Annotated in this window: 374 protein-coding genes, 9 tRNA genes and 5 pseudogenes (1 of these 388 running past the window's edge); 206 read left to right on the top strand and 182 right to left on the bottom strand. The window is 66.1% G+C overall.

Translation table 11 applies throughout. The features are described 5' to 3' along the window. Window positions 1–1395 precede the first annotated feature (1395 nt). Both NKH51_RS18765 and NKH51_RS18760 read left to right on the top strand, forming a co-directional pair. The gene (locus NKH51_RS18765) at window positions 1396–1797 is read left to right on the top strand and encodes a hypothetical protein (RefSeq protein ID WP_254763191.1); all 402 of its coding nucleotides are present in this window, start codon (window positions 1396–1398) and stop codon (window positions 1795–1797) included. Window positions 1798–2004: 207 nt separating this feature from the next. Then, window positions 2005–2874 (top strand): GNAT family N-acetyltransferase, encoded by an 870-nt coding sequence (locus NKH51_RS18760; protein ID WP_254763190.1) that lies wholly within the window; start codon window positions 2005–2007, stop codon window positions 2872–2874. Between the two features lie 38 nt (window positions 2875–2912). On the opposite strand, the gene NKH51_RS18755 is transcribed toward NKH51_RS18760, so the two are convergent. Beyond that, a complete protein-coding gene (locus NKH51_RS18755) occupies window positions 2913–4094 on the bottom strand; it encodes a hypothetical protein (RefSeq protein ID WP_254763189.1) in 1182 nt (393 codons plus the stop codon). Between the two features lie 390 nt (window positions 4095–4484). On the opposite strand from NKH51_RS18755, the gene NKH51_RS18750 reads away from it, so the two are divergent. The 10 genes from NKH51_RS18750 (at window position 4485) to NKH51_RS18705 (ending at window position 8992) form a co-directional block, all read left to right on the top strand. Beyond that, window positions 4485–4871: a DUF7971 family protein gene (locus NKH51_RS18750; RefSeq protein WP_254763188.1), complete on the top strand. Its 387-nt coding sequence runs from the start codon at window positions 4485–4487 to the stop codon at window positions 4869–4871. 156 nt (window positions 4872–5027) lie between these two features. Further along, window positions 5028–5537, top strand: coding sequence for a hypothetical protein (locus tag NKH51_RS18745; RefSeq protein WP_254763187.1), 510 nt, complete (start codon window positions 5028–5030; stop codon window positions 5535–5537). A gap of 53 nt (window positions 5538–5590) precedes the next feature. Further along, complete coding sequence (locus NKH51_RS18740; RefSeq protein WP_254763186.1) at window positions 5591–5941, top strand: hypothetical protein; 351 nt, start codon at window positions 5591–5593, stop codon at window positions 5939–5941. Window positions 5942–6012: 71 nt separating this feature from the next. Then, complete coding sequence (locus tag NKH51_RS18735; RefSeq protein ID WP_254763185.1) at window positions 6013–6291, top strand: ubiquitin-like small modifier protein 1; 279 nt, start codon at window positions 6013–6015, stop codon at window positions 6289–6291. Between the two features lie 69 nt (window positions 6292–6360). Then, window positions 6361–6570, top strand: a complete 210-nt coding sequence (locus NKH51_RS18730) for a hypothetical protein (RefSeq protein WP_254763184.1) — start codon at window positions 6361–6363, stop codon at window positions 6568–6570. Between the two features lie 92 nt (window positions 6571–6662). Beyond that, window positions 6663–7451, top strand: coding sequence for an AzlC family ABC transporter permease (locus NKH51_RS18725; protein WP_340674295.1), 789 nt, complete (start codon window positions 6663–6665; stop codon window positions 7449–7451). Beyond that, the gene (locus NKH51_RS18720; protein WP_254763182.1) at window positions 7441–7761 is read left to right on the top strand and encodes an AzlD family protein; all 321 of its coding nucleotides are present in this window, start codon (window positions 7441–7443) and stop codon (window positions 7759–7761) included. Before NKH51_RS18725 ends, NKH51_RS18720 begins: the two co-directional genes overlap by 11 nt. 51 nt (window positions 7762–7812) lie before the next feature. Then, complete coding sequence (locus tag NKH51_RS18715; RefSeq protein WP_254763181.1) at window positions 7813–8073, top strand: MoaD-like domain-containing protein; 261 nt, start codon at window positions 7813–7815, stop codon at window positions 8071–8073. Beyond that, the gene (locus tag NKH51_RS18710; protein ID WP_254763180.1) at window positions 8073–8435 is read left to right on the top strand and encodes a DUF8048 family protein; all 363 of its coding nucleotides are present in this window, start codon (window positions 8073–8075) and stop codon (window positions 8433–8435) included. The genes NKH51_RS18715 and NKH51_RS18710 overlap by 1 nt, the downstream gene beginning before the upstream one ends. A gap of 104 nt (window positions 8436–8539) precedes the next feature. After that, on the top strand, window positions 8540–8992 hold the full coding sequence (locus tag NKH51_RS18705; RefSeq protein ID WP_254763179.1) for a pyridoxamine 5'-phosphate oxidase family protein: 453 nt from the start codon (window positions 8540–8542) through the stop codon (window positions 8990–8992). Between the two features lie 43 nt (window positions 8993–9035). Here the strand turns inward: NKH51_RS18705 and NKH51_RS18700 are convergent, their stop codons facing one another. Further along, window positions 9036–9188 carry a DUF7560 family zinc ribbon protein gene (locus NKH51_RS18700; protein ID WP_254763178.1) on the bottom strand — a complete coding sequence of 51 codons (153 nt, stop codon included), beginning with the start codon at window positions 9186–9188 and terminating at the stop codon, window positions 9036–9038. 154 nt (window positions 9189–9342) lie between these two features. Continuing rightward, entirely contained in the window at window positions 9343–10002 is a 660-nt protein-coding gene (locus NKH51_RS18695) for a helix-turn-helix domain-containing protein (protein WP_254763177.1), read from the bottom strand. A 240-nt stretch (window positions 10003–10242) separates the two neighbouring features. On the opposite strand from NKH51_RS18695, the gene NKH51_RS18690 reads away from it, so the two are divergent. After that, window positions 10243–10644: a winged helix-turn-helix domain-containing protein gene (locus NKH51_RS18690; RefSeq protein WP_254763176.1), complete on the top strand. Its 402-nt coding sequence runs from the start codon at window positions 10243–10245 to the stop codon at window positions 10642–10644. Between the two features lie 80 nt (window positions 10645–10724). On the opposite strand, the gene NKH51_RS18685 is transcribed toward NKH51_RS18690, so the two are convergent. The 3 genes from NKH51_RS18685 to NKH51_RS18675 form a co-directional block, all read right to left on the bottom strand. Beyond that, window positions 10725–12650: an aldehyde ferredoxin oxidoreductase family protein gene (locus tag NKH51_RS18685; RefSeq protein WP_254763175.1), complete on the bottom strand. Its 1926-nt coding sequence runs from the start codon at window positions 12648–12650 to the stop codon at window positions 10725–10727. A gap of 251 nt (window positions 12651–12901) precedes the next feature. Beyond that, window positions 12902–13090, bottom strand: coding sequence for a DUF1328 family protein (locus NKH51_RS18680; RefSeq protein ID WP_254763174.1), 189 nt, complete (start codon window positions 13088–13090; stop codon window positions 12902–12904). A gap of 111 nt (window positions 13091–13201) precedes the next feature. Beyond that, window positions 13202–15085, bottom strand: a complete 1884-nt coding sequence (locus NKH51_RS18675; RefSeq protein ID WP_254763173.1) for a bacterio-opsin activator domain-containing protein — start codon at window positions 15083–15085, stop codon at window positions 13202–13204. Window positions 15086–15192: 107 nt separating this feature from the next. Here NKH51_RS18675 and NKH51_RS18670 point away from each other — a divergent pair, with 107 nt between their 5' ends. Further along, a complete protein-coding gene (locus tag NKH51_RS18670; protein ID WP_254763172.1) occupies window positions 15193–15384 on the top strand; it encodes an HVO_0649 family zinc finger protein in 192 nt (63 codons plus the stop codon). Window positions 15385–15660: 276 nt separating this feature from the next. Further along, window positions 15661–16797, top strand: a complete 1137-nt coding sequence (locus NKH51_RS18665; protein WP_254763171.1) for a hypothetical protein — start codon at window positions 15661–15663, stop codon at window positions 16795–16797. Between the two features lie 48 nt (window positions 16798–16845). Here NKH51_RS18665 and NKH51_RS18660 read toward each other — a convergent pair whose 3' ends face one another. Then, window positions 16846–17409 carry an NUDIX hydrolase gene (locus NKH51_RS18660; protein ID WP_254763170.1) on the bottom strand — a complete coding sequence of 188 codons (564 nt, stop codon included), beginning with the start codon at window positions 17407–17409 and terminating at the stop codon, window positions 16846–16848. Window positions 17410–17607: 198 nt separating this feature from the next. Between NKH51_RS18660 and NKH51_RS18655 the strand changes: the two genes are divergently transcribed. After that, entirely contained in the window at window positions 17608–17883 is a 276-nt protein-coding gene (locus tag NKH51_RS18655) for a PadR family transcriptional regulator (protein ID WP_254763169.1), read from the top strand. Between the two features lie 93 nt (window positions 17884–17976). Here NKH51_RS18655 and NKH51_RS18650 read toward each other — a convergent pair whose 3' ends face one another. The 3 genes from NKH51_RS18650 to NKH51_RS18640 all read right to left on the bottom strand — a co-directional run bounded on the left by NKH51_RS18650 (window position 17977) and on the right by NKH51_RS18640 (window position 19458). Then, complete coding sequence (locus NKH51_RS18650; RefSeq protein WP_254763168.1) at window positions 17977–18234, bottom strand: DUF7511 domain-containing protein; 258 nt, start codon at window positions 18232–18234, stop codon at window positions 17977–17979. A gap of 180 nt (window positions 18235–18414) precedes the next feature. Beyond that, window positions 18415–19143, bottom strand: coding sequence for a profilin-fold protein (locus NKH51_RS18645; protein WP_254763167.1), 729 nt, complete (start codon window positions 19141–19143; stop codon window positions 18415–18417). Between the two features lie 72 nt (window positions 19144–19215). After that, on the bottom strand, window positions 19216–19458 hold the full coding sequence (locus NKH51_RS18640; protein ID WP_254763166.1) for a hypothetical protein: 243 nt from the start codon (window positions 19456–19458) through the stop codon (window positions 19216–19218). 221 nt (window positions 19459–19679) lie between these two features. On the opposite strand from NKH51_RS18640, the gene NKH51_RS18635 reads away from it, so the two are divergent. From NKH51_RS18635 to NKH51_RS18615, 5 genes are all read left to right on the top strand, one after another. Then, window positions 19680–20069: a pyridoxamine 5'-phosphate oxidase family protein gene (locus tag NKH51_RS18635; protein ID WP_254763165.1), complete on the top strand. Its 390-nt coding sequence runs from the start codon at window positions 19680–19682 to the stop codon at window positions 20067–20069. Between the two features lie 94 nt (window positions 20070–20163). After that, window positions 20164–21831 carry an RICIN domain-containing protein gene (locus NKH51_RS18630; RefSeq protein WP_254763164.1) on the top strand — a complete coding sequence of 556 codons (1668 nt, stop codon included), beginning with the start codon at window positions 20164–20166 and terminating at the stop codon, window positions 21829–21831. Between the two features lie 82 nt (window positions 21832–21913). Beyond that, entirely contained in the window at window positions 21914–23494 is a 1581-nt protein-coding gene (locus NKH51_RS18625) for an acetolactate synthase large subunit (RefSeq protein WP_254763163.1), read from the top strand. A gap of 104 nt (window positions 23495–23598) precedes the next feature. Further along, window positions 23599–24084, top strand: coding sequence for an Lrp/AsnC family transcriptional regulator (locus NKH51_RS18620; protein WP_254763162.1), 486 nt, complete (start codon window positions 23599–23601; stop codon window positions 24082–24084). An 890-nt stretch (window positions 24085–24974) separates the two neighbouring features. Beyond that, window positions 24975–26576: an ATP-dependent nuclease gene (locus tag NKH51_RS18615; RefSeq protein ID WP_254763161.1), complete on the top strand. Its 1602-nt coding sequence runs from the start codon at window positions 24975–24977 to the stop codon at window positions 26574–26576. Between the two features lie 223 nt (window positions 26577–26799). Here the strand turns inward: NKH51_RS18615 and NKH51_RS18610 are convergent, their stop codons facing one another. The 5 genes and pseudogenes from NKH51_RS18610 to NKH51_RS18590 form a co-directional block, all read right to left on the bottom strand. Beyond that, entirely contained in the window at window positions 26800–27438 is a 639-nt protein-coding gene (locus tag NKH51_RS18610) for a hypothetical protein (protein WP_254763160.1), read from the bottom strand. Window positions 27439–27719: 281 nt separating this feature from the next. Continuing rightward, window positions 27720–28178, bottom strand: a pseudogene (locus NKH51_RS18605) (DUF7845 domain-containing protein); the annotation flags it as partial. Between the two features lie 31 nt (window positions 28179–28209). Beyond that, window positions 28210–28282, bottom strand: a tRNA-Pro gene (locus NKH51_RS18600). A gap of 91 nt (window positions 28283–28373) precedes the next feature. Next, window positions 28374–28976 (bottom strand): tRNA (pseudouridine(54)-N(1))-methyltransferase TrmY, encoded by a 603-nt coding sequence (trmY, locus tag NKH51_RS18595; RefSeq protein ID WP_254763159.1) that lies wholly within the window; start codon window positions 28974–28976, stop codon window positions 28374–28376. Window positions 28977–29034: 58 nt separating this feature from the next. After that, window positions 29035–29592 (bottom strand): metal-dependent hydrolase, encoded by a 558-nt coding sequence (locus NKH51_RS18590; RefSeq protein WP_254763158.1) that lies wholly within the window; start codon window positions 29590–29592, stop codon window positions 29035–29037. A 109-nt stretch (window positions 29593–29701) separates the two neighbouring features. On the opposite strand from NKH51_RS18590, the gene NKH51_RS18585 reads away from it, so the two are divergent. After that, window positions 29702–29887: an HVO_A0556 family zinc finger protein gene (locus tag NKH51_RS18585; RefSeq protein WP_254763157.1), complete on the top strand. Its 186-nt coding sequence runs from the start codon at window positions 29702–29704 to the stop codon at window positions 29885–29887. A gap of 307 nt (window positions 29888–30194) precedes the next feature. Here the strand turns inward: NKH51_RS18585 and NKH51_RS18580 are convergent, their stop codons facing one another. The 3 genes from NKH51_RS18580 to NKH51_RS18570 all read right to left on the bottom strand — a co-directional run bounded on the left by NKH51_RS18580 (window position 30195) and on the right by NKH51_RS18570 (window position 31966). Continuing rightward, window positions 30195–30383, bottom strand: a complete 189-nt coding sequence (locus NKH51_RS18580) for a DUF8028 family protein (RefSeq protein WP_254763156.1) — start codon at window positions 30381–30383, stop codon at window positions 30195–30197. A gap of 9 nt (window positions 30384–30392) precedes the next feature. Next, on the bottom strand, window positions 30393–30584 hold the full coding sequence (locus NKH51_RS18575) for a DUF7511 domain-containing protein (protein WP_254763155.1): 192 nt from the start codon (window positions 30582–30584) through the stop codon (window positions 30393–30395). Window positions 30585–30856: 272 nt separating this feature from the next. Next, window positions 30857–31966, bottom strand: a complete 1110-nt coding sequence (locus NKH51_RS18570; protein WP_254763154.1) for a S1C family serine protease — start codon at window positions 31964–31966, stop codon at window positions 30857–30859. A 144-nt stretch (window positions 31967–32110) separates the two neighbouring features. On the opposite strand from NKH51_RS18570, the gene NKH51_RS18565 reads away from it, so the two are divergent. Both NKH51_RS18565 and NKH51_RS18560 read left to right on the top strand, forming a co-directional pair. Next, window positions 32111–33472, top strand: a complete 1362-nt coding sequence (locus NKH51_RS18565; RefSeq protein ID WP_254763153.1) for a tRNA pseudouridine(54/55) synthase Pus10 — start codon at window positions 32111–32113, stop codon at window positions 33470–33472. 343 nt (window positions 33473–33815) lie between these two features. Further along, complete coding sequence (locus NKH51_RS18560) at window positions 33816–34679, top strand: hypothetical protein (protein ID WP_254763152.1); 864 nt, start codon at window positions 33816–33818, stop codon at window positions 34677–34679. 76 nt (window positions 34680–34755) lie between these two features. On the opposite strand, the gene NKH51_RS18555 is transcribed toward NKH51_RS18560, so the two are convergent. Then, a complete protein-coding gene (locus NKH51_RS18555; RefSeq protein WP_254763151.1) occupies window positions 34756–34947 on the bottom strand; it encodes a helix-turn-helix transcriptional regulator in 192 nt (63 codons plus the stop codon). Between the two features lie 3 nt (window positions 34948–34950). Then, window positions 34951–35346, bottom strand: coding sequence for a hypothetical protein (locus NKH51_RS18550; protein WP_254763150.1), 396 nt, complete (start codon window positions 35344–35346; stop codon window positions 34951–34953). A 220-nt stretch (window positions 35347–35566) separates the two neighbouring features. On the opposite strand from NKH51_RS18550, the gene rnhB reads away from it, so the two are divergent. Further along, window positions 35567–36235 carry a ribonuclease HII gene (gene rnhB / locus NKH51_RS18545; RefSeq protein WP_254763149.1) on the top strand — a complete coding sequence of 223 codons (669 nt, stop codon included), beginning with the start codon at window positions 35567–35569 and terminating at the stop codon, window positions 36233–36235. A 69-nt stretch (window positions 36236–36304) separates the two neighbouring features. Beyond that, on the top strand, window positions 36305–36682 hold the full coding sequence (locus NKH51_RS18540) for a DUF8147 domain-containing protein (RefSeq protein ID WP_254763148.1): 378 nt from the start codon (window positions 36305–36307) through the stop codon (window positions 36680–36682). A 45-nt stretch (window positions 36683–36727) separates the two neighbouring features. Here NKH51_RS18540 and NKH51_RS18535 read toward each other — a convergent pair whose 3' ends face one another. Genes NKH51_RS18535 through lonB form a run of 3 tightly spaced genes read right to left on the bottom strand, consistent with a single transcriptional unit; the run spans window position 36728 to window position 40294 of the window. Then, a complete protein-coding gene (locus NKH51_RS18535) occupies window positions 36728–37066 on the bottom strand; it encodes a hypothetical protein (RefSeq protein WP_254763147.1) in 339 nt (112 codons plus the stop codon). A gap of 24 nt (window positions 37067–37090) precedes the next feature. Next, a complete protein-coding gene (locus NKH51_RS18530) occupies window positions 37091–38143 on the bottom strand; it encodes a CPBP family glutamic-type intramembrane protease (protein WP_254763146.1) in 1053 nt (350 codons plus the stop codon). Next, window positions 38144–40294, bottom strand: coding sequence for an ATP-dependent protease LonB (lonB, locus tag NKH51_RS18525; RefSeq protein ID WP_254763145.1), 2151 nt, complete (start codon window positions 40292–40294; stop codon window positions 38144–38146). Window positions 40295–40585: 291 nt separating this feature from the next. On the opposite strand from lonB, the gene NKH51_RS18520 reads away from it, so the two are divergent. Then, entirely contained in the window at window positions 40586–41104 is a 519-nt protein-coding gene (locus NKH51_RS18520; protein ID WP_254763144.1) for a nicotinamide-nucleotide adenylyltransferase, read from the top strand. Window positions 41105–41132: 28 nt separating this feature from the next. Beyond that, window positions 41133–41984 carry an SAM hydrolase/SAM-dependent halogenase family protein gene (locus tag NKH51_RS18515; RefSeq protein ID WP_254763143.1) on the top strand — a complete coding sequence of 284 codons (852 nt, stop codon included), beginning with the start codon at window positions 41133–41135 and terminating at the stop codon, window positions 41982–41984. Window positions 41985–42020: 36 nt separating this feature from the next. On the opposite strand, the gene NKH51_RS18510 is transcribed toward NKH51_RS18515, so the two are convergent. Next, window positions 42021–42392, bottom strand: coding sequence for a HalOD1 output domain-containing protein (locus NKH51_RS18510; protein WP_254763142.1), 372 nt, complete (start codon window positions 42390–42392; stop codon window positions 42021–42023). A gap of 121 nt (window positions 42393–42513) precedes the next feature. Continuing rightward, entirely contained in the window at window positions 42514–44058 is a 1545-nt protein-coding gene (thsA, locus tag NKH51_RS18505; protein WP_254765179.1) for a thermosome subunit alpha, read from the bottom strand. 187 nt (window positions 44059–44245) lie between these two features. Between thsA and NKH51_RS18500 the strand changes: the two genes are divergently transcribed. Beyond that, a complete protein-coding gene (locus NKH51_RS18500; RefSeq protein ID WP_254763141.1) occupies window positions 44246–45073 on the top strand; it encodes an amidohydrolase family protein in 828 nt (275 codons plus the stop codon). 37 nt (window positions 45074–45110) lie between these two features. On the opposite strand, the gene NKH51_RS18495 is transcribed toward NKH51_RS18500, so the two are convergent. Both NKH51_RS18495 and purH read right to left on the bottom strand, forming a co-directional pair. After that, window positions 45111–46466: a glycerate kinase type-2 family protein gene (locus tag NKH51_RS18495; RefSeq protein ID WP_254763140.1), complete on the bottom strand. Its 1356-nt coding sequence runs from the start codon at window positions 46464–46466 to the stop codon at window positions 45111–45113. Between the two features lie 252 nt (window positions 46467–46718). Beyond that, the gene (purH, locus tag NKH51_RS18490; protein ID WP_254763139.1) at window positions 46719–48356 is read right to left on the bottom strand and encodes a bifunctional phosphoribosylaminoimidazolecarboxamide formyltransferase/IMP cyclohydrolase; all 1638 of its coding nucleotides are present in this window, start codon (window positions 48354–48356) and stop codon (window positions 46719–46721) included. Window positions 48357–48533: 177 nt separating this feature from the next. On the opposite strand from purH, the gene purB reads away from it, so the two are divergent. The 3 genes from purB (at window position 48534) to NKH51_RS18475 (ending at window position 50865) form a co-directional block, all read left to right on the top strand. Further along, complete coding sequence (gene purB, locus NKH51_RS18485; RefSeq protein ID WP_254763138.1) at window positions 48534–49928, top strand: adenylosuccinate lyase; 1395 nt, start codon at window positions 48534–48536, stop codon at window positions 49926–49928. Window positions 49929–50026: 98 nt separating this feature from the next. Continuing rightward, a complete protein-coding gene (locus tag NKH51_RS18480; protein WP_254763137.1) occupies window positions 50027–50449 on the top strand; it encodes an EamA family transporter in 423 nt (140 codons plus the stop codon). After that, window positions 50449–50865: an EamA family transporter gene (locus tag NKH51_RS18475; RefSeq protein ID WP_254763136.1), complete on the top strand. Its 417-nt coding sequence runs from the start codon at window positions 50449–50451 to the stop codon at window positions 50863–50865. Before NKH51_RS18480 ends, NKH51_RS18475 begins: the two co-directional genes overlap by 1 nt. A 59-nt stretch (window positions 50866–50924) precedes the next feature. Here NKH51_RS18475 and NKH51_RS18470 read toward each other — a convergent pair whose 3' ends face one another. The 3 genes from NKH51_RS18470 to lysA form a co-directional block, all read right to left on the bottom strand. After that, window positions 50925–52079 (bottom strand): M20 family metallopeptidase, encoded by a 1155-nt coding sequence (locus NKH51_RS18470; RefSeq protein ID WP_254763135.1) that lies wholly within the window; start codon window positions 52077–52079, stop codon window positions 50925–50927. Then, a complete protein-coding gene (gene dapF, locus NKH51_RS18465) occupies window positions 52076–52906 on the bottom strand; it encodes a diaminopimelate epimerase (RefSeq protein ID WP_254763134.1) in 831 nt (276 codons plus the stop codon). The genes NKH51_RS18470 and dapF overlap by 4 nt, the downstream gene beginning before the upstream one ends. A 241-nt stretch (window positions 52907–53147) precedes the next feature. Next, a complete protein-coding gene (gene lysA, locus NKH51_RS18460; RefSeq protein WP_254763133.1) occupies window positions 53148–54443 on the bottom strand; it encodes a diaminopimelate decarboxylase in 1296 nt (431 codons plus the stop codon). Between the two features lie 196 nt (window positions 54444–54639). On the opposite strand from lysA, the gene NKH51_RS18455 reads away from it, so the two are divergent. Continuing rightward, window positions 54640–55416 carry a hypothetical protein gene (locus NKH51_RS18455; RefSeq protein ID WP_254763132.1) on the top strand — a complete coding sequence of 259 codons (777 nt, stop codon included), beginning with the start codon at window positions 54640–54642 and terminating at the stop codon, window positions 55414–55416. Between the two features lie 45 nt (window positions 55417–55461). On the opposite strand, the gene NKH51_RS18450 is transcribed toward NKH51_RS18455, so the two are convergent. From NKH51_RS18450 to dapA, 3 genes are read right to left on the bottom strand one after another with little or no spacing between them, the layout of a single operon-like run. Continuing rightward, window positions 55462–56298, bottom strand: coding sequence for a 2,3,4,5-tetrahydropyridine-2,6-dicarboxylate N-succinyltransferase (locus NKH51_RS18450; RefSeq protein ID WP_254763131.1), 837 nt, complete (start codon window positions 56296–56298; stop codon window positions 55462–55464). Then, entirely contained in the window at window positions 56295–57062 is a 768-nt protein-coding gene (dapB, locus tag NKH51_RS18445; RefSeq protein ID WP_254763130.1) for a 4-hydroxy-tetrahydrodipicolinate reductase, read from the bottom strand. The genes NKH51_RS18450 and dapB overlap by 4 nt, the downstream gene beginning before the upstream one ends. Beyond that, the gene (gene dapA, locus NKH51_RS18440; RefSeq protein WP_254763129.1) at window positions 57059–57982 is read right to left on the bottom strand and encodes a 4-hydroxy-tetrahydrodipicolinate synthase; all 924 of its coding nucleotides are present in this window, start codon (window positions 57980–57982) and stop codon (window positions 57059–57061) included. Before dapA ends, dapB begins: the two co-directional genes overlap by 4 nt. Window positions 57983–58333: 351 nt before the next feature. Between dapA and NKH51_RS18435 the strand changes: the two genes are divergently transcribed. Then, entirely contained in the window at window positions 58334–59158 is an 825-nt protein-coding gene (locus NKH51_RS18435; protein ID WP_254763128.1) for a M48 family metallopeptidase, read from the top strand. A gap of 73 nt (window positions 59159–59231) precedes the next feature. Continuing rightward, complete coding sequence (locus NKH51_RS18430; RefSeq protein ID WP_254763127.1) at window positions 59232–59729, top strand: LabA-like NYN domain-containing protein; 498 nt, start codon at window positions 59232–59234, stop codon at window positions 59727–59729. Between the two features lie 58 nt (window positions 59730–59787). On the opposite strand, the gene NKH51_RS18425 is transcribed toward NKH51_RS18430, so the two are convergent. Further along, a complete protein-coding gene (locus NKH51_RS18425; protein WP_254763126.1) occupies window positions 59788–59964 on the bottom strand; it encodes a hypothetical protein in 177 nt (58 codons plus the stop codon). A gap of 182 nt (window positions 59965–60146) precedes the next feature. Here NKH51_RS18425 and NKH51_RS18420 point away from each other — a divergent pair, with 182 nt between their 5' ends. From NKH51_RS18420 to NKH51_RS18410, 3 genes are all read left to right on the top strand, one after another. Next, window positions 60147–60635 carry a PUA domain-containing protein gene (locus NKH51_RS18420; protein ID WP_254763125.1) on the top strand — a complete coding sequence of 163 codons (489 nt, stop codon included), beginning with the start codon at window positions 60147–60149 and terminating at the stop codon, window positions 60633–60635. A 275-nt stretch (window positions 60636–60910) separates the two neighbouring features. Beyond that, window positions 60911–61300 carry a nascent polypeptide-associated complex protein gene (locus tag NKH51_RS18415; RefSeq protein ID WP_254763124.1) on the top strand — a complete coding sequence of 130 codons (390 nt, stop codon included), beginning with the start codon at window positions 60911–60913 and terminating at the stop codon, window positions 61298–61300. Further along, a complete protein-coding gene (locus tag NKH51_RS18410) occupies window positions 61288–62076 on the top strand; it encodes a methyltransferase domain-containing protein (RefSeq protein ID WP_254765178.1) in 789 nt (262 codons plus the stop codon). Before NKH51_RS18415 ends, NKH51_RS18410 begins: the two co-directional genes overlap by 13 nt. 517 nt (window positions 62077–62593) lie before the next feature. On the opposite strand, the gene NKH51_RS18405 is transcribed toward NKH51_RS18410, so the two are convergent. Together NKH51_RS18405 and NKH51_RS18400 are read right to left on the bottom strand one after the other, a co-directional pair. Beyond that, window positions 62594–62902, bottom strand: coding sequence for a transcription factor S (locus tag NKH51_RS18405; RefSeq protein ID WP_254763123.1), 309 nt, complete (start codon window positions 62900–62902; stop codon window positions 62594–62596). A 78-nt stretch (window positions 62903–62980) separates the two neighbouring features. Further along, on the bottom strand, window positions 62981–63235 hold the full coding sequence (locus NKH51_RS18400) for a DUF5789 family protein (RefSeq protein WP_254763122.1): 255 nt from the start codon (window positions 63233–63235) through the stop codon (window positions 62981–62983). A gap of 116 nt (window positions 63236–63351) precedes the next feature. On the opposite strand from NKH51_RS18400, the gene NKH51_RS18395 reads away from it, so the two are divergent. The 3 genes from NKH51_RS18395 to NKH51_RS18385 all read left to right on the top strand — a co-directional run bounded on the left by NKH51_RS18395 (window position 63352) and on the right by NKH51_RS18385 (window position 66490). After that, window positions 63352–64641, top strand: a complete 1290-nt coding sequence (locus tag NKH51_RS18395; RefSeq protein ID WP_254763121.1) for an MFS transporter — start codon at window positions 63352–63354, stop codon at window positions 64639–64641. Between the two features lie 105 nt (window positions 64642–64746). Next, window positions 64747–65910 (top strand): epoxide hydrolase family protein, encoded by a 1164-nt coding sequence (locus NKH51_RS18390; RefSeq protein WP_254763120.1) that lies wholly within the window; start codon window positions 64747–64749, stop codon window positions 65908–65910. Window positions 65911–65989: 79 nt separating this feature from the next. Continuing rightward, on the top strand, window positions 65990–66490 hold the full coding sequence (locus NKH51_RS18385; protein WP_254763119.1) for a DUF5797 family protein: 501 nt from the start codon (window positions 65990–65992) through the stop codon (window positions 66488–66490). A 26-nt stretch (window positions 66491–66516) separates the two neighbouring features. Here NKH51_RS18385 and NKH51_RS18380 read toward each other — a convergent pair whose 3' ends face one another. Then, entirely contained in the window at window positions 66517–67563 is a 1047-nt protein-coding gene (locus NKH51_RS18380) for a DUF5787 family protein (protein ID WP_254763118.1), read from the bottom strand. A gap of 57 nt (window positions 67564–67620) precedes the next feature. Next, complete coding sequence (locus NKH51_RS18375) at window positions 67621–68064, bottom strand: bis(5'-nucleosyl)-tetraphosphatase (RefSeq protein WP_254763117.1); 444 nt, start codon at window positions 68062–68064, stop codon at window positions 67621–67623. Window positions 68065–68251: 187 nt separating this feature from the next. On the opposite strand from NKH51_RS18375, the gene NKH51_RS18370 reads away from it, so the two are divergent. Then, window positions 68252–68587, top strand: a complete 336-nt coding sequence (locus tag NKH51_RS18370) for an uS10/mL48 family ribosomal protein (RefSeq protein WP_254763116.1) — start codon at window positions 68252–68254, stop codon at window positions 68585–68587. Between the two features lie 63 nt (window positions 68588–68650). Continuing rightward, on the top strand, window positions 68651–69931 hold the full coding sequence (locus tag NKH51_RS18365; RefSeq protein WP_254763115.1) for an amidohydrolase: 1281 nt from the start codon (window positions 68651–68653) through the stop codon (window positions 69929–69931). Window positions 69932–69962: 31 nt separating this feature from the next. Here the strand turns inward: NKH51_RS18365 and NKH51_RS18360 are convergent, their stop codons facing one another. After that, entirely contained in the window at window positions 69963–70769 is an 807-nt protein-coding gene (locus tag NKH51_RS18360) for a DUF4397 domain-containing protein (RefSeq protein WP_254763114.1), read from the bottom strand. A gap of 341 nt (window positions 70770–71110) precedes the next feature. Then, a complete protein-coding gene (locus NKH51_RS18355) occupies window positions 71111–72511 on the bottom strand; it encodes a geranylgeranyl reductase family protein (RefSeq protein ID WP_254763113.1) in 1401 nt (466 codons plus the stop codon). A 162-nt stretch (window positions 72512–72673) separates the two neighbouring features. Here NKH51_RS18355 and NKH51_RS18350 point away from each other — a divergent pair, with 162 nt between their 5' ends. Further along, entirely contained in the window at window positions 72674–73006 is a 333-nt protein-coding gene (locus NKH51_RS18350) for a 2Fe-2S iron-sulfur cluster-binding protein (protein WP_254763112.1), read from the top strand. 43 nt (window positions 73007–73049) lie between these two features. On the opposite strand, the gene NKH51_RS18345 is transcribed toward NKH51_RS18350, so the two are convergent. Continuing rightward, complete coding sequence (locus NKH51_RS18345; RefSeq protein WP_254763111.1) at window positions 73050–74273, bottom strand: MBL fold metallo-hydrolase; 1224 nt, start codon at window positions 74271–74273, stop codon at window positions 73050–73052. A gap of 105 nt (window positions 74274–74378) precedes the next feature. Here NKH51_RS18345 and NKH51_RS18340 point away from each other — a divergent pair, with 105 nt between their 5' ends. Together NKH51_RS18340 and NKH51_RS18335 are read left to right on the top strand one after the other, a co-directional pair. Beyond that, window positions 74379–75017, top strand: coding sequence for a rubrerythrin family protein (locus tag NKH51_RS18340; protein WP_254763110.1), 639 nt, complete (start codon window positions 74379–74381; stop codon window positions 75015–75017). Between the two features lie 169 nt (window positions 75018–75186). Next, the gene (locus tag NKH51_RS18335; protein WP_254763109.1) at window positions 75187–75972 is read left to right on the top strand and encodes a helix-turn-helix transcriptional regulator; all 786 of its coding nucleotides are present in this window, start codon (window positions 75187–75189) and stop codon (window positions 75970–75972) included. Window positions 75973–76096: 124 nt separating this feature from the next. On the opposite strand, the gene ftsZ is transcribed toward NKH51_RS18335, so the two are convergent. Both ftsZ and NKH51_RS18325 read right to left on the bottom strand, forming a co-directional pair. Continuing rightward, window positions 76097–77263: a cell division protein FtsZ gene (gene ftsZ, locus NKH51_RS18330; RefSeq protein WP_254763108.1), complete on the bottom strand. Its 1167-nt coding sequence runs from the start codon at window positions 77261–77263 to the stop codon at window positions 76097–76099. A gap of 158 nt (window positions 77264–77421) precedes the next feature. Further along, complete coding sequence (locus NKH51_RS18325) at window positions 77422–78786, bottom strand: D-aminoacyl-tRNA deacylase (RefSeq protein ID WP_254763107.1); 1365 nt, start codon at window positions 78784–78786, stop codon at window positions 77422–77424. 216 nt (window positions 78787–79002) lie between these two features. On the opposite strand from NKH51_RS18325, the gene NKH51_RS18320 reads away from it, so the two are divergent. From NKH51_RS18320 to NKH51_RS18295, 6 genes are all read left to right on the top strand, one after another. Further along, complete coding sequence (locus NKH51_RS18320; protein WP_254763106.1) at window positions 79003–81387, top strand: PAS domain S-box protein; 2385 nt, start codon at window positions 79003–79005, stop codon at window positions 81385–81387. Window positions 81388–81454: 67 nt separating this feature from the next. Beyond that, a complete protein-coding gene (locus NKH51_RS18315; RefSeq protein WP_254763105.1) occupies window positions 81455–82381 on the top strand; it encodes a DUF7344 domain-containing protein in 927 nt (308 codons plus the stop codon). Window positions 82382–82562: 181 nt separating this feature from the next. Beyond that, complete coding sequence (locus tag NKH51_RS18310; RefSeq protein ID WP_254765177.1) at window positions 82563–83366, top strand: shikimate dehydrogenase; 804 nt, start codon at window positions 82563–82565, stop codon at window positions 83364–83366. An 84-nt stretch (window positions 83367–83450) separates the two neighbouring features. Then, window positions 83451–84191 (top strand): helix-hairpin-helix domain-containing protein, encoded by a 741-nt coding sequence (locus NKH51_RS18305; protein WP_254763104.1) that lies wholly within the window; start codon window positions 83451–83453, stop codon window positions 84189–84191. 193 nt (window positions 84192–84384) lie between these two features. Continuing rightward, entirely contained in the window at window positions 84385–85968 is a 1584-nt protein-coding gene (pabB, locus tag NKH51_RS18300; protein ID WP_254763103.1) for an aminodeoxychorismate synthase, component I, read from the top strand. Next, complete coding sequence (locus NKH51_RS18295) at window positions 85961–86650, top strand: anthranilate synthase component II (protein ID WP_254763102.1); 690 nt, start codon at window positions 85961–85963, stop codon at window positions 86648–86650. The genes pabB and NKH51_RS18295 overlap by 8 nt, the downstream gene beginning before the upstream one ends. 43 nt (window positions 86651–86693) lie before the next feature. On the opposite strand, the gene NKH51_RS18290 is transcribed toward NKH51_RS18295, so the two are convergent. Continuing rightward, the gene (locus tag NKH51_RS18290) at window positions 86694–86912 is read right to left on the bottom strand and encodes a HalOD1 output domain-containing protein (RefSeq protein ID WP_254763101.1); all 219 of its coding nucleotides are present in this window, start codon (window positions 86910–86912) and stop codon (window positions 86694–86696) included. Window positions 86913–87619: 707 nt separating this feature from the next. Between NKH51_RS18290 and NKH51_RS18285 the strand changes: the two genes are divergently transcribed. Continuing rightward, window positions 87620–88351 (top strand): hypothetical protein, encoded by a 732-nt coding sequence (locus NKH51_RS18285; protein ID WP_254763100.1) that lies wholly within the window; start codon window positions 87620–87622, stop codon window positions 88349–88351. A gap of 345 nt (window positions 88352–88696) precedes the next feature. Then, a complete protein-coding gene (locus NKH51_RS18280) occupies window positions 88697–89569 on the top strand; it encodes an aminotransferase class IV (RefSeq protein ID WP_254763099.1) in 873 nt (290 codons plus the stop codon). A 207-nt stretch (window positions 89570–89776) separates the two neighbouring features. On the opposite strand, the gene NKH51_RS18275 is transcribed toward NKH51_RS18280, so the two are convergent. Beyond that, window positions 89777–90184 carry a hypothetical protein gene (locus NKH51_RS18275; protein ID WP_254763098.1) on the bottom strand — a complete coding sequence of 136 codons (408 nt, stop codon included), beginning with the start codon at window positions 90182–90184 and terminating at the stop codon, window positions 89777–89779. A 57-nt stretch (window positions 90185–90241) separates the two neighbouring features. Next, a complete protein-coding gene (locus NKH51_RS18270) occupies window positions 90242–91351 on the bottom strand; it encodes a saccharopine dehydrogenase family protein (protein WP_254763097.1) in 1110 nt (369 codons plus the stop codon). Between the two features lie 95 nt (window positions 91352–91446). Between NKH51_RS18270 and NKH51_RS18265 the strand changes: the two genes are divergently transcribed. Next, complete coding sequence (locus tag NKH51_RS18265; protein ID WP_254763096.1) at window positions 91447–91899, top strand: Rieske (2Fe-2S) protein; 453 nt, start codon at window positions 91447–91449, stop codon at window positions 91897–91899. Here NKH51_RS18265 and NKH51_RS18260 read toward each other — a convergent pair. Beyond that, a complete protein-coding gene (locus NKH51_RS18260) occupies window positions 91896–92261 on the bottom strand; it encodes a DUF7344 domain-containing protein (RefSeq protein ID WP_254763095.1) in 366 nt (121 codons plus the stop codon). The genes NKH51_RS18265 and NKH51_RS18260 overlap by 4 nt on opposite strands. A 193-nt stretch (window positions 92262–92454) precedes the next feature. Further along, complete coding sequence (locus NKH51_RS18255) at window positions 92455–92745, bottom strand: transcriptional regulator (RefSeq protein ID WP_254763094.1); 291 nt, start codon at window positions 92743–92745, stop codon at window positions 92455–92457. A 133-nt stretch (window positions 92746–92878) separates the two neighbouring features. On the opposite strand from NKH51_RS18255, the gene NKH51_RS18250 reads away from it, so the two are divergent. Together NKH51_RS18250 and NKH51_RS18245 are read left to right on the top strand one after the other, a co-directional pair. Continuing rightward, the gene (locus NKH51_RS18250) at window positions 92879–93850 is read left to right on the top strand and encodes a nucleotidyltransferase family protein (protein ID WP_254763093.1); all 972 of its coding nucleotides are present in this window, start codon (window positions 92879–92881) and stop codon (window positions 93848–93850) included. A gap of 70 nt (window positions 93851–93920) precedes the next feature. Then, on the top strand, window positions 93921–94619 hold the full coding sequence (locus tag NKH51_RS18245) for a hypothetical protein (RefSeq protein ID WP_254763092.1): 699 nt from the start codon (window positions 93921–93923) through the stop codon (window positions 94617–94619). Between the two features lie 58 nt (window positions 94620–94677). Here NKH51_RS18245 and NKH51_RS18240 read toward each other — a convergent pair. The 9 genes and pseudogenes from NKH51_RS18240 to NKH51_RS18200 all read right to left on the bottom strand — a co-directional run. Then, a pseudogene (locus tag NKH51_RS18240) lies at window positions 94678–94794 on the bottom strand (diphthine--ammonia ligase); the annotation flags it as partial. Window positions 94795–94862: 68 nt separating this feature from the next. Continuing rightward, window positions 94863–95603, bottom strand: a complete 741-nt coding sequence (locus NKH51_RS18235; RefSeq protein WP_254763091.1) for a diphthine--ammonia ligase — start codon at window positions 95601–95603, stop codon at window positions 94863–94865. Between the two features lie 48 nt (window positions 95604–95651). Beyond that, window positions 95652–96971: a DUF373 family protein gene (locus NKH51_RS18230; protein ID WP_254763090.1), complete on the bottom strand. Its 1320-nt coding sequence runs from the start codon at window positions 96969–96971 to the stop codon at window positions 95652–95654. Between the two features lie 106 nt (window positions 96972–97077). Next, window positions 97078–98073, bottom strand: coding sequence for a signal peptide peptidase SppA (gene sppA, locus NKH51_RS18225; protein ID WP_254763089.1), 996 nt, complete (start codon window positions 98071–98073; stop codon window positions 97078–97080). A gap of 107 nt (window positions 98074–98180) precedes the next feature. Then, window positions 98181–99566 (bottom strand): carboxylate--amine ligase, encoded by a 1386-nt coding sequence (locus tag NKH51_RS18220; RefSeq protein WP_254765176.1) that lies wholly within the window; start codon window positions 99564–99566, stop codon window positions 98181–98183. A 90-nt stretch (window positions 99567–99656) separates the two neighbouring features. Continuing rightward, window positions 99657–100091: a nuclear transport factor 2 family protein gene (locus tag NKH51_RS18215; protein WP_254763088.1), complete on the bottom strand. Its 435-nt coding sequence runs from the start codon at window positions 100089–100091 to the stop codon at window positions 99657–99659. A 254-nt stretch (window positions 100092–100345) separates the two neighbouring features. Then, a complete protein-coding gene (locus NKH51_RS18210; RefSeq protein ID WP_254763087.1) occupies window positions 100346–101227 on the bottom strand; it encodes a coiled-coil protein in 882 nt (293 codons plus the stop codon). Between the two features lie 308 nt (window positions 101228–101535). Then, window positions 101536–103467, bottom strand: coding sequence for a glycoside hydrolase family 2 protein (locus tag NKH51_RS18205; RefSeq protein ID WP_254763086.1), 1932 nt, complete (start codon window positions 103465–103467; stop codon window positions 101536–101538). Between the two features lie 53 nt (window positions 103468–103520). Continuing rightward, window positions 103521–104603, bottom strand: coding sequence for a tubulin/FtsZ family protein (locus NKH51_RS18200; protein ID WP_254763085.1), 1083 nt, complete (start codon window positions 104601–104603; stop codon window positions 103521–103523). Window positions 104604–104769: 166 nt separating this feature from the next. Here NKH51_RS18200 and NKH51_RS18195 point away from each other — a divergent pair, with 166 nt between their 5' ends. From NKH51_RS18195 to NKH51_RS18180, 4 genes are all read left to right on the top strand, one after another. Next, the gene (locus NKH51_RS18195) at window positions 104770–105195 is read left to right on the top strand and encodes a DUF5791 family protein (protein ID WP_254763084.1); all 426 of its coding nucleotides are present in this window, start codon (window positions 104770–104772) and stop codon (window positions 105193–105195) included. Between the two features lie 83 nt (window positions 105196–105278). Further along, the gene (locus tag NKH51_RS18190) at window positions 105279–106526 is read left to right on the top strand and encodes a sulfite oxidase (protein ID WP_254763083.1); all 1248 of its coding nucleotides are present in this window, start codon (window positions 105279–105281) and stop codon (window positions 106524–106526) included. A gap of 121 nt (window positions 106527–106647) precedes the next feature. Then, a complete protein-coding gene (locus tag NKH51_RS18185; RefSeq protein ID WP_254763082.1) occupies window positions 106648–107547 on the top strand; it encodes an NAD-dependent epimerase/dehydratase family protein in 900 nt (299 codons plus the stop codon). A gap of 53 nt (window positions 107548–107600) precedes the next feature. Continuing rightward, window positions 107601–108791: a DHH family phosphoesterase gene (locus NKH51_RS18180; RefSeq protein WP_254763081.1), complete on the top strand. Its 1191-nt coding sequence runs from the start codon at window positions 107601–107603 to the stop codon at window positions 108789–108791. Between the two features lie 261 nt (window positions 108792–109052). On the opposite strand, the gene NKH51_RS18175 is transcribed toward NKH51_RS18180, so the two are convergent. Beyond that, window positions 109053–109223, bottom strand: coding sequence for an HVO_0758 family zinc finger protein (locus tag NKH51_RS18175; protein WP_254763080.1), 171 nt, complete (start codon window positions 109221–109223; stop codon window positions 109053–109055). Window positions 109224–109397: 174 nt separating this feature from the next. On the opposite strand from NKH51_RS18175, the gene NKH51_RS18170 reads away from it, so the two are divergent. The 3 genes from NKH51_RS18170 to NKH51_RS18160 are packed head-to-tail and all read left to right on the top strand — an operon-like array spanning window position 109398 to window position 111663. Continuing rightward, on the top strand, window positions 109398–110537 hold the full coding sequence (locus NKH51_RS18170) for a glycosyltransferase family protein (protein WP_254763079.1): 1140 nt from the start codon (window positions 109398–109400) through the stop codon (window positions 110535–110537). A 26-nt stretch (window positions 110538–110563) separates the two neighbouring features. Then, the gene (locus NKH51_RS18165; protein ID WP_254763078.1) at window positions 110564–111076 is read left to right on the top strand and encodes a DUF7109 family protein; all 513 of its coding nucleotides are present in this window, start codon (window positions 110564–110566) and stop codon (window positions 111074–111076) included. Continuing rightward, on the top strand, window positions 111073–111663 hold the full coding sequence (locus NKH51_RS18160; protein WP_254763077.1) for an NUDIX hydrolase: 591 nt from the start codon (window positions 111073–111075) through the stop codon (window positions 111661–111663). Before NKH51_RS18165 ends, NKH51_RS18160 begins: the two co-directional genes overlap by 4 nt. Before the next feature lie 4 nt (window positions 111664–111667). Here NKH51_RS18160 and NKH51_RS18155 read toward each other — a convergent pair whose 3' ends face one another. From NKH51_RS18155 to NKH51_RS18145, 3 genes are all read right to left on the bottom strand, one after another. Continuing rightward, window positions 111668–112156: a PIN domain-containing protein gene (locus NKH51_RS18155; protein WP_254763076.1), complete on the bottom strand. Its 489-nt coding sequence runs from the start codon at window positions 112154–112156 to the stop codon at window positions 111668–111670. Further along, the gene (locus NKH51_RS18150) at window positions 112156–112449 is read right to left on the bottom strand and encodes a UPF0175 family protein (RefSeq protein ID WP_254763075.1); all 294 of its coding nucleotides are present in this window, start codon (window positions 112447–112449) and stop codon (window positions 112156–112158) included. Before NKH51_RS18150 ends, NKH51_RS18155 begins: the two co-directional genes overlap by 1 nt. Before the next feature lie 150 nt (window positions 112450–112599). After that, a complete protein-coding gene (locus NKH51_RS18145) occupies window positions 112600–113070 on the bottom strand; it encodes an MGMT family protein (protein ID WP_254763074.1) in 471 nt (156 codons plus the stop codon). Between the two features lie 111 nt (window positions 113071–113181). Here NKH51_RS18145 and trpC point away from each other — a divergent pair, with 111 nt between their 5' ends. Genes trpC through NKH51_RS18125 form a run of 4 tightly spaced genes read left to right on the top strand, consistent with a single transcriptional unit; the run spans window position 113182 to window position 116937 of the window. Then, complete coding sequence (gene trpC / locus NKH51_RS18140; RefSeq protein WP_254763073.1) at window positions 113182–113982, top strand: indole-3-glycerol phosphate synthase; 801 nt, start codon at window positions 113182–113184, stop codon at window positions 113980–113982. Window positions 113983–114007: 25 nt separating this feature from the next. Then, complete coding sequence (gene trpB / locus NKH51_RS18135; RefSeq protein WP_254763072.1) at window positions 114008–115267, top strand: tryptophan synthase subunit beta; 1260 nt, start codon at window positions 114008–114010, stop codon at window positions 115265–115267. Beyond that, window positions 115264–116118, top strand: a complete 855-nt coding sequence (gene trpA, locus NKH51_RS18130; protein WP_254763071.1) for a tryptophan synthase subunit alpha — start codon at window positions 115264–115266, stop codon at window positions 116116–116118. The genes trpB and trpA overlap by 4 nt, the downstream gene beginning before the upstream one ends. A 24-nt stretch (window positions 116119–116142) precedes the next feature. Next, entirely contained in the window at window positions 116143–116937 is a 795-nt protein-coding gene (locus NKH51_RS18125; protein WP_254763070.1) for a 2-amino-3,7-dideoxy-D-threo-hept-6-ulosonate synthase, read from the top strand. A 66-nt stretch (window positions 116938–117003) separates the two neighbouring features. On the opposite strand, the gene NKH51_RS18120 is transcribed toward NKH51_RS18125, so the two are convergent. Continuing rightward, a complete protein-coding gene (locus tag NKH51_RS18120; RefSeq protein WP_254763069.1) occupies window positions 117004–117960 on the bottom strand; it encodes a cation diffusion facilitator family transporter in 957 nt (318 codons plus the stop codon). A 167-nt stretch (window positions 117961–118127) separates the two neighbouring features. Here NKH51_RS18120 and NKH51_RS18115 point away from each other — a divergent pair, with 167 nt between their 5' ends. From NKH51_RS18115 to NKH51_RS18105, 3 genes are all read left to right on the top strand, one after another. Beyond that, the gene (locus tag NKH51_RS18115) at window positions 118128–118700 is read left to right on the top strand and encodes a SprT-like domain-containing protein (protein WP_254763068.1); all 573 of its coding nucleotides are present in this window, start codon (window positions 118128–118130) and stop codon (window positions 118698–118700) included. 88 nt (window positions 118701–118788) lie between these two features. Further along, on the top strand, window positions 118789–119124 hold the full coding sequence (locus NKH51_RS18110) for a hypothetical protein (RefSeq protein ID WP_254763067.1): 336 nt from the start codon (window positions 118789–118791) through the stop codon (window positions 119122–119124). A 74-nt stretch (window positions 119125–119198) separates the two neighbouring features. Continuing rightward, window positions 119199–119732, top strand: a complete 534-nt coding sequence (locus tag NKH51_RS18105) for a hypothetical protein (protein WP_254763066.1) — start codon at window positions 119199–119201, stop codon at window positions 119730–119732. An 18-nt stretch (window positions 119733–119750) separates the two neighbouring features. On the opposite strand, the gene NKH51_RS18100 is transcribed toward NKH51_RS18105, so the two are convergent. Beyond that, entirely contained in the window at window positions 119751–120425 is a 675-nt protein-coding gene (locus tag NKH51_RS18100; protein ID WP_254763065.1) for an HAD family hydrolase, read from the bottom strand. Between the two features lie 320 nt (window positions 120426–120745). Here NKH51_RS18100 and NKH51_RS18095 point away from each other — a divergent pair, with 320 nt between their 5' ends. Continuing rightward, a complete protein-coding gene (locus NKH51_RS18095) occupies window positions 120746–121609 on the top strand; it encodes an HFX_2341 family transcriptional regulator domain-containing protein (protein WP_254763064.1) in 864 nt (287 codons plus the stop codon). A 33-nt stretch (window positions 121610–121642) separates the two neighbouring features. Here the strand turns inward: NKH51_RS18095 and NKH51_RS18090 are convergent, their stop codons facing one another. Then, window positions 121643–122227 (bottom strand): hypothetical protein, encoded by a 585-nt coding sequence (locus NKH51_RS18090; RefSeq protein ID WP_254763063.1) that lies wholly within the window; start codon window positions 122225–122227, stop codon window positions 121643–121645. Between the two features lie 196 nt (window positions 122228–122423). Here NKH51_RS18090 and NKH51_RS18085 point away from each other — a divergent pair, with 196 nt between their 5' ends. Next, window positions 122424–123623, top strand: a complete 1200-nt coding sequence (locus NKH51_RS18085; protein ID WP_254763062.1) for a 3-dehydroquinate synthase II — start codon at window positions 122424–122426, stop codon at window positions 123621–123623. A gap of 21 nt (window positions 123624–123644) precedes the next feature. On the opposite strand, the gene NKH51_RS18080 is transcribed toward NKH51_RS18085, so the two are convergent. The 3 genes from NKH51_RS18080 to NKH51_RS18070 all read right to left on the bottom strand — a co-directional run bounded on the left by NKH51_RS18080 (window position 123645) and on the right by NKH51_RS18070 (window position 125863). Beyond that, window positions 123645–124082 carry a zinc ribbon domain-containing protein gene (locus NKH51_RS18080; RefSeq protein ID WP_254763061.1) on the bottom strand — a complete coding sequence of 146 codons (438 nt, stop codon included), beginning with the start codon at window positions 124080–124082 and terminating at the stop codon, window positions 123645–123647. A gap of 60 nt (window positions 124083–124142) precedes the next feature. After that, window positions 124143–124817, bottom strand: a complete 675-nt coding sequence (locus NKH51_RS18075) for a type I 3-dehydroquinate dehydratase (protein WP_254763060.1) — start codon at window positions 124815–124817, stop codon at window positions 124143–124145. Window positions 124818–124882: 65 nt separating this feature from the next. Beyond that, window positions 124883–125863: a transcription initiation factor IIB gene (locus tag NKH51_RS18070; protein ID WP_254763059.1), complete on the bottom strand. Its 981-nt coding sequence runs from the start codon at window positions 125861–125863 to the stop codon at window positions 124883–124885. A 218-nt stretch (window positions 125864–126081) separates the two neighbouring features. Between NKH51_RS18070 and yjjX the strand changes: the two genes are divergently transcribed. The 3 genes from yjjX (at window position 126082) to NKH51_RS18055 (ending at window position 127856) form a co-directional block, all read left to right on the top strand. Continuing rightward, window positions 126082–126612, top strand: coding sequence for an inosine/xanthosine triphosphatase (gene yjjX, locus NKH51_RS18065; RefSeq protein WP_254763058.1), 531 nt, complete (start codon window positions 126082–126084; stop codon window positions 126610–126612). Window positions 126613–126859: 247 nt separating this feature from the next. After that, window positions 126860–127081, top strand: a complete 222-nt coding sequence (locus tag NKH51_RS18060) for a DUF7123 family protein (protein ID WP_254765175.1) — start codon at window positions 126860–126862, stop codon at window positions 127079–127081. A gap of 115 nt (window positions 127082–127196) precedes the next feature. Next, window positions 127197–127856, top strand: a complete 660-nt coding sequence (locus NKH51_RS18055) for an HAD family hydrolase (RefSeq protein WP_254763057.1) — start codon at window positions 127197–127199, stop codon at window positions 127854–127856. A 40-nt stretch (window positions 127857–127896) separates the two neighbouring features. Here the strand turns inward: NKH51_RS18055 and NKH51_RS18050 are convergent, their stop codons facing one another. The 5 genes from NKH51_RS18050 to pyk all read right to left on the bottom strand — a co-directional run bounded on the left by NKH51_RS18050 (window position 127897) and on the right by pyk (window position 132941). Continuing rightward, window positions 127897–128514 carry a winged helix-turn-helix transcriptional regulator gene (locus NKH51_RS18050; RefSeq protein ID WP_254763056.1) on the bottom strand — a complete coding sequence of 206 codons (618 nt, stop codon included), beginning with the start codon at window positions 128512–128514 and terminating at the stop codon, window positions 127897–127899. Between the two features lie 176 nt (window positions 128515–128690). After that, window positions 128691–129872, bottom strand: coding sequence for an SPFH domain-containing protein (locus NKH51_RS18045; protein ID WP_254763055.1), 1182 nt, complete (start codon window positions 129870–129872; stop codon window positions 128691–128693). 72 nt (window positions 129873–129944) lie between these two features. After that, window positions 129945–130556: an NfeD family protein gene (locus NKH51_RS18040; protein WP_254763054.1), complete on the bottom strand. Its 612-nt coding sequence runs from the start codon at window positions 130554–130556 to the stop codon at window positions 129945–129947. Window positions 130557–130646: 90 nt separating this feature from the next. Then, entirely contained in the window at window positions 130647–131108 is a 462-nt protein-coding gene (locus tag NKH51_RS18035) for a DUF7312 domain-containing protein (RefSeq protein ID WP_254763053.1), read from the bottom strand. 66 nt (window positions 131109–131174) lie between these two features. Then, window positions 131175–132941 carry a pyruvate kinase gene (gene pyk / locus NKH51_RS18030; RefSeq protein WP_254763052.1) on the bottom strand — a complete coding sequence of 589 codons (1767 nt, stop codon included), beginning with the start codon at window positions 132939–132941 and terminating at the stop codon, window positions 131175–131177. A 176-nt stretch (window positions 132942–133117) separates the two neighbouring features. Here pyk and NKH51_RS18025 point away from each other — a divergent pair, with 176 nt between their 5' ends. Then, window positions 133118–133405 carry a GYD domain-containing protein gene (locus NKH51_RS18025; protein WP_254763051.1) on the top strand — a complete coding sequence of 96 codons (288 nt, stop codon included), beginning with the start codon at window positions 133118–133120 and terminating at the stop codon, window positions 133403–133405. 372 nt (window positions 133406–133777) lie between these two features. Here NKH51_RS18025 and metG read toward each other — a convergent pair whose 3' ends face one another. Continuing rightward, window positions 133778–135934, bottom strand: coding sequence for a methionine--tRNA ligase (metG, locus tag NKH51_RS18020; protein ID WP_254765174.1), 2157 nt, complete (start codon window positions 135932–135934; stop codon window positions 133778–133780). Window positions 135935–136503: 569 nt separating this feature from the next. Further along, on the bottom strand, window positions 136504–137754 hold the full coding sequence (gene mfnA / locus NKH51_RS18015; RefSeq protein ID WP_256527485.1) for a tyrosine decarboxylase MfnA: 1251 nt from the start codon (window positions 137752–137754) through the stop codon (window positions 136504–136506). Between mfnA and gatD the strand changes: the two genes are divergently transcribed. The 3 genes from gatD to NKH51_RS18000 all read left to right on the top strand — a co-directional run bounded on the left by gatD (window position 137753) and on the right by NKH51_RS18000 (window position 141643). Beyond that, window positions 137753–139021, top strand: coding sequence for a Glu-tRNA(Gln) amidotransferase subunit GatD (gene gatD, locus NKH51_RS18010; protein ID WP_254763049.1), 1269 nt, complete (start codon window positions 137753–137755; stop codon window positions 139019–139021). The two genes, mfnA and gatD, sit on opposite strands and share 2 nt — an antisense overlap. A gap of 200 nt (window positions 139022–139221) precedes the next feature. Further along, window positions 139222–140388, top strand: coding sequence for an MFS transporter (locus NKH51_RS18005; protein WP_254763048.1), 1167 nt, complete (start codon window positions 139222–139224; stop codon window positions 140386–140388). Between the two features lie 310 nt (window positions 140389–140698). After that, the gene (locus NKH51_RS18000; RefSeq protein WP_254763047.1) at window positions 140699–141643 is read left to right on the top strand and encodes a GNAT family N-acetyltransferase; all 945 of its coding nucleotides are present in this window, start codon (window positions 140699–140701) and stop codon (window positions 141641–141643) included. A 5-nt stretch (window positions 141644–141648) separates the two neighbouring features. On the opposite strand, the gene NKH51_RS17995 is transcribed toward NKH51_RS18000, so the two are convergent. The 3 genes from NKH51_RS17995 to NKH51_RS17985 are packed head-to-tail and all read right to left on the bottom strand — an operon-like array spanning window position 141649 to window position 144513. Next, window positions 141649–141930, bottom strand: a complete 282-nt coding sequence (locus NKH51_RS17995) for a ubiquitin-like small modifier protein 1 (RefSeq protein ID WP_254763046.1) — start codon at window positions 141928–141930, stop codon at window positions 141649–141651. Window positions 141931–141961: 31 nt separating this feature from the next. Next, on the bottom strand, window positions 141962–143248 hold the full coding sequence (locus tag NKH51_RS17990) for a TrkA C-terminal domain-containing protein (RefSeq protein ID WP_254763045.1): 1287 nt from the start codon (window positions 143246–143248) through the stop codon (window positions 141962–141964). Further along, the gene (locus tag NKH51_RS17985) at window positions 143245–144513 is read right to left on the bottom strand and encodes a DUF8167 domain-containing protein (protein WP_254763044.1); all 1269 of its coding nucleotides are present in this window, start codon (window positions 144511–144513) and stop codon (window positions 143245–143247) included. Before NKH51_RS17985 ends, NKH51_RS17990 begins: the two co-directional genes overlap by 4 nt. Window positions 144514–144666: 153 nt before the next feature. Between NKH51_RS17985 and NKH51_RS17980 the strand changes: the two genes are divergently transcribed. From NKH51_RS17980 to NKH51_RS17970, 3 genes are all read left to right on the top strand, one after another. Then, the gene (locus NKH51_RS17980; RefSeq protein ID WP_254763043.1) at window positions 144667–144894 is read left to right on the top strand and encodes a DUF8015 family protein; all 228 of its coding nucleotides are present in this window, start codon (window positions 144667–144669) and stop codon (window positions 144892–144894) included. Window positions 144895–144985: 91 nt separating this feature from the next. Next, the gene (locus tag NKH51_RS17975; RefSeq protein WP_254763042.1) at window positions 144986–145405 is read left to right on the top strand and encodes a universal stress protein; all 420 of its coding nucleotides are present in this window, start codon (window positions 144986–144988) and stop codon (window positions 145403–145405) included. Window positions 145406–145498: 93 nt separating this feature from the next. After that, a complete protein-coding gene (locus tag NKH51_RS17970; RefSeq protein WP_254763041.1) occupies window positions 145499–146686 on the top strand; it encodes an NAD-binding protein in 1188 nt (395 codons plus the stop codon). Window positions 146687–146691: 5 nt separating this feature from the next. Here NKH51_RS17970 and NKH51_RS17965 read toward each other — a convergent pair whose 3' ends face one another. Then, window positions 146692–148167: an HPP family protein gene (locus NKH51_RS17965; protein ID WP_254763040.1), complete on the bottom strand. Its 1476-nt coding sequence runs from the start codon at window positions 148165–148167 to the stop codon at window positions 146692–146694. A gap of 75 nt (window positions 148168–148242) precedes the next feature. Further along, complete coding sequence (gene deoC, locus NKH51_RS17960; RefSeq protein WP_254763039.1) at window positions 148243–148878, bottom strand: deoxyribose-phosphate aldolase; 636 nt, start codon at window positions 148876–148878, stop codon at window positions 148243–148245. 380 nt (window positions 148879–149258) lie between these two features. On the opposite strand from deoC, the gene NKH51_RS17955 reads away from it, so the two are divergent. Next, window positions 149259–149501, top strand: a complete 243-nt coding sequence (locus NKH51_RS17955; RefSeq protein ID WP_254763038.1) for a hypothetical protein — start codon at window positions 149259–149261, stop codon at window positions 149499–149501. Between the two features lie 670 nt (window positions 149502–150171). On the opposite strand, the gene NKH51_RS17950 is transcribed toward NKH51_RS17955, so the two are convergent. Beyond that, window positions 150172–150843 carry a helix-turn-helix domain-containing protein gene (locus tag NKH51_RS17950; RefSeq protein WP_254763037.1) on the bottom strand — a complete coding sequence of 224 codons (672 nt, stop codon included), beginning with the start codon at window positions 150841–150843 and terminating at the stop codon, window positions 150172–150174. A 222-nt stretch (window positions 150844–151065) separates the two neighbouring features. Between NKH51_RS17950 and NKH51_RS17945 the strand changes: the two genes are divergently transcribed. Continuing rightward, on the top strand, window positions 151066–151269 hold the full coding sequence (locus NKH51_RS17945; protein WP_254763036.1) for a hypothetical protein: 204 nt from the start codon (window positions 151066–151068) through the stop codon (window positions 151267–151269). A gap of 25 nt (window positions 151270–151294) precedes the next feature. Beyond that, window positions 151295–151495, top strand: coding sequence for a HalOD1 output domain-containing protein (locus NKH51_RS17940; RefSeq protein ID WP_254763035.1), 201 nt, complete (start codon window positions 151295–151297; stop codon window positions 151493–151495). A 143-nt stretch (window positions 151496–151638) separates the two neighbouring features. Here the strand turns inward: NKH51_RS17940 and NKH51_RS17935 are convergent, their stop codons facing one another. Then, complete coding sequence (locus NKH51_RS17935) at window positions 151639–152388, bottom strand: hypothetical protein (protein ID WP_254763034.1); 750 nt, start codon at window positions 152386–152388, stop codon at window positions 151639–151641. A gap of 698 nt (window positions 152389–153086) precedes the next feature. Between NKH51_RS17935 and NKH51_RS17930 the strand changes: the two genes are divergently transcribed. The 6 genes from NKH51_RS17930 (at window position 153087) to NKH51_RS17905 (ending at window position 159300) form a co-directional block, all read left to right on the top strand. Next, entirely contained in the window at window positions 153087–154820 is a 1734-nt protein-coding gene (locus NKH51_RS17930; protein ID WP_254763033.1) for a SulP family inorganic anion transporter, read from the top strand. Window positions 154821–154972: 152 nt separating this feature from the next. Beyond that, a complete protein-coding gene (locus tag NKH51_RS17925; protein WP_254763032.1) occupies window positions 154973–156010 on the top strand; it encodes a ribose 1,5-bisphosphate isomerase in 1038 nt (345 codons plus the stop codon). A 161-nt stretch (window positions 156011–156171) separates the two neighbouring features. Beyond that, window positions 156172–156993, top strand: coding sequence for a DUF63 family protein (locus NKH51_RS17920; protein WP_254763031.1), 822 nt, complete (start codon window positions 156172–156174; stop codon window positions 156991–156993). A gap of 82 nt (window positions 156994–157075) precedes the next feature. Continuing rightward, a complete protein-coding gene (locus NKH51_RS17915) occupies window positions 157076–157960 on the top strand; it encodes an ATP-dependent ribose-1-phosphate kinase (RefSeq protein WP_254763030.1) in 885 nt (294 codons plus the stop codon). Window positions 157961–158099: 139 nt separating this feature from the next. Further along, the gene (locus NKH51_RS17910; protein ID WP_254763029.1) at window positions 158100–158402 is read left to right on the top strand and encodes a HalOD1 output domain-containing protein; all 303 of its coding nucleotides are present in this window, start codon (window positions 158100–158102) and stop codon (window positions 158400–158402) included. A gap of 121 nt (window positions 158403–158523) precedes the next feature. Then, window positions 158524–159300: a nucleoside phosphorylase gene (locus NKH51_RS17905; protein WP_254763028.1), complete on the top strand. Its 777-nt coding sequence runs from the start codon at window positions 158524–158526 to the stop codon at window positions 159298–159300. Between the two features lie 16 nt (window positions 159301–159316). On the opposite strand, the gene NKH51_RS17900 is transcribed toward NKH51_RS17905, so the two are convergent. Beyond that, window positions 159317–160117 carry an HNH endonuclease gene (locus tag NKH51_RS17900; protein WP_254763027.1) on the bottom strand — a complete coding sequence of 267 codons (801 nt, stop codon included), beginning with the start codon at window positions 160115–160117 and terminating at the stop codon, window positions 159317–159319. Window positions 160118–160208: 91 nt separating this feature from the next. On the opposite strand from NKH51_RS17900, the gene NKH51_RS17895 reads away from it, so the two are divergent. Next, entirely contained in the window at window positions 160209–160919 is a 711-nt protein-coding gene (locus NKH51_RS17895; RefSeq protein WP_254763026.1) for an amphi-Trp domain-containing protein, read from the top strand. A 24-nt stretch (window positions 160920–160943) separates the two neighbouring features. Here the strand turns inward: NKH51_RS17895 and NKH51_RS17890 are convergent, their stop codons facing one another. Beyond that, window positions 160944–161681 carry a DUF547 domain-containing protein gene (locus tag NKH51_RS17890; RefSeq protein WP_254763025.1) on the bottom strand — a complete coding sequence of 246 codons (738 nt, stop codon included), beginning with the start codon at window positions 161679–161681 and terminating at the stop codon, window positions 160944–160946. A gap of 117 nt (window positions 161682–161798) precedes the next feature. Between NKH51_RS17890 and NKH51_RS17885 the strand changes: the two genes are divergently transcribed. Then, a complete protein-coding gene (locus NKH51_RS17885) occupies window positions 161799–162815 on the top strand; it encodes an AI-2E family transporter (RefSeq protein WP_254763024.1) in 1017 nt (338 codons plus the stop codon). A 66-nt stretch (window positions 162816–162881) separates the two neighbouring features. On the opposite strand, the gene NKH51_RS17880 is transcribed toward NKH51_RS17885, so the two are convergent. Beyond that, the gene (locus NKH51_RS17880) at window positions 162882–163409 is read right to left on the bottom strand and encodes a winged helix-turn-helix transcriptional regulator (RefSeq protein ID WP_254763023.1); all 528 of its coding nucleotides are present in this window, start codon (window positions 163407–163409) and stop codon (window positions 162882–162884) included. A gap of 224 nt (window positions 163410–163633) precedes the next feature. On the opposite strand from NKH51_RS17880, the gene NKH51_RS17875 reads away from it, so the two are divergent. Beyond that, on the top strand, window positions 163634–163984 hold the full coding sequence (locus tag NKH51_RS17875; protein ID WP_254763022.1) for a DUF7471 family protein: 351 nt from the start codon (window positions 163634–163636) through the stop codon (window positions 163982–163984). Between the two features lie 97 nt (window positions 163985–164081). Then, on the top strand, window positions 164082–165047 hold the full coding sequence (locus NKH51_RS17870) for an AAA family ATPase (protein ID WP_254763021.1): 966 nt from the start codon (window positions 164082–164084) through the stop codon (window positions 165045–165047). Here the strand turns inward: NKH51_RS17870 and NKH51_RS17865 are convergent. The 5 genes and pseudogenes from NKH51_RS17865 to NKH51_RS17850 form a co-directional block, all read right to left on the bottom strand. Further along, entirely contained in the window at window positions 165036–166415 is a 1380-nt protein-coding gene (locus tag NKH51_RS17865; RefSeq protein ID WP_254763020.1) for a hypothetical protein, read from the bottom strand. The two genes, NKH51_RS17870 and NKH51_RS17865, sit on opposite strands and share 12 nt — an antisense overlap. Next, a pseudogene (locus tag NKH51_RS17860) lies at window positions 166412–167497 on the bottom strand (DUF58 domain-containing protein); the annotation flags it as partial. The pseudogene NKH51_RS17860 and the gene NKH51_RS17865, both read right to left, overlap by 4 nt. A gap of 28 nt (window positions 167498–167525) precedes the next feature. Next, window positions 167526–167951, bottom strand: a pseudogene (locus tag NKH51_RS18965) (DUF7269 family protein); the annotation flags it as partial. Window positions 167952–168067: 116 nt separating this feature from the next. Further along, window positions 168068–169747: a DUF4129 domain-containing protein gene (locus NKH51_RS17855; RefSeq protein WP_254763018.1), complete on the bottom strand. Its 1680-nt coding sequence runs from the start codon at window positions 169745–169747 to the stop codon at window positions 168068–168070. Next, window positions 169744–170841, bottom strand: coding sequence for a M48 family metalloprotease (locus NKH51_RS17850; RefSeq protein ID WP_254763017.1), 1098 nt, complete (start codon window positions 170839–170841; stop codon window positions 169744–169746). The genes NKH51_RS17855 and NKH51_RS17850 overlap by 4 nt, the downstream gene beginning before the upstream one ends. Before the next feature lie 205 nt (window positions 170842–171046). Between NKH51_RS17850 and NKH51_RS17845 the strand changes: the two genes are divergently transcribed. Together NKH51_RS17845 and NKH51_RS17840 are read left to right on the top strand one after the other, a co-directional pair. Beyond that, on the top strand, window positions 171047–172300 hold the full coding sequence (locus NKH51_RS17845) for a tRNA (N(6)-L-threonylcarbamoyladenosine(37)-C(2))-methylthiotransferase (protein ID WP_254763016.1): 1254 nt from the start codon (window positions 171047–171049) through the stop codon (window positions 172298–172300). A gap of 126 nt (window positions 172301–172426) precedes the next feature. After that, a complete protein-coding gene (locus NKH51_RS17840; protein ID WP_254763015.1) occupies window positions 172427–172792 on the top strand; it encodes a winged helix-turn-helix domain-containing protein in 366 nt (121 codons plus the stop codon). 31 nt (window positions 172793–172823) lie between these two features. Here NKH51_RS17840 and NKH51_RS17835 read toward each other — a convergent pair whose 3' ends face one another. Together NKH51_RS17835 and NKH51_RS17830 are read right to left on the bottom strand one after the other, a co-directional pair. Then, window positions 172824–173303, bottom strand: coding sequence for a redoxin domain-containing protein (locus NKH51_RS17835; protein ID WP_254763014.1), 480 nt, complete (start codon window positions 173301–173303; stop codon window positions 172824–172826). A 73-nt stretch (window positions 173304–173376) separates the two neighbouring features. Beyond that, window positions 173377–175329, bottom strand: coding sequence for a PAS domain S-box protein (locus NKH51_RS17830; protein WP_254763013.1), 1953 nt, complete (start codon window positions 175327–175329; stop codon window positions 173377–173379). Window positions 175330–175456: 127 nt separating this feature from the next. On the opposite strand from NKH51_RS17830, the gene NKH51_RS17825 reads away from it, so the two are divergent. After that, on the top strand, window positions 175457–175693 hold the full coding sequence (locus NKH51_RS17825; protein ID WP_254763012.1) for a glutathione S-transferase N-terminal domain-containing protein: 237 nt from the start codon (window positions 175457–175459) through the stop codon (window positions 175691–175693). Window positions 175694–175730: 37 nt separating this feature from the next. Here the strand turns inward: NKH51_RS17825 and NKH51_RS17820 are convergent, their stop codons facing one another. Together NKH51_RS17820 and NKH51_RS17815 are read right to left on the bottom strand one after the other, a co-directional pair. Beyond that, a complete protein-coding gene (locus NKH51_RS17820; RefSeq protein WP_254763011.1) occupies window positions 175731–176144 on the bottom strand; it encodes a cupin domain-containing protein in 414 nt (137 codons plus the stop codon). Window positions 176145–176259: 115 nt separating this feature from the next. Further along, entirely contained in the window at window positions 176260–176802 is a 543-nt protein-coding gene (locus tag NKH51_RS17815) for an HIT family protein (protein WP_254763010.1), read from the bottom strand. A 255-nt stretch (window positions 176803–177057) separates the two neighbouring features. On the opposite strand from NKH51_RS17815, the gene NKH51_RS17810 reads away from it, so the two are divergent. Next, the gene (locus tag NKH51_RS17810) at window positions 177058–177258 is read left to right on the top strand and encodes a DUF7835 family putative zinc beta-ribbon protein (protein WP_254763009.1); all 201 of its coding nucleotides are present in this window, start codon (window positions 177058–177060) and stop codon (window positions 177256–177258) included. 120 nt (window positions 177259–177378) lie between these two features. On the opposite strand, the gene map is transcribed toward NKH51_RS17810, so the two are convergent. After that, window positions 177379–178275, bottom strand: coding sequence for a type II methionyl aminopeptidase (gene map, locus NKH51_RS17805; RefSeq protein ID WP_254763008.1), 897 nt, complete (start codon window positions 178273–178275; stop codon window positions 177379–177381). 648 nt (window positions 178276–178923) lie between these two features. Here map and icd point away from each other — a divergent pair. The 4 genes from icd to NKH51_RS17785 all read left to right on the top strand — a co-directional run bounded on the left by icd (window position 178924) and on the right by NKH51_RS17785 (window position 181465). Further along, window positions 178924–180186 (top strand): isocitrate dehydrogenase (NADP(+)), encoded by a 1263-nt coding sequence (gene icd / locus NKH51_RS17800; RefSeq protein WP_254763007.1) that lies wholly within the window; start codon window positions 178924–178926, stop codon window positions 180184–180186. Between the two features lie 150 nt (window positions 180187–180336). Beyond that, window positions 180337–180774: a GNAT family N-acetyltransferase gene (locus tag NKH51_RS17795; RefSeq protein WP_254763006.1), complete on the top strand. Its 438-nt coding sequence runs from the start codon at window positions 180337–180339 to the stop codon at window positions 180772–180774. Between the two features lie 51 nt (window positions 180775–180825). After that, window positions 180826–181209, top strand: a complete 384-nt coding sequence (locus NKH51_RS17790) for a winged helix-turn-helix domain-containing protein (RefSeq protein ID WP_254763005.1) — start codon at window positions 180826–180828, stop codon at window positions 181207–181209. Between the two features lie 97 nt (window positions 181210–181306). Next, window positions 181307–181465: a hypothetical protein gene (locus NKH51_RS17785; protein ID WP_254763004.1), complete on the top strand. Its 159-nt coding sequence runs from the start codon at window positions 181307–181309 to the stop codon at window positions 181463–181465. Window positions 181466–181483: 18 nt separating this feature from the next. Here NKH51_RS17785 and NKH51_RS17780 read toward each other — a convergent pair whose 3' ends face one another. Next, entirely contained in the window at window positions 181484–182851 is a 1368-nt protein-coding gene (locus NKH51_RS17780; protein ID WP_254763003.1) for an NRAMP family divalent metal transporter, read from the bottom strand. Between the two features lie 70 nt (window positions 182852–182921). Then, a complete protein-coding gene (locus NKH51_RS17775; RefSeq protein ID WP_254763002.1) occupies window positions 182922–183263 on the bottom strand; it encodes a cupin domain-containing protein in 342 nt (113 codons plus the stop codon). 107 nt (window positions 183264–183370) lie between these two features. Between NKH51_RS17775 and NKH51_RS17770 the strand changes: the two genes are divergently transcribed. Continuing rightward, the gene (locus NKH51_RS17770) at window positions 183371–183895 is read left to right on the top strand and encodes a DUF5817 domain-containing protein (protein WP_254763001.1); all 525 of its coding nucleotides are present in this window, start codon (window positions 183371–183373) and stop codon (window positions 183893–183895) included. Between the two features lie 263 nt (window positions 183896–184158). Then, a complete protein-coding gene (locus NKH51_RS17765; RefSeq protein WP_254763000.1) occupies window positions 184159–185028 on the top strand; it encodes an alpha/beta fold hydrolase in 870 nt (289 codons plus the stop codon). Window positions 185029–185190: 162 nt separating this feature from the next. Here the strand turns inward: NKH51_RS17765 and NKH51_RS17760 are convergent, their stop codons facing one another. The 3 genes from NKH51_RS17760 to NKH51_RS17750 form a co-directional block, all read right to left on the bottom strand. Then, on the bottom strand, window positions 185191–186507 hold the full coding sequence (locus tag NKH51_RS17760) for an outer membrane protein assembly factor BamB family protein (RefSeq protein ID WP_254762999.1): 1317 nt from the start codon (window positions 186505–186507) through the stop codon (window positions 185191–185193). Window positions 186508–186580: 73 nt separating this feature from the next. Beyond that, window positions 186581–187828 (bottom strand): hydroxymethylglutaryl-CoA reductase (NADPH), encoded by a 1248-nt coding sequence (gene hmgA, locus NKH51_RS17755; protein ID WP_254762998.1) that lies wholly within the window; start codon window positions 187826–187828, stop codon window positions 186581–186583. Window positions 187829–187898: 70 nt separating this feature from the next. After that, window positions 187899–188285 carry a hypothetical protein gene (locus tag NKH51_RS17750; RefSeq protein WP_254762997.1) on the bottom strand — a complete coding sequence of 129 codons (387 nt, stop codon included), beginning with the start codon at window positions 188283–188285 and terminating at the stop codon, window positions 187899–187901. A gap of 100 nt (window positions 188286–188385) precedes the next feature. Here NKH51_RS17750 and NKH51_RS17745 point away from each other — a divergent pair, with 100 nt between their 5' ends. From NKH51_RS17745 to NKH51_RS17735, 3 genes are all read left to right on the top strand, one after another. Then, complete coding sequence (locus NKH51_RS17745) at window positions 188386–189039, top strand: helix-turn-helix domain-containing protein (RefSeq protein ID WP_254762996.1); 654 nt, start codon at window positions 188386–188388, stop codon at window positions 189037–189039. Window positions 189040–189129: 90 nt separating this feature from the next. Then, window positions 189130–189447: a HalOD1 output domain-containing protein gene (locus NKH51_RS17740; RefSeq protein WP_254762995.1), complete on the top strand. Its 318-nt coding sequence runs from the start codon at window positions 189130–189132 to the stop codon at window positions 189445–189447. Window positions 189448–189525: 78 nt separating this feature from the next. Next, window positions 189526–190509 carry an LLM class flavin-dependent oxidoreductase gene (locus NKH51_RS17735; RefSeq protein ID WP_254762994.1) on the top strand — a complete coding sequence of 328 codons (984 nt, stop codon included), beginning with the start codon at window positions 189526–189528 and terminating at the stop codon, window positions 190507–190509. Between the two features lie 26 nt (window positions 190510–190535). Here NKH51_RS17735 and gfo6 read toward each other — a convergent pair whose 3' ends face one another. Then, complete coding sequence (gene gfo6 / locus NKH51_RS17730) at window positions 190536–191606, bottom strand: D-xylose 1-dehydrogenase Gfo6 (protein WP_254762993.1); 1071 nt, start codon at window positions 191604–191606, stop codon at window positions 190536–190538. 205 nt (window positions 191607–191811) lie between these two features. On the opposite strand from gfo6, the gene nadA reads away from it, so the two are divergent. Continuing rightward, window positions 191812–192945 (top strand): quinolinate synthase NadA, encoded by a 1134-nt coding sequence (gene nadA / locus NKH51_RS17725; protein WP_254762992.1) that lies wholly within the window; start codon window positions 191812–191814, stop codon window positions 192943–192945. 2 nt (window positions 192946–192947) lie between these two features. Then, window positions 192948–194462, top strand: a complete 1515-nt coding sequence (locus tag NKH51_RS17720) for an L-aspartate oxidase (protein ID WP_254762991.1) — start codon at window positions 192948–192950, stop codon at window positions 194460–194462. A gap of 47 nt (window positions 194463–194509) precedes the next feature. Here the strand turns inward: NKH51_RS17720 and NKH51_RS17715 are convergent, their stop codons facing one another. Next, on the bottom strand, window positions 194510–195652 hold the full coding sequence (locus NKH51_RS17715; RefSeq protein WP_254762990.1) for a mechanosensitive ion channel family protein: 1143 nt from the start codon (window positions 195650–195652) through the stop codon (window positions 194510–194512). Window positions 195653–195846: 194 nt separating this feature from the next. Here NKH51_RS17715 and nadC point away from each other — a divergent pair, with 194 nt between their 5' ends. Beyond that, entirely contained in the window at window positions 195847–196662 is an 816-nt protein-coding gene (gene nadC / locus NKH51_RS17710) for a carboxylating nicotinate-nucleotide diphosphorylase (protein WP_254762989.1), read from the top strand. A gap of 8 nt (window positions 196663–196670) precedes the next feature. Here nadC and NKH51_RS17705 read toward each other — a convergent pair whose 3' ends face one another. Together NKH51_RS17705 and NKH51_RS17700 are read right to left on the bottom strand one after the other, a co-directional pair. After that, window positions 196671–197189 (bottom strand): DUF7529 family protein, encoded by a 519-nt coding sequence (locus NKH51_RS17705; RefSeq protein ID WP_254762988.1) that lies wholly within the window; start codon window positions 197187–197189, stop codon window positions 196671–196673. A 65-nt stretch (window positions 197190–197254) separates the two neighbouring features. After that, entirely contained in the window at window positions 197255–197968 is a 714-nt protein-coding gene (locus NKH51_RS17700) for a lipoyl protein ligase domain-containing protein (RefSeq protein WP_254762987.1), read from the bottom strand. A gap of 58 nt (window positions 197969–198026) precedes the next feature. Here NKH51_RS17700 and NKH51_RS17695 point away from each other — a divergent pair, with 58 nt between their 5' ends. Beyond that, the gene (locus tag NKH51_RS17695) at window positions 198027–198923 is read left to right on the top strand and encodes a DUF8155 domain-containing protein (RefSeq protein ID WP_254762986.1); all 897 of its coding nucleotides are present in this window, start codon (window positions 198027–198029) and stop codon (window positions 198921–198923) included. A 7-nt stretch (window positions 198924–198930) separates the two neighbouring features. Here NKH51_RS17695 and NKH51_RS17690 read toward each other — a convergent pair whose 3' ends face one another. Both NKH51_RS17690 and NKH51_RS17685 read right to left on the bottom strand, forming a co-directional pair. Further along, entirely contained in the window at window positions 198931–200349 is a 1419-nt protein-coding gene (locus NKH51_RS17690; RefSeq protein ID WP_254762985.1) for a serpin family protein, read from the bottom strand. Window positions 200350–200427: 78 nt separating this feature from the next. Next, window positions 200428–200865 (bottom strand): DUF4385 domain-containing protein, encoded by a 438-nt coding sequence (locus NKH51_RS17685; protein WP_254762984.1) that lies wholly within the window; start codon window positions 200863–200865, stop codon window positions 200428–200430. 150 nt (window positions 200866–201015) lie between these two features. Here NKH51_RS17685 and NKH51_RS17680 point away from each other — a divergent pair, with 150 nt between their 5' ends. After that, window positions 201016–201504: a PaaI family thioesterase gene (locus tag NKH51_RS17680; protein WP_254762983.1), complete on the top strand. Its 489-nt coding sequence runs from the start codon at window positions 201016–201018 to the stop codon at window positions 201502–201504. A 55-nt stretch (window positions 201505–201559) separates the two neighbouring features. Here NKH51_RS17680 and NKH51_RS17675 read toward each other — a convergent pair whose 3' ends face one another. The 3 genes from NKH51_RS17675 to NKH51_RS17665 all read right to left on the bottom strand — a co-directional run bounded on the left by NKH51_RS17675 (window position 201560) and on the right by NKH51_RS17665 (window position 202704). Continuing rightward, the gene (locus NKH51_RS17675; RefSeq protein ID WP_254762982.1) at window positions 201560–201727 is read right to left on the bottom strand and encodes a hypothetical protein; all 168 of its coding nucleotides are present in this window, start codon (window positions 201725–201727) and stop codon (window positions 201560–201562) included. Window positions 201728–201911: 184 nt separating this feature from the next. Beyond that, window positions 201912–202076, bottom strand: a complete 165-nt coding sequence (locus NKH51_RS17670; protein ID WP_254762981.1) for a hypothetical protein — start codon at window positions 202074–202076, stop codon at window positions 201912–201914. 55 nt (window positions 202077–202131) lie between these two features. Then, window positions 202132–202704: a cysteine hydrolase family protein gene (locus tag NKH51_RS17665; protein ID WP_254762980.1), complete on the bottom strand. Its 573-nt coding sequence runs from the start codon at window positions 202702–202704 to the stop codon at window positions 202132–202134. A 160-nt stretch (window positions 202705–202864) separates the two neighbouring features. On the opposite strand from NKH51_RS17665, the gene NKH51_RS17660 reads away from it, so the two are divergent. The 4 genes from NKH51_RS17660 (at window position 202865) to NKH51_RS17645 (ending at window position 209797) form a co-directional block, all read left to right on the top strand. Continuing rightward, window positions 202865–205195, top strand: coding sequence for a PAS domain S-box protein (locus NKH51_RS17660; protein WP_254762979.1), 2331 nt, complete (start codon window positions 202865–202867; stop codon window positions 205193–205195). Window positions 205196–205304: 109 nt separating this feature from the next. Beyond that, on the top strand, window positions 205305–206993 hold the full coding sequence (locus tag NKH51_RS17655; protein WP_254762978.1) for an Hvo_1808 family surface protein: 1689 nt from the start codon (window positions 205305–205307) through the stop codon (window positions 206991–206993). A gap of 84 nt (window positions 206994–207077) precedes the next feature. Continuing rightward, window positions 207078–208553, top strand: a complete 1476-nt coding sequence (locus tag NKH51_RS17650) for an Hvo_1808 family surface protein (protein ID WP_254762977.1) — start codon at window positions 207078–207080, stop codon at window positions 208551–208553. A 74-nt stretch (window positions 208554–208627) separates the two neighbouring features. Then, complete coding sequence (locus NKH51_RS17645; protein WP_254762976.1) at window positions 208628–209797, top strand: nicotinate phosphoribosyltransferase; 1170 nt, start codon at window positions 208628–208630, stop codon at window positions 209795–209797. A gap of 141 nt (window positions 209798–209938) precedes the next feature. Here NKH51_RS17645 and NKH51_RS17640 read toward each other — a convergent pair whose 3' ends face one another. The 3 genes from NKH51_RS17640 to NKH51_RS17625 all read right to left on the bottom strand — a co-directional run bounded on the left by NKH51_RS17640 (window position 209939) and on the right by NKH51_RS17625 (window position 213384). After that, window positions 209939–210538 (bottom strand): TIGR00296 family protein, encoded by a 600-nt coding sequence (locus tag NKH51_RS17640; RefSeq protein WP_254762975.1) that lies wholly within the window; start codon window positions 210536–210538, stop codon window positions 209939–209941. Between the two features lie 909 nt (window positions 210539–211447). Continuing rightward, window positions 211448–212956, bottom strand: a complete 1509-nt coding sequence (locus NKH51_RS17630) for a PQQ-binding-like beta-propeller repeat protein (protein WP_256527484.1) — start codon at window positions 212954–212956, stop codon at window positions 211448–211450. Between the two features lie 355 nt (window positions 212957–213311). Continuing rightward, a tRNA-Arg gene (locus NKH51_RS17625) sits at window positions 213312–213384 on the bottom strand. Between the two features lie 315 nt (window positions 213385–213699). Here NKH51_RS17625 and NKH51_RS17620 point away from each other — a divergent pair. From NKH51_RS17620 to NKH51_RS17610, 3 genes are all read left to right on the top strand, one after another. Beyond that, window positions 213700–215163, top strand: a complete 1464-nt coding sequence (locus tag NKH51_RS17620) for a single-stranded DNA binding protein (RefSeq protein WP_254762973.1) — start codon at window positions 213700–213702, stop codon at window positions 215161–215163. A 66-nt stretch (window positions 215164–215229) separates the two neighbouring features. Beyond that, complete coding sequence (locus NKH51_RS17615) at window positions 215230–215661, top strand: histone family protein (RefSeq protein ID WP_254762972.1); 432 nt, start codon at window positions 215230–215232, stop codon at window positions 215659–215661. A 4-nt stretch (window positions 215662–215665) separates the two neighbouring features. Then, window positions 215666–216697 carry a histone deacetylase family protein gene (locus NKH51_RS17610; protein WP_254762971.1) on the top strand — a complete coding sequence of 344 codons (1032 nt, stop codon included), beginning with the start codon at window positions 215666–215668 and terminating at the stop codon, window positions 216695–216697. A gap of 18 nt (window positions 216698–216715) precedes the next feature. Here NKH51_RS17610 and cca read toward each other — a convergent pair whose 3' ends face one another. Next, a complete protein-coding gene (gene cca / locus NKH51_RS17605; protein WP_254762970.1) occupies window positions 216716–218104 on the bottom strand; it encodes a CCA tRNA nucleotidyltransferase in 1389 nt (462 codons plus the stop codon). Between the two features lie 95 nt (window positions 218105–218199). Here cca and NKH51_RS17600 point away from each other — a divergent pair. From NKH51_RS17600 to NKH51_RS17585, 5 genes are all read left to right on the top strand, one after another. Next, window positions 218200–218272 (top strand) — tRNA-Asn (locus NKH51_RS17600). 196 nt (window positions 218273–218468) lie between these two features. Continuing rightward, window positions 218469–219053 (top strand): MogA/MoaB family molybdenum cofactor biosynthesis protein, encoded by a 585-nt coding sequence (locus NKH51_RS17595; RefSeq protein WP_254762969.1) that lies wholly within the window; start codon window positions 218469–218471, stop codon window positions 219051–219053. Between the two features lie 89 nt (window positions 219054–219142). Continuing rightward, window positions 219143–219271, top strand: a complete 129-nt coding sequence (locus NKH51_RS18835) for a hypothetical protein (RefSeq protein WP_256527483.1) — start codon at window positions 219143–219145, stop codon at window positions 219269–219271. Window positions 219272–219342: 71 nt separating this feature from the next. Continuing rightward, window positions 219343–219417: transfer RNA gene (locus NKH51_RS17590), tRNA-Ile, on the top strand. Window positions 219418–219584: 167 nt separating this feature from the next. Beyond that, window positions 219585–219824: a DUF7563 family protein gene (locus NKH51_RS17585; RefSeq protein WP_254762968.1), complete on the top strand. Its 240-nt coding sequence runs from the start codon at window positions 219585–219587 to the stop codon at window positions 219822–219824. A gap of 151 nt (window positions 219825–219975) precedes the next feature. On the opposite strand, the gene NKH51_RS17580 is transcribed toward NKH51_RS17585, so the two are convergent. After that, entirely contained in the window at window positions 219976–220215 is a 240-nt protein-coding gene (locus NKH51_RS17580; RefSeq protein WP_254762967.1) for a hypothetical protein, read from the bottom strand. A 197-nt stretch (window positions 220216–220412) separates the two neighbouring features. Here NKH51_RS17580 and NKH51_RS17575 point away from each other — a divergent pair, with 197 nt between their 5' ends. Further along, window positions 220413–220709 carry a hypothetical protein gene (locus tag NKH51_RS17575; RefSeq protein WP_254762966.1) on the top strand — a complete coding sequence of 99 codons (297 nt, stop codon included), beginning with the start codon at window positions 220413–220415 and terminating at the stop codon, window positions 220707–220709. A gap of 2 nt (window positions 220710–220711) precedes the next feature. Further along, window positions 220712–221335 (top strand): annotated as a pseudogene (locus tag NKH51_RS17570) (DUF7845 domain-containing protein); the annotation flags it as partial. Window positions 221336–221603: 268 nt separating this feature from the next. Here NKH51_RS17570 and NKH51_RS17565 read toward each other — a convergent pair. Then, window positions 221604–222038 (bottom strand): DUF8023 family protein, encoded by a 435-nt coding sequence (locus NKH51_RS17565; protein ID WP_254762965.1) that lies wholly within the window; start codon window positions 222036–222038, stop codon window positions 221604–221606. 88 nt (window positions 222039–222126) lie between these two features. Between NKH51_RS17565 and NKH51_RS17560 the strand changes: the two genes are divergently transcribed. Continuing rightward, window positions 222127–222315, top strand: coding sequence for a DUF8053 family protein (locus tag NKH51_RS17560; RefSeq protein WP_254762964.1), 189 nt, complete (start codon window positions 222127–222129; stop codon window positions 222313–222315). A 135-nt stretch (window positions 222316–222450) separates the two neighbouring features. Further along, window positions 222451–223797: an FG-GAP repeat protein gene (locus NKH51_RS17555; protein WP_254762963.1), complete on the top strand. Its 1347-nt coding sequence runs from the start codon at window positions 222451–222453 to the stop codon at window positions 223795–223797. 20 nt (window positions 223798–223817) lie between these two features. Here NKH51_RS17555 and NKH51_RS17550 read toward each other — a convergent pair whose 3' ends face one another. Further along, on the bottom strand, window positions 223818–224102 hold the full coding sequence (locus tag NKH51_RS17550; protein ID WP_254762962.1) for a hypothetical protein: 285 nt from the start codon (window positions 224100–224102) through the stop codon (window positions 223818–223820). Between the two features lie 274 nt (window positions 224103–224376). Next, window positions 224377–225408, bottom strand: a complete 1032-nt coding sequence (locus NKH51_RS17545) for a PAS domain-containing sensor histidine kinase (RefSeq protein ID WP_254762961.1) — start codon at window positions 225406–225408, stop codon at window positions 224377–224379. 151 nt (window positions 225409–225559) lie between these two features. On the opposite strand from NKH51_RS17545, the gene NKH51_RS17540 reads away from it, so the two are divergent. Then, window positions 225560–226540, top strand: a complete 981-nt coding sequence (locus tag NKH51_RS17540) for a sensor histidine kinase (RefSeq protein WP_254762960.1) — start codon at window positions 225560–225562, stop codon at window positions 226538–226540. A 643-nt stretch (window positions 226541–227183) separates the two neighbouring features. Beyond that, window positions 227184–227516, top strand: a complete 333-nt coding sequence (locus tag NKH51_RS17535) for an AAA family ATPase (protein ID WP_254762959.1) — start codon at window positions 227184–227186, stop codon at window positions 227514–227516. 1263 nt (window positions 227517–228779) lie between these two features. Here NKH51_RS17535 and NKH51_RS17530 read toward each other — a convergent pair. Beyond that, window positions 228780–229055, bottom strand: a complete 276-nt coding sequence (locus NKH51_RS17530) for a PadR family transcriptional regulator (RefSeq protein ID WP_254762958.1) — start codon at window positions 229053–229055, stop codon at window positions 228780–228782. A 325-nt stretch (window positions 229056–229380) separates the two neighbouring features. Then, window positions 229381–229575 carry a cold-shock protein gene (locus tag NKH51_RS17525; protein ID WP_006087767.1) on the bottom strand — a complete coding sequence of 65 codons (195 nt, stop codon included), beginning with the start codon at window positions 229573–229575 and terminating at the stop codon, window positions 229381–229383. Between the two features lie 496 nt (window positions 229576–230071). Between NKH51_RS17525 and NKH51_RS17520 the strand changes: the two genes are divergently transcribed. The 3 genes from NKH51_RS17520 (at window position 230072) to NKH51_RS17510 (ending at window position 233376) form a co-directional block, all read left to right on the top strand. Next, window positions 230072–231169, top strand: a complete 1098-nt coding sequence (locus tag NKH51_RS17520) for an aminopeptidase (protein ID WP_254762957.1) — start codon at window positions 230072–230074, stop codon at window positions 231167–231169. Between the two features lie 342 nt (window positions 231170–231511). Beyond that, window positions 231512–232126, top strand: a complete 615-nt coding sequence (locus NKH51_RS17515) for a DUF309 domain-containing protein (RefSeq protein ID WP_254762956.1) — start codon at window positions 231512–231514, stop codon at window positions 232124–232126. A gap of 377 nt (window positions 232127–232503) precedes the next feature. After that, window positions 232504–233376 (top strand): LLM class F420-dependent oxidoreductase, encoded by an 873-nt coding sequence (locus tag NKH51_RS17510; RefSeq protein ID WP_254762955.1) that lies wholly within the window; start codon window positions 232504–232506, stop codon window positions 233374–233376. A 45-nt stretch (window positions 233377–233421) separates the two neighbouring features. Here the strand turns inward: NKH51_RS17510 and NKH51_RS17505 are convergent, their stop codons facing one another. Both NKH51_RS17505 and azf read right to left on the bottom strand, forming a co-directional pair. Next, window positions 233422–234393 (bottom strand): aldo/keto reductase, encoded by a 972-nt coding sequence (locus tag NKH51_RS17505; protein ID WP_254762954.1) that lies wholly within the window; start codon window positions 234391–234393, stop codon window positions 233422–233424. 101 nt (window positions 234394–234494) lie between these two features. Then, window positions 234495–235268 carry an NAD-dependent glucose-6-phosphate dehydrogenase Azf gene (gene azf, locus NKH51_RS17500; RefSeq protein ID WP_254762953.1) on the bottom strand — a complete coding sequence of 258 codons (774 nt, stop codon included), beginning with the start codon at window positions 235266–235268 and terminating at the stop codon, window positions 234495–234497. 370 nt (window positions 235269–235638) lie between these two features. Here azf and NKH51_RS17495 point away from each other — a divergent pair, with 370 nt between their 5' ends. Both NKH51_RS17495 and NKH51_RS17490 read left to right on the top strand, forming a co-directional pair. Next, a complete protein-coding gene (locus NKH51_RS17495; RefSeq protein WP_254762952.1) occupies window positions 235639–235998 on the top strand; it encodes a dihydroneopterin aldolase family protein in 360 nt (119 codons plus the stop codon). A gap of 310 nt (window positions 235999–236308) precedes the next feature. Continuing rightward, window positions 236309–236755, top strand: a complete 447-nt coding sequence (locus NKH51_RS17490; RefSeq protein WP_254762951.1) for a DUF5790 family protein — start codon at window positions 236309–236311, stop codon at window positions 236753–236755. 36 nt (window positions 236756–236791) lie between these two features. Here the strand turns inward: NKH51_RS17490 and NKH51_RS17485 are convergent, their stop codons facing one another. After that, the gene (locus NKH51_RS17485; protein ID WP_254762950.1) at window positions 236792–237529 is read right to left on the bottom strand and encodes a creatininase family protein; all 738 of its coding nucleotides are present in this window, start codon (window positions 237527–237529) and stop codon (window positions 236792–236794) included. Window positions 237530–237690: 161 nt separating this feature from the next. On the opposite strand from NKH51_RS17485, the gene NKH51_RS17480 reads away from it, so the two are divergent. After that, window positions 237691–238035, top strand: coding sequence for a DUF5789 family protein (locus tag NKH51_RS17480; protein WP_254762949.1), 345 nt, complete (start codon window positions 237691–237693; stop codon window positions 238033–238035). 24 nt (window positions 238036–238059) lie between these two features. Here the strand turns inward: NKH51_RS17480 and NKH51_RS17475 are convergent, their stop codons facing one another. Further along, on the bottom strand, window positions 238060–239997 hold the full coding sequence (locus tag NKH51_RS17475) for an ABC transporter ATP-binding protein (protein WP_254762948.1): 1938 nt from the start codon (window positions 239995–239997) through the stop codon (window positions 238060–238062). A gap of 37 nt (window positions 239998–240034) precedes the next feature. Further along, complete coding sequence (locus NKH51_RS17470) at window positions 240035–240649, bottom strand: DUF192 domain-containing protein (RefSeq protein WP_254762947.1); 615 nt, start codon at window positions 240647–240649, stop codon at window positions 240035–240037. A gap of 62 nt (window positions 240650–240711) precedes the next feature. On the opposite strand from NKH51_RS17470, the gene NKH51_RS17465 reads away from it, so the two are divergent. Beyond that, window positions 240712–240785, top strand: a tRNA-Val gene (locus NKH51_RS17465). A gap of 266 nt (window positions 240786–241051) precedes the next feature. Here the strand turns inward: NKH51_RS17465 and NKH51_RS17460 are convergent. After that, entirely contained in the window at window positions 241052–241498 is a 447-nt protein-coding gene (locus NKH51_RS17460) for a DUF7344 domain-containing protein (RefSeq protein WP_254762946.1), read from the bottom strand. A 265-nt stretch (window positions 241499–241763) separates the two neighbouring features. Here NKH51_RS17460 and NKH51_RS17455 point away from each other — a divergent pair. Then, a tRNA-Phe gene (locus NKH51_RS17455) sits at window positions 241764–241837 on the top strand. Window positions 241838–241954: 117 nt separating this feature from the next. Here NKH51_RS17455 and NKH51_RS18960 read toward each other — a convergent pair. After that, window positions 241955–242245: a DUF7577 domain-containing protein gene (locus NKH51_RS18960; protein ID WP_425606678.1), complete on the bottom strand. Its 291-nt coding sequence runs from the start codon at window positions 242243–242245 to the stop codon at window positions 241955–241957. 317 nt (window positions 242246–242562) lie between these two features. After that, the gene (locus tag NKH51_RS17450) at window positions 242563–243018 is read right to left on the bottom strand and encodes an RDD family protein (RefSeq protein ID WP_254762945.1); all 456 of its coding nucleotides are present in this window, start codon (window positions 243016–243018) and stop codon (window positions 242563–242565) included. Between the two features lie 183 nt (window positions 243019–243201). Here NKH51_RS17450 and NKH51_RS17445 point away from each other — a divergent pair, with 183 nt between their 5' ends. Then, on the top strand, window positions 243202–244065 hold the full coding sequence (locus NKH51_RS17445; RefSeq protein ID WP_254762944.1) for an aldo/keto reductase: 864 nt from the start codon (window positions 243202–243204) through the stop codon (window positions 244063–244065). A 112-nt stretch (window positions 244066–244177) separates the two neighbouring features. Beyond that, a complete protein-coding gene (locus NKH51_RS17440; RefSeq protein WP_254762943.1) occupies window positions 244178–245026 on the top strand; it encodes an alpha/beta fold hydrolase in 849 nt (282 codons plus the stop codon). 49 nt (window positions 245027–245075) lie between these two features. On the opposite strand, the gene NKH51_RS17435 is transcribed toward NKH51_RS17440, so the two are convergent. Further along, window positions 245076–246134, bottom strand: a complete 1059-nt coding sequence (locus NKH51_RS17435) for a hypothetical protein (RefSeq protein WP_254762942.1) — start codon at window positions 246132–246134, stop codon at window positions 245076–245078. Window positions 246135–246377: 243 nt separating this feature from the next. Beyond that, on the bottom strand, window positions 246378–246782 hold the full coding sequence (locus tag NKH51_RS17430) for a DUF5518 domain-containing protein (protein ID WP_254762941.1): 405 nt from the start codon (window positions 246780–246782) through the stop codon (window positions 246378–246380). A 478-nt stretch (window positions 246783–247260) separates the two neighbouring features. Between NKH51_RS17430 and NKH51_RS17425 the strand changes: the two genes are divergently transcribed. The 4 genes from NKH51_RS17425 to NKH51_RS17410 all read left to right on the top strand — a co-directional run bounded on the left by NKH51_RS17425 (window position 247261) and on the right by NKH51_RS17410 (window position 250923). Next, window positions 247261–247893 (top strand): GAP family protein, encoded by a 633-nt coding sequence (locus tag NKH51_RS17425; RefSeq protein WP_254762940.1) that lies wholly within the window; start codon window positions 247261–247263, stop codon window positions 247891–247893. Between the two features lie 141 nt (window positions 247894–248034). Beyond that, on the top strand, window positions 248035–249408 hold the full coding sequence (locus NKH51_RS17420) for a TIGR00341 family protein (RefSeq protein WP_254762939.1): 1374 nt from the start codon (window positions 248035–248037) through the stop codon (window positions 249406–249408). Window positions 249409–249745: 337 nt separating this feature from the next. Continuing rightward, window positions 249746–250231 carry an LURP-one-related/scramblase family protein gene (locus NKH51_RS17415; RefSeq protein ID WP_254762938.1) on the top strand — a complete coding sequence of 162 codons (486 nt, stop codon included), beginning with the start codon at window positions 249746–249748 and terminating at the stop codon, window positions 250229–250231. 194 nt (window positions 250232–250425) lie between these two features. Continuing rightward, window positions 250426–250923 (top strand): DUF1269 domain-containing protein, encoded by a 498-nt coding sequence (locus tag NKH51_RS17410; protein WP_254762937.1) that lies wholly within the window; start codon window positions 250426–250428, stop codon window positions 250921–250923. Window positions 250924–251281: 358 nt separating this feature from the next. Here the strand turns inward: NKH51_RS17410 and NKH51_RS17405 are convergent. Continuing rightward, window positions 251282–251353, bottom strand: a tRNA-His gene (locus NKH51_RS17405). Window positions 251354–251532: 179 nt separating this feature from the next. Between NKH51_RS17405 and NKH51_RS17400 the strand changes: the two genes are divergently transcribed. Then, window positions 251533–251988, top strand: coding sequence for a DUF5814 domain-containing protein (locus NKH51_RS17400; RefSeq protein WP_254762936.1), 456 nt, complete (start codon window positions 251533–251535; stop codon window positions 251986–251988). 60 nt (window positions 251989–252048) lie between these two features. Here the strand turns inward: NKH51_RS17400 and NKH51_RS17395 are convergent, their stop codons facing one another. Continuing rightward, window positions 252049–252462 (bottom strand): DUF8146 domain-containing protein, encoded by a 414-nt coding sequence (locus tag NKH51_RS17395; protein ID WP_254762935.1) that lies wholly within the window; start codon window positions 252460–252462, stop codon window positions 252049–252051. Window positions 252463–252611: 149 nt separating this feature from the next. Here NKH51_RS17395 and NKH51_RS17390 point away from each other — a divergent pair, with 149 nt between their 5' ends. Beyond that, window positions 252612–253577 (top strand): VOC family protein, encoded by a 966-nt coding sequence (locus NKH51_RS17390; protein WP_254762934.1) that lies wholly within the window; start codon window positions 252612–252614, stop codon window positions 253575–253577. Continuing rightward, on the top strand, window positions 253574–254263 hold the full coding sequence (locus tag NKH51_RS17385; RefSeq protein ID WP_254762933.1) for an alpha/beta hydrolase: 690 nt from the start codon (window positions 253574–253576) through the stop codon (window positions 254261–254263). Before NKH51_RS17390 ends, NKH51_RS17385 begins: the two co-directional genes overlap by 4 nt. Window positions 254264–254310: 47 nt before the next feature. On the opposite strand, the gene NKH51_RS17380 is transcribed toward NKH51_RS17385, so the two are convergent. After that, window positions 254311–254952 carry an RPA family protein gene (locus NKH51_RS17380; protein WP_254762932.1) on the bottom strand — a complete coding sequence of 214 codons (642 nt, stop codon included), beginning with the start codon at window positions 254950–254952 and terminating at the stop codon, window positions 254311–254313. 1 nt (window position 254953) lies between these two features. Then, window positions 254954–255883 (bottom strand): replication factor A, encoded by a 930-nt coding sequence (locus tag NKH51_RS17375; protein ID WP_254762931.1) that lies wholly within the window; start codon window positions 255881–255883, stop codon window positions 254954–254956. A 460-nt stretch (window positions 255884–256343) separates the two neighbouring features. Here NKH51_RS17375 and NKH51_RS17370 point away from each other — a divergent pair, with 460 nt between their 5' ends. Next, window positions 256344–256964 (top strand): hypothetical protein, encoded by a 621-nt coding sequence (locus NKH51_RS17370; RefSeq protein ID WP_254762930.1) that lies wholly within the window; start codon window positions 256344–256346, stop codon window positions 256962–256964. A gap of 93 nt (window positions 256965–257057) precedes the next feature. On the opposite strand, the gene NKH51_RS17365 is transcribed toward NKH51_RS17370, so the two are convergent. Beyond that, on the bottom strand, window positions 257058–257948 hold the full coding sequence (locus NKH51_RS17365) for a dihydrodipicolinate synthase family protein (protein ID WP_254762929.1): 891 nt from the start codon (window positions 257946–257948) through the stop codon (window positions 257058–257060). A 101-nt stretch (window positions 257949–258049) separates the two neighbouring features. Between NKH51_RS17365 and NKH51_RS17360 the strand changes: the two genes are divergently transcribed. Both NKH51_RS17360 and NKH51_RS17355 read left to right on the top strand, forming a co-directional pair. Further along, window positions 258050–258361: a DUF7091 family protein gene (locus NKH51_RS17360; RefSeq protein WP_254762928.1), complete on the top strand. Its 312-nt coding sequence runs from the start codon at window positions 258050–258052 to the stop codon at window positions 258359–258361. A 2-nt stretch (window positions 258362–258363) separates the two neighbouring features. Then, on the top strand, window positions 258364–259437 hold the full coding sequence (locus NKH51_RS17355; protein ID WP_254762927.1) for a mannose-1-phosphate guanylyltransferase: 1074 nt from the start codon (window positions 258364–258366) through the stop codon (window positions 259435–259437). A gap of 24 nt (window positions 259438–259461) precedes the next feature. On the opposite strand, the gene NKH51_RS17350 is transcribed toward NKH51_RS17355, so the two are convergent. From NKH51_RS17350 to NKH51_RS17335, 4 genes are read right to left on the bottom strand one after another with little or no spacing between them, the layout of a single operon-like run. Then, window positions 259462–259671, bottom strand: a complete 210-nt coding sequence (locus NKH51_RS17350; protein WP_254762926.1) for a CbaC protein — start codon at window positions 259669–259671, stop codon at window positions 259462–259464. Beyond that, on the bottom strand, window positions 259672–261429 hold the full coding sequence (locus tag NKH51_RS17345; protein WP_254762925.1) for a b(o/a)3-type cytochrome-c oxidase subunit 1: 1758 nt from the start codon (window positions 261427–261429) through the stop codon (window positions 259672–259674). It abuts the gene before it with no gap. Further along, window positions 261416–262207 carry a cytochrome c oxidase subunit II gene (locus NKH51_RS17340; protein ID WP_254762924.1) on the bottom strand — a complete coding sequence of 264 codons (792 nt, stop codon included), beginning with the start codon at window positions 262205–262207 and terminating at the stop codon, window positions 261416–261418. Before NKH51_RS17340 ends, NKH51_RS17345 begins: the two co-directional genes overlap by 14 nt. Next, window positions 262204–262407 carry a signal peptidase complex subunit 2 gene (locus NKH51_RS17335; RefSeq protein WP_254762923.1) on the bottom strand — a complete coding sequence of 68 codons (204 nt, stop codon included), beginning with the start codon at window positions 262405–262407 and terminating at the stop codon, window positions 262204–262206. Before NKH51_RS17335 ends, NKH51_RS17340 begins: the two co-directional genes overlap by 4 nt. Before the next feature lie 100 nt (window positions 262408–262507). Between NKH51_RS17335 and NKH51_RS17330 the strand changes: the two genes are divergently transcribed. The 3 genes from NKH51_RS17330 to NKH51_RS17320 all read left to right on the top strand — a co-directional run bounded on the left by NKH51_RS17330 (window position 262508) and on the right by NKH51_RS17320 (window position 266075). Next, on the top strand, window positions 262508–262723 hold the full coding sequence (locus tag NKH51_RS17330; protein ID WP_254762922.1) for a DUF8131 family protein: 216 nt from the start codon (window positions 262508–262510) through the stop codon (window positions 262721–262723). A 95-nt stretch (window positions 262724–262818) separates the two neighbouring features. Continuing rightward, window positions 262819–263607, top strand: coding sequence for a sulfite exporter TauE/SafE family protein (locus tag NKH51_RS17325; RefSeq protein WP_254762921.1), 789 nt, complete (start codon window positions 262819–262821; stop codon window positions 263605–263607). 2 nt (window positions 263608–263609) lie between these two features. Further along, window positions 263610–266075, top strand: a complete 2466-nt coding sequence (locus NKH51_RS17320) for a heavy metal translocating P-type ATPase (RefSeq protein WP_254762920.1) — start codon at window positions 263610–263612, stop codon at window positions 266073–266075. Between the two features lie 34 nt (window positions 266076–266109). Here the strand turns inward: NKH51_RS17320 and NKH51_RS17315 are convergent, their stop codons facing one another. After that, window positions 266110–266346: a CDGSH iron-sulfur domain-containing protein gene (locus NKH51_RS17315; protein ID WP_254762919.1), complete on the bottom strand. Its 237-nt coding sequence runs from the start codon at window positions 266344–266346 to the stop codon at window positions 266110–266112. Window positions 266347–266486: 140 nt separating this feature from the next. On the opposite strand from NKH51_RS17315, the gene NKH51_RS17310 reads away from it, so the two are divergent. Together NKH51_RS17310 and NKH51_RS17305 are read left to right on the top strand one after the other, a co-directional pair. After that, a complete protein-coding gene (locus tag NKH51_RS17310) occupies window positions 266487–266777 on the top strand; it encodes a DUF7521 family protein (RefSeq protein ID WP_254762918.1) in 291 nt (96 codons plus the stop codon). A 388-nt stretch (window positions 266778–267165) separates the two neighbouring features. Beyond that, window positions 267166–268356: an NAD(P)/FAD-dependent oxidoreductase gene (locus NKH51_RS17305; protein ID WP_254762917.1), complete on the top strand. Its 1191-nt coding sequence runs from the start codon at window positions 267166–267168 to the stop codon at window positions 268354–268356. 1 nt (window position 268357) lies between these two features. On the opposite strand, the gene NKH51_RS17300 is transcribed toward NKH51_RS17305, so the two are convergent. Both NKH51_RS17300 and NKH51_RS17295 read right to left on the bottom strand, forming a co-directional pair. After that, window positions 268358–268840, bottom strand: a complete 483-nt coding sequence (locus NKH51_RS17300) for an Hsp20/alpha crystallin family protein (protein ID WP_254762916.1) — start codon at window positions 268838–268840, stop codon at window positions 268358–268360. 205 nt (window positions 268841–269045) lie between these two features. Continuing rightward, entirely contained in the window at window positions 269046–269204 is a 159-nt protein-coding gene (locus NKH51_RS17295) for a DUF7559 family protein (protein WP_254762915.1), read from the bottom strand. A 237-nt stretch (window positions 269205–269441) separates the two neighbouring features. Between NKH51_RS17295 and NKH51_RS17290 the strand changes: the two genes are divergently transcribed. Continuing rightward, entirely contained in the window at window positions 269442–271169 is a 1728-nt protein-coding gene (locus tag NKH51_RS17290) for a radical SAM protein (protein WP_254762914.1), read from the top strand. A gap of 152 nt (window positions 271170–271321) precedes the next feature. Then, window positions 271322–271732, top strand: a complete 411-nt coding sequence (locus NKH51_RS17285; protein ID WP_254762913.1) for a TRAM domain-containing protein — start codon at window positions 271322–271324, stop codon at window positions 271730–271732. A 244-nt stretch (window positions 271733–271976) separates the two neighbouring features. Here the strand turns inward: NKH51_RS17285 and NKH51_RS17280 are convergent, their stop codons facing one another. The 3 genes from NKH51_RS17280 to NKH51_RS17270 all read right to left on the bottom strand — a co-directional run bounded on the left by NKH51_RS17280 (window position 271977) and on the right by NKH51_RS17270 (window position 273915). Beyond that, window positions 271977–272651 (bottom strand): YkgJ family cysteine cluster protein, encoded by a 675-nt coding sequence (locus tag NKH51_RS17280; RefSeq protein ID WP_254762912.1) that lies wholly within the window; start codon window positions 272649–272651, stop codon window positions 271977–271979. A gap of 29 nt (window positions 272652–272680) precedes the next feature. Continuing rightward, complete coding sequence (locus NKH51_RS17275) at window positions 272681–273523, bottom strand: MBL fold metallo-hydrolase (RefSeq protein WP_254762911.1); 843 nt, start codon at window positions 273521–273523, stop codon at window positions 272681–272683. Between the two features lie 110 nt (window positions 273524–273633). After that, a complete protein-coding gene (locus NKH51_RS17270; protein WP_254762910.1) occupies window positions 273634–273915 on the bottom strand; it encodes a MarR family transcriptional regulator in 282 nt (93 codons plus the stop codon). Window positions 273916–274138: 223 nt separating this feature from the next. Between NKH51_RS17270 and NKH51_RS17265 the strand changes: the two genes are divergently transcribed. Further along, window positions 274139–274846 (top strand): class I SAM-dependent methyltransferase, encoded by a 708-nt coding sequence (locus NKH51_RS17265; RefSeq protein ID WP_254762909.1) that lies wholly within the window; start codon window positions 274139–274141, stop codon window positions 274844–274846. 52 nt (window positions 274847–274898) lie between these two features. Continuing rightward, window positions 274899–275798: a glycosyltransferase family 2 protein gene (locus NKH51_RS17260; protein ID WP_254762908.1), complete on the top strand. Its 900-nt coding sequence runs from the start codon at window positions 274899–274901 to the stop codon at window positions 275796–275798. 19 nt (window positions 275799–275817) lie between these two features. Here NKH51_RS17260 and NKH51_RS17255 read toward each other — a convergent pair whose 3' ends face one another. Together NKH51_RS17255 and NKH51_RS17250 are read right to left on the bottom strand one after the other, a co-directional pair. Continuing rightward, on the bottom strand, window positions 275818–276606 hold the full coding sequence (locus tag NKH51_RS17255) for an enoyl-CoA hydratase/isomerase family protein (RefSeq protein WP_254762907.1): 789 nt from the start codon (window positions 276604–276606) through the stop codon (window positions 275818–275820). Between the two features lie 75 nt (window positions 276607–276681). After that, on the bottom strand, window positions 276682–277467 hold the full coding sequence (locus tag NKH51_RS17250) for a hypothetical protein (RefSeq protein WP_254762906.1): 786 nt from the start codon (window positions 277465–277467) through the stop codon (window positions 276682–276684). Window positions 277468–277571: 104 nt separating this feature from the next. On the opposite strand from NKH51_RS17250, the gene NKH51_RS17245 reads away from it, so the two are divergent. Further along, on the top strand, window positions 277572–277967 hold the full coding sequence (locus tag NKH51_RS17245; RefSeq protein WP_254762905.1) for a CopG family ribbon-helix-helix protein: 396 nt from the start codon (window positions 277572–277574) through the stop codon (window positions 277965–277967). A 46-nt stretch (window positions 277968–278013) separates the two neighbouring features. Here NKH51_RS17245 and cysK read toward each other — a convergent pair whose 3' ends face one another. Then, a complete protein-coding gene (gene cysK / locus NKH51_RS17240; protein WP_277998680.1) occupies window positions 278014–278955 on the bottom strand; it encodes a cysteine synthase A in 942 nt (313 codons plus the stop codon). 131 nt (window positions 278956–279086) lie between these two features. On the opposite strand from cysK, the gene NKH51_RS17235 reads away from it, so the two are divergent. The 4 genes from NKH51_RS17235 to NKH51_RS17220 all read left to right on the top strand — a co-directional run bounded on the left by NKH51_RS17235 (window position 279087) and on the right by NKH51_RS17220 (window position 283296). Next, window positions 279087–279836, top strand: a complete 750-nt coding sequence (locus tag NKH51_RS17235; RefSeq protein WP_254762904.1) for an SIMPL domain-containing protein — start codon at window positions 279087–279089, stop codon at window positions 279834–279836. Between the two features lie 111 nt (window positions 279837–279947). After that, window positions 279948–281141, top strand: coding sequence for an ABC transporter substrate-binding protein (locus NKH51_RS17230; protein WP_254762903.1), 1194 nt, complete (start codon window positions 279948–279950; stop codon window positions 281139–281141). Continuing rightward, complete coding sequence (locus tag NKH51_RS17225; protein ID WP_254762902.1) at window positions 281131–282069, top strand: NAD(P)/FAD-dependent oxidoreductase; 939 nt, start codon at window positions 281131–281133, stop codon at window positions 282067–282069. Before NKH51_RS17230 ends, NKH51_RS17225 begins: the two co-directional genes overlap by 11 nt. Before the next feature lie 78 nt (window positions 282070–282147). Then, entirely contained in the window at window positions 282148–283296 is a 1149-nt protein-coding gene (locus NKH51_RS17220; protein ID WP_425606677.1) for a DUF7537 family lipoprotein, read from the top strand. A gap of 131 nt (window positions 283297–283427) precedes the next feature. On the opposite strand, the gene carA is transcribed toward NKH51_RS17220, so the two are convergent. Beyond that, window positions 283428–284507 carry a glutamine-hydrolyzing carbamoyl-phosphate synthase small subunit gene (carA, locus tag NKH51_RS17215; protein ID WP_254762900.1) on the bottom strand — a complete coding sequence of 360 codons (1080 nt, stop codon included), beginning with the start codon at window positions 284505–284507 and terminating at the stop codon, window positions 283428–283430. 102 nt (window positions 284508–284609) lie between these two features. Between carA and NKH51_RS17210 the strand changes: the two genes are divergently transcribed. Further along, window positions 284610–285023: an Lrp/AsnC family transcriptional regulator gene (locus tag NKH51_RS17210; protein ID WP_254762899.1), complete on the top strand. Its 414-nt coding sequence runs from the start codon at window positions 284610–284612 to the stop codon at window positions 285021–285023. Between the two features lie 302 nt (window positions 285024–285325). Then, entirely contained in the window at window positions 285326–285580 is a 255-nt protein-coding gene (locus tag NKH51_RS17205; protein ID WP_254762898.1) for a DUF7344 domain-containing protein, read from the top strand. Window positions 285581–285779: 199 nt separating this feature from the next. Here NKH51_RS17205 and NKH51_RS17200 read toward each other — a convergent pair whose 3' ends face one another. After that, a complete protein-coding gene (locus tag NKH51_RS17200) occupies window positions 285780–286487 on the bottom strand; it encodes a PHP domain-containing protein (RefSeq protein ID WP_254762897.1) in 708 nt (235 codons plus the stop codon). A gap of 54 nt (window positions 286488–286541) precedes the next feature. Here NKH51_RS17200 and NKH51_RS17195 point away from each other — a divergent pair, with 54 nt between their 5' ends. The 5 genes from NKH51_RS17195 (at window position 286542) to NKH51_RS17175 (ending at window position 291555) form a co-directional block, all read left to right on the top strand. Continuing rightward, window positions 286542–287492: a diacylglycerol/lipid kinase family protein gene (locus tag NKH51_RS17195; RefSeq protein ID WP_254762896.1), complete on the top strand. Its 951-nt coding sequence runs from the start codon at window positions 286542–286544 to the stop codon at window positions 287490–287492. A gap of 93 nt (window positions 287493–287585) precedes the next feature. After that, complete coding sequence (locus tag NKH51_RS17190; protein WP_254762895.1) at window positions 287586–288146, top strand: NUDIX hydrolase; 561 nt, start codon at window positions 287586–287588, stop codon at window positions 288144–288146. A gap of 271 nt (window positions 288147–288417) precedes the next feature. Next, window positions 288418–289779, top strand: a complete 1362-nt coding sequence (locus tag NKH51_RS17185; protein WP_254762894.1) for a glycosyltransferase family 4 protein — start codon at window positions 288418–288420, stop codon at window positions 289777–289779. 1 nt (window position 289780) lies between these two features. Continuing rightward, window positions 289781–290503, top strand: a complete 723-nt coding sequence (locus tag NKH51_RS17180; protein WP_254762893.1) for a class I SAM-dependent methyltransferase — start codon at window positions 289781–289783, stop codon at window positions 290501–290503. Further along, a complete protein-coding gene (locus NKH51_RS17175) occupies window positions 290500–291555 on the top strand; it encodes a glycoside hydrolase family 15 protein (protein WP_254762892.1) in 1056 nt (351 codons plus the stop codon). The genes NKH51_RS17180 and NKH51_RS17175 overlap by 4 nt, the downstream gene beginning before the upstream one ends. Before the next feature lie 64 nt (window positions 291556–291619). Here NKH51_RS17175 and NKH51_RS17170 read toward each other — a convergent pair whose 3' ends face one another. Further along, window positions 291620–291877: an ArsR family transcriptional regulator gene (locus NKH51_RS17170; RefSeq protein ID WP_254762891.1), complete on the bottom strand. Its 258-nt coding sequence runs from the start codon at window positions 291875–291877 to the stop codon at window positions 291620–291622. A 257-nt stretch (window positions 291878–292134) separates the two neighbouring features. On the opposite strand from NKH51_RS17170, the gene NKH51_RS17165 reads away from it, so the two are divergent. Then, the gene (locus NKH51_RS17165) at window positions 292135–292566 is read left to right on the top strand and encodes a PadR family transcriptional regulator (protein ID WP_254762890.1); all 432 of its coding nucleotides are present in this window, start codon (window positions 292135–292137) and stop codon (window positions 292564–292566) included. Window positions 292567–292724: 158 nt separating this feature from the next. Here the strand turns inward: NKH51_RS17165 and NKH51_RS17160 are convergent, their stop codons facing one another. Beyond that, window positions 292725–292931: a cold-shock protein gene (locus tag NKH51_RS17160; RefSeq protein WP_254762889.1), complete on the bottom strand. Its 207-nt coding sequence runs from the start codon at window positions 292929–292931 to the stop codon at window positions 292725–292727. A gap of 199 nt (window positions 292932–293130) precedes the next feature. On the opposite strand from NKH51_RS17160, the gene NKH51_RS17155 reads away from it, so the two are divergent. After that, window positions 293131–293400, top strand: coding sequence for a DUF7571 family protein (locus tag NKH51_RS17155; RefSeq protein ID WP_254762888.1), 270 nt, complete (start codon window positions 293131–293133; stop codon window positions 293398–293400). Between the two features lie 108 nt (window positions 293401–293508). Here the strand turns inward: NKH51_RS17155 and NKH51_RS17150 are convergent, their stop codons facing one another. Together NKH51_RS17150 and NKH51_RS17145 are read right to left on the bottom strand one after the other, a co-directional pair. Further along, window positions 293509–294240 (bottom strand): class I SAM-dependent methyltransferase, encoded by a 732-nt coding sequence (locus NKH51_RS17150; RefSeq protein ID WP_254762887.1) that lies wholly within the window; start codon window positions 294238–294240, stop codon window positions 293509–293511. Beyond that, the gene (locus tag NKH51_RS17145) at window positions 294240–295307 is read right to left on the bottom strand and encodes an alkaline phosphatase family protein (RefSeq protein ID WP_254762886.1); all 1068 of its coding nucleotides are present in this window, start codon (window positions 295305–295307) and stop codon (window positions 294240–294242) included. Before NKH51_RS17145 ends, NKH51_RS17150 begins: the two co-directional genes overlap by 1 nt. A gap of 216 nt (window positions 295308–295523) precedes the next feature. Between NKH51_RS17145 and NKH51_RS17140 the strand changes: the two genes are divergently transcribed. After that, window positions 295524–295841: a DUF7853 family protein gene (locus NKH51_RS17140; protein ID WP_254762885.1), complete on the top strand. Its 318-nt coding sequence runs from the start codon at window positions 295524–295526 to the stop codon at window positions 295839–295841. 61 nt (window positions 295842–295902) lie between these two features. Here NKH51_RS17140 and NKH51_RS17135 read toward each other — a convergent pair whose 3' ends face one another. Continuing rightward, window positions 295903–296202: a DUF7977 family protein gene (locus tag NKH51_RS17135; RefSeq protein ID WP_254762884.1), complete on the bottom strand. Its 300-nt coding sequence runs from the start codon at window positions 296200–296202 to the stop codon at window positions 295903–295905. A gap of 91 nt (window positions 296203–296293) precedes the next feature. After that, complete coding sequence (locus tag NKH51_RS17130) at window positions 296294–297319, bottom strand: zinc-binding dehydrogenase (RefSeq protein WP_254762883.1); 1026 nt, start codon at window positions 297317–297319, stop codon at window positions 296294–296296. Between the two features lie 100 nt (window positions 297320–297419). Here NKH51_RS17130 and NKH51_RS17125 point away from each other — a divergent pair, with 100 nt between their 5' ends. Then, window positions 297420–298004: a MogA/MoaB family molybdenum cofactor biosynthesis protein gene (locus NKH51_RS17125; protein WP_254762882.1), complete on the top strand. Its 585-nt coding sequence runs from the start codon at window positions 297420–297422 to the stop codon at window positions 298002–298004. 1 nt (window position 298005) lies between these two features. Then, window positions 298006–298767 carry a 5-formyltetrahydrofolate cyclo-ligase gene (locus NKH51_RS17120; protein WP_254762881.1) on the top strand — a complete coding sequence of 254 codons (762 nt, stop codon included), beginning with the start codon at window positions 298006–298008 and terminating at the stop codon, window positions 298765–298767. 454 nt (window positions 298768–299221) lie between these two features. Here NKH51_RS17120 and NKH51_RS17115 read toward each other — a convergent pair whose 3' ends face one another. The 4 genes from NKH51_RS17115 to NKH51_RS17100 all read right to left on the bottom strand — a co-directional run bounded on the left by NKH51_RS17115 (window position 299222) and on the right by NKH51_RS17100 (window position 302747). Further along, entirely contained in the window at window positions 299222–299551 is a 330-nt protein-coding gene (locus NKH51_RS17115; RefSeq protein WP_254762880.1) for a DUF7126 family protein, read from the bottom strand. Further along, on the bottom strand, window positions 299548–300465 hold the full coding sequence (gene guaA, locus NKH51_RS17110) for a glutamine-hydrolyzing GMP synthase (RefSeq protein ID WP_254762879.1): 918 nt from the start codon (window positions 300463–300465) through the stop codon (window positions 299548–299550). Before guaA ends, NKH51_RS17115 begins: the two co-directional genes overlap by 4 nt. Next, on the bottom strand, window positions 300465–302150 hold the full coding sequence (pyrG, locus tag NKH51_RS17105; protein WP_254762878.1) for a glutamine hydrolyzing CTP synthase: 1686 nt from the start codon (window positions 302148–302150) through the stop codon (window positions 300465–300467). The genes guaA and pyrG overlap by 1 nt, the downstream gene beginning before the upstream one ends. A 237-nt stretch (window positions 302151–302387) precedes the next feature. Further along, window positions 302388–302747 (bottom strand): hypothetical protein, encoded by a 360-nt coding sequence (locus NKH51_RS17100; protein WP_254762877.1) that lies wholly within the window; start codon window positions 302745–302747, stop codon window positions 302388–302390. Window positions 302748–302836: 89 nt separating this feature from the next. Between NKH51_RS17100 and NKH51_RS17095 the strand changes: the two genes are divergently transcribed. Further along, window positions 302837–303202 carry a cyclophilin-like family protein gene (locus NKH51_RS17095; protein ID WP_254762876.1) on the top strand — a complete coding sequence of 122 codons (366 nt, stop codon included), beginning with the start codon at window positions 302837–302839 and terminating at the stop codon, window positions 303200–303202. Between the two features lie 280 nt (window positions 303203–303482). Here NKH51_RS17095 and infB read toward each other — a convergent pair whose 3' ends face one another. Both infB and NKH51_RS17085 read right to left on the bottom strand, forming a co-directional pair. Continuing rightward, window positions 303483–305282, bottom strand: coding sequence for a translation initiation factor IF-2 (gene infB / locus NKH51_RS17090; RefSeq protein ID WP_254762875.1), 1800 nt, complete (start codon window positions 305280–305282; stop codon window positions 303483–303485). A 208-nt stretch (window positions 305283–305490) separates the two neighbouring features. Beyond that, window positions 305491–305931 (bottom strand): thioredoxin family protein, encoded by a 441-nt coding sequence (locus NKH51_RS17085; RefSeq protein ID WP_254762874.1) that lies wholly within the window; start codon window positions 305929–305931, stop codon window positions 305491–305493. Between the two features lie 376 nt (window positions 305932–306307). On the opposite strand from NKH51_RS17085, the gene NKH51_RS17080 reads away from it, so the two are divergent. The 4 genes from NKH51_RS17080 to NKH51_RS17065 all read left to right on the top strand — a co-directional run bounded on the left by NKH51_RS17080 (window position 306308) and on the right by NKH51_RS17065 (window position 309609). After that, window positions 306308–306547 carry a sulfurtransferase TusA family protein gene (locus tag NKH51_RS17080; RefSeq protein ID WP_254762873.1) on the top strand — a complete coding sequence of 80 codons (240 nt, stop codon included), beginning with the start codon at window positions 306308–306310 and terminating at the stop codon, window positions 306545–306547. A 1-nt stretch (window position 306548) separates the two neighbouring features. Next, window positions 306549–307691, top strand: coding sequence for an NAD(P)/FAD-dependent oxidoreductase (locus NKH51_RS17075; RefSeq protein WP_254762872.1), 1143 nt, complete (start codon window positions 306549–306551; stop codon window positions 307689–307691). Further along, the gene (locus tag NKH51_RS17070; protein WP_254762871.1) at window positions 307692–308351 is read left to right on the top strand and encodes a helical membrane plugin domain-containing protein; all 660 of its coding nucleotides are present in this window, start codon (window positions 307692–307694) and stop codon (window positions 308349–308351) included. Between the two features lie 133 nt (window positions 308352–308484). After that, window positions 308485–309609, top strand: coding sequence for an MBL fold metallo-hydrolase (locus NKH51_RS17065; protein WP_254762870.1), 1125 nt, complete (start codon window positions 308485–308487; stop codon window positions 309607–309609). 61 nt (window positions 309610–309670) lie between these two features. On the opposite strand, the gene NKH51_RS17060 is transcribed toward NKH51_RS17065, so the two are convergent. Further along, window positions 309671–310042: a thioredoxin family protein gene (locus NKH51_RS17060; protein ID WP_254762869.1), complete on the bottom strand. Its 372-nt coding sequence runs from the start codon at window positions 310040–310042 to the stop codon at window positions 309671–309673. 199 nt (window positions 310043–310241) lie between these two features. On the opposite strand from NKH51_RS17060, the gene NKH51_RS17055 reads away from it, so the two are divergent. From NKH51_RS17055 to NKH51_RS17035, 5 genes are all read left to right on the top strand, one after another. After that, entirely contained in the window at window positions 310242–311588 is a 1347-nt protein-coding gene (locus NKH51_RS17055; protein WP_254762868.1) for an FAD-dependent oxidoreductase, read from the top strand. Between the two features lie 2 nt (window positions 311589–311590). Further along, window positions 311591–312844, top strand: coding sequence for a M20 family metallopeptidase (locus NKH51_RS17050; RefSeq protein WP_254762867.1), 1254 nt, complete (start codon window positions 311591–311593; stop codon window positions 312842–312844). Window positions 312845–312913: 69 nt separating this feature from the next. Then, on the top strand, window positions 312914–313132 hold the full coding sequence (locus tag NKH51_RS17045) for a YgaP family membrane protein (protein ID WP_254762866.1): 219 nt from the start codon (window positions 312914–312916) through the stop codon (window positions 313130–313132). Between the two features lie 7 nt (window positions 313133–313139). Continuing rightward, window positions 313140–313766: a class I SAM-dependent methyltransferase gene (locus NKH51_RS17040; RefSeq protein ID WP_254762865.1), complete on the top strand. Its 627-nt coding sequence runs from the start codon at window positions 313140–313142 to the stop codon at window positions 313764–313766. A gap of 260 nt (window positions 313767–314026) precedes the next feature. Then, the gene (locus NKH51_RS17035; RefSeq protein WP_254762864.1) at window positions 314027–315160 is read left to right on the top strand and encodes an aminotransferase class V-fold PLP-dependent enzyme; all 1134 of its coding nucleotides are present in this window, start codon (window positions 314027–314029) and stop codon (window positions 315158–315160) included. 81 nt (window positions 315161–315241) lie between these two features. On the opposite strand, the gene NKH51_RS17030 is transcribed toward NKH51_RS17035, so the two are convergent. Both NKH51_RS17030 and NKH51_RS17025 read right to left on the bottom strand, forming a co-directional pair. Then, window positions 315242–315823 carry a DsrE/DsrF/DrsH-like family protein gene (locus NKH51_RS17030; RefSeq protein ID WP_254762863.1) on the bottom strand — a complete coding sequence of 194 codons (582 nt, stop codon included), beginning with the start codon at window positions 315821–315823 and terminating at the stop codon, window positions 315242–315244. Window position 315824: 1 nt separating this feature from the next. Beyond that, a complete protein-coding gene (locus NKH51_RS17025) occupies window positions 315825–316070 on the bottom strand; it encodes a sulfurtransferase TusA family protein (protein ID WP_254762862.1) in 246 nt (81 codons plus the stop codon). A 248-nt stretch (window positions 316071–316318) separates the two neighbouring features. Between NKH51_RS17025 and NKH51_RS17020 the strand changes: the two genes are divergently transcribed. The 9 genes from NKH51_RS17020 (at window position 316319) to NKH51_RS16980 (ending at window position 322131) form a co-directional block, all read left to right on the top strand. Further along, complete coding sequence (locus NKH51_RS17020; protein ID WP_254762861.1) at window positions 316319–317512, top strand: MBL fold metallo-hydrolase; 1194 nt, start codon at window positions 316319–316321, stop codon at window positions 317510–317512. Window positions 317513–317520: 8 nt separating this feature from the next. Further along, window positions 317521–318078 carry a YeeE/YedE family protein gene (locus tag NKH51_RS17015; protein WP_254762860.1) on the top strand — a complete coding sequence of 186 codons (558 nt, stop codon included), beginning with the start codon at window positions 317521–317523 and terminating at the stop codon, window positions 318076–318078. Window positions 318079–318124: 46 nt separating this feature from the next. After that, complete coding sequence (locus tag NKH51_RS17010) at window positions 318125–318586, top strand: YeeE/YedE family protein (protein WP_254762859.1); 462 nt, start codon at window positions 318125–318127, stop codon at window positions 318584–318586. Between the two features lie 501 nt (window positions 318587–319087). Next, window positions 319088–319237: a DUF7512 family protein gene (locus NKH51_RS17005; protein WP_254762858.1), complete on the top strand. Its 150-nt coding sequence runs from the start codon at window positions 319088–319090 to the stop codon at window positions 319235–319237. A 1-nt stretch (window position 319238) separates the two neighbouring features. Further along, entirely contained in the window at window positions 319239–320240 is a 1002-nt protein-coding gene (locus NKH51_RS17000) for a sulfite exporter TauE/SafE family protein (RefSeq protein WP_254762856.1), read from the top strand. Window positions 320241–320386: 146 nt separating this feature from the next. Further along, the gene (locus NKH51_RS16995; RefSeq protein ID WP_254762855.1) at window positions 320387–320785 is read left to right on the top strand and encodes a helix-turn-helix domain-containing protein; all 399 of its coding nucleotides are present in this window, start codon (window positions 320387–320389) and stop codon (window positions 320783–320785) included. A gap of 258 nt (window positions 320786–321043) precedes the next feature. After that, window positions 321044–321226, top strand: a complete 183-nt coding sequence (locus NKH51_RS16990; RefSeq protein WP_254762854.1) for a hypothetical protein — start codon at window positions 321044–321046, stop codon at window positions 321224–321226. A gap of 196 nt (window positions 321227–321422) precedes the next feature. Beyond that, the gene (locus tag NKH51_RS16985) at window positions 321423–321668 is read left to right on the top strand and encodes a PRC-barrel domain-containing protein (RefSeq protein WP_254762853.1); all 246 of its coding nucleotides are present in this window, start codon (window positions 321423–321425) and stop codon (window positions 321666–321668) included. A gap of 4 nt (window positions 321669–321672) precedes the next feature. Next, on the top strand, window positions 321673–322131 hold the full coding sequence (locus NKH51_RS16980; protein WP_254762852.1) for an NOB1 family endonuclease: 459 nt from the start codon (window positions 321673–321675) through the stop codon (window positions 322129–322131). A gap of 37 nt (window positions 322132–322168) precedes the next feature. Here NKH51_RS16980 and NKH51_RS16975 read toward each other — a convergent pair whose 3' ends face one another. Both NKH51_RS16975 and NKH51_RS16970 read right to left on the bottom strand, forming a co-directional pair. After that, window positions 322169–323302: a CPBP family intramembrane glutamic endopeptidase gene (locus NKH51_RS16975; RefSeq protein WP_254762851.1), complete on the bottom strand. Its 1134-nt coding sequence runs from the start codon at window positions 323300–323302 to the stop codon at window positions 322169–322171. Window positions 323303–323404: 102 nt separating this feature from the next. After that, the gene (locus NKH51_RS16970) at window positions 323405–324700 is read right to left on the bottom strand and encodes a glucose-6-phosphate isomerase (RefSeq protein ID WP_254762850.1); all 1296 of its coding nucleotides are present in this window, start codon (window positions 324698–324700) and stop codon (window positions 323405–323407) included. 334 nt (window positions 324701–325034) lie between these two features. On the opposite strand from NKH51_RS16970, the gene NKH51_RS16965 reads away from it, so the two are divergent. The 3 genes from NKH51_RS16965 to NKH51_RS16955 all read left to right on the top strand — a co-directional run bounded on the left by NKH51_RS16965 (window position 325035) and on the right by NKH51_RS16955 (window position 328129). Further along, window positions 325035–325508 carry a DUF5812 family protein gene (locus NKH51_RS16965; protein WP_254762849.1) on the top strand — a complete coding sequence of 158 codons (474 nt, stop codon included), beginning with the start codon at window positions 325035–325037 and terminating at the stop codon, window positions 325506–325508. A 129-nt stretch (window positions 325509–325637) separates the two neighbouring features. Beyond that, window positions 325638–326510 (top strand): protein translocase subunit SecF, encoded by an 873-nt coding sequence (gene secF / locus NKH51_RS16960; RefSeq protein WP_254762848.1) that lies wholly within the window; start codon window positions 325638–325640, stop codon window positions 326508–326510. Further along, a complete protein-coding gene (locus NKH51_RS16955) occupies window positions 326507–328129 on the top strand; it encodes a preprotein translocase subunit SecD (RefSeq protein ID WP_254762847.1) in 1623 nt (540 codons plus the stop codon). The genes secF and NKH51_RS16955 overlap by 4 nt, the downstream gene beginning before the upstream one ends. A 15-nt stretch (window positions 328130–328144) precedes the next feature. On the opposite strand, the gene NKH51_RS18955 is transcribed toward NKH51_RS16955, so the two are convergent. The 3 genes from NKH51_RS18955 to NKH51_RS16945 all read right to left on the bottom strand — a co-directional run bounded on the left by NKH51_RS18955 (window position 328145) and on the right by NKH51_RS16945 (window position 329871). Next, on the bottom strand, window positions 328145–328252 hold the full coding sequence (locus NKH51_RS18955) for a DUF7563 family protein (protein ID WP_425606676.1): 108 nt from the start codon (window positions 328250–328252) through the stop codon (window positions 328145–328147). Between the two features lie 103 nt (window positions 328253–328355). Beyond that, window positions 328356–329039 carry a cupredoxin domain-containing protein gene (locus NKH51_RS16950; RefSeq protein WP_254762846.1) on the bottom strand — a complete coding sequence of 228 codons (684 nt, stop codon included), beginning with the start codon at window positions 329037–329039 and terminating at the stop codon, window positions 328356–328358. Window positions 329040–329376: 337 nt separating this feature from the next. Further along, on the bottom strand, window positions 329377–329871 hold the full coding sequence (locus tag NKH51_RS16945) for a DUF411 domain-containing protein (RefSeq protein ID WP_254762845.1): 495 nt from the start codon (window positions 329869–329871) through the stop codon (window positions 329377–329379). Between the two features lie 304 nt (window positions 329872–330175). On the opposite strand from NKH51_RS16945, the gene NKH51_RS16940 reads away from it, so the two are divergent. After that, window positions 330176–331138: a sulfite exporter TauE/SafE family protein gene (locus NKH51_RS16940; protein ID WP_254762844.1), complete on the top strand. Its 963-nt coding sequence runs from the start codon at window positions 330176–330178 to the stop codon at window positions 331136–331138. Between the two features lie 362 nt (window positions 331139–331500). Here NKH51_RS16940 and NKH51_RS16935 read toward each other — a convergent pair. Next, window positions 331501–331572, bottom strand: a tRNA-Thr gene (locus tag NKH51_RS16935). A 98-nt stretch (window positions 331573–331670) separates the two neighbouring features. Further along, window positions 331671–332438: a DUF7114 family protein gene (locus NKH51_RS16930; protein ID WP_254762843.1), complete on the bottom strand. Its 768-nt coding sequence runs from the start codon at window positions 332436–332438 to the stop codon at window positions 331671–331673. A 60-nt stretch (window positions 332439–332498) separates the two neighbouring features. On the opposite strand from NKH51_RS16930, the gene NKH51_RS16925 reads away from it, so the two are divergent. After that, window positions 332499–333203, top strand: a complete 705-nt coding sequence (locus NKH51_RS16925) for an enoyl-CoA hydratase/isomerase family protein (protein ID WP_254762842.1) — start codon at window positions 332499–332501, stop codon at window positions 333201–333203. Between the two features lie 66 nt (window positions 333204–333269). Further along, window positions 333270–333791, top strand: coding sequence for a GNAT family N-acetyltransferase (locus NKH51_RS16920; protein WP_254762841.1), 522 nt, complete (start codon window positions 333270–333272; stop codon window positions 333789–333791). Between the two features lie 23 nt (window positions 333792–333814). On the opposite strand, the gene NKH51_RS16915 is transcribed toward NKH51_RS16920, so the two are convergent. Beyond that, complete coding sequence (locus NKH51_RS16915; protein ID WP_254762840.1) at window positions 333815–334609, bottom strand: NAD+ synthase; 795 nt, start codon at window positions 334607–334609, stop codon at window positions 333815–333817. 505 nt (window positions 334610–335114) lie between these two features. Here NKH51_RS16915 and NKH51_RS16910 point away from each other — a divergent pair. After that, window positions 335115–335185, top strand: a tRNA-Gly gene (locus NKH51_RS16910). An 82-nt stretch (window positions 335186–335267) separates the two neighbouring features. Here NKH51_RS16910 and NKH51_RS16905 read toward each other — a convergent pair. The 6 genes from NKH51_RS16905 to NKH51_RS16880 form a co-directional block, all read right to left on the bottom strand. Further along, complete coding sequence (locus NKH51_RS16905) at window positions 335268–336230, bottom strand: transcription initiation factor IIB (RefSeq protein ID WP_254762839.1); 963 nt, start codon at window positions 336228–336230, stop codon at window positions 335268–335270. Between the two features lie 108 nt (window positions 336231–336338). Continuing rightward, window positions 336339–337835: a hypothetical protein gene (locus NKH51_RS16900; RefSeq protein ID WP_254762838.1), complete on the bottom strand. Its 1497-nt coding sequence runs from the start codon at window positions 337833–337835 to the stop codon at window positions 336339–336341. 118 nt (window positions 337836–337953) lie between these two features. Next, on the bottom strand, window positions 337954–338382 hold the full coding sequence (locus NKH51_RS16895) for a universal stress protein (protein ID WP_254762837.1): 429 nt from the start codon (window positions 338380–338382) through the stop codon (window positions 337954–337956). A 101-nt stretch (window positions 338383–338483) separates the two neighbouring features. Continuing rightward, entirely contained in the window at window positions 338484–338846 is a 363-nt protein-coding gene (locus NKH51_RS16890; RefSeq protein ID WP_254762836.1) for a hypothetical protein, read from the bottom strand. A 1-nt stretch (window position 338847) separates the two neighbouring features. Beyond that, window positions 338848–339087, bottom strand: coding sequence for an amphi-Trp domain-containing protein (locus NKH51_RS16885; RefSeq protein WP_254762835.1), 240 nt, complete (start codon window positions 339085–339087; stop codon window positions 338848–338850). A gap of 119 nt (window positions 339088–339206) precedes the next feature. Continuing rightward, complete coding sequence (locus NKH51_RS16880) at window positions 339207–340256, bottom strand: KaiC domain-containing protein (protein WP_254765172.1); 1050 nt, start codon at window positions 340254–340256, stop codon at window positions 339207–339209. Window positions 340257–340499: 243 nt separating this feature from the next. Here NKH51_RS16880 and NKH51_RS16875 point away from each other — a divergent pair, with 243 nt between their 5' ends. Then, window positions 340500–341336 (top strand): NAD(+)/NADH kinase, encoded by an 837-nt coding sequence (locus tag NKH51_RS16875; RefSeq protein ID WP_254762834.1) that lies wholly within the window; start codon window positions 340500–340502, stop codon window positions 341334–341336. A gap of 3 nt (window positions 341337–341339) precedes the next feature. Here the strand turns inward: NKH51_RS16875 and NKH51_RS16870 are convergent, their stop codons facing one another. The 3 genes from NKH51_RS16870 to NKH51_RS16860 all read right to left on the bottom strand — a co-directional run bounded on the left by NKH51_RS16870 (window position 341340) and on the right by NKH51_RS16860 (window position 344034). After that, on the bottom strand, window positions 341340–341999 hold the full coding sequence (locus tag NKH51_RS16870; protein ID WP_254762833.1) for a DsbA family oxidoreductase: 660 nt from the start codon (window positions 341997–341999) through the stop codon (window positions 341340–341342). 131 nt (window positions 342000–342130) lie between these two features. Then, entirely contained in the window at window positions 342131–342898 is a 768-nt protein-coding gene (locus NKH51_RS16865) for a DNA-directed RNA polymerase subunit epsilon (RefSeq protein WP_254762832.1), read from the bottom strand. Between the two features lie 215 nt (window positions 342899–343113). Next, window positions 343114–344034, bottom strand: coding sequence for a nucleotidyltransferase domain-containing protein (locus tag NKH51_RS16860; protein WP_254762831.1), 921 nt, complete (start codon window positions 344032–344034; stop codon window positions 343114–343116). Window positions 344035–344377: 343 nt separating this feature from the next. Between NKH51_RS16860 and mptA the strand changes: the two genes are divergently transcribed. Beyond that, window positions 344378–345304, top strand: coding sequence for a GTP cyclohydrolase MptA (mptA, locus tag NKH51_RS16855; RefSeq protein WP_254762830.1), 927 nt, complete (start codon window positions 344378–344380; stop codon window positions 345302–345304). On the opposite strand, the gene NKH51_RS16850 is transcribed toward mptA, so the two are convergent. Together NKH51_RS16850 and NKH51_RS16845 are read right to left on the bottom strand one after the other, a co-directional pair. After that, window positions 345301–346104: a TrmB family transcriptional regulator gene (locus tag NKH51_RS16850; protein WP_254762829.1), complete on the bottom strand. Its 804-nt coding sequence runs from the start codon at window positions 346102–346104 to the stop codon at window positions 345301–345303. The genes mptA and NKH51_RS16850 overlap by 4 nt on opposite strands. A gap of 82 nt (window positions 346105–346186) precedes the next feature. Further along, window positions 346187–346998: the 3' portion of a DUF255 domain-containing protein gene (locus tag NKH51_RS16845; protein WP_254762828.1), read on the bottom strand. It continues 817 nt past the right edge of the window; 812 of the gene's 1629 nt are visible here — the last part of the coding sequence; its start codon lies beyond the right edge, outside the window; it ends in the stop codon at window positions 346187–346189.

Raw genomic sequence — 346998 nt, 5'->3', positions numbered from 1 at the left:
GGCTCGAGGGCCTTAAACGACGCCGGGCCGTTTCCGAAATTTCCGATACCTCGTGGGTACGCGCCGCCGACCCCGATTCGGTATCGCATTATGAGATTTATCGTGGGCTCGAACGGAACGGACAGCTCCGTCCACAGGGTCGCATCCATCGAAACGGAACCTCGGAGATCGACTGCGGCGTTTGGGGGCTCGACCAGTGGGACCGAAGGAGGCCGCGGAAGCGACCGACGCCAGCGCGAATGCCGACCGAGGATACGACGGCGGGCGGACATCCGGGCAGTAGCACGACGGAGTGTCCGCGCTCCAGGGACGCGGCGAGTGAAGGGGTCCACTTCCGATCGGACCGACTGATCGAACGGGCCCGAGTCGCCGAGGGAGAGGGCCTCTCGAGTAACGGCCGGCCAGGCAGCGACCGGTTGGCGGACGGTTCCCACACGATCGAAGTCGTGAGCTTCTCCGGCCGTAGACCAACGCCCGTCGCGGTCGGGTATCCCACGCAGGGAGTTCCCGATCGGCTGCCGAGATGGTAGCCGAGCCGGTGTTGGCTCGGACTCGAACGACGACGTCACCGGGTCGCTCGAGCCTGGTCGTCGAATACCGCGTCGGACGCGACTCGAGCTCCCGCGCTTGCCCGCGAGTGGGGCAGGGCGTTTCGCCGTGTCTACCGTAACGCCGCGAGCGACCGAGCCGATAGTGGCGGTCACCCCGGAGGTTGGCACTCGCGAGCGGGGCATTACATCGGTGATCGACGACCTCACACCAGGGGTAAACGGGGACGAAACGGGGTTCGCCGGCAGCGTCGAAGCGCTCGAGACCGACGGTGACCACCCGAAGAAGGCCACCGGCGGGCGAGGCAAACGGGACAGCGGGGGCCATCGACTGCGGAAAACGGGGCAGCGTGGCGAGACTCTCAACGGGCGAGTACGCAGACACGGACACACAGCGGGTGGATCGGCTTCGACGGGAATCGGAAAAGGCGGCCCACGAACGGCTGGCTCGGAGACCGACGCGAACCGGGAAAGTCTCCCGGGCACGGCCGGCTACCAGCGGGCGCACGCGAGGGCAACCCACCGGCTCGAGCCGGCTCGTCCCGAGCCGGAGCCGCTCGCGACGGCGTGGCGATCGACGCGCGTGGACGGGAAACGCACGTTTCGGCACGGCGAATGCGGCCCTCGATCGCCGGCCGAGGAACAAATAAACCACATAGGGCGATATCAAATCGTGCTTCGCGGGGAATTCGGGACGAGCATCTCTACGGAACCCACCGCCGGCGCGAGACCGGACCGGGGCGAGCGAACGGATACTCGCGGATGGTGCGAGGGGTGTGAGCCGTTCGTATCGGCTGGACTCGCCGACCGGGAGAAGACATTTACAGCATCCGCGAAACGGTCACGTATGGAACAGGACGCGGCGGCGACCGACCGTCGAGCGCTCCCCGTGATCGCGCTCGGTGTCCTCGTCGCCGCGGTCCCGCTGCTTCTCTTTTCGTCCGCCGGCGACGGCGGCCCGATTACGTTCGTGTTCCGGATGATACAGAGCGTGGCAGCCCTGGGAGGGGTCAGCGTGGCTGGAATCGGGTACTACTCCTACCGGACGGGTGCGCTCCGACCGGCGGCCACCGTGGGACTCTCGATAGTCGGTCTGGCTCTCGTCGGTGCGATCGGCGGGCTGATCGAGCTCTCGAGCGGCCGATTCGTTCCGGTCCCGGTGTGGCTGCTGGCCGCCGCCGGGGCCATCGGCGGCTCCGCCACGATCGCCTCCCGGTGTACGGACGACAACTCGTCTCGCGCAGGGTAGTTCCGGTCGGCGCCGCCGAGTCGGTCTCGAGTGCGAACGCCGACCCGTCGACGGGTCCTAATCGGGGATTGCCCGGATGACGACGGCGCGAGCGACCATCGAAACGAGTCCCCGGTCGCGGGCAATGGAGGACTTCGCGGTCGTCCGGCAAGGTCAGCGGCCGATACGGATCGCATACTAATGTCGCCGGTCGGCGGGACCGTCCGTATGAGCGTCTACCCGGCGGAGTCGTTCGCGGACGACGTCCAACGTCGCGTCTACGAGTACGTCGAGCGTAACGGTGCCGTCGCGCCGGCCGAACTCGAGCGGTCGATCCGGATCGAGACCGGCCGGCCCGACTCGAAGCCCGCTCGGTCGGGGGCGTACACCGAGACGGTCCCGGCGGAGTCGGCCGCCCTGGAGTCGTGCATCGAGGCGCTGAAAGCCGACGGCTACCTGACCGAGGACGACGGACGGCTCAGGGTGGCGCTCTCGGCGACGCCAACCGACCTCGAGTGCGAGGACGGATCCGTGACGATCCGGCCGGCGCGCGAGGAAGACCGGAGCGGCATCGTCGAGACGATGCGCGCGGTCGCCGCCGACGGCACGTACGTCGTCGCCGAGAACGTCGCCGCGGAGCTCGAGCGCGAGTCGGCGCTCGTCCGGGCGAACGAGGAGCGCTCGCGCGTGTTCTTCGTCGCGGTTCGCGAGCCGGAGGCTGGAGCCGACGAAGCGGCCGAAGGAGAAAACGACGACGTGGAAGACAGAGCCCAAGCCACGGACGGGGAGGTCGTCGGCTGGCTACACATCGACGCGCCGGAACTGCCGTCGCTTCGCCACACGGCCGAACTGACCGTCGGGGTCGATCAGGACTACCGGCGACAGGAGATCGGCTCGTCGCTGCTCGAGTACGGCCGCGAGTGGGCCGCCGACGAGGGGTACCGGAAGATCTACCAGCACGTGCCGGCGACGAACGAGACCGCACTCGAGTTCCTCGAGGCCAACGGCTGGCAGCGCGAGGGGGAACACGAGGGCCAGTACTGCATCGACGACGAGTTCGTCGACGAGATCATGCTGGCGACGTGGCTCGATGGCTGAACGGGACTCGCGGAGCAGCAGTCGACGAACTCCGCGCGCTACGCCGACTTCTCGACCAGCTTCCTATACCGCTCGTATTTCCGCCTGAACGTCTCGTACTTGTGTCGCATCTTCTTGCGCTCCTTCGCGTTCTCCGGCGGTTCCTCCGGTAGTTCCGGCGGTTCCGGTGGGTCCGGCAGCTCCGGCGGCTCGGGTGGTTCCGGCGGCTCCGGTGGCTCCGGCGGGACGTTCGCACACGGCGCATCAGTTGCCTGCACGTTCGTGTCGAACAGGAGTTCGTCGTCGTAGGCGACAGCGAGATTCGAGGGATCGAGATCGCCGGGTAGCGGGACGACCGCGACGCCGTCGGCGTCGACGGTTACGTCGTACAGTTCGGAGATGTCGCCGACGAACGACACCGTCGCGTAGATGGTCGCTCCCTCGGGGATATCCGACGTGGTGATCGTGATCGCCTCGCAGGTCACCTCGACATCGTCGACGCGGGGATCGTCCGGCACCGGTGGCGTCGGCGGTTCCGGCGTACAGGGCGCGTCGGTCGCGACGATGTCTTGCTCGAGCAAGACGGTATCGTCGAGGGTGACGACGAGGTGCGTCGGGTTGAGGTCCCCCGGGAGATCGAACGTGGCGGTGTCGTTGTCGACGGTCGCCTGCACCGGCAGCTCGGATTCCTGTCCATCTGCGTCGAGAAGCGTCACGTTGGCGGTCACCGTCCGGCCGTCTTGGACGTTCTCGGTGGTGACGGTGATTGCCTCACAAGTCACCTCGAAATCGACGATCGCGGGGGTAGGCTCGCCACCACACCGATAGAACGTCGCGTTGCTGATGTCGGGCGAGCCCGGCGGAAGACAGAACGTCGTGTTGTCGTCGACGGGCGCGATGTAGCAGAACTGTCCCGCCTTGAGCGCGAGATAGTCCGCTCCGTCGGGGATGACGGGGGGTTCGAAACACTGCCCGCTGAGTCCGGTGTAAAGCGGCGTCAACGGGTATACGTCGTCATCACACTGGTCCTCGACGCACGCGAGACACTGCTGAACCTGCGGACCGGGCGAGAACATCCCGCACAACTCGGCGTCGACGTGTTCGCCGACCCCGTCTACCGGATGTGCGCTCGCCGACATCGTCGCTGCTCCTCCCAGTCCCACCGCGCCGCCGGCGGCTGCGACGCCTCTCAGGTACGTTCGCCGGGCGATGTCGCGGTCGTCAGTATCGTCGTCAGTCATAATACGAGAGAGGGGACATTCTCGAACGGTATTGTTATCGATTCGGTAGATTTTCGGCCGTGAGAGGTATTTCGTCTCTAGAGAAGATACTCCGAGTCGAGAGGAGACGAACGAAAAGGCGGCGTTCGAGTCGGGAATCGATGGTCTCGGTCGACGTTCGCCTCGGCCCTTCTCTCTTTCCGATATTCTCCGTTCGAGTGTTTCTTTCAGCTGATAGTAGGAGATTTCCGATAGTAACTTTCTGACGGATGGCGTGACAGATATCTTCCCTTACTGCGGCCACCGATCGACGGACGACGAGATAATTACTGCGTACGGCGTCTCCTCGGACGGATCCGGCGTTACCGCATCGGGGCCACTTTCATGCCAGTAGACGCCATACCACACTGCATGAACGAGATCACACTCGGCGTTCCGGAACCGATCCTCGAGCGCCTGCCGGCCGACGACGAGACCGCGGCGACGGACATGCAGGAAGCAGTCGCGGGCTGGGAGACGCGGCTCAACCGGGCGATCGAGGCGGCCGACGGCGACCGCGAGGCGGCGAGTCGCATCCTCGAGGCGATCGACCGCTTCGAAGAGCGCTACGAGACCTACGACGAACTGGTCCCCGAACTGCGCGCGTGGGGACAGTCGCCGATTTACGCGATCGCGTGGCGGACACTGTACGCCGACGTGATCGCCCAGTTGCACGAACACGACGACCTCGGCGAGCATCTCGACCGGGAGCGAAACGCGCGGTTGGTCGCGGACGGGATTCGATTGCGCGATCTGTAGCTAGAATCGGGGAGGTTCTACCAACTGTGAAATACATTGGCAAACAGATTCGAAGCGAGATATCGGTCCGGTAGCGGCCGTTTTAGCGGGCGTAGCAGAAGAATTGACAGTCCGAATGGAGTAACGGTTTTGTGGTCTCACTCGAGAGGTAGTGGTGTGGCGACGACTACCGACGGACCCGTCTCGGATCGCCCCGACGCGATCGACCTGACGACGCGCGTTCGCCGTCGGCTGCTCCCGGCGCTCCATCGGGTCAAGGAACCGCTGGGGGGCTACGCGATCTGTCGACAACACCCCGCCGAGTACGTCGGCACCGTCAGGCGCGGTCTGGACGCGGTTCGCTCGACGCTCGAGGAACTGGGCTTCGAGCGGGAGCCGATCGCGTCCCTGAAGGTCCACGACGACGGCCGGCTCTCGGCCGGCAGCTGGGTCCGGCGCAAATCGACGCTCGCGCGGTGGCAGCTTCACGTGGCGCTGTTTCGGACGAGCGGCGGCGTCGAGGTGTTCGCCCACCGCGAGTACTCCTGGCTTCGCCATCCCTACAAGCACTACACGCAAGCGGGATGGGACATCGCCAACGGCGTCGAACGGATGCGCTCGCTGCTGTCGGACCACGGCGTCCCGTTCTGGATCGAGCGAGCGAGCGACGGCACGGGCGAGCCGTAGCCGGCGGCACATCCATCCCAAGCGTTCAAACCCACGGCCTCGCTATGAGCAGTATGGAGTTCGCCGTATCCCGGGCGGGAACGACACACGTCACCCTTCATGGGGGATCGGACACGACTGCCTGCGACGACGCGACCGCGACGCTCGCGGATACCTTCGAGACGCTCGCCACCGACGGGGACATCGCCGACTGGGAGATTACGGACGCCGAGGTCTACGAACACCCGACCGCGCCGTTCGATCCGTACACGATCGCAGTCGCGTTCGCGGTGACGGTCACCGTCGAGGCCGGCGACGCGGACGCGGCGGCCGAACACGGTGCCGAGACGATCGACGACGCGCTCGAGCGGGCTGACCTCGACTCGATCTCGTACACCTCTTCGCCGGTGGCGGCAGCGGACTGAGTCGCGGACAGTCGCCCCGTGGGAGCTCGACGACCGCCCGGACTTATGCCACACGGCAACGAGTACCACGTATGGACATCGATCTCCGCTTTTTCGCCACGTATCGCGAAGCCGTCGGTAGCAAGGAACGAACACGAACGGTCGACGGCGACGCCACCGTTGGCGACGTGCTCGCCGCCCTCGAGGCCGACTACGAGGGTCTCGAGGGGCAGCTGCTCGCGGACGGGGCGGTTCGGCCGCAGCTGAGCGTGCTGAAAAACGGCCGCAACGTGGTCCACATGGCCGGCGTCGAGACGACGCTCGAGGAGGGGGACGTGGTGTCCGTGTTTCCACCGGTCGCCGGCGGCTGACGGGACGCGGGGCAGTGATCCGCGAAGGCGCTGCCGAACGTTTTTGTCATTCGATTTCGAGTATCGACCGTGCTCGAGGACATCACCACCGTGCTCGTCGAGGGGACGTTCGACTGGCTCATCGGTCGAGACGAGGACCGAACGGGGCTCGAGCAGTGCTGTCTGTTCGTCGGGATCGTCGGCCTGTTGCTCGCGGTCGCCGTCGCAGTCGCGGCCGGACCGTGGTACGGGCTCGCAGTCGGTGTCGTTGGGGGCGCGCTGTTCGTCTACGGGATGTGACCGGATCGCCGGCTCCGATCAGGCCGGTGACTCCCCGGCCGTCGTCGGGCGATTCCGAGACCGATTTAGGGCTCGTCGGCCTCGAGTCGACCGTGAGCGAAATCGACGGGAACGGACCGGCCGAGGACGTTCGTCCCCGTGACACGAGAGACGATTCGGCCGACGGCGGTCGAGAAGCGGCCGACGGGGACGCTGCGGCGGTAACGTTCGATCGCGAGGGGATCCGCGCCGGATTTCTCACCTGCCTCCCAGTCGCGCTCGGCGTCGGCGGCTACGGGATCGCGTTCGGAATGCTCGCCCGTCGAGCTGGACTCAGCGTGGCGGAGGCGACGCTGATGAGCGCGACCGTCCTCGCGGGAGCCGCCCAGATCGTCGCCGTCGAACTCTGGGCGGAGCCGATCCCGGTCGCGACGGTCGTCCTCACGACGCTCGCGATCAACCTGCGGTACTCGCTGATGGGGGCGGCGCTGGGGCCGTGGCTCGAGCGGCTCTCGCCGAGCCGGAGCTACGGCAGTCTGGTGTTGATGGCCGACGAGAACTGGGCGCTGACGATGCGCGAACTGAAATCGGGAAGCGGCCGGGGCGCGTTCCTCCTGGGGACCGGTCTCGCGATCTGGGTGTTCTGGGTCGCGGCGACGATCGTCGGCGCGGCCGCCGGCGGCGTGATCGGTGATCCGGCGCGGTACGGCCTCGACTTCGTCCTCGCGGCCGTCTTCGTCGCGTTGGCGGTCGATCTCTGGGAGGGGCGGCCGACGCTCGTCCCGTGGCTGGTCGCGCTCGCGACCGCCGTCGTCACCGCAGCGCTCCTGCCGGGCCGGTGGTACATCCTGCTGGGCGGGCTCGCGGCCGCCGCGGTGGAGGTGGTCCGCCATGGTCGCTGACGGTGCCCTCGCGCTCGAGCCGCTCGTCGTCGGAACGATCCTCGCGATGGCGCTCGTGACCGCCCTCACGAAGGTCGGCGGCTTCTGGCTCCTGCGCCGGCTCGAGGTGAGCGACCGGCTCGAGGCCGGCCTCTCGGTCCTGCCGGGGGCGATCGTGATCGCGATCCTCGGGCCGGAGCTGGCGGCCGGCGGGCCGGCCGAGTGGGGTGCTGCCGGCGTCGTGTTGCTGGTCATGTGGCGGACCGAGAACATCCTGCTCGCGCTCTGTGGCGGCGTCGGAGCCGTCGTGGTGTTTCGAGCGCTCGTCTGACCCCGTTACCGCCGAGCGCGAATTTATCAGTCCGGCCGTCGAACCGAGCGTATGGTAACGCGTCTCGAGCGTTCCTTTCGCGGCATCTCCGAACGGCTCGCGGTCCGGTATTTGACGAACCTCGGCGGCGAGCGGGTCGACGAAGACATCGTCGAGGGCGACGACTGGACGGCGACGCTCTCCGCGGAGAAAGTCGGCGTCGGACCGTCGCTGCAGCTGACCGAGGTAACCGTGGTTTTCGAGGGCGAAGCGGAGACCCTCGAGCCGCTCGTCGAGAAGTTCGCCCAGAAGGCGATGCGTGCGGGTGGCTGATGGCGGGCGAGCCGATCGAGGGGCAGGTGTTGCTGCTGACCGCCGCCAAAGCGAGCGTCCCGGGGACCCGGCTGCCGGACCTGATCGAGCGAGCACAGACCGTGCTGGGGCCGGAACTCGAGCGCTACCGCCGGGAGTTCGAACGGTTTCACGCGGGCGAGGACTGCGAGGTCTTCCTCGCCGAGTGGGGCCACTGGGACGAGATCGGCGCGACCCTCGGCGTGACCGACCGCGAACTGTCGGCCATCCGACGCGCACACGAAGAACAATTGATCCGCATCGGCCGACGGACCGACCGCGAAAGCGAGGTCGAGACGGCCCTCGAGATCCGCGAAGCGGTCGTCATCGGGGTCGGCGAGTAGGACGGCCGACGCGCAATCGACGGCGCCGACGTGGCCGGCTGCGCTTCCCGCGGTCGATGGCAACTCTAAAGATCATGTTTCACCTTTGGCAAACCATCCAGACGATGGCTATCGACCAGGAAACCGAGATGACCGACGCGGAGATCGACGACTTCCTCAGTCGGCACGAGACGGGGGTGCTGTCGCTCGCGCGGACGGACGACCCCTACGCGATTCCGATTTCGTACGGCTACGACGACAACGAGCGGGCGTTCTACATGCGGCTGGTATCGACACCTGAGAGCGAGAAACGCCAGTTCCTCGAGTCGACGCCCGCGGCGCGGCTCGTCATCTACGACGAAGCGGAGTCGTCGTACCGGAGCATCATCGCGACGGGCGAACTCGAGAGCATCGAACCCGCAGCGCTAACCCCGGACGAGATCGCACAGTACGGCGATGCGAAGCGGCCGCTGTTCGAAATCTGGGCGCAAGGGAAGAAATCCCTCGACATCGAACTCTATCGGCTCGTTCCCGAGACGCTCAACGGCCGGCGAACCGAAGTGAATCGCGAGGAGTAACGAGGAGACGCCACGACAGCGCGAGTCGACGATCAGACGGCGTTCAGTTCTCGGACTGTTGCTCCGCCACGAAAGCTGACGGCATCACCGACGCTCCACAGACCGGACAGCCGTGCGTGAGCGTGGCTTCGCGCATCGATTCGTTGACCTCGATCTCCTGCCCGCACTCCGGGCACGTGAATTCGTATCTACTCATGACGGGAGAGGTGCCGGTGTGAACCCTCGATTGTATACGTTATAGCTCGACGGGCGGTATATATATCATTGCGGTTCGCTGCCGTCACCCTGTAGGTCCCGATACGTTCTTACGGCTCGAGTCAGCCGGCGGTATTCGGCCCCGACATCTGACATCAATCGTGGTCGAGGATCGCCTTCAGAAGCTTGGTCTGTGCCGCGGCGAGGTGCTCGGTGAACGTCGTCCCGGTGATACCGAGCTCGGCGGCGATCTCGCCGGCGTTGGCCCGCTTCGGGTGTTCGAAGTAGCCCATCCGGTGTGCGGTCTCGAGGACCTCCAGCTGGCGGTCCGTCAGCATGCTCCGATCGACGAAGACCAGATTGCGCTCGTCGTGGTCCTGCTGGGACTGGAGCAGCCGCTGGACGTCCAGGTTCGCGTAGTTCTCGCGCAGTTCGCCGATGACGGCCTGCAGCCCCTGCATGTCGGGCGCGTGGAAGGTCATGTACAGCGTGGCGCCCTTCGCCCGAACGTCGACGACGGGACAGTCGTATCGCTCGACTGATTCGCAGGGACAGCCACAATCGAGATCGCGTTCGAACCGGTAGACCGAACTCGAGCCGTACGAAAAGACCGGCGAGAGGTCGGCGTCGACGTCGAACTCGTCGGGATAGGAGTCGGCCTCGAGCATGAACTCCTCGGTCACGCGCTCAGGTGCGGACGGGTTGGTGCTCTTCGAGACGGAGTGGATGCGCCCGTCGGCCTCGGCCGCAACCTTCGCGACGACGCAGTCTGGCGGATCGTCGATTTTTATCTCCGCACGGATCCCGGAAGCCATTATCCATAGGTATCGGGCAGACACCCTAAACCCTGTGCTCGCAGCGGACACGCGAGGCGACCGCCGACCCCCGCCCGAGCCGACGGTCGAACGGCGCCGTCGCGACTCGACGAGCGATCCGCCACCGACGAACGGCCTCGAGAGCGGTTCGAGCGGGAAATTCGGCGATCGCATATAAAGCACCCTGATTTAGTGGGCGTCAATTGGAGGGGGCGGGGTGGGTAGTAGAAGGTGTAACAGATGTCCGCTACGAACCCCGACGCACGCGAGACCCGGAAGCGAGGATGGCAGCGCGAGGACCCCGTCGACCCTCAGGCCGTCCTGGCCGCGCTGGACGACGACGCCTGCCGATGCATCCTCGAGGCGACGAGCGAGGAGTCGCTGACGGCGACGGAAGTCTCCGAGCAGTGTGACATTCCGATGTCGACCGCCTACCGAAAGGTCGAGATGCTGACCGAGGCCGATCTGGTCGAAGAGACGGTTCGAATCAACACCTCGGGCAAGCACGCGACCGAGTACCGCAAGAACTTCGACGACGTGCTCGTCTCCGTCGCCGACGGGGGACTCGAGATCGAGATGACGAAACCCGACGCCAACTCGGAGTCCGGATTCGGCTCGAGCGCCGCGGTCGCCGATGACTGAATCCGTGTGCCGTTCCGGTATCCGTCCCCGCTCCTGAATTACTCGAGCCCGTAGTGGATCTTCCTCGAGTCCGACCGCGATCAGTCGTCGCCCGAAACCGCCGCGCCGCCCTCGCCGCTGACGCCCGTGCCGGGGCCGAGATCGATGCCGAGTTCGTCGAGTTTCTCGTCGGGGACGACACCGTCGACCCAGCCGCGGTAGTCGTAGTACTCCGCTTTCATCTCCTCGAGTTCGCAGTACTCGCCCTCGCTTGCCCCTTGACCGCGGATGCCGTCCTCGAGGAAGCGCGCGGGCAGCGAGTCGTCCGCGCCGTCGAAGCCGTTCAGGTTGTTGTAGTAGCGCTCCAAGTTGTAGACGCGCTCGCCGGCCTCGAGGAGTTCCTCCTCGGTCACGTCGCGGCCGGTCATCCCGTTGTACTGGGTGACGTACTCCTCGATGCCCTCCGCGAAGGCGTTGAACTTGCAGATGTCGAAGGAGTCGCTGATGGCGTGGAGGTCCTGGAACTGGGCGGTGAGTTCGCCCTTGCCCTCGTACTCGTAGGGGTCGACTTTCTCCGGAATTCCGAGGATCTCCGCGGCCGGGGTGTACCCTCGCAGGTGGCAGGCCCCGCGGTTCGAGGTGGCGTAGCCGATGCCCATCCCCTTCATACAGCGCGGGTCGTAGGCCGCGATGGTCTGGCCTTTGACAGCCAGCGAGTTCTCCTCGGCGTCCTTCCGGTCGGCGACGCGGCGCGGCCCCTCGGCCAGCAAGTCGGCGAGGTTGTCCTCGCGGTGGGCGATCCGCTCGATCATGTCGATCATCGTCTCGGTGTCGCCCCACTCTAACTCGCCGACGCCCTCGAGTTTGCCCTCCTCGGACATCTCCATGGCCATCGCCATCATGTTGCCCGTATCGATGGTGTCGACGCCCATGTCGTTACAGCGGTCGATCATCAGCGCGACGGCGTCGCGGTCGGTGTGCCCGGAGTTCGGGCCGAGCGCGTAGGCCGACTCGTACTCGTAGGACTCGGTGCGGACGTTCAGCTCCTCGCCCTTGTGCATCGCCGTCACTTCGACTTCCTTCTTGCAGGCGACGGGACAGGAGTGACAGGTCGGCTCGTCGACGAGGATGTTCTCGCGGACGTTCTCGCCGGAGACGCGCTCGGCATCGATGTCGACGCCCTCGGCCTCGCGCATGCTCTTCGTCGAGGTGTAGCGGCCGTTCTTCGTCGGGAGGCCGTCCATCTCCTCGCCGATGTTCATGAGGACGTTCGTCCCGTACATCGAGAGCCCGCCCTCGTTGGGCGCGGTGACTTCCGACTCCCGGATGGCCTGCATTGCCTGCTGGTGGCCCTCTTTGAACGTTTCAGGGTCGGCCGGCTTGGGCATCTTCGTGGTGGACTTGACGACGACCGCCTTGAGGTTCTTCGACCCCATCACACAGCCGGTGCCGCCCCGGCCCGAGGCGCGGTCGTCCTCGTTCATGATGCAGGCGTACTTGACCCCGTTCTCGCCGCCGGGGCCGATCCCCATGATGCTCAGGTTCTTGCCGTAGGAGCCCTCGACTTCCTCCTCGATGGTGTCACGGGTCTCGTGGAAGCCCTCGCCCCAGAGGTGGGAGGCGTCCCGGAGTTCGACCTCGCCGTCTTCGACGACGGCATAGACCGGGTCGTCGGCCTGCCCCTCGAACAGCAAGCCGTCGAAGCCGGCCCACTTGAGCCGGGCGCCCGACCAGCCGCCGTGGTGGCTGTCGGTGACGGTGCCGGTCAGCGGCGATTTCGTACAGACGGCGATCCGGCCGCTCATCGTCACTTGCGTGCCCGACAGCGGCCCGTTCATGAACGCGAGCAGGTTGTCGGGCTCGAGCGGATCGACATCCGGCCCCTGGTCGAAGACGTACTTTACACCCAGTCCCCGCGCACCGATATACTTCTTCGCGTCCTCGTCGTCGATCGACTCGTAGGCGACCTCGCCGTCCGAGAGATCGATGCGGGCGACCCTGTCTTGGAATCCGCCGAGTTCGGTCATGGTAAACGCTCTCTGTTAGCTACGACGCCCAGCATGTTAGGAGTTCACAACCAGACGTAACCACTGGCGGTTACGTGCACCGAAAACACAACCGGCCAACTGCCGGCCGAGGAGGCGACTATCAGCCAGTTCGAACGCTCTCAGGAGTTGGCAAGAACTGCGAAATCGTAACCACCGACAGTCACGGCTAGACCGGCGATAGCGGGTGGCACACGGTCGAACGGCTCGACACGCCGCGATCGGGTCAGTGCCTATAACAGTAACGCGACCACCGCGAGGATGATGAAGATCAGCACGAAGATCCGCGCGATCTCCATCGAGACCCCGGCGACGCCGCGGGCGCCGACCGCGGCGGCGACGATGGCGAGGATGAAGAAAATGATCGCCCAGTACAGGAAGCCACCGCCACCGATCTGCAGCGGAGTTGCGAACGTGAGCATAGCAATCGGTCCCACGAACGATCACATAAACGTCGGCGACCGTCCGCGACCGTTTTCGGCGCTAAGGGCGGACTACAGGTCTCGAGCCGTGACTGTCACCGAAGTGCGGCGCTACGCATCCCCGAAGAACGCCCGGCAGAGCTTCGCCTCGGCCGTCCGCAGGTGTTCGTGGAAGGTCGGCCGCGAGACGCCCATCGACTGGGCGAGTTCCTCCCCGGTCGTCGGCCGGGGCCACTCGAAGTAGCCGCCGAGATACGCCCGCTGGAGCGCGCCGAACTGGCGGTCGGTCAGCGCCTCCTCGAGCCGGGCGGCGAACTCCTCGCGGGTCTCGCCGTCGCGTTCTCGCTGCTGGAAGGAGCGGACGTCGGTCCCGTCGTAGCGGTCCTCGACGGCCTCGACGATCGAGCGGACGTTCGCCGATCGGGGGATCTCGAGGGTGACGCGCGCTCGGCCGGCGTCGCTCTCGATCGCCCGAGTGCGGGCACCGCGCTCGGAGAGCCAGCCGACCAGATCCACCGAACTGGTGAGTTCGACCAGACACTCGTCGTCGCGCTGGACGACGACGCGGCAGTCGACATCGGACAGGTCGGCCGCGGCCGCGGTGATCTCGTCGGCGCTCGCGCCGGTCGCCGTGAAGAGCGACGCCGTCTCGTCGTCGGTGCGATGGACCGACCGGCGGTATTCGAGCCGGCAGTCGGCCGCGGCCGAGAGGGCGACGGGCGCGAGAGCGGTATCGGTCAACTCGAGTTCGACGGCGACGACGGCGTCGGTGGTGAGCACGCGGCTGGTCTCGCGGGCGTTGATCCCGCTGGCGACCGCACGGGCAAGCGCCGAAAGGATGACGGCTTCGCGGTCGTCGACGGCGCGGTCTCGATCGGTCCGGACCGTCAGAACGCCGTACTCGATGCCGTTGTACGACAGCGGAAACGCGGCGCGTGTCGTGCCGTCGACGGTGTCGACCGCGAGGTCGCCCGTCTCGAGCGTCTCGGCGGCGGGGTGGTCCGTACCGGTCGCGATGCTGTCGGCTTCGGGGTCGGCGCCCGCGCTCGAGCGGACGTCGATCGTCCCGGACGCGGGGTTGCGTTCGCCGATCCAGGCCCCGTCGTAGCCGTCTTCCGCAGCGATCCGGTCGCAGACCTCGGCCTCGAGTTCCGAGCGGTCGGTCGAGCCGGCGACGACGGCGGTGACGTCCTGGATCAGCCCTTCGACGCGGTCGAGGATGTACTCGAGTTCCTCGGTCCGCTCCTCGAGGGCGAGTTCGGCCTCCTTACGCGCGGTGATGTCGTTCTGGAAGCCGACGTAGTTGGTGACGCGGCCGTCCTCGTCGCGAACGGGAGCGATCGTCACCTCGTTCCAGAACGCGGTGCCGTCCTTGCGGTAGTTTTTGAGTTCGACGGTGACCGGGCGCTCGGCGTCGATCGCCGCGGCCATCTCGGCGATGGCGTCCTCGTCGGAGTCCTCACCTTGCAGGAACCGACAGTTACGACCGACGACCTCGTCGAACGCGTAGCCGGTCATCTCCTCGTAGGACTCGTTGACGTAGACCAGCGGGTTGTCGTCCATGTCGGGATCGGAGATCGTGATCCCGACCGGGGCCTCCTCGAGCGCGCGGTCTTTGACCAGCCGGTCGCTCGTTCCGGGCGACTCGTCGCCCGCGTCGGCGCTGCCGTCGAGGCCGAACGTGATCGTCGCGCCGTCGGCCCCGCGGTGGACGCGCGCGCTCTCGAGGTCGTCCTCGCCGAACTCGACTCGGCGGGCGGTGCCGACCGTCGTCTCGTCGATCGCCGCGGCGAGTCGGCCCCAGCGCGCTCCGAGCGCGGTCGCCGCGTCGCGGTCGGCCTCGCCGAGGTCGAAGGCGTCGCGGGCAGCCGCGTTCGCGTACGTAACTGTCCCGTCGGCGACCGCGACAACCGGATCGACGACGGACTCGAGCGCACGCGCCGCCGCCGCAGAGTCGCCGATGTCACCACCGCGCTCCGCGTCGACATCGTTCATGGAAGTACCTACGGCGGGATGATTAAGAACCGTTGGGATCGGCAGACGGTTCACAGGGCGAACGAGAAGGCTAGCGTGTTATGTATTAGCATACCATAGCCATTCGTATGTCGGTCTACCGTTCACCGTTCGAGCGACTCCGCGAGAAGTTCGACGAGTCTGAGCTTCGCTGTCCGGCGTGTGGCTACGTCGACACCGAGGGCGGGTGGCACGTTACGACCTCGGGCGGACGGGTGCAGTACCAGTTCGTCTGCCCGTCCTGCCAGGCTATCGAGACCAGGGAACTACGCCTCGAGTAGCCCCCGTCGGGCCGGCGTCGCCGGCGCTCGAGCCGACTGCAGGCGTTTCGCCGCGACAATCGGATGTTTCGGCGCGGGCGATCGGGTAAGTGACTGCTGGCCGGCGACGGAATCGACGGACGGTGAGACGACATCGTCGCGGAGTCGGTGGCCGAGCCCGGAACCGGTCGGGGGTCCAAGCGGGACGGTGGGATCGAGCACAAGGGTCGTTTTCGGAACGGTAATCCCGTAACAGTCGCGGCGTTTTAGCCCTGACTTCGCCGTCTGTCGGCCCGTATGGTTTCACGACCGCGGACGATCGGTGTCGCGTTCGTCGCGCTGCTGGTCGCGTTCTCGGGGGGTCCCTCCCTCGTCGGTGGAACGGCGACCACGGCCGGGGACGGCGACGCCGGAGACATGGGCGACACAGGTGCAACGCTAAAGAACGTGCAGGTCGGCACGTTACAACTCGAGAACGTCACGATCCAGAACGCGACGATCGAGGAGCTCTCGGTTCAGCAACTGGAGATGGTGGCGACCCAGGAGCTCCAACAGCAGGTCAACGAGACGGCAAACGAGTCGATGGGTAACGAGACCGATGGGAACGCCTCTCAGGAGATCGTTATCTCGGGACTCTCCTTCGAGTCGCTGGTGTTACAGGACGTGTCCATAGACCAGCTCGGGAACGTGAGCGGCAATATGACCGGGAACGAGACGAACGCGACCGGCGACATGGCCGACAACGCGACGAACATGACTGCTGAGGCCGACAATGCGACGAACGCGACCGGTCTCCAGGGGATCGTCGAGCCGGACGCCGAGAGCGTGATGGTCGAGAACATGACGATCGAGTCGATGAACGCGGATCAGCTGACGATTCAGGAGTTCACGGTCGAAGAGAGCGGTAACGGCGGTATTCTCGGCGGTATCTCCGACTTCGTCGGCGGGCTGTTCGGCGGCGACGGCGGCGACGGCGGCGACGGACAGGACGGGAACGCCACTGCCGAGGGCGAGGCCGACCAGACGATCGAATCGCTGACCGTCGAACAGTTCAACGTCGGCGAGATCACGGTCGACTCCATGACCGTCCAGACCTTGGAGCAACAGGACGATGGGAACCAGACGGGCAACGCGACCAACGCGACCGGGAACATGACCGCAGGCGACGAGACGAACGCGACGGCAGCCGACAACACGACCGGCGATACCGCGACGAACGCGACGGCCGACGGCATGGCGAACGCGACGGCGACCGGCGAGACGATCTCGTCGATCGACGCCGGATCGATGACGATCGGCGACGCTGCCGCCGATACCGTCACCTTCACTGAATCGCAGGGCCTGCAGGCCGCCCTCGAGGAGCAGGTGGGTGCCATGAACGAAACCGCGGGTGGCGCGAACGAAACGAGCAACCAGACGAACGAGACGGGCTAACGATCGGTTCGGTCGACCGTCGGACCGCCCGGTTCGGCGCGTCCCGGTTTATTCTTCGCTCCCCGATCCGCCGCATAGCTGGTAGTAGGAGACGGCGAGCACCGTCCGACCGTCCAGAATCTCGCCGTCGGCCACCGCATCGATCAGCGCCTCGAGCGAGCGAGTGGTCGGTCGAATGCTCTCGTTGTGGTCCAAGCGCTGGTCGGCGGTCGGCCGACAGCCCTCGGCGACGAAGAAGTGCATGAGGGTATCGGCGATCCCGTTCGCCGGTTCGACGGTCACCAGCGGCTCGAGGTCGTCGGCTTCGTAGCCGGTCTCCTCGGCGAGTTCGCGGCGCGCCGCGGCCTCGAGGTCGTCGTCGTCGGGTTCGACGCCGCCGACGGGGAGCCCGTGGCTGACTCGGGAGACGGCCTGTCGCCACTCCTCGATACAGACGACATCGCCGTCGGGGGTGAACGGCAAGATGCAGACGCTCGCGGGCTCCGTGAGGTAATCGAAGTCGGTTTCCGTCCCGTCGGGGAGGCGAACGGATTCGTTAACGATATCGAACCCCGGACAGGAGTAGGCTACTCGGCGGTCGTCGGTCTCCCAGGCGAGCGGATCAGTCGGCATAGCGGTCGCTACGGCGGTGATCGTCAAAAACGCCGCGTCACGTTGACGAGGCGAACGCGGGCGGTATCGGACGGACCGCCCGCCGCCAGCGTGTGGTTACCGGCGGTCCTACGCGGTGCGTTCCGCGCCGCTGGCGAGCCGTATCAGCTCTATAACAAAGCCACAGAGCGGTGAACGTCGTCACTCAGAGGGTGATCCATGGACCAGCTAACTGGCTTCCAGCGTGACCTGTTGTACGTGATCGCAGGCAAAGACCGACCGTCCGGACAGGAGATTCTCGACGACATCAACAGCTACATCGATCAGCCGGTCACCCACGGCCGGCTGTATCCGAACCTCGATACGCTCGTCGAGAAAGAGCTCGTCGAGAAAGGCGAACTCGACCGCCGGACGAACTACTACGCGCTGACGCCGAAAGGCCGACGCGCGCTGCAGCGCCGCCAGGAGTGGGTCGACCGGTACGTCGACGTCTGACTCCCGGCACTTCCTCTCGAGGCCAGCGGACGGGGAGCGCCGCGCTTCGCGTCGCCAGTGAGAACGGGGTCCATCGACAGGCAGAACCCGTCTTCAGCGGGCGTCGTCGAGGTCGACGACCGTCTCGAGGTCGGCGGAGAGCCAGGCGTTCAGTGTCTCGCCGGTCGTGGCGTCGTGGGGGACGAGCGTACAGCGGTCGTTGCCGCATTCGTACCGGACGACGACGGCGTCGAACAACACCGCGTTCTCGATGTCGTCCTCGTCAGTGTCGGCCGCGTACTCGTGGGCAGTTCCCTCGTCGGTCCCGTCGGCAGAGCCATCCATGATAGTCCAGGCGAGCGTCGTCGCCACCACTTCGTAGGACGGGAACGTACAAAACGGCTACTAGTTCGGGTATAGAGCGGTCGGGTGTGCTCGGTATCGGTTCGAACGCCCACTCGAGCAAGGGCGGGACACCGACGGGATCAAACGGACGCAAAGAATCGAGTGGACGCCGCGAGAGCGCCGGCGGTCGACGGAGTGGGGCAACCGCTATCGACCGTCGAAACTGACCCGCTCTAAGTCCGCCTCGAGGTCGTCGACGTGGTCGTTGAAGTCGGCGACGAACGCCGGCACGTCCTCGGCCAGCCGGCGGACCTCGGGGGCCGGTGGCGGGCCGTACTGCGAGAGGAGGTAGGTGCCGTCGGAGCCGCCGACGCGAAGATAGGAGGCGACGTCACCGTCCCACTTCAGTTCCCAGCGGGTGCCCGAGACCGTCGTCGCGTAGGTGCCGTACTCGCCGTCGTACCGGTGGAGTTGGGCCGCCATCGCGTTGCCGACCTCGCGGATGCGGTCGACGATCCGGTCACGTTCGGCGACCAGTTCCGCCGTCGATTCGATCGCGGGGAACTCGTCGGGCACGTCCTCGAGGATCCCGTCGAACGAGCGGACGTGCTCGTTGTACGCCTCGACGAACGCGCCGTAGTCGGCCAGCGCCGTCTCGAGCGGTTCCGGTTCGGGCGGCTGCTTGCTCGAGACGACGTACGTCTCCGAGCCCGATTTCGGGTCGAATCGGAGATACTGCACGTCGCCGGCCTCGTACTTGAGCGTCCAGCTACCGCCGTCGGTGTCGAACGTCTCCTGCCCGTAGTCGCCGCCCTGCAACACCGCGAGTTCCCGCGCGATCTCGCCGGCGTGGGAACGCACCCTGGCCGCGAGGTCGTCGCGCCGCTGGGCGATCTCGTCGGTCCCCTCTACGTCGGCCTCGAGTCCGTCGGTCATCACTCGAGGGAAGGGGCGAAGCCTGGTAACGGTTACGCGTCGCGCGGGCAAAAATCGTCGCTTGGAGCCGGCTCAGCCCGTCTCGTTCGTTTCGTTGGTCTCGTTGCCGGTCATGTTCCCGCTCTCGTTGCCAGTCATATTGCCGGTCTCGTTCCCAGTCATGTTGCCGGTCTCGTTCTCCGATTCGTTCTCCATGGCCTGTCCGTTGCCGGTATCTCCTTCGGTTTCGTTATCGCCGTCGGTGGTGTCGTTGTCGTCGCCTCCCGGGCCGCCACAGCCGGCGACGAGAGCCGTCGACGCCGCGATACCTGTCATCCCCAATACTCGTCGGCGGGTCGATCGTTGCTGGTCGGACATCAACTGAAGGCGACGATATCGATTCGTATAAGCCGTTAGCCGTCACGTGCGTGGTCAGTGCCGTCCCGTGACATATGCAAGCACTCATCGTGGGGAGATGAACACTGTCGATTTCGGTGAGCATCCGTCGCTAGTAATGTAGGCACTACAGCCAAGCCCGAGCCCGATGAACGGAGCCTATGGCCTCGATTCCCGAGGAGTTCCACGACCTGTTCGAGAAGGAAACGTTCGCCCACGTCGCGACGCTGACCGACGAGGGGCTGCCCCACGTCACGCCGGTCTGGATCGATTACGACGCGGACGACGATCGGCTGCTGGTCAACACCGAGCGCCACCGCCAGAAGGCGCGAAACGCGGAACACAACCCCGGCGTCGGCGTCAGCATGGTCGACCCCGACGACCCCTATCGACACCTCTCGGTGATCGGTGAGATCGACGAAATCACCACCGAGGGCGCTCGAGAACACATCGACGAACTCGCCCGGCGATACATGGACGTCGACGAGTATCCGCAACCGATCGAGTCAGAGCGGGTCGTGCTGCGGATTCGGCCGGATCGCGTTCTGTGATCGGTGAGCGGATACGGCTCGACAGACACTGCCACTTGATTTATTTCAGAATGGAGCGGAAGGATTTAGAGATCCGTACTTCGTGGTGCCTGTCGTGAGATCACGAGAGTCAGCGACCGAGAAGGCGAAGCGAGACGAACCGAGCGCTGTCGGGCGTAGCCGGCGAGCCGTGTTGACGACGCTTGGAACTGGCGTGGCCGCGGCGGCCGGGTTCGGCGCGACGGTGAGTGCCAGCAGCCACGAGGCCGAGGTCTGGTCGTCGGGCGGGACGTGGTACGCCGACGCCCACGGTACGGGGGTGTACGCCGGCAACGACATGCTCGACGCGATTCAGGCCGCCGTCGACGGGCTCACGCCGGGTCGAACGACGAAGGAGACGGTCGTCGTCCAGAACGGCGGGACGGTCGGCCCGACGAGCGAGGTCCACGCCGTCGACCTGCCGAGCTATACGACCGTCGACGTTCGCGGGACGATCACCGTCGAAGACACCGGTGACGAACTCGTCGTCCCGATCCGCGCTCAGAGCGTCGAGTCAATCGAAATACCGACCATCTCCATCGCCGGCAACCCGCGGTACGGCATCTGGATTCAGAGCTGTTCCGACGTGACCCTCGGCACCGTCGACATGACGCTCTACGAGACCAGCAGTATCGGCCTCGGCGTCCGCATCGACGACGACGATGGCGGCCGCTCGAGGAACGTCTCGCTGGACGCGGCGACCATCGAGGGCTGTGCCCACCACGCGGTCGAGACCTACGGCGTCGACGGGGTCGACATCGGCACCGTGACGACGGCGGACACCGGCGGCTGTGGCCTACTGTTGAACGACACGACCGGCGCGACCGTGGGGACGGTCGACGCGACGAACCCCGATCCCGGCGGCGGCCAGAACGTCACCGTCCAGGAGGTCATCGTCCGCGGCGGTGCCCGCGGCGTCTTCGGCGTCTCCGGTAGCAGCGGTTTCACCGTCGAACACGTCGACATCGAGGGCACCACCAGCCAGGGAATTCTGCTTCAGGACTGCCAGAACGTCAGTATCAACGGCGGGACGGTGCGAAACAGCAACAGCGAGGGCGTCCGCATCGACTCGCGCGACGGCGGCTCCCATCCGGCCGCGGAGAACGTGACGGTCCAGAACCTACGCGTGGTCGACGACCGGGCGAACCCTCAACAGAGCTATGGGATCCGCGAGACCGGCCCCGGAACGGCCAACAACGCCATCCTGAACAACGATCTGCGAAACGCCGGCACCGTCGCCGACCTCGAGGTCTACGCTTCGAGCACGGACACTCGCGGGAACGTGCTGACGGGTGAGGAACCGTCATCCGACGGCGTTCCCGACGGGCGATACGTCCTCGAGAACGCGAACAGCGGACAGCTTCTCGAAGTCGTCAACGCCTCGACGGCCGACGGCGCCAACGTTCAACAGTGGCCCGCCAACGGCCACCCGACCCAGCAGTGGGATGTACGAGAGCAGGGCAACGGCGAGTACGTCCTCGAGAACGTCAACAGCGGCAAGCTCCTCGAGGTCGCCAACGCCTCGACGGCCGACGGCGCCAACGTCCAGCAGTGGCCCGCCAACGGCCACCCCACGCAGCGCTGGTCGATTCGAGACCTGGGCAACGGCCAGTACGAGCTCGTCAACGTCAACAGCGGCAAACTCCTCGAAGTCGCCAACGCTTCGACGGCCGACGGCGCCAACGTCCAGCAGTGGCCCGCTAACGGCCATCACACGCAGCGCTGGGTTCTCTCGAGCGTCTGAGGCAGTCGTCGGCCCCCATTCGGGTGGGCGAATCGAGTTTGACGGGGGACGATTAATGGACGGCGGTGTGGACGGGGCGACCATGCAAACGGCAGCCGAGCTACTCGTCGACTGTCTCGAGTCCGAAGGCGTCGATCGCGTCTTCGGGGTGCCGGGCGAGGAAATCGAAGACCTCCTGTTCTCGCTGCGTGACTCGTCGGTCCGATTCGTCCCGACGCGCCACGAACAGGGCGCGGCGTTCATGGCCGACGTTCACGGCCGACTGACCGGCGAGGCCGGCGTCTGCTGTTCGACGCTCGGCCCCGGCGCGACGAACCTCATGACGGGCGTCGCCGACGCGCAACTCGACAAGAGCCCCGTCGTCGCGATCACCGGGCAGGGCGGCCGCGAGCGCCTGCACAAGGAGAGTCACCAGGCGTTAGACGTGGTCGACATCTTCGAGCCGATCGTCGCCTGGAACACCCAGATCGCCGAGCCCGAGATCGTTCCCGAATCGGTCCGCAAGGCGTTCAAGCTCGCCGAGTACGAGAAGCCGGGCGCGACCCACCTCGAGTTCCCCGAAGATGTGGCCGCCGGGTCGGTCGCGGCCGATCCGATCGAAAGGCGCGATCCGGTGCGCCGGCCGGATCCCGACGACGAGTCGGTCGAGCGCGCGGCGGCGTTGATCGCGGACGCCGAACGACCGATCATTTTGGCGGGCAACGGCGCGGTGCGGACCCGCACGTCCGAATCCATCCGGGCTATCGTCGACCGCGTGGGCATCCCAGTCGTCGAGACGTACATGGGCAAGGGAGCGATCTCCGACCGCGAACTGGCCTCGCTGATGACGCTCGACTCTGGGCCCGAGGACGAAGCCGCGCGGGCGATCGAGCGCGCCGACTGCGTCGTCGCGGTCGGCTACGACATCGCCGAGCACGACCCCGAAGGGTGGAACCCCGACCTCGAGAAGACCATCGTCCACGTCGACTACGAGCCCGCGGAAGTCTACCGCCACTACAACCCCGACGTGGAGATCGTCGCGGACGTCGGTGCGGCGCTGGGCGCGATCGACGACCGCCTCGAGGCCCAGGCGTGTGCCGTGTGGTGTGACGACCTCCACGATCGCCTGCTCGAGGCGGTAACGGAGCCGCCGGCCGACGGCGATCCCGTGACGGTTAGAAACGCCCTGCCGCTGTTGCGCGAGGCGATGGCCGACTCCGACGTGCTCGTCTCTGACGTGGGCAGCCACAAGATGGCGATCGCTCAGTCGTTCCCGACCTACGAGCCGAACACCTGCGTCATCTCGAACGGACTGGCGAGCATGGGAATCGCCGTCCCGGGCGCGCTCGCGGCCGACCTCGCGGTCGACGCGAACGTGGTCGCCGGCACCGGCGACGGCGGCTTCCTGATGAACGCCGCGGAACTCGAGACCGCGAGCCGGCTGGACTGTGGCTTTACGACCATCGTATTCACCGACGACGACTACGGCCTGATCTCGGAGAAACAGGACGACCACCGCGGTGAACACACCGGCACCGAACTGACCAATCCCGACCTCGTGACGTTCGCCGAGAGCTTCGGACTCGAGGCCTACCGCCCCAAGACGTGGGACGAGGTGGAGGCGGCGTTCACCGAGGCCGTCCCGTCCGACGAGCTATCGTTGATCGAACTTCGCCTCGACTGAACGGAGCGGCCTCGAGACGACGAGACGAGACCGAGCGGACGAGATTCCAATCAGTATTCATTTATACGACCCCAGCACCATTGAACGGTAGTCGGAACTCGCCCATGGATGAGAAAGACATTCGAATTCTGACCGCCATCGCCAGAGACGGCACAGCGAGCCCGGACAAGATCGCAGACGCAACCGGCATCCCGAAATCGACGGTCCACTACCGACTCACCCAGCTTCGCGAGGCCGGCGTCATCAAAAACGATCTGTACGATATCGACCTCGAGAAGGTCGGGCTCTCGATCACGCTCATCTCGGAGGTCTGGGCGGAGTTCGAGGACGGCTACCACGACACCGTCGGCGAGAAACTCGCCGCCGTCGAGGGAGTCAACCAGGTCTACTTCACGATGGGCGACACCGACTTCGTCGCCATCGCCCACGTGGCCAACCGCGAAATGGTCGAGACGCTCATCGAGGACTACGAGGCGATCGACGAGATCGAACGCACCTCCTCGAAGTTCGTCATCACGACGGTCAAAGACGAGCACAACCCGCTCAACGACTTCGACGTAGAGACGCTCGTCGCGGCGCTGGCCGACTGACGGCGACGGCGGTACCGGTGGTGGGAACGAAACCGGCAGCAACACGACCGGCTCCCCCAACTCGTCTGCGCTCCGCTCGAGCGCACATCGCTTGGCTGCCGGCTCGTTCAGCGCCGTTTTCGACGCAGCGCTCCGTGTACAGGATCGCGAGTCACGACAGCGTCTCCGGCGGAGAGATATCGATCCGAAGCAGCATCGGCGACGCGTGGGACCAGGGACTGTCCAAAGCGGATGTCAAAACGGCGAGCCGGGGTAACATATGATGGCAGAGACAGTGATGACGGCGGTCTCGTGGTAACCCCGGCGACGAAAGCCACGGCGGCGGCGAGGATAATGCTACCACTTACACTGACAAGGTCGTTGTACAACGGGCAGCGAACCCGGTACGGTTCCGTCGCAGTCGCACGGTGGGGCTCCCGCGCTCGAGCGTACGATCGTCGCGCTCGAGGACGCGAAAGCGGCCCGAACGACCGACGGCACGTCGTCGCAGGTGTCGACCACGGCCGTTATTTCGTTGTAGTCGTAGAAGCAGTTGCACGATCGCTCGCGTCTCATCGATACGCGTAGTCACCGCCGGTTCTGATTCGCATGCTCGTACACACGACCCCCGAAATCCTCGTTTTTTCGACTCACTGACCGGCCTATTTCAGCCTGAGATCGGCGGAACGTGTTGCTCAATCAGAGAGAATAGCGATTTGAGTGGTGGGCTAACTCGAGATCTGCACACGGCGAGTCGCGGCTCGTGTGTATATTCGGGAATCGGATTCTGTCGACGTACAACCCCAGGGGGAGCTTCGGAAAAAAGAAAGCAGGAATGGTTAGTGAGCAATTCGTACAGGAAAGATCGAAAGGAGTTAACACTAGTGGAGAGAATATAAGTAGAGATAATAATGATTGAAGGCGGTACTACAAAGAGTGGAGAGTTCGTCGAGTTCAGCGATTTCACTATTCTTGTCGGGCCGAACAATACTGGCAAATCGCAGACATTAAGGGATATAAGAGAAATTATGACGACCAACCACAGAAACGATCCAGAAACCGTACTTATACAAGATCTTGATCTTAAAAATGTCACATTCGACGAATTTGTAGACCGATTGGATGAGACTGTCGATCAAAGAGGACGGAGACAATTCCGTAGTATGGGGCCAGAGGTACAGGGTTATCCCGCTGTCACGATCAATCCGGGTCATGAAGACCAAGTGGAGAACGCAGATTCACTTTTCGAACTAGAAATAAATAACCTGAATTTCAGGAAATTCGCGATATCGTATCTTGATGCTGGCTCACGCCTTGAAATAGCAGAATCAACCAACTCATATGACGTAGAGTCTGATTTTGCTACAGATCCTGTTCAAAAGCTCTATGAAGAAGAGGAGGTCCGAGAAGAGATGCGAGCTGCCTTCAGACAGATTTTCAATAAAGACATAATATTAGATATAAGAAGGTTACAGAAATTCCAACTATTGGTGCATGACGAGTTCGGAGACATAGAAAACAACTTCATAGGGCCGAACGATGAAATCGAGGATTATCATTTATTAGATAAGCAAGGAGCAGGATATCGAAGTCTTGCTGGGGTCCTATTAAGCCTCCTACTAAGCCAAAATCGAACAGTACTGCTTGATGAACCTGAAGCATTTTTGCATCCTGCACAGGCTAGAGAATTTGGCGGCTGGTTAGCAGACCATGTCGATCAAATACCTGGACAAATTATTATATCAACTCATAATTCTAATTTTCTTCGGGGAGTCTTCTCAAGCGGTCCTGATATTACGATACATCGTCTGAACCGCAGAGATGATCAGACTACTTTTAATGAAATGTCGATTGAAACGACCCAAGAACTTTCTTCTGATCCGCTTTTGTCCTCTCAACGAGTGATTGAGGGGATATTCCATGAGGGTGTTGTAGTCTGTGAAGCAGACTCGGATGCTACTGTGTATCGCTTTGTTGCGAGCGAAAACTTAGATCAGCGAGATATCCCGTATACGTATGGTCAAAACAAACAGACAATAAAGAAAATAACTACAGTTCTCACTGAAGCAGATATACCGAGCGCTGCTATTGTCGACCTTGATATAATACGGAAACCACAGGATCTAGTTGGCCTTGTTCGTTCATATAGCAGCCATTCTGAGTCACAACCAATAAACCGGAAATGTGATGAAGTAAACACATTAATGGAAGAAGATGACTATGCTGGCCCAGATTGGGACGAATTGAAAGATGAAGGTGTTGCCGCCGCTAGTGGTGAGGTGGAAAATTTGATAGGAGAAATCATAGACGACTGTAAAGAATTTGGTATATTTATTGTCCCTGTGGGAGAGTTAGAGGAGTGGATGGATTTAGGTGTACGAAAAAATCGCTGGGTGGGTAAAGCTCTGGAGGAAATAGATGAAAGTGGTGGTGAGCCAGAATTGACTGAATTTGTACGTCACTGCCATGATTACCTTCATGAAGAATGTCAAAGGCTAGTCATGCCCGAATAGCGAACGGGGATCACTATAGGTCCGACAGGCGACGATCTCGATTAACCCGGTTTTCTGACCCCTGCCTAAGCGCTTCCGCTAGTTCCGCTTAGTATGGTCCCGCATCCATCTACCACCGCTATAACGTCTCTGTACCGTCCGGTATCGGCCAGTTCGTCTTACCCTCAGCGCAGCGCGCGCTCTGCGCGCCGCGAAATTGCCCTGCCTCTTAGGGGCAATATCATCAGTAATCTCGCTGAAAGTTCATTTCATCACCATCTTCGGAAAGGGGTGAAATCAAGCCGAAGTAATAGAGAATGAGCGTAAATGCAAAAAGAGCAAAAAGACCTATCAAAATAATCACGAATGCGACATCGAAAACCCCCATTCTAACAAATGTTCTAACTGTGGTATCAATGAGTGTGATTGAAATCAATCCTAACGTAAGGAAAGCAACTGCTCGATTGACATCATGTTGACGCTTTGAACGCTGGAGTTCACGCTCTTCTTGCCACCCTACTCGTCTATCCTCGAATGTTTGTTGACGTTCTAATCGTTTATCTTCTCTTGAATGACGATCCTTTTCCAAAACTCTCTCATGTGCAACCTTGAATCCTTGTGGAGTCAAAGTGAAATTGGCTGATCTGGAACTTTCTGGTTTTAGTAGGCCTGCAGCTTCCATGAATGTTAGTGCATCATCTACTTCCGGGTAGCTCAAATCAAGTTCATCGCATAATTCATCGCGGCAAATAACGGTATTATCATGGGCGTCTTCTTTTCGTCTAATTTGTTGTTGTTGCCCCTGATAGAGCAATTCTAAAATGGAAGCCCAAGTCGGTTCATCCGCCATACCATAGAATTTCATCTTAGATACTTCAACCATGTCAAAAGTTTCGAAGGGACGTTTCATGTGGATCAACTGGAGTCGTGCGTGCGGAGGCGGGGTGGGGTGCTGTAATTTTTTGGCTCAGTCCCCTTGGGGACACCCGCCAAGGGGCGGTTCGCGCGCAGCGCGAATCCGTCCCGCAGGCGTCGCGGTGCGGTCGTGGCGATCGCCACGGCTACCCCAACCGGAGACAAATCAACTTGTGAAAATCAGCCGCTGATGAAAGTGTGATTGCGGAAATGAAACGGAGGGGTAGTGTTGCCACTACCCAAGCCGGTTCAGCGGTCGGCGACTGCGCCGACGAACCCGGTTTCAGTCCCACCGCCAGGCGTCTTCCAGGTCAGTTCGATGCCGCGGAGGACCGTCGGATCGTTTCCCGACTTCGACCACTTCTCGAGGGCCGCTGCGGCGATCGTCTGGACGTTCTCGAAGCTATCCGACTTCAGCCGGGAGAGAATCGTGTCGATCCGCATTCGCCGGGGCTCGCCCTGATCGTCGAACGAGAGGTCGGCCCCGTTCTTCGCGAGCCATTTCTGAAACGGCGACGACTCCGCGACGTGATCGGCCAAGCCCATGAGGTGTTGCATCCGGTCGGCATAGCTCTCGATCGCGTACTCGGCGGACTCGACGAGTGCTCAGAGTTCCCCGCGGTACTTCCGGGCCCGGAGCGATACGTCGCCCTGATCGAGCTCGAGGATATCGGCGAAATCGGCGATAGTCGCACCGCCGTCGGTTGCTGTCGCTCACGGGTTTGCGATGCGGGAAAAGTGGGCCGGCGCAGATTCGAACTGCGGTTACGGCCACCCGAAGGCCGAAGGATACCAAGCTACCCCACCGGCCCGCATTCTAAGCGAACGCGTCCGTTCGTTTAACGCTTGCGAAAGGGGTCGTCAGCCCGCCGGCGGTGGCGCCACACTCGCTCGAGTTCGCCCTCAAAACCGCTCGTAGCCCGCCGTGTCCAGATAGTGGTGCGCGATCGTGATCGCCTGATCGGCGTGGAGCAACTGCGGCCCGAGCCGGAGTCGCCGGTCGGCGTACTCCTCGAGCAGCCCCGCTTCTTCGTCGGTGAAATCGCGGTGATCCGAGAGCACGAACACCGCGTCCGCGAGCGCCTCGGGGCGCACATCCGCGATCGCATCGCCGTCCTCGTGTAACTGAACGATCGGGCCGTCGTCGGCGATCGCCTCGAGCGTCGCCTCGAACCCGCGTCGGTACAGTTCGACCCCCGGACTCGGCTCCGCGGGGAGCGCGCCGATGGCGTCCTCGCGGTGCTCGAGGGCCGTGCGAACCAGGGCGGCGGTGCTGCGCTCGTCGGGGTTGAGCCGCCGGAGCTCGCTCCCGTCGAAGGTGATGGTGTACTCGTCCTGTGCGATCAGGTGGACGCGAACGTCCTCGCGGATACCGTGGGAGGTGACGAACGCGGCGGTGATCGACCGACAGAGCGCGTCGAGGCGGCCGGCCCCGCCGGCGAGGTCGTCGAGCGAGAAGTCGGGATCGGTAGGGACGTCGTGCCCGATGAGGACGAACTGGCGCATACCGGGTGGAAGGCGGCCGGCGGGATAGCCGCCACGATTCGGCGGCGACGGGTCGCGGTCAGGACTGCACGCCGAGGCGGCGCTCGAGCGACGTGCGCACCAGTCCGAGCCCCGGCATCCCATCTGCATACCAGACGACGACGGCGGCCGCGAAGAGGGCGAACTGCGCCCACTCGTAGAGCCCCAGTTCGTAGTAGTGGAGGAAGGCGTCGAGGATCCCCGCGACGGGGGCTTCGGGCGGTTGCTCGAGGACCGGCCAGAGGAGGTAGGCCGCGCCGGCGTACTCGCCGCCGAGGACCGACGGCGGAACGTCGGCCAGCAGGTGCGAGCCGTAGCCGACGAGGAAGCCGACGCCGATCGGCCGGGCCTCGAGACGCGCCGCGAGGACGACGACGAACGGGATGAGAATCGCCGCGGTGAACAGCGAGTGCATGAGGGTTCGGCCGCCGGGCAACACCCCGAAATTCCACGCGAGCGGTTTGTCGATCAAATCGGGAAACTGCGAGCCGACGGCGAGTGCGATCGCCGGCAGCGCGCGCGGCGGGCGGTCGAACTGCCGGCGAGCGACGACGGCGTAGAGCAGATAGGCGACGGCGAGGTGTCCCCAGGGCCACATCCTGCGGGCGTACAGCGGACGCGAGCATAGGCCCTTCGACTCGAGACGCACCGTCGGGCTGCATAGGCATGGCCAACCGTTTCCTCGGTCTCCGGTATGGAGTGTCTATATGGCGAAATCAGAGTCGTCGCAGTCCGGCGGAAAGCGGCAGCTACTCGCGATCCTCGAGGGGCGGACCTGTCCGGACTGCTCGGAGGGGGTGCTCGAGCGCACCACGTACAAGAGCAAGCGGGCGGTCGTCTGCGACAGTTGCGGCACGCCGCGGGCGCAGGTCTGGTCGGCGGCGCTCGACTGACGGGTTCGATTAACGCTCGAGCGACCGATTGCCGCGTCGACACCGTCGACGGCACACCAGTCGCCGTGGGCGTCGTAACACCGCGACTCCACCGGTTTCCCGCATCGACATCGGTGCTGTTCGTCGCGGAGCACGAATCGGCGACAGAACGGACGATGGGCCCGAATGTGAACATCTTCAGCGCTGAACACGTCTTCCGTTTTGGCGCATCACGGACTGATCGCGCAACGGGAACGACGACGATCGAACGGTCGAGACGGCGGCCGGTGGAACGAGCCGAGACCCGGAACGCGGGAGAGACGAGCGCTCAGCGGGGCCGCGACCCCGAATAGTCGTGGCCGACGACGAGGGCGAGCGCGTGGACCACCAGGAGGCCGAGAAACAACGACAGGCGACTGATCGAGTCGATGCCGCCCACGATGATAGGGAGATAGGCGACTGGCAACAGGGTTCCGAGCCAGAATCCGGCCGCGGTGACGGAGTGACTCACGTGCATCGGTACCGATTAGCGGATCGACTCGAGGGCGACGAAGGAGCCCTCGTGGGCCGAGATCCAGGTCGTCGTCAGCACGTCCTCGCTGGCGTCACGGGGGAAAATCGCACACTCGTTTGGGGCGTCGTCGTTCTCAACCGTGACGTGCTCGAGATCGGTGATCGGTGCCTCGGTGTCGGGCGGGTGGAAGTCGGCATCGGTCATGGGGTGTCAGGCGGCGGGTACTCGCGCCGACCAATGATACCGGATTCCGTACTATTGTTATCGAGTAGCTAACCCGAACAGTCCGGGCGGTAGCGTCCGAATCCGCCCCGGTTCGGACCATTCAATCGGCCGAAAAAGAACTCGATAGGTCCTGATGTGTACGATATCGCTACGGGGAAATTCGGGCGGAGCGAAACGGGCTGAAATGGGGTAAACGATCCGTTGTAAACGGTCTTCGGCAGCCCTCCGGGGAGACCGCGACGGGGGACGGCTCAGACCGCGGGCCGAGCGCCGAGGGTCAGTTCGCGCGTGATCGTCCGGTCGTCCCGGCGGAGCCGAACCGCGATCGTATCGCCGGGGCTGGTCTCGAGCGCCAGATACGTCGAGAGGGCGTGACGGTCGGGGATCGGCTCGCCGTCGATTGCGAGGATTACATCGCCGCCGACCGGGATCGCCTCGTCGCGCCGTCGGACGGTCCCCGAGGCCGGCCGGAGGACGCCGTCGGCTCCCGAGCCGTCGACGGTGGCCGTGACCATGACGCCGGTCGCCTCGGGGAAGTCGTTGGCCTCGGCGACGAGCCGATCGACCGTCCGGAGCCCGACGCCCATGTAGGAGTGCTCGTACTCGCCGTCGTCGATGAGCGCCGGGACGACGCGTCCGGCCAGCGCCGCCGAGATCGCGAAGGCGATGTTGTCGCCGCCGCCGGAGTTGATGACGCCGACGACTTCGCCGTCCAGATCGACGAGCGGCCCGCCGCTGTTGCCGGGGTTGACCGCGGCGTCGGTCTGGACGACGTTCGGGAACGAAAACTGCCGCTCCGGGAGCGTCAGCGTCCGGTCGACGCCGCTGACGATCCCCGTCGACATCGTCCCCTCGAGGCCGTAGGGGTTGCCGACGGCGGCGACCTGCTGGCCGACGACTGGCCGCTCGTCGGTCAGCGACAGCGGCGTGGCCGCCTTCGGAACGTGGTCGACCTCGAGGACGGCCAGATCGCTGTAGTAGTCCCGGCCGACGAGTGTGGTGCTCGTCCAGTCGCCGGTGATGTACTGGAGGTCGGCCGCGGTCCCGTTGGCGATGACGTGGTCGTTGGTGACGACGTGGCGATCGTCGTAGAGGAAGCCGGAGCCCTGACCGCGGCCCTGTACACCCGTGTTGGGATCCCGGACCCCGAAGACGCGGACCTGCGTGACCGATTCGATGATCGCGTTGTAGAGGTCGGTAAAGGCAGATCCTTCAGCGAGGTTTCCCCGGTCGATGTCGTACGTGGAACTCCCCTCGATCGAACTGTCGGCGCGGGGCTCGGCGCAGCCGGCGACGGCGCCGGCGAGGCCGGCGCTCGCGGCCGCGAGAAACGAGCGCCGATCCAGTCGGGAATCGTGCATGATGGGGCGATAGGACCCGACCCATTTGAACCTCGGGGCAAACGGGCGGCGTATTCAAGCCGCGGCGGAGCGGCGAGCAACGCGCCGGCGTCCGGCCCCCGCGAAGGGAAAACGTGTTACCCGCGGCCGCCCGACTCCCGAGACATGATCACGGAAGACGCCCGCGCGCTGCTGTCGACGGGTGCCGTCTGCGACTCCTGTCTCGGACGCCCCTTCGCCGAGCGCAGTTTCGGGCTGACCAACGCCGAGCGCGGCCGGGCGCTTCGCACGACGATCGCGCTGGCCGACGACGAGGACTTCGACCCCACCCCGCCCGCGGACTGCTGGGTCTGTGAGGGCTACTGCGGCACGTTCGACGCCATCGCCGACGCTATCGCCGACGTCCTCGAGGGCGTCGACTTTGCCACCTACCAGGTCGGCACCCGCGTCCCGCCGCTGGTCGAGGAGAACGAACGCCTGCTGCGCGAGGACGCCGGCCTCGAGCCCGACGCCGGCGAGTCGATGAAGCGCGAAGTGAACCGCGAGGTCGGCCGCCGCGTCGGCGCGACGACCGGAACCGAGGTCGACTTCGACCGGCCGGACGTGCTCGCCGTCGTCGACCTCGAGGGGTTCGATCCGCTCGAGGCCCTCGAGTCGGGGACCGTCACGAGCCACGCGGTCGACGTGCAGGTCAATCCCGCGTTCGTCTACGGCCGGTACCGCAAACTCGAGCGCGACATCCCGCAGACGGAGTGGCCCTGCCGGGAGTGTGGCGGCAGCGGCGTCCAGCTTGGCGACGACGGCGAAGAGCCCTGTGACTACTGCGGCGGCTCGGGCTACATGTACGATACGAGCGTCGAACAGGTCGTTCGACCCCACGTCGTCGACGCGATGGACGGCGACGAGGGCACCTTCCACGGCGCGGGCCGCGAGGACGTCGACGCGCGCATGCTCGAGGAGGGGCGGCCGTTCGTCCTCGAGGTGAAACGACCCCGATTGCGCGACCCAGATCCGGCGGCCCTCGAGCGCGAGATCAACGACGCCGCCGATGGCGCGGTCGAGGTCGCGGGACTCCGGCTGGCGACCCACGAGATGGTCGAGCGCGTCAAGGAACACGACGCGAGCAAGCGGTACCGGGCGGACGTCGAGTTCGCCGAACCGGTCGAGGAGGACGCGTTCGACGCCGCGCTCGCAAAACTCGAGGGAACGACCGTCGACCAGTACACGCCCGAGCGGGTCGACCACCGGCGAGCGGGACTCACCCGCCAGCGGACGGTCTACGCGATCGAGGGAGATCTCCGTGGACCGACCGAGGCCGAAGTACGGCTCCACGGCGAGGGCGGCCTCTACGTCAAAGAGCTCATCAGCAGCGACAACGGGCGGACCGAGCCGAGCGTCGCAGGGTTGCTCGAGACCGACGCCGAGGTGACGGCGCTGGACGTGACCGGCGTCGAGGGCGAGGACGAGCCGTTCGAACTCGATTCGTTCTTCCGAGACGAACCGCGTGCAGACAGCGAATCGATGTGAAGTGACGCTTGACCAACGCGGCCAACAACGGTCTGTACCGAACCGCGATCGGACGTGACGAACTGAGGCCATCGAATTCACCCGGGTTCGACATATCCGTTTCACGTCGAGTCCGTTCCTTTTTGCCACCGAACGGGAGACGCAACTGAAGGTAGTCATCGGTATCGCTTGTTTCGTCACCGAAGAACCCCTGTGAGTCTGAATCGCAAATTCGAGTTTAGAAGTACCGCTATCGAGACGCCGAACCACACCAAAATATGTAAGTTGACCTAAATAAAATATCTTTTATTATGATCTGAAGGGAGAAATTTAATGCTTTAGATTACAATCGTACTGACGAGGTATGAGCGGAAAATTTAATCGGAGAAAGATGATGAAAGGTCTCGGTGGAACGGCCATCGGGATGGCAGCAACGACGACGGTTTCAGCAGAGGATGATCCAAAAGAAGCGCTGGCAGAAAGCGAGCAGATAAAGCAACTGCTGAACGCCGTCGGTAACCCGGAAATTGAATCGGTAGAGAAAAAAGAGCATCGCCATCATGACAAAAATTCAGTGATTACGACTCGAGCAGAGACCGAGATCGGCGAACTGGTCTACGGTGAATTGGACCGGTCGAACGACGGCGTGTTTTCGTCATATTTTGAAGTGGATTCGTCGTCGAAAAGTGAAGACCTCCCCAAGCAGTATCGGTCCTCGCCGAATGATACTGAGATCATCTTGGTTAACGAGGATAGCGAAGGAGTTCAGACGTACCGGACTGCGACGAGCGAAGAGCTATCCATCTTGGCAGAAATCACGGGATCTAATCCAGACGAGATTTCAGCGTCCTACAAGAAGGAATTCAACGCGTTTGAAGTCACGAATCAAACCGAGGAAGTGTTAACGTATGTCTCAATAGTAGGCAACAGCGATACTTACTTGCAGAGACAAGCAATCAGTCCGCTTCGTTCAGAACGATATGAAGTGGATGAAATATCGAAACAAGACGTGTCGACACAGGGTGATGGTTGTTTCGCGCTATTCGGACCGTGTCCCAGTTGCGCAGTCGGCGGCGTGACGTGTGCTGGGTGTGCTGGAGCGTGTGTGACTGGTCCGCAATGTTCTCTGTGTCTCGTCGCGACTTGTGGGTACGCCGGCGGGAGTTGTGGCTGCTGTCTCATCTGTATCGACAATGTTCCAGATGACGGGAATGTCGTCTGCGGCTGATCACTCGGCTACAGACTGATCCCTTCTTTCTTGTAGTGAAATATTTTTAAGGAGAGATGGTCAATTCAGATCCGTACTATTCAGGGGAGAACAGGTCCTCTATATCACATTCAAAGTAATCGGAAAGCTTGAACGCGAGGTCAAGTGATGGATCGTAGCGTCCCGTTTCAATGGCATTGATGGTCTGACGGGTAACTCCAACTTCCTTAGCCAATTCCTCCTGCGTAATGTCGTGCTTGGCACGATAAACATTCAGATCAGACTTCATTCTTCATCTTACGTATTTGTAGTATCCGAACGTCAGTGCATAAGCTACTATACCGCTAATCAGATAGATATTATTCTGGCCTTTCGCCGGGAAAATCGAAAGTAACGAATTCAAAGCGATGATCGATACGAGAATCCAAAACGAATCGAGGCCGGCCTTTCTGTGGAAGTTTACGGACCGTTCATCCTGTATCGCTGTTTGATTACGGCTGGCGGAAATGTTCCTGTAGCTATAGAACAGGAGGATCATCGACGGGACAACTAATCCAAGGTATCCGATTAGTGGAAAGTCATAGTATTGGAACACTCCAGCACCGCCGGCGAAAATCAAAACCGCACCTGCTGCCAGCACTACTCCTTTCCGTCGTTGCTGTGAGAAGTTCAATTGTGACTCACTCATAGGTCATCCCCGTGCGTTCATGATCGGTTAGGTTAGTCCAGACTCGCTCGACCTTGTCAAGTCTTCCAGACGTTCTGGATGGTATACCTTCCATATAGGACGTAACACCATACACAGCAATAAATATTTCCTAGACCGCCTTAGCAATGAATGTGCAGGGTGACGGAAAACGCGTCTGCAATTACAGAGCTTTTTAGAATCCGGTAATGAATCTACGAATGTGCCATTCGGCGTCGACGAGGCCGGCAAGGGCCCCGCGCTGGGGTCGATGTTCGCCGCGGCCGTCCACTGCGAGGACTCGAGCGCCCTCCCCGACGGCATCAAGGACTCCAAACGGCTCTCTCCCGAACGCCGCGAGGACCTGGCGGCGACCCTGCGCGAGGACGACCGGATCGCGGTCGGCGTCGCCGAGATCACGCCGGCCCGGATCGACGACCCGGAGACGGACATGAACTCGCTGGCGGTCGCAGCCCACGCCGCAGCGATCGCGGGGGTGGCCGACTGCCTCGAGCGCGACGCAACGGGCGCCCCGCTCACCGGCCTCTGTGACGCCTGCGACACCGACGCCGAGCGCTTCGCGCGCCGCGTGACCGAGGCCTGCTCGCTCCCCACCCTCGAGATCGACGCCCGCCACGGCGCCGACGACGAGTCGCCGCTGGTCGGCGCGGCCAGCATCGTCGCCAAGGTCGAACGCGACGCCCACGTCGCCGCGCTGGCCGACGAGTACGGCCCGGTCGGTAGCGGTTATCCGGGCGATTCGACCACCCGCGAGTTCCTCGAGACGTACGTCGACGACCACGGCGACCTCCCGCCGTTCGCGCGCGAATCGTGGTCGACCTGCAAGAACCTCCTCGCCGACGCCGAGCAGACCGGGCTCGAGCAGTTTTGAGACTTCCCCGTCAGCAGTATTCGTCGGAGCACCTATTGCCGATCCGGTCGTACCGTCGCCGTGATTGACATGCGCCTTCGAACGCTCGGCTCCGCCGCCGCGGCGGGCACCGCGACGTTTCTCCTCGTCTTCGCCGTCGTCTCGGAGCTGTTGCTCCCCTACATCGAATTCTCGGTTCTCGTCGGCCTCCCGGCCGGAATCGCCGCCGGCGTCTCGGTCGCGGCCGTCGTTCTCGTCCAGTTCGGCCGTGACGGAGATCCGACACGTCGGGCGCTCGCTCGAGCGCTCAGGGCGTTCGGCGTTGCTTTCCTCGCCGTCTTCGTCGTCGCCTGGCTCGGGTCCGGCGTGACGATCGCTATCGCGGCCGGAACCCTGTTGGGGACCCTGGCAGGGATCGTCGTCGGCGTCCGGTCTCGGCTCGGGCGCGGATCGCTTCCGACCGGCTAGCACGCGGGAGGGAAACCCGCGGCTCGAGCGAGTGAGGGCTCGAGATCAACCGCGCAAGACCGCGTAGCCGTAGCAGCCGACGCCCGCAAAGACGAGCAGCGACGAGAGCGAGTCGACGGCGGTCACGTCGGCGAGGACGGCGACGATCGAGAGCGCACCACCGATGACGAGGCAGACCGCGGCGGCCACCAGCGCCGATCGCGTCCCTTCCGCCCGGTCGTACAGCGTCGCTCCCACCGCCATCGCGATGACGCCGAAGCCGACTTCCGCGACCGTCGCCGCCAGCGGATCGGCCGCGATCGTCGCGTAGGCCAACACCGCGAAGTAGCCGACGATCAGGGCGACGATCGCTCGAGCGCGGGTTTCCCTTCCAGCCACGTCCATGGCCTGACTACCGACCCCTCGCCCTTAGCCTTCGAGGGTTTCGGCCCACTCGAACTCGAGGCCCTCGTGGACGACGAACTCGAGGGCGTTGACGAGGTAGTGGGCGACGACGACGACCAGCAGGCTTCCGGTGACGACGAAGACCGCCGCGAGGACGAACCCGAGGAGCCCGGTGACGACGACGCCGACCGAGCCCTGCATCCCGTGGCCGAGCGCGAACGCGACCGACGAGCCGACCGCGAGCAGCCACGGCGAGATCCCGAAGCCGGCGGCGGGGACGCCGATCAGCGCCGCCCGGAAGAGGAGTTCCTCGAAGCCGGCGACGATCGGCAAGACCCCGAGCAAGAGGAGCAGCCAGCCCCGGGTCGAGTCGGGCGAGAGCAGTTCGCGCAGTTGCTCCTCGTGGTCGAAGCCAAAGCGAGTCGCGGCCGCCGCGGCGAGTTCGTTCGCGGCGTAGAAGACGATCCCGGCGACCGTTCCCAGGACGAGTCCCGTCTCGAGGTAGGCCAAGGAGAACTCGACGCCCAGCGCGGACGGGGGAATCGCCGTGTAGACCGCCGCGCCGAGCAACACGAGCGCGAACAGCCCCTGCGAGAAGGCGACGTTCGCGAGGACCATCCCGGTCGACAGCGAGTCGGGGTCGACGCCGCGTTCGACCGGCCGTCGGCGACGGTCGTCCGTCGCGACCGAAGCGGCCGGCTCGCTCGAGTCGCGTCGATCGGATCTATCCCGATCGTCGGCGGCGTCCGCCACGCTCGAAGGCGAGTGCGGAGTCGCCGGCTCGCCGGCTCGAGTTCCGTCGCCGGAGTCGGGCCTCGGCGCGCCGGCGGGGCGTCGATCCGGATCGGTCTCCGCGGGCGGGTCGACGGTCGACTCCGAATCGCGTGGCGGTAAGTCGACCGCGATGTCGACGCGGTCCGGGTCAGTTGCGACCCCGGTCTCGTCGGACGGGTCCGTGGTCCGGTTGGTTCCGTCCGCGTCGCCGTCGCTAAACGCCGATTGGGTCAGGTGCGAAAGAACGAGCAATAAGACGAGGACGACGCCCGTCAGGCCGACGAACGTCGCCCACTCGGGCATTTACTGCGGACTCGGGTTCGAGCCGCCGGCGGAGCCGACGGTCCCCTGGTCGAACGCCGAACCGGTGATCGACTTGAGTCGATCGACCAGCGAATCCTTCTTCGGTTCGCCCATCAGGGCGACATCTAAGACCTCGCTGATGTTCGCACAGGGGATGATCTCGATCATTTCCTCGTACTCCTCTTCGATCATCACGTCCTGTTCGTTCGCTTCGGGAATGATGACCTTGCTGCAGCCGGCCTTTGCCGCGGCCTCGATCTTGTGGGTGACCCCGCCGACCGGAAGCACGTCGCCGCGCACGGAGAGCGATCCCGTCATGGCGACCGACTGGTCGACCGGGATGTTCTCGAGCGCGGAGATGACGGCGGTCGCCACCGTGATGGAGGCGGAGTCGCCGTCGACGCCCTGTTGGCCGGCCTGAACGAACTGGATGTGGATGTCCTTCTCCGAGAGGTCGACGTCGGAGAACTTCTTGATGATCGCGGAGACGTTCTGGACGGACTCCTCGGCCATCTCTTTGAGCTTGCCGGTGGCGATCACCTGACCGCCACCCTGGGCGGGCGCGATCTCGGCCATCACGGGGAGCATGATGCCCGAGTCCTCGCCCATGACGGCGAGGCCGTTGACGCGACCTTCGACGCCGCCCTCGTTGACCTGCAGCTCGTAGTCCTTGCGGCGCTCGATGTAGTCGTCGGCGAGCTGTTGCTCGATCGAACGCGAGCGCTGCTTGGCCTGCAGCACGTCTTCGCGGGTGGTGAACTCGCGGTCCTCGGCGCGGGCGATGTCGCCGGCGACGCGGACCAGGCCACCGAGGCTGCGGAACAGCAGCGTGAGGTGGTTCTTCCGGCCCGACCGGCGCTTGGCCTCGAGGATGACCTCTTCGACGGCGTCGTCCGTGAAGTGGGGGAGACGGCCGTCGCGTTCGACCTCCTGAGCGACGAAGCGGGCGTACTTGCGTCGCATCTCGGGGGTGTCCTCGATGGTGTCGTCCATGTAGACCTCGTAGCCGTACCCCTTGATCCGGTTGCGGAGCGCGGGGTGCATGTTCTCCATGGCGTCGAGGTTGCCAGCCGCGACCATGATGAAGTCACAGGGGACGGGCTCGGTCTGGACCATCGCGCCCGAGGAGCGCTCGGACTGGCCCGTGATGGCGAACTCGCCTTCCTGAATGGCGGTCATCAGCTTCTGCTGGGTCCGGATGTCGAGCGTGTTGATCTCGTCGACGAACAGCACGCCCTTGTTCGATTTGTGGATTGCGCCGGGTTCGACACGGTCGTGGCTCGGCGTCTCCATGCCGCCGGACTGGAACGGGTCGTGGCGGACGTCACCCAGCAGTGCGCCGGCGTGGGCACCGGTCGCGTCCTCGAAGGGAGCGACGCGCTGATCGCCGTTGTTGACGATCATGTTGGGCACCATCGCGTCCGTACCGCGCGAGGTGTAGCGGAAGATCAGCCAGATGATCCCTGCCGCGAGGATCCCCAGCAGGATGCTTCCCGAGAGGATCGCGTACCCGACGACGATCGCGATGATGATCCACATCAGGATCGAGCGCATCTGGTTGCGCTTGCGGGCTTCCTCCTTGTGAGCGTCGATGATCTGTTCGCCCTTGCCGGCGGGAACGGTGCGGACCTTCGGCTCGTTGCCGTCGTCCGGGTTGTGGTAGACTAAAACGTCCTGAAGATCCTCCTTGGGCAGCAGTTGGCTCATCGCCTTCGCCAGCATCGACTTGCCGGTCCCTGGCGAGCCGATCATCATGACGTGCCGGCGCTGCTTGGCCGCTTTGATGATAATATCTCGTGCTTCGTCCTGGCCGATGACCTGATCGACGAGCCGATCGGGGACCTCGATGTCCTCCGTCGAGTCGATCTTGAGGCCGCCGAGGAGGTCGTCCTCGGCGATCTCCTCGTCGACCTCGACGCCGGGATCGACCTCGACCGTACTGCCGAGGTCGTTGACGGTCTCGATGTCGTCCTCGTCGGACGACCTCGAGCGCTCGTCGGTCGGATCGTCGACGTCAGTGCGACGGTCGCCGTCCTCCTCGTACGGCGACCGTTCTCCCTGACGCTCGCGCTGCTCTTCGACGGAGTCCCCGTCGGGAGCGGCGTCCGGAGCGTCTTCGGGAGGGTCGTCAACGTTCGTATCGTTACTCATAGAACTCTGTTCGGTATCTGTTTCGAAGGGATTGCGACTGATATACTTTCTCCATGCGGAGTATGGTGTCAGTTGCTGATTCCGGGAGACACAGCGGTCGACGGGAGGGATCAGGCCGAGCCTACCGCGTGTTCGCTTCATATCAAAACTGTCCTGAATATATCGGTTCGTGACCGATCGGCCTCGAGCCGCGGCCGTCACGCCGCTCGAACGCCGTGAACGATCGGCCGGGTCCGTCTCGGTCGCGGGGAACTCGCCACGCTTAAGCGGGCCGCTCGAGCAGTATTCGGCATGACTCGGGGGTTCTACATCGGCCGGTTTCAGCCCTTCCACAACGGTCACCGGAGCATGGTCGAGCAGATCGCCGAGGACGTCGACGAGCTCGTCCTCGGGATCGGGAGCGCCGACAACTCACACACCGTCCGGGATCCGTTCACCGCCGGCGAACGGATCATGATGATCACGAAGTCGCTGGTCGACACCGATCTCGTGACCTACGCCGTCCCGATCGAGGACCTGGAGCGCAACTCGGTGTGGGTCAGTCACGTCCAGAGCATGAGCCCCGATTTCGACGTGGCGTACTCGAACAACCCGCTGGTCATCCAGCTCTTTCGCGAGGCCGACATCGAGATCCGCCAGTCGCCGATGTTCAACCGCGAGGTGCTCGAGGGATCTGAGGTCCGCCAGCGGATGATCACCGGCGGCGACTGGGAGTCGCTGGTCCCCGAGGCCGTCGTGGAGGTCGTCGAGGAGATGGACGGCATCGAGCGCATCCAGATGGTCAGCGACTCCGATTCGAACGGGGCCTAATTTACGGCGACGATTCGTAGACCACCGCATGATCACGCTCGCGTCTGACTTCGGGACGCCGTACCCGGCGGCGATGAAGGGCGTCCTGCTGCAGCGAACGGACGCCAGGCTGGTCGATATTGCACACGATTTCCCCCGGCAAGACGTTCGCGCGGCCGCCTTCTGGCTGCGGGAGGTCCTCCCCTATTTTCCGCCGGCGACCCACCTCGTCGTGATCGATCCCGGCGTCGGCACCGACCGCGACGCGCTCGTCGTTCGCGCTGGCGACCACGCACTTGTCGGCCCCGACAACGGCGTCTTGCTCCCCGCCGCACGCCGACTGGCGGGCGCCGATTCCGATTGGCTCGAGGCCTACGCCGTCGACGAAACCCGCCTCGAGCCGGTCGAGCCGGCCGGCGAGAGCGCGGGGGCCGCGAGCGCGACGGCGCTGTCGGGGGACGGCGGCCCGGCGAGCGCCACGTTCCACGGCCGAGACGTGTTCGCGCCGGCTGCCGCGGCCGTCCACGAGGCCGAACTCGACGCGCTCGACGACCTCGAGTGGCTCGCGCCGACCGCGTTCGACGCCGACCTCGAGCTGCCGACCGCCGAACTCGCAGAGGGGCGCGCGATCGGCGAGGTGCTCGTCGTCGACGGCTTCGGTAACGCGATCACGAACGTGCCGGGCTCGTCTCTCGACGGGCGCGAGCGGATCGCGGCGAACGGCGAGGTCGTTCCGGTCGGCGAGACGTTCGCGGCCGTTCCCGCCGGCGAGCGGCTGGCGACCGTCGGGAGCCACGGCTACGTCGAACTCGACGTCAACCGGGGGCGCGGCGACGAAGCCTTCGGACTCGCGGCCGGCGACCGGGTGGTCCTCGAGCCGGCCGACGACGCCGATTGCTGACCGACTCGCGGCCGGAAACCGCAATCCGCACACCCGTCAGTCGTCCGCGGGCCGGAGACGCCGCCGCGTCGGATCGATCACGATCTCGCCGTCGGCACGCACCGTCACGGCGCACTGGGAGAACGTAAAGGAGATCGAACCGTCGCCGACGCGGGGCTCGTCGCCGCGCCAGTGGACGAACAGCGCGTTCAACGCGTCCGGTTCGACGCACTCCGAGAGCGGCTCGAGGTCGTCGGGCTCGACCTCGAGCACCGACGAGACGGTCATGAGCAGGGCCGTGCTCACTGGCTCGTATGCCCCCTCGTCGCACCACGTGTGGTAGGTTTCCCGGCCCTCGTCGTAGTAGACCGTTCGGCCGGTCGTGGTACCGATAGGCGTCAGGTTCGCTCGCGGAGCGGTTCCGGACATGATATCCTAAAATATCATATGTTAACACTTAACACTATTGGCCAGTATACACGACGAGGCAGCGATGGGAACGGGCGGAAAAACGGTCAGTCGCTCGAAACAGTAGCAGGGACGGGTGACGCTACTCCGCGGCGATGACGTCGTCGATGCGGGCGATCATCGTGGCGGCCTCGGTCGCGCTCTCGACGGCTTCGCGCTTGACGTCGGCGGGGTCGACGACGCCGTGCTCGAAGGGATCGTCGATCGTGACCTCGTCACCGCTGGTGATCAGACCGGCCCGGCCCTCGGACTCGTGGGCGGCACGAAGGTCCACGAGCGCGTCGATGGGGTCGCGGCCGGTGTTGGCCGCCAGCGTTCGGGGAACGACATCGAGCGCGTCGGCGAAGGCCGTTACGGCGAGCTGTTTGCGGCCCTCGATACCGGCGGCTTCCTGCCGGATCTTGTCCGCGATCGCGATCTCGGTCGCGCCCGCGCCGGGGACGACCTCGCCGGATTCCAGCGCCGTTGCGACGACGTCCAGCGCGTCGCCGATGGCACGCTCGAGTTCGTCGACGACGTGTTCGGTGCCGCCGCGGACGAAGACGGTGACGGTCTCGGCGGCCGCGCCGCCCTCGACGAACGCCAGATCGTCGTCGCCGAAGTTCTCGGTGTGGATGCGGTCGGCGGAGCCGAAGTCCGCCTCCTCTAGGTCCTCGAGTGCGCCGACGCGGCGAGCGCCGGTCGCGGAGGCGACCTGTCGGGCGTCGCTGTCGCCCAGTCCCTCGAAGACGAGGATGCCCTCGTTGGCGAGGGCGTTGGCGACGCGGTCGGCGACGTCTTCGGTGGTGAAGACGACGTCGGCCCCGCTGTCGGCGACGGTTTCGGCGTAGCCCTGCAGTTCGCCTTCCTCGGCGTCGATGGCGGCGTTGAGCTGGTCGATCGAGTCGATGGCGTACTCGGCGTCGACGTCGCCCGTGCGAACGTCGAGTTCGACGTCCAGGATGGCGATCGAGGCGTCCTCGATCTCGCTGGGCATCGCGTCGTGGACGGGCTCCTCGTCGACGACGATGCCGGGGACGAGTTCGGTCGCGTTCGAGGAGGCACCGATCTGGGTGTGGACGGTGACGTTGTCGCGGGCGACGCCCTCGTCGGTGTCGACGTGGCGGATCGCCTCGACGACCGTCTCGGCCAGCGACTCGGCCGTGAGGCCGCCGGTTCCCTTGCCGGTCATGCTCGATTCGGCGACCTGCCGGAGGATGTCGTCGTCGACGTCGGCCTCGTTGACCTGCTCGTCGATGGCCTCCAGAGCGATGCGGGCGGCCTCGTGGTAGCCCTCGACGATCGTGGTCGCGTGGACATCCTGCTCGATCAGGTCCTCGGCCTCGCCCAGCAGGTTGCCGGCGAGGACGGCCGCGGTCGTCGTCCCGTCGCCGACTTCCTCCTCCTGGGAGTCGGCGACCTCGACGATCATCTGGGCCGCGGGGTGCTCGATGTCCATCTCGTTCAGGATGGTCGCGCCGTCGTTTGTGATGACGACATCCCCGCCGGAATCGACGAGCATCTTGTCCATGCCGCGGGGGCCGAGCGTCGTACGTACCGACTCGGCGACAGCCTTGCCGGCCATGATGTTCGACGACTGGGCGTCGCGGCCCTGCGTTCGCTGGCTATCCTCGCTCATAATGAACATGGGCTGCCCACCCATGCGTCGCTGTTGTGCCATCGTTGATCCTCACTAACCATGTCGTCAGCACTTCTATATAACTCTTTCTCTCCAGCCACCGCTCCGTCTTGCGATTGCCCGTGCGAACCGTCGGCAGGCCCATCGGCGGCGGAGCCGGTAGGGAAATATGGCTCGACTCGGAACCCCACAGTAGATGCTGGAGCTGGAACACGGATTTCGCGTCGTCGACATCGCGACGCGGCTGCCGCCGGCCGACGGCAGCGGGGGGCCCCGGAGACGAACGATCACGGCCGACCGACTCGAGCGGGAAATGCACCAGGCAGGGATCACGAAGGCGATCGTCTTCCCGCCGACGCGGCGGGACGGGAGCTACCTCGCGCCGAACAACGGCGTCGCCAGACGCAGCGTCGACCGGCCGTTCGCCGCCTTCGCCCGGATCAACGGGACCGAGACGCCGGGCCGGAAGGCGACTGGCCGGCTCCACAACGCCCTGAGTCGCCGCGAGGACCACCACACCTCCCCCGACGACGTCGAGAAGTACGCCTACGACGACCGCTTCCACGGGTTCGTCCTCGATCCCGCCGTCGACGACTATCCCGACGAGGAGGTCCTCGCAGCCCTCGAGGCCGTCGGACTGCCCGTGATCGTCCGCGGCGGCGTCAAGGCGCCCCCTGAGACGCTCGCTGAGACGCTGCTCGAGCGCTCCTTCCCCGTCGTCGTCGGCCGATTCGGCGGCCACCCGCTGAACCGCGAACTGATGGACGAAATGATCGACCTCCTCGACGAGTACGACGACTGCTACCTCGAGACGAGTTTCGTCCGCTACCGCGAGCAACTCGAGCGCGCCCTCCTCGAGCACCCCGACCGCGTCCTCTTCGGCAGCGGCGCGCCCGCCTGTCATCCCAACGTCGCCGTCATGGAGATCCTCACCCTCGACGTCTCGGAGGACATGCTCCGCCGGGCGTTCTCGAAGAACGCCTGCCGCGTGATCGACGCGCTCGCGCCGGACGCCGACACCTGAGCCAAGTCAGCGGCTCCCGTTGCCCCGTTCTCGAATCCTACTTGACGATCAGTATTCGGAGGTCGTTCAGATTCGTCCCCGTCCGCCCCGTTCGGACGAGCGCACCGCGGGACTCGAGATACGGATGGACGTCGTTTTCCGCGAGCGCCTCGCGCGCCGCGTCCGGGTCCACGACGGTCGTCCCGTCGACGAGCGCGCCGGCCGCGTCGGTCGCCCCGTCGATCCCGTCGGTGTCGACCGCGGCGACCGTGACGTGCCCCTCACTTCCGTTTTCGTCGCCCTCGGCGAGTTCGAGCGCCGCGCTTGTCGCGAACTCCTGGTTCGGCCCGCCGGTCCCGTCGCCCCGGACGGTCACCGTCGTCTCCCCGCCGGAGAGGATCGCGGCCGGCGGTTCGAGTGGCGTGCCCGTCGCCCGGATCTCCGCCGCGACGGCGACGTGGGTCGTCGCCGCCTCCCGCGCTTCGCCGCGAACGCGCGAGGACAGTATCAGCGGCTCGTAACCGCGCTCGACCACCGCGTCGCGAGCGGCCTCGAGCACGGTCATCCCGTCGGCGACGACGTGATTCGAGACCGCCTCGAAGGCGGAATCGTCGGGACCGGGCGTCTCGGCGATCTCGCCGGCCGCGCCGCGCTCGAGGCGGTCTACTACGGTTTCGGGCGCGTCGATTTCGTAGCGTGCGAGGACCGCGAGCGCGTCGTCGAACGTCGACGCGTCGGGCGCGAGCGGGCCGCTCGCGATCACGCTCAGGTCGTTTCCCACCACGTCGGAGAGGATCACGGCGGCGATCGTCGCGGGGGCGGTCCGGCGCGCCAGTCGGCCGCCTTTCAGCGCCGAGAGGTGCTTGCGGACCGCGTTGATTTCGCCGATGTCGGCCCCGCTCTCGAGCAGGGCGTCGGTGGTCGCCTGTAAGTCGGCCAGCGACACGCCTCCGGCGGGGGCGGCCATGAGCGCGCTGCCGCCGCCGGTGATCGCCGCCAGCACGAGCGTCCCCTCGCCGGCCGCGTCGGCCGCCTCGAGCACCTCCCGAGTTCCGTCGACGCCGCGCTCACTGGGAACGGGGTGGTCACCCTCGCGGACCGCGACGCGCGCCGTGTCCGCGGGGTCGTCCGTGACGACCACACCGCCGTCGATCCGATCGCCCAGTACGGTCTCGAGCACGGCGGCGACGTGGGCCGCGGCGTTGCCCCCGCCGAGGACGACCAGCTCGTCGTACTCGCGGAGGTCGTACGTCGCGTCCGCGACACGGAGGGTATCGTCCGCGAGCGAGACGGCGTCGCGGACGACAGCGCGGGGATGGCCCGCCGCGATTCCGGCCTCGACACAGGCGAGCGCGGCATCGCGGGCCTCGCTCGAGGCGAGACAGTCGCGGTTCTCGATCGTCGGCTCGGTCATACTCAAGCGGATTCGGGGTACCGATAAAAAAAGTCGGTTCGGAACGTCCCCGAACCGCTCAGTCGTGACGGAACCTTCGCTGCCCCGTAAACGCCATCGCGGCATCGACCTTTTTCTCGTCGGGTTCGCTCGCTACGCTCGCTCGCCCTTCTCGAAAGATCTCGACCAAAAAGCCGCTCACTCACTGACTCGCGGCCGGGGCCGCTCGTCGTATCGCGGCGCGTAGCGCCGCGCTTCCGGTCGTTCGCGGCCCTAATCGTGTCTGAAAGACCGCTGCCCCGTGAACGCCATCGCCATCCCGTGTTCGTCCGCGGCCTCGATCACGTCCTCGTCGTTGACCGAGCCACCGGGCTGGACGACCGCCTCGATGCCCGCCTCGGCGGCCTCCTCGATCCCGTCCGGGAACGGGAAGAACGCGTCGGAGGCCATGACCGCGCCCTCCGCGTCCTTGCCCTCGGCGTGTTCGTCGGCCTTCATCGCCGCCAGCCGAACCGCGTCGACGCGGGACACCTGCCCCATGCCGATGCCGACCGTCTCGGTGCCGTCCGCGAAGAGGATGCCGTTGGACTTGACGTGTTTGAGCGTCTGCCAGGCGAAGACCATCGTCTCGAGTTCCTCGTCGGTCGGCTCGCGTTCGGTGACGACCTCGAGGTCGTCGGCCGAAATAGACTGGAGGTCGCGCTCTTGGACCAGTCGGCCGCCGACGAGGGGCTTCTCGGTGAAGCGCTCGGTGCGCTCGCCGAGTTCGCCCACGTCGAGCACTCGCAGGTTGTCCTTCTCGAAGAGCACCTCGAGCGCGTCGTCGGTGTAGCCCGGCGCGACGACGACCTCCTTGAACGAGTCGATAATCTGCTCCGCAGTCGCGACGTTGCACTCCCGATTGAGCGCGACGATGCCGCCGAAGGCGCTCATCGGGTCCGTCGAGAGCGCTTTCTCGTAGGCCTCGGCGAGCGAATCGGCGGTCGCACAGCCCGCGGGGTTGGTGTGCTTGATGACCGCCGCCGCGGGCTCGTCGAACTCCTTGATCAGATTCAGCGCGCCGTCGGCGTCGTTGTAGTTGTTGTACGACAGCGCCTTCGCGCCCTCGTTCAGTTGGTCGGCGTGGACGACGCTGGCCTCGTCCGCGGTGTAGTCGGCGTATACCGCCGCGTCCTGGTGTGGGTTCTCGCCGTAGCGGAGCGTGTCCGCACGGTCGTCCGAAATCAGTCGGCGGGCGGGCAGCCCGTCGTGGTCATCCGCGTCGGTACTCGCCACGTCGGCGTCGACCGAGACCTCGCCGGCCTCGAGATCCACGTTGGCCACGCCTTCGGCGAACCACTTCACGGCGCGGGGGTACGCGCGGAACTCGCCCTCGTAGAGGACTCGCTCTTTCAGACTCTCTTCGTCGTCGCCCTCGTAGACCGGGATCGGCTCCTGCGTGACGATCGGGCCGGCGTCGACCTCCGACTCGATCACGTCGCCGTCCTCGTCGGTCGCGTCGGTGACGACGTGGACCGTACAGCCGGTCACCGAGACGCCGGCCTCGAGCGCGTCGCCCCAGGCGTCCATCCCGGGGAACGACGGTAACAGGGCGGGGTGGACGTTCAGCGTCGTCGGCGCTTCCTCGAGGAACGTGTCGGAGAGGATCCGCATGTAGCCGTCCAGACAGACGAGGTCGAAGTCGTACTCCGAGAGTGCCTCGAGCACCGCCTCCTCGTGCTCGCGGCGGCTCATGTCGTCGTCCATCGGGACGACTTCGGTCGGAATCCCGCGTTCCGCTGCAGCCTCGAGCACCGGCGCGTCTTCCGCGTTCGTCAGGATCACGGCAAATTCGGCCCCGCCCGGCCGTCGGTCGGCGATATTCAACAGGTTGCGCCCTCGGTTGCCGGCCATCCCGGCGATTCGCGTCATGGTCGGACCCGCGCCCGCGAGCGGCAAAGTGGTTGCGGTCTCGAGCCCCGTTGTATGCACGAACGTGTATCATTCGTGCCGTATTCGTGGTTTGGCCCTCAGAGGTATGCACGCTCGTGGCCCAGCCCGGGCAGGGGTTTCGACACGCTTTTGCGACCACCTCGACCAACGACGGGTATGACCGAGACCGACGCCCTGTACGCCGTCTCGCCGCTGGACGGGCGGTACGGCGGCCGGACCGCGCCGCTGTCGCCGTACGCGAGCGAGGCCGCGCTGATGCGCGCCCGCGTTCGCGTCGAAGTCGAGTATCTGATTGCGCTGGCCGACCTCGAGGCGACGCCGCTGGAACTCGACCTCGAGGCACGGGAACAGCTTCGGGGCCTCTACGAGGGCTTCGCTGAGGAGGACGCCCAACTGATCAAGAAACTCGAGACCGAGGGCCACGAGGAGTTCGAGGCGACGAACCACGACGTGAAGGCTGTCGAGTACTTCGTCCGCCATCGGCTGCCCGACGACAGCAACGCCTCGGCCTGGATCCACTTCGGGCTGACCAGCGAGGACGTGAACAACCTCGCCCATCGGCTGCTCGTCCGCGACGCCGTCGACGAGGTGCTCCTGCCGAGACTGTACGACGTGCGCGATACCCTCGCCAACATGGCCCGCGAGCACCGCGACCTCCCGATGCTGGCCCGAACTCACGGCCAGCCCGCGACGCCGACGACCTTCGGGAAGGAGCTGGCCGTCTACGCCTCGCGGCTCGGCCGCGCGACGGGACGGATCCGGCAGGCGACCGACGATCTGCGGGGGAAACTCGGCGGCGCGTCCGGCACGTACGCGGCCCACGTCGCGGCCTACCCCGACGTGGACTGGCAGGCGTTCGCGGCGGAGTTCGTTCGGGGACTGGGCCTCGAGTTCGAACCCCTCACGACGCAGGTCAACCCTTGCGACGACCTCGCCGCGCTGTTCGACGCGTTCCGCGGGGCCAACGACGTCCTGTTGGACCTCGATCTGGACATGTGGCTCTACGTCTCCGACCGCTATCTGGGTCAGGAGGCCGTCGAGGGCGAGACCGGCTCGTCGACGATGCCCCACAAGGTCAATCCGATCGACTTCGAGAACAGCGAAGGCAACCTCTCGAAGGCCAACTCCGATCTGACCTTCCTCGCCGACTACGTCACCACTTCCCGGCTCCAGCGGGACCTCTCGGACTCGACGGTCAAGCGCAACATCGGCAGCGCGTTCGCCCACTGCCTGATCGGCTACGGGAAGACCGCCGCCGGCCTCTCGAAGGTCGTTCCCAACGAACACGTGATGCGCGAAGACCTCGAGAGCACGCCCGAAATCATCGGCGAGGCCGTCCAGACGATCCTCCGGCGCGAGGGACAGGCCGACGCCTACGAGCGCGTCAAGGCCGTCACCCGCGGGAAAGACGTGACGCTCGCGGACTTCCGCGAGATGTTCGACGAACTCGAGGTCGACGACGACGTTCGCGAGGAACTGCGCGCGCTGACGCCCGCGGGCTACACCGGCGTCGCGAGCGAGCTGGTCGACGACGTAGAGCGAAGCGAGTAGTCCTCGAGCCTCGCGTTCCGCCGCCGCGCGTCGAGCGCGGTCGCGGCCCTTCGGTCCGGGACCGTGACAGTATAGGGGGCCGTCGGTGACGACCCGATATGGAGTACCTGCTGTGGGTGATCGTCGCCCTCGTGGCCTACGGGCTCGTCGCACCGCTGACGAGCGTCGTCACCACGGACGTGCCGCCCGCGGTCGCGCTCTTCCTCTCGACGACGATCTTCCTCTCTCTGACGACCGTCGTCTTGCTCGTTACGGAAACCGGCCGGCCCGTCGACGCGACCACCCCCGCAGCGGGAATCGTCTACGTCGCCGGGCTCTTCCTCTCGATCGGAATTTTGGCGTACTATCGGGCGCTCGAGCGGGGGCCAGTCAGTGTCGTCGTGCCGATCTACGGTCTCTTCATCGTCGGGAGCTCGGTCATCGGGATCGTCTTTCTCGGCGAGGAGCTGACCGTCACCCGCGCGGCTGGCATCGTCGTCGCGGCGGTCGCGATCTACCTCGCCGCCGGGGGTGAGGAGTGATGCGACGGTACCTCGAGCTCTCGATCGTCGCCTGTCTGGCCTACAGCCTGGTCGCCCCGCTGCTCTCGCTCGCGATGACCGACCTCCCCAGTACGCTCGCGGTGTTCCTCTCGAACTCGGTGATGTTCGTCACCGTCGGGCTGGTGATCCGCGCTCGCGGACTGTCCGTCCGGCCCTATCTCCGCCATCCACGGACGCCGTACATCGCCGCGCTGGGCGTCCTGTTGACCGTGGGCCTGCTGACCTACTACCGGGCGCTCGCGCTCGGCCCGGTCAGCGTCGTCGTGCCGATCTACGGTCTGTTCATCGTCGTCAGCTCGCTCGTCGGCATCGTCGCTTTCGACGAGGCCGTTACCGCCCGCAAGCTCGCCGCGATCGGACTGAGCGTACTGGCCATCGCGCTGATGTCGATGTGAATCCGCCGAAAGCAGCTGCTCGTCGGTCGTTCTCGCCTCGAGAGTGGATCGCTCGCTCCTCAGCCGAACAGTTCCGCGAGCGTCGCCTCGAGCGCCCGCGCCGCCGCCCGAACGTCTGCGACCTGCACGTACTCCCGCGGGGCGTGGGCGACGGCTCCCTCGTCGTCGGCGAGGACGCCGGGGCCAAAGACGACCGTCGGCGCGTCCGCCGCGAAGTACGAGGCCTCCGTCGCCGCGGTAAACGGGCGCACGTCGCCGCCGGCCGCGTCCGCAAGTACCTCTACGACCCGCGCGTCGGGATCGGTGTCCCACGCCTCGAGAAACGGCGTCGGTCGGTCGGTAAAGCGGAACTCGAGGCCCACGTCGTCGGGAAGGGCGGCCCGCAGGTGGGCGGTCAGCGCCTCGCGGAAGTCGTCGGCGGTCTCCGGCGGGACGCTCCGGCGGTCGACCGTCAGCGCGCAGTCGGCCGGCACCTGATTCGTGGCCTCACCGCCCTCGACGACGGTCGGGGTCAGCGTCGCCGCGCCGAGTTGCGGGTGGGCCGGCGGGGCGTCGTCGCGCTCGTCGAAGGTGCGAATCGCCGCGAGGACGGGCTCGAGGGCCGCGACCGCGTTCGTGCCAGTTTCGGGTTCGGCGGCGTGGGCGTTGGCGCCGGAGAGGTGGATCGTCCCCTGAAAGCGTCCCTTCGCGGCCGTGCAGACGTCGAGGCCCGTGGGTTCGCCGACGATCACCGCGTCGGCGTCCCGTGTTGGGGACTCGTCGCCCGAGACCAGCGCGTATGCGCCCGTCGAGAGCACCTCCTCGTCGGGCGTAATCGCGAGCGTGACGCGGCCGTCGGTCGGTTCCACGGCAAAAAAGGCCGAGAGGATGGCCGCGAGCGGACCCTTGGCGTCGCAGGAGCCCCGCCCCCTGATCACGTCGCCGCCGTCGGCCTCGAGAGCGCGCTCGTCGCGCTCGAATGGGACGTGGGGTGACACCGTATCGATATGCGTGTTCAGCACGACGTGGGTATCGGCGTCTGCCGCCGACGAGCCGCGAGACGCCAGCACGTTCCCGCCGTCGTCGACGCGAGCCTCGAGTCCCCGATCTTCGAGCGTTTCTCGGAGAAACTCCCGCATCGGCCCCACGTCCTCGTGAGAGGCGTACTGGACCGCTCGCTCGAGGAAGGCGATCGGATCGAACGAATCGGCGCCGCTCGAGTCGCCCCCAGTCACGACTGGACCGGCGACTCGACGGCCACCTCGCCGTCGAACTCGTGTTCGACGGGGCCGGCGAGCGTCGCGTTTCCGCGCTCGTTGAAGCTTACCTGCAGGTCGCCGCCGGGCGGGGAGACGGTCACCGGGTCGGCGTCGGTGAGTCCGAGTCGGCGCGCGACGACGGCGATCGCGACCGCGCCGGTGCCACAGGATTCGGTCTCACCTTCGACGCCGCGCTCGTAGGTCCGCTGGCGGAAGCCGCCCGAGCCGTCGGGGCTCGCCACGGTGACGTTCGTCCCCTTCGGGAAGACGTCCGCGTAGCGAACGGGCGGCGCGACCGACTCGAGGTCGATCTCGTCGACATCGTCGACGAACGCGACGGCGTGGGGGACGCCGGTGTTGACCATCGTCACCTCGAGTCCTTCGACCTCCGTCTCGAACACCTGCTCGTCGGCGTCGACGGGGATCTCGTCGGGGTCGAACGCGGGCGTCCCCATTTCGATGATGATGTCCTCGCCCGCGCGATCGGCGCGCAGGGTACCCGCCTGCGTGTCGATCATCACGCTGTCGGTACCCGTCCGCTCCATCGCCCACTCGGCGGCACACCGTGCGCCGTTGCCGCACATGGGGGCCGTCGCGCCGTCGGGTTGGACCAACGTCATGACGACGCGGGGCGGGTTGAATTTCTCCTCGAGAGCGAGATAGAGGACGCCATCGGCACCGACGCCGTCGTCGCGGTCGCACTCGCGTTCGGCGAGCGCGCCGCGGTCGGGGACGTATTCGTCCGCGTGGATAATTAGAAAGTCGTTGCCGGTGCCGTGGTACTTCTGGAATGGAACGGTCATCGTGCGATCAGTGATGTGTGCTCATCGTCGCGGTCGCCGGCCGCATGATCCTCGGCGACCCCGCGGTCGTGTACATCTTCTCTGTTCGGTCGCGCCTTCAATCCGTCGTTCGCTAGTTGTGTGCGTGTCTCACTTCGTCTTCGCGGGCAGCGCCGCGTGAACGGCATGCGAGACATCAGTCTCGTACTGTTCGCGCCTCGCGCTCGCGGATCGTTCCTCACCGCTTATCGGACCGAAGCGCTCACTCCGTTCGCGCCTCGCGCTCGGCCCGCGTCACGTCATCGACGGTCTCGCGACGGCGCGAGAGTCGGACCTCGCCGCCTTCTAAAACAACAGACGCGGGACGGGGCCGGGAGTTGTACTGGTTCGCCATCTCGTAGCCATACGCTCCGGCGTTGCCGATCGCAAGGATATCGCCGCGCTCGCTCGCGGGGAGTTCGCGGTCGGCACAGAACACGTCGCCGCTCTCGCAGATCGGTCCCGCGACGGTCTGGGGGACCGTCTCGCGGCCCTCGGCAGCGCTCGAGCCGGCTCCCTCCGCGTCGGCCGTCAGGTTCCGGATCGGGTGATAGGCGTCGTACATCGCCGGGCGGATCAGGGTCGTCATCCCCGCGTCGACGCCGGCGACGACCGTGTCGCGGGCCTCCTTGACCGTGTTCACTTCGGTGAGGAGCACGCCCGCGTCCGCGACGAAGTAGCGGCCCGGCTCGATCGTCAGCCACGCGTCGACCTCGCCAAGCGCCTCCCTGGTCGCCTCGGCGACCGACTCGAGGTCCAGCGGCTCCTCGTCCTCGCGGTACGGAACCCCGAAGCCGCCGCCCACGTCGACGAACTCGAGGCCGTCGCCGTCGATCGCCTCGCTGACCTCTCGTGCTAACTCGCCCATTCGCGCGACGAACTCCCGGTGGGCGTCGAGCTGATCGCTCGAGACGCCCGACCCGACGTGAGCGTGGATCCCGACCACGTCGAAGCCCCGATCCGCGGCGTCTCGGAGGACATCGACGGCGCGTTCGGCCGGGACCCCGAACTTCGCGGCTGCGCCGGTCTGGACCTTCTCGTGATGGCCCGCGCCGATCCCCGGGTTCACGCGGAGACAGAGCCGGCCGTCGTAGCCCCGCGCTTCGAGGCGGTCGATCGTGTCCTCGGAGCCAGCGGTGACCGTCAGCTCCGGGTGGTCCGCCCAAGCGCCGACGACCCAGTCGAGGTCCTGCGCCGGCGGGTTGACCGCCGTGTAGTGGACCTCCGAACCTGACGCGCCGGCTTCCAGCGCCCGCTGGACCTCGCCCGCGGAGGCGCACTCGAGGCCCGCACCCTCCCCGTGAAGCGTTTCGAGGACAGCGCCGAGCGCGTTCGCCTTCACCGCGTACAGGATTTCGGCGTTCGAGAAGGCGGCCGCGAGTCGCCGGTAGTTCTGGCGGACGCGCTCGAGGTCGAGAACGTACAGCGGCGAGCCGTAGTCGTCGATGAGCGTCTGCAATTCGGCCGCGTCCCAGTCGGAGAGGCGGCGAACTGGCAGCGAATCCGCAGCGTCAGTCATTAGCCGGACCAAGTGACCGCGAGGATTCAAGCGTTTGGGTTCTAATCAGGGCGAACTCTACCAGTTCGGTCACCGAACGGATCGAGGAGTTATCCGGCGCCGAGAGAAACGACGAGGATGGAGACCGCTTTTCGGTGGACGGCGACGGGGCCGGCGACCGAAGTGGTTATATTCCTGTCGTAACTGTCAAGGAACGATGGCCGCTACGAGAACGTTGACGCCACGCTTCGATCTCTTTGTGGCTCTCGTCGCGGTCGGTCTGCTCACCGGCCCGGCCGTGACGGCGCTTCTCGATGTGGGTGAGCGGACGTATCGGTACGAGCGCGCCGAAGTGACAGTCGACGGCTCGAGCATCGAGTACGCGAACGAGAGCGCCGCGCCGGATCGAACGCCGGTCGACGGGGCGATTGCCTGTGCGGAGTCGGGCCCGTACGCGTGGGAAATTCGTGCGTGTACGTTCGAGGAATCGGTACTCGAGAACGGAACCGTTCCGACCGAGTTCTCCTACGGAGCTCCCGGCCCCGTCCCCGTCTCATCGCTGCTTCCGGAGCGATACCGGTACGTCTCGCTCGACGGCACCGTCTATGAGACCGCCTACGTCGCGAACGAATCGGCCCCGCGAGACGGCGGGTACCGCATCGACGTGACCCTCGAGCCGTCCTCGCCCGAGGCGGCACTCGAGTATGCGAGTCACCACGTGACCTCGAGAGAGGTTTCGTCGACGGCTGCCAAAGCGGCACGGACCGGTGACGTCACTACACTCCAGAAGGCGACCGTTCCCGAACGACCGATACGACTCGAGGACGGGACGTACTACCGGGTATTCCTCGCTGACGAGATCGAACCGTCGAAGCCGGATCGGACCCTGAACGTAGTGCTGACGTATCTCGCACCGCTTTCGGGAATCGCACTTCTCGCGTATCTCTTCGGACGAATCGAAGTGACTTACGTCGGGGGCTGGCATCGCCGCTAACGCGGGGCCAAGAGATCGACGATGGATTTCGACCGCTTTGGATACCTATTCCCGAAGCGCGTCCTCGCGTTCCGTCGCCTCGAGCGTCTCCGTCTCGAGATCCGTCGCGACCACGGCGGGCTTGTACGCGCCGCCGTCGAAGAGGTCGTGGTCGCCGATCGAGGACTCGACGAAGCGGGTAAAGGCGCGGCGGTTGGCGGGCAGTTCGCCGTAGAGAACCTCTTCCTCGACGAGGTCGTAGACCGGGATGCGCGGCGTCAGGAGGGTGTTCTCGCCGACGACGCTGTTCTCGCCGACGACGAAGCCGCTGGTGACGCGACAGCCCGCGCCGAGTGAGACGTTGTCCTCGACGATGACCGGCGCGTTCTCGACGGGCTCGAGCACGCCGCCGATGAGGAGGTTCGCGCCGAGTTTGACGTTGTCGCCGATCTGAGCGCAGGAACCGACGGTGTCACAGGAGTCGACGAGCGTGCCGTCGCCGACCCGAGCGCCGATGTTGACGAACGCCGGGCTCATCAGGATGCAGTCCGAGCCGATGTTCGCGCCGCGGCGGACGACCGTGCCGTCGGGCGTGTTGCGGCTCCCGCGGTCGCCGTACTCGCTCGAGTCGGCCAGCGGGAGCACGTCGTTGTACGTGACGCCGCCGTGCTCGCGGGGCTCGATCGACCGGAGGCCGAAGTTGAGCAGGATCCCCTGCTTGACCCACTCGTTTGCCTCCCACTCGCCGCCCGATTTCTCGGCGGCGCGGATTTCGCCGTCCTCGAGGGCGTCGAGGAAGGCCTCGAGCGTCGCGTATTCGTCCTCGCCGGCGGTATCGGCGCTGAGTTCGCCGTTTTCTTTGCGCTCCCACAGCTCGTCGATTTCGGTCTCGAGTGCGCTCATTCTGCGATCACGTCCGCAAAGTCGTAGCTCCCCGCCTTCTGTCCAGCGATCCAGACCGCCGCGTCGACCGCGCCCGCGGCGAAGACGCCCCGATCCTCCGCTCGGTGAGTGAGCCGGACTTCCTCGTGGTTGCCCGCCAGCAGGATCTCGTGTTCGCCCGTGATGTCGCCCGCCCGCAGGGCGTGGACGCCGATCTCGGCCTCCTCGCGCGGGGCCTCGCCTTCGCGGCCGTGCGTGCGCTCGGTGAACTCCCCGTTGGCTTCGATCTCCGAGAGCAGGCGATTTGCGGTGCCACTCGGCGCGTCGCGCTTTGCGTTGTGGTGGGTCTCGACGAGTTCCACGTCGTAACCGGGCAGATTCCGGACCGCTTCGCCGACGACGTTGAGCAGGGCCTGCACCCCGCGGGCGAAGTTCGGCGCGTGGAGCACGGCCGTGTCCTCCGCGGCGGCCTCGAGCGCCTCGCGGCCCACGTCGTCGAAGCCGGTCGTGCCGGTGACGAAGGCGACGCCGGCGTCGGCGCAGGCCTCGGCGTAGTCGACGGCGGACGCCGGGCCGGTGAAGTCGATCACGACAGCGGGCTCGCGGTCGGCGACCAGTGCGTCGAACTCGCTTGCCGATTCGATCGCGACGCCGTCGACGGTCTCGTCGGCGGGCTCGCGGTTGACCGCGAAGACGACCTCGCAGTCCTCACGCTCGCTCGCGGCGGCGATCACTTCCCGCCCCATGCGGCCCGTCGCGCCGGTGACACCGAGCCGGACCGTCATCGATCACCCTCCGCCGCGTCCGCGACCTCGGTCGTGTCACGCTCGAGGTCGGCAAGCACCGCCTCGAGTCCCTCGCGGAATTCGTCGGCGAGGCGGGTCAGCGGCGGACGCATGCGGGCGGGGCCGTAGCCGCGGATCTGCATGGCCTCCTTGACCGGGATCGGGTTGGTCTCGACGAACAGTTCGCGGAACAGCGGGCCGAGTTCGTGGTGGAGTTCGCGGGCGCGCTCGTAGTCGCCGTCGAGCGCCGCGCCGACCATCGCGCAGGTCCGTTCGGGCTCGATGTTCGCGGCGACGCTGATGGTGCCGGTACCGCCGACGGAAACGATCGGCAGGGTGAGCGCGTCGTCGCCCGAGAGAACGGCGAACTCCTCGTCGACGGTGCGCTCTGCGATCTCGCCGATCTGCCCGAGATCGCCGCTGGCGGCCTTGAAGCCCGCGATGTTCTCGTGGCTCGCCAGTTCGACGGCGGTGTCAGGTTCGATGTTCCGCCCCGTCCGCGAAGGGACGTTGTAGACGATCTGCGGGAGGTCGACGGCGTCCGCGATCGTTTGATAGTGTTCGATCAGACCGCGCTGCTCGGGCTTGTTGTAGTACGGCGAGATCAACAGGAGGCCGTCCGCGCCGGCCTCAGCGGCGCGCTCGGAGAGCTCGAGCGCCTCGCGGGTGTTGTTCGAGCCCGTGCCCGCGATGACGGGCACGTCGCCGACGGCTTCGATGACCGCCTCAACGACGCGGACGTGTTCGTCGTGGGTCAGGGTCGCGGACTCGCCGGTCGAGCCGACGGGAACGAGCCCGTCGACGCCCGCGGCCTCGAGGCGCTGGGCGTCGGTCTGGAGCGTTTCGAAGTCGATCCGTTGGTCCTCGTCGAAGGGCGTGCACATCGCCGGGAAGACGCCCGAAAGGTCGATATCTGTCATGGGTGTGGTGTCGTTGGGTCGTGTGTCGGCCCCCAATCGGTAGGGTGTATCGGTTCCGATCGGTGGGCGGCTGCTAGTCGGTCAAACGCAACTGTGCGCGGTCGAAACGCGCCCGAGACGGGGGTGCCACGCCCGCCGCGAGCGCTCTCACGCGCGTTTGCGTTTCGGAAAACGAGGGCGGGCGTCGCTCACGACGGAGCTGACGGTCGGGTGAGCGACGCGGCGCATAGACGACAGATACTGCTCGTCCGACTTATTGATTGTGACTTTGATCGAATCGATTGCCGTGCCCTTCGAGAGGTGAGAGACAGTTCCACGTAATTTATCCCCAGTCGTTACTTACACCTCGGTGTGACAGATTTCGGATTGAAAGTGCGAATGGCGGTCGTCGGATCGATCCTGTTCGCGTTCTACATGCTCGTCGGAGCCTTCGGACTGGCGATGTTCGGCTTCGGCGCATGGCCTCTCGTCCTCCTGGGGCTGCTCGTGTTACCGGTCATCCAGTACAAGATCGGAACGTGGTCGGCAACCAGACGGGCCGAAGAAATGCCCGAAGACGGCCAGTATCAGGAGATCCATCAGATGACGGACTCGCTCTGTCGGGACATGAAGATCGACAAACCGAAACTGATGGTCATGGACATGGGCGTCCCCAACGCCTTCGCGACCGGCCGGAAGGGCAAGGGCGTCGTCGTCGTCTCGACGGAGCTTATCCGACTGCTCCAGCGCGACGAACTCGAGGGCGTGATCGCCCACGAGCTCGCCCACATCAAGAACCGCGACGTCCTCGCGATGGTGCTCGGCAGTTCCATCGCCATGATGGTCGGCTGGGTCGCCTACATGGTCTATATCATGGGCGGAGAGCGTAACATCGGGAGCATCATCGTCGGCATGGTCATCTCGAACCTCGCGCAGATGCTCGTGATGGTCTTCGTCCTCGCCATCTCGCGGTACCGCGAATTCGTCGCCGACGAGGACGCCCGGCAGTATATCGGCAGCGGCGACCCGCTCGCCCGCGCGCTCGAGAAAATCTCGCAGGGCGCACAGGGCCGCGAATCCGACCTCGACGATAGCATGAGTGCGCTGTGTATCTTCAACTCGGAGAAGGGACTCCTGGCGACGCTGTTCGCGACGCATCCACCGACGGAAAAGCGCATTCAGAAGCTCCGGTCCTGAACACTGCCGGCAGCGGTACCGCGACCGAACCGAACGCCGCGATTTTTTATAGCCCCCCACGACATGCTAGTATATGACGGAAATTCATCCCGGTCAGCGCGTCGCCGTCCTCGTCGACGCCCAGAACCTCTACCACACCGCACAGAGCATCTACAGCCGCAACATCGACTACTCCGCGCTGCTCGAGAAGGCCGTACAGGACCGCCAACTCACGCGCGCGATCGCGTACGTCATCCGCGCGGATTCGCCCGAGGAGGAGAGCTTCTTCGAGGCGCTGATCGACATCGGCTTCGAGCCCAAGATCAAGGATATCAAGACGTTCGCCGACGGGACGAAGAAGGCGGATTGGGACGTCGGGATGAGCCTGGACGCGGTGACGCTGGCGAACCACGTCGATACGATCGTCCTCTGTACGGGCGACGGCGACTTCTCGCGGCTCTGTTCGCACCTGCGCCACGAGGGGGTCCGCGTCGAGGTGATGGCCTTCGAGTCCTCGACGGCCGAAGAACTGATCGCCGAAGCCGACTCCTTCCTCGATCTCGGCGACCGTCACGAGACGTTCCTGCTCTGAGCGCGCCGTCCTCGCGACGCCGCTGCCGGGTCGTGAACGAATCGGGCCGGGACGACCGTCAGTTCGGCTGCCTGTTCTGCCAGAGACCGATCAACAGCGCATACCCCGTGACGAGCAGCGTCGCCCCGGTCAGGAGATAGACGAACGGTCCCGTGACGATCGTGGCCGGGCCGGCGAGCGTCAGGGTGCCGATGACGAGCAGGGCGACCCCGAGACCGATCTGTGTGACATCCATCGCTGTCGGTAATAGTAAATCAATTATCTTAATATTCACCATCTCGGTTCGACCTCGATTCAGACAAGCGTTCACATGCATCGAACGGAGGACCCGTCGCTTCCGTTCGCCAGTCCGGGCCCGCGCGCCCGCCGCCGGCGCAGGTCGAAGGGCTTTCGACCCGTCGCGTCGAATCGCGGCCAATGAGCGACCCAGCGGACGGGAGTGCGGGACTGCCCGAACTCCGGACCATCGCGGACTACCAGTTCGGCGCGGGGGCCGGCACGGCTCTGTTTCCCCCAGCGGAATCGCTGACGATCAAACGAACCACCTCGGGCCGCCCCCAGCAGGTCCACGCCGACGCGGGTCGAATCGTCTCCTTCGGCACCGACGGCCGGTTCACCCTCGGCCTCGAGGGGGGTCGCCGGCTCGACGCCGCGCTCGCCCACCCCGCCTATCGCGTGGTCGTCGACGACGAGAGCGAACCGTTCGTCCGCGACGAGAAGAACGTCTTCGCGAAGTTCGTCCTCGAGGCCGGCGACGAGATCCGGCCGGGCGACGAGGTGCTGGTGGTCCACGAGCGCGGCGAGTTGCTCGCGGTCGGGACGGCCCAGCTCGCCGCCGAGGCGATTCGGGACTTCGAGACGGGAATGGCGGTGAACGTGCGCGAAGGCGCGCCCGCGGAGAACTGAACAGACGAGTGCGTGTGGCCGGGAGCGGGCTCCGAGCACCGCGAGGAGTTCGCGACTCGGGGGAGGGCAGGCCGTCAGCCAGTCACCGACAGCGAGCGAGTGAACCGAGCGAGCGGGCCGACGACCGACCCGTAGGGGAGGGAGGAGTGCTTTTGATCGACCTTTTACCGAAGGACATCGCGCTGTGCGGCAGCTATGCTGCCGTCAGCGCGATAGACTGCAGAGTAAAAGGTCGAACCGCAGAGTAAAAGGTTGCTCGTGGCGACGTGGCGAGTATGTTTGGAGGAGGCGGTGGCGGACTCAACCCGCGCAAGATGGAACAGATGATGGAACAGATGGGCATCGACGTCGAAGACATCGACGCCGAGGAGGTCATCATCCGCACCGAGGAGTACGACCTCGTCTTCGGAGACGCCGAAGTCACCAAGATGGACGCCCGCGGCCAGGAGACCTACCAGGTCATCGGCTCGCCCGAAGAGGTCGAGGCCGGGTCGGCCGGCGGGAGCACCGGCAGCGCCGACGCCGGCAGCGAGGCCGAGCCGTCGATTCCCGACGACGATATCGAACTCGTCGCTATGCGCGCCAGCGTCAGCGAGGACGAGGCCCGCGAAGCGCTCGAGGACAACGACGGCGACCTCGCCGCGGCGGTCGAATCCCTCGAGTGAGCGACACCGATAGCGCGGACGGCGGAGAGACGGCGGACGCCGAGCGCGTCCCGGTCTTGCTCGTCCGCGGCGACCGCGAGTACCTCGTCGAACCCGGCGGCGAACAGGGAACCGACCTCGGCGTGCTCGAGGTGCCCGAAGACGTGCAGTCGGGCGACACGATCGAGACGCATCTGGGCGACGAGTTTCAGGTGCGCCGACTGCGCGGACCGGACCTCTTTCATCACTTCGAGCGGACGGGCGCGCCGATGGTCCCCCGCGATATCGGCCTCGTCATCGGCGAGACAGGGATCGCCCGCGGCGACCGCGTCCTCGACGCCGGCACCGGGACCGGGGTGCTCGCGGCAATGATGGCCCGCGCCGGGGCCGAGGTCGTGACCTACGAGCGCGACGCCGAGTTCGCCGACGTGGCCCGCGAGAACATGGCGCTGGGTGGCGTTTCCGACGCCATCGACGTTCGCACGGGCGACGTGACCGAGGAAGTCGACGACCTCGAGCCGTCGTCGTTCGACGTGTTGACCCTCGATACGGGCGACGCGCCAGCGATGGTCGAGCGCGCGCCGGAGCTACTGGTCGACGGCGGCTTCGTCGCGGTCTACAGTCCGTTCGTCGAATCGACCCGCGAGGTCGCGCGGACGGCCCGCGAGGTCGGACTGGCGAACGTTACCACGCGGGAGACGATCCAGCGCGAGATGCAGTTCGACGACCGCGGCTCGAGGCCCTCGACCGCACCCGTCGGGCACACAGGATATCTGACGATCGCACGCAACGAGTAGGGTACCGCGTATTCACGCGTCGTTCGCTTTGCGGAGTCTCTCTACTGAGCTTGGTATTACTCCGTGGAACAATATCGAGACAGCAACGGCAACGATCACTAGCTGATACCACGATAGACTGACGGTCGAATCGACATACACGAGGGTTAGTGCGATTATCGGAGCCCCGGTTAGCGATCGTATTTCCTGAAAGACCGACTCTCCATCTCTAGTCATTCTTGTGAATTGAGTACCCGCATTGGTAATACATATGACTTCTATAGCATATGGAGACAAGGGGAAGTCCAAACGAAAAAACAGTGGCCGGGAGCGGCCTCCGAGCACCGCGAGGAGGTCGCGACCCGGGGGAGGGCAGGCCGTCACCCAGTCACCGACCGCGAGCGAGTGAACCGAGCGAGCGGGCCGACGACCGACCCGTAGGGGAGGGAGGAGTGCTTTTGATCAACCTTTTACCGAGGGACATCGCGAGCGAGGCGCTCCGTGCCTCGCTCGCGACAGACCGCAGCGTAAAAGGTTGTTAGTTGTCGTCTTCGCGCCACTTGTGCTCGCACTCGGTGCAGATAAAGAAGCGCGTCTCGGACTCGTCGGCCGAGCGGATCTGTTGCATGTACCAGTGGGCGCGGTCGTTGCCACACTCGGGACAGATGGCGTCGGTTTGGGGCAAGGAAGTCTCGCCGGAGGATTCGATGATCTCGCTGGCCTCCTGAGCGTCGGTGACGGTGTACTGGGACGCGTCGCCTTTCGGTTTCGTGAACCCACAACTACCGCATTCCCACATGCCGTCGTCGGCTTTCATCATCGAACCGCAGTCGTCGCAAAATTCCATCGTTGTCCGGGCTACGGAGGTCGAGCGACTTAAGGGGCCCGTTTGGGTCCGTCGACCGTCGACGGGCCGCAGTCGACTCTAGCCTTCGCCCTCCGACTGGTAGGGCTCGCCGACGGCCTCGCGCGGGAGGACGTTGTGAAGTTCCGACTCGAGGTCCGCGGACGACTCGAACCGGACGCTCTCGCTCCGTGCGACGAGCGCGCCCAGGTTTCGCTCGCCGTCTGCGAGCAGGAGGGTGACGTCCTCGAGTTCGGTCGCGGCCTGATCGGGTTCGATGGGGTACTCGAGGTCCTCGAGAACGGATTCGACGCGATTGAGTTTGACGTCGGACATGAATAGAGAGACGGCGGCCGGTGGCTTGTACCTCTCTTGCGCTGGGAAAGACTGTCACCGATTCGTACATTTCGGTTCGAAACTATAATCGGGCGCGGTCGCATACGGCAAGGGAGATGCGGAGCCTCGTCGACCGACTTATCGCGCCGTTCGCCGTCGACCAACGGGTACTCGCGCTGGCGGGTGCGCGAATGGCCGACGGGATCGGCAACTCGTTTTTGATCATCGTCATCCCGCTGTACGTGACCAGCGGCGTCGTCGGCGGGACGGCGTTCGGGCTCGGCGAGTCGCTGATCATCGGGCTCATCCTCTCGCTCTTTGGCTTCCTCAACAGCAGCTTTCAGCCGCTAACCGGCCGGCTCTCGGATCGGCTGGGGCGGCGCAAGCCGTTCATTCTGGTCGGGCTCGCCGGACTGGCGCTGACGAACGCGGCCTACGTCGTCGCGGAGACGTACGTCTCGCTGCTGGTCATCCGCGGGCTGCAGGGGGTCAGCGTGGCCTTCATCATCCCGTCGTCGGTCGCGCTCGTCAACGAACTCGCCACGTCGGGCGATCGCGGCGGAAACATGGGCGTCTACAACACGTTCCGGCTGGTCGGCTTCGGTGCCGGACCGGCCGTCGCCGGGGCAGTCGTTAGCCGCGGTCCCTACGTACTCCCCGGCGGGACGGCGATCGACGGCTTCGACGCCGCCTTCTACGTCGCCACGCTCGCGGCCGCGACAAGCTACGTCATGGTGACGATCCTCGTCTCCGACCCCGAGTCGACGGTCGCGAACGCCGGCGCGGACCTCTCGATTCCGATCCTCGATCGGTCGGGCTCGAACCTGCTCGATCCGATCTTCACGCTCGGCCTCGCGTCGTTTTTCATGGCCACGTCGATCGCGCTGTTCGCGACCATCCAGCCCGAAGTCAACGCCCGCCTCGAGCAGGGCGCGACCTGGTTTGGCCTCCAGTTCGCCGGGTTCATCATCGCACAGGTCGCGTTGCAGACGCCGATCGGGCGGGCCTGCGATCGGTACGGCCGGCGGCCGTTCATCGTCACCGGGATGGTGCTTTTGATTCCGACGACGCTCGTACAGGGCTTTCTCTTCTCGTCGCTGCTGATGTTTCTGGCTCGGCTGTCCCAGGGCATCGCCGCCGCGATGGTGTTCGCCCCGTCGCTGGCGCTGGCCGGCGACCTCGCCGGCGAGGGCGAATCCGGCTCGAAGCTCTCGGTGCTCACGATGGCCTTCGGCTACGGCATCGCCGCCGGCCCGCTCTCCTCAGGCCTGCTGGTCCGGTTTGGCTTCGAGGTGCCCTTCGTCTTCGGCAGCGTGCTCGCCGTCTTCGGGACGATTCTGGTGTACACGCAGGTCGAGGAGACGCTCGAGGCGACGGCCTCCGTGCCGGTCGTCGGGAGCGACTGAGGTCGCATCCCGCGACAGTCTTTTGAGCCGCGACCGAATCGGGAACGGTATGCGATTCGTTTGCACGGGCGGACGGAACGGCGGTGTGGAGGTCGCGGTCTCGCCATGACGACGGACTCGAACGATTCGATCCGACCGTTCGAGGTGTCGGTCGACCGCGAGACGATCGACGACCTCCGGACGCGACTGGAACGAACGCGCTGGCCGGATCAACTCCCCGACGCGGGCTGGGCGTACGGAACTGAACGGGAGTACCTTCGGGACCTCTGTGCGTACTGGCGCGAGGAGTTCGACTGGACGGCGTTCGAGGACCGGTTCAACGAGTTCGACCAGTACGTTACGACGATCGACGGCCAGCGGCTCCACTTCTATCACGTTCGCTCCCCGGAGCCGGACGCGACGCCGCTGGTCCTGAGCCACGGCTGGCCGGGTTCGGTCGCGGAGTTTCTCGACGTGCTCGGCCCGCTTTCTGACCCGGCGGCTCACGGCGGCGATCCGGCAGACGCGTTCCACGTCGTGGCCCCGTCGCTTCCGGGGTTCGGCTTTTCCGGGCCCACCAACGAGCAGGGGTACGACGTGCCCCGGATAGCGGAAACCGTCGCCGAACTGATGGACCGACTCGGCTACGATCGCTACGTTGCGCAGGGCGGCGACTGGGGCGCGCTGGTCACCGCGTTGCTTGGCGCAAACTACCCCGATCGCGTCGAGGCGATTCACACCAACATGCTGTTCCTGAACCCGTCGTCGCTCGAGGCCGACGACCCGACGGACCTGCTTGACGAGCGGGGGCTGGCCGACTACCGAGAGACCGCGGAGTTCCGCGACGGGGAGACGGCCTACCACGAGATACAGGCGACCAAACCCCAGAGCCTGGGGTACGGACTCACCGACTCGCCGGCCGGACTCGCGGCCTGGATCGTCGAGAAGTTCCGAACCTGGAGTGACTGCGACGGCGACCTCGAGTCGCAGTTCGACCGCGACCGCCTGCTCGACAATCTCAGCGTCTACTGGCTCACGGAGACGATCAACTCCTCGATGCGAGTCTACTACGAGACGGACGTGAGAGCGGCGACGCCGGACGCCGTCGACGTGCCCACGGGACACGCCCGCTATCCGGTAGAGGTGTACAAGACGCCCCGTGCGTGGGCCGAAACGGTCTACGATATCGTCCACTGGGCCGAGATGCCGGAGGGAGGTCACTTCGCGGCGATGGAGGTCCCCGACATGTTCGTCGACGATCTGCGGTCGTTCGCCGGCGACGCGGAGTAGCGAGAGATGGGGGCCGGAAACCGCGCGACCGCGCGGCGGGACGCAATACAAAAGTACCGGATCCGCTTACGATTCGACGATGACGCTCTCGGAGGAGGCCAACGACCGGTTGGCGGACGTAGTGGAGCTACAGCCAACGAAAAACTCCGAACTGCAGGACCGCTGGGGGATGGACAGCGGCAGCGAGGTCCACCAGTACCTCGAGAACGAGCTCGGCGACTACTACTTCCGGGACGACAACAGCCTGATCCGAGCGACCGCCGAGGCGGCGGATCTGGTCGACGTCGAGCCGGGCGTCGAGAGCGACCCCGACGACGGAGTCCCCTCGAAGATTCGCGTGCCCGAACTGCAGGCCCGGATCGTCGCGGTGCTGGCCGGCCCCGACGAAGAGTCCGAAAGCGTCGTCTCGGTGCTGCACAAGCTCCGAGACGAGTACGACGTCGATCCCGAGGCCGAGGACGTCCGCTCGGGCCTCCAGAGCCTGCGCCGCAAGGGCGTCGTCGAGGTCGAGTACCGCACCGTCCCGACGTTCCGGCTGGCCGTCGAGCGCGACGACCTCGAGGTCGGCGTCGCCGACTGATTCCGTTCGGGTCGGATCGCGCCGTTCTACAGCCCCGGCCGCCGTCGCCGTCGTCGGTCCTCGAGGACCCGCCGTATCCGTTTTCCCGGTCCGCCCTCGATCGGCCAGCCGCGGGTGCGCCAAGTCGGCGGCTCGGGTTCGAAGTCGGCACAGGAGCCGGCACACTCCGCGGCGGTCTGACACCGACCCTTGGCGGCGCAGTACGGCAGCGCCTGCGAGCCGTCTCGAGCGCGCGCCTCGAAGTGCCGGCAGTCGGGGCGCATCGTGTCGACGAACGAGCGCCAGCCGCGCTCGTAGGCGCGCTCGGCGATCGCGAGCCGCGTGTCGGCTTTCGTCTCGGGGTCGACGTACTCGAACCGGGCGGCGGAGCCGTCACGCCGCCCGCCGTCGGGGCGCTCGAGGATTCTGGTTCCCGGATCGTCGACCGGGAGCGTTCGCGGGTGCCAGGCCACGTCGACCGTCAGCGATTCGGGCTCGAGCGCGAGGATGCCCACCTCGACGGGCAGGTCCTCGAAGAGCACCGGCTCGACGCGCTCGTCAGTGGTCTCGGTGGCGACCCAGACCTCGTCGGCCAGCCCCATCGCGACGTCGTACTCGAGTTGCGAGGAGAGCGCACGGGCGGCGCTCGCGTCGAGATCCGGTTTGTTCTCGATCGCGACGATCCGCTCGAGCCAGTCGGGATACGGCCACTTTCGGCGGATCTCGATGCGATTGCCGTTCTTTCTGGTCTCGACGATCCCGCGGTCGTCGGCGCGGTGGATCGCCTCGCGGACGTACCGCCAGGGGTAACCGGGATGGGGCAGCGTGTCGCGATAGTAGGCCCACTCTGCGGGAGCGTTGCGGACGACGTGGAGGAGGTCGCCGTCGAGCCGGTCGGGGCCGAACTTCGCCCGCTGGCGGAGGGCCTCACGGTCGCACTCGAGGACGATGGTGTCCCAGCGGCGGCGCTTGGTGCCGAGTTGGCGAGCGACGAACGCGGAGCGGCCGCTGGCGGCACCCTCGAGCGGCCATTCGCGTTCGGCCCATCGACAGACCCGGAGCTCGAACCCGAACTCCGTGGCGGACGGGTTCACAGCGGCCGTTGGGTCCGAGCGCGCAAAAACACTTCTCGATCGGGACCGATCGAGTCGTTACGCTTCGTCGTCGTCCTCCTCCTCGCGTTCGTCGAGGAACTCGTGAGCGTCCTCCAGAATCTCTCGCGGGCCGTCCTGCGTGACGGTGTTGACCGCCTGTTCGTAGTCGCGCCACTGGAGGTCCCGGTGTTCGTTCGAGAGTTCCGCGCTGGCCTCGAACGACTTCGCGATAAAGAGGTGAACGGTCTTGTGGATCGTCTTACCGTTCGCCTCGAAGACGTAGTCGTAGTCCTTGCGGAAGCCGTCGAGTAGTCTGAACTGTTCGATACCTGCCTCTTCCGTTACTTCGCGGATCGCCGTCTGCTGTAGCTCTTCATCTCCTTCGACACCGCCCTTGGGAAACTCCCAGTCGCCTGGGCGGCTCTTGAGTAGAAGATACTCGCGCCGGCCCCGCGTATCGCGGAAGAGGATCGCGCCTGCGCTCGTAGCTTCGACTGCCATTAACTGGGATAACAGATGCGACGTTAAGAGAATATCGGACTGTTCGTCCAGCGTACACTGATTCCAGTTCCGAGCGTCACCCGCTCGAGGGGCGATCGCCCGCAGTCCCGTTCCGCAAGCGACGGGCGTCGGCGCGTCTCAGCAGGTTTTTACGCACACACCGTAGACGTATTCGACAGCACCAGCCATGACGTTCGTCACCCGTCTCACCCTCCAGAGCGGCGATCGCGCCGCGCTCGATGGCATCGTCGACGACATCAAAACCACCGCCGAGCGAAAGGGAGCCGCGCTGAAGGGGCCCCACTCACGTCCGCCCGAGAAGTTCTCGGTGCCACAGCGCTGTCGGCTCCACGCCGACGACGAGCGCCACTTTTCGTCGTGGGAATACACCGTCTTCACGCGCGAACTCGAGATTCACGGTCACGACAACCTCGCGCGCAACATCGCCTCGCAGAACTTCCCCGACTCGGTCCACATCGAGGCCGAAGTCGAGCAGATCCACGGCGCGGGTCGCGGGAACTGACGCCGACTTCTCGCGGCGCGTGCGCCGACAGCACTTTTAGCCGGTCGGGAGTACATCGGGGGTATGACCGCTGACGACCTCGTGGCGTTGCGTCGCGATCTGCATCGAAGACCCGAGCCGGCGTGGCGCGAATTTTACACCACCGCCCGAATCGTCGACGAACTCGAGTCCCGACTCGGCGACGAGCTCGCCGCCCTCCACGTCGGCCCCGACGCCATCGCGGGCGACCACCGGATGGCGGTTCCCGACGACGCCGACCTCGCTCGCTGGCGCGAGCAGGCGCGGGCCGCGGGCGTCGACGACGACCTCCTCGAGCGACTCGAAGGGGGCTATACGGGTGCGGTCGCGGTGCTCGAGCGCGGTGAGGGACCGACGGTCGGCCTTCGGGTCGACATCGACGGCCTCCCGCGGGCGGAGTCGGACAGTCTCGATCACGAGCCCGTAGCTGAGGGCTTTCGCTCCGAACACGAGGGGGCGATGCACGCCTGCGGCCACGACGCCCACGCGACGATCGGAATCGGCGTGCTCGAGGCCATCGCGGAGAGCGACTTCGCGGGGACGCTGAAGGTCTTCTTCCAGCCCGCCGAGGAGGTCGTCGGCGGCGGGAAATCGATGGCCGAAAGCGTGCACATCCGCGACGTCGATGCCCTGCTCGCGGTCCACATCGGCCTCGATCATCCGACCGGCGAGGTGGTGGCGGGGATCGACGGTTTTCTGGCGGTGTCCCACCTCGAGGCCGAGTTCACGGGCGAATCGGCTCACGCGGGCGGCCACCCCGAACAGGGACGCAACGCCGTCCAGGCGATGGCGACGGCGGTACAGAATCTCTACGGACTCCCGCGACACAACGACGGGAAGACGCGGGTCAACGCGGGCGTCGTCGAGGGCGGCAGCGCCGCCAACGTCATCCCCGACGAGGCCCGGATCGTCGCCGAGGTCCGCGGGGAGACCACGCAGTTGATGGAGTACATGAAGCTGCGAGCGCGCAGAGTGCTTCGAAGCGCCGCGGAGATGCACGACTGCGAGGTCTCGATCGAGACCGGCGCGGAGGCCCCGAGCGCGACCAGCGACGAGGAACTCGTCTCGATCGTCGCCGATGTCGCGGGAGCGACCGCGGGCGTCGATCGCGTTCTCGAGCGCGACGAACTCGGCGGCAGCGAGGACGCGACGTTCCTCATGCAGACGGTACAGGAAAACGGCGGGACCGCTTGCTACGTCGGCGTCGGCACCGACCATCCCGGCGGCCACCACACCGCGACGTTCGACGTCGACGAGGCGAGCATCGGTCACGGGGTCGACGTGCTGGCGGGGGCGATCGAGCGGCTCGGCCGCGACGGGGCCTGAGTCAGCGGGGAGTCGCAGAGCCGTCGGTCGATCAGTTCGCCATGTTGTCCATCACGACCTCGAGATCGAACGGCACGTCGGCGGGGGCCGACGAGGGCTCGAGGTAGCCGACCGCGAAGGCTGTGTAGACGTTCCCGGCCTCGGGTGCCACGTCGAACGTCGCGACCACGTCGCCGTCGTTGTTCTCGGTCGCGGGGCGGACCTCGAGGGTGTACTCGCCGCCGGGCACTTCGGTCGTCGCCGCCTCGCCGAAGGCCGCGTCCTCGAACAGCACCGTCTCGCCGTCGTCGACCGTCACGTCGACGGCGGGGGCGTCCGGCGAGGCGTGGATCAGCCGAACCCGCGCGTTCTCGCCGGGGTCACTCAGATCGCCCTCGAAGAGCGCCGGCTGGAACGACTGGTTCTCCTCGCTCAGTTCGCCCAGGGCCGCGACGGTCGACGGTCCTTCGGGCACCTCGAGTTCGCCCTCGAAGGCGACGGTGTCGGGGTCGCCCGCGGCCGTGATCGTCACCTGGTGAGCGCCGGCCGGTAACTCGAGATAGTCGCTCACGTTGGGGAAGGGCACGTCCTCGAGGACGGCCGTCCCGTCGACGTAGACGTCGACGTTCGGCGCGTCGGGCGAGAGGTGGGCGACGCGGACGTTCGCCATCGCCTCGTCCATCCCCTCGTCGCCGTCGTCCATCGACTCGTTGTCCATCCCGCCGCTCGTCCCGCCGCCCGACTCGTCGCCGCTCATCTCGCCGTCGTCTCCGCCGCCGCCCATACAGCCGGCGAGCACGATGCCGCCCGCGGTTCCGATCAGTGTCAGTGCGCGTCGGCGCGTGTGGCTTTCTGCCATATATCTCGTTACTTGACGGACAGGAAAGTCGAAACCCCCTAACAGAGTAGGGTAATTGCAACGTGGAGCGATAGGGACTCTTACAGTAGTCGCCCGACCGCTCGAGCGATCGGTGAGCAACGGGACATCCCGCACGGACGCAGTGGCCGGGAGGACGGCTCGAGCAACGCGAGAGCCGTCCGACTCGGGGGAGGGCAGGCCGTCACCCAGTCACTGACCGCGAGCGAGTGAAACGAGCGAGCGGGCCGACGACCGACCCAACGGGGAGGGAGGAGTGCTTTTCATCAACGTTTTGCCGAGTGCGGTCGCTTCGCGACCGCACGCAGAGCAAAAGTTTGGCTTTAGTACTTCGGATCGGCCCCGGTCGTCTCGTAGACCTTCTCCATCAACTGGTCGCGGCGGTCCTGCCAGCCCGCCAAGCCCTTGGGACTGGTCGGATAGTTCTCGTAGTGAGAGAGCAGTTCGTCGGCCCGGCGCTTGGTCTGGTAGAGGTTCCAGATCGTCCCCCAGTGACCGCGGCTCTTGAGCAGGGCCTCGAGCTTGAGCTTGAGGCCGATGTTGGTGCTGCCCGAGTACAGCGCCTCGGCGAGTTTGTCGCCGGGCATCGCGGCGAGCAGGCCCATGAGGTCGTCGACGTCGACGGCCGTCGAGAGGATGTTGTAGACGTCCAGCGCGGCGTAGCGCGCCCCGAAGTGGTCCATGACGCGTTCGTTGTACTTCCAGAAGGTGTCCTCGCCGTAGTCACCGGTCTCGAGCGCCTCGATGGCCTGCTCGGCGGCGTACTTGCCGGCGTAGGCCGCGCCCGCGATCCCGCCGCCGGTGGTGGGGTTGACGTGTCCAGCGGCGTCGCCGACGGCCATGTAGCCCGGATGGACCGCCGAATCGTACGGCCGGCGGGTGGGCAGCGCCGCGCCGAGTTTGTCCTCGACTTCGGCACCCTGGAACTCGGGGCGGGTCTCGAGGTCGCGTTTGAGGTCGTCGACCAGTTGCATGGGCTCTTCGGTCATCTGGAAACCGAGCCCGGCGTTGATCTCGGTCTCGGTGCGCGGGAAGTACCAGAGGTAGCCCGCGGCCCGCTCGGTCGGTTTGAAGACGAGGGCGTCCGACCACTCGACCGGTTCCTCGACGTGGACGATCTCGCGGTAGGCCGAACAGAAGTGGGTGTAGTTGACGTTCGTATCGAACGTCGACTCGGAGAAGTCGACGTTGTCCTGAAGCACCGACAGCGAGCCGGCGGCGTCGATGACGATGTCGGACTCGTACTCGATCGGATCGCCCTTTCGGATCGCTTCGACGCCCGTGACGCGGCCGTCGTCGGCCTGGACGACGTTCTTGACGACGGTATCGTAGTGGAACTCGACGCCGGTATCGCCCGCGCCATCGATGATCCGCCGGCCGTACTCCCAGCGGTCGATGACGGCAAGTTCGCCCGGTACGGGGATCTCGAGGACGGTGTCCTCCTGGGGTATTTCGAAGCGCCCGTGGTCGACGCCCGTGTTCGTAAACGCCGGCTCGAGTTTCGACTTCGGGATCGCCTCGGGGAAGGCGTCGGCACCCTTCAGCGCGTCCCCGCAGGCGATGTGGCCCGCTTCGGTCTCGGATTTGCGCTCGATGACGACGACGTCGTACCCCGCTCGCGCGACGGTCGCTGCCGCGTAGCACCCTGCAGTGCCGGCCCCGACGACGACCGCGTCCGGCGACCGGGTCGTCGCGGTGGTGGCCGACTGCTCCTGCGTACTCATACCCACACTGTGGACACCGCGGTAAGAAAACGTTTTATGGTCGATCCGCGGGATTTGCCGGGTCGTCGAGCGCGTCAGTACGCAGGCAGGCGGCGCTGCTGATCGAATCCGACAGTGCCTGGCACATAAAACGTTTTAGGCAGGTCATCCGTACCGAGGTGTATGACAGAGTACACCATCGAGTTCGTCGGGACGGGTGAGACGATCACCTGCACCGACAAGGAGACGATTCTCAGCCGCTGCCTCGAGGAGGGCATCGCCCAGGAGTACTCCTGCCGGGTTGGGATGTGTCTGGCGTGTTCTGCTGAGATCCTCGAGGGGGAAGTCACCCAGCCGGCCGCCCGCGGGCTCACCGAGGAGGAAGCGGAGACCTACGCGCTGACCTGCATGGCGCGCCCGCAGTCGGACCTCAAACTCGACCGCGGGAAGTACCCGCCGAGCATCGAGGGCGACCTCGCGGGCGGCGCGAGCGACGGTGCGGTCGCCGACGACTGAGTACGGGCGTGGCCGTATCCCGCGGTCGCCTCGGTTGAGCCGATCAGTCCGCGACCGCGCAGTTGTTCGGCCCGAGTTCGAGTTCGAACGCTGTCTCCTCGTCGACGTCCTCGAGCCCGAGGTTCACCGCGACGATCCGTTCGTCGTTTGCCGGCCGCGGCGGGAGATCGTTCGTCGCGCGCTCGACGAATTCCGCTTCGCTCAGCGACGGCGCCGCGAGCCGGTCGCGCAGGTCGCCGAGTCGGGCGCCGTAGGTCCCGTCGTCCCGCGGATCGGCGGCGTCGCTGTAGTGACCCGGCGCGATCATCGTTTCGTCGGGTCGCTCGAGGATTCGATGCCGGAGGCTCTCGTACAACCGGCGCGCGGCGGCCGGTGCCTCGTCACTGCCGTCTCGCGGTTCCACCGCTCGACTGTCCGCGGCGCGCTGCGCCGCGCTCCCCTCGAGATCCGGTCGTCCGACACCCTCGAGGAACAGCGTATCGCCGGTGAACAGCACGTCGGCGAGACTGAAGGAGAGCGATTCGGTCGTGTGTCCGGGTGTCGCTACCGCTGCCAACGTTGCCTCGCCGAGAGGAAGTTCGGCACCGTCTGTGAGGGTTCGAGCGTCGAACGCCAGACCGCGGTCGCGAGCGCGCTCGGGGACGACCGCCTCCGCGTCGGTTCGCGCGGCGAGGTCGCGGACGCCGCTGACGTGATCGGCGTGGACGTGCGTGTCGATCGCGTACGTGAGGTCGGCACCGCGGTCGGCGGCAGCTGTGGCGTATCGGTCCGCGAACGCCCGCAGCGGGTCGATCACCGCGGCCTCGTCGCCGCTGACGAGCAGATAGGCGAGACAGCCGCTCGAGGGGCGGTCATACTGTAAAACCGTCGCGGGCGCGCCGACTGCGAGTTCGCGGACGAGATAGAGGTCCGCCCACGCGTCCATCCCGCCGGCGAGGTTGCGCGCCTCGATGCCCGCCTCTCGCAGGAGGGAAACGGCGTGGGCGCTTGCCTCCCCGTGGCCACAGACCGCGACGATCGGCTCCTCGAGATCGGCAACGAGATCGGCCGCGCCGCCGGTCGCCTGGGCCTGAATGAACTTCACGTGGGGGATCTGAACGGCCTCGACGCCCTCGCCCTCGAGGTGCCAGCGCTCGAACTCGTCGCGGTCGCGGACGTCGAGGACGGTCAGCTCGTCGCCCGCTCGCAGCCGGTCGGCCAGTTCCGCGGGGGCGATCGAGGCTTCGCCGTCGTCCGATCGGTCGGCGTCGTTACTCCGGTCGGTCATAGCGATAGGTACGCGTCCGAAGCGGGTAAAGGAGCGCCCCGCTGTACTGATACCGTTGGTCGAATCGCCGCCAACGTTCAACACGCTCGGCGGTGTCGGTCCCCTATGGATGCCGACGACTTCCGGCCCACGATCGAGGAATCGATGGCCACCGAACTCGAGCGGCTCGGCTCGTCGAAGCTGCTCGTCGCGCTCACCGACGCGGACCTGACGGTCGAGCGAGTCCTCCGAACCGCCGCGGACAGCGAACGCGCTGCCGCCGAAACCTTCGAGACGTGGGCGGACGACGAGGACCACGCGGACGCACGCGACGCGTTCGCCGCGTTCCGAGACGAGGAGGGCGACCACTACGAGCGGGTCGCGGCGCTGCTCGAGGACAGCGACGAGGACGACGATGGCGCGGATGGCGGGCCGATGCACGACCGGCTTCGATCGTTCGAGACGACTGCGCAGCGACTCGGCGGCGTCGTCGGGCGGTCGCTGGTCGGCGACCGGACGCACCTTCAGATCGTGAACTTCTTCGTCAACGAGGGCGACGAGCGACGGGCCGACGCGTTTCGGGAACTGCGACGCGAGACGGCGGCGCAAGGTGATCGAGCGCTCGCCGTCCTCGAGGATGGCTGCGACGAAAGCGAAAAGTGGGATCGAGCGCGTCGGGCCGCCGAAGACGTGATCGACGACGCCTACGAGGCGTACGCGGGCTCGCTGGACGAGTTGGGCCTCGATCCGAAACCGATCTGTTGAGCCCGGATCGGGTCGCTCGAGGGGCTCCGCGTCGCCGGTCCGCGAGCGCACTGATCGCCGCTCTCCTATCGTCGTGTGCACACTTATCGGATCGAGTATATATACTCGTCCGCTGAGCGGGGTTCGTCCTATGAAAAAGCTTTTGCTGAGCACTTTCCATGAGAAGCCAATGAAGGCGGAGCTGTCCGTAGCGGACCTCGAGGACGACCTTTTGGAACTGGTCCGGCGGCGCGAGGTCTTCGACGTGTTGGCCGACGAACCGCTCGAGAAACCGGAGCTGGCCGCGGCGCTCGAGGTCTCGCCGGCGACGACGCATCGAATCCTCACGTCGTTCCGGAAGAAAGACTGGATCACGCGGACCGACAACGGCTACGCGCTGACGCCGGTGGGGGAACGGATGGGAACCACGGTGGACGCCTACCAGTCCGCCGTCACGGAGACGCGCCGACTGGCACCGCTGTACGAGTTGCTCTCGGGGACGACACTTCCCGTCCCGGCCGACGTCGACTGGTTCGCCGACGCCACGGTTACCGCCGTCGGGCCGCACGATCCGTACCGACCGCTGAACCGGTTCATCGATCTGCTCGGCGAGACCGACTCGCTGCGAGGCTGTGACACGACCTCGGTCGCGCCCACGTACGTCGACGACGTTCACGAGCGCATCCTCGAGGGCATGTCGGTCGAGATCGTCTTCGAGCCGCCGGTGATCGACCGCCTCGCGACGGCGTACGACGACCGCACCGCGGAGGCGTTCGAGCGTGAGAACCTCCGGCTCTGGGCACGCGACGACCTCCCGTTCGGACTGGCGCTGTTCGACGACCGGGTGGGCGTCGGCGGCTACGATCCGGATGTAGGGATCCTCTCGGTCTTCGTCGATACGGACGACCCCGACGCGTACGCGTGGGGAGAACGGGTGTTCGAAGCGTACAGAGACGAGGCCGATCGGGTCGTCTGAAGGCGGGACGCGGATACCGCGGCGGGCTTCGCCTCGAGCGGCCGGCGGGGCGGATAATGAATGGACTGGAAACGCCTGCTATCCGCCAGGGTCGCGAGTCGCCGATCGACGGCGGAACGGCCGATCAGTCGACGAAATCGATGTCGTCGCCCTGTGCGGGACCGGGCTGGACGGCTTGCTCGCCGTCGGGCCGGCCGTAGATCTGGGGCGACTGGACGCCGGTAACGACGATCATCGTCCGCATGCTGCCCTCGAGGCTCTCGTCGATCGAGGTTCCCCAGATGATGCGGGCGTCGGGGTCGATCCGGTCGTAGATCTCCTCGACGACGCCTTCTGCTTCCTCGATGGCCATGTCGTTGCCGCCGGTGACGTTGACGAGCGCGGAACTCGCACCCGAGATGTCCACGTCGAGCAGCGGCGAGCGAAGCGCCGTTTTGACCGAATCCTCGGCTTTCGCTTCGGAGTCGGCTTCGCCGAGACCGATCATGGCGACGCCGCCCCGTTCCATGACGGTGCGAACGTCAGCGAAGTCCAGGTTGACGAGGCCGGGTTTCGTGATGAGTTCCGTGATGCCCTTGACGCTGCGCATCAGCACCTCGTCGCTGACCTTGAACGCCTGGCGGACGGGGAGTTTGCCGACCGAATCGAGCAGGCGATCGTTGGGGACGACGATGACGGTGTCAGAGACGTCGCGCAGGCGCTCGAGGCCGGCCTCCGCGTTCGTTCGCCGGACCTCGCCTTCCGCGGTAAACGGCGTCGTGACGATCGAGATCGTCAGCGCGCCGGCCTCGCGGGCGGCCTTGGCGACGACGGGTGCCGAACCGGTGCCGGTGCCGCCGCCGAGGCCGGCCGTGACGAAGACCATGTCCGAGCCGTCGATCGCGTCGTAGATGTCCTGCTGGCTCTCGAGGGCGGCCTCCTCGCCGACCTGTGGGAGCGACCCGGCGCCGCGACCGCCGGTCTTCTCCTCGCCCATGAGGATCTTGGTGTCGGCGTCGATCTCGACGAGGTGCTGGACGTCGGTGTTGGCGGCGACGAGTTTCGCGCCGTGAATGCCTTCCTCGTGCATCCGATTGATGGTGTTGCCGCCGGCGCCGCCACAGCCGACGACCGTGATGTCGGTCTGGAGGTCCTGCAGCACGTCCTCGAGTTCGTCGTCGGTCATCGTTCCCGTCTGTCGGCCGCCTGTGTCGCCGTCGGGCGACTGCCCCTCTCCCGGCGCACCCCCAGGAGCACCGGCCGGGTCCCCGTTCTCGGCTTCGTCGATTGCGTCGTCGATGATAGAGTCCATTCTTGGCCCTGTCTAAAAGATGGAGCATAATTACCTTTCCCCTACACGTCAGCCGTCTGTCTGACACGTTAATAGTATCTTACGTGTCTGTCACCTTCGCCGGGGAATGCGCGGTACGGTGCCGAGTAAGTATATATTACTGTCGGCCGACGGCTGGGTTAGAAGGGGAATCGACGGGTCCGTTCGGTGTGAACTCTCTCAGGACTGACTGTTTCTCCGTCGATTGTCACCGGGTCCCCCTCAGCGAGCGCGCCAAATTTCCGTCCTTCCGGAACGCCGGCCTCGCGCGCACGTTCGGGATCGAACGCGGTCTCCGTCGCGACGACGGCATCGTCTTCGAGTCGAACGGCGTCGAACTTCGATTCGAGGACCGCGGCGAGTCCCTCGACGATCGCCGCTCGCGGGCCGGTCAGTTTGCTGCCGTTTTCGACCTCGGCCTCGGTGACGGTCACCGGAACCGCCGCCCGCGAACCGACGCGGCTCCCGCCGTTCTCGGTGGCGAAGGCGACGGTGTGTGCTTCGACGACGGTGCGAACGTATTCGTGGTCGATCCCCTCGGCCGTCGTGACGAGTTCCGTGGGGAGGTCGACGACGGCGATCGATTCGGCGGTCCGATCGCCGAAGCGGATCCCGTCCTCGACCGCACCCAGTTCGGATTCGACCGCGTCGACGAGTTCGAGGGGCCGGTCGCCGACCTCGCGCAGCCAGGTCTCGCCGACCAGCCGGCAGTCCATCGTCTCGAGGGTTTCCTCGAGGACTGGCCAGTCGCCGTCGAGTAACGCGATTTCGGCGTCGCTGGCCTCGAAGGCCCGCTCGAGCACGTCGCGGTGGGCCGTCGGGTGGTCCATCGCCTCGAGCGCCCAGTCGGCCGCGACGTGGCCGACCGCCCACGGCGTCTCGCGGACGACGCGTCCGAATCGGGGCGCGTAGTGGTTGCCGCCGAAGCCGACGATCTGTCGTTCGCGGTGGGGGTCGACATCGCGAAGGTCGAGAATGGCGCGGGCGACGGCCTCGGCACCGGCGGGATCGTCCCATTGCTCGTCGCCGCTGCCGAGTTCGGCGAACAGCGACGGACAGCCCACGTCGCTCGGGCCGTGGTGGGTACACTCCATGCCCACGTCGTACGCCTCGGGAGCGTACTCGTCGAAGGCCTCGAGCAGGCGGACCAGGGCGTTCGGCGCGGCATCGGCCAGCGCGTCGGGCTCGCCGCCGAACTCGGCCGGGCCGAAGTTGCCCGTGAAGTGGCCGGTCAGCAGCGCCCCCGTGTCGCCCGAGTGTCGCGAGGCGAAGACGAGCAGATCGGGGTCGCAGTCGAAGGCGTCAGCGGGACGCTCGAGTTCGATGTGCAGGTCGTCGAACGAGCGGAGGACGGCCCCGTCGGTCCGATAGTAGGTGCCGCCACCGTCGGCCGCCGGTCGGGTGTCGTCCTCGCGGCGCTCCCAGTCGGCGTGCTCGTGGAGCTGCTCGCAGATGTGCTCCGAAGCGCGGTCGGCGCGGCTTTCGACGATCGCGAGCGCGGTCATACTCGTGCTCGCGCTTTGAGCGCGTTAACGGCGACGGTTCGCGGCGACGATTCCGGCGTGGTCGCCGGCTCGAGCGTCACGCATTGCGGACGTACCACCCGTGGCTTTTCGTATATGGAGATAACATATACTGTGTGTGGTTGTGCTTACCAATCACATGGACGATAGCCCGATCGAACACGGACACGGATCGAACGCACGGGGGAAATCGGGATCGTGGACAGCACGCTAGACGAGGTCAGTCTCGAGATCACCGAGCTGAGCACCCTCGACAGCGACGCCGCCGTCGTACCGTTGGATTCGGACGGCGTCGTCACCGGCTGGAACGACGGAGCTCGACGACTCACGGGGTACGACGAGGGAGCCATCCTCGGCTCACACTACCGGACCCTCTTCCCGCCGGCCGCCCGCGACTCCGGTCGACCGAACCAGTTGCTCGAGCGGGCCCAGACCGACGGGACGGTCGAAGACAACGGCTGGCGTATCGGGGCGGAGGAACGCCGACTGTGGGCCCGCGACATCGTCGCCACGATCGGCGCGGACGGGACGATCGGTGACCCCATCGATGCCGAGACCGACCTGCGGGGGTACGTCTGGTTCGTTCGCGACCGTACCGAAGAACACGAGCGCCAACGGGAACTCCGCGAGGAGAAAGCCTTCGCGGAGAACGTCTTCGAGGCGCAGCCGGACATCGTCTACGCGTTCGACGCGGAAGGGAACTACCTCGAGTGGAACGACCGCGTGCCTGCGGTAACGGGCTACAGCGAGTCGGAGCTGGCCGAGATGACACCGCTGGAGTTCGTCGCCCCGGCGGACCGCGAGCGGATCGACGAGGCGATCCAACGCGCGCTCGAGGGAGATGAACACGTCACCGTCGAAGCGGATCTCCTCACGAAAGACGGCCGTCGGATCCCCTACGAGTTCAACAGCGCCCGGATCACCGACGACGAGGGCAATGTCCTCGGCTTCACGGGCACGGGCCGCGATATCAGCGAGCGAAAGGCCCGCGAACGGGCGCTGCGCGAGGAGAAAGCGTTCACCGAGAGCCTCCTCGAGGCCCAGCCGGACGTGCTCTACGCGTACGATACCGAGGGGAATCTGATTCAGTGGAACGGGCGGTTCGAGCTCGCGGCCGATTACGACCTAGACGACCTCGACGACATAGATCCGCTTACGTTCATCGCACCAGAGGATCACGAACACATCAGCGAGGCGATCGAGCGCATTCTCGAGAAGGGGGAGCGCGTGACCGCCGAGGGGCGAGTCATCACCGAGGACGGGCGTCGGATCCCCTACGAGTTCAACAGTGCCCGGATCACCGACGACGAGGGCAATGTCCTCGGCTACACCGGCGTCGGCCGCGATATCAGCGAGCGAAAGGCGCGCGAACGGGAACTCAAGCGCCTCGAGCGGCTCAACGCGGTCATCAGGGCGATCGACGAGACGATAGTCGCGGCGGAGACGCGCGAGGAGATCGAAACGGCGATCGTCGAGGAGTTCGCCGCCGCCGACGCCTACCGCTTTGCGGCCATCGGGCGAGTAGAACCTGCCGCGAGGGCCGACGGCCACGCCTGGGATCCCGAAATCTGGGCGGGGATCGACGAGCCGGCGGCCGACGGCGTGCTCGCGTCGTTCGTCGATCCGCCGGCCGACGCGTCGGGAACGTCACCGTTCGAAACCCGAACGGTCCAGCGATACCGCCATCTCTCCGAGAGTCCCATCGACGAGTGGCGGACCGACGCTCGCGAACGGGGCTACGAGGCCATCGCGGTCGTCCCGATCGTCGCTGCCGATCGGCCGACCGGCGCGCTAGTAGTCGGGGCCGACGAGGCGTCGGCGTTCGCCGACCGCGAGCGCGAGGTGTTACAGGAGTTCGGCGGCACGATCGGCCACGCGATCAACGCGATGGCGGTTCGACGGCTCCTCTACATGGACACCGTCGTCGAACTCGAGTTCGAGTCGAGCGACCGAGGCGACAGCTGTATTCGGATGTCGGCGCTCACCGGCAGTACGCTGTCGGTCGATCACGTGTTGCCGCTGACCGACGAGGTGTTCGTCTACTATCTCACCGTCACCGGGGCCGCTCCCGAGCGGATCCGGGAGGTGGCGAGAGACGACGAGGCGATCACGGAGTCCCGATTGATCGACGCGACCGACGAAGAGAGCTACTGGGAGATCGTCGTTCGCGGGGCGACGATCACCGCACTGCTCGCGGAGTACGGCGCGCGGCTCCAGTCGAAAACCGTGCGCGACGGCGCTGGAACACTCACGGTCCAGGTGAGCCCCGACGCGAACCTGCGCGACCTCAACGACGCGGTCACGTCGGCCTACCCGGAGACGCGCCTCGTCTCGAAGCGAACCATCGACCGGCCGGTCGAAACGTGGAGCGACTTCCGGCAGCGCGTCGAGTCGGCCCTGACCGAGAAACAGCGGCTGGCCCTCGAGGCGGCCTACCACGGCGGCTACTTCGAGTGGCCGACGCGAAACAGCGACGCCGGTGAGATCGCCGATCGGCTCGGCATCGCCCGCCAGACGTTCCACCAGCACCTCCGCGTCGCGCTGGCAAAGCTACTATCGGCATACTTCCGGGCCGACGAGTGACGACCACTCAGCGATACCAGATCATGCTGGTACACTTCTTTCCCCTACCCAGTGGCTCTACCGAGTAATGAGTTCACCCCCGGCACCTGAAACGACGATCGCGGCAGATGTCCTCTCGGAGCCACAGGGGCGGTATCTGCTCGCCGCGCTGCTCGAGCAGGGGGCCACGGTACCGGACCAGTCGTCGATCGAGACGCTCGCGACGGAGGTCGCGGCCACGGAGCACGGCTCTCCTATCGTCAGCGACGATCAGTGCGAGCAAACGCAAATCTCCCTGCACCATCACCACGTCCCGCGGCTGGTCGGCCTCGGTGTTCTGAATCGGACAACCCGTGGGGACGTGACGCTGATCGGACTCGCCGACCACTCGATTCTCGAGACCGACTGGGTCCGGACCGTCCTCGAGGACCCCACCGGCGATGCGTTCCCCGCGGACGAGGACACGCTGGACCGAACGCTGCAGGCGCTTCGCGAACCGCGGCGCCGAGCGGTCTGTGCCGTCCTCGCGACGCGACGCGGCGCGGTGTCCGTCTCGGAACTCGCCGCCACGCTCACCGCTCGAGAGAAGGGTGACGAACCGACGGCCGCCGACGTGAGCCCCGTAGAACAGACGCACGTCGCCGCGTCTCTCACCCACAAGCACCTCCCCACCCTGGCCGCCGCCGGACTCGTCGACTACGACCCCGAGGCCAGTCGTGCCGCGCTCGCCGCCGACGCACCGCAATGGGAGGCTGACTGGCTGCTCGAGGGACCACTCGCCGACGCCATCGGGCTCGAGCGACGAGCCGATCGGCGGGCGAACACGGCGGAGGATCGACGCGAAACGGCCCCTGCAGAGACGCTCGGAAACGGCGACAAGACGATACGCAGCGGCAGAACGGTGTGGATGCTGGCGCGACCGCCCGCAGACCGGACGGACACCTCGGACGCGTCGTCGCGGGAACTCACGAACCCCGCCGGCCTGTCGTCGAAGCCGCCCGATTCGCGCGACTGATCGCCGCCGACGGACGGCCACAGGGAGCAGCGGTCGATCGGAACCGGGTCGCCGGCCGCGTTCACGCGACCGATGCGGGCGTGATCGAGGCCACACTCCGAACGCGACGCTGGCTCGGCTCCGCGGTCTCGGAGCCGGACCGATTATAGTCCCACCGCGACGAATGAGCGCACCGATGGCTATGGACGTCTACGGGCTCCTCGGTAACCCGGTGGGGCACTCGCTGTCGCCGCCGCTACACGAGGCCGCCTACAACGAACTCGGACTCGAGGCGCGCTACGTCACCTTCGAACCCGATCCCGAAGAGATCGCCGACGCGATCCACGGCGCCGACGCGCTCGGGGTTGCGGGGCTGAACGTGACGATCCCGTTCAAACAGGACGCCCTCGAGATCGTCGCCCCCGAGGACCTGGCGACCCGGATCGGCGCGGTCAACACGATCGACTTCTCCGGGTCGGGGCCGCCGACGGGGTACAACACCGACGCCGTCGGCGCGCTGCGTGCGCTGCGCGATCACGACGTGACGCTCGAGGGAGCGCGAGCGATCGTCGTCGGTGCCGGCGGGGCGGGTCGGGCGGTCGCGTTCGGACTCGCCGACGCCGGCGCGACGGTCGCGATCGCCAACCGGACCGAGCCGAAAGCCCGCGAGCTGGCCGAGGAAGTCCCCAGCGCGACCGGCCACGGCCTCGCGGAGCTCGAGACGCTAGTGCCGGAGGCGGACGTGCTGGTCAACGCCACGAGCGTCGGCATGGAAGAGGACGTCTCCCCGGTGCCGGCCGACGCGCTCCACGACGAGTTGGCCGTCCTCGACGCGGTCTACCGCCCCCTCGAGACGCGACTGCTGCGTGAGGCGGCCGCTGCCGGGGCAACGACCGTCGACGGCGCGTGGATGTTGCTCTATCAGGGCGTCGAGGCGTTCGAGATCTGGACCGGCCGGGACGCCCCGGTCGCGGTCATGAACGAGGCGCTCCGTTCGCGGCTCTGAGGGGATCGCGAGCGGCGGCCTCGATCCTGGCCCCGGCGACAGTATCAGGCGAATTTAAGTGTTGGAGCCGACTACATCGAGATAATGGCAATCCTCCAAAAGCTGAAGTCCCTGTTGGGATTCGACGAGTCGGACTCGGAGCGCGGAGGCGCTCGAGAGGTCGGGGTAACGGTCGAACGGGAACGGTCGACGGACGAGGGCAACGGACCCACCGCCGGCACCGATCGAAGCGAACCGGCAGAGGGACGGGCCGCCGAGCCGCCCCAATCGGCGGCCAGCGGCTCGAGTTCGGCGGGATCGACGGAGTCGCTGACGGAGCCGACGGACGCCCCGGAGGAGGGCGCTGAGCCGGCGGAAGCGGCCGGACCGGAGACGGACGACGCGGCACCGACGGCCGAAAAGACGCCCGATCTCTCCGAGGGAGAACCGCCGGTCGAAGAGGCCGAACCGGAGACCGGTGACGCCGATGCAGCCGAGGCGGAAGCGACGACCGAATCGGACGCAGACGAGGCCGAGACGACGACTGAGCCCGCCGACGCCGAGCCCGAACCGGACGCCGACGACGAGGGCGGTGACGCGGAAGCCGAGACGGAGACGGAGCCGGAGACAGACGCGGCCGACGCCGAGCCCGAACCGGAGCCGACCAACCAGGAGCCGGTCGACTCGATCAAGGGCATCGGCCCGGCCTACGCCGATCGGCTCGCCGGTGCGGGTGTCGAAACCGTCGGCGAACTCGCCGTCGCAGACGCCGCCGACCTGGCCGACGAGACCGACATCTCCGAGACGCGCATTCAGGGCTGGATCGACCGCGCCGAAGTCCGGTAACCGACTCGCGCCGCCCCGCGGTCCCGGACCGCGACCGACACTCTCCGACTCGTTCTCGCGTGTGGACTCCCCGCCGTTTCGCTGCGCTGTGAGTGCCGGAAGCGCCGCTTTCGGTATCGGGCTCGCCGCGGTGACGGCCACCGAAGGCCCCGAAATCGCAAGAGGATTACCCGCCCATCCCGACCGGCGAGATATGAGCGATCCGCGCGTCGTCACGACGCTCGATTCGTTTCGCGCCGCCGCCCGCGACCCCGACGGCGACGCGGCGACCGACCGTGACGTCTCGACGCGCGCCGGACACCGGGTTCCGGTCGAGGTTCGGGCGACCGTCGACGATCCGTTTCTCGCCTACCGTCGCGCCCGCGACGGCGACGCCGACGGCGGCGTCTTCCTCGAGACGACCGGCGGTCAACCCGGCTGGGGCTACTTCGGCGTCGATCCGATCGACCGACTCACCGTCAGTGCCGACGCCATCTCGCGAGCGGAGGGGGACGGGCAGTCGCCAACGCTCGCCGCCCTCGAGGGGCTGCTCGCCGGCGACCGGCTCCTCCGCGGCGACTGCGACGTGCCCTACCCCTGTGGGGCCATCGGCTGGCTCTCCTACGACGTGGCCCGCGAACTCGAGGCCCTGCCCGAGTCGGCCGTCGACGACCGCGGACTGCCGCGACTCGAGACCGCGGTCTACGACCGGCTGGCCGCCTGGGAGGGGCCGACCGACGGCGCGGTGACGCTGCGGATCACGGCCTGTCCCCGAATCGCGGGCAGCGAGCGGGGGCCGGCGCCGACGGCCGCCGACCTCGAGGCGGCCTACGAACGCGGCCGTGACCGGGCGCTCGAACTGGCCCGGGCGATCCGCGAGGGCGATCCTGAAATCGGCGACCCGCCAGTCTCGAGCCCCGAGGCGACCTTCGAGAGCGACTGCGGCCGCGCGGCCTTCGCCGAGCGCGTGCGTCGAGTCAAAGAGTACGTCCGCGACGGCGACACCTTTCAGGCGAACATCTCACAGCGACTGGTCGCGCCCGCGGCGGTCCACCCCGTCGCGGCCTACGACGCCCTGCGACGGGTCAATCCGGCCCCCTACTCCTGTCTGCTCGAGTTCCGGGCGGCCGATCTGGTGAGCGCGAGTCCCGAACTGTTGCTCGAGCGTGACGGCGAGTTCGTCCGAACCGAACCCATCGCGGGGACGCGGCCGCGCGGCGAGACGGCCGCGGAAGACGCCGCGCTCGAGGACGATCTGCTGGCCGACGAGAAGGAACGCGCCGAGCACGCGATGTTGGTCGACCTCGAGCGCAACGACCTCGGGACGGTCTGTGCGTACGGGTCGGTCGACGTCGCGGAGTACCGCCGGATCGACCGCTACGCCGAGGTGATGCACCTCGTCTCGAACGTGACCGGTCGGCTCCGCGCCGACGCGACGCTGTCCGACGCGATCGCGGCGGTCTTCCCCGGCGGGACGATCACCGGCGCGCCCAAGCCGCGGACGATGGAGATCATCGACGAACTCGAGGCGACCCGACGTGGCCCCTACACTGGCAGCGTGGGACTGTTCGGGTTCGACGGCCGCGCGACGCTGAACATCGTCATCCGGACGCTGGTCCGCCACGCCGACGAGTACCACCTGCGGGTCGGCGCGGGCATCGTCCACGACTCGGACCCCGAACGCGAGTACGACGAAACCCTGGCCAAGGCTCGCGCGCTCATCACCGCGGTCGACGAGGCGTTAGGCGAGCGCGCGGAACTGGGACTCGAGGCCGAGAGAGGTGAGAACCGTGAGTGACGAGCACGGTAGCCGTGAGCCGGCGAGCGAGCGCAGCGACCGGTTGCTCGTCATCGACAACTACGATTCGTTCGTCTACAATCTGGTCCAGTACGTGGGAGAGGTCGCAAACGAGGTGATCGTCCGTCGCAACGACGAGATCGATCTCGCGGGCGTCCGCGACCTCGAGCCGACCGGCATCGTCGTCTCGCCGGGGCCGGGAACCCCGCGGGAGGCGGGGATTTCGATCCCGCTGTTCGCCGAGACCGAGTACCCCATCCTCGGGGTCTGTCTCGGTCATCAGGCGCTGTGTGCGGCCAACGGTGCCCCGGTCGTCCACGCGCCCGAGGTGGTCCACGGGAAGCCCTCGACGATCGGCCACGACGGCGACGGGGTCTTCGAGGGCCTTCCGGAGACGTTTCAGGTGGGTCGCTATCACTCGCTGGCGGTCGAGCGCGCCGACCTTCCGGCCACGCTCGAGGAGACCGCCCGGACAACCGACGAGCGCGGCGTTCTGATGGCGGTCCGCCACCGCGAGCGGCCCCACATCGGCGTGCAGTTTCACCCCGAGAGCATCCTCACGCGCGAGCACGCGGCGGCGACCGACTCGAGCGACGACGGCACCGGCGAGGAGATTTCGCTCGAACTCGGCAAGCGGATGATCGCGAACTTCTGTCGGTTCGCGGCTCGAGCCGACGAGTGATCGGGCCGGCCGGATCGGCGCTCAGGGGGCGATCGGCGGGCCGTCACCGGTCCCGATCGATCACCGTGACCGCGTCAGAGCCGGGACCGAGCACGACTCGGTAGCCCTCGTACTCGAAGCGAACGGTGGCGGTCGGGTTCGACTCGAGGACCGCGGTGAGGGCCTCGATATCCACCGTCTGGGAGAGGGGCGGCAGGCCCGTCACGGCGCGGTCCTCACGGGCCGCGATACACGTGAGTGCCGTAGCGAGTGCTGGATGCATCGTGATCGTCGGAGTGTTCGACCAGCGTCAGTTCGTACGTCGTCTCGCAGTCAGGACAGCCGACCGGGTCGGCCGTCGTCTCGAGACGAACGGCTGTGCCACAGGTGCAGTGGATGGTGATACTCGAGTCCATGGGTTTGGGTCTGTGGCCCCGACGCGGCGGAGACAACCCGGCGAGCGAGTCGACGACGGTCGCGACTGGTCGGCGGACGTCGGCACTTCTTTATTTCGCCAACGCCAACGGTGGATTGCTCCCGCGACGCGGGGGCCGTGTGTGAGCCGGAGTGCTAGCTTGGTGGCAGGACTCCGGCTCAGCGCACTTTCGTGCGCATCCGTGCGGTACGCAATCTATCCTAAAGAACGTTAGGATATTGACTGGTTAGAGTCTGCGATGGCGATCCAGAAAACGGGCCCAAACGATGGCTTGGCTGTGTTGTGTGCAAAAACGCGTGCCCCTAAGGGGGCAAGGCAATTGCGCGGCGCGCAGAGCGCGCGCCGCGCTGGCGGTAAGTCGAACTGGCCGATGTCGGCCGATACAGAGACGCTACAGCGGTGGTAGGTATGGGTGGGACCATGCTAACCAGAACTAGCGGAAACGCTTAGACGGGGTCAGAAAATCGAGTCGATTGAGATCCTTGCCTGTTCGGAGGAATCTCGCGTGATGTAGATTTATTATCCCTGAAATGAGTTTCTGGGTAGTATACACGATGGGAACTGATTTCGACCTATCTGAGTTCATCAAAGATACTTCAGAATTATTTCTTGTTTTGGGCGTGTTCGCTGCAACTGCGGTCTATACTCATGATCTTCAGGGTAGCGATGTGGGCCTTACAGAGAAGTATTTAGGATATGGACATGGGGGCTCGTTATTAATTGTGGCTCTGCTAACATATTTGATATACAAGGAGATGACGCAGAGACTTGGAGGGAAATTTGAACTCATGCGAGCACACTTACGAGTTAAAAATATTGAATTAATACTGTTCTCGTTATCCTATTATCTCCTATTTTGGTCAATTGGATGGCTGATTCTCGATCAAAACTCAATCCTCCAAATAGTCCCACTAACAATTATTGGATTTTTTGTTCTGGGGGCGATTTTGTATGGATTTGAATTCTTAGATGGGAGAGTTATGTCTGATATTAAACTCGCAGTCATCCTCCTATTCTTATCATTTATTTCTATTATTATTTCATCGAATGGTCTGATATGGTTGCCTAAGAATTATGAATTGGTGGCTGTAGGAACATTATCGCTTAAAAACGCAATAATGATGCTACCTACTAGTGCATTTGTTACGTCTATGATTATATTTGTGATGTCTGTTATAATTGGAAGTATTTCAGCTGTCGCCCTAATTTCTGGACTGATTGTCTATATAAAAGAGAACTTATCCACCTGGCTGAGGGAAAAAAGAGCAAAGTCTGAGACGAAGTAACTCTACCAACTTCTATCCTCTCCCCCTCGGGTTGCACGTCGACAGAATCCGATTCCCGAATATGCACACGAGTCACGACTCGTCGTGTGCATAGCAACCGATAATCCCCCCGCGAGAACAGTCGGTTCTCAGATCGGGTGACGAAAAGTCCCCGCTCAGGGCCGTATAAGCTACTCGAGAACATCAAAAACGACGACGTAGAAATCCGTGTGTACGGACACGAGAATCCGACCGAGGGGCGAATCGAGGCCGTATCGACGGCCGAAGTCGACGCCCTCGAGCGGGAGACCGTAGCTTGATACCGCTCCGAGTGCCACGACGAGATACCGACGACTCGAGGGTACCATGACCGACGACCTGCTGTATCACGTCGACGACGAACTCGTTCCCGCCAGCGAGGCGACCGTCAGCGTCGACGACCGTGGCTTCCGCTACGGCGACGCCGCCTTCGAGACGCTGCGGGCCTACGGCGGCACGGTCTTCGCGTGGGACCGCCACCTCGAGCGCTTGGAGCGGACCTGCGAAACTCTCTCGCTCGAGCACGGACTGACGAGCGACGACCTCCGTGAGCGGATCGACGAGACGCTGGCGGCGAACGACCTCGCGGACGCCTACGTCCGGCTCTCGATCACCCGCGGCGTCCAGCCGGGGAAACTCACCCCCCAGCCCGCGGTCGATCCGACGGTGGTCGTCTACGTCAAACCGCTCCCCCGCGGCGGGCTCGAGGGCAAACCCGTCTGGGACAGCCCGGCGGCCGTCGAGACGGTCGAGACGCGGCGCGTCCCGGACGAGGCGATTCCGGCCGCGGCGAAGACGCACAACTATCTCAACGGCATCCTCGCGCGCACGGAACTCGGCGATGACGCCGACGAGGCACTCATGTGCGACCTCGAGGGGCGAATCGCGGAGGGCGCGACGAGCAACCTGTTTTTCGTCCGCGACGGCGCGTTGCACACGCCGACGACCGACGGGCCCGTGTTGCTGGGGATCACGCGGGAACTCGTCCTCGAGTTGGCTCGAGAGGCCGGCGTTCCGGTTCACGAGGGGCGATACGAGCCGGCTGACGTGCTCGCGGCCGACGAGGCGTTTCTGACCAATCGGACCTGGGAACTGCGGCCGATAACGACGCTCGACGGCGAGCCGATCGGCGGCGGTCGCGTCACGGATCGACTCGCGCGGCTGTACGACGAGCGCGTCGAGGACGCCTGTTACCGATGAGGGCCCGATTCGGGGCCCTCACGACCCGGAGCGATGAACCGGGGCTACTCTCTCTGCGAACGCGAGCCCGATTCCCAGACCGATCGCGCTGGGAACGGCTTTGATCCACTCGAACCGTCCGAATACGATCACTTCGACACCGGCGATCACGACGAAAGCGAACCCCGCCCACAGGACGATCGAAAGCAGGACGTGCCGGGACACGGGTTACGCACCGCCGCTATCGCTGCGTGCGAGCAGTCGAAGCATCGTCCAGCCACAGAGGTACGTCGCAACGAAAGCGACCACCGCTGTGGCGGTGGCATCGGACAGGAGGATGCCGGCAAGGAGATAACTGCCCGCGAACAATCCGCTGGCGACGGCCGAAGCGGCGATCGTCCACGTCACGTCACGCGACCAGGACCGATCCTGCGGCATGTAGTGTTCGTGTGCGGAGGGGACGAGGACGCCGATCGTCACGAGCAGCAGAAAACCGCCGGCGACCTCGTGTGTGTACCACGTGCTCCCGAGTCCGACGGCCATCGCGATCGGGACCGCCGTGAGCAAGACCGGTGTGGAACCGGACGATAGATCGTCGCGAAATCGATCGCGGAGAGACTGTGAGTCGGGAGACATATATCTATTGACAGCAATCATGAATAAAAATCTTGCCAGCCGAACGGACGCTCGATCTCAGTCGTCGGACGTGACGACCGACCCGCCCGGTTCGCCCGACGCCTCCGGCGCGTCCACCAGTTCGCGCTCCGTCCCCGCGAGCTCGAGTGCGAACTCGCTCCCGAAGGCCGACGCGGGCGTCTGGAACCCGTCCGGGACCTGACCCCCTCGCTCGAGGACGCGTTCGGCGGCCGTCACGGCCGATTCGGCGGTCAGCGCGTACGGGTTCGGCGTGTGCAGCCGGGCCCGCGCCCGTCGGCCGGTGGCCCGATCGGTGACCTCCCCCCAGACGACGGCGCTGCCGGTCGCCAAGGCGCGCTCGTCCGGCCCGTCGACGCGGGCGTCGATCAGCCGCTCGAGCAGCCGTTCGGCCGGCCGGCGCTCGAGGAGCCACCCCAGCGAGCCGACGGCTGAGAGCCCCTTCGTCGCCCACGACGGCGCGGCGGCGTAGACCTCGACGGACTCGATACCGGTGGAGTGAGCCGCGGTGACCACGTCGCCCCAGGGGATCGTGACGGCGTGTTCGGGGCCGTCGCCGAAGTCAATCTCGCGCGTTCGGAAAGCGGTGGGAACCTGAATGAGCCGGCCGTTTCGGCGCACGACCCCGCCGCTGCCGAGGTGTTCGACGAGCGTCTTCGCGGTGCCCCGCGAGAGGCCGCCGCCGCCTCTGATCCCGAGCCGTAACTGGTCGGCCTCGGGGAGCTGCTCGGCGAGAAACGCCGCCAGACAGTCCGACGGGACGACGTCGAAGCCGACGCCGGGAAGGAGAGTGACTCCCGCATCGCGGGCCGCGGCGTCGCGCTGGCGGAGACACTCGAAGACGGAGAACTCGCCGGTAATGTCCAGATAGTCCGTCTCCGTCTCGAGGCAGGCGGCAACCAGCGGCCCGGCCGTCTCGACGAACGGTCCCGCACAGTTGAGGACGGCATCGAACGACGCGAGCTGAGCGCGGAGCGCGTCCGACTCGAGGTCGAACGTCCGCCCTTCGACGCCGAGCCGGTCGGCCTGCTCGGTGACCGCGCGGCCGTCGCGGCCCGCGACGACGGGCGAACCGCCTCGCGCGACGGCCTCGCGGGCGATCAGCCGTCCCGTGTAGCCGTAGGAACCGTAGACGAGAAGGGAGTCCATAGACGGCGTTGGTCGGAGAGATGTTTAAAATTCCGTCAGACATGTGCCACAGGGTGGCGTAACGTTCAGGGTGACCGACCGATAACCGGAGCGTGATGGACGACGGACGGATCACGGCGCTGTCCGAGGTGCCCGACGACTCGACGGTTTGCTTTCGCGTCACCGACGATGCAGGCGAGATACGGGAAGCGATCCTCGTCAGGACCGACCCGGCGGCGACCGACGGCGGGGAACCGATCGCCGAAGCGGACGGCGTCGCCTGTTGGCTCAACTACTGCCAGCACTTCACGCACATCAAACTGGACAAGGGGTCGGGCGCGCCGATGCGAAACGGCGAACTCGTCTGTGCGAACCACGGCGCGTACTTCGAGGCCGACTCCGGCGAGTGTACGTTCGGTCCCTGCGAGGGGGCCTACCTCACCGAACTCGAGGTGAGCGTCGCCGACGGCGACGTGTATCTGACCGACGGCGATTACGAGTTCGTCGGGATAGGGCCGATCGAGGGCGACGACCTCGATCGTACGTCGACCTCGAACGTCGAGTTCTAGACCGCGTCGGGGGCGACCAGATCACGCTCTTGATCGTACTCGAGTAAGCCGGCATCGACCAGCCGCGGGAGGTGGTCGTGGTACAGCGACAGGTAGACCTCCTGGACCCGTTCGGCCGAGATGTTTCGCACGCTGTTTCCGGTCTCCCGAACCGCGACTTCCTCCGCCGCGTCCGGGAGCGTCAGTTCCTCCTCGTAGGTGCGCATGACCTCGAGCAGCAGTCGCCGACGCCGGTCGGCCAGCAGGGCGAACGCGTCGTCGAGCGAGTCGCCCGAGAGATCGTGGTCGTCGCCGTCGAGCCAGTTGAGCAGTCGCTGGACGAACTCGACCGCGTCGATGTCCGAGTTAGATCCGGAACTCATAGGTGCTCGAGTCCTCGAGTCGAGCGACCGCGCCCAAAGACGGAGACGGCGGCCGCCGCCGACGGGACGAGACGCCGCCGCTCGCTCGAAGGTTCGTATCAGGGTCTCGCCTGCGCCGTAAATATTAGTATCGGATCCGGTTGAGAAATGTCAACTGATACCGACAGTCCGCAGGGGATGAACGTCGACGGGGTCACTCGATGGTGAAGGTGGGTTCGTCGACCGATTCGCTCTTGCAGTCGGGACACCGCGAGGGGAGGTTCAGGAGGTCGTCGTAGTCGTCGAAGCCGCAGTCTCGACACGTCGGCGGGGCGACGAGCAGTTGCTCGTCGGTTCCATCGACGGACCGAGAGACGTGTTCGACGTGACGGACCACCGCGTGGGGCGTCAGATCGAGTTCGACGGCCAACTCGCTCGGCGTCGCCGGCTCGTCGCGGAGGGCGTCGGCGAGTCGCTGCCGCGTCGTTTCGTCGGCCTCGCGCATACCTCGGCTGACGGCGCTCGCGCTTTTAGCGTTTGCTCTGTTCGCCCCGACCGGACACGAATTCCGTGCGTCGGCTTCCCGTCGGGCTGTTGAAAGGGTAAGTGACTTACACCCTGCTGGCGAACAGCGGCCCATGAAGGCCGTCGTCCTTGCAGGCGGGTACGCGACGCGTATGTGGCCGATCACCAAACATCGGCCCAAGATGTTCCTCCCGATCGGCGAGTCGACCGTCATCGATCGTATCTTCGCGGAACTCGAGTCCGACGATCGGATCGACACGGTCTACGTCAGCACGAACGAGCGGTTCGCTCCCGACTTCGAGGCCCACCTCGCCGACAGCGAGTTCGACAAGCCCCAGCTCTCGGTCGAGGAGACGACCGAGGAAGACGACAAGTTCGGCGTCGTCGGCGCGCTCGCCCAGTTGATCGACCGGGAGAGCGTCGACGACGACCTGCTGGTCATCGCCGGCGACAACCTGATCAGTTTCGCCGTCTCCGACTTTCTCGACTACTTCGATGCCCACGGCGCGCCCACGCTCGCCGCCTACGACGTCGGCTCCCGCGAGAAGGCCAAATCCTACGGGCTGGTCGACCTCGAGGGCGACCGCGTCGTCGACTTTCAGGAGAAACCCGACGATCCCAAGAGCACGCTCGTCTCGATCGCCTGCTACGCGTTCCCGCAGGAGTCGCTGGATCTGCTCCCGACCTATCTCGAGGACGGCAACAACCCCGACGAGCCGGGCTGGTTCGTCCAGTGGCTCCAGAACCGCGAGGACACCTACGCCTACACCTTCGAGGGCGCGTGGTTCGACATCGGCACCCCGGAGAGCTACCTCGACGCCGTCGCCTGGCACTTGGACGGCGAGTCGCTGGTCGCCGACTCCGCGACGCTAGAAGACGCCACGGTCGGCGAGAACGTCCACGTCATGGCCGACGCCACCCTCGAGGGGACCGACCTCGAGCACACGGTCATCTTCCCGGACGCGACGGTCCGCAACGGCGACATCCGCCGCTCGATCATCGATCAGGGCACCCACATCGAGAACCTCGACCTCGCGGGGGCGCTCATCGGTGCCCATACGACGATCACGAACGGCGCGGAGTAGCCCTCGGTAGTCGTCTCGAGCGAGGCGACACAGCTATGGGTCTTCCGTGTGATGCGTGGGGACGACGCACATGCACCCCGATCCGGCCGTTCGAGCGGTACTCGAGCCCTACGCCGACGGCGTTCCCTACGAGGACCTCGCGACGGACTTTCGCGAGTTCCGGCGCTGGACCGGTGACGACCCCCTGTTACTGATCGCCGAGGCCGCCGCCGCGTCGACCGGCCAGCGGTTCGTCGACGGCATCAAACCGGCCGTCGAACGGTTTCGCGACGCCTTCCTCGAGACCGATCGGGTCGATTCGTTCGCGGCCCTCGCCGAGGTCGATCTCGAGGACGACGACCTCGTCGAAGCGCTCGGCGCGCAGCGCAAGCGACAGGTCCTCCTCGAGATCGCCCGCGTGCTCGCGGACCGATCGGCCGACGACGACCTGACTGCGCTCGTCGACTGGGCCGCGACGGCGGACCACTACCGGTACGACGAGAACCCGATCGGGACGATTTCGGGCGTCGGCCCGTCGACGTTCCAGTATCTGCGCCAGCTGGCCGGCGTCGAGACCGTCACGCCGGACCCGACGATCGAGCGGCTTCTCGAGGCCGTCGCCGCCGACCTCGAGTCGTCGCCGATCGATACCGCGACCGACCGGCTGACGATCGCCTCCTGTGAGTGGCTGGCGTTCGTCGCCGGCTACACCCCACTCGAACTCGATCGAATCGCGTGGTGGACGTACACCGACCCCGAGGAGCGCGAGGCGACCCTCGAGGCGTGGTGAATGACCCGCAGCCAACGCTGGCGAGCCGAAACACCGCCGGTCGAACGATCAGTCTAAGCGCGTCCGTGATCCGCAACCGGCCGCGCGTCCCCTCCCACTCGGTCTCGTACTCGAGATCGACCCGCCGGTCCATGTGCGGGCCGTCCACCACGAACGTCTCGGAACCACCTTTTTCGCTCGGGTTCGCTCCCCTCACCCCTCGCGCAATAATCTGGACCAAAAACAGCCGCTCGTTCGCTCCGCTCACTCGCGGTGCGACCGTACTGCAGTCGCGTCCGTGATCCGCAACCGGCCGCGCGTCCCCTCCCACTCGGTCTCGTACTCGAGGTCGATCCGCTGATCCATGTGCGGGCCGTCCACCACGAACGTCTCGAACTCGCCGCCTTCGCCGAGGATGTGGACGCCGTACTCCTCGTTGAGCGCCTCGAGATCGGCGATCGCCTCGCGATCGAGCGTCCGGCCCAGCCACGACTCGTCTAACCCGTGGGCCGCGACCTGGATGATTTCGATCTCGAAGCCGGCCTCGAGCATCGCGTCGGCCAGTTCCCGCGGATCCTCCTGCCACAGCGGGGCGAAGAGGTCACAACCAAGACGGTCGCACATCCCCCGAATCCGGCTCGTCTGGTACTCGCTCTCGACGGCGCCCGCCGTCACACCCGCGATACCGCCCGGCAGGTCGCGCTCGAGGGCCTCGAGCGCGGCCTCGAGCGGCTCGAGTTCGTCGTCGCCCTGTGCGCTCGAGTCGGTCGCCGCGCCGGCCTCGAAGTCGTCCGGTTCGACGTCGACGAGGTCGATCCCGATGCTTTCGGCCGCCAGCGCGGCCAGTTCCGTCGCCGGGACGTGGTACATGTACGAGTCGCCCGCAGGGTGGACCGTAACGAGCCGTTCGACCGGCAGGCCGCGCTCGAGGGCCTGATACAGCGCCCACGAGGAGTCCTTGCCACCGGAGAAGAGGCTGACCCACGCGCCGTCTGCGTCACTCATGGTCGGAGGTAGACCGGCGCGGGTAAAGGGATACCGAGTCCGGTCGGCTCAGCGGGTCCGGTCCCGCGAGGAGTTCGGATTCGCGTTCGCGTCGGCCCCGCCATCGGTGAGTTCCGGGTCGGTCCGATCCAGTCCGCGCTCGGGCTCGGCGGTCGCGTCGGCCGGCCCCGCGGACTCAAGGGCGGCGTCGGAGCCGCCCCCACCGTCCGCGTGATCGGCGTCCGAGCCGCCGTCACCACGCTCTGCGTCCTCGCTCGAGTCGCTGAAGATCGACGCGATCCGCGCGCCGACGAGGCTCACGACGATGGCGGTGACGACGAACACCGCGAGCCGCTGGCCGGCGCCCATCACGAACCGCTCGTTCGAGACGACGCCGAGTTCGGCCGCCGGGACGACGAACGGCTCGATCACGTCCTGTTGCTCGAGGAAGTACGCGGAGAAGCCGCGGATCACCAGCCCGACGGCCAGGACGATAAACGGCAGGTTGAGAAAGGAGGTGCGAATCGGCTCCTCGCTGATCACTTCGTCGAGCAATCGGCCGGCGCTGGCGGTCAGCGCGGCCATCGCGAGCCAGGGGACGCTGTCGAAGGCGAACTGCGTCGCCGGGATGACGACCCCTGGCGTGTCGCCGAGGTTCGAGACGCCGAGCGCGCCGACGAACAGCCCGATGAACGTCAGTCCGGCCGCGACCACGTACGTCACGACAGACACCTGCCCGGAGTACAGCGATTCTCGTGTCTGGTGGGCCAGGCGCGTCAGGAGTTCGTCGACGTTGAACCCCTTGTAGAGCAAGAAGAGGCCGATGACGGTGGTGATCGCGGCAGCGCCCTTCGCCGGGCCGACGGTGGTCGCCAGCATCGGGAAAACCAGCAGCGTCAGCCCGATCGGCACGAGGACGGTCTGGCGAAGTTCCTCGTCGGCCAGGAACTGTTTGAGCAGGTAGTAGGTGGACTCGATGTCGCGGGCCTGTCGGACGACGACTCGGTCCACGGAGTCGACACGGACCCGGCTCTCGACGATCGGAATCAGCCGCTCGTCCTCCGCGCTGTCGGTCACCACGACGGCCGACTCCGGGTCGTAGTCGGCGATGAGGTCGTCGAGCTGTTCGGCGACCGCGCGGTCGGCCGACACCATCGACTCCCGGTCACCCGAGACGACCGCGACGACGACCTCCTCGTTCTCGTCGCGTAAGTTCTGTGCGACGCGCAGCGACTCGAGCAAGGTGTTTACGCCCGAGTCCTCCGGATCCGCGAGGCCGACGTCGGTCACGAGCGCGCGGACTGCCTCCCAGCCGACGACCGGCGAGCGCAGACCGGTCTTGCGGCCCACGTCGTCGGTCCGGTCGAGGCAGACGACCAGCGTTGTCACGGATAGGCGTTGGGTTCCGTGCGACGATAAAACCACTTACTCGTTCGAGACAGTCTGGCGCGCTCGGCGGTCGCGTGGCCGCCGGCGAACGCGGCCGATCGGCGATTCAACTCCGCAGCCGGAAGCCGCGCCCGTCGCCGAGGCCGGCGATGCCGGCCCCGAACGCGTACGCCACCTGCTGGGCACCCGCGCCGACGCGAGCCATCAGCGGCCGTTCGGGCTCGAACTCCTCGACGGTCACCGCGTCGGTGTCGAGGCGATCGGCGAGTTCGTCCTCGATCTCTCGACGGGTGCCGAGGTGGTCGACGAGTTCCATGTCGTAGGCCTCCTCGCCGAGGTAGATCCGCGCCTCGGTATCTCGGACGAACTCCGGCTCTAAGTCGCGGCCGTCGCTGACGCGCTCGACGAAGGTGTCGTAGTAGTCGTCGATCAGCCCCTGCAGGTACGCGCGCTCGTCTTCGTCTAGTTCCTTGAGCGAGTTGCCGGCGTCTTTGTACTCGCCGGCCGCGAATCGCTCGTAGGAGAGCCCCACTTTCTCGGCGAGGCCGCTGGCGTTGATCCGCGAGCCGATGACGCCGATCGAGCCGACGATGGAGCCCTCGCGGGCCCAGAGTTCGTCGCAGCCGCTCGCGATCCAGTAGCCGCCACTGGCACAGACGTCGGTCGTGTACGCGACCGTCGGTCCGTCGAACCGCTGGGCCGCCAGCCGGATGTCGTCGCTTGGCACGACCTCGCCGCCGGGCGTGTTGAGTTTCAAGAGGAGCGCCCGGACGTTCCCGTCGTCGTTCGCGCGCTCGATCTGGGCGACGATGTCGTCGGCCGGCGTCGACCCCGGACCCGACGGGAATCGACCGCCGCCGCCGTCGCGGGTGATCGGTCCCTCGACGGCGACCTCTGCGACGTCGTAGCCCGGAAACAGCGAGCCGGCGGCGTTGCCCGCGAATCGCACGCCGACGAGGGCGACCGCCAGCGCGAAGAGCACGCCCAGTAGGTCCGCCAGCGTCGTCGGGAAGAGGACGAACAGGACGACGCCGACGGCCGCGAACGCGAGCCCGCCGGCGACGACGATCACGAGTCGGCCGATACCCTCGCTACTGACCACGGCTGCCACCTCGAGTCGGAAGCATATCCGTATCTGGAAGCGGTTCCCGTTAAGCGTTGGCGGTTACCGGCCGCGTTGCCGGGAGCCGACGCCGGCCGACGCTACGGCTACCGCGAGTCGGATCGGTCCCCGCCGTCGGTCTGGGCCGATCGCGTCGGGTCGCCGTCCGCGGCCAGATCCGCGTCGCTCGATTTCGCGCCGTCTTCGGGCGCGCGTTCGCGTTCGGCGTCGGCCTCGGCCGCGGTATCGAACTCGGTGCCGACGGTCCCGCTCGTGGTGACCGACCGATCCGTCGCCGTACTCCGGAGCCACGCCCGCACGAGGTTGACGCCGTCCTGGAAGAACGGCACCGGATCGTCGGGGACCGCGTAATCGAACCGCGGATGGCGGACGAGCGACGCGGCGACATCGCGCGCGGCCTCGTCCAGCGACGGCCGCTCGACGAGCGGATACTCCTTGGTCGCGACGCTGTGGAGGTAGCTGAGTTCGCCCCGCAACAGGTGACCGCCCATCCCTACCTCGTAGGTCGGATCCGACGGGAGTGCCTCGCCGGTCGCTAACTGCCAGTAGTAGTAGGGGAAATCCGCGCCCGCGCGGACCGAGAACGGCAGCGACGACCAAAAGCGCGGGTTGATCTCCATCAGCTTGAACTCGCCGTCGGCAGGGTCGCGCAGGAACTCGACCATCGCAAGCCCGTGCCACTCGAGTTCGCCGAGCAGGGCACGTCCGGCGTCCTCGAGTTCCGGGATGGAGACCGACTCCCGGTAGGCGCTGGGGCCGCCGCAGTACTCCCAGCCCCGGCGCTGGCAGTGCTGGAAGGTCGCGACCGGGTCGCCGCGATCGTAGAGGGCGAAGAAACCGAACTCCCTCGAGTCGGGGATCCGTTCCTGAACGAGCGGCACGTGGCCACGGGTCTCGACCTCCGTCGTCGTATCCGGCCGCGTACCCGGCCGCTGGTACTCGGTGGAACCGATCTCGGCGCGGTCGAACGTCGGCCCGAGATAGGCCGGGGCGGCGACGGTGTAGCGCGGCTTCACGATCGTCTCGCGGTCCCAGTCGTCCCACTCGTCGAGGCGGGCGGTTTCGGGAGCCTCGACGCCGGCGGCGGCGGCGGCGTCGAAGAGTTCGACTCGGTCCTGGACGCGTCGGAGAGTCTCGAAATCGGGCCACGGCGTCGCGACCTCGTCGGCGAAGTCGTCTTTCCGGTCCGCGAGGACGTAGACGTCCTCCTCCCGGACGGGGATGATCGTTTCGACGTCCGGGCGTTCGGCCAGCGAGAGCAACGCGTCGCCGTACGCGGGGAGATCAATCTCCGGATCCGGGAGGGAAACGAACTCGTCGCGATGCGAGGAGGCGGCCGCCGGCGTCGACCGTGACTCGGAGCCGACGATGGTACGGACGCCGCGCGGTCGAAGGGAGCGGAGACAGGCGACGGTACTCGGCGCGTCGATCCCCGGCACGACCACGCTTGCGTCGTCCCTGGAGCGTTTCATGACCGACTGGAGTGGATCTGGTTCCATTGTTATAGATCGAATACTGCGCGCCGTGGGTTCCCGCTCCGGATTGGCCGGGGGTACGCCGCGTTAGGCATCGAATACTTGATTTTCGATCGCGGTATCCCTGTAGGCCGTACAGCCGGCTATCCGGCCGTCACGCAGGTCGAACACGTGAGCGAACGCGATATCGAAGTTCCTACCGTCGGCCGTGCCGACGTATGCTCCCTCTACCACTACGGTGTCGCCCGCATCGACGAATCGCTCCGGAAGCGCCTGTACGTGATCGGACCGTTCGCCCGGTGTCGCGACGACGTTCTCGAGGACGGCGTCGATCCCCACGTAGGTCCGATCGGCTCGGTCGCCGGTCGTCGCGTCCGTCCAGGTCGCGTCGTCGGTCAACAGCGCCGCCATCTCGTCGAGTTCACTGCGGTCGGTCACGACGTGGTTGAACGCCGCGTAGAACTCGGTGAGTCGTTCTCGAGCGGTCGGGCTCTCGACCGACCGACGTTCGTTCGATTTCATTGCTCTGCTAGGTCGCGTCGATCACGCGTACGGACAAAATAGCGCCCTCGGTTCACAGGCGATGAGAACGGATTCGAGACTGTCACGAGAGGTGAACCCTCAGCCGACCGTGACCGACGGCGCTGAGAGCGCGCTCGAGGCGGGGATCGGCCAGGACGCCGACGCGTCGCTTCCCTCACTCCCGACAGGCAGCGCTACACGCCCGCTTTCGAATCCCGAATATCGGGAGAAAAGACGCGGTAGACGAAATCGACTTACAGCAGTCCCGTCTTCTGGAGCTTCATCAGGTCCTCGGTGTCCAAGGTCTCGCCTTCCTTGAACTTCTGATAGATCTCTTCGGCCTCTTCTTTGGCCTCCTCTTTCTTCTTGTCGCGCTCGGACTTGCGCTCCTCTTCTTCTTTCTTGTCCAGTTCGCGCAGGCGCTTCTGGACGCGGACGAAGTCCTCGTGGTGGCGGTCGGCGGCCTCCTGGGCCTCGACGAACTTCTCGTGCATCTCGTCGGCCTCGTCGCGGATGTCGTCGGCCTCGCGGTAGGCCTCGATCATCTGGTTGTGGTGTTCCTGGGCCTTGTCCGCCAGTTCAGTCACCTTCTGGTGGTGCTGGGAGGCCTCCGAGCGCACTTCCTCGGCTTCCTCGACGAGTTCCTCTAAATCCTCGTTCTGATCGAGCTTCTGTTTGCGCTCCTCGTACTCCTCGCGCTTGCTCTCGATCTTCTCGATGAGCTCCTTTTCCTCCTCGCTCGAGAGGACCTCGGTCTGCTGTTTGAACTCGAGGTCTTCGATCTCGGATTCGAGCTCTTCGAGGTCCTTGCCCTCGTCGAGCTCCATGTCCGACTTGAGCTGCTCGACCTTGTCGAACAGCTCGTTGGCCTCGGCGTTGAGCTCGTTGCGGCTCTCCTTGTGCTCTTGGACCTGCTCGTTTAACTCGTCGCGTTTCTCGCGGTGTTCCTGGGCTTCGTCGACCTTCTCGCGAGTCTTCGCGTTGAGGTCGTCGCGTTTAGAAGCCCGCTCGGAAGCCATCTGGTTCAGCTCGTTGCGCCGGTCTCGCAGTTGACCGGCCATCTTGATGAGCTGTCCTTTCGATTTGTTTTCTAGGTCGTCCTCTGTCAGTTCGATGTTCTTCGATTCGTCTACCATGTTACTCAAACCTCTGTGCCATACCCGCACCGGGGAGCCGACTGGAGGCCGTACGGATCTCTCGCTACTGAGTGAGAGAACCCGATCGACAGCCGTCCGGCCGCTCGAAGCGGCTGCTCACGATCTGCGAAACCTCGGTGAATAAGATTTCCTGTCATCGATCGTCGAGCGATACGCGCCCCGGTGGCGTTCTGGTACCCGCAACTACTGTCCCTTGTAATTTAAATGTACCGGTCGCCAAACCCCTGAAACCGGTTAGCAGGGCCCTCCTCGTGCCATGTTGGAGTGTGGCACACACTGCGCGACGCTTATAAATGGTATCGGTTACGAATCCGCCGATCGTCGATCCCGACCTCGAGGTCGACCCGCTCGGCGTCGCCCGGAATCCGCGCCGAGCCGGCGTCGGCCGTCTCGAACGGCTCGACGCTGACCCGCTCGGTGTCCGTGTTCTCACCGGCACGCCAGCCGACGATCGCCTCGAGGGCCTCGTCGGTGTCGTTACAGAGCGTAATGGCGACCGTCCCGGACCGGGCGGGACCGTCGAGAACGGCCTGTACTGGCTCGAACGACTGGGCGATCGCCTCGGCGGCGAGTTTCGGCTCGCCGTCGACGGCGTGGACGCCCATCCCGCCGCCCGGCGCGCTGTCCCGGATCGCCGATGCCGCGAGGAGCCCACAGCCCCGTCGGCGGAGCCCCTCGGCGACCGTCTTCAGCGTTCGCGCCTGTTCGCGCTGTGAGCCCTCGGCGTCAGTCGCCCGGCGCTCGAGCAGGGCCGCGTCGAGCCCCGCCACGTCCGCCGGATCGGCGTCGTCGTCCGCGAGCGAGCCAGCACCGAACCAGCCGACGCGATCGCCCAGCGAGGGATAAGTCTCGAGCAGCCAGTCGATGTCGTCTGCCGCGAGGTACTGCCAACCGAGCGCGAGGTGGGCGGCCTCCGCACCGGTCCCCGGCGCGCCGATCGTCGCCACGACGGGCCGGTCGTCGGGGAACGAGTCGGCGAGCCCCTGCGCGGGGCCGTCGTCGACCGACGTGCGCCACGCGCGATAGCGAAAGCGCAGTCTCGAGAGGAGACCGCTCCCGAGTGGCTCCGCGAACGGATCGGTGGGTCGGTCCTGGACGCCGTACATCGCGAGACTCGGGTGGCGGCCGTACTCCTCGGCGAGCGCGGCCGCCAGTTCGGTCCCTCGCTCGACCGGCAGGTCGGGACCGACGGCGGGCAGATCCTGCCAGACGAGCAGGCCCGCCTCGTCGCAGGCCTCGTAGAGGTCGTGCGGCGGCACGTGCGCGTGGGTTCGGAGGATCGTCGCGTTGGCTTCGACCGCCCGATCGACGTCCTCGCGCGGGTCGCCGCCGGGGAGCCGCGCGAACCCGCGGGGTCGGACGCGGCGGCCGTTGACCAGCAGGCCGTCCTCGTCGCACTCGATCTCCCGGAGGCCGACGGTCCGCTCGAGCGCGTCGCCGCCGAGTTTCGCCTGGATCGTATAGCGGCTCTGGGGCCCGTGCTCGCGGGGCCACCACAGCGACGGCTTCCGGATCGGAATCGTCTTTGTCACCGTCGTCCGCTCGCCCGCCGCGGCCACGACCGGTACGCGCTCCATCGTGGCACCCCCGCGGAACCCCTCGGGTCGGACCGACAGCGTCACCGCGTCGTCGACCGCCCGTCCGGCGTCGATCTCGAGCGTCACGTCGATCGCGGCGCCTGCGCCGTCGGTGGTCGCGTTCCCCGCGGTTGCGTCGGGTCCGTTCGGGCTCGAGGACGCCTCGGCGTCCCCGTTCGGGTTCGCACCCAGCCGTGGTCGCGCCTCGAAACGCCGGACGAACGTCGCGGGCCGGGACTCGAGTTCGACGCCCCACCAGATGGCGGGCGTTCCGAAATGGTCGGGCACCGCGTCGGTGCCGTAGATCCCGTCGAATGCATCGGGGCGTTCGCAGACGATCACCAGTTCGTTCTCGGGGTCGGGCTCGACCTCGAGCCGAAGGGGAACGAAATGGGGCTCGTGGGTCGTCAGTTCCGTCCCGTTCAGCCAGATCGTCGCGCGGTCGTAGGCCCCGCGGAGCTCGAGCAGCGCGCGCTCGCTCGGATCGCTCCGGGGGTCGGCGAAGGTCGTTCGATAGGCGATCGGGCCCTCGTCGGCGAACGCCGCGGGCCGCCCGGGAACCGACACCGACCGCCACTCCTCGACGGCGGGCGGGCCGTCGCCGCGGTCCGTGACGACGCCACCGGTCCACTCCTCGGTCATTGTCACTGTGAGCGAACCGAGGGTAAAAAGCCCTTCCGACGTTTCAGACGGCGCTAAAAGAGGTTCTCGAGGCGGTCGTCTTCGAACGCCGCCGCGTGGTCCGTCGATTCGTCCTCCTGGGCCTCCTTGGCTTCTCGGGCGCGTTCCATGAACGCCTGGACGCGATCGGAGCGCTCCGCGCCGCCGAGCAACACCAGCGCGCCCAGTCGGTCGCTGTCGAGCGGGAAGTCCCCGCCCCGGACCTGCATGCTCCCGGTCTCGTCCTCGAGCCAGCGGCGGGCTTTCTCGACGCCCTTGCGGGGGATCGTCTCGGGTTTGCCGGCGATGACCAGCAGCGCCGAGTCAGCCGTCGTCGCCTCGGGCAGACTCGTCCCGGTCAGCAGGGCCTGTCTCGCGACGGTCATCGCGGTGGTGATGTTCTCCGCGCTGTCCTCGCTCGCGACAGCGGTCGCGTAGCCAAGCGCCGCGACGCCGCCCGCCCGGAGGGTGTTGATGACCTCGCTCGAGTCCACGACGCTCTCGCCGACGCCCTCGACGGCCTCACCGGAAGCGAACAGCAGGCCGACCCGCTTCGCGATGCGGTCGTTGATCGTCTCGAAGGCACCCTCGACGCTTTCGCCCTGTTCGTGCCACGAGTCGTTGTCGATCAGCAGCGTCGCGTCGGCCTCGCGAAGCAGGGTCTTCAGCGAGCGGCCCGCGTTGGCCTGGTAGAGCGCGCCCTCGTTGCGACCCGGCAGGACGCCGAGCGCGTAGACCGGGACGTCGTAGACCCGCTGGAGGTGGTGGACGAGAACGGGCGCGCCGCCGCTGCCGGTGCCGCCGCCGAGGCCGGCGACGACGAAGATGGCCTCCGCTTTCGACGTTACGCGGCCGTCGAGCGAGCCCAGTACCTGTTCGATATCCGACTGCATCACTTCGGTTCCGAGTTCGTTATCGCCGCCGACGCCGTGGCCGTTGACGCGATCGGCACCGATCAACTGCGTGTCGACGTACTGTAGAGACTGGAGGTCGGGTTCGGCGGAGTTGACGGCCAGCGCACCTTGGACGGCCCCGAAGCCCATGTCCGCGTCGAACCGGGCGAGCCGTTCGGTGATCTTGCCGCCGGCCTGACCGACTCCGATCAGGGCTACTTTCATATCACTCTCCTGTAAGTGAGACCTGTTGAACGTTCCGGTGAACCGAGCCCGGATGTGGCTCGCTCGAGCGGGCGGCGGTTCGGCGGGCTTCGAAGACCGGCCGGAAGCCACGCGAGAATCGGCGGGGTTCACAATACCTTTCTGCCGGATTCTCCTCACTCCGGGTATGTTCTACGAACAACGGATGACCGTCCCCGACTCGCCGGCCGACCTCCGGGCCGAGTACGAGGACGACCTCGCAGCGATCGTCGACGACCGCGGGCCTGCCACCGTCGCAGCCGACACCGACCTCGAGGAGGCGACCCTCGAGGCGCTCGCCGCGGGCGACTCGCCCGAGTTGACGCTCGAGGCGGCCGCCGAGATCCAGGCGCTCGCGGAGGGGACGCCCGATGCAGAGACGATCGTCACGATGGCGCTCGAGCACCTGCTGTTGGGGATGTCGACGGCCGTACTCGACGTCGACGCGGTCGAGAGCGACCTCGCGATCGAGATGGACGCAAAGGAGATCCAGCAGAAGATCGAGGGAAGAGCGCCGATGTCGTTCGCGGAGTTCGTCCATATCCAGTACGTGATCGCGGACGGCGCGCCGTAGCCGCGCTCGGTTCCGGCGTGCGCTGGCGTGTCGATTGCTACCTCGCCACAGGGATTTATCGCCCTCGGTGGTGTCCGACCGCCATGTCGAACTCGACGCGCAGCGAGAACCGGCAACGGGAGGTCGACGAGATCGTAGAGCGCAAACCCGGCACCGAGGCCGTCACCGATCTCGAGGATCGGTATCGGGTCGTCGGTGCCGCCGACCGGGAAACGTACGCGAACTGGCTCACGCCGATCGAGGAACACTACGTCTGTCACCGCAACGAGACGCTCGATCCCGCGGCCGCGGAGTGGACCGTCTCGCTTGGCGGCGCGGTCGACCGCGAGGCCGACCTAGGGATGGCCGACATTCGCGAGGAGTATCCGACGGTCGCGGTCGCGCACACGATGGAGTGTGCCGGCAACGGGCGGGGCTACTTCGACCCCGAGACGGGTAGCGTCCAGTGGGAGTACGGAGCCGTCAGCACCGCGATCTGGACCGGCGCGCCGCTGCGGTCGATCCTGGCCGATCACGGCGCGGCGACCGACGACGGAACGTGGCTCACCGCGGTCGGCGGCGATCACCCCGAGGTCGAGGGCGAGAACGACCTGTTCGCCCGCTCGATCCCGATGGCGAAGGTCCTCGAGGACTGCATCCTCGCCTACGAGATGAACGGCGAACCGCTCCCACCCGAACACGGCCACCCCGTCCGGCTGCTCGTTCCTGGCTGGTACGGCGTCAACAGCGTCAAGTGGCTCGCCGAACTCCACGTCGCGGAGACGATGGTCCACGGCCCCGAGTGGGCGGACCGCGACGGCGACGATTACACCCAGTGGCAACAGTCGGCCTACCGGATCCACCCCGAAGGCGTCGAGCCCGACTCGCACGCGACGGTGTCGACGTTCGACACCTGGGACCAGCTCGAGGGCGACGGGATCGACCACCCCTACACCTTCGACGAGAACGTCAAGTCGACCATCGGGCGGCCCGCCGACGGCGCAACCATCTCGCCGCGCGCGGACGGCACGCTCGAGGTCGTCGGCGTCGCCTGGGCGGGCGACGACGCGGTGATCGACATCGAGATATCGACCGACGGCGGCGACAGTTGGGACGACGGCGAGTTCTTCGGGCCGAACTACGACTGCGCCTGGCGGCTGTTCCGCTACGAGTGGGTGCCCTCGCCGGGCACCTACACGCTCCTCTCGCGGGCGACCGACGAGCGCGGCCGCCGCCAGCCCCTGCGGATCGCCGGCCCCGACGAGGACGCCGACGACGAGTACCCGTGGAACGAGGGCGGCTACGCCGAGAACGCCGTTTTGCCTCACTCGGTCGAAGTCACCGTCGAGTGACCGGGGCCGTTCGCGGCCGGCTCGAGGTGCCGAGTTGAAATACGCAGAGAATACGGGGAGAGACGATCGAAAAAGCGCCCTCGAGCGGTGAAATTATGTACGACCGACCACGAGGCGAAGTATGAAGGTTGCAATTCTGGGGTGTGGGCACGTCGGCCTCGAGCTGGGTCGACAGCTCGCCGAGCGGGGCCACGAGCCGATCGGCGTTCGCCGCTCCGATGACGGCATCGCACGGATCGAGGAGGCCGGCTTCGAGGCGGAGCAAGCAGATATCACCGACCGTGAGGCGCTCGCGTCGGTCCCCGATGTCGACGCGATCGTCTTCGCGGCCAGCAGCGGCGGTCGGGGGGCCGAGGCCGCCCGCGAGGTGTACGTCGAGGGGCTGCGGACGGCGATCGAGGCCTTCGGTGAGCGCGACGAGCCGCCCGAACGGCTGGTCTACACCTCCTCGACGGGCGTCCACGGCGATCACGACGGCGACTGGGTCGACGAGGAGACGCCGCTCGAGCCCGCCACCGAGAAGACCGAAGTGCTCGCCAAGGCCGAGCGGATCGCGCTCGAGTTGCCCACCGAGTACGGCTACGAGGGGACTGTCGCCCGGTACGCCGGGCTCTACGGCCCCGGCCGGTACCGGCTCGAGCGCTATCTCGAAGGTCCCGTCACCGAAGGCTACCTGAACATGGTTCACCGGGACGACGCCGCGGGCGCTGTCCGCTACCTGCTCACGGAGGACCTCGCGCGCGGCGAAACGGTGCAGGTGGTCGACGACGAACCCGCCTCGAAGTGGGCGTTCGCGGACTGGCTGGCCGACGAGTGCGGCGTCGAGCGACCGGCGAAGCGGACGAAAGAAGAACGGCTCGCCGACGGGGATCTCTCGGAGGCGAGCCGCCGGCGGATCCTGACGAGCAAGCGCTGTTCGAACGAGAAGCTTCGCGGGCTGGGCTACGAGTTCGTCTACCCGACGTTCCGCGAGGGATACCGCGCCGCGATCGAACGCTACCGCGACGAGTCGGCCGACTGACGGGACCGGACGCTATGGGGAAAATTCTTGGTGGTTCGATTTGATTTGCTGATATGAGCCTTCGGAGCGCCTCGAGAGGGGCCGCGTTCGCCGGAGCGGACCCACTGGCAGCCGGGTCGGTCGGCGACTCGTTGCGCTCCCTCGAGCCGCTCGTCCTCTCCTTGCTCGTCCTCGCCGTCGTCGGCCTCGTTCTGGGCGGCTGGTGGGCGATCCGCTGGTTCCGCCGTCCACCCGGCGTCCGGCTCCAGCGGGTACTGGCCGCCCACGACGAGGTGACGGTGCTGATGCATCCCAACCCCGACCCAGACGCCATGTCGTGTGCGATGGGGGTCGCGGCGATCGCCGACTCGGTCGGCACCGAGGCGACCCTGCAGTTCTCCGGCGAGATCCGCCACCAGGAGAACCGCGCGTTCCGGACCGTCCTCGATCTGGACCTCGAGTCCGTCGAGGCGAGCTCCCAACTCGACGCCGACGCGGTGGTGCTGGTCGATCACAACACGCCGCGGGGCTTTACCGGCGCCCAGACCGTCGAACCGGTGGCGGTCGTCGACCACCATCCGGGCAACGGGGCGGGGACGAAGTTCACCGACGTCCGGACCGACTACGGCGCGGCGTCGACGATTATTGTCGAGTATCTCGACGACATCGGCGCGACGATGGCGGACGAAGACGACCCGAGCGACTTCGAGATTTCGCCGGAGCTGGCGACGGGGCTGCTCTACGGCATCCAGTCGGACACGAACCACCTGACGAACGGCTGCTCGCGGGCCGAGTTCGACGCCTGCGCCGCGCTCTTTTCTGGGATCGACGAAGACCTGCTCGACCGAATCGCCAACCCGCAGGTCAGCGACGACGTGTTGCAGGTCAAGGCGACGGCGATCACCCAAAAGCGCGTCGAGGGCCCGTTCGCCGTCTGCGATGTCGGCGAGATCGGCAACGTCGACGCGATTCCCCAGGCCGCGGACGAACTCATGCACTTAGAGGGCGTGACGGCGGTCGTCGTCTACGGCGAGAACGACGGGACGCTCCACCTCTCCGGCCGGTCGCGCGACGACCGAGTCCATATGGGCGAGACGCTGCGCCACGCGATCAGCGACATCCCGATGGCCAGCGCGGGCGGCCACGCGCGGATGGGCGGTGGCCAGCTCTCGGTCGACCACATGCGCGGGATCGGCCCCTCAGACGGGATCAGCCTCGAGGAGTTCGAGGAGCGGCTCTTCGCGGCGATGGCCGGCGAGCGCTAGCGGCCGGGTCGCGACGTAGCGTCGCCGGGCCGGCGGTCTCGAGGTCGGCGAACCGATCACGAGGACCACGCTCACGGTCTCATCTGGAACGGGCGCCGACAAGAGAGGGCGGATCGGTCGACGGCTCGACCGCCAACGCGACGGGGATGGAGCGTCGCCGGTCGGTCGCGACGGCACACGAACGGATCGCGACCGCGTTCGACCGGTCGAGCCTGAACCGCGGCACCCACCACGGGATCAGTCCGAACGAGGTAATCGGCCCTATCGGATCTCCTTCCATTCGGCTCCGCAGTTCGGACAGATGCGGACCGTTTTGATCTCGTCGGGGTCGTTCTCGGTCTTCAGCGGCTTCTCGCAGTCGCCACAGACGAGCCGATCGTAGGTGTCCTTGTCGAGTTCACCCTCCCGAAGTGCCTTCCGGACTGATTTCATGTGCAGCCTGTAGGAAGGAGGGGGTGAAAAAGACCGGTGCTTTATCGAGTCTCGAGTCGACCCCCGCGATCGGTGACGCTCCCGACGACTCGACGGGGAGCGAGGCGGACCGGACGACCGGCCTATCTGGCCGGAGCCGTGGCCGTTTTACCGGTCCGGCCGAACACCCTACCGATGGAGTACGTTCAGGAGCGAATCGCGACGCTCCACGCGTTCGGCGACGGCGACCGGGCGAGCGGCGACCTCGCCCGCGAAGCCGCCGCCGCGGTCGCCGAGACGGCCGTCGTCGTCCCGATGACCGCCCGGGAGTACGAGAGCCCCGCCGCCGAGCGCGTCCTCCGCGAACTCGAGGCCCTCGATCCCGCGCCGGCCGCCGTATTCGTCCCCGTCCGCGCTGCCCCCGACGAGATCGGGCCGTTCCGCGAGTGGCTCGAGTCGTTCGCACTGCCGAGCCGCGTCCTCTGGTGTAATTCGCCGGGCGTCGACGCCGTCCTCGCCGAGGCCGGTCTAGGCGGCGAGTTCGGAAAGGGACGGGACGTCTGGCTCGCGCTCGGACCGGCCGCCGACGTCGCCGAGACCGTCGTCGTCCACGACGCCGACGCCCGGAGCTACGAAGGCGGTCACGTCCACCGGCTGCTCGCGCCGCTGACGATGGACTACGAGTTCTCGAAGGGATACTACGCCCGCGTCGAGCGTGGCCGGCTCTACGGCCGGCTCTTTCGGCTGTTCTACGCGCCGCTCGTCAGAGCGGTCGCCGACGCCCACGACGCGCCGATCGTCAACTACCTCGACGCGTTCCGCTACGCGCTGGCCGGCGAGTTCGCCGCGAGCGCCGGGCTCGCACGCCGACTGCGCGCACCCCGCGCGTGGGGGCTCGAGGTCGGCACCCTCGGCGACGCCTACGAGATCGCCGGCTTCGGCGGGACCGCGCAGGTCGATCTGGGCCGCCACGAGCACGACCACCGCGCGGTCGCCGGCGACGCCGGCCTCGAGGGGATGAGCCGCGAGGTCGCCGCCGCGCTCCTGCGGGTCCTCGAGGAGGGAGGGGTCAGCCCCGACTACGAGACCCTGCCCGAGCGCTACCGGGCAGTCGGCGAGGAACTGATCGACGGCTACCGGGCCGACGCGGCGTTCAACGGCCTCGAGTACGACCCTGCAAGCGAGCGCGACCAGCTCGCGCGCTACGCCGAATCGATCGCGCCGCCGGGGCCCGACACGCGGCTCCCCCGGTGGACCGAGGCCCCGTTCACGCCGGCCGACGTGCTGGCGGTGGCCAGACCTTGGCGCGAGCAGCGGGTTGGCTCGCAAGACTAATCCCACCACCGGCCGTTGAACCGGGTATGGACGCGACCGCCGACGAACTCGCCGGCGTGGTCGACCTCTTCGGGGGGTTGACCCGCGCGGAACTCGAGCGGGCGCTCGCCGAGGCGGCCTACCGCGCCGACGGGCAGTCCCTCGACGACGAGGCGCTCGAAGGCGCGATCGAGACGGCCCTCGAGTCGTTCGCCCTCGTCCGGTACGATCCCGAACGCGGGAGCGATGCGGCCGCCGACGGCGCGGGAGCGGACGGAGCGGAACCGCTGCTGGTCGCCGGTCCGACGGCGTTTCCCGCGGTGCCCGACCACGCCGAAGACGTGCCACACATCCTCGACGTCCAGCGGCGACGGCTCGACCGCGAGGCGTTGGGCGAGGCGGCCCGCGAGCGCTTCGTCGCGGCCGCCGAGGACGCCGTCGCGGCCGGCGACGCGGACCGAATTCGGACCCTCCTCGATATCAGCTACGACCTCGAGGCGTGGGCCCCGGTCGACTGCACCGACGAACGGACGCGGCTGGAGGACGCGCTCGAGGAATGACGCGGAGGCTGTCTCTGGACCCGGTCGCGGACTACGAGCCGACCGAAATCGGCGATCAGGAGTACGACGCGGCCGTCCTCGCGCCGATCGTCGACCGCGACGGCGAGGACCACCTGCTGTTTACCCGCCGGGCCGACCACCTCGGCGAACACCCCGGGCAGATGAGCTTCCCCGGCGGCGGGGCCGAACCGGTCGACGAGACGATCCTCGACACCGCGCTCCGGGAGGCCAACGAGGAGATCGGCCTCGAGCCGAGCGAGGCCGAGGTCGTCGGCCAACTCGACGACATCCGGACGGTCACCGAGTACGCCGTCACGCCCTTCGTCGCCCACATCCCCGACCGGGAGTACGTCCGCGAGGAGAGCGAGGTCGCCGAGATCGTCGTCCTCCCGCTGTCGGGGCTGCTCGACCCCGACAACTACGAGTACGAGCGCCGCTCGCATCCCTACTACGGCGAGATCGTCATCCACTACTTCCACGTGAACGACTACACCGTCTGGGGGGCAACCGGCCGGATTCTGGTCCAGTTGCTCGAGTTGGCGACCGAGTTCGAAGCGCCCGAGAAGGTGGATCGCTCGGACTTTTGATCGGTCACTCACCGAGTTCTCGGAGTTTTCGTTGGACCTGGGTGTACACCTTCGGATGCAGGTTCATCCCTTCGTCGACGAGGTCGTAGAGGATATCGTTCGCCGTAGCCGAAGTGATCGTTCCGTCTTTCGTACACTTCAACAACAGCGTCGTCACCCACCAGGACTCGATATCGTGGCTTCGGGCCACTTCGATCAAGCCCTTATCGTTAGCCAACAGAATCGCTTCCTCGTCATCAGCTGCCAAAATCACCGACGCGTCCGCGGGTGCGATCCCCTCCAGCGACGCCACTTCTTCGGCTTCGCGTGGGGTTTCGAGAACGGAAACGTCTTCGAGAAAGTCGTCGAGTACCGCAGTGCCGCGCTTTCCCGCAGTAAGCACTTCCTCCGCTACCGCTTCGGTCGTCCGTACCTCGTCGAACGTGGCCGTCACGAGATCGAGACGGCCGACCCACGCGAGCGGAATCAGCGCGGATGAATCTACGACGACCATCAGATTCGGTCGAGATCGCGTTCGAGATCTTCGGTCGTGTACCCGATATCGATCCCTTCCTCGGCGGCGAGCGTGAGTATCTCGACGTACGACACGTCAGCGATTTCCGCCGCCTTTCGGAGGGTAGTGTTGTGTGCTCGGAGTTCCTCGAGCGCCTTTTCGGTCCGCCAGTCCGATAATCCCTGTCGGATGAGACGACGGAGAACCTCGGACCGGTCGGCGCTCAGTTCCCTCTCGAGTTCGGACAGCGCTGCCTCGTCGTCCTCCGGGATCCGGGTCGTGACCGTCTTCATCGTTACGCTGCACTATGTTACGATACGCAATAGATGTAACGGGGTGCAAATCGAGTGCAGTAACCGCCATCGCGAGTGGATCGACACAGGGCGTTCGTTGCGGCCCACCGGAATCCATTCTTATCTGAGACGTTCCGCCGAGTTGATGGACTACAGCCCCTCGAGCGACCGCAACTTCTGTTCGACGTCCGGCGGCGCGGCGCTGGGGCCGTCGCGCACGCGGTGGTCCGGCACCAGCAGCGGGGCCGGGTTCTCGTCGAGCGCGGTGCGGACGAGGATGATGTCGTCGTCGTCCTCGTGGTCGAGACCGGACGTCATCCGTGCGAGCGTCTCGACGGTGACCTGATCGCCGTAGGGAATCTCGCGGACACGCTCGAGGACGGCCCGCTGGTCGGTGGGCATGGTCATCGCGACCTGCACGTCGTCGAAGTCGACGGGCTCGAGGCCGTCGAGATACTCGAAGATCCGATCGAGGACGGGGTGGTCGTCCTCGGCGCCGTCGTCAGGGATCTCGGGGAAGGAAACGCTCAGAATCCGCCCGCTGGCGGCACCGAGCTGGACGTACCGGTCGAGGTACGGTGACTCCCGCGCATAGATCCCAGCCTCCGTAACGTCCTCCATACGCTGGCGTTAGTGATCCGGGCTTGAATAGCCGCCGGTCCGTCCTCGGACTGCCCCATGTGTCGCCATGACGCAAGCCTTATGTACATATGAGTACGTCGATGTACAATAATGAACTCCGATACGGAGCTCGCTCCCGCGGTCCGATCGATACTCGAGGCCGCGCGGGAGCGGTCGGGCGGCGACGGCGTCGTCGACGTGGACGCGCGGTCGTTACCCGACGCACTGGCGGCGGCGGACGCCGACGGACGGGTCCCGGTGATCGCCGAGGTAAAGCCGACGAGTCCGACGGCCGACGGGACGCGGGCCGACGATCCTGTCGAACTGGCCGAGGCGATGGTCGCGGGCGGCGCGACGGCGATCTCGGTGCTCACGGAGCCGACTCACTTCGGCGGCTCGCCCGAGGCGCTGGCCCGCGTTCGCGAGGCCGTCGACGTTCCCGTCCTTCGAAAGGACTTCGTCCTCGACGAAGCGGGGATGGACGTGATCGAAGCCGACCTCCTACTGCTGATCGTCCGGTTCGTCGACGATCTCGAGGGACTGATCGCCGCGGCCCGCGAGCGCGGATTCCAGCCGCTCGTGGAGGTCCACGACCGCGGTGAACTCGAGACGGCGCTCGAGGCAGGCGCGGAGATCATCGGCGTGAACAACCGCGATCTGGCGAAACTCGAGGTCGACCTCGAAACCTTCGAGTCGGTCGCTCCCGAGGTACCGGACGACGTAACGCTGATCGCCGAGAGCGGGATCTCGTCGCCGGCCGACGTGCAACGGATGCGCGCGGCGGGTGCCGACGCCTTGCTGGTCGGCAGCGCCATCATGGACCACGGCGCGGGCGACAGCGACGTGACCGAGAACACGCGTCGGCTCGTGCGGGCGGAATCGACCGACGCGAGGGAGACGGAGCAGACATGAGCGAACACGACGGAGACATCCAGACATGAGCACGGAACGCGAACGCGACGACCACGATTCCGGAGGGACGTTCGGCGACTACGGCGGCCAGTACGTTCCCGAGGCGCTGATGCCGGCCCTACAGGAACTCGAGGACGCCTACGAGCGGTACGTCCTCGAGAACGAGGACGGCTTCATGGACGAGTTCCGCGAGCGGATGCACGATTTCGGCGGGCGGCCGACGCCGCTCCAGCGCGCGGATCGGTTGAGCGAGCGCTACGACCGCGAGATCTACCTCAAGCGCGAGGACCTCGTCCACGGCGGCGCGCACAAACTCAACAACGCGCTCGGACAGGTGTTGCTCGCCAAGTACATGGGCAAAGAGCGGATCATCGCCGAGACCGGCGCCGGCCAGCACGGCACTGCGACCGCGATGGCCGCGGCCCACCTCGATATGCCCTGCGAGATCTACATGGGTCGGACTGACGTCAACCGCCAGCGGCCCAACGTCTATCGGATGCGGATGAACGGAGCGGAGGTGAACCCGGTCGAGGCTGGCAGCGGCACGTTGAAGGAGGCGATCAACGAGACGATGCGTGACTGGGCGACCACCGTCGAGCGGACCCACTACGTCATCGGCTCGGTCGTCGGCCCGCACCCGTTCCCGCAGATGGTCCGGGACTTCCAATCCGTCATCGGCGACGAGATCCGCGAGCAGGTCCAGGAGAAGGCCGGCCGCCTGCCTGATAGCGTCGTCGCCTGCGCGGGCGGCGGCTCGAATACGATGGGCACCTTCCACGCGTTCGTCCCCGACAGCGAGGTCGATCTCTATGCGGTCGAAGCCGGCGGCTCGAGTCTCGAGATCGACGAGGCGTCCGGAGTCGCGCCGAACTCGGCGACGCTCTCGACGGGCACCGACGGCGTCCTCCACGGCGCGATGACCAAGCTCCTCCAGAGCGGGGACGGCCAGATCATGGAGTCACACAGCGTCAGCGCGGGGCTCGACTACGCCGGCGTCGGTCCCGAGCTCTCGCATCTCGTCGACACCGGCCGCGTAACGCCCGCGAGCGTCGACGACGAGGACGCGCTCAACGGCTTCCACCGGCTCTCCCGGCTCGAGGGGATCATCCCGGCGCTCGAGTCGAGTCACGCCCTCGGCTATCTCGAAAAGCGCTACGAGGACCTCGGCGAACTCGTCGTCGTCAACGTCTCCGGGCGCGGCGACAAGGACTTAGAGACGGTGCTCGAGGAAACGGAGAAACGCGATCTCGCGGCCGCACCGGAGGTCGAGGTGTTCGACGGATGACCGATGGCTCAGAGTCGTACGACAGCGACGTCGAGGCTGCCATCCGCGAGAACCACCCCGCGCTGATCACCTACATCACGGCGGGCGACCGCTCGCTCGAGGACACGAAAGCCTACGTCGAGGCCCTCGACCGCGGCGGCTCGGACCTGATCGAACTCGGCCTCCCCTTCTCGGAACCGATCGCCGAGGGGCCGACGATTCAGGCGGCGATCAACCGCGCGCTCGAGGCCGGAACGACCCCTCAGGGATTCTTCGAACTGGTCGACGACCTCGAGACCGAGGCGCCGCTGCTGGTGATGACGTATTACAACATGATTCTCCAATATGGATCGGAGCCCGACGTTCGACCCTTCGTCGAACGCGCCGCCGAGGCCGGCCTCGCGGGGATCATCGTCCCCGACTTACCCGCCGAGGAGGCCGACCCGCTGCGACGGGCCTGCGACGACCACGGGCTCGACCTCGTCTTCATCATCGCGCCGACGACCGAAGGTGAACGCCTCGAGGCCATCATGTCGCAGGTCTCGGGCTTCGCCTACGTTCAGGCTCGCCTCGGAACGACGGGGGCGCGCGCGAACGTCTCGACGGCGACCCACGACAGCCTCGCGCGCCTGTCGGAGTACGACGTGCCCAAGGCCGTCGGTTTCGGCGTCAGCGAGGGCGACCATGCCGCCGAGATCGTCGAGGCCGGCGCGGACGGCGTTATCGTCGGCAGCGCGCTCGTGGATATAATCGCCTCGAGCGAGACGCCCGACGCGGCGGTCGACGAACTCGAGGCCACGGCCCGCGAACTCAAACGCGGCGCGCGCCGCGGGGCGGGCGAGGAAGATGCACCGGAACCAGAACAGCCATAACGACAAGCTTGCTACACTCCCGCAATGACCACCGGAATCGACGCACGACTCGAGCGAATCGGGACAGACGGATCGTACGTGATCGTCCCAATGGACCACGGCATCACGATGGGTGCCGTCCAGGGGCTGAAAGACATCGAATCGACCATCGACGGCGTGACCAGCGGCGGGGCCGACGCGGTCCTCACGCAGAAGGGGATCGCGCCCCGCGTCCACGAGAACAAGAACGGGAAGGGCTACATCGTCCACCTCAACGGCTCGACGACGATTGGCCCCGACGAGAACGACAAGCGCGTGACCGGCACCGTCGAGGAGGCGATTCGGGTCGGCGCCGACGCCGTCTCGTTCCACATCAACGTCGGCTCGGACCACGAGCCAGACCAGCTCACGCAGCTCTCCGAGGTCACCGAGACAGCCGAACGGTTCGGGATGCCGGTCCTGGCGATGGCCTACGCTCGCGGTCCCGGCGTCGACCCCGAGGACCCCGAGGCGCTCGGTCACGCGGTCCGACTCGCCGAGGAACTGGGCGCTGATATCGTCAAAACGGGCTACAGCGGCGACGCCGACAGCTTCCAACACGTCGTCGAGTCGACCCGACTGCCGGTTGTCATCGCCGGCGGCTCGAAGGGCACCGACCGCGAGACCATCGAGATGGTCCGCGGCGTGATGGACGCTGGCGGCGCCGGTGTCTCGATGGGCCGGTCGATCTTCCAGCACGACGACCCGGAAGCCATCGCGCGAGCGGTCGCCGGCGTCGTCCACCACGACCTCTCGACCGACGACGCGCTGGCCGAAGCCGGGCTGGCGCTCGAGGCCTGAATTCTCCGTTTCGTTCTCTGTTTCTCGCGATCTAGCAGCGCGTCGATCGACGCCTCGGAGCGCCGCTCAGTGGCAATGCGTATCGAGGTGCACGTCGCGGTCGGCGTAGCCCGGCCCGAGTTCCACTGTCGCGTGATCGACACCGTGGCTCGCCAGTTCGTCGTGGACGCGTCGCAGGACTTCCTCAGCCTCCGCCATCGTCTCGACTCCCGTCTCGACGTGCATCGTCGCGACCGTGATCTGGCTACAGATCTGCCACGCGTGGAAGTCGTCGACGCGGTCGACACCCTCGATCTCGCTTACGTGGGCGCGGATCTCGTCGCTCTCGAGGGGCGTCCTGAGGAAGAAGATCTCGCCGCTGCCGCGCAACACCCGCACCGCGGACCAGGCCACGACGGCGGCGATCAGCGCCGCCGTGATCGGGTCGATGACGCGGATGCCGGTCACGTCGATGACGAGCACGGAGACGATGACGGCGACCGAGCCGCCGGCGTCGCCCAACAGGTGATAGAACGCGCCTCGCTCGTTGAGGCTCATCGCGTCGCCGTGGAGGACGACCACCGAGACGACGTTGACCGCGAGCCCGCCAAGCGCGATCGCGATCGTCGGCCCGGTGCCGATGGCTACGGGCTCGAGGAATCGCTGGTAGGACTCCCAGACGATGAAGCCGACCATCGGCAGGAGCAACAGACCGTTGAGGAAGGCGGCGAACGGCTCGAGGCGGTGGAGGCCGTACGACCAGCGCTCGCCCTCGCCGTAGCGTTCGGCGACGTAGGAGGCGGTGAAGGCCATCACGTACGCGAGCGCGTCGAACAGCATGTGGACGGCGTCGCTGATAAGCGCGACCGATCCGAACGCCAGCCCGCCCGCGAGTTCGACGACGAAGCCGACGACGTTGATCAGCGAGACGGCGGCGAGCTTGCGGCTGCTCGTCGAGCCGCCGCCGTGACCGTGGCCGCCGTGGTCGTGATCGTGGCCCTCGTGCGAGCCGTCGTGAGTATGCGCCGACTCGTTGTGACTCATCCGTGTCCGAACTCGGCACGTCGTGATTATTAATTCGGCTGCTATTAGACGGCGGTTAGACTAGCAACCTTCACAAATAATTCGGGCTGAGTTAATAATCCACGTGGCCCGCGGCCGGCTCGGTCGTCACCGGAAGAACTTCGGTCGCGGTCTCCCTTCTCGAGCCCGTGAGCGACGGCGAGGAGTACACGCTGGCCGACGAAATCGTCGCCCGCGCGCGGATCCACGCCCGTGAGGTCGTCGACGAGCACGGGCTGGCGGTCGATCTCGAGAGCCTCGAGTGGGAGGTCTCGACGCGGGCGCGCCGCCGTGCGGGGGCGTGTCGCTGGCACGCCGACCGCGAGGTGGCGACGATCGTGCTCGCCCGACGGGCCTACGAGCGATACGAGTGGCCGACGTTCGCGGGCGTCGTCCGCCACGAACTCGTCCACGCCTGGGAGTTCCAGCGGTTCGGCGAGTCCGGCCACGGGGACCGGTTTCGCGAGCGGGCCGCGGCGCTCGAGGCGCCCCGGTACTGCGAGGAGTTTTCCGAGCCGCGGTACGTCCTCCGGTGTCTCGCGCCCGACTGTGACTGGCGGGCGAAGCGCCACCGCGCGTCGAAGCCGGTGAAAGCGCCCGGCGAGTACCGCTGTGGGGTCTGCGGCGAGTCCTACGAGGTCGAGCACGCGGCCAGCGGGCGAACGTGGACGACGGCAGGCGGCTACGGCGGCGCGAAGGCGGCACTCGAGGAGGAGTTGTGAGGAGCGCGGAGAAGATATCGGACCAGATCGGAGAGAACGAAACCGATATCGTGGCTGCGCTCGAGGACTCGATCGGAGATCGGGGCCGATGGACGACTATCACTATCTGGCGCGCAACGAGTACGACGGCGAGCACGCGAACAACCCGTATCAGGTCATCTACACGCCGGGCTCTCAGTTCGGCGACTTCGAGTTCGTCGAGGGTGCGATGCACAGCGAGTACGCCATCGGGCTGTCGGCGGCGGCGATCGTAGGCTCCGAGCGGTGGCGCGAGCACCTCCGCCGAGCGGACTGCGAGTGGCTCGTGTCGTATCTGCGGCGGATCGCCGACGGAGAGGAGATCCCGACCGACGAGTTGCTGACGGCGCGCGACCGGCACCGAGCCCGACGGATGGGCGATCGCGGTACCGAGCCGAACGAGTGACGCCGGGCGCGTCGTCCCACAGCGGTCCAGTCGACCGCGCAACACTTATTCGACTCACGCTACCTGTTTCAGGTATGGGAATACTCGAACTGATGCTGGGGAAGTCGGGCCCCGGCGAGCAGGGTGTCGAAGGGCAGTCGTACGCGCTGCCGAAGGAGACCCACGACTTCGTCTACCCCGTCGCGGTCCACCGCGAGGAACTCGAGGCGTTCGCCGACCTGCTCGCAGCGGAAGCGGAGGCGCCGTCGCTCGAGTCGGCGGGCGACCTGCAGGCGGCCTTCGACGGCATGGTGGACGGCCGGTCGGACGAGGTCGATACCGAAAACCTGGCCGAGCGGATGCAACGGCCCCGGAACGCGACCGAGCCGGTGATCGAGACCTGGCGCGAGGGGGTCGACCGCGACATCGGCGTGGTCTACGCTCACACGGACACGTACGACCACCTGCTCGCGTTCGTCAAACTCTGCAAGCAGCGCGACGAGAACGACGACGACCCGTTCGAACTCCCCGAGAGCTTCCCCCAGGCGGCGGCGCTGCTCAAGCGCGTCCAGGAGGGGACCGACAGCAAGTATCGCGCCCTCGTCCACACCGACATTCTGCCGAACTAGACGCCCCCAGCGGACGCCTCAGACGATCGTTTCGAAGGACTCGAGCGACGCGAGTTCGTAGGTCGGCTCGTGGTCGCCGGGGTCGCCATCGCGGCCCGTGTCCAGCCAGGCCGAATCGAGCCCCATCGCGTTTGCCCCCGCGATATCGGCGTGTAAGGAGTCGCCGACGTGGATCGCCGCGTCGGGCGCGACTGCGAGGTCGGCGAGTGCACGCTCGAACGGTGCCGCGCTCGGCTTGGGATGGATCCCGGCGCTTGGCTCGGTGAACACCCGCGCATCGAAGGCGTCGGCGATGCCGAGCGCCTCGAGTTTCCGCGTCTGTGTCTTCCGACCGCCGTTCGTGATGAGCCCGACCCGGCCCAGGTCGCGGGCGTGCTCGAGCGCCGCCTTCGCGCCCGGCCGGAAACCGACGGCGGTCGGGTCCTGGCGCTCGAGGTACTCTCTGGCAAGGTCCGGGGCGATGTCCGACGCGACGCCCGCGCGGCCCGCGACTTCGGTGAAGAGATGCTCGTAGAACTCGCGGTCCGTCTCGGCGGTCGGCAGGTCGGGCACGGCGGCTCGCAACTCCACGGGCGTACAGAACGGCTCGCAGCCGGCCCCGGCGAAGGCTGACTCGAGCAGCCCCGCGGGGTTCTGGGTCGACTCGCAGAGCGTCATATCGAGGTCGAAGCAGATCGCGTCGTAGGCGGCCATCTGGTTCGTGTATGGGAGCGAGCGTTCTCAACGTTTCGCCGATTCTACAGACGGACCCGTCCGACCAACGAAAGCACTGACGACACCCCGAAAGCCCCGACACGGCTCGAGTCGGAGGGCTCGCTGTGCTCCTCAGTCGGTCGCTTCGCTCCCTCCTTCCGGTGCTTGCGTCGCCCGCCGTCCCCGAGCCGCGTCGCCCTTTTCAGTCCCGCCCGGCGGTGGTTCGATCGGCCGGCGGACACTCGGCGGTTGGCCGGAAGTTCGACTCGAGTCGGTCCGGAATCCACAGTAGTTATTTCATCTGACACGCCTCTCGAGGTATGGACGTCGTCAAGCGAGTCCACGTCGTGCCGCTGGGCTACGAGTTCGATCGGATCCTCGAGCCGATCCGGGACCAGCGGGCCGACCTGGTCTACCTGCTCGAGGGCGACAGCGTCGACGATCACGAGCGCGCCGATGGAGGCGCGGGCGGCGACGGTCATGCGGAGCGAAACGCGACCGCGGCCGCCGAGTACCACGCGGAACTGCGAGAGGAACTCGAGTCGGTCGTCCCCGAGGTGCGGACCTGGGAGTGCGATCTGACGGACGTGTACGCGGTACTCGGGGACGTGACGACGATCGCGGACATCCACGCCGAGGATCAGGTGTACGTCAACGTCTCCGGTGCGGGGACGATCCCGGCGATCGGCGCGACGATCGCGTGCATGGATGTCTCGACCGACGCCCACGCCTACTACGTCGAACCCTCGACGTACGCTCACGCCGGAACGACCGAACCGATCTCCTTCGGCGTCGACGAAATCGAGGAGGTGCCGACCTATCCGATCGACTCGCCGACGCGCGATCAGGTCGCGATCATGGAGTTTCTCGCCGAGCCCGACGCGTGGGACGGTTACCACGACGACCGGACCGCGCCGCCGAAGAAGAAAGACCTCATCGAGTACGCTCGAGATCACGACCTCTCGTTCATGGCCGATCGTCGCACCCCCGACGACCGCTCCGGGGAGGACAAGGGGGCGTTCCGCGTCCTCGATACGCACGTGCTCGAGCCGCTCGCGGAGGACGGCTACGTGACGATCGAGTCCGTCGGCCGCCGCCGCGTCGTCGAGTTGACCGAGCGGGGCGAAAACGCCTATCGGGCGTTCCGCCACAAACTCATGGACGAGGCCGGCGAGCGGCGGTAGGAGGGGGCGTCAGCGGAGGGGCGGCAGAGCGGTTTACTCGGCGTCGTGAACACACGCGTAGAGCCTCGTTCCCAGCCGAGCGAACTCGAGGTCGGCCTCGAGGCGCTCGACGTGGTCGCGAAGCACTGTCGCTTCCAGCCCCGGGAACTCGCGGTCCGTGCGGGAGTCGAGGTGACTGCTCGCGCGAGCGAGCAGGAAGGGCGCGGCGTCAGCGAGGCGCGAGCCCGGAAGCTGGGGGCCAGCGGTGCGGCCGCGCTCGACCGCGGCCAGGATCTCCTGGACCACGACGAGACGGCGGCGCAGCGAGCGAACGTCGTCGGCGTCGGCGGGCGGACCCAGATGTTCCGCCAGCAGCTCGTCGGCCGCGAGGACCCGGTCCGGGTCGACGTCGAACGCGGCCGCGAACTCCTCGCGGTCGGGCTCGCCGACGTCCGTGCGACGGCACGCGAGCCGAACGGCTCCGAGCACGGCCGCCGACCGGCCGTGCTCGACGGTCGCCAGTTCGCCCGCGTACTCGAAGGCCGCTCGAGCGGTGGCGGCCGCGGCGTCCACCTCCATACGGCGGGCGGCACAGTCGATCGTCAGTTCACCGTCGGGTTCGAGGTGGCGCTGACCCATATGAGACGAATCGAACGGCCACATGTTATCAGCTTCTGAGAAAGTAACGTTACTATCAGTACTATCGTGAGTGACATGACTGTCGATAGCGAGCGAACGATCGAAACGCGAGCGGTGGCGCGGCCGGAACCGCCCGCCGACGACACCGCCTGCGCGATCCGCCACGTTCAAGCCGGTTCCCTTCGACGGTCGATTCATGACGCGATCTGTCTGGGTAAAAGCCGACGACGCCGTCGGCGATTGGGACGACCGCCGGGCGCGGATCACCGCCGCGCTCGAGGCGGGTGTAGACTGGGTACTGGTCGACGAGGACGACGTCGACCGCGTCCGCGAACTCGGCGACATCAACGTCGCGGCGTTTCGAACCGACGGCGACGTGACGCTGGTCGACGACATCGACGACGCCGAAGCCGATAGCGACGACACCGAACCGGCCGCGCAGGCCGACGCGGTCGTCGTCGGCAAGGGCGGCGAGGGCGACGCGACGATCGACCTCCCGGAGGACTTCTCGGGATCGGCCGACCTCTCGACGCTGCGCCGCGACGGCGACTTCGAGCGGGGCGCGTACGTCCGCATCCTCGGCAAGGAGTACGAGCGCTTCGCCGAGACCGCCGCCGAGGAGGCAGATCACACCATCGTCGTCGGCGAAGACTGGACGATCATCCCCCTCGAGAACCTGATCGCCCGGATCGGCGAGGAGACCGACCTCGTCGCGGGCGTCACCAGCGCCGAGGAGGCCAAGACTGCCTTCGAAACACTCGAGATCGGCTCCGACGCCGTCCTGCTGGACTCGGACGATCCCGACGAGATCCGCAAGACCGTCGAAGTCCGCGACGAGGCCGAACGCGAGAGTCTCGACCTCGAGTACGCCGAAGTGCTCGCCGTCGAACGGGCCGGCAGCGCCGACCGCGTCTGCGTCGACACGGGCAGCATGCTCGAACACGACGAGGGGATGCTCGTCGGCTCGATGAGCCGCGGGCTGGTCTTCGTCCACGCCGAGACCGCCGAATCGCCGTACGTCGCCTCCCGGCCCTTCCGGGTCAACGCGGGCGCGGTCCACGCCTACGTCCGCACGCCCGACGGCGGGACGAAGTACCTCTCGGAGCTCCAGAGCGGCGACGAGGTCCAAATCGTCGACCTCGAGGGCAACACCCGCGAAGCGATCGTCGGCCGAGCCAAGATCGAGCAGCGGCCGATGTTCCGGGTCGCCCTCGAGACGGAGGGTGGAGACCGCATCGAGACACTCCTCCAGAACGCCGAGACAATCAAGGTGGCATCCGCGGAGGGGCGCAAGGCGGTGACCGACCTGGAGGCCGGCGACGAGATCCTGCTGTACTACGAGGACACGGCACGCCACTTCGGCGAGGCCGTCGAAGAGAGCATCATCGAAAAGTAACGTCGGGCGCGCCGTCGCCCGTCAGACGTCGGCCGTCTCGGTGTCGGATTCTGCGGGCTCTAACCGCGTCGTACACCAGTGACAGAACTCGAGGTCCTCGTCGACTTCCTTGCCACACTCGGGACAGGTCAGGCCGTCGGTGCCGTCACCGCTCCCCGGCGAGTAGCCGAGCGCCCGAACGGTCGCGTCGACCGCGGCGAAGAGGGCGATAAACGAGAGGAGGAACTGGGCCATCGCGTCGGTGTTTTCGCTCATGATCGTCGCCTGCTCCATGGCTTGCTCGTAGCTCGTTATCGGGCCGGCGTTCGCGATCTGCTCGATCGGGAGAAAGAGGAAACTCGCCGTAAGGAAGAGGCCGGCGAAGGCGGCGGCGCGGAGCCAGTCCCGAACGAGGACGTGTCCGGCACCCGGCAAGATCACCGAGAGACCGGCGGCAATGAGCGCACGGATCCATGTCATTGTCTGTGCTGACCGTAGGCGTCCCCCGCCCTTAACATTCCGATTCTCGTTATTTTCGGCTCAGCCGAGCGTCGCCACCAGTTCCGCCAGCGTCTCGAGGTCGTACTGTCCCGGCGCGGTCGCCTCCGCGGGATCGACGGGCGCGTAGCCGATTTTCGACCCGTACACCGGCGCAACGGCGCGCGTGTGGCTCCCCACCTCGCCCATCGCCATCGTCGCCACGGTGTCGCCGTGGGAAGTCAGTTGCTCGGTCGCCGACAGCAACGCGAGCGTGTCCGCTTTCGATTCCGCGGTCACCGCCAACTTCGCCACGTCGGCGTACTTACCCGCCTCGGTGAGGGTCGTGACCAGCTCGTTGCGGGTCGGCGTCCCCTCGAAGTCGTGGGCTGAGGCGACGACCGAGACGCCGCGCTCGCGAGCCGTCTCGAGCAGCCCTTCGGCCGCCCCCTCGAGGATCGACTCGAGTTCGATATCGATCGCCGCGACGCTCTCGAACGCGGTCGCCTCGGCGAGCGTCTCGAGTCGGCCGTCGTCGCTCGCCTCGCCGCCTTCCCACTCGGCGCGGTTCGTCGCGAGGATCGGCAACTCGCCGTCGTAGGCCTCGAGCGCGGTCAGGGGCTCGTCGGTCAGATCCATTCGAAATTCGATCGCGTCGGCGCGCTCGCGGGCCGCGGGCTCGTCGGCGAGGTCGGCCGTCGACGCCGCGAGGACGAACGCGTCGAAATCCAGTTCCATCGGTACGGACTGCGAGCGAGAACGATAAAAACGGTGTCGTTTCGACTGGTCGACGGTCTCCGCGATCAGGCCATCCCGATCGTCTCCTCGGCCTCGAGGAGCTCGTGGTACCGGTTGCGGATGGTGACTTCGGAGATGTCGGCCACGTCGGAGACGGCGGCCTGGGTTGTCTTCTCGTTAGTCAGGAGCGCGGCGGCGTAGACCGCGGCGGCCGCGAGGCCGACCGGCGATTTCCCACTGTGGACGCCCTTCTCCTTGGCGTTCTGGAGGAGGCTCCGCGCGCGGTGTTCGGCCTCGTCGGAGAGCTCGAGCCCCGAGGCGAAGCGGGGGACGTAGCTCTCGGGATCGGCCGGCTGGACCTCGAGACCGAGTTCGCGGACGACGTACCGGTAGGTGCGGGCGATCTCGTTTTTCTCGACGCGGGAGACGTCCGCGATCTCGTCGAGCGAGCGCGGGACGCCGGCCTGTCGGGCGGCGGCGTAGACGCAGGACGTCGAGACGCCCTCGATCGAGCGCCCGGGGAGGAGGTCCTCGTCCAATGCGCGCCGGTAGATGACGCTGGCGGTCTCACGGACGTTTGTCGGGAGGCCCAGCGCGGAGGCCATCCGGTCGATCTCGCCGAGCGCCTGTTTGAGGTTACGCTCCTTGGAGTCGCGGGTGCGGAACCGCTCGTTCCACTTGCGCAGACGCTGCATCTTCTCGCGCTGGCGCGAGCCAAGCGAGTTCCCGTAGGCGTCCTTGTTCCGCCAGTCGATGTTCGTCGAGAGGCCCTTGTCGTGCATCGTGTTCGTCGTGGGCGCACCCACGCGGGACTTCTCGTTTTTCTCGGCGGCGTCGAAGGCTCGCCACTCGGGGCCGCGGTCGACCGAGTCCTCCTCGACGACGAGACCGCAGTCCGCACAGACCGTTTCGCCGTGTTCGTCGTCGACGACGAGCTGGCCCGTACACTCGGGGCAGACGAGGTCCTGGTCCTCGCTTTCGGTCTCCTGTTCGTTCGTTTCTGGTTCGCTACGTCGTACTCTCGTATTCGATGGTGCGTTAGTCATACGATGGCGAATGCTCCCGGCCGAACCGATCGTAAAAGCCCGGACGGAGTCGTTACCTCCCACGTTCAGACACTCGAGGTTTAACGGTTTCGGAATCGAGCCCGGAAAGCCCTCGAAACTGGATAATTCGACCGAACGAGCATGATAGATAGTAACATTAAAGCTGAGGAGTCAGTCCGAACCGGAGCCCCCAAATTCGGCCGGTTCGAACGGCCGACATGGAGATCGCAGTCGGCAGCACGAACCCGGTCAAGGTCGCGGCGGTCGAACGGACGCTCGAGCCATACGAGCCGACCGTAACCGGCGTCGGCGTCGACTCCGGCGTGAGCGAACAGCCACGATCGATCGCGGAGACCGTCCGCGGTGCCGAGAATCGCGCTCGCCGGGCGCTTGCTGACACCGAGGCCGACTACGGTATCGGCCTCGAGGGCGGCGTCGCCCGGCTCGAGGGCGTCCCGGGGCTCTCCCTCATCATGTGGGGAGCGACGACCGATGGCGATCGGCTCGAGCGCGGCAGCGGGCCGACGCTCCGGCTCCCCGACCGAGTCGCCGACCGCGTCGCGGACGGTGGGGAGTTGGGTCCGGTGATGGACGACCTGCTCGGGACCGAGAACGTCGCCGAATCCGACGGAGCTGCGGGCGTCCTCACGGCCGGCTTGACGGACCGAACGCAGGCGCTCGGCGAGGCGGTTGCGTGTTCGTTCGGTCCGTTCGTCACTGACACATACGATGGTGTATGGAAACCGTAACGAGCCCCATCGCGCGTCGACCGATCGCGACCGTTCGGGACGCCGATCGCCGCCCCTCGCGGGGAAACGGTCAGCTACTAACGACAGTCACGTATTCGGATGTTTTAACCGCACGTACCAACGAAAGCTTTCCACCCAATTATTAGCTGATTACTCGGCACCAAAACCGCAAGCAAGCGACGGGTTAACCGCGCGTACCAAACCCCCTAAGGGCGTTCCTGTCGTCCGACCGTGTATGAGCACTGCAATGGCCCCCGACCTCACGAGTAAACAACAGCGGATTCTGGAGTACCTCCGCGAGAACGCGGCGACGAAGACGTACTTCAAATCCCGCCTCATCGGCCAAGAACTCGGGATGACGGCGAAAGAGGTCGGCTCGAACATCACCGCGCTCCAGGAAGGCGAGTACGATGTCGAGATCGAAAAATGGGGTTACTCCTCGAGCACGACCTGGAAAGTCGACGTTTAGGCCGAAACGCGGCGAGCAGTGGTCTGGTTTCTGTTTTCCGATCGCACCGACAGCGTCGGCGCCGGACGCCTCGACGCCGAACGCTCTTTTGATTGTGGCCCGACGTACGCGATAGATGACGCTGCCAGTCGTCTTCGATATGGACGGGATCGTCCTCGAGGGACCTCGAACCCACCCACACGTCTACGCCGACGCCGCCGACGCCGCGCTTGAGGATCTCGAGGCCGATCCGACCCCGTCCCAGCGCCGGGATTTCAGACGCCACGAGCACGAACGCATTCGGGAGCACTGCGCCGACCTCGAGATCGACCTCGCGCGGTACTGGGAGTTGAAAGAGGCGTACGCCTCCGAGGGGACCCACGACCGGCTTCGGGCCGGCGAGCGCGGGGTCTACGACGACATCGAGGCGATCCACGACCTCGGCGAGCGGACGACGATCGGCCTCGTCACGAACAACCGCCACGAGACCGCCGAGTTCGTCGCCGAGCGCTTCGGGTTCGACTTCGACGTCGTCCGCGGCCGCGACCCCACGTTCGAGGGGTACGAGCGGCGCAAGCCCGATCCATACTACATCGAGGACGCCCTCGAGAAACTCGGCGTCAGCGACGGGATCTACGTCGGTGACTCGCCGAAGGACGTGACGGCCGGAGAGGCCGCCGGCCTCGAGACCGCGTTCGTCCGGCGCCCGCACAACCGCGACCTCGAACGGCCCGCGGACGCGACCTACGAGCTCGAGTCGCTACGGGGGCTTCTAGACATCGTCGAGTCGGTCTGAGCCGACGGGTAATACGGTACTACCCCGCGAAAACAGGATTTTACCCTTCGTACGAGAGGAACTGGTCCGCGTTCCGGGCGAGCGTCCGCGCCCGGTCGCCGAAAGAGTCCGCGTGGCGGACGACCAGCACCAGGACAGTCTCGGGGCGTTCGACCGCGTAGCCGTCGTCGCGAGAGAGCAGCCCCGCTTCCTCGAGTTCGCCCGCGTACTTGCTGACCGTCGGCGGCGAGACATCGAGCGCCGTCGCGAGGTCGCCTGCCGTCGCATCCGGCTCGAGGAGGAGTTCGATCAACATCCCGCGAGGGGTCTCCCGGCGGAGATAGCCCAGCGCCCGTTTCTCGAACTCGTCGAAGCGACCGGCCGTGACGAACCGCTTGTAGTCGCCGTCGCGATAGCGCTCGATGGCGCCGACCTCCTCGAGCCGCCGGAGGTGGTGTTGGGTCTCGCCGGTGCCGAGCTGGAGATCGTCACGGATCTTGGAGAAGTGGGCGCCGGGCGTCGTCGAGAGATAGCCCGCGATCGCGTCGCGGGCGTCGCTTTCTCCCGCGTCAGCCGCGGCTGAGTCCGAGAGTCCGACCAGCGGGGATGCGGCGCCGAGGGCGGCGAATCGGCGCAGGGTCGCTCGTTTGTTGTCGTCGACCCCGTCAGGCGATGTCATAACTACCTACCCCTCCCAAAGGGATGGCCCGTAAAACAGGTTTCGCTCCGGTTTGTTCTCCGAATACGACCGGTTAGCGGCGCTACCAGTCCCGATCGTGGTCGGTAGTCACGTCTTACCCGCGGTGAACAGCGGGAAAAATACGGCGGTCGATCGAACGCCGCCGCGAAACGGCGTCAGTCGCTCGAGGACGAGCCGTCCGCGTCGTCGGCCGGCATCTCGGTGCCGCCGTCGGCCTGGCTCTGGAAGTCCTGATCCATCTCCTCGATGACCTCGTCGGGGTCGGAGATCTCCGCGGGATCCTTGCCTTCCTTGATCGCTTGGGCTTCTTGTTCCATCGCTTCGACATCCATGTCGGCCTCTTGGTCGATCTCGCCGATGATCTCGGCGATGTCGTCCAGTCCGATCAGTTCGCGAGTCTCCTCGTCGAACTCGCGGCTCTCGAGTTCGTGGCCGTTCTCCTTGACGTCGCTACCCGAGAGGTGCTTGCCGTAGCGGCCGACCAACGAGGAGAGTTCCTGCGGCAGGACGAACGTCGTGGACTCGCCCTGACCGATGTCGGCCAGCGTCTCCATTCCCTTGTCGATGACCGCGCGTTCGCCCATCGATTCGGCCGATCGGGCTCGCAGGACGGTCGAAATCGCGTCACCTTGCGCCTCGAGGATCTGGCTCTGCTTTTCACCCTGAGCGCGGATGATCTCGCTCTGTTTGTCACCTTCCGCTTTCTCGACGGCGCTGCGGCGTTCACCCTGGGCCTCGAGGATCATGGCGCGGCGTTTCCGCTCGGCGGAGGTCTGTTGCTCCATCGCGCGCTGGACGTCCTTCGAGGGGTTGACCTCGCGGACCTCGACGGACTCGACGCGGATGCCCCACTCGTCGGTGGGTTCGTCGAGTTCCTCGCGGATGCGGGCGTTGATCTCTTGGCGCTTGTTGAGCGTGTCGTCGAGTTCCATGTCGCCCAGCACGGCGCGCAGGGTGGTCTGGGCGAGGTTCGAGACGGCGCGTTTGTAGTCGTCGACCTGGAGGAACGCCTTCTTGGCGTCCATCACCTTGATGTAGACGACGGCGTCGGCGGTCACCGGCGAGTTATCGCGGGTGATCGCTTCCTGCCGGGGCACGTCCAGGGTTTGCGTACGCATGTCGAACGCGTACGTGTTCGAGACGAACGGCGGGACGAGGTTGATCCCCGGCTCGAGCAGTTTGCGGTACTCGCCGAAGACAGTGAGGGCACGTTTCTCGTAGGCGTCGACGATCTCGACCGCGCTGAGCAACGCGGCGACGACGACGACGAGGATGAGGGCACCGACGACCAGCAGGATACCGCCGGTGGTTTGCAGGGGGAACAATTGTGCGATCATATTTCGGGGTTACGGCGGGGGGGCCAAAAGCGTTCCCTTATTTCCCCAACATTTGTGACCGGATGTCACGGCTCAGTCGGACCGTTCCGTCTCGGTCTCGCGATCGGCGTCCGACGGCACGTCGTCGACTGCGTCGCCGCCGTCTGCGGCCTCTCGATCCCGGGATTCGGCGGCCGCTCGTTCCCGAGCGAGCGCGCGGTCGATGTCGTCTTCTCCGATCGAATCGAGCGATTCGACGGTGAGCACGTTGCCGCCGCCGGGGTCGAGGACGATGATCTCCTTGCCCTCCTCGATCGTGCCGTCGGTCGTCCGCGCGCTGTAATACGGAGCGAATCCGCCCTCGTCGAGTTTCACCTCGCCGCTGCGGGTCGTGACGGTCTCGGTGACGTAGCCCGTCGTCCCGGCGAGCGAGTCGGAATCCGTCGTGCGGGCGGTGCCTTTCCCGCCGTAGAAGTCGAACTCGCGGTAGACGTAGGCCGCGGCGAGCCCGATGGCGAGCGTCAGCGCGGCCAGTACGAACGGGCTCGCCGCGGGCGGAAAGAGCAGCCCGACGAGCCCGGCACCGACTAAGGCGATCCCGATGACGATGAGATGTGCCCCCGGGGAGAGGGCCTCGAGCACCATCAGTACGAGCCCCACGACCAGCAACAGCAACGGCGCATTCCCCACGAGGGATTCGACCATGTGCGGCGGTTAGGTCTCGTCCGAATTAAATGTTTACAGCGTACCAAGAACGAACGTATCGAGGGAACGCGGGCCGGTCCGCGGGGCCGGTCAGCCGAGCGGAATGGAAATCAGCCGGACGAAAACGAGCACCATCGCGATCGCCCCCAAGATCACGAACAGCACGTTCTCGAGGTCCGGGTCGCCGGGTTCGATCGGCGTCGAGTTCGCTTCGGGCGTGTACGCGTCCTCGTCAGCGTCGCCCTCCTCGTCGGCCTCGCTCGAGCCGGAGAGATCGATCGGCGTCGAGTTCGCTTCGGGCGTGTACGCGTCCTCGTCAGCGTCGCCCTCCTCGTCGGCCTCGCTCGAGCCGGAGAGATCGATCGGAATCCCGTCCCAGCCGTCGTCACGGGCCTCGTCGTCTCGGCGGTCGCTCGCGGCCGGCCGCTCGGTGCCGTCGCGGGCGCCCCACTCGTCGCTCGAATCGGCCGTCGGGCCGGCGTCCGGCTCCATCGCCGACGGCTCACCCCAGCCGTCGTCGACCTCGTCGCGTCCGGACGAATCGTCTGCCATACCCGACCGTAACGGCCCCGCCGTCAAAAACCCGTGGCTCGGCGAGACGGTCGGGGGCGTCGTGGTTCAGGCTCGCTCGTGGGAATCGCCGATATCGCCGCCGTAGACGACGCCGCGTTCGGCGTCGAGGGTGACGGTCTCGCCGTCCTCGAGCCCGGAGAGGTCCGCGAGGTCCGCGTCGCTGATCATCGGGAGGGCGAGTTCGCGGGCGATCAGCGCCGGATACCCCGTCATTCCACGCTGGGCGTCGGCGATGCCGCCGATCCGGGTGGCGTCGCCCGCGAACTCCTCGTCGAAGTCGGCGGGCAGCGCGAGTATCGCGCCATCGGGCACGTCCGAGAGGTCGCCGTCGGTGAGCCGGACAAGTGGGCCGGTCGCCCGACCTTCGACGACGACCCGGCCGGTCGTCAGCGCCTCCGCAGCGACGTGGACCTTCAGCATGTTCGTCGTATTCGCCCCCTCGAGTTCGGTCATCATGCCACAGAGGACGACGACGGTGTCGCCGCTCTCGGCGATGCCGGCGTCCAGCGCCGACTGGACGGCCTTCTCGACGACGGCCCCCGCACCCTGATCGGAGACGTGTGCGTACAGCGGCGTCACGCCCCAAGTCAGCGCGAGGCGACGGCGCACCGCCTGACTCGGCGTCGAGGCGACGACCGGCATCCCGGGCCGATACTTCGCCGTCTTCAGGGCCGTGTAGCCGGATTCGGTCGCCGCGACGACGGCGTCGGCGTCGATATCTCGCGCCAGAAACCGCGCCGAGCGAGCCAGCGCATCCGTCCGCGCCTCGCCCGAGGCGGGAACGCGTTGCTCGAGCAGTTCGTCGTACTCCTCGGAGGTCTCGACCTGCCGGACGATGCTGTCCATCGCGTCGACGACGGCGACGGGGTGGTCACCGACCGCGGTCTCGGCCGACAGCATGACCGCGTCGGTGCCATCGAGGACGGCGTTGGCCACGTCCGAGGCCTCCGCCCGCGTCGGCCGGCGCGCGTGGACCATCGAGTCGAGCATCTCCGTTGCCGTGATGACCGGCCGGCCCGCCTCGCGGCACTTGCGGATGATCCGTTTCTGGATCATCGGCACGTCCTCCATTGGACACTCCACGCCGAGATCGCCGCGCGCGACCATCACGCCGTAGGCGGCGTCGACGAGTTCGTCTAAGTTCTCCACCGCGCCGGCGCGCTCGATCTTCGCGACGACCGGGATCTCCGCGCCCGCGTCCTCCAAAACCTCGCTGACCTCGTAGACGTCGCCGGCGTCGCGGACGAAACTCGCCGCGACGAAGTCGACGCCCTTCTCGGCGGCCAGCTCGAGGTCTTTCCGATCCGACTCCGTGACGACATCGAGATCGAGGTCGACGCCGGGGACGTTCACGCCTTTGCGGCCGCCCAACTCGCCGCCGGTGTCGACCCGCGCACGAACCGCGTCTCCCTCGTTTGCGAGGACGGTGGTCTCGATCAGCCCGTCGTCGAGCAGGATCCGATCGCCAGCCTCGACGGCGTCGACGGACAGCGAGAGCCCGATCGTCTCCGCGGTAGCCTCGTCGCCCTCGACGAATCGGACCTCCGAGCCCGTCTCCACCGAGACCGTCGCGCCGTCGGGCAGCGGCGCGGTTCGGATCTCGGGGCCCTGCAGATCGAGCATGACCGCGACGGGTTCCGTGCGCTCCCCGTCGACCGCGCGGACGCGGTCGATCACGTCGGCCCGTTGTTCGCGACTCCCGTGACTCGCGTTCAGCCGCGCGACGGACATCCCGGCGGCGGCGAGGTCCCGGATCGACGCCCGGTCGTTCGACGCCGGGCCCAGCGTGCAGACGATCTTCGCGTTTCTCATGTCGAGGGGTAGCGCCAGCACGGCCTAAAAGCTGGCCGCTCACCTGCACTCGAGTACCAGTCTCGAGCCGCCGTCCATCGGTTCCGTCACCTGTCACGGCCGCCTCCGACACCAGTCCGACGCTCCCGTCGCTCGCCACGCCAACCGTTTTCCCCGGATCGGCCCTCCGGTCGGACATGCCAACCTACGCAGCCCTCGTCGATCTCGACGACCGCGACGTTCAGAACGCACAGGAATTGGCGTCGATCTGGGGCGAGATCAAAACGGAGTTCGAGCAGCACAACTCGGAGCTGATCGACTCCTACGCCGCCCTCGGACGGCACGACTTCCTGATCGTCTTCGAGGCGGGCGACCGCGAGGCCGCGTTCAAATCGGCCCTGACGCTGCGCCGTCACGGCCTCGAGGGCGAGACGATGGAGCTCGTCGACACCGACGACTTCGCGAATCTGGTCGACGAGATCTGAGCCGGGCGGTCGTCGTCCATTCGACGGGACGACGGCACACCGGACCCGCTACGAGGGCCGCGGCCCGACCCAAGTCGTCACCAGAGGCCGGCGAGGTTCCCGAGCGTGATAACGGAAAACAGCGAGGCGGCGATTACGACCAGCGCTGTCACTTCTCGAGAGCCGAAGCCGGTCGGTAACCGCGAAACCGAGTTCGCTCTCGTTTCCCACCCGACCAGACCTCGAAAGCGCCCATCGCTCTGTGTCATGCGTAGTTGTAACACACCTAGACTAATATGAATATTTGAGGCGAATTGACAGATGGTGGCAAGCGGCGGACGGCGACGCCGGCCACGGCGGCGCGAGCCGCTCGTAGTCCCGAATCTGACGCGTCTATCGGACTTTCTCGCCGACCGCAGCGTCGCCGTGGGTCGTCAGCAGATCCGCCTCTTCGCCGGCCGCGAGGATCATCCCGTTGGACTCGACGCCGAACAGCTCCGCTTTCTCCATGTTCGTCAGCAGGATGCACTTCTCGCCCGGCAGTTCGTCGAGGTCGTGGAGTTGCTTGATTCCCGCGACGACCTGGCGCGTCTCGAAGCCGATATCGACCTCGAGGCGCGCAAGGTCGTCCGCACCCTCGATTCCCTCGGCCGACTCGATCCGGCCGACGCGGATGTCCAGCTCTTGAAAGTCGTCGAAGCCGATCCGCTCGTCGGCGAGCGCCTCGAGGTCGTCGGTGTCCGTCATACCCTCGGCTTCGTCCGCGGCGGTGTCGTCGCTTTCGGTTTCCGCGTCGTCCGATTCGTCATCGCCGGCGGCGGCCTCGACGCGCTCCTCGAGTTTTTCGGTGAGCGCCGCGACGCGGTCGTCCTCGATCTTGCCGAACAGTTCGCCGGGCTCCTCGAAGCGCCGCGGCGGGGCCTCGAGCGCATCCTCGAGGTGGGCGTCCGCGACCGCGCCGTTCTCGCCGAGTTGCTCCCAGAGCCGCTGGGCCTTGTCGGGGGTGATCGGCTCCAAGAGGACGCCGATGGCCTTGGCGATCTGGACGCAGTCGCGGATGACCTGCGCCGCTTTCTCGGGCTCGTCGTCGGTGAGCTTCCAGGGCTCGTTGCGCTGGATGTACTCGTTGCCGAACTGGGCGAGTCGGGTGGCCGCCCGGCCGATCCCGCGGAGGTCGTAGTCGTTGACGCTCTCGCGGGCGTCGCCGATGGCACCCTCGATGCGCTCGCGGACCTCCGCAGAGACGTCCGCATCCGGCGTCCCCTCGTAGTTGCGGTAGGCAAAGAGCAACGAGCGATACCAGAAGTTGCCGACGGTGCCGACGAGTTCGCCGTTGACCTTCTCCTGGAACGCCTCCCACGAGAAGTCGACGTCCTGCTGGAGGCCGCCGGTCGTCGTCAGGTAGTACCGCAGCAGGTCGGGGTGGAAGCCTTCTTCGAGGTACTCTTTCGCCCATATCGCCCGATTCCGGCTGGTCGAGAGCCCCTTCCCGTTGATCGTGATGAAGCCGGTCGCGGCGATCCCGCGCGGTTTGTTGTAGCCCGCACCCTCGAGCATCGCCGGCCAGAAGATCGTGTGGTGCTGGATGATGTCTCGACCGATGACGTGGACGATCTCGCCGTCGCCCTTCCAGACCTGCTCCCAGTCGTACTCGTCCGCGCCGACGCGCTCCGTGTACTGCTTCGAACTCGAGATGTACTCGATCGGCGCGTCGACCCAGACGTAGAGGACGAGATCGCTTTCGTCGGCGGCTTCGCCGCCTCCCTCTCGTTGCTCCTCCGGAGCAACGCTGTCCTCCCCGTCGGCGGTAGGGTAATCGATCCCCCAGTCCATGTCACGGGTGATACACCAGTCCTGCAGGCCGTCTTCGATCCACTGCCGGGGCTGGTTGCGGGCGTTCGAAGTCCCCTCGAGGCCGTCCAGAAAGTCGGTGAGGAACTCCGCGAACTCCGAGACCTCGAAGAACTTGTGGGTCCGCTCGCGGTACTCCGCGGGGTTGCCCGTAATCGTGCTCGTCGGGTCCTCGACCTCGCCGGGCTCCAAGTGGCGCTGGCAGCCCTCGTCGCACTCGTCGCCGCGGGCCTTCGCGCCGCAGTAGGGACAGGTCCCCTCGACGTAGCGGTCGGGGAGGTACTGGTCGGCCTCGGGGTCGTAGGCCACCTGGATCTCCTTCTCGTAGATGTAGCCCTCTTCGTCTAACGTGCGGACGATCTCCTGCGTCAGTTCGGTGTTGGTCGCGTCGTGGGTGTGGCCGTAGTTGTCGAACTCGACGTTGAACTGCGGGAACGTCTCCTCGTACTGTTCGTGCCACTCCAGCGCGAAGTCCTCGGGGTCGACGCCCTCCTGCTCGGCGTTGACGGCGACCGGCGTGCCGTGCATGTCCGAGCCGCAGACGTAGGCCGTCTCCTGGCCCAGCGTCTCGAGCGCGCGGCTGAAGGCGTCTGCACCGATGTACCCCCGCAGGTGACCGATGTGCAGGTCGCCGTTGGCGTAGGGCAACCCGCAGGTCACGACGGCGGGGTGCTCCGTCGGAAACTCGTCGTGGCTCATGGTCGTCACGTTGCGCTCGCGAGCGTAAAACCCGCCGGTTTCGATCGCCCGGCGGCGATCGGTATCGACTCGGAGGACGCTCACGCGCGGTGGCGTGCGCAGAAGGCAGTGAGCGACGAGCGAACGAACCTCGACATCGCGCGAGGTCTTCGCGAACGGCCCGAAAGACGTTCACGCGTCCCGGTTCTGTGTGACCATCCAGCAGCGGTCTCGTCGCCGTTCGTCCGAGGGTACGGTGATAGACCGCCGCAAGCTCGAGCTCGATCAGTCCGGCGACCAGAACGCTCGGACCGGTTCGAGAAGGCGACGGAAGACGGCTACGAGTCGCCGCACCGCGTGTTGCCACGGCGATGGGGTCGACTCGACGACAGAGACGTATTCCTCGGTGTCGGGATTCGAGACGTAGAACCGCGGTCTCGGCGGATCGCCACCCGAAGTTGTCATACCACTATATTGTTTGAGTTGCTATTAAACACGATGCCGGCAGTGGCCGCACCATTGGTAGGGTACAGCCGTACCGATCACGTCGGGGATGTCAAAAGTGCCGAGCAGCGAGGCCCCGATAGCCTCTAATCGTCGCTCACGACGGGCACGCTCGCACGCACCTCGAGCCGATCCAAATCCCCGATGAAGGAGGCCAGCATCTCGCGGGTGACGTGGGGCATGCAGACCACCCGAAGCTCGCCGGTCGCGGTTCTCGAGATGCGCCAGCCCTTGGCGCGCAACGCGTCGAACGTCGATCGGGGCACGTCGGCCGCGACCAGCGGCAGGGTCGGGTCGGCGACCCGGTAGCCGCGCTTCTCCAAGGCGTCGGCGAGCCACTCGGCGTTGTTCTGCGAGCGGACGTACTGGCGGCGGTAGCCCTCGGGCCACAGTTCCTCCATCGCGGCGACGGCGCTGGCGACACCCGCACCCGAGCGGGTCCCGGTCAGGGTCGCCTGCGAGGTCGACTCGAGATAAGGCGTGTCGACGGCGAGTTCGTCGAGCAGGGTGGAATCGCGGACGAGCAGTCCGCCGGCGGGCACCGCGGCTTGGCCCATCTTGTGCGGATCGATGGCCATCGTGTCGATCGCGGCGTGGTCGAAGTGCCAGTCGTAGTCGGTAAACGGGAGCACGAAGCCGCCCCAGGCGGCGTCGACGTGGCACATCGCGTCGACCGATCGCGCAATTTCGGCGAGGTCCGGAATGGGGTCGACGCGGCCGTACTCGGTGGTTCCCGCGACGCCGATCACCGCGGCGGTGTCCTCGTCGACCGAGGCGCGGACGGCCTCGAGATCCGCGCGATGACGGTCGTCGGTCGGCACGATGCGCAGTTCGATGCCGAGCAGGTCGGCGGCCTTCTGGAAGCTGAAGTGGCCCGACTCGGGCATGACGACGTTCGGCGATCGGGTGTCGGCCCGCTCGCGGGCGATTCGGACGGCCTGAATATTGGCCTCCGTCCCGCCGCTGGTGATGTAGCCCGCCGGCTCGTCCATACCGGCGATCTCGCCGAGGAGGGAGACCGCGTCGTCCTCGAGCGCGGAGACGTTCGGATAGGTGCCGGGATCGCCGGGGTTCGTCGCGAGAAACCGCTCGGCCGCGTCGCGCGCCGCCGGGTGAGGTTCCGTACACATCGACGAGAGAACCCGGTCGAACGCTTGCGGCTCGATTTGCATATCACGTATGTACTTCGTCGTCGGTTTATTTGTTGCGTTTAGCGACGTTTCTCGAGAGCGGGGTTTCCCCGCTCGGCCCCGGTCGTGACCGGCGGGTCGGACCGGATCGATCGCGCTCCGCCGAAAGCGTGCCTTCAAGTCCGCCGCCGCGCAACGACGACGCATGAACCCAGGCGACCGCGTCCGCGTCGACCGCGCGGATCGCACGTACGAAGGCGTGTTGCTCCCCTCGAGCACGGACGACCACCTCGTGGTGAAACTCGAGGGCGGCTACAACGTCGGCGTCGACCGCGACGAAGCCGACGTCTCGGTCCTCGCGGAGGACGTCTATGAGATCGACGGGACGGACTCGACGGGGCCCGATAGCGAGGCGGCCGACTCCGAAATCGAGTTCGACGACGACCTGCCGACGATCTCGCTCATCTCGACCGGCGGGACGATCGCCTCGACGGTCGACTACCGCACCGGCGCGGTCACCGCGCAGTTCGACGCCGAGGACGTGCTGCGAGCGGTGCCGGATCTCGCGGGCCGGGCGAACTACCGCGGTCGCGTCGTCGCCAACATCCTCTCGGAGAACATGGAGCCGCCGCTCTGGCGGGACCTCGCCGCGGCCGTCGCCGAGGAGATCGAAGCCGGCGCGGACGGCGTCGTCGTCATGCACGGCACCGACACGATGCAGTACTCCGCGTCCGCGCTTGCCTTCATGCTCGAGACGCCGGTCCCGATCGTCTTCACCGGCTCGCAGCGCTCGGCCGACCGGCCCTCGTCGGACAACGTGATGAACGCCGTCTCGGCCGTCGAGGCCGCGAAAAGCGACTGCGCGGAGGTGCTGGTCTGCATGCACGCCTCCGAATCCGACGACCGCTGTGCGCTCCACCGCGGGACGCGCGTGCGGAAGAACCACACCTCGCGCCGCGACGCCTTCGAGACGGTCGGCGCGGCGCCGCTGGGCGACGTCGATTACGAGACGAGCGACGACGTGACGGTCTCGTTCCGGCGTGACCATCGGGAACGCGGCGCGGTCGACCTCGAGCGCACCCTCGATCTCGAGGCCGACGTGGAACTCGTCAAGTTCACGCCCGGCATGGACCCCGCGTTCCTCGACGTGGTCGAAGGCAGCGAGGGCCTGATCATCGAGGGGACGGGACTGGGCCACGTCCACACCGATCTTATTCCCCGCATCGAGGAGTTGGTCGAGAACGGGACGACGGTCGTCATGACCAGCCAGTGTCTCGAGGGACGGGTCTGCGACCGGGTCTACGATACGGGACGGGACTTACTCGAGGCAGGCGTCGTCGAGGCGGGCGACACGCTCCCGGGGACGGCGAAAGTGAAGTTGATGTGGGCGCTCGAAAACAGCGAAGACGTCGAAGAGGCGATGGGAACGTCGCTGGCGGGCGAGATTCAGGAGCGGTCGGTTCCCTGGGAGTGACGGGGAACTCGAGACGGACCCCGTGAGGAGTTCCCGGATTGATTTTGCCGCATCGATCTCGAGAGTGCCAGAGACCGTTCTCGTACCGCTCCGCGACTACCCGACGAACGGCAAGTACAGAGGCCCTATGTAACGGACTGAGAGGACGTCCCGGTACGTTTGACCGGTATAGCTAATAAACCGTGGTTTGAGTCACCATCATGCTCTCTCGGTTTTGGCGGATCGTACTGACCGTGACTGGGTGGCACATCGCCGCCAGTGTCTGCTATTATGCGATCTACGCTGGCACGCCGCTCTTTCGAGACGCGTTCAGTTTGTCCAGTTTCGAGGTCGGCCTCGTGATTAGTGCACTGACACTCGGCTACGCGGTCTTCTTGTTGCCCTTCGGCGTTGCGACCGATCGGTTCGGAGAACGTCGGACGCTAAGCGCCGGCTTAGCCGGACTCGCATCGGGTGTGCTCCTGGTCGCTGTCGCTCCCACCTACTGGCTGTTTCTGGCTGCCGTCTTTCTCCTCGGTTCGATGTATGGCAGTGCCACGCCGGGGACGAACAAGGCGATTTTCGACCAGATCGACGCGGAACGCCATCACCGTGCGATCGGGATCAAACAGATCGGTCCGACCGTCGGAAGCGCTATCGGCGCCGTTCTCATTACGGGGCTCGCCGGCCGGTTCTTCTGGCAATTCGGATTCCTCGTCGCTGCGGGGGTCGGACTCATAACCACTGTCACGTTCTTTTTCGTGTATCGGAGAGCGTCCCGGGCCGATATGACGTCGCCCGATTTTCGAGGATTGCTATCGAATCGTACGTATCTCGTTCTGTTACCGGCAGGCATGTGTATCGGCGCTGCGTTCTACACGACAACTGGGTACACTGTCCTCTTTATCGACGAATCGATCGGAGCGACCGTCGCAACGGGCGGACTCGTTCTCGCGTCGGTGCAGGCCGTTAATAGCGCTGGCAAGATCGTCGTCGGTACGTTAGCGGATATCCTTCCCGGGACGCCGCGAGCACGAACGGGCGCGATATTGGTCGTTCAGGCGGCGGGTGGTGGCGTGTTGTTTTTGCTGCTTCCGCTGACCACGACGCCGCTCACAGCGGGTCTGGTGTTTGCTTGCCTCGGCGTGTTCGTCCTCGGTTCAACTGGGCTGTACTACTCCTGTATCTCGACACTTGTCAGCGACGAAAAACTTGGAGCGGCTTCGGCCGCGGGCCAGTTGGCTATGACCGTCAGCGGGTTGTTCGCACCACCGACGTTCGGATACCTCATCGATGCGAACGGGTACGGAGTCGCTTGGGCGTTCTTGGCGGGTCTGTCGTTCGTGGCCGCCGCACTTGTCCTGTTGGTGGTCTTCGAGATCGTGTGATTCTCTCGCCGCATTAAGTAAGCATATGTAGTGAACAGATAGCCCAGGTGAAAAGAACGCCAGGAGATTGTTCTATGACTTCCTCACATCGATTTCGATTACGGAGAAAAGCGGTCTACTCGCGCTGGCGGCAGGGGATAGCCACGCCCTCGCCAGCCGATTCGCTCGTTCGCTCGGAGGCTCGCAAAGACCTCGCACGCAGTCGTCAGGCGGTTCGCCATCGGCTCCATCGCTCGTCAGCGCGCGCCACTGCCACTCCTGCGAAGCACTTTCCCGACGGACCGCATGAGATGCTATCGTTCACCGACCGATGCCAGCTAACGCAGACGCGGACCCGTCCATCGAGATCCGCCGCGCAACCCACGACGATTACGAGGCCGTCGCCGACTTCACGAGCGACATCTGGCCCGAACGCGGCGGCGACTACATCCCGCGGATCTACCACGATTGGCTCGAGGACGCGTCGGGCCGAGGCAAGAAGACCTTCCTCGCTGAGGTCGACGGCGAGGCCGCGGGCATCGTCCAGGGTGTCATGCTCTCGCCGGATGAGGCCTGGTTCCAAGGGATGCGTGTCGCGGCGGACTATCGCCGACAGGGTGTAAGCCGACGGCTGAACGAGGCGACCTTCGAGTGGGGCCGCGAGCAGGGTGCGACCGTCGGCCGGGTGATGGTCTTCTCGTGGAACGCGGTCTCGCTGGGCGCGGCGCGAGCCAGTGGCTACGAACCGGTCACCGAGTTCCGGTTCGCCCACCCGGAGCCCGATCCCGACGCCACGGGACCGTATCGCGTCTCGAGCGACCCCACCGCGGCCTGGCGGTACTGGACCCACAGCGACGCGCGCGAGCACTTGGACGGGCTGGGGCTCGCCCCCGAGGAATCGTGGGCCGTCCGCGAACTCACTCGCGACGATTTCGAGCGGCTGGCCGACGAGACGGCCGTCTTCGCCGTCGAGAGCGACGGCGGGCTCGCGGGCGTCGGTTACAGAACCCGGACCGTCGAGCGAACGGCCGACGAGACCGATTCGGACGAGACGGAGACGTGGGCCGAGTACGGCCTCGGCGCGTGGGACGGCGTCGACGCCGCGCGCTCGCTGTTCGCCGCGGTCGCCAGGGACGCGGCCACGCTCGAGGCCGACGAGACTCGCATCGCGATCCCCGAGACCGCACGATTCGTCACCGACGCCGCCGCGACGGGAGCCGATCTCTCCGAAGAACCGGATTTCGTATTGGGGATCGATCTGACTGGAGACCGGTGAAAAACCTATCCACCGCTGACCGGCGGGAACAGCGCTAATTCGTCGTCCTCCTCGAGCACCGTCTCCATCCCCTCTTCCTCGACGAGCACGTTCGTTCCGTTCCGTAACACGTTGATCTGCGAGCGCAGTTCGCCGTCTTCGAGCACGCGGCCCTCGAGATCGGGCCGGTCCGCGACGAGTTGCTCGAGGGCGTCGCCGACGGTGTCGCCGGCCCCGGCGTCGACGGTCACGTGTTTGTCGCCCGCGCGTTCGGCGAGGTCGGCGAACAGCTTCCACTCCGTGGGCATACGTGGCGCTATCGGTGCCGGCGGCAAGTAGCTACCGCTCTCGCGGCCGTTCCGGCTCGCGTTCGAGGTCGGAGTCGGCGTTAGAGCCGCCGGCACCGTCCGACTCCGCTCCCTGATCGGCAGAAGCGGGCTCGTCCTCCTCGTCGTCCCGAGTCACGACCAGCGTTCGCTCGGTCACTCGGCGCAACGCGTCGGGTCGGCCGAGAACGTACGCGGTGTCGCCGGCCGCGAGTCGAACGTCGCCGGCCGGCAGCGCAAGCGTCTCGTCGCCGTCGTCTCCCTCGCGCTCGAGGGCTACCACGAGCACCGGCAACGCGTCGATCGCTACGCCCGCGAGCGGATCGTCGGGCTCGACGGCGACGGTCGTCACGGTCTCGTCGGCCGCCCGGAGCAGAGAGACGAGGTCGCGCTCGGCGTCCGGGCTACCCGGCAGCGTGACGAGCCGATACTCCCGGTCGGGCTCGAGGTCGCGGGCGTCGTCGGCGTCCAGCGCGACGGTCACCACGTCGTCGGCGCTCGCGCGCAGTTCGCCGCCGGCGACCCGTTTGGCGGTCCCGCCCTCCTCGTCGCGCGTCCAGATGCGCACCGCGTCGCCCGGGCTGGCGTCGGCCGCCGGATCGGCCTCGAGCGCGACAGCGACGGTGCCCGGCGCGAGCGTCGGGCCGATCCCCGCCTGTCGGCCCCCGACCGCGAGGTAGTCGATCGTCCCGTCCACTTCGAGATCGACATCGACGTGGCCGACCCCGAAGTCGCGCTCGAGGCGGGCGATCAGCCGCTCGCGGAGCTGATCGACGGTGAGTCGACGCGGGAAGAGCAAGGTCTGGCCGGCGAGCTCCGCTTTGACCGACTCGTCGACGGGATCGTAGCCGTCGATGTCCGCGATTTCGTCGGGGAGATCGACGGTGATCACGCGGCCGGCCGACCGGACGAGCTGGGTGACTTCGGTGATCGTCCGCGGCGTTGCGACCATGAACACGTCCCGGGCGAGGAAATCGCCCAGCCGCCGCCCGGCGTCGGCGGCGATCGCGCTGGCGGCGAACGCCCCGACGGTATAGACCGCGGTACCGGGCTCGAGCAGCCCCGTATCGTCGAGAATCGCCTGCTGCAGCGCGGTCTGGGTGTTCAACAAGAGGGCGACGACCGTGACCCCGACGAGGACGGCGACCCCGTCCGCGATTCCGGTGGCGCTGTACCAGCGGTAGGTAACGGCCGCGACGGCCGCCGCGACGGCCGAAAGCGCGGCCAGGCCGGCGATCCGGACGATCGCCGTCGCCAGCGTCTCCGTCGAGATCGCCTGCGCGAGAACGGGCTCGATCATCGTGCGATCGCCTCCACGAAGGCCTCTATCGGCTCCTCGGGACCCGCGACGAAGGCCTCGTCGCCGGCCTCGAGTCGGCGTTCGATGCCGGGGCCGAACACCCAGCCGTGGCGGCGGCCGCCGGTCTCGCTGCCCTGGCGTCGCACCGCGAGGACCGTCACGTCCGTGGCCGAGGCGGGCGTGGCCACGTCGTCCGCCTCGACGCCCGCGCCGGCCGCGCCGACGGTGAGTCGGCGAACGGCGTACCCCTCGCGTTTGACCAGCGAGAACGCCTCGAACTCGCGGCTCGTGCCGCGAGAGCGGACGACGAGCCGCGGCGAGTCGGCCTCGAGTATGGCCTTCACGTCCCGGCGCGCAACGGCGAGGGTGACCCGTCCCGGCCCGCCGGCGGTCGCCGCGTTCGGCTTGGGCTCGGAAACGGCGAGCTCTGCGTCCTCGCCGCCGTCGGTGGCCGCGACATCGTCGTCCGCGGACGCCTCGAGGGTGGGCGCGGCCCCCTCGTCGTCGATCTCGGTCCGGGCGCTCAGCACCGTCCCGGTAATCGAGCGCTCGCCCGTTCGGACGGCCACCTCGTCGCCGCGAGCCAGCCCCGTCGGGACGAGCGTCGCGATCGAGACGGCACGCTGGCTCCCCGTAACGCGCCGCGAGAGGCTACCCGACGGCGGCGCCGCCGCGATCGTCGCCCGGGCGCGCTCGCTGATCGCGACATCGACGTCCGCGAAGTCGTGATCCGTCCGGAGCCGTTCCTCGAGGCGAGCCTCGAGTTCCGAGAGCGGGAGATCGGCGGGGAGCCGCCAGGAGCCGGACTTGAGGGTGCGCCGGAGGGCGGGCGACAGCGGCGGATATCCCTCCATGTCCCGGATCTCGCCGGTCGGCCGGACGGTGACCTGGCCGACCGCGCCGACGAGTTCGACCACGTCGGCCGAGAGGGTCCGCTGGCGGAGGCGGGTAAAGGAGAGCCGGCGAGGGAGCTCCGAGCCGAGTTTGTCGCCCTGGCTGTGGGCGTAGAGCGCGAGCATGAGCACGACGAGCACGGCGACCAGCAGCCGCGGCGACTGGGCGATCGTCGGTTCGACGAGACCGAGCAGGCCACCCTGGACGCTGGCGATCGACAGCGCGAGGACGACGACACCGAAGCCGGGGAGGGTGACGCCCGTGAAGTAGCGCACGAGAAAGCCCAGCGAGCCGGCGACGAACGCGGGGACGATGCCGGTCAGGAGACCGAGATAGAGGCCGAGCAACACTTCGACCGGAAGCGATGGCATTGTCGGGCAGTGGCGCGGAAGCGTTAAATTTGCACCGACGGACCGCCGCGGCGGACAGCGCTCGAGAGGGCGCCGAACCCCCGACGGCGATCGACGGTGCGGGCGTCGGGGTCCGGGAGCGAATTTTTGCTTGCTGGGCACGTATGACCCAGTATGCGACTCTCGATCCAGTACTACGATCTGATCCTCCTCGGGATTCTGGCGAGTCTGGTGCTCGGGTTCGCCGCCGGGGCCCTCACGGCGCTCTCGACGGCAGTCACGGTACCGGCGGCGGCGCTCATCGGTATCGCGCTGATCTACCAGACGATCTTCCTGCGCGGACCGGTGAGTTCGACCGACGACCTCACCGAGGAGGTCCACGAGATCGAACTACCGAAGTGACCGCCCTCGACCGCCGACGAGGCGCGAGCGACCGCCGACCGAAACCGTTCGCGGGAGTGACCTTTATCCGGGAACTCGACGTAGCGCCAGTATGCTCTCTCGCGTTCTCGTCCCGATGGACGGCTCCGAGATGTCCGAGCGCGCGCTCGAGTACGCGCTCGATAACCATCCCGACGCATCGATCACGGTCCTCACCGTCGTCGGTGAGCCCTCGGTCATGATGGGCGGAGCGATGAGTATCGCCTTCGAAGACGACATCGAGGAGGCCGCAGAGGAGCGCGCCGAGTCGGTCTTCGAGCGTGCCCACGAGGTGGCCGCCGAACACGACGCCGAGATCGACACCGTCGTCGCGGTCGGCCGGCCCGCGCGGGCGATCGTCCGCAGGGCCGACGACTACGAGACGATCGTGATGGGCAGCCACGGCGGCGATATGATCGATCGGCTGTTCATCGGCGACGTCGCGGATACCGTGTTCAAGCGCGCCTCGGTGCCGGTGACCGTCGTCCGCTGATCGCGTTCGAGCCCGAAGTCGATGGTCAGGGCAGTCCGAGTCGGATCGGGACGAGACGAAGACGTTTAACTAACCCGACGCTCAGCGGAGTGTATGGTCGGCGACCGGTCGTTTCGAGAACGATTGCCCGAGAACTGGCGGCGAGTGTTGACGACGCGGGCGGCCGTCATCATCGTCTTGCTGGTCGCGCTGCTCTCGGTCGCCACCGCGGTGCTTCACATCGGTGCCCAGGACGTCTCGGGGCCCCTCGAGGGGTACGTCCCCGAAGCGGTCCAGGCGGCCGCCGGCTTCACCGGCGCGCTCACCGGCTTCATGATGGTCGGCAGCGCGCTCGCGCTCCGTCGCGGGCTTCGAGCCGGCTGGTGGGCGACGCTGCTGCTTCTGCCGCTGACCGCGGCTCAGGGATTGCTCCAGACGAGCCGATACTCGCTCCCGCTGATCGTCCTCTCGCTGGTCGCGATTCCGATCCTGCTGCTCACGCGAAACCGGTTTACCAAGCCGATCTCGCTGACCACGACCCAGATCGCGGCCGGCGCGGCACTGGTGGGCGTCCAGTTGTACGGCACCATCGGCGGCTACGCCCTCCGGGAGCACTTCGACGAGATCGAGACCATCCTCGACGCCTTCTACTTCACGCTGATCACCTCGAGTACGGTCGGCTACGGCGACGTGACGCCGAACACGGGGTCAGTCCAAGGGATGCTCTTTACCATGTCCGTGCTCGTACTGGGCGTCGCCAGTTTCGGTATCGCCATCGGGGCGCTCGTCGGCCCGCTGATCCAAGACCGCATCTCGAAAACGCTCGGAAGAATGACCGAATCAGAACTTCAACTGCTCGACGAGCACATCCTCGTGCTCGGCTACGGCGAACTGACTGAACCGATCGTCGACGAACTCGCGGAGACCGGCCGCTCGTTCGTCGTCGTCACCACCGACCGCGAGGCCGCGTCGGCGCTGACCGCCCGGGACGTGCCGGTCGTCACCGGCGACCCGAGCGACGACGACCCCCTTCGGCGCGCGAAGATCGACCGCGCGGCCGCGATCCTCGTCGCGACGAACCACGACGCCGAGGACGCGCTGACGGTGCTCACCGCGCGCGAACTCGCGCCGACGACTCGTATCGTCGCCGCCGCGACCGACCGCGAGAACGTCCAGAAGCTCGAGCGCGCCGGCGCTGACTCGGTGATCAGCCCCGCACAGCTCGGCGGCCACCTGCTGGTCCAGTCGGCGCTTGGCAGCGACGAGACCGCGCTCGTCGATCGCATCCTCGAGAGCGAGTAGCGCGGCTACCGGTGGCGACCCCGGTGGACGATCGCCACGTCGCTCTCGAGGTCCCGGAGCTTGCGGAACGTCGGCGGCGAGACGAACCGCGAGGCGGCCGACCGATCGGTGCTCGAACCGACGAAACAGACGTCGTACCGGGGCGCGGCCCGCGAGAGGTAGGACTCGACCGAGGCGGTGGCGACGTGGGTCTCGAAGGGGCCCGAGAAGGCGTCGACGAGAGCCGCCAGCGTGTTCTCGGCCTGCCGACGGCGCGACTCGTCGTCGATGCAGGTACAGACGCTAACCGTGCGACCGGTCTCGGTCACCCGGATCGCGAAGTCGAGCATCGCGCGGGCGGTGTCGCCCGCTCCTCGAACCGCGACGAGGCTCTGTCGCCACCGCCGGCGCTCCTCGCTCGAGCGGAAGGCGATGACGTCGATTTCGCTCTCGAACAGCCCCCGGATGAACGACGAGAGCGCGCCGCGGTCGTCTTCGGCGTAGGGGGCGACGATGAGGTCGCAGTTCTGTCGGCGAGCGGTCTCGAGGACCAACTTGGCCGAGAGTCCGCCGTCAGCGGCGACGACGACCTCGCAGGGAACGTCGTACGTCGACTCGAGGTCAGCCGCGAGCGACTCGAGGCGGTCGGCGGCGTCGCTCGCCGCGCGTTCGGCGGCGGTCGCTACGCTCTCGCCACCGTCGGCGCTGGTCTGTGCGTCGATCACGTCGACTGAGTCCGTAGACGCGTCGCGTTCGGCCGACTCGGTGTCGCCCTCTCCGACGGCCGCCTCGTCGATGATGTCGAAGAGGACGACTTTTCCGGCCTCGTGTGCGCCGGCGATCGACGCGGCAAAGCGCGCGACCGTCTCGCCGCCGTCGTCCATCGGCACGAGGACGTGGTCATCGCCGCCGGTCGTCCCGTAGAGATAGCGGGCGCGCTGTTGGTAGAAGTGGCGCCGCCAGAGGACGAAAGCGCCCGCGACGAACGAACTCGAGACGATGATCCCGAGGACGTAGGCGAGCTGTGCGTTTCCGGTGACGAGCACGAGCAAGGCGGTCGAGAAGGCCGTCGGCTCCTCGAGATCGAGCGCCCAGGTGCAGACACCGGTGAGGAAGACTCCGACGGCGGCACCGGACGCGCTGATCGTCCCGGCGGGGAGCCCGATCGCACTCGTGAGCGCGAGCGCGAGCCAGCCACAGAGCGCCCCGACGGTCATCCCGCCGACGAACTTCCCCGGCGTCGAGTACTTCCCCTCGGGATCGGCAAAGAGCGTGTACGTCCCGGAGGCAAGCGGGGGAAAGAGCAGGAACGAGATCGCCGCCGTCACGTTCGCAAGCCACGTCACCGCGGCGATCAACAGCGGCACGAACACGAGCACCGAGAGATGCAGGAGGTTGCCCGTGTGCTCGAGCCACCGGCGGAAGGCGTCGAGTTCGCGTCGTTCGAGCCGTCGGAGCCGTCTCGCGACCGCGCGAACGCGCGCCCGAACTTCCTCGCGCATCGATCTTCCTAAAACGTGATTCGGGCGCACCCAAAACTGTTCGGCTTTGCGAGGCCCGTCGGCGCGCTCTCGAGCTTACTCCGGCGCGCCCGCGAGGATGGCGACGCCGCTCGAGGCCCCGATCCGGTCGGCGCCCGCCTCGAGCATGGCGACGGCCTCGTCGTAACTGCCGATGCCGCCGCTGGCCTTCACCGGGAGGTACTCGCGCATGAGTTCGACATCGTCGACGGTCGCACCCCCGTCGGCGAACCCCGTCGAGGTTTTGACCATCGCCGCGTCGGCCGCGACGGCGGCCTCGCAGGCGCGGCGCTTTTGTTCGTCGGAGAGGAGCGCGGTCTCGAGGATGACCTTCACCGGGATCGGCACCGCGGCGACCAGTTCTGCGAGTTCGGCCCTGACGGCGTCGTGTTCACCCGCCTGCAGGCGACCGACGTTGAGCACCACGTCGAGTTCGTCCGCGCCGGCTTGCCACGCCACCACGCCTTCGCGGCGCTTGATCTCGTGGCTGTGCTGGCCGTGGGGGAAGCCGACGACCGTCACGAGGGTCACGTCGGGGGCGTAGTCGGCCGCCTCTTCGACGGCGTACGGCGGAATACAGGCGTTCATGCCGTATTCCTGGGCTTCGTCGAGGACCGTCCGCACGTCGGCCGGCGTCGTCTCCGGGCCGAGGACGGTGTGGTCGATCAGGGGTGCGAGTTCGCTGCGGTCCATACGCGGGCCGACTCCGCGACGGGTCAAAAGCCGCCCGGTTATTTCACGGCTCGACGACGGGGTTGGGTCTCCGGCCTCAAGCGGCCCGTCGTCGCTCCCTTTCGGATCCCCGCCCGTAGATATCGGCCGATTTCCAGTAGGTATAAGTTCAACTGATATGAATTATTCGCTGGAAGTCAGCTCCAGCGAGGCGTGCGCAAACGCCCGGGTGCGGAGACACCCGAGCCTGGCTTCCAAACGCGGACCCGTTTGCAAGCCATGTTTCGCTTACTGCCACCGAGACATAAACGTCTCGCACGACGACAGTATCGCCTCCGCGTACCGACAGCGCCTGCGCTCGAGTCGCTGCCCTCCCCGCGAACTCGCGTCCGGAGGGGTCCATGAGCGACGACGAATCAGCCGAGAGCGACACCGACTCGGCCGCCACCGACGACCTGACCGTCGACGCCGACTCGGTCGCCGCCAGTGTCGCGCCGAGGGGTCGACGGTCAGTGCCGTGCCCGCACTGTGACACCCCGATCGCGCTGGTCGTGAGCTACGGCCCGACGACCCACGAGGCGAGTCCGTGCGGGTGTCGGGTCTCGACGGGGGTGCTCGAGGGGACCGGAGATCGGTCCGAGTGAGGCCGAGTGTGTGACGGAATCGGTCGCGTCTATCAGTGTCGATGCCAGCAGTAGCGCGTGGCCGGATACGACACGCGACTGCGCCTCGAGAACCGGCTTGCGTTGCGTACGTGGTGATCGCTCAGTACAGTTGGAGCAGTTACCGCATCGCCCACCTATATTTCAAGCATCTGTCAATCATCGGCTGCTGACTATCGAGCGCGTGTTCAACGGAAAAGACGCAGTCATCTTCGAGAGCGGCAGAACGTATCGTGAGGGAGACATCCCCTGTTGTCGCTGAGTAACCGAACTATCGGTTCGATCTCTTCCCAGTTCGGCCCCTTTACGATACTCCCATGTTCCCGATCCCACACGATGTAATCCATCTCTTCGAGTTTCGGCAGATGCGTATGAACACGTTGCAACTCTCGTTTCTCGTTCTCTCGCGTATCGGTCGTCGTCGCGGCGACTGGTTGGCCCACTGGGTTGTGATCCAGAAGTTCCAAAAGGATCTGCCGCCGCGTTTGGTCTCCGAGGGCCCCAGCAATGTTGTCAAATCCCATACTCAGTTTCCTGTTCGTATACAGGCGTGCTACACGTGTCCGTTCGTTGCATGGTGGACAAGGTCGCTGACCAATACCACCCGGCGTAGCGTCTTCTCTCTGGTATGAAGCGTCCAGGAGTTCTTGATCTACTCGAATTTCTCGTCGAGTTCCTCTTCCATTGCAATGAGCGTGTTTTCAGTGAGTGTTACAATCGCCCGCCGTAGTCGCTCTGTGACGGCCTGATCGGAAATATCGAGGTCGGTTGCCAAATCCTGCGTCGACATTCGGCGGGGGATCGAATAGTACCCACCCTGAACGGCGCGCATCAGCGTTTCACGTTGGGCTTCCGTCACCCCGTACCACATCCCCGTTCCTGGGCGGACGGGATTGTAAATGCGTCCGACTTCGAGGGGAATGTGGGCGTTCGAACAGTATTCCTGAAAATCGCTGAGTGCCCCGTGAGTGGGAAAGCGAATCTCGAACTCCCACGCGTTGAGCGTCCCAGTTGCCCCCAGAAGTTGTCCCCCCAGATCGATAACTCCCTGTAAGAATACGTCCCGGCTGACGTCCCAGTCCAGCGAGTACAACCGCTCGCCGTCGTGGCTCGTCACCTCGACAATGTGTTCGACCGACGGATGATTCGAAACGTTTTGCTCGAAAGCTTCTCGAACCTCGTCGTTCACGGACAAGAATGGAACGGCTTTTTCGCCCAGCGGAACCATGTTTTCGAGCTCGACCGTTCCGCTCTCTTCCAGTTCGAGGATCCGGCCGAGTTCGAACGATGTGGGCGGGATCCGAAGGTGCACAATAACTGCCATTCCTTGCTAGAGAATGGAGTTCGAGATGGGTAAATATGGGCAGCATGGTACACCACCCTCGAAAACACAGCATGGTGTACCATGCAGAACGGCAGTCATATAGGTGTGGCTCCCTTCCGAACGATGGACCGAACGCCCTGCGCGAAGTGTGACCATGGTGGTGCAAAGATGGTCGTGGCTTAGCACTCCTCTCTTCGGGTCGAAGGCTGTGGCCCATCTTCCATGACACGTACGCAACTCGATGACGTTTCGATTACCAGTGCCGACGAATTCGAATCGATCCTCGCCGAGGCAGTCGAGAAGGCCATCGAGGCAGAGGTAGACGTCCGCGGTGCCTGGGAGTTTCGAACGCGAGGATCGACCCACGATTGGGAGGTGCAAATCACCGAACTGGCCAAAGACGCCGACCAAGAAGAGGAAGCGTAGCGTCCCGATGGAGTCCGTTGAATCAGTGAGTCTTGCAGACGTGATGACTGTCGCAAAGCGAGAGTGGGTCACTCCCGAGGAGTTGTGGCTGCTGCACGACGTTGTCGATCCGGACGCGCTTGACGCATTGTGTACCGCCGCTGAAATCTCGGTCACGTTTCCGTACGAACGGTCTCTCGTCACCGTCACCGCGGACGAGTCGATCTCTCTCGAAAAGCACTCCTGAGTCAGATGCACGGTCCGAAATGAGTCCTGTGGCAAGCCATTCTCCCGACTTCGACATCATCGAGATGGGGTTCGACGATCGAACAACCCGAGCGGTCGTTCACTGGTGTCGGTAGCCGACCGACGGTACAGCGGGGTGCGCAGTCAGGGAATCTCCGAAATCGTCCCGGTTTCGAGGTCGCCGTCGACGACGTAGACGGTAGCACCCACCGATTGCTGCCGTCCGCCGTCGACCGTCGCGCGCGTCTCACCGTCGAGAGTGACGGTGATGTCGTACTCGGTCGCCTCGGTACGCTCGAGACGGCGTTCGATACCCGCCTCGCCGTCGATCGTGTGAGACGCCTCGAGTATCGGTTCGTCGCCCGACGCTGCGGGGTCAGTCACGACGACCGTCAGGTCGTGTTCGACGTCGTCGAAGTTGACGCACAGCAGGCTGTAGCCGTCTTCCCGTCCGATTCGCGACTCGATGGCGTTCCGACCGACTCGCGAGGCGGTGACGCGCTGGACCCGCGTCTCGGTGACGCGATAGGCGGCAACGTCGAAGGCCGCCGGCGGACGGTCAGCTGTCCAGTGGGACGTGGTGACGCTGCCGCCACAGAGCGTCAGCGCGTACGACCCGGACGCGGTTTCCCCGTCGAAAACGGCGTTGCAGGCGATGTCGATGGACTCAAGGGAACCCCACTCGGGATCCTCGTGGATCGAGAGCAGCCGGTTGTGCTGTGTGACCGTCTCGTACTCTTCGACGAAGCCAACGACCGACTCGGGCGTTCGCCGTTCGGGGAGTTCCGGGTACGGTTTCGACTCGAGGGCTGTTTCTCGCTCTTCGTAGAAACACCCGCCCAGCCCCAGTATCGAGCCCGCACCAGCCGTCTCGATGAGCCGCCGCCGGTTCATGAAAGACGATAAATTGACTGCAATTAAATGTGTTTCCCAAGCGCAAACCCCGATTACAGCGATCGATAGCCCGGTTGCTCCACACCCCGCACGGAAAAGCAGACACGGTGACTCGGTCGTTGAGTCAGTGTGCTCGGCGTCCTCGGTTCGATTCTGAGAGGACTCCGCTCGCTGACTGACATCAGCTGAGTCGGTTCATCGGTGCCGGTCGAAGGGATAACTCACACTGCCGGCGAGCGCGTTCCCTCGAGAGACAGGCTTCGGATGATGGGGGCCGGACCGTGCTGTGAGCGGCAGTCCAGACGGACAATGGCCAATACCGAGAAAGAGGAGTCCCTGCTGTGGGGGCGGACAGCGCAGCGTGAAGCAGGCGCGTTCGTCAGACGCCCCACACTGTCCAGCCGTCAATACAGTACTCCAAGTTGTCAGCCCCGTATTATGTAGGTTGCCGACATACGGTCGCTCGAGCGGGGGGAATAGCCACTGTGGCCCACGCAGAGAGGAAGACGCTGCCTCGTACCGTGTCGGCAGTAGCAGTCGAAACGCGGCAGCGATCGGGACCGGATCGGCGGCCACCAAGAACGAACCGTCGTGATGGTCGACGCGTTCTCCGGACGGCCGAAGCAAGCGTCTCGGGAGATGCCCGAAGCGGATTCCCAAACACCAGCGAGAGTACCACGGTCAGGAGGTGAGTTTCGGTGTCAACAGAACGTCTCACGGAACGAATCGCCCGACGATGTTCGTCGGCTCTCCCGGTGCTCGAGTGGCTACCTCGGTACGACGCGTCGTGGTTCCGACCGGATGTCGTCGCGGGAATTACCGTCGCGGCGTCGGTCATTCCCGAAGGATTGGCGTACGCGTCGCTGGCGAACTTGCCGCCGGAGACCGGCCTGTACGCCGGATTGCTGGCTGTGATCGCCTACCTGTTTCTCGGTACGTCTCGGCAAGTGATCGTCGGGCCGACCTCGGCGCTGGCGATCCTGCTCGCGAGCGGCGTCGGTGCGGTTGCTGGCGGAACCGGCGCCTCGTACGCATCACTCGTCGTCGTGACGACGATCCTCGTCGGCGTCTTCGCAGTTATCGCGTGGGCGTTTCGGTTGGGGTTTCTCGTCCACTTCATCTCGGGGTCGGTGCTCACCGGATTTTCCGCCGGAGCGGCGCTGTACATAATGTCAACGCAACTCAACAAGCTGGTCGGTATCGAGAGCAGCGCGTCGACCTCCGCCTTCGGGCAAACGTTCTTTGGGCGGCTATGGTACACCGGGAGCCATCTCGCCGAGGCGAACCCCGAGACACTCGTCGTCGGCGTTGCTGGCATCGTACTGTTCGTCCTCGGAGAACGGTACGTGCCGCGAGCCCCGAACGCGCTCTTCCTCGTCGTCCTCTCCATCGCGCTCATGTCGGTCACGGATCTACAGGCCCGCGGTGTCGACATCGTCGGGTCGATTCCGAGCGGCCTCCCCTCGCTGACGGTTCCGGCGATTCCATCTATCTCGACGCTCGGCTCCCTCGTCCCGGTCGCGGCATCGTTGTTCCTTCTGTCGTACGTCCAGGGAATCGGCGCGGTCGAGACGTTCGCCAGACGTCACGACTACCGAGCCGACGCGAATCAGGAGTTGCTGGCCGACGGCGTCGCCAACCTCGCCGCCGGTCTCGGCGGCGGGTTCGCAGTCGGTGGCAGCATGTCTCGATCGGCGCTTAACGACGCCGTCGGCGGGAAGACGCAACTCACGAACGCGGTCGTCGCTCTCGTTCTCGTCGTCGTCTTGCTCTTTCTCACCGGTCTATTCACGCTACTCCCGGAAACGGTTCTCGCGGCGATCGTCATCGTCGCCGTCTCGGGGCTGATCGACCCGAGCGCACTCCAGCAACTGTACCGCGTGAGCAAAAGCGAGTTCGCCATCGCGATGGCGGCCTTGCTCGGGGTCCTCACCGTCGGGATGCTCTGGGGCGTCTTCGTCGGAGTTGTCCTCTCGCTGCTGGTCGTGGTTTCTCGAGCCAGCCGTCCGATAACGCACGAACTCGGTCGGATCGCCGGGACGGACCATTTCGTCGCGCTCGAGTTATATCCGGCGGCGACGACCACGACGGACGTGTTCGTCTACCGCGTCGAAGCCGAACTGTTCTACGCGAACGCAGCGCGGGTTCGGAACGATCTCCTCGAGCGACTCGCAAAGCGCGATTCCGACGTCGAACTGGTCGTCTTCGATCTCACATCGTCGCCGACGGTCGACTTCGGAGCCGCACAAATGGTGGAGAAACTCCACGGAACGCTCGAATCACGTGAAATCGACCTCCGTTTTTCGGGGGCCGACGCCGAGGCCGTCGAACTGTTCGAAGCGACGGGACTCGCGGCGAGCGTTGGCGGTGTGAACGCCGAGGAGCCGGTCGACGACGTCATCGACCGCTGGAGAGCGGAGCGGTCGTCCTGACAGGGAGGGCGCGTTTCGCATCGACAGTGCGGCGGGCCGATGTCCGTCAGGGTCGGTCCTGACGCGACCACACGGACTGGACGGGAACCAACGGATTCCACGCGAAGCCGACCGACAGCATCCTTTTCAGCAACGACGTGCAACTCGTTCTCATGGCCGACGCCGAATCCGGGGTCGTTCCGGCCGTCGATTCCATCGCCGACGATATCGCCGCCATGCGGATTCGCGGCGCGGCGACGATCGCCGACGCGGCCGCGGCCGCCCTCGAAACCCAGGCTGAACGCGCCAACGCCGACACCCCGGCGGCGTTCCGACGGCAGCTCCGGGCCGCCGCCCGCACGCTCTACGAGACCCGCCCGACCGCGGTGAGCCTTCCGAACGCCCTCCGGTACGTGCTGCAGGGGACCAGTGGCGAGACCGTCGCCGATCTCCGAGCGTCGACGATCGCCCGCGCCGAACAGTTCCAACGCGATCTCGCGCAAGCCCAGGATAACCTCGGCGAAATCGGCGCGAACCGGCTGCGCGACGGCGATACCGTCCTCACACACTGTCACTCCACCGATGCCCTCGCCTGTCTCGACGCCGCCTTAGCGGACGGCAAGGCGCTCGAGGCGATCGTCAAGGAGACCCGGCCCCGCAAGCAGGGCCACATCACGGCCCGGCAGTTACGCGAACGGGGCGTGCCGGTGACGCTGATCGTAGATAACGCGGCCCGGCGCTATCTGGACGAGGCGGACCACGTGCTGGTCGGGGCCGACAGCATCGCGGCCGACGGCAGCGTGATCAACAAGATCGGGACGAGTGGGCTTGCGGTCAACGCCCGCGAGCGGGGCGTGCCGGTGATGGTCGCAGCCCAGACGATCAAGTTCCACCCGGACACGCTGACGGGCCACACCGTCGAGATCGAACTGCGCGACGAGCGGGAAGTGCTGACGGACGAGGAGCGGGCCGTGATCGCCGGCGAAGGGGACGATGCGAACGCTCCCGACGGGACGGATGGCGGCCGGGACGACGAACCGGCTGTCGCGCGTGACGACGGGCTGACCGTCGAGAACCCCGCGTTCGACGTGACACCGCCGCGGTACGTCGACGCGATCGTCACCGAGCGCGGACAGTTTCCGCCGGAGAGCATCGTGATACTCATGCGGGAACTGTTCGGCGAGACGACCGACGAGCCGTGGGACGCGTGAGGCCGTCTGACGCGTTGTGACTCGAGTTCGAGGCGAGGGTGCTCGTCGGTCGTAAACAGTCGGGCGGACCAAAGGGGCGCCGCGCCGCTGCTATATTATAACGATTTTGATTATTTCGACAATCGGAAAGTGTTAGTCACTGGTGTGTGCTATTACCCCCTATGGTATTACCCGAGGGGTTCGTCGTCCCGCCGTGGTACCTGCTGGTCCCGGTCGTCGTCGTTCTGGGGGGTGTCATCGCGTTGCTGTGGGCGATCGAGCCGCCGGTGACCGACCGCACGGTCATCGCGTTCGCGCCGTGGATGATGTTCGGCGCGAGCCTCCACGTCCTCTACAAGATGGGTGCGTTTCCGGCGAGCATCGAGCCCCTGTTCAGTTCGCCGCTGGTCTACGGGGTGACGGCAATCATCGCGGGGGTCGTCTGGATCATCGCAGTCTTCCTCCACGTCGGTGGGCTCCAGCCGACGATCCCGCGGTTCGTCGGGATCACCGGGACGGCGTTTTTCACCGTCTTCGCGATGTTCGCGATCTTCCGGAGCATCCAGACGGGCACGTTCGAGCCGTTCTGGCCGGTCATCGCCGTCGTCGTCGCCGGCATCGTCACCGCTATCGCCTGGCTCGCGCTGAGCCTCTGGTTTACCGACGTGGCGGCGACCACGGGCGCGACCGGCGCGCTCGTCGTCTTCGGCCACGCGTTAGACGGCGTCACGACCGCCGTCGGCTACGACGTGCTCGGTGCCAGCGAGAGCGTCCCGCTGTCGCTCGTGCTCCTCGAGGCCGGCGAGGCGCTGCCGACCGCCGAGTACATCGGCGCCGGCTGGCTGTTCGTCCTCGTGAAGGTCGTCCTCGCGCTGGTCATCCTCGGACTGTTCCGGGAGTTCGTCGACGAACGGCCCCAGCAGGCGCGGACGATCCTCGCGCTGGTCGCCGCGGTCGGCCTCGGGCCGGCGACCCACAACACGCTGCTGTTCGTCGTCGGCTGAACGGTTGCCCCTCCTCACTCGCCACAACCCGTTCTAGTACCTAGATTTTTCCCGGCCGGTATCGTCTCGCTCTAGTCGTGCGATGGACCCGGTGACGGTACTCGCGGCCGGCCACGTCAACTGGGACGTGACCCTCCGTGTCGACAGGCTCCCCGAGGCCGATGGCGAGGCCTCGATCCGCTCGCAGCGCCAGTCCGGCGGCGGGAGCGCCGCCAACGTCGCCGCGGCGCTGGCCGGTCTCGAGGTCGAGACCGGCCTGATCGGCAGCGTCGGCGACGACGACAACGGGTTGCTCGCCCGCCGCGAACTCGAGGATGCCGGCGTCTCGCTGTCGGGCGTGCGCGTGATCGAAGGCGCCGAGACGGCCGTCAAATACCTGCTCGTCGACGAGGACGGCGAGGTCGCGATTCTGGGCAACGACGGCGTCAACGAGGCCGTCGCGCCCCCCGACCTCGAGCCCGCACGGGTCCGGGCGGCCGACCACGTCCACCTGACCGGCCAGCGGCCCGATACCGCCGCTGCGATCGCTCGGATCGCGAGCGAGGCGGGGATCTCGGTCAGCTTCGATCCGGGCCGCCGATTCGGGGATCGAGACTACGACGAGGCGCTCGCGGTGACCGATATCGTCTTTCTGACCGACCGAGAAGCCGCGGCGTTCGAGACCGACCGCCTCGAGTCGGTCGCCGACGACCGACTCGTCGTCGTCACCTGCGGAGCCGACGGTGCCGAAGCGTACGCGCCGGACGGCGACACCGTCCACCCCGGCTTCGACGTCGATCCGGTCGACACGGCCGGCGCGGGCGACGCCTTCGCTGCGGGATTTCTCGCGACGTGGCTCGAGGGCGGCGATATCGACCGCGCGCTGGCGTACGGAAACGCCTGCGGGGCCCTGACTGCGAGCCGCGACGGGGCGCGGAGCGCGCCGACGACGGCAGCGGTCGGGGAGCTACTCGGCCGCCGATCGTGACAGGCCAGAGCTGGCCGTCACGGCGGGGCTCGATCGGGCTGTAGTCGGGTGATTCTCACCCGATGTCGTCTGACGGTAGTTATATACGCTGGGACGTTGCGAACTCGAGTGAACAGTCACGATCCCGTGACTGAGAGACATGACGGAAGGAAGGGTAAACGAGTCTAACGGATACGGCATCAGACGGCGTATCCGGTACGAGCGACGTGCAGAGGAACCGCCGAGTATCGCCGCTGCGACGGCACTGGCTCAGTATTATGGCGACGACGTCACTGCGGCCAGTACGCAGCTGTACGACTACATCGACCCGGACGCGCTCGACAGTCTCTTCGCCGACACGAACCGCGGGGGTTCGAGGGCGGGAGGGACCGTCGAGTTCGAGACCGACGACGCGGTGGTCACGATCCGACCCGAGCGCGTCGACGTACGCCCCATCGACTGATCGGGACGCGCCGATCGGCGGTTGGATGGGGGAACGGGGTGGCGTCGAGGATCGCCGACGCGGTCTCGGCACCTCGGCCCTTCCTCGAACCTTTTTTCTCGCCGCTCGCGGAAACGACGGTATGGCGACGCAGCCACACCTGCTGGTCGAGGACGGCGAGTTGACGGACATCGCACTCATCCCGGGCGATCCGGGCCGGGTCGACCGCATCGCAGACCACTGTGACGAGTCGGAGACGATCGCGCGCAATCGCGAGTACAAGGTCGTCAACGCCACCTACGAGGGGCGGGAGCTGACGATCTGTTCGACGGGCATCGGCTGTCCCTCCGCCGCCATCGCCATCGAGGAGCTGGCCAACGTCGGCGTCGAGACGTTCGTCCGCGTCGGAACGACCGGCGCGCTCCAGTCTGGCATCGAGATCGGCGATATGATCGTCGCGACCGGCGCGGCGAAAAACGAGGGGACGAGCAAACGGTACGAGGCCGTCGAGTATCCCGCGGTGCCCGATTACGACGTGCTGTCGGCGCTGGTCGATTCTGCAGAAGCGCACGCGGCCCAGCGGACCGCGGATAGCGCGAACAGTGAAACCGCGAACGGAGACGAAGACGTACACGTGGGTCCCATCGCCTCCGACGACGCCTACTACGCCGAGACCGACGCGGCCGTCGACGACTGGGAGGCCGCCGGCCTGCTCTCCGTCGAGATGGAGGCCGCCGCCGTCTTCTCGCTGGCCCGCCGCCGGGGACTGCGCGCCGGAGCGATCTGTACCGTCGACGGTAACCTCGTGGAAGGCACCCAGAAGGGGACGGACACCGAAGACGACGAGCTCCCCGACAAGGCCAAGAACAACGTCGGACGGGCGATCGATATTGCGCTCGAGGCCGCCACGGACCTCTGAGTCCGTCCGGTGTACACTACGCCGTAAGCTGTTCTGCGAGCGTCATCGTCCGATCGGTCAGCGTTTCGGTCGTCGTCGAGGCACCCTGTAGCGTCTCGTTGATCGTCGCAAAGAGGCGATCGAAGGCCAGTTGGCCGTCGTCGCCCCCCCAGTCGGCCGTCTCGCGGACGGCGAGCCCGCAGGTCGAACACGCGCGCTCGCCGACCTCGAGCGCGGCGAAACAGCCGTGACAGCGCTCGAGTCCGGTCGCGACCGTCTCGCCGAGCGCGACGACCCGGCGGAGGTCCGACTGGAGGTCCGCCGCGGTCTCGGAAAACGCCGCGAGCGGCGACCGAACGTCGGGATCGACGGCCGACTCGAGCGCGGCGATGCGCTCGAGCCGAGCGTCGACGACATCGAGGGCGAGGGCGATGTCGCGGCGAGTGCGACGGTAGTCCGCGATCGAGTCGTCGAGAGCGGTATCGGTCTCGTCGTCGACGGCCGACTCGAGCGTGTCGGGAAGCGAAGTCGCGAGCGACGCAAAGGCGGCGACGTCCGAGATGGTCGCGCTCTGGACGCCCGTCGTGTCGCGCACGAGGCGAAACAGGTCGTCGTTGTCCATCGCCGCCGGTTCGGGCGCGGACTCGAGCAGCGTCCGGCAGTCGTCGCAGACGGTCACGAGCGCGCTTTCGTGGGCGTCGGCCGCCGGCTCGTCGGAGAGGGGGTAGAGCCGAAGCGTCACCGAGTCGTCGTCGCCGTCGGCGGCGCAGTGCCGACAGCGCCGCTCGTCGCGGTCGAACACCGCCGTTCGGTCGGAATGGCGATCGGGGGAGGTCACGGGCGAGCGAAGACAGGCCGACACCAAAAGCGCTCCGGCGAGCGGCGAGGACCGTGCGAAGTACTAACCCGCAGTCGCCCGTACGTTTCGTATGAGCGATTCACCGGACGACGCCGATCGAACCGAGGCGTCGAGCGACGAGGAGTTCGACCTCGAGCGCGCGTACGACCGCACCGAACTCGCCGCCGTCTTCCGCGAGTTCGCCGATGCCTTCGACGACGGCCGGTCGATCAGGCTCGACGGCGACCAGCGGACGGTCAGGGTCGCGGTTCCGCGGGGCGTCATCGCCGAGTTCGAGGTCGAACGCGACGCCGGCGCGGAGCCGGCGGTTGGCGAACTCGCAATCGAACTCGAGTGGGACGACCCCGACGGCTCGAGCGTACAGTTCGCCGATCGCGACGCGGACGACGCCCGCGACGCGGCGCGAGGTGTCCGATCGGCGGCGACGGCGGCCGACGCCGCGTCGGCGGTGCTGTCGCCGGAAGACGCTGCGGGCGGCGGTCGCGAGGAGGAACCGGCCGCTGACACCGACGGTGACGGCGGCGACCCGGCGGTGACGGCCGACCCCGCGGAGGCGGAGGCGACGGACGGCGAGCGATCGGACGACGGCGGCCGGCGGAGCCGCTTCGAGGTCTACGAGGACAGGGCGGGCGAGTGGCGCTGGCGGCTCGTCCACTGGAACGGAAACATCGTCGGCGATAGCGGGGAAGGATACGCCTCGCGGTCGAACGCCGAGCGGGCGGCACGAAGCGTGATGCGCAGCGCCGCGACGGCGATCGTCGAGCGCCGCCGCGAGCGGTAAGCGCCGGCGCTCGACCGAACGGCCTTACGGCCGAACCTCTTCGCCCTCGAGATCGACATCGAGTTCCGCGGATCGGTCGACGCGCTCGTACTCGAGCGAGGGCGTGGCGTCGGGCGGAACGGCGCTGTACTCCTGCAGGAACGACACGATGCCGCGTCGCCCGCCGAAGTCGCCGCGATACTGGCGAAAGCGCCGCGGGACCGTCGCCGTCTCGCTGTCGGGGTCGTACGAGACGTTTTCCTCCAAGAACCACTCGACGGCGATGTCGAGTTCTTCGTCGACATCGCGTGGCGAGTAGACCGTGATCGGTGGGGAGTGGTCGGCCCCGTGACTCAGTGCGAAGTGGATTCGCGGATCGCACTCCTCGAGGCGAAACGCCCGCTCGAACGACGAGGGAAAGAGTCGCGGGACGTAGCCAAAGCCCCAGGGATGTTTCGAACTGCGGAGCAGTCCGTGTTCGATGTCGTTGAGACTCAGCCAGACGCCGCAGATGGGAACCTGATCGCGAACGAAGAACTTCCAGCGATCGAGGAACCCGCCGTCGAGCAGATCCGGCTCTCGTTCCTCCAGCAGGAGCTGGGCGTAGGCGTTGTAACAGTTGAGCCAGAACGCGACTTTGCCTTCGCGGCCGGCGAGCGCCCGCTCTAGCTGCGATCGCTCGAGGGCCGCGAGGCGCTCTCGCAACTGATCGGCGTCACCCTCGGTCTTGACCGTATACAGGAGATCGGCCGAGAGCGAAAGCGGATCGAGCTGAGTCGACATTCGGGTATGAATTCACGAACCAGACCCTTGAAGGCGTGTGACGGCTTCAAACGACAGTCAGCACTGAAAACAGGTCGGATAGGTGGTTTTATTCCGCCGAGCGGCAAACGGATACCTGTGAATCTCAGTAAGGGGTTTCTCTTCGTCCTCGTCGGCATCTTCGCGTACCTCTCACTGCTACTCGTCCTCCCGTTCTTCCAGTACGTCCTCGGGGCGATCCTCGTGGCGTACGTCCTCTACCCGGTGCAGGAACGCCTCGAGGGGCGGGTCTCGCCCCGGATCGCCGCGCTCGCGCTCGTCGTCCTCGCGATCGCCGGCTTCGTCGTTCCCCTGTTCGTCATCGTCGCCGTCGTCGCGAGCGACGCCCGCCGACTCCTCGAGAACGCCGACGCGGACTCGTTCCAGACGGCCGAACTCGAGCGCGTCATCGAGACGCGAACGGGCGTGAGCGTCGATCTGACGGCGACGCTGGCCGACTCCGCACAGGGCGTCGGCGGAACCGTCCTCGAGCAGTCGACCGCGTGGGTCGGCGCGCTGACTCACACCGTCGTTGGGCTGGGTGTCGCGGTCTTCCTGCTGTACTATCTGCTCAAAGACGGCAGCGAGCTACTCGCCTGGATCCGCGAGTTGACGCCGCTGCCAGACGAGGCCCAAGACGATTTCTACCGGCAACTGGACGCGGTCATGTGGGCCGTCCTCGCAGGTCACGTCCTCATCGCGATCATCCAGGGATCGATCGCCGGCCTGGGGCTGGTCGCGACCGGCGTCCCCAACGCCGCGTTCTGGACGGTCGTCATGATAATCCTCTCGTTGATCCCGCTGGTCGGCTCGTTTCTGGTCTGGGGGCCGGCCGTGCTCTTCCTCTTCGCGACGGGTGACCCGTTCCTCGCAGTGGCGCTTTTCGCCTACAGCACGGTCGTCGTCGGCCTCTCCGACGACTACCTCCGGCCGATTCTGGTCGACCGCTACGCCGACCTCAACCCCGCGGTCATCATCCTCGGCGTGCTCGGCGGCGTCTACGCGTTCGGCGTCATGGGTCTGTTCTACGGCCCGGTCGTCCTCGGCGCGCTGATCGCGACGCTGAACGTGATGGGGGACCACTACAACGGGCTGACCGAACCTGGACTACAGTGACGAGTGCCGGTGAGCCGACGATCCGCGACCGAGTGATCGGGAGTGGGTGTGCTCGCCCGCCCGCGCTTACTGTGCGTCGGGCGTCCCGTCGAGCAACTCGTCGACGAGCCGCGTAAACCGGTCGACCAGCCGATCGGGGACCGTCGGCGTCACGGTCGTCAGCAGCCGCCCCGTCGCCGCCGGATCGGCGAGTTCGAGGACGACGCGGTTTCGCTCGCCGTACCGTTTCGTGACGATCTCGTGGTCGACCAGTCGATCGACGTGATACTCGAGCGTGCTGCGGGCGATCTCGAGGGCGTCGGCGACATCGGCCGGCGCGGCCGACTCGTGTTCGATCAGATAGACGACGATCTCGCGGGCGGTCTCCCGGCGAAACAGCGCCAGCGCCGCCCGCTCACGCTCGTCGTACGCCGGCGGGTAGTAGTGCGTCCGGCCGTAGAACTCCTCACGGACGAGTCGATCGTCCTCGAGTAGCCGCCGGACGTGATACTGGACCTGCCCCGGCGCGAACTCGGACTCCCTGACGAGTTCGTTGAAATGGACGCCGGCGTTCGCGCCCACGTGCGCTCTGATCTCCTGTCGTGTTTCGGTCATGTGATTCGGTCTCCGCTGCGGATTCTGTACCCGTGGCTAGCGTCGGGGCGCATATAACGGGTTCCCCGCGTTCCCAGCCGCCGAGAACCGAATACTCGCGGCTCGAGCCGGGGCGGCAGCCGATCTGCCGATCCGATAGAACGAAACGCGATCCGACGGCGCTGTTCAGTGGGAAACACCGACACGAATAGGTAGCCGTCCGACCGAGTACCGATATCGATCGCATGGCGTTTCCCACATCGGTCACCGGCGAGTGGCTCGATCCCCAGCTCGCGCCCGTCCTCGTCGGCGTCATCGTCCTCGCGGTGCTCGGCACGACCGCCCTGTTCGTCGTCGGTCTCGTGGCCTACTCCCGCCGACGAACGGCCCGCTACTGTCTGATCTGTATCGTTCTCGGCGTCCTCGTCATCCGCTCGGTCACCGGGCTGGGGACCGTCCTCGGCCTCGTCCCGATGACGGTCCACCACCTCGTCGAGCACGGCTTCGACTTCCTGATCGCGGTGCTGGTCCTCTATCTGGTCTTCCGCAGCGGGTCGTCGAGCGCCACCGCGTCGCTCGGCGCCGACAACGAGTGACCACCCCGCGGCACCGACGAGCCCTCCCGGCCGTCTCCCCGCCGCCGATCGTGTCGTTCGTCGTGAGATATATATTTTCAGACCATAGCGTATTCGTATGTCAGTCCCCGACGCCGCGGCGACGGCCGACGCCGTCGTCGACGAGATTCGTTCCGCCGTCGTCACCGACCGAGCCGTCCTCGAGGAGATCACCGCCGGCCTCCTCGCGCGCGGACACGTCCTCCTCGAGGACGTGCCCGGAACGGGCAAGACGCTGACCGCGCGGTCGTTCGCGACCGCGCTCGGGCTCGAGTTCTCCCGGATCCAGTTTACCCCCGACCTCATGCCCTCCGACATCACCGGCTCCTACGTCTTCGAGGAGGAGACCGGCGAGTTTCACTTCACGCCCGGCCCGGTGTTCGCCAACGTCGTGCTGGCCGACGAGATCAACCGCGCGCCGCCGAAGACCCAGGCCGCCTTGCTCGAGGCGATGGCGGAAGACCAGGTCACCGTCGACGGCGAGACCCACGAGCTTCCGGACCCCTTCCTCGTCATCGCGACGCAGAACCCCGTCGAACAGGAGGGAACGTTCGAGTTGCCCGAAGCCCAGCGCGATCGCTTCATGGTCAAGACCTCGCTTGGCTATCCCGACGCCGACGGAACGCGCGAACTGATCGACCGCCGCGCCGACCGCGATCGGCCGGACCCGACCGTCGACCCCGTCGTCGACCGCGAGACGGTCCGCGAACTCCAGCGCGTCCCCGAGACGGTCACCGTCGAGGGGCCGATGCGCGACTACATCGGCGCCGTCTGTCGCGCCACCCGGACCGACGGCCGCGTCGATGTCGGCGTCTCCCCGCGAGGCGTCCAGCGGCTGTTCGAACTGAGCCGGGCGCGAGCCGTCCTCGAGGGCCGCGAGTACGTCGTCCCGGCGGACGTAAAGCGGATCGCCCGCCCCGCGCTGGCCCATCGACTCGTGTTGACCCCCGAGGCGAGCGTCGACGGCGTCTCTCGGCGCGCAGTCGTCGACGCCGTCCTCGAGGAGTGTGAGGTCCCGGCGATGGAGCCGCCGTCAGCGGACTAGGACCCACGCCCCGGCGAGCAGCGCGAGCAACGCGGCGAGGACGCCGGCCGTCGCCGGAACCGACAGCGTCGGCGCGAGCACCGTCGCGAACAGGACGCCGACGCCCGCCACCGGCACGCCGACGCCGGCCACCGCGGCGCGCCAGCCGAGCCCCACGAGTTGGGGCCGGCGGGACGCACCGGGGCCGATCTCGCGTCCGAGCACCCGGCCGTAGCGACCGGCGTCGTACGCGAACGCGGCGGCCGCGATGGAGACGAGCGTCGCGATTCCGGCACGCGCCGTCTCGAGGTCGAGGGAGACGACATCGACGCTCACACCGACGGCGACGCCACCGGCGGCCAGCGTACCGGCGAGGACGGTCTCGGTAGCCGGGATCTCGTCTCGTCGTCTCGCACCCTCGAGGACCCACGCCGCGCTCCAGCCGAAACCGAGGGCGAGCGCCGTCGCGCCGAGGAACATCGCCGAGCGGGTCGCCGAGCCGGTGACACCGATCGCGCCAACGGCCGCGAAGCCGGCACCGGCGACCGCGCCGACGACGACCGGAACGGCGACGTTGCGTCGGCGGTCGGTGTAGAGCCACGACCAGCGGACGACCACCGCGAACACGGCGAGGACGGCCGACGCCACGGTCACGGTCGCGAGCAGGCCGCGGACGACGGCGTTGCGGACGATCGCGTCGGTAACTCCCTCGAGCGACAGCACGAAATCGAAGAGAAACGCCAGTGCGAACAGCGCGGCGAGCGCGAGCCCAGTCGCGAACACGATTGCCACCACGAGTCCGTTGCGGCTCGAGACGTACGACTTGCGACCCCGCGGACCGGTGACGGCCGCCGGCGGGACGAGAACGAGCGCGGCGACGACGGCGACGCAGGCGACACCGATCGCGACGCACAGACCGACGAATCCGTCGCCGGTGGCCCAGACCACCGCGGAAAGCGCCGGGAGCGGGCCGCCGGCCGCGTCGACGCCCAGCGCGAGCAGCGCCGCGCCGCCCGCGACGAGTGCCCCGCTCAGCGCGGCCGAGCTGACCCGAACGAGCACGCCCGGTCGCGGCCAGCCCGCGACGACGACGCCGCCGGCGACGGCGATGACCGCGCCCGCGACCGCCACGACGGCGGCGATCGGCGCTCCCGAGCGGGCGACGGCGGCGACGATGCCCCCGGCGACGATCGGGACGAGCGCCGACGCGACCGCGACGCGGCGGTTCGAGTCGGCGAATAACTCGATCGCGACGGCGAGACCGGCACCGAGCACGACGCCAAGGAGGACCGTCGGGTCGAAGACGGCGAGCGCGAGCGTTCCGACGCCCGCGGCGAGGACGAGCGCCCGTCGCGTCGTCGACGGCGGTCGGTTCTCGAGGGCGCTCATCGGCTCCGCACCTCCCCGACGGCTTCGCGGAGCACAAGCCCGAGCGACCGCCCGGGCGCCCAGTCGACGACGCGTGCGCCGGCCGCCCGAACGCGGCCGAGCCGCGTCCGCCGATCGAGCGCCTGCAGCCGCGTCTCGAGATCGTCGGCCCCCGCCGTCACGTCCGGCGAGACGACCCGGACGGCGTAGCCTCGCGCGCGAAGCCGCTCGACGAGGTCGACCGGCGCGTCGTCGACGAACGAGGAGAACAGGTACACCTGGGCGTCGCCGGGAAGCCGGTCGGCGACGCTCGAGATCGGATCGCCCGTTCGCGACTGCCAGAACGACCAGTAGTCCGGCTTGGGCCCCTGGACCTCCGTGAGCAGGCGCGAAGCCTCCTGGCGCGTTTCGGGGTCGGACCCCGGCGAGACGGCCGCGAGCCGGCGGTCGTGGACGCTGAGGACGCCGGTCGGATGGCCCGCGTCGACCAGCGCCTCGAGCGTTCGCTCGACGGCGTCGGCCGACCGCTCGAGGGCGGAGGGACGTGCGGTGGACGCCGCGCGGAACTGGCTGGTGCGAGCATCGACGACACAGACGACTCGCGTCGCCCGCTCGGCGCGGTACTCGACGGTCGCCAGCTCCCGTGTGCTGGCGTAGCGCCGCCAGTCGATCGAGGCGACCGGATCGCCCGGCTCGTACTCGCGGACGGAGTAGAACTCGACGCCGCTGCCGCCCTCGTCGGTCGGCACCTCGCCAGCGTAGTCGTTCGTACCCTCGCCCAGCGGGGCCGACTCGACGACCGGCGAACACGTCACGGCGTCGTCGCCGCCGACGCTCACCGACAACGTCTCGGCGACCGTCCCTGTGAGGTCGCGGGCTCGCACCGTCGCGTCACCGAAGGCGTGCTCGCCGCGACGGAGTTCGAGGTCGTACTCGAGGGTCGTCTCCTCGAGCGACTCGAGGGTGACACACGCACGCGGGGAGCCGGCGACGACCGGCAGTTCCTCGGGGACGGCGTCGACGACGCGGAGATCGGAGATCGGCTCCGAACCGATGTTCCGGACGGTCGTGTAGACGGTGACGGTGTCGCTGGGATCGCCGGAGACGGGCGCGGCGACGCTCGCGGGGCGGCTGACGCAGGTCGTCGGCGAGAAACGCCGCGGCGACCGGGTCGTCGGTCCACGTTCCTTCGCGGACGGCCTCGCGGGCCGCCCCCGTCGAGAGCCCGCGGTTCGTCGTGAGGGCCCGAACGGCACCGTCGACGAGCCGCCGGCGCACGTCCGCGTCGGACTCGGTCGGCGAACAGGCGTACCAGCCGCCGGCGGCGTTCGTGAGCGTCCGCGCCGTCGGTTGGCCGACTCGCTCTGTCGTCTGCGCGCTCGCCGTCTCGGGCGGCGCCCCCTCGAGCAGCGGGGGCACGCTCGAGCGGTCGTCGTCCCAGAGCCACCAGCACACGCCGAGTACGAGCACTGCGCCAAGCGCCGGAAACAGCAGCGCCAGCGGATACAGCAGGTTGACGAGGGTGCGACTCGCCGGTGCGAACCCGCCGAACAACACCGCGCCGACCGCCAGAACGACGCCGGTGGCGACGGCGGCGGTGGCGACCCGTTCCGGATCGATCGACCGGAGTCGAGTCGCGAGTCTCCGGCCGGGCTCCGGGGGCGAGCGGCGGCTCACGACGATCCCTCCTCGTCGGGCTCCGTCTCGAGGAGTTCGTTCACCGTCTCCCAGACGGCGGCGACCCGCTCCGGGGAGGGGCTGTGGCCGCCGTACTCGATATCGCGGACGTGCGCGACGAGGCGGTCGACCCGATCGGCCGGGAAGCCAACGGCGAGCGCTCGACGCGCCACCTCGCCCGGCGTCGCCGTCTCCCGGTCGTCGAGCTCGAGTCGGTCGACGAACGCATGCCACGCCTCTCGGACGTCCGCACGCGGCCCGCGAGGGGCGAGCGGTTCGGCTTCCAGATCGGGAGTGTGCTCATCGTCGGGGGGCTCGTCCGATTCCTCGGCCGCGTCGTCGTCCGTCCCGAACCAGTCGCCGAACGACGGCCCGCGCTCGCGGTCGGACGATCGAACGAGCGAGCCCAGCGACGGCAGGGTTCCGAACGCGCGGCCGAACGAGGGGAGCGACCCCCCGAGCGACGGGAGGCCGCGCTCGACGCGCCCGAGATCGAGGCGGGGCAGCGACGGCCACGTGAACGAGAACCGCGGGACCGAGAGCGACAGCGAGTTGCGGCCGCCGCGCAACAGCGCCGCGACGGAGTCGCCGAGCACGGCGACGAGGTCCGCGAGCGCGAGGAACCAGCCGACGCCGCCGTCCGCGTTCCAGCGACGGCGCTCGCCGGCGGCGACCAACCGGAAGTAGGTCAGGACGCCACCGATACAGAAGCCGGGGAGGAACACCGCGACGGCCGTTAACCGCAGGTAGAGGTTCCCGACGGTCGCCGTCGCGGTCTCGTTGCCCACCTCGGCGGTCACGGTCGCCTCGTCGCTGACCGGGAGCCAGATTCGTGTGCGCCCGTCGACGCTGGTCCGGTCCGACCCGCCGCGCTCGAGGGAGACATTCGCGTCCGACACGCCGCGGCCGTCGGCCGACACCTGGACGGGGGCCGGTCCGCCGGGGAACAACAGCGGTGTGACGAACCTGACGGTCGGTTCGGCGACCTCGACGGTCCGGTTGCCTGTAACCGGGCTGCGTTCGACGCGCAGGTCTACCGGACCGGCCGTCGGTGGGAGTTGCACCTGCGCCTCGCCGTGCTCGTCGGTCGTCTCGACGGCCTGCCCGTCGAGGGAGACCGTCGCGTCAGTCACCGGAGTCGATTCGACGGTCGCCCGGATCTCGAGTCTGCGGGCCGGCGCCGCACCGCCAAAGGTCTCGATCGTCGCCACCGTCGGCACATCAACGGTCCGCGAGCGGTTGAGCGCCGGAATCGCGACGGTCATCGTCTCGTCGTAGGGGACGGTGACGTTGGCGCGGCCGAGCTCGTCGGTTTCGGTCACGTTCGCGCCGTTGACTTGGACCGTTTTGGTGTCGTACCAGCCGGCGTGACCGGTCGCGACCGTCACCTCATTGCCCGGTGCGATCTCGCCTTCGATCTCGAGCGTGTCGTCGTCCGGTTCGTCCGTGTCGTCGTCCGGTTCGTCCGCGTCGTCTCGATCGTCGTCGGTGTCGTTGGCCGCGGGCGGTGTGAAGTCGGGCGTCCCCTCCATCGTCTCCCAGTCGCCGGCGATCGGTTCTCCCCCGCGGTCGCCCGGCCTGTCGATCCGCGGATCGGCCGCGGGCAGCGCGCTCGCGACCGCGAGCAGGCAGCACAGACAGCCCGCGAGCACGAGGGCGCGGCGGATCTCCGTCACGACCCACCCTCCGTCTCGAGTTCGACCGCGATGTCGCTGAGCCGCCCGACGCGGGCCTCGACGGGGGGATGCGTGCCCGACGGGTCGGTGGCATCGAGGGGCGCCGACGGCGTCGTCCCCTCGAGCCAGGTCCGCACGCGTTCGCGACGGGTGGCGTCGTCCGCCGGTCGCCGGATCCGGGGCAGCGACGCGGTCTCGTCGCCGGCGATCGGCTCCGAGGAGACGATACACAGCGCGCGGATCTTGCCCGTCCGGAGATCCGTCGCCGGCGCGGGCGTCGCCTCGGCGACCGTCAGCAACGCGGTCGCGAGCGCCAGCGGCGAGCCCGTGATCTCGGCGGCCGCGGCGTCGGCGGCGAACTCGCGGGTCTGGGAGAGCGTGCGCGTCGCCCAGTCGGCGATCGCGGGGAACGCCCACAGGATCGGCGCGACGAAAACGTAGGTCAGCGCGACCAGCGGGAGGAACCAGTACAGCGCCACGCGACCGCCGGCGGAGAGCCCGTCGGGATCGGCCAGCGCGCGCCGGGCCAGTCCCGCCGCGCGATAGGCCCGGTCGGCGATCTCGAGAAACAGCGTCGCGATCGTCATCAGCGTCACGTCCCGGTTGGCGACGTGGGCGATCTCGTGGGCCAGCACCGCCTCGAGCTCGTCGGCGTCGAGGGTCGCGACCAGTCCCGTCGTGACGACGATCGTCGCGTCGGTGAGTCGGCCGACGGTGTAACAGCTCGGCGTCTCGTCGTCGACGACGCGGACGGCGGGTTCCGGAACGTCGGCGGTCATCGCCAGTCGACGGACGATCCGGGCGACGGCGTGATCGGCGTCGCCGGCGGCGCTGTGCGTCTCCGAGAGGAGGTACCGATAGCCGTAGTAGAGTTGCGCCGCGAGGAAGCCGGCGATCAGCAGCAGGGCCACCGGCCACGAAATCGGCAATCGCACGAAATCAAAGGCGACGGAGCCGTGCTGGAGGAAGACGAGCGTCCCGCCGACGACGCCCGGCAGGAGGACGCCGTAGGCCCAGCACACCGCGAGGACGAAGGCGGCGTTGACCGCGACGAACACCGCCAGGACCGCACACATTCGGAGGCGAAGGTTCATGGGAGGGCGTTGACACACGTTCTCCGCCAGGGATGCAAAAATTTTCGGATGACCTGACAGTCAGTATTCACGTTGGCGACGACCGGCCGGCGAACCGTCGACCGGCGCCGTCCGCAGCGCTCGAGTCCGACGCTCGACGCTGGGCCGGTCGCGACCGGGATCCGTCGGGCTTTTGGCCTCCCGCGCCCGAGGTGGGACACGACGAATGGCCCGGTACCACATCGAGACGTACGGCTGTACGTCCAACCGCGGGGAGAGCCGCGAGATCGAGCGGCGGCTCCGCGACGCGGGCCACTACCAGGTCGACGGGCCGGCGGAGGCCGACGTGGCCATCCTGAACACTTGCACCGTCGTCGAGAAGACCGAGCGCAACATGCTCCGGCGGGCCGAGGAACTCGCCGACGAGACGGCGGATCTCTTCATCACCGGCTGTATGGCTCTGGCTCAGGGCGAGGAGTTCGGGCAGGCCGGCGTCGACGGACAGGTTCTTCACTGGGACGAGGTCCCCGAAGCGGTCACCAACGGCGAGTGTCCGACGACGACCCCCGACGCCGAGCCGATCCTCGACGGCGTCGTCGGCATCCTGCCGATCGCGCGTGGCTGTATGTCCGACTGTTCGTACTGTATCACGAAGCAGGCCACGGGCAAGATCGACTCGCCGCCGATCGAAGAAAACGTCGAGAAGGCCCGCGCGCTGATCCACGCTGGCGCGAAAGAGATCCGCATCACGGGTCAGGACACCGGCGTCTACGGCTGGGACGACGGCGAGCGCACGCTCCACCGGCTGCTCGAGCGCATCTGCGAGATAGAGGGTGACTTCCGGGTGCGCGTGGGGATGGCCAACCCGAAGGGCGTCCACGGCATCCGCGAGAAACTCGCCGACGTCTTCGCCGAACGCGACGAACTCTACGACTTCCTGCACGCACCCGTTCAGTCGGGCTCGAACGACGTGCTCGGCGACATGCGCCGCCAACACCAGGTCGAGGAGTACCTCGAGGTCGTCGAGACCTTCGACGAGACGCTGGACTACTGGACGCTCTCGACGGACTTCATCGTCGGCTTCCCGACGGAAACGGACCACGACCACGAGCAGTCGATGGCCCTGCTGCGCGAGACTCGCCCGGAGAAGATCAACGTCACCCGGTTCTCGAAGCGGCCGGGTACCGACGCCGCCGACATGAAGGGGCTGGGCGGCACGGTCAAGAAGGAGCGCTCGACGGAGATGAGCGCGGCCAAGCGCGAGATCGTCGCCGACGCCTACGCGGGGATGGTCGGCGAGCGTCGTGAGGACTGTCTCGTCGTCGAGGAGGGCACCGCCGACTCCGTGAAGTGTCGCGACTCCGCCTACCGTCAGATCATCGTCCAGAACGCCGACGACTACGGCATAGAGCCCGGCGATTTCGTCGATCTCGAGGTGACGGCCCACGAGACGATGTACGCGTTCGGGACGCCGGTGTAGGGGTCGCGGACCGCCGTCGTCGCTCGATCGCCACGGCTGTTCTCGAGGGGCTTGAAACACGTGGTGGGTACCAGTGTTCGGGAATCGGCGCACGACTCTACCCCCGTTCGGGAAGAACCGTGGGATATGAGCAACGCAATCGAGGAGCCGACCCGCTGTCCGCGCGCCGAACGGGACGGAGAACTCGGGTGTGTACCGGCGCTCATCATCGAGCTACTCTCGGACGAGGACGCGCGAGCGGTGTATCTGTCCGTCGAAGAGCCGACGACGGTTCCCGAGATCGCCGAGGCGCTCGAACTCCCCCAGTCGACGGCCTACCGAAAGGTCGAGAACCTCCGGGAGGCCGGTCTGATCCGACAGCTCAACGAGCGCTCCCAGGGCGGACTGCCGGCCCACTACGTCCAGGCGATCGAGCACGTCACGGTGACCTACGACGAGCCGCTGCGGATCGAGTGTGCCCACCACGGCAAGACGCTCTACTGCGAGCCCTAAGGCGGCGTGGGCCGCACTGACCGACGGCACCTCAGAGCTCCGCCACGGCGGCTTCGATCTCCTCGCGGGGAAGCGGCGAGATCCAGTCGTCCGCGACGAAGGCGTACCGCACCTCGCGGTCGGGCTCGAGAACGAACGCGGAGCGCCACGGCGTCGAGACGCCGGCCATGTGCTCGCGATCGGCTAGCAACTCGAACGACTCGCTCACTGTGCCGTCGACGTCCGCGAAAAAGCGAAAGCCCGGTCGGTCCAGCCAGCGGAGGAACTCGTTTTGCGCGTACGGGCCGTCCCGGCTCACGCCGAGGACCGACACGTCGTCGAACTCGGCCCAGCCGGCGCGGACGAATCGCTTCCACCAGTTCTGTGCGATCGCGCTGAACGCGAAGCCCGTCGAGACGACGACGCCCCCGCGGGCGCCGAGCGCGTCCGAAAGCGCCGTCGATCGAAACGTCTCGCCGTCACAAAGCACCGCCTCGAAATCCGCGACGGTCTCGCCCTCGGTCGGTGGCATACGCGAGGATGCTCGCGCGAGCACTAAAATCTCGGCGTCGCGGCCGTCTCGTCACACCGGACCAGAAGTGGTCTCACCGGAACAGGACCGTCGGCCGCTGTGCGACCGCCTCGAGCGAGTCGTCAGGGCCGACTCCGGGCAGGCGGACGGTCGCGACGGTGCCATCGCCGTCGTCCGCCGCTCGAATCTGGAAGGAGCCCCCGTAGCGGGTGACGATCCAGTTGACCAGCCAGAGGCCCAGTCCGGAGCCGTGCTCGAGAGCCTCTTCCTCCCCCTTGGCGATGACCGCGGTCTCCATCTCGGCGATGCCGGGACCGTCGTCCGCGACGGTCAGGACGAGTCGGCCATCGTCGTCGTCGACCGACAGGCTCACCCACGGCTCGGGTTCGGGGTTGTGTTTCAGCGCGTTCTCGACGAGTTCGGCCACTGCCCGCTCGAGTTCGGGGCCGGCACAGAACTCGCGGTCGGTGCGGGCGGTCACGTCGACGGTCGCCGACGGGAACCGCTCTCGGTAGTCGTCCGCAACGGCAGCGAGCAGCGAGTCGGGCGCGAGACGCTGTGGATCGCGCTCGCGTCTGGTATAGCGCTCCAGATCGCGGGCCTGTTCGCTCAGTTCGATCAGTGTCGCGGCGGTCTCCGAGAGCTGCTCGCCCAGGGCCGCGGCGTCGTCGGCCGCGCCGGTCTCGAGCCGGTCGCCCAGCCCGAAGAGGACGTTCATGTCGTTGCGCAGGTTGTGGCGAAGCACCCGGTTGAGCAGTCGGACGAGCTGTTCGGTCCGCTTGCGCTCGGTGATGTCGGTCTGAAAGCCCAGATAGTGGGTCACACTGCCGTCGTCGTTCCCGACCGGACTGACCCGGACCTGATTCCAGAACGGAGTCCCGTCGGCCCGATAGTTGAGGATCTCGACCGAGACCGGCTCGTCGGCGTCGATACGTTCGCGGAGCGTAGCAACTGTCTCCGGATCCGTCGCTTCGCCCTGCAGGAATCGACAGTTTCGCCCGAGCGCGTCGGCCGCATCGTAACCCGTCACCCGCTCGAATCCGTCGTTGACGTAGACGAGCGGCTCGTCAGGTTGTCGGGCGTCCGAAATCGAGATGCCGATCCGCGCCTCGTCCATCGCCCGCGTCTTGATCCGGAGTTCCCGTTCGCGTTCTCTCCGCGCCGTCACGTCCCGGCCGACGCCCTGCACCCCACGAACGTCGCCGTCGTCGGTGATCGGCGTCCCGTTGACTTCGATCACGACGCGGTCGCCGTCCACGTCGACGAACTCGAGTTTGACGTTCTCGACCGGCGTGCCGTCGATCACCTGCGAGTAGCCCGTTATCGCCGCCTCGGCCGAGGACTCGGCGATGAACTCGGTGATCGGTCGCCCGATCAGCGCCTCGGGCTCGTAGCCCAGAACGCGTTCGACCGCCGAGGAAACGTAGGTAAACTCCGTCTCGAGCCCGATCCGGAACAGGATATCGAAGCTGGTCTCGGCGATCCCCTCGAAGCGCCGTTTCTCCCGCTCGAGTCGCTCGGTCCGCTCCCGGAGTTCGCGCTCGTGGGCGCGTCGCTCGATCGCCTGCTCGATCAGTTTCGTCAGTAGTTCGAGAAAGGTCTCTTTGGCCTCCGAAAAGGGAGCGCCGCGTTCGTCTTCGGCAGCGAAACAGACGGTGCCGTAGAGGTCGTCGTCAACCACGACCTTGCTGCCGATGTACGTCCCGAGATCGAACGTCTCGACCGCGGTCTCCGAAATCACTGGCGACGCCGAGGCGTGCTGGACGGCCAGCGGTGCGTCCATCTCGACGGTTCGCCGACAGTAGGCCTCCTCGAGCGGGCAGGACTCCCCCGGCTGGAGCAGGTCGTGCGAGCCCGTCGCGTGTACGATCGTCTGTGTCCCATCCTCGATGCGGGTGAGAAATCCGATCGGAAGATCGAAATACTCCGTGCCGATCTCGAGAGCGTGAGCAATCTGCGTCTCGACATCGTGGTCCGTCCCGACGAACACCTCATAAAGCGCTTCACGATACGAGCTCGCGTCCATCGGTATCGACTTAGGACGGCGAATCTTAGCTATTGTGGCAACACTCGTTGGCCCATCCAGCGCCGGCACCGTTGGCCGGCGGCGCTTGAGGCGTACCCTTTTGAGGAACTGTGCCGTACCGTCGGACATGCTCACGCTCTACCGACTGGAGGGCTGTCCGTTCTGCGAGCACGTCGTCGACCGGCTCGAGGAACTCGACATCGACTACGAGAGCGTCTGGGTCGAGGGACTGCACTCGAAACGCAACGAGGTCAAGCGCGTCTCGGGCCAGCGACAGGTGCCGATCGTCGTCGACGACGACCGCGGCGTGACGATGGCCGAATCGGAGCGTATCCTCGACTACCTCGAGACGACCTACGCCTGAGGGTGTACGCCTGGGGGTGGCGAACGGGTACCGACCGCTACGCGTCGTCGCTCTCGTCGAGCCCGTGAGGATCGACGCCTGGATCTTCGACTGCGGGCGCGCCGACCGCCAGAATCACGCCTTCTTCGTCGCCGACGTTGCGATGGCCGTGGCCGACCTCGGGTTTCGCGATCCAGAACGTTCCGGGGCCGGCGTCGACGTACTCTTCCTCGCCGGAACGACCGAGTTTCAGCGAGAACTCGCCCTCGAGGACGTAGTACAGTTCCTCCTGTTCGTTGTGCGCGTGATACCCGATCTCCTCGCCGGGTTCGAAGTACCAGAGTTTCACGTTGAGCGAATCGGTGTCGAAGACCTCGTCGATCGCCCGGATGTGTAGGTCGGGCGGGATCTCGTCGACGTCTGAGAGGTCGGTGAGCGGTACGTCGTCAGTGTGGACCACTTCGTACTCCATGCTATCGTGACACACGATAATGAGTGGGAAAAGTGTCCGGATGCCCGGCCCGGATTGCTGGCAGTGGCGACGCTGTCGCGTCGCCGTCCCACAAAGCGACGACCGACTGTCCGACTCAGCGATCGAACGCGACCGCGTCGGCCTCGTCGGAGACGGTCGCGCCGTCCTGGGCGGCGAAGGCGTCGTGAAGGTGGTCGTAGGTCGCCTCGAGCGCTTCGACGATTACCGTCGTGTCGCCGATGACGGGCATGAAGTTCGTATCGCCCTGCCACCGCGGGACGACGTGGGTGTGCAGGTGGTCGTCGATCGAGCCGCCGGCCCCGTCACCGAGGTTCAAGCCGGCATTGAAGCCGTCGGGATCGAAGGCAGCCTCGAGGGCGTCGAACGTTCGCTGTTTCAAGCGGGCGTGATCGAGCAGCGTCTCGTCGGTGAGTGCGGTGTACTCGCCCGTATGTGTGTGAGGGATGACCATCGCGTGGCCCGGGTTGTACGGATAGTTGTTCAGCATGACGAACGCGTGCTCGCTGCGCGCGACGATCCGGTTGTCGCGGTCGGCGTCCCGTTCGGGCAGTTCACAGAAGACGCACTCCTCGATGTCCGGGTTCTTCTCCTCGCGTCTGATCCACTCGATCCGCCACGGTGCGAACACCTGGTCCATATCGGGTACCACTCGAGGCGCGCCAAAAGGGTTTCAGTCCCCGCCACGCACGGCGATCAGGTCCGTGTTCGCCGGTCGAATTCGCGCGACGGTAGCGCACAAGGTCGGCTTGAATAGACGAGAGCGCGTTCTAAACGGTCTAAGGGCCTCTCGACGCCGCATTATGCCGATGTTAATGCCCTCTTGCGGTTTTTGCAACTCACGTTTCAAAATGAAGGATGGGTTTAAGAGGTGGCTACTGCAAGTAATCCAGTAATGGCAACGACCGACAACTCATTCAACGGGATGACCGAGCACTGCGAGGAATGCGATTTAGATACCCTCCACGAGGTCTCCGTGCAGATCCGGACCGAGAGCCTCAAGAAAGAAAACGCGCAGTTCTCCCGCGAACCGTACCGCGTGGCCGAGTGCCAGCGGTGTGGGAACCGGACGAGCCAGCGGATGAACAACGCCTGAAGACGATTCGAGTACAGTCGTCGCTGTAACCGCCCTCGTTGCCCGGTCTCCCGAATTCAGTATCTGCCGAGCGCGTCCCGGTCGGCCTCGATATTACCGATTCGAACTGCCGACGGACACTCACTCGGTCGTCACTTCGCAGCCGTCTTCGGTGACGATGATCGTGTGCTCTTTCTGACTGACGAGGAACCCGTCATCTTCCTTGAGCACCGGGTAGCTGTGGACGATGTCGTTGCGCTTGAGTCGGCGCAGCGCCATCTCCGGACGGTCGGTCTCGAGCCACCGCGTCGCGAAGGGCAGCGTGCGGAACTCCTCGGTGATCTGGTTCAAGGCCTCACGAGCCTGCCGGTTGCGGACGGTCCCCTCGCGCTCGAGCGAGAAGATCTCCTCGGTCGCGCCCTCGGTGACCTTGCCACCGCCGTCGGTCGCGAACGGTTCGATCGCGACCACGTCGCCGACCTCGAGCGTCGCGCCCTGCGAGACGGCGCGGTTGGGGATGTTCGGACTGGTGTGTTGCTCCCAGTGACCAAGCCCGTGGCCGGTGAGGTTGACGACCGGGTTGTAGCCGTAGCCGTCAATGATGTCCTCGATCTCGGTACCGATCTCGCCGGTGTCGACGCCCGGTTCGACGATCTCGAGGGCGGCTTCGAGGGCCTGCTCGGAGGCCTCGGCCAGTTCGGGGTTGCCCGAGAGGTCGACGGTGACGGCGGTGTCGGCCAGCCAGCCATCGACGTGGACGCCGATGTCCAAGTTGATCATCTCCTCGCCGAAGGTCGTCTCGTCGTCGATCGATGGCGTCGCGTGGGCCGCCTCCTCGTCGACGGAGATATTGACCGGGAACGCGGGCTGACCGCCGAGTTCCCGAATGCGATCTTCGGCCCACTCGGCGACCTCAAGGTGGCTCACGCCGACCTCGACGCGCTCGGCGGTCTCCTCGCGCACCTGCGCGAGTATCTCCCCGGCTTCGCGGTGTTTTTCGTACTGCTCGGACTCGAGGTCCACCTCGGATTCGGCCATGCATCCGGGTTACACCGATCGATAAAAAGAGGTTCCGTCTCTCCGCGGACCGATGCGCCTGGCCACCGCGACGGCAGTATGGGGGCGCGGCCCGGCCTCGAGTCGGCGTCTCGCCGATCTCGAGCGAGTCGAACAGGTTCCAGACCCGACCGTTTGCGAGAGAAATCGTCCGTATCGGCGTCGCCAGCCGTGAAACGGTCGCCACGGGTTATACCCCGCCGGCACTTCGAATCGATCGGCGTGAGAGACGCCAGCGAACCGAGCGGGGCGTCACTGGCACGCTGACGCCGGCTCGAAGGCGACCGCTGCCCGCGAGGCCGACGGCACGAACGAACACCCGGCGGGTGGATCCACCGGCCTCGAGGGGCGGTCGGCCGCGATTTTCCGCCACCGAGCGATCCGATGGGCGGTGAGTGGACGGACGGCTCCTCGCTCTCCGTCGCGAAGTGCCGATTTTGCGGCGATCTCCCCCTTCATTTAACGGACTTTGTATCGGTGTTGATGCGATAAAATAGCGGTCTCGGCCGTGTGGTCGGGCGATTGCAACGGTATTGTCGCGCCCGCGTCGACTGCGTATCGTTCAACTTTTGCCGGACCGCGATGGAAATGGTAGACCTTTTACCCCCGTCGAAGAACCGTGTAGACGAGATGAGTTACGACAAGATCGAGGTCCCCGACGAAGGGGAGCAGATCACGCTGAAAGAGGGTACCGAGGGCGAACTCGAGGTACCTGACAACCCGATTATTCCGATTATTTACGGTGACGGTGTGGGAAGCGACGTCGGCCCCGCCGCACAGAAGGTCCTCGAGGCCGCCGCGGACGCGACCGGCCGCGAGATCAACTGGATGCGCGTCTACGCCGGCGAATCCGCTCGCGAGAAGTACGACGAGAACCTGCCCGCCGAGACCGTCGAGGCCATCAAGGAACACCGCGTCGCGATCAAGGGTCCGCTGACGACGCCCGTCGGCGCCGGCTTCCGCTCGCTGAACGTCGCGCTGCGCAAGAAGCTCGACCTCTACGCGAACGTCCGCCCGACCTACCACTTAGACGGCGTCCCGTCCCCCGTCTCCGAGCCCGAGCAGATGGACATGGTCACCTTCCGTGAGAACACGGAAGACGTCTACGCCGGCATCGAGTGGGAGGAAGGCACCGACGAAGTCGAGCAGGTCAAGGAGTTCGTCGAGGACGAAATGGGCTTCGACAACACCATCCACGACGGCCCCGTCGGCATCGGCGTCAAGCCGATCACGGAGTTCGGCACGAAGCGACTCGTCCGCCGCGCCATCGACTACGCCCTCGAGCACGACCGCGACTCGGTCACGCTGGTCCACAAGGGTAACATCATGAAGTTCACCGAGGGCCAGTTCCGCGACTGGGGCTACGAGGTCGCAGAAGAGGAGTACGGCGACGAGGTCATCACCGAGGACACCCTCTGGGAGGAGCAAGACGGCGAGGCCGACGACGACGTGCTCGTCGTCAACGACCGCATCGCGGACAACATGCTCCAGCAGCTGCTGACCCGCACCGACAACTACGACGTCATCGCGACGATGAACCTGAACGGGGACTACATGTCCGACGCCGCCGGCGCACAGATCGGCGGCCTCGGCATCGCTCCCGGGTCCAACTTCGGCGACGGCCTCCTGCTGGCCGAACCCGTCCACGGCTCCGCGCCCAAGTACGAGGGGCAGGACAAGGTCAACCCGACCGCCATGATCCTCTCGGGTCGCATGATGCTCGATTACATCGGCTGGGACGACGCCGCCGACCTCGTCCGCGACGCCGTCGAGGAGACCATCTCCTCGGGCAAGGTCACCTACGACCTCGAACGCCAGCTCGAGGACGCCGAGAAGCTCGCCACCAGCGAGTTCGCCGAAGAAGTCGTCAACAACATCGAAAAGCTCTCGTAGAGCGCTGTTCGGACGGTCAGAACCGCAGGTTCTGACGCTTTCGAGGAGCCGTCTACGGGCGCCGCACTTCTATCTCGCTCGTATTTCGAAGCCGCCACCGGGTCGACCGCGCCGTAACGTTCTCACTTCCGGCGAGCGTACCGCCATCCGATGGCCGATCTCGAGGTTCACGTCGCCGAAACCGACCCCGAACGCGAGGACGCCTTCGCGGTCCGCCACGCGGTGTTCGTCGAGGAACAGGGCGTCGACGAGGACCTGGAGTACGACGGGCGCGACGACGCAGCCGTCCACGTCGTCGCGTACGACGGCGAGGAACCGATCGGCGCGGCGCGACTGCGCGAGTACGAGGACGGCATCGGGAAAGTCGAACGCGTCGCGGTCCTCGAGTCCCGCCGGGAGGAGGGCGTCGGACGCGCGCTGATGAAGACGCTCGAGGAACGCGCCGCCGCGCTCGGGTTTTCGGCGTTGAAACTCCACTCACAGACGCGGGCCGCCGGCTTCTATCGCGATCTCGGCTACGAACGGCGCGGCGAGGAGTTCGAGGAGGCGGGCATTCCTCACGTCGAGATGCGGAAATCGGTGGACTGAGTGAGATCTCGGCGGAAAATACTTACGGATTATCCGTTCGAACTGACACCAATGGTGAACCACGGTCCTCCGTCGCAACGGTCCGACTCCGTGCTGCCCGAGCACAGCATTCTCTCGCTCGAGGAGTCCCTCGCGATGCAACGCTCGATCGGCAACGAGACGCGCTTTCGCGTTCTGAACGCGCTCGTCGAGGACGATGCACAGAGCGCCAGCGAACTGCGCGACGGACTCGGGCTCGAGTCGAACGTGCTCCACTACCACCTCGACGAGCTCGTCGACGTCGGCCTCGTGGAAAATCGGAAACGCAAGGAGCCGGACAGCGACGGGCTCTACTCCTACTACCGGTCGACCTCCCTGGGCGAGGGGATTCTCGAGCACGGCGTCCGCGACCTGATGCGCCGCGAGTGGGACGCGCTCGAGGAGTACGGCGAGTGACTCGGGGTCGCCACTGACGATCGAACGGCCAGGTCACCGGAGGCGTCTGTCGAGCGTCTGACTGAGTTTCAAGGGTCGCACCGTTGGCGTCGGTAGTATGGCACAAGAGATTCACGCTCCCGTCAGCGCAATCACGTCTACGGCAGCGACGGTACGGGAACTCGGTCGGTTGTTCGTCCCGCTCGCGATCGCGGCCGCCGTCACCGGCGGCGGCTTACTCGGTTTCTTCGCAGTCGTCACTGCCGTCGTTCTGTGAGTTCTCCGTCCCGACGCTTCAGTTCGCGCCGACCCGATCGCGCACGTATTTCCCGGCCAGACCGACGAGCGCCAGCGCCATCGCCGCCGCGAAGAGGACGACGAACGCCGAGACGGGGTCGGTGACGGTCTCGAGTTCGCCGCGGACGAACTCGCCGGCGAGGACGACGGTCACGGCGAACAGTGCGAGCCCGCCGACGTTCGCCGGCAGGGAATTCGTCTCGGGGACGACGCCGGGATCGTTCAGCAGAACGAGGATCACGGCGATCGCGAAGGGAGTCCCGACGAGGCCGAACGCCAGCGTGAGCACGAGCAACTGGAAGAACGACCCGCCGAGGAACGCGCCAGCCGCGGAGACGAGCGCGACGGCGGCCACGGCGGCCCGGTAGCGGCCGTCGTCGGTGGAGCGGTCCCAGCCGAGTTTGTCGGCCAGCAGGTACGGCGGGACGATCGTGTTCCCACCGAGTGTGGAGACGGCCGCACCGAGGAGACCGGCGAGGAAGATCCAGGTCGCGTACCCGCCGGCGACCGGACCGAGCGTCTGGGCGGCGCCGACGCCGTCGATCGTCGCGGGATCGACGCCGGCCGCGGGGAGGACGCTCGCCGCAACGAGGAAGACGCCGAGACTGAAGACGCCGAACGCGACGAGCATCGAACTCACGACATCGACCGCCGCGACGTCCGCGTCGCGGGCAGTCCAGCCGCGGGCGCGCATCGTGTAGCTCTGCATCGTCAACAGTGTGATGTGGACTGCGCCACCGAGGATACCCGCAGCGACGAGCGCGCCGTCGACGCCGGCTGGAATCGCAGGCACCAGTCCGCGCGCTGCCGCGGCGGGATCGATCGGAACGACGAACGCGCTCGCGACGAACGCGGCGACGACGATCGAGACCAGCAGTTTGGCCCCGAGTTCCGCGACCCGGTAACCCCCGCCGGCCAGCCCCAGCGCGAGGATCACGGCCCACGTGATCCCCCAGAGGCGCGGGTCGGTCAGCGCGGCGCTCCCGACGCCCGCCTCGGCGACCATCGTCGCGCTCACCGACGCGAGCGTCTTCATGATGATCAGTTGGGCGAGCCCAGCGGCCAACACGGCGTCGACCACCAGCACCCACGCCCAGAACGAGCCGAGGTGCCGTTCCACGACCGAGACGATCCCCGCCTCGGTGAGTAGCCCCAGTCGCATCGCGAGGTACTGGCCGACGGTGCCAAGCACCGCCGACAGGACGACGACCCACAGCAGGGCGTACTCGAAGCTCGCGCCCGCGACCAGCAGGCTGCCCATCGTCGCCGGCCCCGCCGCGATCGCGCCGGCCAGCCACGCTGGCCCCAGTCGCTCGAGCGCCGTTCCGATCCGTCCGACTCCCACCGATTGGCGTTCGGTTGCCATCGGCCACTCTTTCGAACTGAACTATATAACTGCGTGGTATTCGTCGGTGCAGGCGGGTCGGGGAGTCGTCCTACTCGGTCTGCCAGGTCGGATCTTCGCGCGGCGGGCTGAAGATATCGACGCCCCGAACCGGTTCGTCGGCGCGGTTCTCGGCCGCGTGGGGCTCGCCACCGGGGATCGCGTAGGAGTCGCCCGGCCCGCAGACGATTTCGTCGCCCTCGACGAGGAAGGTCAGTTCGCCCGCGGCGATGAAGCCGGTCTGCTCGTGGGGGTGGCTGTGCTCGTCAACGGTCGCACCGGGTTCGATCTCGAAGTGCTGGACGTTCATCGAGTCGGTGCCGGCCAACAGGGCGAGGTGGACGCCGTCGGCGGCTTCGGACGGTTCGCGGTCGTCGATGGAGACGCGTTCCATACGCCTCGAGAGGGGACGAACCGTCAAATAGCTCCGCCGTCCGGGCGGCCGTTCACTTCCGCCGCGCTTGCCGAAGGTTGAACTGGCGGGACGCCCGACTGCGAGCCATGTACGCCGTCGTCGGCTGTAGCGACTGTTCGAACCTCTGGATCATCGAGGGGCAATCCGAGACGACCCAGTGTCCCCGCTGTGGCGCGCGCAAGGCCTACGAGAAGCGCAAGAAGTTCGTCGAGACCGACGACGCCGCCCACGCCCGCGACGTTCGGGCGTCGATGCTCGCGAACCGCCAGGGCGAGGGCGAGGCCTTCGCGAAACTCGACTCCTTCGCGGCTCTCGAGGACGACGTAGCCGACGGCGTCGTCGACGATGCGGAGTACCTCGCGGAATCGGGACTCGACGTGGAGGAAGTCGACGCGGCCGGCGACCGCGATCCGCGCGGACCGAGTCGGAGCGGCAGCAAGAAAGAGATCGTGAAGGGAGCGCTCGAGGCGCTCGACGAGCCGACCGAAGACGAGATCGTCGACTACACGGGCGAGCGCGGCGTGTCGGCCGAGTACGTGCGTGACGCGCTCGAGAAGCTGACGCGACGCGGGGTCGTCAGCGAGAGCCGCGGCCGGTATCGGTTGTTGTGACCGAGATGACGAGCGTCCGAGGAGAACAGATCACGGACCAACTCGCTCGAGGCCGAGCCTCGAGTCAGTCCTCGCGCTGGACGAGGGTCGGCAGAATCGTACAGCACGGTGTGACCAAGGCGGTCACGGTAGACGGCGATAAAAACCCGACTGGCGTGTCCCAGCGTGGGCAGTCCGGTAGCAGCGACTCCTCGGCGTGGCCGTGGTCGTTGTCTCCACACGGAGTAGATCATTAATACTCGTCACCGCATATTCGGCTAGAGATGGAGCAACGAAGGTGGCTCAATAACTCGCTCTATCCGTTCGAATCGAACTATTTCGATGCAGATGACGGACGGATACACTACGTCGAGAGCGGGACCGGTGACCCGATACTTCTCGTCCACGGAACGCCGACGTGGTCGTTTCTCTACCGGGATCTCATTACGCATCTCTCACGTGATCATCGAGTGATCGCCGTGGATCATCTCGGATTCGGGTTATCTGATAAACCGCAAGGTGCGGGGTATACACCGGAGGATCACGCTACAAGACTCACAAATCTCATCGACTATTTGGGGGTAGATGAGTTCACGCTCGTCGTACACGATTTTGGCGGGCCGATCGGTCTCCCCCTCGCAATTCGACGGCCGGAAACCGTGAGTCGTCTCGTTCTGTTCAACACGTGGCTGTGGTCGCTCAAGAACGATACGACAGTTAGATTGACAAATCTCGTGATGCGTGGACGACTTGCTAGACTTTTCTATTGCAGATACAACGGTTCTGCGCGGTTTCTACTGAAAGCAGCGTGGGGAGACGAAACCCCACTGACAGACGAGGTGCATCGTCACTATACGAATCCGTTTCCGACTGCTGCTGATCGCACCGCTCCCTTGGTGCTCGCACAGGAGCTCATCGGTTCTACCGAGTGGTACGAATCGCTATGGCAACAACGCTCTCAGATAACACAAAAACCGACTCTCGTCATGTGGGGACTCCAAGATCCTGCTTTCGACGACTCGTATCTCAAACGGTGGGAGGACACTCTTTCTAATGCGACCGTTCATCGACTTCCGAACGTTGGACATTTCGTTCCGGACGAGGCAGCAGATGAGGTGACCGAAGTTGTCAGTGAGTTTCTGGACAAGACATGACGACACGCTATACAGAGCCGGTCACGCCGACAGTCGCGCCTGCGGCGAGCAGATTCCGTCGGTTCAGTGTTCGAGTCGATCGCTTCCGGTCTTCACCATCGCGATCCAGTAGCGGCCACAAACCGGCTGGAGTACGAAAAGTCGGACGTGACGTCTCTCGTGTCAGGGCTCGGTGAGCGCGACGACACGGCCGTAGATGTCCGTGTCCATAGGCGAGGCGTCGGAGACGACGACGTAGAGTTCGCCGTCGGCGACGGCCGGCGTCCAGGCGGCCGTCCCGTTCGTATCGTAGGACCACTGTATCCCGCCACTGGCTGCATCAAGTGCCGAGATCGTTCCCCCGCTGCAGGCATAGACGGTCCCGTCCGCTACGACGGGCGGGGGTGACGGACCGAAAGAAGTCAGGTCCGGAGAGGAGTCTCCCTGCGTGGGGAATTCGCCCGGCGTCGACGCCGCACCAGGGAGTTCCGTCTGCCACAGAACGCTGCCGTCGGTGGTATCGATGGCGTGCAGTTTGTTGTGGTTCGCGTAGACAACGCCGTCTGCCACCGCCACCGGGTTGGGACTGCCGACGCGGGACTCCCACTCTTTCGACCCGTCGGTGGTCGAGCGAGCAACGATTTTCTCGCCCGCGGGGAGGTAGATCGTCCCGTCGACGACGGTTGGGACGCCTCCGGTCACGTCAGTCTGAACCCACTTCTGGCTGCCGTCGGAGGCCGTAAGTGCGTACAGATGGGTCGGCGAACTCGCGTAGACGGTATCGCCGGCGACGGCCGGCGCGTAGAACGTCCCCGTTTCGAGGCCGCTCTCGGGGTCGTCGGGCTGCTGGAACGACCACACCTCTTCGCCGTCCGCCTGGAATCCCTCCTCGTCCTCGCCGGGCGTCGTCAGCGCGTAGAGCTGCCCGCGTTCGTAGCCGAGGTACGCGACCCCGTCGACGACCGTCGGCGCCGACGGATTGGTGGTGAAGTAGTAGTTCCACTCGTTGAGCGTGTCGTCGAGGCTAACCGTATTCAGTTCGGTGAACGTTACCGAGTATCGCCGTCCATCGACAATCGCCGGCGAGCGCTCGTAGAAGTCGCCATCCCAGTTGACGGTCCCATCCGAGGCGGCCAGTTCCGGGCCGACGTGGACCGTTCCGTCGGCGACTGCTGGCGTAATGAAGCTTATCGTCGTTCTGGCTTCGTACCACTTCTCGACCGGCTGTTCCTGTGGCCCGCGCGCCTCGCTCAGGTGTCCGGAGTTGGCCGCGTCGACGCGGTACATCCGGCTGCCGGTGGCCGCCCCCTCTGCAGAACCACTATCGGTCCCCGCCGATTCGTGTTCGTCCGATCGGTCACTCATCCCAGTGTCGTCGCTGCCTGACTGACAGCCCGCGAGCGCGCCCATCGTGGTCGCACCGGCGGTCGCCAACACGCGACGGCGGCGCCATCCCCGCTGCCCTCCCTCTCCCGGTGCCCCGGGTGAACGTTTTCCCATCGTTCGTTGTGTAGAAGATTATCTATATAAAATGGGATGTTGGTATTCGACCTCACGTTTCAGAACAGTACCCCTATCGACCTAGATCCTCGTGGGCGCTGGCGAGATGTCGCGAGGACAGCGCGCCGAGTAAGGAGAGTTCGCCCGCCAGCGCGCCGACGGCGATGATCTCGGCGAGCGCGTCGGCGTTCGAGCCCGGCGGGTCGCCCCCGCCACGCAGTCCGAGCACGTCGAGCGCTTCGGACTGCGTGGGGAGTTTCGTCCCGCCGCCGACGGTGCCGACCTCGAGCGAGGCCAGCGAGACGCTGGCGTAGAGGTCGGTGGTACCGTCCTCGCGCTCGCGCGCGTCCATGGTCGTAATCGTGTTCGCGGCCTCGACGACCTGGGCCTCGTCCTGACCGGTCGCGAGGAAGGCCGCACCGACGACGTTGGCGGCGTGCGCGTTGAACCCCAAACTGCCGGCTTTGGCGCTGCCGATCAGGTTCTTGCGCGTGTTGGCCTCGGCGATTGCGTCGGCGGTCGTGTGGAGTCGGTCCTCGACGAGTTCGCCGGGGATCACGGCGTCGGCGGTCACCGACCGGCCCCGTCCCTCGACGGCGTTGATCGCGGCGGGTTTCTTGTCCGAGCACATGTTCCCCGAGAGCGCGACGAGCGATGCCGGGGTTTCGGCCTCGACGACCTCGCAGGCCTCGCCGGTCGCGATCGTGGCCATGTTCATCCCCATCGCGTCCTTGGTGTCGAAGGCAAAGCGCAGGAAGACGGAGTCGCCGACGACGTATGGCTCGATATCGAGCAGTTCGCCGTGGCTCGTCGTCGACTCGGCGGCCTCGCGAAGCGTCTCGAGGTTCGCTTCGACCCACTCGACGGTCTCGGCGGCCTCGGCGACGCCCTCGACCCGAAACACCGGGGCGCGGGTCATCCCGTTTTTCGTGACGCGAGCCTCGGCCCCGCCGGCCGACCGAAGCACGCCCAGCCCGCGGTTGACCGACGCCAACAGCGCGCCCTCGGTCGTCGCCAGCGGCAGGTAGTACTCGCCGTCTGCCGCGCCGCCGTCCGAGTCGGTCGCCGCTCCGTTGACCGGAACGGGGCCGACGACGCCCATCGGCACCTGCGCCGCGCCGATCATGTTCTCGATGTTCGGGTCCGCCCGCTCGGCGGGGAAGGTGTAGTCACCGATCGCCTCGAGTTCCGTGCCCGTCTCGCGCTCGACGAGCAGCCGCCGGGCTTCGGCCGCGGTGTCGTAGTCGGCGTGTGCCTCGAGTTCGTGAATGCGAAGCTCGCCCTCGCGCACCCGCTCGGCGAGGTCCTCGGGATCTGTCATGCGTGGGTCGAGACGGTGGGGCGTCCTAACAGTTGCTGATTCGCGTTCGGTCCACGAAGGGGGCCGACGTTCACCGAAGTCGGGTCGCGAGCTCTCTGGGCGAGGCGTGATACCCCGAGAGCGCCTCGTAACAGAGCAGGCTCAAGATTGCGCCGACGCCGATCGCGCCGATCAACAGCGAGCGCGCCCCGTCGGTTTCGGGGGCGAAGGTTGCCGCGAACGCCGCCGTCGCGATCGCGGCCACACGGAGCCTGCTGTGTGAGGTCGGCTCCACGTCGGTGACCGCGAGATAGAGCTGCGGCAGCGCGACGGCGACGCCGGCGACCAAGACCAGCGAGGGGATCGGTCGATCGCGCAGCGCGATCCCGAGCTGGGCCTCGAGGACGACCGAGCCGGTCCGGGCGAGGACGAACAGCAGAAACGATCCGAAGACGACGCGTCCCTCGCGATCGAGCATACGGATCGGCCAACGGGCAGGTAAGTCAAGCTTGCGCTCGCTCGCAGTACGCGACCCGAGCGGGTTCAACCTTCATTGCCGACGGGATAGGAGATCGAGTATGAGCGGCTCGAGAGCTATCGCGGAGATCACGCTCGTCCACCCCGAGCTGGTGCTCACGCCGACGATCGAGGCCGTCCCCGAGATGGAGAGCGAACTCGAGTACCAGACGATCGCCGGCCCGGGCGAGTACTATCTCTTTTTCAAGGTCACGGGGGGCCAGTTCGATCGCTTCGAGAACGCGCTGGCGACCGACCCGACGGTGTCCGAGCCGACGGTCATCATCGACGGCGGCGAGTTCCGGGTCTACCGAATGCGGTTGACCTCCACCGAGCGGCTCGTCCTGCCGAAGGCTGCCGAACTCGGGATGCGCGTCCTCCACGCCACGAGCGGCCGCGGCGGCTGGATAGCGACGCTCGAGATACCGGATGTGGCGGCGCTGCGGGCGTTTCGCGCCCACTGTCTCGCGAAGGACGTCGCGTTCGCCGTCGATCGGCTCTATCACCCCGGCGAGGACAAACTGGGGTCGGCGTACGGACTGACGCCGGTCCAGCGGGAGACGCTGCAGGTGGCCTACGAGCGCGGGTACTTCAGCGACCCGCGGGGGGCGTCCATCGAGGACCTGGCCGAGGTGCTCGGGGTCTCCTCGTCGGCGGTCAGCGGTCGGCTCCGGCGCGGGATGGAAGCTCTGGTCGGGAGCACCGTCGCGCGTTGATCGGCGCGGCCGTGAGAGGCGGTTGCGGGTACATAAAACCGGGAATATGCCGTCTCCGCATTCAATCGGACGAACCCCGTACGGAGTACAATGAGTAACCTCATCGCGCGCCACGGATCACCCGTCTGTCAAACGCAGTTCGATCAGAGCGGTACGCAGCGAGCCTCGAGCGCCGTCATCGACGCGCTCGCCGCCGTCGCGGACACGTCGCCCCTTGAGATGGAACCGCTGTGCGAGACGATCGAACTCGAGGCGCTCGACCGACTCATCGGTCACGCCGGAACCGCGGGCGCCGGGATCGCTCTCGAGTTCCGCGTCGACGAGTGGGATCTGATCGTCACCGGCGACGGACGCGTCATCGTCTTCGATTCCGAGGACGACGACGATTTCGACCTCGAGCTCGCGTAGTCCCCGCCGGGCGCAGCGGGACCGAACGCGATGGGACGAGGAGAGCGATTTTTGCCGCTGGGCGGATACTGCGTGGGCATGGACGTTGGACTCATGGTAGCGGGCTTCGGTAACGGAGACCTCGCGGAGACGGCCGTCCGCGCGGAAGATCGAGGATACGACGCCGTCTGGATCGGGGAGCTCTGGGGAGCCAGCGGCGTCGTCCAGGCGACCGAGGTGGCCTGTCGCACCGAGGAGATCGACATCGGTACCGCGATCCTGAACGTCTACTCGCGCTCGCCGGCCGTCCTCGCGATGACGGCGGCCTCGCTCGAGAACGTCTCTGACGGCCGGTTCACGCTCGGTCTCGGGACGAGCACGGCGACGGCGATCGAAGGCCTCCACGGCGCGTCGTTCGACCGGCCGGTGCGCCGGGCACACGAGACGATCGAGCTGATCCGCGCGTTTACCGCCGGCGACGGCGAGCCCGTCGACTACGAGGGCGAGTTACTCGAGGCGTCGTCGTTCCCCTCGCTCGAGGTGTCGGTGCCGATCTACCACGCCGGGCTCGGGCCGGCCAACCGTCGCGTCGTCGGCCGGCTCGCCGACGGCTGGATCCCGCACAACATCCCGTTCTCGCGGCTCGACGAGGCGTTCGAGGAGGTCGCGGCGGCCGCACGGGAACGCAACCGCGATCCCGGAGCGATCGAGATCGCGCCGTACGTCCCGTCGGCGGTCAGCGACGACCGCGACGAGGCGCGCGACACGCTCCGTCGGCACGTCGCCTACTACGTCGGCAGCGGCGAGGGCTACCGCCGGGCGGTCGCGACGGCGTTCCCGGATGCGGCGGACGAGGTCGCCGAGGCGTGGCGCGACGGCGAGAAACGGGCGGCGGCGAACGCGGTGACCGACGAGATGCTCGCCGACCTCGGGGTGGCGGGAACGCCCGACGAGGCCCGCGAGCAGCTTCGGACGCTCGTCGCCGAGACGGGGATCGACCACCCGATCGTCGTCATCCCGGAACCGGCCTCGAGCGAGATGGCCGAGACGACGATCGAGGCGCTCGCGCCCGAGGCCCTGTAGCGGGTAGGGACGCGTTGGGCCGGTTCTCACTCGAGGTCGACCCGCCGACCCGTCTCGGCCGACTCGTAGGCGGCCTCGATCGCGCGCAGATCGGCCAGCCCGTCTTCGCCGTCCGGTTCGGGATCGGTCCCGGTCAGCACGCAGTAGCCGAAGTAGTCGAACTCCTCGCAGACCTCGTCGATCCGCGGACCGGTGTACTCCATGCGCATGTCGCCGCTCTCGACCGTGATCTCCTGTGGGACGACGCCGCCGAACGGCGATTCGATGTCGATCATCCCCTCGGTGCCGACCAGTTCGAGGATGCTGCGGGAGTGGGCGTCGAAACTGGCCGTACACGAGGCCGTCGCGTCGGTCTCGTACTCGAGTTGGAATGCGACGTGTTCGTCGACGTTCGCGAAGGGGCCGCCGCTCGAGTGGGTCGTCGCGTAGACGTCCGTCGGCTCGCACTCGAGGATAAAACGGATCGTGTTGAGCGGGTAGACGCCGAGGTCGACCAGCGCGCCGCCGCCGGCGAGGTCGGGGTCGAGCCGCCACGTGTCGGGGTCGGCGTGTGCGAGCAGCGGGTGCGAGAAGCCGCCGTGGATCTGGACGACGTCGCCGATGACGCCGTCGCGGACGAGTTCCCGCGTGCGGCGAACCGTCGGCTCCGTCTGGAGCCGGTAGGCCGTCATCAGCGTCACGCCGGCGTCGGCGCAGGCGTCGACGACCGCGCGGGCGCGCTCGACGGTGGTCTCGAGCGGTTTCTCGCAGACGACGTGTTTCCCGAACTCGGCCGCCGCCGTCGCGTACCGGCCGTGGAAGGCGTTCGGCGTCGCGATATACACCGCGTCGTAGGCGCCGCGGGAGTCGCCCGCGAGGAAGGCGTCGTAGCCGACGACGGTTTCGACGCTGTGCTCCTCGGCGATGTCGGCCACGCCGTCGGGCGAACTCGTGACCAGCATCGTCGTCTCGCAGTAGTCGCCGTCCGCGATAGCGGGCAGCGCGCGCTGGCGGGCGAAGCCGCCGACGCCGACGACGGCGATTCGAACGGTTCCCTCGACCGATTCGCGTTCCCAGTCGCGCCGCGTGAAGTGTGAGAAGGCGTCTTCGAGTGCCATAGCCACGGTAGGTCCTGCGGCGAAAAGGACTCTATTGCCCGACATCGGGACGTTCGTCGATCGAAACCAGTTAGCACCAGTGACAAACGACCGATCCGTTTTCGATCGTTCAACCAGTCGATGGTATTCCCCCAGAAGTAGGTATCGAAGGAAAAAGTTATTCAATAACCAGCACCGATATGTGATCAACCACAGGTGACGTGAGATGGTCAAAATGGAAACGGCGGAGCTGGAGACCGACCTGAGTCTGTTCAAATACGACAACCTCGAGCAACTGCCGCCCCGGTATCGGGACCTCGAGGAGGCCGAACGGACCGAACGCATCGAGGCGGCGCTCGAGGAACTCGGCGACGATGTCGTCATCCTGGGACACAACTACCAGCGACGCGAGATCGTCGAGCACGCAGACTTCATCGGCGACTCCTATCAGCTCTCGAAGGAGGCCGCCGACGCGGACGCCGAGTACGTGATCTTCGGCGGCGTGACGTTCATGGCCGAGAGCGCGGACATCATCACGGACGACGATCAGTCCGTGATCCTCCCGAGCATGGAGGCTTCGTGTCCGATGGCCGGGATGGCCGAGGCCTTGCAGGTCGACAGCGCGTGGGCCGAGATCACCGCGGCCGCGCCGGACGCCGATATCATCCCGATCACCTACATGAACTCCTACGCGGATCTGAAGGCGTTCTGTGCGAGCCAGGGTGGGCTCGTCTGCACCTCCTCGAACGCACACAAGGCCTTCGAGTACGCATTCGACAAGGGTGACAAGGTGTTGTTCCTCCCTGATAAGCACCTCGGGGAGAACACCGCCTACCGGCTCGGCATGGAAGACGAGATCGCCGAGTGGGACCCCTGGGACCCCGAAGGCAAAGACGCCGAGGAGGTCGCGGAGAAAGATATCATCCTCTGGGACGGCTACTGCCAGGTCCACGAGCGCTTCCGCGAGGAGCACATCGAGCAGGTCCGCGCGGACAATCCCGACGCGAACGTGATTGTCCACCCCGAGTGTCGACGCGAGGTCGTCGAAGCGGCCGACGTGGCCGGCTCGACGGCGACCATTTGCCAGACGGTCGCCGAGGCCGACCCCGGCGAGACGTGGGCCATCGGCACCGAGATCCACCTCACGAACCACCTCCAGCGCTGGCACCCCGAGGTGAACGTCGTCCCCCTCTGTGGCGACGCCTGCATGGACTGCAACGCCATGCGCCAGATCGACCCCAACTACCTCACCTGGGTGTTAGAGGAACTCGCCGAGGGCCGAGAACACAACGTGATCGAGGTCGCGCCCGAGGAGAAGGAACTCGCAGGCGTCGCGCTCGATCGCATGCTCGAGATCTAACCATGACGGAAACCGACACCGGCACGGCGACGACGACCGAGGGCGAGACGACCGACGTGCTCGTCGTCGGTAGCGGCATCGCGGGCTGTGCGGCCGCGCTCGCCGCGGCCAGAGCGGGCGCGGAGGTCGTCCTCCTGACGAAGGCGACGAAACCCGACGACGCCAGCACCGACTGGGCGCAGGGCGGCATCTCGACGACCCGCGGGAATCCCGCCTCGCTCAAGCAGGACATCATCGACGCCAGCGACGGCACCGCCGATCTCGACGCCGTCGACACCCTCGTCGAACACGCCGACGAGGCCGTCGAGGACGTGCTCATCGACACGCTCGAGGTCGGCTTCGACGAGACCGACGGCGGCGATCTCGATTACACGCGCGAGGCCGCCCACTCCGAGTACCGCATCCTCCACGTCGACGCCGCGACGGGGACGCACATTCTCCGACCGTTCCTGAACTATATCGACGATCACGAGCGGATCGCGGTCCGACAGGACACGGCAGCGCTCGAGTTGATCACCGCTGAGGGACGCGTTCACGGCGTCGTGAGTGACGAAGAACCCGAAGGCAACCCGATCTACGCCGGCGCGACGGTGCTGGCGACCGGCGGCGTCGGCGCGCTCTACGGTCGGTCGACCAACCCCGACGACGCGACCGGCGACGGGATCGCCATGGCCGCGCTCGCGGGGGCCGACGTGAACGACCTCGAGTTCGTGCAGTTTCACCCGACCGCCTACGCAGGTGAGGATCCGTTCCTGCTCTCGGAGGCGCTTCGAGGCGAAGGGGCCGTCCTCCGCAACGGCGACGGCGAGCGGTTCATGGACGACTACCACCCGCAGGGCGACCTAGCGCCGCGGGACGTGGTCGCCCGCGCGGTCGAAACGGAACGCGAGGCGACCGGCGAGGTCGTGCTGGACGTGAGCCCCCTCGAGTTCGAGGCCGAGTATCCGGGCATCGCCGAGAAGTGCCGCGACCGCGGGATCGAGGGCGACGAGATTCCCGTCGCGCCCTGCGAGCACTTCCTCTGTGGCGGGATCGACGTCGACGACCGCGGGCGGACCTCGCTCGACCGGCTCTACGCCGTCGGCGAGTGCGCCCGGACCGGCGTCCACGGCGCGAACCGGCTGGCGAGCACGAGCCTGCTCGAAGGGCTCGTCTGGGGGCTGCGCGCAGGCGAGGACGCCACCGGGTTCGAGCCCGAGGTCGTCGAAGCGCCCGAACTGCTGAACCGCGATCCCGCACTGCCCGAGCGCTTCGCCGCCGAGAAGTTCACGCGTCTCCAGCGGACGATGGACGAGTACCTGGGCCTCGAGCGCGACCCCGACGAGATCGCCCGCGCGAGCGCCGTCCTCCGGCGGCTCAAAGGGGAGGTCGACGCCTACATCCGCACGCGGACGGCCCGAGAGCTCTACGAACTGCGCAACGCCAGCGTCACCGCGCTGTTGATCGCCCGCGCCGCCGGCGAGAACACCGAATCGGTGGGCTGTCACTACGTCGTCGACGAAGCACCCCTCCCGTAGCGGTCGTCGCCTGTGCGTTCTCAGTTTCCACCCCGTACTCACGGCGCTTACGCGCGCCGTTCCGCTGACGCGTCGTCCGCATCGCCGAGGATCTGTAGGGACGACTCCGGCTCGCCGTCGGTCGCGTCCGGCCTCGAGACGTGGATCTCACGCTGCGGAAACGGAATGTCGATCTCGGCTGCGGTCAGTGCCTTGTACATCGCCCGGTTGAGTTCGTGCGTGGCCCTGTTGACGCGAGTCGGCGCGGCCACCCAGCAGAGGAGTTCGTACTCGAGTGCCGAATCGCCGAAGGCACGAAATCGCATCCGCGGTTTCGGCGAGTCGAGAACGAGCGATTCCGCGTCGGCGAGCTCGAGGACGAGTTCCTCGAAGGCGTCGATGTCCGTCCCGTAGCCGACGCCGATGGGGACCTTGAGCCGCCTGCGACGTTGGGGTGCCGACTGGTTGATCACCTTCGCGGCGTTCAGGGCCGCGTTCGGCACCGTGATGAGGACTTCGTCACGCATCATCAGCGTCGTCGATCGGATGCCAACCTTGACGACGGTACCCGCCTCGCCGGAGTCCAGTTCGATGTAGTCGCCGATTTTGTAAGTGTCGTCGAAGTAGAGCGCGATCCCGCCGAAGAAGTTCGCGACGGTGTCTCGAGCGGCGAAGCCGACCGCGATACCGGCGACGCCGGCGGCTCCGAGCAGCGGCGAGATGCTGTACTCCCACAGCGTCAGCAGGACTCCAATCGTGCCGACGAAGACGATCAGTGTCCAGACGTTCGAGAAGACGGGCGCGAAGTCAAAGCGCGAGCCCTCGTCGTTCATCTCCTCGACGAACCGGTTGACGATCCGGTTCGAGGCGAACGCCCAGGCGACGACGATGACGGACAGCGAGGGCTTGCCGAAGAAGGTATCGAGCTGATCCGCCGTCACGAGGACGGTTTCGGTGACAGAGGGGAGTTGCGTGAGCAGATAGATACCGGCCAGCGCGGCCATGACGACGACCGGCAGCCGGAGTTCCTCGACGAGGATGTAGTCGTACTGCGTCTTCGTCCGACTGGTGTATCGAAGCAACGTCCGGAGGACGACGACCTCGAGCGCGACCGCGATACCGAGCGAGAGGCCGACCAGCAGGAGGGTCGCTTGCCAGCCGGGGACGCCGTCGAACAGCCGCGTAAGGACCTCGAGGAGAGCCGCGTTCATAGGAGGGACAGGCTGATCAGCAAGGTAACAGTTTCTGAAACGATACTGTCAACTTTTCCCGACCGTCATCCGTGCTGTCGTCGGAGCCATCGCTCGCGCGAGCGATCGACCGGTCGATCACTCGAGTAGTCGGTCGAGATCCGCTCAAACGGATTCTTTATTTCCGCGGGGACCGCACCCGCGGCCAAGACCGCATGATCACCGACGCACAAATCGAGCGCTGGCTTCGCGAGGACGTCGGCCACCACGACGTGACCAATCAGGTGCCCGGCGAGACGACCGGCCGACTCGTCGCCAAGGAAGCGGGCGTCGCCGCCGGCCTCGAGGCTGCGGCGGCCGTCTTCGACTACCTCGACGTGTCCGTGGTCGACCGGCTCGAGGACGGGACTGAACTCGAGTCGGGCGACGAACTGCTCCGGGTCGCGGGCTCGGCCCGCGAGGTGTTGCGCGGCGAGCGCGTCGCGGTCAACCTCGCGGGCCACGCCTCGGGGATCGCGACGCGGACCGGCGAGGCGGTCGAGCGAGCGCGGACGGAGTCCGACGACGTCGCGATCGCCGCGACCAGGAAGACGACGCCCGGTTTACGCGGGCTCGAGAAACGGGCCGTCGTCGCCGGCGGCGGCGACACCCACCGGCTCGACCTCTCACAGATGGTGATGGTGAAGGACAACCACATCGAAGAACTGGGGCTCGAGGAGGCGATCGCCCACTTCCGAGAGCGAACGTCGTTCGCGACGAAGATCGATGTGGAAGTCGAGTCGGTCGCGGACGCGCCGCGGGCCGCCGCGGCGGGGGCCGATATCGTCCTGCTGGACAACATGACGCCCGCGGAGACGCGGGCGGCGGTGGACGAACTCGCCGACTACGAGGGCGTGCTGGCCGAGGCCAGCGGTGGCATCGGGCTCGCGGACGTTCCGGCGTACGCCGCGACGGGCGTCGACGTGATCTCGATGGGGTCGCTAACCCACTCCGCGCCGTCGTTGGACCTGTCGTTCCGAACGGGCGAGTAGCGCCCCTCTCAGTCCGCGCTCCACTCCCTGACGTCCGACTCCTCGAGAAAGAGCGACGGATCGTCGTGGGAGAAGCTGACCCAGCCGCTCTCTGGATCGGCCAGCACGTGAATCAGCAACTCTTCCTCGACGAGCGCCGTCTCGAAGACGGACCGCGCATCGGAGATGTCGTAGGAGAGCGGGACGAAGATCGCCGTCTCGCTGTCCTCGTCGCGTTCGACCGCGAGCGCGACCCGTCGGTCGCTCCCGTCGTCGGCCAGCGGGCGGTAGTAGACGTCGGCCGCGGTGATCGTGACCGCTCCCTCCTCGATGAGTCCCGCGACGGCGTCGTACTCCTGGGCGGAGACCGACACGTCGAGCCCGAACCGATCGTCGGAGTCGACCGGCGAGACCGCCGCGGGCTCGACGACGACGGCATCCCAGCCGTCTTCGCGGTACTCCTCGGCGATGGCGCGCGCGTCCTCGAGGAGATCGACCCATAGCGAGTCTGCCGACTCGTCCGTCTCCTCGGATCGATCCGTCGTCATCGACTCGCCTCCGAGTTCGTTCGCGACAACATATTCGACTTGGACACCGCGGAGCCGAAAAAGCGTTACCTCACGTCGGTGACCGAGGACCGGGCGTCGCCGACCAGCGTATCCTCGAGCGCCGTCCGAACGATGTCCGGATCGGCTGGGCCGCCCGCGTCCGCGACGGTGCCGACCGTTCGCGGCTCGAACGGCACGCCGAGCGCGTCGTAGACCGGCTCGAGAACGCCGGCGAGCGCGTCGCGGTTCGCGACGAGAACGACACCGGCGACGAGCGCCGCGTCCTGGCGAACCCGCTGGGCGATGCCGACGAGTTTCCGTCGCCGTCCGTCCCGCCGCTCGGCGTCGGCCGCGTCCGTTACCGACAGCGAGTGCGTCCCCGGACAGAACGAGTCGTCGGGCTCGCCGCGAACCGGCTCGAGTCCGAGCGTCCGAAGCGCGCGCTCGAGGTCGGCCGTCGCACGCTCGTAGCGCTCGGCGGTGCCGGTCCGGAAGTCCGCGATGGGCTCGGCGCGGGCGAACGCCAGCGTCGTCTCGCCGTCGTAGGCCACCGCGCGGCCGCCCACGTCGCGTTCGATCGGCGGATAGCCGCGCTCGTCGGCGACCGCGCGGGCGCGGTCGTACCCCTCGAGGCGGGCGTCCCGGCGGCCGAAGGCGACCTGTCGGTGCGGAGCCCAGACGCGAACGGCGGGCTCACCGTCTGCCGCCGCCGAAAGGAGCCGCTCGCTCGCCTCGCGATCGGCGTCGATCGACGCCGCCTGCCCGCGGAACACGCGCATAGCCGATCGTCGGACCCGACGCACCTAAACGCTCCCGCCGCCCAGGTACCGGTACTCGATGGCCGTCACGCTCACCGAGGCCGCGCTGGCGAAGTACGCGCGCGTCTCGCTGTACAACTCGCCGTACCCTGCCCACGACGGCGGCTGCGCGATCGACCTCTATCCCGGGACGCTGATCGACGGCCGAACGACGGCCGCGCCGAGCCCGGTCGCCGGCACCGTCCGCGAGACCCGGACCGTCCGCGCGCCGCCGAAACCATACGCGCCCGAGCACGACCACTTGATCCTAGTCGACTGCGACGGCCCCACGCCGCTCGAGGGGCTGACCGCCAGAATCCTCCACGTCGACCCCGCCGTCGAGGCTGGCGACCGAGTCGAGCGGGGCGACTCGCTCGGCCGACTCGTCCGAGCGGGGTTTTTCGCACCGTGGGTCGACAACCACCTCCACGTCGGCTTCCGCCGGTCGGACCAGAACCCGTATCGGGCGTCGGGATCGCTCCCGATCGAGCTCGAGGTGCCGATCCGGCCGCTCGAGTGGGATGGCACAGGTCAAGTCGTCTCGACCGGCGAGACTTACGCCGCCCTCGATTCGCCCGCCCATCCAGCGCCCGGCACGGACTTCGTCGGCGTGGCCGCCGACGGCGGCGGCGTCCTCGATGGCGGGCTACCACACTACGATGGCGGTGGGTTGCTCGAGCGCGGGGATGGCAGCGGATCGCTCGAGGCCGACACGGAACCCGTCGTCTCGCTGAACGGCGACCGCCTCGGCGTCGCCGACGGCCGAACGATCGCGTGGGACGACGTGACCGTCACCGCGAACGGCGAGCCGATCACGGGGCTGTCGCTGTTCTGTGCGCGCGACGCCGACTTCGGCGCGAAACTGATCTGCCCCGAGCGAACGTTCGAGCGGGGAGAGCGAGTTCAGGTCCGCGTTCGCTCGAGCGAGCAGGTCTGAGCGGGCTTCAGCCGTCTTGCAACGACGGGCCGTCGACCACGCGGCCGACGAACAGCGGCGTCTCGGTGGGCCGGTCGCGGACGTAGAAGAGGAACGGGCGATCGACGGTCACCTCGACCGGGTCCGTCGCGGCGGTCTCGACCACGATGACCGCCGTCGCGGCCGCGGCCTCCGTTCCCTCCTCGTCGACCTCGACGAAGCTCTGGTGGACGATGTCGTCGACAGCGAGGTTGGACTGATCACCCTCGACCATGCCGCTGAAGTCCGCGGCCCCGGTGAACGCTCGCTCCATTCCCAGTCCCTGCATCGTCTCGACGAGGCTGAACTTCGACTCGATGCCGAACTTCGGGAGCGCGAGGTCGACCCGCGTCTCGCCCGCCGCCTCGAGCATCGTCGCGAGTCGGTCGACGGTGAGCGCGGCCTCGAACGCCTCGAACTCGCCCTCGGCAGGAAGGAGAACGACCATGCTGGTGTCGTCGTTCGCGTAGGGGAGTTCGACGAGTTGGTGGCCGTCGACCTCGGCGTAGGGAAACCGGCCGGTCTGGTGCATCAGTTCGACCTCGGTCTCGCTCCCATCGAGGCCAGTAAACGGCGCTGGTTCGGTGTCGGACGGGTCGAACTCTCGCTTCCAGGCCGCGCGGAAGGAGATCGCGTTCGTCAGGACGAGCCGGGTCGCGCTGTCGATCGAGCCCTCGGGGAGGAGGTCCTCGATACGATCGTTCGTCCGGTCCGCGACCCAGGCGTTGATCTCCCGGCGCGCCTCCTCGGGATTTCCGTCGAAGTCGACCAGCCGCTCGCCAGCCTCGTAGTAGGCCGCGAGCAACTCGAGGTAGTCCCCGTCGAACGGATAGCGCTGCTCGAGCCAGGCCGAGTTGGCGCTCGCGAGCCGGAAGGCGGGACCGTCGTCCGACGAGTCCGTCGACGTTTCGCCCGCGGGATCGTCGACGGCGTCGCCGTCCTCGTTGCGCCGCCGAAACTCCGCCTCGAGCGCGCGGAAGGCGGCGTGGAGGTCGTCGCCCTCGAGTTCGTACCGCAGGGCGTCGGCCATCTCGGTGGCCGTCTCGCCGCGGGCACCGGCGTAGGTCATCGCCAGCGCGACCGAGACGCTGTACGGCGAGTAAAACAGGTTCTCGCCGGGCCGCTGGGATCGAAGCTCTGCGAGGAGGTCGAGCGAGAACGCCACGTTTCCCCGGACCTGCGCGGCGAGCAGCGTCGACTCGATTTCGGGGTCGGTGGCGAGGTCGATCCTCGGGAAGTCGGGAACGACGTACTCGCCGGGCACCTCATCGCGGACCAGATGGATGGAAGCGGGATCGTCCGATCGGCCGTCGGTGGCGGGCGAGTCGCCACCGATTCCAGCACAGCCGGCCGCGCCAGCGAGGAGGGCACCGGTGAGGGCGAGAACGGTTCGCCTATCAGTTGGCATAGGCAAGCGGACATGGGGGAGTAAAAAGTGCTTTCTGTAGACTGAAACGCCGCTTTGAGCCTCCTGCTCGAGGTGGTGCTACTCGCCGCGATGGGCCGCTTTCGCCCGCTGATAGGCCTCGTCCTCGCGGACGCGCTCCCAGTACGCCTCGAAGACGAGCGCCGCGGCTCGTTTGTCCGGGTCGGCCCAGCGCTGGGGTTCACGCTCGTCACCGTCGTCGTACTTCTGACCGCCGGGATACTTCGCGTAGCGCATCGCGCGGGTGTACCCCATCTGGAGGTACTTGCGAGCCATGTCCATGCCGGGGAACTCGTCGTCCTCACGGTAGCGTTCGTATCGCTCGTAGATCGCCGCTGCGGACTCGCGAGCCGCGTCCTCGTCGGCGTACGACCACAGCGGGAGGAGTTCGCTCTTGTACGGTTCGACTTTGAAGACGCCCGCTTCGCCGCGACCGATCTCGTACCGTTCCGGGTGCTCGCGGAAATCGACATCGTACTCGGGACCGTCGTCACTCATCGGACTCACCACCGATACGGTCGATCACGAGGGGGCCGCCGTCGAACGCGCGGACCATAACCACCGAACGGGCCGGAGACGGATGAACCCTCGAGAACGGGAACGCCCGGAAACGTAGCGGTAAAGAACATCGGTGGGAGACGGAAGTACATGACCGACGATAGACAGGCGTTTTTCGAGGCGTTCGACGACATCGAGAGCGGGATTCAGCACCTCATCGACGAGAATCAGGAGTTCCTGTCGTGGCTCGGGACGACGGTCGAGAACGTCGACCGCGGGACGATGACGCTCGCGATTCCGTACGACGAGAAACTGACGAATACGCGGCCGGACGTGACCGACCGACGCGCGGACCTCCACGGCGGCGTCGCCGCGACCCTCATCGACACCGTCGGCGGCTTCGCGCTTCAGACGGCCCTCGAGGACGAGGATCCCTTCGAGGTCAGCATGGCGACGATCAATCTGAACATCAACTACCTCCGGCCGGCGACCGGCGACCTCGAGGCGACGGCGAACGTCGTCCGCCTCGGGGGGAGCGTCGGCGTCAGCGAGATCACCGTCGAGAGCACGACCCCCGACGGTGAGACGAAGGCGGTGGCCACCGGGCAGGGAGCCTACCGCGTCTTCCGCCCCGAGTAGGGCCGTCAGGCCGTTGGTCGCAGTTACCGCCCCCGTGGAGACACCGGTCCGACCGTCAAGAATCGGCGGTCAGCAGTCGGAGACGAGCCACGAAGAACACCGTCGCGAGCGCGAACGGGACGGCGTACAGGATCGAATCGAACGAGGTGAAGACGTACCAGAACACGTACGCGCTGGCCATGAGACCGACCACGTACACCGCTCGCAACCGGTCTTCGTTCATTCGGCGGTCCCCGCTCGGTTCGGTCCGGCGATCGGCCCCGCGAAACGAGATCGAGTGCGCTCCATATCCGCTCGTCGGAAAGACGACAGTAAAAGCTGTCCACTGACCGGCCGGCGCGGGGTCCGCGCTCGGCCGCTCGTACGGTGGATCGAACCCACGGCCTCGAAAGTGGTCGCCCGCCGCCCTAGGTATCGGCGGACAGCATCCGGAGCCGAACGACGAGGTAGACCGCCACGACGGCAAACGCGCCGGCGTAGAGCCAGGTTCCGTTCGTCACGGCGTAGCCGAACGCGACGACGTTGAGCGCGATCCCGATCAGGTACAGCGGTCGCAGGCGTCGTCGGTTCATTCTCGGTCACCGTCCGTGAGGGACTCGAGGCGCGAGTCCGTGGAGCCGCGGTCGATCACGCGAACTCGATCCCCGCGCTCGGTTCGACCTCGCCGAACAGCCACGCGGCGTGTTCGAGGGCGTACTCGTGGTGGTCGTCCTCGATCGCGCCGATGCAGTCCTCGACCAGGATCGGGCGGAAATCCCGCAGCCCGGCGCTGCCGGCGGTGTGGAGCACACAGACGTTCGCGAGGGTGCCACAGAGCACGAGGTCTTCGATCCCGCGGGCGTTCAGCCAGCCCTCGAGTTCGGTGTCGTAGAACGCGTCGTAGGTGTGTTTCTCGACGACGTGATCGTCCGCCTCGACGGGGAGTTCGTCGACGATCTCGGCCTCCCAGGACCCCTCGAGGACGTGTTCGCCCCACTGCTCGAACTCGTCGTAGTAGTGGGCGTCGTCGAACTGTTCCGGCGGGTGAACGTCGCGGGTGAAGATCACCTGCGTCCCGGCCGCGCGGGCTCGCTCGAGGAGGTCGGCGATCGGTCCGATCACGTCCTCGCTGCCCGGCGCGTACAGCGAGCCGTCCGGGTGACAGAAGCCGTTTTGCATGTCGACGACCACCACCGCCGTGCGATCTGGCTCGAGGCGCATGTCTGGTCGGGCGTACGGACGGGATCGTAAAAACGTTCGCGGGGCGCTCGAGCGCGGTCGCTGGCGCTCGGTCGACAGCGATCGCGGTGCGTGGCGGGCCAGACGACCGCCGACCAGAGCGTGCAATACGTTTATACGGCGGTCTCGTTTACGAGCGATAATGGATTCGTCTCCCGAGGGAGATGCCGAATTCCAGACGCAGATGCGTCAGCAGGAGGCCGTCGCCGACCTCGGACAGCAGGCACTCGAGACCGACGATCTCGATCGGTTGTTGTCCGACGCCTCGGCCGCGATCGCCGAGACGCTCGACGCCGAGTACGTCTCGGTGCTCGAGTTGTGCGCCGGCGGCGACGAGGCTCTGCTTCGACAGGGCGTCGGGTGGAGCGATGACCACGTGGACGAGACGACGGTGCCGGTGGATCCGGAATCCCGAGCTGGGCACGCGTTGCGGTCCGAGGATCCGGTGGTGGTCGACGATTTCCGTACCGAGGAGCGGTTTTCCGAACCGGAACTGGTGAGCCGCCACGATATCGTCAGCGGGATCAGCGTCGTCATCGGTCCGACGACAGAGCCGTGGGGCGTCTTGGAAACCGACACGACCGAGTGCCGTGATTTCACCGACCGCGACGCTGCCTTCGTCCAGAACGTCGCCACGGTTCTCGCGTCGGCGATCGAAAACAGGCGGACGCAGCGACGGTTCGAGGCGGTGTTCGAGGACCCGAACATCCTGGTCGGCCTGCTCGAGCCCGACGGGACGGTCGTCGACATCAACGGGACGGCGATGGAGTACATCGACGCGGAGTTAGCCGACGTGACCGGCGAACCGTTCTGGGAGACGCCGTGGTGGGGAGAAGGCGACGCGGTCCAGTCGGACGTCGAGGAGTGGACCGAACGCGCGGCGGCCGGCGAGTACGTGGATTTCGAGGCCGACCTCGTTCGGCCCCGCGGGGCCCACTATACGATCAGCGGCTATTTCAGACCCGTCACGGACGACGACGGCGAGGTCGTGTCGATCATCGTCTCCGATCGCGACGTGACCGAACGGAAAGAACGCGAGCGGGAACTCGAACTATTCCGGACGTTACTCGATCACAGCACGGAACTCGTCCTGGTAATCGATCCCGACACGGGACAGTTCCTCGACGCGAACGAGACGGCCTGCCGTCGCCTCGGTTACGATCGAGACGAACTACTCACGCTGTCGGTTCTCGACGTCGAACGGAAGTTTGACGAGACAGAGGACTGGCGATCCCACGCCGCGGACGCGAAGACGGAGAGCGCGGTGACTGTCGAAGGCGTCCACGAACGAAAAGACGGGACCACCTATCCGGCCGAAATCAACGTCACGTACGTCGAACTGGATCGAGAGTACATGCTCGCCGTCGCCCGCGACGTGACCGAGCGCCGGAAGCGGGAACGCCGGCTGTCGACGCTGATGGAGAACGTCCCCGGGATGGTCTATCGCTGCCGCAACGAGCGGGGGTGGCCGATGGAGTTCGTCAGCGACGCCTGCCGGGAGATCACCGGATACGAGCCGGCGGCACTGGAAGACGGGCGTATCAACTACGGCGCGGACGTCATGGTCGACGAGGACCGCGAGAAGGTCTGTGAAGCGGTCCAGCGGACGACCGACGAGCGGGATTCGTTCTCGGTGACCTACCGCATCGAGACCGCCGACGGCGAACGGCGGTGGGTCCGTTCCTACGGCCGCGTCCTCTCGGACGGCAACGGGGACGGCGAGATCCTCGAGGGGATCATCTCCGACATCACCGAGCGCAAGCGCCTGGAGAACGAGCTCAAGGCGTCGAACGAGCGGTTAGAGCAGTTCGCCTACGCGGCCTCCCACGACCTCCAAGAGCCGCTGCGGATGGTCACGAGCTACCTCCAGTTGCTCGAGGACCGATACGCCGACGCCTTCGACGAGGACGGCGAGGAGTTCCTAGCGTACGCGATCGACGGCGCCGAACGGATGCGCGAGATGATCGACGGTCTCCTCGAGTACTCGCGCGTCGATACGCAGGGCGATCCGTTCGAGCCGGTCGACCTGGAGGCGCTCTTAGAGGAGGTACTGGCGGATCTCCGAGTGCAGATCGAAGAGAGCGAGGCCGAGATCACGATTGGACGGTTGCCCCGCGTGAACGGCGACGACAGCCAGCTCCGACAGGTCTTGCAGAACCTCCTCTCGAACGCGATCACGTACAGCGGCGACGAGCCGCCACAGATCCACGTCGACGCCGATCGACGGGGTGAGATGTGGCGGCTCTCCGTTCGTGACGAGGGGATCGGCATCGATCCCGCCGATCAGAACCGCGTCTTCGAGGTGTTCCAGCGCCTTCACAGCCACGAGGAATACGCCGGGACGGGAATCGGACTGGCGCTCTGCCAGCGGATCGTCCAACGCCACGGCGGGGAGATCTGGGTCGACGGTAGATCCGGCGAGGGAGCGACGTTCTCGTTTACGCTGTCCGCAGTTCTCGCGCGCGACCGGTAAGCGCTCACCGCGGGTCGCCGACAGTCTCACGGACGATGGGTCCGTTCTCGAGCGGTGCAACCATCGTGCTTTTTACACTCCCATTCCAACGGATAGCTATCCGCTTCAGATGGAACCGACGCACCCCCGCTCGGCGGTCGCCCTCTTCTCGGTGTTGCTCGTCGCGGTGGTACTGACCGGCGGGGTCGCCGGCCCGGCACTGACGGCGACGGCAGCCGCGAGTCCGGACGGATCGGCGACCGCGTCCGCTGATTCGACAGTCCTGACTGCTGATTCGGCCGCAGCGACGACCCCGGCGGCCGTTCAGGCCCAGACCGAACGCCCCGACAACCCTACGACGGAGGGAACCGTCGGCTACGTCTCGGGCTACTGGTACGACGACTCGCTGGCGGTCGACGACCAGTCGAACGCGGTCGTCGAGGAGGACGAACTCGCGCCCGTCGTCTACCGATCGATGGCTCGCGTCGAACTGATCCGCAACATGACCTTCGACGAGGAGGTCACCGTCGATGTCGTCTCGCGCCAGGAGTACCGGCAGAACAACGACGGCCGCTTCGGGAACTTCACCGCCGCCGAGCGCTTGGAGCAGAACGTCGCCTACGAGGCGCTGTTCATGGTCGACCGCGAGACCGCGGCGGCCGACGCGACCGAGTCGCTGTACGGTGGCGCGGTCGACGGCTACTACGACCCCGAGACTGACGAGATCGTTATCGTCTCCGAAAACCCGGAGACGCCCGAGCTGGACGAACGCACGCTCGGCCACGAACTCGTCCACGCACTGCAGGATCAACACTACAACCTCTCGGCGCTCGAGGGGACGACCCAGGACCGCGAACTCGCGAAGAACGGGCTGGTCGAGGGCGACGCCAAGCGGGTCGAACTCGAGTACGAGAGCCGGTGTGGCTACCAGTGGGACTGCCTCGAGCCGAGCAGCGAGCGCCGCGGGCTGTCGTCGGACATCAACTGGGGCATCTACTTCACCATCTATCAGCCCTACAGCGACGGCCCCGACTACGTGAACCACCTCCGCTATCAGGGGCCGGGCTGGTCGGCCGTCAACGCAGCCTACGACGATCCGCCGACGACCACCTCGGCGGTGATCCACCCCGGTTCGGAGCGCGAGCCGGCGAACGTCTCGGTGCCGGACCGCTCGAGCGACGGCTGGCGACAGTTCACCGTCGACGGCGAGCCCGCGAGCGACACCGTCGGCGAGGCCGGCATGGTCGCGATGTTCACCGCCGACGCGTTCGGCTCGAGCCGCGAACCGGTGATCGACCAACGCGCGTTCCTCGCCGACGATCAGGGCTACCAGTACAACCACTCGGTCACGAACGGCTGGGCCGGCGACGAACTGGTCGTCTACGCGCAGGACGGCGCGGTCGAGGCAAGTACGCCGGCCGCGGCCGGCGAGGCCGGCTACGTCTGGCGCACGCGGTGGCAGTCGGCGGCCGACGCCGAGCAGTTCGTCGACGGCTACCTCCAGTTGCTCGAGAGCCACCGGGCCGAGCCGGTCGACGGACGGCAGAACGCCTTCCGAATCGACGACGGCGGCTACGCCGGCGCGTACGCCATCGAGCGCAACGGAACGACGGCGACGATCGTCCGCGCGCCGTCGGTCGACGAGCTGTCGAACGTCGAGGCCGGGGCCGCGCCCGAGGGCGAAGATACGCTCGAGTTTGCGGGGAGCAACGAGCCCGACGAGGTCCCCGGCTTCGGCCCGCTCGTCGCGGTCGGCGTGCTCGCGATCGCGCTGCTCGGCACGGGGGCGCGGATCGCCGTCGATCGTCGGCAATCCTGACCGACGGTGACTCCGCCAAAGCGAAACTGTCCACCGAGTCGAGCGACCGAGACGCCTTTCACGCTCTCGCCGAACAGTAGAGCAATGACGCGGGCCAGACTGTTCGCGGTCGTCGCGCTGGTCGTCCTCTCGGGGTGTACGCTCCCCGGCGACGCGACCGGGTTCGACACCGACCGCGAACTCGGGCGCGTCGGCGACTACGCCCACGACGACAGCTTCGCGTTCGACGCGAGCGACGGCCTCACCCGCGAGCAACTCGAGGCCGTCAAGTATCGCGCGATGGCCCGGATCGAGGTCGTCCGCGGGCTGAAGTTCAGCCGCGACGTGGATCTCGAGGTCGTGAGCCGCGCCGAGTATCGCGCCCAGCGAGCGGCCAGAACCGGGAACGCCGCCGCGTTCCGGAACGAGCTCTGGCGGGGCGCGTTCGTCGTCGACGGCCAGACGGACGTGAGTCGGGCGTTCGACGATCTCTACGGCGACTCGATTCAGGGCTACTACGTCAACGACCGGATCGTGATCATCACGAACGACACCGACGAGATCCGGATCGACCGCTGGACGCTAGTCCACGAACTGACCCACGCCCTGCAGGACCAGCAGTTCGGTATCGGCCGGGAGAGCGAGACCATCGACGGCCTGCGTGCCGAGAACGGCCTGCTCGAGGGGGAGGCCAACTACGTCCCGGAGCGCTACGATCGCCGCTGTGGCGACGAATGGCAGTGTCTGCCGGATCTCGAAACCGGGACGGCCTCGGGCGAGGCGCTCGCCGACCGGCCGTTCAACGTCGGCCTCTTCCTCTCGATCTACGTCCCGTACGCCGAAGGGGCGCCGTTCGTCGCGGACCGCTACGAGCGGGACGGCTGGGCGGCCGTCGATCGCGCCCACGACGACCCGCCGGCGAGCACCGCCCAACTGATCCATCCCGACCGCTACCCCGAGAGCGAGCCGGTCGCGGTGGCGATCCGGGATCGCTCGAGTGACGCCTGGCAGCCGATCGGGAGCGGCCCGAACGGGTCCGGCGAGCCCCGCACCGAGACGGTCGGCGAGGCGACCCTGTTCGCGACGTTGTGGGCCAACGCCGTGATCGACCGGCCGCTCACCGAGGGCGGCACCGCCCTCGGGCCGTACAACTACTCACACCCCGCGACGGCGGGGTGGGCCGGCGACAGCTTCCGGGTCTACCGGAGCGCGTCGGACGCGGATCGGCTCGGGCACGTCTGGCGGCTCGCCTGGGTGGACCCGGCCGACGCCCGGGAGTTCGCCGACGCCTACCGCGACCTCCTCGCGAACCGCGGGGCCGAACGGGTCGCGTCCGCGAGCGCCGACGAGACGGACGTCTACCGGATTTCCGACGGCGAGCCCTTCGCCGGCGCGTACCGCGTCTCGGTCGGCGGCGACACCGTCGAGATCGTCGGCGCGCCGACCGTCGACGGACTCGACGCGATCCACGCCGCGGGCGGCGAGTCGAACGCGATGGCTCCGGCGGCGCTCGAGTCCGGGCCCGCATCCGCGACGACGGTGCGGGCTGGAACCCCCGCAGCGCCGTCGACTGGGGGCTAATCGGCCGCACCGATTCGGATACCGGGCCGGTGGCAGACGAGTAGCTTTTTCCCTTCCCGCGGGCAACCGGCGATATGTCAAATCCGTTCGGAACCGTTCCCCCTGAGGCGATTCTCGCGGGGGACGCGACTGACGCCTACTTCGAGCGCACCCGGGCCACGCTCGAGCACGCGGGGAAGAACCCCCGCGTCGTCGCCGAAGTGACCGCCGATCAGTTCCCGACCGGCGAGTTCGATGTCTTCACCGGTGTGAAAGACATCGCGACGCTGTTCGAGGGCCGCGACGTCGACGTCGACGCCCTCCCCGACGGGACGCTGTTCGACGGCGGCCCCGTCTGCCGGATCGAAGGCCCATACCTCGAGTTCGCCGAACTCGAGACCTCGCTGCTGGGCTTTCTCTCCCAGCCCAGCGGCTTCGCGACGGCGGCGCTCGAGGCGCGGCTGGCGGCCCCGGACTCGCTGGTGCTCTCTTTCGGCGCGCGTCACGTCCACCCCTCGATCGCGGCGACCGTCGAGCGGGCCGCGTTGCTCGCCGGCCTCGACGGCTTTTCCCACGTGGCAGCGGGCGATATTCTGGGACGGGAGGCGGGCGGGACGATGCCCCACGCGCTCATGTTCTGCTTCGGCGAGGGCAATCAAGCCGACGCGTGGACGGCGTTCGACGAGGCCGTCGGCGCGGACGTGCCCCGAATCGCGCTGGTCGACACCTTCTGGGACGAGAAAAGCGAGAGCCTGCTGGCCGCCGAGACGCTTGGCGACGATCTGGACGGTGTCCGGATCGACACCACGGGCTCCCGACGCGGCGATTTCGAGCACATCATCCGCGAGGTCCGCTGGGAACTCGACGCCCGCGGCCGCGAGGACGTCGACATCTTCTGTAGCGGCGGGCTCACGCCCGAGACGATCCGTCCCCTGCGCGAGGTCGCCGACGGCTTCGGCGTCGGCAGTCACATCACCGGCGCGGACTCGGTGGACTTCAGCCTCGACATCGTAGAAATAGCGGACGAACCGATCTCCAAGCGGGGCAAGCTCTCCGGCGTCAAACAAGTCTACCGGACCGCCGACGGCGGTCACCACGTCGCGCTCGCCGACCGCGAGAGCCCCGAGGGCTGCGAGCCCCTGCTCGAGCCGCTGCTCCGCGACGGCGAGATCGTCCGCGAGTTCGACCTCGAGGCGGCGACAGAACGGTGTCTCGCGGACGCCGAAGCGGTCGGGTTCGGCGAGACTCGAGAGCGGGTTGACTGAGTCGGAGAACCTGCTCAAGGTGAAGCTCGCGGCCCTCGGCCGGCGGGCGCGCTCGGAGTAAGGGCGGCCGCGTCAGTGAACCGGTGGACAGGACAGGCTCTCGAGTCGGTAGCGAATCGGTTGGAGAAGCGGAATCGACCGTTAGACCTGCTCGATGCTGCCGTCGGCCTCGCGCTCGCGGAAAACCTGTCCCTCGAACAGCGTGACGATCACGTCGTCGTCCTGCCAGGCCTCCGGCGCGAGTTTGGCCTTCCGGCAGGTGCGATCGAGGTACTCGCGGGCGCTCCAGCCGTTTTCGACCGGTACCGTGGGATAGAGCCAACCGCCCTCGCCGCCGTCGATGGCGACGCCGTGGGTACCGACCTCGAGATCGGCCAGCGGATCGTCGGTCAGGAGTACGTTTCGGACGGTGCAGACGGAGACCGTGAGGTTCGGCAGTTCCGAGGGGCTCACTTCCGAGCCACAGGAGTCCTCGCTGGCGGCTTCGATCGCCGCGTCGACGATGACGTGTCCGAGCTGGTCGCCCGAGCGGTAGCCGCCCGCACAGCCCCGCAGGCTCCCCCGCCCGCGGGTCGACTCGAGGCGGACGAACGCGCCGGTCCGCTCGTAGAAGGCTTCGCGCATGCTGCCCGGTTGTTCTCGCTGCCCGTGTTGTACGTAGGATTCGACGGATTCACGCGCGAGTTCGACCGCGCGCGCACCGTCCTCGTAGGAAAGGTCGACGCCCTGTCCCTGGGACATACAGAAACACAAGGGAGTAGTCGTCCTAAAACGCTTCCATTCGCTGCGGGGCGCTTTTTGTACTCCGATCGGGGGACTTATTCGCCCGACGCGCCTAGGAGTGATGGGAGAGAGAGCCCGGCTGCCGCGATGGTCGCGTCGGCAACGGCGCGACCACCTCCCTCGCGTTGCCCGTCCCTTCGGGATGCGCAACGCTCTACCGTTGGCCAACCCTCCGGGTTGCCCAACGCTCGTAACGTGATCCATCCCTTCGGGATGCATCACGCTCATAACGTGGCCCATCTCTCCGAGATGCGCCACGCTCGCGAGGAAAGTCCCCCCACCCGTTCGGGCGGGTGACCGGACGCAAGTCCGGAGCGGGAGACCGCTGGCTCTGGAACAGAAACGACACGTCTCGGCCCGACCGATGATGCGCGCGAACCCGACCGAGAGGAAGGGGAGTTGACCCGCAGAGGGACTGCGTGGCCGCTTGGCGGCCACGATTCGTGAGGCGGTGCGAACCGCCGAACGGGCGACTCGAAGCGCCGCTGGCGCGAGAGTTGCCGACAGATGAGCGGCGGACGCCGCGAATCGCGTGCGGTCGTCAAAACGTGGTTCGAAACCGCGGATCGTGAGCGCGGTTCGGAGCGCCACCGGTGCGAGAACCGCGAACTGTGAGACGGTGCGAGCCGTCGAACGTCCCGTCACGATCGACCGCGCGCAGACGGCCGAGGATCGATGGAACGGCGAACCCTCACCGGTGCAAGTCCGCGCCGTGGTAGCCCGAACGCCCCGCGGCACCGCCGCGGACGGCGCGGACGCTCAGCCGAATGCCGGGCCGAACAGAAGGGGGCTTACTCCTCTCACCCATTTCCTCCGCGAGAGCGACGGCACCAATACCAGCGAGAGCGACCGGAACGCAGCCGGCCGTCACCGCCACCGATACAGGAGCTTCAGCCAGCTCGAGACGCGTCGTCGTCCCCGTCCGGGACGCGAGCCAGCGTTCGCTCGAGTCCCCTCCGCTGGGCGGTTCCACGCCCGACCGTGGGAGAACTGATCGTCGTGTCGCTGTCGCGGACGGCCGTCGCCTTGCCGGTCGTCCCCGTCACCAGCCCCATCATCGCCACTCTCGTCATCTGCGTCCTCGTCCCTGACGCCGTCGTCAGCGTCCTCGTCGTCGACGGTGTCATCGACATCCTCGTCGTCAACTCCGGAGCCCGCGCGGATCGCGGTCAGCCCGCCGTCGTCGATGTAGATCGTCTGATCGGCGACGACGCATCGGTCCCCGACGTGGGCGCTGTCCGTCCGCGATCGAACCCAACGCTCGCTGCCGTCGTCGATGTCGAACGCGACGAGGCAGTTCTCGTATCGGCCACCCTGCAGGCCCAGGCCGACGAAAACCGTATCACAGGCGATCACCGGATCGCCGATGGCGTGGGAGTAGTTCCCGACGGTCCACCGTTTCTCGCCACGTGCCATATCGACCGCGACGAGTTCGTAGCGCGTGACGAACACGAGCGTGTCGCCGCGCACGGCGAGCTTGCGGACTCCGCCGTGCCAGGTTCCCGTTCGCTCGCCGGTCGCCGAATCGTAGGCAGCGACGACTTCGGACTCCGTTCTGACGGCGACCCGGCCGCCGGTCGCGACGAGATCGTACAAGTAGTAGTAGTTCGTCCCGATCGTGAGCTCCGGCTCGCCGGAGAGCGGTGCGAGGCCGACGATCGTACCGTCCTCGGCAATCGCGAAGACGCAGTCGTCAGCTGCGACCACGTCGCGCTCGAGCGCTCGCTCGACCGTTCGCGGTTCCTCCCAGGGATCGCCGGTGGACACCTCGACGGCGTTGCGGGTCCACTCGATCGCGCCCGTCTCGCAGTCGATCGCGGTCAGGCTCCCCCCGGCGAAGACGTAGACCATCCCGAAGGCGACCGTGGGCGACTCGAGGGTGGTGTCGGCAACCGCGGTCTCCCACCGGACGGCCCCGGTCGCGGCGTCGAGAGCGGTCACGGTCCCGTTACAGCCGACGTAGACGGTCCCGTACGCGACCGTCGGCTGGCCGCCGGCACCGAGCCCCTCGCATCGCCACTCGAGCGTGCCGTCGGCGGCGTCAAGGGCGCGTACCGCCCCGTCGACCGACAGGTAAGCCGTCCCGTCGGCAACGACGGGCAACGCCTCGGCGTCGGCCGTCCAGGCGGTCTCGAGCGAGTCGAAATCGAATTCTTCCCCGAACCCGTCCTCGAAACCGACGGCACCCGTTCGGCTGGGGCCACCCCGTGCGGTCGACCAGTCGGTAGTCGCCTCGGGCGGCAGGGAGGGCGTCCCGGTCGATCCGCGTTCACGCTCGGTCGTCGCACCCACATCGGTGGCCCCTGCGAGCACCCCACCGGCCACGGCGGCCGTCATGCACCCTTTCAGGAACCGTCGTCTCGTATTCCGACGCATGACTCTCTCGAGTTATGTGATTCCCATTACTATCGCACGGCTAACGCGTTCCGAAATCGGGAATCGGCATCGTTCTATTTCTGCAACAGTTCGACAACCCGCGTGCGCTCGCGAACGCGGACCTTCTTTTGCTACTCGGCCGATTCCGTTGCGCTCGAGCGAAGCGTCGCCGGACGACCTCGAGCGCCCGTAGCGAATCCGGACCGCGTGCGAACCGCGAACGGAAAGTGGCCTCTTACGCCACGAACTCGAGCGTCCTGACGGAGTCTCACGCGAGCAGTAGCGAGCGTGAGGCACGTCAGGACCGAACGACGAAGCGAGTGCTGAGCAACGCGAAGCACTCGCAAGGAGTGAGCGTCCTGACGGAGATTTGAACTCCGGTCCCTGGCTCCGCAAGCCAAGAGGATAGTCCACTACCCTATCAGGACTCATCTCTTCATACCCGCGTCGCCATTAAAGCCCTTTCGAAAGGAACCGGCTGCCGCCCGGCGATTCCTGTCGGCCGTCAACACGGTTCAGACTCGAGGGGCTCACGTACTGACGTTTATATGCGAACGGGCGGCCAGACGGTGGTATGAGTTCCTGCACGAGCCCGGCCATCGCGTGGCACCAGCCCGACAAGTTCGCGGCAGCGAGATCGACCGAGCCGCCGGCCGTCGCGGCCGGCTCCGTCGAACGCGACCGATCGGTGAGACGCCGAATGGATAACGCTTATGCGCGACCTGCCCATGCCTGAGCATAGAATGAGCGACATCGAGGGCGTATACGAGGACCTCGAGGCCGACGTCTCCCTCGAGGAGTTTCGCGAGGCCGTCGAGGCGAAGGTCGAGCAGATGGGGGGGCTCGCGGACGAGGAGACGGCGGCGATGCTCGTCGCTCACGAGGTCGGCGAGAGCGAGGTCGGCGGGATCGCCGATATCGAACCGGGCATGGAGGAGGCGAAGTTCGTCGCCAAGGTGGTCTCGATCGGCGAGAAACGGACCTTCGAGCGCGACGGCGACGACGAGGACGGTCAGGTCGTCAACGTCGAAGTCGCGGACGAGACCGGCTCCGTGCGGGCGGCCTTCTGGGACGACCACGCCGAGGCTGCCATCGAGGAACTCGAGGAGGGACAGGTGCTGCGGATCAAGGGCCGACCGAAGGAGGGCTTTTCCGGCGTCGAGGTCAGCGTCGACGATGTCGAACCCGACGACGACACCGAGGTCGACGTACAGATCTCCGACGTCTACACCGTCGAGGACCTCTCGCTTGGCCTCTCGAACGTCAATCTCGTCGGGCTGATTCTGGATACCGACAGCGTACGAACCTTCGACCGTGACGACGGTTCCGAGGGGAAGGTCTCGAACCTCGTGCTCGGCGATTCGACCGGCCGCGTGCGCGTGACGCTGTGGGACGAACAGGCGGACCTCGCGACGGCGTTCGATCCGGGCGCAACCGTCGAGGTCGTCGACGGCTACGTCAAGGAACGCGACGGCAGTCTCGAGCTCCACGTCGGCAACCGCGGCGCGGTCGAGGAAGTCGACGCGGAGGTCGAGTACGTCCCCGAGAGCACGCCCATCGAGAACGTCGAGATCGGCCAGACGGTCGACCTCGCGGGCGTCGTCCGCTCGGCCGATCCCAAACGCACGTTCGACCGCGACGATGGGTCTGAGGGTCAGGTTCGCAACATCCGCGTTCAGGACGCGACCGACGACATCCGCGTCGCGCTGTGGGGCGAGAAAGCCGACATCGACGTGGGACCGGGCGACGAGGTCGCGCTGGGCGACGTCGAGATCCAAGACGGCTGGCAGGACGACCTCGAGGCGTCGGCGGGCTGGCAGTCGACGATCACCGTTCTCGAATCTGATTCGGCCGACACGAGCGCTGCCGGCGGCGACGACGGCTCGAGCGACGAGAACGCCGGGCTATCGGCCTTTGCCGGCGACGGCGCTGACGACGGGGGCGAGGACGACGAGACGGCAGGGGCGACCGCCGACTCGAGCGGCGACGACGGAGCCGCCAGCGCGGATGCCGGGTCCGACGACCCGTCCGACGGCGAGGAACTCGAGTTCACCGGCGTCGTGGTTCAGGCCGGCGATCCGCTCGTCTTAGACGACGGCGAGACGACGATGAGCGTCGCGACCGACGTCGATGTCGGCCTCGGCGAAGAGGTAACCGCCAGAGGGGTCGTCCGCGACGGCCGCCTCGAGGCGAACGACGTGTTCTGACGGCGCGAGCAACCTCATTGACCGCCTAGGAAAAGCGTTAAGGGAGTTAGCTTCGCCTATGATTATATGAACGTCGAACTCCCGTTCGCCCCGGTGGACACGATCATCCGGCGGAACGCGGGCGATCTTCGGGTGAGTGCCGACGCGTCGAAGGAACTCGCAACGCGGATTCAGGAACACGGGAGCGAACTCGCGATCGACGCCGCTGAAGAGGCCACGGCGGACGGCCGCAAGACGCTGATGGCCCAGGATTTCGGCGTCGAGCGCGTCGTCGACAAGGACGACCTCGAGTTGCCGGTCGCGCCGGTCGATCGGATCGCCAGACTGGAGATCGACAACCGCTATCGCGTCTCGATGGACGCCCGCGTCGCCCTGGCCGACATCCTCGAGGACTACGCGGACAACGTCGCCCGGGCGGCGACGATCCTCGCACACCACGCCGACCGGCGCACCATCACCGACGACGACATCGAGACGTACTTCTCGCTGTTCGAGTGAGCAAATGCAGTTCGGCTACAGCGAGACCTGTCTCGCACACGATCCCGGTTCGCGCCACCCCGAGTCGCCGGACCGGCTACGGGCGATTCGGGAGCGACTGAAGCGAAAACACGGCGTCGAGTACGTCGAAGCCGACCCCTGCGACATGGACGCGATGGCCGCCGTCCACGACCGGGAGTACCTCGAGTCCGTCCGAGAGTTCTGCGCGGAGGGCGGCGGTAGCTGGGACCCCGACACCACCGCCGTCGAGGCGACGTGGGACGCCGCATCCCAAAGTGCGGGACTGGCCTGTTGGGCAGCCGAGGAAGCGCTCGAGGGCGCGACGGGACGTGAAACGCCGTTTTCGATCGGTCGGCCGCCGGGCCACCACGCCGTCTACGACGACGCGATGGGGTTTTGCTTCGTCAACAACGTGACCGTCGCCGCCCAGCACGCCCTCGATCACGACGAGTACGATGTCGACCGGGTCGCGATCGTCGACTGGGACGTCCACCACGGCAACGGGACCCAGGACATCTTCTACGACCGGGGCGACGTCTTCTTTGTCTCGCTCCACGAGAAGGGGCTCTATCCCGGCACCGGTGCGGTCGACGAAATCGGTGAAGGAGACGGCGAGGGGACGACGATGAACGTGCCGATGCCAGCCGGGACCGACGACAACGAGTATCTGGCCGCCATCGAGGGACCGATCACCGCCGCGCTGACCGAGTACGATCCCGATCTCTTGCTCATTAGCGCCGGCTTCGATGCCCACCGCCACGACCCCATCTCGCGGATCCGCCTCTCGACGGAGGCGTACGCGCTGATGACTGACCGGATGCGAACGCTGGCCGACGACACCGACGCCGCGCTGGCGTTCATTCTCGAGGGGGGCTACGGGCTCGACGTCCTCGCCGACAGCGTGGCGATCGTCCACGAGACCTTCGACGGGCGGGAACCGATCGAACCCGACGACGAACCCGGCGAAAAGGCGGCATCGGCACTCGAGGACGTACTCGAGGCCCACGACCTCGACGCGGATCTCGGCGATACGTAGATCGACCGGCGAGCGGGCTCAGGGCCGCGGATCGAAGTAGGTCGCGAGTTCCGTCCCGAACTCATCGAGTAACGCCGCGATCTCCTCGCCGACCAGTACCTCGTAGCCGTCTTCGAGCGCCGTCTCGACGTGTGCGCCGAGGCCGACATCGAAGAGCCGGTCGCTCTCGAGGAACGCGCGCGCGGTGGTGAACTCGCGGTCGCGCTCGGTAACGTAGCGATCGCCCTCGATGAAGGGGCCGTAGGCGTCGGGATCGTCGGCGTACGCGCTGTAAAACCCGGTCGCGTGGTCGCGGACGGAGACCGGCGGCCCCTCGTGGCGTTCGACGGCGGGACGCTCGCTGACCGCCAGTTCCGCGAAGACGGCGGCCGTCTCGTCGGCGAACGTCGTCGCCCGGAAGACGTCGAACCCGCGGTCGTCCAGTCCCTGAGTGATCCCCGCGAGCGACTTTCGGAGCTGGGGGTAGAGCTGATCCTCGACGAGGTCGGGCGCATCGAACCGGACGGCGACGGGCGTGGTGGCTCGGCGCGCGAGGTGATTGCGGAGGTCCGCTTCCGTCAGCGGGTCGCACTCGACGGATTCGAAGCTGTCGGTGCGCGGGTCGTCGAGGAACGCGCGGGCGTAGTGCTGGAGACGAGCAACGTTGGCCGGCGAGCAGACCGCCGCGACGTTGCGCTCGGGGTCGGTTGGATCGATAACGACCAGCGGATCGCCAAAACTCGCGCGGCCGTGGTCCTCGGGATCGAGTTCGACCGGCGGCTGCCAGTCGGCCGCGGCCTCGAGCAGCGGCCGGAAGCCGCCGTACTCGCAGACGAGCAGTTCGGTGAGGTAGCCGCTGAAGCCCTGCGTTCGAAGGTCGCTGCCATAGACGCCGATTCCGGTGAGGAACTGCTTCGTCACGCGGACATCGCCAGCGAGGTCGTCGTCGAGTCTGGCCTGGAGATAGCGGGTGTGAAACGGCGTTCGATCGACCGCCGAGCGGATCTCGGTCGCCGACTCGAGGCGAAAGCAGGGGACGACGTCGACGTCGAACCCCTCGACCGTTCCCTTCACGTAGGGGTGTTCGGCGTACTCCTCGTGGCCCGCCGGCAGCGTCTCGTGGCCGACCTCGAGGCCGTACGCCTCGAGCGTTTCGCGGTCGAGGTCGGGCGGAAAGCGGACGAAGACGTCGATGTCTCGGTCGCCGCTGATCCACGTGTCGCGGGCCGTCGAGCCCACCTGTAGCACGTCGGCGTCGGCACACAGATCGGTCGCGGCGCGTTCGGCCCGGTCGATGAGCCGATCGGCGACCTCGCGGAGTCGAGCGCGTTCGTCCTCGTCGGGGGTGACCGCAGCGCGGATCTCGGCGACGACCCGCTCGAGGTCCGGCCGCCCTGACTCGTCGCTGTCAACGTCCTCCTCGCTCATCGCGTGGGATTACTCGAGCCCCGCGTGAAAGGGTGTCGAACCGCCGGCAGCGAAAACGAAAGCCCTATCAAATCGACCCGGCTACCAATGGATGAGCCGAAGTAGCTCAGATGGTAGAGCACCTCGCTGTTAACGAGGTTGTCCCAGGTTCGAGTCCTGGCTTCGGCGCTTTTGGGGAACGTCACTTCGCGAGAAGCGGTAGCTCCGAGCGAACCCCGATTCCGCAAGAGCGAGCCAGTCACGACTCGGACACGCGAGTCGCACGCGGCCGAACGCAGTGAGGTCGATCGTGGTCGAACACGGATCGCGGGATAGTCACACCCGTTGGGCAGGGATTAACGTCTTCCGGCCGTGACATAGCCGTATGACCAGCGACGGCGACGACCGACGGAGTACCGACCATCACGGCCACGATATCATCGATCCACTCCACGTCGGGATCGTGACCGTCTCGAGTTCACGTGCGGCCGAAGCAGATCCCGACGATCCGGGCGGAAACACGATTCAGGAAGCGTTCGAGGCCGAGGGCCACGAGGTACTCGAGCGACTGCTCGTTCGCGACGACTACTCGGCGATCCGGACCGCCGTCCGCGGGCTGGTCGCCCGGCGCGACATCGACGTAGTCTGTACCACCGGCGGCACGGGCGTCACCGCCGACGACGTCTCCCCGGAGGCGACCGCGTCGTTGTTCGAGCGCGAACTCCCCGGCTTCGGCGAACTGTTCCGCTCGCTCTCGTGGGACGAAGTCGGAACGCGTGCGATGGCCTCGCGCGCGACGGCGGGGATCGCCGTCGACACGCCGGTGTTCTGCCTGCCCGGCAGCAAGAGCGCCTGCGAGACCGCCTGCGAGGAACTGATCGTCCCCGAGACGCCCCACCTCGCCGGTCTGGCGACGCGCCACCGCGCCGGTGCGAACGACCAGACGCTCGCGGATTATCAGGAAGAGTAGGTCGGCAGGGCGCTCGATCGTTCCTCGAGCGAGCGGTCAGTACGCCTGAACCAGCCTTTATTGACAGCGCTCGCGTGCCTTCGAGTGCTATGTGCCACCACTTCGAAACCGTCACCGAACTCGACGCCGAGGAGCGCGAAGAGATCCTCGAGTCCCACAGCGAGGACGAGCTTGCGGCAGAGCTCAGTGACGACGAGCTCGAGGCGCTGACCGCGTAGGACCCCGTTTTTTCTTGTGAGCGGAACGGACAGCAAGTGTTAATTACTGCGCACGATTTCTCCCGATTGACGGGCCCTTAGCTCAGTCTGGTGAGAGCGCTCGGCTCATAACCGAGTGGTCGATGGTTCGAATCCGTCAGGGCCCATCCGCAAAAACCCGAACTGTGGCCGAATCCTCTTCGGCCGCTGAGCGGGCCCTGAACAGTACGACGATCGGTTTTTCCGTTTTCGCACGACACCCCTCTGAACCTGAACCGAACCAGTCGCTGGTTTCGGGTCGTCGCCGTCTTGCGAAATTAGTAGCCGAAACGGGATGGTCGGCGTGACGGTCACGCCTTGGTCCTCGGTCGACAACTCGACGTGTTGTCACTGCGGTGCCCACGTCACGGACCGGTTCCGTCGCGTCTTCGGTGACGACGACAATCGCGCCCACCGCTGTGGCGACTGCGATACCTACGCGCGACTGAGCCGTGGCTCTGCAGCTGGCGTCGACGTATCGATCCCCGATCCGGAAACGTCGCTCGGCCGCCACGGAGGTGAGGCCGATGCGTGACGAGTTCGTTCCGGCGAGTCGGCTGTACGATGTCGAGAGTCGGACGCCTATCGCCCATCCGGCCCATCAAGCGACCGACGCGGACGTTCGGCGTGCGCTCGAGGACCGGGAGGTTTGGGCCGACGGCGGACATCCCTTGAGCGATACAGCTCTACTGGCTGAGCTGGCCGAAATAGATGACTTCGATAAGGACGGCCCCAATCGCTCCGGCCCCCGCTACTTTCAACGCCAGTTGAATGGGGAAGTGGATGCTAATCCCAGCGATCAGGAGCATACCCACGGCTATCGCCACCAGCAGGAACTGGATAGCCCGCATGGCTGTATCGAGTGCAGTCTTGGCCAAACTCCCATTTCTATTGTCCACGGGCTCCCCCTCAGTGTGTTTCACCATGGCCTACTCATAGGAAAGTTGTTAGATAGGTCTTTCGTGAGTACTGGCCCGGGTGAGATCAAGAGTAGCGGCTTGAGCGGGATGTTCCGCTGGATTACCCGCGGTTTCGGTCTTTCAGCAGGTACTACGATTACCCCCACAGTGGCGTTGGTGGCTGTCGCTTCTGCCGATCCGGTCGTAACTGTGGGTGATTCGCGGTGAGCGTCGACACCGATCGGGACGGCCGAGACCTCGAGGCCGAGCTAGCGAACCCGGCGGCCGGGAAGTTCGGTATTCCCGTCGACGCTGTCTGCGTGGGCTGTGGGCGGACGCGCGTCAAACGCGCGAGCCTCGAGGAAATGGATCAACACCCTCGGGCCGATCCGACCGCCCTCAAGGCGAGTGATTGCACGTCGTTCAAGCACGTCTGCTACGGCTGTCAGAGCGCGACGTGGTGGAATCCCGTAACGGTACTCATCGGCTTGCTCGAGAGCGAGCGCGACCGAGGTGAGTAGCGGTGTCCCAAGTCGAGACGACACCGCACGAGATCGAGGGCCGCTGGAAGTGGCCCGACTGGGGCCGCGGGCCTTACGATGCGCTGTCGTCGGTGATGCTCGGGCCGCCCTTTGAGGGCTATCTCGAGATCGACACCGAAGTCGACGGCGAGCCGTGGCACCTGGAGGTGCGCTATAGTAAGTCGGGGTTCGCGCCGCGACTGTCGGATGGAATCAACGCTGAACGGCTCTACGAGTGGGATATCGTGGGCCGTGGGCGCGGCGAGCGAAAGGCGTCGTTCAATCTCTCGCCCCGGTTTCCGAACATGCGTCATTGGGAGACCGGCGAGCGGTTACAGCTCCCGTGGGAGAATCAGGTCGGTGAGATTGACGGCGTCGACGTCGAGTTCCACACGAGTAACATCGAGCCTGAGCGCGGCCTCGAGTTGCTGCCGGAGTTCTTCGCCGCGGTGTTCGAGCACGCGGGCGAGCGTGTTCACCCGGAGTACTTCCGGGCCGAGCCGCACGATGCGAGCCGAATGTGGGCGTACGAGCGCTACGTTCGGATTCGCCGTGAGTGGGCTGAAAAGCTCTCGTCGGCCGGTGTGCTCCAGAAGGTCGCGCACTATCTTTCCGACCTCGAGGGCGATGGTTGCGTTCGCCGAGTCGTTCTGATACTCAGTCGCGTTGTAAAACGTGACCGTCGCCGAGGTGTTGGCCGGGTCGGCGATCGATTCGTTCCAGTCGACCGAAACGGCGATCGGCTCGGTGTCGTTCGTGAGCGCGACCGTCTCGTTGGTCTCATAGTCCACCGTCTGCGCGGTGCCAGTCACGGTGAAGCCGATGAGTGCCACGAGCAGGAGCAACGCCATCAGAACCGTCGAAAAACGCGGTCTCATGTTCTATCCCTCCAGTTTACTTGTACGCGATGAGGTAGAAGCCGGCACCGTTCAGGAACACCATGAACCAACCCAGCGGCCACATGGTACTGACGGCATGCGAGACGGCCGGCACCAGCGCCGAGAGGATGTTCAGGATGAACATCAGCAAGAGCGTGACCGTCTCCATATCGGTGTAGTCGTCGATCGTCGTTTGGCCGTTCGTCACCCACGCGGTGACGACGGTGATCATCGAAATGATGAATCCGTAGGTGATCTCGGTGCCCTGCGAACTGAACAGGACGCCGCCGAAACCGGTGTTGAACGGCGCGCTCAGCGCGAACGTGCCCACCGACGCGACCGAGATCGTCGCCAGCACGAACAGCGGTGCGAGCACGCTGTCGATCAAGTCGATACCATCTTCCCGCCGTACTGCTGACGGGACTGCGTTCTCTGGCAAACTTAGTGCCATACGCCCGCGGCAACTGGCTTCCCCGAAAAGGTCAGCAAAACCTAGGTTCAGCAAAGCTTATACCAAGGCGGGTTGCCCGCCTCGTCGTATGGCACTGAACAAACTCCGGAAGCTAGACCAGAACTCGGCCGGTGTGACCCTGCCGAAAGATGATCTTCGCATTGAGGGACTGCTTGACGAAGATGGCGAGATCGACGGCGAACACCACATCCACATCCGCCACGTTGACGACGGCCAGTGGTCGCTCGAGCTCGTCGAGGGAATCGATACAGAATGAAATGTACTCTTTGTTCGAATTTTCAAAAGGGAGTTAGCCTGATCTGTATTGATCAGAATTCCGACTAGCTGTATTATGGGGCCAAATTTCGATTCTGAACAATATGTTCTTTGCAGTTGATTAGAGACCTCTGGTATGGGAGGGCAACGGCGAGAGTTCTTGGCTTCGTTAGGTGTAACTGGTATCTCGGTGCTGGCCGGTTGTAGTAGCTCAGGCGGAGATGACGGTCCAGGTGAAGGATCCCCACAAACGGACCTCGGAGAGGAAGGTCTCCGGACACAAACAACGAAAATAGCGGCCAGCGACGGTGACTCAAACGATGATTTCGGCGGATCTGTGTCGCTCTCAACTGATGGGTCTACCGCGCTCGTTGGCGCGACTTACGACGAGGATCCGAACGGGAAGGGAGCGGGTTCAGCCTATGTCTTCGAAGCAAGTGGCGACGAATGGAGTCAACAGGCTAAGCTCGCTCCTAATGATGGCGATTCGCGAGACTATTTCGGCGCATCAGTGTCGATATCAGCTGATGGCACCGTCGCGCTTGTCGGTGCGGTCGGTGACGAGGATCCGAATGGTGGTAGCGAGAGTGCGGGGTCAGCCTACGTATTCGAAGCAAGTGGCGACGGATGGAGCCAACAGGCAAAGCTGGCGCCTACAGATGGCGACCCGCGAGACGGATTCGGGTGGGAAGTATCGATATCGGCTGATGGATCCACGGCGCTCATTAGCGCAGTTGCGGATGAGGATCCGAACGGCTTGGAGGCGGGGTCGGCATATATATTTGAGTCGAACGGGGATACATGGAGCCAACGTACCAAACTCGCGGCTGAGGACGGTAGTCTCCGTGACGAGTTTGGTACTTCTACCTCAATATCGGCTGATGGCACAACCGCACTCGTCGGTGCGATCGGTGTCGACGAACCGAATGGTAGTTACTCAGGGGTAGCCTATATTTTCGTGGAGAATGGCGATGCATGGAGCCAGCAGGCTAAGCTCGCCGCAGACGACGGAAAAGACAATGATGAATTCGGAAGTTCAGTATCAATATCGGCTGACGGCATGGCTGCGCTCGTCGGTGCGGCCGGTAGTGACGGTCTGAACGGTAACATGGAAGGTTCTGCTTATTACTTCGAATCGGATAGCGGTGAATGGAGGCAACAGGCCAAACTCGCCGCTGACGACGGCCAAGAACACGACGAATTCGGCAGCTCAGTGTCAATGACTGGCGATGGTACCGCTCTTATCGGTGCTCGCTTCGAAGATATGGGTTCGAGCGGTGATAGCGAGGGATCGGCATACCTCTTCAAGGCGAGTGGTGATACATGGAATCAACAGGCTAAATTAGCGGCAGAGGACCGCGACTCTGAAGATATGTTCGGCGATTCAGTGTCGATATCGACTGATGGCACTGCTATTATCAGTGCACCAAGCGACGAGGATCCGAACGGAAAGGAATCAGGATCAGCCTATATCTTCGACTGAAAGGCGAATCCCTTCTACTCTCAATTACCAACGGTCCACGTTGATTGGTACTCTATCGATAGTTCATTGCTGTCCAGAATCTTCGCGATTTCCGCTGCAGTTAGTGATCCTTCCTGGTCAGCGCGGCGGATCAGTTCGGGCACCCGCCCGTTCGGCTGCGCAGTCGTGTCCCCACGCATCTTGAGGTAGTAGTCTGCAGCCACATCGAGCGCGCCTGAAACCGTATTCTCGCCCGTTGCTTCTTTCAGGTACTTCCACTTCCGTTCTCGAGCTTCGGTCTTCTGAATTCGCATCGTGATTTGCACAACCCCCTCGGAATCCTAGAGATTTGCGGTGACTCAATCTCGAGCCCATATAAAGAACAACCGAACGGGAGCCTGTTGCCAGCACAATCAGCGCATCGGGCAGCCCAGCTCGAGGTCCATTTTACATAACTCGACTCGGGCTCGATGTGCAAAATCGGAGATCGAATTCTGTCGACGTGCAACCCCCGGGTGTGGGGTCAAGCCAACACAGATCGAACTGCCATCGAGAATAAGTAGCAATAGTCGGACAGAGTATTTGCTACTTAGACCGTCTTTACTGGTCGACTTGGGGGAGCAAGAATCGGACGATGTTTCCCCGAGGATCGTTTTCTTCGAACAGAAGTTCGCCACCGAGAGCGTCGACACACCACTGCATTACCCAGAGACCGACGCCAGATCCGTGATATGTCGTACTTGTTGTAACGTCTTCTTTGAGAACGGCAGTCTCAACGGCCGGAATCGCTGGTCCAGTATCGATGACTCGAATCTCTCCTCGATCAGTCGTCTCTTTTACCACCGCCGTGATGGTGGGGGTCTCATGGTCGTTGTGGACGATCGCGTTATCGAGCGCGTGTTTCACAGCGTAGCGGAGACCTTTATCGGCATTCACTAACGTATTTGATCGGACATCGATGGTCAGTTCAACTTCTGGGTGCTGGGATCGGATCTCCGTGGCGGCTTCCGTAACTATATCTCCGAGATCCGTAGGTGATCGCTCTGTCGCGTCGGGTTCCGCAATCTCTTCGACCTGCCGAATGGAGTCACTCAACGTTCCAATTTCTGTGGCAATCTCCGAGATGGTCTCGACCTCTTCCTCGAGCGTTTCGCTTTCGATGGCGTTTTTGAGGCGCTCAGCGTAGCCGAGGAGTACGTTAGTCTCATTTCGAAGGTTGTGACGGACGACTCGGCTCAAGAGGCGAAGACGGCGTTCTCGTGCTTTGTATTCCGTAATATCTCTGACTTCAGCGAGAATATATGATATCCCATTAATCGTAGTGTGGTCAAGGCAAACACGAATCCAGACTAGTTCACCAGTTGCCCGTTCGATCTGCCATTCGAATACCTGCTCTTCTCCGTCGGCCGCTGCCTGAATACGATGAAGCGCCTCGTCTTGTGAGAACCGAGTGGAAGCCGCCGTGAAATCCCCCACTTCCATTTCGCGTAGTTCTGAACGAGAATAGCCGTATAGCTCTTCTAAACGTGTATTCACGTCGAGAATATCTCCTGTCTTCGGGTCGTGTAAAATGATACCAAGATTTAGATCATCGAAAATACGTGGCAGTCCCGTGGTAGTCGTATCGGCCATAGTAATTTCCAGAAATTACAATTATAAAAATCACGCAGCAGGGGAAGCAATTGCCTGTTGGTTAATACCCGCCATTTGAGAGATTTTCCGATGTCTCGAGCCACCATCTTTAACAGACGAAAAACCGTCCTGAGGACTATTGACGCTACATATGGAAAGCACACACCCACCACCAGATGGTCGCCAAGTGTTGATCGATAATTTTCCGAATGGAGTATTGGTGTTATTCGACGCTGACCTCTACTATCGTATCGTTGGTCCTGAGTCTCTCCCGTTTTCAGATCGAAAGGCGAGGGATATGGTCGACAAACAACTCTATGAGCTCTTTCCTGAAGAAACTGCGATCGAGCTCGAGCCGAGACTCAACGCGACAATCGATGGGGAGTCTCGATCGTTCGATATCGAATACGACGGTAGAGTCCACCATATTGAGACGAGACCAGCACGAATTGACGCGAATCCGTACGGGGTACTTGTGACCCAAGAGGTGACTGAGGTTCGCCAGACCTCGGAAGAACTCGAACGTCAGAATAAACGCTTAGATCAGTTCGCAAGCATGCTCTCCCACGATCTTCGAACTCCGCTCTCGGTCGCGCTTGGAGAGCTCGAACAGTATCGCGAAACCGGTGATAAGGCGTGCCTCGATGGAGTTGAGGATGCGTTAGAGCGAGTTGATGACCTAATTATGGATCTTACGACACTCGCCCGGCCCAGTATTTCGTCTCACGAGCACGAGCAAATCTCGCTGGCGGAAGTCGCTCGGAACGCTTGGGAGTTGATCGATACACGATCCGCGTCCCTCGAAACACAGGACTGCACAATCGTTGGTGATCGGAGTCAGTTACAGGCGCTCTTCGAGAATCTGTCCAGAAACGCCGTTGGCCATGGTGGAGAGGACGTGACTGTTAGAGTCGGCTCTGTAGACGACGGCTTCTACGTTGAAGATACAGGGAAAGGGATCTCACAGGAGGATCGAGATCGGGTGTTTGAGCATGGATTCACGACGGGCTATGGTGGAAACGGTGTCGGCTTGACGATTATTAGCCGAATAGCTGCCGAACACGATCTCGAGGTTTCTCTCGCAAAAAGTGCTGAGGGTGGTGCTCGCTTCGAGTTTCGAGGAAGTGTATAACGGTTAGTGGCCACTCAGCGTGGACGAGAAATCAAGCGGATAGCTCTGGATCGATTGAAATCGGGTATTCGATGGCGTTCAACGGATCTACTTTTTCGAGAAAACGCCGACAGGGGCCGGCGTTCACCTCCCATCCCTCAAGTGGTGTGTCAATTGGGGTGGGACCGAGATCGAGTATGACAATATGGCTATTGACCTGCGTTGGAACGATCTCGAAAGCGGCGAGGTATGTCTCGGAGCGGATCAGTAGGTAGTGGGTCTCCGACCAGATCCTTTCCCCTCGCCAAGTAGCCGTTTCCGTGATGGTTCAATAAGCGTGATGGCCAACTATGTGCCCCGAAAGAACTAATAGCTATTTCTGATAATTATAGATTGCCTCTCTGCCCTATCCAGAGGCGAGATCCTTTCCCCCCTCTTGTCCCCCTTCACCTTCGCTTCAGGCCTATCACTGTCAAGAGGTAATAGGAGATGAAACCGCAGAGACAGGCTATCAACTCAAGTCCCGTGGAGAGGCACGCAGATGTAGAAGTGAACCTACTGTCGGGATCTGTCATAGGTTCGACCCGCAAGATTCTGTTATCTTTCCGCCACTACTCCAATATAAGAAGATATATCTATGAGATATGAATAGAAAAATGACAATATGATAACTAACGCTCGGGCCCTTGAGACCACCTATGTCCCCCAGGACCTCGAGCACAGAGATGGGCAAATCAGCCAACTCGCCACAGCGCTAGAACCGCTGACGCAGGGAGTCGGGGGAGAACACAGTCTGATCTTTGGCCCATCAGGGTCAGGGAAAACGACCCTGGCGAAGTACGTCGTCCGGAAGCTTCGAGAGGAATCGTTCGGGGTGCGACGGGCGTACTGGAACTGTATGTCCGGCTCTTCGAAAACAGAGGTACTCCACGGACTCGCCCAAGACTCGGGTGATCGCCGAGACGCTCTCGACTCGAGCAGTGACGTTCGATGTTGATGACGAGATCGATATCACTACTGATTGACTATAGCGTTTCTTTTACATTCTTGTGAGTGAAATGGCCATTTGGTAGCTCTGCGTATTGATCAAGGATTTCCTGGACGGTCCTCTGGGTCCAGACAACCACCACGACCATAGACACCACGCTCGCTTTCCGCACTTCCAAGGATGGAGTCGGTACAGTAGGGCCATAGTGATACGACGAAGATTTCCTCTTCGTGACGAATATATATGCCAGAGGGGGAGTCCTCTTCCCGTTCATACCATGGCAACGGGGTGAGAGCAGTCGCGGTAGTATCAAACTCAGATTGACTCAACCGTAGATCGGCAGTTCCGTTCGCAGTTGCCCGGTCAAGTGCGGTTTGGATTGATTCTACAGAGTGGATCCGCTCATCGCTTGCTGGCGTAACTGTTGCCCCGGAAGGCTTCTGTGTTTCAAGAATTTCTAACAACCCACCATTCGTACCAGGTTCAGCAATACAACCAGACAACGACAGGAGAGCACAACCAGAGAAGGCAGCAAGGACTGAACGTCGCTTCATAAACTGACTAATAACCTATCTCAGATATGTATTTCGGATGAACATTTTCAAAGTGAACGCCCTGTACTTAGTATTACGAAGTCGAGAAATTAGGGGGGTTCAGATCCGACTTTTCTCTTGAATGCTAATTTCGAGAAACGCCGGCCAGAGGCCAGCGTTGAGCCCCCATTAGTGATGTGTCAATGGGTTCTGGGATCGGGTGACAATATGGCGATTGGCTTCTCGTTGGAACGATCCCAGGGTGGCGGGGTTCCGTATGTCTCGGGTCGGAAGGATTCTATCGAGTCGAATCTACGCCCCGCCATCACTCTCTTTGGACGGTGCTGAAATAACCTTGTTGCCCAACAAACATTACCCGAAACAACTAATGGATATATCTAATAATAACATGTTGCCTCCGGCATTCCCCTTCCCCATCCGGAGACCACCCACCACCATTCTGTCAAAAGATCTTATCGAACGAGATCGTCGCCTGCTCCGTCCCGCGGTGATCACCGCCACCGTGCCATCGGAGTAGTGGGAGATCGCTCGAGCGGCCGGAGGGGCTGACGCGTCTCGAGAAACGGGCCACGTGTCGGTATCGGTTCGACGAGAGTGGGATGGTCGACGGTTGCGTCTCTGGGAGGGCCGGCGTTTCGCCCGGAGACGGGACTGCCTCGGTCGGCCGTTCGCAGGGGCTGGCAGGGGACGCCGACGGACAGGTACAGGGGCCGATGCGTTACTCGTCGATGTACTGTTGTTCCCACTGCCGTCGTTCGTCGATGGCCTGTCGGCCGCTGTCGCTGATCTCGTAATAGTTGGTTCGGCGATCGAGTTCCCCTTTTTCGACGAGTTCCTTATTGACGAGGGTGTCGAGATTGGGGTACAATCGGCCGTGATTGATCTCGCTGTCGTAATACGTCTCGACCTCGTCTTTGACGTCCTGGCCGGACGGCTGATCGGCCCCTGCGATCACGTACAGAAGGTCTCGTTGAAACCCTGTCAGATCGTCCATTGTTGTATTCAGGCGGACGAACGGGAACACGACTATTTGTTATCGATTTCGTATCAACCGTTTCTCGTACGTTCAGTCGTACTAACTGAGCCATCAACGCCGCTGTCTCCGGTTTCATGTAGTAAGCAGAGATTACATCCGCCGCCTCAGCCCCTATTGACCCGGATTTTCGTGACAAGTCGGTAGCTATTGCATTGATGATACGAATCTGCTCAGAGGACGGCCCGCCCTTCGGGTTCGAGCGACGGCTGGCCGTCGCTCGTGACGTAGCGTCCGAAGAATGATAATCGAATGTGAAACCCGTTACCGAACGTAAAAAGCCGTCTTACAGGCGGGTGACGTTGGTGGCGCGGGGGCCCTTGGGGGCCTGTTCGATATCGAATTCGATGTCTGTGCCTTCTTCGAGGTCCGGACCGCCAACGTCTTCCATGTGGAAGAATACGTCATCGTCCGCGTCGTCCGTCGAAATGAAACCGTAGCCGCCAGTGTCGTTGAAGAAATCAACGTTTCCTTTCGCCATTGCAATTCAGACGAGACCGCCGACACGTATAACAGTTCTGTTATAGCTCGTATGTCGAAACAAAATAAGTCACGGGCGAAATCCGACAATCAACGGGTGAATAGGGTTTGTTCGACCATGTCGGACGTTCTACTTCTCGGAGATGTCCGTCGGGAGAGATACCCCTTATTACCCCCGTCGCGAGGGCATCAGGGCCGTTCCGGTCTCGAGTGCAGTTCGGTCTCGTGAATAGAAATGGGCGAGGGCGGTCCGGTGTCGTTGCCCTCGTCTCGAGTCGAACCGACCGTCCGTCCAGAATCGCCCGAGCCAGCGGTCCCGTCTCGGTGCCGACGGTCGCACAGTGACCCTGGTCGGCTTCTTCGTCGCGGTCGCGTTCGTCGTCGCGCTCGTTCGCTCACGCGGCCAGATTTCGGTTCGATCGCGGTCGACAGCGGCCGCGAGCGGTTGCCGCCCGGGAAACGGGGAGCGTTTAGTGGCCCGCTCGAGAGGAACGCGTATGGACGAACGCGTACGCGAACACGCCGACGTACTGGTCGACTGGAGCGCTCGCGTCGACGCGGGCGACGACGTCGTCGTCTCGGTCGGGCCGGACGCCCACGAGCTGGCGGTTGCAGTCGCAGAGAAACTCGGCGAGCGAGGCGCGAACCTGCTCGCGACCTACAGTTCGGGCGAGATCACGCGGGCGTATCTCCGGGCTCACGACGGCGACTTCGACGACGACCCGGCCCACGAGCGCGCGCTGCTCGAGAACGCAGACGTCTACCTCTCGCTGGGCGGTGGTCGGAACACGAGCGCGACGGCCGACGTGCCCGGCGAGCAGCGACGAGCGTACAATACTGCCAGGAGCGAACTCCGGGAACTGCGGCTGGGAACGTGCTGGGTCTCGACGGTCCACCCGACGCGGTCGCTCGCCCAGCAGGCGAACATGGCCTACGAGGAGTATCAGGACTTCGCCTACGAGGCGATCCTGCGGGACTGGGAGTCGCTGGCCGAGGAGATGGCTCAAGTGAAGGATCTGCTCGACGACGGCGACGAGGTTCGACTCGTCTCGGAAGGGACCGACCTTACGATGCAGATCGACGGCCGCACGGCGGTCAACAGCGCCGCCTCGGTCGCCTACGATTCGCACAACCTGCCTAGCGGCGAGGTCTTCACCGCGCCGTACGCGACCGAGGGTGAGGTGACCTTCGACGTGCCGATGACGATCCGGGGAGAGTCCATCCGCAACGTCCGCCTCGAGTTCGAGGGCGGTGAGGTCGTCGATTTCGACGCCGACCAGGGCGCAGACGTGCTCGAGGACGTACTCGAAACCGACGACGGCGCGCGCCGACTGGGCGAACTCGGGATCGGGATGAACCGCGGCATCGATCGCTACACGGATAACATCCTCTTCGACGAGAAGATGGGCGACACCGTCCACCTCGCGCTCGGCCGGGCCTACGACGCCTGTCTGCCCGACGGCGAGACGGGCAACGAGTCGGCCGTCCACGTCGACCTCATCACCGACGTGAGCGAAGACTCTCGCCTCGAGGTCGACGGCGAAGTCGTCCAGCGCGACGGCACGTTCTGGTTCGAAGACGGCTTCGGCGGATAGTCCAGCCGCCACATCAGTGGGAGCGACCGATCCGTAGGCACCGATTACGGCCGCGGACGCCCGCGCCCAGAACGCGGAAATTACTCCATACTAATACGTACGCGTCGCCTCACGTCGAGTACCGCCTCACCGGTGGCGGCCAATAACCGGTATCGGGGTTTCGTGTCCCCGAACGGCCCATCCATAGTTGTCTGCCCCGCCTCGCCGGAGGCGGTCTCTCCGTCGTCGGGCGTCCGGGACGGCGTCGCTTACTCCCGGAGCGACCCCGTCGCCGCGCCCGGCGGAGTATCCGGCGGTCACCGTTTTCGTCACGCTCTCGAGTCTCGAGCCCCAACGACGGCTATGCGCGATCGGCTCCGGGCGGGTGCGGCCGTCTTCAACGACGGCCATTACCACGCCGCCCACGACGCTTGGGAGGACCGCTGGCTCGAGCTCGCGGCCGACAGCGACGACGAGTTGCTGCTCCACGGCCTCATCCAGTACAGCGCCGCGGTCTACCACGCCCGCGAGCGCAACTGGGAGGGGGCCGTCGGGCTCGCCGAGAGCGCCGGCGAGTACCTTGCGGGACTGCCCGCCGACTATCGCGACCTTCGACTCGAGCCGATCCGCTCGTTTCTCGCCCGGCTCGCGGCCGATCCCGAAGTCGTCGAGCGGCGGCAAGCGGAGGAAATCGAACACGAGGGGACGACGCCAACGCTCGCGGACATCGGATTCGAGCCGACCGCGATCGCGGCGGTCGTCCTCGCCGAGGAGTTCGGCTACGACGAGGAACCGGTCGGACGGGCGCGAGCGTACGCGCGACAGGATCTCGAGGCCGGCGAGGACGACAGTCGGTTCATCACGCTGCTGTTCGATTTCGTCCGCGAGGACGACCACCGCGGGATCATCTATCGGCGGCTCACGGATCACGTCTCGCGTCGGCGGGCTCGAGAGGAAGACGTAGACGGGCTGTTCTGATCGACTGGTGGTGCTCGAGCCGTAAGCGACGACAGACGGACAGGAGACGATAGCCGAAGAGTTCGTGACTCGAGTATCGACACCGCAGTGGCGAACTCTGCTATCGTGGCAACACGGAAGTGCCACGCCCTCCCCAGCCGATTTCTACTCACAGGGATTCGCCCCGTTCGTATGGTTCGCGGGATCGACGGTCCCGCGCTAACGTTCGCGCCGGTCGGCGCTCACTCATCCCTCGCACGAAGTTGTCGGCCGACACTCACTCGCGTTCGGGCCGCCAACAGCGCGCGCCACTGACCGTCGACGGTTCGGAACGCCGATAGCCGCCGTCGCTCGCCGGCGACCAGAGTTTCAAGGGCGGCCCGGCCGAACGCGAGGGTATGGAAATCGGTACCGTGCTCCCGCAACTCGAGATCGGCCACGACCCGCAGACGCTCGCCGACTACGCGAAACGGGTCGAGCAGTCGGGGTACGAACACGTCGTCGCGTACGATCACGTGCTGGGCGTAAACCCCGACCGCGAGGGGTGGGACGGCCCCTACGACTACGAGAGCACGTTTCACGAGCCGCTGACCACGTACTCCTATCTGGCGGGCCAGACCGACGAGCTGGCCTTTATGACCGGCATTCTCGTCCTGCCGCAGCGCCAGACCGCGCTCGTCGCCAAGCAGGCCGCACAGCTGGATCGCTTCACCGACGGCCGGTTCCGCCTGGGCGTCGGCGTCGGCTGGAACGAACCCGAGTACGTCGCGCTGGGCGAGGACTTCTCGAAACGCGGCCGACGCATCGAAGAACAGGTCGAAGTGCTCCGGAACCTGTGGACCGACGAACTCGTCGAGTTCGAGGGCGAGTTCCACGAGATTCCCGACGCCGGCATTCGGCCGCTGCCGGTCCAGCAGCCGATCCCGCTCTGGATGGGCGGGATGGCCGAGCCGGTCAAACGCCGCGTCGCCCGCCTCGCGGATGGCTGGTTGCCCCAGTTCCAGCCCGGCGAGGAGGCCGAAGAACACCTCGCCGACCTCTACGAGTACGCCGAGGAGGCCGGCCGCGACCCCGACGAAATCGGCCTCGGCGGGCGGATGTACGCCGTCCCCGACGAGGAAGACGACTGGATCGACCGCGCGCAGGCCTGGCACGACCTCGGCGCGGACTACCTCTCGATCACGACGATGTACCAGGGCCTCGAGGGCGAGGAACACACGGAGCACCTCGAGCACGTCGCCGAAGTCCTGCGCGAAACGGATCTGTTGTAGGGACCGCGAACCGCAGCCCGGCTCGGTACTCGAGGCTCGCGGCCGTCACTCGTGGCCCGCCACCGGCAGCGGCTCGTAGGGTTCCTCTATGTACTCCATCTCGGAGTCGGAGAGGTCGATCTCGAGGGCTTCGACGGCGTCTTCCAGATGCTCGACGCTGGTCGTCCCGACGATGGGCGCGTCGACCCAGTCTTTGTGAAGCAGCCAGGCGAGCGAGATCTGGGCCATCGAGACGCCCTTGTCGTCGGCCATCTCCTGAATTCGCTCGTTGATCGCCTCGCCGCCACCCTGGAGGTAGGACATCTGCTCTAAGTACTGGTCGGTCTGTCCGCGCGTAGTGGCCTCGATCTCTTCGTGAGGCCGGGCCGCGACGCCGCGGGCGAGCGGCGACCACGGGATGACGCCGATGTTCTCCTTGTCGCAGAGCGGCAGCATCTCCCGCTCTTCCTCGCGGTAGAGAACGTTGTAGTGGTTCTGCATCGTCGCAAAGCGCTCGAGGTCGAGCGCGTCGCTGGTCTGCAAGGCCTCGGCGAACTGGTGGGCCCACATCGAGGAGGTCCCGACGTACCGGACCTGCCCGCGCCGGACCGCATCGTCGAGCGCTCGCAGGGTCTCGTCGATCGGCGTCTCGTAGTCCCAGCGGTGGGTCTGGTAGAGGTCGATCGTGTCCATCCCCAGCCGATCGAGACTGGCCGCGAGTTCCTGCTCGATGGCCTTCCGCGAGAGGCCGCTCGCGTTCGGGTTCTCGGGGTCCATCTCGGCGAAGACCTTCGTCGCGACCACCTGCGAATCGCGGTCGTACCCCTCGAGCGCGTCGCCCAGGATCTCCTCTGATTCGCCCGTCGAATAGACGTTCGCGGTGTCGAAGAAGTTGATCCCGAGATCGATCGCATGGTCGATGAGTTCCTTACTCTCCGCGGGCTCGAGCATCCACTCTCGCCCCGTGCCGAAGCTCATGCAGCCCAGACAGATGCGACTGACCGTCATCCCCGTCGATCCGAGGGTGGTGTACTCCATGCCGGTCGGTCCCACGCCGAGCGGCAAAAGGGCGCGGCTCTTCGGGGTGGGTTGCCGGCTCTCGAGAAGGGTGGCGGCCGACGGCCGGCGAAACGGCGCGTTCAGGCGTCGGGTTCGACGACCCGCTCTTCGCCGTCGTAGTACGCGGAGTTGTCCCGCGGCTCGTAGCCCAGCACGTCGCGGGCGCGCTCTATCGAGTAGTACTTGCGGTCGTTGTCGGAGATGCCGTAGACGATCTCGTACTCGTAGTCGGCGCGAATGCAGCGATCGAACAGGTGTGCACAGTCCCGGTAGGAGAGCCACATCGCCTGTCCGCGCTCGTAGTCGATCGGCGGGTGGCCCTGCGTGAGGTTGCCGATGCGAACACAGACGACCGAGAGGTCGTGCTCGTCGTGATAGTACCGTCCCAGCGTCTCACCGGCGGCCTTCGAGACGCCGTAGAGATTGCTCGGGCGGGGAAGTTCACTCCCATCGAGGCGGTACTCGTCGTGCGTGCGGTACATGTCGGGCGTGCGCGCGTCGGTCTCGTAGTTGCCGACGGCGTGGTTCGACGAGGCGAAGACGACCTTCTCGACGCCGGCATCGGCAGCGGCCTCGAAAACCGTCTGCGTGCCATCGATGTTGTTGGTCAGGACGCTGTTCCACGGCGCTTCCGGTCGCGGGTCGCCCGCGAGGTGGACGACGACGTCGATGCCGTCCATCGCCTCGCGGACGGCCTCTCCGTCGGTGATGTCCGCGACGACGAACTCGCCCGGTTGCTCTTCCGTCGGCGGGTCGCGATCCAGCAACCGCCACTCGTGGTCGTCCGCGAGGCCGCCGAGGATGGCCTCTCCGACCCGCCCCGCAGCCCCCGTGAGCAGGACTGACTGTGCCATTCGTTCGGTGTGTGGGAAAGCGGCGATAAGAACCATGCGGTTCGCCCGGAGCGCGAGCGGTGGTGGCACGCGGCTCTCGGAGAAGAGGGACGACTCGCGACCTGTTCCCGACCGACGATCTCACTGCGGTGGCGCGTACTGTCGGCTGACCGAACAACAGTGAGGGGAGCCGACGACAGTGCGCGAGGGATGAGCGAACGACCACTGGGAGTGAGCGAATCGGCTGGGGAGGATGAGGAAATCCCCTGTGCCCACGAGAACAGAACGCCTGCTCGAGATACGACACTGCGGTGCCCTCCGGAACGGGACGATGTCTCCGGCAGCCCCTTTCATCGCAATCCCCTTCCCGACCGCACTCGAGTCACCCAATATGTCTCCAGAGACCTCACCCACGGACGCCGAAGCAGCCTGTTTCGAGGCCGGCATCAAGTTCGGCTCGCTCTACCACCAGTTCGCCGGCACCCCGCTCTCGCCGGACAGCGCCGCGAGCCTCGAGACCGCCATGGAGGAGGCCATCGAGAACCAGCCCCACTGCACGGCCGTCACCGTCGCGGTCCAACGCGACGACCTCGAGGCCGCACTCGCCGAGTCGACGGCCGACTACACCGAACTGACGGGGCGCTTCCTCGAGGTCGAGATCGTCGTCGACTACGAGGGCTGCGAGGTCGTTACCCGCATGGAAATGGAAGACGGCTATCCGCTGATGCGCCTCGAGTCGGTCCGAGAGTGACGCGCCGACCGCGCTCCGAGCGGTCACCGGCTGGCAAAACTGGGATGTCGCGAAACCGAGACCAACGCGCCGCTCGGCGGTCGATAAACCGGTGGACAGAATCCGCGAGTACCCCTACCCGCTGTCCACCGTCCTACTGGGAGGGTGGACGGTGCATGGAATATGCTTTCTGGTCCCGGCTAATCGGTCCCACCCGAGGACCTCCCTTTCGAAACCTCGCCGCCGTTCGACCGATATCGATCCGCTCGCGACCGATTTCACTTTCACTTTCGGGCGACCTTTTAACCCCGGTGCCCGCAAAGGCGATGACATGAGCCAAGCCACGTTCGGCGACGACGACGAACTGTTCGGGGAAGCGGCAAACGAGATGCGCGAGGACGTCGAATCCTCGCTCGCAGCAGCCTGGGCGGCCCTGCCCGACGCCGACGACGTCTGGGAGGCCGACGCCGACAACGTGTTGGGCGTCCTCAACGGCTTAAACTCCGCGTTAAACGCCGGCGACGCCGAGGAGCACCTCCGCGACGCCAAGAAGTGGTTCACCATGGGCCAGCGCGCCGACGCCTTCGACGACGCCGACGACTTAGAGGATGAGATCGCCGACCTCGAGGACGCGATCACAGACATCTCCGAAGCCGGCGAACAGGTGAGCGAACTCACCTCGACGATTCCGGCGCTGCGTGGCACGCTCGAGGGTGCCGGGCCAGCGGACGCGGACGATGCCGACGACGCCACGGACGACGAAGAAGCCGAGGAGTGAGCGACACTGACCGCACAGCCAAACCGCTCCCGGACCCTATCGGCGCTCGGGTCGCGAGACGTTCCGCTCTGCGACCGCCTCGAGCAATCGCGCCAGCGCGTCGGCCGCTAACTCGAGCAGTTCGTCACCCCGATCGGCGTCGCCGTCGGTCGGATCGCCGACGACCCCGTTTTCCGTAAACTCCGCCGCGTCGTAGGCCAGATTGACGTAACTCGTCCAGTCGCCCCAGCCGTCGGCCGCGCCCGCGCGGGACTCTTCGATCCGATCTTCGCGGACCAGATCCGGCGCGCAGTGGCGCAAGAGGGCGGTCTCGAGGGGGCCGCCGTGACCCATGTCAGCGGTGTGTTCGCCGACGCCCTCGAACCAGGTGAACGGGACGACGTAGGCGTCGCCGTCCCGCGTGAGTCGCCCACCCATCTCCCGCAGCGCGTCGACGTTGCCGCCGTGGCCGTTGACGAGGACGACCCGGTCGAAGCCGTGGTGGGCGAGGCTCGCGACCGCCTCGCCGACGTAGTCCCGAAAGGTGTCCGCGGAGACCCACATCGTCCCGGGAAACTGGCGGTGTTCCTCGGCGATCCCGACCGGAATCGCCGGCGCGCGCACGACCTCGCGGTCGACGCGCTCGATCCCGGCGTCGGCGACCGCCTCGGCGGTCAGCACGTCCGTCCCGAGGGGCGCGTGAGGGCCGTGCTGTTCCGTGCTCCCGACGGGGACGACCGCGAGGTCCGTCTCGAGGTCGCGCACGTCGGTCCACGTCGCGTCGGAGAGATCCATGCGGGAGTATGCCGACCGCGCGGACATGAAACCCGCGGTAACCCCGTTGGACCGGCCGGTCCGGGACTCGTCTCGCCAGTCCGAGCCTCGTCTTACCGGTCCGACGCCCTCGTGGCGAGCGCAGGGCGAACCCGTTTCCGCAGCGTCACGAAGACCCGAGTATGCCAGACGACAGTCGCGAACGGGGCGTCGAACTCGGCGACCTGCAAGCGGACCTCGAGAACGAGGCGTACCCGATCGGCCACGACGAGTTACTCGAGAAATACGGCGACGAGGAGATCGAGATGAGCGGCGAGACGGCGACGCTCGAGGGCGTCATCGGCCCGCTGGGTGAAGACGAGTATCGGGACTACGGCGAGCTCGAGGGGGCGATCATGACCATGGTGAGCGACGAGGCGATCGGGCGGAAGAACTACAGCGACCGCACGCCGCCCGCGGCGGGCGAGGACAGACAGGACGAGGGCGCGCCGGAGCAGGACGACCAGCGCGAACAGGAGTCGTTCTGAGCGAAGCGCGCCGATGCCAGCGCTTCAGTCGTCGCCGACTTCCGTCCGCGCCTGCCGGCGCTGGGCGCGCTCGATGAACTCCTGAGGAAGTTCGTCGATCTCGCCGGCCTGGACGCCCCAGAGGTGCGAGTAGAGCCCGTCGTTTTCCAGTAGTTCCTCGTGGGTGCCGCGTTCGACGATCTCGCCGCCCTCGAGGACGAGGACCAGATCGGCGTCCTTGATCGTCGAGAGCCGGTGGGCGATGGCGAACGTGGTCCGGTCGGCGGCGAGGTCGTCGATCGAGCGCTGGATGAGCATCTCAGTCTCGGTGTCGACGTCGCTGGTGGCCTCGTCGAGGAGGAGGATATCGGGATCCCGCAGGATCGCGCGTGCGATCGAGAGCCGCTGGCGCTGGCCGCCCGAGAGCTTGACGCCGCGCTCGCCGACCTCGGTGTCGTAGCCGTCGGGCAGGTTGGTGATGAACTCGTGAGCCTCGGCCATCTTCGCAGCCTCGATCACGTCCTCGCGGTCGGCGTCGAAGGTCCCGTAGGTGATGTTCTCCGCGACGCTGCCGTAGAAGAGGAACGTGTCCTGACTGACGTAGCCGAGCGACTCGCGCAGGCTCCGAAGCGTGACGTGCTGGATGTCCTGCCCGTCGATTCGGATCGCCCCCTCGTCGACGTCGTACATCCGCAAGAGGAGCTTGAGGACCGTCGACTTGCCGGCCCCGGTGGGACCGACTAGCGCGACCGTCTCGCCGCCGTCGACGGAGAAGTCGACGTTCCGGATGATCGCCTCGTCTTCGTCGTAGCCGAAGGAGACGCGGTCGTACTCGACGCTTCCCTCGGTGACTTCGAGGTCGGGGGCGTCGGGGTCCTCGCCGACCCGGTTGGGCTGGTCCATCAGCCCGAAGATGCGGGCGCTCGAGGCGCGGGCGCGCTGGTACATGTTGATGATCTGCCCGAACTGGGCCATCGGCCAGATGAAGCGCTGGGTGTAGAGGATGAAGACGACGAACATCCCGGTGCTCAACTCGCCCGAGAACGGCCCCGGCGGACCGCCGATGACCCAGAGCCCGCCGACGAGGAACGTGATGACGAAGCCGATCCCCGCGAGGACGCGCAGGCCGGGGAAGAACTTGATCCGGGTGCGAATCGCGCTCCAGTTCGCGTCGAGGTACTCCTGAGAGACGTCTTCGACGCGGTTTGATTCGTAGGACTCGGTCGTACTCGATTTGATGACCTGGATGCCGCCGAGGTTGTTCTCGAGCCGGGAGTTGACCCTGCCGACGGTCGAGCGTACCTCGGCGTACTTGGGCTGGATCGTCTGGATGAACAGGTAGGTGAACACCGCGATCAGCGGTACCGGTAGCAAGGCGACCAGCGCCAACTGCCAGTTGATCGCGACCAGTAAGCCGCCGATGCCGAATACCATCACGACCAGCCGGAACATGGAGTTCATTCCGTCGTTCAAGAACTTCTCGAGGCGATTGACGTCGTTTGAGAGGATCGACATCATCTCGCCGGTCTGCTTGTCGGCGAAAAATCCCATGTTCAGCCGCTGCATCTCGTCGTAAGTGTCGGTTCTGACATCGTGCTGGACGTTCTGGGCGAAGGTGTTAAAGCCCCAGTTGCGAGTCCAGTGGAAGATAGCCGAGAGCAAGAACGCGCTCGCGATGATCCCGATCGTCAGCCAGAACTGGGCCATCCGAGCCTCCGGGACGTACGGCGCGATCAGCCCTCCGCCGATCGGGAACGCCTCGACGTAGCCGATCTCTTGGCGGATGACGGCGTCGATCGCGACCCCCAGCATCAGCGCCGGGAGCAGGTCGAGGACTCGGGCCGCGACGCTCGCGATCACACCCAGGGTCGCCGCGCCCAGATAGTTCGACCCGTACTCGAGGAACAGGCGCTTCATCGGATTCTCGACCGCCTCGCGCTCCTCCTCGAAGGGATCGTCCTCGTCCAGCTCGGCGCTACTCATTGACCGGGGCTCAGGGACCGCCGGCAAAAAGAGTTACCTACGAATCGAAATAGCTCGCGCGCTCGGCCGCTCGTCGTGCACTCGAGACACCGCTCGCGGCGATCGGCGCGACCGCGCCGGCACTCGCGCCTGCTTCGGAGACGATCGTCTGATTGGACTCGAGATCGATCTCGACGTAATCGCCGACGTCGATCCCCGTCTCGTTCGTGTAGCCGCGTGGCACCTCGAGGACCCACTTTCCGCGACCGGGGTACCGGATGTTGTTCCCGTCCTCGTTTGGGCCGGGTGCACGGGCGTGGTGGATCGACGTGATCTCGTGATCGGCACCGATGTAGATGATGTCGATGGGGAAGTCCATCTCCCGCATCACGAACGTTCGGTCCGCTTCCTGGTCAAAGACGAATAGCATGCCGTTGCCCGACTCGAGCGATTCGTGGTTGCTCAGTCCAGTACGCTTTTCCTGGTAGGAAGTTGCGACCTCCACATCGATGACGGCCTTGGGATCGTCGTCGGATTCGTTGTCGGTGACGCGGGCGGTCCCTTCGTCGGGTCCCCACGGGGGCGAGACGAATCCGGCCTGGACGAGGACGACGCTACCGAGGCCGACGATCCCGACGACGAGAAGCACCTTCCATACGCGCTCGAGTGCCATGCACGATAGCTGTGCCGCGAGAAGGTAAAGGTTATTCGGACGGGGGCACTCCACCCGAATGCGGGCTCGTGGTCTAGCTGGTCATGACGCGGCCTTTACAAGGCCGAGGTCGGTGGTTCGAACCCGCCCGAGCCCATATTTCTGCCGCAAACAATACGTGAGCGGCAGACATCTGTCGCGAGCGGCGGTTCGAACGAGAGAAGACGGAGCGAACGCAGTGAGCGAGTCTTCGCGTCGTTCGAACCCGCCCGAGTCCTTCGATCGGCCGATCGAGTACGAACCGCTCGAGCGGCCAAGAACCGACAGCAGGCGGGCGAACCCACCGACGCATCAGCCGATCCCTCGAGTCCGGACAGGCTAATCACTCACTATGCCGGGTCGTACGGGCGGGAATCGGAGTAGTCACTGCTTGAGGCGCGCTACGTTCTCCCGGATCTGACCGAGCAGGCCGTCGCCTGACTCGGTCTGTAAGGCGGCGTGGAGCGTCGAGTTCTCCGGCTCGTCTTTGACGACGACCCGGAGGTACGGCTCGAGCTGGTCGAAGTTGTCCGCGAGGATAACGGTGTGGTTGTCCTCGTCGTGGTCGACGACGCCGGCGTCGTCCAGTTTCGGGACGTGACACTGCACCGAGGAAACGTAGACGCTCTTGTACTCGTTTTTCGCGACTTCGTCCGGCGGCACGTCGTGTTCCCAGCCGGCGACCGTCTCGGCGAGCGTCGAAAGCTCGATCGGGGCCTCCTGTCCACGGAGCGCGTAGAGCAAGTAGCGTCGCCGTCGGTTCGCCAGTAGTTCGAGGATCGTGTCGGCAGACAGCTCTTCGGCCGCCCGGCTCGAGGTAAGGGCTTCCATAACATGATATTACCCCCCGGAGCGCAAAAGGGTGTCTTGAATATCCGATAATCTAACAGACGAGGAGGAATCGTGTGGAGGCGCCACTGTATCCGACCTGTAACATGTTGTTCGCGTACCTTACGTGAGAAGACGTGACGGTATTGTCGTTGTAACCGTCAGTGGGTGACCAGCTCGAACCGAGGACGAATTTCCTGTAAGGGGACCGGGGACGACGATTCCGATCCGAAATCCTTTTTTATACCATGGACGGAGAGAAGAGTGGGCCGCCTTAGCTCAGACTGGGAGAGCACTCGACTGAAGATCGAGCTGTCCCCGGTTCAAATCCGGGAGGCGGCATTTCTCTCCGACGTGGATATCTGTGGAAGAGCGTTGCAATCCACGGACGACGTACGGGTACCGGTTGGTCCGTGCGCGGTGTCGATGTCCGAAAACGCAACGCCGTGGGGTCGGCGGTCAGATCAGCCCCACACAGCATCGACAGTACCGAAACGCAGGATCGTTCTCCGCACCGCACTGTCGACAGGTCAGTTTCGATCCCTCCGCCGTGTCCTCCTCGAGCGAAGTCGTCGACGTTCGAACGGCCGTCTCGTCCGCAGCGTCGCGGCTGCTTGCTTCGGACTGACGGTCTCGCTGGCGCTCGAGGCCGTCCCGAAAGATGCCGCCGAGGACCGGGAGACAGATCCCTAACGCGGCGAGCAGGAGGCCAATGCAGACCGCGGCGTAAATCTGTCCGGGGGAGACCACAGCAGAGCTACGGTCGCCGGCAAGTTAGATCGTGTGCATTGGTGTCAGTCGGCAAGAACCAGAGGGGAGTCGCGATCGGCAGTTCGGCGGTCGCGATGCCCGTCTACGACGCTCCGATCCAGCCGCCGATCTCGAAGATGATGTTGCGGGCCGCATTCACCTGCTGTGTGCCGTCTCCTTCGCCCCGCTCGCGTTCCTCCTGTCGTACACGCTGTGGCTCTCGACGATCGTGAGCTACCCACCGGCACGGAACTCGTTTATCACCGACGGGTGAGCGACGACGGGAGGTATCGGACGAGGCAGCGACGCGAGGCCCGTCAGGAATCGGTCGAAACGACGACCGTCCGCGCGGCGAGATCGCCGAGGCGTTTCTGGTCGGCGGAGATGTAGGCGGTGACGATGCCGACGATGTAGAAAACCGGGAGGATATCGACGGTTCGGAGAAGGTTCCGAAGTCCGGCCGCCCCCCAGGTGCAGCGAGACCCGTCCTTTCTAACGACGACGATTCCCCGCGCCCGTTTGCCGACCGCCTGTCCGTAGTACCCTTCGAAGGCTGCCTGATACACCACGAGTGCGACCGGTGCGCCGAACTGGACGGCGAGCAAGAAGCCGCCGAATCCGCCGAGCGAGCCGCCGATTGCGACCAGTCCCAAGACGTAGCCGAGCATACCGACTGCGATCGCGACGAGCAAGCCGTCGATGATGAGTGCTTCGGCGCGTCGGTCGAGAACGCCGGCAATTTCGTTCGTGTTCGGTGTTGGATACCGTTGCATGAAGCTACATGATAATAAATAATGTTTTAATATTACAGTCTGTTGGCCAAATTCCGAACGGATCGATCCGCTCGAGCAGAGGAACAGCCCCAGAGGCTCGATCCGAACCGCTCTCCAGCAGCGGTTCCGGCAAGGCACTCGCAACGGCTAACGATTTTCCCTCCGCGGCCCGGTACCGAAACCGTGAGCAGCAACTCGATCACCAACGAGAGCGACACGTTCGAGATCGGCGACAGGACCGTCCACCGCCTCGGCTTCGGTGCGATGCGGCTCTGTGGCGAGGACATCATCGGCGCGCCCGACGACGAGGAGACTGCACGCGAGGTCGTCGAACACGCCGTCGACTGCGGCGTCGATTTCGTCGACACGGCCGACTCCTACGGCCCCGCCGTCAGCGAGCGGCTCATCGGGGAGGCGATCGGCGACCCCGACGACGTGCTGGTCGCGACCAAGGCCGGCCTGCTGCGCAACCGCTCCGGCGACTGGATCGCCCACGGCGACCCCGACTACATCCGCAATCAGGCCCTCACCTCGCTCGACCGGCTGCGGACCGACACCATCGACCTCTACCAGTTTCACCGACCTGACGACGAGGACACGCCGTTCGAAGACTCCGTACAGGCCTTCGCCGACCTTCAGGACGACGGGCTCGTCGATCAGGTCGGCCTCAGCAACGTCTCGGTCGACCTCATCGAGCGCGCCCGCGAACACGTCGAGGTCGCGACCGTCCAGAACCGGTACAACCTGAACGACCGCGGCAGCCGCGAGGCCCTCGAGTACTGCGACGAACACGACATCGGCTTCATCCCGTGGGCGCCGATCAACGGCGACGACCTGGACGCACACGGCGATCTGCTCGACGAGATCGCCGGCGAGCACGACGCGACCCGGCGACAGGTCGGGCTGGCGTGGCTGCTCGAGCGCTCCGACGTGATCCTCCCGATTCCGGGCACGTCCGACCCCGACCACCTCGAGTCGAACGTCGCCGCCTCGCGGCTGTCGCTGTCCGACGACGAGGTACAGCGGCTGACCGACGCGGCGGAGTAAGTCGAAACGGTCGACTTCGAGCCGGGTCCGCGAGCGAGAAGCGCGCCCGGTACGACCGGTCGTCCCCGCCGAATCACGGAAGACTGATAGATCACCGCCCCGACACTGAGGTATGGTCGCAAGTGACGATTTCGAGCACGGACGGGCCCGCGTCAACGGCGTCGAACTGCACTACGTCACCGCCGGCGACGGACCGCCGGTGGTCTTGCTCCACGGCTGGCCGCAGACGTGGTACGAGTGGCGGGAGGTAATTCCGGAGTTAGCCGAGGAGTACACCGTCATCGCGCCCGACCTCCGGGGATTGGGCGACTCCGAGACCCCCGTTTCGGGCTACGATAAAGACACCGTCGCGACCGACGTGCGAGAGCTGGTTCACGAACTCGGCTTCGGAGACGAACCGATCGGGCTCGTCGGTCACGACTGGGGGATGCCGACGGCCTACGCGTACGCCGCCCAGTACCGCGACGAAGTTCGCGCGCTCGTCGTTCTCGAGGCCGGACTGCCGGGCGTCAACGAGGACGAGAAACGCCACCTCTGGCACACTCGCTTTCACGGCGTCCGCGACCTGCCGGAGCGGCTGGTCGCCGGACGCGAGCGGCTCTATCTCGACTGGTTCTACAAGGAGGGCGCGTACGACCCGGCAGCGATCGACGACGACGCCCGCGACGAGTACGTCCGCTGTTACTCGCAAGCCGGCGGACTGCGAGGCGGCTTCGAGTACTATCGCGCCTACGAGGCCGACGCCGAGAACAACCGAGAGCACGCCGAGGACCCGCTCGAGATCCCCGTCCTCGCGCTCGGCGGCGAGGCCTCCTTTCGCGAGCTCCCCATCAGAGACATGAACGCGGTCGCCACCGACGTCGACGGCGAGGTCGTCGACCGCGCCGGCCACTGGCTCCCCGAGGAGCGGCCGGCGTACTTCGTCGATCGGGTGACAACGTTTTTCGAGGACGCGGCCTAACGGGTCGCTCGAGCGGACGCTGAAACGGCGCGTTGACGAGCGGTCCGATTCAGGCGTTTTGAAGCGCGTCGTCCGAGAACGTCGCCGACGCGGAGACGAAGGTGCCGTCGAAGTTCACGGACACGTCGGAGCTGGTTTTGCCGAGCGCCGACTCGAGGTCGGATCGTGCCGTCTCGTCGAGTTCGTCGAAAGACAGCGCCGTCTCTCCAGTCACGTCCGACGACCCGGAGAACGACAGCGACGAGACGGCCCCGTTGAGGGCGGTGAACGCGTCGATCTGGAACCCGGAGGACGACCCGCTCGAGGACCCCCCCGAACCGGCTCCGTCGAATCCGTCGGGGCTGTAGCCACCGAACACCATCTCCCCGTGCCCGCCGGTCGCCAGCAGCCGCCGGAACGTCTCGTGTTCATCGACGGCGCGGGAGCGCTCTCCCTGCTTCGTCTCGATGGCCCGTTCGACGGCCGTGAGGCTCGACCCTTGCACGATCGCCTCGCCAGCGACGGCCAGCGTCGTCGTCGTCCCCTGGTCGCCCGCGGGCTCGTAGACCGCGTACTCGCCGATGTCGGACGTGTGTTCGAACTCGATCTCGGCGAACGAGTTCTCCGCAACGGTCGTCAACTCGCCGTCGATCTCGTCGGTCACCACGTCGCCCGACAGCACGATCGTCTCGTTGGTCATGAGCAAGGCATCGATCGCGGTCTCGAAGCTCGTATCGCTCGTCTGCTGATCGCTGATGAGACCGCTGAGACCCGACCCCGACAGGCCAAAGCCCGCGGCGAACATGGCGGAAAACGCACCCGCCAGCGGCAGCCGAAGCATCGGATCCTCGATGTCCTCGAGGCCGCTCGAGCCGCCGCTCGAGTCCTCGTCGTCGCTCTCGAGTTCGTTCAGCGCCGCCAGATCGAGATAGCTGAGCGAGACCTCGTCCTCGACCGTCGTCACCCACTGTGCGTACGCCGGCGTGTCGGACGTCCCCGCGCCGCCGTTCCCCGACCCCGAGCCGCTTCCGTTCCCCGAACCGCCACCGAGACAGCCGGCTGCACCGGCAGCTAGTGTCGCACCGCAGACTTGTAACAATCGCCGCCGTCGAATGTCTTCCGAGACCATACATTCATGGAAGAAATAACCTGTTATGAAGGTTTTGGCTTTTTGATATGTGTCCGGACAGACTATTATTTACCGCCAAGGTCGCGGGAGACAAGTCGCGGATAGTCGCCCCAAGCGTAACGTCCGTTTCGCCCACTCGAATCCGACGGGGTCCTGATACCGAGTGCCCGTAGCTCGACTCAGCGGCGCCGGATTCCAGTCACTCCCCCGAACTCGTCAGAGAAAATAGGTTTCAGTCCGGTCTCAGGCTCGAGTACCGGTCATTTCTCTCGCGGCCCGGCGGTGCTTCGCCCACGATCCGACCGCGCCACCAACGGCGCCGGGGATGGCGTAGAACGCGAGCAGGAGTACGCCGACGGTGAACACCCCGAACGATGCGACGAGGCCCCCGAAGAGCAGGGTGGTAAAGGACGTGATGACCAGCAAGATCAGCGACCCGAAGACGGTCGCCATACCGCCGTGGATCATGCCAGAGCTCATCGCTCCGCCTGCGAGGTATCCGGCGGTGAGCCCACCGAACAGGCCGATTCCTCCCCAGTACAGAAGCGCGACCGAGGCTCCTGATCCAACGTAGATGAGGCCGCTGATGAACCCTAACGCGAGGGTTACGACAAATCCGACGACGACAGCTGTCCAGTTGATTGTCATGGTCAATTATTACTACGCTGTCACCTATTATAAACCCCACTTCATAGAATCCAGATCATACGACTATTCTGAATAATGTTCCATATTCCGCCAGTTATACATAGTAATATATCCACCTCCCAAACTATACGCGACATAGTACCGAAGAGACGACACTCCATATTCGGCGCGCACTGAAAGAGACCGTATAGCAGAGAACTCTTCTGGAGGCAGTGTACCCGAAGAACCGGTCTTCCGCCGACCGTCGAGTGACGTCAACGCGCTCGCTGGGTGCGATCAACACCGAAGTAACCGCGAGCGACCACGACACTTCTAAGAAAAATGGAAAATAGTCTTTTTGATGATCTGGGAACATTAATTGCCGCCGCCGGCTTACGACGTTCCGAGAGAAACGCACGATAATGCTACGAAGGATTCACGTTCCCGAAAACGGAGGCTCCGGTCGACAGACCGAACCGAAGAAAAACGAGTTCGAGCCATGAGCCTCATACAGGTGCTTCCGTTGGCGATCGTGATGATCGCCGGCCCACAGATACTTTCACCCATCTTCCTCGCCACGAGCGAAAAGTGGCGAGCGAACTCGGCGGCGTACGTCCTCGGTGCGCTCCTCTCTATCAGTCTCGTCGTCGTCGTGGCGTACTTCCTCGGGAGCAGTCTCGGTGGTGGTGGGAGCCTGCTCGGTGCAAGCGCAAAACAACTGCTCTATGTCGTCGTTCTCGTCCTCCTCCTCTACGCGGCAGTGAACACCTACCGGACGCGGAACGTCTCGGAGCCGCCGGCGTGGATGGGGAAATTGACCGCCGCGACGCCGCGGTTCTCGTTTCGACTGGGATTCCTCCTGCTGGGCTTTTTTCCGACCGATATCGTCACCTCGATGAGCGTCGGCACCTACCTCGCGGCAAACGGCGATTCGGTCGCGGACGCGGCCGGGTTCGTCCTGCTTACGCTCTTTATTTTGGCGCTCCCCTCACTCGGCGTGCTTGCACTCGGCGAGCGGGCGGAGTCCGCACTCCCGGAGATTCGCGATTGGATGAGCGATAACTCGTGGATCATCTCTGAGGCGGTGATCGCACTCTTCGTCGTCCTGACGCTCCAGAACCTCCTCGGATGACAACGACCGATGCTGGCACTGTGCCGTGGCGGGTAATCGTTCCGCCCAGCGTGCGTGCTCGATATTGTCAACCGGAAAACAACCCTGACCGTCTCGCTACTCAGGACATATGTTTATAATCTTACACACTCTATTCTCAGTATGCGTCTCGTGCAGGTGTTAATCCCGGAGGGGAAGCAGGAGGGAGTTCTCGAGGCTCTCGATGAGGAAGGTATCGACTACGCTGTCTTCGAGGAAGTCGGGCGAGGCGATTTCGAGGCGATGGTCCAGTTTCCCGTCCCTCCGAGCGGTGTCGAACCGATACTGGAGCGATTGACGTCGGCAGGAGTTCGGGAAGACGCCTACACGATCGTCATGGCGACGGAGACCGTCGTCTCACAACGACTCTCCGCGTTGATCGAACGGTTTCCGGGACTTCGCATCTCGCGCGAGGAATTGTACGCGCGAGCGGAAGATCTCGCGCCGGCGAACTCGACGTTTTTCGCGTTCCTCGTCCTGAGTACGATCATCGCGACCACGGGACTGTTACTCGACTCCGCCGCCACCATCATCGGCGCGATGGTGGTCGCGCCGCTCATGGGACCCGCCATCTCCGCGAGCGTCGGAACGATTCTCGACGACCAGCGCATGGCCACTCGCGGCGTCTTCCTCCAGGTGACGGGCCTCGTCTCCGCCATTGCGATCGGTGCGATCATGGGCTGGGTGCTCCAAGGGACGATCCTCATTCCCCCCGACCTCGACATTCTGACCATCCCGCAGGTCACAGAACGGACGAATCCGAACTTCCTGGCGCTCTTTCTCGCCCTTGGTTCGGGCCTTGCGGGGGCGATCAGTATCATGCGGGGAAGCGGTTCGACGCTCGTGGGCGTCGCCATCGCCGTGGCCCTCATTCCACCCGCGGCGACCGCCGGTCTCGGAATCGCGTTCGGCCCCCCTGGAGTCGCTATCGGGGCGGGCGTCCTCGTCCTCGTGAACCTCCTCGCGATCAACCTCTCGGCGCTCGTTCTCTTCTACGCAGCCGGCTTCAGACCGCTCGAGCCCGAACAGTCCCCCGATGTGCGAGAGTCAGTGGTCTCTCGCATCGCGGTTATCGTCGTCGGGATCGCGGTCCTCTCGGTCGTCCTCGGTGCCGTCACGTGGACCACGTTTCAGACCCAGTCCTACGAAGCAAACGCGCAGGACGAAATCCAGCGACAGTTCAACGAAGCCGATATCGACGATGTCGAACTTGTCAGGGTGACCGTCGACTACGAACCCATCGACTTACTGCTCGGGAACGAACCGGAGGTCAACGTCCTCATCGGCATTCCGCGCGACCGCGCGGCACCACCCGACCTCGCTCAGCAACTCGACGACCTCCTGACCGAGCAACTAGGGGAAGACGTCTTCGTTCGAGTCGGGTTCGTCGAAGCGGAGGTGTCGGAGACGGAACCCCCGGACCCGCCGCTCGGATGGCCTCCCGCTACGGTCACGGCTGCAGATAACGCCTCGCACGCTCGACCGAGCAGTACGTGATTGGCCGTCAACCGGTGTCGGAAGGAACGCCGTGGCGTGTGTGGTGAACGCACGGGCACACTCGCGCTGCGAACTCGAGAGGCGGCCGCTTTCTCTGCCGTGTCACGGTTTCGATCGCCTTTTTCGCCCCCCAGAACGTCAGTCCCGACGGACATACTAGTCAAACGAACTACACATTGATATCACTCAGGAGCGTCCATCGCGTATGGGACGACGAGCGAACCGCCAGAAACGGCGCCAAAACCGACGAGCAAGGCGACAGGAACGACTTCAAAATAACCGCACAGGGCAGAGCTACGGGGCAACCGATGGCGAACGTGGCTGGGAACGATACAAGATGACGCAACGACTCGTCTCCATCGGAGACGATTACTACGTCGAAGACGAGGCCGGGCAACAAGCGTTCATCGTCGACGGGAAGGCGCTTCGCGTTCGAAACACGCTGCAGATGCGGGACCTCGCGACCGGAGACGAGTATTCGATTCAGGAGAAAATCGCTCGCGTCACGGACACGATGGTCATCGAGAAAAACGGAGAGCGCGCAGCGACGGTAAAGAGAGCGCTCGTTACGCCCATCCGTGACCGGTTCATCATCCTCATGCCGGAAGGACCACCGATCCAGTCCGTCGGAAACATCCTCAACCACGAGTACCGCATGATCCGAAACGGGAATCGTATCGCTGGGGTTTCGAAGAAATGGTTCCGCCTCCGCGATACGTACGGCGTCGAAGTCTCACCGGAGATGGACGCGGGACTCGCCATCGCCTGCACCGTCGCGCTCGACGTACTGGCGAGTCAGAACCGCAACAGAAATCGACGCTGATCGACCGAGATCTTCGAAACCGGACAGTCGATTTCGAGAGGTGGACGGCCGGTACGGCAACAGTCGCGAATCACAGAGAGAGGACCCGTTCTCGGCCACAGTCTGGTTTGCTGATTCACTCATCGATGGACATTCTCTCCCACCACCGGAAAGGTACTTTTCAGTCCTCGGTGGAAATTTCTCCGGAGTTCGAAATGAAGAAACTCATCGTACTCGCGTTCGATACCGAAACCGGCGCACTCGAGGTGCGGGACAAGCTCTTCGAGTTGCAAAAACAGGAGTTGATCACGATGGAAGACGCCGCCGTCGTGGTTCGAAACGAGGACGGCAAAACGGATGTCAAACAAGCCAAGAGCCTCGTCGGAGCGGGTGCGCTCGGCGGGGCGTTCTGGGGGCTGCTCATCGGGCTCATCTTTCTCGCACCGGTCTTGGGAATGGCGGTTGGCGCGGTAACCGGTGCATTGGGCGGAAAGTTCTCCGATATCGGAATCGACGATTCGTTCATCAAGGAGGTCGGCACAACGATCGGTCCCGGCCAGTCCGCACTGTTCTTGCTCGTGAGTGACGTAGAGGGCGAACGCGTTACCGAGGAACTCGAACCGTACGATCCCGAGGTTCTAGAGACGAACCTCTCGCCGGAAGACGAAGAGAAACTCCGCGAGCACTTCGCCGCAGACGAAGTGGCCGCGTAAGCGCTCGAGCGTAGAACTCGGTCGGGTATGACTACCCAGTCAGTCCCGCGCTGACTGTCTCAGCAACGGGATTCAAAACAGGGGAACACCGGCGTGAGAACCGACCGGAACCGGACGTGCTCGCTCCACAGTTCGACCGCTGTGACTGGCGGGTTCGATTCTCCGACTATTTCCGTGGCTCACGGGTTTGTTCGCCGGAAAGGCTGCTCCGAGCCATCGCTCACTCCGTTCGCGATGACGCCACAGAACGTCCGGGTGCGAGAATCGAACCCGACTGCGAGACTCGCTCTCGCTCGTCTCGCGTGGTACGATCTCGCCTTCCGGCTCTATCGCTCCTTACGCCGTTCGTCGCGAAAAAGTCCGGGTGCGAGAATCGAACCCGCGTCTCAGCCTCCACAAGGCTGAAGGATAACCACTACCCCAACCCGGACACGCTTGCACGTTATCCTACACGCGGTCGGCCTGAAATACGTTACGACTCCGTGATCGGGGTGTGCGACTCCGTACCGCGCGATTTCGGGCGGCAGGGGCGAGGCGCAGTTGCCACCGCGAATCGGCCGGACGCGACCGAGACGTTTTTCGGCCCACGGGCGCTACAACCGCCAACGCGTGGCCATCACCGACAAGATCTACGTCAAGAATCACCGCCAGCTTAGCTCCCAACTCGAGACGAACATCCCCAAGGGGGCGTTCAAGGGCGCGACGCTGGACGTGCTCTTCCAGGGCGAAGGCCTCGAGAAGTTAGACGAGGCGACCCGCGATCGCGTCCTCGACTTCGCACAGGACTTCCTCGATTGCGACTGCGACAACAACCCCTACTGTGGCTGCCCGGAGCGGAAGTTCATGCGCTACCTGCTCGAGTTGCGCGCTCAGGGGCTCGGTCCGGACGCCATCGTGGACGTGATGACCGACGACTACATGGTCTATGCCTACTCCGGCGACGTGCTCTCCTTTCTCGACAACGCCGTTCGCACCCTCGAGGCGGCCGAAGGTCTCGCTCGCGTCGACGGTGCAGACGAGAAGTACGACGAGATTCGGCAGGCAAAGCAAGATCTCGCGCGGTAGCGCGAGGACTGAGCGTCCCGCTTTCCACGACCCAGGCGGAAGGGACGACCGCCTTGTCACTTACCGCAGCTGGTACGACTCGTCTTCTTCGTCCAGTTCGTCGAGCAACAGCACCTCGTCTTCCTCATCCTCGAGTCGGTCCTGCAGGTCGTTGACGTAGCCCTTGTACTCGTCTAACTGTTCCCGGAGGTGTTCGGCCTCGAGCTCGAGCCGTTCGTGCTCGCGGATGAACCGCTTTGGAACCTCGACGGTCGGCGGGAACGAGACCTCTTCACCGCCCTCATCGGTGCTCGTCCGGGCCTCGAGTTCGTCGTCGGGAACGACCTCGACCTGACCGTCGTGTTCGACGAGCTGGTCGACGTAGTCACGGAAGACGGCCGACAGCGAGATATCGCGCTCCTCGGCGATCTCCTGTAGCGCCGCGAACGCGTCCTCGTTGACCCGAAACGAGATAGTCTTGTTCTTGTTCCCCATCGATACCCCTAGTCGTCGTTCACGACACTTAACCATTCGTCAGACAAGCGGGTGCGAGCGGCAGCGACTGGCGGTCGGACTCGAGCGATCGACAGCCAGGTAGTCGCCGACCCGGGAGGCTATCCCGCTGGCGACCCAACTGGGCGGTAATGCCGTCCGACACGCCCGGACTCCACCACGTGACTGGGATCGTCGGGGACGCCCAGGCGGCGATCGAGTTCTACAGCGGCGTGCTCGGTCTCCGGCTCGTCACCCAGACCGTCAACTTCGAGGACATCCTCCAGCACCACCTCTACTTCGGCGACGCCGCCGGCACACCGGGGACGGTTCTGACCCACTTCCCCAATCCCCACGGCGATCCGGGCCGCGTCGGGAAACCGCAGGTCGAGTCGGTCGCGTTCGTCGTCCCCGCCGACGCGCTCGCGTACTGGACCGAGCGGCTCGCAGCTCACGATATCGCGGTCGAGGGGCCGCTCGGGCGGTTCGACGAGCGCGTCCTGCGGTTCGAAGACCCGGCGGGGACGCGGGTCGAACTCGTCGCAGGCCCGCCGCTCCCCGACGGGATCGAGCCCTGGGTCGACGGCCCGGTGCCGACGGACCGCGCAATCTGTGGCCTCCACGGCGTCGCGACGCTGTCGGTCAACCCCTACGCAACCGCGGGGACGCTCGAGACGCTCGGATTCGAGTATGAGGCGGAGCGGGACGGTCGGGTCCGCTACCGGGCACCGGGCGACCGCGCTACCATCGTGGACGTCCTCGACCGAGACGCGCCGTTCGGCCGCGAAGGGACGGGGACCCTCCACCACGTCGCGGTCCGCGTCGAGACGGAAGCGGACCTCCACGAGTGGCGAGCGCTCTTCGACGACCGTGACTACGACGTGTCGCGGGTCAAGGATCGGCACTTCTTTCACTCGCTGTACGTCCGCGAGCCGGGCGGGATCCTCTTCGAGCTGGCGACCGAGACCGACGGCGTCGCGGCGAGCGGCGAGACGGACCGGCCCGGCGAGTCGCTGTACCTGCCTGACTGGTTCGAGCGGGACCGAGACCTGATCGAGAGTCAACTCCCGGCGCTGACGATGCCGACGAACGAGACCGACGAGAGACCCGACGGATGACCGGATCGGACTCGAATCGGACGATGGACGCCGTCTCCGGCCCCCACACCGGCCAGCCACTGCTCGCAGCCGGCGCGCCCGCGCTGGCCGCCGAAGCCGCTGTGATCGCCTGTCACGGCAGAGGCGCGACCGCGCAGGGTATCGTCAATCTGCTCGAGCCAACTTATCGCCACGGCGTCGCCTTCCTCGCCCCACAGGCCGAGCGCAGTCGCTGGTATCCGAATCCGGCGGCCGCGCCCCGAGCCGACAACGAGCCGTGGCTCTCCTCGAGCGTCGAAGCGGTCGCTGCGGCGCTCGCGGACGCGGCCGACATCGGGATCCCGCCGGAGCGAACACTGATTGGCGGCTTCTCGCAGGGAGCGACCGTCGCCGCGGAGTTCGTCCGCCGGACTTCGGCACAGTACGGCGGCGTCTTCCTCCTCTCGGGGACGCTACCGGGCTCGAGCGACGAGCTTCGATCGGCGTCGGTCGACGGCTCGCTCGCGGGGACGCCGGTGCTCGTCGGCTACGGCGCGGACGATCACCACGTCGACCGCGAGCGCGTCGCCGAGACGATCCGTGTGCTCGAGCGGGCCGACGCCGCGGTCGACGAGCGGCGCTATCCTGACGCGGGCCACGCGGTCACCGACGACGAGTTCGACGCGATCGGCGCGTTGCTCGAAGCCGTGCTCGCCGACGCAACGTAGCGGCCGCTCTCGGGTCGAAAACCGGAGAACAGAGATCGAGCGACCGCTCAGACGGACGCTTCCGCGTCCTCCGCATCGACGGTCTCGAGGCTCTCTAAGGCCTGGATTACGTCGTTACGGTAGTTGACGACGGGCGAGTCGTACTGCTCGCGGGCCATCTGGGCGTACTCGTTGGTGGGCGCGGTCGAGGCGCTTTCCGGCGCCTCCTGCTCTCGTTCCCACTCCTCGAAGGCCTCGATGCGGTCGAGGGTACGCTCGGCGGTCTCGACGACCCAGCGGTCGCGGGTGGCGTCGTCGACGACCGAGATGGTCTCGGGTCGCAGGGAGACGTTGACGGTGCCGTCATCGGTCTCGTAGGTTCGCGGTTTGCCCACGATGGAGACGTACGCCGGCGGCTCGGTGTCGCGAAGGACCGACGCGGCCTCGGGCTGATACTGGCCGGCGTAGACGAAAAACGTCCCCGTCGGGCCGACGACGCGGCCGCGCCAGTACTCGCTTTCCTCGCCGACGTCTTCGGTCTCGGTCAGGGTACCGGCGACGAACACGCGGTTCGCGCGGTCGCCGGTCGGGAGCAGCGCGTAGTTGGGCGCGCGCTCGTCGTCGCTCTCTTTGAACGCGTACGTCGCATCGTTGAATTCCGAGGCGAAGACGCGACGGGCGACTTCGCGGGTGAGTTCTGCCTGGCTCATGTTACATCGACCTCGCTTTGATCAGCAGTTCCTCCGCATCGATCGGCCCGTCGAGTTCCTCGACCTCGTCGGCCAGCACGTACCGGCCGAAGGTCGGTCCCTCGATGCGGTAGTAGATGCCGACGATGTCCTCGCGGATCTCGTCGGCGACGATGGTCGTGTCCAGCGCGTCCATCGCCATCTCCTTGGCTTCCTCGAGAGAGAGTCCCGTCAGCTCCTCCGTGGCGTCCTTGTCGAAGATGACCTCGTGGGCGTCGATGCCGTCGTCGACGACGGCCTTGATCCGGAGGTCGAACTCGCCTTCGACCTCGCCGTGTTCGTTACAGCGGCCGTTCTGGAGGACGCGCGTGCAGTCGTCTTTCGGGCAGCGCTTGATGAGCCCGCTGCCGCTTTGCATGTCGACTAACGCGCCCTCGATCTCGCTGGTGTCGTCGCCGACTTCCATCTCCTCGTCGAGTTCCTCGATCACGGTCGTCGAGTTGAGTTTGACCGAGTATCGACCCTGGTACTCGTCGGTGACGACGTTGCGAAGCTCGTAGACCTTCCCCTCCTCGAGGGCGGGGAGGTCTGATTTCGCCCACTTGGTGAACTTGATCGTCCCCGTCGGATCGCCCAGCAGGCCGACCTGCGCGACCGAGTCGCTGCGGGGATCCCAGAGTTCGATGACCTTGGCGGTGAGGTCGATCCACTGCTCGGGTTCGTCGACATCCTCGACGGTGGCCGACTCGCTGTCGCCGCCCGCGAGGTCCTCGCGCTCCAAGCCGGCCTCCTCGAGGTAGTGATTCGTGACGCTCCGGCGCGCCTCGTCGATCGGTACTTTGTATTCGTCGACGAGCGTGGTCAAGCGCCCTTCGACATCCTCGACGCTCACGTCGAGGTGGTCCGAAAACTGCTCGTGGATATCGTCCGCGTGCTGTCGTACGTCGCTCATAGTGTCTCGCCTCCTCTTTGGTTTCACTGGGAGGCATACGTCCGTTCGCGCCCGATAGTATTTAAAGTACCGCCACCGGAGCGGAAGTGAACGGCGGCGAAAGAAACCGCCAGCGGGCGCCGATGTGGCACGTCCGATCAGGCGACCGGTGCTGGCGTAGTCGACTACATCGAGTTCACTGAAGTGTGTCAGGCGGTACTCTTACCAGGGTATCACAGGATTCGTCGCACACCTCTCTTCATATGGAGACAGAGAATCTTTCAGAGGGAAAGAAACTCCATCGGTCCAGAACTGGCGAATATATTCGTGTAGATACTGTCTGGTCAAAAGTGTCTATCGTCATAAGCCGTAACCACCCCTGCCCTCCATTTTTCTCGTTTTGGTAGTTAACGGACATCTGCGTGGTGACTGTACCATTGTCGGTTTTATCTTCCCGATACCCAGTGTTTTCAGGGAGTTGATGAGAGATGAAACACCAGAAGACACTTACTATGTTAGTGACGATTTATTTTTATTTATGAGAAAACAGTTTTGGTCCGCTGGTTGTGCGATAATCGGGGGGACTATCTGGCTAATCGCTCCGCTCGTACTCAATACCTATCGGTTGAGCTGGACAATCCAGTATGACTACCTCGTCCTGATCACGCCGCTGTTTCTTGTCATCGGTCTCGTTGGCTATTATCGAGAGTACACGCCAGCGTATTCTGTCGGTGGTCGGGCCGGTGTGTGGCTTCTCGGCGTCGGAGTTCTCAGTTTCATTCCGATAGCGACCCACAGGACACTAATCTCATACACACTGCCAACCGGAGTGGTCCTGTTAGTGATCGCGTTTTTCGGTGCAGTACTCGCACAAGTAGGAACGATCGCAATTGCGATTGACGCGTGGCAGACCGGAATCCCATCCAGATGGATCGCAGTGTGGTTGCCGTCGGCGCTCCCTGTAACAGCAGCCAGTAATTACATCGGGGCTACGACACTCGGGCTTTACTCGGTCGGTATGAACTACTACACGGGAATCTTCGGGCTCGCATGGATCGGTCTCGGCTATCACCTCTGGCGATCGAATGAGACTGGCAAATAGCGTCGCTCGTTACGCAGACCTCGTTTTCTGCCAGTTCATCGTAGAAGCGGCGTAATCAACCGTGGGAAGACTGCTACGACGCCCTCGCTGTTGCTACCGCTCGCCGACCGCGATTGCGGCCTCGAGCGCGTCGCCGATCGCCTCGGCTCCCGCGTCGTCGACCGGAACGAGCGGCGGGCGGACCTCGTCGGAGGGAACGACGCCGCGGTGGGCCAGCGCCGCCTTCGTCGCCGGGGCGAAGTCGTGGGTCGTACACGCTTCGAACAAGGGCGCAATCGCGTCGTTCTGTAGTTCTCGCCCGCGGTCGTCCTCGGCTCGCTCGAGCGCCTCGCACAGTACCTCGGGTACGACGTTCGACAGCGCGTTGATCCCGCCGTCGGCACCCATCCGCAGCGCGGGGACCAGCAAGGCGTCGTACCCCTGCAGACAGCGGAAATCGTCGGGAGTCTCACGAAGGACCGACAGGAAATACTCGAGGTCGCCGCTCGAGTCCTTGATCCCCACGACCCCATCGCGCTCCGCGACGGCGGCGACGGTCTCGGGCTCGATGCGCTGGCCCGTACACTGCGGGATGTTGTACAGCAAAAGGGGGAGCGAGGCGTCATCGAGGACTGCCTCGAAGAACCGCCGGTCGCCCGCGGGCGCGTTGGCGGTGGTGAAGTAGGGCGCGACGATCGCGGCGGCGTCGGCCCCGGCATCGGCGGCGCGGTCGATGGCCGCGACCGTCTCGCCGACGCTCGTCGCGGCGGCGCCGGCGATAACGGGCACCTCGGCGCGCTCGATGGTCGCCTCGACGACGCGGCGCTGCTCGTCGGGCGTCAGGCTCGGGAACTCGCCGGTCGTCCCGCAGGGGAAGACCGCGTCGATCCCGCCGGCCTGTACGTGCTCGAGCAGGTCGGCGAGCGCCGGTTCGTCGATCGATCCGTCGTCGAACGGAGTCACCAGCGGACAGGTGATGCCCCGAAGTGCGTTTCGAACGTCCATGCTCGAGAGTCCGTTCGATTCCCCAAAGTCGTTGCCGTCGGCCGGGCGGGTCGACCGCCGACGGCCAACAGTATATGTGCCCGGCGGCCCAACGACGGGTAATGGCGGACCGGCGTCGACTCGAGCGGCTCCTGCGCACGACGCTGCAGGGCGCGGGCGAGCAATTCGAAGAGTGGCGCAGATCGACCGACGAGCAACTCGAGGAGGCCCGCGACTCCTACGAAGTGGCGAGAAACGCCCGTGGGCTGCCCACTGACGAGGCCGGCCGGGCGAAGATCGTCTGCCGGCGCTACGCCGAGCAGCGCGCGGCGAAGCTAGACGAGGAGTACCGGCCGGCCTGTTACGAGGCCGGCCACCCCGACTGCGAGGGGTGTGCCGAAGACGTCCGCAAGGGCCGGATCGAGACCTGGTGAAGATGGATCGGCCCATCGTCGCCTGCGTGCTCGCCGGCGGTATCGGCAGCCGACTCTATCCCGCGAGCCGAAGCGACCGCCCCAAGCAGTTCCTCGCGTTCGGCGGCGAGCGCTCGCTGCTCTCGAGGACGCTCGATCGGACGGCCGTCGCCGACGAGCGCTACGTGCTGACCCGCGAGGCCTTCGCCGACGAGGTCCGCGACCACGCGCCCGAGGCGGGCGTGCTCGTCGAGCCCGCCGGCAAGGACACCGGCCCGGCGCTGGTCTACGCCGCCTGGCGGCTCCGCGAGCAGTTCGACGCGGAGCCGGTGTTACTCTGCCTCCCTAGCGACCACCACGTCGCCGACGACGCCGCGTTCGCCACGCGCCTCGAGCGCGCCGCGGAGATCGCCGTCGAGACGGACGGGCTCGTCACGCTCGGCGTCGAGCCGACGCGGCCGGCGACGGGCTACGGCTATATCGTCCCCGAGAGCGCCGGCGAGGGTCGGCTCGAGGGTAACGGCGACGGAACCGGAGCCGACGACTACGCCGCGGTCGAGCGCTTCACGGAGAAACCCGCCCGCGAGAGAGCGACGCGGCTCATCGAGGCCAGCGCGTACTGGAACGCCGGGATATTCGCCTGGACGCCGAGTGCGCTCCTACGCGAGGCTCGCGACTCGCCGCTCGCGCCTCTCGTCGCGGCGCTCGAGGACGGCGATCCCGACCGGGGATTCGACGCGGTCGAACCCGTCAGCGTGGATTACGCGATCATGGAGCGGGCGAGCGACGTCGTCGTGACGCCGCTGCCGGTCGAGTGGGACGATCTCGGAACGTGGGACGCCGTCGGGCGCGTCCTCGCAGGCGACGATGATGGCAGGGAAGACGGCGACGGCGCGAACGCGACCGTCGCCGGCGACGTCCTCTCGATCGACGCCGAAAACAACGTCGTCGCCGCGCCCGACGCGCACGTCGCGCTGCTCGAGGTCGACGACCTGATCATCGCGGCGTTCGACGATCGAATTCTCGTCGCACCCCGCGAGGCGTCCCAGCGGGTGCGGACGATCGTCGAACGGCTGCGCGAGCGCGACGCGTTCTGAGAAACCGGGGAGTACGAGTGCGAGTCAGCTGGGCCGTGACGACTCCCCGTTGGTGTCGTCGTCCAGCGGCCACACCGCCCACGCGAGGACCGCGAGCACGGTCGCCGAGCCGAGCACGGCCGTCTCGAGGAGCGTCAGTTCGATGCCGAACCACGAGAGCGCCGTCCGGAGTTCGACGATGAAGGGGACGAGCATGGCCAGGACGACGAGGAGTGCCCCGCCGGAGATGCGCATCTACCGAATCACCTCGCTGAGGGACTCGAGGGCGAGCGCGGGATCGGTCCCGAGGGTGAGCTGGAAGCCCTCGATGCCCTCGCCGAACAGGCCGCCGGAGTCGATGATGGCCGCGAACGGGAGCGTGTACGCGAAGATCACGAGGACGATCGCGATCGCGGTCCAGACTTTGAGGTTATCGAGGATCGCCGGCGAGTCCTCGGGTCCGGAGAGCGCGTCGGCGTAGGTGTTGTCCGGAATGTCGTCGCTGGTGCCGTTGAGCGAGGTCATGATCATGACCAAGAGGAAGACGGCCAGCGAGAGGGTTAGCAACACCGCGCCGAGGGCGACCTGGGCGTTGATCTCGCCGACGGTACCGACGGCGGGCTCGAAGTCGAAGCCCTGGTACTGGGGCTCGGCGGTCCGGCGGGGCATGCCGAACAGGCCGGAGCGGTGCATCGCGTTCGACATGAACGTCATGCCGATGAACCAGAGCAGGACCTGTGCCAGCGCGACCGAGCGGTTCCAGAGCGGCTTGCCGGTCACTTGCGGGATGAACCAGTACGACACCGCCATGAAGGTCAGCGCGACGGCGGTGCCGACGGTGAGGTGGAAGTGACCGACGACCCACCAGGTGTTGTGGACGAGGTAGTTGATGTTCATCCCCGCGTTGATCATGCCGGAGAAGCCGGCCGCGGCGAACATCAGGCCCGCCAGTGCCATGCCGGTAAAGACCGGGTCGCGCCACGGGAGCGCCTTGAGCCAGCCGAGGTAGCCCTCGCCGCCGCGCTGGCGAGCGCCGTGTTCCATGCTCGCGACGACGGTGAAAGCCGTCAACAGGCTCGGCAGCAGGAGGAACATCGTGTTCGTCATCGCGATGAACTTGAACCCTTCCGCGATGCCGGGGTCAAGATACTGGTGGTGAATCCCCAGCGGCGTCGAGAGCAACAGGAACAGCACGAAGACGACGCGTGCGAGCGGATCGCTGAACAGTTTCCCGCCGGCGAACTTCGGCAGCATGAGATACCACATCAGGTACGTCGGCATCAGCCAGAAGTAGACGACGGCGTGACCGAAGTACCAGAACAGCGTCCGGGTCAACAGCGGGTTGACCGAATCGACGATCCCCAGCGACCACGGCAACAGGAAGGCGAGGATCGCTATCGCGACGCCGAGCGTACAGATGTACCAGAACAGCGTCGTCGCCAGAACCATAAACGCCGGCAGCGGGATGCGCTCGTCGGCGTTCTCTTTGCGCCAGGCCCACCAGGTCCGGAACCAGTCGACGCCGGCGAGCCAGGAGCCGACGACGAACAGCACCAGCCCCAGGTAGAACAGGGGATGGGCCTGCAGCGGCGCGTAGAACGTGAAGAGCACGTCCGCGTACAGCTCCGAGCCGAGCACCGTCGGCGCTTGCTCGAGGAGGCCGGCGAAGATCGTGACGGTGGCCAGCAGCGCGCCGACGACCATCAGCGCGTACCAGGCCCAGGTAAAGCGGATGTCCACGACCCCGCGGTCCAAGCCGGTGGTTATCGCCCAGGTGAAGATGCCCACGAGGAAGAAGATCGTGAACGTGACCGCCAGCAACACACCGTGTGCGGTGAGGATGGTGTAGTAGTCCGCCGACTGGATGAACCGGAACACGTCCGTCCGGTGGAGCGCCTGGATGAGCCCGAGCGTCCCGCCGATCGCCAGCACAATGAAGGAACTCCAGAACGCCGCCTTGATCACGGCTGCCTCGTCGGGGAATTGGTCGACGTAGGCGTTACGCACTGTCATCACCTCCGTCGGTCGAGTCGACGACCGAGAGCGTCCCGCTCTCCTCGTGGCCGTCGGCGGTCACCGTCCAGTCGTGCTCGCCCGTGCCGAGCTCCGCGGTATCGACCGCGAACTCGACGGTCTCGCTGCCCTCACCCGAGATCGTGACATCGCGCTCGAGGGTCTGCTCGCCGAGCTCGAGGGTGACGGTCGTCTCGAGGTCGCTCTGCATGCCGTCGCTCACGGTCGCGGTGATGGTCGTTTCGTTGCCCGCCTGGACCTCGTCGGGTGCCTCGACGGACAGTTCGGTCAGGTCGAACTCATCTTCGGGGACGACGTTCAGTTTGCCTTCCATGGTGTGGTGATACTCGCCGCAGTACTCGTTACAGAGGATGCCGTACTCGCCGGGTTCGTCGAACTTGACGGTCATCTGTGACACCTGACCGGGGATGACCATCGTGTTCATGTTCGTCCCGACGACGGTGAAGCTGTGCGTCACGTCACGGCTCGTGATGTAAAACGTCACTTCGCTATTTGCGGGCACCTCGATCTGACTCGGGCTGTACGACCACGCCTGCGCGACGACGGCGACCTCGTACTCGTTGCCGCCGACGTGGGTGACACCGGGTTCCGCGAACCGTTCGTGGTCGTTGATCTCGTCCGGATTGATCGACCCACCGTCGTCGTCGATCATCGCGATGCCGGGGCCGACGGCGCCGTACGTGATCGTCGCGATGAAGCCGACGATCAACACCATCGAGGCGACCAGCCACGCCTTCTCGTAGGTGTGGATGTTCATGCCAGTCCCACCACCGGGAGGAGCAGGTCGACGACGGTCGGTCCGTTGCCGAGGAACTCGACGAAGTACATGAATATCCACAGCAACACCAGTATCAGGAAGTAAATCCCGATCAGGATCGCCGTTCCGATGGGATCGTACTCCTCGTGCCCGAGTTCACGAACCTGCTCGGGCTCTCGTTGTTCAGTCCTGGGACTCATACGGTTGAGTAGGAAATGGGGAAGACTTACCATCAGCCGTAGTTCCCGATCGGTGGGAAGAGGTTAGGGTATTAAGCGCTGGCCGGACCCATTCTACGGTATGAACCTCGAGACAGTCGCACCGCGGCTGGCGGCGACCGCGGGGCTTCTTGCGATCGTCCCAGTACTCGTTTACGGAACGACCAACTCAGTCGCTGCCGGCGTCGTTAGCGCGGTCAACGTCGCGATCATCATCGGCTCGCTGTACCTCGCGATGTCGCCAGTCGAGGGAGGGCACGGCGACGACCACCACGACGGAAGCGGCGCCGCCGGCTGACTCCGGCCGTCGACATGTCCCCAGTTTCACTCGTAGCGTCGCTCGTTCCCGCGTCAGCGGTATCTGGGGCGCCTCCGCCCTCCGTCGCCCCGCTGATGGCGATGGGTCCGGGCACTGTCCCCGAGCACGTGAACCTGCTCGTCCTCCTCGTCGTCGGCCTGCTGGCCGGCGCGCACTGTCTGGGGATGTGCGGTCCGCTGGTGACGACCTACGCCGACCGGATCGGCGCCGCGAGCGAGAAGCGTCGCGACGACACGCTCACCGGCTACGAAGTGCGCCAGCACGCGCTGTTCAATCTCGGTCGGACGGTCAGCTATGCGGCCATCGGCGGCCTGTTCGGTCTGCTCGGCGCGGTCACGATCGCCTCGAGCGAGGCCGTCGCCGAGCTCGGGAACGGCGTCCGCGGCGCGACGGGGATCCTCGTCGGGATCGCGATCGTCGCGAGCGGGGTCTACTATGTCCGCGGGCGGACTGCAGTCCCCGGCCACAACCTGCCCGTCGTCGGCGCGCTGTTCCGCCGTCTCACGACGTTGCTCTCGAGTCGGGTCGACCGGCTCGCGACCTCGCCGGGGATCGTCGCGCTCGGCGCAGTCCACGGGTTCATGCCGTGTCCGATCATCTACCCGGCCTACCTCTACGCGTTCGCGCTGGGATCGCCGACGCAGGGCGCGCTCTCGCTGGCCGTCCTCGGCCTCGGGACGATCCCGACGCTGTTCGCCTACGGCACGGTCTTGAACACGATCGAACCCGAGACGCGAGTCAGGCTCCACCGCGGGCTGGGCGCGGCGTTCATCGTCCTCGGCTACATCCCGCTCTCGCACGGCCTGATGCTGTACGGCATCCATCTACCGCACGTCCCGCTGCCGTTCGAACCCCTGTTCTAACGATGGGAGATAACTCACGCCCGACCGCACGACCGCACGCATCGCCGTCGAAAGCGGGCGCGCCGACCGCGGAATCGAACGTCCACACCGCGGCCGGAGACGGCTCCGCAGTCGACACCGGTACCTGTGACCTCTGCGAGCTACCGACACCCCCCGAGCCGATCACCGCAGCCGATGTCGACGGCACGTTCTGCTGTCGGGGCTGTCTCGAGGTCTCACGTGCGCTCGAGGGTGCCAACGCGCCCGACGAGTCGGCAGTCCAGTCGCGACTCGACCGACGGAGCGAGGACACCGATCTCGACGCCCTCGAGGGCGAAGACGCCTACCTCGCGGTCGACGGCATGCATTGCTCGACCTGCGAGGCCTTCCTCGAGACGACGGCCGAACGCGAGGATGGCATCCTCGGCGCGACGGCGAGCTACGCGACGGACACGATCCGGCTCGTCTACGATCCCGACCGGCTCGCGGCCGAGGATCTCCCCGACCTCGTCTCTGGCTACGGCTATACCGCGGCCGATCGAGCGGCCGCCGACGGCGACGCGGGCGCCGACGACAGCCTCGCTCGGCTCTTGCTGGGCGGCTTCTTCGGCATGATGGTCATGGTGTGGTACGTTCTCTTTCTCTACCCGACCTACTTCGGCCTCGAGCCTGTCGTCGAGTTCGGCGGCTACGAACTTACCTTCCTGTCGGCGAACATCTGGGCGTTCACCTCGTTCATCCTCTTTTACACCGGGTACCCGATCCTCCGGGGCGCGTCCGTCAGCCTCCGGGCTGGACGGCCGAACATGGACCTACTCGTCGCGACGGCCGCGCTCGGCTCGTATGGCTACAGCGCCGTCGCGCTCGCCCTCGGGGAGAGCCACCTCTACTTCGACGTGACCGTCGCGATCATCCTCGTCGTCACCGCAGGGACCCGCTACGAGAGCTCGGTCAAGCGCCGCGCGACCGGGCTGCTCTCCGAGCTGACCGAGGGGCAGGTCGACGAGGCCCGCCTCGAGCGCGGCGAGACGGTCCCGCTCGAGGCCGTCGATCCCGGCGACCGCCTGCTCGTGCGACCCGGCGAGCGGGTCCCGCTGGACGGCGAAGTCATCGAGGGCACGGCAGCGGTCGACGAGTCGCTCGTGACCGGCGAATCGCTGCCCGTCGGGAAGGGGCCGGGCGACCCGGTCCGGGGTGGCACCGTCGTCACCGACGCGCCGATCGTCCTCGCGGTCGGCGAGGACGCCGAGAGCACCCACGACCGGCTCGTCTCGCTGCTCTGGTCGATCCAGAGCGCCCGCCCCGGCGTCCAGCGCCTCGCGGACAAGCTCGCGACGATCTTCGTCCCGCTGGTGGTCGTCCTCGCCGTCGCGACGGCCGCCGTCACGTTCGCGACCGGCTCGAGCGCGTCGACCGCGCTCTTGCTCGGGCTGACGGTCGTCATCGTCTCCTGTCCGTGCGCACTCGGGCTCGCGACGCCGCTGGCCATCGCCGCGGGCGTCCAGAACGCCGCCGAGCGGGGGATCGTTGTCGCCGCCGAGACGATCTTCGAGGACGCTCGAGACATCGACGTCGTCGTCCTCGACAAGACCGGGACGCTCACGACCGGTCGGATGGCCGTCGAAGCGACACACACCGTCGAGGGCACCGACGCAGACGACCTGCTCCGGCGGGCCGGCGCGGTCGAAGCGCTCACCGAGCACCCGATCGCGGCCGCCGTCGCGGACGCAGCACCCGACGACGCCACCGCCGAGGCCGCGAGCGCCGTCGAGGGCTTCGAACGCGCAGATCGCGGCGTCAGCGGCCTCGTCGACGGCGAGCGCGTCGTCGTCGGCCACCCCGACTACCTTCGCGTGCGCGGGCTCGCGGTTCCGAGCGCCCTCGAGTCGACGATCGACGATGCACGTGCGGCGGGCGACGTCCCGGTCGTCGTCGGCTGGGACGGACGGGCCCGCGGAACGATCGTGGTGGGCGATTCGGCGCGCGAGGATCTCGACGCGGCGCTCGCAACGCTCTCGAGCGGACGGGAGATCGTCGTCCTCACCGGCGACGAGGGGCCGGCCGCCGAGGAGTTCCGCGCGCTCGAGGGCGTCGACGAGGTCTTCGCCGGCGTTCCGCCGGAAGCGAAGGCCGAAACCGTCGACCGGCTCCGCTCGCGGGGAACGGTTGCGATGGTCGGCGACGGGAGCAACGACGCGCCAGCGCTGGCCGCCGCCGACGTGGGCATCGCGATGGGAAGCGGGACGAAACTCGCGACCGACGCTGCCGACGCGGTGATCGTCGGCGACGACCTCGCGGCCGTGGCTGAGACGTTCGATATCGCGTCGAGCACGCGCCGTCGGATCCGCCAGAACCTCGGCTGGGCGTTCGCCTACAACGCGGTCGCGATCCCGCTCGCGGTCGCCGGTCTCCTGAACCCGCTCTTCGCGGCCGTCGCGATGGCGGCGAGCAGCGCGCTGGTCGTCTGTAACTCCGCGCGCTCGATGTGAAGCACAGTCGTCCCCATTCGCGGCCGGCCGGGACCTACTCGTCGCCGTCGTCGGCCGTCACGACCCGCTCGACTTCCCGCCGGTGTCCGTCCTCGTAGACGTAGGTCGTCCCCTCGTCCTCGTCGCGCGTCCGTCGGTGGCTCCCGTCACAGAAAGGAAACGACTCCGAGAGCCCGCACCGACAGACCGCGATATCGCCCTTCTCGTCGTCGATATCCGAGGGGTCGAGCTTCCGCGGTCCCTGTTCCTCGAGTTCGACCAGTCGCGTCATGCTCGCGTCTCCGATCGCCGGCTCCAAAACGCTTCGCTCACAGCGTTCGGGGGGCGCTGCCGAGAGAATAGCTGGCATACCCCACTCGTTACGGGAACGGCAAGGTTCTTGGTACAGGTCTCGGATATCCGAACACAGCTATGTCGCCCGCCGCCGCAACGCCGACTGCGATCGCGCTCGCGGTCGTCAAAACGCTCGTCCTCATCGTCGGCGGCGTCATCTCCTATTTCGCGTACAAGGCCTACCGGCGAACCCGTCAGCCGGCGCTTGGCTATCTCTCGCTCGGCTTCGGCCTCGTCACTCTCGGCCTGGTGCTCGCCGGGATGCTGACCGAAGTGCTCGGCGTGCCGTTGATGACCGGCATCCTGCTCGAGAGCCTGCTCGTGCTGGCCGGCTTCCTCGTGATCGCCCGCTCGCTGTACGTGACCTGATCGCGTCTCGCCGCGCGTTTCGGCCCCCCTCACGTTCCTCTCGGGCACACGGCCGCGTGTTCGAAGCCGACCGCATAGCGGTACCAAATATGTTTGGAGATACCGGTATCCGAGCCCATGATATACGTAGCGATACGGCAGGGACATACGGCACTGAACCACGGCGTTCCGTCCGCCCTGCCGTCGTACCCCCCATTCCTTCCATCCGGTCACGACCAGTGGCCGCGACTCGGCTCGCGTACCGGAGACGAGAGTCGGCCGAACCACACAGACGTAAGTGGGTTCCGGCCCCAGTGGCCCGCATGAACGCCGACCCCGAAAGCGCGACCGCTCGTCGACACCCCGTTTCGAGCCGTACCTGTTCGCCTGCACCGGCGAGTGAACGCCCATGAGCGGAGCCGACGACCCTGATCTGGCCGTCGGTGTAGATGCCTTCACGGAGGAGGGTGCGGGTCTCGAGGTGGCGGTCGTCGGCGCGGGTGCCGTCGGCGCGACCGCGGCTTACGACCTCGCCCGCGAGGGCGCGGACGTGACACTCTACGACCGCGGGAGCGTCGCGAGCGGTTCCACCGGACGCGCGGCGGGGATCTGCTACGACGCGTTTGCGGACGGGCTCGACGCCGAAATCGCGAGCGACGCGATCGAACGCTTCCGCGCGCTGTCGGGCGACGACACCTTCCCGTTCGTCGAGTGCCCCTACGTCTGGCTCGCCCGCGAGGGCGACGACGAACGGGCCGACGCCGTCCGCGAGGAAGTCGCGCGGATGCAGGACAACGGCGTCGTCGCCTTCGAAATGGACGCCGACGCGCTCGCGGACCGGTTTCCGGTCCTGCGAACCGACGACGTTGCGGTCGCGGGGATCGCCGGCGCGGCGGGGTACGCCGATCCGGCCGAGTACGCGGCCTGCCTCGCGGCCGCGGCCACCGGTGCGGGGGCCACCCTCGAGACCGAGACGCCCGTCGAGATCCGATCCGACCCGACGGGGGTGGTCCGTCCGAACGGCGAACTGCACGAGGTCGACGCGGTGCTGGTAGCTGCGGGCGCACACACGAAAGCGCTGCTCGCGGACGCCGGCATCGACCTCGCGATGAAACCCTACCGCGTGCAGGCGCTGGTCTCGAGTGGCGACTTCGCGGAGCCGATGTGTTACGACGCGACCGGCGACTTCTACGTGCGGCCCCACGCTGACGGCCTCCTCGCGGGCGACGGGACCGAGACCCGCGAGGCCGATCCCGACGGCTACGACCGCGATGCGGATGACGGGTTCGCCGACGGTCTTCGAGAGCGGGTCGCACATCGCGTTCCGGCCATCGCGGAGACGGACGCGAGTCTCGAGCGAGCGTGGGCCGGCCTCTGTACCGCGACGCCGGATCGAGATCCGCTGGTCGGAGCGCTCGAGGACGGACTCTACGTCGCGACCGGCTTCCAGGGCCACGGCTTCATGCGCGCGCCGGCGATCGGGGAGCGAATCACAACGGAGATACTGGGCGGGGAAGGGATCGACGCGTTCGATCCGACGCGGTTCGACGGCGACGAGGCGTTCGAGATCGGGGCAGGAATGGCGCTCGAGCCGAACTGAGTCAGTCGTCGAGGGCGACGGGTTCCGTCTCGGTGCTCGCGTCCGACGACGGTTCGTCGGGCGAGTCGACCTCGACCGCGGCGTCGGTCGTCTCGGTTCCCCTCACCGCCGAATCCTTCGGGATCTCGACCGCCAACGTTCCCGTTTCGGAGAGTTTCGCGGTGCCGGCGTCCGGATCGACGACGGCGTCGGCCGGCAGTTCGGCCTCACCGCTCAGGGCCATCCCGCGGCCGGGAAAGCGCATCTCGTGTCCCTCGTGGAACTGGCGGAACCGGTCGATCCGAATCCTGACGGTTCCCTCGAGGTAGCGGACCTGTACGTCGTCGGGTTCGGCACCGGGCGCGTCGAAGACGACGCGGTAGGTGTTGTCGTCCTCGAGGATGTCGACGGGGAGCGAGCGGTAGCTCTGGACGCGGCTGTTCGCGCGGCCGACCTGACGGTACAACGCGTTGCCGACCGACCTGCCGAGATCTTTGAGGGTCACGGGCGGTCACCCCGGGCGGTGCGTGGGAGGCTGACAGCGGTCTCGGGGACCGAGAGAGGGGCGTGGCGATCCATGGAAGAGACGACTCTATCGAGGGCTACGACAGCCGCGTTCATATCCCTTTTGGCAGGTTCAAAAGAAACGTCAGACGAAATCGACTGCGAGGCGGTCGGTCTCGTCGTCCGAGCCGGTCGCATTCGCTCGGTTAGAGCTCCACCCGCTCGAGGCAGTCGGTGCCGCCACAGACCGGACACGACAGCTGCGAGACCTCGAGGTCGTCGGGTACGTCGTAGGTGTAGTGGTTCTCGAAGATGTCGAGAAAGCAGTCATCGTCGGTGCACACGACCTCTTCCGTTGGGGGCATACCCGGTAGTAGCGTCACGACGACCATCAACGTCGGGGTTGCGGCACCCGACGGTGCTCGGTTCGCCTCCACGGGTACCGTCGCGTTCGCACTCGGTTTGCAGGCCACCCCTGTCTGCCGGCCGGTCGAATCACCGCCGGGTGGGACAGCAATGGACGACTCGGCGGGCTCGAGAACTCGCCGAGTCGAGACGGTCGTGTAGTCACCGTTTTAGCCCTCGAGGCGCTATCGGGCGCTATGACCGACCCCGAGACGCTGTCCGTGACGATCGTCGACGGTTACGTCGACGAGCCGGCACACTTCGGGGTGCCGCCGTACATCTCGACGTACCCGCGGTACACGGCCGGGGCGCTCGTCGACGCGGGCGTTCCACGCGAGCGTATCACCTATCACACCATCGACGGTCTCCGCGACGAACCCGACCGGTGGCGGGCCGTCGACGAGGCCGATCTCCTGATCTACCTCGGCGGGATGACCGTCCCCGGCAAGTACGTCGGCGGCACGCCCGCCGAACCCGACGAAGTCCGCAAACTCGCCTGGACCGCCAACGGGACGAGCCTGATGGGCGGCCCCGTCAAGTTCGGCGTCGGCGAGGAAAACGCCGGCGCGACCGAGACCGAACGCCAGGATCTGGACTTCGATTTCGTCGCGAAAGGCGACGTCGAGGCCGCCGTCTTCAACCTCGTCGAGAGCGGCCTCGAGGGCTTCAACAACCGGATGCGCGACATCGAGGAGGTCTCACGGTGGGCACAGGCGGGCGCCTTCATCGTCGAGCAGCATCCGAATCATCCGGACCACCTCATCGCGGAACTCGAGACCTCGCGGGGCTGTGCCTACCGGTGTTCGTTCTGTACGGAGCCGCTGTACGGCAACCCCGAGTTTCGCCCGCCGCCGACCGTCGTCGGCGAGGTCGACGCGCTCTCCGATTACGGCGTGAAACACTTCCGGCTCGGCCGGCAGGCCGACATCCTCGCCTACGGCGGCGACGGCGAAGCGCCGAATCCGGACGCCTTGCGCCAACTCTACGGCGGCATCCGCGAGGTCGCGCCCGACCTCGAAACGCTGCACCTCGACAACATGAACCCCATCACGATCGTCGAGTGGCCCGAAGCCAGCCGCGAGGGGATCCGGATCATTGCCGAGCACAACACGCCGGGCGACACGGCCGCGTTCGGCCTCGAGTCCGCCGATCCGGTCGTCCAGGAGGAGAACAACCTCAACGTCACCGCCGAAGAGTGTTTCGAGGCGGTCCGGATCGTCAACGAGGAAGCAGGGTGGCGTCCCGGGGAGGATCCCGAGGACGCCCCGACCTTCGGCGACGACGCCCCGCGCCGGCTCCCCAAACTCCTGCCTGGCATCAACCTCCTGCACGGGCTCAAGGGCGAGCGCGAGGAGACCTACGAGCGCAACCGGCAGTTCCTCGAGCGGGTCTACGACGAGGGCTACATGCTCCGCCGCATCAACATCCGGCAGGTGATGGCCTTCGACGGCACCGACATGAGCGATACGGGAGCGGAGATCGCAAACGAGCACAAGAAGCTGTTCAAACGCTACAAGCAACGGGTCCGCGAGGAGATCGACAACCCGATGCTCGAGCGAGTCGCACCCCCCGGAACCGTCCTACCGAACGTCCACCTCGAGTACCACCAGGACGGCAAGACCTTCGGCCGCCAACTCGGCACCTACCCGCTGCTGGTCGGCATCCCGGGCGAGCGCGAACTCGGGGAGACGATCGACGCGGCGGTCGTCGACCACGGCTACCGCTCGGTCACCGGCGTCCCCTACCCGCTCGATCTCAACGCGGCTTCGATGGACGAACTCACCGCCATCCCGGGTATCGGCGACCGCACCGCGGGCGACATCGTCATCAACCGCCCCTACGAGTCCGTCGGCGACGCCGACCTCGAGACGGGGTTCGACCTCTCGCAGTTCGTCACGACGCGGCCGCTCGAGCGCGCAGACTGAGTTATCGCCCCTCGCGGCTCGTGAACATCTAACAGTATATCTCCGGGGCGCTCGAGGGCGCAGCGCACACGCCGATTCGCCCGTCAGCCGGCGGCTCGGTGTCGGTAGTTCTATTATGGATGGGGATCTGCACTGAAATAGAGGGTCTACCTGTGGAAATCTCTGACAAACTGCTGTGTCTGTTCAGTACGGACGTTTCGGAGGAGGAGGATCGGTACGTCATCGAAGTCCCGCGTCAGGAAGTCGAGACCGGCGACATCGACCCGGGGGAGGTCTACCGCGTCGCGCTCATCTCGCGCGATGAGACCGCCAGCGACGACGAGACCGCGGCGGCCAGCCAGCCGGCGACCGCGCCGTCGGAGCCCCAGCCGCCGGTCGACGTGGGCGAAACGCGGTACGTCGAGATCGAGGACATCGGCAAACAGGGCGACGGCATCGCCCGCGTCGAGCGCGGCTACGTCATCATCGTCCCCGGTGCCGACGTCGGCGAGCGCGTCAAGATCGAAGTCACCGAAGTCAAATCGAACTTCGCCGTCGGCGAGATCATCGAGGATACCTTTTAAGAACGACCTTTTTTACCGGGGTTGAGGCCGGCGTCGAAGACGCCGGCCGATGCCCCCGGTAAAAATCTCGACCAAAAAGGCCGAGCGCGCCGGTGGCGCGCTCGGTGAAACGGCGCGCGAAGCGCGCCGTACAATAGCTGCTCTCGTAGTTAAGCCGCCAGCTATCGTTCGATCTCGTTACAGAAAGTGGGGCGATCGGACTCGACCATCGGTTAACAAGTGAACGATCAGCCGCAGGTTCGTCTCACTCCTCGAGCGGCGTTCCGTCGACCCGTTTCGCGCCTTCGGAGTCGTGGACGACGACCTCGCCGGGATCGGGATCGGCGGGCTCGTACTCGTCGCGGACCGCGATCGCTTCCTCGAGTTCCCGCACCGCTCGCGCTTTGAGCGCTCGAGCCAGCTCCTCGGCGTCGTCTCTGGAGATGTCGCGGCCGAGGCCCTCGCATTCGTGGGCGCGGACCACGCCGGCTTCATCGACGGCTTCGCCCATCGGCTGGCTGGTGCCCGCGAGCGCGACGCTGAACGGGTAGGTCCGACAGATCAGCGGACGGTCGTCGTGGACGGTACACGCACCGGTGCCCGACTCGTCTTCTTCGTAGAAGGTACAGTCGCCACAATCGTCGGTCTGGAGCGCCCACTCGAAGGTCTCGCCCTCGAGCCCGCCGTTGGCGGTCTCCGAGAGTCCGTAGGGCATGGGACGAGCGATATCGCGCCAGTCGTAGTCGCCGTCGTATTCGTCGCTCGCCTCCAGCGTGCGCACTTCGTCCGGAAACACCGTCGCCGTGTGGTCGTCCTCGGCGTCGGCCTTGCAACAGGCCCCACAGCGGGTACAGTCGAAGCCGATCGACTCGATCGCGTCCGCGAGGTCGTCGATCGCGAGCTGGCGGGCGGTTTCCAGTTCGGCCTCGAGCGATTGCACACCCGAACGTGGGCGCCGAGGCGGAAAAGTCAGTCGTCCGCGGGCGGCGTCGCGCGCTCGCCGTCCCACGCGACCCGTCCCTCGACGGCGAGTTTCTCGAGGTGAGCCACCACCGTCGCCCGCGCAAGGTCGCGCACGCCCGAGAGATCCTTCTTGTATGCCGCGTCGAGGACCCCGTCGAGCGTTTCCGCACCGTCGCGGACGGCCGCGACCACCCGCTCTTCGCGCTCGTCGCGGTGGGCGAGCAGTCGCTCAAGGGCCTCGCGGGGAGCGTCGATCTCCGGGCCGTGACCCGGATGGAGCGCCGGCGGATTCCGCGCCCAGAGCCGGCGCAGCGTCGTCACGTACGCGCGCATGTCACCTTCGGGCGCGCCGACGACGACGCTGCCCTCGCGGACCGCACAGTCGCCACAGACGATCGGGCCGCCGCGACCGACCTCGAGGGCCACGTGGTCCGGGGCGTGGCCGGGCGCGTCGAGGACGCGAACGCGGTCGTCACCGAGCGGAACGGTCGTTCCGGGCGCGAACGTGCGGTCGGGCTCGCGGCCCGTCGCGTCGCGGAAGCGGTCGGTTCGGCCGTACCGGGCCCAGACCGTGGCGTCGGTCTCGTCGGCGTAGGCGTCGACGGCACCGACGTGATCGGGATGCGTGTGGGTGACGAGGACGTGCTCGACGGCGTGGTCGGCGACGAGTCGATCGAGGTCGTCGGTTCGGGCCGCCGGGTCGACGAGGATCGCGGGACCGGTCTCGGACTCGCTGCGTCGCCGCTCGTCGGTCGGAGACGACCCCGATGTCGCTCGGAGCAGATAGGCGTTGGTATCGCCGCTGGGCGCGCGCGTCGCGACCGGGACGACACACCGGCTCACGTGCATACGTCGACAATACGATCGGATGGAAAAGGATGTATCGCCAGAGGCAACGCCGGTCGATCCACCCCCGTTCCCCCGAGCAGTGGACCACAGGTCGGCCGCGGACGAACCGGTCAGTGCTTGAGGAAGTACACCTGTTTCCGGGCGTCACGGAAACTGTATCGCGAGCCGACGAGGCCGACATCCTCGAGCCGGTTGAGCGCGTAGCGAACGGTCCGGTCGGGAAGCAGCGATTCTTCGGCGAGCTGTCCCTGTGAGAGCGGCGAATCGGTCTCCAGCACTTTCGCGACGAGCTTCGCGCTCGGTGGCAGATCGCGGAGGCGGTCGCGGTATTCGTCCTCGGAAAGTGTTTCTTCGGCGGCAGCACCACGGTCCTCGGCTGTACTCGTGCTCATACCTACCTGAGCGGAATCGGTGATGGTAAAGCTTCCCTATATTCAGATACGAATACTGTAGTTTGTATAAGGCGTATGAATGAGGTATTAACACAGAACCTCAGGACCTCGTTTCGGCCCCGTTCACCGCGAGAGCGAGCGGAATTCGAACGCGGACCTGACGGTCGGTCGCGGACGGAGTCCAGTATCGTTTTATCCCATCGGGACAGTAGGTTCGCTCAGTGTGAAAGGACAGGAGTGGTACCAAGCCGACGACGTCGCCGAGGAATACGATGATAAGCGGTTCTCTCGGGGCGGACAGCTGATCGACCGCCGGGAGAAAGAGGCCGTCCTCGAGGCGATCATGCCCGTCGAGGACCGGTCGATCCTCGAGATCGCCTGTGGTACCGGGCGGTTTACCCTCATGCTCGCCCACCAGGGGGCCGACGTCGTCGGGCTGGACATCTCGGCGGCGATGTTACAGCAGGGACGGCGGAAGGCGCGAAACGCCGAGACGGAGGGGACACTCGAGTTCCTCCGCGGCGACGCGGGTCGACTCCCGTTTCCGGACGATCACTTCGATACCGTCGTCGCGATGCGGTTTTTCCACCTCGCGGACGATCCGGAGGCGTTCCTGCGGGAGATGCGACGCGTCTCGCGGGAGCAGATCGTCTTCGACACGTTCAATCGCTTCTCGTCGCGCAGCGTCTACAACTGGGCGCTCCCGATGGGGTCGCGACTGTATTCGAAGAGCGAAGTGGCCGTTTTGCTCGCGAAGACGGAGCTGCGACTCGAGGACGTCGAAGACGACTTCCTCCTGCCGTACGGCCTCTACCGATCGATCCCCAACGGGCTGGCGTCCCCGCTACGGCGGCTCGACGAATCGGTCGGGGAACTCCCGGTCACCGACCACTTCGCGTCGGTGTCGTACTGGAACGCGCGCGTCCGCTGATCGATCCGGGAAAATCCCATCTATTTACTATCAGGAGCCCCTAACGGGCGGTATGGAGCTCTCGGTAGTCGTGTCGACGCTCAACAACCGGGAGCAGTTGCTGTCGTGTCTCGACGCCCTCGCGGAACGAACGCCGCCGTCGACGGAGATCATCGTCGTCAACGGTCCCTCCTCTGACGGGACGACCGGAGTGGTGCGCGAACGCGACGACGTCGACGTCCTCATCGAGATCTCCGAGCGAAACGCCGGCGTCTCCCGAAACGCCGGCCTCGAGCAGGCCACGGGCGAGGTCGTCGCCTTCCTCGATGGCGAGTACACGATCGACCACAGCTGGTATGGGGCCATCGACGAGGAGATCGGCGATGGGACGAACATCGTCACCGGCCCCGTCACCGGCGGCCCCGGCGGGACCGACCTGCGGTCGCCCGAACGGGTCAGCGGCCGAACGGTAACGCGGTTTCACGGCGACAACGTCGCCTTCGAGCGACCGGTCCTCGAGACCTTAGACGGGTTCGACGAGTACCTCGAGGGAGCCGGCGAGCGCGACTGTGCCCACCGTGCGGCTCATCTCGGCTACGAGGTGTCGTGGGACGCGGCGATGGCCGCCCGGTGTGAGGTCGGAACCGACGGCGGCCGGGCGGATCCCGACTGGGGAGAGACCTATCGGTCGATGGCGTACCGGCTCGCGAAAAACTACGGGCCGCGACCGAGCATTGTCGTCCGGACCGGGAACAGCGCCGTCCGAGACGGTGTCGCCGCCGCTCGCCGGCTCGTCTCGGGCGAAGCGACGCCGACTGACTGGTTCTCCGACGGCACCGACGTGAGCAAAAACGTCGCACGCGGGTTGTGGGACGGGATTCGCGCCAGATACGCCGACCGCTCGAAACGACGCAACCCGAACGGGCTCTCGGCGCGCCACGATCGGGCGGTCCAGATCTACGACCGTCGGTGAGCGGCCACAGACGGGAAACTCACTCGCCGCGGAACTCCGGCTCCCTGTCCTCGAGTCGCGCCTCGAACCCTTCTCGGTAGTCGTGGGTGTCGTCGAGTTCGTGACCGAGTTGGCGTTCGTACTCCAGACCCTGCTCTAACGGCATGTCGAGGGCGGCGTTGAGCGCCTGTTTCCCGTTGCGAAGGCCGAGCGGCGCGTTCTCACAGAGATTGTCGGCGAACGCTTTCGTCCGCTCGTCGACCGCGTCGGCGTCGACGACCTCGTGGACCAGCCCCATGTCGGCGGCGTCTTCGGGATCGACCCAGTCGCCGGTCAGGACGATCTCTTTGGCCTTCGAGAGCCCGACCAGACGGGGCAGGCGCTGGGTGCCACCGCCGTGGGGGAAGGTGCCGAGTTTGATCTCGAGCAGGCCGTACGTCGCGTCGCGGCCGATCACGCGGAAGTCACAGGGGAGCGTGAGTTCGAACGCGCCCGCGGGCGCGGCCCGCTTGATACCGGCGACGACCGGCTGGCGGAGGTCCTCGATCGTGTTCAGAACCTCGGGGAAGACGTCGCGGTCGGTCTCGGAGTCGGGTTCGACGCGGCCGCGCATCATGTTCAGGTCCATCCCGGCGGAGAAGACGGGGCCTTCGCCCAGCAAGGTCGCCGCGCGGACGTCGTCGTTCGCGTCGACTCGCTCGAAGGCCTCGATCAGATCCCGCATGAGCGGGACGGTCATCGCGTTGCGCTTGTCCGGTCTCGAGAGGTAGACATCGGCGCGGTGATCGTGCCACTCGATCGCTGCGAGTCCACTACCAACGGATTCCATGGGGGAGAGATCACAAGCGACGTTCTTAGTTATCGGTGAGGGGGAACGTGCTGCCGATATCCGGTCGTCGGTCGATCAGAACAGGCCGATGATAAAGCCGATGCCCATGACGACGAGGACCGCGGCGGAGAAGACGGGAAGGTACGGCGCGTACTGCTCAACCGTCTCCTCGGAGCGCTGATAGCCCGCGATCAGGAGCATCGTCAGCCCGACGATACCGACGATGACCGTGAGCGCGTAGGCGCTCATCAGTTCGAGGCAGTGCGTCGAGCCGGCACAGAGTGCGATGATCTCGAACTCCTCTTCGTGGGCGAATCCGAGGACGAACGCGAACCAGGCGATGCCGAGCAAGCCGCGGTCGGCGTCGCGCTCGTGGCCGCCGTGCGAGTGGCTGTGGTCGTGAGAGTGCTCGAGGTCGCCGTGCGAGTGGCCGTGATCGTGGGAATGGCCGTGATCGTGCGAGTGCTCGGAGTGAGCGCCATCGTGGACGTGCCCGTCGTCGCTGCTCCCGTGCGTGTGGCCGTGGCGGTACTCGCGAACGCCGAGCGCGATGAGCAAGACGCCGGCCACCAGACTCACCGGCCCGCCGATCTGCACGCCGCCGAGGACCGTGATCGGCTCGTTGAGCTGCGTGAGGCCGAAATACCCCTTCGCGTAGAAGAACACCGCCACCATCGCGATGCTGCTCACGAGGTGGCCGACACCGATGATGAGACTCGCCGCGAGACCGTACGCCCACTCGTTGCCCTTGTCGAGCGCGTACGACGCCGCGATCGGCCAGCCGTGACCCGGTTCGATACCGTGGACGGCACCGAGCGCGACGGCGCCCGCGAACAGTCCGAGCGCGTCGCCGGGAATCATCGTGTGTCGGAGCAACCGTGACGGCACGGTTAACGGTTGTTACTACCGAAACGGGGGTTCGATCATACGGGGGACTCTTGTGGAACCGCGACGGTACCAGCGATATGCGAACGTCGCTCAACGTTCCGGACGAGGTCCTCGAGGAGTTCGACCGGATCTGGCGCGAGCAGGGCATCGACAACCGCTCTCGAGCGGTCAGGGAGGCGATGCAGGAGTACATCGAGGCCCACTCACGCCTCGAGGAGACGACCGGCGAGATCGTCGCGCTCGTCGGCTTCGATTACCGTCACCACGACGTGATCGGGGAACTCCACGCCGTCCAGCACGAATATCAGGGCGTGATCCTCAACACGAGCCACACCCATCAGGGCGAGTGGTGTCTCGAGTCGCTGTTCTGTCGCGGGCCGGCCGAACGGGTCCGGGACCTCACCAATAGACTTCGCGACTTCGACGGCGTCCGCCGCGTGAAGGTCATGGTCATCCGCGACGAAGGGGTCTGAGGCCGCCGGTCGCGGCGTCGCGGGAGCCCGCAGTCGGCCCACCGCGCTACTCGAACTCGTAGAGGTCGGTCGAGAGGTAGCGCTCACCGGTGTCGGGGAGGACGACGACGACCAGTTCGTCCGGGTGCTCGGTCGCGTACTCGGCACCGGCGGCCAGCGCCGCACCCGAGGAAATGCCGACCAGCAGCCCCTCGCTGCGGCCCAGCTTCCGGGCCGCGTCTTTGGCTTCGCTCGCCTCGACGGCGCGAACCTCGTCGACGAGTTCGGTCCGGAGGATATCGGGAACGAACCCGGGGCCGATGCCCTGAATGTCGTGGCCCTCGGAACTGCGTTCCGAGAGGGTCGGCGACTCGGCGGGCTCGACCGCGACGGACGTGAGGTCGGTCTTTCCCTGCTCCTCTTTGACGTACTCCGAGACGCCGGTGATCGTCCCGCCGGTGCCGACGCCCGCGACGACCGCGTCGACCGCGCCGTCGGTGGCCGCCCAGATCTCCGGGCCCGTCGTCTCCCGATGGGCCGCCGGGTTTGCCTCGTTCTCGAACTGGCTGGCCAGGATCGCGTCCTCGCGCTCGGCGGCGAGTTCGGCGGCACGCTCGTTGGCCCCGCCCATCCCGTCCTCGGCAGGGGTGAGCTCGAGGTCGGCCCCCAGCGCCCGCAGGAGCTTCCGGCGCTCGACGGACATGGATGCCGGCATCGTCAGCACGCAGTCGTACCCCCGCGCGGCGGACACCGCTGCGAGCCCGATCCCCGTGTTGCCGCTGGTCGATTCGACGACGGTGCCGCCGGGTTCGAGCGCGCCCGCGCGCTCGGCGGCGTCGACGATCGAGCGGGCGATCCGGTCTTTGACCGAGTAGGGGTTCGCCGCCTCGACCTTCCCGAAGCAGTTGTCGGCGAAGGCGTCCAGTCGCAGCAAGGGCGTCTCGCCGATCAGTTCGTCGACGCGCTCGGCGGCGTCGATGTCGGCCGCGGATTCGAGACTCGAGTCCATGGGGCAAGACATTCGGGAGAACCGCGGTACGGTTTGCCCCGAACCGGTTCGGTCGACAGCGTACCCGTGCAGGGTCAAAGGGCCGTTTGAGCTTGGGTCGTGCTTTTCCCCGTTCCCCCTGACGTGTGAGTATGGATCGACGACAGTTCCTCGCGGCATCGACGGTCGGACTCGCGGCCGCGGTGGCGGGCTGTGCGGGAAGCCCGCTCAGTACTGACGGTGGCGATTCGGACGGGAACGGCACTCAGAGCGCCGATCGAGGCGAGATCACGGTCAGCGCCGACGGCGCAGTCGAAGCGCAACCGGATCGGGCGATCGTCAGCGTCGGCGTCGAGGCCGGCGGCGAGAGCGCCGAGGCCGTCACCGACGAACTGGCGACGGGAGCCGAACGGCTCCGCGCGGCGTTCGACGAACTGGGGATTGCCGACGAAAACGTCGAGGAGGGCCAGTACCGGATCTCCCCGGTCCGCAGGCGAACCGGCGAGTCGGCGGGGTTCGAAGGAACCCACTCGTTCGAGGTGACGCTGACCGACGTGGACCGCGTCGGCGAGGTCATCGACGCGGCGGTCGCCGCGGGCGCGGACGACGTGGGCTACGTGAACTTCACCCTCCAGCAGGAGACGCGCGCCGAACTCCGAAAGGACGCGATCGACGCGGCGCTGGCAAACGCCGACGCGGAGGCAGCCCACATCGCCGACAACCGCGGCGTCAGCCTCGCGGGGACGACGGCCGTCACGACCGGCGGCGTGCAGGTCCACCCGGTCCGACAGGAGGCCGTGACGAGCGGCGACGCGGCCGGCGGCGCGCCGCCGACGGAGATCGACGCCGACCCCGTCAGCGTCAGCGCCAGCGTGACCGTCACGTACGCGTTCGCCGAGTGATCGCGCTGGCCGCGAGAACGGTGCTGGCGGGCCCCCTCCCGTCCCCTCGCCATCGCTTTCGGCCGGCCTAAAATCGAACGACTTTTGGATTATTAGGCGAGCCTAAACCGCATGGATACGACACGGCAGTTCGGCTCGAGTCGGCGAACGTTCGTGACGGCAGGGATCGCAGCCGGAGGAGCGGCGCTGGCCGGCTGTATCGGCGACACCGGCTCGGAGAACGGAAACGGGAGTGGAGACGGCTCGTACACGGTGTCGATGGCACCGATGGGGGAGATGGAGTTCGACGCCGTCCCCGAGGACGCCTTCGTCACGTTCACGCAGTACGCGGACATGGCGGTCGCGCTCGGTCACGGTGACGCGGTGAGCACGCTCTTCGCCCCCGAGATGTCGGGGACGACGATGAACAAGTTTTACGAGCGGCTCCCGGGCGTCTCCTTCGACTGGGAGGGACTCGAGAACCCGCTCGAGAACGGCGTGACCAAGGAGCAACTCTACGGCGCGGAGAGCGACGTGCACTTCCTCGACCCGTCGTACGTGCTGACGACCCAGAACGACTGGGACGCCTCGGACATCGAAGAGATCGCCGACACGGTCGCGCCGTGGGTCGGCAGCTATCACAGCGGCGTCCACAGCGAGCCCGCCGACGCGTACGCCGACAGCTACGAGTACTACACGCTCTGGGAGCTCTTCGAAAAGGTCGCGGCCGTCTTCCAGGAGCGGGAGCGCTACGAGGCGCTCCGGGGGGTCTACGAGGACACCCTGTCCCGGATCGAGTCGGACCTGCCGCCCGAAGACGAGCGGCCGACGGTCGCCCGCGTCACGCTGGGCGACGGCGTATTCTACTCCTATCACCTCAACACGCCGGGCTTCTGGCAGGCCGAGACGCGACCGCTCGGCGCACGCGACGCGCTCGCCGACGTGGAGTGGTCGGGCGACTGGGGCACCGTCAGCTACGAGACGATGCTCGAGGCCGACCCGGACGTCGTCCTCCACCTCTGGGGGATCACCTCGAGCTACGCCATCGGGGACATCCGCCAGCGTCTCGAGTCCCACGCCGCCGGCAGCGAACTCGCGGCGGTACAAAACGATCGCGTCGTCGCCAGCGGGATGCGCTACCAGGGACCGATCATGAACCTGTTCCAGCTCGAGATGACCGCCAAGCAGCTCTACCCCGAGCAGTTCGGCACGTGGCCGGGCTACGAATCCGGCCAGCCCTATCCGGAGATTCCGGAAGACGAACGCCTGTTCGACCGCGAGCGGGTCGCGAACGTCGTCAGCGGAGCAGCTACCGATGGGCAGTGAGAACGCCGCGTTCGACGCCGACACGGACCGCGACGCCGCGGTCGCCGTCGTCGGCGGCGGCCCCGCCGGCTGTTCGGCCGGCGTCTACACCGCCCGCGCGGGCCTCGAGACCGTCCTCTTCGATCGCGGGCCGTCCTCGCTGCGTCGGTGTGCCTCCCTCGAGAACTACCTCGGCTTCCCCGCGATCGACCCCGAGACCTTCCTCGCGTTGGCGCGAGACCACGCCGACACCGCGGGCTGTCGGATCGAGGACGATCTGATCGAGTCGGTAACGGCGCTCGAGGGCGGGGGCTTTCGGCTCGAGCCACAGGAAAGCGATCCCGTCACGGCCCGGTTCGTGATCGCCGCGACGAAGTACGACGGCTCGTATCTCCGCGGGCTCGACGAGGACGCGATGTTCGTCGCCGAGGGGGCCGACGACGCCGACGAGCGGTTCGACCGCGACTATCCCGACGCCGACGGTCGCACGCCCGTCGACGGGCTCTACGTCGCCGGGCCGCTCGCGGGCTGTGGCGATCAGGCGATCATCGCGGCCGGCCACGGTGCGTCGGTTGCCCGCACGCTGCTCCGGGAGTTGCGCGAGGACGAGGGCTACTGGGGCCGCTTTGCCACCCACTACGACTGGCGGCGCAAAGCCGAAAACCGTCGAGACGAGTGGGCCGATCCCGAACGATGGGTCGAGCTGTTCGAGGGAGCAGCAGCCGACGATCGCGAGCCCGAGACGGTCCGCCGCCTGGCCGAAACCTACGCCGCGGACCGCGACGCGGCCTACGTCGATTCGGCGACCGCGACCGAGCGCGCCGAACGGGGACAACGGCGGCTCGCGGCCGCGCTCGACGACGACGTGCTGCTCGAGGCCGTCGACGACGAGGCGATCCGGGAACGGGCTGTGGCACTCGAGCGGTCCGGATCCGCGGCTGACCGGTAAGCGTTCGAGACGGAGATCGGTCAGTGCCGGTCACCGTTCGGTGAGGGCTCGATCAGTTCTTTCATATCCCGTGGATTGATGTATTCATTCATGAATAAGTCAGTAATCATGATTGTAGTCGTCGTGGTCATAGCGATGACTGCGGGATGTGCAGGGGTCCTCGACGGCGGTACCACGAGCGAGGATGATGACGGAGAGGGCGAAACGGGAGTGGCGACGAAAGACGAAGCAAGTGAGGCCATCGACTACCCGGACGGTACCGGGAAATCCGGACTCGATGCTAGCAAACTCGAGTCTCGACAGGAGACCGTTCTCGAAAACAGGTCGTACACGGTTGAGACGCACGAAACGATCGAATACGACACGGAGACGTACGAGGAGTCGATCACGCTCACCGTCGACGGCGAGCAGAAGATGCAGAAAACGAAATACGACTTCACCCCCTTGACGGAGGACAGCATGTTCGTGTCGTCGACGGAGAAAACCTGGCTGTTCACGGAGACGGGGAACGAGACGCTCATTCGCCGGACCGTCGATTCGAACGAACGATACCGGGTCGAAAGCGGACCGGGGATGCGCACGACGGCCGAGCAGAATATCCGCGACGAACTTGAAGCCGTGCTGGGAGTTTCGGGGTACGAACTGATCGATGTCGAGGAAACCGACGGTTCGACGGCCGTCACCTACGAAGGGACGGAGATGGGCGACGACCTCGAGCAACTGTATCCGTTGGTGGACGAGTACGGCGAGTTCGCCGCGACGGTCACCGTTTCCGACGACGGCATCGAACGCTACGCGTACGAATTCGAGGGGGAGACGAGGAACGGCAACACCGAATCGGTCGCGGTGGAAACGACGTTCTCGGGCGTCGGCGAGAGCGAACTCGGGAGACCGGGGTGGGTCGACGAAGGGTTCGAGCGGGCTCCCGAAGCGTCGATTTCGATCGATGACGGAGACCCCATCGCACTCGCGCTGGAATCGGGCGAGCCGATACCCGAAAACGCGACGGTCTCGTTGTCTTCGATCGGTGCGAACTATTACGGGGCGAGCGTGGACGAGGCGTTCGAACCGGGAGAGACGCTGTATCTCACCGTCAGAGACGATCAGTTACTGGCGACCGTCGACGTTGAACCCGATGGGGCTGCCACCATCGATACGGAGTGGGTCATGATCACCGTCAGAACCGAAAGTGGACTCGTGGCGTACGAGGGAGTCTACGAGAAGTAGCGCCGCGGGAGAGGTGACCTCGAGGGTTGGATGCCGATCGCGTTGCGGATTCCGCACTCGTCGCATATCCAACGGTCGACAAAGAGAGCGATCGGGTGCGACTGATACCCACCGAGGCGAGCTCGGACCGCTCAGTCGTCGGCGGGAACCGCCTGCGTGTCCGCTCGCCCGGAAGCCATGGCGAGCACGTCGTCGAAGAAGTCGAGGGTGTCTTCGGGGCCAGGGTTCGCTTCGGGGTGGTACTGACGGGTGATGACATCGTACTCGACGCCGTCGATCCCCTCGGGCGTGTCGTCGTTGACGTTGATCTGGGTGACCTCGAGGTGGTCGCCGGGGTCGGCGACCGTGTAACCGTGGTTCTGCGTGGTCATGACGACCTGTCCGGACTCCAGATCGAGGACGGGCTGGTTGACGCCGCGGTGGCCGAAGGTCATCTTCTCGGTGGAGCCGCCCAGCGCCTCGGCGACGATCTGCTGGCCGAGACAGATGCCGGCGACGGGCGTGTCCTCGACGAACGCCTCGACGAGCGAGATCGCCTGGCCGAAGTTGACCGGGTCGCCGGGGCCGTTCGAGATGAACAGCAGGTCGGGGTCGACGGCCTCGACGTCCTCGATGGCGGCGTCGTAGGGCAGGACGTGGACCGTCGCGTCGCGCTCGAGCAGCGAACTGATGATCGAGCCCTTCGCGCCGCAGTCGACGAGGGCGACCGTCTCGCCGTCGTTGTCTGCGCCGTGGACCTCGGGGTCGTCGACGCTGACCTGCGCGCCGATATCGGTGTGGTCGCTCATTGCCTTACAGGCCTCGAGTTGCGCTATGGCGTCTTCCTCGGTGACGTCCTCGCCGACGGCGATGCCGCATTTCATCGCGCCGCCGTCGCGGATGTCAATGACGACCTCTCGGGTGTCAAGATGGTCGACCGCCGGGACGCCCTCGCTTGCGAGCCACTCGGCGACGTCGTCGGTGAACTCCTTGGCGAGCGCGGCGCGGGGGTGGACGCGGTCGTCCTCGAATCGCTCCTCGCGGACGCCGTAGTTGCCGATCAGCGGGTACGAGAAAGTCAGGACCTGTTCCTCGTAGGAGGGGTCGGTCAGACTCTCCTCGTAGCCCGTATACGCTGTCGTGAAAACGAGTTCCCCGCGAGCCGTTCCCGGAGCACGACCACGTCCCTCGATCACGTGGCCGCCTTCCAGTGCGACGTAGGCTTCCGTCATTACGATCTACGTATCGGATGGACGCTCATAAGTGTTGTCTTCGAAGCTCAGTTACGATTTTCGTAATCGGTAAGTGCGGGTCGGTCGTAGCCACGCATCTCCATGGACGATCTAGACCGACGGATCCTCGATATCCTCCGGCGGGACGCCCGGACGCCGTACACCGAGATCGCCGACGAGGTGGGGACCAGCGAGGGGACCGTTCGCAACCGCGTCGAGCGCATGATGGACGACGACGTCATCGAGCGCTTTACCATCTCGACCCGCACGGGCAACGTCCAGGCGATGCTCGAGATCGGCGTCGCGGTCGACGTCGACACCAAGGCGGTCTCCGAGCGGATGGCCGAGTGGGCGGAGGTCGACTTCGTCTGGATGGTCTCGGGCGAACAGGACATCGTCCTCGTCGTCGACGCCGCAGACACCCGCGGGGTCAACGATCTGATCACGAAGGCCCGCGATCAGGAGGAGGTCGTGAGCACGAAGACGCGCCTGATTCTCGACGAAGAACTCGGGTAGGTCGACGGTCGGACTCCCCGCTGGAAGTCCTGCTACTCCTCGAAACGACGATCGGAACGTACTGTACGCTTCCGGGTGAAAACCATCCTTATCCGTCTGACACACGTGTGGCCTCACACGGAGAACAGACAGTATGTGTCCACTTTACGCACAGTAAGCACCCCAGTGGCAGTAACGTATCGTCCATTTCGTGGATCAACACATGGACACGTACGCAGTACCCCAGCGAGGGCACCACAGCAATCACGACCATGGGCTGCCAAGACACACTTCCACCCGAGAGGAAAGACGAACTCCTAACCGTGCTCGCTGACCACCGCCGCCGCGCTGTCCTGGCCTACTTCCGGAACTCGCCGGACGACATCGCGTCAGTACGGGACCTCGCGAACGAACTCGAGGGCGACGATCACCGCGAAGACCGGGTCGCACTTCGCCACTCGGTGCTCCCCCGGCTGTCGGACGCGAACGTCATCGAATACGACGAACGGAGCGAGACGATCCGGTATCAGGGTCACGCCTCGCTGGAGTGTCTAGCCGATCTCATCGCAGAGTTCTAAGCTGGCGGAAAGCGACTCGAGCGCCGGCGTCGACCGATCGCACCGCGGCGGTGGATCCGCGGCATCGAGCGGTCGGCCGGCCGTCGAGGCTAGCCCTCATCCGTCGCCGGGCGCGGCCGCGCGACTACCACTTCCGACGGTGTCCACCCCAACCGCCCGTCGCGTCCACAGCACCGCGTTCGCGACCGCCAGCTGTGAGTTACTCTTCGCCCGGCGGCATCCCCACACCCGGCGTCGGCTGTTCTATCGCGTCGGTCACCTGCTTGCGATCGTGGATGACCCGATAGCCCCGGCGCAGGAGGCTGTCGACCCACGAGTGCGAGACGCGCGCGCTCACCCGGCCGTCGCGGATGGCATCGACGACAGCCTCGGGCGTGAGGCAGTCGGCCTCGACGACGGTGTAGGCCCGGCCCACCTCGAACGGGTAGTGGGCGTCGCTGCCGCCGACCAGCGGCAGGTCGCGCTCGCGGGCTAGTTCCTCGACCAGTGGGCGCGACCGGGGGTGTTTGCCGTTGACCTCGATGGCGTCGAAGGGGATGTCCTCGAGTTTCCGGACGGAGCTATTGCGGAACGGATGGGCGACGATCGCGGCGCAGTCGCGATCGTGGGCCAGCGCGACCGCCTCGCGGGGCGAGAGCGCGCCGGGTTTCGTCGCCGCCGGCGGGTCGGGGCCGACGACGAGGACGTGGCCCCTGTCCGTCGTGATCTCGATCCCCGGCAGCGTGGTGGCGCCGCCGTCGGGCTCGAGCGGCGTGTAGTAGTCGTGGTTGGTCGTCGCGACCCCCTCCAGACCCCGTCGCTCGGCCGCTTCGGCGAGGAGTCGGACGCCGAGCGGGTCGAAACGGTCCCCGAGGTCGCGACGACCGTGGAAGAATCGCGTGTGCGCGTGCAGGTCGACGGAGTACACGGCAACGCATACGCCGGCCAGACCCTTTTGCGCTCGGCCGGCGTTTCCAGTGGTATGCGATCGGAGGGGCCGAACGGACGGCGAGCCGACGAGGATCGCGTTCTCGTTCTCAATCCCGTCAGCGGGAGCGGTGATCACGTCGACGATGTCCAGCGACTCGCAGCGGAACACGGGTTCGAAGTTCGAAAGACCGAGGAAGAAGGCGACGCGAAACGCCTGGCACGCGACGCGGCATCCCACGCCGACCTCGTGGCTGCCGTCGGTGGCGACGGCACGCTCAACGCGGTCGTCAACGGCATCGCCGCCGCGGACGAGTTCGCAACGACGACCGTCGCCGTCGTCCCGGCGGGGACGGGAAACAACTTCGCGGCGAACGTCGGGATCGAGGGTATCGAACACGCGTTTACGGTGGTCGAGGAGGGACGACGCCGCTCGATCGACGTCGGAATCGCGAACGAGCGCGTCTTCGTCAACTCCTGCGTCGGCGGCGTCACCGCCGAGGCGAGCAGCAATACGACGCCGGAGAGCAAATCGAATCTGGGCGTCCTCGCGTACGTGAAAAACACACTCGAGACCGTGGGGTCGTTCGACTCGTTGCCGCTCCGAGTGGAGACGGCGCCGGGACCGGACGGGAAACGAACGCGGGCCTGGGAAGGGCGGGCCATGTTCGTCCTCATCGGGAACTGTCGACGGTTCACCGGCGCGCGAACGGCACAGGCCAACGCTGAGGACGGCCTGTTCGAGGTGACGATCGTCGAGGACGCTGCGGCCGTGAACCTGCTCGGCGGTGCGGCCATGCAAAAGCTGTTCGGACGCGATAGCACCCACATCGTCCGGCGACGAACGCCGTCGCTCGCGATCGAGAGCCGGCGGGACTCCGTTGAGTACAGCCTCGACGGCGAGATGCTCGAGACCGAAACTCTCAGGCTCGAAACGGAGGCCGAAACGCTCACCATCGCCGTCGGCGAGCGGTATCAACCCGATCCGGACGGCGGAGAACTGTAGTCGTTCGATCGACCGCAATAGTCCCCGTGTATCGATTCGAAACCCCCGCGACGAGACGATACTGGTTTCAAGAGTCGACGTAATTGTGCGGGTATGAGCACCCCGGACGAGGAGCTGGAACACAAGAACGCGGGACAGGACGTGATCGCCGTCGACGGCGACGACAACGAACTCGAGTTGGTCAACCGACTCGACGCACACACCGGCGACGGCATCCGCCACCGCGCGTTCACCTCGCTGGTCTTCGACGGCGAGGGCAACGTACTGCTCGCCCAGCGAGCGCCCGACAAGCGCCTCTGGGGGACCTACTGGGACGGCACCGTCGCCTCCCACCCCGTCGAGGGCCAGAGCCAAGAGGAGGCGACCCGCGAGCGTCTCGAGGAGGAACTGGGGATCACGCCCGACCAGTACGACGACCTGCGGCTGACCGACCGCTTCGAGTACAAGCGCTACTTCGAGAACGAGGGCGTCGAACACGAGGTCTGTGCCGTCCTCAAGTTGACGCTGTCGGACCGCAGTCTCGATCCCAACGAGGAGGAGGTCGCCGGGCTGATGTGGGTTCCCTACGAGCGACTCCACACCCATCCGGAGTGGTACCGCCAGCTCCGGCTCTGTCCGTGGTTCGAGATCGCCATGCGGCGGGACACCCGATAACCCGATCGCGGCGTCGGCGGTCAGCGGTCGGCACGGAAGATGTCGGCCGGCGAACAGCCGAGCGGACCACCCAGTGTGGCGACCGGTCGCCCGCGCCGCGACACCTCGAGTCGAGACGGCGCGTTCCGCCCGCTCGAGGACACAACTATCCGATCGCGTGCCCGCCGGCCGACCCACTCTCGAGGCGCGTTTCGAGACTGCACACTGTCAAGAAACAGTACACGAGCGGGAGGTTTATGAGGGAGTGCCCACACATGCAGGATAGACTGCGATGGTCATTGGTACGTTCAGACGTCTTCTCCGGGGGAGCGTTATTACCTCGTCCGCGTCGGCAGGTGGGGCGACCGCCGCGGGTGCGACGGCGGAGTCGGAACCGTCGCTCGAGGCGGCCGAACCCGACGCGCCGCTCGATATCTGTCTGTTGAGCTACCGGTCGAACCCGTATTCGGGGGGCCAGGGCGTCTACGTGAAGTATCTGAGCCGGGCGCTGACCGACCTCGGCCACTCCGTCGACGTGATCTCGGGCAAGCCCTATCCGGAACTGGACGACGACGTCGGGCTGGTGAAACTGCCCGGCGAGAACATCGTCGACGAACTCGACCGACTGGGCCAGTTCGAGCCCGCCTATCTCCGCGATCCGCTCGCGCTCTACGAGTGGCTGAGCGCGCTCACCGGCGGCTTCCCCGACCCCTACGCCTTCGGCCGTCGCGTCGTCGACTACTTCGACGAACACGAGCCCGAGTACGACGTGATCCACGACAACCAGTCGCTCTGTCACGGGCTCCACGCGCTGCGCGAGCGGGGCCACCCCGTCGTGGCGACGGTTCACCACCCGATCACCGTCGACCGCGACGCCGCCCTCGGCGCGGCCGACGACTGGACGGAGCGACTGCTGATCCGGCGGTGGTACCGCTTCCTCGAGATGCAACGCGAGGTCGTTCAGGACCTCCCCCACGTTCTGACCGTCTCCGAGTCGGCCAAGCGCCACACCGTCTCCGATTTCGATGCCGACCCCGACGCGATCCGCGTCGTCCACAACGGCATCGACACGGAGCTGTTCGAGCCCCGCGAGCGGCCCCGCGACCGCCCGCGGATCATGACGACCGTCAGCGCCGACGTACCGCTGAAGGGGGCGCGCTACCTGCTCTCCGCCTTCGCCGAGGTGCGCGAGACCATCGACGCCGAACTCGTCGTCGTCGGCGAGTTCGACGAGGGCGGCGACTGCGACCGGCTGATCGCGCAGTTGGGAATCGAGGACGCGATCGAGACCCACAGCGAGATCAGCTACGATCGGATGGTCGACCTCTATGGCACCGCCGACCTCGCCGTCGTCCCGTCGATCTACGAGGGCTTTGGCCTTCCCGCCGGCGAGGCGCTGGCCTGCGGCGTTCCGGTCGTCGCGACCACCGGTGGGGGGCTGCCCGAAGTGGTCGGCGACGCCGGCGTGCTGGTCGAGCCGGCCGATTCGGACGCGCTCGCGGCGGCGATCCGCGAGTTGCTGGCCGACGACGAGCGCCGCCGACGGCTCGGCGAGCGAGGTCGCGAGCGCATCGTCGAAGAGTTCGACTGGGAACGGGCCGCCCGCGAGACCGTCCGAACGTACCGCGACGCGATCGAAACGCGGGTGAGCTGAGATGGAGACGATCGACTTCGATCGGCTGCCGCTGACGCCGAGTACGCGCCTTCTCGACGTGGGCTGTGGCGAGGGCCGGCACGTCCACGCCGCGGCCCTCGAGAACGTCGGGGAGGTCGTCGGCCTCGACCTCGAGCCGGCGAGCCTGGCGGCCGCCCGCGAGGACTACGAGGAGTACATCACCGGCGAGACCGACGTACCGGTCACCTTCCTGTCCGGGGACGCGCTCCGGCTCCCCTTCGCGGACGGCGCGTTCGACGTCGTCTGCTGTACCGAAGTTTTGGAGCACATTCCGGACTACGAGGCGGCGATAGACGAACTCCGGCGGGTCTGTGCGCCCGGCGGGACGCTCGCGGTGAGCGTGCCCCGAGCGGGGCCCGAGCGGGTCTGCTGGGCGCTGTCGGACGAGTACCACCAGGTCGAGGGCGGCCACGTCCGCATCTTCGACCGCGAGGAGCTCCGGGCCGCGGTCGAGCGCCGGGGCTTCCGAAAAGTCGGCGGCCACTTCGCCCACGCCCTGCACGCGCCCTACTGGTGGCTGAAGTGTCTCTGGTGGGACCGCGATCAGGCGGGCGACGCGCCGCTGCCGCTGCGGGCCTACGACCGCTTTCTGGAGTGGGACATCCTCGAGTCGCCCCGTCCGGTACGGCTGCTCGAGCGGGCGCTCGACCCCGTGGTCGGCAAGAGCGTCGTCTACTACTTCCGGCTGGAGGGACAGGCGTGAGCGACGCCACCGGCCGGCAGTCGCTGTCGGCGTGGGGCCTCGAGCCCGCGGTCGACTACATCGAGCGCGCCCAGCGCGCGGACGGCCTCGTCCTCTGGTACCCCGACGGCCCGGCCGACCCCTGGGATCACGTCGAGAGCGCGATGGGGCTGTCGGTCGCCGGTCGCCGTGACGCGGCCGAGCGCGCCTATCGGTGGGTGGCCGACGCCCAGCACGATGACGGCGCGCTCTGGGCGACCTACGGCGACCCCGAAGACGGGGACGGCGCCCACGCGGGTGACGAGCCGCGCAAGGAGACCCACCGCAGCGCCTACGTCGCCGTCGGCGTCTGGCACCACTACCTGTGTACCGGCGACCGCGGGTTTCTCGCAGACCTGTGGCCGACCGTCCGCGACGCGCTCGCGTTCGCGTGCGCCCAGCAGGCCGACAGCGGCGAGATCTACTGGTCGGTCAGCCCGGACGGCGAGCCCTACGAGGACGCGCTGATTTCGGGCTGCGCCTCGCTGTACAAGAGCCTGGCCTGCGGCGCGGCGATCGCGGGCGAACTCGGCTTCACCGACGCCCGCGAGCGCTGGCTCGAGGCCCGCACCCGCCTCGGCGAGGCGATCCGCACCCGACCCGACCGCTTCGACCGCACGTGGGAGAGCAAGTCCCGGTACGCGATGGACTGGTTCTACCCCGTCCTCTGTGGCGTCCTGACCGGCGACCCGGCGCGCAATCGGCTCGAGGCCGGACTGGACCGGTTTCTCGAGGAAGGCCTGGGATGTCGGTGCGTCGACGACGAGCCGTGGGTGACCGTCGCCGAGTCCTGCGAACTGGTGATTTCGCTGGCTGCGGTGGGGCGACAAGAGCGCGCCCGCGAGATCTACGAGTGGCTGTTCCAGTGGACCGACGACGAGGGGATATTCTGGACGGGCTACCAGTTCGAAGACGAGGAGTTCTGGCCGGGCGAGCGGCCGACGTGGACCTGCGGGGCGGCGGTGCTGGCCGCGGATGCGTTGTCAGGGGTCTCGGGGGCTGCGGATCTGTTTACTGATCCGCTATTTGAATGACCTGATACAAATCGGTACGTTCGTGCCCCTAAGGGGCCACGATACCAGCGAACGCATTCAGCGATCAACTTTCAGTTGGCCCGAGATCATCGGCATCAAGTTCCCCAGCGAGGTACTTTCGACCCCGCTTACTGATCTGATATAGACCCCGATCCTCGTCGTAGTACTCCACGAGCCCACCGTCTTGCAGTGCCCGTAGTCTGCGCCGCACGTGCGAGATTTTGTAATCGATGTTGGCCTCGACCGTGGACGGATTCGCGATCAGGGGTCGATTGCCCTCGTTGAGAAGAAACTCGAGGATCGCGTCGTCGGCCCGCGTCATCCAGTCCACCCGTGGCCGTCGCATTCGACCGTGAACACACGAAACACCGTGTTAGAACGCTCGATTCGATAGTATTTGTACGCTGTTTGGCGCTCCCTAGTACTGTATTCGATGCACTAGTTTGAAGTACTGTCCACTCGTCAACTGGACTACCGGAAGCTAGACGGACCCAGAACTACCCGAATCGGTCCTCGAGAGAATGCAGACCGGTGCGCCCACACCGGTCCGCGCGGCTTCCGTGTAACCCACTGAAAGCCATGTCAGACCACGATTCGCGGGGCCTTCAAGCCCCCGCTCGAGCAGCCGCATCGCCCGCCAGCTACCCGACCACGGACGGCCGGCGCGCGTGGATCGAACTCACCGGCTTCCAACGGGACTGCCTTGAGGCCGTCGCCCGGCGCGAACGCGACGGGGTGGCCACCACCCGGTCGGGGATCGGGGAGAGCCTCGAGCGCCGGTATCCCCGCGTGAGTCCGACTCGCCTCGGGCCCAACCTGCGTGCGCTCGTCGGTCGCGAGCTGCTGGCGAGACGCGAGCCCGACGAGCGCGCAGTCACCTATCGCCTCACGGGTGCCGGGCGCGCGCTGTTGCTCCAGCGGGCCGAACGCCTCGCCGTCCTCTGTGATCTCCGGGGCAGCGCAGGTGTCGGAGTGGCGGCCGCTCGAGGTGATGGGGATCGAGACGAGTGATCGGGCTCGAGCCGCGGCGGAGACCGGGATTCGGGGAGGTTCCGATTCGAGGTCGTCGCTGGCTGGTCGCTCGCGGCCGGAGAGAGCGGCGGCTACGGCGGACGAGTGTCAAAGAACGGAATCGCGCCTATCGCTGTGAACGACGGGCGAAATCCGGCTTACTGACGAACGACGTTCGTCGCGCGGGGTCCCTTCGGGGATGATTCGATGTCGAACTCGACGTCCGTGCCTTCCTCGAGGTCGGGGCCGCCGACGTCTTCCATGTGGAAGAACACGTCCTCGTCGTCGTCTACTTCGTCGCTGTCAGTCGAAATGAAACCGTAGCCGCCCGTGTCGTTGAAGAAGTCAACCGTACCGTTTGCCATTACGAACGAACGGAGTCGCCGTACCCGGATAACGCTTCCGAGGGTTGCGGTACCACGACCCCTGCTGGAAGTGAGCCGCTGAGATGGCGGGGCGGTCGATCTACAGCGGCGCACCGATCGCGCGTTTACTCGCCGTAGGTCTGACAGTTCCGAGAGGCAGATATTTAGGTATGAGTTCACATGGTACACACGCATCGCCATGAAACCGTGTCACAGCTGTCAGTCGGTCATCGACGAGTACGAACTGGACAAACAACTCGAACCGCTGCGCGATCTCACGGTTGACGACTTCAACGTCTGCGCGGACTGCGTAACTATCGTTGCGGACGCGTGCGTGGAGTGCGACGGCGCGGTGTACGTCCCTCGAGGCGAATCGACGACTCCCGACTACTGCCCGGCGTGTCGGTCCGATCGCATCGACCGCACCGGTCACGACCCCGGCTGGAACTGCACCCCGACCACGTCCTGACCGACGCCGCCCTTACCCACTCTTTCGGCTCACGAAACCGATCGCGAGATGTGCCCCGGCAGCCGCGAGCGCGGCGATCGGTTCATCGCCCTCGAGGGCTCGATCCGGTCATCGTCGCGGTCGCCGCGCGATCCCGGTATCGCAGACCACGCACGACCGCAGCCCGTTTTCCGCGGTGAATCGATCGAACAACTTCGAGAGCCGCACGTCGTGGCTCGCCAGCACTCCGCCCGGCGCGAGCCGATCCACCGCGGTCTCGTACTCGAAGCGCATGTGGGGCAGTCGGTGGTCCGAGTCGTGCAAGAACAGATCGACGGGGCCGACGCGCTCGAGCAGGTCGGGCACCACCTCGCGGGCGTCGCCCTCGTGAAGCTCCCAGCGGTCGCGACACCGATCGGGAATCAGGTGGCCGTACTCGAACGGCCCTGGCGGGCCGCCGGGCAGATCGACGGAGTGTAGCGTCCCGCCGCCGTTTTCTTCCATCGCCGCCAGAACATGGGCGTCGAACGAGCCGAACAGCACCCCGGTCTCGACGGCGGTCTCGACCTCGAGCGCGCGGCAGACGACGTAGATCGTCGCCCCGTCGCGCCAGTGGGTCGTGTCGGTCGCGACGCCGGCGTCGTGGATCTCGGCGACGCTGTCGGCGTAACTGTCGTGGAACCACTCGAGGTCCTCGTACTCGCGCTCGTACTCGCGGAGGTCGGCTGCCGACGCCGGCAACACGTCGGCAAGCCGGTCGGCCCGTTCGCGGGTCTCCCGGCCGTAGTCGAGGCGTCGGCGCTCTACGTCGAGTCTGGCCTTGCGAACGGCGTAGATCGCGTCGCGGAGGAGCCCCACCATCACTTGTATCCCAGCGCCTCGAGGCGCGAGTCGATCGCGTCGTCGTCAGGAGCGCTCTCGTCGCGTCCGGTCGTCCCCTCGCCGATCGCGTCGGGGAGGCCGGGCTCGCAGGTCCGCCGATCCCGCCCCTCGCGGACGACCCAGGGGACCCGCCGGATGGCGGGGACCGGCGTCCCAGGCGGGTGCGACCAGACGCCGAACTCGCCGATGCCGTTGCCGTGATCGCTGGTCATCGCGACGCGGCCGTCGCAGTTTGCGAGCAGTCGCGTCAGGTCGTCGAGCACCCACTCGAGGTTGTCCCGGTAGGCCGCCCAGACCGCCTCGAACTCGAGGTCGCCGTCGCGGACGCGCAGCCAGGGGTCGTTCATCGAGTCCCCGCTGTCGTCCGCCGCTTCTGCCTCGGCAAGCGCCTCGAGGGCCTCGCGTTCCTCGGGCGAGAGGTCGGCCAGCGCGAGGTCCTCGTCCTCGCCGTCGGTGACCTGTCCCCAGTGTTCGATGTCGGCCGAGCCGAAGAACCAGTCCGGCTGCGACCGGAAGGGCGCGTGGGGCTGCATGTAGTGGACGAGGACGCGATCGATCCCGAGGGCCTCGCGCTCGCGCCAGACGGCGATGGCGGCCTCGGTCAGCGACGCGGGCGGGATCGTCGAGATCTCGTCGTCGACCCACTCCTCGCGCCAGGCCTCGTGGAAGACACCGAAATCGTCGGCCGAGAGCGGCAACACCTCGTCGGAGGTGACGAGGATGTGCTCGCAGGGCTGGGAGGAAAAGGGGTTGCCGGTCACGTAGGCGGTCCGGGCCATCTCCGCGCGGTGTGCCGGCTCGAAGGTCCGGTCCATCCACTCGGCCGACTGCGAGCCGACTGACCACAGCGAGTCGACCCCCTCGGGGCCGGGGAGTGCGTCGTGGCCGGCCGCCGCGACCTCGCGCATGAGATCGAGCCGACAGCCGTCGAGAATACAGCAGACGTCCCACTCGCGTTCCCAGACGGGCGTCGCGGGGAGGAGCCGCGAGAGCGCGCCGCCGAGACGGCCGGTCGCGAGCTTCTCGGATACCGTCGCGAAGTCCATCGGCGTCGTTCTGTCTCCTCTCAGGGGCCGATTCTGTTAGAAGCTTTTGATCGATCGCCGAACCGTCTTGATTCCCGGACAGCGCCGACTCGAGGGCGCGGGGGACGGCGACCGGACGTCACCGACTCGCAGCAACTATGCCACACGGTAACAAGGCTTATTACATCCCTGTTCGTAGCGTTTGCTGAGGACCAGAAAACAGGTCCGTGTGACGAAATGAGCTCCTCACCACCGGAAACCGAGACGTACGAAGTCACGCTCTCCAGAGACGAGCAGTGGGTCGTTCACCACGTTCTCTCGAACCGCCTCGACGAGGCCTTAGACGCCCAGGACACCCCACCCGAGTGGGTCCTCGAGGTACTCGAGGCGATCGAGACCGAGGAGAACACGGAACGACTCACCGGCCACCAAGCCGACCACGTCTATGACGCGCTCGCCGCGTACGTCGACCGTGAGGAGACTCCCGACCGAGACATCGACCCTGGCTCGGCCGTCCTCGACCGCCTCGAGAACGCTCTCGAGGCACGAGCATAGCTGACCGGACGATTTTTCGAACGACAAACACGGTTCGATAGCCGGCCGCTTGTCGGTGCTCTCAGGGTCGCGTCGTCGCCCAGACAGCCGTCACCGCGAGCACGACGGCGGGGGCGAGGGGCAGAATCAACAACGCGAAGCGATACCCCTCCGCGCCGGGCGGGACGAGATAGATCGCGGTCGGGGCCACGAGGAAGGCGAAGGCGATAACGCCGACGAGCGCCCAGCCGCGCCAGTCGAACTCGCGATCGGCCGCCTCGGGGTGGACGGGGTCGTCCGCCGAGCCGGCAGCCTCCCCGTCGCCATCGGCGTCGAACGCCGCTGGATCGTGGACGTAGCCACCGTCGTCGTTCGAGCTCACTACCGACGGTAACGAGCGCGGCGTAAAAGCCCTCACGGTTCCGCGAGCGGCCCGTCCGAACCGACCGGACGCGGCCGACTGGATCGGCCGCCTACAGTTCGCTGTCCGGGCGGACGACGACCTTCCCGAAGCCCTCCCGGTTCTCGATGATCTCGTGAGCGCGGTCGATCTCGCTCATCGGCAGTTCCTCGCGGATCGCGGGCTCGAAGGTGCCGTCCCAGACGAGCCCCATCACGTCGTCGACCTGCTCCGGCGTGGCCATCGTCGAGCCGATGATCTCGAGTTGGTTCCAGAAGATCCGCGGGATGTCGGTTTCGGGCGCGCCGCCGCCGGTGCCACCACAGGTGACCAGCCGGCCGCCCTTGGTGAGGCTCGCCAGCGAGTCCTGCCAGGTCGGTTCGCCGACGTGTTCGACGACGACATCGACGCCGCGGCCATCCGTCTCCGAGCGGACCCAGTCCGCGAAGTTCTCCTCCTCGTAGTTGCAGACGTGGTCGGCTCCGTGCTCGCGGGCGTACTCGAGTTTCTCCTCCGTGCTGCCGGTCGCGTAGACCTCCGCGCCCGCGTAGTCGGCGATCTGGAGGGCCGCGTGGCCGACCCCGCCGCTCGCCCCCAGGACGAGCACCGACTCGCCGGCCTCGAGGTCGGCGCGCTCGATCAGCATCCGCCAGGCGGTCTGGAAGACCAGACTGCTCGAGCCGGCGACCGCCCAGTCGACGCCCTCCGGGACGGGGATCAGGTTGTCCTCGGAGATCGCGGCGTACTCGGAGTGGATCCCGGGAACGTGTTCGCCGATGATGTGAAAGTGCGGATCGAGCGTCGGGTCGTCCATCCGCAGGTCGCCGACGCCGGCGGAAAGCGCGACGCGGTCGCCCTCCTCGAAGCGGGTGACGTTCTCGCCGACCTCCTCGACGACGCCGGCCCCGTCGCTGCCGGGGATGTGGGGCATCTCGAGGTCGAGTCCCGGCATGCCTCGACGCGTCCAGATGTCGAGGTGATTGAGCGCGGCCGCCTTGATGTCGACCAGCACCTCGTCCGAGCCGACCTCGGGGTCGGGATACTCGCCGTATTCGAGGACGTCGATGTCGCCGTGTTCGGTGACTTTGACTGCTTGCATACGGGAGCAAACGGAAACTGCGTCCATAACAGTTTGGCAACCCCGTCGGCTGTGCCCCTTTTCGGCCAGTACTTTACTCGCCGGCGCTCGAAGACGCAGTATGAACGAGACGGACGCGGACGGGACTGTCGACGGGGCGGACGAGCGTCGGGACACCCTCCGTACCGGCATTGTCACGATCTCGTCCGACCGGTCGCTCGAAGACGATCCGGCCGGGGACATGATCGTCACGGTGCTCGAGGACGCGGGGAACGAGATCGCGGTGCGGGATCACGTGGGGTGTGAGTACGACAAGACGCAGTCGATCGTCTCGCGCCAGATCGACCGCGACGACGTCGACATCGTGATCACCGCCGGCGGGACGGGCGTCGAGCCCGACGACGTGACCCTTGAGGCCGTCGACCCGCTGCTGGCGAAGGAGCTCACGTCCTTCGACGAGCTGTTCACCGCGCTGGCCTACGAACGAGTCGGGACGCGCGTCCTCACCGCGCGGACGCTCGCGGGCGTCGCCAAGGGGAAGGGGACACCGGTCTTCTGTCTCCCCGGTGACGCCGAGCTGGCGCGCATCGGACTCGAGGAGATCGTCCTGCCGGAGGCCGTCACGATAGCCGACCTCTCGCGGGCGGACGACACCGAGGATACCGAAGACGTGACGAAAGCCGACGCGACGAACGGGGGTGTCTAACGTGGACGGCGACAGTGGGGGTGGCGGGCCCGATCGCATCGACAAGGAGTCCGTCCGCGAGCGGATCTGGGACGATCTCGAGGAGAGCGGCGAGGCCCGATTCCCGTTCCCGCCCCACGGCCGGATTCCGAACTTCGCCGGCGCGGACGCGGCCGCCGACCGGCTGGCCGACCAGCCCGAGTGGGAGGCGGCGACGGCGATCAAGGCCAACCCCGACGCGCCGCAACTGCCCGTCCGGCGGGCGGCGTTACGCGAGGGCAAGACCGTCTACATGGCCGTGCCGCGGCTCCGCGACGAGGAGTGTTTCCTGAAACTCGACCCCGACGACCTCGAGGACTACGACGCGGCGACGACCGTCTCGGGGTCGTCGACACACGGCGAACAGGTGGGACCAGACGAGGTCGATCGCGTCGATCTGATCGTCTCGGGCAGCGTCGGGGTTACGGAAGACGGCGGCCGAATCGGGAAAGGGGAGGGCTACAGCGACCTCGAGTACGCCGTCCTCCGAGACCTCGGTCTCGTCGACGACGCGACGCCGGTCGCGACGACGATCCACGAGCGGCAACTGCTCGACGAGCCAGTCGCGATCGGCGCACACGACGTAGCGATGGATCTCGTCGTCACGCCCGAGCGGGTGTGCCGACCCGACGAGAGCGCCCAGCCGGCCGGCATCGACTGGACCCTGCTCGACGAGGAGCGACTCGAGGAGATTCCGGTGCTGAAACGGCTCGCGGAGCGGAATCGGTCGCAAAGCGAGGACTGACGGTCGATCGATGACGCGACGAGAGAATCGGGTGTCGATCCATCCCCGGGACACGGCGGAGTCGCCGCGTCCCGAATGCCAGAATTCCAGGGTGTGACGCGGGCCGGTGGGGCGGGCCCACGTCAGCGAGAATCGGTTGGCAGTGGTGGGGAAAGGGTGCTGTGGTGGGGTTGCTGGAAGTCGCGGGAACAGGTGGTGGGTGCCATCGGTGGGGTCTGCCCGTCGACCTCCATCCCAGGCTACAGTCGATTAGTACTTGAACCGGGGTGATGGTATACCGGTCTTACGCCGAATTCTGCCGAATTCACCACGGATTTACGCCGGCGATATCGGCCGCGAGAAAGTTTATGCACCGGCCACGACCCACGATCCCGGACACGTTGGTATCGAAGCTGCAAACGGAAGAAGTAATATGATATTGCGGCGGGCGGTGTCCGGCCGCCGTCCCGCGACATCAGTCGACGAGTTCGTCGGCGACGACGCTCGCGTCCATCAACTGCGGATCGATCGCGAGATCGAGTTGCCCCTTGACGAACTCGGGAACGGTCTGGCGGGCGTAGACGACGGTCCGAACGCCGTCGTTCAGATCGCAGACGATGGGGATCGTCGTCGACTGACCGATGTCGGTCAGCACGTACAGATCGGCCGCGACGACGCCGGCTTCCTCGAGTTGCGGTCGAGAGATGACGCCGTCGACGCGCGTCACGTCAACGCCCTCGGCCTCGAGCGCCGCCGCGATCCCGTCCTCGTCGGGGCCGGCGACGACTGCGGTCGTCGTACTCATTCGTACTCGATGGTCGCGGGCGGTTTGTGGGTTACGTCGTAGACGACGCGGGCGACGTTGTCGTTCTGGCCGGTGATCCGCGACTGGATGCGCTGGAGAGTGTCCCAGTCGATCTCTTGGGCACGGGCGGTCATCCCGTCGCGGGAGTCGACCGAGCGCACGGAGACGACCCAGCCGTGGACCCGGTTGTCGCCTTTGACACCAGTGGCCTTGCCGATCACGGCCGCGAGCGCCTGCCAGGGCTCGTACTCCTCGAGTTCCTCCTCGACGACGTGGCAGGCGTGACGAGCGACCGCGAGTTTCTCCTCGGTGACCTCGCCGATCACGCGCACCGCGAGACCGGGACCGGGGAACGGCATCCGCTCGGCGACGATCTCGTCGAGCCCGAGGTGGCGGGCGACTTCGCGGACCTCGTCTTTGTAGAGGTCCCGGACGGGTTCGACGATGCCGTCGAAGTCGACCACGTCGGGCAGGCCGCCGACGTTGTGGTGGGACTTGATCCCGCCCTCGCTCTCGATGCGGTCGGGGTAGATCGTCCCCTGGACGAGATAGTCCGCGTCGGCGTCTGTGGCCTCGCGCTCGAACTCGCGGATGAACTGCTCGCCGATGATCTCGCGCTTTTCCTCGGGGTCGGTCACTCCGGAGAGGGCCTCGAGGAAGCGGTCTTTCGCGTCGACGATCCGCAGCGACTCCATGTAGTCGAACGTCTCGCGGATCTGGTCGGTCTCGCCTTTCCGCATCAGGCCGGTGTCGACGTAGACCGGCGTCAGGCGGTCGCCGATGGCCTCGTAGGCCAGCGCCGCGGCGACCGAAGAGTCAACGCCGCCCGAGAGGGCGATGACCGCGTTGGCGTCGTCGATGTCTTCCTCGATCTCTGCGACTGCGTCGGGGACGAACGTCTCGGTGTCTACCATCAGTGGGTTACCTCCGTTTCCGCATCGGTGTCGGCGTCGTCGGTTTCGGCTCCGTCTCCCCCGGCGGTCCGCTCGAGGACGGCCTCGACCAGCCCCAGGAACGGCGGGCTCGGCTGGCCGGGGCGGGACGTGTACTCGGGGTGGAACTGCGTCCCGAAGAAGAACGGGTGATCGTCGAGCTCGAGGATCTCCATCCGGTTGCCGGCCGTGCCCGAAAACTCCAGGGGCTCGTCTTCGAACTGGTCGAAGTACTCGGGGTTGACCTCGTAGCGGTGGCGGTGACGTTCCGTACAGGACGTATCGTCGTAGAGCTCGTAGGCCAGCGTCCGGGGCTCGATGACAGTCGTGTGCTCGCCCAGGCGCATCGTCCCGCCCATGTCTTCGACCTCGTACTGTTCGGGCAGGATGTCGATGATCGGGTGCGGGGTGTCCTCGTCCATCTCGGCCGAGTGTGCGCCCTCCAGTCCCAGCACGTTCCGAGCGTACTCGACGACGGCCATCTGGAAGCCCAGACAGAGCCCGAGGAACGGGACCTCGTTCTCGCGGGCGTACTGGACCGCGCGGATCTTCCCTTCGGAGCCGCGCATCCCGAAGCCGCCGGGGACGATGATCCCGTCCATCCCCTCGAGTTGGCCGTCGTGGCCGGCGCTCAGTTCGTCGGCGGCGACCCAGTGGACGGTCACGTCGACGCCGACCTCGAAGCCGGCGTGTTTCAGCGACTCGTGGATCGACATGTAGGCGTCCTCCAAGTCGTACTTGCCGACCAGGGCGATGTCGACCTCGCCGTCCTTCTCCGTGGTGACGATCTCGCGCCAATCGTTGGCGCGCTCGCCTTCGGGCAGCGCCTCGTCTGCCAGCCCGAAGTGCTCTAGGACGTACTGATCGAGTCCCTCCTCTTCGACCATCAGCGGGACGTGGTAGACGTCCTCGACGTCGGGGTTCGAGAACACCGCCTCGGTCGGGATGTCACAAAAGAGCGCGATCTTCTCCTTGGTCTCGGGCTCGAGTCGGTCCTCGCAGCGGCCGACGATCACGTCGGGCTGGAGCCCGATCGAGCGGACCTCCTTGACCGAGTGCTGGGTCGGCTTCGTCTTCTGCTCGCCGTTTTTCGAGTACGGGACGAGCGTGACGTGGGTGAAGAGGACGTTCTCCTCGGGTTCCTCGTGGGCGAACTGGCGCAGCGCCTCGAGGTAGGGCATCCCCTCGATGTCGCCGACGGTGCCGCCGACTTCGATGATACAGACGTCGGTGCCTTCGGCGGCCTCGCGGATGCGCCGCTTGATGTCGTCGGTGATGTGGGGGATAATCTGGACCGTCTTCCCCAGGTAGTCCCCCGCGCGTTCCTTCTCGATGACGTGCTGGTAGGTCTTGCCCGTCGTGATGTTGTGGTCCGAGGTCATGTCGATATCGAGGAACCGCTCGTAGTTCCCCAGATCGAGGTCGACCTCGCCCCCGTCCTCCAGAACGTAGACTTCCCCGTGCTGGTAGGGGTTCATCGTGCCCGCGTCGACGTTCAGATACGGGTCGATCTTCACCGCGGTGACGTCGAACCCGGCGTTTTTGAGGAGCCGGCCGGTGCTCGCGGCCGTGATCCCCTTGCCGAGCCCCGACATGACGCCGCCGGTGACGAAGATGAACTTGTTCCCCAGCGAGGGGTCATAATGAGTGTCCGATTCCGTCGGCATACCGAGTGTGTGCGCGACCGCTTGAAAACGATTTCGGGACCGCACTGCCTCCGACAGAGGTTGTCACCCCTCCTTGGGGCGACCATCGCCGCCGTCTCGCAGTCTAGGTCGACGTTCGTCCAAAACGAGGGGAGAACCGAGACCGATCGTCCGACTATCCGGCGCGGCGAGGACATCGAACGGTGGTGACCGGGCACGACTCGTGACCATCACTCGCCGTGAAATCGGTCGCTCGAGCTACGTCCCCTCGGGAGCCTCGTCTTGCACCTCGACGATTTCGGCCTGCTCGAGCGTCTCCATGCCGCCGCCCGTCCGAATCTGGATCGTGTGCCCCGGGAGGCCGGGATCGGTTTCGTCGGTCGCGTCCTCGGGGACGGAGACGGCCGCGACCCCGTCGATGGTAATCGACCGGCGCTCGATCGGGTCGTCCTCGTACTCGACGGTGTCCCACGTCTCCACGTCGAGGTCCTCCATCTCCACGCCGAAGTAGTCCTCCGCCTCCGGGTTCACCGCGTCCTCTGTCTGTGATTCGCCGGTCGTTCGGTTGTCGTCGAACTGGACCTCCTCGTGCTTGTACTGACGGAGCTGTACGAGCATGGTGAACGGACCACGAACAGCGTGGTAATCCTTACAGGGGACATCGCAAGGTCGGTACGGAAAAGAGGCCCGCGCTCGTGGCCTCGAGCATGACCGATCTCCGCGTGACCGTCGGCGAGCGCGACCTCGAGGCGACCTGGACCGACGACGCACCCGAAACGAAGGCGGCGCTCGCGGACGCGCTGCCGGTCTCGGGCGCGGCGACCCGCTGGGGTGACGAACTCTACTTCGACGTGCCGATCGAAAACGCCCGCGAGGTCGTTCCCGAGGGAGCGATCGCGTACTGGCCAACTGGGAACGTGTGCTGTCTGTTCTGGGGGCCGACGCCGGCGAGTCAGGACGGGGAACCGCGGGCCGCTTCGCCGGTCACCGTGGTTGCGCAGGTAGACGATACCGGGCCGCTCGAGGACCTCGCGGGCGGGGCGCGGGTTCGGCTCGAGCGAATCGGCGACTGAAACGGGAAAGAGTACGAACGAACCGCTGCTCGAGAAGCATCGACGGAAAACGAGGTGCTGCTCGGGAGACATCGACGGAACACGAGGCGTCCGCTATCGTGGCAACGGGGATTCTCCACGCCCTCCCCAGCCGATTCACTCACTCCCGAGGTCGTTCGCTCATCCCTCGCACGGCGTTGGGCCCCGGTTCACTGACGTTCACCGCGGCCCAGCGTGCGCCACCGCCTACCGCCTACGGCTGACCGGTCTGCAGCGATCGGTCGCACTGCCCTCGAGCGGCTCACTTCCCCCAGAAGGGGTCCCGGTTGCGCTGTTTGTCGAGGTACATGTTCAGCGCCTCGAGTTCGTCGCCGGGGATCTCGCTCGCGAGTTCCTGCTCGAGAATCTTCGCGTGTTTCTCGGGGATCTCGGCCCAGAGTTCGTCGTCTTCCTCGATCTGGCGGCCGACCGTCGGGCCGTCGATCGCGACGGAGACGCGGTTGCCCGCGCGGGCCTCGTCGACATCTTCGCCCTGCTCTTGGATGCCTTTGACCTGGCCGACGCGTTCGGGTTCGTTGCCCTCGAATTTGACGACGTTCGTGTTGTTCTGGACCGTCCCGGAGTTCACCTCGACGCCGACGACGGCGGGGTCGTTCTGACGGAAGGTGTGATCCGGCAGGATGCGAAACCGAGCGGGCCGGGTGATGTTCTCGAGGATGGTGTCCTGCTGGGCTTTTTCGATGCCTTCGACGTACTCCTCGTACTCCTCGATTAGCTGGTAGATGACCTCGTCGGTGAAGATCGTCACGTCCTCGATCTCCGCGCGGTCTTCCGCGTCGTCTAAGACGTCGACGTTGAACCCGAGGATGACTTTCTGCTTGCCGTCGTCGGCCGTCGAAGCGACCGAGACGTCCCGCGGCGCGACATCGCCGACCTCCGCGCGGACGATCGGTACCTCGGCGTCGCCCAAGGCGTCGGCCATCGCCTCGAGGCTACCGAGCGTGTCGGCTTTGACGACGACGCCCTCCTCGGCGGTGTCGACGGCGATGTCCGCGAGTTCGGCCTGCACTTCTTCGATGACTTCGTCCAGATCGCGGTCGCGGACGACCCGAACCGGCGCGCCGGCCATCGCGTCGGCGAGTTCCGGCGCGGCGACTTTGATCCCGGACGCGGCCGAGACCTCGTCGACTTTCTCGAAGCGGCTCTCGGTGCGGATCTCGGCGAGCGGCCGGGGCTGGAGCAACGCACGAACCTCGGTGACGATCGGCGCGTTCATTCCGCCGACGACGAGCTGGTCGTCGGCCTTGATCGTGCCGTCGTAGAGGACGGTGTCGATCGTCGTCCCGAAGCCTTTCTCCTCTTTGACCTCGAGGACGGTGCCGACGCCGGGGCCGGCGACATCGATCTCCATCTCCTCTTTCATGTAGCGCTGGGAGAGTCCCATCATGACGGTCAGGAGGTCGGGGACCCCCTCGCCGGTCATCGCCGAGACGGGGACGACGCCGACGTTGCGCTGGAAGTTCTGGACCCGCCAGTAGAGGTCGGCGGAGAAGCCCTCGTCCGAGAGGTTGCCGATGATCTCGTAGAGGCTCTCATCCAAGCGCTGACGTACGCGATCCGACTGGGACTCGTAGGTGTCGTTGATCGGCGAGTCCTCGTGGGCGTTCCAGCCCGGCACGGTGTCGATCTTGTTCGCCGCGACGATGAACGGGGTCTGGGAGCGCCGGAGGATGTCCAGCGCCTCGAGCGTCTGGGGCTGGAACCCGTCGTTGACATCGACGACGAGGATGGCGATGTCGGCCAGCGCGCCCCCGCGCGAGCGAAGCGTCGTAAAGGAGTGGTGGCCCGGCGTGTCGATGAAGAGGAGGCCCGGCAGGTCGAAGTCGTCGGGATCGACGAGATCGCCCGCGATCGTAGAGATGATGTCCAGCGGGACGGCGGTCGCGCCGATGTGCTGGGTGATCGCGCCTGCTTCGCCCTCGATGACCGCGGAGCCGCGGATCTTATCGAGGAGACTTGTCTTGCCGTGATCGACGTGTCCGAGGACGGCGACGATCGGCGTTCTGAGGGATGTGGGGTCGCGTGTGTCCGTGTCCGACATGGTAAACCACCCGAGAAGGTCTTAGCTAAATCGTCCGTAGCGCCGTAGTTAAACCCATCGTCATCAGCGTTCGGCGCCGCGGTGTGGCGACGTACCGATCCGTCGACGCGGGGTCGCGGAGCCGGGACACGCGCCGACGGCGATTTCCGGACGGACCGTCCGGTCGAAATCGAGTACGGCCGCCCGGCGTGAGCGCGGACGCGCCTCGCTACGCGTGTTGTTCGATCAGCCCCTCGAGGCTGGCCCGATCCTGGACGCCGACCATTCGCTCGACCGGCTGCCCGTCCGCGTAGAGGACCAGCGTCGGGACCCCGCGAGCGCCCAACTGCTGGGCGAGGCGCTGGTGGGCGTCGACATCGACCTTCGCGACGGCGGCGTCGGTCTCCGCGGCGAGGGCCTCGATCGTCGGCTCGAGCATCTGACAGGGGCCACACCAGTCGGCATAACAGTCCACGAGGACGACGTCGTACTCCCCGACGACCTCGTCGAGGTGGCCCTGTCCCGTGATCGGGATCGGCTCGGCGGGCGTGTCGCCCCCCTCGTCGGCATCGGCCGCCTCGAGACTCCCGCCGTTCTCGAGGCGTTCCTGTAGCTCTCGTTTCTTCCGTTCGCGAATCCGCTGGCGTTCGTCGTCGGCGGTGTCGCTCATCGTACGATCGTACGGCTTCCACCGCCATAATAGTTTTGTGTGACACAGACAATATGCTTCCCGAGATTTGGCTGCCGTGAGTCGCCGAAGCCAACTCGGGCGCACCGTTGCCCACCGAAATAGCCCGTACATCCTCTTTCGTATATGTGCTTCGGCTTTTCCCGCCCCCATATGTTTTGCAGAAGTCCCTTTACTACACAATATCACTTCCCAAGTGTGATCGATCGATGACCGACTCGCACGACACGCTCGGACGGGCCGAAGCGAGAGACGGTACTCGGTGCCGTCCGCTTCGCTGCCGCGAGCGCGACACCCCCGGCAACCCGCTCGAAAGGAGAGTTCGACCGACGGCGACCGAAACCCCATACCCAGACCCATGACAGCTGTAACCGAACCGGACGTGACGATCGACTCGCGCGGTGCGACGTGTCCCGGCCCGCTGATGGACCTCATCGGGAAGGTGAAGAGCCTCGACCCCGGCACCGTGGTCGAGTTACAGACCAGCGAGCGCAACTCCACGACCGACGTTCCGGAGTGGCTCGAGAAAGCCGGCCACGACCTGCTCGAGATCGAAGAGCGCGACGACCACTGGAACATCTATCTGGAGGTCGACTGAGATGCACCGAATCGCGATCGTCGGCGGCGGAACGGGCGGGACGGTCCTCGCGAATCGGCTCGCGAGCGAACTCCGGCGCGAACTCGAGGCCGGCGAGGTCGAGGTCCGACTGATCACGGCCGATCCGAACCACGTCTACAAGCCGACGTTCCTGTACGTGCCGTTCGGGGAGAAGACGGTCGACGACGCGACGCGGCCGATCGAGGAGTTGGTCGACCGCCGCGTCACCCTGACGGTCGACGAAGTGACCGGCGTCGATACCGAGCGCAATCGCCTGTCGTTCGCGGACAGGACGACCTCGCTGCACTACGATCAGCTCGTGCTGGCGACGGGCGCGACCCTCGCCCCCGAGACCGTCCCGGGACTGGCCGAGGGCGGTCACCACTTCTACGGTCCCGACGGTGCAGAGCGGCTCCGCGACGAGCTGGCCGATTTCACCGAGGGGCACCTCGTGCTGAGCGTCGTCGGCGTCCCGCACATGTGTCCGGCCGCGCCCGTCGAGTTCACCCTGATGGTCGACGACTGGCTCCGCGAGCGCGGCCGCCGCGAAGCCGTCGACATCACCTACACGTATCCGATCAACCGCGCCCACGGCCTCGAGTCGATCGCCGACTGGGCGACCGACCTGTTCGCGGAGCGCGACATCAACCTCGAGACGTTCTTCAACGTCGACGAGGTCGACCCCGACGCGGAACTGATCGAGACCGTCGAGGGCGACGAACTCGGATACGACCTGCTCGTGGCGATTCCGCCCCACCGGGGCAGCGACCTCGTGACCGACGCGGGGCTCGGCGAGGACGGCTGGGTCGACGTCGACAGGCACACGCTCGAGGCGACCGCGGCCGACGACGTCTACGCGATCGGCGACGTGGCGGACGTGCCGACGAGCAAGGCCGGCAGCGTCGCCCACTACGAGGCCGGCGTCGTGGCGGATCGGCTCGCCAGCCGCGCCCGCGGGGAGACGCCGACGGCGACCTACGACGGGAAGACCGTCTGCTTCCTCGAGGCGGGGATGGACGAGGCCACGTTCATCGAGTTTGCGTACGGCGAGGAGCCGTACGTCCGCGAGCCGTCGAAACCGCTCCACTGGGCGAAGCTCGGTTACAACGAGTCCTACTGGCTCACCGCGCGGGGGTTGCTCTAGATGTCCGAATCCGAACCCGAGACCGAGGCCGAGAGCGAACCCGAAGCCGCGAACGAGAGCGCCGACGCCGGGGAGCCGGCCCTCGAGGAACTCGTCGCCGACAACCCCGCCGAAGTCGCGCGGTTCGTAGAGCGCCTCGGTGCCGTCAACGAGTTGCTCGATACGGCGGACCTCGCGACCGCCGCGATGGACGACCGGATGGTCGAGGAACTGGCCGGGTCGGCGACGAACCTCGGCGCCGCGGCCGACGGGCTGGCGACGCCCGAGACCGCACGGCTGGGCGAGGCGACCGGCGAGAACGCTGCGGACCTGGCCGACGCGGTCGAGACGCTCGCCCGCCTGCAGCGGTCGGGGACGCTCGACGACCTGCTGGCGATGGCGGACCTCGTCGGACTGGCCTCGTCGGCGATGGACGACGAGATGGTGACCGAGCTGGCGGCGACCGGGACGCGACTCGGCGAAGTCGCCGACACGGCGACCGATGACGACGTGGCCCGGACCCTCGAGTCGCTGCTCGAGGCCGTCGGGAAGGCCGGGTCGGAGCCGGCGGAACCCGTCGGTGCGATCGGCGCCGCGAAGGCGCTACGCGATCCGGAGGTGAAGGCGGGGATGGGCTTTCTCCTCTCGCTCGCGAAGGCGCTGGGACGGACGACTCGGTGAGAGGCGTTCGTCACACGCGTCGCGGATTCCGGCCAGCGGGTCCGCTTTCGCGGCCGATATCGGTGACGATCGGGTCGATTCCCGTGGACCCACCGACGAGTTTAAGAATCGGTATAGTATACGGTTGGACCGAATGCCCAATACCGATTTCTCCCCGGCGGAAGTCGCACGACGGATCGAGGAAGACGATGCGGCGGACCTCTTCGTCCTCGATGTCAGGAACGAGGACGCTTACGAGGAGTGGCAGATCGACGATAGTACGAACATCCCGATCTACGACGAGCTGCTCGAGTACGACTACTCGTCGCTCGAGGAACACCTCGACGAGCTCCCGGAGGATACGGAGATCGCGGTCGTCTGCGTCGCCGGCATCACCTCGGCGCGGGCCGCGGCGTTCCTCCGCGAGCACGGGTTCGACGCGAAATCGGTCGACGACGGGATGAACGGCTGGGGGCGCGTCCACCGCCAGTACGACCTCGACGCGGCCGACGGCGTCGTCCAGATCGTTCGGCCCGGAACGGGCTGCGTCTCGTATCTCGCCCACGACGGCGAGGAAGCCGTCGTCGTCGATCCGAGCCAGTACGTCGATCGGTACCTGAACGCGGCCGACGAGCGCGACCTCGAGATCGTCGGCGTCGCGGACACTCACGCCCACGCCGACCACGTCTCGGGCGCTCGCCGACTCGCCGGCGAACTCGACGTCCCCTACTACCTCCACGGGGACGATGCCGGGGAGCTCGACAACGTCACGACCCTGACCGACGGCGAGACGGTCCCCGTCGGCGAGCGCGAATTCGAGGTGCTCCACACGCCGGGACACACGCCCGGGAGCGTCTCGTTCCGGTTCGGCGACGCGCTCCTCGCCGGCGACACGCTGTTCCTCCGCAGCGTCGGCCGGCCGGATCTCGAGGACGGCGCGGAAGACGCCGTCCGCGAGGCCGCCAGTCGGCTGTTCGACAGCCTCGAGCGGCTGACCGATCTCGACGACGGGACCGTCGTCCTCCCCGGCCACTTCAGCGACGAGTCGGGGCGCCCGCTCGCGACCGCACTCGGCGATCTCCGGGCGGAGACGACAAACGAGCTCCTGAGTGACGTCGAGGACGGCGACGAATCGGCGTTCGTCGAGACCATCGTGGAGAGCCTCGCGGACGAACCGGCCAACTACAACGAGATCAAGCAGATCAACTGGGGGAAAGCGCAGCCAGGTGGGAACGTCGAAGCGCTCGAGCTCGGACCGAACAACTGCGCCGCGAACTGACACACCGCCCGCGTCGGCCAACGTCGCTCGAGTCGAAAACGAGGGACGGTTCGCGCTGTCGTCAGCGCGTCGCGTGCGTCTCGAGCAGGTCGACGAGCGTCTCGGCGCTCTGAAAGCCGTCGTCGAGGCGGGCGACTTCCGCACCGTCTCTCAGGACGACCAGCGTCGGAACGCTCCGGACGTCGAACTCCGCGGCGAGGTCCGGAACGAGACCGGCGTTTACCGTCGCCACGACGCCCGGTGCGCTGCGTGCGACCGAGCCGAGCACCGGTTCCATCGACGCACAGATGCCACAGCCGGACGTGACGAACTCGAGCAAGACGAGGTCGTGGGTCTCGATCAGGTCGTCGTAATCGGCTGCGTCGTCTACCCCGACGGGCTTTCGCGTCGTCCGGCCGTCGTCGGTCGGCTCCGAGGCTTTGGTTCGCGTCATTACCGCCGTTAGGGACCGAGACCATTTCAGTGTTTTGTGTCTATTGGACAATATTGTTCCAGCTCGGTGGATCGGGCCAGGGCCGACAACCGATCGGCATACCGGCGGCTCGAGGCCGACGCGCCGAAGCGCTAAATGAATTGTATAATATTGGGAATTGCTAGAAATACTTTAGCCGTCGCCGCTTCAACCGTCACGTATGACCGAGACGTTCGTCGTCATCGGCGGTGACGCAGCGGGAATGAGCGCCGCGAGCAAGGCGAAACGCGCGGATCCCGAGCGAGACGTGATCGTCTTCGAGAAGGGCGAGTGGGTCTCGTACGCGGCCTGCGGGATGCCGTACTACGTGAAGGGGACGGTCGAGGAACTGGACGATCTCGTCACCGTGACGCCCGCGGAGTTCAGGGACGAACGGGACGTCGATCTGCGGACCGGCGAGGAGGTCGTCGATATCGACCGCGAGGCACGGACGGTGACGGTAGCGGCCGGTGACGAGACGTACGAACAGCCCTACGGTGACCTCCTCGTCGCGACCGGTGCGAACGCGATCGAGCCGCCCTTCGACGGACTCGGCCTCGAGGGCGCCTTCACGATCCACGACATGGACGAGGCCGACGCCATCGAGGAGTACGTCACCGAGCGGACCCCGGAGACCGCCGCGATCGTCGGCGGCGGCTACGTCGGGATCGAGATGGCCGAGGCGCTGGCGGCACGCGGCCTCGAGGTTCACCTCTACGAGATGCTGCCCCACGTCCTCCAGCCGTTCGGCGAACCGGTCGCCGCGGTCGTCGAAGACCACCTGCGCGAGCAGGGAGTCGATCTCCACCTCGAGACGGCCGTCTCGGGCTTCATCGGCGACGAGCGGGTCGAGGGAGTCGCCCTCGAGGACGAGACCGTAGCCGCCGATATCGCGATCGTCGGCGTCGGCGTGACGCCCAACACGGACCTCGCCGAAGCGGCTGGGATCGACCTCGGGCCGACCGGTGCGATCGCGACCGACGAGTTCGGCCGGACGAACGACGAGAACGTCTACGCGGCGGGGGACAACGCCGAGGCGACTCACGTCGTGACCGGCGAGCCGGATCACGTCCCGCTGGCGCTGACCGCCAACCGGGCGGGTCGAGCGATCGGCCAGACGGTCACCGGCGACCCCACGCCGGTCGGCGAGATCGCGGGCACGGCCATCGTGAAGGCGTTCGACCTCGGCGCCGCTCGGACGGGAATCGTCGACGAGGAACGGGCCCGCGAGGCCGGCTTCGATCCGGTCTCGGTCACGATCTCGGCGTCGTCGCGCGCCCACTACTACCCCGACGGCGCGGAGCTCACCGTCACCCTGCTGGCCGACCGCGAGAGCGGCCGGCTGCTCGGCGGCAGCGTCGTCGGTCGCGAGGGCGCGAAGCGAATCGATACGGTCGCGACGGCGCTGAACGCCGGCATGACAGTACCCGAACTGCAGACCGCCGACCTGGCGTACGCGCCGCCGTTCAGTCCGGTCTGGGACCCGATCCTCACGGCGGCGAAAGTCCTCGCCGGCAAGCTCGAGTGACGATGGCCGATCTCACCCCCGCCGAGTACGTCGCCGACCACCGGGCGGACCTGCTCGACCTCACGCTTGAGCTACTGGCGATCGACACGTCGAACCCGCCGGGCGACACGCGCGAGATCGTCGCCATCCTCGAGGAGTACCTGTCGGAGCTGCCCGTCGACGTCGAGCGGTTCGCGGTCGATCCGGCGAAACCGAACCTCCTCGCGACGCTTCCGGGCACGAGCGACCGAACCCTGCTGTACAACGGCCACCTCGATACGGTGCCGTTCGATGCGGACGCGTGGTCGGTCGATCCGCTGGGAGAGCGCATCGACGACCGGCTCTACGGCCGCGGCGCGACCGACATGAAGGGGGCCGTCGCGGCGATGCTGCTGGTCATCCGCGCGTTCGTCGAGACCGGCACCGAGCCGCCGGTCGACCTCGCGTTCGCGTTCGTCAGCGACGAGGAGGTCGGTGGCGACGCCGGCCTGCCGGCGCTGCTCGAGACCGGTCGCCTCGAGGCAGACGCCTGCGTCATCGGCGAACCGACCTGCGAACGCGACCGCCACTCCGTGACGGTCGCCGATCGAGGGAGCATCTGGCTGACCCTCGAGGCGACCGGCGAGGCCGCACACGGCTCGCGCCCGATGCTGGGAGAGAACGCCATCGACCGGCTCTACGATGCCGTCACGACGCTCCGAGAACGCTTCGGGACGCGGCGACTGGAGATCGATCCCGCGATCGAACCGATCATCGACGAATCGGTCGCATTCTACGAGCCGACGATGAGCGCCGACACCGCCCACGACCTGTTCGAGACCCCGACGATCAACCTCGGCGTCCTCGAGGGCGGGGAGGCGATCAATAGCGTTCCCGGGTCGGCCCGCGCGAAACTCGACGTTCGGTTGACGGCCGGCGTCCGGACGCCCGAGGTGCTCTCGGAGATCCGGGAGTGCGCCGCCGACTGCGACGGCATCACGATCGCCGACGTCTCTTGGAGCGTCGGGACCGCCGAGTCGATCGGGAGTCCGCTCGTCGAGGCCGTCGCGTCGACCGCCGAAGCGGCGACCGGCGAGCGGGTGTACCGACGGAGCGCGACAGGCGGCGGTGACGCGAAGAAGCTGCGAAACGCCGGCGTTCCGACGGTCGAGTTCGCGCTCGGGACGGACACCGTCCACGCGGTCGACGAGTACACGACCGTCGACGCGGTCGTCGGAAACGCGACGATCTACGCGACCCTCCCCGCGGCGTGGGACGCCGCGGCGGCCGATCGGTGACGGACCGGCCGCCACCGCGGATCGGGAACGAGGGTAACGCTTACTTCACAGCAGTTCGTAATTGTGGGCATGGAAAGCAATATTGGTTCGACGGATCGGCTCGCACGGCTCGTCGGTGGGGCGGTGTTGCTCGCTCTCGGCGTCGCGACGCTCGCAGGCGTCCTCGAGTTCGGCCCGGCGGCGGGTGCCGTCGCGACCGTGGTCGGCATCGTCTTCGTCGGGACGGCGCTGACGCGGTTTTGCCTGCTGTACCGAGTGCTCGGCGTCGACACGTGTACCGTCTCGTGAGGGCTCGATGAACCGCTTCCAGAACACGGGACAACCGGACTGGGACTGGTGGGGGAGACTGTGGCCGACGCCGGGCGCGACGCTCCGGCGGCTCGGCGTCGCTGACGGGGATACGGTCGCGGAAGTCGCCTGCGGAAACGGATACTTCGCGCTTCCGGCCGCTCGGATCACCGATCCCGAACCGGTCTACGCGCTCGACATCGACGAATCCCTGCTCGAGGAGTGCGCTCGTATCGCCGACCGGCAGGGCATCGAAAACGTCGTTCGAGTCCACGGCGACGCGCGACGGCTGGCGGATCACCTCCCCGCCGCCGTCGACGTCGTCCTGGTCGCGAACACGTTCCACGGGATCGACGACAGGGCGGCCTTCGTCCGGCAGGCGTTCGACGCGCTCGGACCGGGCGGCCGGTTCGTCGTCGTCAACTGGCACGACCGGCCGCGTGAAACCACGACCGTCGCGGGAGAGCCGCGAGGGCCACCGACCGACTTGCGGCTGTCCCCGGACGAGACCGCAGACAGCGTGCTGGACGCGGGGGCGTTCGACCTCGAGCGGCGAGTCGAACTGCCGCCGTACCACTACGGGCTCGCGTTCGAGCGCGCCGACTCCGGATCGGCCGACGTTGATCGCGAGTGACCGCCCGGCTCGAGTCCGGCGACCGGACCGGGTTCGATCGCCGGTGTTCTGCGGTCCGACCGATCGGGTGGCAACTCAAGGACTCGCGACGCTCGATCGGACTTTCGTGCCGCCCACAGAATTTCATGATATTCCCAAGACTATTATCTATAGGGTGCGTATCCACCGCCGATGGACCCGAACGAGTCAGCGCCGATCGAGACGAAGCCACCCGCCAGCGCCGAATCGTGCAGTGAACGTTCCGGACGAAACAGCGATCCATGCACGCGAACGTAACGATGACGCCGGAAGAGCTCCGAGCCGACGTTCCCGCCCTCCAGGACGGCGCCTACTTCAACTTCGGCGCCCACGGCCCGAGTCCGTCGTACGTCGTCGACGCCGCCGACGAGTTCGTCCGCGAACACGAGTACGACGCGCCGATCGCGGACGACCCCTACGGAACGGCGTTTCGCGCGTTCGACCGCACGCGAGAGCGGGTCGCGTCGTTCGTCGGCGCCGAGCCGGACGAGATCGCGCTCACCGAGAGCACGACCGCGGGCATCAACGCGATCGCCGGCGCGATCGACTGGCGGCCCGGCGACGTCGTCGTCCGAACGGACCTCGAACACCCCGCCGGCATCCTCCCCTGGCAGCGCCTCGAGCGGGAGGGCGTCGAGGTCCGCGTCGTCGAAACCGACGCCGGCCGCGTCGATCCGGACCGGTTCGCCGAGGCCGTCTCCGACGCCCGACTCGCCTGTTTCAGCGCGGTCACGTGGACCCACGGGACGCGACTCCCGGTGACGGAGCTGGTCGATATCGCTCACGACGCCGGCGCGCTCGCGCTCGTCGACGCCGTCCAGGTCCCCGGTCAGCTCTCGCTTGATGTCGGCGAGTGGGGTGCCGACGCGGTCGCCGCCGCCGGCCACAAGTGGCTGTTGGGCCTGTGGGGCGGCGGGTTCCTCTACGTCGATCGAGACGTGGCTTCGGGCCTCGAGCCGCGGGCGGTCGGCTACCGGAGCGTCGAGACGCCGACCGCGGACCGCTACGAGTACGCGACCGGTGCGCGCCGGTTCGAGGTCGGGTCGGCGAATCCGGGGCCCCACGTCGCGCTTCGGGAGGCGATCGACGCGATCGACGAGGTCGGGGTCGACCGGATCGAAGAGCGCGTCCACCGTCTCGCCGGACGACTGGCCGACGGCGTCCCCGACGACCGGCTGCACAGTCCGTCCGCGCCCGAATCGGGCCTGGTCACGATCGGCGTCGACGAACCGGCGGCGACCGTCGAACGGCTGGCAGACGACGGCATCGTCCTCCGCGAGCTCCCCTCGCCGAACGCGGTTCGGGCGTCCGTCCACGCCGTCAACACCGCGAACGAGGTCGACCGGCTGCTCGAGCGACTGGAACGGGAGTGGTGACGGGAGCGCGGTGGTCGTCGCTGTGATCTCGCTTCGTAAAATGAGGGGCAGTTGCGGTCTCGAACAGTCGACGCGAGCGGCTCAGACGAGGAGCTGGATGTCGGACTCGGCCATGTGCTGGATGGCGGTCGCCGCGCCGACGCCGGTGGTGACGCCATCGTAGAAGTCGTCCTCGTCGTAGTCCATCAGCTCGATGGTCATCTGGCAGGCCTGCAGGTCGACGCCGCTCTCGAGCGAGAGGTCGATCAGCTCCTCGATGGTCGCAGTGCCGTTCTCGTCGATTTTCTTCTCCATCATCCACGTCGCCATCCGGTCCATCCCGGGCAGCGCCGCGATCGAGTTCGGCATCGGCATGCTCGGGTTACCGACCGCCGATAGCTGCAGTTCCGTCGACTTCTCCTCGTGGAGGATGTCGAGCCCCCAGAACGTGTGGAAGACGACGACATCCCAGCCGAAGGCGGCGGCTGTGCTCGCGAGGATCAGCGGCGGGTACGCCATGTCGAAGCTGCCCTTGGTGGCGACGATCGTCATCTTCTTCTCGTCGTCGTCGAGTTCGGCCTCGAGCGAGGCGACTTTCTCCTCCAGTTCTTCGACCTGCGCGCGCAGTTCCGCTTCGCTCATCGGCTCACCGTCCGCCGTCGCCGAGGGTGTGTCCGTACTCATTTTACGCGGTCTTCTGCACGTAGTGTTTGTAGACGTCGCCGTCCTCGACCTGCTCGAGGAGTTCGACGCCGTCGGTTCCGCTCGCCCAGCCGTCGATGTCGCTCATACTGCCCGAGTCCGTCGCGACGACCTCGAGCACGTCGCCGGCCTCGAGGCCGTCGGCGGCGGACTTGGTCTTGACGACCGGCATTGGACACGATGCACCTTTCACGTCGAGCGTCTCCGTGATATCGAATTCGTCTGTCATGGTCAGATACTCCGCGATCTGTATTGGAGCTACCACACAATATCGACTTCGAGGGTAAAAGGATATCGATTATTGTGCCATACACAAACATCTGTCTGGCAGAGAGAACGCGCTAACACGTTTTGGGAGGGGCAGGTCGCCAGATTGCATATCATATCGTCGATGGAGCCAGCAATAGTATTGTGCGTTAATGGAACTTCTATGGAAACGTTTATCTGCGACCAGTCGGTACAGACGGGTGTACGACAATGAACGCAGACGACTTTCCCACGCCGGACGCCGACGTCGAGTCGGTCACGCCTGACACGCTAAAGAGCAGTATCGACGCGGGCGAGGACGTGACGATCCTCGACGCGCGCATGGCGTCGGAGTACGACGAGTGGCACGTCGACGGCGACACCGTCGAATCGATCAACGTCCCCTACTTCGAGTTCCTCGAGGAGGAGATCGACGAGGACGTGCTTGCACGAATTCCCGACGACCGTGAAATCACCGTCCTCTGTGCGAAAGGCGGCGCCAGCGAGTACGTCGCCGGCGCGCTCAAAGAGCGCGGCTACGACGCCGTCCACCTAGAGAACGGCATGAACGGCTGGGCGCGCATCTACGAGGCCGTCGAAGTCGAGCGCTACGACGGCGCGGGGACGCTGCGCCAGTATCAGCGCCCCTCCTCGGGCTGTCTCGGCTACCTCGTCTACGACGACGGCGAGGCCGCCGTGATCGACCCGCTGCGCGCGTTCACCGACCGCTATCTCGCCGACGCCGACGACCTGGGCGTCGACCTGAAATATGCGATCGACACCCACATCCACGCCGACCACATCTCGGGCGTCCGCGCGCTCGACGCGGTCGGCGTCGAGGGCGTCATCCCCGCGGCCGCGGTCGATCGCGGCGTTACTTACGCTAACGAGCTGACGACTGCCGCCGACGGCGACGAGTTCGAGGTCGGCGACGCCGTCATCGAAACGGTGTCCACGCCCGGACACACCTCCGGGATGACCTCGTACCTGATCGACGGCTCGCTGCTGGCAACCGGTGACGGCCTGTTCGTCGAGAGCGTCGCCCGCCCCGACCTGGAGGAAGGCGACGACGGCGCGCCAGAGGCCGCCGCGATGCTCTACGAGTCGCTGCAGGAGCGCGTCCTCTCGCTGCCCGACGACACACTCGTCGGCGGCGCACACTTCAGCGACGCGGCCGAACCGGCCGAAGACGGAACCTATACGGCGCCGATCGGCCAACTCGAGGAGGAGATGGACGCACTGACGATGGACGAAGAGGCGTTCGTGGAGTTGATCCTCTCGGACATGCCGCCCCGGCCGGCTAACTACGAGGACATCATCGCGACGAACCTCGGCCAACAGGAGGCCGACGACGACGAAGCGTTCGAACTCGAGCTCGGGCCGAACAACTGCGCGGCGAGCCAGGAATCGCTCGCGGGTGACTGACTCGGCCGATGGTCGCTGATCCGGTAGCGCTTCAGCTAGCCGCCGAGTTGTTCCCCAACGGGATCAGTCGCTACGCCGTCGGCGGATTGCTCGTCGGCCTCGGCGCGGTCGTCATCTACGTCGGCACCGGCATCCCCGCCGGCGCCAGCACCTTCCTCGAGTCGACGCTCTCGTACGTCTCCGAGCAGTCGCGCTTCCAGCAGTACGTCGCCTCGCGGGACTGGCGCGTGGTGTTCACGCTCGGCATCGTCCTGGGCGCGCTGGCGTTCGCCGCGACCGTCCAGTCCGGCGTAGTCACGACCTCGCTGTACGAACCGGGGACGACCGGCGAACTGTACGAGATCGGCGGCGTGACGCTGTGGACGACCGACGTGCAGGCCTGGCGGCTGCTGGTCGGCGGCGTCTTCGTCGGCATCGGCACCCGTATCGGGAAGGGCTGTACGTCCGGCCACGGCGTCTGCGGCGTCGGCTCGGCCTCGAAAACGTCGCTCGTCGGCGTGCTGACGTTCCTGACCGTCGCGATCGTCACCGCACAACTCGTCGCCGCACTGGGGGTGTCACCATGAGCGAGACGCCTCCGTCTCGAGGCGGCGACCGGGGAGGTGAGGACCCGTGAGCGAGGATCGTCATCCGCTGTTCATGCCGCTGATCCTCGTCGGCGGCCTGATCTTCGGCTTCGGCCTCGGATTCAGTCAGATGGCGCGCCCGGAAGTGGTGCTGCACTTCCTGCAGTTCGAGGATTTCGGGCTGCTGTTCGTCATGTTCGGCGCGGCGATCGTCTCCGGGATCGCCTTCGCCGTCATGCCCCGCGTCCGCGATAGCGCGCCACTGACCGGCGATCGGTACGAACGCCGGCTCAAACCGTTCGATCGGAACGTCCTGATCGGCGGCGCGATCTTCGGCGTCGGCTGGGGCCTCTCCGGGATCTGCCCCGGCGCGGCCTACGCCAGCCTCGGCGTCGGTAACGTCGCCATCCTCTGGGCCATCAGCGGCATGTTCCTCGGCGCGTACCTGCAAGGCCGGTGGCGGAGCCGCGTATCGAACCCCGATTCCGTGACGGCGGGCGCGGACTGACGCGCTTTTTCTTCTTACCGATAGATCCGACGCTTATCGGTCCGTTCGACACCGCCGGGTTCGCGAGCCAGCACACGGCCTGGGTTACATTCGGTCGTTCAGGTGCCGGAGCGAACGCGTCTCCCGATACGTCCCCGCGAGCCTCGTCGCGAGCGGCCGGCGAAGTCCTCGAGCGAAGCGAGTTCCGAGCCCGACGGACGACGGACCCGAGTGACAACCTACCGTTCTGATCAGTTCCGTTCGACTGGCTCTCCACGCAGCGTTCGGCCGACGTTTCGCGCGCGGTCGGATTCGACGCGCGACCGAAGCGATCTCGAGGGCGGACGACGAAGGTCCGTATCTCTATAACGTATGCAGATATTTGGGTGGGATAGCCGTGTAATCCGCCGCACCAATATTGTATGGTGGATCCAAAACCATTAATACCGTCTCCGGATTACGGCCTGCCGAAGAGGACATCATCATGCACCCACGATTATACACACCCGGTAGTGAGATCCGATGATCGGGGCAGAAAATATTGCCGCTATCGCTGACGCGGTCGGGCTCGTCGGAACGGTGTTCGTCGAAGCTATCGCACTGTACGTCGGGTACGGCGCGCTCGAGCAGTCGGTCGGGCACCGAATGGTCGACAGAATCAAACACGAGTAAGATGGAGGTACTCGGACTCAGCCTCGTACTGGTCGTGCTGTTCGTCGGGTTCGGTCTGCTCATCGGCATCCTGTTTGGATTCTTCGGAATGGGCGGCTCGTTCCTCGTCACACCCGCACTGCTCGTCATTGGGTACCCGTCCAGAGTCGCCGTCGGGAGCGGGTTAGCGTTCGTGTTCGGAACGAGCGTTATCGGAGCACTCCGCCACCGCGAACACGGACAGGTGGACTACAAACTCGCGGCGATCATGACGGCGGCCATGACCGTCGGTATCGAGGGCGGGAAGCGTGTCGTCTTCTTCCTCGACGCGACCGGACGGGCCGACCTCATTATCAGCGTCGCCTACGTCGGCCTCCTCGGCGTCGTCGGCCTGTTTACCCTGCGTGACGCGTGGACGAGCGGCGACACCGCCGACGCGAACGGCATGGACCTCGCAGAACGGGTCCAATCGCTTCGGATCCCCCCAATGGTCACGCTGCGCGGTGACGTCCGCGTGTCCGCGACCGTCATCTTCGCCATCGGGTTCGTCGTCGGCGTCCTATCCGGATTCCTCGGCGTCGGTGGCGGGTTCCTGTTGATGCCCGCGATGATGTACGGCCTCGGCGTTCCCGCCGCCATCGCCGTCGGTACGGACATCCTCCAGATCACTATCTCCGGAGCGTTCGGCGCGTTCGTCTACGCGCGGTCCGGCGCGGTCGCACTGCCCGTCGTCGGGTCGCTCCTCTTCGGGAGCGCACTCGGTGCCCGGATCGGTGCCGGCGCGACACAGATCGTCGACGAGGACGATATCAAGGGCTACTTCGCGACGATGCTTCTCGCGGGGAGCGTCGCGGTCGCGACGAAGGAACTCGGAAACGCGTACGGGATGGACGCGCTCAGTACGGTGAGTATCGCACTCATCATCGGTGCAACGGTACTCGTCAGTGGTGCCATCGTTCTCGCTGCCTTCTGTCAACTTCGGTCCGACGGGACTGGGCCACTCTGCCGGTTGACTACGACGTAATCCTCGAGGAGCCCGTCGAGTCTCGTCTTCCGTTTCTGCCCGTGAATGGAATCTTCGTATCGCCGGGATCGGGAAATGGCGAGTAGAATTGTGCAATATCTACACAAGTCTTTTACCGTCTCAGCCCCTATCTAACGTTGATTCCAATGCCGGATTCGATGTCCGAACAACTCCAGCAAGACATGCAGTGCGAAAGCCTCCTCAACTGCTTCCACGGTCTCAAACAGCTCGACGAGGAGTGTTTTCGAGCCCTCGTCGACGCAGAAGAACCGGTAACCGTCGACGAGATCGCCGAAACCGTCGATCGAGAGCGCTCGACCGCGTACCGATCCGTCCAGCGGCTCCTGCAGACCGGCTTCATTCAGAAAGACCAGATCAACTACGATCAGGGCGGCTACTACCACGTTTACTACCCGACCGACCCGTCCCAGATCGCAAAGGACATGCAGCGGATGCTAAACGACTGGTACGCGAAGATGGGCCAACTCATCCAGGAGTTCGAAACCAAATACGAACAGGCCGAGACGACGCCGGTCGAAGGCTAATTTCTCACGGTACGACGCTGCTCTCTTGTCTCCTCCCGTAGCGAAGCCGCTTTCATCATGGCCTCCTCGCAGATAGCAGAGAATGTTTCCTCAATCTGTGACAGAATCGGTGTATATCGACGCAGCCCCGGTGATGTAATCGACTGTGATTCCGTCCTTTTACCCTCGAGAACGATGCGATCGCCCTCACAGATATGGTGGCGACCACAGTAAGAGCAGTATTTATATTGCTCTATAGCGGGAATATTATACAATATCATGGCAGATTCGTCGATCGAGATCGCAGACGAACTCGAGTGCGAGAGCCGACCATCGCCGGTCGATCGCGTCGTCAGCCGAGGCGAGAGTCGGTCTGCTCGAGACATCGACACCCCGGCACGGCGGTGGGGGTCGCTGGTGACCGAGATGGCTGCGCCGGTGAGGGAGACCGTCCTCGAGTGACTCGGTCGCAGCCGGCCGCAAGTCGAGCACCGCCTATCGCCGCCGCTGGCGGCCGCGGTGCATCCGTTCGGTTCTCCCGCTCGTGTGCGGATCGCGGTATTCGGTTCGATCGGCGACTCGGCGGCGAGGGACGGATTCCGTCGGGTTTCGGCCGGTCCCCGTGGTCTTTAATACCGATTAGTAAGTACGGGCATACATGAGCGATATACTCGCTGAAAACCTCTCGGGGAAGTCCGTCATGGGGTCTGACGGCACCGAGCTCGGACTGCTCTACAACATCACGATGGATCTCAAATCCGGCGCGCTCCACGATCTCGTCATCGAACCCGACGAAGAACTCTCTCGGCGCGCCGTCGACTTCGACAGCGACGACGCGGGCCGCTTTCTCGTTCCCGTCAACCGCGTCCAAGCGGTGAAAGACTACATCGTCGTCCAGCGCTAACGGTATGTACGTTCTCGACTCCTCGGCTTTTATCCACGACTTCCACACGACAGAACAGACAGCGACTATCCCGCTCGTCCGCGAAGAACTCGAGGACGAGAGCGCCTATCGCTACGACGCGATGGAGGGCTCCGGGATGCACATCCACATTCCGAACGAGGATACCACCGAGAAGGTACAGCGCGCCGCCAAGGAATCCGGCGACCTCGAGGTGCTCTCGAACACCGACGTTCGTCTCGTGGCTGCGAGTTTCGAACTCGACGGTGTCCTCGTGACCGACGACTACGCGATGCAAAACGTCGCGGAGAAACTGAACGTCGAGGTCGAAGTGATCGCCCGCGACGGGATCGACGAACAGCGCCACTGGCTGTTCCAGTGTCAGGGCTGTGGCCGCGAGTTCGACGAGGAGAAAGATCGGTGTCCGATCTGCGGGTCGGCGCTGGCCCGGAAGAACCCCTCGTAGCGGCAATCTGACGACTGGTTTTCGCGGGCGAGACGGGTCAGCTGTAGATGAAATAGAGGTTCGCGAACGTCAACGCGTTGTAGACGCCGTGGACTAGCGCCGGAATGACCAGATTGTCCGTGCGCTCGTAGATCACACCGAGAACGATCGAGAGCCCGAAGACGGTGCCGAGACTGGCGATCACCGCGCCGAGGCCGGCGGTCGCGTACGCGAGCGCGTGGACCCCCGCGAAAATGACACTCGAGACGGCGACGGCACCGAACCGCGAGAACGTCTCGTATAGCGATTTCTGGATCACGTTCCGATACAGCAACTCCTCGAACGGGCCGATAACCAAGATAGCGATCGGAGCAAGCAGCAACATCAGTTCGGGGGTCTCTGCAGCGTCCTGAGTCGTCGCGTGCTCCGCGCTCTCGACGCCAGTCGACTGCATGAGCAGCGAGATCGCATAAAGGGTGCCGAAGAGAACGATCACCCCGCCGACGATCCAGCCGAGTTCTCGGAGCGTCGGCCACCGAACGTCGATGTAGGACAGATCGCGGTCCGTCGTCCGGAGGAAGGCACCGACGACCAGCGCCGTACCGACGATGACGCCCACCTGGTTGATGAGTTGTTCGGCGACGACCCGCTCGATCTCCGGGAGCGTCTCGATGAACGGAAGGGCGAGCAAGTAGAGGATTGCGCCCACGAACAGGGGCGCGAGAAGTCCTGCGAGCCCAACGATCGACAGGCTGAGCGTCTGGTTGCTCCGGCGTTTGAGGCCGGCGAGCCCGATATCGTAGTAGTCCGCGACGCTAATACCGGCGGTGAGTCCCGCCGTCAGGAACGCGACGAAGACGATCGGTATCGACACCGGAACCGCCGGGAGAGCGGTCGACGCCATGACGCCCTGATTCAGGGCGTAGCCGGCGAGCAAGACGACTGCGACGCTCGAGACGGCGGCGATCGGTGCGATGACGCGGCGCCCGACGTCGGCGTGACGACGGGCCAGAAAGGCGAGGACGGCCGCGACGGCGAAGGCGGCCCCCGCCCAGACGATCGGGTCGTCGACGCCGCGGCGTACGGGAACGAGCATCGCGACCATCGTGATGCCCGCGAGGGCGGTCCCGATCCCGGGAATCACATCGGCCGCGATAGAGCCGGCGTCGTCGGCCCGTGCAGTCTCGGTCATACGTGCGTGTTCGTGCGAGGACCCATAGGCGCACCGCAACCGGACGACGCCGAACGGACCCGGCCCGACGACGCGAGCGGAGCGCGGCGGTCGGCTCGAGTGCTAGCGTTCGACCCGAAGCTCGGTCTTCTCGGCGACCGCCTCGGCCTCCTCGAACTCGCCGCCGCCCAGCAGCCCACGGGTCGCCTTCTTCGCCCACTCGACGGCCGGCTGCTCGAAGGTGTTCACGCCGTAGAGTTCGCCCGCGAGCACGCAGGCGGCTTCCATCCCGTACAACAGCCCGCCGAGTTCGTACTCGTCGACGCGCGCTATCTCGACGCGGACGTTCGGCCGCCCGGCGGCGGCGAGGCTGGCCTCCGTCGCCTCGAACTCGGCCTCGAGCAGTGTCCCCAGCGACGAATCGCCGAGGTACGCCAGTTCCTCGACGTCGGTGGCCGGAATGTCCCGATCGCCACCGCCTCGCGGCGTGACGAAGGTGACGAGCTTGTCCCGCGGGCCGGCCCGGTAGAGCTGCAGTTGCGAGTGCTGATCGGTGACGCCCAGCGCCCGCACCGGCGTCTGGCCGAGGTCGTCCTTGCCGAGGCTCTCGGCCCACAGCTGGGCGAACCACTCCGCCGAGGTCTCGAGCGACTCCGCGTAGGGCATCATCGCGTTGACCCCCGCACCCCGCTGGTCTAACGCGTAGGTCGTCGCGCCGTAGGCGTAGGCCGGACAGTCGAACAGCGAACCCGACAGGGTCTCGGCTTCGGCGGCCGCGCCCTCGAGCAGCGCCTCGAGATCGTGCCCGCAGACCGCGGCGGCGACCATGCCGACCGCCGACAGCGCCGAGAAGCGGCCCGGCACTCCGTCGGGCACCTTGAGCGAGGGCAGGTCGTGGCGGTCAGCCAGTTCGCGCAGCGGACCCGATTCGCCGGTCGTGACGATCGTCCGCTCGGTCCAGTCGACGCCGGCCGACTCGAACGCCTCGCGGACGACGAGGAAGTTCGCCAGCGTCTCCGCCGTCGTCCCCGACCGCGAGACGACGTTGATCGCCGCGTTTTCCAGGGGGAGACGCTCGAGGTGGCGCGTGACCCACTCGGGGTCGACGTTGTCCAGAAAGACGGTCTCCGTGTCGGACTCGAGCGCCTCGACGATCGTCGCCGCGCCGAGCGAACTACCGCCGATCCCGATCGTAATGAGCGCGTCGGCGTCTTCGACCGGCTCGACCGTTTCCCGGATCGCGTCCGGATCGGTGCGCTCGGGGAGGTTCAACGCCTCGTAGCCGTGTTCTCCGTTCGCCATGCCGCGCTCGATGCGCTCGTGGGCGTCGGCTACCTGCGCGTCCAAGCGCTCGAGTGACTCCCTCGAGACACCCGGCGAGGCGACCGAAGCTAGCGCGTTTCCGATGTCAACGTTCATACCTCAGCACGCGCCCGCCTGGGCTAAAGGCGTTCCTGACTGTATCGGCCGAACCTGAATCCGACAGCGCCGTCAAACCGCCGCGTATCGGCACCCCAACTGCCCAGCGCCGGGGTGGGACTGAAAGGGGCTTCCGCTGTCGGCGAACCCGGACGACGCAAGGACCGCAGCCGAACGAAGTGAGGCGAGGACCACAGCGAGTCCCGGGAGTCGACAGCGGAAGGGGCTTTCGCCGTGTTCGTAGTAGTGCGACGATCGGCGGCTCCGGCAGCAACCGGTCGCACGGCAATCGAAAGCCGAAACCCGGAAACCGGTCCCCCGCCTACGAGCGCCCATGACCGACAAGACGGGCACGTTCGTCGTCACGCACGCCGAAGACGAATCGGCCGTCGTCCGCGACGTCGAGACCGCACAGGTCCACACCCTCGCGTCGAACCCCGGCCTCGAGGTCCACGACGTCCTCGAGGCGACCGTCGCGCCGGAACCGCCCCTGGAAGTCGCCTGGGAGGTGATCGACGTCGAGGAGCGGCGCTCGATCGAACTGGTCGATAGCGACCTCGAGCCGACCCAACAGGAACGGGAACTGGCGGCCGACGCCGAGGTCGGCGACCTCGTTCGGGAAGAACGGGCTGGCACCGGCGAGATTCACGTCTTTCGCGTCCCCGACGGAGAGGTGGAACCCGCAGCGCAAGACGTTCTCGAGGACGAGGAAACGATCGCGCGGGCGGCCCGGCTCGAGGCGGTCCGCGTGGAGGTCCGGCGCTCGGCCAACGACGGCGTGTTGAGCGTCCGCTATCTGCCGGACTGAGGCGTCATCCCCGCCGCGGGTCGAACCGATCCGCCAGGGAGACTCGCGATTCTGACGGGCCGGCGAGCGGGCTCGAGAGGCGGTCGAAATGGAGAAGGCTTACTTCGGGCGGCTACAAGTGTCCGGTATATGGCGTATTTCAACGTACCGGAGATCGATTACACCCGGTACAGTAACCGCCAGCTGGCGGCGGTTCCGCTCGCGGTTCTCGCGGTGGCGCTGCTCGTCCTGAGCGGTTCGTTTCTCGCGTATGGGACGCCGGTTCCGCTGGGGATGGACTTCGCCGGGGGGACCGAGTTGACCGTGCAGACGACGACGCCGCAGTCGGAGATTTCGGCGGCGTTCGACGAACAGCCCGAGTCGGTGACCGGAGCGGGCGGTAACGAGTACATCGTCCGGTTCTCCTCGACCGACGCGCAGGATCTGCGAGAGCAGGCCGAACAGAACCTCGCGCAGGACGGGAACGCCGATATCGTCCAACTGACGTCGTCGACGTCAGCGAGTTTCGGCCAGCAGAGCCAGCAGACGGCCCTGATCGGCCTCGTCGTCGCGTTCGTCGGGATGAGCGCCGTCGCATTCCTGCTCTTCCGGACGTTCGTCCCGTCGATCGCGATCGTCATCTCGGCGTTTTCAGACCTGATGATCCCGCTCGCGTTCATGCGGCTGGTCGGCATTCCGCTCTCGCTGGGGACGGTCGCCGGGCTGTTGATGCTGATCGGGTACTCCGTCGACTCGGACATCCTGCTGAACAACCACGTCCTACGACGCAGCGGTGACTTCTACGAGAGCACCCACCGCGCGATGCGCACCGGTGTCACGATGACGGTCACGTCGATGGCCGCCATGCTCGTCATGGGCGTCACGGCGTTTCTCTTCGGCATCGATCTGCTGGCGTCGATCGGGATCATCCTCTTCGTCGGCCTCGCGGCCGACCTGATGAACACCTACATGTTGAACCTGAGCCTGCTTCGCTGGTACAAGTTCGAGGGGATCCGCTCATGAGCCCGATCGAGGCGATCAAAGGCAACTGGCGGGTCCTCCTACTCGCCCTGTTCGTCGCCTTTTCCGCCGTCGCGCTGTTCGTCCCCGGCGGGATCATGGCCGACGACAGCCTCGCCGCCGACAGCGTCGAGCGCGGCCCGACCAACCTCGAGTTCGGCCTCAGCCTCGACGGCGGCACCCGGATCAGGGTCCCCGTCACCGGCATGACCGCCGAAAACATCGCGCCGGGAATCACCGAGGACAACCAGATCAGCCAACAAGAACAACAGCGCCTCGACGAGATCGAGTCGACGCTGTACCAAGAACTCGGCCTCGAGACGGGCAACGCCAGCGTCGACGTGCAAGACGACGGCACCGTCACCGCGGAGGTGTTCACGGGCGACGTGAGCAAAGCCGAGTTCGCCGCGGCGCTGCAAGCCGCGGATGTCGATGCTTCAGAGGACGACATCCGCCCCGGCGTCACCCAGGCAACGCGCGATCAGATGATCGAGACGATCCAGACGAAGATCAACGCGGCCGGACTCTCCGGCGGCACGGTCTACGAGGCCTCGACGGTGAACGACGACCACTACATCGTCGTCGAGGTTCCGAACATGGGTGCCGACGAACTCCGCAATCTGCTCTCCGAGCGCGGGGTCGTCGAGGTCGTCGCTTACTACCCCAACGAGAGCGGGAATCAGACGAACACGACTGTGCTGACCGGCGAGGACATCGCTACGGTGGATCCGCCGGAACAGCCCGAACGAGGAACGGGGTACGTGGTTCCCGTTCAGGTCAACGACCAGGCTGCGCCGCAGTTCCAGCAGCAGATGAACGACCTCGGATTCACCGGCGACGGGATCGGTCGGTGTAACCTCCGCGGCGACGGCGAGACGATCAGCTTCGACCACGAGGGACAACAGTACTGTCTGCTGACGGTCGTCGACGGCGAGGTCGTCGACGCCCACAGCATGGGGCAGACGCTGGCCAATCCGATGCGAAGCGGCGATTGGGCCGAAGATCCGACGTTCCAGATGGGCGCACAGAGCCAGCAGGACGCCCAGTCGCTCTCGGTCAACCTCCGGGCCGGCAGCCTGCGCGCGCCGCTGGACTTCGAGGAGAGCCAGATCTACTCGATCGAGGCCTCCCACGCCGAGCAGTTCAAGCAGTACTCGCTGCTGATCGGCCTGCTCTCCGTTGTCACCGTCAGCGGCGTCGTCTACACCCGCTATACGGACACCCGCGTCGCCCTGCCGATGATCCTCACCGCGATGGCCGAGGTGGTGATCCTGCTCGGCTTCGCCGCGGTGATACGCATGCCGCTGGATCTCTCCCACGTCGCCGGGTTCATCGCCGTCGTCGGGACCGGGGTCGACGACCTCGTGATCATCGCCGACGAGGTGATGGACGAGGGTGACGTCAGCTCCGTCCGCGTCTTCCAGTCGCGATTCCGCAAGGCGTTCTGGGTCATCGGCGGCGCCGCCGCGACGACCGTCGTCGCCCTCTCGCCGCTGGCCGTGTTGAGCCTCGGCGATCTCCGCGGGTTCGCCATCATCACCATCCTCGGCGTTTTCATCGGGGTCCTCGTCACCCGACCCGCCTACGGCGACATCCTGCGGCGGCTGCTGACCGACCGCTAACGTCGTTCGACCGCTTCACTTCCCGTTTCGACAGCGCGGACACCAGTCGACGCGCTCGCCGTCGCCGTGGGCGTCTGCGAAATCGTACGACACGTGGTTCTCACAGGACGTGCAGACCGGCATCGCAATCACTCGCATACGTATCATTCAAATCGACAAGAACGATCGCCCTGCGATCGCAGCCCCCCGGGGACTCGAGCGAGACCGACCGACGAGACGGCGGCGCTCAGTGCCCACCGTGGTCGCCGTGCCCGTCGCTGTCGCCGGCCCGATCGCCGCCGTCATCGCTCCCAGTGTCGCCGCCGAGCGCGCTCGTGACGCGGTCGTTCAATGACGTTAGCTTCTGCCGGACGGCGTCCGGCTTATCCGACGGCGGGTCCGCCAGCGCGGGCTGCCCGTTCGGATCGGGCTCGCCGACGATGACGCTGCCGATCATCCCCGACGTCTCGTGGGGCGTACAGTAGTAGTGGTACACGCCCTCGGTGTCGAACGTGTGCTCGAACGTGCCACCCTGTTCCGAGAGCACGCCGCTGTCCCACGCCGTCGCCCCGTCGGGAGCGAGGTGCGGTTCGCCGTTGTCGGCGTGGTAAGCAGTCGTCGAGTGACTGCCGCTCTCGTTGGTCCACGTGACGGACCCGCCCGTCTCGACCCAGACGACGTGCGGGTCGAAGTGCTGGCCCGAGTCGGTCGACGCCATCGCCACCTCGGCCGTTTCCGACGGCCCCTCGAGTGTCGCGTCGTGACCGTGGCTCTCGTTGCCGCCGTGGGACTCGTTCTGGCTCGATTCGGTGGGGGCGTCGTCCGCATCGTGGCTGTGGCTGCCGGTATCGTCGTGCTCGTCGTCCTCGCTTTGGCCACCCACACAGCCCGCGAGTCCGACTGCGATCGCACCGCTTGCGATTCCGAGCATCGTTCGTCGAGACGGTTGGTCGTTCGTCATCCTCACTCGAGCGATGCCGACCGGCCGATTTTCTTATCCGCCGTTTAGAACAGTACGGCCTCGAGAACCGTCTTAGCTAGCGCATAAGACCCGTCCTCGGGAGTCGGGGCGGGGCGGGTCGAGCCCGCACGGGCAGACGGCCCCCGGGACGACGGTGCTACTCGGACTCGAGGAACGGCGTATTTGCGCCGAGGAAGAGAACGGACGCGATCACGTATCCAGGGTCATGGAGGAGCTGTCTGCTCCTCGGTCGGACCGTCGGCGGCCGTCCCAGCGAATCCGACCGGTCGGTCACTCGAACCGCGCCCTATATTTCGCCGTACACTTCGCCCGTCTTCCCGTCGCCGAGTACGTACACGGTGAACGAACCGGACTTCGTTCCACCCATTCCCGGCGACCCGGCCGGCATCCCGGGCAACGCGATACCGTCGATCGCCGGCTCTTCCTCGAGCATCGTCGCGATCACCCCCACGGGGACGTGTCCTTCGACGACGTACTCGTCGAGAACGAGCGTGTGACAGCTCCGTAGTTCCGCGGGAATGTCGTGTCGATGCTTGAGGGCAGTCACGTCCTCGACCTCCGTTTCCCTGTGCGTCGTGTCGAGGTACTCCCGCAGGTACGACGCGTACTGACTGCAGCAGCTACAGCCCGGCGAACTGAATTGCTGGGCACTCGTCACTGACAGCGTCCCATCGACGGGCCTCTGGTCTTCGCTCGGTGATCCCAGGCAGCCGGCGATCCCGAGCGTGGCTGTCGCCCCGCCGGCCCGGAGGAGTCCTCGTCGCGTCACGTCCCGTGTCATATACCCCTCACTTCGCCAGCAGGGATCTACCGTACGTCGACTATTCCTGCGTATTGGGAACGGACTCGAGCACGGCGGTGAACGCCGGTTTACAAGTACATTATCATTAGAAATTATAAGTTAGAGCATATCCACCGGTGGAGAATCGAGTACACCGTAGCCTTTTGCGCGTACACACCGTACTCGAAGCGACGATGGTAGGCGTCTCTCAACGGTTCTATCGTAGACTTCCGCGTGCTTGCGAAACCCGGTCAGGAATCCCTCCTCGAATTACGAGGAGGATCAGTGACGAACGATGACTCCCATGATAGAGGCACTGTTCTTCGTGGGTTTCGGGTTCCTGGTGGGCATTCTCTTCGGGTTCTTCGGACTGGGCGGGAGCTTCTTCGTTACGCCGGCGCTCCTCGTACTCGGTCATCCTGCCGAAGCTGCTGTGGGCTCTGGTCTCGTGTTCGTCTTCGGGACATCCATCGCCGCGGCTGTCACCCACCGGTCTGCCGGACACATCGATTACACACTCGGGACGCTCCTCATTCTCGGGATGGCAACCGGTATTGAGGCCGGGAGGCGAGCGCTCTTCTGGCTCGCCGCTGAAGGCCTCGCGGACATCGTCATCAGCATCACCTACGTCGTCCTGCTGGCGGTGGGCGGCGTACTCATCCTCCGTCGAGTTCGTCGAGACCGAGCCGTCGATGCCGTCGAACGACGCGCTGTCCCTGTGTTCAAACGATACGCCCTCGGTCGATTGCCTCCTCGAATCAGCCTCCGGTCGGACGTGCGCGTCTCAGTCTGGCTCGTCTTGGGCGTCGGTGTCGGCATCGGTATGCTCTCCGGCTTTCTCGGGGTGGGCGGTGGATTTCTGATGGTTCCGAGCCTCATCTACGGGATCGGTATCTCGAAATCGGTCGCAGTCGGCACCGATATCTTCCAGATCGCCGGGTCAAGCGCGTTCGGATCCGCTCGCTATTTTCAACGAGACGCCGTCCATTTCTCGGTCGTACTCCCGCTACTCGGTGGAAGCGTCTTCGGATCCTACGTTGGCTCGCGTCTCACCGACCTCGTTGACGAGCAGGCACTGATGGGGTACTTCGCGATAGTGTTACTCCTAGACAGCGTCGCGGTAGCGAGCAAGACGATCAGTCACGCCTACGGGATTCAGGTCCTCCACGACCTCAGCATTACGCTCCTCTTCGGGACCGCACTCGTCGTGGCTACGCTCGTCGTCTACCGGGGAGGACGCACCATCTACCGCGATTCAGCTGGATGATCGACCCCTTGCCAGTCATCGGCTCTTTCGGTAGCTCGTGTGACGGGAATGTTCACAGCCGCCGTGGGCCGAGAGTTGCCGTGTGGTGGTATCAGGTTGCGTCCCCCGGCTCGCCCTCGAATTCGAACTCGGCGTGTTGCCACCCGTCGCCACGCCTTGATCCGACTGTCGCACGCGAAGACCGGATCGTGACCGTACTCGCCGAAGAGGAAGTGAGCCGCGAATTCGTGGGGTGCGGTCTCGACCAATCGCGTCCGCGCTCACCTCCCGACAGACCGCCACTATCGCAGATGAGCCGAGAGATAGAGACGGTGCTGCCGGTATCGTTCTTTGTAAGCCTACGATGGAACCGAAACGCAGAAAGCCTAGGCCGGGATTTGAACCCGGGCTCTCGTCCTTACCAAGGACGCGCTTTACCGCTAAGCTACCCAGGCGCGCACTCGTTCGTTGACCGGAGTCGTCTTTATGGGTTTCGATTCGGTCGGGCCGTGCGCCGAGTTGTCTCGGTCCCGTCCCGCGGTCGAACCGTCGGTCAGGGATCGGTCGCCGACGTCGCTCGATCGGTCGGCCCCTCCTCGAGCGAGCGGTCGCGGGCCCGCGCGTCGAGGTCGCCGAGACACTCCGCCGCCGGGGGAAACGAGGCGCCGACGAGATCGGCCAGGTCCTCGGCGACGGCGAGCAGGCGCGGCGAGGGCGTTTCGCCGACGGCGACGGCACCGGTGAGGACGGCGAGTTCGAGCACGTCGCGCTCGAGGTTGGCATCGAGCGCCGCGGGGTCGGCGTCGTCGGCGAGGGCGGTGGATTCGCGGTCGGTCCGGCGGGTCTGGTCGCGGCCGAACGACTGGACGGTTCGGACGGCTTTGCCGGCAGCGTCCGTGCGAGCGAGCAGGTAGAACCCCCGGGCGACGAGGATATCGGCGGCGAGAATCGCGAGGTCGCCGTCGCTGGCGTCGGCCTCGCTGCCCAGCCAGGGTTCGTCGTGTGCGAGCGAGCGGGTGAGCCGCAGTCCTTCGTAGATGAGTTGGACGCCGGCCGCGTGGGTGACGACGCTGTCGGGCTCGGAACCGTGGGGGTCGTCGCCGGAGACGGACTCGCGATCGTCCTCGACGGCGTCGGTCGGCCGTGAGACGTTCTCGAGGTGTCCGTCGGCCGCCATCGCCGCGGCGCTCTCGATGGCGAGCGTGCCGGGGACCATCGACGCCCGGTCGAGAACGGATTCGATGTAATCGTGTAGCTGCGGTGGTTCGACGTCCGCGACGGCCTCGGCGGCGGCGCGCCGACAACTGTCGGCCTTCTCCATTAGCGGGGGGTTACGACGGGGGAGCCAAAGACCTTTGGAAACGCCCGGTCGACTGCTGCCATGATCGACGTTGACACGAACGGCACGGTTCGCACCGTCACGATAGACCGCCCCGAGGCGCGCAACGCGCTCACCGTCGACGGGCTCGAGGCCCTCGAGGCGGCCATCGACGACGCCGACGAGCCCGTGATCTACCTCCGCGGACGCGGGCCGGCCTTCTGTGCAGGCGCGGATCTCAACGAGGTGGCGGCGCTCGAGGGGGACCGCGACCGCGCCGCGGAGTTCGCGCGCCTGGGCCAGCGCGTCGCCCGAACGATCGAGGACTCACCCGCGGTCGTCGTCGCGGGGATCGACGGCCCGGCCCGCGGCGGCGGCCTCGAGCTCGCGTTGGCCTGTGACGTTCGCGTCGGGACGCCCGGATCGACCTACGGCGAGCCGGGGGTCAGCTTCGGCCTGTTCGGTGCTTGGGGCGGCACGGTCCGCCTGCCCCGCGTACTGGGCGAGGGCGACGCCCTCGAGTTCGCCCTCTCGGGGCGGTCGATCGACGCCGAGGAGGCGCTGCGGATGGGACTCATTTCGCGACTCGAAGACGAGCCGCGGGCGGTCGCCGAGGAGATTGCGGACAACGCCGACGACGCGCTCGCAGCCCTCAAGCGCCGAATCAGGGACGACGGCGAACGCGTGACTAAGGAGCGACGCGAGGCCGAAGCCTTCGCCGATCTGGTGGCGGCCCACGTCGACGATATCGACGCGCTGCTCGAGTGAGCGGCGAGACGGCGGCGATCGAACGGCGGGGGAAACGCTTTATTCGATGACACGTACTGAGCGAGTATGCCCGGACCGGTGTTTCTCGATGGCGACCGCGTTACGCTGCGGCCGATCGAGGAGGAAGACATCGAATTCCTCCAGGAGCAGGTCAACGACCCGCAGATCTGGCGAGCGATCGGCCGCTCGAGGCCGATGAACCGCGAACAGGAACGCGAGTTCTTCGAGAACGATGTCTGTGGCGACGACACTGTCGTCCTCATGATCGTCGCCGATTCGACGCCGGTGGGGACGGTGGGGCTCCACTCGTTCGACTGGGAGGCGGGGCGTAGCGAACTCGGGTACTGGATCGCACCCGACCACCAGCGACGGGGCTACGGTACCGACGCGGTCGAACGGATCCTCGAGTACGGCTTCGACCAGCTCGGACTCCACCGGATCGAGGCCCGCGTGTTCGAACTCAACGAGCCCTCGCGAGGGCTGCTCGAGTCAGTCGGGTTCACGCAGGAGGGCGTCCACCGCGATGTCGAGTTCATCGACGGCGCGTATCAGGACGCGTACTGGTACGGACTGCTCGAAGACGAGTGACGAAACGAGCGCCGCGACGCCGATTAGTCCAGCGGCTCCGGTGCCGGCGGCGCGTTCCGTTTGTGTTCGCTGTGCTCGTAGAGGCCGCGGACTTCCTCGACGGTGGCTTCGTCGACCTCGAGCAGGCGAGCGGTCGCGGTGACCGACAGCGGACCGTCGATGTGGGTCGCGAGGATGGAGTCGAGGGTCTCGTAGTCGAGTCCGAGTTCGCCTTCGTCGGTCTGGTCGGCCCACAGCTCTGCGGTGGCGGTCTTGTCGACCAGATCGTCGGGAACGCCCATGTGACGGGCGAGCTGGCGGACCTGTCCCTTGTAGAGGTTGCCGATCGGGTGACAGTCGACGGCGCCGTCGCCGTACTTCGTGAAGTAGCCGACGGCAGCCTCGCTGCGGTTGCCCGTCCCCAGCACCACCCGACCCTCGTGGTTGGCGACCAGATAGTTCATGACCGCCCGAACGCGGGCGCGTGCGTTCCCGACGGCCTCGTGGTCGCCCTCTGCTTCGGGATAGGCCGACAGCAGCGAGTCGATGATCGGCTTGATTTCGATCACGTCGTAGGTGATCCCGAGGTCCTGTGCGACCCGCTCGGCGTCGCTCATGTTGTCCTCGCTGCTGACCGTCGCCGGCAGGACGAGCCCGTGAACGTCATCGGAGCCGAGCGCCTCGACGGCGAGATTGCCGGTCAGCGTGCTGTCGATCCCGCCCGAGAGACCGAGGACAACGCCGTCGGCCCCGGCAGCATCGACCTGCTCGCGAACGAACTGCGTGATGTGGTCGCGCTGGCGCTTCAGTTCTCGCTCCGAAAAACGAAGGTCGATCATGTGATCGTCTAGAGGCGGCCCGACCTAATAGGCATCCCCCAACGGAAAAAGCTGACCGAATGATCGATTTTCGACCGCTCGAGGATCGCTATAGCGTCGCTCGGCCGGGGAAGATCGAGAGAAGGGAGGTCCGGGTGCGAGAATCGAACTGCGCGTCTCAACCTGCACAGGTTGAAGGATAGCCACTACCCCAACCCGGACACTGTCTGTCTCGCCGCAGCTATCGGTACCACGGACGACCCATAATAAGCACTGAGAGTCTGCAGGAATTGCAACTCGAGGCCGGATTTACGGTCGCCGTCGGGACGGGATCGCTCGAGAGCGCTACGTTGAAGTGTGCCGGACGGATACGCTCGAGTGTCGACGTGAGCGCAGTGCGCCGGTGGTGAGCAGTTCCGAAGGAACTGCGATCCTCGGCGCGCGAGGAACGAAGTGACGAAGTGCGCCGATGGTGAGCAAATCCGATGGATTTGCGAACGACGGTGCGAACGAACGCGGTGAGTGCGCGCCGGTGGTCCAGTGGTAGGACTCGAGCTTCCCAAGCTCGCGGCCCGGGTTCAATTCCCGGCCGGCGCATTGCGACGAGAGATAAGTTTCGAGAGCGACGCCGCTGGGAGTCGGTGAAAACGCAACGAAGTGAAAGAGAGCGCGAGCGAAGCTAGTAGATGCCCATCGCTTCGATCTGCTCCTGATAGCGGTTCCGGATGGTGACCTCGGTCACCTGCGCGACGTCGGAGACCTCGCGCTGGGTCTTCTTCTCGTTACAGAGCAGCGAAGCGGCGTAGATCGCGGCGGCGGCGTAGCCCGTGGGCGACTTGCCCGACAGCAGCCCCTGTTCGGTCGTCGTGTCGATGATTTCGTTGGCTTTCGCCTGGACTTCCTCGGAGAGTTCGAGTTCGGAGCAAAAGCGAGGGACGTACTTCTTGGGGTTGACGGGTTCCATCTCGAGGCCGAGTTCCTGGGCGACGTACCGATACGTGCGGCCGATCTCCTTGCGCTCGACGCGGGAGACGGCGGCGACCTCCTCGAGCGAGCGCGGGATGCCCTCCATCCGGCAGGCGGCATAGAGGGTGCTGGTTGCGACGCCCTCGATCGAGCGCCCGCGGATGAGGTCCTCGTCTAACGCGCGCCGGTAGATGACGCAGGCGACCTCGCGGACGGAGCGAGGGATGCCCAGCGAGGAGGCCATCCGGTCGGTCTCGGAGAGGGCGAACTGCAGGTTTCGCTCGCCGGCGTCTTTGGTGCGGATGCGCTCTTGCCACTTGCGCAGGCGGCGCATCTGACTGCGCTTGTCCGAGGAGATCGAGCGGCCGTAGGCGTCCTGATTCTTCCAGTCGATCGATGTCGTCAACCCCTTGTCGTGCATCGTCTGGGTCGTCGGCGCGCCGACGCGGGACTTGTTCTGTCGCTCGGAGTGATTGAACGCGCGCCACTCCGGCCCGTGGTCGATGTTCGTTCCCTCGACGATCAGCCCACACTCGTCGCAGACGAGTTCGCCCTGATCTTCGCTCTTGACGAGCGTCCCGCTCTCACACTCGTCACACGCCCGCTCGCGCGGTTGTTCCTGGGTTTCGTCGGTCGTTTCAGGGGTACGTTCGCGCTGACGGGGTGGGCTTGCCATATCGTGTAGACTACGACGGTGCAAGGACTTAAGGGCTCGCCACAATGGCGGGGGCCTTGAAGCGAGCGAAGGACGCGGCCGAGACCACTGAAACGAGGGGGAAGCGCGTCAGAAATAGCCGAAGAGCGTCCCGGCGAGTACCAGCACCCACATCGCGGTGCCGACGACCAGCATATCGTTGAGCCTCGAGTCACGGGCCGCGCGTTTGGCCGCGCCGCCGGCGATCAGGCCGAGCGCGACGACGACGAGCATCCGCTGGACGACGACCTCGACGGGGAGCGCGTCCACGCCGAGGGTACCGTAATCGATCCAGATGGCGACCGCAAGCGAGCCCGCGGCGACCACAGCGGCGTCGAGCCGTCGCGTGAGCCCGCGCGCGATCAGGTAGGTCGCCGTCGGGATACCGAGGCCGATCACCGGATAGAGCACGGCGGCGATCTGGTGGGGCGTGAGGAACGACGCCTGCCGTTCGAGGAAGATCCCGCCCGCTCGGACGCCGAGCAACAGCGAGACGATGACGGCCGCGAGCAGGAAGTGGCCGGCCTCGAGGCGATCGACGGCGGCGGCGATTCGGCGGCGATCGACATCGGTCAGGTGGTCGTCGATGGCGGCGGCCGTCCGCTGGGAGAACTGGTCGGGATGCTCGGCTTCGCTCGAGGCGCTGGCATCGCGTCTTCGGGCTCGAACACCGACGAGGGTAGGAAGAATAACCATGCCGGCGAGTTCGACGACGGTCGCCCAGCCGTCGGCGTCGGCGGAGTTGCTGTTGTCGAGGTAGATGCGGCTGACATCGTCTTGAACGTCGACCCCCGGATGGGCCATGAAGTCGGACTCGACCTTCCGCTGGGCGGCCTGAGAGCCGTGGACGCGGTGGCGCAGAGTGAACCAGTCGAAGTGTTCCGAGTGGGTCTGCATAGCGACCCAGTCGTCGTCCGCGTTGGGGCTCTCGTAGAGCCGGATGTGGTAGCGCTGGCCGTAGTAGGTGCCGTCCTCGAGCTGGAGCGTCTCGGTCGTCCAGTAGCCGCTCTCGTTGGGACCGGGGTCGACGTAGGCGTAGCGGACGCCGCCGTCGGCTTCACCCCAGTCGAGGTCGGGAAGGCGGCCCCTCGCGGGCTCCGATTCGGTCCGATTGTCGTCGGAAGCGTTGCTGGGTGATCCGTTCGTCGCGTTCGTCGCGTTCGGCAGTGAGTCGTTGTCGGCCGTTCCGTTGTCTGGCCCCGTCTCGTTGCCGGACGCGTTCCCCCCGAAGATAGCGTACGTATCTGGACCCGCGGCTTCCTCGGACTCGTTGAGTTCGGACCAGTCGCCGCCGTCGGCCTCGGTCAGAACCCGCTCGATGTCCGCGACATCGCCACGGACGACGACGTTGATCGGACTCCGCTTTCGGAACTCCTTGCTCGGGCTTAGATACTGCCAGAAGCCGCTCTCGGAGTCCTCGAACGTGACGAGGTCGGGGGCCGGCCTGTCTGTCGTCGCGGAAGTCGGCGCAGCTGATCCCTCGCTCGCGGTCTGCCCGGTCGACAGCGACAGCAACATCGACGGACCGCCGACGAGCACGAACGCGAGGGCGAGCAACACGGCCGCGACGACGAGCGAGCGACGCATCTGCCGGAGGTAGTGATGGGAGACACATCAAACCGTGTGTAACGAATTCGACAGGGCGGCTCGAGGCGGGAGCTACAGCCAAGACAGGCCGAGTGAGCAGTCGGCGCGGCGAACGCGGTCAGACGCTCGGGCCGACGGTGGTGACGGGGACGGGTGCCTCGCGGACGACGCGCTGGGAGACGCTACCGACGACGTTGCGCTCGTACTCGTCGCCGCTGGTGCCCATGACGATCAGGTCGACATCGCCCGTCGCGGCGTAGTCGACGATGCACTCCGCCGGGTGGCCGGTGTCGACCGCGGTCGTCGTCTCGACGCCGCGCTCGGCCGCACGAGTCGCCGCCGCGTCGACCGCCTCGCGGGCGGTCGCCTCGAGGTCGTCGCGGACGCGCTCGACGCGGTCCTCGTCGAGCACGAGGAAGGCGCGGTCGTCGACGACGGAGAGGACGTGGAGGGTCGCGTCTCTGGTGGCCGCGACATCGATGGCGTGCTCGGCGACGGTCGCCGCGTGGTCGCTGCCGTCCGTTGGGAACAGGATCGTCTCGTACATCGCTGTCTAGGTGAGACTCTCGAGCGAACGCAAAAGGGTGTTTGCTCCGTTCTTCACCGATGGGAATTCGGTGGGGCTCGTGCTGGGAGGGGCGGTGCGGCCTAGACGCCAGGAATGCCGAGTACGTCGAGTGTGACGATGCCAACGACTGCGAACAGGTAGATGATCGCGACTGCGACGATCCAAGCGACGAAGCCGATGGCAACGGCCGAGCCCCAGCCGCCAGGGTAGCGCCAGTTGATGATGCCGACCCAGATGACCAGCATGAGCAAGACGCCCAGAATCGGGATCCAGCCGACGAAGTAGCTCGTGACACCCCAGGCGACCGAGCCGATCAACGCGGTCAGCGCCGCGTTTCCGAACCCGGCGTCCTTGTCCAGTACCAACCGCGCACCCGCGAGGATGGCGATCGTCCCCACGAGCAGGCTCAGGACGAAGATCAGGACGGAGTCAGCGACGGCCATGTTAGGGTTTCCAGCTCAGATCTATTTCGATCGTTTCGCGATTCCCCCGTAGCATCGAAGAGCGTTCGACGGTCTCGACCGAGACATCGATGTTGTGGGGCGGGTTGAGCGATACGTTTTTGTTCCCGACACTGACCGAGACCGCCTCACTCTCGGCTTCGAACTCCGCCGCGAGCTCCCGGAGATACGCGGCGACCTCCTCTCGTGGCAGTGTTTCGTCGGCCGTCGTCCGTTGCGCCATGCGGTGGTATGACAGACCTGCCCGCAAAAGTATGGGCAGCGAACGCCCCCACAACTCGCTGTTACCCGATCGAACAGCGCTGTAACGTTCAACTGACCGAGACTACAACGGAAACCGATCTAAAAGAGGTTCGCCTGCTGATAGACCGAGATCCCCTCGCCGGTGATCTCGTAGGGCTTTTTCTCCCGGGAATGGTTCGCGTCGCGGATCTTCTGGATCTCGATCGCCAGTCGGGTCTCCCGGAAGTCGTCCGGCCGGACGTACTGCAGGACGAAGACGGCGTCCGTGAGGTACTCGACGATCCCGTACCGCGAGGCGTAGGGCGTCTCCGGCGAGACCTCGCTCGTCAACAGGGCGGTGACACCGGCCTCTTTTAAGCTCCGGGCGAAGTCGTAGATCTCGTTGCGCCGGCTCGCCCGGTCCTCGTACATCATCTCGAGCAGGGAGACCGAGTCCAGCACGAGCCGAGACGCGCCGAACTCCTCGACGAGCGCGGGGAGTTCGTTGCGGATCGACGCGAGACTGTTCGCCATCTCGATGGGATCGACGTCGACGACCGCGAGCCGGCCGTCGGCGACGTACTCGTCGAAGGCGTAGCCCTTCTCGGTCGCGCTGTTGATCACCCGCTCGCGGCTCTCCTCTAAGGTGATGCAGACGCCGCGTTCGCCCTGCTCGAGGCCGCGGTTGAGAAACTGCAGCCCGAAGGTGGTCTTGCCGGTCCCGGCACTGCCCATCGCGACGATCAGCGAGCGTTCGGGAACGCCGCCCTGGATCATCCGATCGAGCCCGTCGATTCCGAGATCGAGCCGGGGGAGCTCCGAATCGATCTCCTCGTCGAAGTCCGGTTCGTCGCTCCCCAGCACGAAGTCGAGGTCGTCGAACCCCTCCGGATCGGCGGTCGAGACGGCATCGTCACCGCCGGCGTCGACCGCCGGCACGTCGACGTCCTGGAGCGCCGAGCCGAAGTCGTCCTCGAACAGCGACTCGTCGTCGCCGCCGGCCCCGCTGTCGGCGTGTTCACCCTCGTCGTACTCGCCGCCATCGTCGTATTCGTTGTCGTCCCCGTCGATCGAGCCGGTGTCCGTCGGTCCGTCCTCTGCCGCGTCGTCCCCCTCTCCGTCGAGCGCGCGCTCGAACCAGTCCTCGGCGTCGTCACTCACGGCGATCACCCGCGAGCCGCGGTCGACTTTCGCCCTGGGCTCGAGTCCGAGCCGAGCGGCGCCGAGTGCCGCGGCTGTCGACACCGGGGCGACGCGACGAGGGAGTACTCGAGTGGGCGGACGCCATACTGGCTCCCGCGACGGGGCCGTCGCGGAAGTTCACGTGTCCGGAGTCGTTCCAGCCCGATTAACTTTGTTGCCGCCGGCCGGACAAGCGTGGCTTTTTGACGACGGGGCGGGTAACCGCCGACGATGGACGTCGCCGTCGGTATCGTCGCCCAGCGCGACAACGAGCGTGCACAGGACCTCGCCGCGAACCTCGTCGACGCCCTCGAGCGAGCGGGCGCGACCGTCGTCGTCGACGAGGCGACCGGGGCGGCGATCGGGACGGCGGCCGTCCCGGTCGACGCGATGGACGGCCGCGATCTCGTCGTGAGCATCGGCGGCGATGGCACGCTGTTGTTCGTCGCCCGCGAGGTCAGCCCCGCGCCGATCATCGGGGTCAACCTCGGCGAGGTCGGCTTTCTCAACGCCGTTTCCCCCGACGACGCGCTCGGCGTCGTCACCGAGGTCGTCGCGGAACTCGCGGAGACCGGGACCATCGAGGAGCGAGAACTGGCCCGCCTGCAGGCGACGAGCGCCGAGGACGACTGGCGGCTCGAGCCGGCGCTCAACGAAGTCCTCGTCCACGGGCCGCGGCGGGGCCACGGCGGCGGCGCGACGATCGAGGTCCGCGTCGACGGCGAGGAGTACGTCGAGAGCCACGCCGACGGCGTCCTCGTGGCCACGCCGACGGGCTCGACCGCCTACAATCTGAGCGAGGGCGGGCCGCTAGTCCATCCGTCGGCCGACGCTCTCATCGTCACGCAGATGGCCGCATCAGAGGCGATGCCGCCGCTGGTCGTCGAACCCGACGACGAGATCACCCTCTCCGTCTCCGGGACCGACACCGGCTACGCGATCAGCGACGGGCGCAACCGGCGGCGCCTCGAGCCGCCAGCGACGGTGTCGGTCTCGCTCGCGACCGACCCCGTCACGCTCGTCGGCCCGCAGGCGAACTTCTTCGACGGCCTCGACAAACTCGAGTGAGCGTTACGAGTCGCCCTCGACGAGCCGCTCGAGGTGCGCCGGCGGCACCGCGCCGCGGGCAACGTGGCCGTCCGAGACAAACGTGGGAACGCCGGTGACGCCCGTCTGCTGTGCCTCGGCGAAGCGGTCCTCGAGCTCTGCCCGGAGCCCGTCGTCGGCGACCGCGTCGCGGATCTCGTCGGTCGGAAGGCCGACCTCGTCGGCGAGATCGGAGAGCACGTCGACGTCACCGATGTCGCGGCCGTCCTGCCAGAGCGCGGTGTAGATCGCCTCGTCGAACTCCGCCCACTGCTCGGGGTACTCCTGTTTGACGTACCACGAGGCGACCTGCGCGTCGAACGAGTCGACCTCGGTCGCCATTATCTGGGACATCTCGACGCCGTACTCTTCCTGCAGCCGGCGGACGTTCTGCCTGGCCTGTTCGTAGTATCCCTCGTCTTTCCCGTCGTCGACATCGTGATCGATCGAGCCGTCCGAGTTTCGCTTCCCGCGGCGGAGATCGAACGGGTGCCAGTCGATCTCTAGGGGAGCGTCGCGGCTCTCACGGTACTGCTCGAGCGAGCGCGTCCCCAGATAACAGAACGGACAGACGTAGTCGGCGTAGATCGTGATCCGATCGCCGGTCGTCGGCGCGTCGTCGGGGTTGGTGTCAGCGTCGGCCATGACAGCGCTAGGGATCTGCAACGGAAAAGTCGCCGCCAACCGGCAGTCGGATCGGGGAGAGACTCGAGTTGGGATGCGCTGGCGCCTGGGCGGGCCAAGGGTGGGTGTGCAGACGGCCCGAAGACGCGTCGCTAGCTCTCCGAACCGGTGGCCGCCGCGTCGGCACCGTCGTCCGGTTCCGTCACGTCCGGCAGGTTCGGATCCCGGTAGGGGTTGCGGCCGTAGGCCGGCAGGTCGTCCTCGAGTTGCGCTTTCAGGACGCGGCGCAGCCGGTTCAGGCTCGTCGTATCGAGGCCGTAATCGACCGCGAGCCGCTTGAACGTCTCTTCCTCGGTGATGTCGTGGGCCCGATACTGGGCGAACAGCTCCTCCATCCGGTCGGCCGACAGCGCCTGGGCGTCGATGTCGTCGAGTCCGAAGTACTGCTGGCGGTCGACGTCGACGACGTGGCGGATCGCCACCAGCGCTACCTTCTCGATCGCGCGCTGGCTGCCGAACTCGGTCAAGTCGATCTCGTCCATGACGCCCAGCGCCAGATCACGCTGCCACGGCGTCACCTCGAGGGCGTTACACAGCGCCTGCGTCGTTCGCAGCCGGTCTAAGTGGTGAGCGCGCTCGCTGTAGCCCGGCGTCGCCGCGTGCTGTTCGTCGTGGAGGCGGCGCACGCTCTCGGAGAGGTCCGCGTCGGGCGACGCCGCGCGGCCGATGACCGTCGCGCTCGGCGTGACGACGCCCCAGCGACGGACGGTCGAATCGCGCTGGACGTCCGCCCGCGAGAGCGAGCCGGAACCGGGCCGCGTCTCGAGGCGTCGCTCGGGTTCGGGGTCGTACTCGACGCCGTCCGCGGGGGTCGCATCCGCCATCGAGGAGCGACCGGGGTCGGCACCGTCGTCTTGCATCGTCTGTCGCTCGGAGAGGGAGCGTGAAAAAGGCTCGCTCCATACACGACACGTTTCACTCGGTCTGACAAGCTTTCTAACAGGTATCGGAGTGCGCTCGAGCGACGGTCGAAGCGGTAGCTCTCCAGTTGGAGATCGGTCCGCGAAAAGCCCTTCGTAGCTTCACCTTGTGACCAGAAGCACTTAAACGACCACGGGTGCTCGAGCGCGAGCGGCTATCGGACGGCCGCAATCAGGTCGTCGACGAACGCGTCCAGCCGCGCCGTGTCGGGACCGGCGCGGGCGTGGACGGAGGGATCGATCGCTCGGGGTGGCTGTGCGAACTCGCGGCCGACGGCATCGCCGATCTCGACCGCCCCGTCGCCCGCTCGTTTGCGCTCGAGCAGGGCTCGAGCCGCGTCGATCCGCTCGGCGTCGAACACGGCGGGGGCCTGCTCGCGCAGGAACCGGTCGAACGCGAGCGCGGGCAGGTCGTGGTCGCCGCGGTCCCCGGTCGCTTTGAGGTAGCGCGCGGACATGGCCGCGCGGTAGATCGTGAGATTCCGTTTGACGGTCGGCTTCGTCTGCGTTTCCGCGAACCGCTCGTCGTCGGCCGCGACCGTCGTCGTGCCGTCGTCGGTCTCGACGACGTACGAATCGTCGTCCGTCTCGAGGATCGGGAAAGTCTCGTCGTCGTTCCGGACTAGGTGGTGGGAGATGTACTTCCGATAGTTGCTCGTCGCGATCCCGCGCCACGCGTGATAGAGGTCGATGGGGTTGTACGTCCGTTCGACGTACGTTGCGAGATCGGCGGGATCGTACGCGGCACGGTATCTGATCGGGCTGCGCAGCAGGTCGATCGCACCGTCGTTCGAGTCGGCGAGCAGGCCCGCGAACGTCCGCACGTCCCAGCCCTGATACTCGAACTCGCCGCGGTCCGCGACGATGGTCTCGGGCGGCTCCTCGAGGTGGGCGTACCGGCGCAGGTCAGTCGGCACGAAGACGAACCCCACGTCGTAGTCGCTGTCGGGGCTCGCCGCGCCCCAGGCGCGGCTGCCGCGGGCGACCGCCAGGGCGACTGCCACGTCGTGCTCGCGCTCGAGGTCCGTCAGGTGATCGTCGACGGTCTCACGCACGGAGTTCGACACGGCGGTCATAGCTGAGGCTCGAGGAATTGAGCGAAACCCGAGAAGGCCGGGTGACGAATGCCCTTCGTAGCTTCACCTTGTGACCAGAGGCACTTAAAGGACGCCGGGTACCGAGTTCGGGCCGGGCTCGAGTCGTTCGCGTGAGTGGCGGCGATCGATCGCGGCGCAGTCGCTCGCCATCTGGTCGCTCGAGACAGTAGAGATCGACGAGTTCCCGTCATAGCTTCGGCTTGTGACCAGAGACACTTAAAGAAACGACGGCTCGAGCGGGGCCGCGGTCGGGGAGACCGAGTCACTGCAAGCGACTCCCGGTTCCGAAAGGTTGAATCGCCCGCTACCCTGAATGCGGCCAATGAGTCATCAGCTGCCGGACGTGCAGGCGACGTCGCCCGACGTCACCGTGGGTCTGAGCCAGGTCGGCGTCACCGGCGTCGACAAACTCGTCAAGCTCGCCCGCGAGGGGAAGCGACCGATCGTCCTCACCGCCGAGTTCGAGGTCTTCGTCGATCTGCCCGCCTGGCGCAAGGGCGCGGACATGAGCCGCAACATGGAGGTCATCGACGAGATCCTGGAGGACGCGACCCGAGAGGAGGCCTACAGCGTCGAGGAGGTCTGCGGGGAGGCCGCCGAACGCCTGCTCGAGAAACACGACTACACCTCCAAGGCGGAAGTCTCGATGGAGGCGGAGTTCATGCGCCGCGAGCAGACGCCCGCCAGCGACCGCGAGACCCAACACATGGTCGACATCGTCGCGTCGGCAACGGCGACCGAAGAGGGCACCCGCGAGGAGATCGGCGCGCAGGTCACCGGCATGACCGTCTGTCCCTGCTCGCAGGGGATGTCAACCGCCCGCGCGAAGCAGACCCTCGAGGATCTGGGCGTCGAGGAGGAGACGATCACGGAGTTCTTAGAGGAGGTCCCACAGCCGGGTCACTCCCAGCGCGGCCACGCGACGCTGACCGTCGAAGCCAACGGCGATCCGTCGGTCGATCTGAACGACATCATCGACATCGCGCGGGACTCGATGAGCGCGCGGATCTACAACCTCGCGAAGCGACCCGACGAGGACCACATGACCTACGAGGCCCACGCCGACGCGAAGTTCGTCGAGGACTGCGTGCGCGCGTTAGCCGAGGGCGTCGTCGACGAGTTCGACCACCTGGCCGACGACGCGGTGATCACGATGAGCCAGTCTAACGACGAGTCGATCCACCAGCACAACGCCCACGCCGAGCGCGTCGTCGAGATGGGGACGCTCCGCGAGGAGATCGAGCCTTAGAACTCGAGCGGGCTGGCTTCCTCCCAGCGCGGGGCGAACTCCTCGTGGACGTTCGCGGTGAACTCCGGGTCCTTGAGATCGATCATCCCGAAGGCGTCGCCCGACGAGAGCGGGTTGGGCACCTGAATGCAGATCTCGACGCCGTCGATGATGTTGAACGATCCGGTGATGTCGTCGTTCGTCCGCACGTTGAAGTCGTCGCGCTGCTGCAGGACCTCTCGGTAGCGCTTCCCCACGTCCTCGGACATCGAGGCGACCATCTCGCGAGTCATCAGGAGGTCGACCGAGACGCCCCGGTCGAGGGCGCTCTCGAGTTGCGTGTTGACCTCCTCGCTGACGGACTCCATATCCCACTGGTAGGACGGATCGGCCGAAACCATCACGATGTCGCGGTCGGCGGCCGCGAGCCGCTCTAAGAGGAGGTCGATCGTCTCCTCGGGGCCGACGGCGGCAGTCCAGAACTGCTCTTCGACCGGTTCTGCCGCGTCGAGTTCGTCGGCCAGATCGTCGACGATCGACTCGTACTGGTCGGCTTTTTCCTCGAGTTCGCGTTTCTTGTCCTCGAGCAACCGATCCAGAGCCGTCGAGGGCTCGACGGCGACGTACTTCTTCGGCCGGCTCGCGGTCTGGCTCCGGACGAGGTTGTACTGTTCGATGCTGTTTAGCACGTCGTAGATCCGCCCCATCGGTACGTCGCTCGCCCGTGACAACTCTTTGGCCGTTGTGGGGCCGGTGTTGAGGAGCGAACGGTAGGCTCGAGCTTCGTACTCGGAGAGCCCGAGATCCCTGAGACTGGCCATGTTGGGAACACACCCACTGAAGAAACATAAACGCTGTGGTAGTTTGGGCCGATATCGTCGTCGGCCGGTTCGGGCCCGAACGTCAGTCGAGAACGGTCCGGACGCGCTCGCTCAACTCGTTCGGAGTTTCGGCACTCGCTGACACGCGATCGCCGCGTTCGACCTGTGCCGTGCCTGTCTCGAGGGCGGCGTCGGGGACGACGACCTTCTCGTGGTCGGCCATCCGGAGCGCCGCGCGGTGAAGATCCGAGCCGGGGTCGGCGGCAACCCGGATCACCAGCGGCCCCTCGAGCAGCCGGGAGACCACCGTCGCGTAGCGAGCGATCTGGACGCCGAAACGGTCGCTCGCGCCGGCGAAGGCCTCGAGCGTCTCGCGCGCGAACTCCCGATAGCGGTCCTCGCCTGTGAGCACCGCCAGCTCGAGCAGCCCGTCGGCGAACGCCACGTTCGAGTCCAGCGGCCGCAGCGGCCGGTCACAGAGGCCGACGCCCGCGGCGGGGCCGTCGAGAAACGAATCCTCGTCGTGGAGTCGGTCGATCGTCGCGTCGGCGACTGCGGTCGCGTCCGCGAGAACGTCCGTCTCGAGCGTGCTCGCGGCCGTCGTCAGCGCCGCCAGCGCGCGCGCCTGGTTCGCGAGAAGGGGCGCGGCGTCGCCGTCGGCCGCGAGCCCGTGGGCGACGACGCCGTCGTCGAGCAGGTCCCCGCGGAGGGTCTCGAGTGCGCGTTCGGCGTACTGGCGGGCGCGCTCGTCGTCGGTGTAAGCGTAGTAGGTCAGCAAGCCCTCGATCGCGAGCGCGTTCGGGCCGGCGAAGACGCCACCGTCGACCGGTGGCTCGTCGGCGGTCGCTCGGTCGGTTGCGTCGAGGCCGTGGGCGTCGTCCTCGCCGGGGGCCT

Source organism: Natrinema marinum, from assembly GCF_024296685.1.
Lineage (GTDB): Archaea > Halobacteriota > Halobacteria > Halobacteriales > Natrialbaceae > Natrinema > Natrinema marinum.
Note: the sequence above shows the minus strand (reverse complement) of the source record. Positions and strands in the feature narration are given on the sequence as shown.

What these genes read in the sequence shown, in the direction of transcription:
- NKH51_RS18765 (WP_254763191.1), top strand. Translation starts at nt 1,396, where the DNA reads ATGGAACAGGACGCGGCGGCGACCGACCGTCGAGCGCTCCCCGTGATC.
- NKH51_RS18760 (WP_254763190.1), top strand. Translation starts at nt 2,005, where the DNA reads ATGAGCGTCTACCCGGCGGAGTCGTTCGCGGACGACGTCCAACGTCGC.
- NKH51_RS18755 (WP_254763189.1), bottom strand. Translation starts at nt 4,094, where the DNA reads ATGACTGACGACGATACTGACGACCGCGACATCGCCCGGCGAACGTAC.
- NKH51_RS18750 (WP_254763188.1), top strand. Translation starts at nt 4,485, where the DNA reads ATGAACGAGATCACACTCGGCGTTCCGGAACCGATCCTCGAGCGCCTG.
- NKH51_RS18740 (WP_254763186.1), top strand. Translation starts at nt 5,591, where the DNA reads ATGGAGTTCGCCGTATCCCGGGCGGGAACGACACACGTCACCCTTCAT.
- NKH51_RS18735 (WP_254763185.1), top strand. Translation starts at nt 6,013, where the DNA reads ATGGACATCGATCTCCGCTTTTTCGCCACGTATCGCGAAGCCGTCGGT.
- NKH51_RS18720 (WP_254763182.1), top strand. Translation starts at nt 7,441, where the DNA reads ATGGTCGCTGACGGTGCCCTCGCGCTCGAGCCGCTCGTCGTCGGAACG.
- NKH51_RS18715 (WP_254763181.1), top strand. Translation starts at nt 7,813, where the DNA reads ATGGTAACGCGTCTCGAGCGTTCCTTTCGCGGCATCTCCGAACGGCTC.
- NKH51_RS18710 (WP_254763180.1), top strand. Translation starts at nt 8,073, where the DNA reads ATGGCGGGCGAGCCGATCGAGGGGCAGGTGTTGCTGCTGACCGCCGCC.
- NKH51_RS18705 (WP_254763179.1), top strand. Translation starts at nt 8,540, where the DNA reads ATGGCTATCGACCAGGAAACCGAGATGACCGACGCGGAGATCGACGAC.
- NKH51_RS18700 (WP_254763178.1), bottom strand. Translation starts at nt 9,188, where the DNA reads ATGAGTAGATACGAATTCACGTGCCCGGAGTGCGGGCAGGAGATCGAG.
- NKH51_RS18695 (WP_254763177.1), bottom strand. Translation starts at nt 10,002, where the DNA reads ATGGCTTCCGGGATCCGTGCGGAGATAAAAATCGACGATCCGCCAGAC.
- NKH51_RS18690 (WP_254763176.1), top strand. Translation starts at nt 10,243, where the DNA reads ATGTCCGCTACGAACCCCGACGCACGCGAGACCCGGAAGCGAGGATGG.
- NKH51_RS18685 (WP_254763175.1), bottom strand. Translation starts at nt 12,650, where the DNA reads ATGACCGAACTCGGCGGATTCCAAGACAGGGTCGCCCGCATCGATCTC.
- NKH51_RS18680 (WP_254763174.1), bottom strand. Translation starts at nt 13,090, where the DNA reads ATGCTCACGTTCGCAACTCCGCTGCAGATCGGTGGCGGTGGCTTCCTG.
- NKH51_RS18675 (WP_254763173.1), bottom strand. Translation starts at nt 15,085, where the DNA reads ATGAACGATGTCGACGCGGAGCGCGGTGGTGACATCGGCGACTCTGCG.
- NKH51_RS18670 (WP_254763172.1), top strand. Translation starts at nt 15,193, where the DNA reads ATGTCGGTCTACCGTTCACCGTTCGAGCGACTCCGCGAGAAGTTCGAC.
- NKH51_RS18665 (WP_254763171.1), top strand. Translation starts at nt 15,661, where the DNA reads ATGGTTTCACGACCGCGGACGATCGGTGTCGCGTTCGTCGCGCTGCTG.
- NKH51_RS18660 (WP_254763170.1), bottom strand. Translation starts at nt 17,409, where the DNA reads ATGCCGACTGATCCGCTCGCCTGGGAGACCGACGACCGCCGAGTAGCC.
- NKH51_RS18655 (WP_254763169.1), top strand. Translation starts at nt 17,608, where the DNA reads ATGGACCAGCTAACTGGCTTCCAGCGTGACCTGTTGTACGTGATCGCA.
- NKH51_RS18645 (WP_254763167.1), bottom strand. Translation starts at nt 19,143, where the DNA reads ATGACCGACGGACTCGAGGCCGACGTAGAGGGGACCGACGAGATCGCC.
- NKH51_RS18640 (WP_254763166.1), bottom strand. Translation starts at nt 19,458, where the DNA reads ATGACAGGTATCGCGGCGTCGACGGCTCTCGTCGCCGGCTGTGGCGGC.
- NKH51_RS18635 (WP_254763165.1), top strand. Translation starts at nt 19,680, where the DNA reads ATGGCCTCGATTCCCGAGGAGTTCCACGACCTGTTCGAGAAGGAAACG.
- NKH51_RS18625 (WP_254763163.1), top strand. Translation starts at nt 21,914, where the DNA reads ATGCAAACGGCAGCCGAGCTACTCGTCGACTGTCTCGAGTCCGAAGGC.
- NKH51_RS18620 (WP_254763162.1), top strand. Translation starts at nt 23,599, where the DNA reads ATGGATGAGAAAGACATTCGAATTCTGACCGCCATCGCCAGAGACGGC.
- NKH51_RS18615 (WP_254763161.1), top strand. Translation starts at nt 24,975, where the DNA reads ATGATTGAAGGCGGTACTACAAAGAGTGGAGAGTTCGTCGAGTTCAGC.
- NKH51_RS18610 (WP_254763160.1), bottom strand. Translation starts at nt 27,438, where the DNA reads ATGGTTGAAGTATCTAAGATGAAATTCTATGGTATGGCGGATGAACCG.
- trmY (WP_254763159.1), bottom strand. Translation starts at nt 28,976, where the DNA reads ATGCGCCAGTTCGTCCTCATCGGGCACGACGTCCCTACCGATCCCGAC.
- NKH51_RS18590 (WP_254763158.1), bottom strand. Translation starts at nt 29,592, where the DNA reads ATGTGGCCCTGGGGACACCTCGCCGTCGCCTATCTGCTCTACGCCGTC.
- NKH51_RS18585 (WP_254763157.1), top strand. Translation starts at nt 29,702, where the DNA reads ATGGCGAAATCAGAGTCGTCGCAGTCCGGCGGAAAGCGGCAGCTACTC.
- NKH51_RS18580 (WP_254763156.1), bottom strand. Translation starts at nt 30,383, where the DNA reads ATGCACGTGAGTCACTCCGTCACCGCGGCCGGATTCTGGCTCGGAACC.
- NKH51_RS18575 (WP_254763155.1), bottom strand. Translation starts at nt 30,584, where the DNA reads ATGACCGATGCCGACTTCCACCCGCCCGACACCGAGGCACCGATCACC.
- NKH51_RS18570 (WP_254763154.1), bottom strand. Translation starts at nt 31,966, where the DNA reads ATGCACGATTCCCGACTGGATCGGCGCTCGTTTCTCGCGGCCGCGAGC.
- NKH51_RS18565 (WP_254763153.1), top strand. Translation starts at nt 32,111, where the DNA reads ATGATCACGGAAGACGCCCGCGCGCTGCTGTCGACGGGTGCCGTCTGC.
- NKH51_RS18560 (WP_254763152.1), top strand. Translation starts at nt 33,816, where the DNA reads ATGAGCGGAAAATTTAATCGGAGAAAGATGATGAAAGGTCTCGGTGGA.
- NKH51_RS18555 (WP_254763151.1), bottom strand. Translation starts at nt 34,947, where the DNA reads ATGAAGTCTGATCTGAATGTTTATCGTGCCAAGCACGACATTACGCAG.
- NKH51_RS18550 (WP_254763150.1), bottom strand. Translation starts at nt 35,346, where the DNA reads ATGAGTGAGTCACAATTGAACTTCTCACAGCAACGACGGAAAGGAGTA.
- NKH51_RS18540 (WP_254763148.1), top strand. Translation starts at nt 36,305, where the DNA reads ATGCGCCTTCGAACGCTCGGCTCCGCCGCCGCGGCGGGCACCGCGACG.
- NKH51_RS18535 (WP_254763147.1), bottom strand. Translation starts at nt 37,066, where the DNA reads ATGGACGTGGCTGGAAGGGAAACCCGCGCTCGAGCGATCGTCGCCCTG.
- NKH51_RS18530 (WP_254763146.1), bottom strand. Translation starts at nt 38,143, where the DNA reads ATGCCCGAGTGGGCGACGTTCGTCGGCCTGACGGGCGTCGTCCTCGTC.
- lonB (WP_254763145.1), bottom strand. Translation starts at nt 40,294, where the DNA reads ATGAGTAACGATACGAACGTTGACGACCCTCCCGAAGACGCTCCGGAC.
- NKH51_RS18520 (WP_254763144.1), top strand. Translation starts at nt 40,586, where the DNA reads ATGACTCGGGGGTTCTACATCGGCCGGTTTCAGCCCTTCCACAACGGT.
- NKH51_RS18515 (WP_254763143.1), top strand. Translation starts at nt 41,133, where the DNA reads ATGATCACGCTCGCGTCTGACTTCGGGACGCCGTACCCGGCGGCGATG.
- NKH51_RS18510 (WP_254763142.1), bottom strand. Translation starts at nt 42,392, where the DNA reads ATGTCCGGAACCGCTCCGCGAGCGAACCTGACGCCTATCGGTACCACG.
- thsA (WP_254765179.1), bottom strand. Translation starts at nt 44,058, where the DNA reads ATGTTCATTATGAGCGAGGATAGCCAGCGAACGCAGGGCCGCGACGCC.
- NKH51_RS18500 (WP_254763141.1), top strand. Translation starts at nt 44,246, where the DNA reads ATGCTGGAGCTGGAACACGGATTTCGCGTCGTCGACATCGCGACGCGG.
- NKH51_RS18495 (WP_254763140.1), bottom strand. Translation starts at nt 46,466, where the DNA reads ATGACCGAGCCGACGATCGAGAACCGCGACTGTCTCGCCTCGAGCGAG.
- purH (WP_254763139.1), bottom strand. Translation starts at nt 48,356, where the DNA reads ATGACGCGAATCGCCGGGATGGCCGGCAACCGAGGGCGCAACCTGTTG.
- purB (WP_254763138.1), top strand. Translation starts at nt 48,534, where the DNA reads ATGACCGAGACCGACGCCCTGTACGCCGTCTCGCCGCTGGACGGGCGG.
- NKH51_RS18480 (WP_254763137.1), top strand. Translation starts at nt 50,027, where the DNA reads ATGGAGTACCTGCTGTGGGTGATCGTCGCCCTCGTGGCCTACGGGCTC.
- NKH51_RS18475 (WP_254763136.1), top strand. Translation starts at nt 50,449, where the DNA reads ATGCGACGGTACCTCGAGCTCTCGATCGTCGCCTGTCTGGCCTACAGC.
- dapF (WP_254763134.1), bottom strand. Translation starts at nt 52,906, where the DNA reads ATGACCGTTCCATTCCAGAAGTACCACGGCACCGGCAACGACTTTCTA.
- lysA (WP_254763133.1), bottom strand. Translation starts at nt 54,443, where the DNA reads ATGACTGACGCTGCGGATTCGCTGCCAGTTCGCCGCCTCTCCGACTGG.
- NKH51_RS18455 (WP_254763132.1), top strand. Translation starts at nt 54,640, where the DNA reads ATGGCCGCTACGAGAACGTTGACGCCACGCTTCGATCTCTTTGTGGCT.
- NKH51_RS18450 (WP_254763131.1), bottom strand. Translation starts at nt 56,298, where the DNA reads ATGAGCGCACTCGAGACCGAAATCGACGAGCTGTGGGAGCGCAAAGAA.
- dapB (WP_254763130.1), bottom strand. Translation starts at nt 57,062, where the DNA reads ATGACGGTCCGGCTCGGTGTCACCGGCGCGACGGGCCGCATGGGGCGG.
- dapA (WP_254763129.1), bottom strand. Translation starts at nt 57,982, where the DNA reads ATGACAGATATCGACCTTTCGGGCGTCTTCCCGGCGATGTGCACGCCC.
- NKH51_RS18430 (WP_254763127.1), top strand. Translation starts at nt 59,232, where the DNA reads ATGACGGAAATTCATCCCGGTCAGCGCGTCGCCGTCCTCGTCGACGCC.
- NKH51_RS18425 (WP_254763126.1), bottom strand. Translation starts at nt 59,964, where the DNA reads ATGGATGTCACACAGATCGGTCTCGGGGTCGCCCTGCTCGTCATCGGC.
- NKH51_RS18420 (WP_254763125.1), top strand. Translation starts at nt 60,147, where the DNA reads ATGAGCGACCCAGCGGACGGGAGTGCGGGACTGCCCGAACTCCGGACC.
- NKH51_RS18415 (WP_254763124.1), top strand. Translation starts at nt 60,911, where the DNA reads ATGTTTGGAGGAGGCGGTGGCGGACTCAACCCGCGCAAGATGGAACAG.
- NKH51_RS18405 (WP_254763123.1), bottom strand. Translation starts at nt 62,902, where the DNA reads ATGGAATTTTGCGACGACTGCGGTTCGATGATGAAAGCCGACGACGGC.
- NKH51_RS18400 (WP_254763122.1), bottom strand. Translation starts at nt 63,235, where the DNA reads ATGTCCGACGTCAAACTCAATCGCGTCGAATCCGTTCTCGAGGACCTC.
- NKH51_RS18395 (WP_254763121.1), top strand. Translation starts at nt 63,352, where the DNA reads ATGCGGAGCCTCGTCGACCGACTTATCGCGCCGTTCGCCGTCGACCAA.
- NKH51_RS18390 (WP_254763120.1), top strand. Translation starts at nt 64,747, where the DNA reads ATGACGACGGACTCGAACGATTCGATCCGACCGTTCGAGGTGTCGGTC.
- NKH51_RS18385 (WP_254763119.1), top strand. Translation starts at nt 65,990, where the DNA reads ATGACGCTCTCGGAGGAGGCCAACGACCGGTTGGCGGACGTAGTGGAG.
- NKH51_RS18375 (WP_254763117.1), bottom strand. Translation starts at nt 68,064, where the DNA reads ATGGCAGTCGAAGCTACGAGCGCAGGCGCGATCCTCTTCCGCGATACG.
- NKH51_RS18370 (WP_254763116.1), top strand. Translation starts at nt 68,252, where the DNA reads ATGACGTTCGTCACCCGTCTCACCCTCCAGAGCGGCGATCGCGCCGCG.
- NKH51_RS18365 (WP_254763115.1), top strand. Translation starts at nt 68,651, where the DNA reads ATGACCGCTGACGACCTCGTGGCGTTGCGTCGCGATCTGCATCGAAGA.
- NKH51_RS18360 (WP_254763114.1), bottom strand. Translation starts at nt 70,769, where the DNA reads ATGGCAGAAAGCCACACGCGCCGACGCGCACTGACACTGATCGGAACC.
- NKH51_RS18355 (WP_254763113.1), bottom strand. Translation starts at nt 72,511, where the DNA reads ATGAGTACGCAGGAGCAGTCGGCCACCACCGCGACGACCCGGTCGCCG.
- NKH51_RS18350 (WP_254763112.1), top strand. Translation starts at nt 72,674, where the DNA reads ATGACAGAGTACACCATCGAGTTCGTCGGGACGGGTGAGACGATCACC.
- NKH51_RS18345 (WP_254763111.1), bottom strand. Translation starts at nt 74,273, where the DNA reads ATGACCGACCGGAGTAACGACGCCGACCGATCGGACGACGGCGAAGCC.
- NKH51_RS18340 (WP_254763110.1), top strand. Translation starts at nt 74,379, where the DNA reads ATGGATGCCGACGACTTCCGGCCCACGATCGAGGAATCGATGGCCACC.
- NKH51_RS18335 (WP_254763109.1), top strand. Translation starts at nt 75,187, where the DNA reads ATGAAGGCGGAGCTGTCCGTAGCGGACCTCGAGGACGACCTTTTGGAA.
- ftsZ (WP_254763108.1), bottom strand. Translation starts at nt 77,263, where the DNA reads ATGGACTCTATCATCGACGACGCAATCGACGAAGCCGAGAACGGGGAC.
- NKH51_RS18325 (WP_254763107.1), bottom strand. Translation starts at nt 78,786, where the DNA reads ATGACCGCGCTCGCGATCGTCGAAAGCCGCGCCGACCGCGCTTCGGAG.
- NKH51_RS18315 (WP_254763105.1), top strand. Translation starts at nt 81,455, where the DNA reads ATGAGTTCACCCCCGGCACCTGAAACGACGATCGCGGCAGATGTCCTC.
- NKH51_RS18310 (WP_254765177.1), top strand. Translation starts at nt 82,563, where the DNA reads ATGGACGTCTACGGGCTCCTCGGTAACCCGGTGGGGCACTCGCTGTCG.
- NKH51_RS18305 (WP_254763104.1), top strand. Translation starts at nt 83,451, where the DNA reads ATGGCAATCCTCCAAAAGCTGAAGTCCCTGTTGGGATTCGACGAGTCG.
- pabB (WP_254763103.1), top strand. Translation starts at nt 84,385, where the DNA reads ATGAGCGATCCGCGCGTCGTCACGACGCTCGATTCGTTTCGCGCCGCC.
- NKH51_RS18290 (WP_254763101.1), bottom strand. Translation starts at nt 86,912, where the DNA reads ATGCATCCAGCACTCGCTACGGCACTCACGTGTATCGCGGCCCGTGAG.
- NKH51_RS18285 (WP_254763100.1), top strand. Translation starts at nt 87,620, where the DNA reads ATGGGAACTGATTTCGACCTATCTGAGTTCATCAAAGATACTTCAGAA.
- NKH51_RS18280 (WP_254763099.1), top strand. Translation starts at nt 88,697, where the DNA reads ATGACCGACGACCTGCTGTATCACGTCGACGACGAACTCGTTCCCGCC.
- NKH51_RS18275 (WP_254763098.1), bottom strand. Translation starts at nt 90,184, where the DNA reads ATGTCTCCCGACTCACAGTCTCTCCGCGATCGATTTCGCGACGATCTA.
- NKH51_RS18270 (WP_254763097.1), bottom strand. Translation starts at nt 91,351, where the DNA reads ATGGACTCCCTTCTCGTCTACGGTTCCTACGGCTACACGGGACGGCTG.
- NKH51_RS18265 (WP_254763096.1), top strand. Translation starts at nt 91,447, where the DNA reads ATGGACGACGGACGGATCACGGCGCTGTCCGAGGTGCCCGACGACTCG.
- NKH51_RS18260 (WP_254763095.1), bottom strand. Translation starts at nt 92,261, where the DNA reads ATGAGTTCCGGATCTAACTCGGACATCGACGCGGTCGAGTTCGTCCAG.
- NKH51_RS18255 (WP_254763094.1), bottom strand. Translation starts at nt 92,745, where the DNA reads ATGCGCGAGGCCGACGAAACGACGCGGCAGCGACTCGCCGACGCCCTC.
- NKH51_RS18250 (WP_254763093.1), top strand. Translation starts at nt 92,879, where the DNA reads ATGAAGGCCGTCGTCCTTGCAGGCGGGTACGCGACGCGTATGTGGCCG.
- NKH51_RS18245 (WP_254763092.1), top strand. Translation starts at nt 93,921, where the DNA reads ATGCACCCCGATCCGGCCGTTCGAGCGGTACTCGAGCCCTACGCCGAC.
- NKH51_RS18235 (WP_254763091.1), bottom strand. Translation starts at nt 95,603, where the DNA reads ATGAGTGACGCAGACGGCGCGTGGGTCAGCCTCTTCTCCGGTGGCAAG.
- NKH51_RS18220 (WP_254765176.1), bottom strand. Translation starts at nt 99,566, where the DNA reads ATGAAACGCTCCAGGGACGACGCAAGCGTGGTCGTGCCGGGGATCGAC.
- NKH51_RS18215 (WP_254763088.1), bottom strand. Translation starts at nt 100,091, where the DNA reads ATGAAATCGAACGAACGTCGGTCGGTCGAGAGCCCGACCGCTCGAGAA.
- NKH51_RS18210 (WP_254763087.1), bottom strand. Translation starts at nt 101,227, where the DNA reads ATGGTAGACGAATCGAAGAACATCGAACTGACAGAGGACGACCTAGAA.
- NKH51_RS18205 (WP_254763086.1), bottom strand. Translation starts at nt 103,467, where the DNA reads ATGACCGAGGAGTGGACCGGTGGCGTCGTCACGGACCGCGGCGACGGC.
- NKH51_RS18200 (WP_254763085.1), bottom strand. Translation starts at nt 104,603, where the DNA reads ATGAAAGTAGCCCTGATCGGAGTCGGTCAGGCCGGCGGCAAGATCACC.
- NKH51_RS18195 (WP_254763084.1), top strand. Translation starts at nt 104,770, where the DNA reads ATGTTCTACGAACAACGGATGACCGTCCCCGACTCGCCGGCCGACCTC.
- NKH51_RS18190 (WP_254763083.1), top strand. Translation starts at nt 105,279, where the DNA reads ATGTCGAACTCGACGCGCAGCGAGAACCGGCAACGGGAGGTCGACGAG.
- NKH51_RS18185 (WP_254763082.1), top strand. Translation starts at nt 106,648, where the DNA reads ATGAAGGTTGCAATTCTGGGGTGTGGGCACGTCGGCCTCGAGCTGGGT.
- NKH51_RS18180 (WP_254763081.1), top strand. Translation starts at nt 107,601, where the DNA reads ATGAGCCTTCGGAGCGCCTCGAGAGGGGCCGCGTTCGCCGGAGCGGAC.
- NKH51_RS18175 (WP_254763080.1), bottom strand. Translation starts at nt 109,223, where the DNA reads ATGAAATCAGTCCGGAAGGCACTTCGGGAGGGTGAACTCGACAAGGAC.
- NKH51_RS18170 (WP_254763079.1), top strand. Translation starts at nt 109,398, where the DNA reads ATGGAGTACGTTCAGGAGCGAATCGCGACGCTCCACGCGTTCGGCGAC.
- NKH51_RS18165 (WP_254763078.1), top strand. Translation starts at nt 110,564, where the DNA reads ATGGACGCGACCGCCGACGAACTCGCCGGCGTGGTCGACCTCTTCGGG.
- NKH51_RS18160 (WP_254763077.1), top strand. Translation starts at nt 111,073, where the DNA reads ATGACGCGGAGGCTGTCTCTGGACCCGGTCGCGGACTACGAGCCGACC.
- NKH51_RS18155 (WP_254763076.1), bottom strand. Translation starts at nt 112,156, where the DNA reads ATGGTCGTCGTAGATTCATCCGCGCTGATTCCGCTCGCGTGGGTCGGC.
- NKH51_RS18150 (WP_254763075.1), bottom strand. Translation starts at nt 112,449, where the DNA reads ATGAAGACGGTCACGACCCGGATCCCGGAGGACGACGAGGCAGCGCTG.
- NKH51_RS18145 (WP_254763074.1), bottom strand. Translation starts at nt 113,070, where the DNA reads ATGGAGGACGTTACGGAGGCTGGGATCTATGCGCGGGAGTCACCGTAC.
- trpC (WP_254763073.1), top strand. Translation starts at nt 113,182, where the DNA reads ATGAACTCCGATACGGAGCTCGCTCCCGCGGTCCGATCGATACTCGAG.
- trpB (WP_254763072.1), top strand. Translation starts at nt 114,008, where the DNA reads ATGAGCACGGAACGCGAACGCGACGACCACGATTCCGGAGGGACGTTC.
- trpA (WP_254763071.1), top strand. Translation starts at nt 115,264, where the DNA reads ATGACCGATGGCTCAGAGTCGTACGACAGCGACGTCGAGGCTGCCATC.
- NKH51_RS18125 (WP_254763070.1), top strand. Translation starts at nt 116,143, where the DNA reads ATGACCACCGGAATCGACGCACGACTCGAGCGAATCGGGACAGACGGA.
- NKH51_RS18120 (WP_254763069.1), bottom strand. Translation starts at nt 117,960, where the DNA reads ATGAGTCACAACGAGTCGGCGCATACTCACGACGGCTCGCACGAGGGC.
- NKH51_RS18110 (WP_254763067.1), top strand. Translation starts at nt 118,789, where the DNA reads ATGGACGACTATCACTATCTGGCGCGCAACGAGTACGACGGCGAGCAC.
- NKH51_RS18105 (WP_254763066.1), top strand. Translation starts at nt 119,199, where the DNA reads ATGGGAATACTCGAACTGATGCTGGGGAAGTCGGGCCCCGGCGAGCAG.
- NKH51_RS18100 (WP_254763065.1), bottom strand. Translation starts at nt 120,425, where the DNA reads ATGGCCGCCTACGACGCGATCTGCTTCGACCTCGATATGACGCTCTGC.
- NKH51_RS18095 (WP_254763064.1), top strand. Translation starts at nt 120,746, where the DNA reads ATGGACGTCGTCAAGCGAGTCCACGTCGTGCCGCTGGGCTACGAGTTC.
- NKH51_RS18090 (WP_254763063.1), bottom strand. Translation starts at nt 122,227, where the DNA reads ATGGGTCAGCGCCACCTCGAACCCGACGGTGAACTGACGATCGACTGT.
- NKH51_RS18085 (WP_254763062.1), top strand. Translation starts at nt 122,424, where the DNA reads ATGACGCGATCTGTCTGGGTAAAAGCCGACGACGCCGTCGGCGATTGG.
- NKH51_RS18080 (WP_254763061.1), bottom strand. Translation starts at nt 124,082, where the DNA reads ATGACATGGATCCGTGCGCTCATTGCCGCCGGTCTCTCGGTGATCTTG.
- NKH51_RS18075 (WP_254763060.1), bottom strand. Translation starts at nt 124,817, where the DNA reads ATGGAACTGGATTTCGACGCGTTCGTCCTCGCGGCGTCGACGGCCGAC.
- NKH51_RS18070 (WP_254763059.1), bottom strand. Translation starts at nt 125,863, where the DNA reads ATGACTAACGCACCATCGAATACGAGAGTACGACGTAGCGAACCAGAA.
- yjjX (WP_254763058.1), top strand. Translation starts at nt 126,082, where the DNA reads ATGGAGATCGCAGTCGGCAGCACGAACCCGGTCAAGGTCGCGGCGGTC.
- NKH51_RS18060 (WP_254765175.1), top strand. Translation starts at nt 126,860, where the DNA reads ATGGCCCCCGACCTCACGAGTAAACAACAGCGGATTCTGGAGTACCTC.
- NKH51_RS18055 (WP_254763057.1), top strand. Translation starts at nt 127,197, where the DNA reads ATGACGCTGCCAGTCGTCTTCGATATGGACGGGATCGTCCTCGAGGGA.
- NKH51_RS18050 (WP_254763056.1), bottom strand. Translation starts at nt 128,514, where the DNA reads ATGACATCGCCTGACGGGGTCGACGACAACAAACGAGCGACCCTGCGC.
- NKH51_RS18045 (WP_254763055.1), bottom strand. Translation starts at nt 129,872, where the DNA reads ATGATCGCACAATTGTTCCCCCTGCAAACCACCGGCGGTATCCTGCTG.
- NKH51_RS18040 (WP_254763054.1), bottom strand. Translation starts at nt 130,556, where the DNA reads ATGGTCGAATCCCTCGTGGGGAATGCGCCGTTGCTGTTGCTGGTCGTG.
- NKH51_RS18035 (WP_254763053.1), bottom strand. Translation starts at nt 131,108, where the DNA reads ATGGCAGACGATTCGTCCGGACGCGACGAGGTCGACGACGGCTGGGGT.
- pyk (WP_254763052.1), bottom strand. Translation starts at nt 132,941, where the DNA reads ATGAGAAACGCGAAGATCGTCTGCACGCTGGGCCCGGCGTCGAACGAC.
- NKH51_RS18025 (WP_254763051.1), top strand. Translation starts at nt 133,118, where the DNA reads ATGCCAACCTACGCAGCCCTCGTCGATCTCGACGACCGCGACGTTCAG.
- metG (WP_254765174.1), bottom strand. Translation starts at nt 135,934, where the DNA reads ATGAGCCACGACGAGTTTCCGACGGAGCACCCCGCCGTCGTGACCTGC.
- gatD (WP_254763049.1), top strand. Translation starts at nt 137,753, where the DNA reads ATGAACCCAGGCGACCGCGTCCGCGTCGACCGCGCGGATCGCACGTAC.
- mfnA (WP_256527485.1), bottom strand. Translation starts at nt 137,754, where the DNA reads ATGCGTCGTCGTTGCGCGGCGGCGGACTTGAAGGCACGCTTTCGGCGG.
- NKH51_RS18005 (WP_254763048.1), top strand. Translation starts at nt 139,222, where the DNA reads ATGCTCTCTCGGTTTTGGCGGATCGTACTGACCGTGACTGGGTGGCAC.
- NKH51_RS18000 (WP_254763047.1), top strand. Translation starts at nt 140,699, where the DNA reads ATGCCAGCTAACGCAGACGCGGACCCGTCCATCGAGATCCGCCGCGCA.
- NKH51_RS17995 (WP_254763046.1), bottom strand. Translation starts at nt 141,930, where the DNA reads ATGCCCACGGAGTGGAAGCTGTTCGCCGACCTCGCCGAACGCGCGGGC.
- NKH51_RS17990 (WP_254763045.1), bottom strand. Translation starts at nt 143,248, where the DNA reads ATGATCGAGCCCGTTCTCGCGCAGGCGATCTCGACGGAGACGCTGGCG.
- NKH51_RS17985 (WP_254763044.1), bottom strand. Translation starts at nt 144,513, where the DNA reads ATGCCATCGCTTCCGGTCGAAGTGTTGCTCGGCCTCTATCTCGGTCTC.
- NKH51_RS17980 (WP_254763043.1), top strand. Translation starts at nt 144,667, where the DNA reads ATGCGACTCTCGATCCAGTACTACGATCTGATCCTCCTCGGGATTCTG.
- NKH51_RS17975 (WP_254763042.1), top strand. Translation starts at nt 144,986, where the DNA reads ATGCTCTCTCGCGTTCTCGTCCCGATGGACGGCTCCGAGATGTCCGAG.
- NKH51_RS17970 (WP_254763041.1), top strand. Translation starts at nt 145,499, where the DNA reads ATGGTCGGCGACCGGTCGTTTCGAGAACGATTGCCCGAGAACTGGCGG.
- NKH51_RS17965 (WP_254763040.1), bottom strand. Translation starts at nt 148,167, where the DNA reads ATGCGCGAGGAAGTTCGGGCGCGCGTTCGCGCGGTCGCGAGACGGCTC.
- deoC (WP_254763039.1), bottom strand. Translation starts at nt 148,878, where the DNA reads ATGGACCGCAGCGAACTCGCACCCCTGATCGACCACACCGTCCTCGGC.
- NKH51_RS17955 (WP_254763038.1), top strand. Translation starts at nt 149,259, where the DNA reads ATGAGCGACGACGAATCAGCCGAGAGCGACACCGACTCGGCCGCCACC.
- NKH51_RS17950 (WP_254763037.1), bottom strand. Translation starts at nt 150,843, where the DNA reads ATGGCAGTTATTGTGCACCTTCGGATCCCGCCCACATCGTTCGAACTC.
- NKH51_RS17945 (WP_254763036.1), top strand. Translation starts at nt 151,066, where the DNA reads ATGACACGTACGCAACTCGATGACGTTTCGATTACCAGTGCCGACGAA.
- NKH51_RS17935 (WP_254763034.1), bottom strand. Translation starts at nt 152,388, where the DNA reads ATGAACCGGCGGCGGCTCATCGAGACGGCTGGTGCGGGCTCGATACTG.
- NKH51_RS17925 (WP_254763032.1), top strand. Translation starts at nt 154,973, where the DNA reads ATGGCCGACGCCGAATCCGGGGTCGTTCCGGCCGTCGATTCCATCGCC.
- NKH51_RS17920 (WP_254763031.1), top strand. Translation starts at nt 156,172, where the DNA reads ATGGTATTACCCGAGGGGTTCGTCGTCCCGCCGTGGTACCTGCTGGTC.
- NKH51_RS17915 (WP_254763030.1), top strand. Translation starts at nt 157,076, where the DNA reads ATGGACCCGGTGACGGTACTCGCGGCCGGCCACGTCAACTGGGACGTG.
- NKH51_RS17910 (WP_254763029.1), top strand. Translation starts at nt 158,100, where the DNA reads ATGACGGAAGGAAGGGTAAACGAGTCTAACGGATACGGCATCAGACGG.
- NKH51_RS17905 (WP_254763028.1), top strand. Translation starts at nt 158,524, where the DNA reads ATGGCGACGCAGCCACACCTGCTGGTCGAGGACGGCGAGTTGACGGAC.
- NKH51_RS17895 (WP_254763026.1), top strand. Translation starts at nt 160,209, where the DNA reads ATGAGCGATTCACCGGACGACGCCGATCGAACCGAGGCGTCGAGCGAC.
- NKH51_RS17890 (WP_254763025.1), bottom strand. Translation starts at nt 161,681, where the DNA reads ATGTCGACTCAGCTCGATCCGCTTTCGCTCTCGGCCGATCTCCTGTAT.
- NKH51_RS17880 (WP_254763023.1), bottom strand. Translation starts at nt 163,409, where the DNA reads ATGACCGAAACACGACAGGAGATCAGAGCGCACGTGGGCGCGAACGCC.
- NKH51_RS17875 (WP_254763022.1), top strand. Translation starts at nt 163,634, where the DNA reads ATGGCGTTTCCCACATCGGTCACCGGCGAGTGGCTCGATCCCCAGCTC.
- NKH51_RS17870 (WP_254763021.1), top strand. Translation starts at nt 164,082, where the DNA reads ATGTCAGTCCCCGACGCCGCGGCGACGGCCGACGCCGTCGTCGACGAG.
- NKH51_RS17865 (WP_254763020.1), bottom strand. Translation starts at nt 166,415, where the DNA reads ATGAGCGCCCTCGAGAACCGACCGCCGTCGACGACGCGACGGGCGCTC.
- NKH51_RS17850 (WP_254763017.1), bottom strand. Translation starts at nt 170,841, where the DNA reads ATGAACCTTCGCCTCCGAATGTGTGCGGTCCTGGCGGTGTTCGTCGCG.
- NKH51_RS17845 (WP_254763016.1), top strand. Translation starts at nt 171,047, where the DNA reads ATGGCCCGGTACCACATCGAGACGTACGGCTGTACGTCCAACCGCGGG.
- NKH51_RS17840 (WP_254763015.1), top strand. Translation starts at nt 172,427, where the DNA reads ATGAGCAACGCAATCGAGGAGCCGACCCGCTGTCCGCGCGCCGAACGG.
- NKH51_RS17835 (WP_254763014.1), bottom strand. Translation starts at nt 173,303, where the DNA reads ATGCCACCGACCGAGGGCGAGACCGTCGCGGATTTCGAGGCGGTGCTT.
- NKH51_RS17830 (WP_254763013.1), bottom strand. Translation starts at nt 175,329, where the DNA reads ATGGACGCGAGCTCGTATCGTGAAGCGCTTTATGAGGTGTTCGTCGGG.
- NKH51_RS17825 (WP_254763012.1), top strand. Translation starts at nt 175,457, where the DNA reads ATGCTCACGCTCTACCGACTGGAGGGCTGTCCGTTCTGCGAGCACGTC.
- NKH51_RS17820 (WP_254763011.1), bottom strand. Translation starts at nt 176,144, where the DNA reads ATGGAGTACGAAGTGGTCCACACTGACGACGTACCGCTCACCGACCTC.
- NKH51_RS17815 (WP_254763010.1), bottom strand. Translation starts at nt 176,802, where the DNA reads ATGGACCAGGTGTTCGCACCGTGGCGGATCGAGTGGATCAGACGCGAG.
- NKH51_RS17810 (WP_254763009.1), top strand. Translation starts at nt 177,058, where the DNA reads ATGGCAACGACCGACAACTCATTCAACGGGATGACCGAGCACTGCGAG.
- map (WP_254763008.1), bottom strand. Translation starts at nt 178,275, where the DNA reads ATGGCCGAATCCGAGGTGGACCTCGAGTCCGAGCAGTACGAAAAACAC.
- icd (WP_254763007.1), top strand. Translation starts at nt 178,924, where the DNA reads ATGAGTTACGACAAGATCGAGGTCCCCGACGAAGGGGAGCAGATCACG.
- NKH51_RS17795 (WP_254763006.1), top strand. Translation starts at nt 180,337, where the DNA reads ATGGCCGATCTCGAGGTTCACGTCGCCGAAACCGACCCCGAACGCGAG.
- NKH51_RS17790 (WP_254763005.1), top strand. Translation starts at nt 180,826, where the DNA reads ATGGTGAACCACGGTCCTCCGTCGCAACGGTCCGACTCCGTGCTGCCC.
- NKH51_RS17785 (WP_254763004.1), top strand. Translation starts at nt 181,307, where the DNA reads ATGGCACAAGAGATTCACGCTCCCGTCAGCGCAATCACGTCTACGGCA.
- NKH51_RS17780 (WP_254763003.1), bottom strand. Translation starts at nt 182,851, where the DNA reads ATGGCAACCGAACGCCAATCGGTGGGAGTCGGACGGATCGGAACGGCG.
- NKH51_RS17775 (WP_254763002.1), bottom strand. Translation starts at nt 183,263, where the DNA reads ATGGAACGCGTCTCCATCGACGACCGCGAACCGTCCGAAGCCGCCGAC.
- NKH51_RS17770 (WP_254763001.1), top strand. Translation starts at nt 183,371, where the DNA reads ATGTACGCCGTCGTCGGCTGTAGCGACTGTTCGAACCTCTGGATCATC.
- NKH51_RS17765 (WP_254763000.1), top strand. Translation starts at nt 184,159, where the DNA reads ATGGAGCAACGAAGGTGGCTCAATAACTCGCTCTATCCGTTCGAATCG.
- NKH51_RS17760 (WP_254762999.1), bottom strand. Translation starts at nt 186,507, where the DNA reads ATGGGAAAACGTTCACCCGGGGCACCGGGAGAGGGAGGGCAGCGGGGA.
- hmgA (WP_254762998.1), bottom strand. Translation starts at nt 187,828, where the DNA reads ATGACAGATCCCGAGGACCTCGCCGAGCGGGTGCGCGAGGGCGAGCTT.
- NKH51_RS17750 (WP_254762997.1), bottom strand. Translation starts at nt 188,285, where the DNA reads ATGCTCGATCGCGAGGGACGCGTCGTCTTCGGATCGTTTCTGCTGTTC.
- NKH51_RS17745 (WP_254762996.1), top strand. Translation starts at nt 188,386, where the DNA reads ATGAGCGGCTCGAGAGCTATCGCGGAGATCACGCTCGTCCACCCCGAG.
- NKH51_RS17740 (WP_254762995.1), top strand. Translation starts at nt 189,130, where the DNA reads ATGAGTAACCTCATCGCGCGCCACGGATCACCCGTCTGTCAAACGCAG.
- NKH51_RS17735 (WP_254762994.1), top strand. Translation starts at nt 189,526, where the DNA reads ATGGACGTTGGACTCATGGTAGCGGGCTTCGGTAACGGAGACCTCGCG.
- gfo6 (WP_254762993.1), bottom strand. Translation starts at nt 191,606, where the DNA reads ATGGCACTCGAAGACGCCTTCTCACACTTCACGCGGCGCGACTGGGAA.
- nadA (WP_254762992.1), top strand. Translation starts at nt 191,812, where the DNA reads ATGGTCAAAATGGAAACGGCGGAGCTGGAGACCGACCTGAGTCTGTTC.
- NKH51_RS17720 (WP_254762991.1), top strand. Translation starts at nt 192,948, where the DNA reads ATGACGGAAACCGACACCGGCACGGCGACGACGACCGAGGGCGAGACG.
- NKH51_RS17715 (WP_254762990.1), bottom strand. Translation starts at nt 195,652, where the DNA reads ATGAACGCGGCTCTCCTCGAGGTCCTTACGCGGCTGTTCGACGGCGTC.
- nadC (WP_254762989.1), top strand. Translation starts at nt 195,847, where the DNA reads ATGATCACCGACGCACAAATCGAGCGCTGGCTTCGCGAGGACGTCGGC.
- NKH51_RS17705 (WP_254762988.1), bottom strand. Translation starts at nt 197,189, where the DNA reads ATGACGACGGATCGATCCGAGGAGACGGACGAGTCGGCAGACTCGCTA.
- NKH51_RS17700 (WP_254762987.1), bottom strand. Translation starts at nt 197,968, where the DNA reads ATGCGCGTGTTCCGCGGGCAGGCGGCGTCGATCGACGCCGATCGCGAG.
- NKH51_RS17695 (WP_254762986.1), top strand. Translation starts at nt 198,027, where the DNA reads ATGGCCGTCACGCTCACCGAGGCCGCGCTGGCGAAGTACGCGCGCGTC.
- NKH51_RS17690 (WP_254762985.1), bottom strand. Translation starts at nt 200,349, where the DNA reads ATGCCAACTGATAGGCGAACCGTTCTCGCCCTCACCGGTGCCCTCCTC.
- NKH51_RS17685 (WP_254762984.1), bottom strand. Translation starts at nt 200,865, where the DNA reads ATGAGTGACGACGGTCCCGAGTACGATGTCGATTTCCGCGAGCACCCG.
- NKH51_RS17680 (WP_254762983.1), top strand. Translation starts at nt 201,016, where the DNA reads ATGACCGACGATAGACAGGCGTTTTTCGAGGCGTTCGACGACATCGAG.
- NKH51_RS17675 (WP_254762982.1), bottom strand. Translation starts at nt 201,727, where the DNA reads ATGAACGAAGACCGGTTGCGAGCGGTGTACGTGGTCGGTCTCATGGCC.
- NKH51_RS17670 (WP_254762981.1), bottom strand. Translation starts at nt 202,076, where the DNA reads ATGAACCGACGACGCCTGCGACCGCTGTACCTGATCGGGATCGCGCTC.
- NKH51_RS17665 (WP_254762980.1), bottom strand. Translation starts at nt 202,704, where the DNA reads ATGCGCCTCGAGCCAGATCGCACGGCGGTGGTGGTCGTCGACATGCAA.
- NKH51_RS17660 (WP_254762979.1), top strand. Translation starts at nt 202,865, where the DNA reads ATGGATTCGTCTCCCGAGGGAGATGCCGAATTCCAGACGCAGATGCGT.
- NKH51_RS17655 (WP_254762978.1), top strand. Translation starts at nt 205,305, where the DNA reads ATGGAACCGACGCACCCCCGCTCGGCGGTCGCCCTCTTCTCGGTGTTG.
- NKH51_RS17650 (WP_254762977.1), top strand. Translation starts at nt 207,078, where the DNA reads ATGACGCGGGCCAGACTGTTCGCGGTCGTCGCGCTGGTCGTCCTCTCG.
- NKH51_RS17645 (WP_254762976.1), top strand. Translation starts at nt 208,628, where the DNA reads ATGTCAAATCCGTTCGGAACCGTTCCCCCTGAGGCGATTCTCGCGGGG.
- NKH51_RS17640 (WP_254762975.1), bottom strand. Translation starts at nt 210,538, where the DNA reads ATGTCCCAGGGACAGGGCGTCGACCTTTCCTACGAGGACGGTGCGCGC.
- NKH51_RS17630 (WP_256527484.1), bottom strand. Translation starts at nt 212,956, where the DNA reads ATGCGTCGGAATACGAGACGACGGTTCCTGAAAGGGTGCATGACGGCC.
- NKH51_RS17620 (WP_254762973.1), top strand. Translation starts at nt 213,700, where the DNA reads ATGAGCGACATCGAGGGCGTATACGAGGACCTCGAGGCCGACGTCTCC.
- NKH51_RS17615 (WP_254762972.1), top strand. Translation starts at nt 215,230, where the DNA reads ATGAACGTCGAACTCCCGTTCGCCCCGGTGGACACGATCATCCGGCGG.
- NKH51_RS17610 (WP_254762971.1), top strand. Translation starts at nt 215,666, where the DNA reads ATGCAGTTCGGCTACAGCGAGACCTGTCTCGCACACGATCCCGGTTCG.
- cca (WP_254762970.1), bottom strand. Translation starts at nt 218,104, where the DNA reads ATGAGCGAGGAGGACGTTGACAGCGACGAGTCAGGGCGGCCGGACCTC.
- NKH51_RS17595 (WP_254762969.1), top strand. Translation starts at nt 218,469, where the DNA reads ATGACCAGCGACGGCGACGACCGACGGAGTACCGACCATCACGGCCAC.
- NKH51_RS18835 (WP_256527483.1), top strand. Translation starts at nt 219,143, where the DNA reads ATGTGCCACCACTTCGAAACCGTCACCGAACTCGACGCCGAGGAGCGC.
- NKH51_RS17585 (WP_254762968.1), top strand. Translation starts at nt 219,585, where the DNA reads ATGGTCGGCGTGACGGTCACGCCTTGGTCCTCGGTCGACAACTCGACG.
- NKH51_RS17580 (WP_254762967.1), bottom strand. Translation starts at nt 220,215, where the DNA reads ATGGTGAAACACACTGAGGGGGAGCCCGTGGACAATAGAAATGGGAGT.
- NKH51_RS17565 (WP_254762965.1), bottom strand. Translation starts at nt 222,038, where the DNA reads ATGGCACTAAGTTTGCCAGAGAACGCAGTCCCGTCAGCAGTACGGCGG.
- NKH51_RS17560 (WP_254762964.1), top strand. Translation starts at nt 222,127, where the DNA reads ATGGCACTGAACAAACTCCGGAAGCTAGACCAGAACTCGGCCGGTGTG.
- NKH51_RS17555 (WP_254762963.1), top strand. Translation starts at nt 222,451, where the DNA reads ATGGGAGGGCAACGGCGAGAGTTCTTGGCTTCGTTAGGTGTAACTGGT.
- NKH51_RS17545 (WP_254762961.1), bottom strand. Translation starts at nt 225,408, where the DNA reads ATGGCCGATACGACTACCACGGGACTGCCACGTATTTTCGATGATCTA.
- NKH51_RS17540 (WP_254762960.1), top strand. Translation starts at nt 225,560, where the DNA reads ATGGAAAGCACACACCCACCACCAGATGGTCGCCAAGTGTTGATCGAT.
- NKH51_RS17535 (WP_254762959.1), top strand. Translation starts at nt 227,184, where the DNA reads ATGATAACTAACGCTCGGGCCCTTGAGACCACCTATGTCCCCCAGGAC.
- NKH51_RS17530 (WP_254762958.1), bottom strand. Translation starts at nt 229,055, where the DNA reads ATGGACGATCTGACAGGGTTTCAACGAGACCTTCTGTACGTGATCGCA.
- NKH51_RS17525 (WP_006087767.1), bottom strand. Translation starts at nt 229,575, where the DNA reads ATGGCGAAAGGAAACGTTGATTTCTTCAACGACACTGGCGGCTACGGT.
- NKH51_RS17520 (WP_254762957.1), top strand. Translation starts at nt 230,072, where the DNA reads ATGGACGAACGCGTACGCGAACACGCCGACGTACTGGTCGACTGGAGC.
- NKH51_RS17515 (WP_254762956.1), top strand. Translation starts at nt 231,512, where the DNA reads ATGCGCGATCGGCTCCGGGCGGGTGCGGCCGTCTTCAACGACGGCCAT.
- NKH51_RS17510 (WP_254762955.1), top strand. Translation starts at nt 232,504, where the DNA reads ATGGAAATCGGTACCGTGCTCCCGCAACTCGAGATCGGCCACGACCCG.
- NKH51_RS17505 (WP_254762954.1), bottom strand. Translation starts at nt 234,393, where the DNA reads ATGGAGTACACCACCCTCGGATCGACGGGGATGACGGTCAGTCGCATC.
- azf (WP_254762953.1), bottom strand. Translation starts at nt 235,268, where the DNA reads ATGGCACAGTCAGTCCTGCTCACGGGGGCTGCGGGGCGGGTCGGAGAG.
- NKH51_RS17495 (WP_254762952.1), top strand. Translation starts at nt 235,639, where the DNA reads ATGTCTCCAGAGACCTCACCCACGGACGCCGAAGCAGCCTGTTTCGAG.
- NKH51_RS17490 (WP_254762951.1), top strand. Translation starts at nt 236,309, where the DNA reads ATGAGCCAAGCCACGTTCGGCGACGACGACGAACTGTTCGGGGAAGCG.
- NKH51_RS17485 (WP_254762950.1), bottom strand. Translation starts at nt 237,529, where the DNA reads ATGGATCTCTCCGACGCGACGTGGACCGACGTGCGCGACCTCGAGACG.
- NKH51_RS17480 (WP_254762949.1), top strand. Translation starts at nt 237,691, where the DNA reads ATGCCAGACGACAGTCGCGAACGGGGCGTCGAACTCGGCGACCTGCAA.
- NKH51_RS17475 (WP_254762948.1), bottom strand. Translation starts at nt 239,997, where the DNA reads ATGAGTAGCGCCGAGCTGGACGAGGACGATCCCTTCGAGGAGGAGCGC.
- NKH51_RS17470 (WP_254762947.1), bottom strand. Translation starts at nt 240,649, where the DNA reads ATGGCACTCGAGCGCGTATGGAAGGTGCTTCTCGTCGTCGGGATCGTC.
- NKH51_RS17460 (WP_254762946.1), bottom strand. Translation starts at nt 241,498, where the DNA reads ATGGAAGCCCTTACCTCGAGCCGGGCGGCCGAAGAGCTGTCTGCCGAC.
- NKH51_RS17450 (WP_254762945.1), bottom strand. Translation starts at nt 243,018, where the DNA reads ATGCAACGGTATCCAACACCGAACACGAACGAAATTGCCGGCGTTCTC.
- NKH51_RS17440 (WP_254762943.1), top strand. Translation starts at nt 244,178, where the DNA reads ATGGTCGCAAGTGACGATTTCGAGCACGGACGGGCCCGCGTCAACGGC.
- NKH51_RS17435 (WP_254762942.1), bottom strand. Translation starts at nt 246,134, where the DNA reads ATGGTCTCGGAAGACATTCGACGGCGGCGATTGTTACAAGTCTGCGGT.
- NKH51_RS17430 (WP_254762941.1), bottom strand. Translation starts at nt 246,782, where the DNA reads ATGACAATCAACTGGACAGCTGTCGTCGTCGGATTTGTCGTAACCCTC.
- NKH51_RS17425 (WP_254762940.1), top strand. Translation starts at nt 247,261, where the DNA reads ATGAGCCTCATACAGGTGCTTCCGTTGGCGATCGTGATGATCGCCGGC.
- NKH51_RS17420 (WP_254762939.1), top strand. Translation starts at nt 248,035, where the DNA reads ATGCGTCTCGTGCAGGTGTTAATCCCGGAGGGGAAGCAGGAGGGAGTT.
- NKH51_RS17415 (WP_254762938.1), top strand. Translation starts at nt 249,746, where the DNA reads ATGACGCAACGACTCGTCTCCATCGGAGACGATTACTACGTCGAAGAC.
- NKH51_RS17410 (WP_254762937.1), top strand. Translation starts at nt 250,426, where the DNA reads ATGAAGAAACTCATCGTACTCGCGTTCGATACCGAAACCGGCGCACTC.
- NKH51_RS17395 (WP_254762935.1), bottom strand. Translation starts at nt 252,462, where the DNA reads ATGGGGAACAAGAACAAGACTATCTCGTTTCGGGTCAACGAGGACGCG.
- NKH51_RS17390 (WP_254762934.1), top strand. Translation starts at nt 252,612, where the DNA reads ATGCCGTCCGACACGCCCGGACTCCACCACGTGACTGGGATCGTCGGG.
- NKH51_RS17385 (WP_254762933.1), top strand. Translation starts at nt 253,574, where the DNA reads ATGACCGGATCGGACTCGAATCGGACGATGGACGCCGTCTCCGGCCCC.
- NKH51_RS17380 (WP_254762932.1), bottom strand. Translation starts at nt 254,952, where the DNA reads ATGAGCCAGGCAGAACTCACCCGCGAAGTCGCCCGTCGCGTCTTCGCC.
- NKH51_RS17375 (WP_254762931.1), bottom strand. Translation starts at nt 255,883, where the DNA reads ATGAGCGACGTACGACAGCACGCGGACGATATCCACGAGCAGTTTTCG.
- NKH51_RS17370 (WP_254762930.1), top strand. Translation starts at nt 256,344, where the DNA reads ATGAGAGATGAAACACCAGAAGACACTTACTATGTTAGTGACGATTTA.
- NKH51_RS17365 (WP_254762929.1), bottom strand. Translation starts at nt 257,948, where the DNA reads ATGGACGTTCGAAACGCACTTCGGGGCATCACCTGTCCGCTGGTGACT.
- NKH51_RS17360 (WP_254762928.1), top strand. Translation starts at nt 258,050, where the DNA reads ATGGCGGACCGGCGTCGACTCGAGCGGCTCCTGCGCACGACGCTGCAG.
- NKH51_RS17355 (WP_254762927.1), top strand. Translation starts at nt 258,364, where the DNA reads ATGGATCGGCCCATCGTCGCCTGCGTGCTCGCCGGCGGTATCGGCAGC.
- NKH51_RS17350 (WP_254762926.1), bottom strand. Translation starts at nt 259,671, where the DNA reads ATGCGCATCTCCGGCGGGGCACTCCTCGTCGTCCTGGCCATGCTCGTC.
- NKH51_RS17345 (WP_254762925.1), bottom strand. Translation starts at nt 261,429, where the DNA reads ATGACAGTGCGTAACGCCTACGTCGACCAATTCCCCGACGAGGCAGCC.
- NKH51_RS17340 (WP_254762924.1), bottom strand. Translation starts at nt 262,207, where the DNA reads ATGAACATCCACACCTACGAGAAGGCGTGGCTGGTCGCCTCGATGGTG.
- NKH51_RS17335 (WP_254762923.1), bottom strand. Translation starts at nt 262,407, where the DNA reads ATGAGTCCCAGGACTGAACAACGAGAGCCCGAGCAGGTTCGTGAACTC.
- NKH51_RS17330 (WP_254762922.1), top strand. Translation starts at nt 262,508, where the DNA reads ATGAACCTCGAGACAGTCGCACCGCGGCTGGCGGCGACCGCGGGGCTT.
- NKH51_RS17325 (WP_254762921.1), top strand. Translation starts at nt 262,819, where the DNA reads ATGGCGATGGGTCCGGGCACTGTCCCCGAGCACGTGAACCTGCTCGTC.
- NKH51_RS17320 (WP_254762920.1), top strand. Translation starts at nt 263,610, where the DNA reads ATGGGAGATAACTCACGCCCGACCGCACGACCGCACGCATCGCCGTCG.
- NKH51_RS17315 (WP_254762919.1), bottom strand. Translation starts at nt 266,346, where the DNA reads ATGACGCGACTGGTCGAACTCGAGGAACAGGGACCGCGGAAGCTCGAC.
- NKH51_RS17310 (WP_254762918.1), top strand. Translation starts at nt 266,487, where the DNA reads ATGTCGCCCGCCGCCGCAACGCCGACTGCGATCGCGCTCGCGGTCGTC.
- NKH51_RS17305 (WP_254762917.1), top strand. Translation starts at nt 267,166, where the DNA reads ATGAGCGGAGCCGACGACCCTGATCTGGCCGTCGGTGTAGATGCCTTC.
- NKH51_RS17295 (WP_254762915.1), bottom strand. Translation starts at nt 269,204, where the DNA reads ATGCCCCCAACGGAAGAGGTCGTGTGCACCGACGATGACTGCTTTCTC.
- NKH51_RS17290 (WP_254762914.1), top strand. Translation starts at nt 269,442, where the DNA reads ATGACCGACCCCGAGACGCTGTCCGTGACGATCGTCGACGGTTACGTC.
- NKH51_RS17275 (WP_254762911.1), bottom strand. Translation starts at nt 273,523, where the DNA reads ATGCACGTGAGCCGGTGTGTCGTCCCGGTCGCGACGCGCGCGCCCAGC.
- NKH51_RS17270 (WP_254762910.1), bottom strand. Translation starts at nt 273,915, where the DNA reads ATGAGCACGAGTACAGCCGAGGACCGTGGTGCTGCCGCCGAAGAAACA.
- NKH51_RS17260 (WP_254762908.1), top strand. Translation starts at nt 274,899, where the DNA reads ATGGAGCTCTCGGTAGTCGTGTCGACGCTCAACAACCGGGAGCAGTTG.
- NKH51_RS17255 (WP_254762907.1), bottom strand. Translation starts at nt 276,606, where the DNA reads ATGGAATCCGTTGGTAGTGGACTCGCAGCGATCGAGTGGCACGATCAC.
- NKH51_RS17250 (WP_254762906.1), bottom strand. Translation starts at nt 277,467, where the DNA reads ATGATTCCCGGCGACGCGCTCGGACTGTTCGCGGGCGCCGTCGCGCTC.
- NKH51_RS17245 (WP_254762905.1), top strand. Translation starts at nt 277,572, where the DNA reads ATGCGAACGTCGCTCAACGTTCCGGACGAGGTCCTCGAGGAGTTCGAC.
- cysK (WP_277998680.1), bottom strand. Translation starts at nt 278,955, where the DNA reads ATGGACTCGAGTCTCGAATCCGCGGCCGACATCGACGCCGCCGAGCGC.
- NKH51_RS17235 (WP_254762904.1), top strand. Translation starts at nt 279,087, where the DNA reads ATGGATCGACGACAGTTCCTCGCGGCATCGACGGTCGGACTCGCGGCC.
- NKH51_RS17230 (WP_254762903.1), top strand. Translation starts at nt 279,948, where the DNA reads ATGGATACGACACGGCAGTTCGGCTCGAGTCGGCGAACGTTCGTGACG.
- NKH51_RS17225 (WP_254762902.1), top strand. Translation starts at nt 281,131, where the DNA reads ATGGGCAGTGAGAACGCCGCGTTCGACGCCGACACGGACCGCGACGCC.
- NKH51_RS17220 (WP_425606677.1), top strand. Translation starts at nt 282,148, where the DNA reads ATGTATTCATTCATGAATAAGTCAGTAATCATGATTGTAGTCGTCGTG.
- carA (WP_254762900.1), bottom strand. Translation starts at nt 284,507, where the DNA reads ATGACGGAAGCCTACGTCGCACTGGAAGGCGGCCACGTGATCGAGGGA.
- NKH51_RS17210 (WP_254762899.1), top strand. Translation starts at nt 284,610, where the DNA reads ATGGACGATCTAGACCGACGGATCCTCGATATCCTCCGGCGGGACGCC.
- NKH51_RS17195 (WP_254762896.1), top strand. Translation starts at nt 286,542, where the DNA reads ATGCGATCGGAGGGGCCGAACGGACGGCGAGCCGACGAGGATCGCGTT.
- NKH51_RS17190 (WP_254762895.1), top strand. Translation starts at nt 287,586, where the DNA reads ATGAGCACCCCGGACGAGGAGCTGGAACACAAGAACGCGGGACAGGAC.
- NKH51_RS17185 (WP_254762894.1), top strand. Translation starts at nt 288,418, where the DNA reads ATGGTCATTGGTACGTTCAGACGTCTTCTCCGGGGGAGCGTTATTACC.
- NKH51_RS17180 (WP_254762893.1), top strand. Translation starts at nt 289,781, where the DNA reads ATGGAGACGATCGACTTCGATCGGCTGCCGCTGACGCCGAGTACGCGC.
- NKH51_RS17170 (WP_254762891.1), bottom strand. Translation starts at nt 291,877, where the DNA reads ATGACGCGGGCCGACGACGCGATCCTCGAGTTTCTTCTCAACGAGGGC.
- NKH51_RS17165 (WP_254762890.1), top strand. Translation starts at nt 292,135, where the DNA reads ATGTCAGACCACGATTCGCGGGGCCTTCAAGCCCCCGCTCGAGCAGCC.
- NKH51_RS17160 (WP_254762889.1), bottom strand. Translation starts at nt 292,931, where the DNA reads ATGGCAAACGGTACGGTTGACTTCTTCAACGACACGGGCGGCTACGGT.
- NKH51_RS17155 (WP_254762888.1), top strand. Translation starts at nt 293,131, where the DNA reads ATGAAACCGTGTCACAGCTGTCAGTCGGTCATCGACGAGTACGAACTG.
- NKH51_RS17150 (WP_254762887.1), bottom strand. Translation starts at nt 294,240, where the DNA reads ATGGTGGGGCTCCTCCGCGACGCGATCTACGCCGTTCGCAAGGCCAGA.
- NKH51_RS17145 (WP_254762886.1), bottom strand. Translation starts at nt 295,307, where the DNA reads ATGGACTTCGCGACGGTATCCGAGAAGCTCGCGACCGGCCGTCTCGGC.
- NKH51_RS17140 (WP_254762885.1), top strand. Translation starts at nt 295,524, where the DNA reads ATGAGCTCCTCACCACCGGAAACCGAGACGTACGAAGTCACGCTCTCC.
- NKH51_RS17130 (WP_254762883.1), bottom strand. Translation starts at nt 297,319, where the DNA reads ATGCAAGCAGTCAAAGTCACCGAACACGGCGACATCGACGTCCTCGAA.
- NKH51_RS17125 (WP_254762882.1), top strand. Translation starts at nt 297,420, where the DNA reads ATGAACGAGACGGACGCGGACGGGACTGTCGACGGGGCGGACGAGCGT.
- NKH51_RS17115 (WP_254762880.1), bottom strand. Translation starts at nt 299,551, where the DNA reads ATGAGTACGACGACCGCAGTCGTCGCCGGCCCCGACGAGGACGGGATC.
- guaA (WP_254762879.1), bottom strand. Translation starts at nt 300,465, where the DNA reads ATGGTAGACACCGAGACGTTCGTCCCCGACGCAGTCGCAGAGATCGAG.
- pyrG (WP_254762878.1), bottom strand. Translation starts at nt 302,150, where the DNA reads ATGCCGACGGAATCGGACACTCATTATGACCCCTCGCTGGGGAACAAG.
- NKH51_RS17100 (WP_254762877.1), bottom strand. Translation starts at nt 302,747, where the DNA reads ATGCTCGTACAGCTCCGTCAGTACAAGCACGAGGAGGTCCAGTTCGAC.
- NKH51_RS17095 (WP_254762876.1), top strand. Translation starts at nt 302,837, where the DNA reads ATGACCGATCTCCGCGTGACCGTCGGCGAGCGCGACCTCGAGGCGACC.
- infB (WP_254762875.1), bottom strand. Translation starts at nt 305,282, where the DNA reads ATGTCGGACACGGACACACGCGACCCCACATCCCTCAGAACGCCGATC.
- NKH51_RS17085 (WP_254762874.1), bottom strand. Translation starts at nt 305,931, where the DNA reads ATGAGCGACACCGCCGACGACGAACGCCAGCGGATTCGCGAACGGAAG.
- NKH51_RS17080 (WP_254762873.1), top strand. Translation starts at nt 306,308, where the DNA reads ATGACAGCTGTAACCGAACCGGACGTGACGATCGACTCGCGCGGTGCG.
- NKH51_RS17075 (WP_254762872.1), top strand. Translation starts at nt 306,549, where the DNA reads ATGCACCGAATCGCGATCGTCGGCGGCGGAACGGGCGGGACGGTCCTC.
- NKH51_RS17070 (WP_254762871.1), top strand. Translation starts at nt 307,692, where the DNA reads ATGTCCGAATCCGAACCCGAGACCGAGGCCGAGAGCGAACCCGAAGCC.
- NKH51_RS17065 (WP_254762870.1), top strand. Translation starts at nt 308,485, where the DNA reads ATGCCCAATACCGATTTCTCCCCGGCGGAAGTCGCACGACGGATCGAG.
- NKH51_RS17060 (WP_254762869.1), bottom strand. Translation starts at nt 310,042, where the DNA reads ATGACGCGAACCAAAGCCTCGGAGCCGACCGACGACGGCCGGACGACG.
- NKH51_RS17055 (WP_254762868.1), top strand. Translation starts at nt 310,242, where the DNA reads ATGACCGAGACGTTCGTCGTCATCGGCGGTGACGCAGCGGGAATGAGC.
- NKH51_RS17050 (WP_254762867.1), top strand. Translation starts at nt 311,591, where the DNA reads ATGGCCGATCTCACCCCCGCCGAGTACGTCGCCGACCACCGGGCGGAC.
- NKH51_RS17045 (WP_254762866.1), top strand. Translation starts at nt 312,914, where the DNA reads ATGGAAAGCAATATTGGTTCGACGGATCGGCTCGCACGGCTCGTCGGT.
- NKH51_RS17040 (WP_254762865.1), top strand. Translation starts at nt 313,140, where the DNA reads ATGAACCGCTTCCAGAACACGGGACAACCGGACTGGGACTGGTGGGGG.
- NKH51_RS17035 (WP_254762864.1), top strand. Translation starts at nt 314,027, where the DNA reads ATGCACGCGAACGTAACGATGACGCCGGAAGAGCTCCGAGCCGACGTT.
- NKH51_RS17030 (WP_254762863.1), bottom strand. Translation starts at nt 315,823, where the DNA reads ATGAGTACGGACACACCCTCGGCGACGGCGGACGGTGAGCCGATGAGC.
- NKH51_RS17025 (WP_254762862.1), bottom strand. Translation starts at nt 316,070, where the DNA reads ATGACAGACGAATTCGATATCACGGAGACGCTCGACGTGAAAGGTGCA.
- NKH51_RS17020 (WP_254762861.1), top strand. Translation starts at nt 316,319, where the DNA reads ATGAACGCAGACGACTTTCCCACGCCGGACGCCGACGTCGAGTCGGTC.
- NKH51_RS17015 (WP_254762860.1), top strand. Translation starts at nt 317,521, where the DNA reads ATGGTCGCTGATCCGGTAGCGCTTCAGCTAGCCGCCGAGTTGTTCCCC.
- NKH51_RS17005 (WP_254762858.1), top strand. Translation starts at nt 319,088, where the DNA reads ATGATCGGGGCAGAAAATATTGCCGCTATCGCTGACGCGGTCGGGCTC.
- NKH51_RS17000 (WP_254762856.1), top strand. Translation starts at nt 319,239, where the DNA reads ATGGAGGTACTCGGACTCAGCCTCGTACTGGTCGTGCTGTTCGTCGGG.
- NKH51_RS16995 (WP_254762855.1), top strand. Translation starts at nt 320,387, where the DNA reads ATGCCGGATTCGATGTCCGAACAACTCCAGCAAGACATGCAGTGCGAA.
- NKH51_RS16990 (WP_254762854.1), top strand. Translation starts at nt 321,044, where the DNA reads ATGGCAGATTCGTCGATCGAGATCGCAGACGAACTCGAGTGCGAGAGC.
- NKH51_RS16985 (WP_254762853.1), top strand. Translation starts at nt 321,423, where the DNA reads ATGAGCGATATACTCGCTGAAAACCTCTCGGGGAAGTCCGTCATGGGG.
- NKH51_RS16980 (WP_254762852.1), top strand. Translation starts at nt 321,673, where the DNA reads ATGTACGTTCTCGACTCCTCGGCTTTTATCCACGACTTCCACACGACA.
- NKH51_RS16975 (WP_254762851.1), bottom strand. Translation starts at nt 323,302, where the DNA reads ATGACCGAGACTGCACGGGCCGACGACGCCGGCTCTATCGCGGCCGAT.
- NKH51_RS16970 (WP_254762850.1), bottom strand. Translation starts at nt 324,700, where the DNA reads ATGAACGTTGACATCGGAAACGCGCTAGCTTCGGTCGCCTCGCCGGGT.
- NKH51_RS16965 (WP_254762849.1), top strand. Translation starts at nt 325,035, where the DNA reads ATGACCGACAAGACGGGCACGTTCGTCGTCACGCACGCCGAAGACGAA.
- secF (WP_254762848.1), top strand. Translation starts at nt 325,638, where the DNA reads ATGGCGTATTTCAACGTACCGGAGATCGATTACACCCGGTACAGTAAC.
- NKH51_RS16955 (WP_254762847.1), top strand. Translation starts at nt 326,507, where the DNA reads ATGAGCCCGATCGAGGCGATCAAAGGCAACTGGCGGGTCCTCCTACTC.
- NKH51_RS18955 (WP_425606676.1), bottom strand. Translation starts at nt 328,252, where the DNA reads ATGCCGGTCTGCACGTCCTGTGAGAACCACGTGTCGTACGATTTCGCA.
- NKH51_RS16950 (WP_254762846.1), bottom strand. Translation starts at nt 329,039, where the DNA reads ATGCTCGGAATCGCAAGCGGTGCGATCGCAGTCGGACTCGCGGGCTGT.
- NKH51_RS16945 (WP_254762845.1), bottom strand. Translation starts at nt 329,871, where the DNA reads ATGACACGGGACGTGACGCGACGAGGACTCCTCCGGGCCGGCGGGGCG.
- NKH51_RS16940 (WP_254762844.1), top strand. Translation starts at nt 330,176, where the DNA reads ATGATAGAGGCACTGTTCTTCGTGGGTTTCGGGTTCCTGGTGGGCATT.
- NKH51_RS16930 (WP_254762843.1), bottom strand. Translation starts at nt 332,438, where the DNA reads ATGGAGAAGGCCGACAGTTGTCGGCGCGCCGCCGCCGAGGCCGTCGCG.
- NKH51_RS16925 (WP_254762842.1), top strand. Translation starts at nt 332,499, where the DNA reads ATGATCGACGTTGACACGAACGGCACGGTTCGCACCGTCACGATAGAC.
- NKH51_RS16920 (WP_254762841.1), top strand. Translation starts at nt 333,270, where the DNA reads ATGCCCGGACCGGTGTTTCTCGATGGCGACCGCGTTACGCTGCGGCCG.
- NKH51_RS16915 (WP_254762840.1), bottom strand. Translation starts at nt 334,609, where the DNA reads ATGATCGACCTTCGTTTTTCGGAGCGAGAACTGAAGCGCCAGCGCGAC.
- NKH51_RS16905 (WP_254762839.1), bottom strand. Translation starts at nt 336,230, where the DNA reads ATGGCAAGCCCACCCCGTCAGCGCGAACGTACCCCTGAAACGACCGAC.
- NKH51_RS16900 (WP_254762838.1), bottom strand. Translation starts at nt 337,835, where the DNA reads ATGCGTCGCTCGCTCGTCGTCGCGGCCGTGTTGCTCGCCCTCGCGTTC.
- NKH51_RS16895 (WP_254762837.1), bottom strand. Translation starts at nt 338,382, where the DNA reads ATGTACGAGACGATCCTGTTCCCAACGGACGGCAGCGACCACGCGGCG.
- NKH51_RS16890 (WP_254762836.1), bottom strand. Translation starts at nt 338,846, where the DNA reads ATGGCCGTCGCTGACTCCGTCCTGATCTTCGTCCTGAGCCTGCTCGTG.
- NKH51_RS16885 (WP_254762835.1), bottom strand. Translation starts at nt 339,087, where the DNA reads ATGGCGCAACGGACGACGGCCGACGAAACACTGCCACGAGAGGAGGTC.
- NKH51_RS16875 (WP_254762834.1), top strand. Translation starts at nt 340,500, where the DNA reads ATGGACGTCGCCGTCGGTATCGTCGCCCAGCGCGACAACGAGCGTGCA.
- NKH51_RS16870 (WP_254762833.1), bottom strand. Translation starts at nt 341,999, where the DNA reads ATGGCCGACGCTGACACCAACCCCGACGACGCGCCGACGACCGGCGAT.
- NKH51_RS16865 (WP_254762832.1), bottom strand. Translation starts at nt 342,898, where the DNA reads ATGCAAGACGACGGTGCCGACCCCGGTCGCTCCTCGATGGCGGATGCG.
- NKH51_RS16860 (WP_254762831.1), bottom strand. Translation starts at nt 344,034, where the DNA reads ATGACCGCCGTGTCGAACTCCGTGCGTGAGACCGTCGACGATCACCTG.
- mptA (WP_254762830.1), top strand. Translation starts at nt 344,378, where the DNA reads ATGAGTCATCAGCTGCCGGACGTGCAGGCGACGTCGCCCGACGTCACC.
- NKH51_RS16850 (WP_254762829.1), bottom strand. Translation starts at nt 346,104, where the DNA reads ATGGCCAGTCTCAGGGATCTCGGGCTCTCCGAGTACGAAGCTCGAGCC.